This window comes from Winogradskyella ouciana (assembly GCF_965284585.1).
Lineage (GTDB): Bacteria > Bacteroidota > Bacteroidia > Flavobacteriales > Flavobacteriaceae > Winogradskyella > Winogradskyella ouciana.
In genome coordinates this window covers 115,344-576,716 of record NZ_OZ260095.1, presented here as the reverse complement: position 1 = coordinate 576,716, position 461,373 = coordinate 115,344, and the positions used below count along the sequence as shown (strand labels likewise).

The following is a 461,373-nucleotide window of genomic DNA, read 5'->3' as shown; positions in this document are numbered from 1 at the left end:
AAAACATATTCAAACAAATAAAAGGAGACAGAGCCATTTGGGCAATAGTTACCCTATTGGCTATTTTTTCCTTTTTACCTGTTTATAGTGCGGCAAGTAATCTGGCTTATGTGGGAGGTATAGGAAGTACGTTCTCTTATTTTGTAAAGCATTTTATGCATTTAGCACTTGGTTTTGCCATTATCTATGGTATTCATAAAGTGCCTTATAAATACTTCAGAGGATTATCAATGATAATGGTGCCTATTGTTATTGTTCTTTTGGCCATCACAATGTTACAGGGAACAACTATTGAAGGTGCTAACGCAAGTCGCTGGATTCAGATTCCTGTGGTTGGTGTTTCTTTTCAGACCTCTACCTTGGCGGCAGTGGTATTAATGGTTTATGTAGCACGTTATCTGTCTAAAATTAGAGATAAAGATATTAGCTTTAAAGATACGGTCTTACCACTTTGGGCACCTGTATCTTTAATTTTATTACTCATTTTACCTGCTAATTTTTCGACAACTGCTATCATATTTACTATGATCATGATGTTGGCGTTTATTGGTGGTTATCCCATAAAATACCTTGCGATTGTCATAGGGACAGGTTTGGTGGCACTGACCATGTTTATTTTAGTGGCTAAGGCATTTCCAGAGCAAATGCCAAATCGTGTAGATACTTGGATGAGTCGTATTGAGAATTTTGCCAATGGAGAAGATACGGAAGCCGATTATCAAATTGAAAAGGCAAAAATTGCGATTGCTTCAGGTGGCATTCAGGGAGTAGGACCTGGAAAAAGCGTTCAGAAGAACTTTTTACCACAGTCGTCCTCTGATTTCATTTTTGCCATCATCATAGAAGAATATGGATTGTTAGGTGGTATGTTTCTATTAGTGCTGTATTCATGGTTGTTATTTAGAATAGTCATTGTATCTCAAAAATCAGATACCATTTTTGGGAAGTTATTGGTTCTGGGTGTTGGCTTGCCAATTGTATTTCAAGCATTAATAAATATGGCAGTTGCCGTAGAGTTATTTCCTGTTACGGGTCAAACCTTACCGTTGATAAGTAGTGGTGGAACATCGATTTGGATGACATGCTTAGCCATTGGGATAATTTTAAGTGTTAGTGCCAAGCGCCAAGAAATTAAAGATAAGGAATCAACGGAGGATGTAAATCCACTAGATATATTAAGCGAAACAATTTAATGAGTAACTATAAATTCATATTGTCAGGAGGCGGAACAGGAGGTCATATCTATCCTGCAATCGCTATTGCAAATGAATTAAAATCGCGCTACCCGAATGCCGAATTCCTATTTGTTGGTGCCTCTGACCGAATGGAAATGGATAAAGTGCCTCAGGCTGGTTACAAGATTGAAGGCCTATGGATATCGGGAATTCAAAGGAGATTGACATTAAAAAACCTGGCATTCCCATTTAAGCTAATGACAAGTTTGATGCGCTCTAGAAATATCATTAAAACCTTTAAACCAAATGTGGTGATTGGTACAGGTGGCTTTGCAAGTGGGCCATTGTTACAAGTGGCAACATCTAAAAACGTGCCTAGTTTAATACAGGAGCAAAATTCATATCCAGGTATTACCAATAAACTATTGGGAAAGAAGGTGGATACAATTTGTGTAGCTTATGAAGGTTTAGAGAAATTCTTTCCAAAGGAAAAAATAAGAGTGACTGGCAATCCTATCCGAAAAGATTTATTGGAGGTCAAAGGAAAACATATAGAAGGTAAAGATGCCTTTACGCTTATCCATAGTAAATACACACTTTTGGTACTAGGGGGAAGTTTGGGTGCAAGACGGATAAATGAACTTGTTGAATCAAATCTCGAATTTTTTGAAGCTCAAAATGTTCAGGTGATTTGGCAATGTGGTAAACTCTATTATGACAGATATAAGCAGTACAATGGGCTGAAACATGTTCAGGTGCATGCATTTTTAAATAATATGGATATGGCCTACGCAGCAGCAGATGTTATCATCTCAAGAGCTGGAGCGATTTCTGTTTCAGAATTGTGTATAGTGGGCAAGCCTGTAATATTTATCCCGTCACCAAATGTGGCTGAGGATCACCAAACCAAGAACGCAAAGGCCGTTGCAGATAAGAATGCCGCAATTTTAATTAAAGAAGGAGACTTGGATACTGAGTTTGAGAATCAATTTTCAGAATTGATAACAAATGAAGAAAAGCGAAAAGAATTATGTAAAAATATTGAAACATTGGCACTTGTAAATGCTACCAATGACATTGTTGATGAAGTTGAGAAATTATTGAATAAAGCCCATCTTCCGTCTTCACAAAGGGAGGAAACCCAAAATGCATGAATAAAAAGGATAAAGAAAATATAAGCAATCGTGATACAGCCCTTCCTTCTGGGAAGGGTTTGGGATGGGCTTCTAACGTCTATTTTATCGGTATCGGAGGTATCGGTATGAGTGCTTTGGCGCGTTATTTTGTGGCCAACGGAAAACAGGTAGCGGGTTACGATAAAACTCCGAGTGAAATCACCAAGACCTTACAAGATTTAGATATAGATGTTCACTTTAATGATAATGTTTCTAATATAGATTCAAAATATTTAAATTCAGAAACTACTTTGGTGGTTTATACACCAGCAATTCCAAAAGACCATTCCGAGTTAGGCTATTTCCAAGCTAATGGTTTTCAGGTTTTGAAACGTTCAACAGTTCTCGGTGAAATTACAAAACAAACAACCTGCCTAGCGGTTGCCGGTACGCACGGCAAAACAACAACGACCAGTATTTTAGGACATTTATTAAAGGAGTGCGATGTGCCTGTTACTGCTTTTTTAGGTGGCATTAGTGAGAATTACAATTCAAACTTAATCCTAAATGGAACCGAAGTTACGGTTGTGGAAGCAGATGAATTTGACCGTTCATTTTTAACGTTATCGCCAGGCTTGGCCTGTATCACCTCAATGGATGCAGATCATTTAGATATTTATGGAGATGCTTCAGAATTGGTAAAAACATTTGAAGATTTTTCAAAATGTGTTAAGCCTAACGGCAAGCTGTTCGTTAGAAATGGATTGCCATTAGATGGTATTACCTATGGCATTGAGGACCATTCAGATTATAGTGCACAAAACGTAAGAATAGAAAATGGAAGTTACGTGTTCGATGTAAGGACACCTAACGGATTATATAAAGATTTCAAATTTAACCTACCTGGTAGACACAATCTGTCGAATGCAATAATAGCCTTAGCGATGTCTGTAGAATATGGACTCCCTCATCCGCAGCTCGCTAAGGGATTAGCATCTTATAAAGGCGTAAAACGCAGGTTTACCTATCAAATCAAAACGGATGATTTTGTGTTTATCGATGATTACGCACATCACCCAGAAGAAATTAATGCCGTGCATCAGGCGGTTAGGGAAATGTATCCGAGTAAAAAGGTGTTGGCGATTTTTCAACCACATCTTTATACAAGAACGCGTGATTTTGCAGATGGTTTTGCTGAAAGCCTTTCAAAATTTGACGAAGTAGTGCTCTTGGACATTTATCCTGCAAGAGAGTTGCCTATTGAAGGAGTGACTTCAAATTGGCTATTGGAAAAAATTAAAAACCCAAATAAAAAATTGATTTTAAAATCAGAATTAATTAATGAAATAAAAACATCGGATGCTCAAATAATTTTAACATTGGGTGCAGGAGATATCGGAGAAAAAGTTAAACATATAAAAGAAGCTTTTAGTATTGCGAATTAATTATAACTACATAAAAATCATTGGTTTACTGCTTTTGGTGGTTGGTTTATTTGCATTTTCAAAACACAGAAATAGTAATAGAAACACCTCTGAACCAATCATTAAATTCTTTGGGGAAAACAAATTATTCATTACCGAAGCAACTGTTAGTAAATTGTTAATACAAAATCAACAGTCCGTTACGGGACAACCTAAAGAAATTATAGATTTGAACGAATTAGAAACTGCCCTAAATTCTAATCCAATGATAAAGAAAGCAGAAGTGTTTATGTCAGTGAACGGTGAGCTTTCAGCAGAAATTGAACAAAAACGACCTATTGCACGAGTCAATACAAATGCATCATATTACATTGATGATGAAGGATCATTTATGCCATTGTCATCTAATTATGCAGCAAGAGTACCATTAGTTACTGGTAGTGTTAAGAAAAATGATTTAGAATCGGTTTTTCAATTTGCCAAGACTGTAGATGAGGATGAGTTCTTAAAAAAACATGTCATTGAGATTCGTCAGAACGACGATAAAACCATTGATTTTAAAATTAGAAAAAGTGATTTTGTTGTTCATTTAGGAACATTGAATCAGTTAAAAAAGAAGATAAATAATTTTAAGGCCTTTTATCAAAAAGCTTTAAAAGACAAGATATTAGATAATTACAAACTTGTGAATCTCAAATTTGATAAGCAAGTGATTTGCACCAAAATATAGGCTATGGACAAGCATGACATTTCGGTAGGTTTAGATATAGGAACCACAAAAATTGTGGCCATGATTGGTCGTAAAAACGAGTACGGTAAAGTTGAAATAATTGGTGTTGGCAAATCCAAAAGTATGGGTGTGCATCGAGGTGTTGTAAATAATATTACACAAACCATACAATCTATTCAGCAAGCAGTGCAAGAAGCAGAAGCAGCGGCATCTGAAAAAATTGAAGAAGTAACTGTTGGTATAGCAGGTCAGCATATCCGCAGTTTACAACATAGTGATTACATCACACGTGCTAATTCTGAGTTGGTAATTGATGAAGCGGATATCGATCGCTTAATCAATCAGGTGCATAAGTTAGTGATGCTTCCTGGTGAGGAAATTATTCATGTATTGCCACAAGAATTCAAGGTTGACGGTCAGGCAGAAATCAAAGAACCAATTGGCATGTATGGCGGGAGATTGGAAGCTAATTTTCATGTCGTTGTTGGGCAAGTGTCATCCATCAGAAATATTGGGCGCTGTGTAAAAAGTTCAGGTTTACAACTTGAAGGTATTACACTCGAGCCATTGGCCTCTGCAAACGCGGTACTGAGTCAGGAAGAAAAAGAGGCTGGTGTAGCATTGATTGATATAGGTGGCGGAACTACAGATTTAGCGGTATTCAAAGACGGAATTATTCGTCATACAGCTGTGATTCCATTTGGTGGTAACGTTATTACCGAAGATATTAAAGAAGGCTGTTCAATCATTGAAAAGCAAGCAGAGCTCTTAAAAATAAAGTTTGGATCAGCCTGGCCAGGTGAGAATAAGGATAATGAAATTGTATCTATTCCAGGATTAAGAGGAAGAGAGCCTAAGGAAATCACATTAAAGAACTTGTCTAAAATCATTCATGCTCGAGTGGTTGAAATTATAGAACAGGTATATGTAGAGATAAAGAATTATGGCCACGAAGAACAAAAGAAAAAACTAATTGCGGGAATTGTATTAACTGGAGGTGGAAGCCAGTTAAAGCATTTAAAGCAATTGGTAGAATATATCACTGGTATGGATACCAGAATAGGTTATCCTAATGAGCATTTGGCAGGCGATAGTGATGACGATATTGCAAGTCCGTTATTTGCCACAGCAGTTGGTTTGGTAATGGATGGCTTAAAGCGTCAAGACAGAAAGCGAGCAGAAGAATTAGAAGAAGAAATGCTTAATACAGCAGAGACGGAACGCGGTGCAGATACAGAACCAGAAGCAGTTGTTGAAGAACCCAAGAAAGAGCGTCGTTCATTTTTAGATAAGTTAACCGAACGTGTTAAAGAGTTTTTGGATAACGCTGAGTAGCGCTAAGACGAATGTAAAATAGAAATTAATTAATCAAGAATATAAAATCCCATAATCTCAAAAAATATGAGTAATAGCAACGAATTTGGAAACATCTCATTTGATTTGCCTAAGCATCAATCTAACGTTATTAAGGTGATTGGTGTTGGTGGAGGTGGTAGCAATGCCATAAATCATATGTTTCAACAAGGTATCAAAGGTGTTGATTTTGTGATTTGTAATACAGATGCACAAGCACTTCAAAATAGTGGTGTTCCAAACAAAATTCAATTAGGAGTTAACTTAACCGAAGGTTTAGGAGCTGGTGCCAACCCAGATGTTGGTGAGCAAGCCGCTGTTGAAAGTTTGGAGGATATCCGCAGAATGTTAGATACCAATACCAAAATGGTGTTTATTACTGCTGGTATGGGTGGTGGTACAGGTACAGGTGCTGCACCTATCATTGCCAAGATGGCAAAAGAACTGGATATTCTCACGGTTGGTATTGTTACGATGCCATTTCAGTTTGAAGGTAAAATGCGTAATGAACAAGCGCAGCGTGGTATTGAAAACCTACGTGGCCATGTAGATTCGTTAGTGGTAATAAACAATAATAAACTACGTGAAGTATACGGAAATCTTGGGTTTAAAGCAGGATTCTCAAAAGCCGACGAGGTGTTATCTACGGCATCAAGAGGAATAGCTGAAGTTATAACACATCACTACACACAAAACATTGATTTACGTGATGCTAAAACAGTTTTAAGTAATAGTGGTACGGCCATTATGGGATCGGCTACAGCTTCTGGTCAGACTAGAGCCCAAGAAGCTATTATGAAAGCGCTGGATTCGCCATTATTAAACGATAATAAAATTACAGGTGCCAAAAACGTATTGTTGCTCATCGTTTCTGGATCACAAGAAATAACTATTGATGAAATAGGTGAAATCAATGACCATATTCAGAATGAAGCTGGTCATGGAGCTAACATTATTATGGGTGTTGGTGAAGATGAGTCTCTACAGGAGTCCATTGCTGTAACTATCATTGCTACAGGTTTTAATCTTGATCAACAGAACGAGATATCAAACACTGAGACCAAAAAAGTTATTCATGCTTTAGAAGAAGATGTAGCTGAAGAGTTAGGAGTTCAAGAAAGAGATCCTGCAATCATTACACCAGATATAGTTTTAGAAGAGAAAAAAGAAGAACCAGTAGTGAAGCACTTATTGGTTGATGATGAGGAAGCTGAAAAAGAAGGGAATAACGGTATGAATATCATCCCTACTACAGATTTGCTTAGAAACATGCATGTGATTTATGATGAAGTTTTAGATTCTAAACCTCAGATGGATACAGAGCCTGAAGAATTTGTAATCACTCCTATTGAAAACAAAGCAGAAGCTATTGATATAGAACCAGAGGAAGAGCAAATTACACTAACATTTGATTTGCCATTGTCTAGCACAAAACCTGAAACAGAGGAAGAAACGGAATCTGGTGAAGAAAAAATGTTTTTTAGCTTAGATGATGACGTAAAGGATATAAACGTTAATGAACCTGTTGAAATCATTTCTGTAACAGAGGTGAATGAAGAAGGCGAAAAGCGTTATGCTTTAGATGATTTTGAAACGTTTGAGTCATCAATGAACACAAATACAAAAGAAGCTGAAGTAAAAGAGGAAGTCGTTTTTGAAAAGAAAACACTTCCTGTTGAAGATACAGAGGAAATTACTGAGGATGAGATTGATCCTATGAACAGTCCAATTTCTGAGCTCATTAAAGCACGTGCCGATGAGCGCAGAAAGCACATGAAGGATTTTAACTATAAGTTCAATACAGCTAAAATAGACGAAATAGAAAAAGAACCTGCTTACAAAAGACAAGGTGTTAATTTAGAGGATGCACAGCATTCATCAGAAACCAACGCTTCTAGAATGTCTGTCGGTACAGATGATAACGACGATATTCAGTTAAGAAGTAACAATTCATTTTTACACGATAACGTAGATTAATAGCAAATTTAAGTTAAGTGTTTACACACTATTGTCAAAGCCCAAAAAGTTCCTCAATCTTTTGGGCTTTTTGTTTTTCTTTAGTGTTGAATTCTAAACCATGCTTATCTTTTTTAGTATCTTCGCACATCTATTTAATTAAGTTAATATGAGCTTACAAAATGATATTATGGCTGCTATGAAGACAGCTATGAAAGAAAAGGATAAAGTAGCTTTAGAAGCTTTAAGAGCGGTTAAATCGGCTATTTTATTGGCTAAAACATCTTCGGGTGGTAATGAAGAACTTACCGAGGAAGAAGAGCTTAAGATTCTTCAAAAATTGGTGAAGCAACGTAAAGATAGTGCTGCTATTTATTTAGAGCAGAACAGAAAGGACTTGGCTTTGCCAGAGATTGACCAAGCAGAAGTGATTAGTCAATTTTTACCTGAGGCATTAAGTGAGGAAGAAATCGAAAAGGTCGTAGTAATGACCATTGATGACATTGGTGCAGAGGGTATGAAAGATATGGGCAAGGTGATGGGAATAGTAAATAAGGAGCTCTCAGGTAGAGCAGATGGGAAAACAATTTCAACTATTGTCAAAGCTAAGCTAATGTCATAGCACATAAAATATTGGCTGCGTAGTTCAATTGGATAGAATATCAGATTTCGGCTCTGAGGGTTAGGGGTTCGAGTCCCTTCGCAGTCACCATAATAATTAGACCACGCTTTAAGGCGTGGTTTTTAATTTCTTTCTATATTTAACCATGATCTTAATCTACCTTCAGGAGACGCAAGCACCTACAATGAACCCTACTTTAAAATTGATTTTTACAATCACATTTTTTGTAGGTATGGCTTCAGTCGTTCTAAGCAGATTCTACATTTATTTTGAACAAGTCTATGCCTTAAAATACAAGAGGCCTTTTTTTAAAAATACGATTGTATTTAAAAAAGATCTTAGTGACACCCAGGTAAGACTTCTAGAAAGCGAATTTTCTTTTTACAGAAGACTGAACACAAAAGATAAGGCCATATTTAGGCATCGATTGGCCACATTTATAAAACAAAAGCAATTTATTGGTAGAGATGGTTTAGTACCTAATAATGAAATGAAGACTTTATTATCTGCTACAGCTATTATGTTAACATTCGGTTTTAGGGATTACCTTATAGAACTAATAGAAATGGTTATCATATATCCTACAGCCTATTTCTCGGAAATAAATAAAACGTATCATAAAGGAGAAACTAATCCACTTATGAAGGCTATTGTTTTTTCTTGGGAAGACTTTAAAAAGGGTTATCATATTGGTGATGATAATTTAAATTTAGGCATCCATGAGTTTGGGCATGCCATTCATTTAAATGCTTATAGTAATAATGACGTAAGTAGTTTAATATTTAATGAAGGTTTTAAGGAACTTACCAATTACTTGCAAAATCATAAAGTTGTGAGAGAAAACCTAATTGCTTCAAAATATTTTAGAGCTTATGCCTATACCAACCATTATGAGTTTTTTGCGGTTCTGTTAGAAAATTTCATTGAAACACCACAAGAATTTAAGTCACAATTTCCTAAACTTTATAATTACATGAGGCAGATGCTCAATTTTAAATATGCAGGTTATTAAATTGCTTAAAATAAAATCTTATTTTTAAGCATTCATTATATAGGTTTACATGAAAAAAATATTGGTAACTGGAGGTGCGGGATTTGTAGGTTCTCATCTTTGCGAACGTCTGCTCAAAGAAGGTAATGAAGTCATCTGTTTAGATAACTATTTCACAGGCTCAAAACGCAATATAGAGCATTTAATGGACCACCATTATTTTGAATTGGTACGACACGATATTACCAATCCTTATATGGTAGAGGTCGATGAAATTTATAATCTGGCATGTCCAGCATCACCTGTGCATTATCAGTATAACCCAATAAAAACGGTAAAAACCTCGGTGATGGGTGCCATAAATATGTTAGGTCTCGCTAAACGTGTTAAGGCAAAGATATTACAGGCTTCAACAAGTGAAGTTTATGGAGATCCCAATGTACACCCTCAACCAGAGAGTTATTGGGGAAATGTGAATCCTATAGGGTTACGCTCTTGTTATGACGAAGGCAAACGCTGCGCGGAAACCTTGTTTATGGATTATCACAATCAAAATAATGTTGATATAAAAATCATCAGGATTTTTAATACTTATGGACCTCGAATGCACCCTCAAGATGGTAGAGTGGTATCTAATTTTATTGTACAAGCGTTAACGGGTAAGGATATTACCATTTTTGGTGATGGTACCCAAACAAGAAGTTTTCAATATGTAGATGACCTAATTGAGGGCACTATACGTATGATGGGTTCTAGATCTGGATTTACAGGACCAGTTAATATTGGAAACCCTGTAGAATTTACAATGCTGCAATTAGCTAACGAAGTTGTAGAACTGACGGGCTCAAAATCTAAAATAACATATTTGCCCTTACCGCAAGACGACCCAATGCAACGTCAGCCAGACATTAGCTTGGCTAGAAAAGAATTAAATAACTGGGAACCAAAAGTGCCATTGAAAGAAGGTCTTAAATATACCATTGATTATTTTGAAAAACTCTTATCAAAATAAATGGGTAAATCAATTGATTTTACCATATCTAACAAAAAAGAAAAAGCCTCATTATTAAATGAGGCTTTTTTATTATAAGTTATATAAATTTATAATGCAAAAATAACCTGTAAATGTGTTTGATAATGGTTATTATCCAAACCACTTTCTTTATGGTTTAGAGCAAACTTTGCAATAACTTGTCCTCTAATACCTATGGTTTGTCTTCTATTTAGCCAGACTAGAACGCCTCCACCAAAATTGGCTGAAATATTTGTGTTATCTATAGAGAAAAAACCTACCCCAGCATTACCATAAAAATCGAGCCAATCAGCGTCTGGAAAAATATGCTTGCCAAAATAGTATTTTGCATGAGTATCAAAAGAGGTATAAGTGAAATCTTCACTTAAAATAACTCCATCAATTTCATCATTTTTAGAAAATTTATTCAAGGTGAATCCTTGTTCAATCGATAATCCAGATGTCCAGCCGACTTCAACTGCTAAGGATATAGGAAGTCCGTTTGCCCAATCTCCAGGACTGTTGATTGGTGATTGGGTTCCTAAACTGTTAATTGCGTTTAATCCAACACTGGCAAACCACTCATTATCGTTCTTTTGTGCGTTGGATGATAAACTAAAAGAGACTAATATTAGTAATAAAATTAATTTTTTCATGCTAAGTTCAATTTATTCAAAGGTAAACTTTATCAATTATAAAACAAATAATGATGTAAAGTTATTAAGGTTAAATATAATAAAATCATTAAGAATTACTCAAAAGTAATTTAAAACGGTTATAAATGCGTTTTTTATCATTTAAAATAGCCTTTCTATAGTCTTTATTTTTTAAAAAAAATAAGGTTCTCCCAAATAGCAATAAAGACGAGTCGATGATCTTTAGCAACGTATTCCAAAATTTATAAAAGCTAATATGAGTTAATTTAAAAAGATAAAATGAGGTTAAAAAACTCTCTTTAGACTGTGTAAGAACTTTAATATCTTTAAAGAACAGCCCTAATAAGTTGAAGTATTTACTGTAAATCTTATTATTGTAGTCCGAGGAGTTAAAATTTTGATCTCTTAATAATATTAGGGTATCATACGCAGAACGGAAACTGATACTATTAAACCAACTACCTTTATCGTTAATTTGATAGTTAAGAATATTGTGTCTCAATAGATGAGCCCTTGATGGAATTGAGATTTTATTTTGGTATTGTTTCTTTTTGAGAATATTGGAGGTTGTAAGATAGGAGTCTTTGTAGGTAACAAATAACGTCTTATGCAACTCAACGGCGCAAATGTGATGTTCTGTTTTTAACCTAGGCAAATGTTTGTGTTCAAAAAAATCAAAACCGAGCGTCTGCTCCGTGGGTGAATATGCTTTTGTTTTTAGCAAGTCAAAAGCAAGGTCTAATTGGTCTGTGGCAACAAGAATGTCAATATCGCCAATCATACGTTCAGCAATGTCATCATAACAATCTAAAGCTAAAAGTGCTGCACCTTTCAAAAAAGCATGCTCAATATTGTGCTTATTGAACCATTCTGTAATGATATTAATTTGATCGAGAATTGCTGAGTTTCTTTCTCTGTTTAATTCAGTAATTTCTTCTAAATATTCATTTAAATCATTAGGTAGAATATGAAGAAGTTCTTTCGATTGTAATCGACAATATAAAGCTGGTAAAACAAGATGTCTACTACCTTCCGTAACTATAGCATCCCAATCAAAGGATGAATGACTGAGAAGTTGCTCTAATTCAGAATTAGAAGTTTCAAAACTCAGGATATCAGCTATGTTTTGATATGTTACGGCTAGATTACCCATTTAATTTTGAAATATATACCCAAATATAAGTATTATTAATTGCTCTTGAATTCATTAAAAATTGTCGAAAGCTCAGTAATAACAGTATCGGTGTCGCTATAGCTTAGTTGATATAAGTGGACGGTTTTTAACCAATCTAAAAATTGTTCAGCATGCAATGGGTGGTGAGATAGCCAGGAATCTGGTATAAGAGTTTCTAAAATGGTCTTAATTGAAGCAGGTTCTACAGTCGTTTTGGCATCAGCCTCATAATTGACCATGATTATGGCCTTACAAGGATAATTGTCCTTTTTAGGATGATCGCATGGTAAATACCTTAGTGGGCCTTTGTTTTTATTGAAAACGGTAATAGGTAAATTCTCAAAATCCGTTATCAAGGGTTGTAATACACTAAATGCGCCTTCCTTTATTGAAATTGCCGATGGGTTATGATAAATATGACCATCTTTAGCTAGCATTGGTGAGACATCATCAGCTAATAATTCATAACCATTTGCAGCTAATAGTGCACATAAGGTGCTTTTTCCTTTCCCAGAATTACCAATAAATAAGATGGAGTTGGTACCATCAGAGATTGTAGATCCATGAAAAGTGCCTACCCAGTCAGACTCGTCTTTATCGTGCATTACACAGAGCAATTGCATAATAAATTTACCTTGTAGTAAATGATAATCGCGTTGAGGTACAGATGTAATTAATTGCTGGTTTTTAAATAATGATAATTGCCCCTTATTTAAATAGATGTCAAAGGTGATTTGAGCGTCTATATTGTTTTTATTAATCTCAAGATGAGCTATGGCAGGGTGAATGGTGTTTTTAACCAATTCAGTATCATAGTTAATCGTTATCAGCTTATCATTTACGCTATAATACTTTGTTATATTACTGTTGCTATGGTTAAACTCAGCGCTATCTTCTAAAGATGAAGTGTTTCTTGCGTTGCAGCTTTCTAAATAGATTTTAAGGTTGTTGGTAATGGTACTGAGATTAGAAACATGCTCAACAGAAGAAATTTTAGACCCAAATTCATCTAAAGAATTGGATTTTAAATAAAAATCTAAAAGGGATTTAAACTCAGATTCAACTATACTATAGTTATTGGATGTTGAGTACCACAATACCCAATACTGACCAAACAACCGTTGATATGTTGGTGCTAAGTCGTTATTCAAAATATAAAAAGAAAATTAATCGAAGGGGTTTCCTCCTGGATCTGGGGGAGAAGATGATTGTGCTTTAAGTGGATTTAAAATCACAAAAGTTCCTACAGCTGTTAATGCAGCATACTTACCCATTTTTTTAATGGCATCTTTACGTGTGATTTTATCTGTATGGTTATCTTTCTTCATGGCAGTAGCCTAAATATTTAAATCAAAAATAATAAAATAATTTATTTATAAAGCCATAATCTCAAAAGGATTATGATAAAAAAACTAACTTAAGTATAAAAAACGAGATTTTATCAAAAATACAAATTTAATACACGGCATTACAGTGAAAAAACCTCGTTTCTTTATAGTTGTATACGCAAAACTACTACGCCTGGTTTTAGTTTAATATTATTTTTTCAGTTTTACTTGTACGGTCATTAGATAATTCTACTATATAAACACCAGTACCCAATTCACTTGCAGTAATGGTTTGTAGTGTTGTAGTGGTATCTAACTGTTGAGAACGCACCAAACGCCCTTGTATGTCATAAATATTGGCAATGGTATGCTCTACGAGTTGTCCCGAAATAACAATACTGCGTTGCGCCTGATTGGTATAAATCGTTAAATCATCAAAGCTATTTTCAACGGTTGATAAGGAGCTGTCAGAAAATCTTAAATAGAATCTTCCAGTCCCGATCAATTCAGTCGCTGGTGTAAGTACATAATCACCTGAACTTAGCAATGTTGATGTTGAGGCTACAGTATCATCTAAATACACTTCAACGGTACCTGGTAATGTGTTGGTTGATACACTAAAGGTAAGCTGCTCTCCTTGGTTAGCATTAACACCTAAGGCAACCGTAGTATCACCATAATCCATATCACCTAAGGCCTGTATAATAAATGGCGTTCCGTCATTGTCTTCCACAAGAAGCGAATAGATTGAAAATGGAGGTGCAGTACCACCAAATATGGCGGCATCGTAACCTGGATCCAACCCTAAACTTGCATTCGCATTAAAATAAAAGTCCGTAACAGCGCCATCAGTTGCCGTTGTCAATTGAAGTTCTAAATTAATAAGGGAACCACCACGCCCAATAATGAAATCATCATCGGTTCCTGTGGTACGTATAGCAGGCGTAAATTCTACATCGTAAGCTGCAACGTCAGCAGGATCAGCACTTACCAAAAACCCTTGGCCAGGTGCAATTACTGTGGTAGGTAGCGTAGTTGCCAAATTATAAACCGTATAACTATTGGTATTGTTATTAACATCACCATCATAGCCATAGATTGCAGCCGTATCTGGCTGAAATAAGTCTACGTTTCTAACACCAGTATCAACCTCATGCTCCAAGAAGTCTCGAGCCAAGATATAAGAAGGATATGGATTACCGATTAAATTCCAGTCTGCTTGCGTAGGACCTGAGTTTACAATATTATAACTCTCGCTATCTGTTATTACTGTACCAGAAAAAGTAAGTGTAGATGTATTGTTTGTAGCAGCTCTATAACCAACACGAGCATCTAATACCGTAGCTGCATTTGTTGTGGTAAAATAGTTCTCGTATGTGCCAGTGGTTTTATCGAATATGGCAAAGGCCTTTTCTGTGGCATCCCCAGGGTTTTCCAATAAATTAGGGTTGGCTGCAGCAAAATCACCAAAGGTTTGCCCAGAGACAGGTGGTGATATCAAATCGTTATCGCCAATTGCATTGGTGTCTCCTAATGTAGAGTTGCCGTTAACGTGCCTTTCGTAATTTACAGTACCCGTAATGGTGCCTTCTGGTATGAGGCTGGAATAGCTTGTAGAAACGGATTCTAACACAAGATTACCGTCGTTAACTATAGCTCCTGTAACCGTCAAAGCATTACCAGGAGTTATTATAACGTCTCCACCAGTATTAACGGTTAGAGATTTAATGGTAAGAGTACCATCTATAACTAAAACTGCGCCACTATTTACAGTCACGTCGCTGCTTATCAAATCTCCCATTAAATTCAAGACTCCAGTATCAATAACTGTTGCACCAGTATATGAACATGAAGCTCTGTACTCCACTCGTGTGGAAGGTTGCAAGGCGTCTAAATTATCTCTTCCAATAATCACAGGCTTAGAACCTGTAATGTCACCGTTGATAATAATTGACCCATTAGTATCTGTCCCAGCGATTCTTAATTCCGTTACGGCACTTGTTGCTCCAAGGGTTCCCAGAATTAATTTACCAGTAGAGCGCGTAGTAATCCATGCTGGTCTTGTTCCAGCATCCGAAAATAAAAGATCATTTTCAATAGTCTGGTCTACTGAGGAATCACTCAGAATCCAACTTGCATCACCTCCAAAGTCAAAAAGGTGTACCGGGTTGCCTATAATTGTGTATGAAGTGCCTCCAGAAAAATACAAACGCCATTGGCTTGCAAACGGAGCATCGTCATTGTTACTTGTAGTACCTCCACCACCTTTAAATTCTAATTGGGCATAAGTATAATCTCCACCTCCGCCACTCCAATTTGATGAATTGGTCCAATCACCAGATCCAGTCCATTCCCGATATTCTTGGCCATCAGAATAGTAAAATGTAAAACATATGGCTAATAATAAGTAAATCTGTTTCATAAGTAAGTGTTTTTAATAGTGTAATATAATTGAAATATTAGAATTGGTCGTTAATTTTAAAACACGAAATCGTTTTCGTGTTGATAAAATTAGTGAAAATTACCCAATATTAACATATAAAAAAGTGGACTATACCAATAGCCCACTTTTCAACCGTATGAATTATTCTAAACTAAAGTATCTTAATTTAAGATCACTTTTTGTGATTTACTCGAAGTGCTATTACTAACTTTTACGACATAGACACCAGTACTTAAATCACTAATGTTAATGCGTTGTGTTCTTAATGCCGTATCTAAAGCAGTACTGAGCACTTGTCTTCCTTGAAGGTCATAAATATGTGCCACAGAAAATTCTGGTAATTCTCCAGATATAACAACAGTTTTCTCAGTTCTATTGGTAAAAATGTCTATTTGGTCAAAAATAGCAGTTGGTACAGATAAGGCGCTATCACCTAGTCGCAAGTAAAAACGCCCTGTGCCATTAAGATCTACAGAAGGTGTTACCGTATAATCATTAGAGTTTAATAATGTAGAAGTGTTGGCTACGTTATCATCTAGATACACATCGATACCATTAGGTAAAGTATTTGTATCAATGCTAAAAGTCAGTTGTTCTCCTTGGTTAGAGTTAACGCCTAATGGAATGGTAACGTCTAACATATCTTCCAAACTCAAGGAATTTATGGCCATACTTCTACCTGTATTATCTTCTACCAAATGAGAATATAACAAGTGTTCAGAAGTAAAGGCATCTAAGGTGGCTGCATCAAATCCTGGGTCTAGACCTCGGGTAGAATGATCATTAAAATAAAAACTTGTTGTTTCACTGGTTGTCCCATTCAATTTCAGTTTCAAGTGGTGATTTGTACTATTTCTTCCTTCGATAAAATCATCATCACCTGTTGTAGTACGCATATCAGCTGGGAAACCAGAGTTACCCGCAAAAACAACTGTACCAGCATTACCAGAAAGATCTCCTGTGTCTGCTGCCACAAAAAAGGCTTGACCAGGTGCAATGTTCAGTGTGTTATTGGATGTGCCATTAATTATAGTAAAATTACCTATAGTTTGGTCACTACCAGAGTAAGTACCACTGTTATAGCCGTATATGGCTATTGCAGTAGGGTCTAAAATAGCTCCATTGGTGCTCAACCAAGCTTGTGCATCTACATAACTGGCAAAAGGGTTACCTATTAAATTCCACTGCGAGCCTCCTGCCACAGGATTGGTGAGCATTATAGTCTGGTTGGCTTGCAAAGCATCACCTGTAAACGTCAGGGTTTCACCTGTCGTCGTGGCGACTCTATAGCCTTTGGCAACTACAAGTGCATCTGTACTATTAGAATCATAATTTTCATAATCTGGCACAGGAGCTCCATTGTTGTACGGGCCAAATGCATAAGTGGTGGCTATGGTTGTTTGTGAGGCTAACTTAGTAGCATTAGTTGGACTTCCAAGCGTTAAAAACGTATCAAAAGTCAATCCACCAGAAGGAAATAAAGGCAAGGAAATTAAATCGTTGCCACCTGTACCAGTAGCACCTGTACCTACTTCATTTACAAAACGGTTATAGGCAATACTACTATTTATTGACCCGTCCGATATTAAACTTGAAAAACTAGATGACGTAGATCTAAGTGTTACGTCAGAGGCATTAAGTGTACCTCCTGAAGACACAATTAAGTTGGCCCCAGGATTGGTAGTTACAGAGTTTACGGTTATGCTAGAACCGATGGTTGCTATGTTATTTACACTTAAAATCACAATATCATCACCTGCTCCAGGAACGCTGCCGCTGCCCCAATTGGCACTGTTACTCCAATCGGTGTCGACAAAACCTTTCCATGTCGGAGTTGAAAAAGGAACGCCTGCTCTATTGTGTAAGCCTGGTGATGCTGCAACAGGATTGCCGTCAATACTTAGGTGTTGTACAAAACTCCCAAACAAATCTTCACTGCGACCTAAGGATTGGTCATCACCACCTTCTGAGCCATAAGTGTAGCTGGCAATAACGTTGCTACTTGTATCCTCTAATGTAACCGTATCTCCTCCATTGTTGAGCTCCAAAGCACCAGTTGATGCTATTTCAGAAGCTCCGCTGATTCCTGTTGGTGTTCCACCGCCAAAAACGACTATAGAGCCTCCGGCAGGTAAAACGATACTTCCAAAAACATGCTTTACACCAAGTGCGTCCGATAGAGTATATCCTGTTATATCAACTGCTGTAATATCATTGTTTACCAGTTCAACAAATTCATCGTCTGTGGTATTGACTGTTCCATCACCATTAGCATCAATTCCTGTAGGATCAGCTAATATTTCATTAATAACAATGTTTGGTAATGGAGGGGTGTCATCATCAAGTATCGTTACCGTATGCGTAGCTTGCGAAATCACCAAACCAGTGACTGAACTGGTCTCCGTAATAGTCAGTTCTACCGTTTCATCGTCAAAATCGGCATCGTCGTTAATATCTATAGTAATATTTTGGGTGCCATCAGCCGTAAACGATAATGGTGTTGGAGAAGTAAACGTATAATCACCAGGTTCAGCTGTACCACCGGTCACATTAACATCGATATCAATTTGATTACCATCGTAATTGCTTACAGTAATAGGTATGTTTGAGCTTGTAAACGTAGTATTGGTTTCATTTTCTGTGCTTGTAGCAGAATCAAAGCCTATCGTTGGATTTGAGCCACCACCAACACTGGTTACTGTAAATTGAGAAATATCATAGCCATCTCCTGATCCATTCTCAGAAAACTCAAAACCAACCTCTAATGTAGAAGCGCCAGACACATCTAAGCCAACAATAGAATAATTTACTGGGTTGCCATTACTTGTAGCACCTATCGATGTTTCAACCCTTGTGCCACCATCCAAAATATAGAAATAAGTAAAATCACCATCATTTGCGCCAGAATTCACACCAGTTGCTGAGATATCAACAGTTGAGGTGCCAGAGACATCGATTGCTTGACTAGTAAAAATACCTTGACCTCCCCAATCATCACTTTGTAGCTCTCCGCCAACCACTTCAAATGTGTTAGATGTGCCATCGGTTGCAGGAGTATTTACATAAGATAAAGTCCATGCATTTGGTGCTAAACCAAATGGACCAGCAGAAGCTGGACCTGCAGCTGGAGGGGATGAGGTCGTGTGGGCAGGAAACCCATCACCATCATTCGAGAAGTCGGCATCATATATGGTCTGCCCAAAACCAAAGCTAGTAAATAAAATGGCAACTAAAAAAGTGTAAAAATGTCTCATGTGTATTCTAAATATTTATTGTTTTACTATAACAGAAAATATTCAGTTAAGGATATGAGTGCAGAAAAGGGAAAACAAATATAATAAAACTATACATGGTTTTGATATTTACATATTAACAAAGCGTTAATAGAAGTGAATTTAACAATTAGAGAACATAACACTAAAATAGTACTCCTCGTTTTAGGAAATTACTGATAGCATAAAGAAGAATGGTTTCTCGAGTAAAACAAATTGGCCTATAAATATTATAAACATTATGACCGTTATTCACTAAGTCGTATGAGGTACTAAGCCTTTAAGGCTAGGGGTTACAGCGTATGGAAGGGATTATCGAAAAAGAAAGAAAATACCTAAATATGTTAATAACATTGTTTTATAAAACAAAATGTTGGTTGCATCTTTGTATCTGTCAGTTAGGCACTTAGCTATAGTGTACTATGACAAACAACTTTTATTAATTTAAATTTTAAAATGCCTATGGCAGTAAAATTTCAGGCGCAAGCCAAACGAAACCCTCAGGATATTACATTGCCTGAGAAGTACTACGCAGCAGCGATAGCTGATGGCGAAGTAGATTTAGACATGCTCGCAGAGCAAATTGCGTACGAGTGTACGGTAACCGAATCAGATTGTTATGCCGTGTTGCTCTCACTAGAGCGTAACATCATTCAATCCTTAGATGCTGGTCGTATTGTTAGACTCGGACGCTTAGGTAATTTTCAGGTTGGTCTTAGCTCAGAAGGAGTGGACACTGAAGAAGAAGTAAACGCTAGTTTAATTACAAAATCGCGTATTTTGTTTAGACCAGGCAAGCGTTTACGACAATTATTGACAAATTTGTCATATAAAAAAGCGAGTTAGGATCCGTTTTTTTAATTAGCCTAGAGCTATGTTGGCCTTGAGTGTTTCTTACCGCTCAAGGCCTTTTTTTTGTGTCATTCAGAGGGAACGCAGAGACCGAAGAATCTCATCGAATTATAAGCAAAAGATTCTTCGCTATGCTCAGAATGACAATCTCCTTATCATCCCAACAAACCACAGCCACCTGTCATTCCGACAAAGAACAGTGTCGTTTGTCATTCAGAAGAAGCCCAGTATCGTTTGTCATTCGAAAGAAATACAGTATCGCTTGTCATTCAGAGGGAACGCAGAGACCGAAGAATCTAGCACATAAAAAAAGAGATTCTTCGCTATGCTCAGAATGACATTCCGCCTGTAATTGACTACGCCGACCACGAAGTGCCGACTATCTTCAATTTTAGATGAAACACAGTTTTTGTCATTCAGTAGGGAACGTAGAGACCGAAGAATCTCTTAGAACACGCACTAAAAGTCGCTCAACGTCCACTAAAAACCTCATCAACATCCAAGCAAAAGTACCGCAACCTCCAAGTCAAAGCTCAGCACCTTAGCACCAAAAGTTCAGCACCTTTTTAAGGATACTATGCGCAATGGTTGTTAACAGCATGATTTTTAGGTTTTGGCCTCAGATTATTTTACGTAAAAAATGAATTGAAGCGAAGGATTAAGTCAAATATGTTGAAGCACAAAGCTAAAATCACTTAATAATGTAAGCAATATATTCTAAAATCTTATGGTGTTACGGGATCTTTATCTTTGCGCCGAAGCGAAAGAAATTTTTAGTAAAATCATCTACAGTCTTGATTTTTTCGGTTCTTTTTTTTATCAAGGAACTGCGAAGCAATCATGAATAAAAAATGAACAAGACTAAAACCACAGTAGCTTTCGAATAGAACGGTAATCTTGTATAAAAACAAATATAAACCACAAAAAAAAGCCTAAAAAGCGAGTTAGGATCCCTGTTTTTTAGGCTAAAGCTATCTTGGCCTTGAGCGTTCTTACCCGCTCAAATCGATAGTGTATGGGTACAAAAGTACAATATTTAATAGACTTTTTTGCTGGTGCTGGAGGTTTCCTACTTGGAGGGCATTTCGTTGTTTCAATTTAAAGTGCCTTTATACTATGATGCTGAGAGAATTGTTTTAGTTTTGCAACCGAGCCCTAACTATAAACCATTATTTCGGTTAGGGTGTTAATAAAACCAATCTTAATGGAGAACATAAAGGTCAGTAAGTCACAACTCAAAGGACAAGTGAGGTTAAGTGGTGCAAAGAACAGTGCCCTCAAATTGCTAACGGCTTCTGTGCTTACCGAAGAACCTGTTGAAATACACAATGCGCCCAATGGCTTGTTAGATATGCAAGTGCATATTAAAATGCTCAACAAAATGGGTAAAACCTGTGTTGAAGGTGAGCGTTATCTAAAGATTACTGAGAATAGAATTAACCCAGAACTACTTTGGGACGAACGCTCCATTAGAAACTCCTTGCTAATCCTCGGTACCTTAACCACTAGGTTTGGTGAAGGCAAGGTGCCACTGCCAGGAGGTTGCAAATTGGGAGACCGAAAGTACGATCTACACGTTATGATTTTAGAGCAAATGGGTGCCAAAGTCTGGGAAGAAGACGGTTACTTATGTACCAAAGCTAACGGAAGACTTAAAGGTGGAGATATTCATTTGTCTATGCGCTCTACGGGAGCAACAGAAAACGCAATACTGTGTGCTACCTTAGCGACAGGGACTACAACGGTTTGGAATCCGCACATACGCCCAGAAATTATTGACCTTATTACTATGCTCAATAAAATGGGAGCTAAGATTAAAGTGTACGGTCAAAAATGTATTGTCATCCAGGGAGTAGAAGGTCTCAACGGTGTAAGGCATCGTGTTATATCCGATAATATGGAGGCATTGACTTGGGCTATTGGTGCCGTAGTAACCAATGGTGATGTAGAGATATTAGACTTTCCTTTTCAACATCTCGAAGTGCCGTTGGTGCACCTACGCGAAAGCGGTATGCAATTCTATAGAGGCGAAAACTCATTGATTGTAAGGGGAGGTGAAGCTTATCCAATTGACATTAGTACAGGACCTTATCCTGGTATTAATTCAGATATGCAACCGCTATTTGCGGTTTTTGGTGCCACATCAAAAGGAGAGTCTAGGATTATAGATTTAAGATTTCCTGGGCGTTATGGCTACGCCAAAGAATTGGCAAAAATGGGAATGGACTATAAGATAGAAGGTGACCTCCTAAAAATACAAGGCGGGAAACCATTATCTGGTGCCAAGGTTAAGGCCTTGGATTTAAGAGCGGGAATAGCACTCCTACTTGCTGGTATGACCGCGGAAGGTGAAACCGAAATTGAAAATGCCTGGCAGATAGGTCGTGGTTATGAGAATTTGAAAGACAAATTAAAAAGATTGGGGGTTGATAATTGATGGGCTCTTTTAAATCCACATATAAGCAAATACTATCTGACTATCCGTGTGATCAAGTATCTTTTTTTAAGTGTTTAATCGCCAAATACTTAAATCCGAGTTTTAGTGTTTTATTCTCTTATAGAATTGGGTATTATTTATTTCATTCTCAGAACAAACTTTTCAATTTTTTAGCATCAAGAAAGAGAATGCGACTTATATTTAAAAAGAATTGTGATATTTCATTTTTATCGAGCATTGGAAATAGATTGAGATTGCCACATCCTTTAGGTGTTGTAATTGGTGCAGGAGTTAGAATCGGCAACAATGTAACTATTTATCAAAATGTAACTTTGGGAAGCGATGGAAAAGACAAAAAAGAAATGACTTATCCTACAATTGAAGATAATGTAGTCATATACGCTGATTCTATGGTAATCGGAAATGTAACTATAGGTGAAAACTCCGTTGTTGGTGCTAAGACTTTGGTTAACGTAGATGTTCCACCAAACTCTCTAGCTGTTGGTGTTCCATGTAAAGTTATTAATAAAAATTAATGAAAAGCTTTCTCTTAGATGTTTATAGTATTGGAGTGTCTAAAGTGTTAATGATTGCTTTTGGGCTAACCACTTCAATAATAATAGCAAGGGCTCTTGGCCCAGAAAAAAATGGAATCATAGCCGCACTTTTGGTTTACCCGTCCTTATTTATGTCCATCGGATCTTTGGGAGTAAGACAGTCTACAACCTATTTTTTGGGCAAAGGGATCTTTACAGAGGAGCAGATAAAAAAAGCAATAACACAAATATGGTTATTTACGACGGTATTAAGTATTGGTGTGTGTTTTATTTTGATGCGTTATTTTAGCAAGTCAGGTGAAAACTTATGGCTTGTCATTTTGGCGTTGCTGCCCATACCATTTACATTATTTAACACCTATAATTCAGGGATTTTTTTAGGGAAGAATGAAATAGGATATTTTAATAAAATTAATTGGATCCCAACCTTTATAGTTTTAATTATTACCTCTGCACTAGTGTTATGGCTTTCTTTTGGTATATCAGGATATCTCATGGCCTTAATGGGTGGCCCTCTTTTTATCAGCTGTATTCTGTTATTTAAAAACAAGTTCATTAATGCTTTTACTTTTAAATATGATTGGAGGGTTATAAAACAAATGCTGTCCTTGGGATTGATATATGCTTTTGCATTATTAGTAGTGAACTTAAATTATAAAATTGATGTTATTTTATTGGATAACCTTAGTACAGCTTTTGAGACAGGTATTTATTCTAAAGGTGTAAGTATCACGGAATACTTATGGCAAATACCAATGTTACTGAGTACTGTGGTTTTTGCGCGCAGTGCAGTTTCTAAAGATGATAGAGGGTTCTCCCTAAAAGTTGCGCAATTATTAAGGCTATCGTTTTTAATTATAGGGATAGCATCTTTGGTTTTGTTCTTGTTATCGGAGTTTATTATTGTATTGATGTTTGGAGAAGCCTTTATAAATAGTGTATTGGTGCTCAATACATTGTTGCCAGGCGTGGTACTCTTAACCATATTTAAAGTCATTAATATGGATTTGTCTGGTAAAGGAAAGCCCTGGGTATCTCTGAAAGCAATGGTGCCTGCACTCATTATCAATATAATATTGAATATAATTTTAATTCCAGAATATGGAGCTTCAGGTGCAGCAATGGCATCAACTATAAGTTATAGTATTGCGGCCTTATTGTTTATTGCTTTCTATAGTAAAGAAACTGAAATACCAATTGTGACCTTAATTAGCTATAAGCGCTCAGATTTTAAACCCATTGTACAACTGGTTAAAAAGTTTAAATCTTAATCATAAATATGCGCGTTTACAAAAACTTTGATTTAACGGAGTATAATGCCTATAGACTAAAATCTGTATGCAAAATGGCCTATTTTCCAGATAGCGAAGCGGATATTATAGAGTTATACAAAAACGAAAGAAATTATGTGCTTTTAGGAAGTGGGCATAACATTATTCTATCAAAAGCATATTATGACCAAGCGTTTTTAATTTTAAACGGAAATTTTAATGCCATAGAGGTCAATAAAGCCATGGGTGTAATTACTGCCGAAGCTGGAGCGTCCATTTTAGAGCTGAGCAAAATAGCTGAGAAAAATGGGTTAACAGGTCTTGAGTTTTATTATGATATCCCGAGTTCTGTTGGTGGTGCCGTGGTTATGAATGCGGGTACAAAGGAAGGTGAAACAAAAAACATCTTAAAGAAAGTGCGTTTTCTCGATCTTTCAGACATGAAGGTAAAAGAACAATACAGTAAGGAGTTAGATTTGGAATATCGCAATAGTGTGTTTCAAAAACAAAAAGACAAGATTATTCTAAAGGTATGGTTTCAATTAGAAAAAGGAAACTCTCGGGATATAAGACGCATCATGGATGAGTCTAAGGCAAGGCGATGGTCTAAACAGCCAAGAGAATATCCCAATTGTGGTAGTGTGTACAAAAGACCTCCAGGACGTTTTGTTGGCCCCATGTTAGATGAACTTGGGCTAAAGGGCTATAGGGTAGGCGGTGCAGAAATATCCCAAAAACACAGTGGCTTTATTGTAAACATAAACAATGCAACTGGCGCAGACATATTAAAAATAATTAGGTACACCAAAGAAAAAGTTAAAGAAAAATTTGGTGTGGATTTAGAAGTGGAACAGCGTATTATATGACAATAGTTTATTTTATAACCACAGTTGGTCACGGTAAAGGAGGACATTTTCATAGTTTAAATACTATAGCCAATGCAATTGGTAAGACTCAAAATGTACATGTAATAAATATTGGGTATAAGCCTTCTGAAGTGTTGGACAGAGCAAATTATAGCTACACATTTGTGGGTTTTAATGGGTATAATGTCTTAACCACTTATGCAAAAATCAATAAGCTTATAGCACAACTGCAACCAGATGTTATTCATGCCTTCGACGTAGAGTCGTTTGCGTTTAGCAGGCGGTTTTCAAAAAAACGAAACCAGCCCTCGTTTTTAAATAAATGTGGAGGACCAAATCCAAAAAAGTATTTTCCGCAACCTAATCAACTCATACTGTTCAGCAAGGAAAACGAGACTTATTTTAAAACTAACCCTAGATATAACAACACCTGTGTAACCGTAATTCCCAATCGGGTTAAACCTGTTAATGTAGATACTGAGAGGGTGACAAAGTTTTTAAATAAATATGGTACTGCCGAGTTGTCGTTGCTTAGAATTGCAAGAATAGGGAAACACTATCATAAATCCATAATACAGGCCATCAATGTATTGGGTTGGTTAAGGTCTAAGGATATACCTGTAAGACTCATAATTATAGGAACCATCCAGAGCAATACGGTTTATGATGAAGTAAAAGAATACATTAGCTCAAAAGCACTTGAGGAACACGTTATTATAGAAACCTCAGACGAGTTTACTCATAATGCTAGTGAACTATTGGATGTGGGAGACATCATTATCGGTACTGGTCGTAACTTTATGGAAGCGTCTAGTCTTAATAAAATGCTACTGGTACCTTATAAAGACTCAGACTATCCATTGCTGGTTACGGATAGTAATTTCGATGAGATTTTTGCAACTAATTTTTCACCAAGAACCCAAGTGTCTGGTTTTAACGAGGAGCAAAACCTCAATAAAATATATCAGCAACTAAATAGAAAACAAGCATTAACCTCAAAAACGTGGTTTAACAACTATTTTAATGTTAAAGGGGGAGTAAAAGCTTATAAAAGTTTATATTTAAATCAAGACATACCAAAAAAATCGAGGAGATTAGATACTTTGGTGAATGTGTTATACGCTATTAAAACTTTCATCGTAGGATGATAAGGAACCTTTTAAGAAAAATCAAAGCAAATAAGAAGCCTAATGAAAATATTGATAGCTGGAGATGTTGTGCCTATAAACTCTAACAGGAACATTTTTAAAAGTAAAAATGTTCTAGATTATTTTTCTGATTTTACATCAGTGTTTACTGAGACGGATTTATTTGTTGCTAATCTTGAATGTCCATTGACTTCAGCTAATCAAAAAGCTGCAAAATCAGGATCATCAATAAAGGCTGAGCCAGACGCTATAGAAGGAATAGGAAGTATTAATGTTAACCTACTGTCTATGGCAAATAATCACATAGGAGATTTTGGAGGTATAGGAGTTAGGGATACCATTAACCAATTAAAAAAGCATAAGCTAAGTTGCTTGGGTGCTGGTGAGAACCCAAATGAAGCCCGAAGACCATTTATACATAATGCTAAAGGTAAAATCATAGGGGTGTTGAGTTACGCTGATTTTGAATTTGGTATGGTAAATGAACACCGACCAGGTGCAAATCCATTTGATACAATCCATGCTTTTGAGGATATAAATAGCATTAAATCACAGACAGATTATATCATTGTGATGCTTCATGATGGTAAAGAATATTATTCCTACCCATCGCCTCAACTACAAAAAATAGGTAGATATCTCATAGATTTGGGAGCAGATATAGTCGTGTGCCAGCATTCACATGTTATTGGTGCTGTGGAGAATTATAAAGCAGGGACAATTGTGTATGGGCAAGGTAATTTTTTATTTGACTACAGAGATAATCGTACAAAAGAATGGTCCAGCGGTTTTTTTATAGAGATTAATTTAAAAGAAAAAATAGATATAGACTTCATTCCGTTTAAGCAAAATTATCCTGGCATATCCAGATTGTCTAAGCAAGAAGAAGAGGTGTTTCGTTTACAGTTTGCAGAACAAAGCAAACATGTGCTAGATCCAAATTTTATTAAGGCATCTTGGGCAGACTTAATAAGTAAGCAGTCTTCAACCTATTTAAGCACAGCACTTGGGCACAACAGCTTCCTTGCTAAAATCCTTAAGAAAACAGGACTGTATAAATATCTAATAAGTAAAGAAATCTCATTGATTATGTTAAATTATATAAGGAGTAGAGTGCATAGAGAAAGCTTTAGGGAGGTTTTAGAACAACGAATAGAAAATAAGAATCAGCAGTAGTCAATAACAATGAAATTATTAATAACCTTAATCAGATTTGGTTTTCCTTTGTTGCTGTTTACGGATTTCACATCCAATATTTTAAGCAACGTTGCAATACTCAATGTATCAAGAGGCTTGAGGTTATTCATCCTTATTTTGTTTGTAATCGAAAACATCAAGTACTACAGCATTATAAAAAAGTTCTATTTTTTTAAGACTTTCGCACTGTTTGCTTTTGTACTTTTTCTCTACATCTTTACGGATAGAAATATCGTCGAAGGTATCTGGATGTTTCTTAAGTTGCTGTTTTGGGTTTTAGGCTTAAATGTTCTTTTTGCTTATGCCTATATAGGCTTGTTTAAATTTTCTGATTTTTTTAAGGTTATTAAAACGGTAGCAATTATAGCCTTTGGTTTTACTATATATTTCTATGTGTCTGGTTATATAGAAGATGACTATAACGTAGCGGCATATCTTGTCTTATCATTTTATCCTGTGGTCTTGTATTCAAGTAATGCGTTTACCAAAAATAGGTTACTGTTACTACTGTGTATGATTTCGGTATTCATTACCGTAAAAAGGGGTGCGGTAATTGCGTTTTCTTTGGCGTCTATACTCTACTATATTGGTAGTTTATATTCTAGTTTTTCGATAAAGAAATTGTTCTTTGGAATATTGATTTTATCGGCATTTGCTTTCTCTGCTATATACTTTATAGAGCAGCAATCGGATAGGCTTGAAGATCGTTTGTCAACTGAGCAGTTCGATATCAGTAACGAAAGAGCAGGTTCAGGGCGGGTAGGTGCTTATACAAGGATTTATGAAGCTTGGTATAACTCTGACAATATAATATTGGGCTTTGGGAATCAAGAGGATTCTCATAGAAATAGAGGGAGAAGAACACATGCCCATAGTGATATTTTCGGCTTTTTATACAATTTTGGTTTGGTAGGTATTTTTCTAATATTATTTGTTTATAGAAAAATCATCCTGTTTCATTTCAAATACAGAAAATTTAAAGAAGTTAATAGGTTTATGGTTCTCGTTTTATTTGTCATATTGGTATTGGTTAATATATACTCAGGTCTATTTTACCTTACCGAAACCATATACTTATTATCATTATTTCCTTATCTGCAAATTAGGGCAATGAGGTATGAATTAATTAATTCTGGACATGTTCGATAGAGATAAGAATAGTTATAAATTTAATAACCTATATACACTACCATTATATAAAGGTTATGAGAACAGTTGGGCTGAGGATTATGCACGTTTAGTGGATAAAGAACCGGAATTGTCTATCGATGTCACCTCAATAACTTCGTTTTTATCCGTAGGTCAGTTTAGTAAAAACCGAACCTTGTTTAACGAGATTAAACGCTTGCCTTGGCTCGCTGAACCATTACCAAATGGAGCTTACAAAGAACTTCAGCTACCAAAACATGATTTCAAAACGGGTACCGATGATGACTTGGCTAAACTACTGTTTCAGAAATTATGTGATGAAGCCAGAGTTGTAAGTCGCCACAACCCAAAAATTTATATTCTATTAACAGGGGGTTTAGATAGTAGAATTATAGCTGGTGTCTATAGTTATTTATATAACAACGGTGAATTAAAGGAAAAGCCCAAGTGCTTAACTTGGGGAATTGAAAATTCTAGAGACGTCTATTATGCCAAGCTCATGGCAGAACATCTAGATTTTGATTGGCAACGCATACCCCTAAACCCAGATACTGTAATGCAAAATATCAAAAAATGTGGGCAATACTTAGGTATGTTACATTCGCCAGAAATGTTACATAGTATGTTGTGGTTTAAAAATTTACCTTCAGATGCTATGGTAATAGCAGGCAGTTTTGGAGATTCTATAGGCAGAGGTGAGTTTTCAAGCTTACACTTACTACAACTAGAACATAAACAACCCAAAAACACATACAATTTATTGCAACCAGAGGCTTATGAGATAGGTGCAAAGGGGCTTAATAATGATTTGCAGCATATACATCAAAGAGGTGGTAGAGATACTTTAAATTATATGCAGTGCGAATACTGGATGCAGGGCTATAGAATGCGCAACGGTCTGTGCCACGCGCTGTCCGTAATAAATAGATCGGCCAATATTTACCAGATGTTTACCGCCCCTGAGGTGTATGGGTTTATGTGGAGCTTACACCCCTCAAGAAGAGACGATAACATTTATAACGCACTCTTAAAAAACCATTTTCCAAAATTGGCAGAAGTGCCATGGGCAAGAAACAATAAATCTATTAAAGGAAACTATAAAAACACGAAGTTAAAACCACATTATCACGAATATACTAAATGGTCTTCGGGTGAATTGTATCAGGAAATTAAAACTTTAGTAGATCCAAATTGGTTTATGGATACGGGACTATTTACCAAACAGAGTATAGCACATCTTAATGAGATGGTGTCTAAAAGTCAGGAAAGAGTGGGTAGACTCAATGATATATGGTTATGGTTGGCAGGCTTTAGGTTTTATATAGATCAGTTGAAAAGCGAGGGAAAGACAGTTAATTTTGGTGATGTCACAAACTATGAGGGTGATGAAGAGCTTAGCCAGAAGCAAACTATTAAAAAGAGTTTGGTGCTGTTGGCGAGTAAATCTAAGCTTGTAAATAAAACAGCCAAGCATGTCAGGAAAACCTATAGGGATATCGACTTGAGCGCCAAAAAGAAAGAGATGATTAAGAAACACCCGCCAAAACCTTATGAAATCTAAAGTGCTTATACTCACCAACCCACTTAATCACGAAGGTGGTGTGGTCAATTACTACAATCTGTTCTTCAAGCATTTTGAATCAGATACTATCACCTTAAAGCATGGATCCATTGGTTCTAGAGCCTATCTGTTTTATTATCCAATCTTAAAGCGCTTACTATATCCTTTTTATTATGTTTTAGATGTCTTTGTATATGTTCTAAAACTTATATTCGACAGAAAAATAAAAATCGTTCAAGTAAGCCCATCGTTAATACCTGTGCCATTAATTAGAGATGGTATCTTAATTGTATTGGCAAAAGTCTTGGGTAAACAAGTAGTAGTGTTTTATAGAGGTTGGAAGTTACCGACCTATAACAGGATAAAGAACAATACAATATTAAAAGCATTGTTCAATGCTGTATTTCAAAAAAACACCTTGCAGGTAGTTCTGGCATCATCCTTTAGACAAGATTTATTAAACCTCACACCCAAAAAGGTTAACGAAATAATGGTGACTACAACCGCTATTGATAAAACCCAAATAATCAAACCAAATAAGGATTTGTTGCAAGCTCCGGTAAAAGTCTTGTTTTTGGGAAGGATTCAAGATTTAAAAGGCATAGAGGAACTCATAGATGCAATAATGGAACTTAAAAAACAGCAACAGTTGAGTGCGTTTCAGTTTTCCATAGTCGGGCATGAGAGTAAGTCAGGTTACTTAGATACCTTGAAAGGAAGATTAAAAGCCAATGGTATAGCATCAGATAAAGTGGCGTTTTTAGGACGTATTACCGGTAGAAAAAAATATCGTCTTTATACCAATCATCACGTTTATGTACTGCCTTCATATACAGAGGGTTGTCCAAATAGCTTATTAGAGGCATTAGCCTCTGGGCTGTTTTGTATCACAACAAAGGTAGGGGCACTTTCAGATCTTATTGTTCCAAAAGAAAACGGGATGTTCGTTAAAGTAAAAGATAGCAATGAGGTGTTAAACGCACTTCTTTATTGTGCTAATAATAAAAACTTTAATAAACAAAGAGAGGCCAACGCAGAATACTATTCTCATATATTCGATATAAAAAAAATAACAAAGCTTTTTGAAGCAAAATACATGAAGTTAATTGAGGAAAAGTAAGCTATATCTTATTGGTCCAACTGAATCTATTCTTACAAGACGTGGGAATAGGTTCCCCAATATGGCTACCTTTTTTGAGGAAGAGGGCAAAGAGGTTGTATACTATACATCTAATTTCTACCATGCCGAAAAACGTTTTTTTTCGAAGCAAGAAATTCGCGAAGCAAAACAAAGTTTAGGATACGATTTTAAAGTTTTAAAAGTGCTAGGGTATTATTCTAATGTATCACCGAGAAGAGTCTTATCTAATTTCTTTTTTTCAATACAATTATTTTTCATGTTGTTGTTTAAAGTAAATAAGCATGATAAAATTGTTTTACCATCAAGACCAGTTGAGCTTATATTTTTTATGACATGGCTGAAGCATTTAAAAGGAGTAGAAATATATTTAGATATTCAAGATATATGGCCTGATGCTTTAGAGATTGAAAATAAGAGAAAGAAAAAGATTTTTGAAGTGTACTGTAATATGTTTTTAAAACCATCGCTAAAATATTATACAGCAGCGTTTCATGTAGCTCCTTCGTTTAAATTATGGTTAAGACGTTATGCAAAAAACACACCTTCTAGTTTTGTGCCTTTGGGCTGGGAAAATAAGCGATGGAAGACATTTAAGAAAACAAATTCTAAAAATGGCTTTAGGCTAAATTTAGTATGTGTAGCACAATTACAGCATCAAATAGATGTGATGCCAATCTTAGAAATGATAAAAAGCCAACAAGATTGCTACTTTACAATTATAGGTGAAGATGGTTCAGGTCAACGTTATCCTGAAGTCAAAAGCTATATAGATACTAATAAACTTTTTAATGTAAAGATAATTGGCAAAGTGGCTAGAGAAGAAATGAAAGATTATCTAGAACCTATGGATATTGGTGTCTTACCAATGATTACACCGTCTATACCCAACAAAATATTTGATTACCTCGCTTCAGAATTGCCTATTATTGTTTTAGGTCAAAATGATAGCGCTAACTTTGTAAGAGAAAACAATATTGGTTGGTCATGTAATTATAATAGTGATGAATTAATAAAAATAGTAACATCCATAACTACAGACGCTTTAAAGAATAAAACGGAAGAAGTGGTTAAAGTAAAAGATAGATTTTCTAGAGATAAATTACATATTAAAATTAAGGAATTAATTTACCCTAATGAAAAGTAACAAAAAGTACCTTTTTGATGTAGATGTTGCAGTAGGTATTGCTATTGCTTTGGTTGTTTATGGTCACTTACTTTTTAATGTCAAAGACTTAGCTTGGTTTGTAGAATCCAGAAGATTAATTTATAGATTCCACATGCCTTTATTTATGTTTTTATCGGGTCTTTTAATGAGCTATTCATACAAACCTGTTGAGAGTTTAAAAATGTATGGTGAATTTTTAAAGAAGAAACTTAAAAAGTTTGTACCACCTTATTTACTCTTTTCATTTATATTTTTACTGTTTGACTATCTGTTTTATGGCCTTAATTCTAGTGATTTACTTGAAACAGTTAAGGCGACATTCATATATCCAGCAGAAGGTTCAGCTGGATTTTTGTGGTATGTGTACGTGTTGTTTGAGTTTTATTTGGTATTACCATTATTAATGCTCGTTGCAAAGAAATATAGTTTAGTATTGCTAACATTTGCAATTGCATTACACTTCTTTAATGTCACACACCTATTTAACCTCAATATGTTTGCCTTTTATTTATTGTTTATTACATTAGGTATTATTGCAAATAAATATTTAAGTATATACTACAAGGTATTATCAAAACTAGGTTTTATTTTTGTTGCCATATTTGTGGCTGTATTATATGTTGCGTTTACGGAGTATTATAAAATTCCTAAGGTAATAACTGGATTATGCTCTATTCCTGCAATTCATTTTATTGCAATCAAAATAACAACGACCAAAATGGGGAAGGAGCTAGCATATTTAGGAAGGTATTCATTCTATATTTATTTAATGAATACATTGGTTATGGGAGCATTGTTTATAGCGTTCACTAAAGGTTTGGGCATTGATAACTTAGCTTTGATTTCTCCCGTTTTGTTTATAGCTGGTGCTTATATTCCAATTTTCATTTATATAAAAATAGTAAAGCGTGTCTCTATATTAAAGATATTGATACCTTAAAACGTATAGATTTACAACAAAACAAATGCAACAACTCACACAAAAACTAGGTTCTGGTGACATGGTCATACAAGAAGTCCCTTACCCACAATTGGGAAAAGGTATGGTCATCGTTAAAAACCATTATTCTATCATCAGTGCTGGTACTGAAGGCTCAACAGTTGTTGCGGCAAGAAAAAGCTTAATCGGTAAGGCAAAAGAACGACCACAGCAAGTAAAGCAAGTCATTGATACCTTAAAAAAACAAGGCCCAATACAGACCTACCGTGCCGTAATGAAGAAATTGGACGCCTACTCACCACTGGGTTACAGTTGTGCTGGTGAAGTCATAGAAGTAGGTGAAGGGGTTACGGAATTCCAAATTGGCGATAAAGTAGCTTGTGCTGGTGCTGGTTATGCCAACCATGCTGAAATTGTATCAATTCCAGTTAACCTTTGCGTCAAGTTAGACGACAACGCAAATCTTAGGGATGCCGCCTACAATACCCTTGGTGCCATTTCCATGCAAGGAGTACGTCAGGCAGATTTAAGACTGGGAGAATCCTGTGTCATTATAGGGCTTGGATTATTAGGGCAACTGGCTGCACTGATATTAAAAGCGTCTGGTGTTACCGTTATTGGTATAGATGTATCTGAAGCGGCAGTCAACCAAGCGGTGGAAAACAAAGTGGTCGATTTAGGGTTGACCAGAAATGCTGCAGGAGTTGAAGAACAAATTCTAAATGCCACACAAGGCCATGGAGCGGATGCGGTAATCATTGCAGCTGCAACCGATAGTTTAGACCCTATTAATTTTGCTGGCGCCATAGCACGCAAAAAAGGTAAAGTCGTTGTATTGGGTGCAATACCCACAGGTTTTGATCGCGATCCATTTTGGTACAGAAAAGAACTGGAACTCAAAATGGCCTGTTCCTACGGTCCAGGACGTTACGATTTAAACTACGAGGAAAAAGGCATCGATTACCCATTACCTTATGTGCGCTGGACGGAGAAGCGCAACATGGAAGCGTTTCAGAAGTTATTGGCGACCAAACGTATTCATATCGATTACTTAACCACGCACGAGTTTGATTTTGATAACGCAAAAGATGCTTTTGATTTAGTGGTATCAAAATCCGAACCGTTTACGGGAATTGCCTTAAAATACAATACAGACAAACAAGCGACCAAGTCAAAAATAGCAACAGCAACATCCGATAAACTCGGAAAAATAAACATTTCATTTATCGGGGCAGGAAGCTATGCGCAAGGGAATCTCTTACCCAACATTCCTGAAAGTGCTGAAGTGGGCAGAGTAGGCGTATTGACCAATACTGGGACCAGCTCTAAACGTGTTGCCGAAAAATTCAAGTTCCAATTCTGTGCAACGGAAGAAGCTGACGTATTGGATGATAAAACCAATACGGTGTTTGTGGCCACACGTCACGATTCCCATGGGTCTTATGTTTTAAAAAGCTTAGAGGCCAATAAAAACGTCTTTGTTGAAAAACCTTTGTGTTTATTGGAAACGGAATTGAAAGACATTATTGAAGCACAAGCCAAGACCAAGAAAGCCGTCATGGTTGGCTTCAACAGACGATTCTCACCGTTGACAGCCAAACTAAAAAAGGCGGTGGGCAATAATCCCATGACCATGATCTACAGAATTAATGCAGGGGCGATACCAAAAGACAACTGGATTCAAGATGCAGAGATAGGTGGTGGCAGAGTTTTAGGGGAAGTATGCCATTTTATTGATTACTTAACCTATCTCAACGGCAGTTTGCCAATAAAGATTTCAGCGTCTGCATTACCAGATGCCAATCAGTTGAATGATACACTCAATATTTTAATACAGTTTCAAAATGGGTCTTCTGGTGTCATCGGTTACTATGCCAACGGCTCTAAAGCTATGACAAAGGAATATGTTGAGGTCTTCTCGGCAGGAATGTCAGCTACCTTGGATGATTTTAAAGTATTGAGAATCTACGGAAAAGGAAAACCCAAAAAGAAAAAATTGCTCAATCAGAATAAAGGACAAAAGGAGATGGTCACGGCATTTGTAAATGGTTTACTTAACGATGGCAACGCGCCAATCTCTTTTCAAGAGATAGTTGCGGTAACTAAAGCGTCGTTTAAAGTTCTGGAATCTATAAAATTAGGAGGGCAACAAGTTGATGTTTAAGTCTTCTGTCATTCAGAACTGTCATTCAGGGTACCATGTCATTCAGAACGAAAGCGAAGAATCTCTTTAAGAATAACACGCTCTATTTATCAAACACAGATTCTTCATTCACTGCGTTCCTTCTGAATGACAAGTAACTTAGGAGCACTATGTCATTCAGAGCGAAAGCGTAGAATCTCTTTAAGAATAACACGCTCTATTTATCAAACACAGACTCTTCAGTTACTACGTTCCTTCTGAATGACAAGTAATATCGGAGCATTGTGTTTTTAAGAGCGTTATGTCATTCACAGCATATTGTCATTCAGAGCGAAAGCGAAGAATCTCTTTAAGAATAATACGCTCTATTTATCAAACACAGATTCTTCAGTCACTGCGTTCCTTCTGAATGACAAGTAATATCGGAGCATTGTGTTTTTAAGAGCGTTATGTCATTCACAGCATATTGTCATTCAGAGCGAAAGCGAAGAATCTCTTTAAGAATAACACGCTCTATTTATCAAACACAGATTCTTCAGTCACTGCGTTCCTTCTGAATGACAAGTAATATCGGAGCATTGTGTTTTTAAGAGCGTTATGTCATTCACAGCATATTGTCATTCAGAGCGAAAGCGAAGAATCTCTTTAAGAATAACACGCTCTATTTATCAAACACAGACTCTTCAGTCACAGCGTTCCTTCTGAATGACAAGTAACTTAGGAGCACTATGTCATTCAGAGCGAAGCGAAGAATCCTCAAAAAACAATAATGTTAAATTTCACTATATTTCATAAGTATAACAAACAGCATAAAGGCGATCCGGTAAAATGAAATGAAAACATTAGGGAGTCACAATTATTACGTTTACATCCTAACAAACAAAAATAAAACGGTTTTATACACGGGAGTAACAAACAACCTTAAAGAAAGGTTATATGCACATAACCACCCAGAGCCTTTCTCAAAAGCATTTACCGCAAAATACAAATGTTACTATTTAATTTAATTTACTACAAGCACTTTTTTGACATAGAAGAAGCCATTCGCATGGAAAAGGTCGTAAAAGGAAAAAGCCGACATAAAAAAGAAAAACTTATTACCGAATTTAACCCGAGTTGGAAATTTTTAAATGATGATCTGTAGTAGGTTACTTAGGACAATGTATTTTTAAGAGCACACTGTCATTCAGAGCAAACTGTCATTCATAGCTGTCAGGCTGAGCTTGTCGAAGTCGCAGCGAAGAATCTCTTGAAGCACAATAATAATTTAAATAAAATTATCATTCAAAGCACAATGTCATTCAGAGCGAAAGCGAAGAATCTCTTCTAGAAAAACATTCTCTTATTATCATACCAAGATTCTTCAGTCACTGTGTTCCTTCTGAATGACAAGTACATTAAGAGCATTTCTGTCATTCAGAGCACCTTTGTCATTCAGAGCTGTCAGGCTGAGCTTGTCGAAGTCACAGCGAAGAATCTCAAAAACTATAATTACCAATCAACCAGATTCTTCAGTCACTGCATTCCTTCTGAAACCGAAGGTTCGGCGTAGCCAATAACAAGCGCATTATAAAGCACTATTATCATTCAGAGCCTGTATGTCATTCAGAGCTGTTAGGCTGAGCCTGTCGAAGTCGCAGCGAAGAATCTCTTTAAACACCACCACCAAAAAAATCAATAAACACTACCCCATTAAAAAGAAAGACCCTAAATTTGACCCGTGCAATACATACCATTCAATCTACCTACTAAAACACATGCGCCTTGCCATCACCAAATTTCAAAAACAGCTTTCAAAAACTAAAGACCTACTGCGAATCCGAAGATTTCAAAGGTTGGGATCCGTATGACGGGATGAATTCCAAAATCTTTCAAGCATTACCACTGAAACATTGGGATTTAGCGCGTTTGGCTTGGATACAAGGCTTCAAACGTAGCCCAATTAATTTCAGAAAAGCATTGCTAGTCCCGAAGGAACACAATTCTAAAGGTGTGGCTTTATTTCTATTGGGCTATTGTAGATTATACCAAGCGGCTTTAAAGGGAAACAAGGACTTTGGCTCTGAAACTGAACAACTAAAACAGATAAAATACATTACCCAATTGCTTTTAGACATGAAAGTAGAAGGCTTTTCTGGGGCATGTTGGGGCTACAATTTCGATTGGCAGGCAAGACGATTGTTCTTGTTCAAAAAAAACACACCAACAGTGGTTGCTACGGCGTTTGCTGTAGAGGCACTAGTGGAGAGTTATAAAATAACCAAAGATCCTCAAGTTCTGGAGGTGATTAAATCTTCAGCCCATTTTGTGCTCAAGGACTTATCTAGAACCCCACATGAAGATGGGTTTCTGTTTTCATATAGCATTAAGGATGGAAACAATACCGTAATCAATGCCTCGCTTTTGGGAGCAAAGATTCTAAGTTTGGCATATGGCTTTACAAAAGAGGAATCCTATAAAGATTTGGCAGCAAAGGCTGTGAAAACGGCATGTCAATTGCAAAACGAAGATGGCTCCTGGATTTATGGATTGCTGCCTGTACAGTCATGGATAGATAGTTTTCATACAGGATTCAATCTAGATGCGATAGAAACTTACCAACAACAAACCGGAGATAAATCTTTTCAGAACTATATCGACAAAGGCTGGAAATTCTATACTGACAATTTTTTTGAAACCGATGGAAAACCAAAATATTACCATAGCAAGACCTATCCTATAGATATACATTGCCCAGCTCAGGTCATTGTAACGGCATCAAAATTAAACCAGTTCAAAAACCATAAAGAACTGCTTGAAAAGACCCTAAAATGGACCATTGATAACATGCAATCCAAAAAAGGCTATTTTTACTATCAGGTAAAAAAAGGAATGAGCTCCAAGATCTCATATATGCGTTGGAGCAATGCCTTTATGTTTAATGCCATGGCACATTATTATTTAGAATCTCAAGGTGACGTATGAAATCAGAAACTTTAAATGGTGTCATAACCTATGCTCCTAATTCTAGGGATGAGCTCATAGACTTTGCCGTAAAACATCAAAAGATTTTGGTAGCGGTAAATGCCGAAAAAATTTTACATGCCACAGACGAAAGTAGAGCCATTATAAATAGGAATCTTGGATATCCAGATGGCATCGGGGCAGTTTGGGCCTTGCACAAAAAAGGGCATAAAGAAGTGGTGAAAATTCCAGGATGTGAGCTATGGCTCGATATGGTCAAAAAGCATCACAACGACAAATCGTTTTACCTCGTTGGTGCTAAACAGGAAGTAATAGAAGCTACGGTAAAGCAATTAAAATCAGAATATCAAGGTATACATATATGTAACTACAGAGATGGGTATATAAAGACTGATGAAGAAGAAAGAAGCCTAATTGAGGATATAAAAAAGCAGCAACCCGATATGGTGTTTGTGGCGATGGGCTCGCCAAAACAAGAACTGTTAATGGAGCGCATGCAAAAGCAGCATCAAGCCGTTTATCAAGGCTTAGGGGGTAGTTTCGATGTCTATACGGGCAACGTAAAACGCGCTCCAAAATGGTGGGTAAATAATAATTTGGAATGGACTTACAGACTAATCAACCAACCCACAAGAATAAAACGCCAAATACACTTGGTTAGGTTTTTTATTAATTTAATTTTGGGGAAGTATTAACGAGTACTAGTATATGATATATGTAAGACAGATGAGATTGGGGCAGTTAAGATAGAGCTCCTTCGGTTCTCCTTCGGGTCTCCCTCGGGTATGCGTCGGGTCTCCTTCGGGTCATAAGCGTGTCATATTCGTGTCAGCTATCGATTTTTCTTACAAAAATTAAAGAATAATTCAAATAAAGCGAAATTAGTATATGTATAAAATCACCATAATTGCTGGAGCAAGACCTAACTTTATGAAGATTGCACCAATTATTCATGCCATTGAAGCGGCAAAAGAAAAAGGTGAAAAATTGGAGTACCGATTAGTCCACACAGGGCAGCATTACGATAAAAACATGTCAGGAAGCTTCTTTGAGCAATTGGGCATCCCTGAGCCTCATATCAATTTAGAGTGCAGTGGTGGAACTCAGGCTGAGCAAACAGCGGCTATCCTAATACATTTTGAAAAGGAACTCATGGCTAACCCTGCGGATTTGGTGTTAGTAGTTGGCGACGTCACCTCTACCATGGCCTGCGCCTTGGTGGCACAGAAGCTGCATACCAAAGTAGCACACGTAGAAGCGGGTATAAGATCCGACGATTGGACCATGCCAGAAGAGATTAACCGCTTAGTCACCGATAGTATTACCAATTACTTTTTCACAACCTCAGAATTGGCCAATGAAAACTTATTAAAAAGTGGTGCAGATGGTAATGCAATTTTCTACGTAGGTAACACTATGATTGATACACTTCTAAAACAGAGAGCAAATTTCAGGGCTCCCAAAGTATGGTCAGACTTAGAGTTAAAACCACAGTCCTATATTGTAATGACACTTCATCGCCCAGCAAATGTGGATGAGGAAAGTCAGCTCAAAACAATGATAGACGAAATTATTGCGCATAGTAGAAACGTACCATTAATTTTTCCTATGCACCCAAGAACCGCTAAGATATTTTCTAGATTAAAAATAGAACATCCTAGGTTGCATATTGTAGAGCCTCTAAGTTATCTAGAATTCAATTATTTAGTAGAACGTGCCAAGGCGGTCATTACTGATTCTGGTGGTATTACTGAAGAAGCCTCAATTATGAACGTACCATGTATGACGCTTCGCGATAATACCGAGCGACCAGAGACTATTACCTTAGGAACAAACGAATTGGTGGGTACTAACCCAAAAGCTATTAAGAAGCATTTGGATAAGCTATTTAAGAACCAATGGAAAGAAGGCAAACCGATACCACTATGGGATGGTAAAACAGCAAAAAGAATTGTTGATATCATTTTGGAAGTGAACCAAAATAAGGAATAACTCAACTTTTAATTTGTATCTTAGCAAACCCCCTAAGATGTTTTCAATATCTGTGATATGATAAAAACATTACTCGAAAACTTTTCTCCAGAAAATAATGCTACGGTATGGTTGATATGTGCCTTTGTGTTAGCGTTTATCATTGCTTATCAAACGTTCCCAACGATTTTGTATGTCGCTAAGGCCAAACATTTAATGGATGAACCAGATGGAAGAAGCTTACATTCAAATAATACTCCCACACTTGGAGGAATAGGCATATTTTTAAGCTTAATTGTCCTAATGACTATTGTTGGCGCATTTCTAAATACTAAAGTTTTACTATTGGTCATGGGAGGTTTAACCATTTTATTCTTTCTTGGGCTAAAAGATGATTTAACGGTGCTTTCTGCCAGTAAAAAACTTGTTGGTCAGTTATTTGCGGCACTGTTGTTAATCGTTTTTACGGACACACGTATTATTGGGTTTTCTAGCATATTGGAGGTTGACACACTACCGTATTGGGTGTCAATAGGCTTTACGCTATTTGTTTATATTCTTATTATCAATGCCTACAATCTTATTGACGGTGTAGATGGTTTGGCAGGGACCATAGCCTTTTGTGCCAGTGGAATTTTTGTATATCTGTTTGTAAATTCGGAGGATTTAAGTTTGGCGACCATTGCTATGGCATTATGTGGGGCATTAGTTGCATTCTTGAGGTTAAATTTTTCAAAAGACAACAAGATTTTTATGGGTGATACAGGTTCGATGATTGTTGGGTTTTTATTGGCATTCTTCACCATAAGTTTTATTAATATGGCACAGGTAGATGAAACTTCAAACTACTACAAGGCCTCGCCAGCTTTGGCATTTGCACTGTTGTTCTATCCATTGATTGATACTTTACGCATTTTTTTTATAAGAATAGTAATTCATAAAACAAACCCATTTAAGGCGGACAAAAACCACATTCACCATAAGTTCATCCAAAGTGGTTACAGTCATGTTATGACTACACTTATAATTTGTGGTATTAATGTATTAATCGTTGGAATTGCTTTCAATCTGTTGCACCTCAATCTCAACACACAAATTATTTGTTTGTTATTGTATGGAAGTGCATTATACACCTTACCGTTCTTACTTAAAAAATTAGTGACTTAACTTAATTTGTAACAAATAGAACTTTAAATAGTGATTATGCTTTTGCAAGTCTTTTAAATGCAGTTATATTTGCTTTTCATACGATACTTTATTTAATGAAAACAAACGTTATATATCTTTTAGTGCTGTTATTGGTCAGTTCCTGTGCCTCTAAAAAAGAAGTGCTTTACATGCAAGACGCCATGACGGAGGCAAATGGAGAGGTAAAATACAATTCGGCAACTATTCAACCAAATGACATCCTTAAAATAACGGTGGAAACCTTGGTTCCTGAGGCGGCTTTACCCTATAATAAAAGGAGTTCCCAAGGTATGCAGCCGCAAAATGTGCAATTGCTTCAATTAGAGGGCTATCTGGTGTCATTAGATAACACTATAAAATTTCCGGTACTTGGGGAAATATCTACGGACAACCAAACAACCAAACAGCTGGAAACCACTATAAAGGAAAAATTAGTTTCGGGCGGGCACTTATTAAACCCAACGGTAAATGTACGTCTCGTTAATGCTAAGGTAACCATACTGGGTGAAGTCAACCAACCAGGTACTTACAGCTTTACGGAGCAGAATATCACCTTGTTGCAAGCCTTAGGTTATGCAGGGGATCTCACCATTAATGGAAAACGTAACGATATATTAATAACAAGAGAGGTCGATGGCTTACGTAAGGTATCGCATATAGACCTTACATCGGCAGCATTTATGAATAGTGAGTTTTATTTTATAAAGCCAAACGACGTTATTGTTGTTAACCCAAACAACCCCAGAGTGAAAAATGCTGGTTTTGTAGGAGATGTGGGTACAATTCTTACTATTGCATCATTAGCATTGAGCATAACCATTTTATTGTCAAGGTAACTTATGGAAAATCAGTTAAACAATAATTTTACTTTTAACGAAGAAGAGAGTGTAGATTTAAAGCAGGAAATTAAACGCTATTTACGCTACTGGCCTTGGTTTGTCTTAGCCTTGGCGGTTACGCTTGTTAGTGCCTATTCCTATTTAAGATATGCTCCAAGGATTTTTGAAACCTATTCAAAAATAAAAATACTGGATGAGTCCGAAGGTTTAGAGTTACCAACCTCCGCATTTATTTTTAAGCGTACCAACATCAACCTAGAGAATGAAATAGAAATTATTACCTCATACCTCATCATGGAGCGTGTGGTTAGGGAATTGAATCTCAACACAAGTTTTTATGAAGAAGGGACCATACAAACCTCACAAATTGAGGAATTGCCACTAAATTTTGAACAAATTATTCAACCAGATAGCATAGTATCCCATCTATCCTATAAATTAACCATAGAGGATAACGGTTTTGAGGTTACCAATCTAAAAACAGAAAAGACGTTTAACTTTAAGGAGCATTCTACATATAATTCAAATCATAATTTGCCATTTAATGTAGAGTTAAATAAAAGTATATCTTTAGGAGAGGTAAATAACAAAGTGTTTATTATAAAGTTTAGCCCTATAAAAAGTACAGCTTTGGGGTTAAAGCGAAAGATAAAGGTAGAGTCCATAGGCGAGCTTAGTGATTTACTTAGATTAAGTATAAAAGGGGAGAGTAAAGAACTTTCTGAGGAGATCTTAAATACCCTAATGGCGATTTTTAATAACGATGGCATATACGACAGAAAGCTTGTATATCAGCGCACTGTGGATTTTATTGATGCCCGATTTGTGTTTTTAGCAAGAGAACTTGATTCCATAGAAATTGACCAAGAGACGTTTAAGCAAAAAAACAATATCGTGGATATTGCTACCGATGCAGAGATAGGTCTTGAACAAAGGGTACAGTCTGAGGAAGAGCTTTTTAAGTTGCAAAATCAATTGACACTATCCCAATTATTGGAAAATACATTACAGACCAATACTGAATCTGATTTACTTCCTGCCAATATCGGTTTAGAAAATGCAGGCATTAATGCCTTAATATCTGAATATAATCTTGCGGTAATCAATAGGGATCGATTAAAAAATAGTGCCGGAGCTAACAATCCTTCGGTGAAATTGGCCGAGAACCAAATAGATGACCTTAAGGCTAACATTAATAGATCCCTGAGAACATACACCAATCAATTAGACACATCGCTACGTCAATTAAAAGATAGAAACCAGAAGTTTGCTGGAAGAGTGTCTCAAATACCAGGACAAGAACGCTTGTTTAAGGCGATTCAGCGTCAACAAAAGATTAAGGAAAGTTTATACCTCTTATTACTTCAAAAGCGCGAGGAAGCTGCCATTAATTTAGCAATTACAGAACCTTCTATAAAGGTAGTGGAGAAGGCTTTGTCGGGAACAGAACCAATTTCGCCGAAACCTAATATTGTTTATGCAGGTGCTATTCTCGGTGGCTTACTCATTCCATTTGGTATCCTGTATCTCATGTTTATGTTAGATACGAAGTTGCACGCAAAGGAAGATATTACTAAAGTAGCTTCAAACATCCCAGTAATTGGTGAGATACCAGATTTAAAAAAGAAAAAGGATATTATTTTTACAGACCCTAACGATCGTTCTGCACTTGCAGAATCCTTTAGAATATTGAGTTCTAATGTAGACTATATTCTGCCAATTAAGAATGGTGAGAAAGGGAAAGTGATTTATTGTACTTCAACCATTAAGGGAGAGGGTAAAACTTATGTGAGTCTTAATTTATCGTTGGCTTTGTCCAGTATAAATAAAAAAGTACTACTGATAGGCGCCGATTTAAGAAACCCACAAATCCATACCCATATTGATGTAGATAAGCAAAAATCAGGATTATCTAACTATCTGCATGATATTGATTACAATTGGAAAGACTCATTAATAAATGGTTTTGAAAAGCACCCTAATCATCATATCATTTTATCTGGAAGCATACCACCTAATCCAGCACATTTATTAACCAATGGACGTTTTAAAAAGCTCATTGAAGAGGCTAAAGAAGAATATGATTATATAGTAGTTGATACGGCACCTACAATTTTAGTCACGGATACCATGCTGATCTCCCAATTGGCTGATGCAACGATTTATTTGGCAAGGGCTAATTACACTGAAAAAAATCTATTAAAATTCTCTAAGGAGCTGTCTGAAAGTGGTAAGATAAAGAATATGGCCTACGTTATTAATAGCGTTGGCGCTAGTAAATCTTATGGCTATGGCTACAATTACGGCTATAATTATGGCTATGGCGCTAAGACCTAATTATAGGTCATAAGTCCTTATCGCTATGACATTTATCATATAATTTATGGTTTTGAATAGGTAACTTTATTCTGAATTTAAAACCTAGAAATTATGAGACAAAGAATACCTGTAAGCACTATAATGTCAAAGCATCTTATAGCACTTAATAGAAGCGACGATTTGGAGTATGCCGAAATGTTATTTAAACGTCATAAAATAAGACATATTCCTGTAGTGTCTGGAGAAGTTATTGTGGGTATACTAAGCTATACCGACCTATTAAGAATCAGTTTTGCGGATGCTGTTGATGAGTCTGAAAGTGAAGTCGACACTTTGGTTTACAATATGTTTACTATAGATCAGGTTATGGCTAAGAATGTTGTTACTGTAAACTCCCAGACCTCAATCAAGGAAGTGGCAAAAATTTTGGCGACAAGAGAATTTCATGCATTGCCAGTAGTAGATGATGGTATATTGGTAGGCATGGTAACAACCACGGATTTAATCAATTATTTAATTGATCAATATTGAAAAAAGCGCCATTGGGCGCTTTTTTTATGAATTGGCTAAATCTTTTAAGGTTGCAATGGTTGCCGTCGGGTCATCACTCTTAAAAACATGGCTACCGGCTACAAAAGTATCTGCACCTGCTTCAACGAGTTTCTGTATATTCTTATCAGTTACACCACCATCAACTTCTATACGTGTGTCTAGGCCCTGTGCGTCTATCATTGCACGAAGCTTTTTAATGCGTTGATAGGTAACATCTTCAAATTTTTGTCCTCCAAACCCTGGGTTTATAGACATTAATAAAACCATATAGCACTCAGGTAATATATCTTCTAAAACAGATATTGGTGTGGTAATATTTAAAACAATACCGGCTTTACAGCCTGCATCCTTAATTTGCCTAAGCGTTCTGTGGAGGTGTACTGTAGATTCATAATGAACTGTAATGATATCAGCTCCACAATTAGCGAATTCCTCAATGTAGCGTTCTGGCTTTTCAATCATTAGATGCACATCCAAAGGCTTAGTGGCATGTTTTTTTATAGCTTGTATAACTGGCATTCCATATGAAATGTTTGGTACAAAATGCCCATCCATAACATCGATATGAAACCAATCAGCATCACTGTTATTTACCATTTCGGTATCGCGTTGCAAATTGCCGAAATCGGCAGCTAACATTGAAGGAGCAATTAGTTTTGAAGCCATTGTAAGTTGAGTTGTTTTAGTTTGTGCAAAGGTAAATAAATTATGAAGGTTTACGTGGGTTAAATTTAAATCGTTGCTTTTTTAAGCACGAAGCACATATGGCTAAGTTTTCTCGCAAAGGCGCAAAGACGCCAAGTGTTTTGTCAAAAGATTATGAATGGTAATGTTTCTTCCCTTTTTGGAAAGGCCAAAAGATGGTAAAGTCCCTTCCTTCTGGGAAGGGATTTTAGGGATGGGCTGTAAAAAGTGAACCCACGGTAATCAGCCGTGGGTTCTTTCATCAATCAAAAAACGAACAGTTATGTTTTGTAACTGTTGTTACCTTTATTAGGTTGGTCGTTAAATATACAAAATCCTAACCTAATTATATTGTTTAAGTTCGCTTTTGCTCAATTACTAAAGAAAAATTCCTCTCTCTTGATTTGGTAGCTGAGCTTGTCGAAGCTAACCTAAATATGTCTTTAAAATCTTGCTTCTAGACGTATGCTTTAATCGTCTTATCGCTTTTTCTTTAATTTGTCTTACACGCTCACGAGTTAAATCAAACGTTTCGCCTATTTCTTCTAAAGTCATAGGATGTTGATTTCCTAAACCAAAATACAAACGAATTACATCAGCTTCACGAGGTGTTAAAGTTTCTAGTGCACGCTCAATCTCAGTACGTAAAGATTCGTGTAATAAATCTTTATCTGGATTTGGCGATTCACCACTTCTCAATACATCGTATAAGTTAGAATCCTCACCTTCAACTAAAGGGGCGTCCATACTTACGTGACGACCAGAATTCTTCATCGACTCCTTAACATCGTTAATCGTCATGTCTAATTCTTTTGCAATCTCTTCCGCAGAAGGCGGTCGCTCATGACTTTGCTCTAAAAACGCAAACGTCTTATTTATTTTGTTAATTGAACCAATCTTGTTCAACGGTAAACGTACAATACGAGATTGTTCTGCTAATGCTTGTAAGATAGATTGTCTAATCCACCAAACGGCATAGGATATAAATTTAAAACCACGCGTTTCGTCAAAACGCTGTGCTGCTTTTATCAACCCTAAATTACCTTCATTAATTAAATCTGGTAAAGTTAAACCTTGGTTTTGGTATTGTTTAGCAACAGATACAACGAAACGTAAGTTAGCTTTAGTCAACTTTTCTAAAGCAATCTGATCACCTGCCTTAATGCGTTGAGCTAATTCTACCTCTTCGTCTGCTGTAATCAAATCTACCTTACCAATTTCTTGTAGGTACTTGTCTAATGATGCAGTTTCCCTATCGGTTACCTGCTTGGTAATTTTAAGTTGTCTCATTTAATTTTAAGATTTGTGCAATTTACCCGCAACAACGTGTTGCTTTTATTATACGTACAAAAGCAATAAAATGTTACACAACTTTTAAAAAAAACTTTTAGATCTTTAGAAGCTTCACCGTGTCAAGATTAATGTCGTCGATAGTCTCATTAGTAAATTTGTAATGCCCTCTCTTGGTAATTAATCTAAAACGATACGATTTAATTTGACTTAATGTATTTAAAAACAGCCACTTGGACTTAAGCAGTCTTGGTTTTTGAGACTTCAAACTTAAATCGAAAATGTGCTTTCTGCCTTCTTTTTCGGCAACAATATCAGGTGTTACTTCAATATCGCTACCTTTTTTAAGGTAAGATTTCGGTGTTTCGTAACCCTCAATATCAGCCTTAATATTAGAATATCCCAAATTTTCGAGATAAGCAATAGAATGATTTAACTCTTCTGCGTATTTGTCTTTGTCTTGTGTTATCATAACCTATAATATAAGCATTTATACGACAAATACAAATTTTTAAGATAGTTTAACGAAGTGGATGGTAAGACAAATAAGGATTAAATCCTTACTTGTCCTTCTCCAAATACATAATATTTATTAGTTACCAACTGGTTTAACCCTAGTGGGCCTCTATGGTGTAGCTTATCTGTACTTATAGCGAGTTCTGCACCAATACCCATTTGCCCACCGTCTGTAAATCTTGTGGAGGCATTATGGTAGACTGCAGCGCTGTCTACATTCTGCATAAATTGCATGGCTTCTAACTTATCTTCGGTAATTATGGCTGCAGAATGTTTACCTGAATACATGTTGATGATATCTATAGCTTCTTCCAAATTGTCGACTTCACCGATTAACAATTTTAAAGCTAAAAATTCTTCGTACCATACATCTAGGTCAGATACGGTTTCCTTTTGTGATAAAATGTCCGATACCTTATCGTCAACCAAGATTTCGACCTTGTGTTTTTCGAGTTTTTCCTGAAGCATTTTTAACTTCAATTCATATTCAGGAAGATTTTTATTGATTAAGACTTTGTCCAAAGCATTACATCCTGAAATCTTATCAGTTTTTGCATTGATAATTACATTTACGGCTTTGCTCCAATCCGCATGTTCCGATACATAAAGAAAATTGTTTCCTCTACCGCTCACCAATACTGCGCAAGATGCGTTTTCCTTAACAAATTTAATCAGTGATTCTCCACCTCGTGGTACTATTAAGTCTAAAGGTTCGGAAGGGTTTTTTAAGAATTCACGTGTTTCCTCACGCTTAAGGTGCAGTAATTTAATCCAATCTTTTGAGAGACCGTTTTCCTCTAAGGCTTCATGCCAGCACTTTTCTAAAATAAGGTTACTGTTTAAAGCTTCCTTACCACCTTTGAGCAGTATTTTATTATTGGCTTTAAATGCCAATACTGCAGCTTCAATGGTTACGTCTGGCCTAGATTCATATATAATCAAAATCGTTCCGAACGGAGCCGTGGTGTTAACGATGTTTAAATTATTTTGAAGTGTTCTGTTAGATATCTCTTTTCCAACAGGATCGTCTTGAAGCATCACGGCTTTAACAGCTTCGATCATCTCATCCACCTTTTTATCATTCACGATTAATCGATCAAATAGTGCTTGGTCTTCTCTTTGAAAGGCGTCTAAATCCTTTCTATTAGCCTTGATGACATTTTTACGTTCCCTTTCCAAGATTGTAATCATGGTTTTAAGAACATTATTTTTTATTTCAGTATTTAAAAGTTTCATTTCTAATTAATTTTTTTCAATGTTTAGGCACTTATAAATTTTGTGCCTATTTGTTTGTTTTTTACAATGTCCACAATGACATTTTCTCGTTTCCCGTTAGCGATATAGGTAGGTATATCTTTTCTGGCAGTCCCTTTAGCAATTTTTAATTTTGATGCCATTCCGCCACGTCCTTCGCCTTCCTTTTTATTTGAAGCCTGAACGTATTTCTCAACGTTTTCGTTCGTTTTTACAACATTCAGGATTTTTGAATTGTCGTCATCAGGATGTCCTGTGTAAAGTCCGTCGGTATCAGATAGGATGATCAGTCGGTCTGCATTGACCAACTCAGCTACTAAGCTAGCTAGCTCATCATTATCAGAAAACATGGACATGGTCAATGATACGGCATCATCTTCATTAGCGATAGGGATAACGCCTTCTGATAACAATCCTTCATAACAATTAATCATGTTTTCGCGATGTTTACCAGGATCAAAATCGCGCTTTGTAGCCAATACTTGGGCGCAACGCATTCCGTAATCATGAAAAATGCTATAGTAATGGCGCATCATCCTTGGTTGGCCAACCGATGAATAGACCTGTCGTCTTATCGATTTGTTTTCAATATTGGTATCTCCCAATACCTCCATGCCAGCCATAGCAGAACCTGAGGATACTAAGATTACCATTATGTCATCTTCGTAAAGTACAGCGATCTGTCTTACCAATTCGCGCAGTACTGGCCCTAGAATTCTATTGTCTTTGTTTGTTAATACGTTGGTTCCTACTTTAACAACCACGCGCTTTATATCGTCATTCATTTTATTTGTCTTTACCTAATTCTACAGCTCTGTCAAAAGCAGCGTAGGCCGCATCTTGTATCAGCTGTTTCACATTATTGTCTTCCATTGAATCGATGGCAGCTTGTGTTGTGCCTCCTTTTGAGGCCACTTTATCTATCCATGATTTTGGAGATATATTATTTTGGTTGAAGAGCTCTATTGCGCCTTCAAAAGTGCTACTCACTAATACTTTTGAATCATAATCCGAAAAGCCCATTTTGAGAGCAGCTTCTAACATAGACTGCATAAAATAGAATACATATGCTGGTCCGCTTCCCGAAATTCCTGTTGAGGCATCTATATATTTTTCCGAATCGACATGAATTGAAGTGCCTGTGGTGTCTAATAAATTTCTCACCATAATCATTTCAACTTTAGAAACTTCTTCAGCTTCGGTGTAAGATGTAACGCCTTTTCCAACTTGTGCTGGAAGGTTGGGCATTGTACGTATCACTTTCTTCTGGTTGAGGCCATTTTGTATGGTCTCTAAAGTGACTCCAGCCATTAAAGAGACAAATAATTGCTCTTTATTTAGCATCGGTTTCATTTGTTCAAACAAGCCTTCACTGTGATAAGGTTTTACTGCTACAAAAATAATGTGTGCTTTTGGTAAACAATCCTCTAAATTGTCATAGACATCAAACCTTGAATCTTTTCTTAGACTTTCTATTTTTTTAGGATCGGTATCATATATCCTAAGCTTGTGCTTGCTCAATAAAGGTGAACTCGCCATGCCTTCTGCATACGTTAAGCCCATATTACCGGCTCCTATAACTAATACTTTCATTTTTATTTTAATTATTTCACTCTATTTACCACAAGGACTATACGAGAGTGCCAAATAGAACAACTAATTTTAAAAATTTGGAAATATGGAGTGATTAAAAGTAATTGTTAAGAATTTCTAGGATATTAGCGCATAAGTTTGTCAATATGAAAATTACAGTTTTGTATTAGTTGACTAAAACTGTCAGTCTGTCGGTGACAGAATGTGAAAATGAAAGTAAAAACCCATCAATTATGATGGGTTTTCTTAAATAGTTCTGACAATCAGTTTAATTATTTTCTGCCTATCCACGCGTTAACCAACCTCTTTTATTAGCCGTTGCAATGGCATAGGGAGTTATCCAGAATAAGGCAAACGTGTAGAGGATACTGTAACTATATGCCCAAATAGATTCTTTTAACTCGTAACGATAAGCGTAGAACGCTACTGCAAAAGATGATGCCACCAAGATGCTCATTAATGTAGATCCAAGGAATAATAGTGGATGTGTCAAAACAAAAAATAGCATAAAAATTACAAAGGGATAACTCATTACAATTCTTAAGAATTGGCTGATAAATAGCAATCTACTGCCTAGTTTACTACCTTCCCTAAAATCTGTAAATACATATTTAGCCATAGCTAAATTTTCCCTTACGTTGCTTCTTGCCCAACGGATAAACATTTTGTAAAGTCCTGGGTATTTTTCCGGTACATTGGTGTAGGCTACAGCGTTTTTTTGAAATAATACATGTTGGCCTTGCTTTAATATCATGTTGGTCATGGCTCTGTCTTCACCAATATCTGAAGGTTGCCCCATAAAGGTTTGGTTGATCCATTCTGGCAAACAGTTAAAAACTGCAGAACGGCGATAAGCTGCTAAAGCACCTGGTGTACAGAGTACGGAATTTAAGTTACTTTCTGCCGAGCGGACAAACTCAAAACTCATCACAAAACTGACATCGAGCATCTTAGGAAGAATTTCCTTTTTGTTATTTAATACTCTGATGTTACCTGCAACAGCGCCACATTTTTCGTCTTTAGAGAATGGACTTACCAAATTTCTCAAAGTATCTTCGGTAACTATAGAATCACTATCTACCGTAATAAAAATCTCTCCAGACCCAAGGTTAAAACCTCTGTAAAGTGCGTGTCTTTTTCCTTTATTTTCTGGTTGTTGGAATATTTCCACTCTGTCACCTAGTGTTTCTTTAGCCTGTCGCATCCAATCCCATGTGTCGTCCTTACTACCATCATCAATGGACAATAATTGCAGCTTTTCAATAGGGTAGTTACTTTGAGCTAAACTCATTAAGGTATCATATACTTGTTTTCCTTCGTTATAAGCTGGTACAATAACAGTACAGGTTGGCAACTCATTATCAGAAACAGACTCTATGGCTTTATACTTGTAAAAGTTGTAAGCTGTGTAGATAAATAGAAATACTTTGTATATAAATAATAAAGTGGCAATTATTAGGAAGGTTAAGCCAATTGTTGAGCTTCTTCTGTCAACATTGAATTGCTCCAAATCATTATGGAAAACATAAAAGAAATAGAGCCCAATGGTTAATATGATAAATGTACTAAGTAGGACAATTTTATTGTGAGGGTTTTGAGTTTTTCCGTTGCCGTATAAGGTCGTGTTTACAAAAGTCTTTATTTTTTTAAGATTGAAATCTAGCTTAAGTTTTAAGTTCTTTAGGGCATTATATTTTGAAGCCATAGGCTGTTATCTCCTTTTTAATTAATAATTTACAAGAGATGTACGTGACAAGTTTTGATTTAGATTTTTTTTAATATTTATTTAAGAAATTATATGATCTTTTAGTTTTGTGTTGGTCTCATGCAATGGGTTATATGTACTTGTTGATATAACATTTTAGAAAAACAAAAGCCCATCAAATTTTGATGGGCTTCTAGCTTATAAAGTTTCAAAAAAGAATTAATCCTCTTTTTTATCTTCTCTAGGTTTTCTATCGTCTCTGCGATTATCTCTGTTGCGATTGTCGCGTCCACGATTGTCTCTGCCTCTATTATCACGTCCACGGTTGTTGTCTCTTGGAGGTCTTTCCTTAAAACCTTCTGGTTTTGGCAATAATGCCTTACGAGATACTTTTTCTTTACGTGTTCTAGAATCGACTCCGAAGTACTTCACATCAAATACATCTCCCATGTTTACAACATCAGACACATTTTCTGTGCGTTCCCAAGCTAGTTCACTTACGTGTAAAAGAACTTCGTTTCCTGGCGCGTCCGTATACTCTACAACAGCTCCAAAATCTAGCATCTTAATGACTTTGACTTCGTAAACGCTACCAACTTCGGGCTTAAACAATAAAGAATCGATTTTTGCCATTACAGCATCAATACCTTTTTTACCAACTCCAAGCACTTCTACAATACCTTCTTCGGTTTCAGGATCTTCATTGATTACAATAGTTGTGTCGGTTTCTTTTTGTAATTCTTGAATTACTTTTCCACCAGGACCAATCAATGCTCCAATAAACTCATTAGGGATGCGTCTTGTCACCATTGTTGGTGCATGATCCTTAACGTCTTCATTTGGTTGTGCAATCGTATCCGTTAGTTTTTCAAGGATATGTAAACGACCATCTCTTGCTTGTTTTAGTGCATTCACTAAAATCTCATAAGACAATCCTTTCACTTTAATATCCATTTGACAAGCTGTAATACCGTCGGCAGTACCAGTAACTTTAAAGTCCATATCACCAAGATGATCTTCATCACCTAAAATATCAGATAAAACAGCATATTTATCACCTTGAGAAATTAATCCCATGGCAATACCAGACACAGGTTTCTTTAATTGAACACCAGCGTCCATCAATGCCATTGTACCAGAACAAACCGTTGCCATAGAAGACGAACCATTAGATTCTAATACTTCTGAAACAACTCTTACTGTATATGGACAATCTTCTGGCACCATACCTTTTAAGGCACGTTGTGCTAGGTTACCATGACCAACTTCTCTACGCGATGTTCCACGGATTGGCCTTGCTTCACCAGTTGAAAACGGCGGGAAGTTATAATGTAAATAGAAACGCTCTTCACCTTCAAATGATGGCATATCTATTTGGTTTGCTTCTCTAGATGTTCCTAAAGTTACTGTAGCTAACGCCTGAGTTTCACCTCTGGTGAAAATCGCAGAACCGTGTGTTGATGGCAAATAATCTACCTCACACCATATTGGTCTGATTTCAGTGGTTTGACGACCATCTAAACGTAATCCTTCGTTTAAGGTTAAATCTCTAATCGCTATTTTCTGTGCTTTAGCAACATACTTGTGAATGAGCTTTCCTAAATCATCTTGCTCTTCTTCAGAGAACGAGTTGAAAACCTCTTCTTTAATTTCAGAAAATGCTGCACCTCTTTCGTGCTTTGCAGAACCTGCTTTTGCAATGGCATACGTTTTATCGTAAACCATGTCATGGATTTTCTTTTCTAATTCTTCATCTTCGCGCTCTGGCTCGTATTCACGTACTTCTTTTTTACCAACAGCTTCTGCTAATCTTACTTGAGCAGCACACTGTTCTTTAATAGCTTCATGAGCAAACTTAATCGCGTCTGCCATTTCTTCTTCAGAAATCTCATCCATTTCACCTTCAACCATCATCACTGAATCTGCTGAAGCACCAATCATCATGTCGATATCAGACTCTAATAATTGTGAACGTGTTGGATTGATGATAAATTCTCCATTGATACGACCAACTCTAGCTTCAGAAATTGGACATTCAAATGGAAAATCCGATAATTGAATTGCCGCAGAAGCAGCTAAACCTGCCATAGCATCTGGCATAACGTCATCGTCATGAGACATTAACTGAATCATAACCTGTGTTTCTGCGTGATAATCTTTTGGGAATAATGGACGCAATACACGGTCCACTAAACGCATGGTTAATACTTCACCATCACTTGGTCTTGCTTCTCTTTTAAAGAAACCTCCTGGATAACGACCAGCAGCTGCAAACTTTTCTCTATAATCTACTGTTAATGGTAAGAAATCAACATCCGCCTGATGATAGTTAGAAACTACCGTACATAATAGCATACATTTTCCTGATTGCACCACAACGCTACCATGAGCCTGTTTTGCTAATTTTCCGGTTTCGATAGAAATTTCTCTACCATCACCTAGGTCTATGACCTCTTTGTAAGTTTTTGGAATCATAATTTTTTAATTCGGGTACTGATATGCCGAGCATGGTCAGTACTGTTAAACAATGGTCGTTGTGTTGTTGTGTAGTAGTTGTGTGACCAATGAAAAACCGTGTAAGCTTCTTCAATTCGAATTTTAGACGCTTTCGACTGCGTGATATATAAATAAAAACCACGCTTTAAGGCGTGGTCTTTATATTGAGATTATTTTCTTAATCCTAATTCTTTTACTATTGCACGATACCTTAAGATATCTTTCTTAGTTAAATAGTCTAGTAAAGCACGACGCTTACCTACTAATTTTACTAATGAACGCTCAGTGTTGTAATCCTTGCGATTGTTTTTTAAGTGCTTTGTTAAATGGTCGATTCTTGCGGTAAATAATGCAATTTGCCCTTCTGCAGAACCTGTGTCCTTTTCGTTCTTTCCGTGTTTTTTGAAAAGTTTCTCTTTTGCTTTCTGATCTAAATACATGCTAATATTATTGTAAATGATTTTTATGTACTATGAAAGATTTTCTTTCAAGCGGCAAATATAGGACTTTTTTTGCGTTTTGTGGTTTTTTTCGTAACTTTTAGTCTATATTAAAATATTTTGATAGCCTCCCTTACCTAATTGAGAGTTTTTACCTATTAATCCTGTAAATAAAAAGGATGAAAGCAGTAGATTCTAGTCGGAATTTTTCTAACGCACACGATGTATTAGACCGCGTTTTTAACAATACTTATAACGGCATTGCAATTGTAAATCTAGGTGGTAATTGGCTAAAGGTTAATCAAAGTGTGTGCGACCTATTGGGTTATACAAGATGGGAGCTCTTTAATATGGATATCCATAACATCATTTATGCTGAAGATCTTGGTGTACATGAAGAGAAGTACGAAAAACTTATTACGGGTAAAATTGATAAGTACCGCGTTAAACAGCGCTACTTTCATAAGGACGGTTCTATATTGTGGATATTAATTTATGTATCCTTGGTATATTTTAAAGAGGGCAAACCTTATATGATATGGCAGTTTAATGATGTTACTAATCGCCAAAAAAACCAAGATAAGCTAAAAGCAATGTTTAATGTTGTAAAAGAACAAAATGAACGGTTAACAGCTTTTGCAAACATTGTAACACATAATCTAAGATCACATGCAGGAAATTTATCCTCGATAACTGAATTTTTAGAAGAAGATTTTAGCAATCATAAGGATAATGAACACCTTGTTATGCTGAAAAAAGCTGTAGATAATCTAGAAGAAACAGTTTCTCACCTTACAGAAGTAGCTAAAATCAGGGAAATTGAACCTTCAAAATTAGAATCTCTTAATTTATACGATTATGTAGAAAAGGCCATGTATAATATAATTGCTATGGCTCAAAATGCCAATGCTATAATTTATAATGAAATTGATGAGGGTCACTTTGTAAAAGGTGTCCCTGCCTATTTAGATAGTATTGTGCTTAACTTTTTGACCAATGCCATAAAATACAGAGCGGAAGAAAGAACTCCTATTATTGAGCTAACCTCTATAGTTGAAGAGGATTTTATCGTTTTTAAGATTAAAGACAATGGTTTGGGAATAGATATGGAGAAGTATGGTGATAAGCTTTTTCAAATGTATAAGACGTTTCATTACAATGAAGATGCTATAGGCATTGGTCTTTTTATTACCAAAAACCATATTGAATCTTTAGGTGGTAAAGTAGAAGTGACAAGTGGAGTAGGAGTAGGTACTGAATTTTCAATTTACCTAAAAAAAGCTTAAAATTATTTTTATTGCCAATTAAACCTTTTTTGATTGGAGTAGTCTTAACACTATATTAACAATAAAAAAGTAATCATGAAGAATTTAAATGCACTAAAAAAAGGAGTCTTAGGCCTTATGGTTTTGGGCTTAACATTTACATCTTGTAGTAAAGATGAAACTACAGAAACAGAAAATCAAGTTCAAGACACTTCAGAAGTTGAGCGCTCAGCCGAAATAGACCAAATTGATAATGTTTTAGGTGATCTTGTAATCGATGCTTATGAAGGTCAAGAATTAAGCGAAACAGGCAGAACTACATACAACGGGGATATTCCCGACTGTGTAACAATTACAGTGGTTGTACAACAAAACTACAGACAGGTAACTTTAGATTTTGGTACTGAAGGATGTTTGGTTAGAGGTCATTTACTTAAAGGACAAATTGTCTTTGATTATACAAGAGATCCTGAGGCCCAACAAATTGCTATCAACTACAATTTGGTAGATTTTTATTTCGATGCTAAAAACATTATTGCCAGTCGTTCTATCTTAAAAGAGTTATCTAATGATAATGGAAATCCTCAATTTACTCACGATTTAAGTATTACAGTGATTTGGCCAAATGGATTACAGGCGTCTAGAGAAGGTACAAGAATAAGAGAATGGATAGAAGGTTTTGGAAGCGGAGTTTTTAGTGACAATGTTTTTGAAATTACTGGTGATTGGGAAGCGACTTTCGTAAATGGAAACACACATACATACGAGGTTATAATACCATTACGTAGAGAGGTTATCTGCTACTATTTTGTAAGTGGTTCTTTTGATGTACAGCGAACCAACTTTGGAGGTGTTTTTGATTTTGGTGACGGAGATTGCGATAACCAAGCGACATTTACCTTTAACAACGGTACGGAAATCCCTATTACTTTAAATTAGTTTTTGGGTTTAGTTAATTGCATAAAAAAAAGCGAGCCATTTGGCTCGCTTTTTTTTATGCTCTTATTGGTTGATTCTTTATTAAATCTATATAGAGATTAATTTTTTTCTTTAAGTCTTTTCTGTGTGTTATAAAATCTAAGAAACCATGCTCTAACAAAAACTCTGAAGTTTGAAAACCTTCTGGTAGTTCTTGGCCTGTTGTATCTCTTACAACTCTTGGGCCAGCAAAACCGATTAGTGCACCTGGCTCAGAAATATTAATATCTCCTAGCATAGCGAATGATGCAGTCGTTCCTCCAGTAGTTGGATCGGTACACAATGAGATATATGGAATTTTGGCATCTGCCAATTGCGCGAGTTTTACGGAAGTTTTTGCTAATTGCATTAATGATAAAGCTGCTTCCATCATACGCGCACCACCAGACTTGCTTATGATCATAAAAGGGACTTTGTTTTTTAGTGCATAATCTGCAGCTCTTGCAATTTTTTCACCGACAACGCTTCCCATAGATCCTCCGATGAAGGCAAAATCCATGCACGCAATAACTAAATCTTGTCCATTGGACTTGCCAACAGCTGTACGTACAGCATCTTTTAGGTTAGTCTTAGCTTGTGCAGCTTTTAAACGCTCAGGATACTTTTTTGTATCAACGAATTTCAGAGGGTCTTTTGATGTAAGGTTAGCATCTAATTCTTTGAATTTATTATCATCAAAGAGAATTTCGAAATACTCTTTACTACCAATTCTTACATGATAACCATCTTCTGGGCTAACGTAAAAATTTTGTTCTAGTTCTTTGGTGTCAATTATTTTTCCTGTTGGAGATTTATACCAAAGCCCTTTGGGAGTATCTTTTTTTTCCTCTGTTGAGGTGTGTATTCCTTTATCTTTTCTTTTAAACCAAGCCATATTGATATACGATTTTGGGTTCATCAATTATAGACAAATTACTTCTGTCTGTAAATTGATGAATTAGTTAGTTAGGTGGGCAAAATTACTACTTATTAATTAAACTCAAAAGTTGTAGGTCTATCTAATTTAGCATAAAAAATAAACCTATCAAAACTATAATCTTTAGTATTGATAGGTTTTAAGAATATTTATTGAACTTTTACAGCGTATCTATATTGTTTAAATCTTCAAAAGCTTTTTTAAGTCGCTCAACAAAAGCTTGTTCACCTTTACGTAGCCAAACCCTTGGGTCGTAATACTTCTTGTTTGGTGAATCTGGTCCATCAGGGCTACCTATTTGGGTTTGTAAATAATCTTTTTTATCGTCAATGTAATCTCTTACACCACTCAAAAATGCCCATTGCATATCGGTATCGATATTCATTTTAATAACTCCATAACCAATTGCTTCTCTTATTTCTTCAACGCTAGAGCCCGAGCCACCATGAAATACAAAGTCTATATGATTATGCTCAACATTAAATTTCTCTGAAACGTACTCTTGAGAATTCTTTAAAATCTTTGGAGTCAATTTTACATTACCTGGTTTATAAACACCATGAACGTTTCCAAATGCAGCAGCAACAGTAAACTGATCGCTCACTTTCATTAATTCTTCATAGGCATAGGCCACTTCTTCCGGTTGCGTGTATAATTTTGATTCATCAACGTCGCTGTTATCAACACCGTCTTCTTCACCACCAGTGATACCTAATTCAATTTCTAAAGTCATACCCATTTTACTCATACGAGCTAGGTACTCTTTACAAATCTCAATATTTTCTTCTATTGGCTCTTCAGAAAGATCAATCATATGAGAGCTATATAAAGGCTTTCCAGTTTCTTCAAAGTGTTTTTCACTTGCGTCTAATAAACCATCTATCCAAGGCAATAATTTTTTTGCACAGTGATCGGTGTGTAAAATCACAGGTACTCCATAAGCTTCTGCCATAAGATGTACATGCTTTGCGCCAGCGATGGCACCAGCAATAGCACCTTTTTGGTCTTCATTACCTAATCCTTTACCCGCATTAAATTGTGCACCACCATTAGAAAACTGAATAATTACAGGTGCGTTTAACGCTTTAGCAGTTTCTAAAACACCATTTATAGAATTTGAACCTATAACATTAACAGCTGGTAAGGCAAAGCCTTTTTCTTTTGCTAACTTGAAAATCTCTTGAACTTCTCTACCTGTTGCAACGCCAGGTTTAATATTGTGACTCATAATTTTATGATTGAAAAATTAGACTCAAAAATAAGCAATTTTGAATATTTATGAGTTGGTTTTTAGAGATAAATCGGGTATTAAATACCGAAAACGATATAGTAATATGTTAAGTGTTTTTTAAAAAGGATAGTTAATTCCAATGTTATAAACTGCGTTTCTAAAGTTGTAATCTTTAAACCAGCGTTCTCCTTCAGGCAGGGAAGGGTTATAAGTTTTAAAACCAGTATCGAAACGCAGAACAAAGAAATCAAAATCGTAACGAAGTCCAAAACCAGACCCTACAGCAATATCTTCTAAAGAGCTAAAACCTGTAAAGGTTGCTTCTTCATCTTCAACATTATCTAAAACATTCCATATGTTGCCAGCATCAACAAAAAGCGCACCTCTTAGATCTCCAAAAAGGCCAAAACGCTGTTCGGCACTTAAGTGAATTTTAAAGTTAGCTTCGTTAAATTCGTTGGTTGTTGTAGAACTTCCTGGGCCAAGATTATAAGCAGTCCAAGCTCTGTTGTCATTAGGTCCACCGGCAAAGAAACTTTCCGCAAATGGAATACTGTTAGAGTTACCATAAGGAATAGCAATACCTGCGTAGCTTCTAAAAGCAAATACGTTTTTACGACCTAAGTCAAAATACTTTACATAATCTACCTCAGTTTTAAAATACTGTGAAAAAGCTACGCCAAATACTTCATAATTTCCATTTTCATTTTTTGATGAGCCAAATACTTCAGATAGATTGGATAATAAATTTCCTGCGATTTCTATTCGCCATTTAAAAATTGAGAAATCGTTGTCAAATATATTTGCACGTTTATCTTTTTTATAGTCAAAACTAGAGGAGAAAATAAGGTTGTTTTCTGTTAATCGCTGTTTGCGTTCTTCTATATTATTTACAATTAAAAAATCATCATCGTTTGATGTTAAACTCGTGTTTCCTGCCAATACATCATCAATAAATTGATCTGCTGGAGAAAACCGATTAGGTAAACTATCATCTATCAAGCTTTCGTCATTACCAATGTAGTTAATACTTCTAGCAATACTATTTAACCTTCCAAAAGAATTTGAGTAAACACCAAAATAGTTACTTGTGTTTAAGTTTTTCACAAACTGAACATTAAACAATTCCAAAGTATTAGAAACTGTCGTAGAAGGTAACCAGTTATAACTTAAAAGCCCAGAAAGTGTTTGCTTATCTAATCCAATATTTTGTTGACCTGTTATAGAGAGGTTGATCGCTGTATTTGGCGACATATATTTAGGGATAATACTATCGGTATTAAAAGGGGTGAATAATCTCGGGATAGATAATCTCACATTACCACCAAACTCGTTAATGTCAAAAAAGGCGTCCTCATTATCATTTCCATCTTTAGATGCACCAATGGCTGCAATTCCACTTATCTCTAGAGTTTCAGCACCTCTAAAAATATTTCTGATTTTTAAACCGGGAGTTACTGAAAACCCAATAGTTTGAATATTACTTTGAGAAACATCTAAATCTAAACTTAAGCCATACTTTTTCTTGGGTTCTAAGTAAATATTTGCTGTTAATGTAGTATCATCTCTGTTTTCTACATACTCTATACTTGGATACCTAAACATTTGTAGGTCATTTAGGTATCTCGATGTTCTACTACGCGCTAGATCCGTGTAAATGTCTCCTTTATTAATAAAAATGGCATCGGTAAGTGCCTTGGGTCTAAACCTCAATTTCTCTTTACTATAAAGGTTGTAATCTTTGTAAGTAGTGGTGTCTGAAATAGCTTTAAACCTATTTTCAAAATTATCATCCGTAAAAATATTAACCTCTTTGATTTTATAAACTTTAAAGGGTTCTATTGATGTAGAATCATCGGTTCTAATACTGCGGTCTGCTATAATCAATTCTGTGTTTACCTTATGGTTTGTTCCAATGGTATCCGTTACAAACCTTATATAGTCTTGCCCAAAATAATAGAAGCCTGAATTACGTAGAAATGTATTGATACGCTCGCGTTCATTTTCAAAATTCTGCTCATCATATTGTTCTCCCTTCTTTAGTAATGATGCCTTACTGAATTTACCGTAGAGAGAATCTATTGCAGGACTGCTTATTATAGGTTTCAAAGAGTCTAAAAAGTACGGTTTGTTTTTAACAACTGTATAGGTTACTTCTGCTCTTTTGCTACTGTCTTTTTCTATCTGATAATTCACTTCATTGTCAAACCAACCCTTACTATAATAATACTTTCTGAGATTGGTAACTGTCTTTGCGGTTTTTTCTTCATTTAGTATTGTAGGAGCTTCTCCTGTACGTTTTAACCAACTGTTAAAGTTTTTACGCGATTGTATTTCTCGGTCAAATTGCTTCTTTGATAGTAAAGCGGTTTTCCAACGGACTTTAGAAGAATCACTCAATACTTTAGCTTGTAATATAGAATCAATGTTTGGCCGAGCTAAGTTATAGACATGAAGCCTCAACGGAAAACCAAAGAAGCTTTCCATCCCAAGATTTGTTCTTTGAATGATGATGTTGTTGACACGTTCTTCCTTATTAACCTTACCGTTTTCAATAATTGTGTTTTTAGTTATTAAATGTTCATCAGCCTTAACACGCTTTACAACATTACAAGAACTAAAAAATAAACAGGTGAAACAAAAAAACAATACACTATAAGTGGCCTTATGTTTTTTAATGAATTGTAACATGCGATGTAGCAGTCTCAATGGGTGTATTGTTTTTTGATATTGGATGTTATAAACAAAAATTAGTCCAAAAAGGTTTACTTTGTAATAACTCTAACAAATGTAAAGACATTTTAATGGTTACAAAGCATCAAATAAAGTTAATTAAAAGTTTAACCCAAAAAAAATATAGACAACAATTAGGGCTGTTTGCAGTCGAAGGGATAAAAGGGATTGAAGAATTTTTAAATTCAGATTTTAAGCTTCAGAATTTATATACTACCCAACCGATTTTTGACGCACCAAAACAGCTTGTTACTGATGTTTCTGAGGCAGAACTTAAAAAGATAAGTTCACTTAAAAACCCAAATACAGCTTTGGCAGTTTTTAATATTCCCAAGACTAAAGATATTGATAGGGAAGAACTAATAATTGCATTGGATGATGTAAGAGATCCAGGCAACTTAGGTACAATTATAAGACTTTGCGATTGGTATGGTGTTAAGGATTTGGTTTGCAGTGCCAATACAGTAGATTGTTACAATCCTAAAGTGGTGCAGGCAACAATGGGTTCATTGACACGTGTCAATATCACATATTTAAATCTCGAAGAATTTATGTCAGCAACTAATACTGATGTTTTTGGAACATTTATGAATGGGGAAAATATCTATAAAACTGAATTACCCAGTACAGGTATAGTAGTTTTGGGAAATGAAGCCAATGGTATTTCTGATTCAATTAAAGTAAAAGTAGATCGGCAACTTACCATACCTCAATATGGCGAAAGTAAAAATACAGAAAGCCTAAATGTTGCCAATGCAACGGCAATTGTATTAAGTGAATTTAGACGTCGTCTTATTGAAAAGTAAAGTTGATGAAAACACCTCTAGTTTGCATTTTTGCCACATTGCCTGTCCAAGGGCTATTTGGGTCTGCATCTCTCACGATTTCATCGTTAATGGCAAAAACGCCACGGATTGAAGGTGTAAATTTGAAATAGAGCAAATAAAGATCTATACCAAAACCAATCTCATAGAAATAGGTGCTTTTTTTCATTCTAAACTCACCAGCACTATTATCATCTGGATTATCTTGATTACTTGATAGGTTTAAAGCTGTGGAAAACCCTCCAATGATGAACGGCTTAAAATTGTTAATGCGCTTGGTTGAAATTTTTAATAATAACGGTACATGTATGTAGGTGGATTTCACCTCTCTTAGCAAATCAGAATCATTAAATTCCGTACCTGCAAAATAGCTTTCATCATACTGTAAATTTCTTGTGGTAAAGAAAACACCTGGTTCTAATCTAAGGTTGAGGTGATCATTAATACGCATATCTCCTATAAGACCTAAATGAAACCCAAAGGTTTTGTCAACCAAGATATCTTTTAAGTCTTGGTTGTAATTAAACTTAAAATCGTATTGATTAAAACCGAGAAAATAACCCCAAGACAAAAACTTTTGGTCTATGTTATCAATATTATTTGCAACCTTTTCTTTGGTAAATAATTGGGCCGACACATTTTGAAAGGCCAGTATTAGTGCAAGAAAGATTATGATTCTTTTCATATTATGCTTTAGATGCTGTGTAAATTGTTGCCACACCCATAGTTTGTGGCTTGTCTTCGACATTAATAAACCCAATTTTCCTTAAAATATTGTTCAGTGCTTCACCATATGGAAAAACTGAGGCAGATTCACTTAAATAGTTATAAGCAACTCTATCTTTTGAAAACAATTTACCAACCATTGGTAAAATTAGTCTACAATGAATGTTATAACCAAATTTATAAACAGGGTTTGTGGGTACAGATGTTTCTAGGATCACAAAAATACCATTGGGTTTTAAGACTCTTAAGATTTCAGCGAGTCCTTTCTCTAAATTTTCAAAATTCCTAACTCCAAAGGCAACAGTAATAGCATCAAAGGTATTGTCTTCAAACGGTAGATCTTCAGAATCTCCGATAACCATTGAGATAATGCCATCTAAGTTTTTGGACTTTATTTTTCGTCTGCCAACTTCTAACATACCATCGCTAATGTCTAATCCTATGATTTCTTTAGCATTTGTAGAGGTAAGGCTGATGGCCAAATCGCCAGTTCCGGTAGCGATATCCAGAATATTTTCTGGTTTGTTTTCAGAAACTAATTTAACGACTTTATTTCGCCATTTTACATCAATTCCAAAAGAAATAACTCGATTTAAGCCGTCATATTCTTTAGAAATTGTGTCAAACATTTCCGTTACCTGCTCTTTCTTGGAAGCATCACTATTCTTATATGGTTTTATCTTTTTGGCCATTAAAAATTTTTGGCAAAAGTACGTGATTTTTTTCACTTGAAAATTTAAAGACCAAATCCAAGAATTGAATTTATCAGTGCATTGCTTACCGAAGAAAAGCTGTAATTTAAATCCTTCTTAAGGAAAATTGTGATCTCTATAGAAGAAACAGATAAAAACTTCTAAGTCGCTATAACTTTAGCTTCACTTATAACTTCTTAGTATATTTGCATGTTTATTTTGAACATTTCGTAATGAAAATAATTATCGCAGGTGCAGGAGAAGTAGGATTTCATTTAGCAAAGCTATTGTCCTATGAGTCGCAAGAGATAACCCTTATCGATACCAAAAAAGATGGCTTGGCTTATGCAGGCGAGCATTTAGACATAAAAACCATAAAAGGGGATGCAACTTCCATCGCCATTTTAAGGGAAGCGCGTATAGAATCAGCAGCATTGTTTATTGCCGTAACGTCTTCTGAAACTACAAATATCACAGCTAGTGTACTGGCTAAACAGCTTGGTGCACAACGCACAATAGCCAGAATTTCTAATACTGAGTTTATTGATGAAAAAGAGACCATTGGTTTTTCTCAATTTGGAATAGATGAATTGATTTCACCAGAATCTTTAGCGGCTAAGGAAATAGAGTTGTTGTTAAACCAGTATGGATTTAATGACACCTATGAGTTTGAAGGTGGTGCACTTACCATGTTGGGATTGCGTTTATCGAGAACCGCAACTTTTGTTGGTAAAACTGTGAGGGAAGCTGCTGAAATATATCCTGAGTTGCATTTCATTCCTATTGCCATACAACGTTATGCTACTCAATATACCATTATCCCAAGAGGTGATACACAATTTAAGGAAGGTGATAAGGTGGTGTTTATGACCTCTAAAGGAGGTGATGCAGAATTGTTTGAATTATCAGGAAAAGTCAAAATGGGAATTAAAAACGTGATGATTCTTGGTGGTAGTAAAATTGGCTATAAGACAGCGAGAGATTTGTGCATGAGTAAATTCAACGTTAAACTGGTTGAAAGTAGAAAGCCTGTTGCTGAGGATCTTGCAGATCAATTGCCTAATGCATTGGTTATATGTGGTGATGGTAGAAATGTTGAAATACTCGAAGAGGAAAATATTTCGGATACAGATGCTTTTATTTCCGTAACCGGAAACTCTGAAACCAATATTATGTCCTGTCTTTTAGCAAAGTCTAAAGGTGTAAAGAAAACCATTGCTTTGGTTGAAAACATGGACTATTACCAATTGTCTCAATCCATAGGAATTGATACACTAATTAATAAAAAACTCTTAGCTGCCAATAATATTTTCAGATATATCAGAAAAGGTGAGGTTGTCGCCATGACCAAGCTTACAAACATGAATGCCGAACTATTGGAGTTTGTGGTAAAGCCAAATTCAAAAATTACTAATAAGACTATAAAGGATCTTAACTTTCCGAGGTCGGCTATTTTTGGTGGAGTTATAAGAAACGGAAACGGTATGATTCCTCTTGGAAGTTTTAAAATAGAGGCTGGCGATCGTGTAGTGGTATGTTGTTTGCCGCGCTCAATTTCTGAAGTTGAAGCCTTTTTCTCATAATTACTATTATGTATCGAATGCATCTTAACTATAAAATCATTTTCCATTTTTTTGGACTGCTACTGCTGTTCAATGGTGGTTTTATGATGCTAGCTACATTAATCAGCCTTATTTATAAAGATGGTGTTACTTTAAACTTGTTTCTAGCAGGTTTGTCAACCTTGTTGTTGGGTGCTATCGCAATGTATGGCACCAAGAAACACCGTAAAGAGATGAACAAGCGCGAAGGTTACATTGTTGTGGCCTTTGGTTGGGTAGTTATGTCCCTTACAGGCACCTTGCCCTATTTGGCAACGGAAGCCATTCCGTCGTTTACAGATGCTTTTTTTGAAACCATGTCTGGTTATACCACTACTGGAGCCAGTATAATAAATGATATTGAAATCTTGCCAGAAGGCATATTATTTTGGCGAAGCATGACACATTGGATTGGTGGTATGGGAATTATTGTACTGGCCATTGCCATTTTACCTTTGCTTGGCGTTGGTGGTATGCAGTTGTTTGCGGCTGAAGCACCAGGTCCTGGTGGTGATAAACTACATCCTAGAATTACAGATACAGCAAAGCGTTTATGGTTAATTTATTTTGGCTATACAGTGGCAGAAACTATTCTACTTCAAGTAGCAGGAATGTCCTTTTTCGATGCCATTAATCATGCAATGAGCACGTTATCCACTGGAGGTTTTTCAACAAAAAATTCCAGTATTGCGCATTGGAATGATAATCCTGCCATTCAATATATCATTATCTTTTTTATGTTTTTGGCAGGTACGAATTTTGTTTTGAGTTATTACCTCTTTAAGGGTAACGTAAAGAAAATTATTAAGGATGATGAGTTTAAACTCTATTTTAAGTTTATAGCGGCTTTCACTATAGTGGCAGTCCTTTTAATATATTTTAGAGCTGATGTTTCTCAATCGACTATAGCGCATCCAATGGTTTTAGGGGAAAGTGAAAGTTCTATAAGGCATGGACTATTTCAGGTTTTGGCTATTGTTACAACAACAGGTTTTGTAACTGCAGATTATACCATGTGGACACCATTTTTAACCGTGTTCTTTTTTGGCTTGATGTTTTTGGGAGGTTCTGCTGGTAGTACTTCGGGAGGTGTTAAAGTGGTAAGGCACCTTATTTTAATCAAAAACGGTTTTTTGGAATTTAAACGTGCACTACATCCTAATGCAATTTTGCCAGTAAGGTATAACACCAAATCCATTTCAAAAGACATTGTTTTTAATATTCTTGGGTTCTTTATTCTATATATGTTATCCTTTATAATTGGTGCTTTGGTCTTTTCTATGTTTCAAATAGACTTTACATCTGCAGTAGGACTTTCAGCTTCTAGTTTGGGTAATGTTGGGCCAGCTCTAGGTGATTTTGGACCTGTGAATAATTATGCAGCCTTACCTGTTTTAGGAAAATGGTGGGCTTCTTTTTTAATGCTTCTTGGACGTTTAGAATTATTTACAATTCTTATTTTATTGACTCCATTTTTCTGGCGAAACAGATAAAATTTTAATTTTTTTTGAGATTTTTTAAAATTTAGCTAGCCTATAATTCTACTACTATTTTTTGAGTTTGAGTACTTCAATCTATTGATATAGTTGAAACACAGAGTGTAACAAAATTAATTGTTATGCGTCATATTAGCGTAACCAATTAAAAATATCAATCATGGAATTAGTATTAAATCAAAAATTAGAAACAGTACCAGAACCCATTGAGGTGTCTCATTTTACAACCAATGGACTATTGAATTCTAATTACAAGTCAATTGTGAAGCTTAACTTCAGCAAGTCAACTCCAAAGTCTATATTCGGAATTAGACAACGTATCAAATCTTCACAATTACGCAAGGTAAACCATACAGCTGTAATTTTAAAGTTATCAGTGTTTGCCATCGCCTTAATAGCGCTGTTCTAAATAGAACTTCTATTCGAACTTTCTGAACTTTAACTGGCATTTTTTAATGCCTTTTATATCTACAGCAACATATAAGTTTTTTATGCTGCTCTAAACTTTATTTATCTAAAATCTAGAAATTATGGCTGGAACTTCAATGGTAATTAGCGTAAAGAATAATCTAAAATTGCTTTCTAAGCGTGACAGATTAAAGAACAGATTGGGTGGTTATAGTCTAGATAAAATAACAGAATATAATTTACCTAAAGCGACTGATAAGCAGCTTAATGCCATCGCAAAGCGTCTAAAAGAAGAGCGAAAAACTAGAATGACAAAGGTTGTTATAATTACAACAATTCTTTTTCTCGGTTTATTATGTGCTTTTCTTTACTCAAGCAATGGAATAGTTGAATTATTAACTTATTAATATCTCAAATATGCCGCTAGGAGAATCAATGATTAGCATTTTAAGGAGCAATAAGAATATAATGCTCGATAAATCTAAAAGATTTAGAAAGACACTCGGTGGCTATGATAAAAACGGTAAAACGGAACACAATTTACCAAAAGCCACACCAGAGCAGCTACAAGAGATAAGAAAAAGACTCAAAAGAGAGAATAGAATAATGTGGATTAAAACAGTTGTTTTATCGACTATAATAATAATCGCTTTGGTTTGGATGCTTTTTGCATCATAATAAAAAAGCTCTAACATAAAATTTACGTTAGAGCTTTTCTTTTAAAAAAGGCGATTGATGAATTTATACTAGCTTAACGCTGTTTTAATCCTTTTAATTGCCTCAATAATATGTTCTTGAGATGCTGCGTAAGAAATTCTTATACAATTAGGGTTACCAAAAGCTTCACCTGTTACTGTGGCGACAAGGGCTTCTTCCAATAAGAATAACGACATATCTGTAGCATTGTTTATGGTTTTTCCTTTGATGGTTTTTCCGAAATAAGCGGATACATTAGGGAATACATAAAAAGCACCTTCAGGCTCATTGGTCTCAAAGCCTTCTATGCCTTCCAATAAACCAAGAATGAGTTTACGACGTTCCTTAAACTCATCTACCATGTATTTGATGCGCGAAGGATCGGCTTCCAATGCTGTAATTACAGCACGCTGACCAATACAATTGGCACCACTGGTCACTTGGCCTTGCATTTTGTTGCAGGCTCTAGCAATCCATTCTGGAGCACCTATATAACCGATTCTCCAACCCGTCATGGCAAAAGCTTTAGAGACTCCGTTTACGGTAATGGTTCTATCGAACATATCATTAAACTGTGCCATACTAAAATGACCTCCAATAAAATTGATGTGCTCGTAGATTTCATCAGAAACCACATAGATGTTCGGGTGTTTTTGTAAAACATTGGCAAGTGCTCTTAATTCATCCTTACTGTAAATCGACCCACTTGGGTTACACGGTGAACTGTACCAAATCATTTTGGTTTTTGGTGTAATGGCAGCTTCGAGTTGCTCGGCTGTCATTTTAAAATCGTTCTTTATATCCGTTTGTACTTCAACCGGAACGCCTCCATTTAATTTTACAATATCGCTGTAGCTTACCCAGTACGGACAAGGTAAAATAACTTCGTCACCATCGTTTAGCATCACAGAGGCAATATTGAATAAAGACTGTTTAGCACCAGTAGAGACTACAATTTGAGATCTTTTGTATTCCAACTCATTATCACGCTTAAACTTAGTGATAATTGCATCCTTTAATTCTACATAACCATCAACAGGTGTATAGCTGTTATAGTTTTCGTTAACAGCATTAATAGCTGCTTCTTTAACAAAATCTGGAGTGTTAAAGTCGGGTTCTCCCAAACTTAATCCAATAATGTCTTTTCCCTCTGCTCTTAATTCTCTGGCTTTTGCAGCCATAGCAAGGGTTGCTGAAGTCGATAGATTGTTAATTCTATCCGAAAGTTGGTTCATGGTTGTAATAATAGAATTATGCTTATATCGCTGGTCGCATTCCCATTTCTTTTAAAAATCTGAAATGTGCAGCAACCGCTTTTCTTGTGGTTTCGTATTCTTTGTACGGCAGATTGAATTCTTTTGCGGTATCCTTCACAATTTTTGCAATTTTACCATAATGGATATGGCTAATATGCGGAAAGATATGATGCTCTACTTGATGATTTAAACCACCAGTGTACCAATTTACCAACCAATTTTTTGCTCCAAAGTTTACTGTAGTTTTTAATTGGTGTATTGCCCACGTGTTTTTCATAGTACCATCCTTTTCAGGTAAATGCATTTCGGCTTCGTCCATAACGTGTGCCAATTGAAACACAATACTCAGTATCAGTCCGGCAACATAGTGCATAATAAAGAACCCAATCAACACTTCGTACCAAGCTAAGTCAGTTAAGACAATTGGTAACACAATCCACATAGAAACATACAAAAGTTTTGATACTACTAATTTACTCCAATTAATCACTGGATTGGGTAATTTACCATAAGACAATTTACGTTTCATGTAGCGTTTCATTTGCTGAAAATCTGTAGTGATCGCCCAATTAATAGTTAATAGACCATACAATAAAACGGAATAATAATGCTGGAACCTATGATGTTTCCTCCATTCAGAATGTTCGGAAAAACGTAAAATTCTTCCAGCTTCTAAATCTTCATCATGCCCATGAATGTTAGTATAGGTGTGATGCAAAACGTTATGCTGAACTTTCCAGTTATAAACATTTCCTGCTAAAATATAAATACTACTACCCATTAAACGGTTAATCCATTCTTTGTTAGAAAAAGAACCATGATTACCATCGTGCATCACATTCATACCCACGCCAGCCATACCAATTCCCATAACAATGGTCAAAAGTATTTGTGCCCAAGTAGGAATATTTAAGGTGAGCAATAAAAAATAAGGTGCAAGAAATATGGCAAACATTACTATGGTTTTTAACCAAAGTTGCCAATTACCTGTGCGTTTTATGTTATTTTCCTTAAAGTAGTTGTTTACACGTTTGTTCAACGTTCTAAAGAACTTTGCTGAGTCAGCTCTTGAAAAGGATAAGGTTTGTTGTGTCATAAATAATAAAATTTAATATATAACGTATAGGGATTAAATACATTATAATTCGCCAAAGATAGTTAATATATAAAACGAAGCCTTAATGATTAAGGTTAAATTATCCACAATAAAATAATGTATTTTTGCAGAAATTTCAACTATGGATTTAATCCTAAAATATTTTCCAAACCTAACTGAGCTGCAAATAGCGCAGTTTGAGGCTTTAGAGCAATTATATAAAGATTGGAACTCTAAGATAAACGTAGTGTCTCGGAAAGATATTGATGAATTGTATCTAAGACACGTATTACATTCATTAGGTATAGCAAAAGTGATTAACTTCAGTGATGATTCTTCAATTTTAGATGTAGGTACTGGTGGTGGATTTCCAGGAGTACCTTTGGCAATTTTATTTCCTAATTGTCAATTTCACTTGGTAGATAGCATCAATAAAAAACTAAAAGTTATTAATGCAGTATGTGAAGCCATTGAATTAACCAATGTTAAGACAACACATAGTAGAGTAGAAGCGATTGATGAAACCTATGATTTTATAGTGAGTAGAGCTGTGACTGCGATGCCTGAGTTTACAAAATGGGTAAAAGGTAAAATAGCCAAACAGCAAAAAAATGAACTTAAAAATGGAATTCTCTATTTAAAAGGCGGTGATTTAACGGATGAATTAAAACAATATTCTACAGTTAAAGCATATTTGCTTTCAGATTATTTTGAAGAAGCCTTTTTTGAAACTAAAAAAGTAATTTACTTACCATTAAAGCATAAATAAAAAAAGCTCTTCATCTGAAGAGCTTTTTTTATGGTTGATTTTTGGTTTTTAGTTGGCTAAAAATTTAGTCGTAAATGTTTCGTTATTTTCAGCTCTAACATTCACAATATAAAATCCTGAAGTTAATTTAACAGGAATTGATGTTCTGCTACCTAATGTGGTTGTTGAATTAAATACCATTTTACCTGCAACATCAACAATACTTATATTAGCATTGGTATTTTTATTAGAAAGCAACACCAATTCATTGTCAATAGGATTTTTCTCTAGTTGAAAGGTCATTCTATCATTGCCCGAAACGCTTAATGGTGGAGTTAGTATTTCAACTAAGGCAAAATTAACATTATCCTCTGTTAATTGTACGTGTGGTTCGTTATCATCTGGTAAAAATGTATTGTCAAAAGGAGTGTCATTAGTTGTAGCACGACCTGCTAAATCTATACTGTGATGCCAGTTGATATCATCTCCTGTAGCCTCGTCTGTAATATCTAGCGCTAAAGCACTTACTGAAGGAATAAAACTAAATTTATCAATTTGTAATGCCGCTAAGAATTCTGCGGCAAGTCCACCGCCACCTCCTAAATCTCCTGTGAGGCCAGATAAATCAAACAAACCACCTGGTGCGGAATCGACTCCATCAAAATTTGTAGTGCCAGAACTTGCAGTGGATTCAACAACTATAAATGGAGGAAATACAGGCGCATAAAACCGACTGATTTGTTGTGCAGTACCTGCAGCAGGAGTCATATAAATTTCAACTTCTACATCAATAGGTCCAAAAGGACCATCGACAGGTATTGAAGTATCTACAATAGTAAATCCATTTGTAATTGGTGTAATACCATCAGCTGCTAAGTAAGTGCTTCCTATTCCGCTACCATTTATAATGGAAACATTTCTAGTGTTTTGCGGGAAACCATTAGATGTAAAAGAATTTATACTGGCTTCAAATGTTGTTCTAAACGGATGCGGTTGAGGTAATGTTAAGGCTGGGTCAAATTCTACCGTACTACCAGATTGTAGATGTGGTTCAAAATGATCTACAAGTAATTGACGTGCAGCAGGTGATTTAAGCAATGAATTAATCAATGGTTGAACTTCTGGAACGGGATTTAGATCATTAAATGCTAAATAATTCAATTGGTGCTGTAAACCAATTGGAACATTTGCTCCATGATGCGGTGAGTCGAATGAAATGTACAAACGCGTGTCTGCATCAAGGGTGTTGGCTTCCATGTAATTTAAAGCGTAGCGCGTTATGATGCCTCCCATACTTGGCCCAATAATTACATTTTCTTCTGGGCTGTTTGCTGTCTTTGCGGTATTAATTATATCCAAAAGCTCTACGAGTAACATTGCGTTACGTTCCATAAAATCAGCTCCTCCATCAACTGTGGCACCATCTGCTGTTCTTATATAAACAGGAAAATTTAATATAACTACATCAAACCCTTGCGCTCTAACTAAATCTGCTAGATTCTGAGTTCCTGAGCTGCCAGTGAAATCCAATAAACTATAAAGACCAGGAATATCCCTAGCGTCACCAGGGTCGAAACCATCTACAACAATGATAGGCTTATCTAGAATATTATCTGGACTTAGAAATATTTCATATTCACCTTCTCCAGGGTAATTTACTGCTTCGCCATAGGCTGATAAATCTGGTGTTATGCCTGATGTTAATGCGGTTTGCCCAAAAATTAAAACTGGTAAAAGCAATAAGATAGAAAAGTAGAGTTTTCTCATAGGAAGAGGAATTAATTAATTAAGATCGATAAGATACGAAGTTTAAGCGTTATTTTTATTTTTCCTACTATCATTTCTATGAAAAGCAAAAAAAATCCTTAAAAGTATAGCACTTCTAAGGATTTGTATTTCAGTTTGTTGTGATTCTTAACCTAAAAAAGGATATCTATAATCTGTAGGTGTAACAAAAGTTTCCTTTATTAATCTTGGTGATACCCAACGCAATAAGTTTTGAGCGCTACCAGCTTTATCATTTGTTCCAGAAGCTCTTGCGCCTCCAAATGGTTGTTGTCCTACAACGGCACCTGTTGGTTTGTCGTTGATATAGAAATTACCAGCTGAGTTTTGTAGCGCTTTAGCAGCCTCATCAATAGCATATCTATCCGTTGCTAAGATAGCTCCTGTAAGGGCATATTCACTCGTACCATCTACCACTTTTAGAGTTTCAGAAAATTTATCGTCTTCATAAACATAAATTGTGATGACAGGTCCAAATAATTCCGTACACATGGTTGTGTATTTAGGATCTGTAGTAACTATTACTGTTGGCTCAACAAAATATCCTTTGGATTTGTCATAGTTTCCGCCAGCAATAATTTCTGCATTACTATCGGCTTTTGCACCATCGATGTATTTAGCTAATTTATCAAAAGAGCCTTCATGGATTACCGCAGTAATAAAATTACTCATATCTTCAGGAGAGCCCATTTTAAAAGATTTTAAATCCTCTAAAAGATAATCTTTAACATCTCCCCAAATTCCTTTTGGGATATATGCTCTTGAAGCCGCACTACATTTTTGTCCTTGGAATTCAAATGCGCCTCTAGCAATTGCTGTTGCGACTTGCTTGGCATTTGCTGTTTTATGTGCAACGATAAAGTCCTTTCCTCCTGTTTCGCCAACAATTCTAGGATAAGTTTTATAATTATGGATATTGTTTCCAATTTGTTTCCAAAGTTCTTTAAACACATGTGTTGAACCCGTAAAATGTAATCCTGAAAAATCTGGACTAGCTAAAACCGTATTTGTAATCATCTCTGGATCACCGAAAACAACATTAATAACACCATCAGGTACACCAGCTTCTTTAAATACATCCATAATAACTTTTGCTGAATACACTTGGCTATCACTTGGTTTCCAAACCACAACATTACCCATTAATGCCATACAAGCTGGTAAGTTTCCGGCTATAGCTGTAAAGTTAAAAGGTGTTACAGCATATGTAAACCCTTCAAGCGGTCTGTATTCAACACGGTTCCATGCATCGCTTGTGCTTTCTGGCTGTTCCATGTAAATATCAGTCATAAACTGAACATTAAAACGTAAGAAGTCTATAAGCTCACAGGCGGCATCAATTTCAGCTTGATGTATAGTTTTAGATTGCGCAATCATAGTTGCTGCGTTAATCTTAGCTCTATATGGTCCGGCAATTAATTCTGCGGCTTTTAAGAAAATACCAGCTCGATGTTCCCAAGGCATTTGAGACCAAGATTTACGAGCTTCTAAAGCTGTAGCAATTGCTTCATCAATATGCTTTTGCTCAGCGATATGGTATTCGCCAACGATATGCTGATGATCGTGCGGAGGAGACATGGTTCTGGTATTGCCAGTTTTCACATCTTTTCCATTGATATATAGAGGAACTTCTACCTTGCTGTTAAACATCGATTTATAAGCTTCTGAAACAGCTTTGCGCTCTGGCGAACCAGGAGCATAAGACTTAACAGGCTCGTTAACAGCTATTGGTACATTAAAGAATCCTTTTCCCATGATATGTTTTGTTTTTTTAATTTGAATTTTGAAAGTGCAAAGTTACAATATTTATGAGATATTGTTAATTTCAAACGTTATAGTTCTGTGAAACTTACGAGCATTATTTTTTGTAAGTTGCTCCCTTAAATTTTTGAAGCCCTTTATGCTTAATAATGACGCTTTTATTATTGTACTGGCATATCCAGAAACCATTGTGCCTCATGCTAAAGAACGGTACTCTAAGTTTTTACGCTTTGCCTTCATAGGTAGTAAAAAACATGTTAGAGCAGGTCACGCAGCATTGGTTTTAATACATAAAAGCTCAGGTGTTTTAGAGTATTTCGACTTTGGGAGATATATAACTATAGAACCCAACGGAAGAGTGAGAGGAAGAGAGACTGATTTTGAGCTGAATCTCCCAATCGTTGCAAATATTAAGAATGATACCGTACAAAATTTAGATGAAATACTGAAGTTTTTGGCTACGCATCCTAAATTAACCCATGGTGAAGGCACTATGTACGCTTCAGTTTGTAATGCAGTTAATTATAATTTAGCACGGGACTATATCGATAAGATGCAAAACAAAGGCTTTATAAGATATGGTGCTTTTATTAAAGATGCGACTAACTGCGCACGTTTTGTTACGAACACCTTAATTGAGAGTGTAACAAATGATAGCATTAAGAAAAAGCTCATAAAATCTAAGAGCTTTACACCAAGTACTATTGGAAACGTTGTTATTTCTGATACAGAGAATTTTGTTTACTCAGTTTCTGACAATGGTGAAATCAATGAATTTGATTCTACCGTACGTAAGCAAAACCGAAAACTATTTTTGGATATTCTAAAAGATTACAACCCAAGTTTAGAAGGAAAAATTTTGCCAAAATATAATGATGAAAAAAAAGATCATGCACAATGGTTAGGAGGATTAGGAACAGGTGCTTGGTTTGAACTTTACGACGTTAGAAGTAAATCTGACTATCGCTTTAGACGAATTTCACCTTATGGGAACGTGGATTGCGATGGCATCTATAAAGTGAATGACACAAGTTTTGATATCAGTTCAGAGTATCAATTTTTATATAACTCTAACTGCTTATTTTTTCATGTTGAGCAGGATTCTAAAACTTATCGTTTTGATTTTATAAAAGACTTCAAAAAATAAAATATAATTGTCATATCGACTGAGTGAAGTGCGAAGCACAATAAATTAAATTGATGATTATTTAAGAGATTCCTGAATACTTCGGAATGATATAACCTAATTAAGTGCGAAAGGCGCGCTTAATTTAAACGTAGGAATGTAAACTTTAAATTTACTGGCCTTAGTAAAGTTAACCATGTTGTAATGCCCTTGCATGGCACCAAAAGGTGATGTTAAAAGACACCCGGAATTGTAAGTATGAGATTCCCCTGGTTTTAACACAGGCTTTTTACCAATAACACCTTCGCCTTCAATAATCTCTTCCTTATTGAGCGCGTCTAGTATTTTCCAATGTCTTGAATTGAGCTGTACGGAATCTTTACTTTGGTTTTCAATAGTTACTTTATAACCAAAAGCGAAGTGCACTTTATAATTTTTATAAAATGTACCTTCAAAATTGGTTTCGACAGAAATTTTTATGCCGCTTGTAACTTGTTGTACCATGAACTTTAAGAAAAGAGTATGCTAAAATAGCATAATTTTTGAATGATAGCGCAATTTTTACGTTAAGTTGTGACTGATTTTAACATTTTTTCCGAAACAAATGTTTCTAGCGTTTCAAAAAAGTTATAAATATCTTCTTTCTCTAAGAGACTGTTTATAGTTACCATCCTTACAAATTCTATATTGTTAAAATTTCCGAAGCCCACCATGAGTTCAGAATTTTTATAAAGTGCAGTACAAAGTTCATTGGCTGGGACGCCCTTATAATTAAAGCATATGGATATAGAATCATCAAAGCTGTAAAGCGTATAGTCATCGTTATTGTTGATATAATCTCTTGCTATTTGTGCCATTTCAAACTGTTTATCAACAATTTTTTCTAAACCTTTTGTTCCAACGGATTTCCATAGCGTCCAGATTTTTAAAGCATCATTGCGTCGTCCACATTGTAAAGATGTTTTACCAAGATTAAAATCGTCACTATCAGTTTGGTACAGATAATCAGCTTCGTTAGAAAATGAATGGTGCAATTGCGCTTTGTGTTGGGTTATAATTATTGAACACGTCAAAGGTGTACCCAACATTTTATGTGCATTTACACTAAATGAATTTGAAAGCTCTAGGCCTTTTATAAGGTGTTTATGCTTTTTGCTAAAAATCACTCCTCCGCAATAGGCTCCATCAACATGTAACCATAGCTTATGTTTTTTACAAACTTTACTAATAGCTATGATATCGTCAAATGCTCCTAAAACAGTTGTGCCAGCAGTAGCATTGACAAAGAAAGGTTGGTAACCATCTGCTATATCTTTCAAAATAAGTTCTTCTAAATGCTCAGAAAGCATTTCGCCTTTTTCATTAGTGTTTACCTGTCTAACCTGATTTCTTCCGATACCTGTTAAAGCTGCATTTTTAGATATTGAATAATGTGAAGCCGCTGAGGTATACAATGTCATTTTAGATGAAAGTCCTTCCGCTCTAATTGCTTCATTTTTGGCATCTCTTGCCATTATCAATGCCATCATATTGCTCATGGACCCACCTGGTGCAAATGTACCGTCGCTGCTATCATTATATCCAGCAAGTTTAGCTACTTCTTTTAGAACTTGTTTTTCTATACCAACTTGAGGGCCAGCAACCTTGTACGTGTACATACTGTTGTTAAGTATTACAGCGAGTAAATCTCCCAAAGTAGCCTTGTCAATTCTGCCACCGAATAATTGATTGAAAAAAGATTTTGAAGCTGTTTTTGGGGTGCTTTTAATTATCTCTTTCAGCGTTTCTTTTAAATCATTATCAATTATACCTTCTGTGTTTAATGATAAATCTAATTCTTGATATAATTCTGAAGTGGGTATGGGTTCAGCAACTGGCTTATTAATTTCTAATTTAAAAAGCTCATCGCACAGTTCTGAAAATAAGGCAACATCGTTTTGCATTCTAAAAAATAAATTTTGGTGTGAAGGTAAAAAGAAATTTAGTCTATAAAGAGAAAATTCCTTACAGTCTTAATTAGAAATATCAACGGAAGTGGCTTCACCATAGCCGATTAGCTTATCAAAACGTGCTCCCAAATCCCTGTAATAAACCAAGACTTTGTAATTGTTTTCGGTTTGCCAATAATTGCCACTGATGGCACCTTCATCAAGTTCACCTGTATCTTTATCCACAACTACATATTTATAGTTGTAGAAACCTTGTTTAAGGCGAAAACTTACTTCGTATTTACCAATTTCTGGATTATATTCCATTTTGGTCAACGGTTCAATGGCAAAAGCATTAAAATTGCCATACACATGTATGTCCTTATCCTTTAATTCTTCATTTAATAAGGAAAAATGAACCATGGTATAATCGGCTTCAATATCAGTGTTTAAACGTTCGGCTGCAGTAACTTGAAAATTTCCGTTGAGATCGGGATTGTATGTATAAGGTCGTCCTGCTCTAGCTATATTCGGGTAAAGATAACTCTGATAAATGTCTTTTAAATCAATAAACTGAACACCAACATTAGAGGTTCTAACATCTTTGTTTTCAAACCATAAATATTCATTGCCTCCCCAAAATGCGGATTCAGTATCATACTTATAAATAAGTTCATTGCCAAGTGTGTACTGAGGTTTTAAATCAGAAATAGAGGTATTCAAATTATTATTCTGAATAATAAGTGTTTTAATCGTTTCTAGCGGATTGTTAAAATTAATACTGTTGGTGGCAACGACAAGATCCACGGATTGTTTTTCGTCAATTACAGTTACATCTCTAGATCGTTTGACGCGTACACCGACATTTACCAAATCTTCATAGATCATAAACTTTCTACTGAACATCAACTCATCATATTCATCATATATGGAAATCATATAATTGCCACTTTTCAATAAGCCACGCGTTTGTATGTTTGGAATTTGCAATTTATAATGCGAATAAACTTGGTAGGTGTTAAATGAATTATAGTATTCCATAATCCGTTGGTTGTCCAAACCTCTTAGGTACTCGGCTTTAGCTAAAACAGAAGGTGTCCAATCAAAATTAAAATGCTCAATAACATAATAGAAATCCTCCTCATTTGCGTTTAACGCATCAAACTCCAAAACCAAAGGTTCGCCCAATTTTAAAATGGGCAACTGGCCTTGGGTAGTGTTGCTTTTAAATTTTATGGTTTTTATAAAATCAGGTGGGCTAACTTCTACAGCTTGAGAAAGTAATAGTGTTGGAAACAACAAAAGCAATAAAATGCTATATAGATTCTTTGTCATTATTCGTTTGTAATACATGAGGCATAAAGATAATCAAATTCTGTGCCTTTGTAGTAGTACCTTATTTAAAATGATTATAAATAAAAATGTTGACTTTAAATTGAAAATATATTTACTCATTAATTCGTAAATTTGCACGGATTTTTAGATAACTAATCTTTAAGTATATGTCAAAAGACATCAGAATTAAAAAAGGTTTAGATATAAAGTTAGTCGGCGAAGCCGAGAAGACTACAGAGAACGCTATAATTAGTAATTTCTATTCTATCAGGCCTGAAGATTTCCACAGTATTATTCCAAAACTTGTTGCAAAAGAAGGTACGCGTGTTAAGGCAGGTGAGACATTGTTTTACAATAAGGATAATGAAGAGATGAAGTTTGTGTCGCCAGTATCTGGTGAGGTAACTGAAGTACAACGTGGACCAAGACGTCGTATAGACGCTATAAAAATTACTGCTGATAAAGAACAATCCTATGTAGATCATGGTAAGTTTGATTTATCTTCAGATGCAGACAAAATCAAGGCACATTTATTAGCTTCTGGTTGTTGGGCTTTCATTAAACAACGTCCTTATGATGTTGTTGCAAAGGCTGATAGCGAGCCAAAAGCCATTTTTATTTCGGGCTATGCCAGCGCACCTCTAGCAGCAGACTTAGATTATACATTGGCTGGTAAGGAAGCGGAATTGCAAACAGCGGTCACTGCATTATCTAAATTAACAGAAGGTGGAGTGCATATCTCTATAGGGAGTTCCAACTCTCCTTTGGCTAATTTGGATAACACAATTACCCATAATGTTTCTGGACCACATCCTTCTGGTAACGTAGGAACTTTAATCAATAAAGTAAACCCAATCAATAAGGGTGAAGTTGTTTGGACAGTAAACGCACAAGATCTAGTGATTATCGGTGAGCTTTTGCTCACAGGGAAATTCAATGCAGAGCGTGTAGTTGCCCTAGCAGGTTCATCTGTTAAAAAACCAAGATATTTTAGAACCAAGATTGGTTCTGAGGTGGCTACCATGGTTTACGATAATGGTGTTGATAAAGACGGTAATGACAGAATTATTTCTGGTAATGTTTTATCAGGAAAGAAGGTGGCACCAGATGGTAGCTTAGATTATTACAGTAATGTTATAACTGTAATTCCTGAAGGTGACGATTACGAGTTTTTTGGATGGAATAAGCCTGTTTTTGATAAAGTGTCTACTTCAAGAGCTCTAACATTCTCGTGGTTAAATCCGAAGAAAAAATATGACTTAGATACTAACACTAATGGCGAACATCGTGCCTTTGTTGTAACTGGTAGTTATGAAGAAGTTTTTCCATTGGATATCTATCCGATGCAAATTTTAAAAGCTTGTATGTACCAAGATCTAGATGAAATGGAGGCTTTAGGAATGTATGAGGTTGCACCAGAAGATTTCGCTTTAACAGAATTTATATGTGTATCTAAACAACCACATCAGAAAATAATAAGAGAAGGTTTAGACTTAATGCTTAAAGAGATAGGATAATGGGTTTAAAAAATAAATTACATAATTTTAAAGAAAAAAATAAAGATAAGAAGTGGCTGCCAGGTTTTAACGCCCTCTTTACTTTTTTATATACTCCAAACGAGACCACTCATGGTGGAACACACATAAAAGCTGCAGATGACCTAAAGCGTACAATGAATACGGTCATACTTGCATTGGTGCCATGTTTAATTTTTGGAATGTTTAACGCTGGGTATCAGCATTACTTGGCTTTAGGTGAAATAGAATCTGCAAATGGTTTTTTGGGTGCATCTTTTTGGACCTTAGATAATCTTTGGATTGGTGCTTTAACAGTATTGCCTCTAGTAGCAGTATCTTATGGAGTTGGTCTTGCAGTAGAATTTATTTTTGCTGTAATAAAAGGTCACGAAGTTGAAGAAGGCTATTTGGTAACAGGTATGTTAGTGCCATTAATTGTACCGGTCGATATTCCACTTTGGATGCTAGCGGTCGCTGTTATTTTTGGTGTTGTTATCGGAAAGGAAGTATTTGGTGGTACTGGGATGAATATTCTTAATCCAGCATTAACCATTAGAGCATTTTTGTTCTTTGCTTATCCAACTTGGATGTCTGGAGATAAAGTATGGGTACACGGTGCAGTAGAAAGAGATCAAGCAATTGCAGCTGGTCAAAATTTAGATGCTATTTCTGGTGAAACATTGTTAGGTGCTTATGCTCAAAATAGCTCTTTAGCAGGTATTGATTATTGGGATATGTTTTGGGGAATTATTCCAGGATCGGTCGGTGAAACTTCTAAGTTCTTAATAATAATCGGAGCCTTATTCTTAATTTTTACTAAAATAGGAAGCTGGAGAATTATGTTAAGTACGGTTATAGGTGCTTTGGTAATGGGATTGATATTCAATGGTGTTGTAGACGCAGGTTGGATTGGAGATACAAGTAAGTTTTATGGATTAATGAGTGTTCCTTTTTGGCAGCACTTAATAATTGGAAGTATCTTATTTGGTGCAGTTTATATGGCAACAGATCCTGTAACAGCTGCGCAAACCAATAAGGGAAAATGGATTTATGGATTCTTAATTGGTTTTATATCAATAATGATACGTGTATTTAACCCAGCATATCCAGAAGGAGTATTTTTAGCGATATTATTAATGAACGTTTTTGCACCAACAATCGATCATTATGTAGTTCAGGCTAATGTTAAGAAAAGAATGAAACGTATAAAAGTTAAAACAGCATAACTATGGCAGTTAATACAGATAAAAATTCATATACGGTCATATTTGCCGTTGGTATGGTAATCGTTGTTGGCGTTATCTTGGCTGGTTTATTCAGCTATACAAAACCCATGATTACTCAGAATGAAGAGATAGAGAAGCAACAGAACATTCTCTATGCAATGGGAGTTAATGAAAATGACGAGTCAAGTGCAGTATTTGTATCACCAGATGTGGCGCCAGACGAGTTTGAAAAGTTTGTAAAAGAACAAATTGTAATTACCGTTGATGCTTCAGGCAAGGTGGTAAAGACGCAAACTAGAGAAGAGTTTATGGCAGAAAACAATAAGGAGCCATACCTTATCGATATTAAAAAGCAAAAGTCCAATGCTAAGTCTGGTGAGAACAGACAACTACCATTGTTCGTGGGTGAGCGTGAAGGAAAAACATATTACGTAGCACCTATTTATGGTAAAGGACTTTGGGATGCGATTTGGGGCTATATTGCCCTAGATGAAAACATGGTGGTACAAGGAGCTTATTTTGACCACAAGGGTGAAACTCCTGGGCTTGGTGCCAATATTAAACAACGCTACTTTATGGATGATTTCTATGGTGAACACCTATTGTCTGAAGCTGGTGTGTTTAAAGGTATTACCGTAGCTAAAGGAAATGCAGACCCTAAAAATGAAGATAAAACAGATAATGAGGTGGATGCTATTGCAGGTGCAACGATTACTGGTGATGGTGTTACAGCAATGATCAAGCAAGATTTAAAGCTGTACAAACCTTATTTTGATACTTTAAAAACTAATTAATCATGGCAAAAGACAGTAGATTAATATTAGATCCGTTAACGGATAACAACCCAATAACCATTCAAGTACTTGGTATATGTTCTGCATTGGCGATTACTGCAGAACTGGAAGCCTCTATCGTAATGTCGATTTCGGTATTATTTGTATTGGGTGTTGGTAATGTGGTTGTGTCCTTAATGCGAAATATCATTCCTTCAAAAATTAGAATTATCGTTCAACTTATCGTTGTAGCGACATTGGTAATTATAGTAGACTTGGTGCTAAAAGCCTTTGCTTACGAATTGAGTAAAACACTTTCGGTCTTTGTCGGGTTAATTATTACCAACTGTATTATTATGGGTCGTTTTGAAGCGTTTGCTTTAGGTAACGGACCATGGAAGTCATTCCTAGACGGAATAGGTAACGCTTTAGGATACGGAGTTATTCTTATCATAGTGGGATTCTTTAGAGAGCTCTTAGGATCTGGAACTTTGTTAGGCTTTCCAGTATTAGGTGATCCAATTGAGAAGACTGGACTATACGCAATTGGATATGAGAATAACGGTTTTATGCTGTTATCTCCAATGGCACTTATTGTAGTAGGAATAATTATTTGGGTACAACGTACTAAAAACAAAGCATTAGTAGAAGACTAAAAATAGTAGACAGTAAAACAGTGCTCAGTTAGCAGTCAATGCTTAAACTGAAGACTGCAAACTGTAACTGAAGACTTAAAAAAAATGGAACACGTAGAATTATTTTTTAAATCGATATTTATAGATAATATGGTATTTGCCACGTTCTTAGGGATGTGTTCTTACCTTGCTGTATCTAAAAAAGTGTCAACCGCTGTTGGTCTTGGTGCTGCTGTAATTTTCGTATTGGCAATTACTGTACCGTTGAACTGGCTGTTAGATCAATATATATTACAACCAGGTGCATTATCATGGTTGGGAGATGAATATGCGAGCTATGACTTAAGCTTTTTATCATTCATTATGTTTATTGCAACCATTGCAACAATGGTACAGTTAGTAGAAATCGTAGTAGAGAAATTCTCTCCCTCGCTTTATAACTCTTTAGGTATCTTTTTACCGTTAATTGCAGTAAACTGTGCTATCTTAGGTGGTTCGTTATTTATGCAATCTAGAGAGATAGCATCTTTAGGGTTGGCTTTTAACTACGGTATTTCTTCAGGTATAGGATGGTTCTTGGCGATTTTATCAATTGCTGCTATTCGTGAGAAAATTAGATATAGTAATGTACCTCCTGCATTAAGAGGATTAGGTATTACATTTATCATTACAGGCTTAATGGCCATAGGTTTTATGAGTTTTGGAGGTATGTTGACTGGAGGTGATGAAGAAGCAACTCCAGAAGTGGAATCTGCTGCTATTGAAATGATAAAAGAAGATATTGAAAAAGAAGAAGCTAAACTTGAGTCTGACTTAGAAGTAGCTGAAAACACAAACAAGTAATAGGATAAGACAATGATATTAGCCGCAAGTACAATCGGAACAATAGTCGCAACTGTAACTGCCTTTTTAGTGGTGACCTTACTCTTAGTTGCTCTGTTATTATTTGTAAAACAAAAGTTATCGCCATCAGGTCCTGTAAAGATTTTGATTAATGGCGAGCGCGAAATAGAAGTAGCTTCAGGAAGTACACTTTTAAGTACTTTAGGAAACAATAAAGTATTCTTACCATCTGCTTGTGGTGGAGGCGGAACTTGTATTCAGTGCGAATGCCATGTTCTTGAAGGTGGAGGCGAAGCCTTACCAACAGAAACTCCACACTTCTCTAGAAAAGAGTTGAAAGAAGGAGCACGTTTAGCTTGTCAGGTAAAAGTGAAGCAGGATATGGAGATTACCATTCCTGAAGAAGTATTTGGTATTAAGAAATGGGAAGCAACTGTTGTAAGAAATTATAACGTGGCGTCATTTATAAAGGAATTTGTTGTTGAGATTCCTGAGGATATGGGTTATAAAGCTGGTGGTTACATTCAGATTGAAATTCCACCATGTGAAATTAAGTATGAAGATATAGACATTACTGCGCATCCAGAAGAGCATGAAACACCAGACAAGTTTCAGGCAGAGTGGGATAAGTTTGGGCTTTGGCCATTGGTAATGAAAAATACAGAAACAGTTGAAAGAGCATATTCTATGGCTTCTTACCCAGCTGAAGGTCGTGAGATTATGCTTAACGTACGTATTGCGACTCCACCATGGGATAGAGCTAAAAATGGATGGATGAATGTAAACCCAGGTGTGGCATCATCTTATATCTTTGCTCAAAAACCAGGTGATAAGGTGACTATTTCTGGACCTTACGGTGAATTCTTCATCAACGAGTCAGAAAGTGAGATGCTTTACGTTGGTGGTGGTGCAGGTATGGCGCCAATGCGTTCGCACTTATATCACTTATTTAAAACTTTAAAAACAGGACGCAAAGTTACTTATTGGTACGGAGGACGTTCTAAGCGTGAGTTGTTCTACATCGATCACTTTAGAGAATTAGAAAAGGACTTTCCTAACTTTAAATTCTATATGGCGCTTTCGGAGCCATTAGAAGAAGATAACTGGAAAGTGAAGAAAGATATTAATGACGAAGAAGGGGATGGTTTCGTCGGTTTCATTCACAATTGTGTTATAGATAATTATTTAAATCATCATGAAGCACCAGAAGATATTGAACTATACTTCTGTGGACCTCCATTGATGAACCAAGCGGTTCAGAAAATGGGTGAGGACTTCGGAATTCCTGATGAACATATTAGATTCGATGACTTTGGTGGCTAGTCGCTAAGCGACATTTGACAAATTTATACAAAGTCAAATTCAAAATTGTATTACAAACCAGTACTTATCAAAGTGCTGGTTTTGTTATTTAGAATTCACAACTTTCTAAAACCTGAGAGGTTACATTTCTTGGCTGGGCAACATGATGACCAAACAATTTAGAACAATCCATCACATTGTCAATATAATCTAGTTGGCATAAGGTTGCAACCACTTCACATAACCCATTAAATATTATGGTCTTGTCAATATAATCTGGTTTATGACAAAAATGTTTTCCTAGGCGGTAACCACAACCATTTAAAAATGACGCTTCAATTTTAAGAAGTTCTAAAGGTGAATAGCCATGGAATCTTCGACCTAAATTCTGGTGGACAAGACCAACATAGTTTAATTGAACCGAACCATGGATATCTGTCATGTGTCTCCAGCTATCTTTGTTATCTAAAATAGTTCCGATAGCACATCGATTGCAATCTTCAGGGTTTAAGGTTTCATTTTGAAAAGCGGTATAAAGCTTAGCAATGGCATTTTCAAATCGAATGGAAGTTTTCATAGTGTCTTCTTTTTCAATCTAAAAGATACAAAAAAAACTTATTTGTACTCCATGATGAGGAATACTGCAGTGGTTTTTCCAATGTTTAAAACTTCATGTTGAGTGATGGAATCATTTTTAAAGTTATAACCAGTAGGTACATTAACTTCTCGTGTACCAGTAGTATCTATAATTCTAAATTTTCCACCAGCAAGGGTATATCCAAAATGTGGATTGTGGTAATGTTTCTCATGCCCAACATTTGGAGGAAACGTACATTTTAAAACACGTAGTTCTTTATTTTCCTCCAATACTTCACAAACTGCTTGTCCATTCCAACCAGCTTCAAGAGGGTCTGGTAAATTGGTCTTGTTTTCGCAGTTGAAAGTGAATAGCAAAACAGAAACAAATAATAAAAATTTCAATCTCATAGTAATGCTAAAGTTACATAAATTCAAAATCTGTATAACAAAATCTAATTTTTATTCGTTTCAATAGACATGAAGAAAGTATTACTTCTATTATCGTTATTGATTGCAGCACTAGTTCTGGCCTTTCAATTAAAGCCTATTGAAACGTTGTTGATACTGTTGCTGCCATTGTAGAAACACCCAGTTTAATCAATAAGGATAGCCTGACGATTAAATCTAGAGTCAATATCCCAGAAGGTTATAAACGTGTAGCATATCCCAAGGGAAGCTTTGAAGATTACTTGAGACATTATAAACTCAAGCCGTTTGGAAGTAAGATTATCAACTATGATGATTCCGAATATTTTTGGCAAGGAGGTCATATTGGAGTGTTAGAGGTTCCTGTCCCCAAAAACGGACTACAGCAATGTGCTGATGCTTTAATTGGGATACGAAGTGAATATCTATGGGATAACAATAGAAAAGACGAGATAGGCTTTAATTTTACCTCAGGACATTATTGCTCTTGGCGAAAATATGCTGAAGGGTATCGTCCAAAGATAAATGGCAGTAAAGTTTCATTTCATAAAACCGCTAATGCAGACCATTCTAAAGACAATTTTTATAAGTATTTAAACTTAATCTATATGTATTCTGGTACATTATCACTTTTCAATGAATTGGAATCTGTTAAGGCAAAGGATTTAAAAATAGGAGATATGCTAATTAAAGGTGGAAGCCCTGGGCATATCGTAATACTTTGTGATGAGGTGGTTAACGATAATGGCGAAAAGTTGTTTTTACTGTTTCAAGGAAATACACCTGCGCAAAGCGTACATTTGGTTAAGAATCTAGAAGATGCTTTCATAACTCCATGGTATCAATTAGAAGATGATGCAGTGGTTCCTGTTTCAAACTACACGTTCAATAGTGCAAAATTTGTACGATTTAAATAGCTTCTTTGTATTTTTGCACCATGAGCAAGCCTCTTACACCTCAAGAAATACATAACCTCGCCATGAACCACGTAGGTAAGGATTTAGAATCCCGTGGTTTTGAGTTTGTTGCTATTAACAGTAAGCTAAAACGCCATCCGCAATTTGTGTGTATCGATAAGAATAGTCAATACTATTTTGTTGTGGTTAGAGCGGTCATTTTGCCAGAAAACCCAAATAACTATGATGTGGTTTGGATGGAAACCTTTAAAAAACACGCTTACGAAAAAGATGCCAAGGTTTTATATGCTGGTGTTGGTTTAGGCAATCCCAAAGGTGAAGATTTACCCATTTATTTAAATGAAGAATATTTAATTGAGTACAATGGCATACAAGTCATTGAAATGAATTTGAATTAATATCAATGTCAGACTGAGCGCCTGTCTGCCGAACAGGCAAGCAGTCGAAGTCAAAATTTACCGTATGAAATCCCATAATGGGCATTTGGCGGACAGTGGGCAATGCCAACCGGCATAATTAAACAATAGAAAAGTGATTGTTGCAAAAATTTAAATGGATGAAAAAAATTGTGTTTTTAATTCTGATGGCTTTGTTAAGTCTTTCTTGTAAACAAAAACCAGAACTGATAAAACTGTCAGGCCCAGTTTTTGGAACCACTTTTAACATACAATATCATGATGAGGTCGATATTAATTATATGCAAGACATCGATAGTCTTTTCAATGTGGTGAATCAATCGCTTTCAACCTATATTCCAGATTCTGATATTTCTAGGTTAAACCGAAATGAAATTGTTGAAGTAGATCAACATTTTATTAAAGTTTTAAAATCCTCTAAAACGATTTACCGAGAAACGGAAGGTGTCTTTGATCCAACTATAGGGAATGTAGTCAACGCATGGAATTTTGGTGCTGAAACCAATAAATTTTTAACGGACAGCACAACTATTGATAGTTTAATGCAATTTGTCGGCTTCAATAAAGTATCATTAATTAATGATGCCATCAATAAACCAAACTCTACTTATTTGGAATTTAATGCCATAGCTAAAGGTTATGGAGTAGATGTTGTTGCAGAATATTTAGAGGAAAAGCAAGTCGCTAATTATTTGGTTGAAATTGGTGGTGAAATCAGAGTGAAAGGACGTAATATTGAAAAGAAGTCACCTTGGAAAGTAGGACTGGACGAGCCGCGTTTTGATGGAGAACAATCCGTTTATAAGGCCATTACTTTAAAAGATGAAGCCATGGCAACATCAGGAACGTACCGAAAGTTTAAAATTGACGAAAATGGTAATCGCTATGCACACATCATAAACACCAAAACGGGTTATCCCACAAAAACCAATGTTTTAAGCGTTTCGGTAATAGCACAAGATTGTATGACGGCAGATGCGTATGCGACGGCTTTTCAAGCAATGGGAATTGATAAAGTTACCGAGTTTTTAAAAACACATCCTGAGTTAAAAGCGTTTTTTATTTTTGAAGGAGATAACAAAGAATTACAAACTTTGAGTTTAAATAACTTCCCTGATTAGTTATTACTTATAAACAACTGGGATAATCTCACCTTTTGCTAATCTGTATTTGTCAATTTCATCCTCTGAAAGCTGAGATGTAAAATCAACCTCTTCAACCTTAAATCCAACGGACCGAAGTTTATCAAAATAATCTCTTCCATAAACACGAACATGATCGTACTGACCGAAGATTTTAGCGCGCTCAGCTTTATCGGTAATGGAGTCGTCTTCAAATGTAACTTCTCGAGAAAGATCTTGTGGGATTTGAAAAATTCCCCATCCATTTGGTTTCATAACACGGTATAATTCTTGCATAGCTTTAGTATCATCTGGGATGTGCTCTAATACATGATTGCAAAGAATAACATCATAGCTATTATCTTCAAAAGGTAAATCGCAAATATCAGCTTTTACGTCTGCAATCGGAGACAATAAATCTGTTGTGGTGTAATCTAGATTGTTTAATTTTTTAAAACGGTTTAAAAAGCATTGCTCTGGCGCGAAATGCAGCACTTTTAAATTATCAGAAAAGAAGTTGGTTTCATTCTTTAGGTATAGCCAAAGCAACCGATGCCTTTCTAACGAAAGGGTAGAAGGAGACAGTATGTTTGGTCTTTGTTTTTCGTACCCATAAGGTAAAAAGGTTCTAAAGCTTTTACCGTCTATAGGATCTGAGTACTTTCTGCCCTTTAAAAAGAATTCTAATAAGGGTTTGATTATGTAGCTTAACCTTATTAGAAGTGGACGAGGGAAAAGGTTTAATAAAAATTTGAAAACTGATTTCATTCAACTTAGATTTCTGACACGGATTTCACAGATTTACACAGGATTATTTTAAAGTATTACTCTTCGATGTTTAAGACTGTCTTCTCCAAAATTAATTAACAATCCAAGTTTTAGTTTAGAAACTGCTAGATAATTTAGAGTTTGTTTAATGTGTGAGTCAGTTAAGCAGCTAACAGCTTTAATTTCTAAAACAATTTTTTCATCTATAATAAAATCGGCTTTATACTTATGGCGTAAAATATTGCCTTTATATTCAATTCCGTATTTAATTTCTCTTGAATAGTTGACGTTATTATCAATAAACTCAATTTCTAAGGCATCACCATAAACAGCTTCATTAAATCCTTTTCCTAATTGACGATGCACTTCCATACAGATCCCGATAATTTTATAAGTATCTTCATTGTAAAGTAAATTACTCATAAGTTTATTTCAATTTTTGAGAATCTGTGCTAATCCGTGAAATTCGTGTTAAAATAGGCTTAGTTAAAGTGTCAGAGCCTCCTTGCGAAATTCATCTTCTTCGTTAGAAGTAATTCCTAAAGCGTCATGCACATAAGCAAATGTTGAAAGAATTTCTGGCTGACCGTCTACAATAGCCACATCGTGCTCAAAGTGAACACTTGGTTTTCCGTCTTGGGTAACGATAGTCCAGCCGTCTTTAAGCTGTTTCACTTTATGCGTTCCCATATTTATCATAGGTTCTATAGCAACGACCATCCCTTCTATGAATTTTTTACCTCTACCACGTCTACCGTAGTTTGGCATTTCAGGATCTTCGTGCATCTTACGACCAATACCATGACCGACCAATTCTCTCACTACACCATAACCTTCAGCTTCACAATATTGCTGAATGGCGTAACCCACATCACCAACGCGATTCCCAACTTTTAGTTGTTTTATACCAACATATAAAGACTCTTTGGTTGTTTGGATTAATTTTTTAGTGGCTTCATTGACATTGCCAATTTCAAAGGTGTATGCATGGTCTCCATAAAACCCATTCATTAAAGCTCCACAGTCTATAGAAACAATATCACCATCTTTTAAAGGTACATCTGTTGGTAATCCATGCACCACGGCTTCATTAACACTGCATAACAAAGTCGAAGGGCAGTCGTATAAGCCTTTGAAACCTGGCAGAGCACCATGATCTCTAATAAATTCTTCGGCAATGGTATCTAAGTGATTAGTGGTAACTCCCTCTTTAACTTCTTTGGCTAACATGCCTAAGGTCTTAGATACAATTAGTGCGCTTTGACGCATTAATTCAATTTCCTCTAATGTCTTTACAATAATCATAAGGGTTTAATAATTTAGGTCTATTAAAACTGCCACCACTTTTTCTTTGCCGTTTTTATATCTGGCTTTTCATTGGTTATCATTTGATAAATTTCTCCCCAACCGAGAATGCCACCAATATTTCTATCATCTATAAAAAGGTCTGCATGAATTTTACGACTTCGGCTGTAATCAAATTTCTCTTCAGGGAAACTAGCATTTACAGCATAAAACTCAATGCCATTTTCTTTACAGAAATCAACGGCTTCTTGCAATTTTGTTCCGCTTCTATAGGTCCAGAGAATAAGCCTATGACCATCTTCTTGCAAGCGTTTTAAGGTTTCGAAAGCAAAAATGCGCGCTTTACCAATTTTTGGATAGGCATCTTCTACAATTGTACCATCAAAATCTACTGCAATAATTAATCTGTCTTGAAAATTCATGCTATCAATTCAATTATTGGGCAAAGGTACAACTTTAAGGAGTTTATACAAGGCTATGTTGTGTCATAGCTTCTGGTTTTGGTATTCCTATTAACTTTAGAATTGTTGGAGCAATATCTCCTAGGATACCATCCTTTATTTTATTTAAATCTTTATCGATTAAAATAATAGGAACAGGATTCGTTGTATGTGCAGTATGAGGTGTGCCATCAGGATTAATCATGGTTTCGCAATTGCCATGATCGGCAATTAAAATTGTGGTGTAGTCATTTTCTAGTGCTGTAGTAACCACATCTTTTACACATACGTCAACAGCTTCACAAGCTTTAATTGCGGCTTCCATTACACCTGTATGGCCAACCATATCTCCGTTAGCGAAGTTTAAGCATACAAAATCAGTGTCGCCCTTCTGTAATTTTGGTATTAGAGCGTCACGTAATTCATAAGCACTCATTTCTGGTTTTAAATCGTAAGTGGCAACTTTAGGTGAGTTTCTTAGGATTCTTGTTTCTCCTTTAAAGGGTTCTTCCTGTCCACCAGAAAAGAAAAATGTAACGTGTGGATATTTTTCGGTTTCAGCGATTCTTATCTGTTTTTTATTATGCTTTTCTAGGACTTCTCCAAGTGTGTCTGAAAGGTTGTCTTTATTAAAGACTACATTAATGCCTTCAAAATTATCATCGTAATTGGTTAAGGTTACATAATGAAGGTTGAGCTTATGCATATTATACTCATGAAAATCCTCCTGAGACAAAGCCTGTGTTAATTGACGACCTCGATCTGTTCTAAAATTGAAAAAAATGACCACATCACCTTCTTCTACTTTAGCTACAGGATTTTTGTTATCATCAGAAATGACTAAAGGTTTAAGAAATTCGTCAGTGATATTTTCTTCATAATTATTTTGAATAGATTTTAATATGTTATCAGTCGATTCTCCTTGGCCGTTAACAATAGCATCATAAGCTAGCTTTACACGTTCCCAACGTTTATCTCTGTCCATAGCATAATAACGACCTGTTACGGTTGCTAGTTTTCCTGTAGTTTTTTTAAGATGTTCTTCTAATTCTAAAATAAAACCATATCCAGATTTTGGGTCAACATCTCTGCCATCCGTAAACGCATGTACAAAAACATCTTCTAGCCCATAATCATTGGCAGCATCCAAAAGCCCAAAAAGATGATTGATATGTGAATGCACTCCACCATCACTAACCAAACCCAAAAAGTGTACTTTCTTATTATTGACTTTAGCATATTGAAAAGCATTCTTTAAAACCTGTTCCTCTTGAAGTGTTTTATCTTTCACGGCCAGATTAATCTTTACCAAATCTTGATAGACGATTCTTCCGGCACCTAAATTCATGTGGCCAACCTCACTGTTTCCCATTTGCCCTTCTGGTAAGCCAACATGCAATCCATCGGTACGTAAACTAGCACTCGGGTATTTGGTATAAAGTGAATCTATAAATGGAGTATCTGCATTATCTATGGCCGAAACTTTAGGGTCTGGTGATTTTCCCCAGCCATCTAAAATCATTAAAATAACCTTCTTGTTCATGGAATAGTGTTTAATGCGTTCAAAGATAAGATATAGAATAGTACATCAAATTTTGAAATCTATAAAATTTGGTTTGTTATTAATTTTTTAAATATTAAAACGCTGATTGTTAAGATGGAATAAAGTTTTGTGAAACCCTTAACAGATTTGTTTTCAAAACGTTAAATGTATGTTATATAACTTTTTTTAGTGTAACAATTTAGAAATTTAGTCGTCTCTTTAGTATATCAAAAAACAAATCAATTAAATTTTAAAATCTTTCATCATGAAAAAATCAGCAGTAGTTTTAGCCTTAGCATTGGGCTTTTCAATCAGTAATTTAAATGCAACAAACGATCTTTTAACTTCTGATACTAAAGAAGTAACTGTAAAAACTGTAGAGGTAAGCCCTCTATGTAAAGCCGTAGCAACTGGCAACATTGAACTTGCAAAAACTCTAATTAAGCAAGGAGCGGATGTTAATGCCAAATCAAATGGTATGCGACCAATCCATTATGCAGCTAAGTACAACCGTGTAGAATTAATAAAAGTATTGGTAACAGCTGGTGCAGATGTTCATTCTACCTGTGATCTAGGGTACACAGCTTTAGGGCATGCAAAAAAATCTAAAGCAACTGATGCGGCACAGTTTTTGAAACGCTTTAAAAAGAAAACAGTCTAATTAAAGACAATTATTTGAGTTAGTTAATTATAAAATGCGTCTTATCTTATTAAGACGCATTTTTATATTTTCTAATGGCTTCCCTTATTTTTTCTATTCTGTTTTCAGGGTCTGGATGTGTGCTTTGAAATTCTGGAACTCTATTTGGCCCAGCAGCATCCTTTAAAATTTTCATAACACCTATCATTTCTTCAGGATTGTAACCAGCCTCTAACATAAAATAAACACCCAATTCATCACTTTCTAATTCATCACCTCTACCATTTTTCAATAACTGACCCTGACCAATTTGCTGTGCTACACCACCCATATCAATGGCAGAACTTCCCATAGCCAAAACTTTCCAAAAGTTGGCATCCGTAATACGTTCGTTAGAGTGCTTGCCTAATACATGACCAATTTCGTGTCCAAGTACTCCGGCTAATTGATCTTCATTCTGTAGTTTAGAAAACAAAGCATATGTAATAAAAATTTGACCGCCAGGAAGTGCAAAGGCATTAATAGTTCTTTCATCAGCTAATAGATGGAATTCGTATTTGTAAGGCGTGTCTTTGGCTATGCTGCTGTTTACTAACTTATTACCGACATTGTCCACAGTTGCTTGGTATCTGTTGTCTGGGTGTAAACCTCCGTGTTGCTGTGCCATACCAGGTGCACTTTGTAAGCCAATGGCTATTTCTTCTTGTGGCGATAATGAAATAGCTTGTTTCTTACCTGTATATGGATTAATTTCTTCTTGACTACATTTTCTTAGATAAGCAAAAGCAGCTATTGCTATAAAAATTAATATGCGGACTTTAAAATTGCCTCTTCTCATAGAGATAGTGTTAGTGAGTTAAATTTACAAAAGTTTGACACAATATTTTCGAAAAAGTCATTGGTTTGTATTCAAAATTTAAAAAGTTTTACTTTTATAGTCATAAATTTTAACGATGAGTTATCAATTCAAAATTATATCTAATGAGAATTTAGGTAGTGTGATTCCATTAGTTTTTGAGCTTAACGAGGGCAGAGTAAGTAAAGCGGTTTTAAAATCTCGTTTTGATGAAATGAAACTTCAAAATTATGAATGTGCAGTGATTTTTGATGCTGATGATATTATTGGTGTTTCTGGCTTATGGTTCTCTACACGTCATTATTCGGGTAAATCTGTAGAATTAGATCATGTTTATATTAAACCCGAGTACAGAAACAAAGGTATCGGTAAACAATTTATGGACTGGATTTATGCTTATGTGAAAGAAAAGGGATGTAATTCTATGGAACTAAATACTTATGTTCAAAATTATCCTTCGCATAAGTTCTACTATAATGAAGGTTACGAAATTTGGGGCTATCATTTCTTTAAGAATATCTAAACTTATTTTAAAAACCCTAAATCAGAATCTGTTGGTAACTCATAAGGTGTTTTACCATATTCAAATATCCTAGCCTCTAGTGATCCTTTTAAAGTCAAACGATTATTTTTAACCTCAATCCAACTACCTTCTCTAAGTCCAATCACAGGTTGCGTGTTAAATGCATGAAATTCCTTAATTCGTGTTTCTCTAGTTTCTCCCATGTGTGTACTATTCGGAATTGGATCTAAATAGTGAGGATTAATATTAAAAGGTACCAATGCAAGCGTTTTAAAACTCGGAGGATAGACAATGGGCATATCATTAGTGGTGTTGATGGTTAAGCCACAAATATTGCTTCCTGCACTGGTGCCTAAATAAGGCACACCATTATTTATAGCATCTTTAATTGACATTAAAACATCATTTTTGTACAATTGATTAACTAATACAAAGGTGTTTCCTCCACCAGTAAAAATACCTTGGGCGTTTCTAATAGCTGTTTTTGGGTCGTCATATTCATGTAGACCTCTTACCGATTTACCAATGGACTTAAAAGCCTTAGCTGCGGTTTTGGTATAATCATCGTGAGATGTGCCACCTGGTCTGGCGTAAGGAATAAATAAAATTTCTTTAGCAGATTTAAAATGAATTTTGAGTTCGTCCAAAAGGTATTCTAAATATCCACTACCATGAACTGTGGAAGTACTTGCAATTATAATTGATTTCAAAATCTAATGTTTTAGTAAAAATAAAAGTTATAACTTACATAATTCAAGATTAAACATTAGATTTTAAAATGAGGATTTAACAAAGATTTATCAGCGCTTTTTTATGAGAAGTCAAGAATATCAACGAAATTTATAAGTCAATACAACCAACATGAAAAAAATAACCATCATAATATTTACTCTTTTTGCTTTATCGATCTATGCTCAAGACACTGGTAGAATAGAAGTTAACGGTAGAATAATTGTCTCGTCTGAAGATAAAGAAGGTGTAGCAGTTTTCAACACGTCTTCTAATAAAGGTACTGTTACGGATGAAAATGGGGAGTTTAAGATTAAGGTGGCATTAAACGATATTGTTGAATTTGGTGCACTTCAGTTTAAAGATTTTACGATCAATATTTCTGAAGACGTTATTAAATCCAAAAAACTAACCGTTATTCTTGTAGAGGAAGTTAATAAACTAGATGAAGTGGTTATTTTGCCTTTTGGTTTAACAGGAAATTTAAATACCGATTTAGAAAATGTGAGAACCTATAACGTAAGCTTAGATTATGTTTATTTTGGTTTAGACCATATTGAGGATTTTGAGTTTTCAGCAGATTATAAGACCAAAGTAGAAAATGTTGCATTTAATGAATACAATCCAGAAGTAAGGCACATGCTCAACGTGGTTAACTTAGCTGGTTTTATTGTAAGTCAAGTTGTAGATCTTAATGACGATGAGACAAAGGCAAAAGAAGAAAAAACTATAGAAAAAACACCTTTTAAAGAAGCTTTAGATAAGTATAGTATTAATTATATCCACACCAATTTCAATATTCCTCTAGAACAAGTAGAAGCTTTTATCGATTATGTCGAAAAACAAGGCGTAGATGAAACCTTATTGGAAGAAGATAAAGAAATGCAATTTTTAGAGCGTTTAACTCAATTAAGTAAATCTTTCCTAAAAGAAAAAAGTGAAGAAGATTAATTTACTTTTCTGCCTTATTGCTTTGCTTTCCACCTTATTGTTGCAAGCTCAGCGAAAGGAAATCAACGGACAACTTCTTGCAAATGATGACGTTGAAGGCATACATATATTAAATAAAACAGCTGCTAAATTTGCTATTTCTAAAGCTGACGGGAGTTTTACTATACTTGCCAAGTCTCAAGACACTTTAATTGTTTCAAGTATAAAATACGAAACCAAAGAAGTGATTGTTACTGAGTTTGAAGAAGAGTACGGAACACTTTCTGTTGAACTAACGGAATTAGTGAATGCTTTGGATAAAGTTATTGTGGGTAAGATTTTAACAGGAAGCCTACAATCTGATTTAGAAAACTCTGATGCCAAAACTGAAATCAATTTTTACGATTTAGGAATACCAGGCAATACAAAATTGCCATTAACACAAAACGAACGTAAACTGCACGATGCAGACGCAGGCTCTTGGGGCTACATCGGCTTAGGTTTTGGAGTTAATTTCCATAAGCTTTTAAATGAGATTAGTGGAAGAACAAAAAAACTGAAAGCCATAGTAGAACTAGATGATAGAGATAAATGTATTAATAGGTTAAGGGCTGATTATGAATCGATAATTTTTGAAAAGGACTCATTACCCGAAAATTTAAAAACCGAATATTTCTTGTTCTCACAAGAAGACGAAAATTTTTTGAAGTTGTGTGAAGAAAAGAACGAAATAAAACTGCTTGAGTTTCTTCAACAAAAATTAAAAGCTTATAGAGAGAATAGAGAAGAAGTAGATAAAGATTAACTTTGGAACACTTTTTGGATTTAGCTGAACAACCTTAGAATTAAAACCATGAAATTAATACAGATTGTAATTGCTTTTGTAATAGCTCCATTATTTGTATCTAACAATGTGAAGCACGAATATTATGTAAGTGTCACAAAAATTGAATACGCAGAAGAGCAGCAGTCCCTTCAAATTATAAGCCAGATTTTTATTGATGATTTTGAAGAGCTACTGAAGATGCGTTACGATGAAGAGATAAAGCTTGCTCCAGATAGTGATTCTAAAATGATAGACAATTACATGAAACGCTATTTGTCAGATAAGTTAGAAATAAAGGTCAACGGAAACCCAGTGAAATTTAATTTTATAGGTAAAGAATATAAAGATGATATTACCTATTGCTACCTAGAAATCGAAAACGTTTCAAACATTAAATCTATGGAAGTTGTCAATAGGGTCTTATTCGATAAATTTTCAGATCAGCAGAATATCGTTAGGCTTAAGTTGTTAGGGAAAAACAGAAGCTTTTTGCTGATTCCAGATAATGATAAATGCATGTTAAACTTTGATTAAAAATCTGTTAATACAATCTTAAATCATTATTTTAGGCATCATTTTTTAAAAACACTATATCATAATGAAGATTTTCAAGTTTTTCTTGTGTGCTTTGCTTTTTACTTCAGCAAGCACTTATGCTCAAAACGAAATAAAACCAGAGCGTCAACCAGGTCATACCAACCAAAACAAATTCAAACAACTCTACGATGAGTTTGCTACACCAAACATGTTCAGAACAGGTTCTGGTGCACCAGGTCCGGCATATTACCAACAGCAAGCAGATTACAAAATGGATATCGAAATCGACGATGTAAATGCAAGGTTATATGGTGACGAAACAATTACTTACACCAACAATTCGCCAGACGAGTTAAAATATCTTTGGGTGCAATTAGACCAAAATATGCGTGCGAGAGACTCTAAAACACCATTGATTAACAGTTCTGGTATTGGTCCTGCAACTTCGGCTTCAAGAGCTACAAGATCATATTTAAAAGAAAGCTTCGATGGAGGTTTTAATATTGAGCATGTAAAAGATGTAAATGGTAAAGATTTGCCTCATACCATTAATCGTACTATGATGCGAGTAGAACTGCCTAAGCCAATGAAAACAGGAGATAAATTTTCATTCAAGATAAAATGGTGGTACAACATCAATGATCACGTTAAAGATGGTGGTCGTTCTGGTTATGAATACTTTGAAGAAAACGATAACAGAATATATGTTATGGCACAATTCTATCCTCGTATGGCTGTGTACAACGATGTAGAAGGATGGCAAAATTCTCAATTTTGGGGACGTGATGAGTTTGCGTTACCATTTGGTGATTTTGATGTAAACATCACAGTGCCAGCAGATCACATTTTAGATGGTACAGGTTATTTAACCAATAGAGAAGAAGTCTATACAAAAGAAATGATGAAGCGATACAATCAAGCTAAAAAGTCTTATGACAAGCCAGTTATGATTGTAACACAAGAGGAAGCAGAGAAAACGGAAAAGACAAAAAGTAACAAGAAAAAGACTTGGAAACTTTCTGCACAAATGGTACGTGATTTTGGTTTTGCTACATCTCGTAAATTTCTATGGGATATGATGGCTGTGAAGATTGGAGACAGAGATGTTATGGCTGTTTCTATGTATTCTAAAGAAGGAAACCCATTATGGGAGCAGTGGTCAACTTATGCCGTTGCTAGTACTTTAAAATCGTATTCTCGTATGACATTCGATTATCCTTATCACAAGGCAATTTCGGTACATGCACCAATGGGAATGGAATATCCAATGATTTGTTACAATTTTGGTCGCCCTGATAAAGATGGTAACTATTCAGATAGAACTAAATACGGAATGATCAGCGTAATTATTCATGAGGTTGGACACAACTTTTTCCCAATGATCGTAAATAGTGATGAGCGTCAATGGACATGGATGGACGAAGGATTAAACACTTTTGTACAGTATGTAGCCGAGCAAGATTTTGGTGAGTGGTATCCAACAGCGTTATCACCAGGTCATGATAAATACCCATCACGTAGAGGGCCTGCCAAAAACATTGTAAGATATATGGGAGGTAACCAAGATTTTATTGCGCCCATTATGACCAAAGGTTTAAATACCTACCAATTTGGTAGTAATGCGTACAGTAAGCCTGCCACAGGTCTTAATATCTTAAGAGAAACTATAATGGGTAGAGATTTATTCGATTATTCATTTAGAGAATATGCTAACCGTTGGATGTTTAAGCACCCAACACCTGAGGATTTTTTCCGTACCATGGAAGATGCTTCAGCCGTTGATTTAGATTGGTTCTGGAGAGGGTGGTTCTATACTACAGACTATACTGATATTGGAATTAAGGAAGTAAAAAAATATGCAGTTACCAGTAACCCTAATGAAAATGGGAGAAAGTTGGCTGAGCGCTTCAATATGGATCCTAACGCCCTAGTTTATTTCATAGGTGAAGGCGAAGAAGGTTATGACGAAGCTATGAATAATGGTACATCGATTGAGGATTTACCTACAGTAAAGGAATACATAATGGATAACTTTACTCCTGAGGAACAAAAAAACCTAAAGAAATCTCCAAAGTATTTCTATCAAGTTACTTTTGATAAACCAGGTGGTTTGGTAATGCCTTTAATCGTAGAGTATGAATATGCAGATGGTTCTAAAGAGAAAGTGACTTATCCAGCTCAAATTTGGAGACTGAATGATAAGGAGGTAAGCAGAGCTGTAGCTACCGATAAGGAAATAGTAGCAATTACTGTTGACCCTGACTTAGAAACTGCAGATGTAGATACTTCTAACAATTCTTGGCCACGTGAGGTAGAACAAAGTGATTTTGATAAGTTCAAGGATAAAGTAAAGAATTAATTGAGATAATAACGTAATATTAAGCCGACTTTAACGAGTCGGCTTTTTTTATTAACTAAAGTCACTCTATATTTGCACTGTGATAAAATTAACTACATTATTATTCATTGGAGGTACTGAAATAGTTTTTATACTATTTATAGTGGTATTGGTTTTTGGTGCAGATAAATTACCAGAAGTGGCTAGAGGCCTTGGTAAAGGTATGCGTACTTTAAAAGATGCAACCAATGATATTAAACATGAAGTCACCAAAAGTGCTAAAGAAAGCAACATCATAGACTCTGATGTAGCTAAGGAGGTTCAGGAAGAAATCAAAAAGGCCAAAGACGATTTAGAAGATTTTACTGGCTCACTTAAAAGAAAAATGTAGATTTAGATTTTTCTACTAATTGTCAAACCATCTCTTATTGGCAAAACAACAGTTTCAATTCTGTCATCGTTTTTTAGTAGTGTATTATAATCCAAAACAGCTTTAGTGGATTTATCTCTGTCCTCTAATGGTTCTACTACTTTCCCATGCCATAAGACGTTATCTGAAAGAATAACTCCACCAGAATTCAACTTATCGATTACTAAATGAAAGTAACCACTGTAGTTAGGTTTATCGGCATCTATAAATACCAAATCAAACATCTTATCTATAGTTGGGATTATATCTAAGGCATTCCCTGTATGTTGAAAAATTTGATCCCCAAAACCTGATTTGTCAAAATACTTACGTTGAAAGTCCACTAGTTCTTCATTGATGTCAATGGTATGTATTTCTCCGCTCTTTTGAAGACCTTCGGCCAAACATAAAGTAGAATAGCCAGTGAAAGTACCTAATTCTAGTATGTTTTTAGGACTTATCAATTTTGAAATCATGCTCAAAACCCTTCCTTGATAAGGGCCACTGAGCATAATCGGTTGTAAGACTTTTTGATACGTTTCTCTGGTTAATTGTTGTAAAAGCCTTGGTTCTTGTTCAGAGTGTGCAACAATATAATTGTCTAATTTTTCAGGCAAGAAATTCATTATGACAATATACGTTTAACCAATTTTTCTTTGGCAATCTGGTCTTCACCACACAACCACTGTATGACATTATCCTCCCAAATTGTATCACGTTCATCTTCTGTAATAATTTTTCGTTCTATAGCCAAGTCTAAAATCTTACCTGGATAAGACGATTGTTTTTCACTTTCCATTTCTCCCAAAGGATAAGGGTCATCTAGTCCCATTAGGACTTGTTTATACCCTTGATTTTTAATAAGTAATTCTAAACCACCTGTATCATGTACCAAAGTATCAAAGAATATATTCTTATGCCCTACGGCTTTTCTTGGATGGCTTTTACCTTCAAATAAATCTGGTCTACCATCAAACCCTTGTATTCGTCTCCCTAAATTAATCTGAGCCAATTGCCCTCCATGCGCAAAGCAAGTTCTCATATTAGGATATTTGTCCTGGTAGCCGTTGAGAGTTAAAAAATGGTAAGCATCTGCACACTGGGCCAACATCCATATCAAATGAAAACGCCAAGATGTGTTTTCTAATTTTATAAATTTCTCACCATCATATGGGTGAATTTCAATCGCAAGATTATACTTGTTTGCCAATTCAAAAATTGGTTCATTTTCTTCGTCAAAAATACAACGCCAAGTACCAATGGTATCCATATAATGTGTTGGTAAACATAAGAGTTGCATGCCCAATTCTTCTACACAGCGCTCAATTTCCCAACAAGCACCACGTACAAATCCGGGATGCACTACAAAACCACAAGTAAATTTGCTAGGGTTCTCATGCTGTACTTTAGCGTTAAAATCATTCTGAAAACGTAAAGCTTGTTTCATTTCCTCAACACGTAACCCATTTCCATAAAGTTGAGACAGGTTTAAAACCACGGCATGATCTATTTTAAAGCGTTCCATCCAAGCTAATTTTTCATTTAAGAAAAAACTCGAATCTGTGATTGGTCTGTTCCAATCTTTTTGAAGCATATATTTTCGGTCTTTGTCTACCCAAAAAATCCCTTTATCTTTCATAAACTGAGGAATCTCCTCAGGATAGGGTAGTAAGTGGGAGTGACCATTTATACGTAGTTTTCGTTTACTCATATTTATTACTATTTCGAGGCATTTGCCTCGGCAACATCTTTAAGTTTTAATTAGATTCTTAGAGTGCTCTGTATGGCACATTAGTCAATCTGTACTTTCTTAGGTGGTTGCATTACCTCACCACAATTTGGGCAACTGCGTTTGTCTTTATCACCATAGTATGCATCAAAGATTTTTGGCATATCCGTTTCAATATTATCAAGTGTAAAATCTTCTTCGTACAATTTTGTTGTACAATTTTCACAGAACCAAAGTAGAGCATCTTGCACACCTTTTTCTCTTGGGTATTCTATAACCAGACCAACTGTATTTGCACCACGTTGAGGTGAATGTGGTATTTTAGGAGGTAGTAGAAAAATATCACCTTCTTTAATATGAATATCTTTTGGAGTGCCTTTGTCAATTACCTTTAAAACAATATCGCCTTCAACTTGATAGAAGAATTCTGGCGTCTCGTTGTAGTGGTAATCTTTTCTACTATTCGGTCCACCTACCACCATAACAATAAAATCTCCGCCTTTCCAAACAACTTTGTTACCAACAGGTGGTTTTAACAGGTGACGGTTTTCTTCGATCCATTCTTTAAAGTTTATTGGAGGATATAATTTACTCATGATAAAAAGCCCTTCCTAGCCTTCCCAAAGGGAAGGAACTCTTACTCGGGTGGATAAGAGTAATTTGTTAAAAAATACAATTTAAGCTTAAAGATAATAATATTCGAGCAACTTTTCCCTTCTCTTTCAGAATGGTTAAGGATGGGCTATAGACTTTTTGTACGTCCACCATCCACAGGAAGATTTATTCCGTTAATGTAGGCTGCACGTGCACTAGCTAAAAATGTAATGGCATCTGCCAATTCTTCAGGCTTGGCAAAGCGTTTTGCAGGTACCGCATTTTTCATAGCGTTTGCTGCTGCCTCCTCTGTGTTGCCTGTTTTTGCAGATTTGTTTTTAATGATTTCGGTCAATCGCTCTGTACCTGTAGCGCCAGGCAATACATTGTTTACTGTGATTCCGAATTGTCCTAATTCATTGGCTAATGTTTTACTCCAATTGGCAACAGCACCACGAATGGTATTACTTACACCAAGACCGTCTAAAGGTTGTTTAACAGAAGTTGAGATCACATTAATTATTCTTCCATAACCTTCCTCTTTCATAAAAGGAACAATAGTTTGTGCTAACACATGATTGCATTTTAAGTGTTGCGTAAATGCGCTCTCAAACTCTTCTACTTTAGCTGAAAACACAGGCCCACCAGCTGGTCCGCCAGTATTGTTAACCAAAATATGGAAACCGTGATTATCTTTAATATAGATTTCAACTTTTTGTTGAAGTTCCTTTGGGTTTGAGAAATCAGCAACGATATAATCGTGATTACGATGTTGAGGCAATTCAGCTAATGTGGCCTTTAACTTTTCTTCATTTCTGGCAATTAAAGTCACGTTTGTCCCTTCTTCAGCTAAGGCTATAGCAGTGGCTTTTCCTATTCCAGCTGTACTTCCGCAGACTAATGCGTATTTGTTGTTTAGATTTAAGTTCATTTATTTAGTGAATTTAAAACTGTTAAGTATTTTACTCGCATCCTCAATGTATTTGTCATATTCTGCCTCAGTAGAGGAGAAGGTTAAGACATAAGCTATCCTATCTTTTACAGCAAATAGTTGATTGAATTGCAATACCATGCCATTTCCAAAATCAGCAGACCAAACTATATTTGTAGCGTCTACATCACCTATACTTACTGGCAGTGCACTTATCATTTTGGCAGTAGGTATTTTTTCTTTAACTTGGTCTAATACTAACTTCGTATATTCATCCAAGGTATAATCTGCCATACTGAGTGCTTCAACAGTCAAATTAATACTTTCTCTATAACGATCTTCCTTTTGAGATTCTTCAGGGCTATAAAGCATAAATGCTACCGTGGGTTGAGGGTTTTGGTCGCTATATTCCCAATCCGAAGGGTAATTAATAGAATAATTATCTTTAGCGAAAGTTTGCCAATCGTCTTGGGCAAATAATGAGGTTGATACAAATATGAATAAGAGTGTAAGTATTTTGATTTTCATAACGTTTTAGATTTGTTTTATAAGATATTGAAACGAATTCGAAATAAGAACTTATTGTTAATATTTAATACATACATTTTTAGGTTCGGTGAAAAAGCGTAAAGCTTCAAAACCACCTTCACGACCTACACCAGATGCTTTTACACCTCCAAAAGGTGTTCGTAAATCGCGCATCATCCAAGTGTTGACCCATACAATTCCTGCTTGTAGTTCGTTACTCATTCGCATGGTACGTTTTAAGTTATTGGTCCAAAGCGTGGCTGATAAACCGTACTTTACTTTGTTTGCCATTTCCAGGACTTCATCTTCAGTATTAAATGGCATTATTGTGACTACTGGCCCGAAAATTTCTTCTTGATTGACACGACATTTATCATTTGGGACTTCAATGACTGTTGGTTCTAAGTAATAACCGTTTTCATAACCTTCAATGGTTACTTCATTTCCACCACTAAGCACAGTTCCATTTTCTTGTTTTGCAATTTCGATATACGCTTTTACTTTTTCTAAATGTGGTTTTGAAACTAATGCACCAATATTGGTATCACTTTCTGACGGGTGACCAACTTTAAGCGTTTTTACTTTTTCTACAAAGTCTTTTTTGAACTTATCGTAAATGGAAGCTTCTATAAAAATACGACTGCCGCACAGACAGATTTGTCCTTGATTAGCAAAAGAAGACCGAACCGTAGTATTCAGCATATCGTCATAATCACAGTCGGCAAAAATGATATTTGGGTTTTTCCCACCGAGTTCTAAAGACAATTTTTTGAACATTGGCGCTGCTACTTTGGCGATATGTGCACCAGTTGCTGTTCCGCCAGTAAAAGAAATGGCTTTAATATCTGGATGTTCTATGATCGCTTGGCCAGTAGTGGTGCCTAATCCATGAACGATATTCAATACTCCTTTCGGTAAACCTGCTTCATTACATATTTCACCTAAAAGGTAGGCGGTCATGGGTGTTACTTCACTGGGTTTGGCAACGACGCAGTTTCCTGCTGCGATGGCTGGTGCAATTTTCCATGTAAACAAGTAGAGTGGAAGATTCCATGGGCTTATACAGCCTACAACCCCAATGGGTTGACGTAAAGTATAGTTGATAGCGTTTTGCCCAACGGATTCATGACTTTCACTTGCAAATTGTGTAATGGCATTTCCGAAAAAACGGAAGTTACTTGCTGCTCTTGGGATATCCACAGCTTTAGCTAGTGAAACAGGTTTGCCATTATCCTTACTTTCGGCTTCTGCAAATCGTTGTAAGTTGGCTTCTAGTAATTCTGAAATTTTAATTAGAATTCTACTGCGTTCCTCTAATGTGGTTTCACTCCAACTCGGAAAAGCTGATTTTGCAGCTTTATAAGCGTTTTCCACATCGTCCTTTGAAGAATTAGGTATTTGCCCATAGACTTCTCCGTTTGAAGGATTAAAGTTGTCAATCCAGTTATCTTGAGTTGGATTATGAAAGTTGCCGTTTATGTAATTTTTAATGTTCAAGTTCTATTAATATAAAGAATCAATTTGTTTTATGTTGTAATCAAACATTTCAGTAAGCTCACGTTCGTACCAATAGAGGTCTGTCATTGTCATTCCGATCGAGGTCATAATTCTTTTGAATTGACTATAATCCGTAAAATCGGCATTAAAGAATATTTGAGTTGCTTGGGTTCCGAACGCGTTATAACTATCTTGATAAGTATACAATGCATTAAGAGATTTTAATAGTTCTGGATGAATTTCTTTACCGACGCCAGATTGAATACTGGTTTGAAATGCCGCGTTCTGCAATCGTGGTGTTTGCATACCTCTCCAAAAGCTCAATGTGTTATCAATATTCTCTTCATTTTTTGGTGTATCCATAGCATCAATCGAATCTCTAACCATTATGTGATAGTCTTTGACTCTATTAATACTTTGTTTGTTAGTCATAATTTCATCCTTGAGCATATTGATTGACGTACTGACATTTTTCTCAATTTTCTTTTCCTCGTTTTTGTTTTGAAGATAAAGCGCAAGTAAAATACCTACTACAATTAAGACGATTTCTCCAATAGCATAGAGTAGGTAACTTAAGAAGCTCTTTTTCTTAAACATGTCTTTTCTTATTTTTCGGAATAAGTTTATCATTCATTCTGTCTAAAAGCCACTACTTTAATCTCCACCACTAAATCCGGATGCGGTAATTGGTGTACAGCAACTGTTGTTCTGGTTGGTCCTGTTTCCTTCTCAAAAAATTCAGCATAGGCTCTGTTGTAATCTGCAAAATCATTCATGTTGACTAAAAACGACGTTACATCCACCACATCTTTTAAAGAGGCTCCGACTTTAGCTAAATTCTTTTCTATATTTTTTATGACTTCTTGGGTTTGGGTATAAGCATTTAGCTTTTTAGTTCCCATTTCGTCTATAATATCAACACCAGCAATACTGTTATCTGGTCGTCGCGAACTTGTGCCAGAAACGAATATGAAATCTCCGACTTGTTTTACGTGTGGGTATGCTCCTCTTGGTGTTACTCTAGTTCCTGCGGAAGCAGGAATCTCATCTTTTGTATTACTCATAATTTTCTTTTTTCTCTGTTCATTTTGTCTTGATACACTACTGGATTTAAAACACTGTTTTAAATGAAAGTATATTGCGCAGCAAAACCAAAAAATCACAATCAAAATTAGGAAATTGCTAAAGCACCATTCGCTTCCGGAATTCCGTGCTTGAAGCTGTGCTTCGCATCTACATTCCTTCGCTCTTTATTTCTGAATTTTGATGTTTCCGAATTCTTCGGAATCTGGGGCTTGAATTTTTGTTTTTTTAGTTTTAAATTCTAAATTTTTATAACTTTTTGTTCCCTTCCTCGGAAGGGTTAGGGATGGGTTTTTTAATGCAAACCGGCAATCCTATCATCCTCTAAAATCGCTTCGGTTTCTGTTTTTACTTTATCTAAAATATCATTAATATCATCTTCTGTGGAAATGACTCCGTCTGCCAACATATTCAAAATAGCTTTGTCTTGTGCGCGTCCTTTTAGCATTGCTTCACGATAACCAATATCCTCATTAAAGGTAACCAAACTATATTTTGAGGAATAGTCTTCTGGGAAGTTTTTCTCAAGTGCCATTTCAATTTTTCGTTTTTCTTGAAATATGGCTTGGCCGACATGATCTTTCATTTCGTGAAAATTATCAATCGCTAAATCGGCAATAGCATCAGTATCTGGTTTTCTTGTTCTTTCATACTCTGAAAATATAGCTTCCCAACCTTTTTCTTTATGTGTATCCAAAACTTCATCAAAAACCACAACATCTTCAAAAGAAGCGTTCATCCCTTGTCCATAAAATGGTACAATTGCATGTGCCGAATCTCCCATAAGCAACGTATTGCCCTTATAATGCCAAGGAGAACATTTAACGGTCCCAAGAGGTGCAGTTGGATTTTCAAAAAAGTCATCAACGAGATTTGGCATTAATTCTAAAGCATCAGGAAATTCTTTTTGGAAAAATTCGGTGACTATTTCAGGTGTGGTTAGGTTGTTGAAATTATATTCACCTTCATCGTAACTTAAGAACAGGGTTACGGTAAAACTACCATCTAAGTTTGGTAAGGCAATCACCATAAAATCGCCTCTTGGCCAGATGTGTAGGGCATTCTTGTAGGTTTTATAGCCACCATCTTCTGCCGGAAGAATGCTTAATTCTTTATAGCCATGTGTGAGATAATCTTGCGAAAAACTAAACAGAAACTTCTTTTCCAAGTAATAACTCTTTCGTAACGCAGAACCTGCACCATCTGTGGCAATAATACAATCCGCATCTTCTATAAACTCGTCTTTATTGTGGTAATCCTTGAACAAAGCCGTGGTTTTTTCAAAATCTACCGATTTACATTTTTTATTGAAGTGAATGTTTACGTTCTCATGCTTTTCGGCTTCTGTCAATAATAAACCGTTAAGTTCTCCTCTAGAAATGGAATTGATATATTCATAATCGCGACCACTGTAATTTGAAAGAAATGTGTTACCTTCTTTATCATGAAGCATTCGTCCATTCATGGGAATACAGAGTTCTTTTACTTTGTCTTCAATGCCGACTAATTTCATGGCCTTGTTACCACGATCTGAAAACGCTAAATTAATAGAACGACCTGCTGAGATATCTGTTTTACGTAAATCTGGGCGCATTTCGTAAACGTTGACGTTATAACCACGTTGCCCTAGTCGAAGCGCAAGGAGACTTCCGCAGAGGCCAGCTCCGATTATTAATATATTCTGAGCCCCATCTAAATCTTCCCCAGAAGGGAAGACTTTTTCACTGTTGCTATCTTTCGTATTGTTATTCATTATATTGGTAGTTAGTTCCTTCCCTCTGGAAAGGTTAGGATGGGCTTTAATTTCTCAACCATCAAATAAACATCCTCAAAAGAATTGTATAAAGGCGCAGGAGCACATCGTATCACATCTGGTTCTCGCCAATCACTTATCACTCCAGCTTCAGTTAGTTTGTTATGCAATGATTTATCTGCGTTCAAGACTTGTATTGAGAGTTGACAACCACGTTCATCTGGATTTTCTGGTGTGATGATTCTAATCACATCTTCTCCTAATTCCTTCAATAAAAACTCAAAATAGCCTGTTAGTTTTTTTGATTTTTTTATCAGTTTTTCCATTCCTACTTCATTAAACAAGTCTAATGAGGCTTTTATCGCTGCCATAGATAATATAGGCGGATTACTCAATTGCCAACCTTCGGCACCAGGTAGCACATCAAATTCATGACGCATATTAAAGCGGGTTTGCTTGTTGTGACTCCACCAACCTGTAAATCGGTTGAGGTCTTTGTTATAAGCATGTCGCTCATGTACGAAACAGCCAGATAGACTTCCTGGACCAGAATTTAAATATTTATAGGTACACCAAACCGCAAAATCCGCTCCTGAGTTGTGTAGATCTAAATTAACGTTTCCTGCGCCATGCGCACAGTCAAAACCAACCATGCAACCATGTTTATGACCTAATTCCGTAATACGTTTTAAATCAAAAAACTGCCCTGTGTAATAATTGACTCCACCAATCATTACCAAAGCGATTTCATTTCCGTGAGATTCGAAAATTTGCTCTAAATCTTCATAGCGCAATAACTCTTCTCTTTCTCTTGGTTTCCAAAGAATTAAGCCTTCGTCGTCGTCATAACCATGATGACGTAATTGAGATTCCACGGCGTACTTGTCAGATGGGAACGCATCACTTTCAATAAGAATTTTATAACGTTCTTTTGTAGGTTGATAGAACGACGCCATCATAAAATGAAGGTTCGCCGTTAATGAATTCATAGTAACGACTTCAATTGGTTTTGCACCAACCAAATTGGCAGTACTCTCTGTTAGGAACTCATGGTATGGTAACCACGGATTTTTAGCTTCGGTATGCCCTTCAACACCGAGATTTGCCCAATCTTTTAATTCTTGGTTGATATAATCTTTTGTGGATTTTGGTTGAAGCCCAAGAGAGTTGCCACATAGATAAATAAGCTCATTTCCATATTTGTCTTTTGGGATATGAAATCGTTCTCTATAGTTCGCTAATTCGTCTAATGTATCTTGTTGTTTGGCGTAATCTAGACCAGGTTTATAGTCGGACAATTTGGATTGATTTTCGGTTTGTAACAAAAATAAGGATTTAAAATGAGGGATTAAAGGTGTTTTTTCAATAGTAATTTTGGTTATCTTTAAGGAAACAATAAAGTTATGGGAAGGACAAAAGAATACACCAATGGAGAGGTAACCGTGGTTTGGCAAGCTGATAAATGTATCCATTCAGGTATTTGTGTAAAGGGTTCACCTGAGGTATTTCAACCAAAGGAAAGGCCTTGGGTTAAAATTGATGCCTCACCAACCAGTGAGATTGTTGAAACGGTTAAGAAATGTCCTTCGGGAGCTTTGAGCTATTATATGAATAATAGAGAGGATAAAACAGCTCAATCTTTAGAAACCAAAGTTGAAGTGTTGGAAAACGGGCCACTTTTGGTTTATGGCACGTTGAAAGTAACTCACAAAGATGGTAACGAAGAAACAAAAAATAAAACGACTGCCTTCTGCCGGTGTGGAGCTTCACAGAACAAACCCTATTGTGATGGTGCACATGTAAAGAAGGATTTTAGAGGGTAAAAGAAAAAGCACTTTAACTCGTAAGATAAAGTGCTTTGATATATATAGGCGCCAAAAGGCGGAAAATGTAAGCTATACGTTTTAAGTCGAAATGACGGACGTGAAACTTACATTATAGATTACAAAAGTAATGCCAAAAATTATATTTAATATTACTCCAATGTTATGCTAACGTCAGTAAAGTTTAAGTTCCAGTTACCGTTGTCTTTTTTGTGGTCAATGGCAATCTTTATGCCGTTAAAATCTTTATAGTTTTCGAAAGTCGTTGCCATTGATGGTTCTTTTGAGTTTCCTTTTCTGAAAATCCATTCTTCAATCATATAATCTTCATTGTAGAAAATATCATATGCATCACCAGGCGTATAGCCACCTTCTTTAGGATAGGTTATGGTAATCATATCCATTTTAGTTTTGCTAATTGGAGCTTCAGCTTTTTTGGGTTCTGAGATTGTTGCAGACGTATCCCAAACCAATTGAAATGGCACTAATAGCCAAAACTTGTCATTTATAAATGCTCTGTCAGCATTAGGAGGAACACTATCTAGTTCTGATCTCAGGAATTTTACATGTTGTTCGCCAGCTCGCATAACCACACTATCTTTTTTTGGAAACCATTCCCAAGATCTTCCACTACCTGGTATTGTGTCACGGTCAACTCTAAATGTGAATTCTATTTTTTCTACGTTTTTCCAGTTGTCGTAACCATGTGCATTTGCTATTTTTTCTGCAATGGTTAATTCTTTTGTTTCTTCTTCAATAACTACATTGTTTTCAGATTTACAGGCTGAAACAATTAAAAAACAAATCAAACCGAGATATATTGACTTCATATTAAAAAGATGTTTTAATTTTAACCACAAAATTAAGGCCCATCCCACCCTTCCCAAAGGGAAGGCGCGAAAACTTATTAAGAAAATGGAAGAGCAGACTAATTATTTTGAAGTAAATAAAGACACATGGAACAAAAAAGTAGGTGTACATGCGCAGAGTGATATGTATAACATGGAGGCTTTTAAAGCAGGCGAAACCTCTTTAATGCCTTATGAATTGAAAGCCTTAGGCGATGTTAGCGGAAAGTCTTTGTTGCATCTACAATGCCATTTTGGGCAAGATACCTTGAGTTGGAGTAGGATGGGAGCGAAATGTGTTGGTGTGGATTTAAGTGATGAAGGTGTTAAACTTGCCAAAGCACTTAATGAGGAATTAGAGCTAGATGCTGACTTTGTATGTTGTAATGTTTTGGATACATCCCAACATGTTTCTGAAACTTTTGATATTGTCTATACAAGCTATGGAGTTATAGGCTGGTTGCCAGACTTAAAGCCTTGGGCAAAAATGATTTCAGAACAGCTAAAGGTTGGAGGAACGTTTTACATCGTAGAATTCCATCCCATTTTATGGATGTTCGATTATGTAGATGGAAAACCACAAATGAAATATCATTACAACCAAAAAGAAGTGATTTATGAAGAATACGAAGGCACCTATGCAGATCAATCTTCAAAAATGGTAAGTAAAGAATACGGTTGGAATCACGGTTTAAGTGAGGTTGTGAATGCACTTATTGAAGCAGGATTACAAATAGACTATCTTAATGAATATGATGAAAGTCCTTATGATGTCTTTCCTGACCTAATTAAACTAGACAACGGCATGTATAAGATGAAGGATCAGCTGTTTCCGATGCTGTTTGAGATAAAAGCGACCAAAAAATAGTGTAGACCTTTCAGGTTTTAAAAGCCTGAAAGGTCAGATTACTTAATGCTTTGCTTCCGCTTTTAACAATTCAGGGAATTTTGCTTTAAACCTATTCAATCTTGGGATAGAAACAGCTACAATGTATCGTTGATTTGGATTGCGCTTTTCAAAATCTTGATGATAATCTTCAGCGACCCAAAACTTTTGAAATGGATAAACTTCTGCAGCAATTTCATCATCTAATTTTTTGGCCAGAGCTGCTTTTTTCTCTTCAATGATTTTTTTCTGTTCATCGTTCTGATAGAAAATAATTGAGCGGTATTGCGAACCTCTGTCAGGTCCTTGTCCGTTGACCTGTGTTGGGTTTTGGGAGCCAAAATACACATCGACCAATGTTGCAAAACTAACTACTTCCGGGTCGTAAATCACTTCAACAGCTTCTGCATGGCCAGTTCTACCGGTATTACTCGATTCGTAGGTTGGATTTTCCGTATGTCCGCCGGAATAACCGCTAATAACCTCGTCAACACCTTTTACGCTTTCGTAAATAGCCTCAACACACCAAAAGCATCCACTGGCGAAATAGGCTTTTGCCATCCCGTTTTCCATTGGGACTTCAATAGGTTCAGCGTTGATGACTTCTTGTTGTTTTGGGTTGCTGTTTTGGGCTGAGTTATGACAGCTAAATAATAAGGCTATGCTTAAAATGGATAATAATTTTTTCATAATCTATTTTTCTTTTTCATTCAGTCGTAGAAAAATACAAATCCTTAAAATGAATTTGTATAAAGTTATGCTAAATAAAAAAGCCTTTACAATCTGTAAAGGCCTTAAAACTATATTTTGAAAATGCTTATTTGCTTAACTTAGCAAATAACTTATCCATTTTTGCTTTTTCTTCTTCAGCTAATGCAGCATCCACTAAGATACGTCCACTGTGCTCATCTGTAATCACTTTTTTGCGAGAAGCGATTTCTACTTGCACCTGCGGTGGAATGGTAAAGAATGAACCACCAGAAGCACCACGCTCAATAGCGACAACGGCTAAACCGTTCTTTACATTGTTTCTTATTCTTTGGTATGCCTTCACCAAACGGTCATCAATTTTCTTTTGAAAATCTTCAGATTTGCTCAAAAGCGCTTCTTCTTCTTTTTCCGTTTCTTTTAAAATCTCGTTTAGTTCTCCCTTTTTGTGCTTAAGGTGTTCTTTACGGTCTTTTAAACGGTCTTTTGTTTCAGAAATAACTTCTTTCTTTTGCTCAATTTGAACTTTAAATTCCTTGATATGCTTTTCAGCCAATTGAATCTCTAACTCTTGAAACTCAATTTCTTTTGTTAAAGAGTTGTATTCTCTGTTATTTCTAACATTATTCTGTTGCTCGCTATACTTTTTGATTAAAGCCTTAGCTTCTTCGATTAAGTTCTTTTTGCCTTTAATCTCATCATCAATAATAGCAAGATTGTCATTTAATTTTTCTAATCTAGTATTCAGTCCTTCAACTTCATCTTCTAAATCTCTAACTTCTAAAGGAAGCTCACCTCTGACATTTCTTATTTCGTCTACTCTAGAATCAATTAACTGTAAATCGTAGAGTGCTCTTAGACGCTCTTCTACAGTAGCTTCAGCTTTTTTTGCCATAATTATAAATACTTTACCGGATTTGTATTTGTCTTTGATAAAACGACTGCAAAATTAGTAATTTTTTTCGAGAGATAGTCTACTAAAAACGATTTTGTGAACTGTTCACTTTCATAATGTCCAATATCTGCCAAAACAATGTCGTTTTCGGCACTGAAAAAATCATGATATTTTAGATCTGCTGTAACCAAAAGGTCTGCGCCTGAGGCTTTTGCAGCTCCGATGGCAAAACTACCAGAACCTCCTAAAACAGCAATCTTTTTAATGGGCTTATTCAAAAATTTAGAATGTCTAATACATTCTGTATTCATTTTAGTCTTAACGTATTGGAGGCATTCCTTTTCATTCATTTCGGTTTTGAGCTGACCGATCATTCCCATACCTATGTATTGATTTGTATTATCTAAAGTTGTGATTTCGTAAGCGACCTCTTCGTAAGGGTGTGCGTTATAGAGAGCTTTTAAAACTTTAGATTCTAAATGTTTTTTAAAGACCACGGAAATAGCCGTTTCATTTTCGGAATGTAATATACCTTTTTCGCCAACTGTTGGATTCGAATCTTCGTTGCCTCTATAGGTGCCTGTACCTTCAATATTAAAACTGCAAGAGTCGTAATTGCCAATATTACCTGCACCTACTTTGAATAATGCTGTTCTTAAGTCTTCTGCATTATCTCTTGGCACATACGTTTGTAACTTTTTTAAAGTATTTGGTTGAGGTATTAAAACCTTCTTATTCTCTAATCCTAATTGATCACAAATGATAGAATTAACACCTTGAAATGCGTTGTCCAATGCTGTGTGAATAGAAAATATGGCAATATTATTTTGAATAGCTTTTATCACCACACGCTCTACATACGATTTACCAGTCAGTTTTTTTAATCCTTTGAAAATAATTGGATGAAAACTTACGATGAGGTTACAATTGTTTTCAATAGCTTCGTCAACAACGGCTTCTAAAGTATCTAAAGTGACTAGGACTCCTGAGACGGATTGGTTTTTGTCACCTACCAATAAACCTACGTTGTCAAAATCTTCAGCATAGTTTAATGGAGCTAAATCGTGAAGTTGATTAATTACATCTTGTACGGTCATATGTGCAAATTTGTTTCAAAAATAATATATTTTAGTGCTCGTGAAGATTATCCGTATCATATTGTTTCCCTTTGTACCTATTTACTATGTTGTAACATGGCTGCGCAATTGGCTGTACGACAAGGGTATTAAGTCTTCTAAATCTTATGATTTGCCGATTATCTGCGTTGGTAATCTCAGTACTGGTGGCACCGGAAAGACGCCAATGATTGAGTATTTGATTCGATTATTGAAGGACAGAACATCTGTAGCGACCCTAAGCAGAGGTTATAAACGTATTACGGAAGGATTTGTATTAGGAGACGATGATGCCACTGCTGATACTATTGGTGATGAGCCTTATCAGTTTTATAGAAAATTTGAAGGCATTGAGGTCGCTGTTGATGGTGATCGCCAAAATGGTATAGAACAGCTCCTATCACTAGATAACAAACCTGAGGTTATTTTATTGGATGATGCCTTTCAACATAGAAAAGTAAAAGCGGGTTTTAATATTTTGCTAACCAGTTATTACAATCTTTACTTTACTGATATGGTATTGCCAACAGGAAATTTAAGGGAGCCACGTTCTGGTGCTAAACGTGCAGACATCATTGTTGTCACCAAATGCCCTAAGGATATAACTGAAGCTGAAAAGACTAAAATAGAATCTAAATTAAAGATAAGATCGCACCAGAAATTATTTTTTAGTCATATTGGTTATTCTGAGAATGTGATATCAAAGAATAAGAAATTAGAGTTAAAGTCACTACCAAGATTTACTTTGGTCACTGGTATTGCAAATGCTAAACCATTGGTTGGGTTTCTCGAAGAAAAAGGGCTGAAATTTGACCACAAAGAATACCCAGACCATTATAGCTTTAGACCCAATGATATAGAGATGCTGACTGAAAAAGAGATGATTTTAACGACAGAAAAGGATTATGTCAGATTATCTGACAATGAAAGTTTGGAAGCCAAATTGTATTATTTGCCTATAGAATTAATTATTGATGACGGTACTGTTTTTGATGAAGCAATCAAAGCATTTGTATACTAAAAGAAACTAGAGACCACCTCTTTACCCGAAAGTACATCGTAGAGTTTGCCTTCAAAATCTTCTTGTTTAAATGGCTTAGAGATGATATCATTAAAGCCTGCTTCACCAAACTCATGCATTTTATCTTCTAGAGTTACAGCCGTTAGCGCAAAGATGGTTAAGTCTTTATCAAAAGTTCTAATGATTTTAGTCGCTTCTAATCCGCTAATGCCTGGCATGTGGATATCCATTAATACTACATTGTATTCTGTAGATTTTACTTGCTCTATGGCAGCTTCTCCATTGTCAACAACATCGCAATAAAGTCCCATTTTGTTTAGGATTTTCTTGGTAATCATTTGGTTGATTTTGTTGTCTTCAACAATTAAAATTTTCACGTTACTTAAATCCAAATCTTCCATCTTATTAGATTTTTTAATTTCTGCTACTTTAGGTTTTTCAACATTTTCAGCTTTTTCTAAAGGAATTTCAAAAAAGAATGTAGTGCCTTTTCCGAGCTCACTCTTTAAGTAAATTTTACCTTTAAGAATCTGAATAAGTCCTTTTACAATAGATAAACCTAGACCAGTACCACCATACTTACGGTTAATCTGCACAGAGCCTTGGGAGAAGCTCTCAAACATGTGGTCTTGTTTTTCTTTCGTAATACCAATGCCATTATCTTCAATTTCAAAGCGCAGCGTGTACTTATTGTCCTTTTGATCAATTTTGTACGCTCTCACCCAGATGTCTCCATCTTTTGTGAATTTAATAGCATTTCCAAGTAGGTTAATTAAGATTTGGGAAATCTTTAATTGGTCACCATTATAAGTTTCTGGCAACGTTTCTTCATAGTCTAAATGTAATTTAGTGCCATTGTCTTTAGCTGAATTGCTCAAGGCAGAAATTACATTTTCTATTTTGTTTTTAAGGTTGAATATTTCTGGGTCTAATTCAACTTTATTAGCTTCAATTTTATTGATTTGTAGAATATCATTTATAAAAGTTAAAAGATAGTCTCCAGAGAATTTTAATGATTTTAAGTGCGGTACTTGATGCTCTTTTGGGTTTTCATCCAATAACATATTCGTTAGACCTGTGACAGCATAAAGTGGTGTGCGTAACTCATGTGTAACCGTTGACAAGAAATTGGCTTTTGTCTTAGAGGCAAGTTCCGCTTTTTCTTTCGCTACAATAAGCTCATCGTTCTTTTTATGTAGCATATTATTGGTCTTTAACCTAATGTTATTGTTTTTATATAACGATAAGGTTAAAAGCGATAAAATTGTTATTAGAGCAATACTTAATATTGTTGTAATCCTAGTGAAATTACTTTCAGCATTTACTTCTTCTAAGGTTTCTTTTAGCTGTGCGTTTTGTGCGTCCTTATATTGATTAATCGATTGGCTTGTAATGCCTGGTGCTAAATTTTCTCTCTTAACGTTAAGTATAGAATCTGATAATTGTATATGTTTTGTAATATTTTCTAGAGAACTTTTGTAGTCTCCTCTTTTTTTATGAATATCACTTAAGGTTAAATAGGCTTCATTAATATTTTCTAGAAGATTATATGATTTTGCTATAGACAGCCCTTCTTCGACTTGGGTTAGTGCCAAATCATTACTGTTAAGGGCACTAGAAACCTTACCTGTTTGTATTAGAGCACTACTTAAAATGGGTCTTTGGTCATATTTTTTTGCAATAATAACAGTTTTTTCTAACTGTGTTTTAGCTTCATCATAGCGCTCTAAGGCGATATAAGACTTTGCTTCGTTCAAAGTAACTTCAGAAATGTATTTTTCTAAGTTTTCTTGCTCAAATAATGTTTTGGCAGAATTATAATACTCTAGGGCATCAATATACTCTTCCTTTGTATTATGGATAACACCTTTAATATTATAGGTAATGGCGAGATTTGCGTAATCGCTGTTTTCGCGTTGAAGTTGAATGGCTGTATTAAGAGCTACATTAGCTTTATCCGTTTCACCTACAAGATATCTTACTTTCGCGATTTTTGTGTGAATTGACCCAAGACTTTTTTTGTCGTCAATTTTTTCAGCAATTTCTTTAGCCTTGTCTAGATTACCTAATGCATTATAATAGTCTCCACGATCGCTTTCTAGCTTAGCTTGGTTAACACGTTCTTGAAGTCTCATAGATAGCATATCCTCATCTTCGACATCATTTACTTGTGCGAAAACCAGACTGCAAAAACACGCTAAAAAAACAAATATGTAATATTTGATTCGGGACATTTCAGCTCACTTTATTTAAACAAATATAATTATTTATTCGACAAAAGTGCTTTTTTATCCGATAAATTGCAAATTAAATCTATAATTCTTGAACTATAGCCAGTTTCATTATCGTACCAACCTACGATTTTAACCATGTTTCCGATGACAGAAGTCATTTGAGAATCGAAAATACATGAGTGTGGATTACCCACAATATCTATTGAGACTATTGGATCTTCCGTGTATTCTAAAATACCTTTTGAGTTGGAATTTGAAGCCTTTTTAAAAAGCGCATTCACTTCTTCAATAGTAGTGTTTTTTTCTACGTTAATGGTTATATCCGTAAGTGAACCGTTAGCAACTGGGACTCTAATACCACAACCACCAATAACATCTGACAAATCTGGAAAAATCTTTGTCAAGGCTTTTGCCGCTCCTGTAGTCGTTGGGACTATAGATTGTCCAGCCGCTCTAGCACGTCTTAGATCTCGATGTGGCTGATCGTGTAAGCTCTGATCAGTTGTGTAAGAGTGTACAGTAGTGATATATGCTTGTTTTATGCCAAAATACTTATTGATCAAGGCAATCATTGGTGCAGCATTATTTGTTGTGCAAGAAGCATTGGATATTATGGTTTCAGAACCGTTAATACTGTCATCATTAACACCTAAAACTATGGTTTTTATATCGTCATCAATTGAAGGGACTGATAAAATAACACGTTTTGCTCCATTGTTTATATGATGTTGGAGATCTGATTTAGTTTTAAATTTACCAGTAGCCTCTATGACAAAATCAGGCTGAATTGCTTTCCAATCAATAGATTTTGGATGTGATTGATTATAAAGCGGAATCGAAGTGTCATTAACCAAAATATGACTTTCATCTGACGAAATATGATCCTTTAGAACACCATGAATACTATCGTACTTTAGCAAATGACTTAAGGTCTTGGCATCTGCCAAATCATTTATGGCAACAATTTCTACTTGTGGATGTTCTTGAGCTAACCTAAATACACGGCGACCAATCCTACCAAACCCATTAATGGCAACCTTAATCATTAGTTGATATGTTTTTGTGCCTTGTACGAAGATCTCACCAAAGCACTACTCTCTACATGTCTAAACCCAAGGTCTAAGCCAATTTCTTCAAACTCTTTAAACTCATCAGGATTGACAAATCGTTTTACCGGTAAGTGTTTCTTACTCGGTTGAAGGTATTGGCCAATGGTTACTACATCCACGTCGTTTTCTCTTAAATTGTGAAGTGTTTCTATAACCTCTTCTCGAGTTTCACCCAAACCTAGCATAATGCCAGATTTTGTTCTACGCTGACCTTGTTGTTTTAAGTATTTTAAAACTCCCATACTTCGGTCGTATTTAGCCTGAATCCTAACTTCTCGGGTTAATCGTCTTACAGTTTCAATATTGTGGGATACGACTTCTGGAGCAACATCTATAACTCTATCAATGTGTTTTTCTACACCTTGAAAATCTGGAATTAAAGTTTCAAGAGTCGTTTCAGGGTTCATTCTACGAACAGCCTTAACGGTTTCTGCCCACATAATACTTCCCATATCTTTAAGATCATCTCTATCTACACTTGTTAAAACCGCGTGCTTAATTTGCATTATTTTTATAGAGCGCGCTACTTTTTCAGGTTCGTCCCAATCTACAGTTTCTGGTCGTCCTGTTTTAACTCCACAAAATCCGCAAGACCGTGTGCAGACGTTTCCTAAAATCATAAATGTAGCCGTGCCTTCTCCCCAGCATTCACCCATGTTTGGGCAACTTCCGGAGGTGCAAATTGTATTGAGTTTATATTTATCTACAAGACTTCTGAGCTCAGTGTATTTTTTGCCAGTGGGTAATTTAACCCTGAGCCATTTAGGTTTACGTTCTGGTAAAATATTTGAAGCGACTTTGGTTTCCATTCATTTTCAATTTCGAGAAAGCAAAGATACAAAGTAATAAATTAAAACAGCCTACAAAGTGGTTAGATACCAAATGCTAAATCCTATAAGAAACAGTATGCCCATCCATGATAAAATATGAAGGTATAGACTTGGTCTCCATGCCTTGGGTGTGTGCTTACTGGCTATAAGTTTGTAATTGATAATGGCATAGAACGGTGCGGTAACAAATGACAGAATTGTTGCGATTTTTATAAGCAATCCCATTTCTGAGGCAAAGGCGAAAAAGATAAAAAGCGTACCTATGGTTAAAATTAAAATCCAGAACAAATAGCCATTCTTTTTTGGTTTGTCAAATAATAAATCTACACTTTTAGACATTGCTCTAGGTGAGGCGTCTAATGTGGTTATGGTAGTGCTAAACATGGTGGTTAATGCTGCAATTCCGATAATGATATAGGCCCAATTCCCTAAACTTTTGGTATATAAATCAATGAGCTGATTTGAGAAAACAGCAGCTTTCTCACTAAAGGTTTCGCCAGAGTTGAACATTACAAAATAACCGAGACAAACAAACGCTATACCCAAAATTATGGCTCCTATGTAACCAATATTAAAGTCGAGTAAAGCACTTTTGGGCGAAAATGTACCTTCGTCCTTTTTCTTTTCTATAGCCCAAATGGAATGCCATACGGAAATATCCAAAGGAGCTGGCATCCAACCCATAAAGGCAATTAAAAATGCAATTTCCACTTTACTTTCAGGTAAAATTTGAACTAGAGAAACTGAAGCTTCAAACTCGGTAAAAGCAAAATACACTGCAACTAATGTACTTATGGTCAGGGTAACGATTATAACCTTTATGAGCTTGTCTAAAGTACTGTATTTGCCTAAAAAGAGTATTAATAAGCAAATGGTTAAAATGATAACTGTCCAAATTTCAACACTGTCTATACTTTGAATGCCAAAATTTAAAAAACTTATATCTCCAAATAGGGAATTTGCCAACCCAGCTGTTACTATAGTTACCGCAGTTTGAATAGTAAACATAGTTGCAAGGCTCAAAATAAAATAAGCTATTAGTATGCCTTTACCTAGTTTACGATAACCTTCCAATAAACTTTCGCCAGTAGCAGACGCATATCTAGGGCCAAATTGAAAAAACGGATATTTAAATAAGTTAACCAGTAATAGTGCCCAAAGTAGGCCTAAACCAAAATCGGCTCCAGCTCTTGTGGATTGTACTAAGTGCGATACTCCTATTGCTGCACCTGCAAATAATAGTCCTGGACCTAGTTTTTTTAATTTTGAAAGCATTAGGATTTAGTAATAATGGCTGCCAAAAGTTTTTTTGCTCTTAAAAGCTTTACCTTAACATTATTGATAGGTTCGTTGAGATCTTCTGAAATTTCTTTGTAACTGAGTTCTTGAAAGTACCTAAGGTTAATCACTTCTTGATAATGCGGTTTGAGTTTTTTTATATCCCTAAGAAGCTTGGCAAGATTTTGTTCCGTAATGATTTTGTCTTCAGGTGTAGGCGAATCATCAATAATTTCTAGATAATGGTCCTCATCATCTTTTGATGTATTCCTAATTGTTCTATTCTGTTTCCTTACCAGGTCAATATGGATGTTTTTTGATATTGTAATCAGCCACGTTTTAAACTTATAGTCTTCATTGTAAGTGTCTATCTTGTCAAAAGCCTTTGAAAAGGTTTGGATGGTGATATCCTCAGCATCATTTTCATTTTGGGTGCGCTTTAATTGAAAGGCATAAACATCATTCCAAAAGGTGTCTAGTAAAAAATTGAACGCAATCTGGTCATTCTCTTTAGCTTTTATAATCGCGTCTTTTATTTCCAATGTTTGGGCTTAGATATAAGGTTAGCAATAAATATACTTAATTGTGTGCTAATTAAAAATAATTCTAGAAAAGGGGTAAGAAAGATAAGACCAACTTCATTAAGTTTTTTAGCAGCCAATCCAAAGCTAGCAAGCTGAACTATATAACGTAAAACAACAAGTGTTACTACCCATAGCCAATTATGACCAATTAAGAGTAGTAGCGTGCCTAAAATCAAGAATAGGAGCTGGGAAGTGTAAAACAAACCCAATAGAATTTGATGATTGCTTTTGTACAGACTAGCAGTACTGATATGTCTTCGCTTTTGTAAAATCCAATCTTTAAAAGAGGTTTTAGGCTCTGAAACTGTGAAACTTTCTTTAGAGACACAAATTGCTGTATTCTTGTCATCAGCAACCTCGTTTATAAATAGATCGTCATCTCCAGACTTAATGGCCATATGACCATTGAAACCGTTGTTGTTAAAGAACAATTCTTTTCTGTAAGCCATATTTCTTCCGACTCCCATATAAGCTAGCCCTAGACTTGCGTATGAAAAGTATTGTAATGCGGTAAATACAGTTTCAAAACGAACAAGGCTATTTAATAAAGAAAATCGCTTCTTGGCATAAGCTCCATAGCCTAGCACTATTGCTTTTTGATTGGAGAATTTGCTACTTATGTGCTGTAGCCATTTACTGGAATTTGGTCTGCAATCCGCATCAGTAAAAACCAGAAAATTATGTTTTGAAGCTTTTATGCCCAGTGTTAGCGCATATTTTTTATTTCCCCAAAACGCCTCGATGGGTTTGGCATCAACAATTTTAATATTGCTATGATGTTTTTTGAACCTCTCCATGACACTTAGGGTTTCGTCAGAAGAACTATCGTTAACCAAAACAATCTCAAAATCTGAATACTCTTGCTCTGCAATTAAGGGAAGATTTCGCTGTAGATTTTCAGCTTCATTTTTGGCACATATTATTACAGAAACAGGGATATGCTTTTTTAAGCGAACCTCTTCTCGTTTAATAGAGAACGAAAAAAGAAAAGTGAGATAATAAGTAATTTGAATACATACTATTACTAAAAAAGCAAAGAATAGTATTGTAAAACTCATTAAGGATTAAGAATGTTGAGGTTCGTTACAATCTTCAAATTGATCTGGAGTTTTTCCACAAAAACCACAAGCTTCCCCTTCTTTATTGAGCATTGGGTTTTGACTGGCACAAGTACCTGCAAATTCACCATCTTTTTTTGCCCATAGTTTTATGGCTATACCTGCTATTGCCAAGGCTAATAATCCTAGTGTTATAAGTAGTAATTTCATTAAGAAGAATCAATTTGATGCAAAGATAATGCTTTTGCTAATAAGTTATAAATCATATCTTGCCAACCTCATTAAAAAAGGCGCATTTAATTAAATGCGCCTTTTTTATTTATGATAGCAACTTCTGTTATTCTTTTTCTTTTAAAGATACCTCTGCTACCTCAGTATCGGTGGTGGTGTTCGCATCTCCTTTGTTACCAATTTTAATACTCAAGGCCAATGCATCTTCCATGTATGGTATTGGTCTCAATTTACGATCAGACTCGTCCAAAATACCTAAATTAACCATTCTGTCTTGTAGCTCAGCCCAAATTTCATAATGCTGATCTTTTGGCAATTTAGGTAATGTTATCACATCAATCATAGATGTTTTTTCAACAGGATTGATATATGCTACAGTTTTTAAATCTTTAGCACGGTCATTACCATTGATAACATATTTTCTTGCATCCGGATCGTTCAATTTGTTTAGCTCTCTAGATAACTCATCTAGTTTAGCATTGTTGTTTTCAATATCACTTCTTAGATCAAAGATTTCATCAACGACAACATTATTCTCGTTAGATAAATTTTGATTTTTTTGATATAACATAAATGATGTCACTGCAAATAATATAGCTGCTGCACTAGCGGCAATGCTATACCAAGGTGTCTTTCTGTTTTGGACCAACTGAATAACCTTTGTGTCATTAGACTCTTCCAAAGCATCTAAGATATTTGCCAAAACATTTTTTGGCACATCAACGGCACCTGCTTTGGCAATAAGTTCTAAATTATACTGCAACTTATCATAAGCTTTGGCAGCTTCTGGGAAGTTATTAATATAATATTCTACTTCCTTAGTTTCTTCACTGGAAGTCTCACCTACCAAATACTTATTCAGTAAGTTAGAATTTAAAAAACTATGTAATTTTGTTTCCATAATAAATATTTTTAAGGGTCGTAAACTTTTTTAAGTTCGCGCAAACCTATTTTTAATCTAGATTTAATAGTACCAAGCGGAATATCTAATTCATCACTCGCTTCCTGTTGTGTCATACCTTGAAAAAACAGGGCATCTAACACAATTTGGTACTTTTCTTCTAATCGTCCAACATGCTCTTTAATATCCATAACATCTTGGTTTAAATTGCTTGTTGGTAAGATATATACGTTTGAAGTATCAATTTGGACTTCTTTCTGGTAGCGATTATTAAAACTTCTGAGTTTATCTATGGCAGTATTTCTCGCAATACGGAATAACCAAGTGAATAATTTTGCTTTGCTTGAGTCGTATTTATGAGCGTTTTTCCAGACTTTTATAAAAGTCTCTTGCAAAGCATCCTCAGCTATTTCCTCATTTATTGTAATTTTTAAAATTACACCATAAAGGCTACTGGAATAGTTTTCATAGAGCAGGTTTAAAGCACGTTTATCTCCTTCTTTAAGGAAATCAATTATTTTTTGCTCTGTAGGTGTAATACTCAAAATGTTAAAATCTTAGTGTTTTTAGTTTATGTAACGTCCAAAAAGGATTTACAGACGTAAATATAAGTAATTAGGCCTTACAAGGTTAATAGCACATAATAAGTTAGAATAGTTTTCTCCCTTGAGAGATTGGTTAATAGCATTTTAAAAAATTATTCTAAATTAAAAAGCCGCAATTTAATTTGTGGCTTTTTGTTTATATAATATTGACCTCAGTTTCAATAGTGATATCAAAAATGCGCTTAATTGTCTTTTTAATTAAAAGAGCCATATCATAAATATCACTTCCTTTTGCGTTGCCGTAATTAACTAGTACTAGAGCTTGTTTATTGTGAACACCATAATCATTAAAGCGTTTACCTTTAAAACCAGCTTTTTCAATAAGCCAGCCCGCAGGCACTTTTATACTTTCATCAGAAAGCTTGTAAGAAGGGACTTCAGGGAAGTTTTTCTTAAGCTTTTCAAATTGGGCTTTTGAAATAATAGGGTTTTTGAAAAAACTCCCACTATTACCTATCTCTTTAGGATCTGGCAATTTACTTTGTCTTATGGCAATGACGGCTTTAGATACATCGCTGATTGTTGGATTGGTAACACCTGAAAGTTTCAATTGATCCTTTATAGCGCCATAATCCATATGTAATTTATGGCTGGTTTTGCTTAACTCAAAATTTACACTTGATATAATGTATTTTCCTTTTAGTTCTTGTTTAAAGATTGATTCCCTATAATCAAATTTACAATCTTCTTTGGTAAAAGTTTTTAGGGTTTGACTTTCTACATGCATGGCTTCACAACTCACAAAAACATCTTTGAGTTCCACACCATAAGCTCCGATGTTTTGAATAGGTGCTGTACCAACGTTTCCTGGAATAAGAGATAAGTTTTCTATTCCACCATAATTATGATTTAAGCACCAAAGTACAAGCTCATGCCAGTTTTCACCAGCCATAGCCTTTACAATTACCTTATCATCAGTTTCACTTTCAACTGTAATACCTTTTAGATTGATATGAAGTACCAAAGCTTCAATATCTTTTGTTAAAAGCATGTTACTCCCACCACCAAGAATAAAAAATGGATTTTTATACTGCTGTTCTAAAATGCTTTTAAGCTCTTCTACTGTAGATATATTACAATAAGAAGTCGCTTTTGCATCAATGCCAAAAGTGTTAAAAGGTTTTAATGAAACATTTTTTTCTATGGTCATTGGTCTTTATAAACTTTTAGTGCTTCTGCCAATATTTTTACAGCAATTCTTAAACTCTCTTCATTTAATACATACGCAATACGAATTTGATTTTTGCCAACACCAGGTGTTGAATAAAAACCAGCTGCGGGTGCAACCATTATAGTATTGTTTTCGTAATCGAAAGACTCTAAAAGCCAACGCGCAAAATCATCAGAATTTTTCACAGGCAGTTCAGCAATGCAATAAAATGCGCCATTGGGTTTAGCTACTTTTACACCTGGAATTTTTTCTAACTCTTCTATAAGAATGTTTCTACGCTTTACATACTCTTCAATAACATCATCAAAATAGCTTTGTGGAGTTTCCAAAGCTGCTTCACTTGCAATTTGTGCCAGTGTAGGTGGACTTAATCTAGCTTGGGCAAACTTTAAAGCCGTTTTAATGACCTCTTTGTTTTTTGAAACCAAATACCCGATACGAGCACCACACATACTGTAACGTTTAGAAACAGAATCGATGACTATAGCATGATTTTCTAGACCTGGTTCTTGTAAAATAGAATAGTGGGAGATGCCATCATAGACAAATTCTCTATATACCTCATCTGCAATTAAGAACAGGTCGTGCTTTTTAACTATCGAAGTTAGTTTTTTAATCTCTTCTTTTGAATACAGGTAACCGGTTGGATTCCCTGGATTGCAAATTAGTATAGCCTTGGTTTTTGGTGTAATCAACTTTTCAAACTCTTCAATAGGAGGTAAGGCAAAATTATCTTCAATTTTTGAGATCACAGGAACAACATTAACTCCTGAAGCTGTTGAAAACCCATTATAATTGGCATAAAATGGCTCAGGTATTATAATTTCATCGTCTTCGTCCATTATACTTCCAAAAGCGAATAAAAGCGCTTCACTTCCTCCCGTTGTAACAATAATGTCGTTATGGGTAACGTGTATTGAGTTACGCTCATAATATTTTGCTATTTTCCTTCTATAATCCTCAGAACCTTCTGAGCGTGAATAGGCCAAAATATCCAATGAATGCACTTTTACTGCATCTAATGCAATTGTGGGAGTTTTTATATCTGGCTGACCGATATTAAGGTAATAAACTATTTTTCCTTGTTTGTGAGCTTCTTCAGCATAAGGTACCAATTTTCTAATTGGAGATTCTGGCATATTAATACCTTTTCTTGAAATTTTTGGCATCGTTGTAGTTTTAAAGCGCTAAGTTCTGAAATTTCTTAAAGTTTATGTAAAAAATAACGCTTAAAATAAGTCGTAAGGTAAAGATTTGTAACTTCAATTAAACTGAATCAAAATTGAAACGACTTTTTAAAAATATAATTTTATGTTTTTTTAGTCTAAGTGGTTGGTTATTGAGTGCCCAAGACAATTTCTTTTTAAAGAATGATACTAGTAAAAAAATAAACTTCGAATTTACGAGTAACCTAATTATCATCCCAATTGAGATAAACGGCGTAACCTTATCATTTGTGTTAGATACTGGTGTGAGTAAACCTATTCTTTTCAATTTAACGGAGCGAGATTCTTTAGATTTAAAAAATACAGAAACTTTTTATCTACATGGTTTAGGTGCTGATGGAAAACTTGAAGCTTTAAGATCTAGTAATAATAGGTTTAAGATCGGTGATGCGGTAAGTAACAATCAGGATTTGTATGTGGTGTTTGATAATACCATAAATTTTACGCCAAGACTAGGTGTTTTGGTTCATGGTATTATCGGTTATGATGTTTTTAAGGATTTTGTTGTAGAGATTAACTATAATTCAAAATATATAAGATTATACAAACCGAACTCATTTAAACCAAAAACTTCAAAAAGGTGGAAAACGATTCCTGTTGAGATTCATAGAAAAAAACCATATGTAGAATCTAAAATCACACTAGATGGCAATGAAAAACTTGTAAAATTACTCATAGATACTGGTAGTAGCGACGCATTGTGGTTATTTGAGGATGATAGTATAAAACCAAATAAGGATATGTTTTTTGTTGATTATTTAGGCAAAGGACTTAGCGGATCGGTTTATGGGAAACGGTCTAAAATCAAAAAATTTGAGTTAAATAATTTTGAATTGAACGATGTTAATGTGGCTTTTCCAGATTCAATCTCCATTGATCTGAGCAAAATATACAGAGGTAGAAAAGGCAGTTTGGGAGGCGAAATTTTGAAGCGCTTCAACCTCTTTTTTGACTATGCCAATAATAAATTGCATCTACGAAAGAATAGTTTTTTTAAAGATCCTTTTACTTACAACAACAGCGGAATAGTCTTAGAGCATAACGGAACCATGTTTGTAAAAGAACAGATTAGGGTGCCCTCGAATGATAAACTTAGCCCAAACAATAAAAATGCGATACAAATCGATTTTTCTATAAATCATAGAGTGGTATTAAAACCCATATACCAGGTGGTGGAATTAAGAAAATCGTCTAACGCGTATGCATCAGGTTTAAGAGTCGGTGATATTATCATTAGTATTAATGGTAAAGAGGTCTTTGATTATAAGTTGCCAGAAATCAATGAGATTTTTCACGGCAAAACAGGGAAGAGCATTAAGCTAAAAGCAGCTCGAAACGGTGAAACCTTAACATTTAAGTTTAAGTTAGACAATGCCTTCAAAAAAAATGAGCCCTCAGAATGAGAGCTCATAATTCTATTATAAGATTGAGGCTTATTGCTCAACCACGCTTTTGTTTTTCTTTTCTAAGACACTTGTTTTATCTGGGTCTACTACCAAACCTTTAATCTTAAGAGCCACTGTAGGTGTCTCAGCATTAGAGATAACAGTAATAGTCTTTCTAATAGGATTTACTCTATTGGTGTCATATTTTACTTCAATTTCACCTGTTTCTCCTGGCATAATTGGTCCTTTCGGCTTTTTAGGCACTGTACAGCCACATGTAGATTTTACGCTAGAGATTATTAATGGAGCATTACCAGTGTTGGTAAATTCAAAAGTTCTTACTCCGTCAGCACCTTTTTCAATTGTACCATAATCAATAACGTCTGTCTTAAATTCAATTTTTGCTACTTTTTTCTCTTGTGCAAAAGATCCCAGACTAATTAGACCTACAAATAAAATTGCTATTAAATTTTTCATCATTTAAATTTTTAAATTGATACTATCAAAATTACTTACTTTTTAACTCTCCTCAAAATTAATTAGATGTAATGCACTGTATTTAACAGTATTTAAGGCTTTAAGCGCATATTAATCACCTAATAATTTTTCAAAAAAAGAAATATAAGTACTTTTGTCAGTTACTTAGCAAAAACGATACCAAAATATGGAAATCCCATCAAAATATAATGCGCTGTCAGTAGAAAAGAAGTGGTATGACTACTGGATGGAGCACAGTTATTTTCACTCAACACCAGATGAAAGAGAGCCCTACACCATTGTAATTCCTCCTCCAAATGTTACTGGAGTATTACATATGGGTCACATGCTTAATAACACCATACAAGATGTGTTAATACGTCGTGCAAGATTATTGGGCAAAAATGCGTGTTGGGTACCAGGTACAGACCATGCTTCTATTGCAACCGAAGCTAAAGTTGTTGCTAAGTTAAAAGCGGAAGGTATTGATAAAAATGACTTATCTCGCGAGGAGTTTTTAAAGCATGCTTGGGATTGGACAGAAGAGTATGGTGGAGTCATTCTAGAACAGTTAAAGAAATTGGGCTGCTCTTGTGATTGGGACAGAACCAAATTTACCATGGATGACGATATGTCTGAAGCGGTAATCAAAGTTTTTGTAGACCTATACAATAAAGGACTCATTTACAGAGGTTACAGAATGGTAAATTGGGATCCAGAAGCAAAAACAACCTTGTCTGATGAAGAAGTTGAGTACATAGAAAAACAAGGAAAGCTATACTATGTCAATTATAAAGTTGAAGGAAGCGATGAGACATTGACTATTGCCACAACACGTCCTGAAACCATCTTAGGTGATTCGGCCATCTGTATTAATCCCGAAGACCCAAGACATCAAAACCTTAAGGGTAAAAAAGCGATTGTACCAATTTGTAATCGTGTTATTCCTATTATAGAGGATGACTATGTAGATGTAGAGTTTGGTACAGGCTGTTTAAAAGTAACACCAGCACACGACGAAAATGATAAGGTTCTTGGTGATAAGCATAAGTTAGAGGTTATAGACATCTTTAATGATGATGCAACCTTAAATAGTTATGGTCTGCATTTCCAAGGACAAGACCGTTTTGTAGCTCGTAAAGCGATAGTTAAAGAGTTGGAATCCTTAGGGCAGATTAATAAAATTGAAGATTATACCAATCGTATTGGAATTTCCGAACGTACCAAAGCGATCATCGAACCTCGTCTAAGTGACCAGTGGTTTTTAAAGATGGAAGATTTGGCTAAACCAGCTATAGATGCTGTGTTAAAGAATGATGAGGTTAAATTGTTTCCAAAAAAGTTTGAAAACACCTATCGTCATTGGATGGAGAACATAAGGGATTGGAATATCTCTCGTCAATTACTTTGGGGACAGCAAATTCCTGCTTATTACTATGGTGATGGCAAAGAAGATTTTGTTGTTGCTGAGAATGAAGAAGATGCTTTAAAATTAGCACGAGAAAAAACAAACAATCAGCAACTAACAACCAACGACCTAACACAAGATACTGATGCACTAGACACGTGGTTCAGCTCATGGTTATGGCCAATGAGTGTATTTGATGGTATTCGAAATCCAGAAAACGAAGACATAAAGTACTACTATCCAACGAACGATTTGGTAACAGGACCAGATATTCTATTTTTTTGGGTGGCTCGTATGATTGTTGCAGGTTATGAGTATAAGGACGAAAAACCTTTTGAAAATGTCTATCTCACAGGATTGGTGAGAGATAAGCAACGTCGAAAAATGTCTAAGCAATTAGGAAATTCTCCCGATGCTTTAAAGTTGATTGAAGAATATGGTGCAGATGGCGTACGTGTTGGATTATTACTGAGTTCTGCCGCAGGAAACGATTTGATGTTTGACGAAGCCTTATGCCAACAAGGAAAGCAATTTGCTAATAAAATTTGGAATGCCTTTAGATTGATTAAAGGTTGGGAAGTTGATAATAATATCACCCAACCGAACTCAAGTAAAATTGCTATCGAATGGTTTGAAGCTAAATTTCAAAAGACCATTGTAGAGATTGAAGATCACTTTAGTAAATATAGATTGAGCGATGCCTTAATGGCAACGTATAAGCTGATTTGGGATGATTTTGCATCTTGGTTATTGGAAATTGTTAAGCCTGCTTACCAACAGCCTATTGATAAGAAAACTTTGGAAGAGGTTATATCTATATTTGAAAACCTCTTACGTATTCTTCATCCTTTTATGCCATTCTTAACTGAAGAAATTTGGCAGTATATAGAAGAACGCTCTCCTGAAAATGCTCTGATAGTTTCAAGATGGCCAGAGAAAAAACTGATCAATGAACAATTGATTTCTGAGTTTGATTTTGCAAGCGAGGTTGTATCTGGTATAAGAAACATTAGAAAGCAAAAGAATATAGCCTTCAAGGATGCTATTGGTTTCTCTGTTGTTAATAATGAAAATGAAGCTTCAACTTTTGATGAGGTTATCGCTAAACTCGGTAATTTAGAAAGCTTCGACTATGTAAAGGAAGCAGTCGATGGTGCGTTGACATTTAGAGTAAAATCCAACGAATATTTTATTCCGATGGAAGGTAGCATCGATGTAGAAGCAGAGGTTAAAAAATTAACTGAAGAATTAAATTACACAGAAGGTTTTCTTAAGTCTGTTCAGAAAAAATTGTCTAATGAGCGTTTTGTAAATAATGCACCAGAGCAAGTTGTAGCATCTGAGAAAAAGAAAGAAGCGGATGCACTGGCTAAGATAGAAACAATTAAAACAAGTTTAGATAGTTTAAAGTGAACTAAGTAAATTTTGACAATTAATAAAAAAAAAGGCTACTAATTTAGTGGCCTTTTTTTATTTACCATTCGTTAATCTTATTGCTATCTAACTTTATAAAGATAAACAGTAGAATTGTAAAGCCCCAAAGTCCTGAGCCACCATAACTAAAAAAAGGTAGAGGAATACCAACCGTAGGGATTAAGCCCATAACCATACCAATATTAATGGTAAAATGCACAAAGAGAATAGAAGCCACACCATAACCATAGACACGGCTAAATTGTGACTTTTGTGATTCTGCCAAATACAGGACCCTAATAATAAGAAGCACAAATACCAAGACTACAAAACTACTACCCAAAAAACCCCATTCTTCACCAACCGTGCTAAATATATAATCGGTTTCTTGTTCAGGTACAAATTTACCTGTGGTTCTGGTACCTTGTAAGAATCCTTTTCCTGTTAATCCACCAGAACTTATGGCCTGTTCGGATTGGATGAGGTTATAGGCTTCATCCTTTTTCATCCGCTCTAGTTTCACTGGGTCTTTTTCCAGTCGTAACCAAAGACTGATTCTGTTTTGTTGATGAACTTTTAGACCATGCTCGTAAAATAATTTTACACCATAAGAAAATCCTATAGCTACGCCCAAGACAAGCAAATATTGCAGAATAGACGCTCTTTTCTTTTTTCTTAAAAAATATCGTAGTCCCAAAACAATTAAACAGGCCATAGCAGTTGTCACCATACCAAATTTCAATGCCAGAACTGCCAATATTATCAATGATAATGCTACAATAAGATAGATTTGTTGCAGGCCTTCTCGATAAAAAACAAAGAAAAACGAAAGGTAAACAATAGTACTACCTGCATCATTTTGAAGTAGTATCAATAGTGCTGGTACAAATATGATGGCAACAACCCGTAATTGGTCTTTTAGGGTTTGCATATTAGTCTGTAGATCACTTATATACTTGGCAACTGCCAAAGCTGTAGCAAATTTGGCAAACTCACTAGGTTGTAGAGTCATGCTGCCAATGGCATACCACGAGCGTGCGCCATTAATCTCTTTGCCGAATAAAAATAAACCCATCAATGCCAATAGTGCGACGAGATATATGATACTGGCAAAGCGTTCATAAAACTTGGCTTCAAAAGAGAGAATCAGTACGATGAGCACAAATGTGAGACCTATGAAAATAAGCTGTTTTCCATAAAGTTGTGAGGTGTCAAAGTAATTGACGATATCGCCATCATGCGATGCCGATAAGATATTGAGATACCCAAAACCAACCAGTAATAAGAATAAGATGATAGTTAGCCAATCAAATTTAAAACGTCTTTGGTTTTCTCTAAGCATACATTAAGACTTTGGGATTTCGGCTTTAAGTTTCAACAGGTTTTGAAATTCTTCTTCACTTATTGGTTCTAATGTAGTTTGTCTATTAATGCCAAAGGATTCACCTGAATATGGTTTTTCGTATTCATGCTCAAGTGAATAACGAAGCACAAAATTCTCCATATCCTTTCGGGTAATTTCGCCTCTAATGTAATATTCTATCATTAAACTTGCCATTCTTCCTGCAAATCGACTTCCAAAATATCCGTTTTCAACAAAAACTGCTATAGCAATTTTCGGATTGTCTTTTGGAGCAAATGCTACAAATATGGAGTGGTCTGTAAGTTGAGTTTTAACACTATCTATGATTGCAAAGTTTTCTGCTGTACCAGTTTTTCCACATATGTCGATACCTTTTACTTGCAACATATTTGCCGTCCCTTTGTTGTAAACATCATACATGCCTTCTACAACAGGTTCAAAATGCCGTTTATCTATGGTAGTATGGTTTGGAGTCGTAAATTTCGTGGGTATGGTTTCTCCTTCTATATCTTTAATAATGTGCGGTGTATAATAGTAACCACGATTACCAATCGCTGCTGCCATATTTGCTAGCTGAATAGGAGTTGCCAATACCTCTCCTTGGCCAATAGCATTAGAAATAGTAAAAGTAGTGTACCATCTGTTTTTACCGTAAGCTCTGTCATAAGTGGCTGCAGTTGGTACTTTTCCAGGCTGACCAACCGATAGATCGTTATTTAGGTAATCGCCTAGGCCAAAACTTTTGATGTGCTTACTCCAATTGTCCATGCCTTCTGCTGGAGTGTCATATTTATCCATTATCCTCCTGTAAACATTGGCAAAGTAAGCGTTACATGATTCATAAATACCTATATTCATATTCGCTGGACTTCTATGGGCATGGCATCCCATTTTACGGTTACCGTACCGATAACCCATCGCACAACTAAAACGTTCCTCTGTAGTAACCACACCCTCTTGCAATGCCACTAAAGCATTTAAAGTTTTAAATGGCGAACCAGGTGGGTACATGGCTTGAAGCCCTCTATCGAATAAAGGTTTTGCAATACTATCTCTATAAAGTTTATTAAAGTTCTCTGAGCGATTCCTACCTACCAATAAATTAGGATTATATGAAGGGCCTGAGACCATAGCTAAAATTTCACCAGAACTGGGCTCAATGGCAACAATACCACCTCGTTTGTTAGTCATTAAAAGCTCACCATAAGCCTGAAGTTGAGAATCTATAGTAATAGTTATATCTTTTCCTGGGACAGGTAATGTGTCAAGTTTGCCTTCTTTAAAAGGGCCTATATCTTTATTAAATCGGTCTTTTTGAATGAACTTAATCCCTTTTACACCTCTGAGGATGTCTTCATAAGTTTTTTCTACACCTTGCTTACCAATTAAATCCCCCAGTTTATAATAAGGTTGTTGGGCAATAATACTGCGATTAACTTCTCCAATATCACCAAGTACATTGGCGCCAATTGTGGTTTGGTATGAGCGTAATGAACGTTTTTGAATATAAAACCCTTCGTATTTTCTCATTTTTTCCTGTAAAACGGCGTAATCCGTTTTAGACAATTGAGGGACAAAAGGTGAAGGAAGTCGAGGTGAATAATTTGTGGCTCTTTCTAATTTTCTGGCATAATCTTCCTTTGTTATTTTTAAGAGTTTACAGAATTCATTTAACTCCAAAGAATCCAAAGGTTCTACTTCCCGTGGTATTACCATGACGTCATAAGAAGGCTGATTAGCAACCAAAAGCTCACCGTTTCTGTCATAGACATAACCACGTTTGGGGTAGTTGTAAACTTTTCTGATGGCTGTGTCTTCAAAAACATCATATTCATAACCACCATAGATTTGGAGATAGAACAAGCGCGCTATAAAAACAAGACCAACAAGTACAACAGTAGTTAGGAGTAATAGTTTTCTCATTTTTTGTTTCTACTAAATAAAATTACAATCAATACACTGAGTATTATAGTGAAAATACTAGAGAATAACGTCTTTTTCAATATTAATAGTATGCTCGAAATGTTAAAAACTTCAAGGGAAAACAAGACAAAATGATGGATTAAAGTTCCAAAGCTTACATAGGTGATTAGGCTACCTAAATCCGTATTGCTAAACTTAATGGTTTGATGCTCGTATAACATACCAAAAGAGCTTTTTAAAAGCACTGGCCTTGAGTATGCTAAAAATACAGCTGCAGCTGCGTGTATTCCGCCTGAATCAGAAAACATATCTACCAACATACCCAAAAGAAAGCTTGTGATTAGCAAAACCATTCTAGTTTCTCTAATTGGGAAAAGAAAGATGAAAATGATGTAAATATACGGGTTGATATAACCCATAAAATTAACATTGTTGCACAACACAACCTGTACCAGTAACAGTACAACAAATCGGATGCTATTTGATGCTACAACATTATTCATCACTACTGCTTTCTAGTGTTTTAATTTCTTCTTTATCAAGATTTTCAAGAATGTAAATTGTTCCAATATTGGTCATATCGTTAAACAACTTTACTTGTATGGTGTAGGTGTCTCCGCTAATATCGGTTTCAAAACTTTCTATTTTACCGATACCAATGCCTTTTGGGAAAATTGCTGATTGCCCACCAGTTACAATCGTATCACCAACCTTTACAGGTGCAAATTTTGAAACATCAATGAGTTGAGCAAATTCTGGGGAATTGCCATTCCAGATTAAAGAACCTATGTGGTTAGAAGATTTTAGCTTTGCGTTTATTCTACTTCTTTTATTTAAAATAGAAAGCACTGTTGCATAATTTTTTGAAGTGTTGTCTATAATACCAACAATACCTTTTGAGGTAATGACACCAAAATCTTGTTTCACACTATCTTTTTTTCCCTTGTTTATAGTGAGATAATTATTGGTTAGTGAGTAGCTGTTTTTATATACATCGGCTACTAGAACTCTATAGCGTCCGCTTGAATAACTAGTGTCGATTACAATACTATCTGCGGTTGTTTCCGAATTGAATAATTGTTCTCTAAGCCTTTTGTTTTCTTCTGAAAGGATTTTATTCTCTTGCTCTAAATCGAAATATTTATCGACTGAATTTACAGCACCGTAAACACCTCCAGTTAATCCATTAGCTGAATTTATAAACTTACTTCTGTGATAGGAATGCGATTGAATGGTGAGAGCTAAGGCAATGCTAAAAAGCAATAAAAACAACAGAAAGGTTTTGTTTCTTATAACAAAATTGATGATTTGTTGCATTATTTACTTCTTATTTTATCAATACGCTTTTGTATTTAGATAAGTTTTTAAGTACAATTCCTGTACCTCTAACTACAGCTCTTAAAGGATCTTCGGCAATATAAACCGGTAAATCTGTTTTTTGGGATAAACGTTTATCTAATCCACGTAACATGGATCCACCTCCTGCAAGATAAATACCTGTATTATAAATATCGGCTGCTAATTCTGGCGGAGTTTGAGATAAGGTTTCCATTACAGAATCTTCAATACGTAAAATGGACTTATCTAAAGCCTTGGCAATTTCACGATAAGAAATATTAACCTGTTTTGGTTTACCTGTCAATAGATCACGCCCTTGAACGCTCATGTCTTCTGGTGGTAAATCTAAATCTTCGGTTGCAGCACCAATTTGTATTTTAATTTTTTCTGCGGTTCTATCTCCAACATATAGGTTATGTTGTGTGCGCATATAATAAATTATGTCGTTAGTAAATACATCACCAGCAACCTTCACCGACTTGTCACAAACAATACCTCCAAGGGCAATTACTGCAATTTCGGTTGTACCACCACCAATATCAACAATCATGTTTCCTTTTGGTTGCATAATATCCACGCCAATACCAATAGCAGCAGCCATTGGCTCATGGATTAAGTAAACTTCTTTGCCATTAACGCGCTCACAAGATTCTTTTACAGCTCGCATTTCAACTTCTGTAATTCCTGAAGGAATACAAACCACCATTCTTAACGCAGGATTGAAAAACTTTTTCTTTAATGCGGGAATATTCTTGATGAACAAACTAATCATCTGCTCAGAAGCGTCAAAATCTGCAATTACACCATCTTTTAACGGACGAATGGTTTTTATGTTTTCGTGCGTTTTACCTTGCATCATGTTGGCTTCTTTACCAACAGCAATAATTTTTCCGCTAATGCGGTCTCTGGCTACTATAGATGGATTATCAACTACAACTTTGTCGTTGTGTATAATTAATGTGTTTGCGGTTCCTAAATCTATGGCTATTTCTTCCGTCAGGAAATCAAAAAATCCCATGCGCTATTTTAATATTAATTTGGGTTAATCGGGTCAAAATATATGACTACGCGTAAATGTAATAAATTATACGTTATTTCTTCGTTTATAGACGTTTATTGCTTTGATTTTTTTTAGTGCTTAAAATGACGTGTTCCTGTAAACACCATAGCGACATTATTTTCATTACAATAATTGATACTTAATTCGTCTTTAATTGACCCACCAGGTTGAATAACAGCAGTAATGCCTGCGTTGTCGGCAATCTCCACACAGTCAGGGAAAGGGAAGAACGCATCACTTGCCATTACAGCGCCTTCTAAATCAAAATTGAAAGACTTCGCCTTATGTATGGCTTGGTTAAGTGCATCAACACGACTTGTTTGTCCTGTACCACTTGCACATAATTGCTTATTCTTCGCTAAAACTATGGTATTGGATTTGGTGTGCTTGCACAATTTTGAAGCAAATATTAAATCTTCCAATTCGCTTTGCGACGGTGTTGAATTGGTAACGGTTTTTAAATCGTCTAGGCTGTCGGTTTTATTATCTCTTTCTTGTACCAATGCACCATTTAAACAAGTTCTAACTGTGGTTTTTGGTAATTCTACGTCATTGAGAATTAAAAGAATTCTGTTTTTCTTTCCTTTCAGAATTTCTAAGGCTTCGTCACTAAATGAAGGTGCAATGACCACTTCACAAAATAATTTATGAATTTCTTCTGCAGTAGCCTTATCAATCTCTGTATTAGAAATTAATATACCACCAAATGCTGAAACTGGGTCGCCAGCTAAAGCATCCACATAAGCTTGATGCACAGTTGCTCTTTGAGCAAAACCACAAGCATTATTGTGTTTTAGGATGGCAAAAGTTGGGTCTTCGCCTTTAAATTCCAATATTAAATTTACGGCAGCATCAACATCTAACAAGTTGTTGTAGCTTAATTCTTTACCGTGAAGTTTGGTAAACATGGCATCAAAATCACCAAAGAAAAACCCTTTTTGGTGTGGGTTTTCACCATAACGCAAAACTTTACCATTGGTTTTACTGATTTTTAGCGAAGCTATATCGTGATTTTTATTGAAGTAGTTAAAAATCGCAGAATCGTAATGAGATGATACGTTAAATGCTTTAGCGGCAAATCGTTTTCTGTCATCTTCAGAAGTTTCTCCATTTTTAGTTTCAAGTAGTTCCAAAAATTCAGCATAATCATCAACCGAAGATACACAAGTGACATCAGCGTAATTTTTTGCTGCAGCTCTGATTAGGGAAATACCTCCAATATCAATTTTTTCAATAATATCTTGGTTGCTTGCTCCAGAAGCTACGGTTTTTTCAAAAGGGTAGAGGTCAACAAGAACCAAATCGATTTGAGGAATCTCAAATTCTGCCAATTCAGCAACATCTCCATCATGATTTTGACGATTCAAAATACCGCCAAAAACTTTAGGGTGTAAAGTTTTTACACGACCACCAAGAATGGAAGGGTAAGAAGTGACATCTTCAACAGCAATAACATCGATGCCTAGGTCTTTGATGAATTTTTCTGTTCCTCCAGTAGAGTAGATGGTAACGTTGAGGTCGTTGAGTTTTTTGACGATTGGTGCCAATCCATCTTTGCTAAATACTGAGATTAGCGCAGAGGACATAGTTTTGTTGCTCATAATGTTGTGTTGTGAATTTTGATGTTGCAAAAATAAACATATTCACTAGTAAAATTGTAGTGGTAAAACGAGTTTATTTAAGTTTTTTGTAACAATAAATTGTTGAAAACGTCCTATCTTTAAATTGATTTAATTTTGCCAACCTATGCTTGTCTATTTAAGAGTATTTAAAGAGAGTTTTTCATTCGCGTTAAATGCGCTTAGAAACAATAAACTACGTACATTTTTATCGCTGTTAGGCGTTACGGTTGGGATCTTCTCCATTATCGCTGTTCTGGCTGCGGTAGATTCCTTGGATAAGAATATTAAAGATAGCTTATCTGGTTTAGATAAAAATACCATCTACTTATCGAAATTTTCTTTTGGGCCAACAGAGGTTCCACGTTGGAAACGCGATAACTTTCCTCAAACGGATTATGATGATTTTGATTTTGTGAGGAGAAATGTTCCGGATATTGAAGCTTCTGCTTATATGATATTTGGTGGTAATGAAACGGTACGTTATCAGGCAGAAACGGTATCTGGTGTTAATGTGACTCCGGTTTCTAATGAAATTTATACTATTGAAGACTTTAAAGTTGAACAAGGAAGATTTTACTCCGAACTAGAATCTGAAACTGGTGCTCCGGTTATAGTGCTGGGTGCAGGTTTGGCAGAAAATCTTTTTGATTCATCAAATCCAATTGGGAAACAAATTCGTGTGTATGGCAGAAAACTCAGCGTCATTGGTGTATTGAAAAAAGTAGGTGCAGGTTTAGGAGATTCTCCAGACGACAGGGCTTATGTGCCAGCAAATTTTGTAAGACGTTTTAAAAACGGAGGAGTAAGCGGTTTGCCTGGAGCAATAATCATAAAGCCAGAAAAAGGTGTGGATATTGGTGCTTTTGAGAGCGTTTTAAAACAAAAGTTTAGAGCTTTTCGTGGCTTAAAAGCAGATGAGGATGATAACTTTTTTGTAAATAAAATAGCTGGCTTGGTATCTTTTGTTGATGCAATTATAGCTACACTGAATTTAGTGGGCTGGGTTATTAGTGGCTTCTCACTATTGGTAGGTGGTTTTGGTATTGCTAATATTATGTTTGTAAGCGTTAAAGAACGTACCAACCTTATTGGAATTCAAAAGTCTTTAGGTGCTAAAAACAGATTTATTTTATTTCAATTTTTGTTTGAAGCTGTTATCCTAGCTGTTGTTGGTGGTTTAGTTGGGCTGTTGTTTGTTTGGATTATAGCAATGGTGATGAATGGGGTTGTCGGTGATGATTTTGAATTTGTACTCTCTTTCGGAAACATGTTCCTAGGCTTTGCTTTATCAACGTTTATAGGTTTAATCTCTGGAGTCGTTCCGGCTATATCAGCTTCTAAGTTAGACCCTGTTGAGGCTATTAGGACTGGGATGTAGTATTTTAGTTGTAGGTTGTTGGTTGTTTTTCTTTGCGACTTTGAGAGAAATTTTAAATAATCTTTGCAACTTCCTTACAAACAAACTCCAAAAAACGTTCATCTGCTTCCGTAAAAGGATCTGGAGTATTTGAATCTATATCTATTTGACCAACATTTTCACCATTGACAAAAATTGGTATAACGATTTCTGCCTTTACGGTGATACTGCAGGCAATGTAATTATCTTGGGCAGACACATCTGGTACTACAAAATTCTGATTACTTACAGCTACTTGTCCGCAAATGCCTTTTCCAAATGGAATTATAGTGTGATCCGTCGGTTCACCAACGTAAGGCCCTAGTTTTAATTCGTGCTTATCACCATTTTTAAAATAAAAACCAACCCAATTGTAGTATTCTATGTTGGCTTCAAGGACTTCGCATATGTTGAGTAGGCGTTCGTCAACACTCAAATTATTTTGAGTGGCGATTTTTTTTATTTCAGGTTTTAAGGCTTCAAATGTCATTAGTAAAAAAACTTTTGGTAAAAGTATTTAAAACCTTCAATTTTGAAATAGGGTTTTCATAAATTTAACAGCAAACTAACATTATCTTTTTCAGCTGAGAGAACTTTTAGTAAAATATAAATTGGTTATCCGTTTCATAGTCACGTTTTTAGCGGTCTATGGAGTGCTTAGTATTGGTTATCATTTGTATTTGAGCCTTTCAAGTGGTTCTGAGTTTTATCCAGACTATATGACCAATTTAGTAGCAAGGCAAACTAACACATTGCTCAATGGTATTGGCTATGACACCAATATTCTGCCGCATCCTCATGAGCCTTCAATGAAAGTTATTATAAACGGAAAATTTGTAGCCAGAGTCATTGAAGGTTGCAATGCTGTAAGTATTATTATTTTGTTTTTATCGTTTGTGGTTGCCTTTGCGGGTAAGTTTAAAACCACTTTTTTATATTGTTTTGCAGGAAGTATTGTTATCTATGCATTTAATTTAATTCGTATTGTGATTCTATCTGCAGGTCTTTATCACTATCCATGGAGGCGAGAGATTTTACACAATGTTATTTTTCCTATGATTATATATGGAACCGTCTTTGTGTTATGGATGGTTTGGGTAAATCGCTTTTCTAAATCCGTAAAATCCAATGCCTAAACTAACACGTTACATCATTGCATTTTTGTTGCTTCTGGTTTTAGTGGCGATTCGTGGGTTTGAGGATCAATTATTCTATGACCCTTATTTGGTGTTTTTTGAGAGTGAATATTTATATATCGACAGCCCGAGACGCGAAGTGGCAAAACTGACTTTTTTTACAAGCCTAAGATACTTGCTCAATACATTGGCATCGTTAGGGATTTTATACTTTATTTTCAATGATAAGATTATGATAAAGTTTGCTTCATTAATCTATGTAGTCGCTTTTATATTGCTGATCATTCTATTTCTTTACTTCGTCATTAACCCTAAGCAAGAGGATTACTATTTGTTTTTCAATATCAGACGATTTTTAATTCAGCCTATACTGTTAATATTGCTGCTTCCAGCGTTTTACTACTATAAGTTGAAACGTTAAGAGTTCATAAATTTCTCCTTAAATCCATTCAGTTTTATACTTTTGCAGTGTGAAAATTCTACTATCACATAAGATTTTTTCTGTAGCACTATCGTTTTTGGTAATGTTTTCAACATTGTCATTGACCATAGAGAAGCATTTCTGTGGAGATGTGTTAATCGATGTTGCCATTTTTACAGAAACTGAAAAATGTGCTATGGAAGCTTTTGAAATAGAGCAAGAAAAAATCACGAAGATATCTTGTTGTAAGGACGAAATTGATGTTCTAGATGGTATTAACCTAATAGCTACAACCTCTTTTGAGGATTTAGACGAAATACAAAAACAACTTCTCCTTTCTTACTTTAACTCTTATGTTAATCTGCTTGAAAGTTTACCAAATCTTGTAGTCCCTCATAAGGATTACTCACAACCATTACTTATCAAGGATATACAAGTCCTTGACGAAGTTTACCTTATTTGATTTTGTATAAACCTTCTTACTGAATTTCTACTGGGCTCAATGGGACAGTAGGAATAAACTTTAGTTATACATACAAATCAAGCAAATGAAAAATTTTTTAATATTATGTTTCTTGTTCTTATCACTGATTATTTCAGGGCAAGAACAGCTCAAAGGCATTGTTTTAGAATCGAGCTCAGGGAAAGAAAGTCCATTGCCAGGTGCCAATGTGTACTGGTTGGGCTCTTCAGTAGGTGCGATTACCAATGAAGACGGAACGTTTTCCTTACCGTATAAATTCTCATTCAATAAATTGGTGATAAGTTATGTCGGTTTTAAAACCGATACCATAACCGTTACTGAAAACAAATACATTAAGCACGTTTTACAAGCATCTGAAGAATTGGATGCCGTTACCGTAACATCACGCAAGAAAGCTACGGCCAGATCTTATCTAAAAGCTACAAATACGCTTTTTGTAAGTAGTGATGAATTGTTAAAAGCGGCTTGCTGTAACCTCTCAGAAAGTTTTGAGACCAATCCGTCTATTGATGTCAATTTTGCGGATGCAGTTTCAGGAACTAGACAGATTAAAATGTTGGGATTAAATTCTCCATACATTTTAATTACTACAGAGAATGTACCAGCAATTAGAGGTGCGTCTCAAGCCTATGGGTTAAGTTTTATTCCTGGGACTTGGGTAGAGAGTATTCAGATTACAAAAGGATCTGGAAGTGTAGTTAACGGATTCGAAAGCATTGCTGGCCAAATCAATGCAGAGTTGGTAAAACCTACAACAGACGATAAATTATTCGTGAATGCTTATGGTAGTGTCAATGGTCGATTGGAGTTGAATACGCACATTAATCAAAAGATTTCAGATAAATGGAGTACAGGTTTATACTTACATGGAAATTTAAGAAATCAGAAGTTCGATAAAAATGATGATTCTTTTTTAGACGTGCCGTTAAAAGAGCAAATCAATGTGATGAACCGTTGGCAATATACCAATGGAGAAAAAGGAGTGGTGAGTTTTATTAATCTGCGATACCTTAATGATAACACACAATCTGGTCAAGTGGATTTTAATCCAGATATAGATAAAGGAACCACCAATTTCTGGGGAAGCGAAATCAATACCGAACGTATTGATGTGACAACTAAACTCGGCTATGTAAATCCTGAAATTCCCTATCAAAGTTTAGGGTTTCAGACTGCTTTTAGTCATCACAAGCAAGAGTCTTACTTTGGATTGAATTTATACGATATAAAGCACAATAGTTTTTATTCTAACTTGGTTTACAATAGTATTATTTCAGATTCGCGCCATAAAGTAAAAACAGGATTGAGTTTTACCTACGATCATTATGACGAGGTAGTAAATACCGATATGTTTGAACGAACCGAGAATTCGGTAGGTGCTTTTTTTGAATATGCTTACGATAATTTAGATAAGTTGACCTTAACAGCAGGTTTACGAGTCGATCAACATAATAGATTGGGCTTTTTTGTAACGCCAAGACTGCATATTAGATATACACCTTGGGAGAAATCAGCATTTAGGGTATCTGTGGGAAGAGGAAAAAGAAGCGCCAATATTTTTGCTGAAAACCAGAATATGTTCTCTAGTTCAAGACAAATCAATATTCTAAATTCGGGTGGAAAAATTTATGGTCTAGACCCAGAAATTGCATGGAACTACGGATTTAGCTATTTGCAAGGCTTTAATTTATTTGGAAGAAAAGCGGATATCACTTTCGATTTTTACAGAACCGATTTTCAAAATCAGGTGGTAGTGGATTGGGAAAATCCTTTTGAAATTAATTTCTATAATTTGGAAGGCGATAGCTATGCCAATAGCTTTCAGTTAGAATTTAATTATAATGTCTTTGATAATTTTGATTTAAGGACAGCTTATAAATATTACGATGTAAAAACGGATTATAATTCTGGTAAATTACAGAAGCCTTTGACTCCAGATCACCGTTTATTCGCCAACGCATCTTATGAAACGAATGAGAAGGAGAACGGAAGCCAATGGAAATTTGACGCCACATACAATTGGTTGAGTGAACAGCGATACACAAATACGGATTTAAGTCCTATGGAATTTCAATTACCTGATGAAACACCAACAGTTGGGACATTAAATTTACAGATTACTAAAGTGTTTTCTCCAAAATTTGAAATATATGTAGGTGGAGAAAATGTGACTAATGTTAGTCAGCCGAACCCAATTGTTAGTCCAGATAATCCGTTTGATTCAAATTTTGATAGTAATTTTGTGTATGGTCCAATTTTTGGAAGTATGTATTACGCAGGATTGCGGTATAAATTGAAATAACAATTGAAACGTCATTGCGAGGAAAGAGGAACGATTTACGCGGCAATCTTTTAAATTAAAACAAATAATTTAAAACCGAGGATTGTCCCCTTGAGGGGACTTTAGGGGTGGTTTAACAATAATAAACAAAACAAAATGAAAAAAATAATTTTAATTTTCACATTATTAGTAACAACAGCAACCTTCGCCCAAAACAAAAATGCCAAGGCGAGTATGGAAGTCGATGGTGTCTGTATGATGTGTAAAGAACGTATAGAAAAAGCAGCCATTAGAACCAAAGGTGTAAAATCAGCGGTTTGGAATGTAGATACACACGAGCTAAAACTCATTTACGATGAACGTAAAACCGACTTAAAGACCATTTCTAAAAAGATAGCTGAAGTTGGGCATGACACTAAAGAGATAAAAGCTACTGACGAAGCTTATGAATCTGTACATCCATGTTGCAAGTATCGCGATAAAGATGTGGTAAAAGACCACGAAGGGGAAAAGAAGAAAAACGATAATTAAAAGATAAAGCCTGAATTTAAATTCAGGCATTTTTATTTTAAAATTGTTAAAATACTATCACAACTTTTAATACCACGTTCGGTTGCTGCTTTTTTAATCATTAAAGCTCCGTTAACGCTCTGTAGGATGTTTTTAAACAGTTTTTCGTTGCTGTAACCAAATTGCCCGCGTCTCATGGCATCAAAATCGGCATTGTCTATCATATATTTACCCAAGTACTCTTTGTGTATAATGTCTAAGCGTTCGTAATCCTTGAGCATTATTTTATAATTGGAGTAGTGGGTTTCTATGACAGCTTTTAAATCAAAATCGTCAATGAGTTTAAAATCACCAGAATTAATCATGGTTTGGTAAGTGACATCTTTTGGGAAAAAATCTGACGAGGTAAAAACACTGTAGATTTTGTTCATTTTAGAGCGCTTTTCTGGATTATCGGTATTGATTAATGGCAAAACTTCGTTTAAGACTCCAATTTTCATACCTATGGATTGGGAAATGGATTCAAGATTCTTCTTGTCAACTTCAATATCGTTTTTAATATTTTCTAGATATTGTTGTTTTAAAGTATCGTCTTTTTTTTCGTCGGCACATTTATTCATGCTAAAGGCTATGGTAATTCCTACAATAACAATAAGAATCTCACCTATGGCATAGCGCACTCCTTTTTTCATAGTTGGCTAGTTTTTATAAAGCTATGAAATTTATGACAATAAAATCCAAACGGTGAAAACTTATGGTAGCTAACGAATAAAAAATCTTAATAGGTTTTAGTTAAATTATTCCCAATGAAAGTATCACGGATTCACATTATATCTACCTTTAATATGTTCTTTTAAAAACAATAAAGTTATGGGACAAACACAGTCTAAAGGTAAGCCTTCCGCGCCTAAACAAGCGCCTAAGAAGACTCCACAGGCTTCTCCAAAGAAGAAGTAATTTGTGGTAGGTTTATTTCGTATAAACCTTTTATTCAAGTAAGAAAAGATTAAAAAAACCACCTCTAAAAAAGGTGGTTTTATATTGTGTTAAAAGCATAGATTTACTAAAATACAAGACCTCACAGGTTTTTAAAACCTGTGAGGTCTATAAAAACAAAAGCCCTCGATTTTCATCAAGGGCTTTTAAATTTATAACTGACCTAAGTCAATAAATTATCTGTGGCGATTCGCCGCCTACATCATTCCTGGCATTCCGCCTCCACCCATTGGTGGCATAGCAGGCGCATCTTCTTTGATGTCCACTAAAGCACACTCAGTTGTTAGAATCATACCAGCTACAGATGCGGCATTTTCTAATGCGATACGAGTTACTTTCTTAGGATCAATGATACCAGCTTTAAGCATGTCAACATATTCTTCAGACTTAGCATCGTAACCGAAGTCTTTTTTACCTTCCATCACTTTGTTGATGACTACAGAACCTTCACCGCCAGCATTTTCTACAATTGTGCGTAATGGAGCTTCAATAGCTTTATTCACGATTTGAACACCAGTAGTTTCGTCTAAGTTCTCAGTAGATAATTTCTCTAATACTTTCTTAGCGCGAACAAACGCCACACCACCACCAGCAACGATACCTTCTTCTACGGCAGCTCTGGTTGCGTGTAATGCATCATCAACACGGTCTTTCTTTTCTTTCATTTCAACTTCAGATGCAGCACCAACATATAGTACCGCAACTCCACCAGCTAATTTAGCCAAACGCTCTTGAAGTTTTTCCTTATCATAGTCAGACGTTGTAGTTTCGATCTGAGCTTTAATTTGGTTAACACGTGCTTTGATATCTGCAGCTTTACCTTCACCGTTTACAATAGTTGTGTTGTCTTTGTCAATAGTTACGGTTTCTGCTGTACCTAACATAGACAAGTCTGCATTTTCAAGAGAGAAGCCTCTTTCTTCAGAAATTACAACACCACCTGTAAGAATAGCAATATCTTCTAACATCGCTTTACGCCTGTCGCCAAAACCTGGTGCTTTTACAGCAGCGATTTTCAATCCACCACGTAATTTGTTCACAACCAATGTTGCTAAAGCCTGTCCTTCTACATCTTCTGCGATAATTAATAATGGACGACCAGATTGAGCTACTGGCTCTAATATTGGAAGGATTTCCTGTAAGTTAGATATCTTCTTGTCGAATAATAAGATATATGGATTCTCTAAATCGGCAATCATCTTATCAGAATCCGTTACGAAGTAAGGAGATAAATAACCTCTGTCAAACTGCATACCTTCAACCACATCTACATAAGTATCCAATCCTTTTGCCTCTTCAACAGTGATAACACCTTCTTTACCAACTTTTCCAAAAGCTTTTGCGATAAGTTCACCAATGGTATCGTCGTTGTTTGCAGAAATTGCAGCAACTTGCTTAATCTTATCAGAATCGTTACCTACTTTTTTAGACTGCTTGTCTAATTCATTTACAATAGCTTCAACAGCTTTGTCAATGCCACGTTTTAAGTCCATTGGATTGGCACCAGCTGCAACGTTCTTAAGACCTTCTTTTACAATTGCCTGAGCTAATACGGTTGCGGTAGTTGTACCATCACCAGCTAAATCATTGGTTTTAGAAGCTACTTCCTTAACCATCTGTGCTCCCATATTCTCTAGTTCGTCCTCTAGCTCAATTTCTTTTGCTACAGAAACACCATCTTTAGTAACTTGTGGTGCTCCAAAGGATTTACCAATAATTACGTTACGACCTTTAGGCCCTAAGGTTACTTTTACTGCGTTTGCTAATGCGTCGACACCACGTTTAATGCCGTCGCGTGCTTCAATATCGAATTTTATATCTTTTGCCATCGTTAAAATTTAATTTTAGCGTTCCCGTGAAAACGGGAATCTGTTTGTGTTTAATTTGTTTTTCTATTGCATTTCGACTGCGCTCAATGTGACAGTAGAAATTCAATTTTTATTTTAGAGTAATAGTTCCTTCCCTCTGGGAAGGTTAGGTTGGGCTTTTTAAATAATCGCCAATATATCGCTCTCGCGCATCATTAAATAGTCCTTACCTTCAAGTTTAAGTTCGGTACCACCATATTTTCCATAAAGTACAGTGTCACCAACTTTAACTGTTAAAGGTTCGTCTTTTTTTCCGTTGCCAACAGCAACAACAGTTCCCTTTTGCGGTTTTTCTTTTGCATTATCTGGAATAATAATACCAGAAGCTGTTTTGGTTTCAGCTTCCATAGGTTCTACTAGAACTCGGTCTGCTAAAGGTTTAATGTTTAAAGCCATTTTTTAAATATGTTTTAGTTGTTTAATTAAAATTTACGCTAAAGCGTATTTCGAAAATTGTGCCAAGGCAATGAGACTGACAAAGTTTCAGATTTAGTCTTTAAATAGATAGAAATAAAAAAAGCCAACTGTAACAGTTGGCTTTAAACTTATATATAACAGAAAACTATTTTCCTATTGTATGGTATCATTTAAATTTACAGCATCTTCTGTTGAGGCTGGTAATGTAGATGGTGTTTCAACGGCTTCATCTGCATCCAAAGCTGTAGATTCTGCACTACCACCTATATCCAATGTTAAATTTGAAGCCAAAATCAATAGAATAAGTACAGTGGCTAAAAACCAAGTACTCTTATCTAAGAAATCACCTGTTTTCTTAACACCTCCTAATTGTTGTGTGCCTCCGCCTCCAAATGAAGATGATAAACCACCACCTTTTGGGTTTTGAACCATAATCACTGCTACTAATAGAAATGCTACTATTACGATAAGGATTAAAAATATTGTAAATGGACTCATTTTATATTGTATTATCTTTTAATTCTTCTACCAATTTTATTTGGTCTGCAAAGAAACTACTTTTTTCTGGATATTTCAAACTTAAAATTTTATAAGATTGAATGGCTTTATCATAGTTTTTTTGCTCTAGGTAAATCCGTGCCAAGGTTTCAGTCATTAAGCTATCTGAAACGTCTGCTTCATTGTTTACCAACTTAGGTTTTGGCGCATTACTGGCAACCGGTTTTATCTTAGGATTTTCATTGATAAACTTGTCTATGATAGCCAGTTTTTCTTCTAATGGTGTAGTGCTTTTGCTTTCAGAATTGCTATTGTCGTTATCTTTTGTTTCTTCCCTTACAATAGGTTTAAAGCTTGTAATTTTTAACCATTCTGCAAACGAGTGACTTTCTTTTTTGTCGAACTCAAGAGGCTTTCCTATGTTAAGTTTTTTCTCTGGTGCAATATTATCTACATCTATTGAAATGACAGAGTCTTCAATGTTTTGGATTTCGGTTTTTGATATAGGATTATTTTTAGCTTTAAATAAGTTAGGGTCGAGTACACCTTCTGTGGCCTTGATGTGCTCTTTTAAGGCATCGTCAATCATTACGCTTTTGTCAACAGAAATATCATCAACTTCACTAACCTCTATGGACTTAATGTTTTCAGAATTTTGTTTGATTTGATTTGAAATCTCATTCTGATTAAATACGTCTGACGTAATATAATCAAACAAAACACTGCGATCCGCTGTATGAGCAGCCGTAATTTTTAATGCGTTATTGTATTTATAGCTTTCTTTCTGTTTTAGACCTTTAAGATGTAAAGCTCGTAAGGGTTGAAAGTATGGGTACTCATTAATTTTTGAAGAAAGCATATCAGTTTGATAGCCAGTTATGGCTTCAGGATGTTGTAAAAGATATGTGAGTTCTTGGAGCTGCATAGTTTACCAATCTGCTAAAGTAGCATTAATTATATCTTGTGTCAAACGCTCAAAAATAACTTCGAAGGCTTCATCTTTTAATCCGCCAACCAATTGTTCGTTAGCGCCATAGTCATAGAAAAATGAAAAACGCTGTTCCATATCCTTTTCGGAATCTTGGGTATTAAAATAACGAACATTTATGCTAATAGTCAGTCGGTTTTGTGCTGCCGTATTCTGAGCAGTAGCAGTCATCGGTGCGATTCTATACTCAATAATTTCACCTTCGTAAATAACTTCACCTCCAGAATTGACTAATTGAGCACTTGTTTGGTTTTGGATGATATCTTGAAGCGCATTTGTAAATTGAATATCTAATCCAGGTTCAACCAAGTCTGCATTATTCTGAAAGAAGTTGACCTGAAACGTTTCTGGTGTTTCTGTAAGTCCGGTAAAAGAGTATATGCCACAATTTGTTAATGTGATAGCTATTAGAAGTAAGATACTGCCCTTTATTAATTTCATTTAAATGCTTTTAATGGTTTAAGGTGTTTGCTGAAAACGCAATAGTAACCTTAAATATTTCTACAATCTTCATAATTAATTCTTAAAGATCGTATTGCTTAATCTTTCTGTACAGTGTTCGTTCACTAATGCCTAATTCTGCTGCGGCCAATTTACGCTTTCCATTGTGGCGCTCCAATGATTTTTTGATGAGTTCTAATTCCTTGTCTTGTAGAGATAAGGTTTCTTCTTCTTCAATTTCCTCAGCGAAATGATACTTGTCTTCCACTTGTTCAGGTTCATCTTCCTTTGCCTGGACATGTTCAGGTATTGTAAGAACCTCTAGGTCTTCTACAGCATTTTCAAACTCCTCATCTTTATCGTCTCCGTAAATCTTTTCAATAAGATGTTCGTTTTCTTTTTGCACATCTGAGTTGCTGCCATTCTTCATCAACTCCATGGTGAGCTTTTTAAGATCGTTAAGATCACTCTTCATATCAAACAGAACCTTGTACAAAATCTCGCGTTCGCTGCTAAAGTCACTTTCGGACTTAGAATTGTTCACAACTGCAGGTAAATTACTGCCAGTGTTTGGTAGATAATGTTGGAGGGTAGTTGCGTTTATGGTGCGATTGTGTTCTAAAACTGAGACCTGTTCTGCTACATTACGTAGTTGACGTATGTTTCCATTCCAGCGGTATTTTAAAAGTAAAGCAATAGCATCATCGGTCAGCTTTACCGTTGGCATTTTATATTTTAATGCAAAGTCACTGGCAAATTTTCTGAACAATAAATGTATGTCTTCTTTTCTATCTCTCAGAGGAGGTAAATTGATTTCAATAGTGCTGAGACGATAATAAAGGTCTTCTCTAAACCTTTCTTTTTTTATAGCTTCGAACATATTGACGTTGGTCGCAGCTACAATTCTAACATTGGTTTTTTGGACTTTACTTGAGCCGACTTTTATGAATTCTCCATTCTCCAGCACACGAAGCAAACGAACCTGAGTAGTCAATGGTAACTCGCCAACTTCATCCAAAAATATGGTACCACCATCGGCAACTTCAAAATAACCAGAACGGGTTTGGGTAGCACCTGTAAAAGCGCCTTTTTCATGACCAAAAAGTTCACTGTCAATAGTGCCCTCTGGTATGGCTCCACAGTTCACAGCAATGTATTTGCCGTGTTTGCGATGCGAAAGCTGATGAATAATCTTAGGTACGCTCTCTTTACCGACACCACTCTCACCTGTGACCAATACCGAAATATCGGTTGGCGCAACTTGTATGGCTTTTTCTATGGCACGGTTGAGTTTAGGGTCGTTTCCTATAATACCGAAGCGTTGTTTTATGGCTTGTACGGATTCCATTTTTAATTGACGTAAGTAAATCTTTCGTTAATTTCTACCATAAGATCTTCTCCAAAATCATAAACGATATCGCGGCTTGTAATTCTACCTGAGGTGTTATACTCCAAATCGAATGTAAAAGTTTCTCCACTGAAGGTAGCACCATTCCAATTATTAGATGAGTGGAACTGAGCAACTAAAGGACCAATCTCATCTGAATAATCATCGGTAAGAAAGTTCAATAAATAGTTGTCGTTATAAACTACTTGCAGCGGATTGGTATTATCATCAAAATCGTATGAATTATTACTATCAAATTCTCCAGAAGCAGTACTAGTGTTTATGTTGCCAGTACCTGTATATGTTAAAGATTCCGTCTGTATTAAAAACGTGCCATCAAAGGATTCTTTTTTTATAACACGACCGAAACCATCTAATGTAAAAACCGTTGAAATACTTGAGCCTACTTCTGTTCTAGTAATGGCATTGCCATCGTAAGTGAAATTATAAACGTAATCATCAAAGTCATCTTCATAATAATCATAAGTGATTTGCGATACCGAACCATCAGAGTAGGAGATAATATACTCATTAGTAGTTTGGCCCTCAGAATTTACAGAAATATTGCTGGTAATTTGACCAGAAGCATTTCGAGTAAAACTTTGGTTTTCAGTTTCAGACGGAGAACCCTCAACAGATACGCTAGTGGTAGACGATACTATTTTGTCATTGGAGATATTTATGTCTGAATTGGTTAGGGTTTGAATTGACAACCCGAGGAAATTAACACTCAAATCTGTGTCTAATTCATAAAGTGAAAGTGTTAAATCACTGCTTTCGCTTCCGTCATCTCCACCATCGTCACTACCGTCCTGCCCTGTTAATCCTGAATCAAGAGGTTCGTTTTCACAAGCTGTAACTAGAGATAAGGTCAGTAATAGTAATAGTAATTTTTTCATTAAATGATTGGTTTGATTAGTTGTTTTTTGAATAACCAACAGCTTCACCTATAAGTGTAGCGCTAGTGCAATCCGTAATTTTCACGTTGACAAAATCACCTGGTTTGTAATGTTCCTTTGGAAAAACAGCCATCATATTTTGGCTATTTCTTCCAGCCCAGTGCTTATCTGATTTTTTAGAAGACTTTTCTATTAAAAATTCTTCGGTCTTACCAACGTGTTTCTGTATCCTGTATAAACTATGTTGGCGTTGCAACGTATGTATTTCACTTAAGCGTCTTTGCTTTACGTCTGCAGGAACATCGTCTTCCATTTTACGGCCAGCAAGTGTTCCTGGGCGTTCTGAATAGGCAAACATAAAACCATAGTCATACTTTACATATTCCATTAAGCTCAGTGTATCTTGATGATCTTCCTCCGTTTCAGTAGGGAAACCAGCAATCATATCCTGACTTATGCCAACATCTGGTATAATGCGACGGATGTTATCGATAAGTTCAAAATACTCTTCGCGTGTATGTAAACGATTCATCTCCTTTAAGATACGGTTGCTTCCGCTTTGTACTGGCAAGTGAACGTAGTTACAAATATTTTCGTGAGCTGCCATAGTTTCGATAACATCTAATGTCATATCTTGAGGGTTAGACGTAGAAAAACGGAAACGCATTTTTGGCTGCGCCTTAGCACAAAGCTCTAATAGTTTGGCAAATCTTACAGCAGTAGCTTTTTGCAATTCAGAAGCCTTTTCAAAGTCTTTCTTCAATCCACCACCATACCATAGGTAACTATCTACGTTTTGCCCTAGAAGTGTAACTTCCTTGTAACCTTTAGACCATAAATCGTTCACTTCTTCAATAATACTTTGCGGATCTCTACTGCGTTCTCTACCTCTTGTAAAAGGCACTACGCAGAAGGTACACATATTATCACAACCACGTGTAATAGATACGAGGGCTGTAACTCCATTACTGTTTAAACGTACAGGAGCAATATCTCCATAGGTTTCTTCTTTAGAGAGAATAACATTTATGGCATCTCTACCTTCATCTACCTCTGCAAGTAAATTTGGTAAATCTTTGTATGCATCTGGTCCAACGACTAAGTCAACAATTTTTTCTTCTTCTAAAAATTTAGTTTTTAGACGCTCTGCCATACAACCCAAAACACCAACCTTCATTTTAGGGTTGGTCTTCATCTTTACTCTATTATATTTCTGAAGGCGCTTTCTAACAGTTTGCTCAGCTTTATCTCTGATAGAACAAGTATTGACCAATACCAAATCGGCATCTTCTAGATTTTGGGTGGTATTAAAACCTTGTTTAGATAATATAGAAGCTACAATTTCACTGTCACTAAAATTCATCTGGCAGCCATAACTCTCAATAAAGAGTTTCTTGTTATTACCTTCTTTTTGGTCTAAAACTAGGGATTCACCTTGTTTGTTCTCGTCTATTATCTTTTCCATATCTATTCCCGTATATCCGGAATCTCTAATGTTTTCTATATTCTCAATAAACATGCAAAGATAGGATTTTTTAGACATTATGACAATGTGTCAGCCATATTAATTATTTGAACAAATCTCAAAAAAAGATTTATTTTTGAGGTACTAACCAATTCAGATAAAATGAGTATTTCAGAAATTCAACAACGTATACAAAATGCTAAGGATTTAGATTTTGGAACAATTTTTAATCAATCCATAGAGCTATTTAAGAAAGTTTGGGTGCAAGGTTTGGTTACCTTACTTCTAAATATGGTATTGGCTATTCCGTTAATGATGCTAATATACATACCAATGATTGTTACAGGTATGGCAGATGTATATGCTAGTTCTTACGATCCTTATAATCCTTACTATTCAGAACCAGACATAAGTCCTATAGCGGTGATAATACTGTTTGTTCTTTATTTAATTGCAATGTTGGGAATGAGTGTTATAGGTTTAGGGCTTAAGTCCGCTTTTTATAGAATATGTAAGCTCAAGGACCTTGAACAAATGGGTAAAGAAGATTATTTCTATTTTTTTAAGAAACCTTACTTAGGAAAAACGATTAAGCTCGGTTTGGCTTATATAGGTATTACTTTAATAGCTGCTTTGTTGTGTTTCCTACCATTAATTTATGCCATTGTGCCTTTGACTTATGTATTTGTGATTTATGCATTTAATCCTGATAAATCTGTTTCTGAAATAATTAAGCTGAGTTTTGATCTTGGTAATAAAAAGTGGTTAATTACATTTGGCCTAATAATCGTTGCTGGTCTTTTAGCAGGAATAGTTGGCTTTATAATGTGTGTTGTTGGAATATATGTTACTGCATCGTTCTCTTATTTACCACCATACTTAATATACAAAGATGTGGTAGGGTTTGATGATGACAATGAAAACTTGCATATAGAAGAAAATTCAAGTTTGTAGCGCAACTTTTTTATAATTTCAGTATCTTATAATTAAACAAGAGTCATGAAATTTTCAAAATTTGGTATAGTATTATTATTCACAATGTTGTTATTGAATATGCAATGCGATGAAGATGATGTAAGGTCATCAACGTCTTGCGATGAGGTTGCGACTGTAGATAATGATTTGTATCAAAATACACAAACGGCATTCTACAGTTTCGGAAATGTTGAAATAAACGAAGATTGTTTATCTATTACCATTTCAGCGAGTGGTTGCAGTGGTGATTCATGGGGATTGGAGTTGATTGGAAGTGAGGATGTGATGGAGTCGTTTCCAGTGCAACGCAATATAAAAGCTGTGTTAACCAATAATGAAGCATGTTTGGCGGTTTTTAGTAGGGACTGGACATTTGATTTAACACCGTTGCAAGTCGATGGAGAGGATCAAGTTACTTTAAATCTTCAAGATTTTTCAGAACCAATTTTATATTCGTATTAATTATAAGAACATTAACATTTATAATTAAAGCCTTGTATTTAACAAGGCTTTTTTCATTATTCAAGTTGAGAAAACTACGATTAAATGCATGGTATTTAAGACCAAATTAGGATTGTAAATTTATTTTCATATACATTTGTAACCTCAAAAAAAGAAAGCATGTCGAAGAATCTTGTCATAGTTGAGTCACCTGCAAAGGCAAAAACAATAGAAAAATTTTTAGGAAAGGATTACAAAGTAGAGTCTAGTTTTGGACACATTTCCGACTTACCTTCAAAAGAGTTGGGAGTAGATGTAGAAGGGGATTTTGAACCTAAATACACAGTTTCTAAAGATAAGAAAGATGTTGTAAAAAAACTCAAGGAGTTAGCAAAGAAAGCTGATATGGTTTGGCTAGCAAGTGATGAGGATAGAGAAGGAGAGGCCATAGCATGGCATTTAGCCGAAGCGTTAGATTTAGATAAAGAAAAGACGAAGCGAATTGTATTCCACGAGATCACAAAGAGTGCTATTAATAAAGCAATTGAGAACCCTCGAAGTATAGATTATAATTTAGTAGATGCACAACAAGCAAGACGTGTGCTCGATAGAATTGTAGGGTATGAGTTATCTCCTGTTTTATGGAGAAAGGTTAAAGGAGGTCTATCGGCTGGTAGAGTGCAATCTGTTTCAGTACGATTAATTGTTGAACGTGAGCGTGAGATACAAGAGTTTGATACTAAAGCATCTTACAGAGTAGATGCTGAATTTACAACAGATGATGAGAAATCCTTTAAGGCCAAACTCCCAAAGAATTTCGATTCAGAAGAAGAGGCACTAGATTTTTTAAACAAAAATAAGGAGGCTGGTTACCAGGTTTCGGATTTGCAAAAAAAGCCGGCCAAAAAATCACCAGCAGCACCATTTACAACATCAACGCTGCAACAAGAGGCTTCAAGAAAATTAGGATTTTCGGTAAGTAGAACTATGAGTAACGCTCAGCGTTTGTACGAAGCTGGTCTAATTACTTATATGAGAACAGATAGTGTAAACCTTTCTGATGAGGCAAGAAAAGCTGCTGAAAGCGAAATTATTTCAGCTTATGGTTCGGAGTATAGTAAGCCAAGAAATTATAGAGGAAAATCTAAAGGTGCTCAAGAAGCTCACGAAGCCATTAGACCAACTGATTTTGCGAATCATACTGTAAGTGTTGAGCGCGACCAGGCGAGATTGTACGATTTAATCTGGAAACGTGCTATCGCTTCTCAAATGAGCGATGCAAAATTAGAGCGAACAAATCTTAAAGTTAAGGTTAATGCAACGAGTAAGGTAAGTCAACAATTTGTTGCAAACGGAGAAATCATCACGTTTGATGGGTTCTTAAAGGTGTATTTAGAAGGTACAGATGATGAAGACACTGAGCAAGAAGGTATTTTGCCAGACTTAGAGATAGGTGAGAAGCTTAACAAAAATTATATCACAGCTACACAGCGTTTTACGAGACCGCCTTCAAGATTCACAGAAGCTTCATTGGTAAAGCAATTAGAGGAATTAGGTATTGGTCGTCCATCTACTTATGCACCGACAATTTCTACGATACAAAATAGAAACTATATAGAAAAAGGAACGCACGAGGGTGATGTTAGGGAATACAAGCAGCTGGTTTTAGAGGATAATACTATAAAGGACAAAACACTTTCAGAAAAAGTTGGCTCTAATAAAGGTAAACTAGTACCGACTGATACTGGGATGATTGTTACCGATTTCTTGGTAAACCATTTTGAAAATATTCTCGACTATAATTTTACTGCGAAAGTAGAAGAAAGCTTTGATGATATTGCCGAAGGTAAAGAAGATTGGCGCGCCATGATGAAAGACTTCTATAAAGGATTTCATCCGCAGGTGGAAGATGTACAGGAAAATGCAGAGCGTGAATCTGGTGAACGTATATTGGGTACAGACCCAAAGACTGGTCGTCAAGTTAGCGTGCGTTTAGGGAAGTTTGGACCAATGGTTCAGGTTGGTACCGTAGATGATGAAGAGAAACCAAAATTTGCAAGTTTGTCCCCAGATCAACAATTAAACTCCATCACATATGAGGAAGCCATGGACTTATTTAAGCTTCCTAAAGCATTGGGACATTATAAGGATGATGAAGTTGAAGTTAACAATGGGCGTTTTGGGCCTTATGTGAGATTTGGTAAAAAGTTTGTGTCATTGCCAAAAGGAGTTGATCCTTTAAGTGTAGAATTGGAAGAAGCAATTACATATATTAAGGAAAAAGAAAAGGCTGATGCTCCTATATATATGTATGACGGTTTGGAAGTTACTAAAGGCAAAGGGCGTTTTGGGCCATTTATTAAATGGAACAACATGTTTATAAATGTCAATAAAAAATACGATTGGGATAATTTATCTGAAGAAGACATTGTAACTTTGATCGAGGATAAAATCCAAAAGGAAAAAGATAAACTTATCCATGTTTGGGAAGATGAAGGTATAAGGGTAGAAAAGGCGAGATGGGGAAGACACAATGTTATAAAAGGTAAGCAGAAAGTGGAGTTGGCTAAAACAGTTGATGTATCTGATATGACATTAGAAGAAGCTAAAGCCATTTTAGAGAAGAACGCCCCAAAAAAGAAGACAAGAAAAAAGACAAAGAAAAAAGCGACGACTAAAAAGAAGTAATACACTATGAATTTTAATTTTCTGACGCCTGTATCTGATGCGGTTTTAGCTCATAATGAACTAATAGCGCAACAAGCGCTAGGAAAAAAAATTAAATTCCACTCAAGACAAAACGGAATTCCAGATTTAGATGATGTGCAAATGGCCATTATTGGAGTTCAAGAAAATAGAAATGATGTCAACTTTATGGGAGCTGATATTAATTTCGATTCCATTAGAAAAACACTCTATACGTTATTCCCAGGAAATTGGCACACTACAATTGCCGATTTGGGAGACATTGAATCAGGAGAGTCCGTTGAGGATACTTATTTTGCCATTAGAACGGCTATTACAGTTTTATTAGAAAAAAACATCATACCTATTATATTAGGAGGTAGTCAAGATTTAACTTATGCCAATTATAGAGCCTACGATTCTGTAAAGCCAATGGTAAATATTGTTAGTGTTGATACTAATTTCGATTTAGGTGATGCCAACCTTCCAATTAAGAATAATAGTTATGTTGGTAAGGTCATAGTAGAAGAGCCGTATAATCTATTCAACTATGCCACAATAGGTTATCAGACATATTTTAACTCCCAAGAGGAGATAGATCTCATAGAAAAGTTGTATTTTGAAGCCTATCGTTTGGGGGAAATTTCTGGAGACATAAATAAAGTGGAGCCGTTGCTTAGAGATGCACATATTGTATCTATAGATTTAAAGTCTGTAAGAGCGGCAGAAGTAAGTGAGAGTCAAAAATTTTCGCCTAATGGTTTTTCGGGTAAGGAAATTTGTGCCATAAGTAGGTATGCAGGTATAAGTAATAAGGTGTCGTCCTTTGGTATTTATGAATATCATAATTCAAAGAATGACAGTGCTACTTCAATGCTTATTGCACAGATGATTTGGTATTTTGTAGAGGGTGTTAATTGCCGCATTGCTGATGATGATTTTACTAATGAAAACCATTACCAAAAGTTTAATGTACTGGTAGATGATGATGAACTTATTTTTTTTAAAAGCTTAAAAACTGGTCGCTGGTGGATAGAGATTCCATTTTTGCCAGATGTTAATAATAAATTAAAAAAGCATACGTTATTACCATGCATGCATTCCGATTATGTGCTTGCTACCCAAGGTGAAATACCCGAAAGGTGGTATAAAGCCTACAGGAAGAACAGCTTCTAAAAATGACATTTTATCGATGATTTAACGTTAAAAGCATCGACGAAATGCATTTTTTAAGGACGAAATGCAAAAAAAAATAGAAAAAAGTTGTTTTTTATAAAATATATAAATATGTTTACGACCTTAAAATTAAGGACGACTAATTTAACCTCGAGTTACTATGAATATTAAGAAGTTTATTTTACTAACCACTGTATTGGTTTTTGTTGCCAGCTGTAATTCTGGAGACCGTGGCCAATTAGTTGGAGTCAAAGGTAAAAAATGGCACCCTGAAAAACCGTATGGTATGACACTAGTTCCTGGTGGAGCTTTTATAATGGGTAAATCAGATGATGATATAGCTGGTGTACAAGATGCTCCTACCAAAACAGCTACAGTACGTGCATTCTATATGGATGAAACCGAGATTACAAATAGCGAATACCGCTCCTTTGTGTTTTGGGTAAGAGACTCAATCTTAAGATTAAAATTAGCTGAAATGGCTGATTTAGAAGGTAAGACTCCAGGTAATGGTGATATCGGTGAATTTGCTTATTTAGATTCAAATCCAGAAGAGATGAATGCTTATGAAAGCTATATGTTAAATACCTATGGTAATGAGCAGAGAAAAATTAATCGTGATGTAGAGTTGTATTATGATACAGACGATTATCCAGATGAGTTATATGCAGAGGTAATGGACGGTATGTACTTGCCATTAGAAGAATCTTATAACGGCCAGCGTACATGGGACGTTAAGCAATTTAAGTTCCAATACACGTATATGGACATTGCTAAAGCTGCTAAAGATAGAAGCTTAAAGCGTTCAGAGGTTATAGAACAAGAGGAAGTTGAAGTATATCCAGACACTACGGCATGGATTAGAGATTTTGCATATTCTTATAATGAGCCAATGCACAACGATTATTTTTGGCATTCAGCTTATGATGATTATCCAGTAGTGGGTGTATCTTGGAAACAAGCACAAGCATTTTGCCAGTGGAGAACACTAAAGCATAATGGTTACCAAAGAAGTAAAGGAAAACAACCTGTCAACTCTTACAGATTGCCTTCAGAGGCAGAATGGGAGTATGCAGCTCGTGGTGGACTTCAAGGGGCATCTTATCCTTGGGGAGGACCTTATACTAAAAACGATAGAGGATGTTTTATGGCTAACTTTAAACCATTACGTGGTGATTATGCAGCCGATCAAGCATTATATACTGTAGAAGCAGATGCTTACGATCCAAATGATTTCAACCTATACAATATGGCAGGTAATGTGTCAGAATGGGTACATGGTTCTTACGATCCAGCATCTTACGAGTTTTCTTCAACTATAAATCCAAATGTAAATGATCCAAGAAATTCCCGTAAAGTAGTTAGAGGAGGCTCATGGAAAGATGTTGCTTATTTCTTGCAAGTAAGTTCTAGAGATTATGAATATGCGGATTCAGCTAGAAGTTATATCGGATTTAGAACCGTTCAGGACTATATGGGAACTGAAGTGACTAAAAACGCAGCGACGAACTAAAATTTAAAATTATTAAATAACAACCCAAATTAAAATTAACCTACTTAAGTTACACATCCATTAACTTAAACTTAAACTAAACAAAATTATGGCACAGAAAGGTAAAATGACTTTAACAAACATGATCTACGGATTAGGAGCAGCAATCGTAATCGTAGGTGCATTATTTAAGATACAACACTGGCCTTATGGTTCTGAAATCTTAACCATAGGTATGATTGTTGAAGCTCTGGTATTTACATACTCAGCATTTGAAAAGCAACAATCAGATTTAGATTGGTCTTTGGTATATCCTGAATTGGCTGGCGGTCAGACTCTAGGTAAAAAGAAAAAAGAAGAACCAAAAGATGCTGAAGGTATGTTGTCAAAGAAATTAGACAATTTATTAAAGGAGGCTAAGATAGACGGTGAACTTATGGCAAGTTTAGGCGACAGTATCAAAAACTTTGAAGGTGCTGCTAAAAACTTAAATCCAACTGTAGATTCTATGTCTGCTCAAAAGAAATACAGCGAAGAATTATCTTTAGCTGCTGCACAAATGGAGTCTTTAAACAGTCTTTATAAAGTACAGATGGAAAGTGCTAATCGTCAAGCTGCTATCAACGAAGAAGCTGTAGAGAACGCAACCAAGCTTAAAGAGCAAATGCAATCATTAGCGTCTAACCTTTCATCTTTAAACGGTGTATATGGCGGAATGCTTTCTGCAATGAACAAAAACTAATTAGTTTTTAGGTATAATCAATTTAATTAATTAACATTTAAAAACTAATTACAATGGCAGGAGGAAAATTATCTGCAAGGCAGAAAATGATTAACTTAATGTACTTGGTATTTATTGCTATGATGGCGATGAATATGTCTAAGGAAGTACTATCCGCTTTCGGATTGATGGAAGCAAAATTCTCGGCATCAAACGCTGTAGCTGACGAAAAAAACGAAGCTTTATTGGCTGATTTATCAACTAAAGCTGAAGAGAAGCCAGCTGAATTTAGAGTTCCAGCAAACAAGGCCACTTTAGTAAGTGCGGCTTCTGATAAGTTTTATAAGTATATTGAAACTTTAAAGCAAGACTTATTAAGAGAAGGTGGTTACTCAATTGACCCTGAAACAGGTGAATTACCATTTGAAGCGATGGATAAAACAGATATCCTTGATGAAATGTGGTTTACAGGAGATCGTTATACCAAAAAAGGTCAAGAAGTTGTTGCTAGGATCCAAGCTTATAAAGATGAAATCAAAGAAATTTTAGGTAATGATGTGAAGTATCAAAAAGCTCTGGAGCGTTTTGATGAGCGTTTTAGCCTAGACAAAGTTGAAAATAAGAAAATAGGTAAAGAAATTGATTGGTTGAACTATCATTTTCAAGGTTTCCCGGCAATTGCATCATATACTAAGCTTACGGCTATGCAAAATGACGTAATGGTTACTGAAGCTAACTTGTTTAACCTATTTTTAGGTAATTCTCTAGATGAAGCTGTATCATTGAAAAAATACCAAGCCATTGTATTGGCTGATAAGTCTGCATTCTTTGCAGGAGAAAAATTTCAAGGTAGAGTTGTTTTAGGAAAATATGCAAATGTTACACCTACAAAACTGACGGTTCAAGGAAATGAGATTAATGTGTCAGAAGTATTAGACTCTACCGGTGCTGCAAAACTAGATTTTAATGTTGGTAATGTTGGTGAGCATCAAATAGACGGTAAGTTTACCTTCTTAGAAGATGGTAAGCCATTAGAAATTCCAATTGTTGGTAACTATGTAGTAGTACCAAGGCCAAACTCTGCTACTATTTCTGCAGATAAGATGAACGTTGTTTATCGTGGTGTGGCTAACCCAATGACCATTTCATTTGCTGGTGTACCAGACAATAAAGTTAGCGCATCAGGACCAGGCTTATCAAGAGTTGGTGGTCAAGGAAAATATGTAGTTAACGCTGGTGCTGGTAAGGAAATGACAATTAATGTTACTGCTACTCTTGATGACGGATCTAGAGTAAGTGACAGTAAAACATTTAGAATTAAAGATATTCCTGCACCGACCGGTAAGATTGCTGGTCAAATAGGTGTTGTAAAATTACCGAAGCGTAATGTAGAAATTGGTACTGTTGGTGCTGAGCTAAGAGATTTTGTTTTTGATTTACCAATACAGGTAACTTCATTTAAGATTAAAGTACCAGGACAACCTACAATTAATGTAGCTGGAACTAAAATGAATTCTCAGGCTAAATCTGCAATACAAAAGGCAAGAAGAGGCGATAATATTACAATTTTTGATATTAACGCTAAAATTCAAGGTAATTCAAAATATAGACTACAAAATGTATCACCAGTTATTGTTGAAGTTACAAGTAACTAATTGATATAATTTATAGAAAATATAAACGTTACAGATTTAAAGAAACCCAAATTATTAAATTAAGTAAAATGAAAATAAGAAGTTTAATATATGTAGGATTAACAGTTTTGGCAACCAATGCTATGTTTGCCCAAGCCAATATCCTTAATGCTAAGATACCAGAAGAAATTGGTATGAAAACTGAAGCGCAACTACTTCTAGATAACGATAAGCCTTTAGAATATGGCTATGTTGGAGATAGAGACATTTTATTTTCAAAGATGATTTGGGAAAAAGTTGTTTTAGATGAACGTGTTAATTTTCCTTTATATTTTCCTGTAGAAGGAAATTTAGGAGACGACCGTAAGTCCTTGTACCGAGTTTTGAGAGATAATATGGACAGCGGAATGATCCCTAAAGTTTATGCAGATTCGTACTTTACAGAAGAACGAACTTTAAAAGATATGGAAGCTTCACTGAGTATGAGGAAGATTACTGATGCTGGTATTAGATATATGAACGAGAACGGAGTAGGGGAAGATGAGATACCAGAAGAGTATATTATAGAAAGGAATATTGAAGCAGCTGATATTAACTCGTATTTAATAAAAGGACTTTGGTATTTTGATAAGCGTCAAGGTGAATTAAAGTACAGAATTCTTGGAATTGCACCTGCGGCTCCAGATGTTAACTTTATAGATTCGGAAGATTCAGAAAATAGTGAACCAATTCCTATGTTTTGGGTATTTTATCCAGAAGTTAGAGATATTTTGCATGAAGCTAAAGCCTTTAATGATAATAATAGCTCTACGCCAATTTCATTCGATCACTTATTGAACAGCCGTCGTTTTCATGGATTAATCTATAAGGAAGAGAATGTCTATGGTGATAGGGAAGTTAAAGAATACATTGCTGAAAATGCATTGATGCAACTTTTAGAATCAGAACGTATTAAGGATAAAATCCGCGATTTTGAACAAGATATGTGGAGTTACTAGTTAACGTTCATAATAAATATATAGACGCTCACTTTTTAAGTGGGCGTTTTTTATTGAATTAAAACTACGTGTCATGCTGAGCCTATCGAAGCATATCTTATTTTTGTTAAATGAAACAAGTAGATTACATCATCGTTGGCTGTGGCTTGGCAAGTATTGCGTTCTGCGAACAGTTACGAGCCAATAATAAGTCTTTTGTTGTGTTCGACGATGAATCGCAACAATCTTCCATTGTAGCAGCCGGATTATACAATCCTGTAATATTAAAACGTTTTTCAGAAGTTTGGCGAGCAAAAGAGCAATTGGAAATTGCTTTGCCAGTCTATAATAAGATTGAGGCTGATTTAAATATTAAGATAGATTACAAACTTCAAATTTTAAGACGATTTGCTTCCGTAGAAGAACAAAACTTATGGTTTGATGCTTCAGATAAACCTAAGCTAGAGCCCTATCTTTCTACAGAGCTTGTCAAAAATTCTAATAATGCTATTGATGCGCCTTATGGATTTGGAGAAGTGTTACATGCAGGACGTATAGATACCGAAACGCTTATAGACGCTTACAAAGGGTTTTTAAAAGAAAACAATCATTTACTTGAAACTAGATTTAAATACGATAAGCTTCAGATTAAATCAGGTTCACTTCAATATGAAGATATGATTGCAAAGCATATTGTATTTGCAGAAGGTTTTGGTGTAAAACAAAACCCATATTTCAATTTTATTCCGTTGAATGGAACTAAGGGAGAAGTATTAACCATTAAAGCACCAGAACTTAAATTAGAGTATGCTATTAAATCATCAGTATTCGTAATTCCTGTGGGTAATGATCTTTATACTGTTGGCTCTACATATAATCGAGATGATAAATCCAATACACCTACACAGGAAGGCAAAAACGAATTGCTTTCAAAACTAAGAACATTTGTAACATGCGATTTTGATGTTATAAACCATGTTGCGGGAATTAGACCTACCGTTAAAGATAGAAGGCCTTTGGTCGGCAAACATCCAGAGCATAAAAATTTGTATGTCTTAAATGGTCTAGGGACCAGAGGAGTAATGATTGCACCTTATGTTGCAGAGAAACTTTACCGCTTTATTGAAAATAATGAAGCTTTAGATAGCGAGATTAATATAAATAGGTTTCTGGGTTAAGAGTAAGTTTTCCTTTCCTCTGGTACGGCTAGGATGGATTGTTGCTTTCAGCTAAAGATTTATCATAACCCATAAACAAGTTAATCCAAATATTTCGTGATAATCGCATAATAATGGGCATAAATCCTATTAGGGTCAATATTATTGCAAAAAACGCCACAGTAAGGGAAGTCTCAAAAATCACAAAGCTTACAATAAATGCAGCAACGGCAAAGGCCACACCTAAAGCGTAGCTTACGTACATGGAGCCGTAAAAAAAGGAAGGTTCCATTCTGTATTTTGTTCCACAATGAGAACAATTTTCATTGATCTTTAACGTGTCAGAAAGCACATAAGGGTTTTTAACCGTGTACATAGATTCATGGTGGCATTTTGGGCAAGCACCAAAAAGAATACTATAAAGTTTCATTCCTTTTCTAATCATAACGAAAACCTTTACTTTTGCGTTTTTTAAAGCAATACAAAGTTAAGTCTTTATAGATTTTAATTTGTAACAATTGTAACTTTATCTCAATTGTAATATTCAAAAATGCTATGCTGAATATCCATAATTTATCTATTTCGTTTCAAGGAGAATATCTTTTTGAAGATATTACATTTAAGCTCGGTCAAGGTGATCGCGTAGGTCTTATAGGAAAGAATGGAGCAGGTAAATCTACAATGCTAAGAATTCTAGCTAAAGAGCAAGAAGCGGATACAGGACAAATAGCAGCAGATAAAGATTTAAAAATCGGGTTTCTAAAACAGGATATTGATTTTGAATTCGGAAAAACAGTTTTAGAAGAGTCCTACGAGGCGTTTAAAGAGATTAAAGCCTGTGAATCTCAACTAGAAAAAATAAACACCCAACTTGCCGAGCGAACGGATTACGAAAGCGAATCGTATAATCAGTTGATGATAGATTTAAACGATATTCAGCATCAATATGAAATTCTTGGTGGATATAATTATCAAGGTGAAACCGAAAAAATTCTTCAAGGCTTAGGATTTAAGCGTGAAGATTTCAATAAACTTACCGATACCTTTTCTGGAGGTTGGCGTATGCGAATTGAACTTGCCAAACTCTTACTTCAAAACAACGATTTGTTGTTACTTGATGAGCCAACCAACCACTTGGATATTGAATCAATAATATGGTTAGAAAGCTTTCTTAAAAATTATAGCGGAGCGGTTGTAATCGTTTCACACGATAAAATGTTTTTAGATAATGTCACCAACCGAACCATTGAAATTTCATTAGGAAGAATTTACGATTACAACAAACCATACACCAAGTTTTTGGAGTTGCGAAAGGAAATGAAAACACAACAACTCGCTGCTCAAAAAAATCAGGAAAAAGAGATACAACAGACCGAAAAACTGATTGAGAAATTTAGAGCAAAAGCCAGTAAAGCCACCATGGCACAATCGCTTATCAAGAAGCTGGATAGAATGGATAAAATTGAAGTAGATGAGGACGATAATAGTGTAATGAGTTTAAATTTTCCTGTGTCAGTAACGCCAGGAAAAGTTGTTATAAAAGCTCAAAACGTTTCAAAAAGCTATGGTGATTTAAAGGTGTTAAGTAATGTAAACTTGGCGATAGATAGAGATACAAAAACAGCATTTGTTGGACAGAACGGCCAGGGAAAATCAACCTTGGCAAAAATCATTGTTGGTGAGATTGACCATAAGGGAAACTTAGAACTTGGACATAATGTCCAAATTGGTTACTTCGCCCAAAACCAAGCCGAATATTTAGATGGTAACAAAACCGTTTTGGATACCATGATTGATGCTGCCAACGAAACTAACAGAAGTAAAGTGCGTGATATTCTGGGTTCATTTTTATTCAGAGGAGATGAAGTGGAAAAATACGTAAAAGTCTTGTCTGGTGGTGAAAGAAACCGATTGGCATTGGCAAAATTGTTGTTGCAACCCTTGAATGTTCTCATTATGGATGAGCCAACCAACCACTTGGATATTAAGTCTAAAAATGTCCTCAAAGAAGCTCTAAAGAAGTTTGAAGGTACCTTGATTTTAGTATCTCACGATAGGGATTTCCTCCAAGGCTTAACCGACACCGTTTACGAGTTTAAAGATCAGAAAATAAAAGAATATTTAGGTGATATAGATTTTTATTTAGAACAACGCAATATTGAAAATCTTCGTGAAGCTGAAAAAAGAACTGTTGTGGCGGAAAAGCCCAAAGAAAGTGATAAGCAGAGTTACGAAGACCAGAAGAAGTTAAAATCCCTCAACAATAAACTTAGTAATATCGAATCTAAAATAAGTCAGCTGGAAAAAGATATCAAATCAGACGATGTAAAACTAGCCACCGATTACGATAAAACGGCTTCAGACCCTCAGTTTTTTGATGCTTACCAAAAGAAGAAAAAATCGCTTGAGAATCTAATGGAAGACTGGGGAGCGATTCAAGAGCAATTAGACTCCCTTAATAATTAAGATTATTTTAACGGCTACCTATAGCGATATCGGTAAATTTGCAATTTACTGACCATTACACTATGTTAAGAAAAGTCATATTTGCCATTTTAGGTATTGTCCTAATTGTATCTGCTATTTTCGTTGGAAGATATATTAGTAATAGCAAAAAGAAACAAAGACCAGTTGCTGAAAAAGTTATTAAAACAGTATTTACGGATACAGTAGAAAATACTACAGTACAAATCGTAATACCTGCAAACGGTAATTTAGTGGCTAAGCGTCGTGTTGAGTTGTATTCTGAAGTTCAGGGCGTTTTTAGGTCCAGTGGAAAACTGTTTAAGCCTGGCCAAGAATACAGAGCAGGAGAGGTGCTTATACGTATTGATGCTTCCGAGTATTATGCAAGTGTGCAATCTGCTAAAAGTAATCTATATAATTCCATCGCTACGATAATGCCAGATTTACGGTTGGACTTTCCTGAAGTATTTCAAAAGTGGCAAACTTATCTTAATGAATTTAACTTAGAAAAGACAACACCTAAGTTACCGGAAATGACTTCTGATAAAGAAAACTACTTTATTACTGGTCGAGGTATTGTGTCAAACTATTATAACGTAAAAAATTTAGAACAGCGCTTAGGAAAATACACCATTAGAGCACCATTTTCAGGTATATTAACTGAGGCATTGGTTACTGAAGGTTCACTTGTTAGAAACGGTCAAAAATTGGGAGAATTTATAGACCCAAACATTTACGAGATGGAAGTTGCACTGAGTAAAACCTACGCTAGCCTTTTGAAAGTCGGTGAAGAGGTAATGCTGAATAATCTCGATAATACTGAGACATACAAAGGAAAGGTAACACGCGTCAATGGAAGAATTGATGCCACAACGCAAACAATAACCGCTTTTATTGAAGTAAAAGACGAATCACTTAAAGAAGGCATGTACCTGGAGGCTAATCTAAATGCCAAACAAGAAGAAAATGCTTATGAGATTAATCGTAATTTGGTACTTGATGGTGAACAGATTTTCGTAGTTCGCGATAGTATTTTGGATGTCATAGATGTTAATCCTGTTTATTTTTCGGACACCAAAGCAGTGGTTAAAAACATACCTGATGGCACAATAATGTTGTCAAAACCTGTTCCTGGCGCTTATGCAGGTATGTTGGTCAAGCCTTTTATGTCTGGTGAAAATGATACAAATGGGCAGAGTACAGCTAACGCTCAATCTAAATCTGCAGAATAGGAAATGAGAAAGGTAATTGCTTATTTCATAAAACACAGTGTAGCTGTGAATGTGGTGGTTTTGGCATTTGTTGTGTTTGGTTTTTTTGGCGCATTCAATCTTAAATCGTCATTCTTTCCTTTAGTTGATTCAAAAAACATAAACATAACTGTTACATACCCTGGTGCTTCGCCTCAAGAGGTGGAAGAAGGCATTGTGCTCAAAATAGAGGATAATCTCAAAGGCTTAAATGGTATTGAACGTGTTACTTCCACATCGCGCGAGAACAGTGGAAATATAAATGTTGAAATTGAAAAGGGCAAGGATATCGATTTCATGTTGCTCGAGGTTAAAAATGCCGTGGATCGTGTTCCAACTTTTCCCGTTGGTATGGAACCTTTGATTGTTGCAAAACAAGAAGCGCTAAGGCCAACAATTACCTTTGCAATAAGCGGAAACAATATTCCGCTGGCAACTTTGAAACAAATTGGAAGGCAGGTCGAAAATGATTTAAGAGGTATTGACGGTATTTCGCAAATTCAGATTTCAGGCTATCCTCAAGAAGAAATTGAAATTGCCGTTAATGAAACAAGTCTTTTAGCATATAACCTTACATTTTCAGAAGTAGCTCAAGCTGTTAATCAAGCTAGTTTAATCACTACTGGTGGTACCATAAAAACAGATGCAGAAGAGTATTTGATTAGGGCGAATAACCGGTCGTACTATGCAGATGAACTTTCAAATCTCGTTGTAAAGTCTGATGCTTCAGGTCGAAAAATTCAACTAAAGGATATTGCTGAAGTTCGCGACCAGTTTTCTGAAACACCAAATGCAAGTTATTTCAATAAAAACCTGTCCATCAATGTCACTATTACAAGTACCAATAACGAAGATTTAATTTCTTCTGCGGATAAGACAAAAGCCTATATTGAAGAATTTAACCAGAAATATGATAATGTTCAACTCAATGTGGTTAGGGATTTATCGACCACATTGGTTCAACGTACCGAATTGCTAACGGAAAATGCCATCATAGGTATGATTCTCGTTCTGTTATTTTTATCACTTTTCTTAAATACGAGATTAGCATTTTGGGTGGCATTTGGATTACCAATTTCTTTTCTAGGTATGTTTATGTTTGCAGGCTATTTTAATGTAACCATAAATGTACTCTCACTTTTTGGGATGATAATTGTCATTGGTATTTTGGTGGATGATGGTATTGTTATAGCCGAAAATATATATCAACATTACGAAAAAGGAAAAACGCCAGAACAAGCTGCTATTGATGGAGTTATGGAAGTGTTACCAGCAATTGTATCAGCCATTACAACTACCATCTTAGCCTTTGGAATATTTCTATTTTTAGATGGAAGAATTGGCGAATTTTTTGGTGAGGTTTCAGTCATAGTGATACTGACTTTGGTCGTCTCATTGGTAGAAGCATTGATTATTTTACCTGCGCATTTGGCACATTCCAAGGCATTGCGAAAGCAAAAAAAAGAACAGAAAAGAGGAATTGCTGGAGTCTTTCAAAAAGTGTTTTCAAAATTACGTTATGCAAATACGCTTGGAGATCGCATAATGCGATGGCTTCGCGATAATGTATACAGTCCTATACTGCGATTTTCACTTAATTATAAGGTTTTGGCCTTTTCACTTTTTATTGTGTTTTTTATCTTAACGCAAGCCAGTGTCAATGGAGGCATTATACGTGTTGCTTTTTTTCCACAGATTGCCAGTGATGTCGTTACCATAAATTTGGATATGCCCAATGGTACTAATGAAAAAGTCACCGATAGTATTATCACATATATCGAAAATAAAGCGATTGAAGTCACCAATGCTATTGATGAAGAATACCTTGGTGATGAATATGAAAACCATTTGGTTGAAAATATGATTCGGAATATTGGACCAGGTTCAGCTACGGCTTCTTTGGTCATTAACTTATTACCAGGCGAGGAGCGTCCCAATGAAATTACCTCATCTTTGGTAACCAATCGTATTCAGGAAGCCGTTGGTCCAGTATTGGGAGTAGAAAGTTTGGTGTTTGGAGGTGGAGGCAACTTTGGAGGGAGTCCGGTTTCGGTATCACTTTTAGGTAACAATATTGATGAACTAAAAGCCGTTAAAAAAGAATTAAAACAGAATCTTGAAAGTAATGTTTTACTGAAAGATGTTACTGATAACGATCCTGCTGGTATAAAGGAGATTAGGTTAGAACTCAAAGACAATGCCTATGCATTAGGCTTAAATTTGAGATCCGTAATGCAGGAGGTCAGGTCAGCATTTTTCGGAGCACAGGCTCAGCGTTTTCAGAGAGGGCAAGATGAAATAAGGGTTTGGGTACGCTATAATCGTGAAGACCGTTCCTCGATTAATAATTTAGATAATATGCGCATTACTACTCCAAGTGGTCAAAAAGTACCATTGGAAGAAATAGCCAATTACACGATAGAGCGTGGTGATGTTGCCATAAATCACTTGGAAGGCAGACGAGAAATTCAAGTGTCCGCAGATATAAAAGACCCAAAGAAAACAAGTTCTACGGATGTCATGGCAGAAATCAGAGATGAGGTAATGCCAGAAATTTTATCAAAATACCCAACCGTAACACCGTCTTATGAAGGGCAAAATAGAGAGCGTCTAAAATTGACTAACTCTCTTGGTCCTGTTGGCTTAATAGTTCTAGCTCTAATTTATATTGTCATAGCTTTTACATTTAGAAGCTACAGTCAACCTCTGTTATTACTGCTAATGATTCCGTTAAGTTTACCAGCTGTAGCTTGGGGACACTGGATTCACGATTTCCCATTAAATATATTATCGATGTTGGGCATCATAGCATTAATTGGTATTATGGTTAATGATGGCTTGGTCTTGATAAGTAAATTCAACAGTAATCTGCGTGAAGGCTTATCGTTTGATGAAGCACTTTACGAAGCTGGTCGCTCACGTTTTAGAGCTATATTTTTAACTTCGATAACTACGGTTGCAGGTCTGGCACCATTGATTTTTGAAGAAAGTAGGCAGGCACAATTTTTAATCCCAATGGCAGTTTCTATTGCCTATGGAATTGGTTTTGCCACGGTTTTAACATTGGTGGTTTTGCCAATTTTCTTGTCCTTTAGTAATTTCCTAAAACAGAAAACAAAATGGTTAGTTACGAATAGAGATATCTCAAAAGAAGAAGTAGAACGCGCCATTAAAGAACAGAATGAAAGCAATGCACATTAAAGTATATATCACATTAGTTTCAGTTGTCTTCGGAATGTTGTTGAACGCACAACAGGTACTTTCTACCGAAGAAGCTGTTAAGTTAACGTTGGAAAACAATTACGGTATAAAAATTACAACAAATAATGTTGAAGTTGCCGATAACAACCAAGGTATTTTAAACTCTGGTTATCTGCCAACACTTACGGGAAATGCAGGAGCATCAATAGACGTTCAAAACACCGAAGGTCAGCTGGCTAATGGAGAAACAAGAGTCGCAGAAGGTGCGGAAACACGACGATACAATGCATCAATAAACCTCAATTACACACTGTTTGATGGATTGGGAAGATTGTACAATTACAGACGTTTGAAAGAACAATATCAGTTGTCAGAATTGGAAGCTCGAGAAACAATTGAAACTACGATGTTACAAATGTTCACCATATATTATTCTGTGGCACAACTTTCTGAAAACACTGAGGCATTGGAAGAAACACTCCTAATCTCTAAAGACCGATTGACACGGGCTGGTTATCAATTTGATTATGGGCAAAGTACCAAGCTCGAGGTTTTAAATGCTGAAGTGGATATTAACAACGATAGTATTAATTTAATAAACATTAAGCAACAACTTAAAAATACGAAACGCGATCTAAACGTAGTAATGGGTAATGCTTATGCCCAAGACTTTAATGTAGATACAGATCTAAATTTTCTACTGCAACTCGACAAGGAAACATTGTTAGAGAAGATGATAGCCAATAACGTAACGCTTCTGCAGGCACAGAGAAATATAAACATAAGCCAATTTGATATAAAGTCTAGTAAGGCTCGATTTTTGCCAAATCTTGGTCTGGTAGGTTCTTACGGTTGGAATGAATCCAATAATAATAGTCCGTTAGCCTTTACGCTCCAGAATACAAGTTCTGGTGTTTCTGCAGGATTAAATCTTACTTGGAACCTTTTTGATGGAGGTAGTACAATAACTCAAGTTAAAAACACTAAGATTTTATTAGAAAATCAAAAGCTTCAGCAAGAACAGTTGTTGATGGATGTAGAACGTAATTTTAACAATGCCTGGGATGATTACCAAAATAAATTAGTAATATACCAAGTTCAGGAAAAAAATATTAAAACATCAGAAAATAACTTTGAACGTACGCAGGAAAAATTCAAATTAGGTCAGGTAACTTCGATAGAGTTCAGACAAGCACAACTCAACTTACTCAATGCAGAATTGAGTCGAAACCAAGCAAAATACGACGCTAAATTAGCAGAACTAACCGTCTTACAGTTAAGTGGTGAACTGTTAAATGTTCAATTGTAAATGATATTGAAATGAAAGAGCATTTTTTTCAATGTCCATATTGTTGGGAGCAGATTTCCATGTTAATTGATACTTCACAACATCACCAAACCTACATTGAAGATTGTGAAATATGTTGCAACCCTATTCAACTTTCAATTACTGTTTTAGATCAAGAAATCACAAGTTTTCAGGCCGAAAACATAGAACAGTAAAAATACTTATATATCTAAAAATCAACATTATATATTTTTTAAGTATGCAGTTCATCGAAAAAATTTGCAGTTTAAGCGAATAGCATCTATATTCGAATAGTTTATGTGCCCCTCCACAAAAATCTGCTATTATGAAAACTATAAAACTAACACTACTATGTTGCTTGCTTTCTGCATTTACATTTGCAAACGTATCCCAAAGCGAAAAAGACGCCCTACTAGCACTTTATAATGCTACTAATGGTAGTTCATGGAATACCTCTTGGGATATTGATCAGCCAGTTTCAGATTGGTATGGATTAACTATTGAAAACGATAAAGTTGTAGCTATTAACTTAAGCTTTAACAACCTTGTTGGTCAATTACCGAATGAAATTTCTAGTTTAGAATCACTTAGAGTTTTAAACCTTTCTTTTAATAAATTAGAGGGAGAATTACCTAAAACACTAACTACAATGTTGAGTCTAGAGGAACTCAAGTTATTTTCAAATAATTTCAATGGATCTATTCCTTCAGAAATAGGAAATCTAACTAATCTGAAATCTTTGGAATTATATAATAATGACTTTTTTGGTGAGATTCCAACTTCTATAGGAAATTTATCTAAATTAGAAATTTTAATCTTAAGTAGTAATCAATTAATGGGAAAATTGCCCGTAAGTATTTCTCAACTTAAATCTTTAAAGGTCTTAAGTCTTTTTGATAATGCTTTATTAGGCACGATTCCATCCGCAATAGGTGAGTTGGCCCAATTAGAAGAATTGGTATTATCTAATAATGCCTTTTATGGGAACTTACCAAGTGAATTGGCACAATTATCTAATCTTAAAACATTGTTATTAAGCAATAATGGCTTTAAGGGTAATTATGCAGCCTTGAAGGATAAACTGCCTAACATTGTAGATTTTGATATAGATGACGCTAATAGGAAAGGAGCCTTAGCGACATTAGATACTGAAGACGACGATTAATATTGTCTTACTGATAAAAGAGTTGTTCAATAGCGCTTAGTAAATAATCTAAGCGTTATTTTTTTGTTTTAATACTTGCTAAAATTAAAAAGCGTTGTATATTTGCAGTCCAATATTTCTGTCGGCATTATGAACCGAAGGTTAAAAGCTAAGTGAGGCATTGGAAATTAAATCGCGGGATAGAGCAGTAGGTAGCTCGTCGGGCTCATAACCCGAAGGTCACTGGTTCGAGTCCAGTTCCCGCTACAACAAGCCAAATACGAAAGTATTTGGCTTTTTTTTTTACATAAGATTTTAGAAGGTATGCTTTTTAAAATTGAAATGTCAAAAAAGTAAATTTTATTAAAATTTGGGTTGTTGTACAAGCTCCTCATTTTGGCCGATTCCGAAGTATTGCGAAGGAATGAATCCAGTTCCCGCTACAAGGAAAGCCTCTTGAGAAATCAAGAGGCTTTTATTTTTCCATTCTACTAAATACGCTTCTTTTCAATAGTGTTTGTTTTCTTTTCTTGCTTTTCAGTCTGTTCTGGTGGGATGATATATCTATGGTTGTCATTAAAAAACTGTTGCCTCATGGCTTCCATACGCTTCATCATATCGTCCATATTTGGAAAATTTGAGTTAAGGCCACCTGAAAAGAAGTCATCCTTAAAAATATCATCAGAAAAGAACTGTTTCATAATAGAATCGTGCTTCATAAAGCCATTACCGTTTTGTGACTGAAACATTGAGAAACGCTTGCGCATCATGGACTGCATTTCATTGAAAATACTATCATTGTCCATGCCTTTTAAGTTATCAGATGAAGACCAAGAATAAATAGAATCGTAACGGATTATATTTCCATTTTCATCAACTTCTTTATTGACTTTCCAACTACCTTTAGGTTTCGCATTAGAATCTTGTGATGTTTCAGACTTTACGATTTTATCTTTTGGTGTGTCGGAATTCTGTGCGTTACAGCTTGTAGCTAAAATTGCTACAAACAAAAAGAGCATTACTTTTTTCATTTTATTACAATTTTAAGTTATACAATACATTAAAATTTGCGCAAAAAAAATGCCAATTTATACTGAGCCTTACATTTTGTCAGATAGTTTTATTTTTGCATTTGTATGAATGACAATTTAACCAACGAATTCTTTGGAATAGGTATCCAAAACGGAAAGACACCAGAAAACTTAGGTGTACTTTGGCGTTCCGCACAAAATCTTGGCGCCAGTTTTATTTTTACTATTGGCAATCGTTATGCAAAACAAGCCTGTGACACACATAATGCTGTAAAATCTATGCCTTATTTTCATTATGAAACTTTTGAAGAATTCTTCAATAATTTGCCAAAAGGGGCAAGATTGGTTGGAGTTGAATTGACTGATGAAGCAGAGGATTTAGAAACATTTCATCATCCGAGACGTTGTGTGTATTTATTAGGTGCGGAAGATCATGGCTTATCTAAACAAGCAATTGAAAAAAGTCACTTCCTAGTTAAGTTTAAGTCCCAATTGAGCCTTAATGTTTCTGTTGCTGGAAGTATTGTAATGTACGATCGTGGCTTAGCTAAACCACGTTCTTAAGTTAATTATTTAGATGTTCTCAATCTTCTTTTTGAAGCTATTCTGTTTTTTACGAAAAAGAACAATGCAAAAAGCACAATTACAAAGAGCAATGCCCAAATCCACCATAAATTAAAAGGTTGAAAATCAATTGGACTAGCATCACCAATCAATACCAACCCAGCCCAATATTCAGGAGAGAGAGTTCTGCCTTCAGCAGTTGACAGATAGTCTAACTTGGCTTTTTGCAAAGCTTCATCTTTGGGTAACCCCATTTTTAAATGACCGTAAAAATTTTCAATAATCTTAGCGCTAGATTTTTCGTCAATCTTCCATAAACTGGTTAAAATACTTTCACTACCAGCATAATTAAATGCGTGGGCTAAGGATATCATTCCTTCTCCTGGCTGAAATGTAGGTTTTCCTGTTTCGCAAGCCGTCAGAATTGCCAAGTTAGAAGCTAGATTTTGGTTGTAGATTTCGAACGTGTAAAGCGAATTGTTTTCGTCTTCAGTATTTTTAGCAAAAATTAACCTCGAAAATTCAGGGGACACATTATCTGATTCTGCATGCGTGCCAATATGAATAATTTTATGCTCTTTTGCACTATTGGTAAAAACTTGTCTTGAAGCTTTTTCATTTAAAAATGAATCTCCGTTAAAGAACCTCGAATAGCTCTCTGCTAGTTCTTTAGCAAATGGCTGAGGTAATAATCTTAAATAGGTGTAGTCAATATTTACCGAATCCTTAATTGCTATTTTGTAATTGTTTTTCATGTCTTCGCTAAACTCTGGTGCGAACCCAATAAAGTTAGAGTCATACCCAACAGGTTGACTGTTTTTGTCAATTAAAAATAAACTGTAATTGTATGAGATCTGGTGCTGTGCTAAAAGGCTGTTGGTTTGTAGCTCACTGTATGTTTCACATGGCTCTGGAGTCAATAAATCAAAGCTAAGGTTAAAGAGTTCTTTATCTGGAATTATAATAACACGCTTAGTGCTAATATGCTTAGCTATCGGTTGCCAAAGTATATTATAAAGTTCTGATTGAAGCTGAAAGGACGGTTGTAATTGCTTTAGTTTGGCATTTAATTCCGAAATTTTGAATTTTAAATTATCTGATGCAATAGGTGCCAATTCAATTTTAGAACTGTTAATCACAAAAGCATATAATTCATTATTAATGAAGAGATATCTCACTAAAGTGGATGCTCCGGGAATTTTATCCTTTATATTTTGAAGCGACTGGGATATGGATGCGTAACGAAGCTTATAGTATTCAGGATGGTCTTCTTTAAGTTCTTCTAAGAAACTATTCCATGCCTTTTCGTTCTCTATAAAGGTGTTGAAATTAGCATCTCCCTCTAGAAAACTGTTAAGTCGATTTCGTAGCGTTCTTTCTTTTTCAAGAACATCAGAAGGTAAATTAGCGGTAAGCTCAACTGAAGTAGAATTTAGTCTATTTCTTATTTTGTGATAAATCATAGACTCGTGATAGCCTAGTAAATCTTCAAGGTATTTTTCCTCTTGTGTTTGATTAAATAGTTCTAAGTTCAATTCTTTAGCAACTCTAAAAATCCCAATATTATCTTGAATTAAAATTGCAGTTGAACTGTCATTGGTAATGATTGATTTTTTTTCCTCTAAAATGTTTATAGCGTTATCGATCTCTACCAGCTTAGCTTTTAAGAAGGCTATGCTTTTATTTGGATTTAATTTTAACTCTGTTTTTACCTTTAATAAAATACCACTAACCCTATTGGTTTCCACTTGAAGGTTATTGAGTTGGCTGTTTTTTACAAAATCATTGGAGTTTAATAAATTAATAGCCTCATTACAATAAGATAAGGCATTTTCATAATCTCCGAGTTGATAATAAATGTCTGCTAAATTGAGCTTTTGGTAATACTCTAGCAACGTGTGCTCTCCTTGATTGGCCTTAATATATTCCAAAGCTTCAGTTGCCATGGACAATGCTTTATCTTTTTCACCTATTTGGGCATAGAAATTAGAGGCATTAACAGTAAAATCGAGATAAATCTCATCGTAATAATCTCCCAAAGACACTTTATAGTATTTTTCACTTTCTTCAAAATGCCTTCTTGCTTCAACTATGTCTTCAGTATCTAGCTTTAACATGGCTTTGTGGTAATTGGCATCTGCTAACCAATAGTTATTTCCTCCCTTATTCGTGCTAAACGCTCTAATGCCTTCATCTAAAAACCTATCAGCTTCTTCATAATTTTTTAAAGCTAAGTTGGCTTGTCCCAACAATATTTTTCCTTTGGTGATTTCTGGACTCTCAGGATTTAGATGTTTTAATTTTTGTGTATAAGCATAGGTAATAAGCTGATGGGCTTTTTTAAAATCGCCAATATCTTTATACATACCAGCGTAATTCTCTATGGCCTGAAACAGAAATTCGCGTGCATTGTTTCGCCGTGCATCACTAATATCCTCTTTTAAATAAGACGACAGGTTGTTAACGGTGGTTTGCATGGCTGCAATAGCAGCATCCATATCGCCTTTAAGGCTATGTACACCTGCGATATTATTATTTAGTGAAGCAGGACGGTAGTACATGTTCCATGGTGTTCTCTCTAACAATTTTAGTGTTTTTTCTGCTTCTTTAAAGTAATAGACGGCACTATCGTATTTTGAAGCGTACCACATCATGGCTCCCATAGAATTATAAGTGCGATAATAGCTGTCGTTATCAGAATCAGTATCGCTTTGTAAAGACTTAAGGGCTTTTCTGTGATATTCTGTTCCTTTGGGTATGTCGCCTAGCCTTGAGTAGAATACGCCAAGGTTACTCTGTACTAAAGCATAGTCTCTTCCTGAAGCATTTGGCATTTGTTTTGTAAGTTCCAAAGCTTTGAGGTTATAGTTTTTTGCAGTTTCAGAATCTCCAATTGACTCATAAAAGGAGCCAGTTTCTAATGCCAGTTGCCTTATTGCTTTTTTGTTATCCGTTAAGGACTTAATTTTAGTTTCAAAGTTGGTGATTACCTTATTGGCAGAGGTATTGCCGTTTATTTTCGATTCAATTTTTCCTAAATAGTAAACATAATCGGCGACCTTAATAAATTCCTTTTTTGCAATGAGGGAATCGATGTGTTTGGTAGTAAATGCCTTTGCGCTTTTAAGGTTACCTTCAGCAAGGAATTTGTCTAGTTGCTTTAGATTTTGTTCTGTAGTGTTTTGACCATGTACTGAGCCAACAAGGCCCACTAATGCTAAAAGTAATAGTGTAAAAGCTTTAGACATATACATCTTAGTCTAGTTTTTTAAGTAGGTCTTTGCTTTTGGGTACATTCGTTTTTTTAAGAGCACTAATCGCTGCATCTGTATTACCGGATTTTAAATATGCCAATCCTAAATAATAGTAAGCCTCATTTTTAAAGGCACCATCATTCGATTCGGTTACTGTTTTAAGATGGTTTATAGCTTCATTAGTTTTATCATCTGCCATCAGTGCTGAACCTATAAAGTAGTTTAGTGTATCACTTTTCGGTTTAGCTTCTAGCAATACCTTCCATTTTTGACCAGCAGTCTTGTAATTGCCTTGTTTGTAATCTACCATGGCTGCATAGAATTCATAATTATGATTACTACTCATGGTGGTAGGCAAACCAGGATCTGGCGTAAAATAATTTGAATACAACCTATCGTTACTATTGCCATTGAATAGCCAAAAACTTCCTAAACCAATGATTAATACTGCGGCAACGGCTATACGTTTCCAGTGGAGCGATTTAACTTTTGGCTCATTAGTTATAACGCCTTCTTGCGAATTAGGCATTTCATCATGAAATTCATCTAATTGCTCTTTCATCACTTGGGTTTCAAGACCTGTTAAAATGGTTTTTATGTCTTCAACCTTTGAGGCGAAACCCTCTTCATTTTTCAGTCTGTTTTCAAATACCATCACATCTTCATCTGAAAGCTGACCATTAAGGTAAGCTTCAATGCTTTCAAATTCTTCTTGTGAAATATCATTTAGGTTCATCACTATTAACTATTTTTTTAGGGCTATTTGTTTTAATTTTTGCATACAACGATACTTTTTATTTCGGGTTGAAGCAGAATCTAGTGATAGCTCTTCACCAATAAGATTCATGGACTTTTTTTCAAAATAAAACATACGTAGTAAGCTTCTACATGCTTCACCTAAATTTTTAAAGGCTAGCATTACATCTTCTAATCGTTTATCCTTTAAAATGTCATCATCGACACCATTATCTTCTTCATCTTTTATTTCAAAATGTTGCAATTGGGAAGCCACTATCGTTTTTTTATAACCTTGTGAGCGGAGTACATCCATCCATTTGTTTTTGGCAATGGTATAGAGATAACCGTTGATAGATGATTCAGTTTTTGGTATAAATTTATCTTGTTTTATGTTTTGCCAAACGGCTAAAAATGCTTCTTGATATATATCCTTGGCATGCTCCTTTGTACCGCTGTTCTTTAGTACTAGAGCTTCAACTTTTGGATAATTTTGGACATAGATGCTTTTTAAGGCCTTAGAATCATTATCCTTAATAGCACCAACGACTTGTAGTTTGTGGTCAATTTTGTATGCTTCCCTCATGTTAATAGCTAATCATCAGAAAGATACAATTATTTCATTTTACTACAAACGCAATACTATCAAATGGTTTTTTATACGTTGAATGAAACTTTTAACAGGTCTCTTCTATTTGTCTAACATCGATTTACCTGCCCAGCCACCGCCGACTACTATGAGTAACAAGCCTGCCCAACGCATGATATTGAATCCCGAGGATGGTGCTTCCATATCAAATTCAAAAACAGATTTCCCGAAGGCGTTTTTATCGGTTTTAATGTTCTTTGCATCTTCTGGTAACTCAATGATAAAAGTTTGTTGCAAACTTCCTCCATATTCTGGTGGACTACTAACAAGCATATATTTGTTTTCGGCTAACTCAGTCAACTGTGCATTTTTCTGTTCCGTATCTACCATCCATTTGCCACGTTTATTGATTTCACATGCACCATAAGCGTTTAGGCTGAGGTTAAAAGAGCGATTCATGTCATCCTTTTCTAACTTAAAATCATCCAGAAAATAAGCTGGCATGCCACGTTCTATGTCGCGCTTTAAAGCTGAAGGATTATTACCGTAATTACTGTTCCAGATTTGCCATTCTTGTGCATTCATGCTCATGGAGATATTGAGCTTGGCATTTCCTATGGAATCGATTCGCATTTCAATTTTTTGCTGTGACTGCGCATTGATTTCCATACCGAAAAGCAATACACATACAAAGGTAATTTTTACTAATGTTTTCATGATGTTATATTTTATCTAATGCTGTTATAAACTTGGTTGATGATTCCTGAATTCTGTTGGTACATATAATCTGGCGAGCCAACGGCAACAAGCCTGATGCCTTGACGGGTTTGTAATATTTTACCAATCCAGTTGAATGTGCCATTACTGGAATATGTTTGTCCAATAAGTCCATTTCCGCCATTGGCTTGGTATTGCATTTCCATTCCAAAATTCATCATATGTTGATTGATTGTGAGCATGGCATCTTGAACGTTATTTGTCTGAACATCGAATATGCTAACCGTAGTCGATTGATCTGGTGCCATAACCTGTGCCGTTAAAATTGGCATTTGAGGTGCTGGTTGCATTACGGTTTGCCAGCCAGATGGAATAGCAAACGAAAGTGCATTGTTATTAGTGCGAATACGATTATCTGGAACTCTAATAGTATTGTTTCCATTGTTGTTCGGCTGCACTTGTTGCCCATCAGACCAAGATGCCACAATATCATCTACTTTTTTGCGCATAAAATCGTTATCCTTCAAGTCCATGGATGTTACACCTTGCGCATTAACATTATGAATATCAACAATGGTATAGCGTGGGTCACCAGCTTGTGATTGTTGTATAAACTCGTTCAGTTGTTTTTGCCCTTGTTTAAAAGCATCTTCAGCACTCATAATATTGCCCAAGCCTTCGCCACCAATTCCGGTAGCTTCAATGGCATAGTATTGCCCATTCATTCTAAAACCAGGATAGGCGTGACCAGGCACCATGTAAATAATAGGGTCTATACCAGCGGCTGAAAGTACACTAGCGTATAAAACGCTCAACTCAATACAAAGTCCAGTATTCCCTGTAATAACTTCTCGTGGTAATCGTACTTGCTGTACAATACTCTGCACATCTTCTGTAGATTTCGGAATCCCTTTAGTACCACTATATACCATGTGCGACTTTCTTGTGGCTTCATAAATTCCAGCTAAAAACCGAACGGCATCTTCTGGTTTGCGAGTTACTGAGGCTGCTTCGCCTTTTAATAATTTTTCTTGTAGGTTTTGGGTGTAATATTTTACAACAGGATCGTTTGGTGTAACAAAACAAGCAATAAGCGCATCATTATCGTACATATCTGCCCAAGAACTGATCTCTTCAGACTTTATACCTGTGTAAACATATTCGTTTCTGTTGGTAAGCTTAAAGCTGAAATCTTCTTCAATGATGTCATCATCATCTGCGCCATCCCAAGTAATTTCTATTTCAGCTTTTTCAACAGATTCGGTGGTTTTTTCCGTGATGTCATTTTTAAATTTTGGATAGCATGGCACCACCAATGTTTGTCCTGGAAACATCTCACCAGAAACGGTGAGCTCTGTCCAATCTACATAATTCGGAATGCGGTATTTTACTGTAACATCTTCCAAAGTTTGAGAAGAATTATTGGTGATTTTTGCTTTGAACAAATAGTATTTTCCGTCCATGGCATCAGGATTGGCATAAACTCGATGAGCTGCTGGCATAATAAAAGATGATTTTTCAATGCTAATGTCAATATCATCAGCATTCCCTTTTTTTGAACCCATAAAGCTAAAGGCCGTTAGAACAAGTCCGACTGCACATAACGCTAATGGAATGGCTAATTTTTTCATGATTAATTAATTTTAAGATTATTATTGTCGTTGTGGATCGAATGGAAAATTATCTTGGTTATCTGGTGTGCCGTCTAGATCGGAATCCCTTACGTTATCATCAATAATTAGAAGTTGCCAATGGATTGGAAGAAATACATCCATTACAAGATTATCAAATTCTGCAGTTGGTCCAGAAGCAACTGATACCGAAGCAAAAGTAGAGCCCAATGATGTTTCAAAATATGAATTGATAGCAACCAGAGCTGTTATGTTTCCAAATCGAATAATGCGAGTACTGGTACTTATAATGAAGCTACCTTGTGGTTGTGTAAAGTTTTGTTCGCAGTCAACATTAAAATTTCCTGTGTGGCCATAAAAAGCAAATAATCCATTGACCTCTGCAGCGACTATGTCTAAGATGTTAACTTGGCTTAGAGAGGAAAGTCCAGGGACGTAACGCCATAGCACTTGGTTGTCGTTTCTCAGAACGTTAACTCCCAAACCAGCTTGCGATTCTGACGCGTTATAACCTTGAGGCACAGTGAAGCCTAATGCAGGGTATTGACTATGAATAAACTGTTGCCCTGGATTGGCTATAGTAGGTATTTGAGTCAGTGGTAAAGGTATTCCGTGAGCGTTGGCATAATATGCTGCTGTTGGACCAGAGACATTATTGCATAGATTCGTTGAAAAATTGTTAAGATTATTTGAATTGTTATCATTGGAATCTGAACTACAAGACACAAACAATAGAACTAGAAATACAATTTTTAAATAGTGATGAGGTTTCATAATAGAGAATTTTGGTTTGTTTCTTCTATATCGAAAAACCTTAAAAATGTCATCATTTAGATGATCGTTTAACCTCTATTCTTAGTTTATAAATCCAAAAAAAGGATTGCCCTAAAGAGCAATCCTTTTTATCTGATTAGTATTATCTATCTAATTCCTGTTTTCGTAAGCAGGTCTTTTAGGATCTTTAAAATTTGTTTTTAGAAGTTTCATAACTTCTCTAATACCAGCTTCTAACTGTGCATCGGTGCCTTTGGCAAGACTTTCAAAATCCTCAATCACTTCAATATCTGGATCCACACCGTGTCCTTCTTTAAACCATTCACCAGAAGGGTCATACATTCTAAATGTGGGTACTGTAACACCTCCACCATCAATGAGTGAAGGAGCACCAGAGATACCAATAAGACCTCCCCAAGTTCTTGTTCCGATAAGTGGTCCAAGTTCTCGTTTTCTAAAATAATCAGGGAAAGCATCACCACCAGATCCACTAAATCCATTAATTAGCATCACCTTAGCACCAAAATTCCCTGATGGAGGCCATGCCCAATCTATACCATCCCTTACGGCCCAAAAAGCCAGTGGTTTTCTATCTAGAAGTTCTATAAAACGATCAGGAATCTGTCCACCGCTATTAAAGCGTTCATCTATAATCATTCCTTCTTTATCCATTTGAGCATAGAACTGTCTTACTAATTCGTTTTGTCCATCAATACCTGTACTGCGCACATAAATGTAGCCAACTTTACCATCAGTAGCTTCATCTACACGCTTTCTATTATTTTCAATCCAAGCCAGATGTCTCAATCGCGTTTCAGAACTTGAAGGTTTCACTATAATATGTTTAGCATCCTTCATAGTTGGGCTACTATTTACGGTTAATTGAACAGCAGTGTTGGCTAAACCTTGTAAGGCCGCCGAAATAGGTTTGGTAATATCTAATGGAGTGCCATTAATGGCCAGAATATAATCACCCTCTTTTATCTTTAGACCAGGTTTTGCCAATGGAGATCGTTCTTCTGCGTCCCAGGCTGCTCCTTCAAGAATTTTGCTTATTTGAAATGCTCCATTATTAATTTTAAAATCGGCACCTAAATAACCAACATTCATGCGTTTTGATGATTCGCTGTCACCTCCACCATTGTATGTGTGTGAAGCATTAAGTTCAGCGATAAGATCTCCAATTATAATATTAACATCGTTTCTGGTATTAGCTTGGTCTATAAGTTTTCCATAACGTGTTCTCATAGTTTGCCAATCTACACCATGCATATTTGGGTCATAGAAAAAGTCGCGTTCAAAGCGCCAAACATCATTAAAAATTTGGTTCCATTCTTCTTTTGGAATCACGGTCATGGTCATATCTTCGAGAGGTACAGGCTTTTCAATTTTTTTATTTTCTCCGATATCGATGACAGCTAATTTTGAGTTTTGCATCACCAATAATTTTTCAGCATTGGCTGAAACGAGATAATAAAACACATCAGATATGATGGTTTTTACTTTTCTCTCCTTAAAGTCATAGTAATTTAAAATGGATGAGCCACCTTGTTCAGCACCGGAATTAGGGAATTTGTTAAATAATAATTTACCCTCTACAGCTTGTAAGTTTCCATAATTTCCTGCTGGTATATCTAATAATTCTACTCTGCTTTCAAAGCCATCAAAGTCTATTTTTGTTTCTTTTTCTTCATCTTTAGAATCATCTTTTTTAGATTTATCGTCATCCTTTTTGTCCTTATCTTTTTCTTCTTTCTTAACTTCGAACTTATCATTTTTAACTGCTAATAAGGACTCGGTTGAATTATCTAAGGTTGCAACCGCAAGGTTTGTAGAGTTAGGATAAATGAACGTATTATCCATATCTGAATAAACAGGTTGAAAGGTGCGATTGGTTATAAAGAACAAATGTTTGCCATCTTTACTGAATGCAGGTGAATTATCCGAATAGTAACCCGAAGTTAACTGCTTAGCTGTATCGTTTTTTATGTCATAAACGAAGATGGCTCTTTTTGCTCTATTATCAGTACCTCTGGAATATGCAAAATAGTTGCTGTCTGGTGACCAGGTTACTGAAAAGTTGTCCAATGCTCCTTGAAACATATACTTTCCTTTGTCAACGGTAGTTGTTTTACCACTTTCAATATCGATATACTTAATATTCATGGCTTGATCTACAAAGGCAACTTTTTTGCTGTCTGGTGACCAGTAAATATTATAATAAAAACCGTTTTTATGCTTTGTAATTTTCTTGGGTTTATCATTACCTTCCATATCAGATAAGTAGAGTTGATATTCACCATCTGCATCACTCCAATACGCCAAATGCTTACCATCTGGAGACCAAGAAGGGCTACGTTCTGCGACTCCAGAAGTATTTGAGATGTTAGATATAAAGCCTTCTGTAGCTGGTAGGTTAAATAACTCACCTCTGGCTTGTACTACAATGCGATTACCATCTGGACTAATTGTAGCATCTTGGAGGTAATCTGATACTTTCTTTATTTCTGGAATCAATTCTTTTTGATCTGAAATAATTTTAATATCTACCTCATTGGTTGTTCCTGAAGCGATATTATATAAATATAGGCTGCCTCCAGCTTCAAAAACGATATCAGTTTTCCCACTTTCTGGAAATGTGATGTCGTAGTCTTTAAATTGCGTTAATTGCGTATTTGTTTTCGTAGTTGAGTCATACTTCCAAAGGTTGTTTCTCTTGTTCGGTCCATTATCAGACATGTAATAAATGGTTTCGCCAACCCACATTGGTAACTCATCATTTGCCGTGTTCGAGGTAATGTTTTCTGTATTATAAGTTTTGAGGTCAAAAATTAAAATATCTGGTGCAGTTCCACCACGATAGCGTTTCCAATTTCGTGAAACTCTAGATCGGTCTGTGTAGGCTATTTTGTTACCATCTGACGAAAAAGAGGCATACTCGCCATAAGGCACGCTCAATTTTTCAGGAGAACCACCATCAATAGAAACTGTGTAAAATTGATTGTAACGTTGTCTACCACTCTCTCTAGAAGAAGCAAAAAGCACTGATTTTCCGTCTGGTGTCCAACCCAAAACTCTATCGTTCATGCCATGATAGGTGAGTCGTTTTGGTATACCACCGTTGACGTTTATAACATATACATCAAAGTTGCCATTATAATTCGCGGTGTAGGCAATCATTTTACCATCAGGTGAAAATCGTGGAAAGCTTTCTGCGCCTGCTGGTGAGCTTAATCTATTTGCTATACCGCCAGATTTTGATGCTATCCAAACATCATCACCATAAGTAAAAGTAATGTGTGTATCTGAAACATCTGGATATTGCATTAGTTTTCCACTAATCTGTGCAGGTAGTGAAATAATACACAATACCATAATTAAAGTAAAAAGTGATTTTTTCATCGTATTTGATTGATTTTGATTAATATGTCTGTAAGTTACTAAAACTCTTTGAGTTTAGTTATAAAGATTCTATATAGTTGAAACGATTTTTAACCTTAACTTTGCATCAAAATAATTAGAATGCACAAAGCAGGTTTTGTAAATATTATCGGTAATCCAAATGTGGGTAAGTCCACATTAATGAATGCGTTTATTGGTGAAAAACTATCAATAATCACTTCAAAAGCTCAAACGACTAGACATAGAATTCTCGGTATTGTAAACGGAGAAGACTTTCAAGTGATATTGAGTGATACACCTGGTATTATAAAACCAGCATACGAGTTGCAAGAATCTATGATGGATTTTGTAAAGTCTGCGTTCGATGATGCCGATGTTCTCATTTATATGGTCGAAATAGGTGAGAAGGAGTTGAAAGACGAAGCGTTCTTTAATAAAATAACGAATTCAAAGATTCCAGTGCTCTTATTGCTAAACAAGATTGATAAATCCAATCAGGAACAGATGGAGGAGCAATCGGAACTATGGCAAAACAAAGTGCCTAATGCTGAGTTTTTTCCTATTTCCGCAACTGAAGGCTTTAATGTTCAGAATGTATTCAACAGAATTATAGAACTGCTTCCAGAATCTCCACCATTTTATCCTAAAGACCAATTAACGGATAAGCCAGAACGCTTTTTTGTTAATGAAGCTATTCGCGAAAAAATCTTGATGCATTACAAAAAGGAAATTCCGTATGCGGTTGAGGTAGATACTGAAGAATTTTTTGAAGAAGAAGATATTATACGAATGCGCTCAGTGATTATGGTTGAGCGTGAGACCCAAAAAGGTATTATCATTGGTCATAAAGGAGCAGCAATAAAACGGGTTGGAGTTGAGGCCAGAAAGGATCTTGAAAAATTCTTTGGAAAACAAGTACACTTGGAATTGTATGTGAAAGTGAACAAAAACTGGAGAAGTGACCAAAGGCAACTAAAACGTTTTGGTTACAATCAGAAATAACCTTGCAAATTCCAAATCGTATATCTAAAATTAAACCCTACCTTTGCAATCGCTTACAGGATATGTAAAGCAGATTAAATCAAAACCTATGGGAAATATAGTTGCAGTTGTTGGAAGACCCAACGTCGGAAAATCCACTTTTTTTAACCGCTTGATTAAAAGGCGCGAAGCTATTGTAGATGCCGTTAGTGGTGTTACGAGAGACCGTCATTACGGAAAAACCGATTGGAATGGTCGAGAGTTTTCCATAATAGATACAGGTGGTTATGTAGTTGGTAGCGACGATGTTTTTGAAGCTGAAATTGACAAACAAGTTGAGCTCGCCATTGACGAAGCCGATGCCATAATTTTTATGGTGGATGTTGAAACTGGCGTTACAGGTATGGACGAGGATGTGGCTAACCTTCTCAGAAAAGTAGATAAGCCTGTTTTTCTCGCGGTCAATAAAGTAGATAATAACAAAAGAGCTGCAGATGCTGTTGAGTTTTATGCACTAGGTTTAGGTGATTATTTCACCATTGCCAGTATTAACGGAAGTGGAACAGGTGATTTATTGGATGCCGTTGTTGAAGCCTTACCAGAAAAAGAAGATACAGACGAAGAAGAACTACCTCGATTTGCAGTGGTAGGTCGACCTAATGCAGGAAAGTCTTCATTTATAAATGCATTAATAGGGGAGGAGCGTTACATTGTTACCGATATTGCAGGTACTACAAGAGATTCCATAGATACTAAATACAATCGTTTTGGGTTTGAATTTAATTTGGTAGATACTGCTGGAATTAGACGAAAATCCAAAGTAAAAGAAGACTTAGAATTCTATTCTGTAATGCGAAGTGTAAGAGCTATTGAGTATTGTGATGTGTGTTTATTGGTAATGGATGCTACTCGTGGATTTGATGGTCAGGTTCAAAATATATTTTGGTTAGCAGAACGCAATAGAAAAGGTATTGTGATTTTGGTAAACAAATGGGACTTGGTTGATAAAGACACCAAAACTTCCAAAGAATTTGAGCAACATATTAGAGAAGAAATAGCACCATTTACTGATGTCCCTATTGTATTCATCTCAGTCTTAAATAAACAACGAATTTTTAAAGCCATAGAAACAGCAGTTGAGGTCTATAAGAATAGAACAAAGCGCATAAAGACTAGTGTGCTTAATGATGTTTTGCTTCCAATTATAGAACATAATCCTCCACCAGCTTACAAAGGGAAGTATGTTAAGATAAAATACATTATGCAATTGCCAACTCCGCAACCGCAATTCGCCTTTTTCTGTAATCTACCTCAATATGTAAAGGAACCATATAAGCGTTTTTTAGAAAATCAATTAAGAGATCATTTTGATTTTAATGGAGTTCCAGTAAGCGTGTACATGCGCAAAAAGTAGTAACTTAGCTTTTGCTATGTTGAGATTAGGGCTACATAAAATTTGTTTGGTCTTTATAATATTGAGTCCAATGCTCTGGGGTCAAAATCCTCCAAATATAACAGCTACTGGAAACCAATTCTATTGTGGTGAATCACCTATGCCCATTGTAACAGATGTCTCCATTTACGGAGGTTCAGGTGATGACATACTCGAGGAGGTTTTTGTTCAAATAGCTACTGGATACACCTTAGGCAGTGATGTGTTATCATTAACTGGTATAAGCCCTAATATAACAGCATCTTGGTCTATCGGAGAAGGCTTATTGACTTTAACTGGTCCTGCAAGTTTTACTGAATTCGAAAATGCTATTTTAGATATTCAATTTCAAACTTCCGAGAATAATTTTACACAAGATAAATTCTTTTCAATTAATCTTGGCAACGCCAACTTTTTACCTGCAACAGGCCATTATTATTTATATGTTGCCGAAGAAGGTATAACTTGGACAGAGGCAAAAACGGCAGCATCCGAATTAACTTTTTTCGGTCTACAAGGGTATTTGGCTACAATTACTACCGAAGAAGAGGTGCAATTAACAGGAGAACAAGCTGAAGGAACTGGTTGGATAGGTGGATCAGATCAGGCGACAGAAGGAGTATGGAGGTGGGAAACAGGACCAGAAGCTGGTCAGATATTTTGGAATGGTGCAGTTAATGGGAGTGCACCTGATGGTATGTTTGCCTTTTGGAATAATGGTGAACCTAACAATATAGGTGATGAGGATTATGCACATGTCACTGACCCAAGTGTCGGTATCTTGGGATCTTGGAACGATTTACAAGTTCAAGGCGATGCAGTAGGAAGTCCGTACCATCCTCAAGGATATATTGTAGAATTTGGTGGTATGGACGGTGATCCAAATATTGAAGTTTCAGCGAGCTCTATTATTATAATGCCAAAAACAGAAGTAGTCACAAATAGTCTTTGTGATGAGGGATTGGCACAAATCAATTTAACTACTAATGCAGATGAAGTGTTTTGGTATGCAGCGGAAAATTCTACTGAGATAATTAATACAGGTCTCAGTTTTGAGGATTATATTGATGCAAACACAACCTACTATTTATTACCCTTATTTAATAGCTGTTCCGATGGAAATAGAATTCCTGTAACGGTTAATGTCTATGCTTCACCAATTGCAAATGATATTACGATTATTCAATGTGATGATGAAGTTATTGACGGAATTTCAAGCTTCAACCTTTATAACTATACAGATGATATTGTAAGAAATGAGCAAGGTCAGGTTGTGCCGATTTGGGATATCTATTTTTTTGAAGATGCCATGCTACAGAACCAGATAGATGGAAATAACTATATAAATACATCAAACTATCAAATTATTTATGCTCAGGTCTATGATGAGTTTACGGATTGCTTCTCGATATCCGAGGTCACTTTACAAGTCAATATACCACAACAGTTTACAGCAAGTTTAGAAGTCTGTGATGATTTTATTGAAGATGGCTTTGCATTTTTCAATCTCACAGAAGCAGATTCTCAAATATTGGAAAATTCTCCAGTAAATGCGTCCTTGGGTTACTATGTAACATATAATGACGCCTTATTAAGGGTGAATGAAATCACAGAAGACTATTTTAATGAAGTGGCTTATAGTCAAACGGTCTATGCCAGAGTTGATATAGATGAAACATGTTATGCTATTAACGAAGTTAATTTAACTGTTAAAGACTTACCCAATGTTACTCAGTATGAAGAAGTGTATTATTGTCTAAACATCTATCCAGAAACCATCACTTTAGAAGGAGGCATTATTGGAGACATTCCAAACAATTATGCTTACGACTGGTCAACAGGTGAAACCACAATTAATATTGAGGTCAACGAAACAGGGACTTACGAAGTGTTTGTAACAAAACCAGCAGGCTGTACCAATAGAAGAACTATTGTGTTGCTTCCATCGAGTACTGCGGTAATTGAAACCATTGAAGTTACCGATATATCAGAAAATAATACGATAACTGTTTTAGTGTCTGGTGATGGTGACTATGTTTATGCGCTAAATGATGAAAATGGTATTTATCAAGAATCCAATAGTTTTGAAAATGTTTCGGCAGGTATCCACACGATTTATGTTAAAGATATAAAAGCAGATTGCGGCATAGTTTCCGAAGATATTTCTGTTTTAGGTTTTCCAAAGTTTTTCACTCCAAATGCAGACGGAAAAAACGATTTTTGGGAAATTAAGGGTTTTTCAACTCAGTTCCCAGTGACTGCCAGTGTAGAGGTTTTTAATCGTTATGGTAAAATGATTACGGTACTAGATAAAGACAATCCTAAATGGGATGGGAAATATAATGGCGCGTTATTGCCAACTGATGATTATTGGTTTGTTGCGAAGTTGGTTGATGGTAGGACATTTAAAGGTCATTTTACTTTAAAGCGTTAATTTATAGTTCTCAACCAGTGCTCTTCTGCGACGAGCAAAGATTATTCTAAGTTACAAAATGGTCTTTACAGATTGTAGAAGTTTTTTGTAATTTTATAAGTTGAGCAAAAAATATAAGTTTCATCATAATCCAGTGGAATCTGGTTTAGTAATCGATGCAACAGATTGGAAATACTCTAGTGCTCGGAACTTCGAAGATGATTACACGGTCTAGAGATTAGTAATGTTGGTTATAAAGGTTAGTGGGTTTAGTGCACTCGTTGCAATCGAGCGCCGGCGAGGGGATCCAAGCGGTGAAGCAGCAAAGAATGCAGAAGACAGCTATTATAAAAAAAGAAATAAATATTAATCATGAAATTTAAATTATTCACAATTTTAATCCTTTTCGGATATTTAGGAACATCTCAAAATAATAATGAACAAATAGCAAGTATTGAAAAGATGGCAAAATTTCAAGTTTTAAGACTTGAAAGTACACATGGTAAAATTGAAATTGAAGATTTTTGCATAATAGATTCAATGATAAGTTCCAAATTTTTTAAGACCAAAATTCTAAATCAAATAGGATTTAAAAGTTATTTATTTGTTGAAGTATCGTTTGCCGAAGTAGATTTTTTTGAATTTCACACTAAAGGTATAGATGTAGAAAATTTGTTTTATAATAGATTTATTCTTGCTTATGATATAATAAATAAACGTTTTTATAAATTAAATGGGTTTCTGAATAATGAGTTTCCAATATTTTACAAATCTGTAATCCTTAAATCCGATGCTAGAGTAAAAAAAATATTGCTTAAGAAAAACAGGAAGTCAATTAAATATTTCAAGAAGCATTTTACGGTAAGTGGTTTAGAGCTTGATATTTTAGTCGAGAATATAGAAGATATTAATAATTGGAAAATACCTGTTTTGAGACCATCAGCTTCACGTCTTTTTATCGACCAGTATGGTAATTATGATATTCTTTAATTGGGTAATGGTACAGATTAGTTGATGAATTAATTTTTAAACATAAACAACTGTAAAACAATAGATATATTTACAGAAGGATGGACGTAATGTCCGTTCATTTCTTTTTAAACGTATTTAGAGGCTTCTAAATGCGTTTTTTTTAATCTTAATGGTTCAAATTAGTTGATGGAAAATATGAGCCGAGGGTAGTGAATACGATAAGATATAAATCTTTGACTTAGCCTAATTGAAATCTCTTCGGTTTAATAGACAGGTTCTAAACTTTATATTTCTTTTAAGAAAATTCATACGATTTATTGCTTTCTTGCGTTTTTGAATTTAGCTATTATTTAAAACCATCAATCAATCTTTATGAAAAAACTATGTTTAGTTTTTGCATTACTGCTTACAGTATATTCTTTTTCTCAAGAAAAATCATTTGAAATCACAGGAAAACTCATGGCTGAGGATACTGAAAGTCCTGTTGAGTCAGCAACAATTTACTTAGAACGTGTTAAGGATAGTAGTGTTGTAACATATACCATTTCAGATAAAGAAGGAAAGTTTAAATTAGAAGGTACAGCCTATGCAGACAGCTTAAATTTCTATGTGTCTTACGTGGGTTACAGTACTTACTTTAAAAAAGTGTTAATCGATAAGGAAAAAATTAATCTTAAAACGATTACCATGCAAGTGGATAATAGACTGGATGAAGTCCTTGTAAAATCTACTGCACCCATCACGGTTAAACAAGATACACTAGAGTTTAATGTAAAATCTTTTAAAACAAAAAAGGATGCCAACGTAGAGGATTTGCTCAAGCAATTGCCTGGTGTTGAGGTTGATGAGGGAGGTAATATTACGGTTAATGGCAAACCGGTAAATAAAATTCTGGTAAATGGCAAACCTTTTTTTGGTAATGATCCTACAATAACAACTAAGAATTTAACCAAGGATATTGTTGAAAAAATTCAGATTGTGGATACCAAAACCAAATCCGAAGCATTTTCTGGGGAAGCTGGTGACCAAGAAAACAAAACTATTAACCTCACCATAAAAGAAGAAAATAACAGAGGTGTTTTTGGTAGGGTCGCAGCAGGTGCAGGAACGGACGAGCGTTATGAGTATGCTGGTATGCTAAACTTTTTTGATAATGACCGGCGTATTAGTGTTCTTGCAGGAGGTAACAATATTAATTCACCAGGTTTTAGTTTTGGTGAAATTTCCAAAATGTTTGGAACAGGAGGCGGAATTTCATTTAACAGTAACGGTACTTTTGCGGTCGGAGGGCGTTCGTTTGGTGGTGGACAGGGTATAACAACGTCTCGTAGTACAGGTCTAAATTATGCTGATGTTATAGGTGAAACCGTTGATATATCTGCGGATTACTTTAATTCTGCGAGTAATTCAGAAAATGAAACATCATCTGAGCGTGAGACAATTTTAGCAGACTCAAGATTTTTTACGAACTCTATTTCTAAATCTGTCAACGATACAGATAGTCACTCAGCTAACCTCCAATTTGAGATAGAAACAGACTCCACATTTCAGCTTAATATAGAGCCTTCTTTTAGCTACTCAAAAGCAAGAACGTTTTATGATAGCAATGATGAAACTCTCGATGAGGACATGTTATTGACCAACCAGTCTTCGGTGAATTCTGATGTGGAACGCTTTGCAAGGGAGTTTTCCACGGACATTTCTGCAACAAAGCGATTTGGAAGCAAGGGCGCTTTTGTTAGGGCCGAATTATCGACCAATGTAAGCAAGCAAGAAAGTGATGATTTTTTAAACTCTGTCGCTGAAATTTTTGGTACAGAACCAGAAACCATAGTTAGGGATCAGTTCACAGATGGTCTTAATGATAGCTATGGGTTTTCTACAGAACTTACTTATAGATTACCAATAATCGAAAAGAAATTTTTTCTGAATTTTGAATACCGCTATTCCAGGGATAAAGACAAAAATAGAGAAAGTACTTTTGATTTTGATGACAACACCCAAGGCTTCACGAATTTTAATACGGAATTAAGTACAGATTTTGAATATACCGACTCTAGGAGTGTACCTAATTTTGGCGCTACTTTTAGAGGTGAAAAACTATACACACGTTTTGATATAGGTTATAACATTCGTACGCTAGAAAATAACGATCTATTGCGTCCGCAGTTTAACGTAGAGCGTCAATTTAAAAATATTGAAGCAAGTTATAGGGTAAATTATAGGTTTAGTCCTAAATCATCAATTTACGGAAGTTATTGGTTACGAAACAATCCACCAGCATTAAGACAACTACAGGCGTTTACGGATGTATCCAATCCTTTAAGTGTTATCATTGGTAACCCAAACCTAGAGCCTTCTAATCGTCATAGCTTTTATGCAGGCTACAATGGGTTCGATTGGCAAAAGCGAACCGGTTTTTATGCCAATATTAATGCGAGTTTTACGGATAATCAAGTGGTTTCTAAATCTGTGGTAGATCCAGAAACATTGGTAAGGACAACCACATACGAAAACGTGGACGGCAATTACAATTATGGTATTTCTGGTAATTACAGCAAGGAAATAAGAATTGATACTTTAAAAAAGGTGAAATTTAATTTAAGAGCGCGATTTAACCGAAGCAAAAACATTAACTTTAACAACGATGTGCAATATGCCAGTACTGTCAATACCGTTTCACCTCGTTTGGGAGTCGATTTTTTATGGGATAAGGTCCTGGAGATAAGACCGTTTTACGAGTTAAATATTTCTAACAATTCCTATGATATTAATGCTTTTGAGGATATTAACTTTATAAGCCATAACGCAGGATTGAGGACTGCAACCTTTTTACCCAAAAAGTTTGAATGGCGAAACGATATCGATTTTAATTACAACCCAAATGTTGCAGAAGGCTTTCAGAAAAGTGCTTGGTTTTGGAATTCTACACTAACCTACAGTTTGCTAAAGGATAAAGGGTTAATCACTTTAAAAGTGTACGATTTGCTCAACCAAAACACCAATGCAAGACGTATAGCCACGCAAGATTATATTCAAGATTCCCAAAGTACCGTTTTAAGACAATACTTTATGCTTGGCTTTAGCTATAAATTCAATAGTTTAGGAAGTAAAGGTGAAGTAGGTAAGGATAGTTTTTTCTTTTTAGATTAGTCCCAAAGAAGAAATAAAGAATCTAGAGCTTTACTCACACCTTTATAATACATTTCAGATTTAAATTCTGGCAACATAATGTTGTCAATAATCATTTGGCATTTATAGTCAGAAATGGTTTTTTCGGTTCCTAAACCAGTTGAAATGGCAATTTCTCTATCATACTTAGATATTGTGATCAATAAGCCATTGTTTTTTTCTTTTGTGCCGATTCCCCAAGATTCTGCCACCTGAGTACTGAAGTATAGTATATCTTCATTTTCTGGAATGGAATCAACAGTAAAAACCGCAGCTTGGTTTGTGGTTTGTTTTTCAAAATCCAAAATTTTTTGAGTTAATGAATCGCGCTCAGACTGCGTAAATAAATTTGAAGTGTCATAGACAACACTCTGGTTTACATTTTCAGGAATATAAGAGGAAACAGTAGTGTTCTTGTTATCCTTACACCCAAAAAGAATAATAAAAGCAAGAATTAGTAGCGATACTTATTTCATTTCAAAACGTTTAATTCAGGAAATGGATTTAGATAACGACTAACTGCCTACTGAGTACTGATAATTGCAAATTTTTCCCCTTAGGGGAAATGTCCGCAGGACAATGGGGCCTTACCATCCACCAGAAGCTCCACCACCGCCAAAGCTACCGCCTCCGAAGCCTCCGCCAAATCCGCCTCCACCAAAACTACCACCAGAAGAACCTCCACCAAAGATACCACCAGAAGATGAGCCTCTAGAATAACTTCCTCGACCCATATTACTTAAAATAATAGCTTCTAAGATACTTCTAGCATCATCATCGTTTCTATTACCTTTATTGCCACCACGGCCACCACCACGAGTTTTGGATATGGCTATGATAAATATGATGAATATTACAAATAAGATAAAGAATACTGCAAAAGGGAATTCGCTGCTGTTGCTTTGTCTTGTACTTTGATATTCGCCATTCATTACTTCAAAAATGGCATCTGTAGCTCTGTTTAATCCACCATAATAATCGTTGCGTTTAAAATATGGAATTATATCTCTATCGATAATCCGTTTACTTAAGGCGTCAGTCAACAAATGTTCTACACCTTTACCAGTATTAATGCCAATTTTGCGATCGTCCTTGGCTAAAAGTATAAGAATGCCATTGTCCTCTTTTTCTTGGCCAATTTCCCATTTTTCGCCCCATTGGGCTCCGAGATAATTGATATATTCACCTTCGGTGGAGCTTATTATGGCTATAACAATTTGGGTGGAAGTTGTATCTGAATATCGAATAAGTTTTTCTTCTAAACTACTTTTTTGAGACGGAGTTAATAGATTAATATCGTCATCGTAAACACTGTTTTGAAATTCAGGCACAGGTGGAATCTCATATTGCGCAAAAACACTAAAAACACTAGCTAGACAAAGAAAAAAAATGATGTATTTTAATTTTTGCATTAGCCCTTTGAGATTGTATTATCGAGTTCATTTCTATCTCCATGCTCCCAAGGAAAATGTTTTGAAAGCACTTTACCAGCCTCATGGATACCATCAATGATACCTTGCTTAAAATTCCCTGATTTGAACTGTGACGAGATTTTGTCGCGAGTAGAGTTCCAAAAATCAGCACCAACTACATTGTTGATGCCTTGATCGCCAAAAATCACAAAGGCTTTATTATCAACAGCCACATAAATCAACACTCCGTTTTGTTGCCTGGTGTTATCCATTTTTAAAATATGGAAAACCTCTAGAGCACGCTCATACACATCAATATCACATTTCTGTTCTAAGTGTACACGGATTTCACCTGAGGTCTCACGTTCAGCAACTCGAATAGCTTCAATGATTTCCTCTTCTTCTTTTGTAGTTAGGAAATCTTCAATATATGGCATAAGATTTTTTAATTAAAATCGAATTCTACGTCAACAGGTTTTTCTGCTCCAGCTTCGGCTTCATAATATCCCATTTCATCAAAACCTAGAATACCAGCAATGATTTTATTTGGGAACGTTCTAACATGATTATTATATGGCTCAACCGATTCATTAAATCGATCTCTAGCTACGTTAATTCGGTTTTCTGTACCTTCCAATTGACTTTGAAGTTCAACAAAATTTTGGTTAGCTTTTAACTCTGGGTAGCGTTCAACAGTAACTAATAATCTAGATAGAGCACTACTTAATCCACTTTGGGCTTGTTGAAATCTTGCTAAATTTTCTGGACTTAAATCTTCAGCATTATTAATATTGATTTCTGGCTTAGATGCTTCTGCACGAGCTTTTATAACGGCTTCTAAAGTACTCTTTTCAAAATCTGCAGCACCTTGTACAGTTTTAACTAAGTTTCCGATAAGATCATTACGTCTTTGATAGCTGCTTTCAACATTAGACCAAGATTTTTTTGCAGATTCTTCAAGTTCTACAGCTGTATTGTTCACATTCATTCCCCAAAATGCAATGATTACTACTAGCACTAATGGAATTATCCATTTTTTCATAATTAGTGAGTTTTAAAGTTGATTTTTTATTTTGATGAGCTGAGCCTTAATGTCTTCTAGCTTTTCAATGATTTCAAATTTTTCGAGCGCTTGTTTCTTTTCTTCTTTGAGGTGAATTTTTGCTCCCTCCAAAGTAAAACCTCTTTCCTTTACCAGATGGTAGATAAACTTTAAATTTTTAATATCCTCTGGAGTGAATTTTCGGTTACCCTTGGCATTTTTCTTTGGCTTTATAACATCAAATTCCTTTTCCCAAAAGCGGATTAAAGATGCATTGACATTAAATGCTTTGGCAACTTCACCAATACCGTAATAACGTTTTTCTGGTAATTCTATATGCATCTTAATCGAGGGATTGATTTTCTAAAGAAGCTCTTTGAAGCAATACATCAAATTCTTCTGGTGATAGATTTCCATAATAGAAGTTTATAGGGTTGATGCGCTCACCATCCTTAAAAATCTCATAATGCAAATGCGGAGCTTCAGAACGTCCTGTACTTCCTACAAAACCTATTAAATCTCCACGCTTTACACGTTGGTTTACTCTTACATTGTATTTATATAAATGGGCATACAATGATACGTAGCCAAAACCGTGGTCTATACGAATATGTTTACCATAACCTGTAGAGCTATTGTCCGCGCGTTTTACAACACCATCGCCAGTGGCATAAACAGGTGTGCCTCGTGGTGCTGTAAAGTCCATCCCAAAATGGAACTTTCTAACCTTGGTAAAGGGATCTGTTCTGTAACCATAACCAGATGCCATCCGTGTTAAATTAAGATTGTTAACGGGTTGTATAGCTGGTATAGCTTCTAAAAATTTTTCTTTGTCCTCAGCCAATTTTGCGATTTCATCCAAAGATTTGGATTGTACTACTATAGCTTTTTCCAGTATATCTAATCGCTTATTGCTTTCTGCAATTAATTGCGAGTTGTCAAAACCTTCAAATTTCTTATAACGGTTGATACCACCAAATCCCGCTCGTCTTTGCTCTTCTGGTATTGGGTTAGCTTCAAAATAAAGTCTATATATCGCATTGTCACGCTCTTCAACATTTTCTAGAGCAGCAATGGCGTCATCCATACGTTTGTTGAGGAGTTCATATTGTAACTCCATATTCTGTAACTCTCTGGCCAATTGGCGCTCTTTAGGAGATTCAATATAATGGCTAACTATGGCAAAAGACAAAAAACCAAACAGAGCCGCTGCTAAAAGAAAAATAGTGGCATATTTAAAGGTTGTCCTTTTTTTGCGCTTTATCTTACGGTAAGAAAGCGTCTCAGCATCATAATAATATTTTACCTTAGCCATGTTTGAATTTATACTATTTTTGCAGCTACAAAGCCCAAAACGCAAGCCAATTTTATTAGCGCAACGACCAAAGATAAAAATTGTTTTGCAATTGTGGTAATATAAACTAAACAAGCTATAATTTCAGTATATGAAGTCTCAAGATATTCGCGATAAATTTTTAAAATTCTTTGAAAGCAAACAGCACCTTATTGTTCCGTCTGCTCCAATGGTATTAAAGGATGATCCGACTTTAATGTTCGTCAATTCTGGGATGGCACCTTTTAAGGAATATTTTTTAGGAAATGCAGACCCTAAGAAAAACCGAATTGCAGATTCTCAAAAATGCCTAAGGGTGTCTGGTAAGCATAACGATTTAGAAGAGGTTGGTTATGATACGTACCACCACACCCTTTTTGAAATGCTCGGTAACTGGAGTTTTGGCGATTACTTTAAAAAAGAGGCTATTGCTTGGGCTTGGGAATTACTGACTGAAGTTTACGGCATTGATAAAGACATTCTCTATGTCACCGTTTTTGAGGGTAGTGATGATGATAGTTTAGATGTTGACCAAGAAGCTTACGACATTTGGAAGCAATATATTTCTGAAGATCGAATCCTTATGGGCAACAAAAAGGACAATTTCTGGGAAATGGGAGACCAAGGCCCTTGTGGTCCCTGTAGTGAAATCCATGTAGATATTCGTTCTGCTGAAGAAAAAGGGAAAGTGGACGGAAAATCATTAGTTAATATGGATCATCCTCAGGTTGTGGAAATCTGGAATTTGGTCTTTATGCAATACAACCGTAAAGCAAATGGTTCTCTCGAGATCTTGCCAAATAAACATATTGATACAGGTATGGGCTTTGAACGTTTGTGTATGGTATTACAAGACGTTCAGTCTAATTACGATACGGATGTTTTTACGCCAATTATAAGGGAGATTGAAACCATTTCGGGAAAAGGATATGGCAAAGATGATAAAACTGATATTGCGATTAGAGTGATATCAGATCATGTTAGAGCCGTTGCATTTTCTATAGCAGATGGTCAGTTGCCAAGCAATACTGGTGCTGGTTATGTGATTCGTAGAATTTTGCGTAGAGCGATTCGTTATGGATTTACATTTTTAAACCAGAAAGAACCTTTTATCTATAAACTTACGGATACATTGAGTAAGCAAATGGGAACCGCATTCCCAGAGCTTAAGAATCAAAAACGACTTATTGAAAATGTCATTAAAGAGGAAGAGCATTCCTTTTTAAGAACTTTGGATCAAGGCTTATTGTTGTTGGATAGGGTCATTGAGAACTCTAAGTCCGAAACCATTGCTGGTACTAAAGCCTTTGAATTATATGACACTTATGGTTTTCCATTGGATTTAACCCAACTTATTGCCAAGGAAAAAGGCTATAACATTGATGAAGCCGGTTTTAATGCTGAAATGAAAAAGCAAAAAGACCGCTCCAGGGCTGCTTCGGCTTCAGAGACTTCGGATTGGGTAGTCTTAAAAGAAGATGATACTGAGGAATTCATAGGTTATGATACTTTGGTGGTTGATGTAAAGTTGACGCGCTATAGAAAAGTGACCTCAAAAAAAGACGGTGAACAATACCAATTGGTGTTTAATATGACACCATTTTATCCTGAAGGAGGTGGACAAGTTGGTGACAAAGGTTCCATTGAAGCTTCCAATGGAGAGGTGATTTATATATTGGATACCAAAAAAGAGAACAATGTGATCATCCATATTGCCAAAAATTTACCAGAGCATTTAAATGATACGTTTAGGGCAGAAGTCAATGAAGAACACAGACGTTTGTCTGCAAGTAACCATACGGCAACACACTTATTGCACCAAGCGTTAAGAACTGTTTTAGGAGAACATGTTGAGCAAAAAGGATCTTTAGTAAGACCTAAATCCTTGCGTTTCGATTTTTCGCATTATGCAAAAGTAGAACCGGACCAATTACAGCAGATTGAAGATTTTGTCAATGCAAGGATAAAGGAAAACCTTCCATTGGAAGAGCAGCGCAATATACCAATGCAAAAAGCTCTGGATGAAGGTGCTTTGGCATTATTCGGAGAAAAATATGGAGATACGGTAAGAGCTATTCGCTTTGGTCAGTCTATGGAATTGTGTGGTGGAACACATGTGCCAAATACAGGGGATATATGGCATTTTAAGATTAAATCCGAAGGTGCTATTGCAGCAGGAATAAGACGAATTGAAGCCATAACCAATATGGCTGTCGGTGATTATTTTGAAACTATAGATAAAGAGTACCAAGCCTTAAAGGAAGTTTTGAAAAACCCTAATGAACCTGTAAAAGCAGTTGAAAATTTACAATCTGAAAATGCCGAATTAAAGAAACAGATAGAACAATTACTTAAGGATAAGGCCAAAAATGTAAAGGGAGATCTTAAGAATGAAATTGTTGATGTCAATGGAGTAAACTTCATTGCTAAAAAAGTAGATTTAGATGCTTCAGGTATCAAAGACTTGAGTTTTGAATTGGGTGGTGAAGTCGATAACCTATTTGCAATATTCGGTGCGGATAATAACGGAAAAGCTTTATTATCTTGTTATATATCTAAGAGTCTCGTTGCAGAGAAAGACTTAAATGCTGGGACAATAGTTAGAGAACTAGGTAAACATATCCAAGGTGGAGGTGGTGGTCAACCGTTCTTTGCTACTGCTGGTGGAAAGAATCCAGATGGGATTGAGGAGGCTTTAAAGGCTGCGAAAGGTTATGTAAATTAATTGTGATGAGGTCCTGGTTATCTAATCTTATTAAAAAGTTTAAATCACCAGAATATGATTACAAACTAGATTTAGCTGAACGGAGAAGACATAATGTATTTGAAATTTTAAATACTTCTCTTTCTTTAGCAATGGAATTCGGTCCAAATTTGAATAAACCACTTAATTCAAGATTAAAAAGAGTTTATCCAGAATTATCTAGAAGAGAAAGAAAAGGATATAATAAGTTGGCATATGAGATCACTCATAAGGGACGTGATTATATGTTTGATTATGTTCAAAATATAAAAACGAATGAAGATTATGACCTGATGAAGGAGAAGTTTGCTAAAGAATTTAGGCTATATAATACTTGGATAAGCGATAAAAATATTGACATGCTTTTTAATCAGGCATGTTATTATGCATCAAAATAGTAATGAATCTTCAAACTAACATACCACTAAAGCCTCAGCAGCATAATCAAATAGATTGCAACTCTAAGATGATGCTTTTAGGGTCGTGTTTTTCAGAAAATATTGGAGAAAAATTTGATTATTTTAAGTTTCAATCCATTGTAAATCCATTCGGAATTCTATTTCATCCCATAGCTATTGAAACCCTTATAACTAGAGCTATCAATAAAGACTATTATTCCGAAAATGAATTGATTTTCCATAATGAACAATGGAGTTGTTTTGATGCACATTCTAGGTTGAATAGTATTTCAAAAGATGAGTTATTAATTACTCTAAATAAAACTTTAGACCTAACAAATCAACAACTCAGAGAATCAACGCACATCGTAATAACATTGGGAACCAGCTGGGTTTACAGACATATTGCAACAGATAAAATAGTTGCCAATTGCCATAAATTACCTCAAAAACAGTTTTTAAAGGAATTACTTTCGGTTGAACAAATTTCAGAATCACTTGAAGCTATTGTTAGTTTGATAAAAAGTATAAATCCTAAGGTTAACTTCATATTTACGGTCTCTCCAGTTAGGCATATAAAGGATGGTTTTGTGGAAAACACAAGAAGCAAATCGCATTTAATTGCTGCAATACATCAGATTGTAGAACCAAGAACACAACAATATTATTTTCCTTCATACGAAATTGTAATGGATGAGCTAAGGGACTATCGTTTCTACAATGAAGATATGTTGCATCCAAATAACCTTGCTATAGATTACATCTGGGAAAAGTTTAAAAATGTTTGGCTATCAGAAGACGCTCTGAAAAGCGCAGAACAAGTTGCGGCCATCCAAGCAAAAAGGGCGCATAGACCGTTCAATCCCAATTCTGAAGCACATCAACAATTTCTTAGGAAACTTCAAACAGAAATGGAGACTTTAAATAGACAATATCCACATATTAAGTTCGATTAAAATAACCTAACGAATTGGTCTCTTTAGTCTTTCTTTGACCATTTCAAAGTTCTTTTTACTCGTGCGCTCCCAACGATAGATGTTATGTTTTTTATCGCGTTGTCCACTTTGTTTTTCTTTTTTCTCTCTTATTTCCTTTACCCAATTAAAGCGTTTTCTGGTTATAGAAATTACAAGCTCATCTTCGCAGCCCAAAGTTTCGAGCGCATTAAGAGCAGCAATAGACACGTTTTGAATTTTATCGTTCATCGCATGCAGCAAAATAGGTACGGACGAAGGTCTGCCAACATGCTCTAGAGCCTCTGCCGCTAACTGACGTGTTTTATAATTGCCATGTTTTAAAGCATATTCTAATTTATCTACAGCATTAGCGTGCATCCAACTTAAGATGGTGTTTTTTGAAGGCTGAACTAGCTTCAATATAAAGAGTAGATATGAAAAAGAATTTTGCATAAAACAGGTGTTGGCTATTAATTATATGTAGTAAAATTCAACATTTTGTTACAAAAATCACCTCAAACACTACGCTTATATGCTTTTAAATAACTGATAATTAATGAATTGTAAAAATATACGTAATTCATCGTATGTTTTGCCTTTATCTTATTGTTGAGATTTGTCTCAGTATTAACCAATAAATATTTCAACAATGAGAACTTTAAAAAACTTCATGTTATTAGTAATGACAGTATCCTTAGTGGCATTGACATCATGCAAAAGTGATGACGATGGCGGAGGTGGTGGAGATGCACCTTCAGGAACCTTAACCGCAAGCGTTGATGGTACTAATTTTCAATCTTTAGATATTTCATCTTCAGCGACCGTAGCAAATAATGGACAGAACTTAATCATTATAGCTTCAAATAGTGATGGGAATGCCTTTGCAATAACTATCATTGGCTATTCTGGCCCAGGAACTTACCCACTTGGAGGCGGAGCTAATATTTTTAACTCTGCTTCATACACAGAGACCGACGTGGATATTAACAATCCTCAGAATTCAACAACAGAAATTTGGCAGGCACCTTATGACGACACACAAGTTGGTGAAATCAATATCTCAGAGGAAACAGATTCTAAGGTGATAGGGACATTTAACTTCTCTGGAAAAAATGTAAATGGCGATCAATCTGTGAAGACTATAACCAATGGATCTTTTGATTTAGATAAACAAACTACATAATTGTTGGTTATGAAAACGCTATTAATTCAAATTAAAGAGGCAATGATGTTGGTACTCGTTTTAGGTGCTACATCATTGTTTGCTCAAGAAGCACCAGACTTTAAATATGATCTTGGTGCTAAGATTAATGATATGACCATAACCGTTGGAGGTACAGTTGTTGTTGCTACCAATGATGGTTTGGTAGGGATAAAACCTGGTAGTAATGAGTTATTATTCAACTTTACAGATTATGGAAGAGTAAAACCAGAAGAATTGAACTACATACCACTATCTCCCTATGTAATGGTAGGGCAAACCGGTTTTGGAAACCTGTCTTCTAAAAAAGCTGTGATAGACCATGTTTCAGGTAAAATACTTTTTACAACAGAGTCTAAAGGTTGGAAGAATGTATTTACCTGCGACGTCATGATGCCGCAGAACAAGCTCGTAGTCAGTGGATTTCAAAAGGGTGGAGGTAAAGCTGAAAATGTAACTCCAAAAGTTGCTGTATATGATTTAGGTACAGGTGAGGAGGATTATTCATTTTTCTTGGTGAAGCCAGGAAAAGTAACTATGAAAAATTATGCTGTTACTGGTAAGCCATTACTTTTAAAGGATAAAATGTTAATCCCTACAAGTCAAGGTATTATTGCAAAATCAAAATCGGGAGAAACACTTTGGGAAAATAAGGTGAAGAATGTCAATTGGATGACCAGCAATGAAGCCGAAACAGATATTTATGCTTTTGCCGCAACCGCTAATGGAAAAAACACTAGGATCTATAAAATAGGAGCCAATGGTTCTGAAGCATGGCAAGACGAACGTAAAGTGAAAGGAAGTGTTTCTAACTTTCAGATATTGCCACAAGGATTGGCTGTTGTAAGTGATGTGGCAGGTGGTAGTGGTGCATTAGCCGCTAAATCTGAATCAAAAATTACAATGTTCAATGCCTCTAATGGTGAGGATCTTTGGGATAAGGCACCAAAAACCAAAGGCTATGTGCAACATTTCTATATTATGGAAGATGGTATTTTATTCGGTATTCAGTCAGGTGGAATCAATAAAGTCTCTTATGATGGTAAACCGTTATTCAAAAAGCCTTTAAAGACAGGTGAGAATATTCTAACCATGGCAGAAACACCGCAAGGGCTTATATATATAACTTCAGAAGATGCCAATATTGTAAATCTAGAAACTGGTGACCAGGTGTGGTCTAAGCCATTAAAGTTTAAAAGAGCAAATGTGGTTAGTTCTACATTAGATGAAAAAAACAACAGGTATTTAATTGCCGCAGATGAAAAGTTATGGAGTATTAATACAAGTTCTGGTGATTCAGAAATCTTAGTAGAAGTCGATTTTGAAGGAAAAGAAGACCCAACCGGTTTAGAGATTAGGGATGGAGGCATTTTGCTGAGCTCAGATCAAAATATAATGCTGCTCGACTGGGATGGTAAAACTAATTGGCATGAGTACCACAGAGCACCAGGTAAAAGTGCTTTTGGTGCTATATTAGCGGGAGCAGTGGCTGTAGCTTCTACAGGATTGGCTATGGATGCTTCCCTGCGCGCTGGCGCAAACAAAAATTATCTTGGTCAGTATAACCAGTATGGTGCAAGAATGAAACGTACAGCAGATATGTTCTCAGCAATTGGTACAGCATCTTTTAATGAGATGGCAAAACGTTTTAAAGCAACGTCCGCAACCAAGGATGCGCAGTTTGTTTTAACCAAATTAGATGATGGTGTAGGTTTGGTTAAACTAAATAAAGATACTGGTAATACCGAAAAAGAAATTGTACTAAAGGATAAAAAACCAGTGTACAAAGTAGATGAGTATGGTGGGTTTCTATATTATAAACCAAACGATAAGACCATATACGCTTACGATCTTAGCAAATAAATCTTGTTGTTGAGATTTGTTATGATTAGGCGTAATTATTTACAGATTGCGCTTAATCTTTTTAAATTGTCCATTAATCGAAAAAAAATAGACCTACGCCTAAATAATGATATATTAGTAATGCTATTAATCAATTTTTTTAAAAAAGCATCAGTTATAATTTCTGTAATAAATCACAGAATATACCTGATGCTTTTTGTGTCTATACCACTTATGAAAAAACTATCATTAAGTTGTTGCTTAATTCTGTACACCTTCTTTGGTTTTTCTCAAAATTTAGACAGTCTGCTTACCGAGGCTAGAACAATAATGGACGATTCTGTTAAAATAAGAATGTACAACAAAATTGGGTTCAGCTATATCTTTAACGATACGGACAAAGCGCTTGATGTTATAAAAGAAGGTAAGCAACTTGCCAATAATGCAGATTTTAAATTTGGACTTACGGAATTGACTAATACCCATGGTATTTACATGGATGTTACTGGGAAATCAGACTCTGCCGCTTATTATTTTGAAAAAGCCCTAAAGATGAGTCGGGAGTACAATTTTGAGAACATAGAGTCCATGTGTTTAAATAATCTTGGAATGTTCAATTGGAACCGAGGCAACTATAATGATGCACTCGACTATTTTTTCCAATCCCTAAAAATGGATGAAGCGAGAGATAGAGAAAAATCAACATCTCACTCACTAAACAATATAGGGCTTATATACCAAGAAATGAATATGCCTCAAAAGGCATTGACTTATCATAGAAAAGCACTACAGGTCCGCAAAAAATATAATCTTGAGAATGATCAGATCGCCTCGTATAATAATATTGGTATTAATCTTAAGGATTTAGGTCGTGTCGATCAAGCAATTTCAACCTACAAAAAGGGAATTGCCCTTGCTAAGAAAACTAACAATCGTATAGAACACTTTAGGTTATTAGATAACTTGGCAAATGCCTACTACATTAAAGGAAATGTAGATTTGGCCCTCTCTACCTATTTGAAGGCTTTAGACAAACCAATAGACTATAAAGCTGATGAAAAAAGCACCTTAGCCACCTATAACAATATCGCCACATTATACAATGAACAAAATGAACCTAAAAAAGCATTAGTATATATTAATAAAGGCTTTGAGCTAGTAGATAAGTACCCTGAAATTGACTTGGTGGCGACAGACCTTTACCTTACCAATGCAGAAACCCAATATATGCTCAACGATTTTGATAAAGCAAGAGCGTCAAAGGACAAATTCATTGTCCTAAAAGACTCTATTTTTTCAGACAACAATGCAAAAGCCATTGCAGATTTGGAGATAAAATATGAGACCGAAAAAAAGGAAAAGGAGATTCTAACACAACGTGCAGAATTAGCAGAACAAGATTTAATCATCCAAAAACGAAATTACCAGATTTATGGTCTCATAGCTCTTGCGATAATCTTAGGTATATTGGGTTATTTAATTTATAAACAACAAGAGCTTAAAAACGGACAGCTTCAAAAAGAAAACGAACTCAAAGATGCCTTGCTTAAAATTGAAACACAGAATAGATTGCAGGAGCAAAGATTGAGAATTTCTAGGGATTTACACGATAATATTGGAGCTCAACTTACCTTTATTATTTCATCAATTGATAATTTAAAGTATGGTTTTGATATACAGGACGAGAAATTAAAGACCAAACTAAATAGCATTAGTGATTTCACTTCTGGTACTATTTATGAACTTCGGGATACTATTTGGGCAATGAACAAAAACGAAATCACTTTTGAGGATTTACAGAGTAGAATTACCAATTATATTGAAAAAGCCCACTTGTCTGATGCCAATATTAAATTTGAATTTAGTGTAGATGAGCGTGTGGATACTTCAAAAAAATTCACATCGGTCGAGGGCATGAACATCTATAGAATCATACAAGAGGCCATCCACAATAGTTTAAAATATGCCAATGCCTCAAAAATCGAAGTCAATGTTCTTAAAGATTTGTCAAACTTATTGTTTAAAATTACGGATGACGGCATTGGGTTTAAAACAGAGGAAATCGTAAGAGGCAATGGCTTAAACAATATGGAAAAACGAGCAAAGGAAATCGAAGGAGAATTTATTGTTCAGTCTAAAGAAAATGAAGGCACAATTATAAAACTTACAATTTAAATAATTCAACTTTTGTAAAATGACCACCAGAATAGCCATAGTAGATGACAATACCTTTCTTATAAAAGCTGTAGAGGAGAAGTTGTCTTTTTTTGAAGATTTAACTGTAAAGTTCAACGCTATGAATGGTGAAGACTTGCTAAAACGATTAGAAAGTAATCACAATCTCGATTTAATTTTAATGGATATAGAAATGCCGATAATGAATGGTATTGAAGCTACAGAGAAAGTGAAACAAAAATACCCACATATAAAGATTATAATGCTTACGGTTTTTGATAATGACGAAAACATTTTCAATGCTATTAAAGCAGGAGCTGATGGTTACCTACTTAAAGAAATTAATGCAGTTGACTTACATTCTGGTATTTTAGAAACTTTAAATGGTGGTGCGGCAATGAATCCATCCATTGCATTAAAAACATTAAAACTACTTAGAAACCCCTTTATTCAAGAAAAAGAACAGTTAGGTATAAAACTTACGAATAGAGAAGTTGATGTTTTAGAACAGCTGAGTAAAGGTTTGAGCTACAATGCTGTTGCGGAAAACCTAATACTTTCTACAGGAACTATTAGAAAGCACATTGAGAATATCTATCGCAAACTTCAAGTTCATAATAAATTAGAAGCTGTCCAAAAAGCAAAGCGGAATAATATTATTTAACTCTCACACTATCTGGGACTAACTTCGTATAATCCCCATTGTTTCTAATAACATCTCTAACGATTGAAGACGAGATATAAGATGTTTTCGCTGCTGTTAAGAGAAAAACGGTTTCAATTTTAGAAAGTTTTCGGTTGGTATGGGCGATAGCTTTTTCAAACTCGAAGTCAGCAGGGTTTCTCAATCCTCTCAATATAAATTGAGCATCAATTTCCTTGCAGAAATCTATAGTTAGCCCTTTATATGTTGTCACTTTCACTTTTGGCTCATTGGCAAATGCTTCATTAATAAAAGCTTTGCGCTCTTCTAAAGAAAACATGTAATTCTTTTCTGAATTGATACCAATGGCTACGACAACTTCATCAAAAAGTTTTATGCCACGCTTTATAATGTCGTAATGTCCGTTAGTGATGGGATCAAATGATCCAGGAAATAATGCTCGTTTCATATTCTCTTCCTGCAGAGGCAGGAATCTTTTTAATTAAACTCTAAACAAAGATAAGCATTAAGAAATTGAGTGTGTATTCAAAAATCGTCATTTGTTCAACGCTTCCTCAATAGCATTATCAAATAAATCCTCCATACTAATACCAGCTTTAGCGGCTTGCTGTGGTAAGATACTTTCGTTAGTTAGACCAGGAACGGTGTTCACTTCGAGCAAATAAGGTTCGTCTTTTTTAAAAATGAATTCGCTTCTTGTAAAGCCAGTCATATTCAGAACTTCGTATATTTTTTTGGCTTCATTTCTAACTTTATTAGCATAATCGTCAGAAATACGTGCAGGAGTAATCTCTTGGGATTTACCTTCATATTTGGCGGCATAATCAAAAAAATCATTCTCCGAGACAATTTCTGTAATCGGTAAAACTTTAGTTTCGCCCTTGTAGGAAATCACACCTACGGAAACTTCAACACCATCCAGAAACTGCTCGATGATAATTTCATTATCTTCTTTAAACGATTTGTCTATGGCAGCTTTTAAATCTTCTTTTTTGTAAACCTTTGAAATGCCAAAACTGCTTCCGGCTTTGTTGGCCTTTACGAAACAAGGTAAGCCAACTTTGGCAACAATGGCACCATTATCAATAGTGTCTCCCAAGTCCAGATAATAATTTTCAGCAGTTTTAATGCCAAAAGGTTTCAACGTAGCCAGTAAATCTCGCTTATTAAAAGTTAGAGCGGCTTGGTACATGCTGCAACTCGTTTGTGGTATGCCAATTAATTCAAAATAAGCTTGCATGTAGCCGTCTTCGCCAGGTGAGCCATGAATGGCATTAAAGACACAATCAAACGTAATCCGAGTTTCATTCACTAAAACTGAAAAATCGTTTTTATCTACAGGAAACTCTTCGTTCATATCATTAACAAACACCCATTTTTCTTTAAAGATGTGAATGCGATACGTGTTGTATTTGTCCTTATCTAAAGTATTGTAAACCACATTACCACTCTTAAGCGAAATTTCATATTCGCTAGAATAGCCTCCCATAATTATGGCTATATTTTTTTTCATGCTTTAACTTTCATGCTATAATGTAAAAGTATCATTTATTTTCAATAATCTAAATGTTAATAGGCATACGTATATTAATTTTATAACGTTAGATTATTTATTAGATTTGTCAACAACAAAATAGCCTATGAGTTTAGTTAAGTTTCTTACCAGTAAAGTATTTTTAAAGCAATTGGCATTGGCTATTGTGGCTATTGTTGTTTTAAGTTTTATTATGCTAAAATGGCTAAACGTTACGACAAACCATGGAGAGTTTGTCGTTGTACCAGACTTAAAAGGTAAATCTATAGAAACGGTTAAAATAGAATTGAATGATTTGAATTTAGCCATGGAAATTCAGGATTCTGCTAATTTTAATCCAAACTACCCAAAATATTCAGTCATTGAGCAAAATCCAGACTCTGGATCTCAGGTAAAAGAAAACAGAAAGATTTATTTAATTCTAAATCCTTCTGGATACCGAAAAGTTGAAGTGCCAAATATTTTGAAACGTACTTTGCGTCAAGCAAAACCTCAACTTAAGGCTTTAGAGTTTAAGATTGGTGAGATTACCTACATAGACAATATTGGTAAAGACGTGGTTTTGGGTATGAGACACAATGGTGAAACGCTAAAGCCTGGTGAGATGTTGCCATTAACATCGACCATAGATTTGGTTTTGGGTAACGGAAACCGCTAGGTGTATGGCTGATATTGTGGATATGTCTGAAGACAATGACGAACTTTACGAACACTATGCTTTTAAAGTAGAGAAAGGCCAGCAACCACTTCGTATAGATAAATATTTAATGAATTTTGTTGAAAACGCTACACGAAACAAAATTCAACAAGCCGCAAAAGACGGTTGCATTTTTGTGAATGGTACTACCGTAAAGTCAAATTATAAGGTTAAGCCCAATGACCAAATTACTGTGAAATTTGAGCATCCTCCTCACGAAAATTTATTGGTTGCCGAAGATATTCCAATTGATATTGTCTACGAAGATGATGATTTGTTGGTAGTGAACAAACCTGCGGGAATGGTAGTGCATCCTGGTCACGGAAATTATTCTGGCACATTGATTAACGGTCTCATATTTCATTTTGAAAATTTACCCAACAACTCTAGCAATAGACCAGGTTTAGTACATCGTATCGATAAAGATACCAGTGGATTATTGGTGGTTGCCAAAACCGAGTTGGCAATGGCACATCTCTCTAACCAGTTTGCTGAAAAAACTAGTGAACGAGAATATGTTGCATTGGCTTGGGGAAATATTGAAGATGAAGAAGGTACGATTGAAGGTAATATTGGTCGTCACCCTAAGAATAGATTGCAAAATACGGTATATGAAGGTGATGATGCCTATAAGGGAAAACCTGCTGTTACACATTACAAAGTTATTGAACGCTTAGGTTATGTCACATTAGTGAGTTGTAAGCTTGAAACAGGTCGCACGCATCAAATCCGTGTGCATATGAAACACATTGGTCACACCCTTTTTAATGACGAGCGCTATGGTGGTGAAAAAATCTTAAAAGGCACAACCTTTACCAAATACAAACAGTTTGTAGAAAACTGTTTCAAAGTATTGCCAAGACAAGCTCTACATGCAAAGACTTTAGGTTTCGAGCATCCGACCACAGGTGAGTGGTTAAGCTTTTCAACTGAAATACCAGAAGATATGCAGCAATGCATAGAAAAGTGGAGAGGTTATGCCAAGCATCAAAGCTAATTCCTGCGAAGACAGGAATCTCTTTGCCTCTGTTGGTGTTTTCCACCAACAGTTTAAGTTCTTTTACAAAAAACACTTTGTTGGTGGAAAACACCAACAAAAGCCAGTTTTTCTTGTATAGACATTCATTATACAACTATCAAGATTAGTTGTTGACAAAACTTGAAACTATTGCTTTTACATTGTATTTTTACCTTGAAGAAGAAATATTGTTTAACCTTAATGAGATTCCTGCCTTCGCAGGAAGTTGACTATGAAACTCGTACTATCACCAGCTAAATCCTTAGATTTTGAAACCAAGTTGCCAACAACCAAAACTACGGAAGGTTGTTTTTTGGCAGAGGCAGAGCGCTTAAATAAATTGTTGAAAAAGAAGTCGGCAAAGAGTTTATCAAAACTGATGAAGATTTCTGATAACCTAGGGCAACTCAATTACGAGCGAAACCAAGAATGGAGCTTGCCGTTTACAAAAGATAATGCAAGACAAGCTTTATATGCGTTTAGTGGTGATGTGTATAGAGGGATTGATGCCTATACGATCGATACTAAAAAACTGGATAAAGTACAGGATACGGTTCGAATCATTTCAGGATTGTACGGTATTTTAAAGCCGTTGGATTTAATTCAACCTTATCGATTGGAAATGGGCACCAGAATGCCAGTCGGCAAAAACAAAAACCTTTATGAGTTTTGGAAGAAGAAAGTCACCCAAACCTTAAACGATGAATTAGAGGATGAGGAACTCTTTTTAAACTTAGCTAGTAACGAATACTTTAAAGCCATTGATAAAAAGGCCTTAAAAGTGCCAGTTGTAAATGTTACATTTAAAGAATTCAAAAACGGAGAGTATAAGATGATAGCTATTTTTGCAAAGCTAGCTCGAGGCTTAATGACACGCTATATCATTGATACGGATGCAAAAACCTTAGATGATGTCAAAGGTTTTAATTACGAAGGCTATGGCTTTAGCGAAGACTTATCATCAGAAAATGAATTGGTTTTTATAAGATAGTTGTTATCTTTAAGGTGTTAACCAATCTTTCATGTTTCGATATTACTTAATCATTGCCATTCAAGGGTATTGCCTCTATCATATTTATAAAAACCGAAAACCATATTATTGGTATTTTCTTGTGTTTTTTATTCCTGTAATTGGCCCAATAATTTATTTCATTACAAATATTTACAATCGTAGGGACGCTGAGAAAATTCAGAATGAGATTACATCTATAATTAACCCAACAAAGAAAATTCGTGATTTAGAGAAGCGATTAGAGTTTTCGGAGACGTACTCAAACGGAATTGCATTGGCGGATGCTTATGTTGAAAATGGGGACATGTCAAATGCTATCGTTAATTACAAACATACTTTAAAGGATACAGATCAGAATGATTTGTATGCTAGACAACGATTGGTTTTATGCTATTTTCAGCTTGAAGATTTTGAAGGCGTTGTAGAACATGCCGAAAAGATTAAGAATAAATCTGAATTTGTCGGTTCAAAGCAACAGTTTTGCTATGGCCTGGCATTAAAACAGTTAGGTAAAGTTGATAAGGCTGAAGAGCAGTTAAAACAAATTGATAGACCGTATTCAAATTATAACGAACGACTAGAATTGGCAAAATTCTATTTAGAACACAATAGAACATCTGAAGGAAAGGAGTTACTTGAGGAAATTGCTACAGAATCCCAGCACATGACCAAACCTAATAGACGCATCTATAGAAGTACTATTATTGAAGTGGAGCGTTTACTGAAATCGTTATAATGTTTTTTCACAAACATCCTTACAAACCTTTTATTCAACCTGATACTAAAAAACTTATTGTCGGCACGTTGCCACCTCCACGGTTTTCTACAGGAGACCTATTGGAAAAAGATGTAGACTTTTGCTACGGAAGCTATTACAATTCCTTATGGCTGTTTATAGACAAAATCCATAATCTTAATTTACGATACGACAATTCTCAAGAAGCCATTAACCAGCGCAAACAGTTTTTAATTGAGCATAAAATTGGTGTTTGTGATATTGTGGAAAGCGCAGAACGTGAAAAAATTGATGCCTCAGATTTAGGTATGAAGAATATAAAACTGCGAGATGTTGTTGGATACATAAAACAATATCCAAGTATAGAAACCATTTTATTTACAGGTGGCAACAGCAAAAATGGACCAGAATACTTTTTTAGAAAGCACCTAAAAGATTACAGCCTAAAATTAGAGTTGATAAATAACGAAGTACCAAGAATTCATAAATTAAATTTACCCGTCATTGCGAGCAGAGCGAAGCAATCTCATCAACCAGAACTAAGTTCAAAAAGAACCATCAAAACCGTTTCCCTAACCTCAGGCTCAGGAGCAGCAAACATTTCAATTAGCAGATTGCCACTATACAAGCAACTCAAAGCCAAAGACCCAAACTTTAATACGTTTGACTTTAGGGTGATGCAGTATTCTGAGTTTTTTTGAAAAGGTTTGTTTAACCGCCTTGTATATGAAACGTGGCCGATTTTAAGCACTTAATTTTTGGATTCTAACTGACCTTTATTTAATTATTTATTATTCCACGAAAATCACTATTTTCTATATACTTTAGGCACTAACTTTGCTGTATTTAAATTCTATTTCTGAAAATAATTTATTAGACTTTAACAAATCATTTTCAATTGATAAGAATACTGCTCTTGTAAAAGTTTTTAAAGTAAAACTATACGTATTTTTTGCTTTTTTAATTAATAAAAAGAAAAATTCCAAAAAGTCTTTTCCATGAATAAAAAAACGAGGTTCTTTTAATTCTTTATATTTTTTTAATGCAAAGTTTATTGCTTTTTCTAGCTCTTCTTTTTTATTTACACAATTATTTTTTTGTAAAAATTTTTTAAAGACATCATCTTTATTATAAGTAATAGTGCCAGAATTGTATTTAAAAATCTTATCAGGTTGAACTAATTTATAACTGCAATCGATTGAAGCGCGAGCATATCTTAGACAATAATTATCTACTAGCATAGGTGTCAAATTTTTAATTAATTCACCACTTGATATTGGGAAATTTTTTAAACCAATTTTAAGTATTTTATTAATACTTGTATCATTAAACAGATACATTTCGATATTGGCATAATCTGTATAACTTAAATATGGATTTGATATTGGCTCATCTTTTAAAATTTCGAAATCTCTATCTATTATACAACTTATATATGAAAGTGTATCTCCAAAATTCTCATATAATTTTTTTGCTAGTGTTATTACTTTCTCTCTATTTGATGGAATATCTTCATCAATTTCAGAAAAGTCGATTATTTCAATAGGATAAATTTGAACATTATTTATTGAATGGCTATTTAGAAATAACTCAAAAATGTTAGCATCCTCTGGACCTTCGATAAACAAATCTCTACTTTTAGGCTCCAGTTCTAATAGAGCTATATGCTCACTCAATTTACGCTTATATGCTATTTCCATATTATATATCCTCTAATTTAACAACGTTTCGAGTATTTGGTGCCAATAACTCAATTGAATGTGTTGCAATAATAAATTGAACATAGTTTTTTGAGCTAAACTTAAGTAATGTTTTGAGTAACATTCTCTGCCATTTAATATTTAAGGAAATTTCAGGTTCATCAATTATGAAAATTGTCGCTTGATCTGTAGCAGTAATTGTATTTATAAAGAGCAATAATAACTGTTTTTCTCCTGAAGAAAGCATTTCTAACCGTAACCTTTCACCTGAATTATGTTTGATTGTAAAACCTTTGGTTAAATTAAATGATATTTCCTTGTTTGTGTAAAATTCATTAATAGCATTTACAAAACCATCTATAACGTCATAAAGCCCTTGTAATGCATCAAGTCTTGCATTTGTACTATTTATAAATAATTGGACAATTCCCGGAAGAGATTTTTTATTTTCTTTACTAACTGATCCAATGGATTTTTTAAAATCTTTGAAGTCTAATTCATCGATTAAACCAATTTCGGATAGCTTAATACTTTGTTTTTCAAGAGAATCTATTTTTTTAAGAAGTTGGGAAAGAGGCGGTATTTTCTCTTTTGGTTTATCAACATTTTTAACAAGCTCATTATAAATATGAAGTGTATTTGTTTCACCAGTTTTTGAGCTTTGAATTACTTGCTTTCTAATCCAGTCTATAAACCTTTCAACTGTTAACTCTAAAGAAAGCCTTTTTTCATTTAGATACTTTTTTGTTCTAATTTTTTCATATCGTGTGGAAAATTCAATATCTGATGTATTAAGAATTAAGTTATGTTCATCATCGTAGTCGGTAGAATTTTTACTACTAAGTGTTTTCCTATCTTCCGACAAGAAATAAATTGAAATATTTAAATTACGTATAAAATCTAAAAATTTTAAAAACTGTTTTTCTTCATCACTACCTTGCTCAAATCTGATTGCATTTTCTGACGTAGCTTTTAAATTTAGTTTATGTACATAAGCTGTTCCTTTTTTTATGTAATAAGTATAAGAACCTATTATTGAATTTTTTCTGAGAGCTCCAATCTCTATTCCATTATTTAATTTTATGGAAAATTTCTCAAACTTAGTTTGTGCCAACTTGGTCTTATATCCACTTTTGTCTTTTGTTGAAAGCAAATAGAATATTAAATTTAAAACTGTTGTTTTACCAGAACCATTATCCCCATATAAAATAAAAAGTTTGTTTAGTTCTTTATTTTCATTGGCGTTTGGTAGTTGGTAATTATAATGGCCAAATAACTTTGATACCTTTATTTCTTTTATTCCTATTTCCTTCATTTTGTTTTAGTTTGTGTCTAATGACTTGATATCGAATCGTTTCAATATTTTACATCTTATGTTAAACGAATTTACCCAAAAAAATAAGAAATTCAAGTAAATAAGGTTATCGAATAAAATAGCAGTACCTTCGCCCAAACAAAAGAGGTGAGCTTTAAATAGATATTCATCTTAACTAAAAACGATGTATGTCATTTAAATCATTGGGCTTATCCGAGCCTTTGCTAAAAGCCATTGGCAAAAAAGGATACGATACACCTTCGCCAATACAAGCCAAAGCCATTCCGCCAGTTTTAGAAGGAAAAGATGTCTTAGCATCTGCACAAACAGGTACTGGAAAAACAGCTGGTTTTACATTGCCGTTACTGCAAATTCTTTCTCAAAACCCTAACGAAAAGTACAGACCAATCCGTGCTTTGATATTGACTCCGACTAGAGAGTTGGCGGCTCAGGTTTATGCCAATGTTAAAGAATACAGCGAGTTTTTAAATATACGAAGTGCTGTTATTTTTGGAGGCGTGAATCAAAAACCACAGGTTGCAACAATCAGAAATGGAATTGATGTTTTAGTAGCCACACCAGGTCGTTTGATTGATTTAGAAAATCAAGGAGTACTCTCATTAAAGCATGTTGAAATATTTGTTTTGGATGAAGCCGACCGAATGCTCGATATGGGTTTTTTACGTGATATAGAACGCATTATGAAACTAATGCCCAATAAACGTCAAAACTTGATGTTTTCAGCTACGTTTTCTAAGGATATTAAGAAATTGGCGTATTCCATTTTGAATAATCCAATTCAGGTTGAAGCCACTCCAGAGAATACAGCTGTTGAGATTATTGACCAAAAGGTACATCGTGTTGCCAAGAACAAAAAGACAGGATTAATCATTAAATTGATTTCTGAAGGCAACTGGAAACAAGTTTTAGTATTTACTAGAACTAAACATGGTGCTAATCGATTAACGAAAAAAATGGTAAGTGCTGGTATTACAGCTGCAGCCATTCATGGGAATAAAAGCCAAGGTGCAAGAACCAAAGCTTTGGCAGGATTTAAAAGAGGCACAGTACGTGTTTTAGTAGCTACGGATATTGCAGCTCGTGGATTGGACATTCCGTTATTGCCTCACGTTATTAATTTTGAATTGCCAAATATTGCCGAAGACTATGTTCACCGTATCGGTAGAACGGGTAGGGCAGGAGCAAGTGGACAAGCCATTTCTTTAGTAAGTGCTGATGAAATTAGTTATTTGCGTGGTATTGAAAAGCTGATTGATACGTCTATTGATGTTGAGATTATTGAAGGTTTTGAACCAGATCCAAACGCATCCACTGAACCGATAAAACCAGGTCAGAATAGAAATAGAAATCAAAGTCGAGGCCGGAATTCTGGTTCAGGAAACTCAGGAAACAAAAAGAACTCAAACCGAAACAGGAATAGAAACCGAAGACGCAATAGTAATTAAATTTTGTCTGTCATTGCGAGGCACGAAGCAATCTCTTTTTTTACTTTGCATAAATTGAAATCAATAAGATGACCAAGACTGGTAAAAAGCCTGTCTCATGGCAGTGACAAAAAGAAAGTATGTCAACCCAACCCAACAATCCATTACACGGCATAAAACTAGAACAGATAATTACTGAATTACAAGCACATTACGGTTGGGAGTATATGGGTTACCAAATAAATATTCGATGTTTTACACATGATCCTTCAATAAAATCTAGTCTAAAATTTTTAAGGCGCACACCTTGGGCTAGGACTAAGGTTGAAGCTATGTATTTAGAGATGTTGAGGAATAAGCGTTAAATTTTAGGCGATACTATACTCTTCTTTTATTCAAATAATTATATAATACATCACCTTTTGAACTTTTAACTCTACCATAAAAGCATTCTCGTCTATCTAGTCAAATAAATTCCAAGGCAAAATAGTTTAAACAAAAAATCCTCTAGAATTTCTAGAGGATTTTTTTGTTAGTTATCATCATGCTTTGGTTTGTGGTCTTTTCTTCCCTTCATTCTGGCCAATGCTTTTTTAAACTCTACCATATCCAGATCTCCACTACTGTCGGCATCCATTCTAGCGAAGCGTTTTTCGAGTAGTTCTACTTTAGATTCGTCTTTCATACGATTAGCTTTAAACTCTTCTAATGAGATAGAGCCATTAGCATCAGAATCTAATTTTTTGAAGATTTTCTCAGGATTCGGTTTTCTTTTCCCTTCTCTTTCTTGTGCATTGCAAAATGCCATTGAGCCTATTGCAACAACAAAAAGACCAACTTTTAATGTTTTTGAAATCATAATTTTTTGTGTTTTTTAATTAATGAACACTGCTATGACCAAACTATTTTAAAAGGGTTTAATCCTAATAATACTTTTATGAAAAGATTAACGAAGTTGCCTTAGTCCTTCATAGACAATAATACTAACTGCATTGGCAAGATTAAGACTTCTAATTTGCTTACTGAAGAGCGGGATTTTAAAAAGTTGATTGTGGTGTTTTTTAATTAATGGTTTTGGTAAGCCAACAGACTCTTTCCCAAAGATTAAAAACATATTGTCGGTATATTCAATATCCCAATGCGATTGTGTGCCATGACTTGATAGCAAAATCATTTCAGCATCTTTGTTTTTTGAAAAGAAATCATCTGTAGAGTCATAATAGATCACTTCTAAATGTTGCCAATAATCCAATCCAGCACGTTTTAAGCGTTTATCATCAATTTCAAATCCAAGGGGTTTTACCAAGTGCAAACGAGATCCTGTTGCTAAAGCCAAACGGCCAATATTACCAGTATTATTTGGTATTTCGGGTTCTATGAGGACGATGTTGAGCGGCATAAAAAAATAAAAGTCTAAATTAAGATTAATTTAGACTTTTACACACTCAGAATAACAAGATTACTTCTTATTCTGTTGATCTTTTATAGTATCCTCATTAATATCGAATTTGTTGGTGTTGGTCTTTTTTGCCACACCTTCTGGATTCAAAGGATTTTTCTGTTCTTTATCTCTTTTAAATTTTCTTTTATCTTTAGTAATTCCCATGGTTATTTGCTTTTTTATATTCATATTAATATAAGGAATTACTTATCGTTTCTGTCTCAAAAGGTTCTTAAAATCAGTAACTTAAATGTTAAAAACTATTAATTTTCAGTAGTGATAATAGGGTTAACGAAAGATGCAATGGTTTCCGCGCCGTTATTGGTTAAATGTTTAATAAAGGCACTGCCAATTATTGCTCCTTTGGCGTACTTGGTCGCTTGTGTAAAGGTGTCGTTATTCGATATTCCGAAACCAACAATCTGAGGGTTTTTAAGATTCATATTGGCAATACGCTCAAAATATTCGGTTTGTGTACCTCCAAAACCAGTTTTTGCACCAGTGGTACTGGCCGAACTTACCATGTAGATAAATCCATCCGAAACCGAATCAATATATCGAATACGTTCATCAGAGGTTTGCGGTGTGATTAAAAACACATTGATAAGCCCATATTTTTCAAATGTTTCCTTGTATTCTGAATGATAGACATCAACAGGTAAGTCAGGTATAATCAATCCGTCAATACCAATTTCTTTACATTTTTTACAAAAATCTTCGACTCCATATTGTAGCATTGGATTAAAGTAACCCATAATAATTAATGGAATAGAAACTGATTTTCGAATATCTTTGAGTTGTTCAAATAATAATTCGGTAGTCATTCCATTTTTTAAAGCTGCTGTAGAGCTTGCTTGAATCGTTGGGCCATCGGCTAATGGATCACTGAAAGGTAATCCTATTTCAATCATATCCACACCACTTTTTTCAAGATTTTGAATGATGGTTACAGTGTCATCTATATTGGGATAACCTGAAGTGAAATATATCGATAGAAGCTTTTTGTCTTCTTTTAGTTTTTGGTTTATTCTGTTCAATTTTTGCGTTTTTCTTGTCATTGCGAGGAACGAAGTGACGTGGCAATCTCATCATGAGATTCCTTCACTTTGTTCGGAATGACGTTAGAGTTTAAAATAATCTATATAATTCTGTAAATCCTTGTCACCACGACCAGATAAGCTAATCACAACAATATCGTCTGGTTTAAAGGTTTTATGTTCAAAAATGGCCAATGCATGAGCAGTTTCAATCGCTGGAATGATACCTTCTAGCTGGCATAGTTCCAACCCAGCTGTCATGGCTTCATCATCTGTGGCGGAATAGAATTCTCCACGTCCAGATTTGTATAAATGCGAATGTAATGGTCCAACACCTGGATAATCCAATCCGGCTGAAATAGAGTAAGGCTCAGTAATCTGTCCATCTTTAGTTTGCATTAAAAGTGTTTTGCAACCGTGGATGATGCCTTCTTTTCCAAGTGCAGATGTGGCTGCACTCTCTCCAGAGTGAATCCCTTTCCCTGCGGCTTCTACTGCTATGATGCCAACATTTTCACTATCTAAAAAGTGATAATAGGTGCCAGCTGCATTACTGCCACCACCAATACAAGCTACTACATAATCAGGATCTTCCTTACCTTCTTTTTCTTTTAATTGCCATTTTATTTCTTCTGAAATAATCGATTGAAATTTAGTCACCATATCAGGATAGGGATGCGGTCCAATGGCAGAACCAATTATGTAATGTGTATCAACCGGATTATTAATCCAATCACGAATGGCTTCATTAGTTGCATCCTTAAGCGTTCGACTTCCAGATAAAGCAGGCCTAACTTCTGCTCCCAACATTTTCATACGTGCTACATTTGGTGCTTGCCTTGCAATGTCAATTTCTCCCATATACACAATACATTCAATGCCCATTAGTGCACAAACGGTTGCTGTAGCTACTCCATGTTGACCAGCACCAGTTTCGGCAATGATTCTGTTTTTACCCAATCGTTTTGCCATAAGGATTTGCCCAATGGTATTGTTGACTTTATGAGCGCCAGTATGGTTGAGGTCTTCACGCTTTAAGTAAACTTTGGTGTTGTGTTTTTCTGAAAGGCGTTTGGCGTAATAGAGTGGTGAAGGACGACCTACATAATCTTTTAATAATTGATGGAACTCTTCTTTAAACGAAGGTTCTGCCATTATTTTTAGATAATTCTGCCGTAGTTCTTCAACATTTGGGTAGAGCATTTCTGGGATGAATGCTCCACCGAATTCTCCGTAATAGCCTTTGTTGTTGATGTTGTAACTCATAATTATAAAATATCGTCATTGCGAATCGCATTTTTTGTGCGATGTGGCAATCTGTTTCTTTTTTCTTTTGTTCATTTTGCCTTGATGCAAAACGAACCAAAAAATCACGATCAAAATTAGGAAATTGCTAAAGCACCATTCACTTTCGGAATTCCGTGCTTGAAGCTGCGCTTCGCATCTACATTCCTTCGCTCTTTATTTCTGAATTTTGATGATTCCGCCTATGTCGGAAGTCAGGACTTTCATTCTTGTTAAATTTACTTCTAGTTCAATCTTTTTTAATTTTCTGTTTTCAATCATTAGTACTTGAATACTGTGACTGAAAACTATTTATTTAATTCGTGTTTAAATTTTTCTAATTCCTCAATATTTTTTAATCCAGGTTCTGTTTCAAATTTACTGTTGACGTCAATGCCATAGCAGTATTTTGAAGTAGGACTTCTTCTAAAATTTTTGATTTTTTCTAATTCATTCAATCCAATTCCTCCACTTAAAAAATAAGGTTTGGTTGATGGGTAATCTTTCAATACATCCCAATTAAAGGTATAGCCGTTGCCTCCTGGTAATTTGCCTTTGGTATCAAACAAATAATAATCGACTAAATCTTTATATGACCTTAATTGTGAAAAATCAAAGTTGTCTTTTATAGAGAAGACTTTAATGATTTCGGGAACTTTTATGGCCGAATCTATTAATATTCTCAAAAGGTCCTTCGTGTACTTTGCTGATTCTTTTCCGTGAAGTTGAATGACATCTAAACTATAATAGTTCACTTTATCTAAGATTGTTTGAATTGGTGCTTCCACAAATACTCCAACTTTTTTAATACCTTTTGGTAGTTCTGGAATAGCACTTTCAAAATTTCGTGGTGATTTGCCATAAAATATAAAGCCCAAATATTTGGGTTGCAGTATTGCAACGTCAGCTGTGTTATGTTTCATGCCGCAGACTTTTAGCTTCATGATTTTAAAGCTTTTATAAAATCTGTAGCACTTTGCCCTGGATCATTCGTTTTCATAAAATTTTCACCTATTAAAAAGCCTTTGTACCCATAAGGTTGTAGTTCTTTTATGGCTTCAACAGAGCTAATGCCGCTCTCAGACACCTTTACAAAATCGTTAGGGATTTGTTCACTGAGCATTTTAGAGGTTTCTAAACTGACTTCAAAAGTTTTTAGATTTCTATTGTTTACACCTAACATGTCGAGTGATGGCATAATTGACTTTTCCAATTCTTCTTCATTATGTACTTCTAGTAAAACATCTAGATTAAGACTTTTTGCAACTTCAGAGAACTTTTTAATCTCGCCTCTGGTTAAAATTGCAGCTATCAATAAAATAACATCTGCTCCATAAGCCTTAGCTTCGATAATTTGATACTCATCTATTATAAATTCCTTTCTCAAAAGAGGAAGCTTAGAACTTGCTCTTGCCAATATTAAATCATCTAAAGAGCCTCCAAAATATTTAGAATCTGTTAAAACAGACATACCACATACTCCTGCACCTTCATAGCCTTTAGCAACATCTTGTACATTAAGACTTTGGTTAATCACTGATTTAGACGGAGAGCGTCTCTTATGTTCAGCGATGATTCCAGACGGACTTGTTTTTAATTTCTGAGCAAGTGAGATTGTTTTACGTTCAAAAAGTACTGAAGCTTCTAATTGCTGAATTGGAATTAGAGATTTGCGTAAATCAACTTCTTTACGTTTATCAATTACTATTTTGTCTAAAATATTCATGTCTATTCCCACGAAAGTGGTCACCTTTTTTAATTATTTTTTGTATATCTTCCTACTTCTCACTCAATTCAATCAATTTGTCTAAACTCGCTTTTGCTTTTCCACCCAACAGCGATTCCTTAGCTAATTCAAAACCTTCTTTATGTGAAATCTGTTTTACCGTGGCTATCGCTAAACCAGCATTTGCACAAACCACATTATTATGAGCATCAGTGCCTTTTCCGCTAATTATTTTGGTAAATAATCGTGCGGCTTGGGCAACTGTATTACCACCAAAGATTTCTTTTTGTTCTATTTTGTTTACACCTAAATCTTGAGGCTCGAATAGTGTTTCAGAATTGTTTGAAATGACTTTTGTTTTTCCTGTTAAAGAGATTTCATCATAACCATCTAACGCATGTACAACAGCATAGTTTTTATCTGTTTCTTGATATAAATAGCCGTAAAGTCTTAGTAATTCTAGGTTAAAAACTCCCACCATCTGATTTTTAGGAAAAGCTGGATTAACCATCGGTCCTAACATATTAAAAAATGTTTTAACACCTAGCTCTTTTCTAATTGGTGCTACATTTTTCATAGCTGGATGAAATAAAGGGGCGTGCAATACACAAATACCTGCTTCATCAATACTACGTTTTAAAAAGTCAATATCATTAGTGAATTTTATACCTAAATGCTCCATAACATTTGAAGAGCCACAAGCGGAAGACACACCATAATTACCATGCTTTGTCACATGGACACCAGCACCTGCAGTTACAAAAGAGGACAATGTTGAAATGTTAAACGTGTCTTTGCCATCACCTCCCGTACCACATAAATCTATGGTGTTGTAGCCTTCTAATTCTACAGGAATACAAAGTTCTAAAAGCGCATCTCTAAAGCCTCTGAGTTCTTCTATGGTAATGCTACGCATCATATACACCGTTAAGAATGAAGCGATCTGACTTTGATTGTATTTGCCTTCTGATATATTAACGAGTACGTTTTTCGCTTCCTCGCTTGAGATGCTTTCTTGGTTTATTAATCTGTTTAGTATTTCTTTCATTTTATCCTCGCGGAAGCGAGTAACTTTTTAATTAATCTTCATTTAGCTTTATTCGTTTCAAATTTTCTATTTTTCGTCAATCGTCAATCGTCAATCGTCAATCGTCAATCGTCAATCGTCAATCGTCAATCGCTTTAACTATTCACCCAGTTTTTAAGAATGGTTTTCCCGTCTGGTGTTAAAACAGATTCAGGATGATATTGTACTCCTTTAACATCATAAACCTTATGCCTTAAAGACATGATTTGTCCGTTAGTATCGAAAGATGTTGCTTCTAAGCTATCAGGTAAATCTGTGTTAACAACCCATGAGTGGTAACGGCCTACTTCAAAAGTTTTATTAAGTCCTTTAAATAAGGTTTCATCATCTACAGAAACTGTAACATTAGTTGACACACCATGGTGAACCGTATCTAAATTCACTAAAGAACCACCAAAAACCTCGCCTATGGCTTGTTGTCCCAAGCACACACCCAAAATACTTTTGGTTGGTGCGTATTTCGCAATAATTTTTTTCAGTAGTCCAGCTTCATCTGGGATTCCAGGACCTGGTGATAAGATGATTTTATCAAAAGCATCGACTTCTTCTAAGGTGAGTTTGTCGTTTCTTTTTACGGTGACATGACAATCTAAATCCTGTAAATAATGTACTAGATTGTAGGTGAAGCTGTCGTAGTTATCTATGACCAATACTTTTTTCATAAGCCTTTCCCTAACCCTTTCCAGAGGAAAGGGAATTTGTTTTTTGATTTATTAATATTTGTCTTCAATTTCATGCTTTTAGTTTTTTCACTAATCACTCATATTTCTTTAGCTTGTTCAATCGCCTTTGTTAATGCTCCAAGCTTGTTATATACTTCTTGTAATTCGCTTTCAGGATTAGATTTAGCAACCAATCCTGCTCCTGCTTGCCAGAAGAGTTTATGGTTTTTACTTAAAAATGTTCTAATCATTATGGCGTGATTAAAATTGCCCTCAAAATCCATAAAACCTATCGCGCCACCATAATAAGCTCTGCTTGTTTTTTCGTACTTCTCTATAAGTTGCATCGCCATGTGCTTTGGAGCTCCACTCAATGTTCCGGCTGGGAATGTGTCAGCAACAACCTGCATAGTATCTGTGTCTTTATGTTTCGTTCCTGTGACCTTACTTACTAAATGGATGACGTGAGAAAAGAACTGAACTTCTCTATAATTTTCAACGGTAACGTTACTTCCATGTCGGCTTAGGTCGTTTCTGGCTAAGTCAACTAACATAACATGTTCACTATTTTCCTTGTCGTCCTTAATTAGTTGTTCTGCTAGCTCAGCGTCTTTTAAGTCGTTTCCTGTTCGTTTAAATGTGCCAGCAATTGGATGGATTTCTGCCTTATTATCACTTACGATCAACTGTGCTTCTGGTGAGCTTCCAAATATCTTAAAATTCCCGTAGTCGAAATAGAATAGGTAAGGTGATGGGTTAATACTTCGCAATGCTCTGTAAACATTAAACTCATCTCCGCTAAACTGTTGCGAAAACTGTTTAGAGAGGACTAACTGAAATACATCTCCTCTCGCACAATGCTTTTTAGCAAGCTCTACATTTGCTTTATATTCTTCATCTGTAAGGTTAGATTCTATATCGCCTTTTGTAGCGAAATCATAAGACGCATATTGCCTTGTTTGAATTAATTGAAGAATATCGTCAATATTATTTTCTGTATCGAAACAATGTGCAAAAATATACGCTTCATTTTTAAAGTGATTTATTGCTATGATGTTTTGATACACTGCATAGTAGATGTCCGGAATATCAATAGAACTGTCTTTTTTGGAGATGTCTATATCTTCAAAATACTTTACAGCATCATAAGCTGTATAACCAAAAATGCCATTATTAATGAATTTAAATTCTTTATTGCTATCTACTTTAAAACGTTGAGTAAACTTGTGGATTTCTTCTACTACACCAACAGTATTGGCAAAATTGTTTTTTGAACTGCCATCTGGATAGGTTTGGGAAATAACACCATCTTTAACTTGTATTGAGGCTATTGGATTGCAGCAGATATAAGAAAAACTGTTGTCATTGGCATGGTAGTCACTACTTTCCAGAAGAATACTGTTAGGGAATTTATCCCTAATCTTCAGGTAGATGCTCACTGGAGTAATGGTATCTGCCAATATTTTTTTATAATGTGTGTATAGACTAAATGTTTTCATCAATTTAAAATTAAAAAAGGCCTGTCGTGAATGACAAGCCTTTTTTTATATTATTACATACCAAGGGTTATTTCACGAACATGAGTTTGAGAAATTCCACCACCAAATATGATTTGTTTTTGTTTTCATTTGAGTGCCAAATATAATAAGGATTATTTCAATATCAAACATTTAAATTAATGTTTTGTTAATTTTTTAGTATTAAATAGATGGATTGATAACTTTATGGTTATGAAATACAGTGTTATAATAATCTTGTTGATTTTTATGTCTTGCAAGAACGAGACCGCTAAACAAGAGGTATCTGATGCTAACAATGAAAAGGAACAGTCAGTAACTCAAATCACTAATTCTGATTTTGACCTTAAAGTTTATGACTATGATGGTTTAGAGCCTTTAATTAATAAAAAAGACGAGAAGGTACATGTGGTCAATTTTTGGGCTACTTGGTGTGCGCCTTGTGTTAAGGAATTACCTTATTTTGAAACAATAAATAAAGACTACAAGGATAAGGATGTAGAGGTTTTATTGGTGAGTCTAGATTTTCCAAGAAACTACGATACCAAGTTAAAACCTTTTATAAAAAAGCATGACTTAAAATCTGAAATCGTAGCTTTTGATGATACAGATCAAAATAGATGGATACCTGCAATTAACGAAAATTGGACTGGTGCTTTACCAGCCACAATTATATACAAAGGTGATAAACGACAGTTTTACGAAAAGTCGTTTACTAAAGAAGAACTAGAAAACGAACTAAAACAATTTTTAAAATAGATTAATATGAAAACTTTAAGATTACTCGCAGTTATGGTGTTAGTGGTAACATTATCTGCTTTTACAACAACAGATGGTGATGGCTATAAAATTGGAGATATAGCTACTGATTTCAGCCTAGAAAACATTGATGGAAAAATGGTGTCTTTGTCCGATTATAAGGATGCCAAAGGGTTTATTGTAATATTTACATGCAATACTTGTCCTTACGCTGTTGCTTATGAAGATAGGATAGAGGCCCTCAATAAAAAATATGCTTCGCAAGGTTACCCAGTAATTGCTATTATGCCAAATAATACAGATGTAAAGCCTGGTGATAATATGGAAGCCATGAAATCAAGAGCAAAAGCCAAAGGGTTTACCTTTCCATATTTAATGGATAAAGGACAAAAAATTTATCCTCAGTACGGAGCTACTAAAACACCTCATGTATACATCTTAGAAAAAACTAAAAAGGGTAATGTGGTTAAATATATTGGAGCGATAGATGACAATTATAAAGATTCAAGTGCCGTAAACACCAAATATGTAGAAGATGCTGTTGATGCCTTGAAGAAGAATAAGGAAGTTCCGGTAAAAGAAACAAGAGCAATAGGCTGTTCTATTAAGGTGTAAGTGAGAAGCTTATCCTTTACTTAAAGTAAAAATGTTAAAATTCAATCCGAAGTGTAACACTTCGGATTTTTTTACGTCTATTTCATAAGGAAATGTTAATTTTGTGATTCTAAAAAAGCTTTTGTTATGGCGGATTTATCGCAAAAGGATTGGACAAAACAACTAGATAAAGACAATAATTCTGTTGTTTTGGATGTTAGAACACAAGATGAAGTTGAAGAAGGAGTTATTCCTAATGCAATTCATATCGATATTTATCAAGGTCAAGGTTTTATCGATGAGCTAGAGAAATTAGATAAAACCAAAAGCTATTATGTGTATTGTAAATCTGGAGGGAGAAGTGGGCAAGCTTGTGCTATCATGAACCAGTTGGGTTTTAACAACGCCTATAATTTAAAAGGCGGTTTTATGGAGTGGCAAGGAGATGTTGCTCAATTATAATTTTGATAAACAGCACTATTATGAAAAAAATATATTTAATCTTCGGTCTTTTATTGACACTATGCTTCGCCTCAAGTTGTTTAGACACTAAAGATGCTGCAACAGATGTAAAGCTTGTAACTGCTGAAGAAATGCAATCCATACTAGAGATGGAGGAAGTACAATTGGTAGACGTAAGAACACCACAAGAACACGAAAAAGAGCACATTGTAAATTCTCAAAATATAGATTTTACATCACCAACTTTTGATGAGGATATATCTAAATTAGACAAAGCAAAACCGGTAATTTTATACTGTAAAGGAGGTAACCGAAGTGCTAAATGTGCTAAAAAATTAAAGGAAGCTGGCTTTGAGAAAGTTTATGATCTCAAAGGTGGAATTTCTAAGTGGAAACATTCCGATAAAATAAAGATTGAGGTAAAATCTTAAACTAATTAACCAAACTTTATGTTTGGTTTTTTTTTATGTCTTTCCCATTCCTGTAAATTCTTAAGGTTTTTATAAATTAGGCGCTTGTTAATTGATAATAGAAACACAACGTTTACATTTGTGTTTTAATGCTTTATTTATGACTATTAAAAGAGTACTCCTATTTTGCTTTTTGGCATTTTGCTTTTCATTCCATTCGTTTTCGCAGATTTTAGAACCCGTTAAGTGGGAATCTGAAATAGAAAAAATATCCGACACTGAATACAATCTCATTTTTAAAGCCAATATTGACAAAGGCTGGTATATCTATTCTCAAAATAAAGTCGATAAAGATGGCTTTGCGCCAATAACTTTTTTTGAATATAGAAATCAAGATGATAACTATAAACTAGAAGGAGTTACATCAGAACCTTCAGTGGCGCCAGTATTTGATGAAATATTTGAAGAGAACGTTGTAAAATTTAAGGATCAAGCTCAATTTAAGCAGAAAATTACTGTTTTAAATGCAGATTTTAATCAGATTGAGATTTATGTAGAATATCAGACTTGTGACAACGAAAAATGTATTCCTGGAGACTATACCTTTAATTTGTCATTAGACGGTTCAGCAATAGAAAAAGAGGAGGTCACGGTAGATGAAAGAAGTAAACAACTTTCAGAGGCATTAGACCTCAATGTAACAGGTTGGGATAAATACGAAAAGCAAACTACAGATGGTAAGGGCTTCTTTGGGATATTCCTCCTTGGGTTTTTAGGAGGTTTGATAGCCTTGTTAACCCCTTGTGTGTTTCCAATGATTCCGCTTACGGTATCTTTCTTCACTAAAAGTTCTGGCGATTCTAAAAAAGGATTGTTTAACTCAATACTTTATGGACTTTTTATCTTTTTGATTTATGTACTGTTAAGTATTCCATTCCATGTTATGGATTCTTTGGATTCAGGAATTCTTAATACTATTTCTACAAACGTTACCCTAAACATTATATTCTTCGTCATTTTCATAGTATTCTCATTTTCATTTTTCGGATATTTTGAACTCACTCTACCTCAATCATGGAGTGCAGCCATGGACAGTAAAGCCAATAAAATTGGTGGTATAGTCGGCATCTTTTTTATGGCTCTAACCTTAGCAATTGTGTCCTTTTCATGTACTGGGCCAATTCTAGGAGGTTTGTTGGGTAGTACAATGGCTTCAGATGCTAGTGCCATGCAATTAAGTATGGGAATGGGCGGATTTGGCTTGGCCTTAGCTTTGCCATTTACGCTATTTGCTATGTTTCCTAAATGGCTCAACTCATTGCCGAAGTCTGGTGGTTGGCTAAATACAGTAAAGGTTGTTTTAGGGTTTTTAGAATTAGCATTAGCACTTAAATTCTTGTCCAACGCAGATTTAGTAGAACATTGGGGACTTTTAAAGCGAGAAGTATTTATAGGACTTTGGGTTATTATTGGTATAGGGTTGGCCTTATATCTATTTGGGAAAATTAAATTCCCTCATGATGGGCTTTTACAAAAATTGAGCAAAGTTAGAATTACTACGGGTATTTTGGTTGTGGCTTTTGTCATTTATCTATTACCTGGCTTAACCAATACTAAATACGCTAATTTAAAATTGTTAAGTGGTTTTCCGCCTCCAATGTTTTATAGTTTATATGAAAAAGCATCAGAATGTCCGCTAGATCTTAATTGTTATAAGGACTTAGAAGAGGGAGTTGCTGCGGCAAAAGCAGAAAACAAGCCTATTTTATTGGATTTTACGGGTTGGGCATGTGTTAACTGTAGAAAGATGGAAGAACAGGTGTGGAGTACACCAGAGGTGTATGATGTATTGCTTAAGGATTATGTTATTATTTCACTTTATGTAGACGACAGAAAGGAATTACCAGAGGAAGAACAATTTCAATATTTAAGATCTAATGGTACGGTAAAGGATATTGAGGATATTGGAGATAAGTGGACAGCTTTACAGACCATAAATTTTCAGAATAATTCCCAGCCGTATTATGCACTACTAGATCATAATATGGGACTTTTAAATCATCCTACAGGAAATACACCAAATGAAGATGTATACGCTGAGTGGTTGAAAACTGGTTTAGAGAATTTTAAAAAGCAAACAGCATTAGGTAAAAAGTAGCATATACAATTTATCTCCAAGATAATAACCTAAACCGAGCACCAAAGGATAGCCAATCAACAGCCAGAAATAATCTATAATTGAAATTTCTTTAAGTGCTGATATACCTTGGTCAGTAAGTAAGTTGATAAAGTCATACCAAGATTTTAGTCCTAATTTAACTACGATACCATTAGCAATTATAGCAATAATTAAAATGGCTAATCCGATGATGTAGATTCTAATCATAGTTAATTGTTTTTGCTTTCAATTTATTACCATGCAATTTACGAAGCTTTTTAAGCTTTGGTGTAATAAACGTTTTACAAAAGGGCTTTTCAGGATTTTTTAGATAATAATCCTGAATAGCTTCTCGAGATGCTTTAAACTTCGAAAACATATAGACTTCGGTAATCAACTTTCCGTCGTATTCGTTTTGAAAATCTACTATCAATTTTTCACATTCAATTTTTTGACCTTCGGAAAATACATAAATGGCAGAACGGTATTTTTTTCGCATGGAATGGTTAGAGGTGCTTTTATGTGTTTCTAAATGCACTTCAATTAAAGTTCTCAATGAAATCATTTCTGTATTAAAATGAACAATAACAGCTTCTGAAAACGCATGTTGTTCTCCAATTGAAGCAACATAACCTTGTTCCACCATGCCAACTCCAATCAATGATTGAAATACAGCTTCTGTGCACCAGTGGCAACCACCTCCCAAAGCAATTTTAGTTTTCATGCGACAACATATAATTATTTAAAAAGTGAATGACTTTCTGCTCTGACATTTCGCAAGGCTTGAGTAGCTCATTGTTATTGGTTATATAATAGTTTAAGCTTATGAAATCACTACCACCAAGTTCTTCGGCATAAATTTTTATACTTTTTCCGTTATTAAAATCATTACGAGTTACTCCGTATGTTTTGTCTTTGTAATTGACTTCAGAGTATCCTATAGGGATATTTTTAATTTTTTCTAAAAGCATAAAAACCCATTCTCTTACCTAAGTATTTTTCAATTTATCCGAATGTAGTTTGCGCAGTTTGGCCAACTTTGGGTCTATCACATAACTGCAATAGCCATAATTAGGATTGTTTTTGTAAAAATCCTGATGCTCTTTTTCAGCTTCGTAAAAAATTTCTGCTTTAGAAAGTTCGGTTACAATTGGCTTATCGTAATAAGGTGTTAGTGCGTCAAAAACAGCTTCAGCAATTTCCTTTTGGTTTTCATTATGATAATAAATAACAGAACGATATTGCGTGCCTCTGTCCGCTCCTTGTTTATTTAATGAGGTAGGATCGTGGGTGGTCATAAAAATAACAAGAATATCTTCGTAAGAAATCACATTGGCATCAAAGGTGATTTTCACTACTTCGGCAAAACCTGATAAACCAGAACAAACTTCTCTATAGGTTGGTCTACCGGGAGCATCTCCACCAGTATAGCCAGAAACTACTTTCTCTACGCCTGCAACCTCTTCAAAAACTGCTTCGGTACACCAAAAACAACCTCCACCAACAGTTGCTGTCTGAAGATTTTTATTGATCATCAACGCTTTCTTTTTGTAGGGTTAATGATTCGGAATTAACGCAATAACGCAAACCGCTTGGTTCTGGACCGTCTGGGAAAACATGACCCAAGTGAGCATCGCAAGTATTGCACATCACCTCTACACGCACCATACCGAAGGAAGAATCCTTTTCATATTTAATGGCATTCTCTTTAATAGGCTGTGTAAAGCTCGGCCAACCTGTGCCAGAGGTAAATTTTATGGTAGAATCAAATAATGGTGTATCGCAGCATATACAATTGTATTGACCTTCGTCGTAGGCTGTACAGAGTGCTCCACTGTGTGGTCGCTCAGTCCCTTTTTCTCTTGTAATTCGGTATTGTTCTGGAGTTAATTGAGCTCTCCATTCAGCTTCTGATTTTTCAACGCGTCTATCTGGCGTTGGATTTCCGTTAACGGAAAAGTTGATAACATCTTTCCAAGTTAGCATATTATGATTTTTGTTATAATCGAATGTGATTTCAATTTAAGATTAGTCGACAAAAAGTGAGATTACTTTCAATATTAATTATTGCGCAATGCGTTTATCAATTGTTTTTTACTCATTTTGGATCTTCCGTCAATACCTACATTTTTCGCTTGTTCGTAAAGTTCGGCTTTTGTCCATTCCTCATACGGACTCGCTTTCCCTCCTTTTTTACCTGCATTTGGAGTGTTGGCAATACGCGCCGATTTTTCTTTGCTGTAACCTTTACCTCTTAAGGCTTCGTATTGATCTTCGTTTTTTACTCTAGGTCGTTCCATAAGATATACTTTTCTTTCTCTATAAAATTCTAAAAATAATTAGTACTCGTTTTGTTCATTACGTTTAAAATTTTGCTGAAACACTATTAAACATCATTTATTGTGTATCAAAATTATGTATTGCTTTAATATTAAATTGATAAAAGCACCTATAATAACGATTAATTTATGATTTTTGATAAAACAAGTTTTTAATTCCCTATGGTTATATTGTCAAAAAATCATTTTCATACCAGACTTTCATTAATCATACTTATGGTTTTTGGTCTGCAATCACAATTTCTAGCACAAGAAAAGGATAAAGCGATATCAAAAAGTATATATTTTACAGCCAATCTCGGCCAGGAATCCCACTCAAAGGCCAATCAAATATTAAAGGCTATAGTAAATGCTTCTCAAAGCGACTCTAATGCCGCTTTTGTAGGATTGGGTAACAGTACTAGGTCCAAAGGGTATCCAGAATCCAAAAGTGAAAGAAAGGCTGAGGAAGCGTTTTTAGTGACTAATGTCTTAGAGCCACTTTCTGGTTTTAATGGTGAAATTATTTTTATTCCTGGTAAGTACGAATGGAATAAAGGTGGCCATAAAAATATTGATGATCTCGAATCATTTTTACAAGATAATAGCGACGCTAAATTTTGGCCAAACGACGGTTGTCCAATAGAGCGTGAAACATTAAGTGATGAGGTAGAGTTGGTTATGGTAGATACACAATGGTATCTTGAAGATTGGGACGACCACCCTTATATTAACAACGATTGTGAGATTAAAACGCGAGAGCAATTCTTTCTTCAGTTTAAAGATGAACTTAAAGATGAGCAGAATAAAACTATTGTGGTGGCACTTCATCATCCAGTGCTTACAGCCACAAGAAAAGGATTGATTGGTCGTATGGGTGGCTTATCTAAGCAAGCCTATTACCACAACGATATGCAATATTTGGTTGGCCGTTTAGAAACCTTGGCAAGTCAATTTCAAGATGTGATATTTGTTTCTGGTAGCGATAAAAACCTTCAATTTTTAAAAGATGATGGTATTCCGCAAATTATTAGTGGCGCATCGGGAAAAACTTCGAAATCAAACCCAAATGAAGACGATGGCCATTTTGGTTCAGACAAGACAGGATTTGCAAAGTTGAATGTCTTTAAGGATGGGAGCTCAGAAGTCGAAATTTATACAGTTAATGGGAGTGATGTTACAAAAGCATTTACAACCAAAATCAAATTGAAAAAAGGAGAACTTGAAGATTTTGACTATCATCAAAAATCTGATTTCGGTTCAACATACAAAGACGTTATTTACACAAAAGAAGAAGTTAATAAATCTAGTTTTTACAAATGGTTTTGGGGAGACCATTATCGTGAAATCTATGGTCGCGAGATTGAGGCTCCCGTTTTGTTTTTAGATAGTTTGCCCAATAACGTTAGGGCAATTACCGAAGGTGGAGGAAACCAATCGCGAAGCTTAAGGTTAATTGATGACAATGAGCACGAATATACCATTAGGGAACTACGAAAAAGCGCATTAAGGTTTTTACAATCTAAAATAAAGGATCATTATGTGATAGACTATGCAGATGATACTGTTGTAGAGGACATAGTTCAGGATTACTACACAACAGCTCAACCTTACGCACAGTTTGCCATAAACGAACTTTTAGATGCAATTGATATTCCACATGCCAACCCTAAAATTGTCTATGTGCCAAAACAAAAACGTTTAGGAAGGTTTAATGAAAGTTATGGTGATAAACTTTACATGTTTGAAGAACACGTAGGAGACGAAAATAAAGAATTTGACACCTTCGGAAATGCAGATGATATAATCAGTACCAAGGATATGTTGTTAGAGCTCCAAAATGATAAAGACGTTAAAATCGATGAGGCCAGTTATTTAAGAGCAAGATTATTTGATATACTCATTGGTGATTGGGACAGACATGCAGATCAATGGCGTTGGGCATTGCACGAAAAAGAAGATGGTATGCTACTTTACAAACCTATACCGAGAGACCGTGATCAAGCTTTTCCAAAATACGACGGTGTGTTTCCTGCAATCTTAAAATTAACTTCTCCATTGGCGAGAAATATGCAGACTTATGCGTCAGAAGTTGATAATATTAAAACATTTAACAATGCCGTCTATTATTTAGATAAAAGCTTTATAAACGAGGCAAGTTGGGAGGACTGGAAAAACCAGGCGGAAAATATTCAAAATAGTTTAACTGATGAGGTTATTGATAATGCCTTCGCGAATTTACTTGAAGATACCAAGGACGAAAGTACTGAGCATATCAAATCTGTTCTAAAACAGCGAAGAGAAAATATGGTATCCATTGCCAAAGATTATTACGATTATTTTAAAAAACACGAAATAGTCGTAGCAACCAATAAAGACAATAAGATTACCATAGAAAGGATGTCTAGAGGTAAAACCAAGGTTCTTATTACCCAAAAAGACAAAATTATTTTAGAGAACACCTATAATAAAGACGAAACTAAAGAACTTTGGATCTATGCATTAGACGGTGACGATGAAATTACAGTAAAAGGCGAAGGAAATAATTATATACACACCAAGATTTTTGGAGGAGAGGAAAATGATATTTATAATATTGAAAACAGTAAAGCTGTAAAAATTTACGATTACAAATCAAAAAAGAATACGTTTAACGGTTCAGTTAGCAAGTGGCTAACTGATAGTTATGATGTAAATAATTATGATCCACAAAAGCGAAAAGATGCTAATAATGTTTTGTTGCCAACCATAGGATTTGATCCTGATGCAGGTTTTAAAACCGGTGTAACCAATACACTTACAACCTACAGTTTGCTAAGAAATCCTTTTACTACAAAGCATACATTGAATGCTTCGTATTATGCTGCAACTTCAGGTTTTGAATTTTCTTATGTTGGTGAGTTTGCACACGTATTCTACAACTGGAATTTAGAATTGGATGCAAGAGTGACAAGCGATAAATATGCTATTAACTTCTTTGGTATTGGAAATGAGACCCCTTATGATGGAGATACGGATGATTTAGACTTTAATAGAACAAGAATTAGCCAATGGCATATACAACCATCACTTATCTATAAAACTGAAGGAAATGTAAATGCACATGTGGCGGCACGAGTAGAATCAAACCAAGTTGATGACGGCCAGAATGGTTTCGTACAAGCATTCCTAAACCCAGATAATGATGTATTTGATAATCAAATATATGCAGGCGCAGAGGTTGGTGTAGAATTTAATAATAAATCAGGAATGATTAGTTTACCAACACGAGGGTTGCAATTAGGTTTTGTAGCTGGGTACAAGCAAACTATTGATTCAGATTTCGATAATAAATTTACATACCTTACACCAACAGCGTCCTTTATTTACCCGATTCATGAAAGTGGTTTGGCGACTTTGGCAACTAAAGTTCAGGCAGATTTTAGATTCGGTGATAACTATGAGTTTTACCACGCAGCTACAGTTGGCGGCAATAATAGTTTAAGAGGTTTCAGAAACGAACGTTTTATGGGGAAAACAGCCTTTTTCCAAATGACAGATCTCAGAGTGTGTTTTTTAGAACAGCGCACTGGCTTTGTACCTTTGAGAATAGGTGTAACGGGTGGCTTTGACCTTGGTCGTGTTTGGAACGATAATGAAGATTCAGACAAATGGCACAACAGTTATGGCGGTTCGGTTTTTATAAACGGATTTCAGGCATTTACAGCTAATATAGGGTATTACAAAAGTGTTGAAGATAGCCGTATCATATTTACGGCCGGATTTAGGTTTTAAACTAATGGCACTACCAGTGCATAACAGTTTATGATATAAGATATGAGAAAACAACTAATCGATTTTTTACGAGGGCTTAAAAACCTTTTAAAGGAGAAATTTCACAATTCAAACCCTAAATGGCCTTACATTATCACTGCTTTTCTATCAACTATTTTAGTGGTTGTATCCATCATTTTATTTGTGAAATTCACTCATGGAATGATGTCCGAACTGTTTGAGAGTTACGACAAATCCATAAGCGAGTACGTCTGGACTCATAAATCAGCACTTCTTACAAATTATATGGTAGCAGTAACCGAAATTGGCGATGTTATAGGCTACGGGATAGTATTTGGCCTATTAATAGTTGTTTTTTTGGTTGTATTTAAACATTGGAAATATATAGCACAACTTGGTCTGGTATTGATTTTGGCGCTTAGTTCCAATGTTTTATTAAAGGAAATCATCAATAGGTCAAGGCCTTTGGGAGAGCACATGGTTACGGTAAAGACTCTTAGTTATCCGAGCGGACATGCCATGGTTTCAATGGCATTTTATGGTTTTCTAATTTACCTAATAGCCTATTTTAAAATGAACAAAGTTTTAAAAGTTTGTCTAATCACTATTTTGACGATTTTGATATTAAGCATTGGCATAAGTCGAATTTATTTAGGTGTACATTACCCATCAGATGTATTGGGTGGTTATATTGCGGGAATTATGTGGGTAACGTTTTGTGTTCTGATTTTCAATCTTGTAAAGATATTTAGGAGAGATCCTGAAACCTGATTATTTTTAAAGGGGGAGAGATTAACTTCGTTGTTCTCTAGTGATTCCAAAGTTGCAAATACAACTGCCTGTGTTTTCAACACAGATGCCTTTAAACACAAAAACCCAAACAAGTAAACTTGATGGGTTTTTCTATTTTAAGTCACAACGCAGTTGTGAGTGTCGTGGAGTCGGAGAGAATCGAACTCTCGTCCAAACAAGTAACCAAAGAGCTTTCTACACGTTTATTCTTTTCTTATTTTTTCGATTGCAAGCTGGTTAAAGACAACCTACTTACAACTTAGCTTCTAAATCTCGAAAGGGCATCAAAGCACTGCCCAATCTTAGTCAATTTTTACGATGCCTCTAAAAAGAACGCCACTGACTAGGGCTTTCTGGAGACATTTAGCCTTCCTGCCTCGCAGGAATAAGCACGAATCTTACTATAATTCAGATTATGCAGCTAAAGCGTAGTTATTCTCGCCGTTTAAAAATTTGGTTCAGCCTTTTACGTGTTTCAAAACCATTACACGACGTGCTTACCATTTAATTAATCTCGCTGTCAAAACCAGTCGACCCCTTAAATGATAGTTTCTTAAGGCACTTCTAATGTGTCATAAGAAGTGCGAAATTACTAAAATTATTAACTCAAAAGCCATACCAAACTTTATTTATCAGTTTGTTAAGAAAAAATGTCAGATTAAAGTTTTAATTTCAGTCGAAACCAATAAAAAATGATACAAAAAGGAACCAAAGTAAAATGGAAATGGGGAAATGGCACTGCCCATGGCACAGTCATTGAAACCCACACAGAAGAAGTTACAAAAACCATAAAAGGAAACGAAGTAACTAGGAAAGGAAAATCTGGTAATAAAGCGCTTTATATAGAACAGGAAGATGGAGATACGGTCTTAAAAAGTGAGAGTGAAGTCGAGCGAGCGGATTGATTTGTAAACGGTTTTAATTAACGTTATTTTTGGCAAAATTTTAAGCCCAATGAAATTCGCCATTATAAAAGAACGTAAAAACCCGCCAGACAGACGTGTGGTATTCTCTCCTGAAACTTTAGCAGAAGCCAGAAAACGTTTTCCGGATGCAGAATTTGTGGTTGAATCGTCAGATATTAGAGTGTTTCCTGATCAAGCTTACGCTAAGCTAGGCTTTGAAGTCACTGATGATGTCTCTGATGCCGATGTAATGATTGGTGTTAAGGAAGTTCCGATTGAAAATTTAATTCCAAATAAAAAATACTTCTATTTTTCTCATACCATAAAAAAGCAGCCTTATAATAGAAAGCTTCTCTTGGCTATGCTCGAAAAAAATATTGAAATGTTTGACCATGAAACTATTGTGAATGATAAAGGGTTTAGACTAATAGGTTTTGGTCGCTATGCTGGTTTGGTAGGTGCTTATAATGGTTTTAGAGCTTTAGGTTTAAGAGATGGATTGTTTAATTTGCCAAAGGTAGAAACGCTGGCAGATCTAAACGAAGTCAAAGCTGAGTTGGATAAAATCACGATTCCGAATATCAAAATTTTATTGACTGGAACAGGGAAAGTAGCTCATGGAGCCAAAGAAATTTTAGATCATTTGGGTATTAAGGAAATCAGTGATGCGCTCTATTTAACGTCGCAGTTCACAGAGCCCGTTTACGTTATGGCGGACGTTATGGAATATGCCAAACGCAAAGACGGTAAAGTAGGCGACAAGTGGGAATTCTACAAAGACCCAACAGGCTATGAAAGTAATTTTATGCCTTATGCCAAAGAAACCGATTATTTTATAGCAGGTCATTTCTACGGAAACAATGCACCATATTTGTTTACCAGAGAAGATGCCAAACATCCTGATTTTAAAATCAACCTAGTAGCGGATATTTCCTGTGATATTGATGGTCCTGTGGCTAGTACGATTCGTCCTTCAACTATTGCAGAGCCTTTTTATGGTTATGATCCAAAAACAGAACAAGAGGTTGCTTTTGATGCTAAGGATGCCATCACAGTTATGGCAGTGGATAATTTACCATGCGAATTACCAAAGGATGCGAGTGAAGGTTTTGGTGAAACATTTGTAGAACACGTTATCCCTGCATTTTTTAATAATGACCAAGAAGGTATTTTAAAGCGTGCTAGGATTACTACTGAAGAGGGTAAACTGACAGAACGTTTTTCTTATCTTCAGGATTATGTGGATGGTGAGTCATAGAAATTATTAAACATCCAATAACCAACTGCTAAAAAAGTTCCAAAACCTAGTGTAAACAACCAAGCATCTGCATGTTGAAACGGTGCTACAAGTATATTAAAAACATCAGCAATTAATACCTGCGGATTACTTATAATCTCCCAAGAGTTGTAACGTAAAAAACGACCTAAATATACTCCAAAGCCGCACAGAAATAAAATGAATAATGTCGAGGTAATTATAGGAACTTTCTTAAAGTGCTTTGCAATCAATTTTTGCATATCCAATATAGAAAGGTAGAAGAGGAGCAGACCACTTAAGGCAAACGACAACACCACCAAAACATCGAGCCATAATAACGCATCGTTACCAATCCTAATATGAATTAAGTCAGTAACTATATAAGGAGCATTTGGTAAAAACGCCAGCCAAACTAAAAACCATAACCCAAGTTTTAGTTTGCTTATTGCTGGTTTTGAGTTTAAATACATTGTTATAGTATATGGAATAATTGCAAGAAAAATATTCCAAACCAAAAAAAGGTAAAAGAATGATTGATTCAGCTTTATTCGTATCATAAGCACAATGATGCTAAAAGTTAACGCAACTGTAACTAAGGATAGCGTTTTAAACTTTGACTGTATGAGTGTTTTTATTGTTTGCATAATGTTCTATAATTAATACTGAGATAATTCCGAGTGTATAGGCAACTAAATCACTAAATTGAAACGTGCTTCCCAAAATGAGTTTAGCAGCAACACTATCTTGTAAATTAAAGTAGGTTAAGAATGGTGTGAGCTGAAGCAACTCAATACTATAGGCAATTAAGAGGACGACCAAAGCTGAGGCCCTCACACTCAGATTGGTGCATCCTCTAAAAATTGCATACAGTAAAATGACCACCAGATAATCGCCAAAGGTGTAGCGAATAAATCCGGTTTTTATAATAAAGGCGATAGCCAATTCTATGAGAAATAAAGAATGTGCTAAGACCAGATAGTTTTTGTTGAATTGTAGCTTCATTGTATTTTTATTTTTTCTCCTAAAAATTTTGGTTGAACGTTAAATACTAAATCCAGACTAGCTTTTGAACGCGCCATATATTCTCTAAAATGTGATTTGTAAACTTCTCTGGCATTAAAACCAACGGCTTTTATACCAAAGTGGTTGGCGATGTAAATAGCACGTTGATTATGGAATTTTTGAGAAATGAACGTAATCGATGTTTGCCCAAATATTTCTTTGGCCCTTACCACAGAATCCAAGGTTCTAAACCCAGCATAGTCTAAGAAGATTCTATTGGCGGGAATTCCTCTTGCAATTAAATCATTCTTAAAGTCCGAAGGTTCATCATAATCTTTTCTGCTATTGTCTCCACTTACTAAGATGTATTCAATTTTTCCAGCTTTGTAAAGTTTTACTGTGGCATCAATTCTGTATTTATAAAATAGATTAATGTTGCCACTTGCTGCGTATTTTCCTGTGCCAAGAAGTAGACCGACTTTATTCTTAGGTATAGCGTCAACATTATCATAGACCAAATGTTTTGTTCTAAAACCCATCCAATGGTAGGTAGCAAAAACACCAATGCCAATTAGTACTAAAAGCAATATTATAATTTTTAGTTTTTTCATCATCATATTATAATTAATAGGTTGTTCATGGTAGTTGGGTAGGATTTGGTTCATCGGCAAAATTTTTGTTCTTTTTTAAGCTTGATTTTATTTCACTTTTCCAGATTAATAAAGCTGTTAGGTAAACTGAAGAGAAATAATAAATGGCGACAGGATGATTATCGACCTTTAGTATTAACGCTATACATATTGCAGACAAAATGATAATGTAGTATGGAAAGCACACTTTAAAAACATGCTGCTTATCCACAGGTCTTCGGTAAGACCAAAAAACACAAGAAATGCTTAGTCTAACTATCGTAAATGTCATTAATCCTATAAAAAGGAATCCAAAAATCACTAAAGCTATCATTTACTTAGTGTCTATTTTTAAGTTGTCATACTGTAGTTCTTGCCATGAATTGGTGCTCAATTCATAGACATATCTATTGTATTTTTCTTCAATTTTTTGAATGGAGTCGCTACCCATTGGTGTGTTGTCGATTTTTTCTTTTAATAGCAATGTATTGTTGTTAGACAGCTCAATGAGGTAGTTAAAATCCATGGACTTCGCGTAATTAAAATTGTAATTGGTAATGTGATAATCCCAATTGACCATACTTGCTACAATAAGTACTACAAAAGCTGCTTTTGTGTTTAAACGCAATAGATACCAAATGTTCTTAATCTTATCAATTTTAACAAGTGTGGTAATAAGGCCTGTAACGGCCAGTGTGAGATATACAAGGACACCAATGCGCTTATAGGTCAGCCCAAAGTAGTAGATGTATTGTCCGTTTTTTATGGCAATGGTTAGCACAAGCATTACGTTGAGCATAATCCATGTAAAAGCCAATCGTTTAAGCGTACTATTTTCCTTATAGAAATTGAGGTCGCCTCTAAATACGTAGAGTAGAATGATTATGGCAATGACAATAGAAGCTATTAAGGCGTTGATTCCGCTATGAACTTGAGAAGAGAACAACGACGCTCTAATATCCATATTGGTAAGAATAAATGTGATATCAGTAATCAGAAATACGACAATTAGAATATTCAATAAGGAAATGAGAATAATGCCCAATTGATTTTCCTGTTTTAACTTCGGAATTGAAAATTTGTTTGTTTTTTCTAAGGTGTTTCCCGTTTGTAAATCGAGTTCCGTTGCAGGTTCAACTTCGATGGGTTTATGGATATTTGAAAGCAAGTAATAACCTAAACCTGCCAAAAGCAACCATTGCAAATTGATGAAGCTGAAATCAATTTTATCTATCAGATTGTTAAATACTGGGTTACCATTTTGATAAAGTAATATAAATAGGATGACTATAACTGCAGGAACAAAAATGAGCTTAGCCCAATGTGCATAATCAATGTCTTTTTTAGGTTCTACTGCTTGTGTAGTTTCATTTAATGAGAAATTTCGATGGAACCAACCAGCAATAGTGGTGTAAAAGCCATTGAGCCAATTGACATAGATAGATGATTTATGCTCGGACAATAATCCAATTAAGGTAAAAAATGCCACAAAATTTGCAATAATGGACAATAAGGAATCATGAAAGAAAACCGCCAATCCAGTAGCTAAATATAAGCTGCTATAAAGAAGCGTCCTTTTACTTTTAAAATCTTCTTTGTTGTTTGCGAACAGCACGACTATAGTAATTAAGCTGAATAAAAATAAATTCAGCCCAATACTCTTGCCATAGAATAGCGTGCTGAATAATAGGGCTCCGATAAATAATATTAATTTTTTCATATTGTGGGGTTTATAAAGTACTTTGTTTTTCAAAGTAAGTAGTTAAAAAAATAGATTTATGTAATGTTCATACGTTTAATATCCTGTTTGTAAGCTGATGGCAATAAAATTTCTTTTATCATCCAATCAAGCTTTATGCTTCTAAATAGTTTATACACTGAAATCATTGGTGTTAATAATGACGTTTTTCTCAAATTGAGTAGTTCCCTTACCGAATCTGGTAACAACAAAATCTGTGATTCGAGTAATAGGCGATACCTTACGAAGCCTAAATGTTTTCTATATTGTTTATATAGATCTTTAGTTAAATTTCCATTGTCTAGGTTCTCTTCCAAATGTTTCTTTCTGGTAATTTGAAACTCGGAATAGGTGAGTGGCAGATTCTTAATTCCCATCCGTTGACCAACGCGATTGAATACATCTAACACTTCTTGTTTCTCTTCAATTGACAACGGTTGTTGTAGCAATTCATGTGAACGAATAGAATAATCAATCAGCATAAACAACACATCTTTATAAGCCCATTCCGGAATGTTTTGCCCTCTACTTTTCTCCACAGCTCCATGTATAGCATTAATAGTATCAATAGCTTTTAAAGCAGAAGTTTCTTCTGAAAATACTATTGCTCTGGCATAGTTTACCGTTGAAAACAATCGACCTAAAGGATCCTTGGGCAACTTGCCAGTAAAATATAGCCAGTCTACAGCTTTGTTGAGCGCAAATTCAGCAGATGCACCAGCAAAGACCAGTAAAATGGTATCGCTTGTGCCCCAAATTTGACGGACTATAGAATCTTTATGTACAAACTGACTCATTTTTATTTTAGGTCTTTTTTATTAATTTTTCGAGGGCTTCAATGTGTTTTTTAAATTCGGCTTTACCGAGTTTAGTGGCACTGTATCTTGTATTTGGTTTTCTGCCTATAAATTGTTTTTCAACCAAGATGTATTCTGCTTTTTCTAGAGCTTTGGTGTGGCTTGCCAAATTGCCGTCCGTAGCTCCCAGCAATTCCTTCAAGGTATTAAAATCGGCATACTCGTTTACCATAAGCACAGACATGATACCTAGCCGTATCCTATGGTCAAAAAGTTTGTTTATGTTGGTGATTATGCTCAAATTTCAGTATTCAGTATTCAGTATTCAGTATTCAGTATTCAGTATTCAGTATTCAGTGTTCAGTATTTGCTTTGCGTCTTTTGCGAGAAATTTATCTCCTATCATATTTAAAATGCATCCAAGTGCCATAAACTATATGCATAATTCCAAAACCAATGACCCATAGCCAGAAGCCATAACCAGGATAATAACTCGCTATAAGTCCTAAAATAATTTGAATATATCCCAAATATTTAATGTCACCAATACTGTATTTTGATGCACTAACCAAAGCCAGTCCATAAAAAATAAGCATCAATCCTCCTGTTTGTCCATAACGACCTTGATTTAAAATAATAAAGCAATAAACACCACCAACAAGAAGCGGTATCAAAAAGTTAAAGAGCAATCTGCGAGACGAACTATCCCATATTTTTTCATTGTTCTTTTTAGCTTTTCTGGTAGTAAGGATAATTCCTGTAAGTGCACTTAATAAAGCAACTAAAAGAAGAATAGACATGCAGGTCCAAAATACCCAACCATGAAAAATATACAATTTACCATCACTGTAAGTGTCAACCAGCCAATAGGCAACGGCCGCACCAATTAAAGCATAGATGCCAGCCAATACACCAGACAAGCCACTTAATGAAATAAAACGAGATGATTTATTCATTAAATTCTTAATCTCGCTGATGTCCTTTAGATATTCTTCGTTGCTCATAATAAAAAGTACTTTGAAATACAAAGTAAAGTATTTTATTTCAATTGAACAAAACTATTTTAGAAGATATTAACTAAATTTATGTTTTTAAGAATAAAAATTTAGAACGTTATGATAGAATTACTTTTAGCCATTGCAAACCTTGCTGGCGGCATACTACTCGGACTCGCTACACTTGATAAATGGGATGGTGAAAGCAATTTTTTTAATAAAATCGCAGGCTTTTTAGCACCGTTTCAGACTGCTATTGGTCTTGGTTTAATCATTCTTGCTATTCTTGAGTTTTGGGATGGGCTATTATTTAATATTGCAAGTATTCTAGGTGGCATATTGTTATTAACCCACGCTTTTGGTAAAGTGCCAGCATTAGAAACAAGTTTGAGAAAGTTATCTGCCAAGTTAATGCCTTTTAAAGCTATTATTGGAATTGGGTTAATAGTGATTGGTGTTATTCAATTGTTTTAGATGATTTTAAAGGAGAGACAGGCGTCATAATCAACATAAATGATTAACTCTTTACCATTTTTGTAGTTATATGGTATTTCTGCAATTTGTTTATCCCCTTTTTTAATGAATGTAATTGGCTCGAGGTTTAAAGAGGAATTGGTAAATTGATAATAATAAACTCTATCTGTATCTACCGAATCGAATGAGATTTGAATAGTTCGATTTGATTTAACCGTTCCTTTCATTTTTGATAACTCCAAACCTGAATTATAAAATCCTGGATGGATTATTGGTGAATAGAAAAAAGCTAAGCTTGATATTGGTTTTTCTAGTAACTGCCATTTTTTATCATCTGGAAAATGACTCCATACTAAATACTCGGGTTTTATTAAAAAATATGCATCGTTAAATTCAAAGTGATCCTGTCTATTTTCTTCATTTCCAGTTGACCAAGTTGCATCAATAAGTTGCCACTTCTCATCCAAATAAACAGCATTCCATGCGTGATTTTCTTCATTTTTAACCTTGCCAATTTCCCTAATATCTGTTTTGGCATAGCCATCAATCACTTCACACTTAATTTCTATTTTATCTAAAACATATTTTAATAATTGGGCATAACCTTCGCAGACTGCCTTTTTCTCTTTGAGAACATTTTCTGCATATTCTAGCTGAATTTTTTCAAGTTCACTATCATCACTATAATGATATCCTCTAATTCTGACGCTATTGGCACTTTTATAGTCATAGATGATGTTATTAGAAATCCAATAATAGGCTGCTCTGGTTTTTCCCAAATCCGTATTGAAATCAGAATCAATTTTGTCAGCAAAACTTTCTATCGACTTAAAATCTTTTGGGTAGTTTTTTACTATAGAATCAACTTTCGAATAATCTTGAGCGAAACTAATCTGAAGCAAAAATAAAAATAGGGTTAGTAAAAATGTTTTCATATGACTAAATTAGTCAAAAATTATTCCAGTTTTGAATCCAGCTGAAGCCTATATATTAAAACAACCAGAGCCATATAAATCCATACTGCTTCAGTTGCAAAGCATTGTTGAGTCTATCGCTCCAAATTCTGAATTATTATTTAAATGGAGATTGCCGTTTTATTATTGTAGTGGTATTCCGTTATGTTATTTCAACCAATCTAAAGATTATGTAGATCTAGCGTTTTGGCATGGTGAACGCTTTGAAAAGTTTAAAGAACATTACGTTTCGGAAAACCGCAAAACAGTAATGTCGTTGCGCTACAGATCTGTTGAAGACATTGATGATGAGGTTGTCGTTTATGTGATTGAACAACTATTGGCTATTAATACCAATCCTTTTAAGCTGATTTTAAAACCTAATCGCTCTAAAAAGTAGCAACAAGTTTTCTAATAGCCACCAAATTACTCAATAAGCCTTCTAAATTATCTAAATGTAGCATATTAGCACCATCGCTTTTGGCGTTAGCCGGATCAAAATGCGTTTCAATAAACAGACCATCTACATTATTAACGACTCCTGCTCTTGCAATAGTTTCAATCATGTCTGGTCGTCCACCAGTAACACCAATACTTTGGTTAGGTTGTTGTAAAGAGTGAGTGACATCTAAAACCGTAGGAGCGTATTGACGCATTGTTGGGATGCCGCGAAAATCCACAATCATGTCTTGGTAACCAAACATCGTCCCTCTATCGGTAATCCAAGCTTTATCGTTGCCTGCATCTTTTACTTTTTGCACAGCATGTTTCATAGCTTCAGGGCTCATAAACTGCCCTTTTTTAAGGTTGACGACTTTTCCGGTTTCGGCCGCTGCAACAACCAAATCAGTTTGCCTAACCAAAAATGCAGGAATCTGCAATACGTCTACATATTCTGCAGCCATGGCCGCATCAGAAGCTTCATGAATATCGGTAACGGTGGGCACATCAAAAGTTTCGGAAACTTTTCTGAGAATTTTTAAAGCTTTTTCATTGCCGATGCCTGTAAAACTGTCAATTCGACTTCTGTTTGCCTTTTTAAAGCTGCCTTTAAATACATAAGGAATTTCAAGTTTGTCAGTTATGGAAACGACTTTTTCAGCAATACGAAGTGCCATATCTTCACCTTCAATGGCGCAAGGACCACAAAGCAAAAAGAAATTATCGGATTCGGTGTGTTTTAATTTCGGAATAGTTATCAAAGCTTAGAGACTTAATATTAAGTCGCAAAGATAGTATTAAAATACCTTTTTTATACTGTTTCTAATAATCCAAAGCGACATTACAAAGTTTCCAATAACTAAAGCTCCGCCATAAAATAATAAGCGTTTGGCTGACTCAGACCAATTGACAATGTTGAGCAAATTAGACAAGTATGCTAATATGAGGTATGATGATAGACAAACAAAAACAATACCTAACGAAAAATTAAGGTTTCTGTTTGGCTTTATCAATTGCCATAAAAAAGGAATGCCAAATAGTAATATTGGATATGCTGAAATACCTTCACTTCTATTTATGTACGTAAACCAATAGGCTATTACCGATATAAAATATAGATAAGGTATAAATTTGGTGTATTTGCTAATTGTATTCATCTGTCTTTTATTTAAATCAGATTGTCTGCCGACAAGCTGGTGTAAATAGCCCAATTAGCGGTTGTTTAGTTGTGGGAAGGCTTTTTACTATTAATCAATCTTATAACTAAAATTACGAATAGAAATTGCATTTGGATTAAATAATAACATAATATTAACGAAGTGAGGATAATAAGGTGTACCTTTGCGCGCTTAAAATTTTGCGCCAATTATGAACAAGATTAAAAATATTGCAATCATTGCACACGTCGATCACGGCAAGACCACTTTGGTAGATAAGATTATGTACCATTGCCAACTTTTCCGTGAAAATGAGAATACAGGAGACTTAATTCTAGATAATAATGATTTAGAACGTGAGCGTGGTATTACAATTACTTCGAAGAACGTTTCTGTAGTCTATAAAGACACAAAAATTAATATTATAGATACACCTGGTCACGCGGATTTTGGAGGTGAAGTAGAACGTGTTTTAAACATGGCTGATGGTGTCTTACTTTTGGTGGATGCTTTTGAAGGTCCTATGCCACAAACGCGTTTTGTTTTGCAGAAAGCTATTGACTTAGGGTTAAAGCCATGCGTTGTCATCAATAAAGTAGATAAGGAAAATTGTACACCAGATGAGGTACATGAAAAGGTTTTTGATCTTATGTTTGAGCTTGGTGCAGAAGAATGGCAACTGGATTTTCCTACCGTTTATGGTTCTGCAAAGAACAATTGGATGAGTGAGGATTGGCAAGATGAAACTGACAACATCGAGCCATTATTGGATATGGTTATAGAACATATTCCTGAGCCTAAAATTGAAGAAGGAACAACCCAAATGTTGATTACATCTTTGGATTTCTCTTCATTTACCGGAAGAATTGCAATCGGTCGTTTAACGCGCGGCAATTTAAAGGCTAATCAGCAGATCTCATTAGTAAAAAGAGATGGCTCGATTGTGAAAAGTAGGATTAAAGAACTACATACGTTTGAAGGCTTAGGGCGTAAAAAAGTAGATGAGGTACGAACTGGAGATATCTGTGCTATAGTTGGACTTGAGGGTTTTGAAATAGGTGATACCGTTGCCGATTTAGAAAATCCTGAAGGGTTAAAAACCATAGCGATTGATGAACCTACAATGAGCATGTTATTTACCATTAATGATTCGCCTTTCTTTGGTAAGGATGGTAAGTTTGTAACCTCCCGTCATATTAAAGAACGCTTAACCAAAGAGCTAGAAAAGAACTTAGCATTGCGTGTTGAAGAAACCGATAGTGCAGATAAGTTTATGGTTTTTGGCCGTGGTGTATTGCATTTATCTGTTTTAATCGAAACGATGCGTCGTGAAGGTTATGAATTACAAATAGGTCAGCCACAAGTAATCATCAAGGAAATTGACGGTGTAAAATGTGAACCTTTTGAAGAGATGACTATTGATTTGCCAGAAACAGTTTCTGGTAAAGCTATTGAAATGGTTACGATGCGAAAAGGGGAGATGATAAGTATGGAAGCCAAAGGTGACCGTATGGTTTGTCAGTTTATTGTACCTTCTAGAGGTATTATTGGATTACGTAATCAATTGTTAACTGCAACTGCTGGTGAAGCTATTATGGCACACCGTTTCAAAGAATATCAACCGTTAAAAGGTGGTATTCCGGAACGTCAAAACGGATCTTTAGTTTCAATGGAAAACGGTCAAGCTATTCCTTATTCGATTGATAAATTACAAGACCGAGGCAAGTTTTTCGTTGATCCAGGTGAAGATATTTATGAAGGTCAGGTGATTGGTGAAAATTCTCGTGGTGACGATATGGTAGTTAATGTTACAAAAACCAAAAAGTTGAGTAATGTACGTTCTTCTGGTGCAGATGATAAGGCTAAAATTGTACCTGCAATTAAGTTTTCATTAGAAGAAGCTTTAGAATATATCCAAAAGGATGAATATGTTGAGGTGACGCCAAACCACTTGAGATTACGTAAAATATTATTGAAGGAAGTAGATCGTAAACGTAACAAATCGATTTAACTTTCGAAAAAAGTAACATATAGAAAATAAAGAGAAATGCTTTGCGGTATTTCTCTTTTTTTATTTCTCTAATTTTGATAGTAAATAAACTTAAATGAAGTTTTTAGATAGATTTTTAAGAGATTGGCGAATTAAAAAAACTGAACCTTATGTAGAGCAAGGTGATAAAGTTTTAGACATTGGGTGTTTTGACGTAACTTTATTTGAAAAATTATCAATGAAGCCCATCGGAGAAAGTCTAGGTTTAGACCCTTTGCTAAAAAGGACAATAACTGGTAAAAACTATGTGTTGTTAAAGGGTGAATTTCCTGAAGATTTGCCTAAAGGGAAAAAGTTTAATTGTATTACAATGTTGGCCGTGTTAGAACATATTCCAAAAGAAGAACAATCTAAGTTAAGTAACTATTGTTATAAGTATTTAGAATCTAAAGGACGTATTATTATTACCGTGCCTTCTCCATTTGTAGATCATATCCTTTGGGTTTTATCTAAACTGAGATTAATTGATGGCATGTCTCTAGAGGAACATTATGGATTTAAGGCAAAAGACACACCCAAACTGTTTGACAAAAATCAATTTAAATTATTGAACCATCGCACATTTCAACTTGGTTTAAATAATTTGTTTGTTTTTGAGAAAATAGGCTAATCGTTATTTTTTTAAGCCTAAGACACTAAAAAACAAACTAAACAGAATGGTTTGAATACCGATTTGTAGCAAAGTTATTGCAGGTATAATAATTCGTAAGGTTGTACTCGTATCCAATGATCCATAATTTGTATCACTCCAAACGGACAAGCCTTTAAAGCTCAAAAACAGACCAATAAGCAGAAGGCAAAAACCGATAAGTAAACCTTTCTCAAGGTTAATGATTTTAAAAAGTTTGTTATAACGTTTAGACTTCGGTAACAACTCATTTTCTACAGCAAAAATCTTGGTTAGACCATAAAATATAATGAATTGAAAACCTACCAATAGAAATGCAGATGTATATAATAATGTGTGTACGTCTAGTGTAATTCCACTAAACTCTAAAGGATTTATGATGAGTAATATTGATAAGATCGAACCAATTAAAGCCAATAGAATTCCAGGATAGAGAAAAAGCCAATTAGGTGCATAAAGCATTAAAAAACGCAAATGTCTCCAACCATCGCTCCATGTTTTTAAATGTGGTTTTCGGCTTCGTCCATCTTTTTTTAGTGTTGTTGGTACTTCGGTAATTGATAAATCGTTCAATCTAGATTTTACTACCATTTCTGAAGCAAACTCCATTCCAGAAGTTTTCAAATTCATTTTATTGTATGCAGCTTTTGAAAAACCTCTTAAGCCACAATGAAAATCATTGATTTTTATTTTAAAGAACAATTTTCCGATAAATGACAATACAGGATTGCCAAGATATTTGTGCAAAAAAGGCATGGCATCCTTTTCTATACCGCCTTTAAAGCGATTGCCCATTACTAAATCAAATCCGTTACGCAATTCTTTGAGGAAGGGCATAAGGTTACTGAAATCATAACTATCGTCTGCGTCTCCCATAATGATATAAGTTCCGCTAGCAGCTTCAATACCTGTTTTTAATGCGCTTCCATAACCTTTTTGTGCGGCGTGTATAACTTTAGCATTTAGATCTTCAGCAATAGCAATAGAACCATCTGTACTACCATTATCTGCAATAACAATTTCTCCATTAATATCATTGGCCTTGAAAAATAATTGCACTTTTTTTATGCAAGTAGCTAAGGTTTCTGCCTCATTAAGGCATGGCATTACTATTGAAAGCTCAGGATTTTTGATCACGTTTAGTAAGGTTGTAGATGCTAATAAACAACAAAAATATTAAAGCATAATTATAAAACAGATAGCGTTGAATGGAATGTACTGCAAAAGCAATAAACATAGCGTTAGATAGAATTAGAGACGTTAAAAGAAATATGATGGCATATTTCTTTCTAGGGTTAAGAAATGTTTTTATAAGGCTATAAAAAAACATTATAACTACAAACCAAAGCAATAATTGGGATTTAAAACCATATGTAAGGTTTGCGTAAAATAATTTCAACCACTCCTTAAAGTTGTTTAAAATTAAAACCTTGGTAAATGCTTTACAGGCTTCTTCAGTTTTAAAAAAGGAATAAGCAGATTTTTTGCTCGTATGCCAGTTTTTAATTTTTGGCTGATTAAAATAGTACGATGTACCTATTACCCTAACGGTTTGATTACATATTTTAGGCAAATTATCATGAAAAAATTTATAAGATTCTTGCGTAGAGTAATCTGGTTTTGGCAATAGATCCTTATGTGCCAAAGTATCGTAACTTGTATTTAAAATTACCTGATAGTCTTTGTTTTTGAAGAGTTTGTAATCGTCTTTGTCCGAAAGATAAATCGGTGCTGTAGAAGCGCTAGTATATCCTAGAGGTGTAGGTTTAAAGAACCCATCTTTAAGTTTGTGGTATGTTCTTTCGGTAAGGCTGGCAATGAGGATTACACTACAAAACATTAGAACATTTACATGATGTTTTTTTTGGAATATTTCTTTTCTATACATCAAAAAATAAGTACCAGCGAAAATAAGCGTGGAAATAATGAATTGACTTCTAATGGAAACCAGAAGGAGATAAGTAATTAAATAATACTTAAAATAATGACCCTTTTTGTTAAATAGAACTTCCATACCTAATGCTATGAATAAAAGGTATAGTCCATATCCTAAACCTTCGGAACACAGGTTGTTGGCAATGCTCAATGGTGGAAAAAAGGGAAAGAGCAATATGATGAGTAAGGGAAACTTTAAAAGATTATTGAGTTGAAATAGTCTAGAGATTCTTGTGAAAAAATAGTGGACACCAAAAAGACTGAATACGGTATGAAATACAACAACGGCAACATCAAAATAAGTTCCAAAAACGGTATTAAAAGCCTTAAAAAAAATCACATAGCCCATTTGCCTAAAGGGCATCGAATTTAGATAGCTGTAGGTGTCTGGTGAATATATAGGTTTATTTAGTACACAAAAAAGGAAAACACAAAAGTAAATAACTAATAAAAAAATAGATTTCTTTGATAGATACAAATACTTATGTTGCCTCATTATTTAGTTGTACGATTCAAATTTAAAAATCAGTGATTTCCCTAATTTTATAAGGACGCGTGTTTTGAGTTTCGTAATAAGTGCGCATTTGTAAATCTATCGCAATACCTGTTGTAAATAGCTGTACACCAACGAGTAGAAAAATAACTCCTAAAATAAGTAGAGGTCTATCTCCAATATCATTTCCAAGTATTTTTTCAACCAATAAGTAAATATTGATAATTACTCCAACTGAAAAAAAGAATATCCCAATGTTGCCCAATAAATACAATGGTTTCTGAAGATAATTGCGTTGAAACAATATTAGTAGGATATCATTTACCACTTTAAAGGTTCTTCCTAAGCCATATTTAGATTTACCATGAACCCTATGGTGATGTCTCACGTTTATTTCACCGACTCTCGCACCATTGAGGTAAGCGAGCAAACCAATAAATCGGTGCATTTCGCCATAGAGATTCAATTCTTTGGCAATGTCTTTTTTAAAAACCTTTAGAGCACAGCCATGGTCTTTAATACTTAGCTTAGTGGCTTTTCTGATTAAAAAATTGGCGATTTTTGAAGGTAGTTTTTTTGCAAAATTATCTTTTCGCTTGTTGCGGATTCCAACAACAACGTCCCAGTTTTCATCTCGTAGTTTTTTAAGCATGGGCAAAATATCCCTTGGGTCGTTTTGTAAATCGCCATCAAGCGTAATTATAAAATCACCTTTTGCATAATCAATACCAGCAGCCATTGCTGAACTTTGGCCATAATTTTTGCGGAGTTCTATAAGTTTAACATTGGGATGACTTGTTTTTTTTATTTGGTTCACAGTTTTATCTGTTGAAAAGTCATCTACCAAAATAATTTCAAATTTATGATCTACTAATGCCTCATCAATATTTTTTAATAGTTGTGTTATATTGTCCTCTTCATTAAAGAGAGGAATTACTAAAGACAAAAAAGCATCTTGAAAATTCATAATTACACTTATATTACAAAGCTATCATTTTTTTGATTAGGGTTGTTGGTAAACTCTAAAGTGTCCGTAAGTGTCTATAAGTTTCCAATGATTTACCACATGCATCATAAGTAATGACGTCTCTTCGTAATTGTCTTTGTGATTTTCAAAGTTCTCTATAAATATGGTAAGGTTCTTATCGCTGAGCATTTTCTTGTAGGCTTCTAATTCGTTTGCCAAGTGATGGTTAAAAACCCAATCCACACCTATAGGATTTACGGTATCAGTGATATAATGTCCTAAGGTCATTGACGGTAGGATGGTGAAATTATCGTACTTATTAGCCAAAAATTGTAGTTCTTTAAATTTATCGTACCGATCTTTACGAGTATGTATTGTTTGTAATCGAGGATATATATCTCCTAAATTATAGTTCAATGCACTTCGGTTCGCTTCATTAAAAGGGTACTGATACCCTAAATAGAATGTGCCTAAATATAGACTAATAATTAAAGGTGCAACCCATTTTTTTATAGTTGAAATTTCTCTCACGGTAATTATTGAAATAAACAAAATCGAGGGTGCTGAAAAACTAATAGGTGAGTTATAACCATTACTTATTGAGGCACACCAGGATAAACCGAACAGAACAACCAAAATGGCATATTTAGGGTGTTTTATACTTTTTATGATAGAATATAAAACACCAAATAACCATAAAATATGAATGATACCATACTTCATGGGATTGTATAAACTTTCATTTTTGTAATATAACCAAGTTAAGACTGAAACTATTAAAACATGTGTAAACAAAAACGTTAAGTTGGGAGTTGCATTTTTTTTCATCAACCAAAAGGCTACAACGGCTAAAGCTATGTACAACAAATTAAATTTAATTGCTAAATAGTAAGATTTTATTCCTGTATCTATTAAGCTAGAACCAGGTGTAAAACTGAACATTTGTTCTATAAATGGATCTAGAGCGTCTTGCCACCAAAACAATAAGATAAATAAAGCGATGAAAATTAAGCCACTCACTACTAAAACATAAAATGCCTTAAATTCTTTTCTGTAGAGCAAGAATAAACCAACTAGAGGTGGAAAAAAATAAAATGATTGTTTACACAGTGCACCTAAACAAAGGCAAATGGTTCCGAGTACTATCCACCACCATTTTTTTGATTCTTTTGCTATAAAAAACAACCCTAATACACTAAAAAATATACCGTCTATTGTATTCCATGGCATTGGAGGATAATTGTGCACAGAAACCAATGCGCCAATTATTGCTATAAAGTAAAGATGTTTCTTTGGGAGTTTTAATAGTTTAAAAGCAATTTTACTAGCTAGATAAGAATAACCAAATACTTGTACAAAATAAAGGTACCTATTAATTAAATAGGCGTAATCTTCAGTAAAATAAAGAGGTATTGAATGAAAGAAAGGTGAAAAAGCAGGTTTTATGTATACAAAATCTCGGTGTGGAAAATAACCATTGTACATGCTCCATGATATACCGAAAATAGAACCCATATCTCCTTCATCTATACCAAAGGGACCATATAAAATTATGTACAGAATTAGTATTGTAAAAAAGAGGTACTTCAATGGATTTTGATAAACTTTGGTAAGCAACACTATTTATTTTTTGCTAATATATAATAATAAGCATGGTCCAATGGAAAAAGATTTTTTTCAATATATTAAAAGTCTTATTTTTTTAACTGATAAAAATTAAACCTACTTTTGGTCAATGCATCAATACAAGGTAATACCATACCAGCCAATTTTTAAAGAAGAATGGAACAACTTTACCTCTTTAAGTAACCAAGACACTTTTCTGTTTCATAGGGATTTTATGGATTACCATAGCGATAGGTTTCAAGACTATTCTCTTATGATCTTTAAAAAGGATAAGTTAGTAGCGCTTTTGCCAGCCAATAGAATTGGTAATGAGGTGTACTCGCAGCAAGGCTTGAGTTATGGCGGATTGATTTACAAAAAAGATTTAAAATCTGAAGAGATTATTGAAACCTTTAAAGCAATATTAAAATTTCTAAATGAAAATGATATTGCCAGGTTTATTCTAAAGGAAATCCCGAACATTTATTTGCATAACACTACTAATAACCCTTTAACTTATTTATGTTTTAAAACTCAGGCCAAATTGGTAAGAACCGATATGCATTCTGTAGTAGATTTACAATTTAAGTCTTATTCCAATAGCAGAAAAGAGGGTTTAAAAAGAGGACAGAAGCACAACCTAATAGTAAAAGAAACGGATAGTTTTGATGACTTTTGGAATACTATTTTAATTCCCAATTTAAAATCAAAACACGGTGTGGAGCCTGTCCATAGTCTAGAGGAAATAGGTCTTTTAAAGTCTAGATTCCCAAAAAATATAAGGCAATTCAATGTGTTCTATAATGATGAGCTCGTTGGTGGCACCACAATTTTTGAAACCGAAAATGTTGCACATTGTCAATATATTTCAGGAAATTCTGATAAGAATGAATTGGGTAGCTTAGATTTTTTGCATATTCATTTATTGGATAATGTTTATATGGACAAAAAATATTTCAGTTTTGGAACGTCTAATATCGAATTCGGACAAAAAATAAACAAAGGACTGCAATTCTGGAAAGAAGGTTTTGGTGCGCGTTCAATAACCCAAGCGTTTTACAATATTGAAACAGAAAACTATAAACTTTTAGAGGATGTTTTTATATGATTAAGTTTTTAGATCTTCATAAAATAAACAATAGATTTCGCGATGAACTAGAAGCCTCGTTCAGTAGCTCGTTGGATGCTTCTCATTTTATATTAGGAGATAATGTTTCAAAGTTCGAAAATGAGTTTGCCCATTACTGTGGTACAGAATACTGTGTGGGTACAGCAAGTGGGTTAGATGCACTGACACTAATATTAAAAGGCTATATAGAAATTGGAAAACTCAACAAGGGTGATAAGGTTATTGTGCCAGCCAATACGTTTATCGCTACAATTCTATCCATATTACATGCGGATTTAGAACCCGTTTTAGTAGAACCTAATCCTGAGACTTACAATCTATCAGTTGAGAAAACAGAAATAGCTATAACTAAAGATGTCAAGGCAATTATTATGGTACACCTATATGGTCAGTTAGCTGATATTGAAAGCCTAAAGCTACTATCTGAGAAGCACAATTTGTTGTTAATTGAAGATGCGGCCCAGGCGCATGGTGCAGTGGCAATTTCCAAAAATCAAAAACTAAATTCCAAAACTATAAAAGCTGGTAACTTAGGGCATGCCGCTGCCTTTAGTTTTTATCCGAGTAAAAATTTAGGAGCTTTGGGAGATGGTGGTGCTGTGACAACAAACGATTCGGATTTATACGATGCCATTGCTATGTTGAGAAATTATGGTAGCAGTGTGAAATATAACCATGAAATCATTGGCTTTAATAGTAGATTGGATGATCTACAAGCTGCTTTTTTGAGTGTAAAACTAAAGTCTTTAGATGTAGATAATCAAAAAAGAAGAACTGTTGCAATGCAATACCTTAATGGAATTAACAATCCTAAAATTAAACTACCGTTTTATAATGAGACAGATAGCCATGTCTTTTATGCATTTGTGGTCGAAGTAGAAGATAGAGAAGAGTTTATAAAATTATTAAATCAAAATAATATTGAATGGTTAATCCATTATCCTATTCCACCACATAAGCAAAAAGCACTTCATCGATTTTCTCATTTAAATCTGCCTATTACTGAGCAAATCCATAAAAGAATTATAAGTTTGCCTATAAGCCCAATTATAACTGATAAAGAGGTGCAAACTGTAATTAAAGTTCTTAATACTTACTAATTGAAAAAGTTTTTCTATTACATAAACAATAAAGTTCTGATAAAGGCAGCCAACTTAAATACTGCCAATATTAGTATTAAGATTATTGCAGGTATAATTATTACTAAGTTTATCGCCATTTTTATTGGTCCGGAGGGTATGGCCCTTATTGGAAATCTAAGAAATTTTTTGAGCACCATACAATCTATTGCCATAGCAGGTCTTTATGATGGTGTTGTTAAACTAATAGATAAGTGCAAGAACAATTTTACTGAGCTTACGAGCACATTATCTACAGTCTTTTATTTTGGCTTTTTTTCGTCAATTCTTTTAGCGTTTCTATGTTATTATAATGCCGAATATATTAACGGTTTAATATTTCTAAACAATAACTATACTTACGTTATTGAGACCATGGCTCTTGTTTTGCCATTCTATGCCTTAAATATGTTTGTGTTCTCAATAATGAATGGCTTTTCTAAGTATAGAATCTTATTGGTCATCAATATTATTGGTCAGATTTTGGGACTGTTAGTCACGTTGCTTTTAATTAAACAAGAAAACATTGATGGTGCATTGATTGCTGTTGTTATTACACCAGCATTGAGTCTGTTGATTACCATTGTGGGAATTGCATTTAGGAAAAGCTTTATGTCTAGCATAAACATTACTAACATTAAATTTTCTGTACTCAAAAATTTAAGCCCTTTTATGATCATGGCATTGGTAACCTCAATAGCATTACCAATTGTTTATATCATAATCAGAAACTATCTTATTGCTGAAATTGGTATTAAGGAAGCCGGTTATTGGACAGCCGTAACGCGTGTGTCGGATTATTATTTAATGTTTATTAATTCGTTGATGGCGCTCTATATTTTACCTCGTTTTTCAGAAATTAATACACGTGAGGAATTTAGAAAAGAAGTATTTAGCTTTTATAAGACTGTGCTTCCAATCTTTGCTGTTCTGCTAGGTATTATTTATTTAAGCAGAAGCCTATTGGTAAATCTTTTGTTCACCGAAGAGTTTAGACCTGTAGAAGACTTATTTGGGTATCAAATTTTGGGTGATTTTATTCGCGTAATGTCTATGGTTATAGCTTATCAATTTTTGGCCAAAAAGATGTTTGCCCATTTTATTATTATCGAAGTGTTTTTATTCATTATAATGTATGTGTCTAGTGTTTACCTCATTGATATCTTTGGATTAAAAGGTGCAGTTATGGGACATTGTCTTAGCTATTTTATGCATTTTGGGATTATATTGCTCATTTTTGGCAGTTCTCTGTTTGGTGTAATCAATGACAAAGGAATAGATGACTTTTAAAACAGTAACTCGTGAAACTTCCTAAATTTCTTAGTGGTAATACAGTTCTTAAGATTACATCGCTTAACGCTGTAGTTATAACTATTAGGCTTGTTGTTTCTGTATTTATTCAACGCTTATTAGCAATTACAGTTGGTGAAGCTGGTATTGCTAGTATAGGACAAGTTAGAAACGTTATGGTGATGCTTACCAGCACATCTACTATGGGAATCTTTAGTGGTGTGGTAAAATATGTAGCTGAGTATAAAGAAGATAAGCCAGAACTTGCTAAACTTTTTTCTACGGCAACGATTTTTGTTATCATCGGTTCTGTTGTTTCTTCTTTAATCTTGTTTATTGGGTCAAGCTATTTTTCTAATTATCTTTTTAAGTCCGATGACTTTGTATATGTATTTAAGTTATTGGCTGTAATTGTTCCTTTTATAGCTGTTAGTAGAACTATTAATGGTATAGTTAGTGGCCTTTCGGAATATAAGAAGTATGCTAAAATTGAACTTATAAGTTATCTCTTAGCTACAGTTGCTATTCTTATAGGTCTGTATACGTCAAAATTAGAAGGTGTAATTATCGCAATTGCAATTGCACCAATGATCCAACTTGTTGTTTTAGGTTTTGTGTTTGGCAAAACATTAAGGGAATATATGAGTTTTAAGAGTTTAAAATTCAACCTTATTTATAAGAACAAACTTTTGGCATTTACACTAATGTCGTTTGTCTCTGCATTTCTGCTCAATTATATTGAAATTAATATAAGAACCACCGTGGCCGATGAAATTAATATTAATGAAGCGGGTTATTGGACAGCGATTACCTTTATCTCAAAAAACTACATGGTATTTGCAACAGGCTTGTTTACACTGTATGTAATACCAAAATTTGCAAATATCCACAATGAAAAAGATTTTAAAAATGAAGTCTTTAGTATCTATAAAACCATCTTGCCAATCTTTGGGTTGGGTATGTTATTGGTTTACCTATTTAGAAATTTAATAATAGAAATTATCTATCCGGATTTTACAGGAATGGAACCCTTATTTAAATGGCAGTTATTGGGTGATTTTATTCGTCTGTGTGCATTGGTGTTAGCGCATCAGTTTTTAGCAAAACGATTGGTTAAGAGCTTTGTTGTTACGGAGATTATTTCATTGGTGTTATTTTTTGTACTTACCAAAATATTTATTCAGTATTATGGTACAGAAGGTGTTGTAATGGCACATTTAGTACGTTTTATTATATACTTTGCCATTGTGATATTTGTTATCAGATTGTATTACAGTAATAAACAATCAAAGCCGTCTTAGCTTCTTATTCTTTGTTTTCTTGCCATGTTTCTAAGTAGCTTTTGGCGGAAGATATATAATTATGGTGCTCTTCTATAAATTGTCTGGCATTTTTCGAAATTTCAATAATCTTATTAGGGTTATTAATTAACCATTCCAGTTTTTTTGCAATATGCGTAGCATTAGGCAATGCATTGATTGCAACAGTGTCTTCTTCAACGTTATAATAATTTGACCATTCTTTTTCTGCACCTGTAAACACAACCTTACCTTGTGCCATAGCTTCAAGAGCATTGTAACCTTGGTCGTATGCATAAATTTGGTCTAAAACAATATGAGCTCCATCTAAGGCTTTTATATAATCCTTATACGGCATACTTCTAACAGTTATGATTTTTATTTGTTCACTATAATTAGCACTTAAGATTTCTAAGGCTTCTTCAAAAATGTCATTCCCTTTTTTATAGTAATTATTTGAGTTAATGCCATGAAAAATAATAATCTTCCCTTCAGTCTTTAGTCTTTTATACATTAAAACATCCGTATTTACAGGATTTGGTATTAGTCCTAAATATTTTGGATGGTTTTTCAATGGTAAATGATAATCTATGTCTGAGGCAATAACACCATTGATATTTTCGTAAATGTGTTTATGAAGCTTTTTAAATTCAGGCTTCAAAAATTTAAGACCATAGGCACTAATAAAAGTTCTATCCTTTCCGTTTTTATAAGGTGTTAAGATTGAATATCTTAGTTTATCGGCATTGGCATATGAAACACTTATAAAGTCTGTGCCGCATGACAACAGGTAAATATTATTATTCCATGAAGAGATTAAATCAAAAATATCCTTTTCGATTTTTGCGGTACAACCAAAAGGAGCTTCGTTAATAAACTGTACAACATCATAATTGCTCAGCTGCGGTTGTAACCTTTTAATTTGGCTTTTTATGTTAATGGATTCAAGATCAATGCCACTAATGAGATATAATAAGTTTTTAATCTTTTGTTTGAGCCCTGTCTGATATCTTTTCTCAATCAGTAAATCAACATTGTACTTTTTAAACCCGTCAAAAGATGCAACGATGGTGACATCATGGTTCAATTGCAATAGACCTTCCTTTAACGAATTATGAAGCCTGCTATATTCGCCAACCAATAAAATTTTCATTTATATGATTACATTTGCTTCAAAGATAATTTTTAATGATCAAATCCAACCCTAAAAAAATATGTATTGTAGTTTCTTCTTTAGGTGCTGGTGGTGCAGAACGCTCTTCTGCTTTATTATCTGAATTATTATTTGATTTAGGTTATGATGTTCATATTGTTTCGGTAATAGACAGAATAGACTATCCATACAAAGGAAAATTGCTCAATTTAGGGGAGCTAAAATCACAAGACGATTCACGGTTAGGAAGGCTAAAACGTTTAAAGGTATTTAGAAATTATTTGAAGTCTCACAATTTTAGTCATGTCATAGATCATAGAACTAGAATTGGTTTTATAAAGGAATTCATTATCTCAAAATGGGTTTATGCCAACGAAAAGGTGATTTGCTGTGTACATAGCTATAAAACGGATAATTATATTAATCCAAATCCTATTTTAGGTCGAATTTTATATGGTTCTGTAAATCAAATAGTAGCTGTGTCAAAAACTATTGCGCAGAAAATAAGAGTAACATATGCATTTAAGAATGTCGTTACAATATACAATGCCATTCATTTGGAGAATAATCAGACTGTTATAGAAAATCAGAATTCAGATAAATATATTCTCTTCTTTGGCAGAATAAACGACAAAATAAAAAATATCTCACTTCTTTTAGAGGCTTATAAGGTTTCTCATCTGCCAGAAAAAGGTGTTAAACTCAAAATATTAGGAGATGGAATTGATAAAGAAATGCTCATTGATAAATCAGAGCAAATGGGTTTGGAGAGTGATGTTCAGTTTTTACCATTTAACCCCAACCCTTTAGAATTAGTAAAATATGCATACTTTACGGTTTTAACCAGTTGGTATGAGGGTTTTCCAATGGTAATACCAGAATCATTAGCGTTTGGCACACCAGTAATTTCTGTAGATTGTAAATCTGGTCCAGATGAAATTATTATCAACGAGCAAAATGGGCTTTTAGTTGAAAATCATAATATCGAAGTTTTGGCAAATGCCATGAACAGAATGCTAGAGGATAAAGATTTATACTTACATTGTAAGTCTAATGCAAGAGCTAGCGTTGAGAAGTTTTCGAAAGCGGAAATTGGTCAACAATGGAAAAAATTATTGGAGTAATTGAATGAAAACGATAGGAGATAGTAAAATTATTGAAATACCTAAAGTACACGATGAGCGCGGTTCGCTTGCGGTTATTGAAAAACAGGTTGTTCCGTTTGCTATAAAACGGGTATACTATTTATATGATGTTCCTAGTGATAGCTACAGAGGAGGTCATGCGCATAAAGAACAAGAGTCTGTAATTATTGCGCTTAGCGGAAGCTTTGAAGTGATTATAGATGATGGTAAATCGCGTAAACGGATTATGCTTAACAAACCAACACAGGGTTTGTATATACCAACACATATCTGGCGCGAAATTGATAATTTTTCTTCAGGTGCGGTTTGCTTGGTTTTGGCTTCTACCACTTACAACGAAGATGAGTATATTAGAGAGTACAAAACCTTTAAAAATCAATCTTTGGGATAATAAACCTTTTCTCCTTTTAATGATTTTAATTTTATCAATAGTTTGAGGAGCCATTTAGGACTTATTAATAACAAATTCTTCCGAGTACTTAGTGTATTGATATCTATATGAGATTTATAATAGTTGAAGCTTTTATTATCACTTTGTAGTTTGCTTAAAATAGCCATAGAATAACGATTACGATCTAAGTAAGCTTTTATGTATTTGTTGTTCTGTTCTTTTTTAAGGTACTTATCATATTTAGGTTTTTTATCTAATCCAAAAGTAGTGTTAGAAAGACTCGAAGGGCTATAGTTATAGATTACTAGTTGTTTGTTTATAAATAGTATATCATAATGTAAACCAAAACGAATCCACATATCTGTATCTTGACCCGAAATGATTAAAGGATCAAAATACCCTGTTTTTTCTAATATTGATTTTTTAAACACTACACTAGAACTCGTAAGTAATGAATATTTTTGACTGGCTTCAAAATAATTGTAACTCATGTAAAGCTCTGATTGCTTAAAATTATATGATACAGGAACAGTCTTATGTTCATATTTTTGGGCAATTGCTGTAGCAAAAATTTTGTGTTCAGGAAATTTTAAATTAGCTGTATGTATCGTTTTAAGATATTCTTTATCCCAAATATCATCTCCATCCAATAAAGCTATATAGTTGTATTTAGCCACTTTAATTCCGGTGTTTCTAGCAACAGATGCACCTTGATTTTTAGTCGTAATAAGCCTAATCCGAGTATCATTAAAAGAATTAATAATAGCCTCACTTTCATCTGTAGACCCATCATTGACTACAATAATCTCGAAATCTTTAAATGATTGGTTTAGCACACTGTTTAGCGTATTTTTTATAAAATCCGCTTTATTGTATACCGTTATGACAACTGAAAAAAAAGACACTAACGTTTTTGTTTTAGTTTACAAAAGTAACCCAACTTATAAAAATCGAATAAACGCATGGATGGATAGGACGATTTTAAGTTTTTTAATAATAAAGGTTTTGTAAGGATAAATAACATTATAACGAGTCCACTAAGTTTTAGAGAATTAATTTTATTTGAATATTTAACAACAGAGCTGTCTTTTACAAGTTTTTCATTAGATTTTACCAGATGATGCAAATTCTGCAAACCTTGTTCTGTCTTTTTTATAAAAGTATCCGCATCTTCGTTACTATCGTGTATAACGGGATTGTCGATAAAACTAGGTTTTATACCTTCTGCTTTTAGAGTATTAAAAAATAATAGATCTTCATAACCATAGGTTTTTATGCTTTCATTAAATGGGTACTTGAGAATTATGGGTTTCTTTATTAAAAAATTAGCGGAAGAAAGTACCTTGTTATTCTTGTAGGATTCTCTCTCTTTTGTGTATATCCATCTGAGTTTATAGGGTTTTTTGGCTGCGACCTTTTCTTCAATCATTCCACCAATTACCACATCTTTTTCTTTGTGCTCGATATAGGAAGCGATGTATTCTTTTGATTTAGGAAACGTGCCAGCATCTATAAAAAGAAGTTTATTGTATTTTGCTTTATTAGCTAACAGATTCCTTATGGCACTGCGTCCAATATTTTCTTTCAGGAAGATTAACTTAACATTTGAAAATGCCTTTATTTTTTCGGTACTATCAAATCTAATATCTGATGCATCATCAATTACAATAATTTCAAATTTAATATGACATTTTATGGCCTGTGCATGTACTTCTTCAACTAAGGGAAGAATATTGTAATTATATACTGGTATCAGTATAGATAGCATGATTTGTAAAGATTAGTTCTTACGTTGCACTACCTCAAAAACCTTGTTTTCATCACACTTTAAGGTTTTACTCGGATATTTTAAAAGCAAAGCATAATCGTGCGTTGCCATCAAAATAGTATTTCCATTTTTATTAATGTCTTGTAATACTTTCATAACCTCAATACTTGTCTGTGGGTCAAGGTTACCTGTAGGCTCATCTGCTAATATCAATTCAGGATCATTAAGTAACGCACGTGCAATGGCAATACGTTGTTGTTCTCCACCAGAAAGTTCGTGAGGGAATTTAAATCCTTTAGTTTTCATGGCGACCTTATCCAATACGCTCTCAATACGTTCCTTGATCTTGTCCTTATCTTTCCAGCCAGTTGCCTTAAGTACAAATTCAAGATTACCGTTTATAGTTCGGTCTGGTAAAAGCTTAAAATCCTGAAATACAATACCCAATTTTCTACGTAAAAACGGAATGTCTTTTTCCTTCATGGTTCTAAGGTTAAAATCTACGACATTGCCTTCACCTTCGGTGAGTTCTAGATCGCCATAAAGGGTTTTCATAAAACTACTTTTACCGCTTCCGGTTTTACCAATGAGATAAACAAAATCTCCTTTTTTCATTTCAAAATTTATATTGGCAAGTACCATGCTATCACCTTGGTAAATCGTCGCATCTTTAAGTTGTAAAACCGTTTCGGACATATTTTTTATTCAAATTAAGTATGTGTAAATGTATTGTTTAATATTTCAAATCCCAAATGCAATTTCTACCTTGGCATAGTAATTGAAAAGCTACTTTCATGAGACATTCAATTAGTTTATTAGTACTGTTTTTTACCATATGCTCTTTTGGACAAAAAAAGTTTCATGTCTTTCCGATGGATGGAAAATCAATCCAAGGTTCTCCAAATGGCGATGGTAGCCTCAACAATCCATGGGATTTGCAAACTGCATTATCACAATCTTCAGAACGTGTAAATGGTGGTGATATTATTTGGTTGCACAGCGGAACTTATAATGGTAGATATACAAGCACTTTAAAATCCACAAATTCAGAATTTATAACAGTGAGCGCTTATAAAAATGACTATGTTGTGCTTAACGGTAATGTTGAAAGTAAGCTCAAAAATGTAATGGAAATTACAGGTGATAAAGTCATTTTTAAAAATTTTGACGTCACTTCACTAGGAGATTTTTCACGGAATGTAAAAGATGAGGATTTTGGTAGATGCGCTGGGATAAACCATCTTTCAGGTGTTGCAAAGTTTCAAAATTTAAAAATATATAACAATCCAGGATTAGGTTTTGGATCTTGGAAAAGTACTGGTGGGTCTGTAATTGAAGATTGCATCATATTTTACAATGGCTATATGGGAAAAAATAGAGGAGAAGGAGAAGGTATGTATGTGCAAAATAAGTCAGACGATACAAGGATCATTATGAACAATATTATTTTTGGTAATTACTATAAGGGAGTGGAAGTATGGTCGGCATCTAAAGGTCATGATTATGAATTTGTAAAGAATGTAAATCTTGTTAATAATATATTTTTTAACAATGGTCTTCCTTCAGGAACGCTAAGAGATAATGTGATTATTGCAACTAATGATACCAGAGGTATAAATATCGCTAAGCACATTAAGGTATTGGATAATGTTTTTTATCAGAATATAGACTTTAATGATCAAAAAAACTATGGGAATGGAGTTTCATTGGCTATTGGCTTTAGAGCTGGTGCTATGTTGGAGGATATTACCATAGAAAACAACATCATACTAGGTAGGAACAATGGTCTTAATCTAATGCATGTTAAATCGCTGAATTTTAAGAATAACACCGTTTATTCAGGCTATGTTAATTTTCATAAATCTTCGCTTGCGGTAATGGAATCAGGCAATTTCAATCTTGAGAATAACACATATTATACGAGAAATACTACTAGTCATAGAGTAATTGATTTTAAGAAAATGAGTTTAACGGATTTCACTAATAAATTCCACACTGATATCAATAGTGAAAGCAAACAGTTTAAAGATTTCCAAATCACCCCAGTTTTAAAAGTGGTAGAACTTAAGACGAAAAAAAATTATTTCAATGTTGCATTGCTTCAAAAAGAAGGAAAGGATGTTACGGTAGATTTTAGTGAGTTTAATATTGAGGAGGGTTCATCGTATAAAATCTACGATATTGAAAATAGAAACGTAGTTGCAAAATCTGGCAAGATTTCTAACGATATGAAGATAAAATTCCCTATGGGATTAAAAGCTTTTGAAAAACCGACATATAACACTATAGCAACAAAAACCTCCAGTAATTTTGGAGTCTTTAGAGTTGAGTTTGAAGAACAAAAAAAGAAAAGCACCCTTTTTAGTAGATTATTCGGTTGGTTGTTTTAAACACGATCAGAATCTTTAAAGTAAGGGGCTTTAACATTTAATAAGTTAGTTTATAATTATACAGAGTTTTCACCGTTATAGATTTTGTATTGAATTATATTTACATTAATTACAATTCATCATAAAAATAATAATCAAAAAACGAAGCAAATGCTACTTCTCAAAAGACAATTCATCATCGTTTTTCTCATGTTTTCTCTACTCGGTATTGCTCAGAAATCTGCAGTTTATACTAGTGATTTAAAAGATTATCAGAAAGCATTGACCTTATACAACAATAAGCAGTACAAAGCAGCACAGTCCTTGTTCGATGATATAAAGTACAACACTGACGATAAGATGCTGAAATCGGATTGCTCGTATTATATCGCCAATTGTGCAGTAAGATTAAATCAAAGAAATGCTGATGACTTAATCACGGAATTTGTCGAGGAATATCCAACAAGCACTAAGCGAAACACGGCTTATTTAGACGTAGCCGATTATTATTTTGAAAACTCAAAATACGCTTACGCACGTAAATGGTATCAAAAAGTGGATGAACTGAGCATTGCACGTTCTGAGCGTGAACGCTACTATTTTAACTACGGCTACAGTCTATATGCTACCAAAAGTAAAACTCAGGCTACAAAATATTTAAACCGAGTTGTGGATTCCCAAGAATATGGTTCGCAAGCCAAGTATTATATCGGTTACATGGCTTATGAAGGTGATGATTATGATACAGCGAACGAATATTTTGACCAGGTTAGCGATAACGAAAAGTACAAGGAGAAACTATCATATTATCAAGCGGATTTAAACTTTAAATTAGGAAAGTTTGAAAAAGCCATTGAACTAGCAAAGGAGCAATTGCCAAACGCCAGAGGTGAGGAAGAATCCGAGTTGTCTAAAATTATTGGTGAAAGCTATTTTAACCTAGAACAATATGAAGAAGCCTTGCCATACCTCAAAGCATACCAAGGCAAACGTGGCAAATGGAACAATACCGATTATTACCAATTAGGTTACACGTACTACAAGCAAAATGATTTTGAAGCTGCCATTTCTGAATTCAATAAAATTATTGATGGCAACAATTCTGTAGCTCAAAATGCGTATTACCATTTGGGCGAGAGTTATATCAACCTCGATAAGAAGCAAGAAGCACTGAATGCTTTTAGAAACGCTTCTGAAATGGATTACGATCTCAAAATTCAGGAAGATGCTTGGTTAAACTATGCCAAGATCAGTTACGAAATTGGTAATCCTTATCAATCCGTTCCTCAGGTATTGGCTGGTTATTTGGACAAATATCCAGAAACAAGTTACAGGGAGGAAGTCGAAACCTTATTGATAGATTCTTACATCACATCAAAAAATTACAAGGAAGCGCTTGAGCTTTTAAAGGGAAAGAACAGTTTTGAAAATAAAGTCGCTTACCAAAAAGTGGCCTTTTTTAGAGGTGTTGAACTTTACAATGAAACCAAGTATAGTGAAGCTCTAGATTTATTCAACAATTCGTTAAAAGAGCCAAGAGATCCAATCTTTGTAGCAAAGGCAACGTTTTGGAAGGCAGAAACCGAATACAATCTTTCCAATTTTAACGATGCGTTGATTGGCTTTAAACAATTCAACGGAATGCCTGAGGCCTCAGCCATTCCTGAAAGTGAAAATCTTGATTATAACTTGGCTTACACCTATTTTAAGTTGAAGGATTATAACAATGCCTCTAATTACTTTCAGAAGTTCATAGATAAAAATTCGAGCGATAGACTCAGAAGAAATGATGCCTATCTAAGATTGGCAGATGGATATTTTGTATCGAGTAAGTATCAAAATGCTATAAATGCTTATGATAAAGCGATTCAAATCAATGAAATAGAAACAGACTATGCAGCATTTCAAAAAGCGATGAGTCATGGGTATTTAGGCAAGAGTTCTACAAAAATTTCTGAGTTAAACGCGTTTATAGAAGGTTATCCAAAATCAGCTTTGAGAGACGATGCCATGTACGAATTAGCAAATTCTTACGTAAAGACCGGTGATACAGACAAGGCTATGCGAATGTATGACCGTTTAAATTCTGAATATAGACGAAGTGCGTTCACATCAAAAGCTTTGTTGCGCCAAGGTTTGGTCTATTACAATAGTAACGATAATGAACGTGCATTGACCAAGTTTAAGAAAGTAGCGAGTGACTTTCCTGGTTCTGGAGAGGCTGTACAGGCGGTTTCCACGGCACGTTTAATTTATATCGATTTAGGTCGTGTGGATGAATATGCATCTTGGGTAAAATCCCTGGATTATGTTGAGGTAACCGACGTTGAATTGGATAATACCATGTATTTGGCGGCAGAGAAACCCTATTTAGATAATGATACAGATAATGCCATTCGTCAGTTCAATAAATATCTGAATCAATTCCCGAATGGAATCCATGCTTTAAAATCACACTTTTATTTAGCACAGTTGTATTACCAAAAGGATTTGTTCGAAAATGCACAACCGCATTACCAATATGTTGTAGAGGCTGCAAAAAGTGAATATACCGAACAGGCAACGGTTAGGTTATGCGAAATTTATTTAAATGATTCAAATTGGTCAAAAGCAATTCCTGTTTTAAAAACTTTGGAAGCCGAAGCAGACTATCCGCAGAATATATTATATGCGCAATCCAATTTAATGAATGCCTATTATCAAACTGAAGATTACAATCGGGCAGAGACCTATGCAGAAAGAGTATTGAGCAATTCAAACTTGGATAACAAAGTAAAGAGTGATGCCAAAATCATCATTGCACGCTCAGCCATAAAAACTGGTAATGAAGCTAAGGCAAAGGGCGCTTATGCAGATGTTGAAAAAATCGCCACAGGTAGTGTAGCTGCTGAAGCTCTGTTCTATAACGGCTACTTTAAGAACAAAGAGGGTAAGTATGAAGCTTCTAATACAATCATTCAGAGATTGGCAAAGGATTATAGCAGCTACAAATACTATAGTGCCAAAGGTTTGGTGGTTATGGCAAAGAATTTCTACGCTTTGGGAGATGCCTTTCAAGCGACCTATATTTTAGAAAGCGTGATTTCAAACTTCCCAGATTTTGACGATGTTGTACAAGAAGCAAGAATAGAACTCAATAAAATAAAAGCCGAAGAAGCAAAAACAAATTCATCAATCGAAACAGACGATAATTAAACAGGAAAGCATTTTGACTGTGCTCAATATAACAGTCTCGAATCATTAATTTATTGTCAGGCTGAGCGCAGTCGAAGCCAAAAAAATCTAAATCAAAAAACATGAAAATCAAGTTTTTAATTTTTATAATCACCATAGCAACCAGTTTATCATTTATCAATGCCCAAGAGCGTAAAAATGATACTATTGACGATCAAGTGGTAAATGTGGTAAAACCATATACACCAACGATTTCTGATGCGTTTAAAATTAAGGATACACCAAAATTGAGTGATTCTAATATGGTGAAGAAAAAGGAAGTGAAATACAATATCTTCTCAATTCCTGTGGCATCTACCTTTACACCTGCAAAAGGAAAAGCGGCTAATGTAGATAAGGCAAAACCGGTGAAGTTATACGATAATTATGCATCACTTGGTGTGGGAACTTACACTACAATTTTGGGCGAGGTATATCTTAACCATGAGTTGAGCAGTACCGAAAATGTTGGTGGTTATTTTAGCCATCATTCCTCACAAGGTGGTATCGACAATGTGTTTTTGGATGACAATTTCAGTAAAACCGGTTTAAATGCACATTATTCGCAGAAACTTAGGGATTTTTCATGGAAAGTAGATGGAGGTGTTGATTTAATGACTTACAACTGGTATGGTCTGCCAGAGGGATATGAAGATCAAGCTAGTGATATAGATCCTAGGCATTCCTTTAACAGATTTTATATAGGCGGTAAATTGAAGTTTGATGACGCCATCATAAAAGACGGAAGTGTGAGATTCAGGCGTTTTGGTGACGATCAAGATTCTGGTGAGAATAGATTTGTGGCTAAAACAAATTTTGCTATTCCTGTTCAAGGCGAAGAAATAAACACTGAATTTTATGTGGATTACATAGGAGGTAGTTTTGATGAAAGTTATTTTGGTGGTGATGAAATTAATTACGGAAACGTAACCTTTGGTTTATCTCCATCATACCAAATGAAACAAGACGATTTAACTGTTAATTTGGGTGTTCGTTTGGTCTATCTTAACGATACTGAGTTTAGCGACAATAAGTTCTTTATTTACCCAAATTTTGAAGCATCCTACCGTTTAGTTGATGAGATTTTAATCGCCTATGGCGGAATTAAAGGGGAGCTTCAACAAAATTCGTACTATCAATTTGCAAGTGAAAACCCATTTGTGTCACCAACCTTGTTAATCGCTCCAACAGACCAACGCTATAATGGATTTATTGGGTTAAAAGGAAAGCTGTCTAATAACGTAAGTTATAACATTAAAGGAAGTTATTATTCTGAAGATAATAAGCCGTTATATAGACTTAATACTGTGCGCAATTTTTCGTTTGGTAGCGGAGCCGAAGATTATTATTATGGTAATTCATTCGGAATTGTTTATGATGACGTCACTACATTCTCTGTAGGAGGTGAGCTAAATATTGATGTCAATAGAAACTTTACTCTAGGATTAAAGGGTGAGTACTTTGGTTATAATACGGATACCCAAGCCGAAGCATGGAACCTGCCAGACGTAACCGGATCTATTTTTATGGATGTTCAGATTACGGAACAGTGGTTTGCTGGTGCTAGTGCTTATTTTGTTGGTGAGCGAAAAGATTTATTTGAATTGGAAGGCTCTTTAACAGGCGACCCAATTATGGAGGTGATAACACTAGAAAGTTACTTTGATGCCAATGCACATTTGGGTTACAAAATAAATGACCAACTTTCAATTTTTGCTAAAGTGAATAATATTTTAAATCAAGATTATCAGCGTTACCTCAATTTCCCAGTACAAGGTTTTCAAGCTTTAGCTGGTGCTACGTATCAATTTGATTTTTAGTAAGGTCTATCATTCTGAACTTTCACACAGAGCTTGTCGAAGTGTGGTTTCAGAATTTCACTTTCATAAATGAGAAATTTTTGCCAAATAATCAAAATGCACTCCATCCATAATTTTTTCACATTTTAAGCCAATGGTATGGCAAGCGGTAAGTAATGTTTCAAAATCAAGGTAAAGCCATTTCATGGGTACTTCTTCTTCGCCTTTATAGCTGAGGTGGTAATCAAGTTCGCCATAATATTGACTGTTTAAATCTATCCAAATACCACCATCTTCATCTTCGTACATATAGGATATGTCAGAAGAATCGACTAGGATTTGTCCATTGGGATTTAATAATGATTTTAGGTGTATTAAGTATTTGGAAACTTGTGATAGCTCTTGAAAAATTCCTGTACCATTCATTAATAATAGAATCGTATCAAATGTCTCAGTTTCTTCCAAAAGTGGTTTTAATTCAATATTCAAAACACCACGCTGTTTTGCTACTTCAATAGCACCTTGAGATGTATCAATAGCTTTTACCTTAAATTCTTTGTTTTGCAACCACAACGCATGGCTGCCCGCACCACAACCCACATCAAGAATGTGTCCTTTACTTAAATTTAGAGCTTTTTGTTCCAGCTTTGGCATTTCAGCATAATCCCTAAACAAATAGGGAAGTGGTAGTTCGTCTTCATCGGAGATATTGGTCCAAGTGACGATATCTTCAGAATAATTGTTGTTCTGATAATCCCTTAATGCCTTTCCGAAGATATCCTTCATAATTATTTTCTTGTCATTGCGAGCGAAGCGCGGCAATCTCTTTTTAATTTAACTATTTTTACAACAGATTACTACGTCACTACGTTCCTCGTAATGACATTTACTTTGTATTTTTACACTATGCAAGACCAAATCAATAATCTTCCTAAGCTCGCCAAAGATAGGCATAAGGAAAACAAAACTTTCTTTACAAAACTGAGAAAAAAGCCACCCAAGCAATTGGATTATTTAATGCAAGAGATACACAAGGAAGAATTTGAACGCACAGATTGTTTAGATTGTGCCAACTGCTGTAAAACTACTGGACCGCTTTTTACAGACAAGGATATTAAGCGCATTGCTAAGTTCTTTAAAATGAAAGAACAGCAATTTATAGAAGCATATCTTCGTTTAGATGAAGACAATGATTATGTATTGCAATCTGTACCTTGTGCGTTTTTAGGAGCGGATAATTATTGTTCAATTTATGAAGTGAGACCAAAGGCTTGTCGAGAATTTCCGCATACGGATAGAAAGAAGTTTCAGCAAATTTCTAACTTAACACTCAAAAATGTGGCTATATGTCCTGCTGCTTTTAACATCGTTGAAGAAATGAAAAAACGAATTCAATTATAAAATTTATGCTTCGGAATAATTTTTGATACTCTATTTTGAAAAAAATAAAATGAAAAAACTCTATACGACCCTAGCACTCGTCTTTTTTGGAATGAGTATTTCTTTTGCACAGGCTTGGATGACCAATTTAGAAATTGCCCAACGATTAGCGCAGGTACAAAATAAAATGGTGCTCATGGTTTGGGAAGAAACCACTAACTATCAGTATCCGGTTTTTGTAAAAGATGATAGAGGGAGAACCATCTATATAGATAATTTATTTGAAGATGAAGAAGTGAGCCCATTAATATGGGAGTACTTTGTGCCTGTTATAGTGAGTGAGTATAGATATGCGGATTTGTACGAGAAAATTAAAGGAAAGCGAAGTCAAATTTATATTGATAAGTTTAATGACGACTCTATAAAAATTATGGATGTTAATGGTAACATTTTAAACGTCAGTTATTTTACTGAAGACTTTCAGAATATTACGGAAATCATAAGGCTTTATGGGCTTAATACGCAATATATCGCTCAAGAACTCAAGGACTATAAAAGTGAAAAAGATTTTTATTCGGCTTATTATTTAGCTTCAAAGTATTTGGACTTTGCGCTGTATGCCGATACAAAGACGCGATCTAGTATTGTAAACCTCTCTAATATATATCTTCAGGAAGCTGTTGAATTAATAAAAGAACAAGAACCAGAGGATAGACCAAGCTTAGAGCAGCGTTGCGAATTACTTAAAATTCAAGAATATCTCATATTAAAACGCCCAAAGAAAGTCATAAGGTTATTGAAAAAGCTGAAGGATGAAGACATCTATGAGAGCAATAAGTCTTTTGTTGCTTTTCTTTATTACACGGCATATATGAGTACAGACAAACCTGAAGATGCAGAACTATGGAAAGCTAAAATTTCTTTAGTAAATTTGAGCAAAGCCCAGAAGATTATAAATCTTAATACTTAAAAATGGTGGAAACCTTAATTAATTATTTTGAGACCATCCCGTCCAAACACCGTAGTCTTATTTTGGTTGGTGGACTTACTCTGTTTTGGTTAATTGAAAGCGGACTACCTTTATTTAAGTTTAAATACAACAAATGGAGACATGCACTACCTAATTTATTTTTTACGTTAACCACGGTAATCATCAATTTTGCTTTTGCTTTTCTGTTGCTTGGCGCAGCTGACTGGGTAAAAGCCAATGATTTTGGAATTATTAATTGGTTACCGGAAATGCCGTTATGGTTGTATGCACTTTTGGGAGTACTGTTACTGGATTTTTTTGGTGCCTATTTGGCTCACTATGTAGAACACAAAGTAAAACCTCTGTGGATGGTGCATTTGGTGCATCATACAGACCACAATGTAGATACAACAACGGCCAACAGACATCATCCTATAGAAAGTGTTATAAGATTTATATTCACGCTTTTGGGAGTTTTAATTGTCGGTACACCAATAGCTTTAGTGTTTTTGTACCAGTCCTTGTCATTGGTGTTTACCCAGTTTACACATGCAAATATTAAGATGCCTAAAGGTTTGGATAAAGCTTTAAGTTATTTTATAGTGTCGCCAGATATGCACAAAATTCACCACCATTACAGATTGCCTTATACAGATTCTAACTATGGCAATATCTTTAGCATTTGGGATCGCCTATTTGGGACGTACATGTACATGGATCGCGAAAAATTGGTGTATGGAGTCGATGTGTTTCCTGATGAGAAAAAGAATGGGCATATCGGTGAATTGTTAAAGCAACCTTTTCAGAAATATGAAAAACCTACCTTGTCAGCTGATTTTGAGAAACAGTAATTTTCTTTTAATAATTTGCTTGCTAATGAGCTGCAATTCAAACCCAAAATTAGATGTGCAAGGACATAGAGGCTGTAGAGGGCTTTTGCCTGAAAATTCCTTACCAGCTTTTGAAAAGGCCATTGATCTCGGTGTACATACTCTAGAGCTCGATATTGCCATTACCAAGGATAAAGAAGTCGTGGTGTCTCATGAGCCGTTTATAAGCCGATTTACTTGCGTTAACCCAGAAGGTAATGAGATTCCTGAAGAAATGGATATGGCTTACAATCTCTATCACATGACTCACGAGGAGATTAAACAATTTGACTGTGGCTCCAAGTTTCATCCGTCTTATCCAGAGCAAGAAAAGCTAAAAACATACAAGCCTCTTCTATCCGAAGTTTTTGAAATGGATAAGGTGAAAGAGTCAGAGGTTAAATTCAATATTGAAATAAAGTCCAAGCCTAAATATTATGGCATTTACACACCTCACCCAAAGGAATATGTGAAAATTGTATTGGATGAAATTGAGGACAAAGGCTTGTTCAATCGCGTGAATCTGCAATCCTTTGATTTGGCTATTCTCGAAGAAGTAAAAAAGCAATCTCCAAAGATGAGAGTAGCACTATTAATTGACGAGGATGAAAATATTGCAACGAAGCTGGCTGAATTATCCTATAAACCAGAGATTATAAGTCCATATTTTGAATTGTTAACATCACATGATTTGATAATGAATTATCAAGATAAAGGATATAAAATAATTCCTTGGACGATTAACGAAGAACAAGACATGTTTAAGATGCTAAGATGGAATATCGATGGCATTATTACGGATTATCCAGATAGGCTTATAGAGATACGTAAAAACAACCGTTATTAACAGTTTATCAACAAAAAGATGTCGTTGCTCTAATATTTATGTATTTAATGGATTTTTTAGTCTGTAAATTCATAAACCATTTATGTTTGCTGTGGATTAATTAATTACTGTTGGAATAAACAAACTCACGTTTAATTCTAAGTAATGCCATAGTGAAAAATTTAATCCGAATCTGTCTCCTCATTATTCTCATTTTTTTATTGAGCTTCTCACTTAAAGCGCAAGAGCATTATGCTAAACTTGAAAAGAATAGAAACATTCAAGCCAAAGGTTTGATACATCAACTAAACGCTACAAAAGACACGCTAATTCTCAAAAGTGACACAAAAATCAATTATCTCTATTCCATCAATAAAGACTACGGAAGAGATTTTGATGTTTACGTTGACACCACTTATTTTGAATTACCGCTAAATAAATTACCTAAAGGAAAGCATGTTTTGGTAGCTGTACAATCACCAAAGCGGATTGTGTTTGTGGTAAGAATATTAAAGGATATTCCTAAAGATTTACCCGAACAAGAAATTTCAGAAGACATTGTAGCAACGGAACCAGTTAAAGTAGCAGTGACTGATAATAATTAAACTCTAACCACATTTGCAAGGGGATTCTTCGTCCTCACATGGAATAAAATTATCATCAGGACTTTGTACATTATATTCTGAGCAAAATGGTCTTTCGTCGGAATTGTCAGATGTGCAACCCAATATAAAAGTCATAACGAAAGCATACATTACAAAAGCTTTCATAAATTTTAAGGTAAGACTATTATTCATAAATTAAATATTTTACTCGCATCTCTTTATAGTCATCCAAATCATCTTTCCAGGTTGCTCTAATTTCAGTTTCGCTTAGTCCAGCTTCAATTTGTTGTTGCAATTTCGCTGTTCCTGCATGCTTTGTAAAATTAGCCGTATTGAAGACCTTGGATTTATCTGTAGCATGGTTATATGCATCCATAACGTACTTTAGGGTAAATTCCCTTTCAGCCTTTACATTAGATAAATCTGCGCCATAACAAACGTCATCTTTATGCTTAGGATATTTAGAACCGAAATTTGGTTTTGGAGTATAGCTGAATTCATAATGACTTTTATCTAAAAAGGGTGCACCATAACGTTGAAATTGAAACTCTGTACCACGTCCAGCATTTATATTGGTGCCTTCAAACAAACCTAAACTCGGATATAACGTAATGGATTGATCATTTGGTAAATTAGGTGAAGGTCTAATAGGTAAGCTGTAAAGGCTGTCATGATTGTAATTTTCCATTTCAATAACAGTGATATCACAAGTAACTCCATTGCTTAACCATTTTTCACCATTAATCATTTGTGCATATTCACCAATCGTCATACCATGAACCAAAGGAATAGGATGCATGCCCAAAAAGCTGCTGTGTTCTTTTTCCAATACAGGACCATCAATGTAATTGCCATTAGGATTTGGTCGATCTAAAATAAGCAACGGTACATTATTCTCTGCACAAGCTTCCATAACATAATGCAACGTAGAGATGTAGGTGTAAAATCGAACACCAACATCCTGTATATCAAAAACCACTATATCTAAGTCCTCTAACTGTTCTTTGGTTGGTTTTTTGTGTTTTCCATGAAGTGAAAAAATAGGCAAACCTGTTTTGGTATCCACACCATCTTTTACCTTTTCACCAGCATCTGCAGTACCTCTAAAACCATGTTCAGGTGAAAAGACTTTTTTGATGTTGATATCTAAATCTAATAATGAATCAACTAAATGTACAAATGAACTGTCATTGCGAGTCTCGTTTTTTTTACGAGACGTGGCAATCTCTTTAAATATTACAGACGTCTGATTAGCCACAACACCAACACGCTTTCCTTTAAGCAATGGTAAATACTGTTCCGTTTGATCAGCACCAACAACAATTGCTTTGTCACCCTTTGGCTTCGTGCTTCGAGCTTCCTGCTTCAAACTTTCAGCTTTCACTTTTCCACTTTCAACTTTTCCTCCACAAGAAATCGCTACCAAGACAAATAATAAAACAGTATTTTTGAAAACCTTAAAAAGCATATTTAGATTTTGAATTTTGAGTTGTTTATAGCTAAACGCATTATTGGCAGTAAAGCGTATAAAAGTAGTGTTTCGGCACCAATAATTAAAATTGGAATTGCCGCAATTGCTATTGGTATTATTGTTATGCTTGTTGCCATTGCTACCGGTTTGGGCTTACAGCAAAAGATAAGGGATAAGGTTGTGGCTTTTAATGGTCATATAGAAATTACCAATTTCGATACCAATGCTTCCGATGAATCTCAAGTGCCTATTTCCAAAGATCAAGATTTTTACCCTGAATTCAATTCGGTTGAAGGAGTAACACACATTCAAGCCGTTGCCACAAAGTTTGCCGTTATTAGAACAGAAACTGATTTTGAAGGTGTCGTGGTAAAAGGCGTAGGAGCTGACTATAAGTGGGATTATTTTAAAGAATTTTTAGTAGAAGGTCGTCTGCCCGATTTTACAGGAAAACGAAATGAAGAGATTTTAGTTTCAAGTTATTTGGCGAATAGATTAGGCTTTAATGTCGGAGATAAATTTCAAACCTTATTTGGTGAAAATCTTGAAAGACCACCACGTATTATCAATTATGAAATCGTAGGAATTTATAATTCAGGCTTTCAGGAATTGGACAAAAAATTCTGCATTGCAGATATAAGACATATACAACGTCTCAATAAGTGGAAAGCTGACGAAATAGGCAGTTTTGAAGTTTTTGTAGATAATTTTTCAGAATTAGATGAAATAGTTCCACAGGTTTATAAAGAGTCAGGTTCTTATCTCAATGCCAGACCCGTAAACAAAAAATACTACACGGTTTTTGAATGGATTAAAATTTTTGATAGCAACACAAATATCATTATCGCAATTATGATTATCGTTGCTGGTATTAACATGATAACCACACTTTTGGTACTGATCTTAGAGCGCACCAATATGATTGGTGTTCTAAAAGCCTTGGGAAGTTCTAATTGGTCCATAAGAAAGGTGTTTTTATATAATGCATCCTATCTGATTGGTTTGGGTTTAATTTGGGGAAATCTTATAGGACTTGGGCTATTATTTGCTCAGAAGTATTTTAAATTGTTTCCTCTAAATCCAGATACCTACTACGTCAGTGAAGCACCAGTTTATATCAGTTGGGACTACATCTTATTGTTGAATATAGGAACTTTCATTGCTTGTTTATTAATGTTGATGATTCCTTCAATTATCATCTCAAGAATTTCACCAGTTAAGGCCATTCGGTTTGATTAAATGTCCCTTGGTATAAGTTATAGCTTACCCAATAGCTTGTAATTTTCCCCAGAAGGGAACAGATGGTGTTTGTTGCTTAACCATTGATTTTTATGCGTTTTTTTCGTGATTTTTTGTGTTGCTATATTCAACATTTTTTCTTGAAAATTTGGAATTTAGATTTTGATGTTCGGAATTTTTTAATCAGCTAATAGCATTGAAAACATAACCGACTTTTTACTTTCTACTTATTACTTTATACTTAAATTTGCACCGCAAATTGATTTTATGGACTACGCAGAAAATATATTAGGTACTATAGGAAACACTCCTCTGGTAAAAATGAATAAATTGGTTGAAGAGCTGCCTTGTTTGGTACTCGCTAAATACGAAACCTTTAACCCAGGAAACTCGGTGAAAGACCGTATGGCATTGCAAATGATTGAAGATGCCGAAGCTGACGGAAGATTGAAGCCAGGCGGAACAATTATAGAAGGAACTTCTGGTAACACAGGAATGGGCTTGGCTTTAGCCGCTATTGTAAAAGGTTACAAGTGCATTTTTGTAATTAGCGATAAGCAGTCTAAAGAGAAAATGGATGTGTTAAAGGCTATGGGAGCTGAGGTTGTGGTCTGTCCAACAGATGTTGAGCCAGACAATCCTCGTAGTTATTATTCGGTGTCTAAACGTTTGGGTGAAGAAACTCCAAATTCTTGGTACGTCAATCAATATGATAATCCAAGCAATACTAAGGCACACTACCAAAGCACTGGACCAGAAATCTGGAAACAAACAGACGGTAAGATTACCCATTTTGTAGTTGGCGTTGGTACAGGTGGAACCATTTCTGGAGTAGGGAAGTACCTAAAGGAACAAAATCCGGATATTAAAGTTTGGGGAGTGGATACCTACGGTTCGGTATTTAAAAAATATCATGAAACAGGTGAGTTTGACGAAAACGAAATCTATCCTTACGTCACTGAAGGTATTGGAGAAGACATATTACCAGAAAATGTGGACTTTAGCATTATCGATGGGTTTACCAAAGTAACCGATAAGGATGCAGCGGTTTACACGCAATTGTTGGCAAAAGAAGAAGGCATGTTCTTGGGTAACTCAGCAGGTGCTGCTATAAAAGGTGTGCTACAATTAAAAGAACATTTTAAACCAGATGATGTTGTGGTAGTACTTTATCACGATCATGGAAGTCGTTACGTAGGTAAAATGTTTAATGACGATTGGATGCGTGAGAAGGGTTATATTGAATAGCCATGTTTTTCTGCATCTGCTTTACTTAAAGACAGAACACTCAATAATAAAAATCAAATGCCCAAAGAAATACTTTGGGCATTTGATTTTTTTAAAACAAAAACGTCTTAATTAATCTATAAAATTGCTTGTCTTTATCCAAGTTTCTTTAACAACGTCACCATCGGCATTGGCATAACCTAGAACTAAAGTAGCTGTATTTAAAATGTATTCATAAGAGAAAGTGATCCCATTGGATGTTTCAAATTCCATCACATTTCCATTGTTGGTAATCTTAAATGTGCCGGAACTTGTATCATTGCTTTCTAAAGTAAACAAGCCTTTAAAATCTCTAATATCATTATCGTCTCTAAAGATAAATTTGGCATCGTCCGTTGGTTGTGGATCGGTGTCATTTAGGATTCTACTTTGTAGTTCCCATTGGCCAATTAAATTTTCAATAGCGGAATAATTGTGGTCTTCATCTCGGCTGCAACTCGTTACAGTAGCAACCACTGCCAAGATTAATAATATGCGTTTCATAACTTTTGTTTTTATTTTAAAGTTAGTAAAACGGACTGAGTTAGACAAGTATTGGTCTTATTCATTCTTAATCTTCTCTAAATACGTTAAACTGAAATTTATTTTTAATTCAGTCCACATGGGTAGGTGATCGCTGAGCTGAAATGTTCGCCACTCTTTTTTGTAATAGTCCTTTTGTGCATCCGGATCGGCAATAATGGCCTTAAACTCATCTATTGATTTCTGTATTTTTACTTTTTTTTCAGCATCGGTAGTGTTGGCTAACTTATCTTTTTGCTTTGCCAATTTGCCTTTTAAATTCTGTAAGACCACTTCTTGGTAGTCAGGAAACTGGCGAGTGCTAAAGACTCTGTTATAATAATTATAGGCACCAGCACTATTGTCTTGATCTCCGTGTACAACTTCACCTTTTTTTTCCATAAAGGCAATTTGATCATAGTGTTTGGTTTGGTACATATTACTTGGGTTGTCTTCAATACCTTTTGGAATTTTAAAGCCATGTTTTTTTAAGGCTTTCATGGTTTTGTGCTCTGGACTATAAATATTAAAGTCACCTAAAAGAATGAGGTTTTCGTCATAGCGTTTAGCGCGCTTTTTTAAGTTTTCTGCTATGGTGTCTATTTCTTCGATACGTTGTTTTAGTTTTTCCCCAGAAGCCGAACCAAAATAAATATGAACAGTACAAAGTTTAAACTTAAACCAACCCGATTGAAAAGCTACTAAAAAAGGTGTTCGGGCAAACTGCTTTTTGTCACCTATAAGCTTACTGGGAGTCAGTACAATTTCACCTGCCACTTTCTGAAAAGATACACGGTTGGTGTCGTAGATATAGGCCATACGTTCACCATTGCCCGAATGACCTTCGGTGACATCTGTCATTATGTAATCCCACTGGTCACCCATAACGTACATTAAACGGTTAAAGGCAAAAAGGTCTTCATTGACTTCTTGTATGGCGACCAAATCAAAACTTGAGATAATCTCGGACATATAGAAAAAAGCTTCCTTGGTACGTGGACCATAACCATATTGATTGGAGTCAAAATCCCTTATGTTCCATGTGGCAATAAGCACATTTTCATTAAAGATTTTTTCAGGAATTTTTTCGTCAAGATCTTCTTTGAGGCTGGTTAATCGTTTAATAACGCGCTTACGTTCTTCTAATTCAGGGAAATCGTTTTTTAAAGCAAAGTAACGCATAGTGGGTTGGTATTGGTTTACGACTACAAGTTAATCATAAAAACAGTCGGTTTTTATACGTAGGATTACGTATTTTTCGTCTTTTTTGTTTCAATTCAAATGTCTATTTTAGAACCATGCAAGAAGACTTTCTTCATTACGTTTGGAAACACAAGGCGTTTTCATCACAATCCCTTAAAACAGTAAGTGGAGAGACCATTTCCATAAAACATCTTGGTCAGCACAATCATAATGCTGGCCCAGATTTTTTTAATGGGCAATTAAGTATTAATGGTCAACTTTGGGCTGGGAATATAGAAATTCATATAAAATCGTCTGATTGGTACTTGCACAATCATGAAAAAGATAAAGCCTACGATAATGTTATCCTTCATGTCGTATGGGAACATGATACAGAGGTTTTTAGAAAAGACAATTCTGAAATTCCAACACTTGAATTGAAACACTATGTTGACGATGATCTATTTGGGAATTATCAAAAACTAATGAAGTCCAAATCTTGGATTAATTGTGAGTCTGATTTTTCGGATATAGATGATTTTCTGTTAAACAATTGGTTAGAGCGTTTGTTCATAGAACGCTTAGAGCGAAAATCTGATGATATTTCTACACTTTTACAACAGTCCAATAACGATTGGGAAGCCGTTTTGTTTATAATGTTATTGAAGAATTTCGGACTTAAAGTAAATGGTGAAGCTTTTTTAAGCTTGGCAAAATCAATTGATTATTCAGTGGTAAGGAAACTTCAGAATGATGTATTGGAAATGGAAGCTTTGTTGTTTGGACAAGCGGGTTTGTTGGATGATGATGTGCAAGACGCCTACCACTTGGATTTAAAATTGCGCTATCAATATTTAAAGCAAAAATTCACACTTAGAAATGAAGGGGTTTTGCCTTTGCAGTTTTTTAGGTTAAGACCACCTAATTTCCCTACAATACGTTTGTCGCAATTTGCAAATCTATACACTACGGAGCACCAGCTATTTTCTAAAGTGATGGTAATGAATAAAAAAGATGAGTTTTATAAATTGTTTAACAAAGGAGTCAATGAGTTTTGGATGACGCATTACACATTTGCTAAAGCTTCAAAAATTTCTAAGAAACTATTGACCAAGTCTTTTATAGATTTACTAATCATTAACACTATTATTCCTTTAAAATTTAGTTACGCAAAATATCAAGGACAATCAATTGAAGGTGAATTATTCGACCTCATTAAAGAAATAAAGCTTGAAAACAACAGTATAGTCAAAAAGTTTTTACAATTAAAATCATTAGAAAAAAATGCGCTGAGTTCTCAAGCATTATTACAACTAAAACAGCACTATTGCGACAAAAATAAATGTTTACAGTGTGCTATAGGAAATCAACTAATCGTTAAAAATTGAGCTATTTGCTATATATTGCAGTATGAATTTGTTTTACACCCTATTACATTATTTTCAAAAACGTGGTTACTATGTTTGCCAACGGATAGCAGACCGCTTGGGTATAAGGGCTAAGATTGTTAGAACCTCATTTATGTACTTAACTTTTGTAACAGTTGGGTTTGGTTTTGCACTGTATTTGTTTTTGGCATTTTGGATACGGATTAAGGATATAATTTATACAAAACGCTCATCAGTATTTGATCTATAGTATGAATAACCCTCTCATTAAACTTTTTAGGTCTAAAATTTATACAGCACTGTTATTGCTTTTTTTTGTGCTTTGTATAGGTGTTTTTGGGTATAGGTTTGTTTCTGAATATAGTTGGATTGATGCTGTTTATATGACGGTTATAACCATTACAACTGTTGGTTATGGTGAAGTAAACCCTTTGGATACAGAAGCCAAGATTTTCACCATATTTTTAATACTCTCTAGTGTCGTCATTGTTGGATATGCAATTTCAATAATCACTGAGTATATTTTGAGCAAAAATAATTTTGAAGATATAAAACAACGTAGGATGCAGAAGAAAATAGATGAAATGACCGACCATATTGTCATTTGTGGTTATGGTCGCAATGGCAAGCAAGCAGCAAAAAAGTTGCTGGCCTATAATAAGCCATTTTTAGTGATAGAACGTAATAAGGATGTGATAGAGAGATTCCAAGAAGACGATATTCCATTTGTTTATGGAAATGCCAATGAGGACCAAACGCTGTATGATGCTGGCATTGAACGAGCAAGTACTTTAATTTGTGCCTTACCAAGTGATGCCGACAATTTGTTTGTAGTGTTATCTGCTAGACAAATTAATAACGGAATGACCATAATCAGTAGAGCGTCAGAAGAGACATCATATAATAAGCTCAAATTGGCAGGTGCTAACAATGTTATTTTACCAGATAGGATTGGAGGAGACCACATGGCATCTTTAGTTGTAATACCAGATTTAGTAGAGTTTATTGATAATTTAGGAATTGTAGGAGAAAGAAATATTAATGTAGAAGAGGTAAAAGTAGAACAACTTTATAATGTTAAAGAGGCAAGAACTATAAGAGACTTAGATCTTCGCAAAAAAACGGGTTGTACAGTCATTGGTTTTAAGGATGCCAAAGGCGATTATGTTGTTAATCCTGAGGCAAGCACTAAATTAGTAGCTGGATCCAAAATTATTGTTCTTGGGCGTCCAGAACAGATACAACGTTTAAATTCTGAATACAATATTGTTTAAGCTCTAAAACCATTTTAACGTCTAAGGCTTTATAAACTCAAATTTTTTTAGCATCTTGTCGGCTTTAATATAAAAACTAACTAATAACTATACTCATGAAGAAATATCTTCTATCACTTTTTGCACTTTCTTTACCATTATTGAATTTTGCACAAGAAACTACCTCTGAAAAAATCGATAGAATTTTTAAGGACTATACAGGTTGGTTTGTTGATGGTATATTTTACGAAATTCCATTTTCAGAAACCTACCAAATTCCTTGGGTATTAATTGTGTTGATTGGTGGTGCTTTGTATTTTACGATATATTTTAAATTCATAAACATTACAGGCTTTAGAACAGCGATAAAAGTTGTTAGAGGCCAATACGAGGATATTGAAAAGCACGGAGCAGATCAATTGTACGGAGATGAAGGTATTGCCGTTACAGCAAACTTAGATGAAAATAAACCTCAGGCAGATACATTGTATGGTGATAGTACGCCAAATGAAGGTGAAGACCTCATAGAAACTATTAGAGATGAAGGTGCAGACGGTGAGGTGTCACATTTTCAGGCTTTAACAGCTGCATTATCCGCTACTGTTGGTTTGGGAAATATTGCTGGTGTAGCAGTGGCCTTGTCCATTGGTGGTCCTGGTGCAACGTTTTGGATGATTGTAGCCGGCTTGTTAGGTATGGCGTCAAAATTTGCCGAGTGTACATTGGGTGTAAAATATAGGGATGTTGGTGAAGACGGTACTGTGTATGGAGGTCCTATGTATTATTTAACCAAAGGATTAAAATCAAAAGGTATGGGAGGCTTTGGTAAGGTCTTGGCCGTGTTGTTTGCCATATTTGTAATTGGTGGTTCTTTTGGAGGTGGTAACATGTTCCAGGCCAATCAAGCAGCTGCTCAATTTGTAAAATTATTCGATTTAGAAACTTCAGATAATGCAGGTTTATATTTTGGATTGGTAATGGCAGTTTTAGTGGCTGTTGTTATTATCGGAGGTATAAAGCGTATAGCAAAAGTAACGGAGAAAATTGTACCATTTATGGCTGGGATTTATGTTCTTGCCGCTTTAATTATCCTTGGTGCAAACTTTTCTTTAATTGATGATGCGTTTAGCTTGATTTACAATGGTGCATTTACAGGCTTAGGTATTGCAGGTGGACTTGTTGGAGTTATGATTCAAGGTATTAGAAGAGGTGCATTTTCAAACGAAGCTGGTGTTGGGTCGGCAGCAATTGCCCACTCAGCAGTTAGAACAAAATATCCTGCTTCCGAAGGTATTGTCGCCTTATTAGAGCCATTTGTAGATACGGTTGTTATCTGTACAATGACAGCTCTGGTAATTGTAATCACCAATTTTGATGGAGGATTTATGGAGTATGGTGTAGAAATTACTGAGGGAGTAGAAATTACTGCAAGTGCTTTTGATTCCGTAATTCCACATTTCTCAATCATACTTACCATTGCGGTAATTCTATTTGCATTTTCAACAATGATCTCTTGGTCTTACTACGGTATGCAAGGCTGGGTGTTTTTATTCGGAAAAGGGAAGCTAACTGACTTGGCGTATAAAATATTATTCTTGTTTTTTGTTGTGGTCGGAGCTTCAATAAGTTTAGGAGCGGTAATCGACTTCTCAGATGCCATGATTTTTGCTATGGTTGTACCTAACATCATTGGTGTGGTATTGCTATCACCAATAATTAAGAAAGAGCTCAGTAAATATTACAGGGCAATAAGTGTTAAAGAAGATGCTATTGATGAAGGTGCTGAAGATTTAAATGAAAAGCTTTAAACATAAATAGTTTATTGATGAAATCCCATTTCCAGTTTTCTAATCAACAACGGAATGGGATTTTTTTATTAATTTTCATCATAATAATAGCACAGTGCATTTACGCATTTGTCGATTTTTCCAATGACAATGTTCTGGTCAATAATAAGCAATTAGAAACTTTTAGAAAGGAGTTAGATTCGCTTCACGTGGTGGAAATTGAAAACACCAAACCTAAAATCTATCCTTTCAATCCGAATTACATTACAGATTATAAAGGTTACACTTTAGGGATGACTAATGAAGAAATTGATAGGCTCCATCAATTTAGGGAAACTAATCGTTGGGTAAATTCAGCTAAGGAGTTTCAGAATGTGACAAAAGTGTCGGATTCATTTTTAGCAACAATATCTCCTTATTTTAAATTTCCAGATTGGGTGACAAATCCGAAACCTAAATCAAATGGATATAGTAACTCATTTTCAAACAACACACCCAAAACTTATACTCAAAAAATTGACTTAAATAAAGCAACAGCTTCACAACTACAGAAAGTATATGGAGTGGGTGAGAAACTTTCGGAGCGCATTATTCAATATCGAAACAAGCATAAAGGTGGTTTTATAGCAGATGTAGAGCTTATGGAAGTTTGGGGATTAACGCCAGAGGTGATTGAGCGTATAAAAAATGACTTCACAGTAAAAACACCGAGAGAAATCACAAAGCACAACATAAATTCTGCAACTAGAGATGAATTGGTTACAATTCAATATATAGATTACGAAGTTGCTAATAACATTATTGAAGAACGAACGTTGCGCGATGGCTTTAAATCTTTAGAAGAATTAACAAAAGTTGAAGACTTTCCTATCAAAAAGATCGAGATAATTAAGTTATATTTGCATCTGTAAAAATTGCACCATATGTCTAATATATATTTCACGGAAGAACATAATTTATTTAGAGAAAGTCTTAGGGATTTTTTGCAAAAAGAGGTTGTGCCTCATATCGAAAAATGGGAAGAAACTGGTCATATAGAACGTTTCATCTGGAAGAAATTTGGCGATATGGGTTACTTTGGTCTGGCATATCCTGAAAAATACGGAGGACTGGATTTAGACTTATTTTACACCGTTATTCTACTTGAAGAATTACAAAGAATTAATTCAGGTGGTTTTGCCGCAGCCATTTGGGCACATGCATACCTGGCAATGACCCATCTTAATAAAGAAGGTGACGACGCAATAAAATCAAAATATCTGGCAAACAGTATTTCTGGAGATATGATAGGTTGCCTTTGTGTTACAGAGCCATTTGGTGGAAGTGATGTGGCTGGTATGAGAACTACTGCTGTGAAAGACGGAGACTATTATATTATTAATGGCTCTAAGACTTTTATAACAAATGGTGTTTATAGTGATTATATGGTTGTTGCTGCTAAAACCAGCCCAGAATTGGGTAACAAAGGTATTAGCATTTTTGTTGTAGATAGTAATACCGAAGGTGTGTCCGCTACAAAACTAGACAAATTAGGTTGGCGCGCTTCAGATACTGGAGAGATAGCTTTTGATAATGTTAAAGTACCTGCGAGTCAGTTGATGGGCGAAGAGGGAAAAGGCTTTCCATATATTATGCAGCATTTTGCACTAGAGCGATTAATTATGGGAATCAACGCACATGCCAGAGCAGAATATGCATTAGAATATACGTTGCAGTATATGTCCGAGAGAACAACATTCGGAAAGTCTTTAGATAAGTATCAGGCTTTACGCCATAGGTTCGTAGATATGCATGCAGACATGCAATTATGTAAAAACTATAATTATATGGTTGCTGACCAATTAGATAAGGGTGCTTATGTAGTTGAAGAGGCTACAATATCTAAACTAAAATCCACTAAGATGGCAGATGAAGTTGCCTATAACTGTTTACAGTTTTTGGGTGGTTATGGTTATATGGAAGAATATCCGCTTGCCAGAATATTTAGGGATAGCAGACTTGGTCCAATAGGAGGCGGAACATCTGAAATTCTCAAAGAAATACTTTCCAAAATCATTATAGACAAGAAGTCCTATAAACCAGCAACTCATTAAAAGCTTTTAAAACTGAATCACAGTCCTGCTCTTAGTGGGACTTTTTTATTTTCATTTGTAAATTTTCCGATGTAAAAGGTTATATTTAATTTTTGACAAAATTGACCTATGAGCCTTAAAGCATTTTCGGACTATTTATTATTAGAGAAGAAATATTCTAAACATACAGCTTTAGCTTATATCCGTGATTTAGAAATGTTTCAAGAGTTCTTAAAAGAAGCTCATGATGAAATCCCAATTTTTAAAGTAGGTTATTCAGAAATAAGACAATGGATAGTGGAACTGGTCAATAGCGGAATATCTAATAGGACGATAAATAGAAAAATATCTTCGCTCAACTCATATTATAAATTTTTGCAAAAGATTCAGCAAATAGAAGCTAATCCATTAAAACAACATAGAGCACTTAAGGTAGGCAAGAAAGTACATTTACCTTTTTCAGAAGAAGAATTGAAACAAGTCCTAGAACATTCCATTGAGATTAATGATTTTGAAAGTGCAAGAGACCAGCTCATTATTGAGTTATTTTATGCCACAGGTATAAGACGGATTGAACTGGTTAATATTAAAACCTCAGACATTGATTTCAGTAAAAAACAACTTAAGGTTTTGGGTAAGCGTAACAAGGAACGCTACATTCCACTTATAGATACTTTGATTGAGTCTTTTGGGAGATACCTAGATTACAGAGCTCAGTTGCCGATAATTAAAGATAAAGATCAATTATTTTTAACAAAAAAAGGTCTTAAAGTTTACGAAATGCTTGTTTACAGAATAATAAATAAGTATTTTAGTAAAGCATCTTCAAAGGCAAAATGTAGCCCACATGTATTAAGGCATTCGTTTGCAACACATTTATTAAATGAAGGTGCTGATTTAAATGCAGTAAAAGAACTTCTTGGACACACAAGTTTAGCAGCTACGCAGGTATATACACATAATAGTATTGCAGAATTAAAAAAAGTGTACGCTAAATCTCATCCAAGAAATATTCGCTAAGTACTAACCTTAGCAGCAAAAGAAATATTGAAGTTTTTCAATATCATCGTATAACTTAAAAAGCAGCGTATGAAAGTAAACACCCAATCCGTTAATTTCACAGCAGACAGAAAATTAATTGATTTTATTCAAAGAAGAATGGATAAGTTAGATATGTTCTATGATAAAATAATTCAGTCTGATGTTTATTTGAAGGTTGAAAACACCAGTGACAAGGAAAACAAAATTTTTGAAGCCAAAGTGCGTGTTCCTGGTGATAGTTTTGTTGTGAAAAAACAATGCAAAACTTTTGAAGAAGGTACTGATATTGCTGTAGCTTCTTTAGAGCGGCAAATTAAAAAGAGAAAAGAAAAGTTAAGAGCAAGAACTTAATTAAAATTTTTTCAAAAATGTTTTGAATAAAAAAATAAAACACTACATTTGCAGTCCGTTAGAAATAGCGGACTTTTTTGTGGTCTAAATTTGACTGTAAAAAAGTAAGAAAAAGCCGATATAGCTCAGCTGGCTAGAGCAGCTGATTTGTAATCAGCAGGTCGTGGGTTCGAGTCCCTCTATCGGCTCTTAAATATCTAAATAAGTGCTTAAAATTTAGATGTTTATGTTTTGAAATTTTGAATAAAATTGGGGAGATACTCAAGCGGCCAACGAGGACAGACTGTAACTCTGTTGTCTTTCGACTTCGCAGGTTCGAATCCTGCTCTCCCCACAAAAATTTTAAATAAGCTGTTGTCAAAAGCTCGCTTTTGTAAAAGCAGTGTTTTAAAATTTTTAGTGAAGGGTCTCCCTTCACGGATCACTGAGCGAAGCGAAGTAATCCTTATTTATAAACCATGAATAAGAGATAAAAGTTTTATTCTTGATTTAATTGAAAAGGATCGAGCAAAAAGCAGAGATCCATTTGAAATAATGAAAACCATTAATTAAGGAGACTTAATTATAAATGCGGGAGTAGCTCAGTTGGTAGAGCGTCAGCCTTCCAAGCTGAATGTCGCCGGTTCGAACCCGGTCTCCCGCTCTAAATTTCCTGCGAAGGCAGGAATCTCACTCATTCAGAGAGAGAATCAAAACACTTTACGCCGGTGTAGCTCAGGGGTAGAGCGTTTCCTTGGTAAGGAAGAGGTCACGAGTTCAAATCTCGTCATTGGCTCTTTTTTCTAAGATAGTTTAGAACAAAAATTGAACACTAATATTAAAGATTAAAATAAATTAAACATGGCAAAGGCAACTTTCGATCGTTCAAAACCACATTTAAACATTGGTACTATTGGACACGTAGATCACGGTAAAACAACTTTAACTGCTGCTATTACTAAAGTATTAGCTGATGCAGGTTTATCAAGCGCGATGTCGTTTGATCAAATTGATAATGCTCCAGAGGAGAAAGAAAGAGGTATTACAATTAATACTTCACACGTAGAATATGCAACAGCAAATCGTCATTACGCTCACGTTGACTGTCCAGGTCACGCGGATTACGTAAAGAACATGGTTACTGGTGCTGCTCAAATGGATGGTGCTATCTTGGTTGTTGCTGCAACAGACGGTCCTATGCCACAAACTCGTGAGCATATCTTACTTGGACGTCAGGTAGGTATTCCTCGTATCGTTGTATTCATGAATAAAGTGGATATGGTTGATGATGAAGAGTTATTAGAATTGGTTGAAATGGAAATCAGAGATTTATTATCATTCTACGAATATGATGGTGATAATGGTCCTGTAATAGCGGGTTCTGCCTTAGGTGCACTTAACGGTGAGCAAAAGTGGGTTGATTCTGTGATGGAATTAATGAAGAATGTAGATGAGTGGATTGAAGAGCCAGTTCGTGATATGGACAAGCCTTTCTTAATGCCTATTGAAGATGTATTCTCTATTACTGGTCGTGGTACAGTGGCAACTGGTCGTATTGAGACTGGTGTAGCTAACACAGGTGACCCAGTTGAAATCATCGGTATGGGTGCTGAGAAATTAAATTCTACTATTACTGGTATCGAGATGTTCCGTCAAATATTAGATAGAGGTGAAGCTGGTGATAACGCTGGTATCTTATTAAGAGGTATTGAGAAAACTCAAATCTCTAGAGGTATGGTAATTACTAAGCCAGGTTCTGTAACACCACACGCTAAATTTAAAGCTGAGGTTTATATCCTTAAGAAAGAAGAAGGTGGACGTCACACTCCATTCCATAACAACTACCGTCCACAGTTCTACGTACGTACAACTGACGTAACTGGAAACATTCAGTTGCCAGATGGTGTTGAAATGGTAATGCCTGGTGATAACTTAACTATTACTGTTGAGTTAATCCAACCAATTGCAATGAACGTAGGTTTACGTTTCGCTATCCGTGAAGGTGGTAGAACAGTTGGTGCTGGTCAGGTAACTGAAATTTTAGACTAAACAAATTATAGTTAAATGATATATTAAGGTGTCCCGAAAAATCGGGATGCCTTGATTATTATTTACGGGTTTAGCTCAGTTGGTAGAGCACTGGTCTCCAAAACCAGGTGTCGGGAGTTCGAGTCTCTCAACCCGTGCAAGACAAAATGAGCTAACAACTTAGCTTAAAAAAGATATACAAATGGCAGGAGTAATTACATATATAAAGGAATCATTTGAGGAGTTAAAAAACCATGTGTCATGGACACCATGGCCAGAAGCTCAAAGATTGACTGTTCTTGTAGCAGTGTTTTCAATTATTTTTTCTTTGGCTATTTGGGGTGTAGATACTGTGTTCAGTAAAGCTGTTAAAGCTTATTTTGATTTTTTAAACTAACAAATATACAAGAGAGAAGATGTCAGAAAAAAAATGGTATGTTGTTAGAGCAGTAAGCGGTCAAGAGAATAAAATTAAGACCTACATAGAAAATGAAATTTCTAGGTTAGGTTTAGAGGATTTTGTTGATCAAGTATTAGTGCCTACCGAAAAAGTGATTCAAATACGTAACGGAAAGAAAATTAACAAAGAGAAAGTTTATTTCCCAGGTTACATTATGATTCAAGCCAATTTAAGTGGTGAGATACCTCACATTATTAAATCAATTACAAATGTTATTGGTTTTTTAGGTGAGACTAAAGGAGGAGACCCTGTGCCATTAAGACAGTCTGAAGTAAATAGAATGTTAGGTAAAGTAGATGAATTGGCAATTGAAGCAGATGCTAATGTTGCAATCCCGTTTACAAAAGGAGAAACTGTAAAAGTTATCGATGGTCCTTTCAATGGGTTTGATGGTACTATCGAAAAGATAAATGAAGAAAAGCGTAAGCTAGAGGTAATGGTTAAGATTTTCGGAAGAAAAACACCATTAGAGTTAAGCTATATGCAAGTAGAAAAGTTATAATAATTGTTACAATAAAGATAGCGCATGGTCTAAGCTTCCAAAATAGACAAGCGCACTAAAATTTAAAAAATGGCAAAAGAACTAGACAAAGTAGTTAAGTTACAAGTTCGGGGAGGTGCTGCGAATCCATCGCCACCGGTAGGACCCGCTTTAGGTGCCGCTGGAGTTAATATTATGGAGTTCTGTAAGCAATTTAATGCTAGAACCCAAGATAGACCAGGTAAAGTATTACCTGTGGTAATTTCGGTTTTCAAAGACAAATCATTTGACTTTGTAATCAAAACTCCACCAGCAGCAGTACAATTATTAGAAGCGGCCAAAGTAAAGAAAGGATCAGGAGAACCTAACCGACGTAAAGTAGCAAAAGTAACTTGGGATCAAGTTAAAGCGATTGCTGAAGATAAAATGCAAGATTTAAATGCATTTGAAATCGGATCAGCTATGAAAATGGTAGCTGGTACAGCAAGATCGATGGGTATCACTGTTAAAGGAGGAGAAGCTCCAAACTAAATTTTTAGAAATGGCAAGATTAACAAAGAAGCAAAAAGAAGCAAGAGCAAAGGTTGATAATAACAAGCTTTACTCCGTAGAAGAAGCTTCAGCTTTACTAAAAGAAATTACATATACAAAGTTTGACGCTTCAGTAGATTTAGCAGTTAGATTAGGTGTAGATCCACGTAAAGCCAATCAAATGGTGCGTGGAGTGGTTTCTTTACCACATGGTACAGGTAAAGACATGAAGGTTCTTGCATTAGTAACTCCAGATAAAGAAGCAGAGGCTAAAGAAGCTGGTGCTGATTATGTTGGGTTAGATGATTACTTACAGAAAATAAAAGAAGGTTGGACAGATGTTGACGTTATCGTTACTATGCCAAGCGTTATGGGTAAGTTAGGACCATTAGGTAGAGTATTAGGGCCAAGAGGTCTTATGCCAAACCCTAAGACTGGTACAGTTACTATGGACATAGGTAAGGCTGTTAGTGAAGTAAAGGCTGGTAAGATAGATTTTAAAGTTGATAAAACTGGAATTGTACACGCACCAATTGGCAAGGCATCATTTAGCACTGAAAAATTGGTTGGTAATGCAAATGAATTATTGACAACTTTGATGAAATTGAAACCAACAGCATCTAAAGGAACATATGTAAAGAGCATTTATATGTCTAGTACAATGAGTCCAAGTATTGCAATTGACACAAAAATAGGGTAGTAGTTAAACTTAGAATATTATGACAAGAGAAGAAAAATCCGTAGTAATTGAAGAGTTGACTGCTCAATTAGCAGATAATACAAATATCTATTTAACAGATATTTCTGGATTAGATGCAGCAACAACTTCAAATTTAAGAAGAGCGTGTTTCAAGTCTAACATCAAGTTAGCTGTTGTAAAGAATACACTTTTAGAGAAAGCAATGGAAGCATCGGACAAGGATTTCGGTGAGTTACCAATGACTTTAAAAGGTAATACATCTGTAATGTATTCTGAAACAGGTAATGCTCCGGCAAAAGTAATTAAAGAGTTTCGTAAAAAATCAGAAAAGCCTTTATTAAAAGGTGCTTTCATTGAAGAAGCAATTTATGTTGGAGACGATTTATTAGACACATTAGTAGATATTAAGTCTAGAGAAGAACTTATTGGCGAGATCGTTACATTATTACAATCTCCTGCTAAGAATGTTATTTCAGCACTTAAATCTAGTGGTGGAACAATCGCTGGAATTGTAAAAACATTATCCGAAAGAGAAGGATAATCACAAAGAACACAATTAAAAAATTATAATAAACACACACAGATTAAAACAATAGAAAAATGGCAGATTTAAAAGATTTCGCAGAACAATTAGTTAACTTAACAGTAAAAGAAGTTAATGAATTAGCAACTATATTAAAAGACGAGTACGGTATTGAGCCTGCTGCTGCAGCTGTAGCTGTTGCTGGTGGTGCTGCTGCAGGTGGTGGAGACGCTGCTGAAGAGCAAACTGAATTCGACGTAATATTAAAAGCAGCTGGTGGTTCTAAATTAGCAGTAGTTAAATTAGTTAAAGAATTAACTGGTTTAGGTTTAAAAGATGCTAAAGGATTAGTAGATGACGCACCAAGCCCAATTAAAGAAGGTGTTGCAAAAGACGAAGCTGAAGCTTTAAAAACTCAGTTAGAAGAGGCAGGAGCTGAGGTTGAGCTTAAGTAAGCTTACCTTAACCTACAACATATGGTTTAGGTCTGTCCCGAAAAAACTTCGGGATAGGACCTAAACCCTTTTGTGTATATAAACGTTATATACACTTTATAGTTTTTATTTAATAAAATCTCGTTCATCAATGTTAGCAAAAAAGGCTGAAAGAATTAATTTCTCTTCTATTGTAAATAGAACAGATTACCCAGACTTTTTGGATATTCAAATTAAATCCTTCCAGGATTTTTTCCAATTAGAAACAAAGTCAGAAGAAAGAGGAAATGAAGGGCTGTACAACACCTTCATGGAGAACTTCCCAATTACAGACACACGTAATCAATTCGTATTAGAATTTTTAGATTACTTCATTGATCCGCCAAGATATACTATCGAAGAATGTATTGAAAGAGGATTAACATACAGTGTACCTTTAAAAGCAAGATTGAAGTTGTATTGTACGGATCCTGAGCATGAGGATTTCGAAACAATCGTTCAAGATGTATATTTAGGTACCATTCCATATATGACACCAAGTGGTACATTTTGTATCAATGGTGCAGAACGTGTAGTTGTATCTCAATTGCACAGATCACCTGGTGTGTTCTTTAGCCAGTCGTTCCATGCTAATGGAACAAAATTATATTCTGCAAGAGTTATTCCTTTTAAGGGATCTTGGATAGAATTTGCTACAGATATCAATAGCGTAATGTATGCTTATATTGATAGAAAGAAAAAATTACCGGTTACAACACTTTTCCGTGCTATCGGATTTGAACGAGATAAAGATATTTTAGAGATTTTTGACCTTGCAGAAGAGGTGAAGGTTTCAAAATCTGGATTAAAGAAAGTTATCGGTCGTAAACTTGCTGCACGTGTGCTTAACACTTGGCACGAGGATTTCGTTGATGAAGATACTGGTGAAGTTGTATCTATTGAGCGTAACGAGATTGTATTAGATCGTGACACTATAATCGATAAGGAGAATATTGAAGAAATCCTTGAGGCTGAAGTAAAAACCATTCTTTTACACAAAGAAAGTGCTCAGCAAGGAGATTACGCAATCATACATAACACATTACAGAAGGATCCAACAAACTCTGAAAAAGAAGCTGTTGAGCATATCTACCGTCAATTGCGTAATGCAGAGCCGCCAGATGAGGAAACGGCTCGTGGTATAATTGACAAGTTATTCTTCTCTGACCAACGTTACTCTTTAGGTGAAGTAGGTCGTTATAGAATGAACAAAAAATTAGGTTTAGATATCGGAATGGATAAGCAAGTGCTTACCAAAGAAGATATCATTACCATTATTAAATATTTAATTGAGCTTATCAACTCTAAAGCAGAGATTGATGATATCGATCACTTATCTAACCGTCGTGTACGTACAGTAGGTGAGCAGTTATCTACGCAATTTGGTGTTGGTTTGGCTCGTATGGCTCGTACTATTCGTGAGCGCATGAACGTTCGTGATAACGAAGTATTTACACCGATAGATTTAATTAACGCTAAGACATTGTCTTCGGTAATTAATTCCTTCTTCGGTACAAACCAGTTATCTCAATTTATGGATCAAACCAATCCTTTGGCGGAGATTACGCATAAGCGTCGTTTATCTGCATTAGGGCCTGGTGGTTTATCGAGAGAGAGAGCAGGTTTCGAGGTACGTGATGTTCACTATACTCACTACGGACGTTTATGTCCTATTGAAACACCAGAAGGACCAAACATTGGATTAATATCTTCATTGTCTGTTTTCGCAAAGGTGAATTCAATGGGATTCATTGAAACTCCATACAGAAAAGTTGATAACGGTGTCGTTGATATTAAAAATACACCTACATATTTAAGTGCTGAGGAAGAGGAGGAGCAAATGATAGCCCAAGCAACTGTAGAGGTTGATGGCAAAGGAAAAATTCAGCATGATAAAGTAATTGCACGTCAAGAAGGTGATTTCCCTGTAATTGAGCCAACAAATGTTAATTACACAGATGTTGCACCAAACCAGATTGCATCGATTTCAGCATCATTGATTCCATTCTTGGAGCATGATGATGCCAACCGTGCATTGATGGGATCTAACATGATGCGCCAGGCCGTTCCATTATTACGTCCAGAAGCACCAATCGTTGGTACAGGTTTAGAGCGTCAGGTAGCATCAGATTCTAGAGTATTGATAAATGCTGAAGGAGAAGGTGTTGTAGAATATGTTGATGCAGATAAAATCATCATCAAATACAAGCGTACTGAGGAGGAAGCCATGGTAAGTTTCGATAGCGACACTAAAGAATATCCTTTAGTTAAGTTCAGAAAAACAAACCAAGGAACTTCTATTAACTTAAAGCCTATCGTTGAGAAAGGTGATAAAGTTGCTAAAGGTCAAGTACTTTGTGAAGGTTATGCGACTCAAAATGGTGAATTAGCTTTAGGTAGAAATATGAAAGTAGCCTTTATGCCTTGGAAAGGGTATAACTTTGAGGATGCGATTGTAATTTCTGAAAAAGTAGTACGTGATGATATCTTTACATCTATCCATATCGATGAGTATTCATTAGAAGTTAGAGATACAAAGTTGGGTAACGAAGAGTTGACCAATGATATTCCTAACGTTTCTGAAGAAGCCACTAAGGATTTAGATGAACATGGTATGATTCGCATTGGTGCTGAGATCAAACCAGGCGATATCTTAATAGGTAAGATTACTCCAAAAGGTGAATCAGATCCAACTCCTGAAGAAAAATTACTGAGAGCAATTTTCGGTGATAAAGCAGGTGATGTAAAAGATGCATCTTTAAAAGCATCTCCATCACTGAATGGAGTTGTAATCGATAAAAAATTATTTGCCAGAGCAGTAAAAGATAAGAGAAAGAGAGCTCAAGATAAAGAAGATATCGAGAAATTAGAAGATGCTTATGATAAGCGTTTTGATGATTTACAGTCTATTTTAGTTGAAAAACTATTTGCTATTGTAAATGGTAAAACAGCACAAGGTATCTATAACGATCTTGGTGAGGAAATCATTCCAAAAGGTAAAAAGTACACTTTAAAAATGTTGAATGCTGTAGATGATTACACGCACTTAACATCTGGAAAGTGGACCACTGATGATAAAACAAACGAACTTGTAGCAGACTTAATCCACAACTATAAGATTAAGGAAAATGATCTTCAAGGGTCATTAAGACGTGAGAAGTTTACCATCTCTGTTGGTGATGAATTACCAGCAGGTATCATTAAGCTTGCTAAAGTTTACATCGCTAAAAAGCGTAAGCTTAAAGTAGGTGATAAGATGGCAGGTCGTCACGGTAACAAAGGTATCGTTGCACGTATCGTTCGTCAAGAGGATATGCCATTCTTAGAAGATGGAACTCCAGTAGATATCGTATTGAATCCATTAGGCGTACCGTCTCGTATGAATATCGGTCAGATTTATGAAACCGTATTGGGATGGGCTGGTAAAGACCTTGGTAAAACGTATGCAACACCAATTTTTGATGGGGCTACGCTAGACCAAATCAATGAATACACAGATGAAGCTGGTATCCCAAGATTTGGTCATACATATCTTTATGATGGTGGTACAGGAGATCGTTTTGATCAACCGGCAACAGTTGGTGTCATCTATATGATTAAACTGGGCCACATGATTGACGATAAGATGCACGCACGTTCTATCGGACCTTACTCATTAATTACACAACAGCCATTAGGTGGTAAAGCACAATTTGGTGGTCAGCGTTTTGGTGAGATGGAGGTTTGGGCACTTGAGGCTTATGGAGCATCAAGTACGTTACGTGAAATCTTAACTGTAAAATCAGATGACGTTATAGGTAGAGCAAAAACTTACGAAGCTATCGTTAAGGGAGAGCCAATGCCAGAACCAGGACTACCAGAATCGTTCAACGTACTTATGCACGAATTGAAAGGTTTAGGATTAGATATTAGATTAGAAGAATAAATTAGGTCGGCAGTAAGCAGTCGTCAGTAGGCAGTATTATACTGCATTTTTAGAACGACTGAGGACTGCAAACTGCAAACTGAAGACTATAAAAAAATGGCAAGAAGACAAGATAAGAATACAGTACAGAAGTTTAACAAAATTTCTATCGGTTTAGCATCACCTGAATCTGTTTTAGCAGCATCTCGTGGTGAAGTATTAAAGCCAGAAACTATTAATTATCGAACTCACAAACCAGAACGAGATGGTTTGTTCTGTGAGCGTATTTTTGGTCCTGTAAAGGATTTTGAGTGTGCTTGTGGTAAATATAAAAGAATTCGCTACAAAGGTATTGTTTGTGACCGTTGTGGTGTAGAAGTAACAGAAAAGAAAGTACGTAGAGATAGAGTAGGTCACATCAACTTAGTTGTGCCGGTTGCTCATATTTGGTATTTCCGTTCGTTACCAAACAAAATTGGTTACTTATTAGGATTACCATCTAAGAAATTAGATATGATCATCTATTACGAGCGTTATGTGGTTATTCAACCAGGTACTGCTGTAAATGCTGAAGGAGAACCAGTTCAAAAAATGGATTTCTTAACGGAAGAAGAATACTTAAACATTCTTGAAACACTTCCACAAGAAAACCAATATTTAGAAGATTCAGACCCAAACAAGTTTATCGCTAAAATGGGAGCTGAGTGTTTAATTGAATTATTATCTCGTATTGATTTAGATCAATTGTCGTATGATTTAAGACACAAAGCAAATAACGAAACTTCTAAGCAGCGTAAAACGGAAGCATTAAAACGTCTTCAAGTTGTTGAAGCGTTTAGAGAGTCTAACGAGAATAGAGAGAACAGACCAGAGTGGATGATCATGAAGGCTGTGCCTGTAATTCCACCAGAATTAAGACCTTTAGTACCTTTAGATGGTGGTCGTTTCGCAACTTCAGATTTAAATGATTTGTATCGTCGTGTAATTATCCGTAACAATCGTCTTAAAAGATTAGTTGAGATAAAAGCACCAGAGGTAATTTTACGTAATGAAAAGCGTATGTTACAAGAATCAGTAGATTCATTATTTGATAACACACGTAAGTCATCAGCAGTAAAAACAGATTCTAACAGACCACTTAAATCGTTATCAGATTCACTTAAAGGTAAGCAAGGACGTTTCCGTCAGAACTTACTTGGTAAGCGTGTTGATTACTCTGCACGTTCGGTAATTGTTGTTGGACCAGAATTAAAGTTATTTGAATGTGGATTGCCAAAAAATATGGCAGCAGAACTTTATAAGCCTTTCATCATTAGAAAACTAATTGAAAGAGGTATTGTAAAGACAGTAAAATCTGCAAAGAAAATTATAGATAGAAAAGAGCCTGTAGTTTGGGATATCTTAGAGAATGTTCTTAAAGGACATCCAGTATTACTAAACCGTGCTCCTACATTACACAGACTTGGTATTCAGGCATTCCAGCCTAAACTTATCGAAGGTAAGGCAATCCAGTTACACCCATTAGTGTGTACTGCATTTAATGCCGATTTCGATGGTGACCAAATGGCTGTGCATTTACCGTTAGGACCAGAGGCAATTTTAGAAGCACAACTTTTAATGTTAGCTTCTCATAACATATTGAACCCAGCAAATGGCTCACCAGTAACGGTTCCATCCCAGGATATGGTACTTGGTCTTTATTATATGACTAAGCTACGTAAGACTGATAAGGATTATACGGTTAAAGGTGAGGGTCTAACATTCTATTCTCCAGAAGAAGTAACTATTGCTTACAACGAGAAAAAAGTAGACCTTAACGCTGGTATTAAAGTAAGAACTAAAGACTTCAATGAAGAGGGTGAATTAACAACTCAAATTATTGAAACAACTGTTGGTCGTGTGCTTTTCAACGAAAAAGTACCTGAAGCAGCTGGATACATTAATGAGGTACTAACCAAGAAATCTTTAAGAGATATTATTGGTAATATTCTTAAAGTAACTTCTGTTCCTGAAACAGCGGAATTCTTAGATGAGATTAAAACATTAGGATATAAGTTTGCATTCCAAGGTGGATTATCATTTAGTTTAGGTGATATTATCATACCACAAGAAAAGCAAACAATGATTGATTCTGCAAACAAGCAGGTTGATGGTATTATGGGTAACTATAACATGGGACTTATTACCAACAATGAACGTTATAACCAAGTTATTGATATCTGGACATCTACAAATGCTGAATTGACAGAATTATCCATGAAGCGTATTCGTGAGGATCAACAAGGGTTTAACTCGGTGTTTATGATGCTAGACTCTGGTGCTCGTGGATCTAAGGAGCAGATTCGTCAGTTAACTGGTATGCGTGGTTTAATGGCTAAGCCTAAAAAATCGAATGCTGGTGGTGGCGAGATTATTGAAAACCCGATTTTATCTAACTTTAAGGAAGGACTTTCAATTTTAGAATACTTTATTTCTACTCACGGTGCGCGTAAAGGTCTTGCAGATACGGCTCTTAAAACGGCGGATGCTGGTTACTTAACGCGTCGTCTAGTAGATGTTTCACAAGATGTCATCGTTTACGAAGAGGATTGTGGTACATTAAGAGGTATTGAGGTTTCTGCACTTAAGAAAAATGAAGAAATCGTTGAAACTCTAGAAGCTAGAATAGTTGGTAGAACATCGTTAAATGATGTTTATGACCCACTAACAGAAGAGCTGATTGTTGAAGCTGGTGGACATATTAATGATGTCATCGCTAAGCGAATAGGTAATTCAGCTGTAGAATCTATTGAGGTTCGTTCGCCATTAACATGTGAGGCCAAGAAAGGTATCTGTGTAAATTGTTATGGACGTAATCTTGCTACAGGTAAGATGGTACAACGTGGTGAAGCTGTTGGTGTAGTTGCTGCACAATCTATTGGTGAACCAGGAACACAGTTAACGCTGCGTACATTCCACGTAGGTGGTATTGCAGGTAACATTTCTGAAGAGAATAAATTGACTGTTAAGTTTGATGGTATTGCTGAAATAGAAGATTTAAAAACTGTTAAGTCTAAAGATAATGATGGTAACGAAGTAGATGTTGTAATCTCTAGAACTTCAGAACTGAAACTTGTAGATGCCAAGACAGGTATTGTTTTAAGTACCAACAATATTCCTTATGGTTCTCACATATTTGTGAAGCCAGGAGCTAAAGTGAAAAAAGGTGATGTAATCTGTCAATGGGATCCTTACAACGGTGTAATTATTTCAGAATTTGCCGGTAAGGTGAGATATGAAAACATTGAGCAAGGTGTAACCTATCAGGTAGAGATTGATGAACAAACAGGTTTCCAGGAGAAAGTAATTTCAGAATCTAGAAACAAGAAGTTGATTCCAACGTTATTGATTGAAGATAAGAAAGGAGAAACTATACGTTCTTACAACTTACCAGTTGGGGCACATATTATGATCGATGATGGAGATAAAATTGAAATCGGTAAGATTTTAGTAAAGATTCCTCGTAAATCTGCAAAAGCAGGGGATATTACTGGTGGTCTTCCACGTGTAACGGAATTGTTTGAAGCTCGTAACCCTTCAAATCCTGCTGTAGTTAGTGAGATTGACGGTGTGGTATCATTCGGTAAGATTAAACGTGGTAATCGCGAAATCATTATAGAGTCTAAACTAGGAGAAATAAAGAAATACTTGGTGAAATTATCTAATCAAATTCTTGTACAGGAAAATGATTATGTAAAAGCTGGTATGCCTTTATCTGATGGCTCAATAACACCTAACGATATATTAAACATTAAAGGCCCGTCTGCGGTTCAGCAATATTTAGTGAACGAAGTACAAGAAGTTTATCGTTTACAAGGTGTAAAAATTAATGATAAACATTTCGAGGTAGTTGTAAGACAGATGATGCGTAAAGTTAGAATTATAGATTCTGGTGATACCATCTTTTTAGAAAACCAATTGGTACATAAATCAGATTTCATTGAAGAAAACGATAAAATTTTCGGTATGAAAGTGGTGGAAGAAGCAGGTGATTCTGAGAACTTAAAATCTGGTCAGATTATTTCTGTAAGACAACTTAGAGATGAAAACTCAATCCTAAGAAGAGAAGATAAGAACCTTGTAACGGCTAGAGACGCACAACCTGCAACAGCTACGCCAATATTACAAGGTATTACCAGAGCGTCATTACAAACCAAATCGTTTATATCTGCGGCATCGTTCCAAGAAACAACTAAAGTTCTTAACGAAGCAGCGGTAAATGGTAAGGTAGATACTCTTGAAGGACTTAAAGAAAATGTAATTGTAGGACATAGAATACCTGCTGGTACAGGTGTTAGAGAATACGATAGCATCATTGTAGGTTCTAAAGAGGAATTCGACGAAATGATGAAAGCTAAGGAAGAGATGAACTTTAATTAAATGAGACCCAAAATTTACAAGCCGAAGGCACAGTGAATTTTGTTGGCCGAATTTATCCCGAACTTGCTTCGGGATCTCAATCACTGAGATATTACCATAAAATAAAAGCCTTCATTCTTTAAAGATTGAAGGCTTTTTAGTTTAACTTCCCTGTTAGGTTTCAAAAACCTGATAGGTATTAAATAAATAATAAGATTCCCATTTTCATGGGAATGAAAAATAAAATTTCAATGGCAGAAGAAAAAAAGAATCCTAAAAAAGGACAGATAAACATAGAATTAGATGAGAAGGTAGCTGAGGGTACATACTCTAACTTAGCTATAATCAACCATTCGGTTTCAGAATTTGTAGTTGATTTTGTAAGTATAATGCCTGGAACTCCAAAGAGTAAGGTTAAATCTCGAATTATATTAACACCACAACATGCAAAGCGCTTATTAAAAGCACTAGGAGATAATGTAAAACGTTTTGAGAAGGCCCATGGTGAAATCAAAGATTACGAGCAACCACCGATTCCCTTGAATTTCGGACCTACTGGTCAAGCGTAATATTTCAAAGTTAAAAACTAACTATTTTTAAAATATATAATAAATTTATATTTAATAGTTTTTGTCAATTACAATTGATTTACTTTAAGTACGTTTTAAAGTGTTTTTAAAATCACTATTTATGATTGTAAGTTTGTATGGATTTATAGCCTTAAAGTGCTTAAAATAAATTTTAATATAAAATTGAGTACTCTATCAACTAAAAAGCCCTTTGAATTTAATTCAAAGGGCTTTTTAGTTGCTTCAATTTTTTAAGCAACCTTCTTTTTGTTTAAATGATACTTTAAAGCACCCGATGGACATTTATCTATCTGACAAATGATGGCATCTGTATTAGCACCATCTAAATCAATCCACGGAATAACAGAGTTTCTAAATACTTCAGAGAGTTGTAAAAGGCAAATGCCTGCATTTGCACAACAATTGGGTTGGTAAGTAACGGTAATGTCTTCGTTACTGAAAACGTTTGCATTTATATCCATAATAAGTAGATTAGTTTGGGGTTAATCTTAAATTAAAGTAAATATTGCAGTTCAAGAGTAATCAAAATATCGATAAAAAACAAATAACCTCGACTAAATACTGTTTTTTTAACATCCATTCGATGAAATGCATAGATGTTTTATTCAAACTCTGAGGTCATATGAAAGGTAATACTCGGATATTTTTGTTGGGTCATTTGCAATGAAAACATTGAATCTGCTAAAAATACCAACTGATTTTGCTTGTCTCTTGCTAGGTAACGTTGCTTTACTCTTAGGAACTCCTTAAATTCCTCACTTTTTTCATTATCCGTTTGTACCCAACAGGCTTTATGTACGTTTAGGTTTTCATAAGTACATTTGGCACCATACTCATGCTCAAGTCTATATTGAATGACTTCATATTGAAGCGCACCAACAGTACCTATAACCTTTCTTCCATTATAATCTAAGGTAAATAATTGGGCTACACCTTCGTCCATTAATTGATCTATACCTTTGTAAAGCTGCTTTGCTTTCATTGGGTCAGCATTATTGATATATCTAAAGTGCTCAGGGGAAAAACTAGGAACACCTTTGTAATTAATGATTTCCCCTTCGGTGAGTGTATCTCCAATTTTAAAATTACCTGTGTCTTGTAAACCCACAATATCTCCAGGATAAGAGATATCTACAATTTCTTTTTTCTCGGCAAAAAAAGCATTAGGACTAGAAAATTTAAGTTTCTTGTTGTGTCTAACATGTAAATATGGAGTATTTCGTTTAAATTCACCCGAAACAATCTTAACGAATGCTAGTCGATTTCTATGGTTAGGGTCCATATTCGCATGAATCTTAAACACAAACCCCGTAAATTTGTCTTCCTCGGGCTTAATTAACCGTTCTTCACTTTGTTTAGGTCTTGGTTTTGGTGCAATTTCCACAAAGCAATCCAATAACTCTCTAACCCCAAAGTTGTTTAAGGCAGACCCAAAAAAAACGGGTTGTAAGTCACCGTTCAAATATTGTTCTTTATTAAATTTTGGATAAATACCTTTAACAAGTTCTATCTCATCTCTTAATGTGTTTGCAGCTTTATCTCCAATTAACGTATTAAGGTCTGAAGAAGTTATATCATTAACCTCAATGGTTTCTTCAATATCTTTTCTGCTATTTCCGCTAAATAAATTGATGTTATTTTCCCATATATTATATATACCCTTAAAATCGTAACCCATACCAATAGGAAAACTAAGCGGTGTTACCCTTAAACCTAGTTTTTGTTCAACCTCATCCAAAAGATCAAAAGCATCTTTACCTTCACGGTCTAGCTTGTTAATGAAGACTATCATCGGTATGTTTCGCATACGACAAACTTCAACCAGTTTTTCGGTTTGTTCCTCTACACCCTTGGCAACATCAATGACTACGATAACGCTGTCTACTGCAGTTAAGGTTCTAAATGTATCTTCGGCAAAATCTTTGTGTCCGGGCGTATCAAGAATGTTAATCTTTATACCGTCATATTCAAATGCCAATACAGAAGTAGCAACAGAAATACCACGCTGACGCTCAATTTCCATAAAATCGCTCGTGGCACCTTTTTTTATCTTATTGCTTTTTACAGCACCTGCTTCTTGTATGGCGCCACCAAATAGTAGTAATTTTTCGGTAAGGGTTGTTTTACCAGCATCAGGATGGGATATAATTCCAAAGGTACGTCGTCTATTTATTTCTTTAATAAAACTCATATTATCTAATTGAAGGCGGCTGCAAATATACTATGATTATTATATTAATTTATTGTTATTAAAAACCAATATGTATATAATTACGTAAGGATTAAAAAAAGATTTGAATCTTTTTCTTAATTTTGCCTTAAGAAAATTTTAAGAGAAATTTTCTTACTAACGGAAGTTGATTAATAGCAAATCTCTTCCCATAATTTTTATAAAACATTGTTTAAAAGGCTATTGAAGCCGCTAATTTTTTTGACCTATACCAAATATAGCATAGGGTAAAATGATAGATAAGTGTCTTAATAATGAAATTAGATAATAAGATGTTCATTTTTATAACGAATAATCTTACATAAAATTTGTTTTTTACACTTTATCGAATATATTTGCACTTTATCGACAAGTGTGACCTGTCATTTTATATATAAAATTGAATTATACATCAACTATATAATACTATGAAAATCTCTACCCGATTCTCGCAAAAGCATTTACTGTTTATTGTTTTACTGCTCCTTCTATTTACTACCGTTAAATTGCCAGGGCAAAATTGTCCTACTATTAATGAAGACGGTGTGTTTAGTCCAGAAACAGATGTGTTGATGACTTCTTATCATCAATCTATGGCAAAAACAACAACAGGTATTGTAGCTTGGGGAGAAGATATGGATTCTAGTGGTGGTAATGCCACAACTCTAACCGAGGTTACTCCAGCAAACGGTTACACCTATTCAGGGACACCTTTACATTTTGCGCTTTCTGGAAATAGTGATGGTCAAGCATTTTTAGCTACAACAGTTAGCTTATATGCTTGGGGAGGAGTTGGTGAAGTTGTTGATGGAGATTTTGTATCTGGGTTGGCGTTTAACGATATGAATGCTACCCAAACGCTACCATTCAACGCTGCTGATATTACGCAAATGCATGCGAGTTCAGATGTTTTATTTGTAGTTAGTGCAGGTGAAGTGTGGGTTGCAACCACTGGTGCTACAGCTCCCAACGGTAATGCGAGTACTAACGGAAATATCTGGCAACAGGTTCAGACATCACTAGGAGTTCCTTTAACAGGAGTAGAAAATGTTACGGGTAATAAATATGCAGGATATGCACTAATGTCTAATGGAGACATTTATACTTGGGGAGACAACGTGGTCATTGGTGATGGTACTGCTGCACAAAATTTAGACTACGCAACTTTAATGACGGCACCTCCAGCTCCGGTTAAGGAGATTTCATCATTCACGCATAATGATGGAGATACAGGTCTATTGTTATTAGGTACTGATACAAAGGTATATGGGGTAGGAGATAATACGCTTGCTGAATTAATAACTACAGGCTCAGGTTTTGTCACTTCGTGGACTGCTATACAAGATGGTTCTGGTAGTGATTTTACAGGAGCTATTCAACTTTCAACTTCTCATACTTCAGAAGAATGGGCTGCGGCAGCTGTGCTAACTGAAGGACCTACACCTTCAGATACCAATAGAATTTATACTTGGGGATGGAATAATAATAACTCAATAGGCCAAGGAGGCAATGCAGTTATACAAGATCCAACTATTCCACCTTCTTTCAATGATGGTACAGATGATCCTGTATTTGTAAGTGTTGGTGGTCATGCCACCACCTTTTTCAATAGAGCTGGTGGAGGTTCAATTTGTTTTGTTGGGCATATTACAAGTGGAAGTACAGGTGGACTTACAACTGGTACAGGAAATGTATTTGAATGTGTTATACCTGCAACAGTGGAACTTTGTGGATCTCAGCCAACAATTTTGGCATTGGATGATGATTTTAGCACAACACCATTTGATGCTGTTACAGGAGGAACTACACCAAGCGTCTTTGCAGATAATGGAAATGGCATTGATGAAGCAGATGGTGTTGCTGCTACGGATGCAAATATTGATGACAATATAAATATAAGTAACGATGGAGGACTTACAGGGGTAACCATTAATACGGACGGGACAATAAATGTTCCTGCAGGTAGTACTGCCGGAACATATACTGTCGAATATACAATTTGTTTAGATGTTGATAATTCTATCTGTGATACAGCAGATGTAACAATTGAAATAATTGATCCGTGTAATATTTCTTCAATTACAGCGTCAAACATTGATGCTTGTAGCGATAATAGTACACCATCAGTTTTAACAGATGATACCTTTACAGCAGATATTACCGTAACGTTTACTAATGCGCCAACAACGGGTACGTTAGATTTAACAGGAGATGGTACAGCTACTGTCTCGGCAGTTGGTTTAACCTCACCACACACTTTTGTAGATGTAGTTTTACCTGCAGATGGTAGGGATATAGATTTAACAGCTACATTCTCAGCCGATACATCATGTACTTTAAACAATGCTAATGTTTTTACAGCACCATTTGAGTGTAGTGACGATGCTTGTCCGGATGTAATTCCTACAGGTAGTCCAACGGCACCACTAGCATCTGGAGATGTTACATTCAATATCACAGGTACTGGTGGTACGGCCGGAGCATTTTTAAATTCTATAAGTGTTTCTGGTGAACCAAATCCTTTTACAGGTATTTATGAGCCATCTACTGTAGAATATCAATTCGCTATTCCAGCACAGACCAACCAATATATGTATAATATGGGGGTTTTGGGCTCTAATATTAATGATACTCCAGCCATATTTAACGCAGAATTGTTAGAGTCATATGCAAATAAAGAATTAACTAATTATTTTTCTGCCGATAATAGTGTTGCGCCAGGAATTGTACCAGGTGATTTTGTGCTAATAAGATATGATGCCCCTATTACATCTGCAGCCAACAGGTATATGGTTGCGACAGAAAGAGATGGAAATATTTCTTATAGAATCCAAGCCCTAGATGCTGCCGGCAACCCAATCGGAACAGAAAGAACAACATCGGTAGCAACTTATATTGATACAGGTGTACAGGTAGACCCTACTAATTTCCCAGGTGAAAATGCTGAAGCAAGTATTTATCCTCTAACAGCATTTGTGCCATCAGGTAGTGATATTTATGGATTTAGAATTAGATTCAGAAATTCATCATCAGGTGATGCAGGCGATGGAAAAGTATTCGTTTTATATGATCCTGCTTTTTTAACTCCTCCACCAACAATAGAGGCAACAACAAGTGCGGTTCAACCAACATGCCCAACAAATTTGGGATCGATAACTATTGATGCCACAGATAATGGAGGCGGAACAATAGAATATAGTGTTAATGGTGCTGCAGGGCCGTGGCAAACATCAAATGTATTTAACAACCTAACTCCAGGAACATATACTCCAGCAGTAAGATATCAATCTACGCCAACTTGTTTAGCTGAGTCTATTAATCCAATTACATTGGAGGACTCAGGATTTAATATAACTGCAATAACAGCATCAGATATAACCGCTTGTAATAACAATGGAACACCAAGTGACATTTCAGATGACACGTTTACAGCTGATATCACAGTAACTTTTGATGGGTCTCCAGGTACTGGTACTTTAGATTTAACAGGTGATGGTACAGCATCAGTTTCAGCAGTAGGATTAACATCACCACATACATTTAATGATATTGTTTTTTCGGCTAATGGCAATGATGTTTCTTTAACAGCAGCATTTTCAGATGCTCCAACATGTACATTTACAGATACTGCTGTTTTCACGGCACCAACAGAATGTAGTGATGATGCTTGTAATGATGCGATTCCGACAGGCAATCCAACAGCACCATTGGCGTCAGGTGATGTAACTTTTGATATAACGGGAACAGGAGGTACTGCTGGCGCAGTATTAAATTCGGTCACCGTAACTGGTGAGCCAAACCCTTTCTCAGGTTTTTATGTGCCTTCTACAGTAAATTATTCGTTTGCAAATCCAGCTGCTGCAAATCAATATATATATGATATGGGTACTTTAGGTGCCAATATTACTGATGGACCAGCGATATTTGATCCAGAACTATTAGATGCCTACAGAGATAGAGATTTAACGAATTACTTATCTACAGATAACAATATTGACCCAGTTGATTTTGTTGACTTTATGTACGATGCTCCAATTGCAGCTGCAGCTAATAGATATATGGTAGCCTCAGAACGTAATGGTAATAATTCATACAGAATCCAGGCATTAGATGCAACAGGAAACCCTATAGGTGCATTGGTTGTTACTTCTACGGGTACTTATATAGATACTGGCATTCAAGTAGATGCGGCCAACTTCCCTGGTCAAAATATTGAAATGAGTATATACCCATTAACCGCTTTTGTAACATCAGGAACTGATATATACGGATTTAGAATTAGATTTAGAAACTCATCTTCAGGTGATGGAGGAGACGGTAAGGTATTTGTGATGTATGATCCAGCATTTTTAATTCCTCCACCTACAATAGAACCTACAACTAGTGCTGTACAACCAACATGTCCAGATAATGAAGGATCAATAACAATTGACGCAACAGATAATGGAGGAGGAACAATTGAGTATAGTATTAATGGTGCTGCAGGACCTTGGCAAACATCAAATGTTTTTAATAATTTACCTCCAAATACATATACGCCTGCAGTAAGATACCAATCAACACCAGCATGTTTAGCCGTTTCAAATAACCCTATAACATTAAATAGTAATGTTTGTCCGGTTATCGCCATAGAGAAGACCAGTAGTCTGGACCTAGGAGTTGACGGCATCGCCACACCGGGTGACATAATAACGTATACCTATACGGTGACCAACACGGGCAACACGACCTTATTTGATGTGAGCGTCACAGAAGACGCAGCGGACTTTACGGGAACGGGCACCTTACCGACACCGACCTATGTCAGTGGAGGCACGGACGAAGACGGAGAAGCCGACCTGGAAGATATGGCAGTTGGCGCAGGGACGATAGTCTACACAGCGACCTATGCGATCACCCAGGCCGATATCGATGCAGGTATCGTAACGAACCAGGCGATAGCCGATAGTGATGACCCAAGCGGCAATCCAGTAACGGACGATAGTGATGATCCAGCAGATCCAACCGGAACGGACGATCCAACGGATACGACGATCCCACAGGCAGCAAGCATCGCCATAGAGAAGACCAGTAGTCTGGACCTAGGAGTTGACGGCATCGCCACACCGGGTGACATAATAACGTATACCTATACGGTGACCAACACGGGCAACACGACCTTATTTGATGTGAGCGTCACAGAAGACGCAGCGGACTTTACGGGAACGGGCACCTTACCGACACCGACCTATGTCAGTGGAGGCACGGACGAAGACGGAGAAGCCGACCTGGAAGATATGGTAGTAGGTACCGGAACGATAGTTTACACAGCGACCTATGCGATCACCCAGGCCGATATCGATGCAGGTATAGTAACGAACCAGGCAATAGCCGATAGTGATGACCCAAGCGGTAATCCAGTAACGGACGATAGTGATGATCCAGCAGTTACACCAGGAACAGACGATCCAACAGATACGACGATTCCACAGGCAGCAAGCATCGCTATAGAGAAGACCAGTAGTTTAGACCTAGGAGTTGATGGAATAGCCAGTGTAGGGGATATCATTACCTACACCTATACAGTAACCAACACGGGCAACACGACCTTATTTGATGTTAGTGTGACAGAAGACGCCGCGGACTTTACGGGAACGGGGACCTTACCAACACCGACCTATGTCAGTGGAGGAAGTGACGAAGACGGAGAAGCCGACCTGGAAGATATGGTAGTAGGTACCGGAACGATAGTTTACACAGCGACCTATGCGATCACCCAGGCCGATATCGATGCAGGTATCGTAACGAATCAGGCGATAGCCGATAGTGATGACCCAAGCGGTAATCCAGTAACGGACGATAGTGATGATCCAGCAGTTACACCAGGAACAGACGATCCAACAGATACGACGATTCCACAGGCAGCAAGCATCGCTATAGAGAAGACCAGTAGTTTAGACCTAGGAGTTGATGGAATAGCCAGTGTAGGAGACATCATTACCTATACCTATACAGTAACCAACACGGGTAACACGACCTTATTTGATGTTAGTGTGACAGAAGACGCCGCGGACTTTACGGGAACGGGGACCTTACCAACACCGACCTATGTCAGTGGAGGAAGTGACGAAGACGGAGAAGCCGACCTGGAAGATATGGTAGTAGGTACCGGAACGATAGTTTACACAGCGACCTATGCGATCACTCAGGCGGATATCGATGCAGGTATAGTAACGAATCAGGCGATAGCCGATAGTGATGACCCAAGCGGTAATCCAGTAACGGACGATAGTGATGATCCAGCAGATCCAACCGGAACGGACGATCCAACGGATACGACGATCCCACAGGCAGCAAGCATCGCCATAGAGAAGACCAGTAGTCTGGACCTAGGAGTTGACGGCATCGCCACACCGGGTGACATAATAACGTATACCTATACGGTGACCAACACGGGCAACACGACCTTATTTGATGTGAGCGTCACAGAAGACGCAGCGGACTTTACGGGAACGGGCACCTTACCGACACCGACCTATGTCAGTGGAGGCACGGACGAAGACGGAGAAGCCGACCTGGAAGATATGGTAGTAGGTACCGGAACGATAGTTTACACAGCGACCTATGCGATCACCCAGGCCGATATCGATGCAGGTATAGTAACGAATCAGGCGATAGCCGATAGTGATGACCCAAGCGGTAATCCAGTAACGGACGATAGTGATGATCCAGCAGTTACACCAGGAACAGACGATCCAACGGATACGACGATTCCACAGGCAGCAAGCATCGCTATAGAGAAGACCAGTAGTTTAGACCTAGGAGTTGATGGAATAGCCAGTGTAGGGGATATCATTACCTACACCTATACAGTAACCAACACGGGCAACACGACCTTATTTGATGTTAGTGTGACAGAAGACGCCGCGGACTTTACGGGAACGGGGACCTTACCAACACCGACCTATGTCAGTGGAGGAAGTGACGAAGACGGAGAAGCCGACCTGGAAGATATGGTAGTAGGTACCGGAACGATAGTTTACACAGCGACCTATGCGATCACCCAGGCCGATATCGATGCAGGTATCGTAACGAATCAGGCGATAGCCGATAGTGATGACCCAAGCGGTAATCCAGTAACGGACGATAGTGATGATCCAGCAGTTACACCAGGAACAGACGATCCAACAGATACGACGATTCCACAGGCAGCAAGCATCGCTATAGAGAAGACCAGTAGTTTAGACCTAGGAGTTGATGGAATAGCCAGTGTAGGAGACATCATTACCTATACCTATACAGTAACCAACACGGGCAACACGACCTTATTTGATGTTAGTGTGACAGAAGACGCCGCGGACTTTACGGGAACGGGCACCTTACCGACACCGACCTATGTCAGTGGAGGCACGGACGAAGACGGAGAAGCCGACCTGGAAGATATGGTAGTAGGTACCGGAACGATAGTTTACACAGCGACCTATGCGATCACCCAGGCCGATATCGATGCAGGTATAGTAACGAATCAGGCGATAGCCGATAGTGATGACCCAAGCGGTAATCCAGTAACGGACGATAGTGATGATCCAGCAGTTACACCAGGAACAGACGATCCAACAGATACGACGATTCCACAGGCAGCAAGCATCGCTATAGAGAAGACCAGTAGTTTAGACCTAGGAGTTGATGGAATAGCCAGTGTAGGAGACATCATTACCTATACCTATACAGTAACCAACACGGGCAACACGACCTTATTTGATGTTAGTGTGACAGAAGACGCAGCGGACTTTACGGGAACGGGGACCTTACCAACACCGACCTATGTTAGTGGAGGAACAGACGAAGACGGAGAAGCCGACTTAGAAGATATGGTAGTAGGTACCGGAACGATAGTTTACACAGCGACCTATGCGATCACCCAGGCCGATATCGATGCAGGTATCGTAACGAACCAGGCGATAGCCGATAGTGATGACCCAAGCGGTAATCCAGTAACGGACGATAGTGATGATCCAGCAGTTACACCAGGAACAGACGATCCAACAGATACAACGATTCCACAGGCAGCAAGCATCGCTATAGAGAAGACCAGTAGTTTAGACCTAGGAGTTGATGGAATAGCCAGTGTAGGAGACATCATTACCTATACCTATACAGTAACCAACACGGGTAACACGACCTTATTTGATGTTAGTGTGACAGAAGACGCAGCGGACTTTACGGGAACGGGGACCTTACCAACACCGACCTATGTCAGTGGAGGAAGTGACGAAGACGGAGAAGCTGACCTGGAAGATATGGTAGTAGGTACCGGAACGATAGTTTACACAGCGACCTATGCGATCACCCAGGCCGATATCGATGCAGGTATCGTAACGAACCAGGCAATAGCCGATAGTGATGACCCAAGCGGTAATCCAGTAACGGACGATAGTGATGATCCAGCAGTTACACCAGGAACGGACGATCCAACGGATACGACGATTCCACAGGCAGCAAGCATCGCTATAGAGAAGACCAGTAGTTTAGACCTAGGAGTTGATGGAATAGCCAGTGTAGGGGATATCATTACCTACACCTATACAGTGACCAACACGGGCAACACGACCTTATTTGATGTTAGTGTGACAGAAGACGCCGCGGACTTTACGGGAACGGGGACCTTACCAACACCGACCTATGTCAGTGGAGGAAGTGACGAAGACGGAGAAGCCGACCTGGAAGATATGGTAGTAGGTACCGGAACGATAGTTTACACAGCGACCTATGCGATCACTCAGGCGGATATCGATGCAGGTATAGTAACGAATCAGGCGATAGCCGATAGTGATGACCCAAGCGGTAATCCAGTAACGGACGATAGTGATGATCCAGCAGTTACACCAGGAACGGACGATCCAACGGATACGACGATTCCACAGGCAGCAAGCATCGCTATAGAGAAGACCAGTAGTTTAGACCTAGGAGTTGATGGAATAGCCAGTGTAGGGGATATCATTACCTACACCTATACAGTGACCAACACGGGCAACACGACCTTATTTGATGTTAGTGTGACAGAAGACGCCGCGGACTTTACGGGAACGGGGACCTTACCAACACCGACCTATGTCAGTGGAGGAAGTGACGAAGACGGAGAAGCCGACCTGGAAGATATGGTAGTAGGTACCGGAACGATAGTTTACACAGCGACCTATGCGATCACTCAGGCGGATATCGATGCAGGTATAGTAACGAATCAGGCGATAGCCGATAGTGATGACCCAAGCGGTAATCCAGTAACGGACGATAGTGATGATCCAGCAGTTACACCAGGAACAGACGATCCAACAGATACGACGATTCCACAGGCAGCAAGCATCGCTATAGAGAAGACCAGTAGTTTAGACCTAGGAGTTGATGGAATAGCCAGTGTAGGGGATATCATTACCTACACCTATACAGTAACCAACACGGGCAACACGACCTTATTTGATGTTAGTGTGACAGAAGACGCCGCGGACTTTACGGGAACGGGGACCTTACCAACACCGACCTATGTCAGTGGAGGAAGTGACGAAGACGGAGAAGCCGACCTGGAAGATATGGTAGTAGGTACCGGAACGATAGTTTACACAGCGACCTATGCGATCACCCAGGCCGATATCGATGCAGGTATAGTAACGAATCAGGCGATAGCCGATAGTGATGACCCAAGCGGTAATCCAGTAACGGACGATAGTGATGATCCAGCAGTTACACCAGGAACGGACGATCCAACGGATACGACGATTCCAGAGAACCCAAGTATCGAGACGGTCAAGACTGTAGCGATAACTAATGATGTAGCACCGGTAGGTGCGAGCTTAGGGGACGAGATGACTTATACAATCACAGTGACTAACACGGGTAATGTGACCTTAGATAGTGTAAGTATCGTTGATACATTCACAGATGCCAATGGAAATACGTTGACCTTTGTTTCGGGACCAACCTTTGTAAGTTCGGATGCGGGAAGTGCAGAAGGCACATTACAGGTTGGTGAAACAGCAACTTATGAAGCAACTTATATAATTGAACAAGATGCAGTTGATGCAGGTGGCTTCCAGAATAGTGTAGTAGCTAGTGGGGACAGTCCAGCGGGAACAACGGTAAATGATACCAGTGATGATGGTGACGATACCGATGGCAACACAGAAGATGATCCAACGGAGACCGTAATTTTTGCATCACCGAGCATCGAACTTATCAAGAGTGTAGCAAGTGTAATTCCATCTGGTGGAACTGGTTTAATTGGAGATATAATCAATTACAGCTTCACGGTGACAAACACGGGTAACGTGACTCTAACGGGCATTACGGTGAACGACCCTGTTGTGGGCACGGTAACATGTGTAGCAACGAATTTGGCACCAGGTGAGAGTACAAATTGTTTAGCGACTTATATTATTACGCAAAATGACATTGATGCAGGTGGAATAGAGAACACCGCTGATGTTACGGCGAGTTCACCGGGCAACACCGATGACGTTACTGACGTATCGGATACAGGTACAGAAGCTGACGGTACTACTGTGGTAGACCCGGCTAACGAAGAGACCGATGACCTTGACGATGTCAATGGGGATAACAATGATGCGGATCCAACGAATGACGTGACGCCATTCGATATAGCACCTAACCCGAGCATAGAATTGATCAAAAGCATATCAAGTGTTACACCAGCAGGTGGAACAGGTTTAGTTGACGATATTGTAAACTATAGCTTCACGGTGACCAACACAGGTAACGTAACCCTAACGGGAATTACAATTAATGATCCAATAGTAGGTACTGTGACATGTATCACAGCAATTCTATTACCAGGCGAGAGTGCGACTTGTTCAGCAAGTTATACCATATTACAGAGTGATGTTGATGCTGGCGGTATTGAGAACACTGCTGATGTTACGGCGAGTTCACCAGGCAATATTAATGATGTAAGTGATGTATCTGATACAGGTACTGAAGCCGATGGAACTGCAGTATTAGATCCGGCGAATGAAGAGACAGCGGACCTTGACGATGTCAATGGTGACAACAACGATGCGGATCCGACCAATGATGTGACGCCATTTGACATTGCACCGAACGCGAGCATAGAAGCTGTAAAAACTGTAGCGATCACAAATGATGTAGCACCAGCGGGAGCTTCATTAGGAGATGAGATGACCTATACAATAACTGTAACCAATACAGGTAATGTAACCTTGGATAATGTAGGTATTGTTGATACATTCACAGATGCCAATGGGAATACATTGACCTTAGCTTCAGGACCAACCTTTGTAAGTTCGGATGCGGGAAGTGCAGAAGGCACATTACAAGTTGGTGAAACAGCTACTTACGAAGCAACTTATATAGTTCAACAAGATGCAGTGGATGCAGGTGGTTTCCAGAATAGCGTAGTAGCTAGTGGAGACAGTCCAGCGGGAACAACGGTAAATGACACGAGTGATGACGATGATGATACCGATGGTAACACCGAGGATGATCCAACTGTGACTATCATATTAGAGGATCCAAGTATTGAGACGGTTAAAACTGTAATGATCACAAATGATGTGGCACCAGTAGGAGCTTCATTAGGAGATGAGATGACCTATACAATAACTGTAACCAATACAGGTAATGTAACCTTGGATAGCGTAGGTATTGTTGATACATTCACAGATGCCAATGGGAATACATTGACCTTAGCTTCAGGACCAACCTTTGTAAGTTCGGATGCGGGAAGTGCAGAAGGCACATTACAGGTTGGTGAAACAGCAACTTATGAAGCAACTTATATAGTTCAACAAGATGCAGTGGATGCAGGTGGTTTCCAGAATAGCGTAGTAGCTAGTGGAGACAGTCCAGCGGGAACAACGGTAAATGACACGAGTGATGACGATGATGATACCGATGGTAACACCGAGGATGATCCAACTGTGACTATCATATTAGAGGATCCAAGTATTGAGACGGTTAAAACTGTAATGATCACAAATGATGTGGCACCAGTAGGAGCTTCATTAGGAGATGAGATGACCTATACAATAACTGTAACCAATACAGGTAATGTAACCTTGGATAGCGTAGGTATTGTTGATACATTCACAGATGCCAATGGGAATACATTGACCTTAGCTTCAGGACCAACCTTTGTAAGTTCGGATGCGGGAAGTGCAGAAGGCACATTACAAGTTGGTGAAACAGCTACTTACGAAGCAACTTATATAGTTCAACAAGATGCAGTGGATGCAGGTGGTTTCCAGAATAGCGTAGTAGCTAGTGGAGACAGTCCAGCGGGAACAACGGTAAATGACACGAGTGATGACGATGATGATACCGATGGTAACATAGAGGATGATCCAACGGTGACTATAATTCCTCCTAATCCAAGTATTAATTTAATTAAAACAACTTTACCGTTAGAAGATACTAATGGAGATGGGATAGCAGGAAGTATCGATGATATTATTTCATATGTATTTATTGTTGAGAATACAGGTAATCTTACATTAACTAATATAGATGTACAAGATGCTTTGCCAGGACTGACATTGATGGGCGGACCTATAGCTCAGCTTTTACCAGGTGAGATTGATAGTACGACTTTTACAGCTACTTATCAAATAACTCAAGCTGATTTAGATACAGGATTTGTTACGAATTCAGCTACGGTTAGTAGTGAAGCACCAGGAGGTGATCCAGGTGATGCATCAGATGATGTAATTGATACTAGTGATGATCCTAATGATAATAGTAATAATGATGACAATGGTGATGGAGAACCAGATGACCCAACGGTTACATTTGTAAATTCAATTTTTGATTTAGAAGTTGATAAAGTTGTAGATGAATTACAACCAGTCGTTGGTGATGAAGTCATATTTACAATTGAAGTTGCAAATATTGGTAATGTTACTGCTACGAATGTTGTTATTAGTGAACAAATACCAAGTGGATACGTGTTTGTGTCGGCCATTACCACAGCTGGAACTTATTCAGAGCTAGATGGTGAATGGACTGTAGGACAACTAGATCCAGATCAGGTTGAAATACTTCAGATTACAGTAGAAGTTTTAGGTATTGGAGATTATGCAAATACTGTGTTTGTCCTCAATGCTGATGGCGGAACAGATGTTAATCCAAGTAACGATGAAGATACTGCAGCTGTCGATCCTATATGTTTAACAATTTACAACGAATTCTCACCAAATGGTGATGGTGTCAATGAAACATTTGTAATTGATTGTTTAGAGCGATTCCCTAACAACAAGTTAGAAGTTTATAATAGATGGGGTAACATAGTATATACTAAGAATGGTTACTTAAATGATTGGGATGGTACTTCTAATGGTAGAGCTGTAATTAATCAATCTGATAAATTACCAGTGGGAACATATTATTATGTACTTGACCTAGGTGATGGCTCAGAACCAAGAGTAGGATGGTTATACATCAATAGATAAGACTAATTAACACTGAATTATAAAATACATTAAAATGATACATAAATCATCAATAATAAAAGGATTAATAGTTTTAGTATTTATACTACTTAGTGCTAATAGTTCTGCACAGCAAGATCCTCAGTACACACATTATATGTACAATACGCTAAGTGTTAACCCAGCATATGCTGGTCAACGAGAAACGTTGAGCGTAGTAGGTTTACATAGATCCCAATGGGTTGGAATTGATGGTGCGCCTCAAACACAATCTTTAGGGATTCATTCACCTTTGCGAAATGAACGCGTTGGATTGGGTCTTAATATTGTAAGTGATGCCTTAGGACCAGCAAGAGAAACCTTTGTCGATGCAAACTTTTCATATACAATACCATTAAACGCTAATGACTTAAAATTGTCCTTTGGTGTTAAAGGTGGTGTACATATGTTAGATACGGATTGGAGCAAGGGACGCTTTCAAGATCCAGATGTTGTGTTCAATAATAATCTAAACTTAATTTCACCAATGGTGGGTGCAGGTTTATATATGCATACCAGAAAATGGTACCTAGGTTTAGCTGTTCCTAATTTTTTAGAGACAGAACATTATGACGATTTTCAGGAATCTGTAGCCACAGAGCGAATGCATTTTTATGCTATAGGTGGATATGTATTTAATCTTAGTGAAACCTTAGAATTAAAACCAGCTTTTTTAGTAAAAGGTGTATCAGGTGCTCCACTTATTGCGGATGTCTCAGCGAACTTTTGGTATAAAAAGAATCTTACAGCTGGTTTAGCTTGGAGATGGGATGATTCATTTAGTGCATTAGTAGGGTTCCAGGCGACACCAGGAATGTTTATTGGTTATGGTTATGACTTAACGACAACAGGATTGAATAATTACAATAGCGGAACTCACGAAATAACTTTAAGATTCGAAATTAAGCGATTAGGTAGAATTTTATCACCACGTTTCTTCTAAAAATAGGACTATGAGAACAATTACAAGATATATATGTTTAGTATTTGCAGGATTATTTGCTTTAACTGCTTATGCTCAAGAAGGAAAAATTAAAAGCGTACAAGATGACTATAGAGATTTCGCTTATGTTAAAACTAGCGAAGTTCTTCTCGAGGTTGCCAATAAGGGCTATAAGTCCGTTGATCTTTTTCAGAAGTTAGCCAATTCATATTATTTTCTAAATGATATGGAAAATGCCGCGAAATGGTATGGTGAGTTAATGGAGCTTAATGAAGTCATAGATCCTGAGTACTATTTTAGATATGCTTTAGCTCTTAAAGGTATTAAGAACTATGAAGAGTCAGACAAATGGATGAAAAAGTTTCACGAGTTGAAACCAGATGATTTAAGGGGAAAAGCATTTCTTTCAAGAGTAGATTATAGATCTAATATTGAAGAAGCAAGTAGAGAGGATATAGAGCCTCAAAACCTTGAAATCAATACAGAGTTTTCAGACTTTGGTACAACGGAATATGAAAACGGAATTATATTTGCTTCAGCTAGAGGTGGAGGACGTAAATACCGTTGGAATGAAGAACCATACTTAGATTTATATTCAGTAGAAAAAACAGAAAATGGTTTTGGTGAAGTAAAAGAAATTGATGGTAAAGTAAATACAAAATTTCATGAGTCTAGTGCTGTATTTTCACCAAATGGGAGGTATATGTTCTTTACCAGAAATAATTTCTTCAGATTAAAATATAAGGAAGATGATTCTGGTATTAATAGACTACAATTATACAGAGCGACTTTAAGTGAAGATGGAACTTGGGATGAAATTCACAAAATTCATTTTAATAGTGAAGATTATAGTGTGGCACATCCTGCTTTAAACCTTACTGGTTCTCGTTTGTACTTTGCATCAGACATGCCTGGTACTTTTGGGCAATCTGATATTTTCGTTGTTGATGTCAATGACGATGGTACGCTAGGTGAACCTGAAAATTTAGGACCATCAATTAATACTGAAGGGCAAGAATCATTTCCGTTTATGGACACAAGTGGTAATTTATTCTATTCTTCAACTGGATTTCCAGGTTTAGGTGGGTTGGATGTCTTTAAGTCAGAAGGGTTAGATCAAAAAGTAGCTCAAGGTTCAAACAGAAATTTCCCGATAGAAAATATAGGAAAGCCGGTTAATAGTGCTGCAGACGATTTTGGATACTATGAAAATTTAGTTACAAAGCGTGTTTACTTTAGTTCTAATAGAGAAGGAGGAAAAGGAAGTGATGATATCTACACCTTTGAAGTTCCAGAATGTGAACAACTTGTTGTGGGTACTGTTCAAGATAAAAAGACAGATGAGTTGATACCAAATGCGACGGTTATTTTATTTGACGGTGAAGGTAATGAGCTAAAGCGTAAGACCGTTGGTAAAGATGCGGCTTTTGAGTTTGAGCTAGAGTGCGAAATGGAATACTTAATTAGAGGTGAAAAGGAAACGTATATTTCTGACGAAAAACGTTTTACCACGCCAAAGAAAAAGCAAGAATTACAGATGCAGTTGTTATTGGATAAAGATGTACAGGAAATCAATCCATGCGATGATTTAGCTAAGATATTGGATATTCCAATCATTTATTTCGACTTCGATAAATACAACATTAGATATGATGCCGAAATCGAATTACAGAAAGTGTTGGCTGTATTGAACAAATACCCAACGATGACAATTGATATTCGTTCGCATACCGATTGTAGAGGTACTATGGCTTACAATGAAACACTTTCAGAAAATAGAGCACAATCTACGCGCCAGTATTTATTGGATAATGGCATTTCTGAAGATCGTTTAACAGCAAAAGGTTATGGCGAATCTAGATTGGTAAACGATTGTGGTTGTGAACCTACAAACGAATCTAGTTGTTCTGAAGAAGAACATCAATTAAACAGACGTAGTGAATTTATTATTACAAGTATTAATGGTAAATCTTGTGACGATAAAGACTAAACTATAAATTTGATAAAATATCGAAATAGCCGTTTAATTTTTTTAAACGGCTATTTTTTATGAAATCCTTTACTTTTGTTTCAGGTTTAGATAGTAACTTCGCAATATGACAGAAGAACAAGTCATCCTTGTGGATGAAAATGATAATCAAATAGGGCTTATGCCCAAAATGGAAGCCCACGAAAAAGCATTATTGCATCGTGCGTTTTCGGTGTTTGTATTCAATGACAAAAATGAATTAATGCTGCAACAACGTGCTATGCACAAGTACCATTCGCCTGGACTCTGGACAAATACCTGTTGTAGTCACCAACGCGACGGTGAAAGCAACTTAGAAGCTGGTAAACGACGTTTACAAGAAGAAATGGGATTTGTTACGGACCTGGAGGAAACTACATCATTCATTTATAAAGCACCCTTTGATAATGGGTTGACAGAACACGAGTACGACCATATAATGATTGGTTATTACAACGACGCACCAAATATAAATACAGACGAAGTCGCAGATTGGAAATGGATGCCACTGGAAGAAGTTAAAGTGGATATGGCATTAAATCCAGAAAAATACACAGCTTGGTTTAAAATTATATTTGAGAAGTTTTACGAATATATAAACGTTAATAAGACATGAAGGTAACCGTACACAGAAAAGCACATTTTAATGCAGCGCACAGACTTTACCGAAAAGATTGGAGCGATGAAAAGAATGAAGCAGTTTTTGGTCTGTGTAACAACCCAAACTTTCATGGGCACAATTACGAATTAATTGCAAGTGTCACTGGAGATATTGACCCAGAAACAGGCTATGTTATCGATGTGAAGATTTTAAAGGACATCATAAAATCTGAAGTTGAGGATGCCTTTGACCATAAAAATCTTAATGTTGAAGTTCCAGAATTTAAAGATTTAAACCCTACCGCAGAAAATATAGCTGTAGTCATATATAATAAAATAAAGGCAAAATTAGATTCTAAATTCCATTTGGAAATAACACTTTACGAAACTCCACGTAATTTTGTAACCTATTCTGGTGAGTAATGTTATGAAAAGCACTTTACATCCTTTAAAGTTTCAGCCCATTTTAAAAGAAAAAATTTGGGGAGGCGAAAAACTTATTCAGCTGTTCAATAAAAAATCCAATTCTAAACAATTGGGTGAAAGCTGGGAGGTGAGTACTGTACCTGGTGATATTTCTAAAGTTGTAAATGGTCATTTAAAAGGACAAAGTCTTCAAGAAATTCTAGAAGCTTATAAAGCCGATTTAATAGGGCATAAAAACTATAAACGCTTTGGAAATGATTTTCCCTTGCTTATCAAGTTTATTGACGCAAAGCAGGATTTAAGTATTCAATTGCACCCTGATGATGACTTGGCAAAAGAACGTCATAATTCTTTTGGAAAAACAGAGATGTGGTATGTGATGCAGGCAGATAAGGATGCTAATCTTATTGTTGGGTTTAATCAAGATATGGACAGAGACACTTACTTAAAGCATCTTGAAGAAAAAACACTGCCTAAGATTTTAAATTTCGATAAAGTAAAAGAAGGCGACACTTATTTTATTGAAGCCGGAAGAGTCCATGCGATTGGAGCAGGTGTGTTGTTGGCAGAAATTCAACAAACCAGTGATATAACGTATCGTGTATATGATTGGGATAGAGTAGATGATGAAGGTAATGCACGCGATTTGCATAATGATATTGCTATAGATGCCTTTAAGTTCGACATGAAAGATGATTTTAGAGTTGACTATGAAAAGCAAAAAAATGTATCCAATAATATGGTGAGTCGCCCTTTCTTTACAACCAACTTTATAGACATCGATTCTGAAATTGAAAAGACAAATACAAAAGACTCATTCCTCATTTATATGTGTGTTGACGGTGAAGTTGAATTGTCAACAGAAACTACAAGCGATGTAATTTCTAAAGGGGAAACCATACTGGTTCCGGCCGCTATAAAAGACTTTAAACTAAAAACAAAGGGAGCAAAACTTCTTGAGGTCTATGTTTAAAACTATAAGGCATTGCCGATTATATAATCATAGGATTCATTACCTTTGCACAAGAAATTAATATAAATTATCATGGCAAATAAAAGAGATTTAAAAAAGGACATTAATTATGTTTTTGGAGATATCATTGAGGCGGTTTACTACTGGGAGTTAGAAAATGCAGAGAAACCAACTAAAGAAAGCAATGCCATCATCGATGATGCTATTGCTGGATTTGATGAGTTGATAGTGCGTGTCAACGAAAGAGACATCGAAGATCCTAAAGCACACTTTAAATCAATAAACAATGATTTAGAAACCAAAGGTAGAGCGTTAATAGATCGCATTAATAAATTATAATAGACCCATACAGGCTATTCTATAAAAAAAACCAATCATGAAAGTGATTGGTTTTTTCGTTTTTGGTTCTGTCCTTCTGAACTTGTTTCAGAATTTCATTATTCGTCAGATGATCTGTTAGCGATAACCTCTTCCAGCTTTTTGCCATAAAAAGATTGCTTTATGTCTTCGGTTAAGCCATTGTAAACCGAATCGATATAAATAGGATTGGCAGACGGAATTTCATACAATGCCAGATAAGGTGCAATCATATTATCTTTATGGTTGAGTGCAAATTGTATGGTATATGAGTATTTGCGCTTCATGAGGGTTTCGGATACTTTATTTAATGAATCCACAGCAATACTATCATTTTCTTTCTGAGCTAAAAAATTGGCTTCAATAAGACTTAGGTTTTGGTCATTGAATTTAGACATAACCTTTGTGTACTCGTTTAACAAATCTTGCTGTTTAGAGCCGTTTATTTCAGCATCATAGTTGAATTTATTTAATGAGGTTTTAATTGTGGTAACACCTTTGTCAGCAAAAAATGGAATATAGTGTTCTTCACCATCATTTTTAAACAATTTAAGATAGAGTAGGATAGGCTCCTCAATAGTTGTTTGTAATTTAAACTCTGGTTGTCCAGTAATCGTCATGGAGTCTAAATCTATTATCGTGGAGTCACCATCCTTTTGAAGATACACCACACCTTTTTTCAATCCTTTGATACTACCCTTTAAAGTAAAGTTTGTCTCTTTGTCCTTTCCGCAAGAAACGATCATAGAAATTAAGATTAAAAGACTTAGAATTTTATTGAATTTCGTCATGTTTTGTTTTAATAGTTATGCTTGAAAATAGAAGCGCAAATATCTTATTTTGAAATTAAAAATACTAGCCACCTGCTGCTAATTGCATTAAAATTGTACAACCTATGGCGGCAATGGTACCAACGGCATAACCAAAAACGGCAAGTAGTACACCTACGGTAGCTAGTGATGGATGAAATGCGGATGCTACAATTGGTGCAGAAGCTGCTCCACCAACATTGGCTTGGCTTCCAACTGCAAGGAAGAAATAAGGTGCTTTTATCAGCTTTGCAACCACGATTAATAATAAGGCGTGAATGGTCATCCAAACTACACCGATGGCGATAAGTCCTAAATTATCGAAAATGAGCGTTAAATCCATTTTCATACCAATGGTTGCCACGAGGATATAAATAAATACACTACCAAATTTACTGGCACCTGCGCCTTCATAGTTTCTGGCTTTAGTGAAAGACAATAAAATAGCAATGATAGTAGCGATACTTATCATCCAAAAGAATGTCGACCCTAAAAAGGTGAATATATTTTTAGTGGTTTCAGATTGAATATTAGATACAACCCCTTCAAAAAATGGTGCTAAGAAACCTGCACACAAATGTGCTATACTCACAGTACCAAAAGCTATTGCTACTATGATCATTAAATCTGTTAGTGAAGGATTTCGTTTTACCTTTTCTGAAAATGTAGTGACTTTTTCTTTTAAACTTTCAATTGAAGACGTGTCTGCTTTAAGCCAATTATTGATTCTTTTTCGTTTTCCTATTCCTAATAATATTATGGCCATCCATATATTGGCAACCACAATATCCACGAAAACCATTCCACCATAAAGTTTTTGATTGTATCCATAAATTTCTAACATGGCGGTTTGATTGGCACCACCACCAATCCAACTTCCTGCTAAGGTAGAAAGTCCTCTCCAAACGGCATCTGCACCAGCACCTCCAACTGTTTCTGGTGAAACCATGGCAATTAATAAAATGGCAATAGGTCCACCGATGACAATTCCTATAGTACCAGTAAAGAACATCACAAGTGCTTTCCACCCTAAATTGAAGACTGCTTTTAAATCTATACTCAAGGTCATCAGAACAAGTGCAGCTGGTAATAAGTAGCGACTTGCGACATAGTAGAGACTAGAACTATGTTTTAGCAAACTGTTATCTTCAGAAACACTTTCCCATTCAGGTGATATTAAACCGGTAGTCGTAAGGACTGCGGGTAGCATATAAGCTACAAATAAACCAGGAACAATTCGATAGAATTTTTTCCAAAAGCCACTTTTTATTGATTCAGTTATAAAAACTAATCCTAAAGCCAAAACCAAAAGACCAAAGACAATGGTGTCCTTTGTTACTAAAGGAGCCCTTACAATTGCCGTAGATTTCTCGTTGATAACATTAACGGATAATGGTTTGTTATAATCTTTGACGTTTATATTTTTTATTTCTAAAATATTTGAACTAATAAAGCTTTCATCTGCTTTTACAATCACATCTATAATTTTTAGAGGAGTAGAACTAGTGCTCTCGTATCTTCTATTTTTATTAGTGCCATACTTAATAAAGGCTTCATAGTCCTTAATTTCAGCAGTGAAACCATCATCGTCAAAGTTTATAATATCTTTAATCTTTGCAATTGAGTCTTTAGAAGAAATAGTAAATGAATACTCAGTAAAAGCGTCAACTTCTAAATGAATTGGAATCGCAAATTTACTAAAGCTGTTCTCGTCAACACTGCGTATTGTTATAGTTTGGGCATTAGTATTGAGAGAAAAACATATGAACAGGATTAATATGGAGTAGAGTTTGTTGATAGTATTCATGAAGTTAGTTTAGAAATGCAAAATACAAAAATTTAAAACTAAAAAAGTGACCATCTCTGATCACTTTTCGTCTGTAGGTTTCTCTTTCTTTTTGGGTTGCCGATTATGCTCTTTGAGATATTGCATAAGCATCCATTCTATTTGGCCATTGGTACTACGAAACTCATCTGCAGCCCATTTTTCAACAGCTTTTAGCATATCTTCATTAATTCGTAATGCAAAGGCTTTTTTCTTAGACATTATTCTCAATTTTGTTTTTATATTTTGCTAAAACACTCTCCGTCTCAGCTTTTTTTTGTGTACCTATCAGCAGTTTTTTTCCGTTTTTTAGCTCCAGTTGAATACCAATATCTCCTGAAACGTTAATAGCTCTACCTTTAGATTTTTTCCAAAGTGGCCCGCCTTTAAATCCCCAACCTCCGTATTCGCTTAAGGCATCATACGTTCTCACGTAGGCTTCGTTAATATCATGCCATTCTAAGGTTTTGAATTTCCAATGAAACGGAAAGAATTTATAATGAATACCTTTTTCATCAATCCTGGTTGTGAGTTTAAACATAAATATTAAAGTAGAAACTAACACTAAAAAGCCGATGAGCAATACAAGCTCAATGGCAGAAAAACTACTTGGGTCTTTTATATATACGGCAATTATGAGACCAATAGGCACTAAGAGGCTTATCACCATTAAGATGATAAGCCACAATTGTTTAAATCGTTGTTCTTCTTTAAATATTCGCATTATCTGTTTTTATCACGTTCTAAGACTACGCTAGACCAACCTTGCCCTATGTGCTTAACTATCCAGCCTTCACGTGCATGCTGGTTTAATAAATCTTCAAAATTTTGAAACCTTTGTCTGAAGCCCAGTTTAGGTTGAATTACTTTATATTCTTTCATAGATTCTCTGTTTTATCATTTTTAAATACTACTAATGCCAAAACAACACCGATAACTAATCCTATCATAGAACCGTAGACAGTTCCCATTGCCACTTCATTTATTACAGCTCCAATAGTGGTGCCAATGCTTGTACCAAATGCGCTTCCTAAGGGAATACTGTAAATTTGTTTCTTATTCATTTTAATGGCTTAAAGTTCCTGCATTAACAATCGGTGAGGCATCTTTGTCGCCACATAGCACAACCATAAGATTGCTTACCATAGCCGCTTTACGCTCTTCATCTAATTCCACCACATCATTTTTATTTAGTGCTTCAATGGCCATTTCTACCATGCTAACGGCACCTTCAACGATTTTATGCCTTGCTGCCACGATGGCTGTTGCTTGTTGACGCTTAAGCATGGCATTTGCAATTTCATTGGCATAAGCTAAATAACCAATACGAGCTTCTAGCACTTCAATACCTGCAATGGTTAAACGCTCATCAATTTCTCTTTCTAAGGCTTCGCTTACTTCATTGACACTAGATCGTAGTGTGATGTCTTCATCAACACCTTCGTCAGCAAAATTATCGTAAGGGTACATACTTGCCAATTTACGTACAGCTGCATCAGTTTGTACACGTACAAAGTTTTCATAATTATCCACATCAAAAGCTGCTTTGTAGGTGTTTTGTACGCGCCAGACCAAAATAGTACTGATCATAACTGGGTTTCCAAGTTTGTCGTTGACTTTAAGACGCTCGCTATCAAAGTTACTAGCTCTTAATGAAATCTTCTTTTTGGTATAAAACGGATTTACCCAATAGAAGCCATTTTTCTTTACAGTACCTACATACTTTCCGAATAATAATAACACACGAGACCCATTGGGTTGTACCATTAGAAACCCAAAAGCCATAACTAGAGATAGGAATATGGTTATTCCTGGCCAAGGTGTCTGCATGGCAATTATTGTAGCTATACTTCCAAAAAAGAGTATAACAAATAAAAATAGCATTAAGTAGCCATTTGCTGGGACGATGATTTTTTCTTCTTTCATGATCTTAGAATTTAATTGGTTTATCATTAATAATTCAATATGATATTAAAATGATATCATAAAGATATAACATATAGGTGCAAGGAAAGATGTTTTTGTTACATTTTTTATAAAAAAATTAAAAAATAAAGTTTGGCACGTGGTTTGCTATATACTAATTGTAATGATTACAGCGATAGTTACAATCGTAACAATACTACAAAATCGCGACATTACGTTTGGTTGGTTAGTTAGTAAAAAAGCATCTCGGTTGAGATGCTTTTTTAATTTCTATTATTTCAGATGAATTATTCTATAATGAATTCGGTAATGGTTTCTATGAGCTCAGAAGAAATTGGCCTAAATGATTCATTGTATGATTTTGAATTTTCCAGATTATCTCCTTCAATTTCAAAAAGAACGTGATTCATATTTTCAATGATTTTGAGCTCAGCCTTTTCATTAGCTTCCTTTAAAAGTTGGGCTTCATCCTCTGAAACTTGAAGATCTTTTGTGCCATTAATAATTAGAATCGGAATTTCTAACTCTTGTATAATTTCTGTAGGATTGTATTCCATCCAATTAATCATAAAAGGTTGAACATCTGCATTAAAAACTGAAGCTAATGCTGCTGGATAATCTGTTGTGGTTTCTCCTTGTTTTAACTTATCCACCACTTTTTGTGCTTCTTCACCAAGTTGAGGTGCCATATTGGTAACCTGGTCAACAATAACATCTCCAATATTTTGACCAGCTCCTGCAAGCGATATAAATCCATCAGCATGTTCTTTAGCCGCTAGCATACCGATTAAGCTTCCTTGACTATGGCCAATAACATAAATTTTTGAATACGCGTCTTGTTCATTAAAGTAGGTGATGACGTCTGAAGCATCATTGACAAAATCATCAAACATTATATCTTTATCTACCTTGCCTTGTCGAATCTGCTTTACTATACGTTTATCATATCGAAATGTAGCAATACCTTTATTTGTAAGGCTTTCGGCTAATTTCTTAAGGGCATTGCTTTTTAAAAAGTTTTGGTTTCCATTTCTATCAGTTGGACCAGAACCAGCTATGATAATTGCCAAATTGGGTTTTTCATTATCATTTGGAGTAAGAAGTGTGCCATCTATCCATTTTGAAACCGCAATTTCTTTTTCATCATAATTTTTATTTTGACAAAAACTTACTACTGAAAAAAAGAGTGCCAGAACCCATATATAATATTTCATTTTTTTAAAATTTAGGATTATAAAATTACAGGATATTAAAATTAATTCTTAGCTCTAAAACAATTTTTATACCAATTTATTATTCTTGATTTGTGATTCCTTGGACTAAATCGAGTTGCATTTTATCGACGAAATGCACTATTTCATCTTTAAATGTTAAAATTAAATGTATTTCATCGATTTAATGTGTTTTTAGACGTTGAAATTAAAACCTAATTATATATTTGAAGTGTACTAAAATTTAGTTTTTAGTTCAATGGATTAATTAATTAATATTTGCATATGTTATGTTGACTTAGAGACCCTGAATCTACTAACATATATTAAAAAGCAAATTAGAGAAACCGGGTTTGAGGGAACCCGGTTTTTTGTTTTTATAGGTTTATTAATTTTCTAAATGTGAGATTAATTCTCGGTTGAATCTCTTTTTTAGTTTTCGCAATTTGATGCAGCCAATAGTGTTGCATTTCTCCTTTCATAAGTAACAGACTACCGTGTTCTAATATCAGTTTGTGCCTTTCTTGCTTTATGGTTCTGTGCTTAAAATGGAATGGACGTGCTTCACCAAAACTCACAGAAGCGATGACTGGGTTTATGCCTAATTCCTTTTCATTATCGGCATGCCAACCGTTGCTATCATTACCGTCTCGATAAAGATTAATCAAAAGTGTATTGAATTTTTCTTCTGAAAAATCTTCAACCTTGTCCTTTATGGATTGTAATGTTGAAGTAAATGGTTGAGGATGCATTGTGATATTAGAATAGCTATAAGGTTGATCTGTATCTCCAAATAGCGCTGTTAATCTTGGTTGTTTATAGGTTTTTCCAAAGACAGTAATATTATCGTGTTGCCAATCGGTTTCAGCTTTTATGGATTTAAAATAGTTGTCGGATTCTTGTGTATTGAAGAAGTTGGGAATGTAGATCAGTTCCGCATTTGGTAATTTAAAATGTTGTTTCTCTTCAGAAAACAAGTCCATAGTATAATTTTTCTCTAAATTAGTGCTTCAATATGAAATATAAAATACTCATATCTTTATTTGTAACAGCTATGTTAGCGATGACTTTCAATGGTAAACAAGGTTTGCCTGAAAGTTTTGTGTATGTAAAATCCGTGATACCAGACATAGAGGTAGAGTTACGTTACTATGGGACCAATAATTTTGTTGGTGATACCATTGATGGTTATAAGGCAAACAAACTGATACTTACCAAGCAGGCTGCTGAAAAATTAAAGCTCATTCAAGAGGAGTTGCAAAGTCAAAATCTATGCTTAAAAGTTTACGATGGTTACCGTCCGCAACGTGCGGTAAATCATTTTATTCGTTGGGCAAGGGAGTTAAAGGATACCATAAATAAAGCCCAATTTTATCCAGATGTAGAAAAACGAAACCTATTTAAGGAAGAATATATTGCATCACGATCTGGTCATAGCAGAGGCAGCACTGTAGATTTAACCATTATCGACGGTATTACCGGAGAACCTTTGGACATGGGAAGTGCTTATGATTTTTTTGGAGAACAATCTTGGGTAAATTATGAAGGCATAACAGAGGCACAGAAAAAAAACCGACAGCTCCTTCAAACGGTAATGCTAAAACATAATTTTAGAAACTACCCAAAAGAGTGGTGGCATTTTACCTTACGTTGGGAACCGTTTCCTAAGACTTATTTTGATTTTGAGGTAGAATGAATTTGAGAATTTTCAAATACCAAATACCAAATACCAATCTATAAATAAACCCAAGCCCAATACATTAAACCAAACTGAAGCGGAATCCGTAAAATCAGTATCCACTTTGGGAAACCAGCTGCCGCTTTTTCACTCGATAGCATATAAAAGTGAACAAGTAGAAATACAGTAAGCATGGCAATGATGCCATAAATGGCAATTGTTTTCAATGTAGGAACGCACAAGCCAACACCAAGTAAAATTTCAGTAACACCACTCCAAAATACCAAAGCTTTGTGGTTGGGTAAGTATCTTGGCATTATACGCATATACATTTTTGGTTTCACAAAATGCATGATGCCTGCCAAGATATAGATGGCTGCCATAATGTAAAGTCCTGTTGGCTCAGTCATCCTTAAAGGTTTTGTAGGTTAAGCCAATACCATAATTGTAAAGGCCTTTGTCCAATAAGCTCGATTTAAAACCATTGCCCTTGTCAAACTTTACCCAATTGTTGCCATTGATAAATACACGTTTTATATAGGTGTTTTTGGTTTCTAGTTCGTCAATAAAGGGTAGAAGTGGTCTAAAATTGGTCGGAATCTTTACCACACCATTCTTAGTTTTAATTTCCTTGTACTTTTTATTTGGTAGCAATTTTCCAAATTTATCCGTGTAACCCATCACTTGTAACGATACAAAGAAACCGTCTTTTGGAATGTAAATATCGTAGTCTTCAACATTGAGCTCATAAGCATCCCCATTTTTTTCTGTGGCTCTAAAGACAATCGTTTGGTAAGTCAGCACTTTACCAGGTTTGCCGTTGTTGTTTCCATAAAGCTTCACCTTAAATAAGGTTGAAAATTTCTTCTTGTCACTATTGGCACGTTTACGTTTGCTCCAATCTTTTGATTCCAAAGCAATAGGAAATATAACCGAAGTCAATTTTTGGTCTTGACTGGAAGTTTTTGGAAAATAAACCGCAATTTCAGATTCTATGGTCGGTAACCAACAATTATAGTAATCATCATCAAGGTAGGGTTTAAGTTTTTCTTCCTTAAATTTTCTGTTGAGTTTGGTGCCAATGACCACTTCATCTAGCTCATCAGCTTGTGGTTGTAGAAATAATTGATTCGGTAAGTTTTCTGTGGAAATATTCAGATCCTTAAAGCCCAATGCCGAAATAAAAAGCGAATCAATATCTGGATATAGTTTTTTTGTGAAGTAAAATTTACCTTCATCATCAGCAAAAGTACCGTTACCGTCACCAAATGAGATAGTGGCATAGCTCACAGGATATTTTGTGATGCTATCACTCACTGTGATTTGGGCATAGCTTAATTGGCTAAATAAAATTAAGAATAGGTATTTGTACATTTTAACTTATTATGGAATTAAAGATGCTGAAATAAATTCAGCAAGGCAAATTATTCTTAAGCTACATTATTTGTGCCACAAAAAAACGCCTCATAAATGAGGCGCTTTCTTATTTGATTGATTAGGTTTAAGTATTAGTTGTCTAATGCTTTTTTGGTTTGGGTAAAGCCTACGTAAAGTCCGACTCCAGCCATTAAAAAGGTCATAGCAGGATAAATAACATTGTCGTCTAAATTTGTAGTGCTTTCTAACAAATTTGCAAGGAAAAGCCCAAGACCAATACCCATTAATAGAAAGGCTATATTTATAACAACAACCTTCCAGGCTGATCCAGATCGCTTTCCAATATTGAATATACTGGCGTCTGCGCCTTTTTCGATTAGGGCAAGACGTTCTTTATTTCGTGTTGAAAAGTATAGATATACCATTCCGAAAATAGCAGCGAACAGACTAATTGGTATTAAAATTTCTTCATCCATAATGTTTGTTTTTTAATTGATTAATTTTATGTGTTTCATAGCTTATGACGATAGGTTTTTGATTTAGGTTACAGTTTTTTCAAAAAAAAATAATTTCAACAGTTTGTGTAACCTTATATATAATGTAGTCGTCTTAAATACAAAATGACCACCAACGACGAAAACATATTAATAGATGCTATTAATAATGGCGATACTAGGGCTTATGCGCAACTAGTTGATCGTTATAAGGACTTAGTCTATACTTTAGCGTTACGAATGTTAAAGCATAAGGAAGAGGCGGAAGAGGTGGCGCAAGACACCTTTATAAAAGTATTTAAGTCATTGGACAAATTTAAAGGAGACTCAAAGTTTTCTACATGGATTTACAGAGTGGCTTATAACACGTGTTTGGATAACATAAAAAAGAACAAGAAACATCTAAATAATGTTGCCATAGATGAATTTACTTTTAATAAACTCGATACTATAGATAATGCTTTGGACAATATCATTAATGAAGAAAGAAGTGTATTGATTAAAAACTGTATTGACAAATTACCGGAAGATAGCAGTGCATTATTAACCTTGTTTTATTTTGAAGAGTTATCTTTAGAAGAGATATCAAAGATTATAAATATTGAAGCCAACACTGTAAAAGTGAAGCTTTTTAGAGCTCGGAAAAAACTGGCAGTTATTTTAGAGCAGTATTTGCAACCACAAAATATGATTAACTATGGAAGCCCATAATGGGCATTTGGTCAATGGTGGTTATTGCCATCTAAATAAGTTAGTGCATTAGAACTAATGTTTTAAAATATTGAAGTTATGATAGAAGATGATAAAAGAATAGAAGATTTAGTTAATAAGTTGATGTCTGCTGATAGCTTAGAACAAGCACCTGCTGACTTTACCGATAATGTAATGTCAAAAATTGAAGCTGTATCAGAATCTAAAACAATTGTTTATAAACCTTTAATTCCTAGGTATGTTTGGTGGCTCATAGTCTCTGGTTTTGTAGGATTGGTTGGTTATGTGCTGTTTTCAAAATCCAATGACACTACGAGTCTTTCTGAACGCTATAATTTACCTGATGTATCATTTAGCTTATTAGACAATTTCTCTTTTGATTTTACCAGTACATTGATGTATGCTACAGTATTGTTTGCTATAATGGTTGGTGTTCAAATTCCGTTGTTGAAACAGTATTTTAATAGTAGAATCTCTTATTAGTTTTTAACTCAATAATTTTATTTGACCTATTAGGCAGATTAGTACCAACGCTTCTTCTTTTTCTTTGAAGCTACACTTTTACGTCCTTTTTTATACTTACTACCTTTCTTTTTATGTACTATCGGTTTGGCTTTAGGATCTAAAGGATAAGGATGTTCGGTCTCAATTGGAATCTGAACATTAATGTACTGTTCAATAGTTTTTACATAGCTTTTTTCGTCTGCGGAGCACATGGAGTAGGCTTTGCCAATATTACCAGCACGACCAGTTCTACCGATTCTATGCACATAGGTTTCAGCTTGATTTGGCATATCAAAGTTAAAGACATTATCGAGTTCGTTGATATCAATACCTCGTGCAGCTACATCAGTAGCAATAAGGATTTTTACGTAGCCGTTTTTAAATTTGTTTAAAGCGGTTTGTCTATCACTTTGGTTTTTATCGCCATGAATACTATCCACCTTGTATCCATTTTCAGCAAGGCGTTGTTCGAGTTTATTGACACCAAATTTGGTACGTCTAAAAATGAGGACATTGCCTTTAATTTCATTTCGTAGCAAGTGCAAGCACAGTTCTATTTTTCTTCGCTTAGGGACATAATACAACACTTGACTTACATCTTGAGCCACAGATTTGGTTGGTGTTACATCAATACGCTCAGGATTTTTAAGAATGGTTTTGGCTAATTCTTCAATTTTATAAGGAATTGTTGCTGAGAATAATAAAGTTTGTTTCTCTTCTGGGCAAAGACGCTCAATCTTCTTCACATCATCTATAAAACCCATGGCCAACATTAAGTCGGCTTCATCCAACACCAAGGTTTCTATATGATCTAAATTGATATAATCCTGTTTGTGCAAATCGAGTAAACGACCAGGTGTTGCCACTAAAATATCGATTCCTTTTTTCAAAACATCAATTTGTGGTTCTATAGAAGTACCACCAAAAACTACTAAAGATCTTAAATTAGAAAATTGTGCATAGTTTTTAAAATTCTGTTGAATTTGTACGGCCAATTCTCGTGTAGGGCTAATAACCAAAGCTCTGATTTTTTTACCACGTTTGGGTGCATCTTGCTTATCAAACAATTGTTGTAGTATCGGTAAGGCGAAAGCAGCAGTTTTTCCGGTTCCTGTTTGTGCGGAAACAATAACATCTTTCCCTCGCAATACTGGTGGAATAGCAAGTTGCTGCACTAAGGTAGGTTCAACATAACCTGAAACCTCAATAGCTTTAAGTAACGGTTTTATAATTTTTAGGTCTTTGAAGGACATTTATTAGAATTTATGACAAAGGTAGAACAAATGTTTTACCAACGCTCATTAGCCCAATCCTTTTGTTCTTGTTCGGTCAAAAACGTCCAAGCAATAAATCGGCTGACTTTTTGCCCTTGTCCCATTTCAATGGTTTTTACATCAGTTGCATTCACTTTTTGTAAAATTTTGTAGGTAGGTTTTAAGGTCACTTCTTTAGAAATTAAACTAGTAAACCAAAAGCATTGTTTGCCAAAATGTTTGCTTTCGTAAATCATGTCTTTTACAAAACGAGCTTCACCACCTTTGGTCCATAATTCATTGTTTTGTCCGCCAAAATTCAAAAGTGCCTTACTTGGTCGTTTTCCTTTTAAGTTTTTTAGCTTTTTTAAACTTGCTTTTTCAGCATCTCTGGCAGAGGCATGAAATGGAGGATTGCACATGGTGAAATCTACTTTTTCTTCTGGTTTTAGAATGCCGCGGAAGAAATTATTAGCTTGCTCTTGGCGTCTAATTTCAACGTTAGATTTTAAATTAGAATTGCGTTGCTCAATTTGTTTAGCAGATATAATAGCAGTCTCGTTGGTGTCACTTCCAATAAATGACCAACCATATTCATGATTGCCAATAATTGGATAAATACAACTTGCACCTACACCAATATCGAGTCCTTTAATGTTATTGCCTTTCGGAATCTCTTTCCTATCACCTTTTAAAAGATCAGCGATATTATGAATATAATCCGCTCTTCCTGGAATTGGTGGACATAAATAATGTTTAGGAATATCCCAAAACTCAACCTTGTAATGATGTTTTAATAGTGCTTTATTTAATGCTAAAACAGCTTTCGGATTAAAAAAATCTACAGAATTATCACCGTATTTATTCGGAGCAACGAAAGTTGCTAATTCTGGTGAGCTTTTTATGAGTGCATCAAAATTATAGCGTTCTCTATGCTGGCTTCTGGGATGAAGTTCTGATTTTACTTTTGGATGCGGTTTCTTTTTTTGCAAATTGAAAGATTTTCTTTATGCAAAGGTAGTTGAAAAGAAACAGTTATATTTCTTTTTATTCTATAGTCACAATCAAATCATCTTGCTTCACCATACTCCCTTCACCTAAAGTAACCGATTTAATTTTGCCAGCTTTATGCGCAGTTACAGTTGTCTCCATTTTCATGGCTTCAATAATAAATAATGGGTCGTTCTCTTTAATATCTTGCCCTTTCTTAACTAAAACCTTATAAAGCGAGCCTTGTAAAGGTGCTCCGATTTGGCTGTTGTCTTCTTGATCTATTTTTACATTTTCATGTTTTTTAATGTTAAGCGATGCATCCAATACTTCAACATATCTGTTTTCGCCATTGACTTTAAAAAATACAATACGTTTGCCTTCGTCATTAGGAATACCAACCGATAAGAGTTTTACAATAACAGTCTTTCCAGGTTCTAAAGTCACTAAGGTTTCTTCGCGTAGCTTCATCCCATAGAAGAAATTCTTGGTCGGAATTAAAGCCACGTTGCCATATTTCTTATAATTTTCGTGTGCTTTGTCGAATACCTTTGGGTATAAGGTGTAGGATAGAAAATCTTCCATTTCAATGGCTCTGGTAAATCCTTTTTGATATTTCTTTTTGAAGGCTTTATACTCCTTGTCAAAATCTATTGGTTTTAAGTGCGCATTTGGTCGGTCTGTGTAGGGTTCTTTATCTTTTAAAATTATTTTTTGAAGCTCTTTTGGAAAACCACCAGTAGGTTGACCTAAATCTCCTTTAAAGAAACTGATAACGGACTCCGGAAACGAGAGCTCCTTGCCACGAGACATTACATCTTCTGGTGTAAGATTGTTGGTAACCATGTAAATAGCCATATCACCAACCACTTTAGAACTTGGTGTAACTTTAGGGATTTCACCAAACATATCATTCACTTGGGAATACATTTGTTTAACTTCATCAAAACGGTCTCCCAACCCTAAAGCTTCGGCTTGTGGTCTTAGGTTAGAATATTGTCCACCAGGAATTTCGTGTTGAAACACTTCGGCTGTACCAGCCTTTAAACCCGATTCAAATGGGTAGTACATCTCACGAGTATCTTCCCAGAAATTAGAGAATTCATTGAGCTTAGTCATGTCAAAATCGTGCTCACGTTCATGTCGTTTCATCATCTCTACAACTGCATTAAAGTTGGGTTGCGATGTTAATCCTGAAAGTCCTCCTAAAGCTACATCAACCACATCAACTCCAGCTTCTATGGCTTTAAGATATGTTGCTGTTTGTAATGATGATGTGTCGTGCGTATGTAAATGGATAGGCACATTAACTGTGTCTTTTAAAGCAGTGACCAACTCAGTTGCAGCATAAGGTTTTAGTAATCCAGCCATATCTTTAATGGCAATCATATGCGCACCTGCATTTTCTAAATCCTTAGCGAGTTGTGTGTAATATTTTAAATTGTACTTAGTCTGTGTTGTATCTAAAATGTCGCCTGTGTAACTCAAGGCTGCTTCTGCGATTCCGCCAGTTTTATTACGAACATAATTAATACTTGGTTCCATGGCTTTTACCCAATTGAGCGAATCGAAAATCCTAAAAATATCAACTCCGTTTTCCCAAGACTTTTCTACGAATTTTTCAATCAAATTATCCGGATAAGCCTTATAGCCCACACCATTAGAACCACGTAATAGCATCTGAAATAATATGTTAGGAACCGCTTCTCTAAGTTGCTTTAAACGCGTCCATGGACTTTCGTGTAAAAAGCGTAAGCACACATCAAACGTTGCTCCTCCCCAAACTTCCATACTAAAGGTATTGGGATGGTTTTTCGCGAAGCTTTCAGCAACTTTCAGCATGTCAAACGTTCGCATACGTGTAGCTAAAAGTGATTGATGCGCATCACGCATCGTGGTATCTGTATATTGAATTTTCTTTTCGTCTTTAAGCCATTGACAAAATTTTTCTGGCCCGAGTTCTGTCAGTAAATCCTTTGTGCCTTTTGGGTAATCTTCTTTAGAATTAAACTTAGGAACTTTGGCATCTCTAAAGACTTTGTTCTCATCAATAAATTTTACATCCGAATTTCCGTTAACGATGACTTCAGCTAAAAAGTTTAAAGCTTTTGAGGTTCTATCCTGAGGCAGCTTAATGTCAAAAAGCTCTGGTGTATTTTGAATAAAATTCACATTGACTTTTCCTTCTCTAAAGGTCTCGTGCAGAATGACATTCTGTAAAAAATGAATATTAGTTTTTACACCTCTAATTCGAAACTCTTTTAGTGCACGTGACATTTTTCTTATAGCTCCATCTAGTGTTCTACCATGAGCAGAAACTTTTACAAGCATAGAATCAAAAAATGGACTCACGTTATAACCTTGATAAATACTACCAGCATCTAATCTAATTCCCATACCAGATGCACTTCTGTATGTGGTAATGTCTCCGTAGTCTGGTGTAAAGTTATTTTCAGGGTCTTCTGTAGTCAATCGACACTGTAAAGCAAAACCATAAGTGGCTAAACTATCCTGATCGTAAATCTTGATTTGCTTATCCGATAACTTATAACCTCCAGCAATAAAAATTTGTGATTTTACTAAGTCAATACCAGTAACCATTTCAGTAACCGTATGCTCAACTTGAATTCTAGGATTCACTTCGATAAAGTAAATGTTATCTTGTTGATCGACCAAAAATTCAACCGTACCAATATTGTTATAGTTAACTTCTGAAGTGATATCAACTGCATATTTATACAACGCATCTTTTACCTTTTGTGAAACATTGTAAGATGGAGCTACTTCAACTACTTTTTGATGGCGACGTTGTACAGAACAATCACGCTCAAATAAATGACGAATATTACCATGTCTGTCTGCAACGATTTGAACTTCGATATGCTTAGGATTTTCAACATATTTCTCCAAAAACATGGTGTCATCACCAAAGGCATTAAGTGCTTCGTTACGCGCCGAATTGAAATTCGATTCTAAATCTTCACTGGTTCTAATAACACGCATTCCTCTACCACCACCTCCAGATGCAGCTTTTAGCATTACTGGATATCCAATTCTATTCGCTTCAGAAATTGCAACGTCAACAGATGTTAAATCATCTTTATTACTTTCAATAATAGGTACGTTACATTTTACGGCAATTTTTTTAGCTGTAATCTTATCACCAAGCGCATCCATAACTTCAGGGTCTGGGCCAATAAAGATGATTCCATTTTCGGCACAACGTCTGGCAAATTCTGAGTTTTCAGATAAAAAACCATAGCCAGGATGTATAGCATCTACGTTTTTTGCTTTAGCTAAAGCCACAATTTCCTCAATATCGAGATAAGGCCTCAAAGGGTCATTGTTTTCACCAATCTGGTAGGCTTCGTCAGCTTTGTAGCGATGTTGGGAGTAACGGTCTTCGTAAGTGTAAATCGCAACGGTTGCTAGATTTATTTCAGAGCAAGCTCTTAAGACACGTATAGCAATTTCGCTTCGGTTGGCAACTAAGACTTTTTTGATTTTCATGATGGATTGATTGGTCGGTTTATTTGATGAGATATGGATTTTCGTTGATATAGTTTCTGGTAATAAAATCTAAGCCAGTGCTTAGAAGCTCTCCCATATTTTTCGATTTTTTAAAGTTAACGTCTTTAGTTAACTTGAACAAGGCAGCTCGTAGTTCATTTATTTTTTCTGGTGTAGAAATAGTGTCGGCTTTCATACATTTAACGAGATCATCTAATCGTTCATGTTCACTTGTAGCACGTTTTGCCAATAGCGAACGTTCTTCCTTTTCGTATTGTTCTATGGATTCCTTTGCCAATACATTTAAGGTCATTTCCACATAGGCATTATTTTCTTTTAGAAACTGAGGTTTATAGACTTTTGGATTGCCTTCATAACATTGTTGGTCAAAATCTATGGCTCTGATACGGTATTGCACACGATCGAAATCTTGTGTAATGACAATGACATAATTATACGAGCGCATATCTGCCAACAACCGCACAAAACAGCGTTCGTTAAACTTTACAAACTCTTTGGCTAGTGCTCGCTTGTCTTGCTCAGAAAGAGTGTTTAGATTGTTGTCTATAAACGTGTCTCCCGGAATTCCAGAAATATGTTCTTCTATAAGTGTGTCTTTATGAACCAGAAAATTGATATGATTCGGTGATAATAAATGCTCTAATTCCAGACCATAAATACGTGAAGCATCTGCCTTTTTTATATAGAGGAAAATATAGTTGTCGTTAAGTATATTTCTAACCTTTACTCTGAATGGTTTGGTGTTACCGAACGTACAAAAATCAATACTGTCTATATTGAGATATGGAATAATATTATCACTACCATCAGAGTGTAAGATGGAATACATTTGCTTTAGACTGTGCTCAATTTCGTCACGTTCGTATTCTGCGTAGTAACAACTGATCCATAACGTGTCTTTACCGTCATTATCAAAAATTTCTACTGCTCCTTGAAAGCGCAATAAGTCATCATAAAAAATCGGAATTTTTATGTTTCTGCCTTGTTCGCTCAGATAATCGGATAGGCAATTACTTATAGGATAAGCAGGCTTTTTTTTGGATATCAGCTTTTCACTCATGGCATTTATTTGGCGGCTATAAGGTAAATTTTAAATATTGAATTTCCTATGCGTGCATAATATTTTTTAATTTTCTCCAATTATAAACTGGAAAAATAATCAAATAGGGATTTAGTGAAAATTACATAATATATTAATTTACTGTGTGTTAGGTGTTTAAATAATAGATGTATGGTTAATTATTGACTATAAGTTGAAGTGTTTTTCAAAAAAAATCGATGTAATTACAAAATCCTATTTTTAGGGCTATCACATGAAGAATTTTAGACGCTTTTTTAATAGTTGTGGGTAATAGTTTGAGATGGATGTTGTTTCAATAGGACGGATTTACTAGTTGCGCTCTTTCCATTGTGCAATCATTTCTTCTTCCTTTTTAAGCATAGCTTCAAGATTCGTATTGAAATTTGTCTTTCGTTCGTTATCGACTTTATCGGAATTCCACCAACTTAAGGTGTCTGTGACTATAGTACTAATCGGTCTAAAGGTTAATCCTGCAGCAATAGATTTTTCATTAGAAACTCTAGCAGATCCATAATGTTCTTTATCAGGGAGTATCCATGGAATAGAATAATACATGTCATTGGCTTTTAAAAACTCATAATCATCGATCATAACAAAAAATGATTCAACATCAAAAGAATTTGCAGCCTCCTTAATAAATTCTTGCATCGTCTGCTTTGATTTTGGGCCAACTCCATTGTAAGTGCCATGCTGATTATTTTCTGCCAATCTAATAAACCATTCTGCAATATCCCTTACATCTATATACTGAACTAAATCTTCACTTTTTCCAGGTATTATGTGTTCGCCTCCTTTTGATAATCGTACTGGCCAATGCACAAAGCGATCCGTTCTGTCACCTGGTCCTAGCATATACGTTGGCCTTACAACGACTGTTCGCTCTTTGCCAAACGCTTTTATTGCTGCTAACTCAGAGTTGGCTTTTATGACACCATATTCCATTTCGTACTTTTCATATTCATCGAGACCTTCAGGCATTATTAAAGCAACTTCTGTTTCTGGAGTTAGATTACCATTTAAATACGGATAATAAACACCAGTTGAAGAGGTGTACATATACAAATCAACGTTATCCTTTAGTAGTTCAGCCGTAGCTTTTGTCCATTCCACTTTACGGCCAGAGTTGTCTATAACTACATCCCATTTTCTATTTTCTAAAGCTTTAAGATTATCCTCTCGGTCACCTATAAGTTGTTCAACTTTGTCAAATAATTCCGCGTGTATTCTCGGCTTTGTTTTTCCTCTTGTAAATGTAGAAACAGAATGTCCCCTAGAAAGTGCATAGGCTATTTGATGTGGCCCCAAATAACTTGTTCCTCCTAATATTAAGATGTTAAGTTTTTTGGAAGTTTTATTAAGATCATTTGATTTGGTTTGTGCATCCGATTTACAATTCAAAACACTACTGCCTAAAATCGGAATTGCGACACTTGCCAATGCACTTTTTTTTATAAATGACCTTCTTGTGTTTGGCTTTTTCATCTTAATGGCTTTAGATTCTAAAGTTATGAAAATAATGGTCGGTGATGACGCTTTAGCACTTTTTTCATTATGTTAAAATAATGTTAAAATAACACTTTTTTAAAACCCTCATTAGCACTATCTCGTAAGCATTATGTCTTTCCCAAGAGACTAACCACAACCTATTCGTTTAATTTAAAACTTACCAAATGAAAAACAAAACTACCTTTATTGCTATTCTCTTAGCAATTTTTACAACTTCATTATCTTTTTCACAGGTCGTCACTAGTGGCGCAGATGATGGTACAGACGGAACTTTACGAAACGAAATTGCAGATACTCCCGCTGGTGGTACAATAACCTTTGTAGGTGTATCTACAGTTACATTGAATAGCGAATTATTAATTGACAAAGATCTAACCATTGATGGTACATCAGTCACAACAGTGACAATTGACGCCAATAATAATGGTCGAGCATTTAATATAACTGCAGGCAATGTTACTTTTAATGATTTAACAATTACCAATGGTTTAGCAGATGATGGTGGTGGAATTTATATGACCAATGCAACCGTAACCATTAATAATTCAGTAATAACAAACAATGTTGCTAATGGAACAGGTTCTCCCGCTGGATCTGGTGGTGGAATTTTTAATGACATAGGTGGTGTTCTAACGGTTAACGATTCAGAAATTACCAACAATACAGCCAATAGAGCTGGTGGTGGAATCGAAGACAATTCAGGTGCTGGTTTAGCTATCACACTTAATAACGTCAATTTAGATAACAATAATGCTGGTGCTTCACCGGCAATTGCTGCTCCAGGAAATGGTGGTGGATTACATATTACTGGAGCAGGTGATGCCAATATTACAGGAGGAACCGCTAATGGAAACATCGCTGGCAAAGAAGGTGGTGGTTTATGGAATGGATCTGGAACAATGACAATTACAGGTACAATAATTACTAGTAATTCTGCCATTGGTGATGCTACAGGTGGAGGAGGCCTTTTTAATAATGGAGGAATAATCGATGTGGACGCTACAACAATTTTATCTGGAAATATAGCAATGGGAGCGACACCAGGAGGACGTGGTGGAGCCATTTTCAATAATACAGGTGGTACATTGAATTTAGCATCTGGACTAACGATCTCAGGAAACTATGGAAGTAGAGCTGGTGGTGCAATAGAGGATGCTTCAGGTGGAACATTAGTTTTATCAGGTGTAACACTTAGAGATAATGCAGCAGGTGTTGATATAGGATTAGGAAATCCTATTATGCCAAATCCAGGAAACGGAGGTGCATTGCACTTATCTGGTACAACCAATGCTACATTAACCAATGTAACTGCAGATGACAATTTTGCTGCCTCAGAAGGTGGTGGACTATGGAACAATTTAGGAACCATGAATGTTATTAGCGGTAGTGTGAGTGACAATATAGCGTCTGGTGATGCGGCCGATAATGGTGGTGGTGGAATCTTCAATAATGGTGGAACCTTATTTGTAGGAAGTGGCGCAACAGTTTTAAATAATATTGCCAATGGAGCTTCAGGTTCAGGTGGTGGGATTTTTAGTACTGATGGTGATGTCACAATAGATTCATCATGGGTAGCTTATAATACATCCAACAGAGCTGGTGGTGGTATTGAATTAGTAGAAGGTACTTTAACTCTTAATAATACAACTCTAGATTTTAACGAAACAGGTTCAGCGCCAGGAAATGGTGGTGGACTTCATATCACAGGCTCTGCCAATTCAAACATCACAGGCGGTACGGTAAATAGTAATATAGCATCTAGAGAAGGTGGTGGATTATGGAATGGTTCTGGAACAATGACTGTTGACGGAACAACTATAGATGGAAATGATGCACAAGGTGCCGGAGCTGACGATGGTGGTGGTGGTATCTTTAACAATGGTGGTGCTCTTGTGGTGCTTCCAACAACTACAATTACAAACAATACAGCATCCGGAGCTTTAGGTTCTGGAGGAGGAATTTTCTCTTTATCCCCTGGAACATTGAGTATTGATGGCCTTACAATAGAAAATAATACAGCCAATAGAGCTGGTGGTGGAATTGAAATTGCTAGCAGTGGTGGAGAAACTTATACATTTAATGGCGTAAACTTAAACGCAAACACAGTTAACGGACCAGCACCAGGAAATGGTGGTGGGTTGCATATCTCAGGAATGGGAGACGTAGTTTACAACGGAGGAGCTGTTACAAACAATACTGCCTTTGAAGGTGGTGGACTTTGGAACAGTGTAGGTTCTATGACTATTACAGGAACAACAATCACAGGTAACATTGCGAATGGTGATGCCACTGGAGGTGGAGGATTATTCAATAATGGTGGTACACTTAATGTAGATGCAACAACAACCTTAACAGGAAATATAGCAATGGCAGCCACTCCAGGTGGACGTGGTGGAGCCATTTTCAATAATACTGGTGGTACATTAAATGTAGCATCTGGATCAATAATCTCAGGAAATTACGCAAGTAGAGCTGGTGGTGCAATTGAAGATGCTTCTAATGGTACATTAACTTTAGATAACGTAACGCTTTCAGGAAATTCTGCAGGTGTAGATATCGGATTAGGTGCTATGGCAAATCCAGGAAATGGTGGTGGAATTCACTTATCTGGAACTACAAATGCTAATATATTAAATAGTAATATCGATTCTAATGAAGCTGCTCAAGAAGGTGGTGGATTATGGAATAATCTAGGAACAATGACTGTTAGTGGTTCTACAATCAACGCAAACATTGCTTATGGTAATGATGCCACAGATGGTGGTGGAGGTCTTTTTAATAATGGAGGAACTCTAATTGTCAACCAATTGACTACAGTGTCTAATAATCAAGCTAACGGAACTTCTGGTTCTGGTGGTGGAATCTTCAGTACAGATGGAACAGTAACTATTGATGCCGCATTAATAACTGGAAATGAAGCGACACGAGCTGGTGGTGGAATTGAAGTCATTGACGGAACACTTTTAGTTACAAATACAACTTTGAATAATAACGATGCTGGTAGTTTTGCTCCTGCGCCAGGAAATGGAGGTGGACTTCATATTACTGGTGCTGCTAATTCAACTTTTACAGGAGGTACTGTTAATGGAAACATTGCTTCACGTGAAGGTGGTGGTCTATGGAATGGTACTGGCTTAATGACAGTTAATGGTACAACTATTGACGGAAATACAGCAAGTGGTGCATCAGCAGATGATGGTGGTGGAGGAATCTTCAACAATGGAGGTGACATGCTGGTTCAAAACAGTACTGTAATCAGTAATAATATAGCTGACGGATCATCTGGTTCTGGTGGCGGAATTCTAACTATTGGTGGAACAGTAACGGTAAACGGTTCTACTATTACAATGAACCAAGCGAATAGAGCTGGTGGTGGAATTGAACATGCAGGTGGAACACTAAACCTTGTAAATACAACTTTAGATATAAATAATGCTGGAGTCACTCCTGCAGTAGCTGCACCAGGTTCTGGTGGAGGGTTACATGTATCTGGAGCTGCAACAACAAATATTACAGGAGGTACAACAAATGGAAACATCGCTGCTAATGAAGGTGGTGGATTATGGAATGGTTCTGGAGTAATGACTATAGTAGATCACACAGTCGATGGAAATACAGCATCTGGAAATGATGCTATGACTCCAGGCGCTGCTGGTGGTGGCGGAATTTATAATGAAGGTGGTACACTAGATTTATCAGGTTCTACAGCTATTACAAATAACGTTGCAGACGGAGCACAATCTACTGGTGGTGGAATTTTAAATGCAGCTGGTACTTTAATGGCAAACGGCATTTCTATTATGAATAATACATCTAATAGAGCTGGTGGTGGAATTGAAGCTAATAACAGTGGACCAGTAATACTTACTAATGTAAGTTTAAACTCAAATGAAACAGGAGTTGTTACAGGAGCTGGTGCGCCAGGAAATGGTGGTGGACTACACATAAGTGGAGACAGTGCTGTAACAATTACTGGTGGAACTGTTGAAGGTAACACTGCTGCCTCAGAAGGTGGTGGGTTATGGAATGGTTTAGGTTTAATGACCGTAGATGCTGTTAATATTGAAAATAATACGGCTAATGGTGATGCTGCTGATAATGGAGGTGGTGGAATCTTCAATAATGGAGGTTCGGTTACTGTGCAAAATGGAACACTGATCACTAGTAACCTTGCTGCAGGAACTGCTGGTTCTGGTGGTGGAATTCAAAATGTTGACGGTGGAACTATATCGGTTTTAAACGCTTCAGTAAGTGGTAACCAAGCCAATAGAGCTGGTGGCGGAATTGAAGATAATTCTTCAATTGCAAGTGGAACAATTATATTAACAAATGCTACTTTAGATAACAATTCAGTTGGTACTGCACCAGGAAATGGTGGTGGACTTCATATTACTGGACCAGGTAATGCTACAATTACTGGCGGAACAGTTAATGGAAATATAGCTGCTTCTGAAGGTGGTGGATTATGGAATGGTTCTGGTACAATGACTGTAGATGGTACAACAATAGATAATAATACTGCTAATGGTGATGCTGCTGATAATGGTGGTGGAGGAATCTTCAACAATGGAGGAACACTAATTGTTCAGAATGGAGCAATCATTAGCAATAACGATACTGGTGGATCTGCAGGTTCTGGTGGAGGCATTCAGAATGTTGATGGCGGTTCTGTATCAGTTTCAGATTCATCTATTACAGGAAACGTTTCTAATAGAGCAGGTGGTGGAATTGAAGATAATTCTACTGTTGCCGTTGGAACAATCACGCTACTTAATGTGATGTTGAATAACAATTCAACAGGTTCTGCAGCAGGAAATGGTGGTGGATTACACATGACAGGCCCAGGAAATTCAACAATAACAGGAGGAACAGTTAATGGTAATACTGCATCTTTAGAAGGTGGTGGGTTATGGAATGGCTCTGGTATGATGACTGTTGATGGTACAACTATCGATGGAAATACTGCAAGTGGAGCTGCTGCCAACGAAGGTGGTGGAGGAATCTTCAACGCTGGAGGAACGCTGATTGTTCAAAACAATACAGTTATAAGTAATAATGTTGCCGACGGAGCTGCTGGTTCTGGCGGTGGTATCTTAAATGATATGGGAACATTGACTGTAACAGATTCACAATTAAATGACAACACATCTGTTAGAGCAGGTGGAGGAATTGAAGATAATTCTGCTATGGGAGGTTTATTAACCTTAACCAATGTTACGCTTTCAACAAATAGTACAGGTGCAGCACCAGGAAATGGTGGTGGACTTCATATCACTGGACCTGGTGATTCAAATATTACAGGTGGTCTAGTTATAGGAAATGACGCTGCTAGAGAAGGTGGTGGACTTTGGAATGGTTCTGGAATTATGACTTTAGATGGAGTTACAATTGATGGAAATTCTGCCACAGGTGATATGGCTGATGATGGTGGAGCAGGAATCTTCAATAATGGAGGAACATTAAATATAACTAACGGAACTGTTGTATCAAACAATGTGGCTTCTGGTGTATCTGCTTCTGGTGGTGGCTTGTTAAGTACAGCTGGAGATGTTACCATAACAGATTCAACTTTTGAAACCAACGCAGCGAATAGAGCTGGAGGTGCAATTGAGTTAATTGATGGTAATTTAATATTCTCAAATTCTATTATGATGAACAATAATGTTGATGGTATGGCTGGTGTTGCAAATCCTGGAAATGGTGGTGGATTCCACGTAACAGGAATGTCTGGAACTATTGATATTTCAACCAGTACAATTACAGGTAATACTGCAGCCAATGAAGGTGGTGGACTTTGGAATCAAAACGGTACTACGATGACTGTAACTATGTCGACTATTGACAATAATACTGCTGGAGAAGGTGGTGGAATCTATAATAATAGTGGTGCGATAACTACGGTAATGACAAGTACAATTTCAGGTAATGCTGCATCAGTTTCTGGTGGTGGAGCAACCAATAATGGTGCTAGTCTCGATTTTAATGCAGTAACAATTGCAATGAATACATCTGCTGGAAATGGCGGTGGTATTGATGCCGTTAACAATGTATCTTTAAAAAATACCATTGTAGCCTTAAACACTGCAGCTTCTGGTATGGATGTTTCAGGAACATTAACCTCTAATGATTATAATTTGATTGGTATGGATGATTTAAACGTATTCACACCACAAACAAATGATATTGAAGGTGCAGACCCAGTAGTTGGTCCATTACAAGATAATGGTGGTACAACGTTAACTCATCAATTATTGGATGGTTCTCCTGCGTTTGATGCTGGTGATCCTAGTGATGCCTTTGTAGATCAGATTGGTCAAGCTGTATTTGGTGCTGCTAGAGATATTGGAGCATACGAATCGCAAGTAGCACTGTCTATTGAGGATTTCAATGAAGTCTCAGTTTTGAATATTTATCCTAACCCAACAAAAGGACAATTCAACATTGTAATTGATGACGCTGTAACTGGTGAGGTTAAGGTTCAGATTGTATCTATGACAGGTAAGATGGTGAAACAACTATCTATCGGAAATGGAACAAATCAAATGGATATAAGTGGAATGGCTTCAGGTATTTATGTTGTTAACATTAATACAGAACGAGGAAGCTCTACTCATAAATTGATTTTAGATTAATAGTATATTAACCGCTTGCTAATACTGAAAAAGACCATCGAGAGATGGTCTTTTTTTATGAATCTAAACCATAAGCAAATAAAAAAGCACAAGAAATTAAACTTGTGCTTTTTGCTATTAACCATAAGGGAATACGATTTATGGTAGATTAACTATAAGTAATTAGGGTTTATCAGTTGAATCTAAATTTCAATCTTGGTGCAAACATAAATGCTTTATATACAATAAAAATTGATGTATGATAATAAAAACTAAATACTAGAAATTTCTTTGCGGATTCTACTCAAGCTTTCTGTAGTTATTCCTAAGTATGAGGCAATATGGTAATTTTTAACCTTCCGTTCTATATCTGAATAAGTGTGTATAAAGTTTAAATACCGTTCTTTTGCTGACAACGAAAAATCAGCAATTATTCTTTTTTGAAAGTACGCATAAGAACTTTCGAGCTTTCGTCTTATATAGGTGTCAAATTTTGGGGAATTCTCATGAAGATACTCACGGTCAGAATTAGATAATTTACAAAGTACAGCTTGCTCAAGAACTTCTAAGGTCATTATTGCTTGTGAAGATGTAAAAAATGCCGTAAAATCAGTAATCCACCAATCTTTGATACCAAATTGCAAGGTGTGTTCTTTCCCTTTATTATCGATGTAAAATGTTCTAAGGCAACCAGTTTCGATGTGGAAAAGATCATTAACAATATCTCCGGGTTTAAAGATGATTTCCCCTTTATTGTATTCAACACGACTCATCACAGAAGCAATAAGCTCTAACTCAACTTTGGAGAGCTCTACGTCTTTAAATATCCTTTGTATATGGCTAAGAGAACCAGACATTTTTTTATTTAATTAATGAAAAATTACAAAAATTCTAATAAAAAAAACCACTTCGTTAGCTCAAAGTGGTTTTAGTCTTAGAATTACAATCTTTATTCAATCTTTTTAGCAACAGTCTCTGCGCCACCTTGGTAAAGAGTAAAACTCTCAACTTTTCCAGAATCTTCTTTATTGAATTTTACTTTGAGAGGCGTTACTTTAGCAAAGAATGTCGTTTCGTCTTCAGCAAAAATTTCAAACTTACCTTGCCCAGTCGCTTGTCCAAAAATTTGGTGGCCATCTACGGTGACTTCAACATTAAAATTAGGTGCTATTTCATAGGTTCCAGCATATTGTTTTAATACGTCGTTGGATAAAGTGATTTCTTTTCTGGCTTCAGGCATAGGTTTATCAACTTCTTTACCTACATTTTCGGAATCTGTAATAAAGATGGCCTGTCGCTTTCCATCTGCTAATGTTGAGAATTTGTATTCAATATTTCCTTCTTCAAACATAAAGCGATTTTCAGAAAGCGGGAAAATTTCAAAAACAGTATTGGTTTCTGATTCACGCATACTGTTTAGTTTTCCATCTTTCATAAAAATATGTCTAATGGCTCCATCTTCAAATTCATAAGCACCGACCCATTGTTTCATTTTTTCTTCAGAAAGTGAAATAACATCCTTCATGGTTGGGAATGGTTTGCCGATAGCTGCTGCTGCAAGGCTTCTTGTAACTGCTCCGATATCATTACAGCTACAGTTGCTGAGTCCGATAACGTAAACATCTTCATCAATTAAGTAAATACCATTGGTTGAAGTCCCAAAAATACCACCACTATGGGTATAGCCTTTTGAGCCTTTTAAGTTCATTTCTCCCAAGCCATAACCATACGGAATATGTTCTCCGTTATTAAGTTCTGAGCCTTTAATCGCTTTATTGAAAGTTGCTTCTTTGATTAGCGTATTATTCTTTAGAGCATTTTGCCATTTTAGCATATCATCTACAGTTGAGGTTAAGGAACCTGCAGCGTGTGGTAAGGTCATGCTAATATAGTTTGCGTTCACATAACCATTAGCATCTTGTTCGTAACCGTCAACTCGATTTTTAACTATTTCTCTATTGTTACCAAAACTAGAACTTGTCATTCCAAGTTGTTTGAAGATTTTGTTCTCTATAAAGTTCTCATAGGTGTCACCAGACAAAACCTCAATGATTTTTCCAAGGAGGACATAACCCGAATTATTATAAGCAAATGCTTCACCAGGATCGAAATCCATAGGCTCATTTTTAAAGTAGTCAATTAATTCGTCCAAGGTTTTATCGTTACGAGCTACTTTGGCTAAATCTCCCATACCTGTATAACTTTTTATTCCAGAGGTGTGATTAAGCAAATGATGGACAGTTATAGTTTTACCATGTGTGGGATAATCTGGAATAAATTTAGTGATAGGATCATCTAAACTCAATTTTCCCTGCTCTTCTAGCATTAAAATTGCTACAGCCGTAAACTGTTTAGTGATAGATGCCAGCATAAATACATTCTCAGGAACCATATCTACGTCTAATTCCAAATTGGCCTTACCTACGGCTTTCCTATAAATAGGTTTACCGTCTTTGGCAATTAAAATTGTAGCACCTGGTATATCATCTTGATAGTATTTTGAGACAATATCATCAAATTGTGTGGTTAGGTCTTGGGCTTGTGTGGTTGTAAAAAGAAAACAAAGGGCAAGAGTTAAGAAAGAGAATTTTGGATTCATAATGTTATAAGATTGATTGTTTTAAGTGTGACGACTTATTTGCCAATAAGTTACAAAAAAACCACTTAGAGTTTTCTAAGTGGTTTAGATATATGTAGGATGCTGAATACATCAGCGCGTCAGCTACTTAATCATATCATAACTACGTTTAATAAAGTTTGTTAGCTCTTCACCCTTAAGTAGGCCTTGCGATAAACGTGCTAAGTCTAAACTTTGATTAATTAAACGCTCCTGTTTTTTGCGTGTTTTGGTATTCAAGATTTCGTTCACTAAATCGTGATTGGTGTTGACTACCAGATTGTACATCTCTGGCATGTTGCCCATACCAAACATTCCACCTCCAGTTTGTTGCATCTCTTTCATACGACGCATAAACTCTGGTTGCGTAATCATAAATGGTGAGGCAGAACTATCCATAGCTTCTAATTGTACTATAAACTTTTCTGATGGTACAACGTCTTTCAATAACTCATCTAACTTCGTTTTTTCCTCATCAGATAATTTAGAAATTGTTGTATCATCTTTCTTAATAAGGTTATCGATATGGTCTGCATCTACACGAGCAAATGATATATTTTCTTTAGATGTTTCCAGCTTTTGCATTAAATGACTCACAATTGGTGAATCTAATAACAATACCTCGTAACCTTTGTCCTTGGCCGCCTGGATGTAACTGTGTTGCTCATCTTTATTAGATGCGTACAGAATCACCATTTTATCATCCTTATCAGTTTGCTTTGCTTTAATGGCATTGGTTAATTCTTCAAAAGTGTAATACTTGCCATCAACCGTTGGGTATAGAGCGAATGCATCTGCTTTTTCAAAGAACTTCTCTTCAGACAACATTCCGTATTCAATAACGATTTTAATGTCGTCCCATTTCTTTTCAAAATCCTCACGGTTATTGTTGAATAACGACTTCAACTTATCAGCAACCTTACGTGTAATGTAAGATGAAATCTTCTTTACGTTTCCATCAGCTTGTAAGTAAGAACGCGAAACATTCAACGGAATATCTGGCGAATCAATCACACCTCTTAGCATGGTTAAGAATTCTGGTACAATACCTTCAACGTTGTCAGTAACAAATACTTGATTTTGGTACAATTGAATCTTATCCTTTTGAATGTTGAGGTCATTCGTCATCTTAGGGAAATACAGAATTCCCGTTAAGTTGAATGGATAATCTACATTCAAATGAATGTTGAACAACGGCTCTTCAAATTGCATTGGGTAAAGTTCTCTATAGAACTTTTTATAATCCTCGTCTTCTAAATCTGCAGGTTGCTTTGTCCAAGCCGGATCAGGATTGTTGATAATGTCATCAACCGTAATCTGCTTATGTGGCTCAGTAGTTTCCTTGCCATCTTTATCCTTCGTTGTTTTTGGAGTAAAATCCGGATCGTTGATTTCCTTAGTTCCGAATTTAATCGGAATAGGCATAAACTTATTGTACTTAGTTAAAAGTTCACGGATTCTAGCTTCCTCTAGGAACTCCTGTTCATCTTCAGAAATATGAAGAATAATTTCTGTACCTCTTTCTTTTTTGTCTGCTTCTACTAAGGTAAATTCAGGCGAACCATCACAGGTCCAATGTGCTGCAGGTTCATCTTTGTAAGATTTAGTGATAATTTCAACTTTATCAGCTACCATAAAAGCAGAGTAGAACCCAAGACCAAAGTGACCAATGATTCCTGCGTCTTTACCAGCATCTTTGTACTTATCTAAAAACTCTTCAGCACCAGAGAAAGCAACTTGGTTGATGTACTTTTCAACCTCTTCAGCTGTCATACCTATACCTTGATCTATGATGTGAAGTTTTTTGCCTTCCTTGTCAATTTTCACCTCAATGATTGGGTTGCCATATTCTACTTTGGCTTCGCCAATACTTGTTAGATGCTTTAACTTTAGAGTTGCGTCTGTCGCATTACTAATCAGCTCACGTAAAAAGATTTCGTGATCTGAGTATAAAAACTTCTTAATTAACGGAAAGATGTTCTCTACCGATACATTAATGTTTCCTTTTGCCATGATAAAAATTTATTTTTAGTCTTTCCCATAAAAATGGGAATCTGTTTACATTGTGTTTTAATTTCATTTAACCAATAGTCAAATAAAATACCAACTCTACAATTGTGACAAGATGGCAGAATGAATTCAGCTCTTTTAGTAACTCTTTAATAGCATTAGTTCTGATTGTTGTATATTGAATACTACTAACCAAATTATAGTATTATGACAAAAAAAATATTACTTAGTTTAATTGTTGCCCTTTGTTTTGGGTTTACAACAGAAGAAGAACCAACTTATGACCAATTTGGTTTTATAGGTGAAGTAAAAATGTTTGCTGGAAATTTTGCGCCAAGAGGATGGGCTTTGTGTGAAGGTCAAATGCTCTCTATCAGTCAGCATTCCGCCTTATTCAGTATTTTAGGAACCACGTATGGAGGCGATGGTAGAACCACATTTGCGTTACCAGATTTAAGAGGAAGAGTTCCTGTTGGTCCGGGAACAGGACCAGGATTATCATCTTATCGAATGGGTCAAACTGGTGGAACAGAAACCAATGTCGTAACTGTAGGCAACATTCCCGCTATGAGTTACGGGATTCCTGCCTATGAGGCAAGTGAATTAAAAGGAGGAGCCATTGAAAAAGGTGCAAAGGCTATTTTAACAACCGGAAGTGAGGCTAATAGTACGTTTACAAATACTATTAATGGCCTTGGGCAGTCTTCAAATAATTTGCAACCTTATTTAGGAATGCACTATATTATATGCCTTACTGGTACTTTTCCTTCGAGAAGTTAAAGAAACATTATCGACTAAAAAAAAAAAGCTGATTTATAATAATCAGCTTTTTTTATGACCTAAGATTTATTCAGAAAGACAGAATTATTTCACTTTTGAGACTGTCTAAATAAAAACCACTAGTTCTTTATGGTCTCTTCATTCTCAATTTTTTCTTCTTTCTTTTCTTTGTTTTTAACATGCTTGTCTAGCCATTGGTCTTGTTCCCAAAGCATGTGCATTATGGATTCCTTGGCTCTGTAGCCATGACTTTCTTTAGGAAGCATTACTAATCTTACAGGTGCTCCTAAACCTTTAAGCGCATTAAAATAACGCTCACTTTGCAATGGATACGTACCGGAATTATTATCTGCAACACCATGGATTAATAGTAAAGGTGTTTTCATTTTGTCAGCATGCATAAATGGTGACATGGTATAATAGGTTTCTGGCGAATCCCAATAGCTGCGCTCTTCACTTTGAAAACCAAATGGCGTTAATGTTCTGTTGTAAGCACCACTTCTGGCGATTCCGGCAGCAAACAAATTGGAATGCGATAATAAATTAGCCGTCATAAATGCGCCATAACTGTGACCGCCAACAGCTACTCGGTCTCTGTCAATATAACCTAATTTGTCAACAGCATCTATGGCCGCTTTTGCGTTAGCCACAAGTTGTTCTCTAAAGGTATCGTTAGGTTCATCCTCGCCTTCGCCAACAATTGGGAAAGCCGCATCATCTAAAACAACATAGCCTTTAGTCACCCAATAAATAGGCGAGCCCCAATATGGATAAACAAATTCATTAGGGTTAGCCGTACTTTGCCCAGCACTGGCTTTATCTTTGTATTCACGAGGGTAAGCCCAAAGAATCATTGGGTATTTTTTACCTTCTTCATAATCTAACGGAAGATATAATGTACCATCCAAATCTAAACCATCATCTCGCTTGTAATTGATAACGCGTTTATCGACATCCTCTAAACTTTTAAAAGGGTTTTCAAAATCCGTTATTGGTGTTAAGCTGTTCTTTTTAATATTTCTAATGTAATAATTCGGGTATTCGGTTTGGGATTCAATTCGAACTAAAATATCACCTGTTTTCATGTCAATGGCAGAATTCAAGCTTTCAAGCTTATCTGTATATTCCGATTGATACAAACGTTTGGTTTCTCCAGTTTTTATATTGTATTCATCAATAAAAGGAAATTGACCTTCCTTACTATAACCAGGTCCCATTAAATAAAGGCTATTTCCATTTTTGGTTAATGTATAACGACCAAATTCATTTTTTGAACTCACAAAATTTCCAGGATTGCTATACACATCTTGGTAATTTCTGTCCACAATAATTTTTGCTTCATTTGATTTTGAAGGGTTAAACAGATATTGCTTTGTGTTTCTGGTATTCCACCAGTAATCATAAGCTATCGCTGTGTTATCATCTCCCCAAGAAATACCTGAGAAACGTTGTTTTGTTTTTAGCAATAGCTTTGGGTCACCTGTGAATGGTGCTTTTTGTTGATAGACGGCATCTCTGTACTCTACATCAACTTCTGGGTCACCTTTGTCCAAAGCTTCAGCCCAAACCAATGTTGCAGGTTGGTCTGCGCGCCAGTTTAAACTTCGTTTTCCTATTCGTGTTGCCATAAAACCTTTGGGGCGGACTTCATCTAAAGGTACGGTGTTCACGGTTTTTACCACATTACCTTTGTTGTCGTAAATGGTCTGCTCGTAAGGAAATCTCGTATAAGTTACTAAATATGAGAACGGTCTGTCTATAGTGGTCACCATGACATAGTTACCGTCTGGTGAAAAACTTATACCACGATACATATCTGCTGGTAAGAAATCTTCAACATCTCCATTTATTGACACTTTTTTGATTGTAGAGCGTGCGAGTTGTTCAAAATTCTTTTCGTCATTAGGTGTTTTTAATAAATCCTGATAGGTTCTGTTCTGCGCTTTTGCTCCATCACTTACGGAAACTGTTGGTCCTGTTGGTACAGCAATAGCTGTGTCTATCAATGGTTTTCTGTCGCTTGGTAACATTTTCACCAAAAGATGCTCATTGTCCTTAAACCAGTTAATAGTGCTGCCCATATTGGCATTTACATTGGCATCTGTAAGCTTGGTGACTTTGGCGTCCTTGATGTTTAACACCCAAACTTCAACACCTTTAGAGGTGGTATTTAAACAGGCTATCATAGTTTCGTCTGGTGACCAACTAAAGCCTGAAAGCCTTGCGTTTTCAGGTAAGCCCATAACCTGTTTGGCCTCTTTGTCCGTGGTTTTCTTAACTTTTAAATTGGTGTAGTAATTGGTTCGGCTTCCAATATTGGTGACGGGATTGATACGCAAACCAGCCAGTCGCATTTCAGTTTCAGATAGTTCTGCTATGGATTTGTACTGATTGCGGTAGAGTAGCACCATGTGCTCTCCTTTACTGTCAATTTGTACTCCTGGCGCCAACTCTACGTCTGCCAGTTCTAAAATTTCTTCTGATGGTTGTTGGTACGTTAAGCTCTGTTGCGCATAGCCATTTAATAAAAATAATAATGCGAATAATTTGATGAATGATTTCATGTTTTAAGAAAATTGATTAGCGCCTTGAAGATAAGGAAAAATGAAACCAGCAAATGTGATAGAGATGTTAAATTTATAGACTAATATTCTGAAAATTAGCTAAACAATTAAAGTAGTAAATTTGTGCTATATTTATCTATCTAATAAGATTTTCAATGTACAATTCAAAAATAATAGGCCTAGGAAAGTATGTTCCTGATAATGTGGTAACTAATAACGATCTGTCTAAAATGATGGACACCAATGACGAGTGGATTACAGAACGCACAGGTATAAAGGAACGTCGTTGGGTAAAGGAAGGTGATGGAGATACCACAGCGACCATGGGAGTAAAGGCTGCAAAAATTGCCATAGAACGTGCTGGTATCGATAAGGACGATATTGATTTTATCATCTTCGCCACGTTGAGCCCAGATATGTATTTCCCTGGTCCTGGTGTGCAAGTACAACATGCCTTGGATATTAAAACCGTTGGCGCATTGGATGTACGTAACCAATGCTCTGGTTTTGTGTATGCCATTTCCGTAGCTGATAATTTTATAAAAACAGGCATGTATAAAAACGTGTTGGTGATTGGTAGTGAGCTGCATTCCCATGGATTGGATAAAACCACTCGCGGACGCGGAGTTTCCGTGATTTTTGGAGATGGAGCAGGAGCAGCGGTGTTAACGCGAGAGCAAGACACCTCAAAAGGTATATTGTCCACACATCTGCACAGCCAAGGAGAGCATGCCGAAGAATTGGTGGTTAAAGCACCTGGTATGGGTACACGTTGGGTCACCGATATTATTGAGGATGATAATAAAGATGACGAAAGCTATTTCCCATACATGAACGGCCAGTTTGTATTTAAAAATGCCGTAGTACGTTTTAGTGAGGTGATTATGGAAGGCTTAATGCAAAATAATCTCAAAAAGGAAGATATTGATATGCTGATTCCGCACCAAGCGAATTTGCGTATTGCCCAATTTATACAGAAAAAATTCCAGCTATCGGATGACCAGGTTTATAACAACATTATGCGTTATGGTAATACGACTGCAGCATCTATACCTATTGCACTGACCGAAGCTTGGGAAGAGGACAAAATAAAAGAAGGAGATACTGTTGTTTTGGCGGCTTTTGGTAGTGGCTTTACATGGGGAAGTGTGATTATAAATTGGTAACTTCTTAAACCGTTTATTCAGTTACCATTATTCAATTAACTCTAATTTTTTGCTATTTTTAAAGTATCTTGTTATCAACGAGTTGTGAGTAAGTTGAAATAGATGAGTAAAATATTTTTGAGTCATAATAGTAAAGACAAACCATTCGTCAGAAAATTAGCATCTGATTTGATGAGCTATGGTCATACTGTATGGATAGACGAAGCTGAAATAAATATTGGTGATTCTCTTATTGGAAAAATTCGTGAAGGACTAGACTCTGTTGACTTTGTTGCTGTAGTACTTTCTAAAGCCTCAATTGACAGTACTTGGGTGCAAAAAGAAATTGAAATTGCTTCCAACAGAGAGATAGATGAAAAAAGAGTAGTTGTCTTACCGCTTATAATTGAAGATGTAGAACTTCCTGGGTTTTTAAAAGGAAAGTTTTACGGAGACTTCTCGAATGAAGAGGAATATGATAAAAAACTAAATTTACTTTTAAGAAGTCTTCCCGATAGTAAAAAAATAATTCCAGAAAATAAGGATGAACTGAATAAACTAAAAGCTGAACTTGAAGAAGCAAGAAAAATAGCAGAGCAATTCAAACAAGACAAAGAACAAATTGAGAAATTCTCATTACAAGCTAAAAGCGATGATTTAAGGAAAGATATTGAGAAAGAAAATACTGACCATCCAGAATATGCACCAATAAACAATGTCTACGCTTTCAGAATGGGTGATGTTTCGATTACTCTAGGATATTTACTTTGGGTTATAGCTAAAATTCAAAGAAAAGGTGCCCATCCTCTCGGGTTACTTCTTGAAATGAATGGAAAATGGGATTTAGCAAACAGAATGTTGGAAGCTTATTCCGAAATGTTAGAATCTGAAAATTAAAAAACTACTCACAACAATGAACTAAGCTAAATTCCAAACCTTTTTGTTAAATTTATGGTTGTTGCAGAGTGATACTCGCTTACCATTTCGTAACGAAAACATAGCCGAGGCGGTTGTGCGCAAGCTGAAATCTAACTAACATTAACAATAGAATTATGAAAAAACTTATTGCTCTGCTGGTTTTGATCCTATCGAGCGGATTTGTATCAGGACAAGATAAGAATGAAATTTCCGTCAATTTCAATCACATTGCTTTATCAGTCAAAGACTCTGACGAATCTGCCGAATTTTATAAAAATGTGCTCAATCTAAACGAAATTACAAATAGAACAATAATTGAAGGAATCAGATGGTTGTCGCTCGGAGAAGGAAAAGAATTGCATCTGATTTCCATTCTTAAAGATGAAATAAAGACGAATAAGGCAGTACACTTGGCTTTGACTACATCTGACTTTGATTTATTAATTGCTAAACTGAAATCTATGAAAGTTGAATATAGTGACTGGCCCGGAAATGTGAATAAAATAAATGTTAGAGCTGACGGAATTAAGCAGGTCTTTTTTCAAGATCCAAATGGATATTGGATTGAAGTAAACAGCGTTGCAGAAAGTAACGATTAAAAGCCTAAGCATAACAATCTATAAATATAATTGCGGTTTAGTGCTTAATCAAATATCGTTGCGTGTTTCTACATATAAATTTCCTTCGGAAATTCCTCGTAAGCAAACCCGCGACCACTCATAGCCAAAACCATTAACAACAATAGAAACCTATGAATACATTTAAATTTTTAATATGTCTTTTAATTTTTACTTCGTGTAAAGAAGGTAAAAAGGAAGTGCTACATGATGAGACACCATCATCAACCCAAGAAATTGCTTTTGTAACAGATAGAGACGGAAACTCTGAAATCTATATAATGGATATAAATGGAGAGAATCTGCGAAATATTACAAAAAATGACTCTCTAGATTTTAGTCCTTCTTGGTCTAGAGATGGACAACGCCTTTATTTCTATTCAAAAAGAGATGGCAATGCAGAGATATATACTGTTAAATCCGACGGAACTGATCTAACACGGTTAACAAATCATATAGCATCTGATGTGCTTCCTAGGATTTCACCCGATGGAGAGACTATTGTATTTATGAGTGATAGGGATTCTCTCTCTAGAAATATTTATCTGATGCACAAAGACGGCTCTAATATCAGACAATTAACAAAAAATACATCTTACGAAGAAAGTCCTAGTTGGTCTATGGATGGTGAAGAAATTATTTTTACAAGACAGTTGCGTGATTCTTTGGATACGTCTCACGCTGCTAATGGAGAAATATTTATAATGAACTCAGACGGCAGTAATGAGAGAAGACTTACCAACAAAGTGGGATATGATTCTGGAGCAAAATTTTCGCCCAATGGAAAACAAATCGCTTTTTATGGTCTCAATGATAATAATTGGGATTTGTTCATAATGAATGCAGATGGAACAAATTTGTACAATCTCACCAATGATAGTATTGAGTGCTATTCGCCAGATTGGTCAGCAGACGGAGAATGGCTTGTTTATACAGCGGGAAGTAAAGGAAATTACAATATTTGGAAAATTAACATCAATACAAAAGAACGGATTCAACTAACGAACACTGATAGCAGAAATGAAAGTCCTGTTTGGAAAAAATAGTAATATGCTAACCTAATACAGGATATAAAATCCTAGCTGATTTCTCATAGTAAGCTTCAAAAACGTGCTAACACCAACCATTAAATATTAAACTCCAATAAAAATGAAAGTTACACCCGAAAAAAATGAACAAGTTGCCAATATGGTATTTGCTTCCATTTATCCACTATATTTAAATCGACTGGAAAAAAATGGCAGAACAAAAGAAGAACTCAACCAAGTTATAGAATGGTTAACAGGTTACGACGAAGAAAAATTGCAAAGCCTTATTGATGAGAAAGTAACTTTTGGAACATTTTTTCAAAAAGCGAAAATACATCCTAACGCTCACTTAATTAAAGGAGTGGTTTGTGGTTACCGTATTGAAGAAATAGAAGATGAATTTGAAATCTATAAACAATGCAGACGTATGGAAAAGCTGATTGATGAATTGGCAAGAGGCCGTAAAATGGAAAAAATATTACGAGAAGAAAAAAAATAAAACTAGTGTTAGAGTCAACAAAAAAAAGCCCAAACACAATGTCTGGGCTTTTTCAGCTATTAACCAACTTTAACTAACACTAAATTATAAAACAATTAGTTCTATAACCATTATTACTTAAAACTTATCTCACCTATTAGACGTAATACTTTCGGTTTTATTTCATGCCTTATTATATTTAACGCCTTTTTAACAAAAACCCTGATGAACTTTTCAGTTATCAGGGTTTTCTTATTTAATAGCTAAACATTAACACTAACCATCAACTATTTATGTAAACTATTAAATATAAGCTATGTTCTCTACTATATAGACACTAAGACCATACACACTGTGACAGTTTTGTGCCAATTTTGACAGTTTTTAACATTTTTTATATAAATCCGCCTCCAGATTTTTCATTGTTGTCTCTTTGTTTACGAGACTTTGCTCTGTATTTGCTGCCACCAAATCGGTAGGATAAACCAACGAAGATGGTTTTAAATTCAGGCATAAACTCAACCTCTTGTCTAAATGGTCGTTCGCTAGTAATGAATATTTCTTGTGTGTCAAAAACATTATTAAAGTTTAGACTAAAGGTTGCTCTATTCTCTTCAAGAAAACTGTAACGCATTCCTAAATTGACGAAGTACATTGGGTCCATTTCAAAATTTAAGCCTGTGTCTGGTCCTCTGTACATGGCAAAAGCAGAAAGGGATAGACTTTTGGTTACTTTAAAATTGTTAAAGACTCTAAAGTTGTATATCATATTGGTTACTTCAACATTATTGATCTCTATATCGCTTTCTGTAGGATTTACTATTGTTGGGTCTAAAGATTCTGCAAAACCGGTTTGCTTACGTGTATATAAATCAAAACTTGCATTAAGACTCCACCATTTTGTTGGTCTATAACTACTGGATAGTTCAAATCCGTAGGCAGAAGTATTATCAAAATTATCGTTGGTTAATATCACTCTACCAGAACCTAAATCCGAACGATCTACAAATACACCTTGGTTAATTTCATCTTCAATAAGTCTATAGAATACACCAGCTGTGATGCTACCTTTTTCAAGATTTCTTGTATAGTTAACCTCGAGAGAGTTGGTAAACTGTGGTTCTAATTCAGGATTACCAAACTGGGATATTAATGGCGTGTTAAACTCTGGAATAGGATTTACCTGCCCAACACCTGGACGATCTACACGTCTGCTATAACTCATCTGATAAGAATTTTTGTCTGATGGGTTATAAGTTACAAATGCTGAAGGGTACACCTGAAAATAATCGTTTTCAAAAGGAAAATCCGTTGACGTATTATTGGTTAAATCGGTATCAATAGCTAAAGCATCTACTTGTACACTTTCTGCCCTTACACCAACTTGATACGACCATTTTTCTATTTTATTGCCATAGGTTGCATAAGCTGAGTAGATGTTTCTTTCGTAATCGAAAGCTGTTGAGGTTGGTATATAATCACCAAACTCATTTCTTACTCTGGCATCAGAGTTATATGTAATGGCATTATCGAATAATCTTGCTTGTACACCCAGTTCTAATTTCGATGTTTCAGATAAAGGATTTACGTAATCTAAGTTTATCGTTGTTCTATTACGGTCAACATCCGTGAATTCATCAAAATTTGGTCTAGATCCAGAACCCGCAAAACGGTTAAGTGTTTCTAGTTCATTGTCAAAGATATTATGATCTACCTCGAGCTCAATGTGATGGCCTTCATCGTCAAAATCTAACTTATAGTTAACATTGTATTGTTGACTATTGTTTTCATTCTCATTCAAAAACCTTTGACTTAGATTATTAGATGGGTTGTTTTCAAAACGTGTTACCGTTTCGCCTAAGGTTCCACCATCAAAAACATTTTGATTGGTAAATACCGAAAATGTGTTCTTGTCATTGATATAAAAATCGACTCCAACTTTAAATAAATGCGAATTACGTTCATCTAAAAAATTGAAAGTTTGAGATATATCATTATCGGTTTGTACTAATAGACCAGTATTTCTATTGTCTGAAATATTATTGCCATAACTACCGTAAAAGTTAAGCTTTCCATTTCTATAGTTCATGTCAATAGAACTGTTGAATTTTGGCTCTAACTGATAACTAAGCCCAACATTAGCGTTTCCATTGAAGCCAATATTCACGTTTTTATGCAAAATGATATTAATAATACCACTCATGCCTTCTGGATTATATTTTGCTGATGGGTTAGTAATTAGTTCAATTTGCTTAATAGAAGTAGAAGGGATTTGCTTTAATAATTGAGCCGCAGGAATATTCGATAATTTTCCATCGACCATTACCTGTACGTTTTGGTTACCTCTTAAGGCAATATCACCAGTTTGTTGGTCAACATTCACTGACGGAATATTGTTCATTATATCCGAAGCGGTTGGGCCAGAAGTGGTTAAATCCTTACCGACATTAACCACTTTTCGATCAATTTTTTGTTGAATCGTAGAGGTTTCGGCAACAACGGTAACTTCGTCTAAACTTTCGGCATCTTCCTCTAGCATAATGTTACCCATTTCTATATCGTAGTTGTCTTTTCCAATGGTTTCTTGCTTTGAAATGGTCTCATAACCAATGAAGGTGATTTCAATAATAATAGTGCCTTCCGGAATTTTCTTTATTTCAAAAGTACCATCGCTATCTGTAATGCTACCTGTAATAATTTTACCTGAAGCGTCTTTAACAATAACGTTTACATAGGGTAAAGGTTGGTTGAGTTGAGCGTCTAATACACGTCCTGAAATAGAGCCGTCTTTAATTTCTGAATTTGAATTGGGTTGCGAATGTGCTGAAAAAGAAAAAATTATAGCACATAAGAGCAATAAATGTCTCATTTTTTGATTGATTTTTTTAGATTGATTGATGAATTATTAATGACTAGACGACTATATTTACATCATGTTACCATTTTTAACACAACTTAACTTTTCTTTAACATTATGAGCAAACACACACTTGTATTAGGAGCTTCATTGAATCCGGCACGTTATTCTAACCTTGCTATTAATAGAATTAAAAGCCGTGGACATGAGGTAAAAGCATTTGGATTAAAAGCAGGAGAAGTCAACGGTGTACAAATAGATACTGAACTGATGCCTTACAAGGATATAGATACTGTTACCTTATATCTCAACCCAAAGCGTCAGTCGATGTATTATGATTATGTGGTTGGTTTAAACCCTAAGCGTGTTATTTTCAATCCAGGTACAGAAAATCCTGAATTTTATAATTTACTCAAGCAGAATAATATAAATTATGAAGTGGCTTGTACCTTGGTATTGTTAGGAACAGGACAGTATTAGGCGATTATTTTAAAAACGAAATTCTATCGTTGACTAAAGTCCCTAAACTAATACCTTGATCTAATCCAATTTCTACAGCGGCTTTGTAATGAATGCTGCCATACAAACGGCTCACAGCGGCTTCTTGGGCAGCTAACCTAAAGGACCTAAAGCTACGCATTGGCAGACCATAAGGCAATTCGGTAGTGTCATTAAAAGCAAAGTTATCACCAAAAATGTCTGTTAACACTTCAGAAGAAGCGCCAGAAACCACAGAATGACCACTAGTGTATTCTGGGAATGGTGGAGTTTGTAAAATAGGAGCCCATTCTAAATCAATATGTTTGTTGATTAGTGTCTCGGGACGTATCAGGTTGCTTCGGTATTTTTCATCCCAACAACTTATAAAAGCATCTGCTATGGCAACCGAAGTTTTTGTGTAGGCATACACTGTTTTTTCAAAGTCAGCCTGAGTATCCTTGCAGGCAATTTTGCAAATACCAATCCAGTGTGCACCAGGTGTAATTTTCTTTTCTGCGAACATAAAATGTCCTTTGTTCACCGAAACAAAAGGGTTACAATCCCAAAACCTTGCAATTTGAATTTCTTCACTATCGTCTCCCTTTTCTCTAATATCATTGGTGAGATTATAGACATCCATCAATTCATTATGAAACGCAGAACCTTCCTCCAAAGAAAATTTGGGATGTGTTGCAGGTTTAAATTGTGCTGCAGAATCTAATACAAATGGTCTTAGCTTATTCCAATGCGGTTCTATACCTTTCATGTACGCAGGTGGAGTAGGTTCCCACTGCGATGGGTCTTCGGTATAGATATTGTAATCTGGCATCGTTCGGGTTTCTGCATAATTATCTGCATTCATCCAAGCGATAATTTGCTCGGATATTTGTAAACCGTAGTTTTTAGCACTGTTGAACTCGTCTTCATTTTGAGTTTTCCAATGGTTGTATAAACTATCTCTGTAAGCTGTAATACGTTCTTTTGAAAAGACCAATTCTTTGGCCACATTCATATAAGCGATAACAGAAGCTAATTGTAAGTTCGATGCTTCGGCAGTGTTTTCAGTATCTAAATTATCCAATCCATTAAGTTGATTAGCTAAAGATTGATAGGTACTGCTATTTTGATTTAAGGTTTCGTAAGCTGCAATATTTGGATAAACATAAATTCTGCTGGCTACAGGTGGAGAGAAAATATCATGAACCATAACTTCTGTCAACTTGTCAACGGCTGCATGATAATCATCAGTAGTTATTGTAATAGGTTCTTTTTCTTTGCTACAGGAAAAACATGTGAAAAGAATACCCAGGAGAATTGAATAGTATTTTAATTTCATGACTTTATTTCTGATAAGAATACACTTTTATGTCATCATTATTGGAGACCACTATCACTAAATTTTTGTCTCTCATTGTTAGAGTTTCAATTTGCTTTACTTGACTATTGAAATGTTCCATACCGTAGTTTGAAACTGAGTTGTAACTAGAATTATCTTCCACCAAAAGTCCTTTTAAAGCGGTATAAGAACCATGATATGTATTGACTTTATATGAGTTGCCTCCAATGAGCAATTTAGAATCTTCATTCATTTCAAGTGTAGAAAAAGTATTGATTGGTGCCAATTGAAAGGCGTCTGGTAAAATGACAAATTCATTAAAATTACCGTTGTCGTTTCTCAAATAGCCAGATGCCAAAGTATGTACTTCGTATTTATCTGCCATATCAATGGAGCCTTGGGTCATAACTTCTTCAATAGTTTTGCCTGCATAACGCGAATGACTCGTATATATTTTATTAATAACGTTCATTTGTGCAGCAAGTTCGTCTTTAGAATTCAAAGGATAATATTTACCGTCTTTATTATAAGCTAACAAAGTTTCAGCTTTTCCATTTTCATCAAAATCATCATGATACATTACTAATGGACCATCAAAATTAAGGTTGAATTTTGTATTTGTTCCCCAATTTCCTAATAGGATGTCTTGATCTCCATCGTTATCAATATCAAAAGTTGTTACAGATTGCCATAGCCCATTTATGTTTTTAGGTACATCCATTAATTGAAGATTACCATTGTTGTTGATGTAAATTTTTGGAGCGTCCCATTCTGTCGCTACAAGCAAATCCTTTATGTTGTCGCCATTAATATCTTGCCATTGCGCATCGTTAGCTTTTGAGGTTAACTCAAAGTTATCACCCTTCGAAAAGTTTCCTTTACCATCATTTACTAATAGGTAAGATTTTACAGATTTCCCAAAATCCATGACATCTGCCAGATTGCCAACGAACAAGTCAGTATCGCCATCATTATCATAATCGTAGGTTTCAACTGTGGTTGTTACAAGTGTGTTATCCGGAATTTGATTTTGAGAACGTGCAAACTTCCCTTCATTATTTATATATAAGCGATCATTTTGAAGCTCCTTATTTTTAAATTCATTAACACCAGATGCCACATAAAGATCTAAATCACCATCATTATCGGCATCAAAAAAAGTAGCGTCATTATCTTCAAATGGAGCATCTTCCTCAAAGCTAATTTGTTGTGTTAATTTAAATTCAGTACCTGTGTTCAAATAGAGTTCGGCGACTTTTCCTGAAGCGTTTCCGATGAAAAGGTCTTCAAAACCATTACCGTCCACATCAGCTATAGCTACTGCAGGACCTTGCATTGAAATCTTATACGGAATCAATTTTTCTTGGGCAAAATCGTTGTAACGGTCTTCTTTATGCGTGTAATCTAACAATGATTCTTTTTTGAAGATATTGTTGTCATCAGAAACGGTTTTATAATCATAAAACGTATTGGTAGAAGCATACGTGATGTTTAAATGCTGATTGGTTTCTAAATTAGTAATAGTCTGTAATTCGTTGTTTGGCCAAATGACTTGGATTGAATCTATACTATTGGCATCGTTCAATCCAAAATGCAATTTACTTTCTATAGAAGACAGAAATCCTCTAGATTTAAACAATTGCTTCATTTGTGATTTTCCGTTGCTATATACCAACGCTTTTGTACCAATACCTTCTTTATTAGAACCTTTGTATTCAAAATCCAAAGAGATATAATTTCTTAAACTATCAGTGGTATTTTTATAAAGTCCTACAGGTTCACTGTAGTTATTGGTCACCAAATCTAAATCACCATCTAGGTCTAGATCAACATATATCGCTCCATTGGATAAATTGGGTTGTTTCGCAATCCAATCGCCAGTTTTACTTTCAAATTTCGTAGAATTACCTTTAAAAATTTCGTTGCTTACTTTACCGCTGGTCATTTCATTAATTGAATTGAATAACCATTCCAAACCTTCAGCTTCAGAGCGTCCTTTAAAAGCACTGGAAACATATTTTTTAAAATCGAGCCCATTAGGACGTCTGAGAATGCCATTTGAAATAAATAAATCCTGATGACCATCATTATTATAATCTGCAAAAAGTGGTGCCCAGCTCCAATCCGTATCCGCAACTTCATTCAACAAAGCGGTTTCCTGAAAATAGATTCCGGAACTATTAATTTGCAGCATATTTCTGGCGTATTGATCTTTATATCCCAAATTTGTAAGATGGGTTTGCATGTTAAACATGGCGTCATCACCTTCGGTCTCCTTTAAGATACGTTCTTCTTTCGGCAACATATCTAGAGTTATTAAATCTTGAAATCCATCGCCATTTATATCTGCTGCATCACTTCCCATTGAGAATCGGCTTATGGTTGTAAATGCATCGTCAATCTTTTCGGTAAAAGTGCCATCCTGATTATTGATGTAATAATAGTCATCTTCATGAAAATCGTTACAAACATAGATGTCGTCCCAACCATCGTTATTAAAATCAGCAACCGAAGCGCTTAGTCCATAACCATTAACACCACCGTAAATATTGGCTGCTTCGCTGACATCCGTAAATTTTCCGTTGTCATTTTTCAAAAATACATCACCAACTAAAGGAGCACGCTCATTACGTAATTCTGCTCTACCGTGAGAAAGCGTAGTATGCACAGCATGATTAACTATATAAACATCTAAATCGTCATCTTTATCGTAATCAAAGAAATAGGCTTGCGTAGAATAGCCTTTAAAATCGAGACCATAGTCTTTTGCCTTTTCGGAAAAGGTACCATCTCCGTTGTTTATGTATAACTCATTATGCCCTTCAAAATCCAAAAGTCCTGACACGGCACAAATATAAATGTCTAACAACTCGTCATTATTTATGTCTACCATGGTCACACCAGTTTGCCAACTTGCATTACCAGAAATATTAGCTGTTGCTGAGACGTCTTCAAAATTTAAATCACCTTTGTTAAGATACAGCTTGTTGTCTCCAGTGTTAGCAACAAAAAACAAATCGGATAACCCATCGTTATTAATATCTCCCGTAGCGACACCACTTCCATTATAATAGTAGATGTAGTTAATGATACTGTGCTGTGGGTCTTCAGAAACAAAATTTACAAAATCTAAACCAGAATCTTGCTCAGATACTTTGGTTAAAAGGTACGAGGGTTCTGTAGTTTCTTTTTCCTTGTCTTTAGTGCAAGCAAATAGAATAGCCATTACAACCAAGGCTAAGTATATCTTTTTCATAAAATTATGATGGTTAATCAACACTGCAAAAGTAATGATTTTTTAACAAACATTTAACACTGTGACTGCTAAATAAATAGCTCGTCATCTATGTTGTTAATCAGTTATTAAGCCTTAAAAAGTTATGTCTTTACTAGATTTTTGCTCTTAATGAGAAGTAATCCAATAAACATAAAGAGTCCATTGATGATTAAGATTTCAAAACCAATTTCGTATCCATTAAACAGTTCCTTGGAATACATATTAAGTATATAGGAAATGAGAGGTGATATAATAGCGATCACCCAAACCAGGCGGTCTTTAATTTGAAATTTGGTCAATAAACCAAACGCAAACAGACCAAGAAGTGGTCCGTAAGTATAACCAGCTGCTTTAAATAATTCCCAGATCACAGACACATCAGTAAAAATGATGTCAAACAATAGAATGACCAATATGAGTACGATGCTAAAACCAATGTGAACACGCTTTCTAATTTGTTTTCTTTCTGCTTCTTTCTTGTTTTCAATTTCCACGATGTCAATGCAAAATGATGTGGTTAATGACGTTAAGGCAGAGTCTGCACTTGAATATGCAGCGGCAATAAGTCCCAAAAGGAAAAATGCCGATGTCACTACACCAATTTGAGGTAACATGGCAATCGTGGGAAAGAGGTCATCTTTTTTAGCGGTTATACCATTAATTTCGGCATACTGAGTAAGCATTAGGCCTAAAACCATAAATAGCATGTTCACAAAAATCAAGACAATGCTAAAGGACACCATATTTTTTTGCGCATCCTTTAGGTTTTTACAAGTCAGGTTTTTTTGCATCATATCCTGATCCAGGCCTGTCATGGTTATGGTGATGAAGATTCCAGAGAGAAAGCTTTTCCAAAAGTATTGTGGATCATTACCATCTTCAAAAAAGAAGGTTTTGCTGAGACTACTTCCCATAGTGTTATCCACAACTGCAGATATACTATTTAAATCCAAAGCTGACGCTAAAAAAACTATGGTGACGACAACAGAAACCAACATAAAAAGTGTTTGGAGCGTATCCGTAAAAATTATGGTTTTAATGCCTCCTCTAAATGTATAGAGCCAAATAAGAGCAATCGTTATTATTACCGTTATGGCGAAGGGAACATCAAATAAATCAAAAACCAAAAGTTGTAATACCTTAGCTACTAGAAACAACCTGAAAGCTGCTCCCACGGTTCTTGAGATTAAAAAGGCTATAGAGCCGGTTTTGTAACTTACATTTCCAAATCTTTCCTTTAAGTAAGTATATATTGATGTAAGATTGAGTCTATAATAAAGTGGGAGTAGTACGTAAGCAATAATCAAATAGCCAAAAAAGTAACCAAAAACTACTTGCATATAGCCAAACTGCTTGGCTTCTACAGCTCCAGGAACGGAAATAAATGTGACTCCAGATAACGATGCGCCAATCATTCCAAACGCGACTAAATACCATGGGGCGGATTTATTGGCTTTAAAAAAGGCTGCATTAGAATCTTCCTTTCCTGTGAAATAGGAGATAAGAACCAAAAGGCCAAAATAGCATCCGATTAAAACCAATATTGAAGCTGGACTCATAAAACTGAAGTTTTTTAAGAAAATTTTATGAAAAATAGTACATTTGAAAAAAAAAGCTACTTAAAAATTGATTTTTATGAAAAAGATTATCCTTTTACTAGGTGTAGTGCTTATTGCATTTAGTGGGTCTGCCCAAGATTATCAAAAACTCATTGCTGAAGGAACGCATACTGTAGAACATATTAGCGAGGTGGCAGAGAGTCATTTTGATTCTGTAGGTAGAGATAGAGGTACTGGTTATAAACCATTTAAACGTTGGCAATATTTTGCAGAGCGTGCCATGGACGAAACAGGCAAACTAAAGTCTCCTGAATATTATTATAATGAGTTACAGAATTATAACGCTAGAATAAACGATGAAGGTATTGCTTCTAGAACCGTTGTAGGTACTTGGGAAGAAATGGGGCCGACATACTGGAGTGCAACATCTGGTTGGAATCCTGGTGTAGGTCGTATTACCTCTATAGCTATTGATGAAAGCAATATGAACCATATCATTGCAGGTAGTGAAACAGGAGGTGTTTGGAAAAGTACAGATGGAGGTTCTTCATGGACAGTCCTCACAGATAATCTCGCCAATATAGATGTGTATGCCTTAGCTATAGACCCTTTAGATAGTTCTACGTATTATTGGGGATCTAATGGAGGTACGGTTTTTAAATCCACTGATGGTGGATCTACTTGGACGCTTCATGGTAGCTTACCGGCAGGATTCGTCAATAAAATTCTTATCGATCCGACCAATACTTCTAAAATATATGCTAGTGCCCAAAGTGGTGGACTTTATAAGTCTACCGATGGAGGGTCTACCTGGACTATAATAGATGCTAGTGCAACAACGGGTTATGATTTTGAGTTTAAACCAGGCGACCCTAATACAGTCTATGCAAGTGGCTCACAGTTTTATGTTTCAACAGATGGTGGAACAACCTTTTCAATAGATGATGGACTAGGAGCTTGGACACAAGAATTTGTTTCAGGTTCTACAACTTGGACGACTTCAGATTCTAATCAAAACAATACTGTAAGTCCTAGAACAGGAAATAAACTAGGGTTTTTCTATATAAACAACTTTTCTACACCTGTGACAAGGTTAGTTACGCCATCAATGAATTTGAGCGGTGCTGTTAATCCACAAGTAAATTTTTCTTATACACAAGTTAACTGGGCAGGAGATATAGATGAACTAAGAGTTTTATATAAGAGCTCTGCAGGTGGGAGCTGGATAGAATTGGCACATTACACAGCAGAGGTAACAAGTTGGGCGGACATAACTATTAACTTGCCTAATCCCTCATCAGATTATTATGTAGCGTTTGAAGGAACGTCCAACTATGGAAGAGGGCTAACATTAGATGATATTTCTGTTGAAACCAATAATTTAGGCGTTGTATTTTCCGAAGGCTTCGAATCTTCATCAAATGAATTTGGTTCGGGACCAAAAATGATAGGAGTGTCACCAGATGATCCATCAGTGGTTTATGTTGTGGAAGCTAGCAGTGGTGTTTTTGGAGGTTTTCATGTATCATCAGATAATGGTAATACGTTTACAAAACGAAACCATTCCATAGTAAATTATTTTGGCTATGACAGTAATGGATTTGATAGCTTAGGGCAGGCACCTAGAGATATGGATATAACGGTTAATCCTAATGATGTTAACGACGTTCATATAGCTGGTATTAATACTTGGCGCTCTACTGATGCAGGAGTGAGTTTTAATATTACCTCACAATGGACTCCTGGTGGAGCATTCAGTGAAAATATTGGATACTGTCATGCCGATGTGGATTTGATGATGTTTGCTGGTACTGGTGCTAATGCCAAACTTTTTGTAGGAACCGATGGTGGTATTTACGTGGCTAACGACCCAACAAATGTAACTTCTTTATACTATACGGATCTTACACCAGGATTAGGTATAAGACAGTTTTATAAAATAGGAATCAGCCAAACGGATCCTGTAGTGGTTACAGGAGGATCGCAAGATAATGGTACATCAACAATGGACGTTAATGGTAACTGGAAAGATTGGTTAGGTGCTGATGGTATGGAAAGTTTTGTAGATAAAGATAACGCTCAAACCATGTATGGTACATCTCAATTTGGTACTTTGTATAAAACCACAAACGGAGGAAACGGTGCCTTTGGTATTACACAACCAGACGGTAAAGGTGGCCAAAATAACTGGAATTGGATTACTCCACTTGAGCAAGACCCTATTTCGCTAAACACATTGTATGTTGCTTTTGACGAGGTATATAAATCCATTGATGGAGGTAGTAATTGGATATCGATATCACAGAATTTTGGTGCTAATATAGATCACTTTAAAGTAGCACCGACCAATAATAGCAAAATGTATTTGGCAATTAATGGTGCATTTTGGTACTCAACTAATGGTGGAGCAATTTGGACGCAATCTTCTTTAAACTTAAATGGTGGTAGAATTAATGAAATTGCTGTGCATCCTACGAATCCAGATAAGATTGCTATCGCAACGACTAATAGCGAAAAAGTTTATGTTAGTACTAATAATGGGTTGAGTTGGACGTCGATGCGATGGGACTTACCTAACTTTTCATCTCAGGCATTAGCTTGGCAAAATAATGGTGATGACGGTTTGTATGTAGGTATGAACTATGGTGTGTATTATACGGACAACGGTTTAGGAAATACTTGGGTGCCATTTAATAATGGTTTACCAAATGTGCGAATTAATGAATTAGAGATCAATACTGCGGATAACCGAATATATGCAGCGACTTATGGTAGAGGATTGTGGAGATCAAATGTATATGATGAAAGTTTATCAGTTGATGAATTTGAAGTCAATGGTTTTACACTATACCCAAACCCAGCCAATAACGAAGTAAACCTTAAATGGAACAAACCAGATGATGTAAGTGTTAGAATCTACAACACCCTTGGTAAGATAGTGTTTTATGGCAAAAAGGTGAATCTTCAGAACGGGTTTAAAATTGATGTATCTTCTTTCGATTCCGGGCTTTATTTCGTGAAATTAAATAGCGATAATGGTGAAATCACCAAGAAACTGATCTTAAAATAATAATCAATCAAATTTCAAAAAAGCCCATTTGTAAACCATTTACATTTGGGCTTTTTTTCGTTCTAAAATCAGTAACTTCGCACTTATGGAATTTTCTTCAAAACTTTTGGAAAACGCAGTCAATGAGATGTCGCAATTGCCGGGAATTGGTAAGCGAACTGCGCTTAGATTGGTGTTGCATTTGTTGCGTCAACCAGAGCACCAAACGTTTCAATTATCTGATGCCTTATCTAAAGTTAGAGCAGAAATCAACTTTTGCAAATCGTGTCACAATATTAGCGATAAAGAGCTTTGCGAGATTTGCGCAAATCCAAACCGCAATGAAGCATTAATCTGTGTTGTTGAGGATGTTAGGGATGTTATGGCTGTTGAAAATACAAGCTCTTTTAAAGGCTTGTACCATGTATTAGGTGGAAAAATATCACCTATGGATGGGATTGGGCCTCAAGATTTAAATATCAATTCTCTAGTAGAAAAAGTAAAATCAGGTCAGGTAAAAGAACTAATTTTTGCCATGAGCCCAACGATGGAAGGAGATACGACTAACTTTTATATCTTCAGACAAATTCAAGATTATGATGTTGAAACATCTACAATCGCTAGAGGTGTAGCAGCAGGTAATGAATTGGAATACACCGATGAAATTACACTTGGTCGTAGTATAATAGATCGCGTTCCTTTTGAAGCGTCCTTAAAATCTTAAGCACATCTTGAAGCTATCCGTAATCATACTCAACTATAATGTATGCTACTTTTTAGAGCTTTGTCTGAAAAGCGTGGAAGCTGCAATTAAGGATTTGGAAGCTGAGGTTATTGTTGTGGATAATAATTCACCAGACGATAGTTGCGAGATGGTAAAGCGATTATTTCCTTCTGTAAAATTGATAGAGAACAAAGAAAATTTTGGTTTTTCAAAAGGGAATAACATTGGAGTAGCTGAAGCTGAAGGAGAATATGTATGTATTCTTAATCCAGATACGGTTGTTGCAGAAGATACATTCGTGAATATTCTAGAATTTGCAGATTCAAAGCCGCAACTGGGAATTATAGGTTGCCAGCTCATTGATGGCAGAGGTGAGTTTTTACCCGAGAGTAAAAGACATATCCCAACGCCAAAAGTAGCTTTTCAAAAGTTATTTGGTAATACCAAAAATTACTATACCAATGCATTAGAGCCTAATGAAATAGGTAAAGCCAATATTTTGGTAGGGGCATTTATGGTATTAAAACGTGCGGTTTACGATGAGGTTAATGGGTTTGATGAGGATTATTTTATGTATGGCGAAGACATTGATTTGTCTTATAAAATATTCAAGGCAGGTTACAAAAATTATTATTTTGGTAAAATAGCAATCATTCATTTTAAAGGTGAAAGCACGTTAAAGGACAAGGTTTACGCTCAACGTTTTTATGGCGCAATGGAAATTTTTTACAATAAACATTTTAAGAATAATTCCTTGATGGCGGTTTTGGTGAAATTAGGTTTAAAACTGTTCACCAAAAGAGGAAGGCCAGTTAAAAAAGCGGATATAAAACCTTTGGGAAGTACAATCATTTCAAACCAAATATTAAAAGAATTAAAAACCAAACTTGTACGGCCCATAACATTTACCAAAAATCTAGAAGAGATAGCGAGTAATACCCAAGTTGTTTTTGATTCTGATGATGTAGATTTTAAAACTATGATTCATTTTATGAAAACTAATGAAGCTTCCAACCAAAATAGCTATAGAATATTAGTAAAAAATAGTAATTTTATCCTAGGAAGTGACAGTAATGAGACTAAAGGAGAGGTTATTCATTTTTAATTTTTAGTTGAATAAAAATCAACAAAAAACACTATTTTTTATTAATTTTGCAGTCGATTAGCTAATAAAGACCTTCAAATTAAAGATATGGCAAAGTTTGAACTTAAGTTACCTAAGATGGGAGAGAGTGTTGCGGAAGCAACTATAACCTCTTGGCTTAAAGATGTAGGAGATACTATTGAAGCTGACGAAGCAGTTTTGGAAATTGCTACGGACAAGGTAGATAGTGAAGTACCAAGTGAAGTTGATGGAGTTTTGGTAGAAAAATTATTCGAAATTGATGATGTTGTAAAAGTTGGACAAACCATTGCTGTCATTGAAATAGAAGGTGAAGCCACTGCAGATGATGAAGCTCCAGCTGCAGAACCAGTAAAAGAAGAAACTCCTAAAGCTGTAGCAGAAGTAGCACAAACAGTGGTTGCTGCTAAAGAAACTGTAGAACCAGTAGTGTCTTCAGGAGACCGTTTCTATTCTCCATTGGTAAAGAATATTGCCAAAAAAGAAGGTATGTCTCAAGCGGAACTCGATAGTGTTCCAGGTACTGGTAAAGATGGACGCGTAACCAAAAACGATATAAAGAGTTATTTAGAATCTCGTAGTTCTGCACCAGTTTCTGCAGCTAAACCTGAAGCACCAAAGCAAGAGGTTTCTCAAAATACAGTCGAACCACCAAAAAGTAAAGAGGCAGAAAAACCTGCTCCAGCACCTGCGGTTTCTTCAGGTGAAGACGAAATCATAGAAATGAGCCGTATGGGCAAACTCATTTCCAAACACATGGTAGATTCTGTACAGACATCTGCGCATGTTCAGTCGTTTATAGAAGCCGATGTCACCAATATCTGGAACTGGCGAAACAAGCACAAAGACAGTTTTAAAAAGCGTGAAGGGGAAAACCTAACCTTTACTCCAATTTTTATGGAGGCTGTGGCTAAAGCCATAAGGGATTATCCAATGATAAATATCTCGGTACAGGGGGACAGTATCATTAAAAAGAAGCATATCAATTTAGGTATGGCTGCTGCTCTAGCGGATGGTAATTTAATTGTGCCAGTAATTAAAGATGCCGATCAACTTAACTTATTGGGTATGGCTAAAAAAGTTAATGATTTAGCTAGTCGAGCCAGAGAAAACAAATTAAGCCCAGATGATATACAAGGTGGAACTTATACTGTGACGAATGTAGGTACATTTGGAAGCATTATGGGAACTCCAATTATTAATCAACCACAAGTTGGAATCTTAGCATTAGGTGCCATTAGAAAAGTGCCTGCAGTTATTGAAACTCCACAAGGGGATTTTATCGGTATCCGTTACAAGATGTTCTTATCGCATTCCTATGACCATAGAGTGGTTAATGGAGCTTTAGGTGGACAGTTTGTAAAAGCCGTTAAGGATTATTTAGAGGCTTGGGATGTGAATCGGGAGATATAAATTAATTTGTCATTCAGAGCGATAGCGAAGAATCTCATTATAAAACAGAAAGCACAGTTTTAGGACTGTGTTTTTTATTTATTTTCTGTATAACTGCTTAACTCAAGGCTGTTTCAATGATTTTTACGTTTCCTTATATAAATACTTTCACTTTTTTGAAAGTAATCTTTTGCTATAATTTCTAATATATTCCTCTTCCGTCCTTGCGTCCAAGTGATGTTGCATTTCTCTTGTTATTGCTTTTTTGTTCTTGTCCAATAATTCAATTTTCTTTTTTAGCAATTCTTCTAAAACTTCTCTTGCTCTCTTTTTGGCTTTTGATCTTTTAAGGAAATTAAGAAAAATACCATTTGCTATGTCAACTAGCATATATGAATACCAAAATTGAGCATAGTCATCTTCGAAGTCATTGATATTTAATAAATCTTCCAATATTTCGACTGCGCCTACGCTTCCTAAATTGGAAAAAGCTACAAAAGGATTTCTATCAATCTTACCATGCCATTCATCAATATATTCAGCTCGCCATCTTTTCTCTAGATTCCTTTTGTTTCCACCAAGTCTAACGTATTCATTCCACATTCCTTCTTTATGGATGTAAAAATGTCTGCATCCGTTATTCTTGAAAATTTCTTCCGCAGTCAGTTGTGACATTTATATAAATTAGCTTCTTTAAATTGTGTATAATTCTACTGATATGTGTCAGTTTAAATGACTTATATCAGGTGTAAAACTAAATTAACCTTTTTATTTAATAAAGTCAAGCATATATTAGACCTTTCAGGTTTCCAAAACCTGAAAGGTCTTTTTAAAAGAATCTAACTACCTTTGCACAAATTAATAGCAAATGCAACTCAACCTTAACAAGCCCATCTGTTTTTTCGATTTGGAAACTACAGGAATCAACATATCTAAAGACAGGGTCGTAGAAATATCAATTCTCAAAGTACATCCTGATGGCAAAGAGGAAACCTATACAAAAAGGGTCAATCCGACCATTCCGATTCCGCCCGAAGTGACATTAGTGCATGGGATTTCTGATGACGATGTTGCCGACGCACCAACCTTTAAGGACATTGCCAAAGATGTGCACAACATGATTAAGGACTCAGATTTAGGTGGTTTTAACTCTAACCGTTTTGATATTCCGCTATTGGCTGAGGAAATGTTACGTGCTGAGGTGGATTTTGATATGAAAAACAGAGTTGCAGTAGATGTGCAGACCATATTCCATAAAATGGAGCAGCGTACACTGAGCGCAGCCTATAAATTCTATTGCGATAAAAATTTAGATGATGCCCATAGCGCTGAAGCGGATACCAAAGCGACTTATGAAGTTTTAAAAGCGCAATTGTCCAAGTACGATAATCTTGAAAATGATACTAGGTTTTTAGCGGATTTCAGTTCTCGTAAAAAGTTTGCCGATTTTGCTGGCTTTCTCATTTTTAATAAAAAAGGAGAAGAGTGTTTTTCTTTTGGCAAGCACAAGGGCAAGCGTGTTGTGGATGTTATGGAACAAGAGCCAGGTTATTTTGGTTGGTTACTCAATGCAGATTTTCCGTTATATACCAAAAAAGTTCTAACGGCAATTAAGCTGAGGCAGTTTAATAATAAACTAAGTTAGAAGTCCTACAATCTAAAAATCTAAACGATCTAATAATCTAGAATGAAACTCATCTGCATAGGTCGCAACTACACAGACCATATTAAAGAATTAGAAAATGAAAAACCTACAGATCCTGTGGTGTTCTTAAAACCAGATACATCGATTCTATTGAAGAAACAACCATTTTTCATTCCTGAGTTTTCAGATGATGTGCATCACGAGGTTGAAGTTTTGGTAAAAATCAAAAAAGTAGGAAAGTATATCGATAAGAAATTTGCACATAAATATTACGATGAAATTGGTCTTGGAATAGACTTTACAGCTCGTGACCTTCAAGCGCAATTAAAGGCAAAAGGTTTACCATGGGAAAAGGCCAAAGCCTTTGATGGCGCAGCAGTTATAGGAAAGTGGTTGCCCAAAACCCAGTTTCAGAATATAGATAACATCAATTTTAGTTTAAAGAAAAATGATGAGGTTGTTCAATCCGGAAATACGGAATTGATGTTATGGAAGATTGATGAACTCATCGAATATGTGTCAAAATATTTTACTTTAAAAATTGGGGATATTATCTTTACCGGCACACCAGCCGGAGTTGGTAAGGTTTTTGCAAACGATAAATTAATAGGATATATTGAAGACAAAGAGATGTTTTCAATTAAAATTAAATAAATGGCAAAACATTATAAATTAGACCGTGTACGAGAAATGGCCGACAATGACGAAGATTTCGTTATGGCGTTGGCAGCAGCTTTTATAGAAGAAGTTCCAGAAGACGCGGAACGGTTGAGAAAAGCTGTGCCAGAAGGCGATTTCTACGAAACATATCAGGCGGCTCATAAAATGAAACCAACTGTGGATTTGTTTGAGCTTGGTATTTTAGATAAACTTATAGAAGTGCAAGATTGGGGAAAATTTGAAAAATCCGGTGAGAATGTAGATGCACAACTTCAAATCGTGTTGACTGCCGTAGAAAACGCGACAAATGAGATTAAAGCAGATTTTGGTCTATAATTATTTTATCCCTAGGACTTCTTTAGACATGTGCATGGTTACAAGCATGTGTGGTAAATCTACAGTTTCAGCTATTTTAAGATCACCAGCTAAAGAACATAAAGCATAGGCCTCATGTTCACTAAGTTTGTGTTCTTTCATTAAATAATCTACCATGTAGAGTGTTGCTTTTTTTGCAGCACTATCAATGGTCGTTCCAAATCCTGTGGTGGCATAATAATCTTTGGTTTCATACTGAGGCTCTTTCATTGATTTGTCTTTTATCAACTCAATTTCGTAGATTATTCTTAACGGAACTTCTATGGCAGTACCGCAAACTTCACCTAAACCTTGTACGGCATGTCCATCACCAATAGAGAACAATCCTCCTTCAACAAAGACAGGAAAATAAACCGTAGTGCCAACCGTCATGTTTGGGTCATCCATATTTCCCCCATTTGCTCTTGGTGGAATGGTGCTCAACAGCTCTTGTGTTGCGGGAGCTACTCCCATTACTCCGGGAAATGGATTGAGTTGTAATTGAATGGAATCATTAAAGTTAACTTTAGTTTTGTCATCTTTTAAATCGTATATCCTCAGGTATTCACCCTTAACGGAATCAGCGACAAAGCTAAAGCCTGGGTAGATGGCATTCCAGCCCCAATCTCCTAACTCAATCTCATGTAATGTTACCTTTAATACGTCACCTGGTTGAGCTCCTTCAACATAAACAGGCCCAGTTAAGGGATGGATGGGTTCAAAATCAAGATTTGCTAAATCTTCAATAGTAGAATTTAAATTAAACTGTTCATCACTTGCATCTTCCGTATAAGCTTCAATGATAGCACCTGACTTTACTGTAAGAATTGGTGGGATGGAGCTGCTAAATTTATTGTGTGTTTGTTCCTTGGTGATTTTGAAATCTGGTTTTAAGCTGTTTTCTACTTCCGCTATTTCTTCGATTTTACTTTCCTTCTTTTCTTGACATTGAAACAGTATGATGCAACAAAGCACAAGTTTTACTAAAGTTTTAAAGGTGAGTTGGTTAGCCATAACTGATAAATTTTGGAATAATTGTCCTTTAAATTTAATGAATAAAATACTATATAGTCTTAAATTTGATTTTTTAATTAAAATACCCTTAACCATTGACGGCTGAAATTATTACCATTGGAGATGAAATCCTTATCGGACAGATTGTTGATACAAATTCGGCATTTTTAGGAAAAGAACTCAATAAAGTAGGGATTTCTATTTACCAAATCACATCAGTACAAGATGATAAAAATCATATTCTTAAAGCGCTCAAGGAAGCAGAGGATAATGCTGACATTATAATTGTCACTGGTGGATTAGGACCTACAAAAGACGACATCACCAAACATACCATTTGCGAATATTTTAACGACACCTTAGTTGAAAACAAAGACGTTCTTGCCCACATAGAGCATTTATTTTCAACATATATCAGTACACCAATTTCAGATTTAAACCGCAGGCAAGCACAGGTGCCTTCAAAAGCAAAAGTATTGATGAACCAGTTTGGTACAGCACCAGGAATGTGGATGGAGAAAAATGAAAAGGTATTTGTGTCGCTTCCAGGTGTGCCTTATGAGATGAAAGGATTAATTACTAATGAGGTTATACCAGCATTAAGAAAGAAATTCAAGTTTCCGTATATAAAACACAGAACACTTTTAACCTATGGCTTAGGAGAAAGCGCTATAGCCAATAGGATAGAAGCCTGGGAAGACGCCTTACCAGATTTTATAAAATTGGCGTATTTGCCAAATTTGGGACGTGTTCGTTTGCGTTTATCTGGTATTACATTAGATAAAGCGATGCTAGATGCTGAGCTCGAAAAACAAATAGCATTGGTATTGCCTCAGATTGAAGACATTTTTGTGGGTTTTGAAGAGGATATTTCACTAGAAGCTATTGTTGGTAAGCAATTAACCGAATTAGGAAAAACAATTGCCGTTGCAGAAAGCTGTACAGGTGGACAAATTGCAAAAGCGATTACAGCTAATGCTGGAGCATCGAAATACTTTAAAGGTAGTATCGTAAGTTATGCTACTGAGTCTAAGGTAAATATTTTAGACGTTCCTAAGAAAGATATAGAGTCGTATTCTGTGGTGAGTAAGGAAGTAGCTGAGGCTATGGCAGATCATGTTCGAAAGATGTTCAATTCGGATTATGGTATAAGCACTACAGGAAACGCAGGCCCTTCAAAAGGAGATTCTGATGCAGAGGTAGGCACGGTTTGGATTGCTATTGCCAATGAAGACAAAGTATATTCTGAAGTTTTTAATTTTGGTAACCATCGCGATAAAGTGATTATGAAAGCGACGAATAAAGCCTTTGAAATGCTTCAAAAAGAAATTTTGAAAAAGTAGAGTTTTATGTTTGTTGAAACATAAAGTTTTACTAAATTTGCACCCTGTTTTAAAATAATAAGAGAACGATGTCAAGAGTTTGTGAACTTACTGGGAAAAAAGCGATGGTTGGAAACAATGTTTCTCACGCTATGAATAAAACAAAACGAAAGTTTAACGCCAACTTGGTTAAGAAGCGTTTTTTTATTCCTGAAGAAGATAAATGGGTAACATTAAAAGTTTCTACATCTGCATTAAAGACTATCAATAAAATTGGTATCAGTGCAATGTTAAAAGAAGCTAGAGCAAAAGGATTTTACAAATAATAGCGTAGCGCTTAAGTCAATTTACAATGGCAAAGAAAGGAAATAGAATACAGGTTATCTTAGAGTGTACAGAGCACAAAGCTTCTGGTCAACCAGGAACTTCAAGATATATTACAACGAAAAACAAAAAGAATACGCCAGACCGTATGGAGATTAAAAAATTTAATCCTATCCTTAAGCGTATGACAGTTCATAAAGAAATTAAGTAATAATTAGAGATTTTCACTTAAGTGAAAATGTCAAATAACTCGCAGAGGTATGGCAAAGAAATCAGTAGCGTCTTTACAGACAGGATCAAAAAGATTGACAAAAGCTATTAAAATGGTGAAATCACCAAAAACTGGATCTTATATGTTCGTAGAATCAGTGATGGCACCAGAATTTGTCAATGACTTTTTAAACAAGAAATAAGCTACAATTATATTGTAGATTTACAAAACTGCTTTCGTTTGAAAGCAGTTTTTTTATGGCTATATTTGAGCAAATCTGACAAACTAGCAGTAAACTATTAAAGGCAAGGTTGTTGTGTTGGGTTTTAGGCGTTAATTTAGTATCTACAAGGTTTTATAAACCTTGCAGAAAACAGGTTAGGCTTTTGTGAGTCGCTTCCCGAAAAAAAGATAGGAAGAACTCAAACATATCGCTTTATCTTTAACGCATTAAAGAACGACTAAACGAAAAACGACTAAACAATAACATGAGTTTTTTTAAAAAAATATTTTCTTCTGAAAAGAAAGAAACCCTAGATAAAGGTTTAGAGAAATCTAAATCCACTTTTTTCAATAAATTAAATAAAGCCGTTGCAGGAAAATCTAAAGTAGATGATGACGTTTTAGATAATCTTGAAGAGGTCTTAGTAACTAGTGATGTTGGAGTCAACACTACGCTTAAGGTTATTGAACGTATTGAAGAGCGCGTGGCTAAGGATAAGTATTTGGGAACTTCAGAGCTCAACCAAATTCTACGGGAGGAAATAGCAGGTCTATTATCTGAAACCAATTCTGGAGAAGAAACAGAATATAAAATTCCAGAATTACCAGCTCAAGAAAATGGGCAAAAAACACCATACGTACTTATGGTAGTTGGTGTTAATGGTGTTGGTAAAACCACAACTATAGGTAAACTAGCATACCAGTTTAAAAAGAAAGGCTTAAAAGTAGTCCTTGGTGCAGCAGATACGTTTAGAGCTGCGGCAATAGACCAGTTACAAGTTTGGGCAGATCGTGTTGATGTGCCAATGATAAAACAGAAAATGGGTTCTGATCCAGCATCTGTGGCATTTGATGCAGTGCAGTCTGGCGTTAATCAAAATGCAGATGTGATTATCATTGATACGGCTGGAAGGCTGCACAACAAAGTCAACCTTATGAACGAGCTCACCAAAGTAAAACGCGTTATGCAAAAAGTGGTAGGTGATGCACCTCACGATGTCTTGTTGGTTTTGGACGGTTCTACTGGTCAAAACGCATTTGAGCAAGCCAAACAATTTACTGCAGCTACTGAAGTGACGTCTTTAGCAGTAACCAAATTAGACGGAACGGCAAAAGGTGGAGTGGTAATCGGAATATCTGACCAATTTCAAATTCCTGTAAAATATATTGGAGTAGGAGAAGGTATTGAAGACTTACAGGTCTTTAATAAGTATGAGTTTGTGGATTCTTTTTTTAAGTGACAAAGAAAAGTTTTGTCATGCTGAATTTATTTCAGCATCTCATAAAGTTTTAGATTATCTTTAATTATGAACATAACTTTAGATTTTAAAGATGATAAAATTCTAAAACCTCTCACAATAATAACGTTATTGTATGCTATTCTTATAGTCCTTAACTATCTATACAATTTCATATCCTATTTCTTTCAGCCCAAAAATCCTTTGCTTCCTGACTGTTTAGCTGAATATATTGCATTTCCACTTTACTTTATAATACCTGTCTTTTCACTGATTGTTCTTGCAAGTATTTTCAGTTTACGTAATAACGAATTCAATCTTTTTAGGGTTTATATTCCATTTTTATTTTCAATTCTATTTTTTATATTTCAATCTAAGATTTATAGTTTTTTAATCGGTGTTAATCCATTTTGTACTTAGTTAAAATTTGTACAAGGTTTTTGTATTTTTATAAAAAATACTACCATGCGTCACATTTATTTTCTATTCATTTTCGTATTCATTTTTTCATGCAAAGATTCAAAGTCCAATGACCCTCAGACTCCGACTGAAGCTTCAAAAACCAAAATTGATAATACTGAGGTTGAAGACGATTCAGACCTAAGTGCCATTTCAACTAAAGACTTTAGGGAGTTTAAAGTACTGGATTCCAAAAATCTCACTATGGTAGACATTTGGGCAGATATCAACTCACAAATGGAAGACTTTACGGAAGCAGACTATAATCGCCTAAAACCTTATATTTTAGAGAAGGACATTACCGAGCTGCAAGTCAATAGAACACGCAATAAGTTTACCTATGAAGAACTTACCAAATTCTATCTCTATCGCATAAGAAAGTTTGATAGAGAAAATCCATTGTCATTGAATTCGGTAATTGCTATAAATCCGGATGTTATTGAATCAGCAAAGCAAAAGGATCAAAATTTTAAAGATAGAGGAATGAATAAGCATCCTGTTTATGGAATGCCAATTCTGCTAAAAGACAATGTAAATACATCAGATATGCCAACTACGGCAGGTGCATTAGCTCTAAAAAATAATAGAACTGATGATGCTTTTATTGTAAAACAACTTAAGTCTAATGACGCTTTAATACTTGGAAAAGCCAATCTAAGTGAATGGGCATATTTCTTCTGTGGTGATTGCCCAAGTGGTTATTCAGCCATTGGTGGACAAACTCTAAATCCTTATGGAAGACGAATTATGGATACAGGAGGGTCAAGTTCGGGTAGTGGTGTAGCTGTTGCTGCCAACTTTTGTGCAGCGGCAATTGGTAGTGAAACAGCTGGTTCTATCTTATCACCAGCGAGTCAGAATTCGGTTGTTGGTTTAAAACCGACTATTGGCTTAGTAAGTAGAAGTGGCATTGTACCAATCTCTTCTACTTTGGATACAGCAGGTCCTATTACCAGATCTGTTAGAGATGCAGGAATAGTTCTCAGTGCAATTTACGGTTATGATAGTTCAGACACAAAATCCGTTAACCTCAATACAACTTTTGGTTATTTTGTAAAACCTTCAATGGATGCTCTAAAAGGCAAACGATTCGGCGCTCCAAAACGACTCATAGAAGACACTTTGTATGTAAACGCACTGGAAGTTTTAAGACAACAAGGTGCTGAAATCGTTGAAATTGAAGAAGAAAAATTAGGCTTACCGAATTTTATTCGGCTTTTAAACCTAGATATGAAAAAGGATTTACCAGTCTATATGGAAAGTTACGCCAATAAAAATATTAAGGAAAGAACAGTGACTGATATGATGGCTTATAACATTAAAGATTCTTTAAATACCATGCCTTATGGTCAAAACCTTTTTCAAGGTATAGCCGATGATACAGGCGATGAAGAGTTTTTGATGCGTATCAAGGATACTTTAAAAACCAACGGAAGACAATATTTTGATATACCTATGAATAAGCATAATCTCGATGGGTTTTTATCAATTAATAATCGTCATGCGGCTTTTGCTGCGGTTGCGGAATATCCTGCATTGACCGTTCCGATGGGCTACACCAAAAAAGGTGAACCAAAAGGATTGACATTTATAGCCAAACCTTTTCAAGAAAAGCAATTATTGGAATGGGCTTATGTATATGAACAGGCTTCTAAAGCACGTAAGGCACCAAAGGATTATAATTAGTAATTTCAACAATCTAAATTCTACAATCGCATATCGTAAATCATTATGTATCTTTGCAGACTGATTTACAAAAAGCATGCGTACAAAAACCTTAAAGAAAAATAGAATCAATGTCGTTACCCTTGGCTGTAGTAAAAATGTTTACGATAGCGAAGTGTTGATGGGACAGCTTAAAGCTAGTGGCAAAGATGTGGTGCACGAACAAGAAGGTAATGTTGTGGTTATAAACACATGCGGTTTTATCAACAATGCCAAGGAGGAAAGTGTAAACACTATATTGCACTACATGCAGAAGAAAGAAGAAGGCGAAGTTGATAAGGTTTTTGTGACTGGTTGTCTAAGCGAACGCTATAAGCCAGACTTACAAAAAGAAATCCCGAATGTAGATCAGTATTTCGGAACAACGGAATTGCCAGGTTTATTAAAAGCCCTTGGTGCAGATTATAAACATGAGCTCATTGGGGAAAGACTTACAACAACTCCAAAGAACTATGCTTATTTAAAGATTGCTGAAGGTTGCGACAGACCTTGTAGTTTTTGTGCCATTCCGTTGATGCGAGGTAAGCATAAAAGTACTCCGATTGAAGACATTGTTGTAGAAGCAGAAAAGTTAGCTGCTAATGGAGTGAAAGAGCTTATTCTTATCGCTCAAGATTTAACCTACTACGGACTGGACTTGTATAAGAAAAGAAATCTGGCCGAATTACTCGAACATCTTGTTAAAGTTGAAGGCATCGAATGGATTCGTTTGCATTATGCATTTCCAACAGGGTTTCCGATGGATGTTTTAGATGTCATGAAGCGCGAACCTAAAGTTTGCAACTATTTAGACATTCCGTTGCAGCATATATCAGATTCAATTTTAAAGAGTATGCGTCGTGGAACTACCAAAGAAAAAACCACCAAATTACTTAAAGAGTTCAGGGCTAAAGTGCCAGAAATGACTATAAGAACCACATTAATTGTGGGTTATCCGGGTGAAACTGAGGAAGATTTTGAAATTTTGAAAGAATGGGTCAAGGAGATGCGTTTTGAGCGTTTAGGATGTTTTACCTATTCGCATGAAGAAAATACACATGCTTATAATCTTGAAGATGACGTTCCTGAAGACGTAAAGATGCAACGTGCCAATGAGATTATGGAAATACAATCCCAGATTTCTTGGGAACTCAACCAAGCCAAAATAGGGCAGGAGTTTAAGGTCGTAATTGACCGAAAAGAAGGAAACTACTTTGTAGGTCGAACAGAATTTGATTCTCCAGATGTGGATAACGAAGTATTGATTGATGCCACTAAAACCTATCTCAAAACAGGTGAATTTGCAACCATAAAAGTGATTGAGGCGGAAGACTTCGATTTATATGGTGAGGTTATTGCTTAGAAAAAAGCAGGCTTGCGCCTGCTCTTTAACAACCAACTAAATAACTTGTAAATTAAAATTAGTCCCATTGCTTTACAGTTGTAGTTAAACCTTGATATAAAGCAATGCCTGTCCAATCACTTGTTAGATCTTCGCTATCACCAAACCTATATTTAAAGTTATGATCCGCTAAGTTTACATAGGCTAGTCGTCCAGAGATACCCAAATAAGATGTTGAATTAAAATTTTGCGAATTTCCTTTTAAAACGAAATACTTATCACCAGCATTATGTTCTGGTAAAGTTTGGCCTAAGTCAATAAATCCCTCACTGATGGAATTACTAGAGATCTTAACCTTAGCATCCGTTACATTATCATCATCACCTTTATATTTTATAGCAAATACGTATTGTAAAGGAGCGATGTCAACACCATTATTATTTGAATATGTATAATATCCAGAGTCATAACTTATTGATTCACTAGTGTTATAATGTTCGTCTGAAGTACTCGTTTTTTCAACTAAATATAATGCTGTTGCAAGCAAATTATATTCATCTTCAGTTACTTGTATCCACTCACCATTCTGAGCATTTATATAAGCTTGTTGTGAGGTGTTTAAAAATGAAAATATATCATCAATATTGTTTAATGAGATTAGTACACTCGATGTTGCAGTATCAATAGAATTAGTAACGGAGATTGTAGCTTGTATAAGCGGATTGATTTCATAGTCAAACTTTAAAGGATCATTAACAAATATTTCTCCTGTTGTACTATTTATAGCAAATGCTCCATTTGCTGTTTGGCTAGAAATACTATATAATAATGTTCCTGTTAGATTTGTAGCTACGGTACCAAGAGATTGTCCTTCAGTTGGATTTTCATCTATAGTTTGTAAAATGTCTGAGGCACTTGGAATAAAACTATCGCTGTCTTCATTACTGCATGAAACCATAATGGTCATTAAAGTAATGATAATCAAAAAGCCAATTAAATTTTTACTCACGTATATAATATTAAGCCTTAGGTGCTCGTGATTTTTTTTTGAAAAATTCATAATGTTTGTGTTTTGTGGTTTAACTTTTGTTTTGGTAGCGACTTGCAACTGGACGTCTGCAGCCTAATCCAGTGCAAGGCACCACAAAACTGGTTTGCCATTAATTAATGACACCACAAACTTATTTTAAGAAGTGCTAAGAGTAAAATAAATCAAGCGGACATTAAGTGGACACACTAAGAATTGGGTTGGACAAAAGGTGGACTAAAATAATTAAATTAATGAAAATCAATTGTTTAAAACATTTACAAAATGACATATGACTATACGAAAAAGACAGATGTGCAATTAAAAAATGGTATATCTAATCAATAGTATGTCCAAAACATAGAATATAGCCATCAATATCTTCAATTTCAAAATCTCTGTTGCCATATTCAGTATTTTGAAGCGGTTTTATAATTGAAATAGCCTTGGCTGTAAATTCTTTATAGAGTTGGTCTGCATCCTCTACCCAAATGTAGGCATCCCAAGCTCCTTGTCCTTCAGTGTGCCAACCTGCTTTAATAAATGGAATTCGATTTGGTTGTATATGTCCAGACTCTTTTAATTGCCTAAGCATTACTGAAAAATTATCACGACTCAGAATAGCAAATTTTGGACCTTCTCCAATAAAATCGATTTCAAAACCAAGTTGTTTAGAGTAGAAGTCGACTGACTTTTCTACATTTTCTACAATCCATTGAATACCTACCCTTTTCATTAAAGTTATTATTCTGCCATTTCGTAAGCCTCGCGCATCCAGCCAATTAATTCATCATCAATATCTTCAATAGATGTTAGTTGAACTCTATGTGTACACATGGTGCCAAATGGTCCTGAATTACCAAGGCGGTCTTTAGTTGGTTTATCAGGTAATTTTAAGCCTAAATCAATTCGTGTTTTTGTGGCTGGTTTTATAAGAACGAATTGACGTTTTCTTATAATGCTGACACTTGTCTTTTTTGGTGTGACAGTGACATCTTCACCAAATCCTTTAACAATAGGCAAAAGCTTTTCGTAAATAGGGAAGAGGTTTTCCTTGCCTTTATATTGATTGGTTACCAAATCCTCATTAGAATTATTGTCGTCTTTAGAAAGTGTAACGATGGTATTGGCAAAGCCATGGGTTACACCATGTTCTGTCTTTAAAAATTTCACACCTTCAGAATGTTTGGCAAAGGCTTTTGCTTTTAGAATTTTCTTCCATTCTTCTAATGACTTACCAGTTTTCTCTGGCATATTGTTAATCATGGTTTGTAGTGCGTCGCTCATATCAGTTTACTTTTTATAATCTTGTCATTTCGACAGAGTGAGGAACGAGCGACGAGAAATCTAAAAATTATGAGATTCCTCTTCGTGCCTCATTCGGAATGACAGATTTATATTATAATTTTTTATTTTGGTCTAAGTGTATTAACATAAGCAAAACTCTGTTCAAAATAGTTGACCATTAGTGCTTTGTTTTCCCAAAGTGATTCAGGTACCAAGACATAATCTTTCATTTTAGCACCGTAGGAATAATAATGACCAGTACTATACTGTTCCATAAACTTAGTCGCTTCATCTTTCGGTAAACGAAGACCAATTTCGGCATCCTTGTTTAACAGGGTAAACATATAACCATTAGATGAGGTATAAATCATCGTTTTTCCTTTACGTTCAAAACCGTTACAGGCTTCTGTAATATCATCATATATTTTTAGTGCGTCGTCCCAAGTCATAATTTAACGATATTCTGGGTTTTCAAAATTCCAACGCGTACCATCGTCCCATTCCTCGCGAGAATTTCCGTAAGCAGAATAACCGTTATTTTCCTTTAGCATTTTGGCCAAGTGCAATAGATTGTAAGTCATAAAGGTGGTATTTCTATTGGTAAAATCATTGTCCTTTGCACCAGATTCCTCATCGCGATAACTTGGCCCAGGACCTGCTTCTCCAATCCAACCGCAATCTGCTTGTGGTGGTATGGAATAGCCAATATGTTGTAAGGCATACAAAATACTCATGGCACAGTGCTTAATGCCATCTTCGTTACCTGTAATGATGCAGCCACCAACTTTGCCGTAAAACAGATATTGCCCTTTGTCATTCTGTTTACCGCTCATGGCATAAAAACGCTCTATAAGTTTAGTGGCTACAGATGATTTTTCTCCCAACCAAATTGGTGTGCCGATAATGCAGATATCAGCTTCAAAAATACGTTCAAATAGTTTTGGCCATTCATCAGTTTCCCAACCGTATTCCGTCATATCTGGATAGACTCCTGGTGGCACATCATGATCTACAAACCTTATTTCCTCGACCTGTACACCTTCCTTTTTCATTATTTTTTTTGAAACATCTATTAAGCCTTGTGTATGGCTCATGCGAGGTGACTTTTTTAATGTACAATTAATGTACACAGCCTTTACATCTGAAAAATCTGGTTTTGACATGGTTTTAGAATTTTAAACTTAAGTAAAAAAAAAGGTTTCGACTGCGGTCAACCTGACAATGGAATTATATATGCTGATCTACCAAAATAGCATTACCATCTGGATCGAGCACCACAAAACTTGCAGGACCTGATTCGGAATCGGTTTCAACTTCACTTGCAAACAAAACATCCTTTGATTTTAAATGCTCTTGAATCTTACGCACATCATCGTATTGCTCTAACGTATTGGCATCTTGATCCCAACCAGGATTAAAGGTAAGAATGTTGTTTCCAAACATACCTTGAAACAGACCAATCAATGTGGATTCGTTTTTCATGATGAGGTAGTTCTGTTCTAAACTACCAGCAAATACCGAAAACCCTAAATGTTCATAAAAGGTTTTTGATGCCTTAATGTCCTTAACGGCAAGGCTTACAGAAAATGCTCCTAGTTTCATAATCGTTTGATTTTTAATTAGTTCTTAAAGGTAGTGAAATTGGTTAATCAAAAAAAGTCACATCGCGTAATGTGACTTTTCTATGTATTGGTGAGCCGCTTTCAATTGAGCATTCACCTAACACACTTTCTTACAATGAAAGTAGTTTAACCTGTTTTTATTTGCGAAATACTGATTTGTTTCTCACCGGTAAAGCGTTTTGATATTCCGTAGACAGAAAAATAATGTACTTGATCGTCATCTAAATCGACAATTTTTTTATCGTCGAGCGTAAAAATTAAATTTTTATCTGAATTTTCTAAATGTAAGTAGTTGCTTTTTAAAGTGACATTGTATAGGTCATTAATAAGTGGAGCATTATCTAGTTGACCTTCGTACTGAATCACAAAATAATTAAAGGTTTTTTTATTTTTTTCATTTAATGAAATAACAAGTTCACCTGTATTATGTTGATGAAACTTCACGTCAAGTTTAATTGGGTTTATTTTATCAAAAACAATTTCTTTGGATTTCACGGATTCAAAACTTTCCTTTTCTTGGCCGTATGAACTAATAAAAAACAAAGTGAATACGATGCAAAAAAGGAAACCTTTAAGAATAGTTTTCATAATTTAAATTTTAAAAGTTATACATGTCTCAAAATTAAAGAAGCCTTTTTGAAAAAGTCAAGTTCAAAACTGTTAAAAATTGTTAAGCCATCTATGATTTATCAAAGATTTTTGTGATTTAACAATATAGGCTTACTAAACCCTAAACCTTCCAATTTATCCAATTGGGTAGCAGCATCACCAACAATTAAATAAATCATTTGGTTGGGTTTAATATAATCTTCAGCTAAGGCTTTTACATCTTCAACGGTCATTTCACTCACTATTGCTTGGCGTTGATTGGCATAATCGTCATCTAAACCAAAGTTGCTAATATTGCTAAGCATGTTGAGTTTTGCACCGAGGGTTTCAAAAGCTCTGGCTGTGCTTTTAATCGTAAAGCCTTTAGTGACATCCAAATCCTCTTGATTGTAGTTTTTGCCATAGTCTTCCAAAATTTGTTTCACCAGACTCGTTGCTTCATAAGTGACATTGGTTCTAATACCACTACCTATTCTAAAATAACCTTCGTGAGCAGTGCCATTAAATCTAGAACTGATACCATAAGTATAACCTTTGCCTTCACGCAGTTGCTGTGTGAGTTGCGACGCAAAACTTCCGCCACCAAGTCTGTAATTCATAACCGTTGCAGGATAATAATCCTTGTGCGTAGCTTGTAAAGCAGGATATCCAAAACGGATTACGGATTGCTTAGCGCCTGGCACATCGTAGAAATAAACTATGGATTTTTCAGGATATAACGGCATTGGTAATTCTGGTAAAGCAACATCCCTTACTTCCCAATTGTTATTGATGCTTTGCAGGGCATTGACCACTTTTTCTCGTGAAATAGCACCAACCACATGCATATTGGTCAGTTTTGGTGTGAGATTGGTATTGTAATAGTCTTGCAGATCCATCATTGAAATACTATTGACCGAATCCTCAGTACCATTGTTATTGTATGCCAAAATATTGTTGTCTCCATAGAGCAATTTTGAAAATTCATTATCAGCAATACTGTTAGGATTGGCTTTACTACGTTGAATACCACTGATGGTACTTTGTTTCAATAAATCGAACTCTTTTTCATCCCAACGTGGTTCTAAAAGAATCTCAGTAACCAAATCCATTGTGGCATCAAAATGTTTAGATAAGGTGGTGCCAGAAATGGTAATATTATCGCTTGTAGCATACGCATAAATACTGGCGCCCAAACTTTCAATTGCATTCTCAAGCTCTTCTGGAGTTTTATTTTTGGTGCCTTTGGTCATAAGATTAGCTAAAAGATTAGAGACACCAACTTTATCCTTATTTTCTAATAAAAGACCACCAGCAATCTGCATTTCGAATTGTACTAAAGGCACTTCATCATTTTCAATACCATAGACTTTAATACCAGATGATAGTTCTTCTTTCCAGACCTCTGGAATGTTCAGCTCTGGACTTTCGCCATAAGGAGGCTCTACACTTCTATCAAAACTGCTTGGTGTTTTTTCGTAAGTGGCCACAACACTTGGGTCGAAACTTTCTTCCGCGCCTTCGACTATTTTTTCCTCCACAACATTGGCCAATTGCGAATTGTCCAATACCAGATGTTTCTGATTTTTAGGTACAAAACTGGTTGCGATATAGTTTTTATTCTTAATGTAGGTGTTATAAACTCGCATTACATCCTCTGGAGTCACTGCAAGTATATTTTTTACATCTTGATTAATGAAGCCAGGATCGCCAGCAAAGATTTCATACTGAGCCAATTGAAAACCTTTGCCTAAAACGCTTGAAAGGCCTTGATAAAAGTTGGTTTCTTGCCCAGCTTTGATACGGTTGAGGTCTTTTTCTGAAATACCATTGTTTTCAAAATCCTTAAAACCGTCTTGAATAGCCGAAGCCACGTCATTTAAATCCGTTTGATCAAAAGCAGTAACACTTAATGCTAATTGTCCAGCAATTTCAGATGAATTTTGATACATCCTAACATTACTGGTAAGCTGCTCGTCTTCTACAAGAACTTTATAAAGTGGTGCTTTTTTTCCTTGGGTTAAATATTGTGATAAAACACTTAGTGCATAGGAATCTGGATGATACTGATAAACCGTTGGCCAGGTCATGGTTAATCTTGGTGCTCTTGCAAAATTATCTTCGTAATATAAACGCTTAGACGACTTTAAATTAACAGGCTGTTTTTCAATTTTTGGAATGTCTTCTCCTCGTGGAATTTCGTCAAAATACTTTTTTACCCAAGCTTTGGTTTGCTCAACATCAATATCTCCTGCAATGGTCAATGTTACATTATTAGGCACGTACCAACGTCTAAAAAACTCTTTAACATCGGCTAAAGTTGCGTTTTGTAAATCTTCCAAAGACCCAATCACTTCCCAACTGTAAGGATGCCCTTCAGGATAAAGGTTTTTGTTTATGACATAGGAATTATGTCCATAAGGCTGATTATCTACACGTTGACGTTTTTCATTTTTAACCACTTGTTTTTCCTTTGCCAAAACGGGTTCGGTTACCGTATTTATGAAGTATCCCAATTTATCGGCCTCTGCCCAAATCATTTTTTCCAAAGCATCTTTTGGTACGGTCTGAAAATAATTGGTCCTGTCTCTACTCGTGGAACCATTAGCACCAGAGCCACCAATACGTGCGCTCATTTGGTCTAATCCTCCTTTGCCCAGATTTTCGGATTCTAAGAATAATAAATGTTCAAACAAATGTGCAAAACCGGTTCTACCTTCTTTCTCCCGTGCAGAACCTACGTGAGCCGTTAAGGCTACAGCTGCCACAGGATCGGATCTATCTACATGCAGAATGACTTGCAAGCCGTTGTCTAAAGTAAATTTTTCGTAATCCACTTTAAACTCTGGTGAGGTGTCTTTGGTTTCGTTTTGTTTACAAGAAGAAATAGTAAATAAAACTAGCAAGACTAAAAGTGATGATTTTAAATGTTTCATGATTTTATTCTTTGATTGATTTTAGTTGTAAATAATGTTTTCTAAATCTTTTTTGTCTCCAGTATAGATTTTGAAAAAATCTGAAGGATTATTTGCAATTACTTTTGCAGGCTGTTCGTGGTCGTGAATAAGTCTATAAATTTTTCCTTTTTTGTCCACAGCAATGTAGTTGCCATCTTCTATATCTAAAATTGTATAGAATGATTTTTCGTCTAAATTGATTTCAAAAGTAAAGTCAAGTTCTAGTAATTCAAGCTGATCTTTATTGAGAGGTTTAAGTATCTTTTCTACAATTTTCTGATCTGGATTTTCCCTTTTCAGATGCTCTAAATGAATTTCGTTTACCTGAATTTCATTCAAATCAAACAGTCTGTGAAAATTCTCTGGATGTTCGGTTGTTATTGTACTTAATGCATCATGAGAAAAAGTTAACTTAATCGGTTCAAACTGTTTAGTCTTTCTATTTAACACAGAGACACCCTGTAAATTAAAATAGGTTTTATGATTTTTATTAACTACTGTAAACGCCTTTTCACTATAACTCCTTCCAAGAAAAATACTTTTAGGGTTTTCTAAAAGACTAATATGAAAAAACTTTGAAATACCGAATACTTTCCTCAATTGAGGCATTTGAGATTCCAACGCATTGATGAGATTTATTTCAAATTTCTCGATATGCTTTTTCTTTGTCTTTCTATTGAAAAGTCCCATTTTCAAAGTTTACAGTTCATAAGCATTATTATTAACAAAGAAAACGGAGTTCACTAAAAACAGTTTTCCATTTTCCCAAAAACTTCTAAACATGGTATTATCCACAAAATAGATAAAACTACCGCTTCCCATACGCTCTTCACCAAAAACCAAAGTATTATTCAGTTCACTCAATGCATCTTTACCAGCAAAACCTGAATACACTTTAGTATTGTCTAAGTGAGCGACATTGTAGCCACCATCTAAAAGGCTATAAGCTGAACTTCCTAGTTTTAGCGTAAAGTAATTATCATCATAACCAAATGCCATTGGATGTGTGTTATCGACTTTGGTTTTGAATATAGCACCTGTAATAAGATTGTTGGTGTACTCGCGTTCGCGCTCAGCATAAGGTATTAAGTTGTTTTTATCTGGTGTCTTTTCCGATTCTTTATATTTTAAAGAAAAGCCTTCTTTGCCAGCAAAACTTCTAAGGGCACCATCAATGGCGATGACTTTTCCACCAGCACGTACCCAATCCTTTAATTTTTTCATATTGTCATCATTGAGTACACTTCCATAGTAACCATTAGGCATTATCAATACATTGTATTTGCTGAGATTTGTTCGGCTGAAATCGTCTGTATTTATAGAGGTTAAAGGGTAATGTAATTGTTGCTCAAAGAAATGCCAAATAGCGCCATAACTTAAAGATGACGTTCCTTCACCAGAAAGTATGGCAACCTTTTGTTTGTTGATGAGCTTAATATCAGGCGAACCAATATCTGGAGTGGTTTGGGAAAAGCCAGAATTAATTTGCGTTAAAGAACGTTTATGTTTTTGGGCAATGGTATTGAGCATACCTACAAAATCTTCAATGTGCTTATTGTCGCCTCTGGTGATGATCAAAGAACCACTTTCAAAATTTGAATTGTTTGAACTGAATGGTTTTTCGGTAAACCTCACCTTAAAATCGTGCTTTAGTAAGTCTGCTAAAAACTGGGCGTCGTCTATAGAATTCCATTTGCTCACATAACCATAAGCCTCATATAGAATTTTCAGTGCTTTAGGTTCAAACATTTCGCTACTACTTACTTTAGATGTACTCGCAATGGCATCTAAACCATAAGCGTAAGGTACTGACCATGCCGTAATATCATAGGTGAGTGAATCTGCTAGTTTAGCATTGGGTTCAAACAATACTTTTACCATTTTTCCCTTGGGTTGGTTGGTATGGACTACTACTGCGTCTTTATTAACGTTCATACTACTTTGTTGACCAGAGGCATAATTATATCCTGACACTTTAGAGCCACTAGCATTTTCAAACGTAATCTCATGTTTGTTGAGTAAGTCTTTTAGGCTATTTAATTTGTCAGCGTTACCTTTTACGACATAGCTTTTATATTTCAAGTTGGAATTGTCAAAGAACTTAGCAAATTCCGTATTAAGTTGTTTGGCGTTTTTTGAAGCAATTTCAACCGTTGAAAGTCCTGTTACTGTATGGTGCGTTAAGCGATCTACTAAGGTTAATACCTCACCTTCGTCATTTAAAATACCAAGTCCTGCCATGCCATGTCCACCTTGTTCGTAGGTCATACCAATCGCTCCCATGTATGTTGGATAGGTATCACCATAGCTCGGGTAAAATAAATCAAAGCGTTCTCTGGTAAAAAACAACCAGCCTTCAGCATCAAAATATTTGGCGTGATTTTGACCTATTTGCGTCTGAAAATTACGTTGCCAATCACTGATGATTTCATGAAACGGTTCTGCAGCAGGGGCAAAATAATAGGGTTCGTTTGGTCCTTGTTCATGAAAATCGACATGAATATGCGGCATCCATTTGTTATAGACCTGTAATCGTTGCTGGGTTTCAACCTGTGTTGCCCATGCCCAATCCCTGTTGAGATCAAAAAGATAATGGTTTGGTCGTCCACCTGGCCAAGGTTCTTTATGTTCACTGGCTTGTTGGTCGATGTCGTATGGTTGGCTTGCGGTTTCATTATACCAATTTACATAACGATCGCGACCATCTGGATTAATGCACGGATCAATAATCACAACCGTGTTCTCCAATAAATCTTTACGTTGCGTTAGGAGCTTGTAAAGTGTTAGCATAGAAGCTTCAGTACTAGACGCTTCATTACCATGAACATTATAGCTCAACCAAACAATGGCAACATCAGTAGAACTTGGTGTGCCTTCTAACAAGCCTGTATTTTTTAAGTTGTTTTCTCTTATGGTTTCAAGATTACGTATATTAGCTTCACTCGATACATAAGCCAAATACAATGGTCTGCGCTCATAGGTAGTTCCATATTGCTCAAGCTTTACTTGATTAGGAACCGCTTCAGCAACGGCTTTAAAGTAGTCAACCACTTGATGATGACGACTGAATTGTGTGCCAATCTCATAGCCTAAAAATTCACTTGGTGTTTGAATATTTTGGGCAGTAATAAAAGTTGAAGTAGTGAAGGCAATAAAAAGGATGAAGAATAATTTGCGCATGTGTTTGTTGGTTTTGGTATAAAGCTAGTAAATATAATTAGGGATTTTGAGAATATGATACTTGTTGTTTTGAATTAACTAAAAATTAGCAGTTAAAATTTACAGTTGCCGTATATTTATACTTTGATAATAATTTTTTATGCCAACTGATTGTATTCCTTTTAGAGAAACCAACTATTTCTCTGATTTTATCTGTAATTACCTTGATGAAAAACTTGAATTAAGGCCGTTTTACAATCGATTTCCGACATTAGAAAATTTCAAAGCACAGATAGAAGAAAAAGAACGAAATTATAACCATGCTTACCGTAAAACCCTTGTAGATGTTATTATGAAGCATTATGGAGATCTGTCACTTTCTGCGGCAACTTTAACCAATGTGGATTTACTGAGACACGATAATACCTTTACGATTACAACGGGTCACCAACTCAATTTATTTACAGGTCCATTATACTTTCTCTACAAAATAATTTCAACCATAAACCTTACAAAACAACTCAAAGAGGAATACCCAAAATATAATTTTGTACCTATATATTGGATGGCTTCAGAGGATCATGATTTTGATGAAATCAACTACTTTAATTTTAAGGGGAAGAAGGTTCAATGGAATTCCAATCAAACTGGAGCAGTTGGTCACTTTGAAACAAAGGGGTTGCATGAAGTCTTTGATGTAATTTCCGCCGAGTTCGGACCAGGGAAAAACGCAGAACAATTAAAAGAATGGTTTAAGCAAGCTTATCTAAACCATACTAATTTAGCTGATGCCACACGCTATTTGGCAAATGCATTATTTGGAAAACAAGGCTTAGTGATATTAGATGCAGATGATAAGGATTTGAAGCGTTTGTTCATTCCACAGATGAAAAAGGAATTAGTTAAACAGACCGCTTTTAAAACGGTTTCTGAAACAAATAAAACACTTGAGGATTTAGGGCTTACCATTCAGGTTAATCCGCGAGAAATCAACTTATTTTATATCCATGAAGGTTTGCGAGAGCGTATTGTTGAGGTAGATGGAACCTATTCAGTTTTAGAAACTGACATCACTTGGAGTAAGGACGAATTGTTAAAACATCTTGAAGAATATCCTGAGCGATTTTCGCCTAACGTCATTATGCGACCACTATATCAAGAAGTGATTTTACCAAACCTATGTTATATCGGTGGAGGTGGAGAGATGATTTACTGGTTACAGTTAAAATCTAATTTTGAAGCTCAAGGTGTAACTTTCCCAATGCTGTTGCTTCGTAATTCGGCTTTGGTAAAAACAACAAAGCAGGCCGAAAAACTAAAAAAGCTCAATATTTCTGATAAGGATTTGTTTTTGGAAAGAAGCTCTTTTATCAACAAAAAAGTGAGGAAAATTTCTAATGTAGATATTGATTTTTCTGAACAGATCAAACATTTAGAACAACAGTTTAAAGATTTACATCAACTTGCAGAACAAACCGATAAATCGTTTCTAGGGGCTGTAAATGCACAGGAAGTGAAACAAATAAAAGGATTGAAGCATCTTGAAAAACGTTTGCTCAAAGCTCAAAAGCGCAAGCTAAAAGATCAGATTGAACGTTGTACAGATTTGCAGGAACAACTCTTCCCAAATCAAAGCCTGCAAGAACGTAACACCAATTTTTCGGAATTATACTTAGAGTATGGTGAGGATTTAATTCCTAAGCTGATGGAATCCTTAGAGCCGTTAAAAGGTGAATTTGTGATAATAACTATTTAATATTACAAGGTTAAAATCAATTCCTGTAAAGAATCTTCAGTAGAAAGATCTAGTTTTTTTCGTAATCGGTAACGTGCTTTCTTTACTCCTTCAACAGAGATATTAAGAATATTGGCGATTTCCTTACTCGATAGGTTCATTTTTAATAAGGACATTAAACGCAAATCGTTATTGCTAACGTTGGGATAGTTGCCCATCACTTTAGAGTTAAAGCCTTTGTGTACATCCTCAAAATAGTTTCTAAATTGATCCCAAGTACCATCGTTATTAATGTCTAGGTTGATAGTATTGATGACTTCTTGATACCTTCTGGAGTTGGCACCTTCTGCTTTTAATTCTTTGATCTGCGATTTTAAATCTTGCAGAACTTCATTCTTATGAGCTAAATGCAAGGCATGTGTTGTAAGTTGCTTTTCTTTAAACTCTAAATCTTTATCTAACTTTTCCCGCTCAATTTTATTGCGTTTCATTTTTTGGCGCAAGGCATAAACTATGGTTGCAGCCAAGGCCAAAGCACCAATCAACGAAATGATGAGAAACAATTTCTGATTTTCTGCACGTTGCTTTCGTTCTTCTAATAGCTTGATTTCATTTTGTTTGATGATGAGTTCTCTTTCTTTCTTTTCGGTTTGGTATTGCACTTCGAGCTCATTCATTTTTTTAATGTTCTCCTCACCTAAAATTTCATCATGTAGCTCGTGATAGTCTGTATGGAACTCATAGGCTTTTTTATAACGACCCAATCCTGCGTAGGCTTTAGACATTTCCAGAAGGTCACCAATCATTTTTTTGCGTGTTCCGGTGTCTTCAGAAATTTGTAATGCATCTTTCATGAACCTTAGCGCTTTTCTGTGCTCTCCTTTTTTGTTATAGAGTTCACCTAGATGCCTAAGATTGAGCCCGATTAAAGAGGTTTCACCATATCGCTTGCTGATTTCTAGGGATTTGTTGTAATAGTCTTCAGCAAGATCTAGGCTATCTTGTTGAGCGAGAATCCAACCAACATTGTCATAGATTCCAGCCAGATCGTTATTGTAACTTTTTTCAATATAATAGGGTTCAACTTCCAATAAAAGTGCTTTGGATTCTTCATATTCTTTTTGTCCTTTTAAGTTTAATGCCATATTAACCTTAATACTAGCTAAGTCATCCTTAGAATCTAGTTTTTCGTAAATGGTCTTGGCTTTGTTGTAATATTGATTTGAGATCTCATAGTTTTCAATATCACCTTGAATGTTTCCAATGTTCCAATAACTGGCTGCAATACTTTCTTCGGTATCTCCAATTTCCTCTTTTAACTTTAGACTTTCCATGTGGGTTTCTAAACATTCGTTATAGCGCCCTAAGCTTCTTAGGGAATTGGCCTTATTGTTCATAGCAGCGCATACTTGCGTCATATCTCCAAGTTCTTTGTACATCTCAATAACTTCATCATAGATAGGAATTGATTTTTCGTATTGAGAAGTCATGTTGTGATATACACCTAAATAGTTGGTGGTCCTAGCAATGAATTCTTTATTGCCCAATCGCTTGGCTAAAACCAATGTGCTATCTAAATAGGGTTTTGAAGCTAAGGGATCTACAAAGAGGTGTTCTGCCCACAAGGTAGCGTAGGTTATAATTTGGGTGGTGTCCGTTTGTTTTGATGCTGCTTGCAACAAACTGTCAACCTTTTTTTGATCTTGAGCGTGACCGATAAGACTACTTAGTCCGAAAACAAAAATGAGTAGAGGTAGCATTTTGTCCACCTTAGCGTGGACATCTGAAATTGTTCTAGAAAAAGGGACATTATTTGACATGGTTGAGATATTCATAGTTTCTAGTTATTAGATGGTCTTGGATAATGTTGTGTATTAATTGAATTTAAAATACTTATAATCAATTAGTTGTAATATTTAAAATAAGTGTTGTCCACCTATTATAAATATCATTAAAAATTTAAAATCTCGTTTTTTTTAGGGGTAGACAAAAGGTGGACAGCAGCATTTTTGCGGAAAATGAGGCTTTATTTTATCTAACTTGCTTAAAACAAAACTGGCCTTATAGTGAAAAAGTATGTAATTCTATTATACATTTTATGTATTGGTAATTGGTGTTTTAGCCAACAACTTTACTTTGAATTTGGTACAACCATTTCATACTTTGATTATGAAAATTCAGAAGGAAGACCATTGGATAATCTAATGTCTAAATCAAGAACCTATTATGGCTTAGGTTATAGGCAAAATATAAATGATGCCAAGACATTGTTTTTGTCACTAGGAGTGTCTTACAATAATTACGGAGCAATAGGAAGTGAAAGTAGTGTTGACAACTACTTTGAGTGGGATGTAAGTTATTTGGGAGCAAAGGCAGGTTTGGGTATAAAGTTATTTCAGCTTAGAGATCTTACGTTCTTGGCAAATGCATCTGTGGCTTCAGAGTTTTTAATACGAGGAAACCAGACCATAAACAATGATGTTTATAACCTTGTAGGAGAAGAAGAGTTTAATAATAATATACTGTTCTTCAGAGGTGGAGTAGAGATGCAGTATCCGGTTTCTAGCAGTACAGCAATTTTTGTGGGTTACACTTATGGTAAGTCAGTATTAATTAATAGTGCGGAAAATGCTGAAAAACTAAATCTAAATGCGCATCAATTTGGTTTGGGTTTTATCATCAACCTTCCAAAATGTTACTGTAGTTTTTAGATATGGAGAAATACAGTAGACAAAAGGTGGACATTGTACCAACCCTTAGTGTTTACAGGGATTTAATTATAAATTTAGATTGAATATAGAATATGAAAACGATACATAAAAATAATATGAAAGCATTTCTATCAATTTTAGTACTGTTTTGTTTTGCTCAGCACTTACAGGCACAAAGCAATTCTGGCTATCGGATTATAAGATCTAATTTAGGAAGTAGTGGCTCGGCACAAACGGTCGAAACTTCCAATGGTAGCTATAAAATAAGCCAAAGTATTGGGCAGTCTAGTGTTATTGGTACACATTATAATAATGGATACTATTTAAGACAAGGCTACCAACAACCTATGCATACCATAAAAAGAATTAGAGACCTAGACATAGAGTTACGTGCTAAGGTATATCCCAATCCGTTTAGCCAAACCTTATATATAACATTTAGTGATGTAATGCGCAATGACATTTCTATCAAAATTTTAAATATAGAGGCTAGAGAGATTCACACTCAAGTGTTTTTACCATCGCAACGATTAGAACTTCAGTTGCAAGATTTCTCTAGTGGTACTTATTTCTTAAAAGTGACCTCTGGTACAAAACGATTCAACACAAAACTTGTAAAGATTTAAAAAAACAATATAAAACCACCTAGTTATGAAAAAAATACTAACGCTGACATTCTTTATGTGCTCTATGTTTTATGCTATGGCACAAACAGACGGAATTACGTACCAAGCAGTAATTATAGGCCCAGACGATTTGGAATTGCCGGGAGTAGATTCTGAAGGTAATTATTTGCCAAATACAACGATTGCTGTAAGATTTACAATTTATGACAGCACTAATCAAATAGAATTTCAGGAAGTACAAATTACTGAAACAGACGATTTTGGTAGAATAAATCTATTGATTGGTGAAGCTGAGCATGACTATTTCAAAGAGATGAATTGGGATGGAACACCAAAGGATTTAAAAGTTGAAATAGATTTTGAAGCTGGTAACAATTTTGAGACCATGAGTCGAGAAACACTAACGTTTTTACCTTATGCGTTTCATAGAAATATTACGGCTACAGGGACTTTAACTGTAGATGACAAAACCTTCTTAAATGGAGAGTTAGAAGTTGAAGGGCCAACAAATTTATTTAGCTCTTTAACAGTTCACAATAATAATCCAACATTACTTACAGGCGACTTAAGTGTTGATGGTATTGCCAATTTAAATAACGCATTAAATGTTATTAATGGAAGCCCTACAAATTTATCAGGTGATTTAAGTGTTGACGGAAATAGTAATTTAGACGGTACACTAGATGTAATAGGATTAACCACTTTAAATGAATTAACCGTAAACGGTCAGGCCAGTTTTGGTGATTTATCAGCCTCTACTTTAACTGTATCAGAAAATACTACTTTAATTGGAGGTATAAATATGGAGGCATTAAATAATACTTCTATTTATATGAAAGGTGATGGTGCTACAGATTCTGGTTTAGGAAAGTATAGACACACTGCTATCATTGATGCTAAGGATTTTGGGTTGGCTATTGAGGTAGATGGTAGTAGAAGTAATAATACTAATTTTATAACATTTTATGATGAAACTAGGGCATTACCTTGGGGAAGAATTGAAGGCGAAAGAGATACTGAGTTTACCAATAATGCGGATTATAATTATGACAAGAGAACGCAAACCTATGATATATTTGATGCTTATTTTGATGTTTCTGTTTCAGTATATGAATTTGCAAAATCATTAGGAGAAATAGGAATAGCTTCTACATCTTCTACACCATGTGTTGGTTTTGGGGCCTGTGTTACGGCACCAATACCTTCTTGGATAATTGGTAGTACAGCACAATCTATTGTGGCAGGTCTTCAGATTGTTGCATCTGGAGTTGGTGTTGTAATAGCTGAAACCAACGAATCTACATATGAAGATACTCGAGTAGAACTTCAAGGTGTTACCTATGCCTCTGGAGCTGGTGACTATGCTGAATACTTACTAAGAGAAAATGTAAACGAAAAAATGACCTACGGTGACATTGTAGGTGTGAGAGGCGGAAAAATATCTAAAGACCTTACAAATGCAGAACGCATGATGGTTGTCTCATATAAACCTATTGTATTAGGAAATATGCCAGAGGTAAATCGTGAGACAGAGTATGAGAAGGTAGCTTTTATGGGACAAGTCCCTGTTAAGGTTTTTGGTAGTGTTAATATCGGAGATTACATTATACCAAGTGGTAAAAACGATGGTGTTGGTAGAGCAATTAACCCAGAGAAAATAACTGTTAATCAGCTCAGAACTATTGTCGGCATTGCATGGACTTCGAGTGATAATCCCTTAAGCGTAAAGCTCATCAATACTGCTGTTGGCGTCAATAGAAACGATAGTAGTTTTATTATAGAGAAGTTAGAAGATAAGGTGGATCATCAGACCCAAGAGATTAATTATTTAAAAAGCCAAATAGAGACTATTCTAGTAAAAATTAATAATATAGAAAATGGTACATATCAAGGAGGTATGGTTTCTAGCAATGACGATGAGAAAGAACACCATTCTAAATATGAAATTGTTGAATCTCCAGAAAATGACGTCATTTACTATGAAATAACAAGAGACGATTTTGAAAAAGGGTTGCTATTGGCAGAAAAAATGATTCTAAGCGCCAATGAAGATCAAGCAAATGATAAACTAGTTGAGGCTTTAAAGAAACTAAAGACTGACCCTGGATTCAAGAATAGGTTTTTTACAGAACTTCAAGTAGGTCTTCGTAAGCAAATTCATTTCCATCAAGAAATTGATAAAATAGGAAGACACTAGGGTAAATTATTACTCATAGTTTAAAACTAAAACACACATGAATAAACTGGTTTTAATAACATTAGTGTTATCATTTATTTCATTGACTTCTTTGAAAGCTCAGACAACAACTATACCCGATGCCAATTTTGAAGATTACTTGGAAACACATGCGCAAGATGGCACAGAAGTTACTATTGGAGATGCTGAGAGCATGGGTGATGGTATCGCAAATAATGGTTTAGTGTTTACTAATAGAATTAGTGATGTAATATTATTAGATGTTAGTGACTTAGGTATTTTAGACCTTACTGGTATTGAAGATTTTATGGCATTAGAAAATTTATTTTGCGATAATAATGATTTATCGACGTTAAATGTTGCTAATAATCTAAACCTTTTATCATTGCTTTGCGGCTCTAATAGTCTAATCAACTTGGACGTAAGTAGTAATGCCAGTTTAGAAACTTTAAATTGTTCGGATAATCAATTACAAAACTTAGACGTTTCAAATAATAGTATATTGACAAACCTAACGGTATCAGGCAATCAACTTCAAGCTATTGATGTTTCTAGTAATACTGAACTGTCGTTATTGAGTGTTTCAAATAATAGAATTGCAGGTGAGTTAGCGGTAAGTAACAATACCAAGTTAGAAAATTTATTTTGTGCATCTAATCAAATCACAGCTTTAAACCTTTCAGTGAATACACTTTTAACGAATCTTGATGCTTCTGATAATATTTTAACGAGCCTAGACTTAAGCAACATCAATTCTGTGGTTTGTCCAGACCCTCAAACGGACCCAGTTACAGTTTGCCAGGGTACTTCAACAATTAACGTGTCGCGAAATCAGCTAACATCTTTAATTGTTGCAAATGACTTCAATAACTTAATTTCAATTTTGGATGCTTCAGAAAATCCAGATTTATTCTGTATTCAAATCGATAGTGGGTTTACACCAAACAGTTGGATAAAAGATGATTGGACATACTACAGTGATACCACTTGCGTAGATATCTATACCTATGTGCCAGATGATAATTTTGAACAAGCGCTTATCAATTTAGGTTACGATGACATTTTAGATAACTTGGTATTGACAGCAAATATTGACACTGTAGTAGATTTAAATATTTCTAATGCATCTATTTCTAACTTAATTGGAATTGAAGATTTTACAGCATTAGAAGTTTTAGATTGTAGCAATAACAACATAATAAGTATAAACCTTTCAAATAATTTAGTATTACAGGAATTAGATATTACAAATAACAACTTAACTAGTATAGATTTAAACTCTAATACAGCTCTTGTTACCGTTGATTGTTCTGGTAATAATCTAGATGATTTAAATGTAAGTGCAAATTCAAATTTAACTACATTGAATTGTTCTAATAATGCATTAATTAGCCTAGATGTAAGCAATAATCTCATGTTGACAGATCTAAACTGTTCACTGAATCAAATAGAGTTTTTAGAAATTACCAACAACTCAGTATTGACTGGTTTAGCTTGTAATAATAACAATCTGTTTGCCCTAAACCTTAATAATGGAAACAATACAGCTATTACAGCTTTTGATGCCACAAACAACGCAAATTTGTTTTGTATTGAAGTAGATGATGTTGCCTTTGCTAATGGAGCTGCAGGTTGGCAAAAGGATGCCTCAGCAAACTATAATTTAAATTGCGGAACCTACATACCAGACGATAATTTTGAACAGGCATTAATTAACCAAGGTATTGATACGGATGGTACACTGAATAATTTTGTGCCAACGGCAGATGTTAGTGCTGTTGCTATACTGGATGTTTCAAGTTTGGATATAGCGGATTTAACCGGAATTCAGGATTTTGTGGCTTTACAAGATTTGAATGTGTCCAACAACATGCTCATAAGTTTAGAGCTAAGCAATAACACTGCGCTCCAAATATTGGACTGTTCAATAAATCAAATTGAAAGTTTAGATTTAACCGCAAATACAGCATTAACATCGGTGCTTTGTAATTATAATGCGCTTCAAACTTTAAATATTGAAAACGGAAACAATGCATCGCTAACGGTTTTTAATACAACAGATAATACAAACCTTTTCTGTATTAATGTAGATGATGCTATAGTGGGTGCTATTCCTGGAAGCTGGCAAAAAGATGCATTTACCGCTTATAATGGTGATTGCGTTAACAATCGATTTACTGCAATTCCTGATGCAATTTTTGAGCAAGCACTTATTGATTTGGGGTTTGATGATATATTAGATGCTCAGGTATTGACGGTAAATATTGAGCATATTCAGAATTTAAATGTTAGTGACCAAAGCATTTCTGACCTCACTGGAATAAGAGATTTTAAATCCTTAATTGAACTAGATTGTAGCGGCAATTTTTTGGATGCGCTAGATGTCAGTGATATGATATATTTAGAGCGCTTAAATTGTAGTTCTAATTATTTGCTCACTAACGATATTAATAATATCAATGGCTTGCTCAATACCACAGGGACAATTGCATTAACTGAATTATACTGCGCAGGCAATAATCTAGCGGATCTAGACACCTCTTTAAATACCAATTTAGAGGTATTAGATTGTGCTGATAACAATTTAGACATCCTCAATGTTTCAGGTAACACAATGTTAAAAGAATTGAACTGCTCTAATAACAATTTAACTGCTCTTAATGTTAGCGATAATGCGGTTTTAGAAGTCTTAAATTGCAATAGTAATGTGCTCAACAACTTAACCACTTCTACAGTAAGTAACAATACCTTAATTAGTCTGAGTTGTGTCAGTAATAATTTGCCAAGTTTATTTGTTGATAATTACGTTGCATTAGCAACCTTAAATTGTGGTTCAAATGAACTGACACAGCTTAATGTTTCTAATAATTTAGCATTAGAACTTTTATCTATAACCAACAATCAAATTTCAACGATTAATCTTACCAACAATGTGAGTTTAGTTGAGGCACAATTGTCTCAGAATAGTTTAACGGAACTTGATGTAAATGCTAATGCTCAGCTGGAACATTTAAACTGCGATTTTAATGAACTAACAGAATTAAATTTAGCTGCAAATACTTTTCTTCAATCATTGTCTTGTTCAAGTAACCAATTAACAAATCTAGATTTAAGTAGTAATGTCAATTTGATTGAGGCTAATTTTAATTCCAATGCAATAACAAGTTTAACCTTATCAAATAATTTGGGTGAGCTTAAAAGAATTGATGCTAGTGGTAACCAAATTGAAGGTGATATTGACTTAAGCACTATGGCAATTTCGGCCTGTGTTTTTCAGACCAACCAAACGGAATTTTGCCCTGAGACCATAGACATAAATTTATCTAATAACTTGTTTGATTTTGTCAATATCCAAAATGGAATCAATTCAGATGTAGCAAGCTTTAATGTATTAGGAAACCCTAACTTGGAATGTGTACAAGTTGATGATGTAGATAATGTTCCTGCAAATTGGATTAAAGATGAAGCTACGGCGTATAATATAGATTGCAACTTCGGTGAAACCTATGTGCCAGATGACAATTTTGAACAAGCTTTAATTAATTTAGGCTACGATTCTGGGCCGCTCAATGATTATGTTTTAACCATTAACATAGAATCCATAACAGATTTAGATATTGGCGGAAACAATATTGCCGATTTAACAGGAATCGAGGATTTTTTGGCTTTAGAAAATTTAAACTGTTCAAATAATACAATTACTGAACTAGATTTAAGCTCCAATATCAATTTGTTAAGCATAGATTGTTCTGGAAATCAACTAATGGATATAGGCCTTTCTAACAATATAGCTTTAACGTCAATTAATTGCTCAACCAATTCAATAAGTACTATTGATTTGAGTAATAATATAAATCTATCAGTTTTAGATATTTCAAATAACACATTCACGTCTTTTCTCCCAAGTGATGTATTATCCTTGCAAGTTTTTAATTGTGAAAATAATGAAATCATTGAGCTAGATTTTCAACAAAATCAAAGTTTAACAAGCATTAGTTGCCAATCTAATTTTTTAGAAACCTTGAATATTAGTAATGGGCAAAACGCAACTCTAACGGATTTAAACGCTCAAAATAACCCTGATTTAATGTGTGTTGAAACAGATACTGGGACAGTACCATCTGGCGCAACTTGGTTAATAGATGCAACGGCACAGTTTGCTATAGAATGTTTTTTTGGTGAAACTTATGTACCAGATGATAATTTTGAGCAAGCATTAATCGATTTAGGACTTGATTCTGCTCCTTTAGATGATTATGTGTTTACTGAAAATATTGAGGATATAACATTTTTGAATGTTAGTGGAAGAGAGATAGCCGATTTAACAGGGATAGAGGACTTTATAAGTTTAACAAACTTAAACTTTGAAAACAATAGTGTATCAACCATAGACATTAGCAATAATGTTTTGTTAAACAATTTAGACGTTTCAAATAATGTATTGGCGGATTTAGATATATCAAACCAGCTAGATTTGGTAGATTTAGATGTATCTGGTAATAACCTAACGGAATTGATTTTAGATAACAACTCAAATCTTGTTGATTTAAATGTGTCAAGTAATATGCTAACAAGTTTAAGCGTAGAACTGTTTATCGCTTTAGAAGAGCTCAATTGTGCATCAAATCAATTGAGTAGTTTAGATGTTAGCCAAAACCCTAATTTAACGTTGTTGTTTTGCCAATCTAATATGTTGATTGGTGACCAACTCAATCTTCAGAATGGAAATAATGAAAATTTAGAGCTGTTTAATGCAACCAATAATCCAGATTTAGGTTGTATTCTGGTCGATGATCCAGTTGCGGTAATCAATAATACTAATGGACTTTATGATAATTGGTTTAAGGACGACACAGCAAGCTATCAAATTATATGTGAAGATGCGGATAATGATGGTGTGCCTAACGAAGATGACTTATGCCCAGGAACAGAGTTTGGTGCAACGGTGGACTTATTTGGTTGTGCTGTTATAGATTTACCTATTGATAATTTCACCATATCAATTACTGGAGAAACCTGTTTAAATAGTAATAATGGTAAAATTAGTATAGAAGCCCAAGAAGTTTATACCTATACAGCAACTCTTATTGCCGAGGATTTTAATGAATCCTATAACTTTTTTGATGATGTGGATATTTTTAACCTATTGGCCGGAACATATGAAATGTGTATCACTATTCAGGAGTATCCAGATTACGAAAGCTGTTATGCCATAGTAATTACTCAACCTAATCCGCTCGAAGTTTTTGCAAGTAGAATGGCTGCATCAGACAATAAAATTTCTGTAGAAATGTATGGCAGTACTAGTTTTAATATTGAATTTAATGATGAAACCTTTACAACGCATAATTCAAACTTAGAATTGCAATTACAACAAGGCGAAAATATTTTAAAAGTAACCACTGATTTAGAATGCCAAGGCAGTTTTGAAAAACGCATTTTCTTTGGAAATCACTTCTTGGTTTATCCTAACCCCTTTGAGAATCAGTTTTATGTCTTCAATGGTTTAGAAAATGATGATATCTCAGTTGAGATCTATTCCACCTTTGGACAGCTCGTTTTAAGTAAAATTTTAAAGAACAATGGAACTGAAATGAAAGTGGATACAAACCAACTAACAGCGGGAATATACGTGGTAAAAGTTAAGTCTAAATCGAATACATCATCCTATAAAATTATAAAAAAATGAAGAATTTAATAGTCATACTTTGTTTGTCGGTAGTTTTATTTGGCTGCAAAGACACCACAGATGATGGACCAGTAATTCCTGATGGACAGGATACTCCAACAGGTGTTATGTTGGTCTTTCCTCATGAAGATTCTTTATGTAACGAAGGCGAAAACCCAACACCAACCCAAAGCACGGTTTTCTTTGAGTGGATGCCAAATAACAATGCAGAAAACTACACACTTCATATCGAAAATTTATCAACCGGTACTATGTCGCAATACGAAACGGTAGATTTTATTTATCCTGTAACCATTCAGCGACCAGAATCGTTCAGGTGGCATGTAACCTATGAGTATCAAGGTGAGACAAGGGAAAGTGCACTGTGGAACTTCTATAACGCTGGTCCTGGTGAACAGAATTATGCGCCTTTTCCAGCAGAGTTAATCTCACCAAGTATGGCGCAAAATGTTTCAAGCACTACTTCCATAACCTTAAATTGGAGCGGGAGCGATGTGGATGATGATATTGTGAGCTACGATGTGCACTTCGGAACTGAAAATCCGCCTGGTTTAAACACAAGTGATATTTCAGCTGAACAGCTAACAGTTGCTGTTGCTCCTGGGAATATTTACTATTGGAGCATAGTCACTAAAGATGTAGAGGGTAACTCATCAAACTCTGGAGTGTATCAGTTTAGGGTTTTAGACTAACCTTTTCCTTTTCAATTGTTAAAAAAATATCCAAAAAAACCCTAGACCTTAAATCCTGAATCTGAAAGCAATTGTTATTTTTGCACATGCAACATAACAAAGTCCTAATTTTAGATTTCGGTTCGCAATACACGCAGTTGATAGCACGACGTGTAAGAGAGTTAAATATCTATTGCGAAATCCATCCATTCAATAAAATTCCAGCAGATTCCGACAGTTTTAAAGCGGTTATTTTATCTGGTAGTCCAAATTCCGTTAGAGGAGAAGATGTCCTTCATCCAGACCTTTCAGAAATCCGTGGTAAAAAACCACTATTAGCGGTTTGCTACGGAGCGCAATATCTGGCGCATTTTTCTGGTGGAGAAGTAGCGGAATCCAATACACGAGAATACGGAAGAGCAAATTTAGGATTTGTTAAACCCGATGAAGATTTCCTTGAGAATATTCACGAAGGCAGCCAAGTATGGATGAGCCATAGCGATACCATTAAAAAGTTACCGACTGGAGGTGTTTTGTTGGCAAGCACCAATGATGTTGAAAACGCAGCCTATAAAATTGAAGGGGAAGCAACTTATGGTATTCAGTTTCACCCAGAAGTATATCATACAACGGATGGTCATCAACTTTTACAAAACTTCTTGGTTAAAATAGCAAAGGTTGAACAAGACTGGACACCAAATGCCTTTGTTGAAGAAACCGTTGAAGAATTAAAAAATAAGCTTGGTAATGATAAGGTTGTTCTGGGTTTATCTGGTGGAGTGGATTCGTCTGTAGCCGCAATGCTACTGCACAAAGCAATAGGAAAAAACCTCTATTGCATCTTTGTAAATAACGGTTTATTACGAAAAAATGAGTTCGAAGATGTACTGCATCAATACGAAGGCATGGGATTAAACGTTAAAGGTGTAGATGCTTCGGCACGCTTTTTGGATGCCTTAGCAGGAAAGAGCGATCCAGAGGAGAAAAGAAAAACCATTGGTCGTGTGTTCATCGAGGTGTTTGATGACGAAGCTCACGAAATTAAAGATGTGAAGTGGCTAGCTCAGGGAACCATTTATCCAGATGTGATCGAAAGTGTTTCAGCAACAGGTGGACCAAGTGCAACGATAAAAAGTCATCACAATGTTGGTGGTTTACCAGACTTTATGAAGCTGAAAGTTGTAGAGCCATTAAAGGCATTGTTTAAAGATGAGGTAAGGCGTGTTGGGAGGTCCATGAATATGGATAAACAATTGTTAGGGAGACATCCATTTCCTGGTCCAGGTTTGGCCATTAGGATTCTTGGAGATCTAACACCAGAAAAAGTGCGTATATTACAAGAGGTGGACTTTATTTTTATTAATAACCTACGTTCTTGGAATTTGTACGATAAAGTATGGCAGGCTGGCGCAATATTGTTACCTGTAAATAGTGTCGGTGTAATGGGTGATGAACGTACGTACGAAAAATGTGTAGCACTTAGAGCTGTAGAAAGTACGGATGGTATGACGGCAGATTGGGTGAATTTGCCTTATGAGTTTTTGCAAAAGACCTCAAATGAAATTATAAATAAAGTGAAGGGTGTCAATAGAGTTGTTTACGATATCAGTTCTAAGCCACCAGCAACTATAGAATGGGAATAACAGATGACTTATTAGTCTTATTTGTTTCTAAAGTTTAGATAAGCTAAAATAAAATACATGAAGAAATTTTTGACCGTAATATTAATTGCTTTTACAATAAGCTTGAGTGCTCAAAACTATATTGAGCATAAAGTTAAAGCTGGTGAGACAATAGAGAGCATTGCAAAGAAGTATTTGGTAACACCTTTCGATATTTTAGCGCTTAACCCTGATGCAAAATCTAATTTTCAACCCAATACAATTTTAATTATTCCCAATTCAAAAGTCAAAAACGAAGAAATTGAAGAGGAAAGTAGAGAGCTTATTGGTTATAAAACCCACAAAGTAAAGCGTAAGGAAACTTTATACGGAATCTCAAAAAAATATAGTGTTACAGAGGAAGAAATTAAAAAAGCAAACCGTCAATTGTATTCAGAAAACCTTAAAAAAGGCGATCGAATCAGAATACCAAAGTTCAAGACCTTTGTTTCTAAACAAAGCTATAAGAATACTTTAAGGAAATATAAAGTTCAACCCAAGGAGGGAAAATGGCGAGTTGCATACAAGTTTGGTATTACCGTAGCTGAACTAGAAGCATTAAACCCTAACATGAAGCCTATTCTACAACCAGGTGATGAGCTAAACGTGCCAAATATTGAGGATAAGGAAGAAAAGGCAATTGAAACTCAGTACAACTATTACGAAGTATTACCAAAAGAAGGCTTTTACAGATTAAAAGTAAAAACAGGCTTAACCCAAGAAGAACTGGAAAGCTTAAATCCAGAATTGAAAGAAGGAGGCTTAAAAGAAGGAATGGTATTAAAAATACCAGATTCAATTAATACTGCTGCTAACCTTTCTGATATAGAAACCACAAAATTAGGATCTAATCTAAAGAATTTTAGAACTAAGAAACTAGCGTTAATGTTGCCATATCGTTTAAATAGAATAGATACGGATTCTGTTGAAGAAGCAAAATCCATGATAAAAAACAACAAGCTTTTGTCTATAGTATTAGATTTTCATATTGGAGTTAAGATGGCATTAGATTCAGCAAAGCAGTTGGGAATTTCAACAGACCTAAAGGTGTTGGATACACGTTATCAACCGTCAACTACAAGTAAATTATTAGCTGATAATGATTTTTCAGACTATGATGCCGTTATAGGTCCAATGGAAGAAAAAAGTTTCGATAGAGTGGCAACAGCTTTAAGACGAGATAGAGTTCCTGTGATTGCAGCTTTAAATAAACCCAAAGAGGTTTATGCTAATGTGTTTCAAACTATTCCAGATGACAAATTACTAGAAAAGGCAATGATTGATTTTGTGAAAAAAGATAGCCTAAAAACTAAAGTTGTTGTCATAGCAGATCAGGCTCATCGCTCAGAGAGTGAAATGATAAAGAAAGAATTCCCTAGCGCTAGCCTTATCTATTCCCAAAAAAATAAGAAAACCGGTGAAGATGCTCATTTTATTTATCCAGTTCAATTAGAAAACGTTTTTCCTATCGGTAAAACCATAGTGTTTTTAGAAACTGATAGTGATGCCTTTGCATCTAGTGTTATTAGTATGCTCAATGGATTGATGGTGGAGAAAACCGAAATTGTTTTGGTGACCTTAAATAAGGGCAAAGCTTTTGAAGGTAAGGATATCGATAATAATAACTTATCTAATCTCAAATTTCATTACCCATCTGTACATAAAACTTTTGATGAAAACAATTCTAATGGTTTTGTTGAGGCCTACAGAAAAGAATATGGTGTTTCACCAAGTAAATATGTAGCTCGTGGTTTCGATATAACCTTAGACGTTTTATTGCGTTTAGCAACAGAGGATAACTTATATGAAGCCTCTAGCGATATTATAGAAACGGAATACATTGAGAATAAGTTTAGGTACAATAAATCTTTATATGGAGGTTACACTAACGAAGCAGTTTACATCGTTAAATTTGATGATTTAAGAATTGTAGAAGCCAATTAATATGACGTCTAAAGTAACTTATCTCGGCAACCTCAGAACGGAAAGCGTCCATATAAAATCCAATAATGCTTTTATAACGGATGCGCCAATAGACAATAATGGTAAGGGAGAAGCGTTTTCTCCTACAGATACTGTTGTTACAGGATTGGCAAGTTGTATGCTAACGGTTATGGGAATTAAAGCTCGGGATATGGATATAGATATGTCTGGTACCACAGCTGAGGTGACTAAAACTATGGCTAGCGATCCAAGACGCATCTCTAAGATAAAAGTGGTTCTTAACTTTCCTTTTGAGGCTGATAAGAAGACTAGAGTCATTTTAGAACGTACCGCAAATACATGTCCTGTACATTACAGTTTGCATCCAGATATCGAAAAGGATGTGACGTTTAATTGGCAATAAATGCAATTTAAATATTTCATAATAGGACTTCTTTTTCTGTTTGTTGGAACAACCTCCAACGACGAAACCATGACCTGGCATGAGGCACGCAAACTCTCGTGGGCAGATTTTAAGGCAAATCCAGACCCAGCTTCAGATGCTGTGGCACTCACGGCTTCTGGGATTACGTTTGGGTATTCTGTAAAGACCTCCAATCGTAGAATTGTTGATTTTTCAACTACTGTAGAAGCCCATTTTTATCCAGCAAAATCTTGGTATATAAAAGAAAAGGGGGATGATCATGTCTTAGGCCATGAGCAATTACATTTTGATATCACAGAGCTCTACGTACGTAAATTTAGAAAGCAATTAGACCGTTTGGTGGTGAACCAAAACATTAAGAAACAGATGGAGCAAATCCATGTGGCAATTAATAAGGCATTGGAAGAATCCCAAAAAACATACGATGCACAAACCAATCACTCCATAAATGTTGAAGCACAAAAATATTGGGAATCGTTTATTGCTGAAGAACTCAAAAAATTAGATAAATACAAGTCGCAATAAGTTGGGGTCAATTTTGTCATTCCTGCGTTAGTCACTGAGCGAAGTGGAAGTGAGGCAGGAATCTATTTTAAAATTAGGAGTTAATTAATGCAACCAGACAAAAAAGCACTCATAGAACTAGCGCATTACAAAATGCCCTTTGGTAAATACAAAGGCCAATACTTGGTTGATATCCCAGAATATTACTACACTTGGTTTAAGCAAAAAGGCTTTCCGGAAGGAAAATTGGGAAGAATGATGACCCAAATGCACGATATTAAAATCAACGGCCTTGAAGAATTGATTTATACGATTAAGCGGGAATTTAGGAAGTAAGTTTTGAGTTTTGTTAATAATGTCTTTTACCAGTCATCTTTTTTTGTTGACTTGACTGTTTTTACTATTGAATTCATTGTGGCTATTACACTTTCTTTAACTCCTTTGTTCAATTCCTCAAATGTAGGTTTAGTCAATTCTTTAAATTTTTCTCTCTTCTTTTTTCCGACTAAAGCTTTTTTCCAAAGCTCATCTACATATTCATTGTAAGCATCAATTTTTTCTTGTTTTAACCCAGTAAAATCAATCATATCAAAAACGATAGAATATTGCTGTTCTACATTATAACCTGCAACTGCAGTAGGTGTAATGATGTCAGTCAAATGATAAATTATTCTATACCTATTGTCTTTAATATTTATTTCGATTGTGTGGTTAAATTGGACTGTGTTGTATTCCTGCATATATTTATTTTTAGGATACATTTCTTTCATTACGTTTTTGTAAACGGCTTCATTTATTCCTTTCACGATTATAGTTCCAGATTCTTTATCATTCAGTTGCACAACGTTTTTTGCAGAATTATAATTCAAAGCTATCCATTTGTTTATCGCTGAAAAAATTTCAGTTTTAGTTTTTCCTTCAAGTTCGTAAATTCCAGTTATTGTTTTTTCTTCATAGTCTAATTCTTTAGAATTAGACTTAAACGCTGTTAGGGCAATTATCAAGAAGGTAAAAATTATTATCAAATTTTTCATGATTTGTTTTGCTTTGAATGTTCGTTAATTCTAATGATATTGTTAATATTCAATGACTTACATTTAATCAATAACGAAGTTAACAGAAATAACTCAATAAATCAAGTTATAAAACCAATGGTTTCGTGCCTTAAGCACCAACATTATCAATCAAAAAAAAGAAAGCACAAGATTTCTTTAAGATTGCTAATATTATAATTGTACTAAAGCCATTTTTTATTGTAAATTTGCCTGCGTTTAACAACGCAATATGACCACAGACCCTAAGTATATTTTTGTAACAGGCGGAGTGTCTTCCTCTCTCGGAAAAGGCATCATAGCTGCATCTTTAGCTAAACTCCTACAAGCACAAGGTTACAGAACGACCATTCAAAAATTAGACCCTTACATTAACATTGATCCAGGTACATTAAACCCATACGAGCATGGCGAATGTTATGTGACGGACGATGGAGCAGAAACCGACTTAGATTTAGGGCATTACGAGCGTTTTTTAAACGTACCAACATCACAGGCAAATAATGTTACTACTGGTAGAATTTACCAAAGTGTAATTGACAAAGAGAGACGTGGTGAGTTCTTGGGAAAAACAGTACAGGTAATTCCGCATATTACAGACGAGATTAAAGACAGAATCCAAATTCTTGGGAATTCCGGTGATTACGATATTATATTAACAGAGATTGGTGGCACCGTTGGTGATATTGAATCCTTACCATACATTGAAGCCGTACGTCAGTTACAATGGGATTTGGGAGAGCACAATGCTCTGGTGATTCATTTAACACTGATTCCTTTTTTGTCTGCAGCAGGCGAGTTAAAGACCAAACCTACACAACATAGTGTAAAGACATTAATGGAAAGTGGAGTACATGCAGATATTTTGGTATGTAGAACCGAACACGAATTGCACGAAGGTCTAAAAGAAAAATTGGCTCGTTTCTGTAATGTAAAGAAAGAAGCTGTTATCCAATCTATTGATGCATCAACAATTTACGATGTCCCTAACCTGATGTTAGAAGAAGGCTTGGATAAAGTGGTATTGGAAAAACTGAACCTTAAAAGTGATGTGCCAGATCTAAACCGCTGGAACGAATTTTTAAAGCGTCATAAAAACCCTAAGAGCGAAGTCACTATTGGATTGATAGGTAAATATGTAGAACTTCAAGACTCTTATAAATCTATATTAGAAGCCTTTATTCATGCAGGGGCAGAAAATGAAGTGAGAGTTAATGTAGAATCTATTCATTCAGAATATCTCAATGAAGACAACATAGACTTTAAACTGAACCATTTAGATGGAGTATTGGTTGCACCTGGTTTTGGTGAACGTGGTGTCGAAGGAAAAATTGAAGCCATTCGCTATGTGCGCGAAAAAAATATTCCGTTTTTAGGTATTTGCTTAGGTATGCAGATGGCAGTGATAGAGTATGCCAGAAATGTGTTGAACTTAAGTGATGCAAATTCCATTGAGATGGATGAGGATACAAAACATCCTGTTATTAATTTAATGGAATCTCAAAAAAATGTAGTAAACAAAGGAGGAACCATGCGTTTAGGAGCGTGGGATTGCAACATTATAGAAGATAGTATCGCATACAAAGTTTATGGTGAAAAAAATATAGAAGAACGTCATAGACATCGATTTGAATTTAACGATGACTATAAAACACAGGTTGAAGCTGCAGGTATGAAGGCTACGGGATTAAACCCTGAAACCGGACTGGTTGAAATCATAGAAATACCAGAACATAGCTGGTTTGTTGGCGTACAGTACCATCCGGAGTATAAGAGTACAGTTGCCAATCCACATCCTTTATTCGTGGCTTTTGTTGCTGCCGCTTTAAAGTATAAGAAGAAAAAATAATGAATCAATGTGCCACTTTGGCGTAAAATGATTTTTTGGATAGCTTTTTGGGATAAGCAAATCACTTATCTTAAATGTCACACTGAGCGCAGTCGAAGTGCTTTTTAAGACTTTTGATAAGTACCAAAACTTACTAAATTAGATTACCGTTTACACGGCAAATACATATGGAAGAAAAGAAACTAGACATCAACTCAATTATTGGATTTATTCTAATATTCGGAATCTTGGTGTACATGATGTACCAAAGTTCTCCTTCACCAGAGGAAGTTGAAGCACAGAAACAAGCAGAACAAGAACAGGTTGAAGCTGAGAAAAAAGAGAGTAAACAAAATGAAGCAGTTGTAACTACTGCTGAAGATTATACCAACACACAAGCCTTAGACTCTACTCAGCAAGCTGCACTTCAAAGCAAAGTAGGTTCTTTTGCCTATGCCTTAGGTTTACAGGGCGAAGAACAAACTACAGTAACTACAGACGTTTTTGAGTTAAAGTTCAATAGAAAAGGTGGTCATTTAGCTCAAGTGAAGTTACGTAATTTTGTAGATTACGATTCAGTGCCAATTTATCTGGTTAAAGACGAAAACAGCGCTTTTAATATCACTTTCGGGACTTCAGACAACAGAACACTAAATACACAGGACTTTCCATTTCAGCCTAGCGTAAGTAAGAGTGGTGAGAATACAGTGGTTTCTATGAAACTTAAGGTCTCTGAAACCGCATTTTTGGAATATAGATACGAGTTGAAGCCTAATGATTATATGATTGATTTTTCAATCAGGTCACAAGGCTTAAGTGGTGTATTTAAAACATCGCAACCGATTACTCTAGATTGGAAGCAGAAAGGTATTCGTCATGCCAAGAGTATAAGCTACGAAAATCGTTACACGCGCCTAACTTATATGTATGATGGTAGGGTTGACAAGTTATCTCAAATGGGTGACGATGACGAAATTGCTGAAGATGTAGAATGGCTATCGTACAGACAACACTTTTTCAGCTCAATTCTTGTGTCTGATGATAGTCCTTTCAAAAAGGTTGAAATGACTTCTACCAATCTTGTAGAAGATGAAGACGTAGATTCCTTATTTACAAAACTCTATACCTCTAAAATGCCTTTGGCATATAATGGAGGGGAAATTAATAAAAATCTCGGTTTATATTATGGCCCTACAGATGCAAAGACACTTAAAGCCTATGATAAAAGCTTAGAAGAAAGTATTCCATTTGGTTGGGGAATTTTTGGATGGATCAATAAGGCTATTTTTATTCCATTATTTGGTTGGTTAAGTGGTATGTTGCCGTATGGTATTGCTATTATTGTGATGACTATCTTGGTTAAAATTATGTTGTCTTTTGTACAGTATAAGCAATTCTTGTCTCAAGCCAAGATGAAAATCTTAAAGCCAGAACTAGATGCCATCAGAAAAAAGCATAAGGATAATAAGATGAAGGCACAGCAAGAGACTATGGCTTTACAAAGTAAGGCTGGTGCCAGTCCGTTAAGTGGATGTTTACCTGGTCTAATGCAGATTCCTGTGTTTTATGCCCTGTTTATGTTTTTCCCAACAGCTTTTGATTTAAGACAGAAAAGCTTCCTATGGGTAGATGATTTGAGTTCTTTTGATTCAATATATGATTTTCCTGATGGGTTTAGTATTCCATTTTATGGTGATCATGTTGCATTATTTCCAATTTTGGCCGCTATTGCAATCTTCTTTTACATGAAGATGACAACAGGTCAGCAAATGGCACAACAACCTACACAAGAAGGGATGCCAGATATGGGTAAAATGATGAAGTATATGATTTACTTCTCACCAATTCTTATGTTGGTATTCTTTAACAATTATGCTTCAGGACTGAGTTTGTATTACTTTATATCTAACTTAATTAGTATTGGTATCATGTTAGTAATTAAGAATTACATCATCGATGAAGAGAAGGTGCTAGCAAAGATCGAGACGCAAAAGAAGAAACCTAAGAAACAAAACAAGTTTCAGAGAAAAATGGCTGAAATGATGGAGCAAGCAGAGCAACAAAAGCAAGCACAGCAGAAAAGAAAAAAGAAATAATTGTTATAACAATATTAATAGGAAAACCCAGACTTTTGTCTGGGTTTTCTACTACTAACTAAATCAATCAATATAAAATCGGGTAATCAGCCTCGACTTTTCTTTTATTTAACTTTGTGGTGGTAATAAAACAGTGTCTATTACGTGTACCACACCATTAATGCCTTGTATATTTACCAAGGTTGTAACGATATTGCTTACACGACTATTAGGGTCTGTTAAAGTGAAATTATTGGTATCTGCAGAAATATCGCCTCCGAGTGTTGTTACGGTACCTGTAGCTAATTCATCAGATTGTACATTGGCATTATTTACAATATGGTAAGTTAATACAGCATCAACCGTTGCAGTATCCAAGTCGCTTAGGGCGTTAATGTTTAGTTCTGATAATAGAGAAACAAAGGCATCATTGCTTGGTGCAAAAACAGTAAATGGGCCTGCCTCAGCATTTGAAACCGTACTGATATAAGGTACAGTTGGGCTGCCTGTATCAGCATAAGCCAAAGCATCTACTAATATAGATAGCGCATCGTTTGATGTCGCAAAAGTTGCAATGGTTGGTAAGTTAATAACAGTATCAACAATATGCACTATGCCATTGGTTGCGGTATTATCCGCACTTGTCACATTAGACATGCCATTCAGCTCTACACCGTTTGAAGTCGTAAAATAAAGACTAAGATTTTCACCGTTTGGTCCAGTCGCGGCTGTATTGGTATAACCAGAACCTGTGGCTACTAAGTCGCTAGAAGAAAGATTGGCACCAACAATAACATGATTAAGAAGTATGTTTCTTACCAAAGCTTCTTCTTCTGTAGATAAATTGTTTAAATCTAATCCTGTAGCATTCAGTAAATCAGTAAAAGCTGCATTACTAGGTGCAAAAACAGTAAAAGGTCCTGTACCTTGTAAAGTGCTAACCAATCCTGTTGCTTCTAAAGCTGCAGCTAGGGAAGTAAGATTATTTTCCAGAGCAACATCCACAACTGTAGTGGTCTGTACACCTGGTCCGTTGTTGTCATCATCATCGCTACAGGCAGTAATGCCTAAGACCATGATAAATACTGCAATTAATTTGAGAGTTTTCGAAATAATTTTCATTTTTTTGAGTTTTAAAATTTGTTCAACATTGCTCAAACATTTAAGTTTGTTTAACAATATTACAAAATGATTAAACAAAAAATAAAACTCGTATTTTTTTTAACACTAATTTTAACACTAGGTTATGCTCAAGAACCCGTAAATCAGTTCGATAAAGACGGTAAACGTCACGGTTTGTGGACAAAAAACTATCATAAGACTGACCAGAAGCGCTACGAAGGGCAGTTTGTTCACGGCAAAGAAGTCGATACTTTTAAATATTATACGTTATCTAGCGGAAAAAGTGTATTGAGTGCTACTAAGGTGTTTAGATTAAAGGATAGTTTGGCAGATGTAAAATTCTATACATCAAAGAGAAATGTGATAAGCGAAGGAAAGATGAACGGTAAGCGTTACATAGGTCAATGGATATTTTATCACAAAAACTCTACAGCCAAAATGATTGTAGAAAACTATAATGATGATGGTAATCTCGAAGGAGATAGAACTGTATTTTATAAGAATGGATTGGTTGCCGAAGAAGCACATTATAAAGACGGAAAACTTCACGGAGAGTCTAAATGGTTTTCAGAAAATAATATTCTACTGCGCCACTCTATGTATAAGGATGGAAGCTTACACGGAAAAACGATTAACTACGATTCTGACGGAAATATAACTTCAGAAGGTGACTATACAGAAGATAGAAAATCGGGTATCTGGAAATATTACGAATCCGGAAAACTCAAAAAAGAAATTGATCACACCAATCAGGTTGTCATTAAAAAATATTGATAGTTAAATGCTATGGATAGCATAATTATTAGAAATTGCAATCGATATAGATTGCCTTTTTTATTTGTAATTTTGCCGAGGTTTTTCAAACAAAAAGTAATCTATTCGAGTTCCCTTCCAGGGAAGGGCTAGGGATGGATTTTAATAAATTAATTAAAAAAGGAGATTCCTGCCTTCGCAGGAAATAATTATGAAACGTGTCATAGTAGGACTTTCTGGAGGAGTAGATTCAAGCGTTGCAGCCTATCTTTTAAAGGAGCAAGGTTATGAGGTTATTGGTCTGTTTATGAAAAACTGGCATGATGATTCCGTAACCATTTCAGACGAATGTCCTTGGTTAGAGGATAGTAATGATGCCATGCTAGTGGCTGATAAGTTGGGTATTCCGTTTCAAACGGTTGATCTCAGTGTGCAGTATAAAGAGCGCATTGTGGACTATATGTTTAATGAATATGAAAAAGGACGCACACCAAACCCAGACGTACTATGTAATCGCGAAATAAAATTTGATGTCTTTATGGATATCGCTATGGAACTTGGTGCGGATTATGTTGCTACAGGTCACTATTGCAGAAAAGCTACTTTTGAAAAAGATGACAGGGAAATCCATCAGCTTTTAGCTGGAGTTGACAATAATAAAGATCAGTCGTATTTTTTATGTCAGTTATCGCAGGATCAATTGGCAAAAGCGTTATTTCCAATAGGCGAATTAACCAAACCAGAGGTAAGGGAAATTGCCAAAGCACAAAAGTTAACCACTGCCGAAAAGAAGGACTCACAAGGACTTTGCTTTATTGGCAAAGTGCGTTTACCAGATTTTTTACAACAACAACTAAAGCCTAAAGAAGGAGTTATTGTTGAAGTTGACGATTCTTTTGAATCTTATAATCAAACAGTTCCTGAGTTCAATTCTAAAGAAAATGAATTGGCATTTCTTTCTAAAAAGCCAGAATATTCTATTTCAGACGGAAAGGTTGTTGGTAAGCACCAAGGAGCACATTATTTTACCAAAGGGCAACGAAAAGGTCTAGCAGTTGGTGGCACCAAAGAACCATTGTTTGTTATTGAAACTGACGTTGAGGACAATGTGATTTATACAGGTCAAGGTAAAAATCATCCTGGTTTGCTGCGAAATGTATTATTTGTCACAAACGACGAATTACATTGGATTCGTGAAGACTTGGCTTTGTCCGAAGGTGAAACTATGGACGTTATGGCCAGAATTCGTTATCGTCAACCTCTTGAAAAAGCAACACTTCACAAAATCGCTTCAGGATTGTACGTTGAATTTGAAAATAAACAATCAGCTATTACGGAAGGACAGTTCGTTGCTTGGTATGATAATGAAGAGCTATTGGGTTCTGGAGTGATTTCCTAATGTCATTCCTGCGTAGGTAGGAATCTTTAAATGATTTATAGAATTCATTTCAAATCCTTAAATTGCAATAAAAGAAAAGCCATGATAAGAAAAATTACCATGCTTTTATTGCTCCTCCTAACAATAAACAGCTACGCACAAGAAGATGCCTGGGTTTACCTAACTGATAAACCTAACGAAGCAGCAGCTTTAGCAAATCCAATTTCCATTCTAACGCAAAAGGCCATAGACCGAAAGCAGAATCATGGCGTCGCTATAGATGCAAGGGATGTGCCTGTTCACGAAGCTTATATTTCAGATTTAAAAACCCAATCAGGCATTACCGTTTTAGCGAAATCTAAATGGTTTAATGCAGTTCACGTTAGAGGTTCTGAAGCAGACATTTCAGCATTAAGTGTCTTACCCTATATAGATATGATCGATTTTGCTAATAATAGTTTAGATGCGTCATCACGCTCATCTAATAGTCAAGTCAATTCAGATATAGAGGATGAAACCGTTGATTTCACATACGGAAACACACAGAATCAGGTAGAAATGATCAATGCAGACAATCTGCATGTTGATGATTTTACAGGCGAGGGTTTTACTATTGCTGTAATGGATTCAGGATTCCCAAATGTTAATACCATGGCAGCGTTTCAGCGTTTACGCGATAATGGAGACTTATTAGATGGATACGACTTTGTTTCAAGAAATGCAGATGTTTATGCCAATACAGCGAGTTCCCATGGTACACGTGTTTTGAGTACTATGGCTGGTTTTATACAAGATCAGTTTGTGGGTACAGCACCAGATGCATCCTATTATTTGTTTTTAACCGAAGATGCCACTAGTGAAAATCCTGTTGAGGAAAGTTATTGGGTTGAAGCTGCAGAACGTGCAGATAGTCTGGGTGTGGACATGATTAATACGTCTTTGGGTTATCGTGTCTTTGACAATCCTAATTACGATTACACACCAGCTGACATGGATGGGCAAACCACTTACATCACCAAAGGAGCTTCTATTGCTGCCGAAAAGGGTATTTTGGTTGTGGTAAGCGCTGGAAACTCAGGCGCTACTGCTTGGCAAACGGTTGGTGCACCAGCGGATTCACCAGAGGTATTGTCTATCGGTGCAGTGGATGAAAATGGTCAGTATGTTAATTTTAGTTCCCAAGGTGGAACAGCACAGGTTGGTTATCAGAAACCAGATGTGGTGGCCAGAGGCGGTTTGGCATTTGTGGTGAATGAAAACAATACAATTGTACAGAATAACGGTACTTCATTTAGTTCACCAATCCTTTGTGGCGGCATCGCGTCTTTATGGCAAGCAATTCCTGATGCCACACCAACTGAGGTGATGGACTTTATAAGGCAATCGGCCTCACAATTTACTATGCCAGATGATTTTTTGGGTTTTGGTATTCCAGATTTGGCAATGGCAAGAAGTCTAGGTTTGGGAGAAACATCAATAGAGAATATAAACATATATCCAAATCCTGTAAAAGATAATTTATATGTCGAATTGCCAACGCAGCTTGTAAACTCAGAGGTAAGTATATACAATCAATTAGGGCAAAAGGTTTTACAAACAGAGCTCAATACAAATAGTGAAGCCATTAATGTCGAAAGTTTAGAGGCTGGATTCTATGTTTTGAAACTATCATCAGAAACCAATTTCAGAACATTTAAGTTTGTTAGATGTTCAAACTAAACTCATACGTCAGTTCGAATGAATTTGATCTCGAAAGCCTTCGGGATTAAAATCGTATCGAGAACCGTGTCTAGTTGAAATTCTCATTCTCGATACAAATTTCACTCATTTTCAATCGTTAAATTCACTCGAATTGACGAATTTTATAGGCGAATATAATTTTTTCATATAATGACCAACAGTATAACAAAACTCTTCAACATAAAATACCCAATTATACAAGCAGGAATGATATGGAATAGTGGCTGGAGACTAGCTTCAGCTTCAAGCAATTCTGGGATTTTGGGTTTAATAGGAGCAGGTTCTATGTATCCAGATGTACTGCGTGAGCATATCCAAAAATGTAAAAAAGCTACGGATAAACCTTTTGGTGTCAATGTGCCAATGTTATATCCAAATATTGAAGAGATAATGGATATCATTGTAGAGGAAGATGTAAAAATTGTTTTTACTTCAGCGGGAAATCCAAAAACCTGGACGAAGTGGTTACAAGATAAGGGCATCACTGTAGTACATGTAGTGAGTAGCGTAAAATTCGCTTTAAAAGCTCAAGATGCCGGAGTGGATGCCGTCGTTGCCGAAGGTTTTGAGGCAGGAGGACATAACGGTCGTGACGAATCTACAACCCTAACTTTAATACCTATGGTACGGGAGCAAATAGAGATTCCGTTGATTGCAGCAGGAGGCATTGCCACAGGAAAAGCCATGTTAGCCTGTATGATTTTGGGAGCCGATGGAGTACAGGTTGGTAGCCGTTTTGTAGCAAGTGAGGAGTCTTCTGCACATCAGGCTTTTAAGGAAGTGGTTGTTGATGCTAAAGAAGGAGCTACACAACTCACCTTAAAGGAATTGGCACCAGTGCGCCTGATAAAAAATAAATTCTACAATGAGATACAAGAACTGTATAAAACCGCTCCAACACCAGAACAGCTCAAGGAATTATTAGGCAGAGCAAGGGCCAAACGCGGTATGTTTGAAGGAGATTTAGACGATGGTGAGCTAGAAATAGGGCAGATAGCAGGATTGATACACGATATTAAGCCCGTTGCTGAGATTGTTAAGGATATGGTCACTGAATTTGAAAAGGCAAAAGAAGATATAGCCGCTAAACAAAATTTTGATTTTTAGAAAAGAAATGGCTGCAAAACGTAGCGTACTTTGAAATTCCCAATAAAAAAAATCCGTAAACAGTTTTACGGATTTTTTTATGAGCCTTAATATTTTAGGTTTTAATTGGCATCCTTAGCCGAGTTGAGTTTTTTCTCAATATTTTCATATGTGTATTTCATTTTTTTGTGCTCTTCTTTTAAAATCTCATGGTCATTCTTCATTCTTTCGTGCCATTGCTTCATTTTATCAATTTTTTCATTCAACTCAAAGGTGTTGATGTCGTCAAAATTAGGATCAGCATTGTTGTGTGCTTCAATGACTTCGGCATGGCTTTTTAAAACAGCATCGTGTCGTTCTAGCATTAAACCTTGTTCTTCGAAGTCTTTGAGGAGCGTGGAATCTTGAATTTCCATACTTCCATAAACCTCCTTAAGTTTTTGATGTTTTTTTGACATGTTACTTAGTGTTGCCTCAAATGTGTTATGGACTTGGACAATACTGTCACTTTTTTTTGTGAAGGCATTGAACTCAGCCATTAATTCTTTTTTTTCATTATCGCAAGTAAACAATAGTAGCGGCATCAATAGTAATAGGTATATTTTTTTCATAATTAGTTTTTTTAATGAGTTATAACTCTTGCATAAAATACCTTATCTATTGCTAATCTTTTGTCGCAGATGATATTTTCAGTAACCCAATTGATAAATTTGATTTGAGAAATTAACTTAATTCCAAATGTGTTAAAACCTCTCTTAGGTATGATTTTTTAAACTTATCTTGCTTTTCAAACGAATAGTGTCATAGATTTAATTTAAAAAAAATGTCAAAACCAGCTATAGAAAAACTATATCGGTTTCTTAATAACGAAGATGGTGAACGGGTTTGCACGGATATTTCTGATGAAGCATGTGAACATACTGTCACTAATTTTTTCAGGATACTGTTAACGCATACGGTTACCAAATTGGGAGACACGCTTAGTAATCCTAAAACGGTATTGACTTGGTTGATGAGCTACGTTAACGCTCCAGTCTACCTTATCAGTTTAATAGTACCAATTCGAGAATCAGGAGCGATGATTCCGCAGATTGCCATTTCAAAATATATAAGTCAAAAACCCATAAGAAAATGGATCTGGATTTTTGGTTCCGTGTTGCAATTTATATCCATTGCAGCCATAGGTTTAGTGGGTTTAACGTATAAAGGTGCTCTGGCAGGATGGCTTATGGTGGGTTGTTTGGTGGTGTTTAGTTTTGCACGCAGTTTATCCTCCGTTACTTCAAAGGATGTCATTGGTAAAACCATTGCCAAGACCAGACGTGGTAAACTTGGTGGTTACACGGCCGCTCTGTCTGGTGTGTTGGTGTTGGTGGCCGGTTTGCTCATTACCTATAAATCTGAAACAGATGCGTCAGTGGATTTTTATACCAACCTTATGTTTTTTGCTTCAGTCATGTGGTTAGTGGCAGCATTGATTTATGCTTCGGTTAAGGAATTTCCTGGTGAAACCGAATCTCCATCTGAAGATGAAAACGCTGTGGTAAGCAAGCTTGAATTATTAAAGACCAATACGCAGTTCAGAAATTTTGTAATAGCAAGGGCCTTACTATTGTGTTCGTCATTGTCCGCACCATTTTACGTTTTACTGGCACAGAAACATGCTGGTTCTGAAAGTTTTTTATTGGGTCTGTTGATTGTTGCCAATGGTATCGCTTCGATTATTAGTTCACCGTTTTGGGGAAAGCAGGCCGACAAATCCAGTAAAAATACAATGGCCAGAGCCGTAACTATTGCTGCAATTATGGGTATTGCTTTATTTGTAATAGTTACTTTTTTTGAGAGCTTCCGAAACCAACTTTGGCTATATCCAATTGCGTTTTTCATTTTGGGAGTAGCGCATGGAGGTGTGCGAGCAGGTAGAAAAACTTATGTAGTGGACATGGCAAACGGTAACGAACGCACCAATTATGTTGCGGTTAGTAATACTATTATTGGTGTCATTTTACTTATTACAGGCGGTTTAAGCGCGTTGGTTTCGGTGTTATCTATAGAAGGTGTCATCCTAGGGTTATCTCTATTAGGGCTTTTGGGTGCTTACCGTAGTTACAAATTACCTGATGTGGAATAGTTAGTATTGGCATTAATTATCATAATATTTTATCTTAGCTAAAATTGCTTTATATAAGGATGAAAATAAAAAAGAACATAGCATTAGAATTCAATGATTTTTCTAAAAATTACACTAATGATATGATTGGTTGTGTGCCGCATTACGCAGAGTTAGTATCGAGTTTTGTAAAGCATCTACCTAATGATTTTTACCCTAAATCAATTTTAGATTTAGGATGTGGTAACGGGAATGTTTCAGCGCAACTTATGCCACATTTTCCTGACGCTACTTATACTCTTGTAGATGCGTCTATTGAAATGATAAACCTTTGCAGGAAACAGTTTAGTTCCTATAATGTTATTTATGCCAATAATTATTTTAAGGACTTTACCTTTACAAAAGACGAATATGATTTGATTGTAGCTGGCTTTAGCTTACACCACTGTGATGAAGTAGAGAAGAAAAGTATTTTTAATAGTATATACAATTCTCTAAAAAAAGGAGGGATATTCTCGTATAGTGACCTAATGATCAGTAAAGCTAATCCAGACCACAAAAAACTAATAAAAAGTTGGGAAAAATTTGTAAACATAAGTTTTCCAGATGGTGAGAAGTGGGCCTGGATTATGGAGCATTACGAGGCCTTTGATAAACCTACGGATTATAATCTTCAAATTGAGTATTTAAGTAGGGCAGGTTTTGAGAATATACAAACACCATTTAAACAAGCCTATTGGACACATATACAGGCCATAAAATAAAACGGCTCAACATTAGTAATTCATCCTGCAGATGTTACTTTCAATATTATATAAATAAAACTCTTTGTGTGACTTCAAAGCACGTTCAAAATTTAATACCACCATCTATTACTAAACTCTTATTTTTGTAATAATTGATTTTAAAATCTCCCTGTATGAAAAAGATAATTATTCTACTCTTCTGTGCCTTTGGTTTTTATTCTTGTGAAGAGGTTACAAGTGAAGATGAAATCCAAAAAATAAATTGGAGCGCAAGAGTGACAAATGTTCTTGAGTTAGACTCATTAGAAACAGGTAAATCATATTTATCCGTGTATTCGCAGATTTATAGCTTATCACAGCATAGAAAATACAACCTAACAGCTATGGTAAGTCTCAGAAACACAAGTGAAACGGATACGATTTACGTTCTAAAATCAGACTACTACAATACACATGGTGAACTTATAAAGCATTATGTAGACAAACCTGTGTATTTATTACCGATGGAAACCTTAGAGATTGTTATTGATGAGGCGGATGTGTCTGGTGGTACAGGTGCAAACTTTATTTTTGATTGGGCAACACCGAAAGGTACACCTGAGCCAATTTTTGAAGGTTTAATGTCATCAACCGCAGGTACACAAGGGCTTTCATTTACAACACATGCAAAACGGATTAATTAATTCGTACAACTAAAACCTAAGCACTACTTTTGCGCCATGGTTTTAAGTAACTACACCAAAGAATTTAAGTACAACCTTAAACTGGCATCTCCGGTTATTTTGGGTATGCTTGGACACACGTTTGTGAGCTTTGTAGATAATGTGATGGTTGGGCAATTAGGTGCTGCTGAATTGGCAGCTGTGTCTTTGGGCAATAGTTTTATTTTTATTGCCATGTCCATTGGCATAGGCTTTTCTACAGCAATAACTCCTTTGGTAGCTGAAGCTGATTCTGAACAAAATTTCGAAAAAGGAAAATCCGTTTTTAAACATGGTTTTTTTCTTTGTACGGTATTAGGTTTGATATTGTTCTTAATGTTGTTAGTGGCAAAACCTTTAATGTATGTCATGGATCAGCCTGAAGAAGTGGTTGAGTTGGCGATCCCATATTTAGATTTGGTAGCGTTTTCCTTGGTGCCCTTGATTGTGTTTCAGGCATTTAAACAATTTAGTGATGGACTGTCTCTAACCAAATATCCGATGTATGCTACTATTGTTGCCAATATTTTAAATGTTGTGATTAACTATGTTTTGATTTTTGGGAAGTTCGGCTTTCCTCAAATGGGCATTGTAGGTGCAGCCGTTGGTACTTTGGTGTCGCGTTTTGTAATGCTGTTTTTCTTATGGTGGTTGCTTGCTAAGAGAAAGAAATCTAAGGCCTATGTCACTAATATTAAATTCTTCAAGCTAAGTAAACAACCTATTAAAAAGTTAACAAACTTGGGCTTGCCAAGTTCTATGCAGATGTTTTTTGAAGTTGCCATTTTTACAGCAGCGATTTGGTTAAGTGGTACATTGGGTAAAAATGCCCAAGCAGCAAATCAGATTGCATTAAACTTATCTTCAATGACCTTCATGGTCGCTATGGGATTAAGTGTAGCTGCCATGGTTAGAGTAGGTAACCAAAAAGGGTTAAGGGATTATGTGAATCTAAAACGTATAGCAGAATCCATCTTTTTGGTCGGGTTTGTTTTTGCATTTGTATTTGCTTTACTTTTCGCTATTTTTCATAAGGTTCTGCCGGACTTGTATGTAGATCTAGACGACCCTACCAATGCTGTGGACACCATGGAGGTAGTTAAAATAGCAGCAACCTTATTATTGGCTGCAGCGGTATTTCAGATTAGTGACAGCCTTCAGGTTATTGCACTAGGTGCTTTACGTGGACTACAGGATGTAAAGATCCCAACAGTAATTACGTTTATTTCATATTGGGTCATTGGCTTTCCTATAAGTTATTTTTTAGGAAAAGAGGACGCTTATGGTAGTTTAGGTATATGGCTTGGGCTATTGGCGGGTTTAAGTGCTGCAGCCATTCTTTTATTCATTCGTTTTAACTACTTAACTAAAAAGCTCATTGCTAATAAAATAATAACCTGATTAGATGATGAATAGTTTGATTTCTATAGCTTAATCGAAGAGCTCAATCAAAATCTATATATTTGCATCTATATTGAAAATCTTCAAGCTTTGTGCTTCAAACTTCAAACTTAACAAATGGAACTACCCAAATTTATATTAGGCGACAACACGGATTATCCTGATGCTATATTTATTATTCATACAGAGTTTCCGCGATTTATCATTAATCTAGAAAATGACGAAGTAGAGTGGTTTGAGGAATTTGATCAACACGACCAAAAAGAATTGGAAACCGAAGCCGAAAATTATATCAAACAAGCTACCGAATTTTATGATAGGGAAGTGGCGAGATATGATGATTAACTAAAAAAGAGGTATGCTAGAGCAACTTGTAGAGCTAGACAAAGAACTTTTTTTGTATTTAAATGGTCTAGGTAACACATCCTGGGATGGATTCTGGATGGCTTATACTACTAAATGGAATTGGATACCATTGTACGCTGTTCTATTATTTTTATTATACAAGCGATTGGGAATAAAAATGGTTTTGGTTACCCTTATTTCTGTGGTGCTCATGGTCACTTTTACGGATCAAGTCACCAATTTATTTAAGGATGGTGTGATGCGTCACAGACCTTGTCACCAAGCAGGAATCAAAGAACTAATGCGTATTGTTAGAGAAGGTTGCGGAGGTAAATATGGTTATTTTTCGGGTCATGCTAGTAATTCTATGGGTCTTGCCATATTGGTAGGATTAATGTTGCGGAAAAAGTATAAATACCTTATTTATATTTTAGTGGTTTGGGCTATCATCATGGGTTATAGTCGTATTTATATTGGAGTGCACTATCCTTTGGATGTGCTTTCTGGTCTTATTTTTGGAGGACTTTCAGGATTTGCATTCTACAAACTCGATAAATATCTGCAATCTAGATTTGCCTTAAAGGATCCACCAGATAAAGTACTTTAATATTACTTCCGGGTTAATTCGTATAAGGCATTTGTAAGCCTATTTTTATAACCTCTAGTGTCTTTGTTAGAAGAATTTAAGTCGTAAGTGTCTTTAAATTCGATCTTATATACTTTTGAAAGTGCATCTATGGTGTCCGGCTTCGCTTTATTGGTTAACAAATAAAATCGCTTGTCATTTGGGATCACATAACCTTCACTTGTTTTTATACTCGGGATTTTGTCACCATAGTTGTATATCACTTCTGGCGCTACATAGTCTAAATGATAAAGCTGCAAGCCTGAATGTTTTAATTCTGAAACGGGTTTGTAATCAACTTGAGAATGGGATTTTGATATCGGTAATGCCACCAAACCTAAGGTGGTCATAAAAGCAATAACCAAATAGAAAACACTTTTGATTTGTTTCGATTTTAAAAACTTGAAAATATAAAAACCAATAATAGCTAAAACTATTGCTGTAATTACGAATCTCACTAATAACATTCCGGTTAATACATCACTTGAAAAAAACCAAATAACCCAGAATAGAATTGCAATGACACCAATCAATCCAAACTGAAAATAAACAGGAATAGTTTCCTTTTTCGATTTCAGATTTTTGAATTCTCTAATTAAATACTCGATATAAAATCCAATATTAATTGCCAATGGAATCAAGACTGGCATAAGATATCGCGATTTTTTTTCAGGAATAATGGATAATAGAACTACGGCTATAATCGTCCAGAAAAAGCTAAATCTATAGGCTTTTAGATTTGACACCCTTGACTTCATATACGGATAAATAAGGCTCGCCAAAGCAACAACAGCCCATAATCCACTTTGTACAAAAAAGCTCCAGTAATAATAAAACGGTCTTACGTTGTAACTGCTCCAATTGGAGGTTTCGCGTTCTGCAATTGCAGTAAAGGTTTCTGGGTCTGCTAAGCGGACATGGAAATACCACCAACCACCTAAAACTATTCCGAATATCAGTAAGCTAAAAAGTTTTAAAAAGTGAAGTGCACCACCTTTAAACTTGTAAGCTATACCGTAAGAAATGATGAAAGACAATAACAAAACATACAACGAAACAGGACCTTTAGACAAGACCGAACAAGCCAAAAACACGACAAAAAGCAAGCTATAGACTATTGATGTTTTCTGCTTTTGAAACATTATAAAAAGCTGATACAATGCCATGAGCATAAAGGCATGCGTGTAAATATCCCATGGTGCTTCAATAATAATTCCTATAACATAAAAAGAACTGAGTACAATAAATCCATTAATAAGACTATGTGATTTACTAAGCTCTAATTTTTTTGATAGTAGAAAAGTTGAGATGCCAATACTCGCCATAAAAAGTAATGCAGGCCAACGTAATGCCAAAACAGATTTAATGCCAAAAAGTAAACCGAAAAATGCGGTTATCCATGTTGGTAAAGGTGGTTTTTGATAGCGCGCCTCACCGTTCATAGTGGTTAATACCCAATTGTTATCGGTAAGCATCTCGCGAGCAGAAATAAAATTACGGGCTTCCATAATACTCACAGGAATGGCATCAATGGTAAAACCAAGCATTACAACTACAAAAAGTAAAAGACTTAAAATTGGGTATTTTTCTATGAGCTTAATCATTATTCTGTCTTATTAGATAAGCATTACGTGCATAAATGATCATTCCGAAAAAGTGACCCACAAATAAAACGGGATCTTCTCTAATAATGGCATAGCTCAAAATCAAAGCTGCGCCAATTAAACTCAACACCCAAAACCCTAATGGTAAGGATGATGCCTTATTGCGTTCAGAGTGAATCCATTGATATACAAATCGCAAGGTGAAAATGATTTGAGCCACAACACCAAGAACTAATAGCCACGTTGGTATCGCTTCGTTTTTAAAGAGTAATTCTATATCTATTTTATTGTTGTTATAGTAAAAAACAACAATTATTACCGGAACTATAAACAGCAAATACTGAACAATTTTAGGAAACTTTTGCCATTGTCCTTGCAACTGTAAGTTTCTAATGTAGATGAAATACGTTAAACTCTGTCCTAGCATTATGGCAAAGTCTAGTCTTAAATAACCATAAATGAACAAGAGGAAAGAGGCGATTAAACTTAATGTCCAAAATGTTGATGGAGTAATGACTTTACGCTGTTTTTCGGACGTAATCCATTGAATGATCAGCCGAGACGAAAATAAAATCTGGGCCAAAAATCCGATGCTGTAAATAATCCAGTCTTTCAAATTAAAATATTATTTACTCGATTTTTCAACTTCGTAATTAATGTATTTCTTCTTCATCCACAAATAGGCAAAGCAATCCATAAGTGGGCCCAAAAGCCTATTCCAAAGTCCAAATTTTGCCGTACCGGCAAGTCGAGGAAAATGCTGAACAGTGACTTGTTTTATTCTGCCATTTTGAAGCATAACCATAGCAGGTAAAAAGCGGTGCAAGCCTCTAAACATAGGAATACGTTTAGCATAATCCGTTTTAATGATTTTAAGCGGACAACCTGTGTCATCCATACCATCATGTGTAAATGCGCGTCTAATACCATTGGCAATTTTAGAAGACATATTCTTAACAAAAGAATCTTTACGGTTAGAGCGCACACCAGTGACCAACTCATGCGTGTCTATATGTTCTAAAAGAATATTAAAATCTTCAGGTGCTGTTTGTAAATCGGAATCTATGTAGCCAACCAGCTCAGTATCAACATAGTCAAAACCAGCTTTTATAGCAGCGCTTAAACCTTTGTTTTCTTTAAAGAGAATATATTCAAAAGCTTCATTGGTAGCACAAATCTTTTCAATCAATGCCTGACTATTATCTGTAGAGCCATCGTTAACAAACAATACCGAAGTGGGTACAGATGCTATTTTAAGATAGTTAGAAAGCTCGGTTTCAACACGTTCTAGATTTTCCTCTTCATTATAAACTGGAACGATGATGGTCAACTTATACGTCATACACTATGATTGCTTAGTCTGTGCAAAAGTATAGTTTTTTTATGATAACGAAAGTAAGTACTCAGCAGCGGCAAAAGGAGTGGTTTTACCAGCTTCAACCAATTGTATCTGCGCATCTAGTTCTGCTTTTATTTTAGGCGACTTGTAGAAATTAGATTTTAAACGCTCTTCAATAGTTTGTAACAACCAAAACTTGTTCTGGTTATTTCTATTATGCTCAAAATAGTCATTTGAGGATGTCGTAGTTATGTAGTCTTGGATGAGTTCCCAAACATCAGAAATGCCTTCTTTTTTCAAGGCACTACAAAGCGACACCTTAGGCGACCAGCCAGATTCCTTTTCGGGATATAAATGTAAGGCTCTATTGAATTCTACTTTTGCGGTTTTAGCAGCTTTAAGGTTATCACCATCCGCTTTGTTGATTACAATCGCATCGGCCATTTCAATAATACCACGTTTAATGCCTTGTAGTTCATCACCTGCACCAGCGAGTTTCAGTAGTAAAAAGAAATCGACCATACTGTGTACAGCAGTTTCACTTTGGCCAACACCGACAGTTTCAATAATTATGGTGTCAAATCCAGCAGCTTCACATAAAATGATGGTTTCCCTCGTTTTTCTTGCCACTCCACCAAGTGAATCACCAGAAGGCGATGGTCTTATAAACGCATTTTCGTCTTTGACCAAATCTTCCATCCTGGTTTTATCACCAAGAATACTGCCTTTGCTCAACGTACTGCTTGGGTCAACAGCGAGAACAGCGACCTTTTTACCGACGTTAGTGAGGTAGCTTCCAAAAGCCTCAATAAACGTACTTTTACCTACACCAGGTACACCAGTAATACCAATCCTGATAGACTTGTTAGCGTGTGGCAAACAAGCCGTAATGATGTCATGAGCTTTATTGGCGTGTTTTGTATTTGTACTTTCAACTAGAGTGATTGCTCTACTTAAATCCGTAATATTTCCAGAAATAATCCCATTGACCAACTCCTCAACAGAGGGTTGTTTTTTACGTTTGGTCTGTATGGATTTTGCCGAATTTGAACTGAGAGTTTTAGGAGGTTCAACACCATCTTGTTCATGCAAAGCAGATTTATATGGTTGGTCTTTTTTTGTCACTTTGCATTAAAGTTTTTATGAACCTGAGTTAGGATGAACCTTAACAGGAATTTCAATTAAAGTCTGATCCCAAGCCATAGTCAATTTTAAGTTTCCGGTTTTATTATCAAAAGCAATGGTGAACTTTTCCACGGTTTCATCTAGCTCTTGTTTTGGTACTTCTAATTCAATGGCATCGTAATTAGGATCCCACATCGGTTCCATCTTTTCGTTCACTCCCCATTCATATTGCTTTGAGTTGAACATTACTTTCCAAGAATTTTCCATAGGTACAGTCCATAATGTGTATTTACCTTTCCTTAAGAGCATACCATCAATCATTAAATCCTTGTTGGTTTCAAAGGTTGTGGCTTCATTGGCACCGGTTCGCCACACCTCATTGTAAGGTACAAGAGCACCAAAAACCTCACGCTCGCGCTTAGAAGGCCTATTGTATTCTACATTTAAGTTTAAGTCATTTAGCGTAATTTTAGCAGTATCCTTTGGACTTAATCGTGGCGAAAAAATATTTTCAACGAATACGGAGTATATAAGTAAACCCAATGCTATAATGGATAGTACAATGAGGAGGCGTTTTAGCATAATTCTTTTCTCAGCAGTTTATTTAAGTGAATTTTTATTTCAGAATTTAAAGATAATTCAATTCCCTAAATTTATAGAATAGAACGCTGAATTTTAAGCAAATCTTATAATTTGAAAGAATTTGCAATTTTTTTAAATGATTTTGCAACACTTAAAAAAATGTGTCGTCTTTAGAGTGAAGTTAGTTTGAAACAAGTATGACGATTTAAGAAGCCAGACTTTGAAAATCTAAATTAAGTTTCAATAACTTATCTCGATTATCGAGAAAACCAATCATCAACCAAAACCAATTAATCATTAGCACGATTCAGATTCATATTGTTGAAAAATGCAAGAAGAATGATAGGCAAGCGCAAATGCAATTGTACAATCAGTATTGTGATGGTATGCTCATAGTTGCGCTACGATTTGTGAAAGATACCATGGAAGCCGAAGATATTGTACAAGAGGCTTTTATAAAGGCATTTTCCAAATTAGATCAATACAGAGCAGAAGTCACTTTTGGTGCATGGTTAAAGCGCATTGTAATAAATAGATGTATTGATGTTTTAAAATCTAAACGTCAGCGCTTAATAGAATTGGAAGAGCATCATCTAAAAGTTATCGATGATGATTATGAAAGCGAATGGTTGGTTGATGACAGTATAACGATAGACGAGGTAAAAGCAGCAATAGAACAGCTGCCAGAAAAATATAGATATGTTGTAAAGCTCTATTTAGTTGAAGGATATGACCATCAGGAGATTTCAGAAATTCTGAATATTACGGAAGTGGCATCGAGAACACAACTCTCTAGAGGAAAACAAAAATTGCAATTAGCATTAAAAACAGAGAAAAATGGCACAAGATCTTAGAAATTTATTTGAAAAGGATAGCAAAGCACAACATGCGAAAATGTCTGAAGGTCATGAAGCACGCTTTTTAGACAAGTTGGATGCGGAATTACCTGTTAAAAAGCAATCCAATCGATTTAGCTTTTTAAATATGGCGGCTAGCGTGGTAATACTATTAGGGTTGAGTTTTGGTGCGTATCAGTTTTTTCAATCACCACCAGTAATTCCTGATAATGACAAACAAGTTGTAGAGACTAACATAAAAACACTTGGAGATGTTTCTCCAGATTTAAAAAAAGTTGAAGACTATTACTTGGCAAGTATCAATTTAGAGTTGTCTAAAGTGCAAATGACTCCTGAGAACAAGGATTTGGTAGATGGTTATATTCAACGACTTAAGGAACTAAACGAAGAATATGATAAGCTTACCATAGAGCTAAATGAAAATGGACCTAACGAAGAGAATTTAGATGCACTAATAGATAATCTAAAGTTTAGACTAAACCTTGTAATGCGTCTTAAAGATAAGTTGCAGGAGTTTAATGACGACAATTTTACTCAAGAGAGTATATAATCAATTATAAATCAAAAAACGAACAGAATTTACCCAATAGACAGGGTATTTCTAAAAATCAAAACAAATGATCAAAACAATTAAAATTTTAGTATTGTGTCTCTTAACCTCATTTGGTTATGCACAAAAAAAGTTAAGCAAAACATCGCAATCCATTAAGGTAAACAAAGATGTTGTAATTGACCTTAACACAAGTTATGTTGAAATAGAAATCGACACATGGAACAGGGACATTGTTGAGGTAGAAGCCTATATAGAAAGCGACAAACTTTCAGAAGAAGAGTTAGAGCGTGCTCTAGAAGCATGGAACCTTAAAGTAGAAGGGTCTAACGATAGGGTTATCATTTCATCTAGTGCAGGAAGAGCTGTAGGCTTATTTGGCGAAGAGGATTATGCTGTACTATTGAGAGATTTGGAATTTGAGTTGGCAGAGATGCCAGAAATGCCAAGAATGCCTTTAATGCCAAAAATGGCTAAGCTACCAGAAATGCCCGAGATGCCAGAAATGCCAGAAATGCCTGAGCTCCCTGAATTACCAGAAGGTGTAAAGTCAATATCTTTTGATTACGAGAGATATCAAGAAGAAGGTGAAAAGTACTTGGCAGAGTGGAGCAAAAAGTATGAAAAAGAAGGTGGTAAGGAATTACAGAAAAGCATGGAAGAATGGGCAAAGCGATTTGCGGAATCTGGTTACCAAGAAAAGATGGCAAAATGGGGTGAAGAATACGGCAAACGTTTTGAAGGCCAATGGGCAAAGGACATGGAAGAATGGGGAGAGAAATTTGGTAAAGAATATGCTAAGGATATGGAAAAATGGGGTGAAGAGTTTGGTGAAAAATTTGGAAAAGAATGGGCAGAAAAAATGGAAGCTTGGGGAGAGAAGTTTGGTGAAAAATACGCAAAGGAGATGGAAAAACGTGGTGAGGCCATGGCAGAGCGTCAAGAACGAATGGCAGAGCGCGAAGCTCGTTTAGCAGAACGTTATGCAGAGCGTGCAGAATCTGTTGCAGAACGTGCTGCCGAAATGGAAAAACGCCATAAAGAAATGAGAGATAAAAGAGAGTCCATTTTGGTGAGACGTCTAGAATCTGGTAGTAATAGCAAGGTTAAAAAAGTGATTAAAATAAAAATCCCTAAAAAGGCAAAATTAAAGACCAATATTAGGCATGGCGAATTAAAATTATCTTCGGTTATTTATAACCTTAGTGGAGATATATCACATGCATTTTTAGTAGCAGATAACATTGATGGAAGCGAGACTTCCATCAATGTATCTTACTCGCCAGTTGTCATCAACACCTGGAATTTAGGAACACTTAATCTCAACTATGTGGATAAGGCACAGATTAAAAATGCAAAGGATTTAGTATTGAATTCTAAGTCTTCTAACATTAATATAGAACGCCTTACAGATACTGGGATTATTGATGGTAGTTTTGGTGATTTAACCATATCTAACCTAGCAGAGACATTTAAGAATCTAAATTTGGTGCTAGAAAATACCGATGCGTTGGTAAACTTACCAAAGAATGTGGATTACAGTTTGTACTTTAAAGGGAGTCGCTCTAAATTGAACAATAAAGCAACGTCGCAAAAAACGATTAGAAATTATCCTGAAGGTCAAAGTTCTAGCAGAAACATTAGCGTTAATGCAAAATTCAGCAATGTTATTATAAATTAGCACTTCGACTTCGCTCAGTGACCGAATTTTTATGTTAGGCTGAGCCTGTTAAATCTTTTCCATTAAAATAGAATCGTATTTTTATGGAAATTTTATTTTTTATGCCGCTTTCTACTTTAGATACCTTATTAACTTCACTTCAACCTTATCCTTTACTCGGTACTTCAATAACTAAAGAAGATTATACACCTTTGGATTTGTCTGTCAAAAATCCTGACTTAGCAGATGTAAATATGTCATCCTCAAAAGAATTAGAAGTTTTTGTTTGGAACCATATAGCGAAACGTAATGCTAAGGCGGCATTTGGTGGTTACTTAGAACAACGAGGCATCTATCAGCGTAGTGATTATTTTAATCAAGAAAATCCGGAGCAAGAACGCAATATTCACTTAGGTATGGATCTTTGGATAGAAGCTGAATCGCCAATTTATGCTCCATTGAATGGTGTCATTCATAGTTTTAAAAACAACACCAATTATGGTGATTATGGACCAACTATAGTTTTGAAGCATCATATTGAAGACGAAAAATTCTTCACACTTTATGGGCATTTAAGTTTAGAGTCAATTAAAGATTTACAGGTTGGAGCAGAAGTGAAGCAAGGCCAGCAATTGGCAACTTTAGGAACTGCCGAAGTCAATGGAGATTATCCTCCACATTTACATTTTCAGATTATAAAGGAAATCCAAGGTTTCAAAGGTGATTATCCTGGTGTGAGTAATCAATTAGATGTGGCATTTTATAAAAAGAACTGTCCTGATCCTAATTTGCTTTTAGATCTAATTTGAAACCATAGCATATACATTCTCGTATGTGTTAGTATGAGAATAACATCAATTCTTTTCTTCTTTTTGTGTTCCACAATTCTATTTGCTCAAAAGATAGACAATACGGTTTCTTATAAAGCTATAGAAAGCGAAAGCTATTTTAGATTTCACTATGACAACGATTATTTTGCAGCCACGGACGAAAACTATACCCAAGGCTATAGCTTCGAAGTGGTTTTACAAAGCCTAGAAAAGAATCCTGTCAATACACTATTCTTTAAACCTAGTAGCGCAAATACAAAATTTGGTTTGGCCATAGAGCATATTGGGTTTACACCAAATGACTACGTGAGTGAAGAAATTCAGTTTGGAGATAGGCCTTTTGCATCTGCTATAATGCTGAAAAACTTTAAGATAGACACAAACATTGAAAAGAAATTTAGACTATCACAATCCTTAAGTTTGGGTCTTATTGGTCCAGGTGCTTTTGGTAAGGAGATGCAAGTTGGCATACATAAAGCCACTGGAAATAAAATTCCAGGTGGATGGGACAATCAGATTAAAAATGATCTTATTCTCAATTACAGAATTGATTTTGAAAAACACCTCTTTAGCTATAAGAATCTATTGGCCTTTAATGCTAATGGGTCATTGCAGTTGGGCACACTGTTCACTAATGCTTCAATTGGATTCAATACCACAATAGGAATTATAAATTCACCTTTTGAAAATGTAGAAGAGAACAGAAATTTTCAGGTTTATTTATATGCTCAACCAATGGTTAGCGTTATTGGCTATGATGCAACGCTTCAAGGTGGAGTGTTTAATGATAAAAGTCCTTACACCATTTCAACTGATAACTTAGAACGCTTTATAGCACAATACAATTATGGATTGGTTATAAAAACCAGAACCTTGTATTTTGAATATACCCGAAGTGTCATCACGCGAGAATTTAAAACCGGTTCCTCAGCAAAATGGGGAGGCATCAGGATTGGATTTACGTTTTAATCCGTTGTAAATTTTTCAAAATCATCAATAGCAAAGGCTTTGTTAAAGTCATCTTCGCCAATAGTACCACCTTCAGAAGAATCATAGTCTAAGGTTATTTTCCATTCACCATCAATTTTCTTAAACAGCACATGAAACTGACCATAATAACTCTGTTCGTTTTCGGTACCTTTATTTCTGGTTAACTTATAAATACCGCGTTCACTTGCTGTGGAGTCGTTATTGATGCGTTCAAAAAAACGTAGGGAAATGTTACTGGTCTGGCCAGTTGCTTTACTACGTTCAAAGTTAGTTTTGTAATTAGTAATGTAAGTCTCGTAATCTAAAATACGCTTACCACCAGAAACACGTACCAAATCCTCAGCATGGATGTCTGCCATCAAGGTATAATCTAGTGTTTCGAAGGCTTTGTAGAATTTTCCCCAAACGGCGTTTATAGCTTTGAGGTTGTCTAAATTCTGAGCACAAATAGAAGTCATGCTAAATACCAGAACGACTATGGGAATAATTGTTTTTTTAATCATGACTTGAAGGGATTTGTTTTTTAGCTAAAGATTTTCCAATTAAGAAACCAAGAATTACCAATATGCCATCGGCTAAGGTAAACCACAGTTCTTTTGGAAGCATTATGATGTTGAAAAGCGTCGCAACTATCATTAATCCACCAACGATATAGGAAGGAATCATGCTTGTTTTAGAGATTTTAGCAGCTACAAACATTCCTGCAATTGGTCCAAAAAAATGAGCGATAACTACAAGTACTTTAGATCCCGTTGGGATTTGATCCATATTGTTTTTTAACCACTCCATATTCATAGGATCTGCACCCTCTGGTAGAGGAAACATATTGTGTCCAATAATAGATTCTATGATATAAACTGTGACAGAGGCTACAATAAAACCTACAATGGTTGCTAAAACATTTTTCATATTAAGGAAGATTAGTTAGTGGTTTCAAGATACTAAAAAAGTTTCACTGCTTTCAGTGCCCTTATTTTTTAAAGTCTATTTTTATGGCCGTTTAGGTCTACTTTAATATGAAAAACATAGTGCTTCGAATTCTTAATCTCATTAAAAAGGGAGAAATCAGCTTTATGATTAAAGGCGTCTCTAAGCGTGTCTTTTCTAAAACGGAAGCCTATGGGTTAAAACGTGATTTAAATATTCCTTTTGAAACACCAGAAGCTCAAATAGATATTAATATTCGCTTATATAAAGCTGATGACAGTAAGTATTTTGCAAAGGATTTACAAAACGATGGATTGATAGAAAAGAACATCCCGAATTGCTATGTAGCAATAACTACTGATGATAAACCTTGCTTTAGACAATGGCTTATAGGTGCAGATCATAAGGATGCTGTAAAGGAATTTTGGGGGCCGTCATTTCCTGTACTTAAGGAAAATGAAATGTTGTTAGAAGGTGGCTTTACTATTCCTTCAATGCGAAGAAACGGAATAATGCCAGCAGCAATAACCAGAATATTGGATATGGAAAAGAAAGCGGGTAGGAGGTATGTCATTACTTTTGTTGGTGTAGATAACATTCCATCATTAAAGGGTATTCATCGCTCTGGATTTTCACCTTACGTGCTTAGAACTGAAAAATGGCTGTTCTTTAAACGTAGTCTCATTTTTCAAGATGTGCCAAAAGAGGCTATGGCTATTTATTCTAAAAATGTAGGTGTCACTATTACATAAATAATTGTAGGCTTTTACTTAATTCAGGTTTTCCGAAAGGATGGAAGAAGTAATTTTCTGTAATTTAGTTCTTGATATTCAGACACTTTTGTAAAGATTTCATTCCATTTCTCAAGAAAATTAAGTAACTTTAAAGAAGTGAAATCAATATCAGTTGAACTATGGGCTATATAAAATCACTCAATAAATGGGCTAATGCACACTCTTATTATCCTATTGATTTGTTAAGAATTGCCTTGGGTATTCTTCTATTTTACCAAGGAGTTTATTTTATGTCTAATCTTCCTTTATTGTTGAAGCTTTATGAGCCAATAAAACCGTTAATTGGAGATGTGTGGATTGTTCACTACATAGCACCAGCACATTTTGTCGGTGGCTTTTTAATTGTATTTGGTTTGTTAACTCGTTGGGCTATAGTGGCTCAATTACCAATACTCATTGGAGCTGTGCTGATAAATTTTATTGGAGAAATGGATGTTAGAAATTTTATACTTGCAACTTCTGTGTTAATTGTTTGTATTTTCTTCTTGTTTTACGGTTCAGGTAAACATTCGGTAGACAAGTATTTAAAGATGCAGCAGTAGTTTTAGTTGATTATTTACACTCTGACTGAGTCACTTTATTTTTCCATTGTATCCAATATTCTTGTAAGCTTTCTTTGGTAATAAAAAATTTATCTCAAGATTTAATAAAGAGTATTTGAATTTTTTATTCTGGCAAAGGTGAAATCATAATATGCGCTCTATGTGTTCCTGGATTCATAATCCAAGGATGGTTAGAAGCCGCAGGCGCTTCTGGTAAACCTGTAGATTCAGCCGTTGCATAAGGCATATAAACCACATAACGGAGTCGTGCGTCATCTACTTTTGCCGTTTCAGGGTCATAGAGTGTGTTTTTGCCATAGTAGATGTGTAAGGTGGCACCTGTAGGTATTTTAAGTTTACCTGATTTTACTTCTTCTTCTCGTATATCAAAGATTTCTTGGTGTTTCTTTCCTTCTGCTTTTAAGGCTCTTCCTCTTGCCATAAAGGGTTCTAGGTCTTTATGATAACACGCAGCACTAAACCCATCTTTTTTAGGGTCATCTGCAAGTACGATAAATTCATTGTTCCCTTCTTTTAAGGTGACAAATTCACCTGCCTTATTATAGCCAATAACTTTGCAGTCGGCTCTGCTTGCTTCAGGAGCAGCCATTAATGCTGTTGCTATTAAGGCAGCATCAGAATCTATAGGTTTTAAATTCTTATTGGTTTCGTCTGGTACATTTTCTGCTGTAGTTTCTGTTGCAGCAGTTTCTTCTATAGTCGTTTTCGTTTTGTCTGATGAATTACAAGACAATAAAATTCCTGCAAAAACAAGTGCTGTAATGATATGTTTCATCTTCTGTATGTATATGTGATTTTTAAAGTTACTAAAATCTATGCACTTTTATTTATTACAATACATATTATTCACAGATTGTTTCACGTCTTTCGTAATGACGGAAAGCAAAAAATCCTGATGGTATCATCAGGATTTTTAGATTCTATTTATGAGATTCCTGCCTTCGCAGGAATGACAGGCTAAAGTCAATCATTCACCAAAACCCATTCTCCTTTATCAATCAACGGAATGGCTTGTTTGTATTTTACCACTTTGCTTTCACCACTCATTACATGTTTGATCGTTACTCTGTCATTACGACCAATCTTTGGTTGCTCTCTTACAATGGTCTCCACAACTTGCGGTTGACGCGAAGCACTTTCGCCAGCAGATCTGCTTTGTGCAGCACGCTCATCCATATTAGGGATTTCATCTTTTTGCGTTTCTAACTTCTCTTGCTTTCTGCGTTTTGCTTCTTGAATGTTATTCGCTGTTTCTTGTGGAATTTCACCTTTAAATAAGAACGAAATTACATCTTTATTCACTTGGTCTATCATCGCTTTAAATAACTCAAAAGACTCAAACTTATAAATCAATAATGGATCTTTTTGCTCGTGTACTGCTAGCTGTACCGATTGTTTTAATTCGTCCATTTTACGCAAGTGCGTTTTCCAAGCGTCATCTACGATGGCAAGTGTAATGTTCTTTTCAAAATCATTAATCAATTGCTTTCCTTTAGACTCATAGGCCTTTTCTAAATCAGTAACAACTTGTAGATTTTTAACACCATCTGTAAATGGTACTACGATACGTTTAAAACGGTCACGCTGTGTATTATAAACATTTTCAATTACAGGGTAAGCTAAGTCAGCCGCACGTTGCATTTTTTCACGATAGTGCTTAAAGGCTTCTTTATAAATGACACCTGCAATTTTCATGGCATCCATATTAGAAAATTCAGTTTCTGAAATAGGTGATGGCATTGAAAAGTAACGGATCAATTCAAACTCAAAGTTTTTATAATCGTTGGCTTCTTTATTGCTAAGCGCAATACCTTCAGACGTATCGTAAATCATATTTGCCAAATCGACTCTTAGACGTTCACCATGCAAGGCATTGCGACGGCGTTTGTAAACAACTTCACGCTGTGCGTTCATTACATCATCATATTCTAAAAGACGTTTACGTACACCAAATTGGTTTTCTTCTACTTTCTTCTGTGCACGTTCTATAGATTTAGAAATCATGCCATGCTGAATCACTTCGCCTTCTTTTAAGCCCATTCTGTCCATCATCTTAGCAATACGCTCGCTACCAAATAAACGCATTAGATTATCTTCTAATGACACATAGAATTGTGAACTTCCTGGATCTCCCTGACGACCAGCTCTACCACGTAATTGTCTATCGACGCGACGTGAATCGTGACGCTCCGTACCAACGATAGCTAAACCTCCAGCTTCTTTAACTTCATCACTCAGCTTAATATCCGTACCACGACCAGCCATGTTGGTAGCAATGGTTACCTGTCCAGAATTACCAGCTTCGGCTACAATCTCAGCTTCACGTTTGTGTTGTTTCGCGTTAAGTACGTTATGCGGAATCTTACGAATGCTCAACATCTTACCTAAAAGCTCAGAAATTTCAACGTTGGTTGTACCTATCAAAACTGGACGACCAGCATTGGATAACTCTACAACTTCGTCAATTACGGCATTATATTTTTCGCGCTTGGTTTTATAAACTAAATCTTCTCTATCATCTCTAGCGATTGGTCTGTTGGTTGGAATTTCAACCACATCTAATTTGTAGATTTCCCAGAATTCGCCGGCTTCAGTAACAGCAGTACCTGTCATACCAGACAGTTTACGGTACATTCTAAAGTAATTCTGAAGTGTAACGGTTGCAAAAGTTTGCGTAGCTGCTTCAATTTTTACGTTTTCCTTGGCTTCAATGGCTTGGTGCAATCCGTCAGAATAACGACGACCATCCATAATACGACCTGTTTGCTCATCAACAATCATAACCTTGTTATCCATGACTACGTATTGCACATCTTTTTCAAAAAGGGCGTAGGCTTTTAATAACTGGTTGAGTGTATGAATACGCTCAGACTTAATGCCGAAGTCTCTAAATAAGTCTTCCTTAAGATTAGCTTCCTCTTCAGACGATAAACCTTTAGCCTCAATCTTGGCGATTTCGGTTCCCATTTCTGGCATCACAAAGAAATTAGGGTCATCTTTTCCTGAAAGAAATTCGACACCTTTATCAGTCAATTCCACCTGATTGTTCTTTTCGTCAATAACATAGTAGAGTTCTGCATCAACCTTTGGCATCTCTCTGTTGTTATCTTGCATGTAGAAGTTTTCAGTTTTTTGAAGTAGTTGTTTTACACCTTCTTCACTTAAAAACTTTATTAAGGCTTTATTTTTTGGAATACCTCTAAAGGCTCTAAGCAATTGAAAACCACCTTCTTTTGTATCACCTGCTGCAATTAATTTTTTAGCTTCGGCTAAGACACCGACTAAATGTTTGCGTTGCACATCCTCTAGTTGCTGAACTTTAGGTTTAAGGGCATCAAACTCGTGTTCATCACCTTTAGGAACAGGTCCGGAAATAATTAATGGCGTACGTGCATCATCAATCAACACCGAATCGATTTCATCTACAATGGCATAATGATGTGGACGTTGTACTAAATCTTCTGGCGAGTGAGCCATGTTATCACGTAAGTAATCGAAACCAAATTCGTTATTGGTACCATAGGTGATATCTGCGTTATAAGCTTTGCGACGTGCATCTGAATTTGGTGTATGATAATCTATACAATCTACACTCAACCCATGAAATTCGAAGATTGGTGCCATCCAAGCGCTATCACGTTTTGCTAAGTAATCGTTGACTGTTACAAGGTGAACACCTTTACCAGCTAATGCATTTAGATACACAGGAAGCGTTGCTACCAATGTTTTACCTTCACCAGTTTGCATCTCTGCAATTTTTCCCTGGTGCATAGCAACACCACCAATTAACTGTACGTCGTAATGGATCATGTCCCAAGTAATGGGCTTACCTGCAGCATCCCAAGAATTAGCCCAAACAGCCTTGTCACCATCTAAGGTTACATAATCTTTTGCACCAGAAACTTCTCTATCAAAAGCATTTGCCGTTACAGGAATTTCAGTGTTGTGTACAAAACGCTTTGCGGTTTCTTTAACCACGGCAAAGGCTTCGGGTAGAATATCATTGAGAACTTCTTCGGTAACCTCGTAGATGTCATCTTCAATTTTGTCGGCTTCTACGTAAATGTCTTCACGCTCATCAATATCCTCAGTCTCTTCGGCTTTTGCCAATAACTCATTTTGCTTTTCGAGAAGTGGTTTGCGAGCTTCTGCTATTTTATCTTTAAACTCAGTAGTTTTTGCCCTAAGCTCATCATGCGATAAGGCTTCGAGTGCTTTTTCAAAGGTTTTTACTTGGTTTACAATTGGTTGTAGCGCACTAACGTCTTGTTTGGATTTATCTCCAACAAAAACTTTTAGTACTTTATCTAGTATGCCCATTTTATATGTTTTGTAACAGGTTGATTGATTTTCAAACTGTATGTTGTTTAGTTTGTTATTTTGAAAACACTCCTAAAGTCCCCTTCGACATGCTCAGCGTATCGCTTCGATGGGACAATTGAAGTAGGTTTATTTTTCGAACTTTCGAAAATAAAAAAAGTCTCTCAGTTAAGATAACGCAAGAGACTTTAATTGTGTAATTTTATATGTTAATATTCGTCCTCGTTCCAGAGGTAATCTTCGTCAGTTGGATAGTCTGGCCAAATTTCCTCAATAGAGTCGTAAGAATCTCCTTCATCTTCTATCGCTTGTAAATTTTCAACAACCTCTAAAGGCGCACCTGTTCTAATCGCGTAATCGATAAGTTCGTCTTTAGTTGCTGGCCAAGGTGCATCACTTAAATAGGATGCTAATTCTAATGTCCAATACATTTGCGTTTGTAATTTTAATTTTTGCAAAAATAATTTTTTAGTTGAATAATTCAAGAAAAAATTAAATTAATTATTCATTAATAAAAAGAACGTGTAATCTTCAACTTTTACAGACTGAAATATTGCATTATTCTCAGTCTGAAGGCAAAAACGTTACGAATCTTTTTGTGGGATCCATTTAATCTCTTCTGCCTGCAAATCATGTGACAACTTCCGTGCCAATACAAAAAGGTAGTCAGAAAGGCGATTGATGTACATTAAGGTTTCGGGTTGAAATGGCTCTAAATCATTGAGATGTGAGGCCAAGCGCTCGGCTCTGCGACAAACCGTACGAGCTATGTGACAGAATGACACGGTTTGATGACCACCAGGTAGTACAAAGTGGGTCATAGGTGGTAAACTGGCTTCCATTTGATCCATTTCTTTTTCGAGACGTTCTATATCTTCGTTAGAAATTTTAGGAATGTTCAGTCTGTCCTTACCACTTTTTAAGGTTGCTTTTTTAGGATCTGTTGCCAAGATAGCTCCAACGGTAAATAAGCGATCTTGAATGTGCATCAACGTATTTTTATATAGTTGGTCAATCTCTTGATCTCTTATAAGTCCGATATGGGAATTTAATTCATCAATAGTGCCGTAGCTTTCTATTCTGATATGATGCTTGGGTACACGTGTTCCACCGAAAAGTGCGGTTGTACCTTTGTCACCTGTTTTAGTATAAACTTTCATATTTCAAAGTTAAGGAATATGGCTTGAAGATGGAAGTTTGAAGTTTGAAGTTTTTCTCGCAAAGGCGCAAAAACGCAAAGTAGTATATTGTGAAATAGCTAGTTAGAGAAAGTCTCGGTTTTTTCCCCTTTGGGGAATATCAATGATTTTTGGAAAGCCAAACTAAATCAAGGGGCTTTTACTCATTAAACGTATCACTTTCAATAATACCATCTCGTAAACGAATAACACGTTTCGCGTGTGCGGCGATTTCTTCCTCATGGGTTACCATAATCACGGTATTACCAGCAGCGTGGATTTGGTCGAAAAGTGCCATAATCTCAGTACCAGTTTTAGAATCGAGGTTTCCTGTTGGCTCATCCGCAAGGATAATAGAAGGTTTGTTGACCAATGCTCTGCCTACGGCAACACGTTGTCTTTGTCCACCAGACAATTGATTTGGTTTGTGATCCATACGGTCTGAAAGACCTACGTCGTTAAGCACTTCTGTAGCGCGTTCTTCTCTTGCTTTTTTAGAAGCACCAGCATATACCATAGGTAAAGCCACATTATCTAACGCTGTAGTTCTAGGTAATAAATTGAAGGTTTGAAAAACGAAGCCGATTTCTGTATTTCTAATATCTGCCAATTCATCATCAGTCATTTGGCTCACATCTTTGCCGTTGAGGTTGTACATACCAGCTGTTGGTGTGTCTAAGCAGCCCAATAAATTCATAAGTGTTGACTTACCAGAACCAGAAGGTCCCATAATGGCAACATATTCGCCACGTTTTATATCTAAATCTATGCCTTTTAGGACATGAACAATCTCTTGTCCTAGTTTAAAATCTCTAATAATACCTCTTATCTCAATGACGTTGTCGCTCATGGTAAACTAACAGTTGGTTGAATAATTGTCCTGCAAGATACAGGATTTTACAGATAATAAGACGCTAAAGTTGGGAGGTTGTTACACTCTAATTTTAAAATGTTCTTTGGCTTGTTCTTTTCTGAAAAAAACAAAACCTAAATGAAAACAGTCCACAGTGACTGTCACTGCTTTATGAGATTTGATATATTCCCAGGCTTCTGTCATTTCTTTTGACCAGTAGATGTCATCAAAAATAAAAACGGACTCGTTATGTGCCTTTGGTAAAAGGGATTCAAAATAGTGAATGGTTGCTTCTTTGTTATGGTGACCGTCAAAGAATATACAATCAAAGTTTTGTTGTTTCAAAGAAGGGATTATTGTTTTAAAATCACCATTGATGAAAGTTATGTTTTCTGCCAGCTGTGATTTTGTATAATCTAATGTATTAGGACAACCTTCAATAGTCGTAATTTTTGAAGACGGATTTGCCAATGCAAAAGCATAAGTTCCCATGCCTAAGGATGTGCCTAACTCTAATATGGATTTAAACCTAAAATATTGCGCTACTCTGAATAGTAATTTACTTTCTTTTTTTGAGCTACTCGAGGCTCTTACCATTTCGCTTACTTTTCGTTTCTTAGAATCAAGAGTTTTTGAGCCTTCGCCTAAATCGGTTATCTCTAGTTCGATTTTTGAACGTTTTAAGGTATTTCTATAATTGTCCAAATCCGAATATGCAGTGTATCTTTCTCTGCCGTATAAACATTTGGTGACGAAATTATAGACAAAAGGGGAGTGGACTCCATGTTGATTGGTAGAGCTCAAAAGGAATTTTATGTATGCTATTATTTGGTACATAGGTTTATCTCGCAAAGGCGCAGAGACGCAAAGTTAATATCTGTATTTTGAACTGTTTAATTACTAAATAATTAGTCATTTTCGTTATGAGATTGCTTCGTTCCTCGCAATGACATTTGTCTTTTTCTTCGCGTCTTTGCGACTTAGAGAGATTTTAATTTTCAAGTTTTTCCGAAAGCTCAAACCAACGTAGTTCTTTTTCTTCAATAGTGTCAATGATCACCTGAAGTTCTTCTGACAGTTTGTTGATCTCATCTTGAGACAATTCAGGATTATTGAACTTAGCTTCGAGCGCTTTTTTATCTAATTCCAATGAGCGGATTTTAGATTCTAAATTTTTGTATTCTTTCTGTTCGTTATAAGATAATTTAGCAGCTTCGTTTTGTTTTATCGCTTTAGTGTTGTCTGTAGTTTCAATAGTTTCAGCTTGCTTTGGTTGACTGCTATCGTAAGCTCTGAAATCGGAATAGTTTCCTGGAAAATCATCGACCACACCATCACCTCTAAACACAAAAAGATGATCTACAATTTTATCCATAAAATAACGATCATGCGAGACAACAAGTAGTACACCTGGAAAGTCCATTAGAAAATCCTCAAGTACGTTAAGGGTGACAATATCTAAATCGTTGGTAGGCTCATCTAAAATCAGCACGTTTGGATTCTGAATTAAAACCGTACATAAGTACAATCGTTTTTGTTCGCCACCACTTAGTTTTTCTACAAAATCATATTGTTTTTTTCTGTCGAATAAGAAACGTTCCAAAAGTTGTTGTGCACTAATTTGACGACCTTTAGCCAGTGGAATGTAATCTCCGTAAGCTCTAATGACATCAATGACTTTTTGCTCTGGTTTTACTGTGATTCCGCCTTGCGTGTAATAGCCAATTTTTACGGTTTCGCCAAGAACGATTTTACCGCCATCCGCTTGAACACTTCCCGTGAGAAGATTTAAGAATGTAGATTTTCCCGTGCCATTTTTACCAATAATACCAATGCGCTCCCCTTTTTTGAAGGTGTAGTCAAATCCATCGAGTATTTTTTTGTCTTTAAAGGCTTTTGAAACATTATGGAATTCAATAATCTTGCTGCCAAGGCGTTCCATGTTAATTTCTAATTGCACTTGATGGTCTTTTCGCCTTTTATGCGCTTTAGATTTTATTTCGAAGAAATCATCAATTCTGCTTTTCGATTTTGTGGTACGCGCTTTGGGCTGGCGACGCATCCAGTCGAGCTCCTTTTTAAAGAGCTGCTTTGCTTTACCAACTTCGGTAGCTTCATTTTCGATTCGTGCTTCTTTTTTTTCTAAATAGTATGAGTAATTGCCTTTGTAAGTGTATAGCTCTCCTTGGTCTAATTCTATAATTTCGTTGCAAACACGTTCTAAAAAATAACGGTCGTGAGTGACCATAAAAAGGGTTTGTTGTGTTTTGGCAAAGTAATCTTCTAACCATTCGATCATTTCTAAATCAAGATGGTTGGTAGGCTCATCTAAAATTAGAATATCTGGTTTGCTCAATAACGATTGTGCCAATGCTAATCGTTTTTTTTGGCCACCTGAAAGCGTGCTCACTTTTGTAGACAAATCGTCTAATTTTAGTTGTGATAAGGTTTGTTGGTATTGCGTTTCAAACTCCCAAGCGTTGTTTCGGTCCATAGCTTCAAAAGCCAGTTGGTAGGCTTCTGTGTCTTCGGGATTTTTTAAAGCATTTTCGTAAGCTTCAATAATTTTTAAAACAGGAATATCTGAAGCAAAGATGGTTTCTTCAATAGTTAGTTTTGGATCTAAATCTGGTTCCTGGTCTAAAAATGCTAATCGTAGTCCTTTTCTAACAACGACTTGTCCTTCATCTGGCGTGTCTTTACCAGATAAAATATTCAATATTGAGGTCTTTCCACTACCGTTTTTTGCCACAAAAGCAATCTTCTGATCTTTGTGGATGCTAAAGGATAGATTTTTAAAGAGCACAAGCTCTCCGTATGACTTGGATATATTTTCTACGTTGAGGTAATTCACGCTAATTTTTTTACAAAGAACGAAATAAACCAAAAAGAAACCTAATAGTTTTGTTATTGGTGTTGATACATTATATTTGTCTGTAAACATCTTATTTACCTATGAGAAGCATTAAGCTTTTGATTATTGTTCTTGCTTGTATAATTGTCTCATCTTGTATCCCACACAAAGACACTGTTTACTTACAAAATAAGGAAAGTGCAATCAACGATACTATTCCTAATAATTTATATGAAGTGCAAAAGCCTTATAGGGTTCAGGTTAATGACATATTAACAATTAGAATAAAAGTTCTTGATCAAGAAAACGCTACTATTTTCAACCCAGTAGGTGATAGTAATTTAAATGCTTCTAGCCAAGAACGTGCTTATTTTGATGGATTCACAGTTAATCTACATGGTAATATAAGAATTCCCGCTATTGGTGATTTAAATGTATTGGGATACACCTATGAAGAAATAGAAGAATCAATTAAAAAGAAACTTCTTGAAGATCAATTTAAAGAAACAGCAAACATTTTTATTACGGTAAAATTAGCAGGGTTACGTTATACAGCTAATGGCGAAGTTGGTAGTCCTGGTACTATGGTTTTGTTTCAGGATCGTGTTAATATATTTGAGGCTATAGCGAACGTTGGCGAAATACCTGTAACTGGAAACAAAAAAGCTGTAAAAATAATAAGGCAATATCCTCAAGGACAAGAGATTCATACCTTAGATTTAACGGATGTAAGGGTGATGAAATCGCCTTATTATTATATACAACCCAATGATATTATTTATGTTGAGCCGTTAAAACAAAAATCTATTGGGACAGGTAAAACAGCTGTAGAAACATTAGGTACTATTGCAACAGTATTAACGTTAGTAACTACAACAGCCTTATTATTTACTAGATTATGAGTAAAGAAGAGATTAGAATCAAAGATTATGAACAAGGTGATTCTGGTAATATATCATTCGATTTTAGAGGGTATCTATTTAAGGTAATTAACCTATGGAAGTTTGTGCTATTGTGCATAGGCGCAGCCATGGTGATTGCATACTTTATTAATGTAAGAAAGCAAAATGTCTACAAATTAAGTTCTCTAATATCTATTGAGAATGATCAAAATCCATTTTTTACTGCTAATACTAGTATTTCTTTTAATTGGGGAGGTGTTTCTGGTAAAATGAGTAAAATCATTACCGCATTAAAAACAAGAACACACAACGAGAAAGTCGTAGATTCTTTGCAGTACTATATGGAATATCTGGTTGAGGGTAAGTATAGAAAAGAAGATAGATACACAAGAGTTCCTTTTAGATTTAATGTTGATAAGAGTTTACCTCAGGTACTTAACTATCCAATAGGTATAAGGTTTATAAGTCCTAATGAGTTTGAAATTTTCACTGAGTTTGAAAATGCATCACAACAAGGGCAGATTTACGACGATAAATCCTTAACAAGGGTTCATGTCCCTGTTGGTGCAAGTACTGAAAAATTTAATATGGGTGAAGAAATTAGATTGCCATACATAAATGGTAGTCTTACAGTAGTCAATTCTCCTTCAATTAAAAAAGGGGATGAATATTTTATAAAATTTTTAAATTTTGATGCTATAGTA

The 461,373-nt window shown here is 35.5% G+C and carries 407 protein-coding genes, 7 tRNA genes, 1 other RNA gene and 1 pseudogene (2 of these 416 running past the window's edge); 221 read left to right on the top strand and 195 right to left on the bottom strand.

Annotation, left to right across the window (positions count from 1 at the left end; genetic code table 11):
- From ACQ65V_RS02605 to ACQ65V_RS02560, 10 genes are all read left to right on the top strand, one after another.
- On the top strand, positions 1 to 1,193 hold the 3' portion of the coding sequence (locus ACQ65V_RS02605) for an FtsW/RodA/SpoVE family cell cycle protein (RefSeq protein ID WP_155088337.1). 4 nt of this gene lie to the left of the window's left edge; only the last 1,193 of its 1,197 coding nucleotides appear in the window; its start codon lies off the left edge, out of view; the stop codon is at positions 1,191 to 1,193.
- Complete coding sequence (gene murG / locus ACQ65V_RS02600; protein WP_430466757.1) at positions 1,193 to 2,329, top strand: undecaprenyldiphospho-muramoylpentapeptide beta-N-acetylglucosaminyltransferase; 1,137 nt, start codon at positions 1,193 to 1,195, stop codon at positions 2,327 to 2,329. The genes ACQ65V_RS02605 and murG overlap by 1 nt, the downstream gene beginning before the upstream one ends.
- A complete protein-coding gene (murC, locus tag ACQ65V_RS02595; RefSeq protein WP_430466756.1) occupies positions 2,326 to 3,735 on the top strand; it encodes a UDP-N-acetylmuramate--L-alanine ligase in 1,410 nt (469 codons plus the stop codon). The genes murG and murC overlap by 4 nt, the downstream gene beginning before the upstream one ends.
- Entirely contained in the window at positions 3,725 to 4,444 is a 720-nt protein-coding gene (locus ACQ65V_RS02590) for a cell division protein FtsQ/DivIB (protein WP_430466755.1), read from the top strand. Before murC ends, ACQ65V_RS02590 begins: the two co-directional genes overlap by 11 nt.
- Before the next feature lie 3 nt (positions 4,445 to 4,447).
- Entirely contained in the window at positions 4,448 to 5,779 is a 1,332-nt protein-coding gene (gene ftsA, locus ACQ65V_RS02585) for a cell division protein FtsA (RefSeq protein ID WP_155088341.1), read from the top strand.
- Positions 5,780 to 5,845: 66 nt separating this feature from the next.
- Entirely contained in the window at positions 5,846 to 7,774 is a 1,929-nt protein-coding gene (gene ftsZ / locus ACQ65V_RS02580; protein ID WP_430466754.1) for a cell division protein FtsZ, read from the top strand.
- Between the two features lie 148 nt (positions 7,775 to 7,922).
- Positions 7,923 to 8,375 (top strand): GatB/YqeY domain-containing protein, encoded by a 453-nt coding sequence (locus tag ACQ65V_RS02575; RefSeq protein ID WP_273291843.1) that lies wholly within the window; start codon positions 7,923 to 7,925, stop codon positions 8,373 to 8,375.
- A gap of 13 nt (positions 8,376 to 8,388) precedes the next feature.
- A tRNA-Arg gene (locus tag ACQ65V_RS02570) sits at positions 8,389 to 8,465 on the top strand.
- A 55-nt stretch (positions 8,466 to 8,520) separates the two neighbouring features.
- Positions 8,521 to 9,387 (top strand): zinc-dependent peptidase, encoded by an 867-nt coding sequence (locus ACQ65V_RS02565; protein WP_430466753.1) that lies wholly within the window; start codon positions 8,521 to 8,523, stop codon positions 9,385 to 9,387.
- Between the two features lie 49 nt (positions 9,388 to 9,436).
- On the top strand, positions 9,437 to 10,378 hold the full coding sequence (locus tag ACQ65V_RS02560; protein WP_273291839.1) for a UDP-glucuronic acid decarboxylase family protein: 942 nt from the start codon (positions 9,437 to 9,439) through the stop codon (positions 10,376 to 10,378).
- Positions 10,379 to 10,467: 89 nt separating this feature from the next.
- On the opposite strand, the gene ACQ65V_RS02555 is transcribed toward ACQ65V_RS02560, so the two are convergent.
- From ACQ65V_RS02555 to ACQ65V_RS02530, 6 genes are all read right to left on the bottom strand, one after another.
- A complete protein-coding gene (locus ACQ65V_RS02555; protein WP_430466752.1) occupies positions 10,468 to 11,034 on the bottom strand; it encodes a hypothetical protein in 567 nt (188 codons plus the stop codon).
- Between the two features lie 88 nt (positions 11,035 to 11,122).
- Positions 11,123 to 12,187, bottom strand: coding sequence for a nucleotidyltransferase family protein (locus tag ACQ65V_RS02550; RefSeq protein WP_430466751.1), 1,065 nt, complete (start codon positions 12,185 to 12,187; stop codon positions 11,123 to 11,125).
- A gap of 35 nt (positions 12,188 to 12,222) precedes the next feature.
- Positions 12,223 to 13,359, bottom strand: coding sequence for a hypothetical protein (locus tag ACQ65V_RS02545; RefSeq protein ID WP_430466750.1), 1,137 nt, complete (start codon positions 13,357 to 13,359; stop codon positions 12,223 to 12,225).
- 15 nt (positions 13,360 to 13,374) lie between these two features.
- Positions 13,375 to 13,536, bottom strand: coding sequence for a hypothetical protein (locus tag ACQ65V_RS02540; RefSeq protein ID WP_202913882.1), 162 nt, complete (start codon positions 13,534 to 13,536; stop codon positions 13,375 to 13,377).
- Between the two features lie 199 nt (positions 13,537 to 13,735).
- Positions 13,736 to 15,958, bottom strand: a complete 2,223-nt coding sequence (locus tag ACQ65V_RS02535; RefSeq protein WP_430466749.1) for a T9SS type A sorting domain-containing protein — start codon at positions 15,956 to 15,958, stop codon at positions 13,736 to 13,738.
- 182 nt (positions 15,959 to 16,140) lie between these two features.
- The gene (locus ACQ65V_RS02530; RefSeq protein WP_430466748.1) at positions 16,141 to 19,233 is read right to left on the bottom strand and encodes a lamin tail domain-containing protein; all 3,093 of its coding nucleotides are present in this window, start codon (positions 19,231 to 19,233) and stop codon (positions 16,141 to 16,143) included.
- 480 nt (positions 19,234 to 19,713) lie between these two features.
- Between ACQ65V_RS02530 and ACQ65V_RS02525 the strand changes: the two genes are divergently transcribed.
- The 21 genes from ACQ65V_RS02525 (at position 19,714) to ACQ65V_RS02425 (ending at position 45,490) form a co-directional block, all read left to right on the top strand.
- Positions 19,714 to 20,097, top strand: coding sequence for an HU family DNA-binding protein (locus ACQ65V_RS02525; RefSeq protein WP_155088351.1), 384 nt, complete (start codon positions 19,714 to 19,716; stop codon positions 20,095 to 20,097).
- 1,210 nt (positions 20,098 to 21,307) lie between these two features.
- Positions 21,308 to 22,540 (top strand): UDP-N-acetylglucosamine 1-carboxyvinyltransferase, encoded by a 1,233-nt coding sequence (locus ACQ65V_RS02520; RefSeq protein ID WP_430466747.1) that lies wholly within the window; start codon positions 21,308 to 21,310, stop codon positions 22,538 to 22,540.
- Between the two features lie 188 nt (positions 22,541 to 22,728).
- Entirely contained in the window at positions 22,729 to 23,076 is a 348-nt protein-coding gene (locus ACQ65V_RS02515; protein WP_430466746.1) for a serine O-acetyltransferase, read from the top strand.
- A complete protein-coding gene (locus ACQ65V_RS02510) occupies positions 23,076 to 24,368 on the top strand; it encodes a polysaccharide biosynthesis C-terminal domain-containing protein (protein WP_430466745.1) in 1,293 nt (430 codons plus the stop codon). Before ACQ65V_RS02515 ends, ACQ65V_RS02510 begins: the two co-directional genes overlap by 1 nt.
- A gap of 8 nt (positions 24,369 to 24,376) precedes the next feature.
- Positions 24,377 to 25,234, top strand: coding sequence for a UDP-N-acetylmuramate dehydrogenase (gene murB / locus ACQ65V_RS02505; protein ID WP_430466744.1), 858 nt, complete (start codon positions 24,377 to 24,379; stop codon positions 25,232 to 25,234).
- On the top strand, positions 25,231 to 26,382 hold the full coding sequence (locus tag ACQ65V_RS02500) for a glycosyltransferase (RefSeq protein ID WP_430466743.1): 1,152 nt from the start codon (positions 25,231 to 25,233) through the stop codon (positions 26,380 to 26,382). The genes murB (ACQ65V_RS02505) and ACQ65V_RS02500 overlap by 4 nt, the downstream gene beginning before the upstream one ends.
- Positions 26,383 to 26,424: 42 nt before the next feature.
- Positions 26,425 to 27,558 (top strand): CapA family protein, encoded by a 1,134-nt coding sequence (locus ACQ65V_RS02495; RefSeq protein WP_430466742.1) that lies wholly within the window; start codon positions 26,425 to 26,427, stop codon positions 27,556 to 27,558.
- Positions 27,559 to 27,567: 9 nt separating this feature from the next.
- Positions 27,568 to 28,728, top strand: a complete 1,161-nt coding sequence (locus ACQ65V_RS02490) for an O-antigen ligase family protein (protein ID WP_430466741.1) — start codon at positions 27,568 to 27,570, stop codon at positions 28,726 to 28,728.
- Positions 28,718 to 30,289 carry an asparagine synthase-related protein gene (locus ACQ65V_RS02485; protein ID WP_430466740.1) on the top strand — a complete coding sequence of 524 codons (1,572 nt, stop codon included), beginning with the start codon at positions 28,718 to 28,720 and terminating at the stop codon, positions 30,287 to 30,289. The genes ACQ65V_RS02490 and ACQ65V_RS02485 overlap by 11 nt, the downstream gene beginning before the upstream one ends.
- Positions 30,279 to 31,409: a glycosyltransferase family 4 protein gene (locus ACQ65V_RS02480; RefSeq protein ID WP_430466739.1), complete on the top strand. Its 1,131-nt coding sequence runs from the start codon at positions 30,279 to 30,281 to the stop codon at positions 31,407 to 31,409. The genes ACQ65V_RS02485 and ACQ65V_RS02480 overlap by 11 nt, the downstream gene beginning before the upstream one ends.
- Complete coding sequence (locus ACQ65V_RS02475) at positions 31,396 to 32,574, top strand: glycosyltransferase (RefSeq protein ID WP_430466738.1); 1,179 nt, start codon at positions 31,396 to 31,398, stop codon at positions 32,572 to 32,574. Before ACQ65V_RS02480 ends, ACQ65V_RS02475 begins: the two co-directional genes overlap by 14 nt.
- Positions 32,564 to 33,535 carry an acyltransferase family protein gene (locus ACQ65V_RS02470; protein ID WP_430466737.1) on the top strand — a complete coding sequence of 324 codons (972 nt, stop codon included), beginning with the start codon at positions 32,564 to 32,566 and terminating at the stop codon, positions 33,533 to 33,535. Before ACQ65V_RS02475 ends, ACQ65V_RS02470 begins: the two co-directional genes overlap by 11 nt.
- Positions 33,536 to 33,560: 25 nt before the next feature.
- Entirely contained in the window at positions 33,561 to 35,699 is a 2,139-nt protein-coding gene (locus ACQ65V_RS02465) for a Gfo/Idh/MocA family oxidoreductase (protein WP_430466736.1), read from the top strand.
- An 812-nt stretch (positions 35,700 to 36,511) separates the two neighbouring features.
- Positions 36,512 to 36,685, top strand: coding sequence for a GIY-YIG nuclease family protein (locus tag ACQ65V_RS02460; protein WP_430466735.1), 174 nt, complete (start codon positions 36,512 to 36,514; stop codon positions 36,683 to 36,685).
- A gap of 757 nt (positions 36,686 to 37,442) precedes the next feature.
- On the top strand, positions 37,443 to 38,642 hold the full coding sequence (locus tag ACQ65V_RS02455) for a delta-aminolevulinic acid dehydratase (RefSeq protein WP_430466734.1): 1,200 nt from the start codon (positions 37,443 to 37,445) through the stop codon (positions 38,640 to 38,642).
- Positions 38,639 to 39,337, top strand: coding sequence for a WecB/TagA/CpsF family glycosyltransferase (locus ACQ65V_RS02450; protein WP_430466733.1), 699 nt, complete (start codon positions 38,639 to 38,641; stop codon positions 39,335 to 39,337). The genes ACQ65V_RS02455 and ACQ65V_RS02450 overlap by 4 nt, the downstream gene beginning before the upstream one ends.
- 193 nt (positions 39,338 to 39,530) lie before the next feature.
- The gene (gene wecB, locus ACQ65V_RS02445) at positions 39,531 to 40,634 is read left to right on the top strand and encodes a non-hydrolyzing UDP-N-acetylglucosamine 2-epimerase (RefSeq protein ID WP_430466732.1); all 1,104 of its coding nucleotides are present in this window, start codon (positions 39,531 to 39,533) and stop codon (positions 40,632 to 40,634) included.
- A gap of 57 nt (positions 40,635 to 40,691) precedes the next feature.
- Positions 40,692 to 41,780 carry an MraY family glycosyltransferase gene (locus ACQ65V_RS02440; protein WP_430466731.1) on the top strand — a complete coding sequence of 363 codons (1,089 nt, stop codon included), beginning with the start codon at positions 40,692 to 40,694 and terminating at the stop codon, positions 41,778 to 41,780.
- A gap of 95 nt (positions 41,781 to 41,875) precedes the next feature.
- Positions 41,876 to 42,637: a polysaccharide biosynthesis/export family protein gene (locus ACQ65V_RS02435; protein ID WP_430466730.1), complete on the top strand. Its 762-nt coding sequence runs from the start codon at positions 41,876 to 41,878 to the stop codon at positions 42,635 to 42,637.
- Between the two features lie 3 nt (positions 42,638 to 42,640).
- Positions 42,641 to 44,977 (top strand): GumC family protein, encoded by a 2,337-nt coding sequence (locus tag ACQ65V_RS02430; RefSeq protein WP_430466729.1) that lies wholly within the window; start codon positions 42,641 to 42,643, stop codon positions 44,975 to 44,977.
- A 93-nt stretch (positions 44,978 to 45,070) separates the two neighbouring features.
- A complete protein-coding gene (locus tag ACQ65V_RS02425; protein ID WP_430466728.1) occupies positions 45,071 to 45,490 on the top strand; it encodes a CBS domain-containing protein in 420 nt (139 codons plus the stop codon).
- A gap of 24 nt (positions 45,491 to 45,514) precedes the next feature.
- Here the strand turns inward: ACQ65V_RS02425 and rpe are convergent, their stop codons facing one another.
- From rpe to rpsO, 9 genes are all read right to left on the bottom strand, one after another.
- A complete protein-coding gene (gene rpe / locus ACQ65V_RS02420) occupies positions 45,515 to 46,177 on the bottom strand; it encodes a ribulose-phosphate 3-epimerase (RefSeq protein ID WP_430466727.1) in 663 nt (220 codons plus the stop codon).
- A gap of 444 nt (positions 46,178 to 46,621) precedes the next feature.
- The gene (locus tag ACQ65V_RS02415) at positions 46,622 to 47,485 is read right to left on the bottom strand and encodes a sigma-70 family RNA polymerase sigma factor (RefSeq protein WP_430466726.1); all 864 of its coding nucleotides are present in this window, start codon (positions 47,483 to 47,485) and stop codon (positions 46,622 to 46,624) included.
- A 97-nt stretch (positions 47,486 to 47,582) separates the two neighbouring features.
- Positions 47,583 to 47,957 carry a hypothetical protein gene (locus ACQ65V_RS02410; RefSeq protein ID WP_155088376.1) on the bottom strand — a complete coding sequence of 125 codons (375 nt, stop codon included), beginning with the start codon at positions 47,955 to 47,957 and terminating at the stop codon, positions 47,583 to 47,585.
- Between the two features lie 80 nt (positions 47,958 to 48,037).
- On the bottom strand, positions 48,038 to 49,237 hold the full coding sequence (locus tag ACQ65V_RS02405; protein ID WP_430466725.1) for a glutamate-5-semialdehyde dehydrogenase: 1,200 nt from the start codon (positions 49,235 to 49,237) through the stop codon (positions 48,038 to 48,040).
- 23 nt (positions 49,238 to 49,260) lie between these two features.
- Entirely contained in the window at positions 49,261 to 50,040 is a 780-nt protein-coding gene (gene proB / locus ACQ65V_RS02400) for a glutamate 5-kinase (protein ID WP_412560028.1), read from the bottom strand.
- 1 nt (position 50,041) lies between these two features.
- Positions 50,042 to 50,848: a pyrroline-5-carboxylate reductase gene (proC, locus tag ACQ65V_RS02395; protein ID WP_273288702.1), complete on the bottom strand. Its 807-nt coding sequence runs from the start codon at positions 50,846 to 50,848 to the stop codon at positions 50,042 to 50,044.
- 283 nt (positions 50,849 to 51,131) lie between these two features.
- On the bottom strand, positions 51,132 to 52,553 hold the full coding sequence (locus ACQ65V_RS02390; protein ID WP_430466724.1) for a glycosyltransferase: 1,422 nt from the start codon (positions 52,551 to 52,553) through the stop codon (positions 51,132 to 51,134).
- A gap of 219 nt (positions 52,554 to 52,772) precedes the next feature.
- Positions 52,773 to 55,028, bottom strand: a complete 2,256-nt coding sequence (locus ACQ65V_RS02385) for a polyribonucleotide nucleotidyltransferase (RefSeq protein WP_273288704.1) — start codon at positions 55,026 to 55,028, stop codon at positions 52,773 to 52,775.
- A 191-nt stretch (positions 55,029 to 55,219) separates the two neighbouring features.
- Positions 55,220 to 55,489 (bottom strand): 30S ribosomal protein S15, encoded by a 270-nt coding sequence (gene rpsO, locus ACQ65V_RS02380; protein ID WP_155088381.1) that lies wholly within the window; start codon positions 55,487 to 55,489, stop codon positions 55,220 to 55,222.
- A 179-nt stretch (positions 55,490 to 55,668) separates the two neighbouring features.
- Here rpsO and ACQ65V_RS02375 point away from each other — a divergent pair, with 179 nt between their 5' ends.
- Positions 55,669 to 56,775 (top strand): sensor histidine kinase, encoded by a 1,107-nt coding sequence (locus tag ACQ65V_RS02375; RefSeq protein WP_430466723.1) that lies wholly within the window; start codon positions 55,669 to 55,671, stop codon positions 56,773 to 56,775.
- A 75-nt stretch (positions 56,776 to 56,850) separates the two neighbouring features.
- Entirely contained in the window at positions 56,851 to 57,693 is an 843-nt protein-coding gene (locus tag ACQ65V_RS02370) for a hypothetical protein (protein ID WP_430466722.1), read from the top strand.
- A gap of 55 nt (positions 57,694 to 57,748) precedes the next feature.
- Here the strand turns inward: ACQ65V_RS02370 and accD are convergent, their stop codons facing one another.
- The 3 genes from accD to ACQ65V_RS02355 all read right to left on the bottom strand — a co-directional run bounded on the left by accD (position 57,749) and on the right by ACQ65V_RS02355 (position 62,570).
- Positions 57,749 to 58,606, bottom strand: coding sequence for an acetyl-CoA carboxylase, carboxyltransferase subunit beta (gene accD / locus ACQ65V_RS02365; protein WP_155088630.1), 858 nt, complete (start codon positions 58,604 to 58,606; stop codon positions 57,749 to 57,751).
- 202 nt (positions 58,607 to 58,808) lie between these two features.
- Positions 58,809 to 59,876 carry a class II fructose-bisphosphate aldolase gene (gene fbaA / locus ACQ65V_RS02360; protein WP_273288707.1) on the bottom strand — a complete coding sequence of 356 codons (1,068 nt, stop codon included), beginning with the start codon at positions 59,874 to 59,876 and terminating at the stop codon, positions 58,809 to 58,811.
- A 120-nt stretch (positions 59,877 to 59,996) separates the two neighbouring features.
- Positions 59,997 to 62,570 (bottom strand): BamA/TamA family outer membrane protein, encoded by a 2,574-nt coding sequence (locus ACQ65V_RS02355; protein WP_430466721.1) that lies wholly within the window; start codon positions 62,568 to 62,570, stop codon positions 59,997 to 59,999.
- 113 nt (positions 62,571 to 62,683) lie between these two features.
- Here ACQ65V_RS02355 and ACQ65V_RS02350 point away from each other — a divergent pair, with 113 nt between their 5' ends.
- Positions 62,684 to 63,418, top strand: a complete 735-nt coding sequence (locus ACQ65V_RS02350) for a TrmH family RNA methyltransferase (protein WP_430466720.1) — start codon at positions 62,684 to 62,686, stop codon at positions 63,416 to 63,418.
- Here ACQ65V_RS02350 and ACQ65V_RS02345 read toward each other — a convergent pair.
- Entirely contained in the window at positions 63,405 to 64,121 is a 717-nt protein-coding gene (locus tag ACQ65V_RS02345; protein ID WP_155088388.1) for a porin family protein, read from the bottom strand. The genes ACQ65V_RS02350 and ACQ65V_RS02345 overlap by 14 nt on opposite strands.
- Position 64,122: 1 nt before the next feature.
- The gene (ubiE, locus tag ACQ65V_RS02340; protein ID WP_430466719.1) at positions 64,123 to 64,854 is read right to left on the bottom strand and encodes a bifunctional demethylmenaquinone methyltransferase/2-methoxy-6-polyprenyl-1,4-benzoquinol methylase UbiE; all 732 of its coding nucleotides are present in this window, start codon (positions 64,852 to 64,854) and stop codon (positions 64,123 to 64,125) included.
- 233 nt (positions 64,855 to 65,087) lie between these two features.
- On the opposite strand from ubiE, the gene trkA reads away from it, so the two are divergent.
- The 5 genes from trkA to ACQ65V_RS02315 all read left to right on the top strand — a co-directional run bounded on the left by trkA (position 65,088) and on the right by ACQ65V_RS02315 (position 69,037).
- A complete protein-coding gene (gene trkA / locus ACQ65V_RS02335) occupies positions 65,088 to 66,437 on the top strand; it encodes a Trk system potassium transporter TrkA (RefSeq protein WP_155088390.1) in 1,350 nt (449 codons plus the stop codon).
- A 17-nt stretch (positions 66,438 to 66,454) separates the two neighbouring features.
- The gene (locus tag ACQ65V_RS02330) at positions 66,455 to 67,948 is read left to right on the top strand and encodes a TrkH family potassium uptake protein (RefSeq protein WP_430466718.1); all 1,494 of its coding nucleotides are present in this window, start codon (positions 66,455 to 66,457) and stop codon (positions 67,946 to 67,948) included.
- Between the two features lie 163 nt (positions 67,949 to 68,111).
- Complete coding sequence (locus ACQ65V_RS02325; RefSeq protein ID WP_430466717.1) at positions 68,112 to 68,360, top strand: hypothetical protein; 249 nt, start codon at positions 68,112 to 68,114, stop codon at positions 68,358 to 68,360.
- A 121-nt stretch (positions 68,361 to 68,481) separates the two neighbouring features.
- Positions 68,482 to 68,766, top strand: a complete 285-nt coding sequence (locus tag ACQ65V_RS02320; protein ID WP_430466716.1) for a hypothetical protein — start codon at positions 68,482 to 68,484, stop codon at positions 68,764 to 68,766.
- Between the two features lie 10 nt (positions 68,767 to 68,776).
- Entirely contained in the window at positions 68,777 to 69,037 is a 261-nt protein-coding gene (locus ACQ65V_RS02315; RefSeq protein ID WP_430466715.1) for a hypothetical protein, read from the top strand.
- A gap of 68 nt (positions 69,038 to 69,105) precedes the next feature.
- On the opposite strand, the gene ACQ65V_RS02310 is transcribed toward ACQ65V_RS02315, so the two are convergent.
- Together ACQ65V_RS02310 and ACQ65V_RS02305 are read right to left on the bottom strand one after the other, a co-directional pair.
- Positions 69,106 to 70,290: a pyridoxal phosphate-dependent aminotransferase gene (locus ACQ65V_RS02310; RefSeq protein ID WP_430466714.1), complete on the bottom strand. Its 1,185-nt coding sequence runs from the start codon at positions 70,288 to 70,290 to the stop codon at positions 69,106 to 69,108.
- A gap of 22 nt (positions 70,291 to 70,312) precedes the next feature.
- Positions 70,313 to 71,407 carry a fatty acid desaturase family protein gene (locus ACQ65V_RS02305; protein WP_155088395.1) on the bottom strand — a complete coding sequence of 365 codons (1,095 nt, stop codon included), beginning with the start codon at positions 71,405 to 71,407 and terminating at the stop codon, positions 70,313 to 70,315.
- Between the two features lie 142 nt (positions 71,408 to 71,549).
- Between ACQ65V_RS02305 and rsmG the strand changes: the two genes are divergently transcribed.
- Positions 71,550 to 72,176, top strand: a complete 627-nt coding sequence (rsmG, locus tag ACQ65V_RS02300) for a 16S rRNA (guanine(527)-N(7))-methyltransferase RsmG (protein ID WP_430466713.1) — start codon at positions 71,550 to 71,552, stop codon at positions 72,174 to 72,176.
- 48 nt (positions 72,177 to 72,224) lie between these two features.
- Here rsmG and ACQ65V_RS02295 read toward each other — a convergent pair whose 3' ends face one another.
- Positions 72,225 to 73,922, bottom strand: a complete 1,698-nt coding sequence (locus ACQ65V_RS02295; protein WP_430466712.1) for a T9SS type A sorting domain-containing protein — start codon at positions 73,920 to 73,922, stop codon at positions 72,225 to 72,227.
- A gap of 147 nt (positions 73,923 to 74,069) precedes the next feature.
- Positions 74,070 to 75,695, bottom strand: coding sequence for an L-glutamate gamma-semialdehyde dehydrogenase (gene pruA / locus ACQ65V_RS02290; RefSeq protein WP_430466711.1), 1,626 nt, complete (start codon positions 75,693 to 75,695; stop codon positions 74,070 to 74,072).
- A gap of 145 nt (positions 75,696 to 75,840) precedes the next feature.
- On the opposite strand from pruA, the gene ACQ65V_RS02285 reads away from it, so the two are divergent.
- Positions 75,841 to 76,848: a DUF6695 family protein gene (locus ACQ65V_RS02285; RefSeq protein ID WP_430466710.1), complete on the top strand. Its 1,008-nt coding sequence runs from the start codon at positions 75,841 to 75,843 to the stop codon at positions 76,846 to 76,848.
- Between the two features lie 96 nt (positions 76,849 to 76,944).
- Here the strand turns inward: ACQ65V_RS02285 and apaG are convergent, their stop codons facing one another.
- The 3 genes from apaG to ACQ65V_RS02270 form a co-directional block, all read right to left on the bottom strand.
- Entirely contained in the window at positions 76,945 to 77,331 is a 387-nt protein-coding gene (gene apaG / locus ACQ65V_RS02280; protein ID WP_155088400.1) for a Co2+/Mg2+ efflux protein ApaG, read from the bottom strand.
- A 62-nt stretch (positions 77,332 to 77,393) separates the two neighbouring features.
- Positions 77,394 to 78,770, bottom strand: coding sequence for a pyridoxal phosphate-dependent decarboxylase family protein (locus tag ACQ65V_RS02275; protein WP_430466709.1), 1,377 nt, complete (start codon positions 78,768 to 78,770; stop codon positions 77,394 to 77,396).
- Between the two features lie 69 nt (positions 78,771 to 78,839).
- Positions 78,840 to 80,090: a DUF5103 domain-containing protein gene (locus ACQ65V_RS02270; RefSeq protein ID WP_430466708.1), complete on the bottom strand. Its 1,251-nt coding sequence runs from the start codon at positions 80,088 to 80,090 to the stop codon at positions 78,840 to 78,842.
- A 167-nt stretch (positions 80,091 to 80,257) separates the two neighbouring features.
- Here ACQ65V_RS02270 and ACQ65V_RS02265 point away from each other — a divergent pair, with 167 nt between their 5' ends.
- The 6 genes from ACQ65V_RS02265 (at position 80,258) to nqrF (ending at position 86,407) form a co-directional block, all read left to right on the top strand.
- Positions 80,258 to 81,607, top strand: a complete 1,350-nt coding sequence (locus tag ACQ65V_RS02265; protein ID WP_430466707.1) for a Na(+)-translocating NADH-quinone reductase subunit A — start codon at positions 80,258 to 80,260, stop codon at positions 81,605 to 81,607.
- Positions 81,607 to 82,833: an NADH:ubiquinone reductase (Na(+)-transporting) subunit B gene (locus ACQ65V_RS02260; protein ID WP_155088404.1), complete on the top strand. Its 1,227-nt coding sequence runs from the start codon at positions 81,607 to 81,609 to the stop codon at positions 82,831 to 82,833. Before ACQ65V_RS02265 ends, ACQ65V_RS02260 begins: the two co-directional genes overlap by 1 nt.
- Positions 82,834 to 82,835: 2 nt before the next feature.
- Positions 82,836 to 83,627, top strand: a complete 792-nt coding sequence (locus ACQ65V_RS02255; RefSeq protein WP_155088405.1) for a Na(+)-translocating NADH-quinone reductase subunit C — start codon at positions 82,836 to 82,838, stop codon at positions 83,625 to 83,627.
- A 2-nt stretch (positions 83,628 to 83,629) separates the two neighbouring features.
- On the top strand, positions 83,630 to 84,262 hold the full coding sequence (locus ACQ65V_RS02250) for an NADH:ubiquinone reductase (Na(+)-transporting) subunit D (RefSeq protein ID WP_273288727.1): 633 nt from the start codon (positions 83,630 to 83,632) through the stop codon (positions 84,260 to 84,262).
- A gap of 84 nt (positions 84,263 to 84,346) precedes the next feature.
- Positions 84,347 to 85,084 carry an NADH:ubiquinone reductase (Na(+)-transporting) subunit E gene (nqrE, locus tag ACQ65V_RS02245; protein WP_430466706.1) on the top strand — a complete coding sequence of 246 codons (738 nt, stop codon included), beginning with the start codon at positions 84,347 to 84,349 and terminating at the stop codon, positions 85,082 to 85,084.
- A 12-nt stretch (positions 85,085 to 85,096) separates the two neighbouring features.
- Complete coding sequence (nqrF, locus tag ACQ65V_RS02240) at positions 85,097 to 86,407, top strand: NADH:ubiquinone reductase (Na(+)-transporting) subunit F (protein WP_412560049.1); 1,311 nt, start codon at positions 85,097 to 85,099, stop codon at positions 86,405 to 86,407.
- 88 nt (positions 86,408 to 86,495) lie between these two features.
- On the opposite strand, the gene ACQ65V_RS02235 is transcribed toward nqrF, so the two are convergent.
- Both ACQ65V_RS02235 and ACQ65V_RS02230 read right to left on the bottom strand, forming a co-directional pair.
- Entirely contained in the window at positions 86,496 to 86,963 is a 468-nt protein-coding gene (locus tag ACQ65V_RS02235) for a Na(+)-translocating NADH-quinone reductase subunit F (RefSeq protein WP_430466705.1), read from the bottom strand.
- A gap of 38 nt (positions 86,964 to 87,001) precedes the next feature.
- On the bottom strand, positions 87,002 to 87,373 hold the full coding sequence (locus ACQ65V_RS02230; RefSeq protein WP_430466704.1) for a cupin domain-containing protein: 372 nt from the start codon (positions 87,371 to 87,373) through the stop codon (positions 87,002 to 87,004).
- A gap of 167 nt (positions 87,374 to 87,540) precedes the next feature.
- On the opposite strand from ACQ65V_RS02230, the gene ACQ65V_RS02225 reads away from it, so the two are divergent.
- The 3 genes from ACQ65V_RS02225 to ACQ65V_RS02215 all read left to right on the top strand — a co-directional run bounded on the left by ACQ65V_RS02225 (position 87,541) and on the right by ACQ65V_RS02215 (position 89,845).
- Positions 87,541 to 88,308, top strand: coding sequence for a DUF4846 domain-containing protein (locus ACQ65V_RS02225; protein WP_430468610.1), 768 nt, complete (start codon positions 87,541 to 87,543; stop codon positions 88,306 to 88,308).
- Between the two features lie 20 nt (positions 88,309 to 88,328).
- Complete coding sequence (locus ACQ65V_RS02220) at positions 88,329 to 88,706, top strand: Na(+)-translocating NADH-quinone reductase subunit F (RefSeq protein WP_155088411.1); 378 nt, start codon at positions 88,329 to 88,331, stop codon at positions 88,704 to 88,706.
- Positions 88,707 to 88,864: 158 nt separating this feature from the next.
- Entirely contained in the window at positions 88,865 to 89,845 is a 981-nt protein-coding gene (locus tag ACQ65V_RS02215) for an FAD:protein FMN transferase (RefSeq protein ID WP_430466703.1), read from the top strand.
- 3 nt (positions 89,846 to 89,848) lie between these two features.
- Here the strand turns inward: ACQ65V_RS02215 and ACQ65V_RS02210 are convergent, their stop codons facing one another.
- The 5 genes from ACQ65V_RS02210 to gpmI form a co-directional block, all read right to left on the bottom strand.
- Positions 89,849 to 90,613, bottom strand: a complete 765-nt coding sequence (locus ACQ65V_RS02210) for a class I SAM-dependent methyltransferase (protein WP_430466702.1) — start codon at positions 90,611 to 90,613, stop codon at positions 89,849 to 89,851.
- A 48-nt stretch (positions 90,614 to 90,661) separates the two neighbouring features.
- Complete coding sequence (locus ACQ65V_RS02205) at positions 90,662 to 91,036, bottom strand: GxxExxY protein (protein WP_412560055.1); 375 nt, start codon at positions 91,034 to 91,036, stop codon at positions 90,662 to 90,664.
- A 63-nt stretch (positions 91,037 to 91,099) separates the two neighbouring features.
- Entirely contained in the window at positions 91,100 to 91,918 is an 819-nt protein-coding gene (gene map / locus ACQ65V_RS02200; RefSeq protein ID WP_430466701.1) for a type I methionyl aminopeptidase, read from the bottom strand.
- Positions 91,919 to 91,941: 23 nt separating this feature from the next.
- A complete protein-coding gene (locus ACQ65V_RS02195; protein ID WP_430466700.1) occupies positions 91,942 to 92,340 on the bottom strand; it encodes a BT0820 family HAD-type phosphatase in 399 nt (132 codons plus the stop codon).
- A gap of 43 nt (positions 92,341 to 92,383) precedes the next feature.
- Entirely contained in the window at positions 92,384 to 93,901 is a 1,518-nt protein-coding gene (gene gpmI, locus ACQ65V_RS02190) for a 2,3-bisphosphoglycerate-independent phosphoglycerate mutase (RefSeq protein ID WP_430466699.1), read from the bottom strand.
- Between the two features lie 265 nt (positions 93,902 to 94,166).
- Here gpmI and ACQ65V_RS02185 point away from each other — a divergent pair, with 265 nt between their 5' ends.
- Positions 94,167 to 94,562 carry an ankyrin repeat domain-containing protein gene (locus tag ACQ65V_RS02185; protein WP_412560059.1) on the top strand — a complete coding sequence of 132 codons (396 nt, stop codon included), beginning with the start codon at positions 94,167 to 94,169 and terminating at the stop codon, positions 94,560 to 94,562.
- Positions 94,563 to 94,611: 49 nt separating this feature from the next.
- On the opposite strand, the gene ACQ65V_RS02180 is transcribed toward ACQ65V_RS02185, so the two are convergent.
- The gene (locus ACQ65V_RS02180) at positions 94,612 to 95,379 is read right to left on the bottom strand and encodes a M48 family metalloprotease (protein WP_273288738.1); all 768 of its coding nucleotides are present in this window, start codon (positions 95,377 to 95,379) and stop codon (positions 94,612 to 94,614) included.
- A 115-nt stretch (positions 95,380 to 95,494) separates the two neighbouring features.
- Here ACQ65V_RS02180 and ACQ65V_RS02175 point away from each other — a divergent pair, with 115 nt between their 5' ends.
- The gene (locus tag ACQ65V_RS02175; RefSeq protein WP_430466698.1) at positions 95,495 to 95,920 is read left to right on the top strand and encodes a GNAT family N-acetyltransferase; all 426 of its coding nucleotides are present in this window, start codon (positions 95,495 to 95,497) and stop codon (positions 95,918 to 95,920) included.
- A 2-nt stretch (positions 95,921 to 95,922) separates the two neighbouring features.
- Here the strand turns inward: ACQ65V_RS02175 and pepE are convergent, their stop codons facing one another.
- On the bottom strand, positions 95,923 to 96,630 hold the full coding sequence (pepE, locus tag ACQ65V_RS02170; protein WP_273288740.1) for a dipeptidase PepE: 708 nt from the start codon (positions 96,628 to 96,630) through the stop codon (positions 95,923 to 95,925).
- Positions 96,631 to 96,781: 151 nt separating this feature from the next.
- On the opposite strand from pepE, the gene ACQ65V_RS02165 reads away from it, so the two are divergent.
- The 5 genes from ACQ65V_RS02165 (at position 96,782) to ACQ65V_RS02145 (ending at position 101,671) form a co-directional block, all read left to right on the top strand.
- Positions 96,782 to 97,600: a carboxypeptidase-like regulatory domain-containing protein gene (locus tag ACQ65V_RS02165; RefSeq protein WP_430466697.1), complete on the top strand. Its 819-nt coding sequence runs from the start codon at positions 96,782 to 96,784 to the stop codon at positions 97,598 to 97,600.
- The gene (locus ACQ65V_RS02160; RefSeq protein ID WP_430466696.1) at positions 97,587 to 98,384 is read left to right on the top strand and encodes a hypothetical protein; all 798 of its coding nucleotides are present in this window, start codon (positions 97,587 to 97,589) and stop codon (positions 98,382 to 98,384) included. The genes ACQ65V_RS02165 and ACQ65V_RS02160 overlap by 14 nt, the downstream gene beginning before the upstream one ends.
- Positions 98,385 to 98,432: 48 nt before the next feature.
- The gene (locus ACQ65V_RS02155) at positions 98,433 to 98,939 is read left to right on the top strand and encodes a DUF6702 family protein (RefSeq protein WP_430466695.1); all 507 of its coding nucleotides are present in this window, start codon (positions 98,433 to 98,435) and stop codon (positions 98,937 to 98,939) included.
- Positions 98,940 to 99,003: 64 nt separating this feature from the next.
- A complete protein-coding gene (locus tag ACQ65V_RS02150) occupies positions 99,004 to 101,301 on the top strand; it encodes a M1 family metallopeptidase (protein ID WP_412560065.1) in 2,298 nt (765 codons plus the stop codon).
- Positions 101,302 to 101,380: 79 nt separating this feature from the next.
- Positions 101,381 to 101,671 (top strand): Sec-independent protein translocase subunit TatA/TatB, encoded by a 291-nt coding sequence (locus ACQ65V_RS02145; protein ID WP_162306913.1) that lies wholly within the window; start codon positions 101,381 to 101,383, stop codon positions 101,669 to 101,671.
- Between the two features lie 2 nt (positions 101,672 to 101,673).
- Here ACQ65V_RS02145 and ACQ65V_RS02140 read toward each other — a convergent pair whose 3' ends face one another.
- The 10 genes from ACQ65V_RS02140 to kynU form a co-directional block, all read right to left on the bottom strand.
- Complete coding sequence (locus ACQ65V_RS02140) at positions 101,674 to 102,315, bottom strand: O-methyltransferase (RefSeq protein WP_430466694.1); 642 nt, start codon at positions 102,313 to 102,315, stop codon at positions 101,674 to 101,676.
- Positions 102,315 to 103,400, bottom strand: coding sequence for an amidohydrolase family protein (locus ACQ65V_RS02135; RefSeq protein WP_430466693.1), 1,086 nt, complete (start codon positions 103,398 to 103,400; stop codon positions 102,315 to 102,317). Before ACQ65V_RS02135 ends, ACQ65V_RS02140 begins: the two co-directional genes overlap by 1 nt.
- A gap of 80 nt (positions 103,401 to 103,480) precedes the next feature.
- Positions 103,481 to 104,014, bottom strand: a complete 534-nt coding sequence (locus ACQ65V_RS02130; protein WP_430466692.1) for a 3-hydroxyanthranilate 3,4-dioxygenase — start codon at positions 104,012 to 104,014, stop codon at positions 103,481 to 103,483.
- A gap of 146 nt (positions 104,015 to 104,160) precedes the next feature.
- Entirely contained in the window at positions 104,161 to 104,943 is a 783-nt protein-coding gene (locus tag ACQ65V_RS02125; RefSeq protein ID WP_430466691.1) for an SDR family oxidoreductase, read from the bottom strand.
- Positions 104,944 to 105,471, bottom strand: a complete 528-nt coding sequence (locus ACQ65V_RS02120; protein ID WP_430466690.1) for a PsbP-related protein — start codon at positions 105,469 to 105,471, stop codon at positions 104,944 to 104,946.
- A gap of 57 nt (positions 105,472 to 105,528) precedes the next feature.
- Positions 105,529 to 106,968 (bottom strand): aldehyde dehydrogenase, encoded by a 1,440-nt coding sequence (locus ACQ65V_RS02115; RefSeq protein ID WP_430466689.1) that lies wholly within the window; start codon positions 106,966 to 106,968, stop codon positions 105,529 to 105,531.
- Positions 106,969 to 106,974: 6 nt separating this feature from the next.
- Positions 106,975 to 107,598: a hypothetical protein gene (locus tag ACQ65V_RS02110; RefSeq protein WP_430466688.1), complete on the bottom strand. Its 624-nt coding sequence runs from the start codon at positions 107,596 to 107,598 to the stop codon at positions 106,975 to 106,977.
- Positions 107,595 to 108,032 carry a RidA family protein gene (locus ACQ65V_RS02105; RefSeq protein WP_430466687.1) on the bottom strand — a complete coding sequence of 146 codons (438 nt, stop codon included), beginning with the start codon at positions 108,030 to 108,032 and terminating at the stop codon, positions 107,595 to 107,597. Before ACQ65V_RS02105 ends, ACQ65V_RS02110 begins: the two co-directional genes overlap by 4 nt.
- 314 nt (positions 108,033 to 108,346) lie before the next feature.
- Positions 108,347 to 109,804, bottom strand: coding sequence for an FAD-dependent oxidoreductase (locus tag ACQ65V_RS02100; RefSeq protein ID WP_430466686.1), 1,458 nt, complete (start codon positions 109,802 to 109,804; stop codon positions 108,347 to 108,349).
- An 11-nt stretch (positions 109,805 to 109,815) separates the two neighbouring features.
- Positions 109,816 to 111,102 carry a kynureninase gene (kynU, locus tag ACQ65V_RS02095; protein ID WP_430466685.1) on the bottom strand — a complete coding sequence of 429 codons (1,287 nt, stop codon included), beginning with the start codon at positions 111,100 to 111,102 and terminating at the stop codon, positions 109,816 to 109,818.
- Positions 111,103 to 111,207: 105 nt separating this feature from the next.
- Here kynU and ACQ65V_RS02090 point away from each other — a divergent pair, with 105 nt between their 5' ends.
- The gene (locus ACQ65V_RS02090) at positions 111,208 to 111,627 is read left to right on the top strand and encodes a (4Fe-4S)-binding protein (RefSeq protein ID WP_430466684.1); all 420 of its coding nucleotides are present in this window, start codon (positions 111,208 to 111,210) and stop codon (positions 111,625 to 111,627) included.
- Between the two features lie 152 nt (positions 111,628 to 111,779).
- Here the strand turns inward: ACQ65V_RS02090 and ACQ65V_RS02085 are convergent, their stop codons facing one another.
- Positions 111,780 to 112,457: a hypothetical protein gene (locus ACQ65V_RS02085; RefSeq protein WP_430466683.1), complete on the bottom strand. Its 678-nt coding sequence runs from the start codon at positions 112,455 to 112,457 to the stop codon at positions 111,780 to 111,782.
- 85 nt (positions 112,458 to 112,542) lie between these two features.
- Here ACQ65V_RS02085 and ACQ65V_RS02080 point away from each other — a divergent pair, with 85 nt between their 5' ends.
- On the top strand, positions 112,543 to 113,343 hold the full coding sequence (locus ACQ65V_RS02080; RefSeq protein ID WP_430466682.1) for a class I SAM-dependent methyltransferase: 801 nt from the start codon (positions 112,543 to 112,545) through the stop codon (positions 113,341 to 113,343).
- Between the two features lie 42 nt (positions 113,344 to 113,385).
- On the opposite strand, the gene msrA (ACQ65V_RS02075) is transcribed toward ACQ65V_RS02080, so the two are convergent.
- The 3 genes from msrA (ACQ65V_RS02075) to ACQ65V_RS02065 all read right to left on the bottom strand — a co-directional run bounded on the left by msrA (ACQ65V_RS02075) (position 113,386) and on the right by ACQ65V_RS02065 (position 116,061).
- Positions 113,386 to 114,051: a peptide-methionine (S)-S-oxide reductase MsrA gene (gene msrA / locus ACQ65V_RS02075; RefSeq protein WP_430466681.1), complete on the bottom strand. Its 666-nt coding sequence runs from the start codon at positions 114,049 to 114,051 to the stop codon at positions 113,386 to 113,388.
- A 127-nt stretch (positions 114,052 to 114,178) separates the two neighbouring features.
- Entirely contained in the window at positions 114,179 to 114,964 is a 786-nt protein-coding gene (locus ACQ65V_RS02070; protein ID WP_155088440.1) for a zinc ribbon domain-containing protein, read from the bottom strand.
- A gap of 2 nt (positions 114,965 to 114,966) precedes the next feature.
- Positions 114,967 to 116,061 (bottom strand): Nif3-like dinuclear metal center hexameric protein, encoded by a 1,095-nt coding sequence (locus ACQ65V_RS02065; protein WP_430466680.1) that lies wholly within the window; start codon positions 116,059 to 116,061, stop codon positions 114,967 to 114,969.
- Between the two features lie 40 nt (positions 116,062 to 116,101).
- Between ACQ65V_RS02065 and lpxK the strand changes: the two genes are divergently transcribed.
- Positions 116,102 to 117,100, top strand: coding sequence for a tetraacyldisaccharide 4'-kinase (gene lpxK / locus ACQ65V_RS02060; protein WP_430468609.1), 999 nt, complete (start codon positions 116,102 to 116,104; stop codon positions 117,098 to 117,100).
- On the opposite strand, the gene ACQ65V_RS02055 is transcribed toward lpxK, so the two are convergent.
- The 11 genes from ACQ65V_RS02055 to ACQ65V_RS02005 all read right to left on the bottom strand — a co-directional run bounded on the left by ACQ65V_RS02055 (position 117,097) and on the right by ACQ65V_RS02005 (position 128,270).
- Positions 117,097 to 119,334, bottom strand: coding sequence for an ATP-binding protein (locus tag ACQ65V_RS02055; RefSeq protein WP_273288760.1), 2,238 nt, complete (start codon positions 119,332 to 119,334; stop codon positions 117,097 to 117,099). The two genes, lpxK and ACQ65V_RS02055, sit on opposite strands and share 4 nt — an antisense overlap.
- A gap of 29 nt (positions 119,335 to 119,363) precedes the next feature.
- On the bottom strand, positions 119,364 to 120,380 hold the full coding sequence (gene gap, locus ACQ65V_RS02050; protein WP_430466679.1) for a type I glyceraldehyde-3-phosphate dehydrogenase: 1,017 nt from the start codon (positions 120,378 to 120,380) through the stop codon (positions 119,364 to 119,366).
- The gene (lipA, locus tag ACQ65V_RS02045) at positions 120,380 to 121,252 is read right to left on the bottom strand and encodes a lipoyl synthase (RefSeq protein WP_430466678.1); all 873 of its coding nucleotides are present in this window, start codon (positions 121,250 to 121,252) and stop codon (positions 120,380 to 120,382) included. The genes gap and lipA overlap by 1 nt, the downstream gene beginning before the upstream one ends.
- A gap of 51 nt (positions 121,253 to 121,303) precedes the next feature.
- Positions 121,304 to 122,548, bottom strand: a complete 1,245-nt coding sequence (locus tag ACQ65V_RS02040; protein WP_430466677.1) for an Nramp family divalent metal transporter — start codon at positions 122,546 to 122,548, stop codon at positions 121,304 to 121,306.
- The gene (locus ACQ65V_RS02035) at positions 122,548 to 123,093 is read right to left on the bottom strand and encodes an RNA polymerase sigma factor (RefSeq protein ID WP_273288769.1); all 546 of its coding nucleotides are present in this window, start codon (positions 123,091 to 123,093) and stop codon (positions 122,548 to 122,550) included. Before ACQ65V_RS02035 ends, ACQ65V_RS02040 begins: the two co-directional genes overlap by 1 nt.
- Complete coding sequence (locus ACQ65V_RS02030) at positions 123,084 to 124,193, bottom strand: glycosyltransferase (protein ID WP_430466676.1); 1,110 nt, start codon at positions 124,191 to 124,193, stop codon at positions 123,084 to 123,086. Before ACQ65V_RS02030 ends, ACQ65V_RS02035 begins: the two co-directional genes overlap by 10 nt.
- A 6-nt stretch (positions 124,194 to 124,199) precedes the next feature.
- Positions 124,200 to 124,403: a membrane or secreted protein gene (locus ACQ65V_RS02025; RefSeq protein ID WP_155088448.1), complete on the bottom strand. Its 204-nt coding sequence runs from the start codon at positions 124,401 to 124,403 to the stop codon at positions 124,200 to 124,202.
- 127 nt (positions 124,404 to 124,530) lie between these two features.
- Positions 124,531 to 125,325 carry an RNA polymerase subunit sigma-70 gene (locus ACQ65V_RS02020; RefSeq protein WP_430466675.1) on the bottom strand — a complete coding sequence of 265 codons (795 nt, stop codon included), beginning with the start codon at positions 125,323 to 125,325 and terminating at the stop codon, positions 124,531 to 124,533.
- An 11-nt stretch (positions 125,326 to 125,336) separates the two neighbouring features.
- On the bottom strand, positions 125,337 to 125,870 hold the full coding sequence (locus tag ACQ65V_RS02015; RefSeq protein WP_155088450.1) for an RNA polymerase sigma factor: 534 nt from the start codon (positions 125,868 to 125,870) through the stop codon (positions 125,337 to 125,339).
- 196 nt (positions 125,871 to 126,066) lie between these two features.
- The gene (gene murB / locus ACQ65V_RS02010) at positions 126,067 to 127,080 is read right to left on the bottom strand and encodes a UDP-N-acetylmuramate dehydrogenase (protein ID WP_430466674.1); all 1,014 of its coding nucleotides are present in this window, start codon (positions 127,078 to 127,080) and stop codon (positions 126,067 to 126,069) included.
- On the bottom strand, positions 127,077 to 128,270 hold the full coding sequence (locus ACQ65V_RS02005; RefSeq protein ID WP_430466673.1) for a pyridoxal phosphate-dependent aminotransferase: 1,194 nt from the start codon (positions 128,268 to 128,270) through the stop codon (positions 127,077 to 127,079). Before ACQ65V_RS02005 ends, murB (ACQ65V_RS02010) begins: the two co-directional genes overlap by 4 nt.
- A 170-nt stretch (positions 128,271 to 128,440) precedes the next feature.
- On the opposite strand from ACQ65V_RS02005, the gene ACQ65V_RS02000 reads away from it, so the two are divergent.
- Positions 128,441 to 129,730 (top strand): pepsin/retropepsin-like aspartic protease family protein, encoded by a 1,290-nt coding sequence (locus ACQ65V_RS02000; RefSeq protein WP_235898282.1) that lies wholly within the window; start codon positions 128,441 to 128,443, stop codon positions 129,728 to 129,730.
- A gap of 30 nt (positions 129,731 to 129,760) precedes the next feature.
- On the opposite strand, the gene ACQ65V_RS01995 is transcribed toward ACQ65V_RS02000, so the two are convergent.
- Positions 129,761 to 130,189: a DUF1573 domain-containing protein gene (locus tag ACQ65V_RS01995; RefSeq protein ID WP_155088635.1), complete on the bottom strand. Its 429-nt coding sequence runs from the start codon at positions 130,187 to 130,189 to the stop codon at positions 129,761 to 129,763.
- Positions 130,190 to 130,376: 187 nt separating this feature from the next.
- Between ACQ65V_RS01995 and ACQ65V_RS01990 the strand changes: the two genes are divergently transcribed.
- Positions 130,377 to 133,010 carry a valine--tRNA ligase gene (locus ACQ65V_RS01990; protein WP_155088454.1) on the top strand — a complete coding sequence of 878 codons (2,634 nt, stop codon included), beginning with the start codon at positions 130,377 to 130,379 and terminating at the stop codon, positions 133,008 to 133,010.
- 61 nt (positions 133,011 to 133,071) lie between these two features.
- On the opposite strand, the gene rodA is transcribed toward ACQ65V_RS01990, so the two are convergent.
- The 6 genes from rodA to purH form a co-directional block, all read right to left on the bottom strand.
- Complete coding sequence (gene rodA, locus ACQ65V_RS01985; RefSeq protein ID WP_155088455.1) at positions 133,072 to 134,352, bottom strand: rod shape-determining protein RodA; 1,281 nt, start codon at positions 134,350 to 134,352, stop codon at positions 133,072 to 133,074.
- A 3-nt stretch (positions 134,353 to 134,355) separates the two neighbouring features.
- Positions 134,356 to 136,296, bottom strand: a complete 1,941-nt coding sequence (gene mrdA, locus ACQ65V_RS01980) for a penicillin-binding protein 2 (RefSeq protein WP_155088456.1) — start codon at positions 136,294 to 136,296, stop codon at positions 134,356 to 134,358.
- Entirely contained in the window at positions 136,293 to 136,799 is a 507-nt protein-coding gene (locus tag ACQ65V_RS01975; RefSeq protein WP_155088457.1) for a rod shape-determining protein MreD, read from the bottom strand. Before ACQ65V_RS01975 ends, mrdA begins: the two co-directional genes overlap by 4 nt.
- On the bottom strand, positions 136,792 to 137,613 hold the full coding sequence (mreC, locus tag ACQ65V_RS01970; RefSeq protein ID WP_155088458.1) for a rod shape-determining protein MreC: 822 nt from the start codon (positions 137,611 to 137,613) through the stop codon (positions 136,792 to 136,794). Before mreC ends, ACQ65V_RS01975 begins: the two co-directional genes overlap by 8 nt.
- A gap of 10 nt (positions 137,614 to 137,623) precedes the next feature.
- The gene (locus ACQ65V_RS01965) at positions 137,624 to 138,652 is read right to left on the bottom strand and encodes a rod shape-determining protein (RefSeq protein ID WP_155088459.1); all 1,029 of its coding nucleotides are present in this window, start codon (positions 138,650 to 138,652) and stop codon (positions 137,624 to 137,626) included.
- A 113-nt stretch (positions 138,653 to 138,765) separates the two neighbouring features.
- Positions 138,766 to 140,295 (bottom strand): bifunctional phosphoribosylaminoimidazolecarboxamide formyltransferase/IMP cyclohydrolase, encoded by a 1,530-nt coding sequence (gene purH, locus ACQ65V_RS01960; protein WP_155088460.1) that lies wholly within the window; start codon positions 140,293 to 140,295, stop codon positions 138,766 to 138,768.
- A gap of 145 nt (positions 140,296 to 140,440) precedes the next feature.
- Here purH and ACQ65V_RS01955 point away from each other — a divergent pair, with 145 nt between their 5' ends.
- Complete coding sequence (locus ACQ65V_RS01955) at positions 140,441 to 141,694, top strand: ABC transporter permease (protein ID WP_430466672.1); 1,254 nt, start codon at positions 140,441 to 140,443, stop codon at positions 141,692 to 141,694.
- Positions 141,695 to 141,746: 52 nt separating this feature from the next.
- Here the strand turns inward: ACQ65V_RS01955 and ACQ65V_RS01950 are convergent, their stop codons facing one another.
- The gene (locus tag ACQ65V_RS01950) at positions 141,747 to 142,202 is read right to left on the bottom strand and encodes a GAF domain-containing protein (RefSeq protein WP_412560089.1); all 456 of its coding nucleotides are present in this window, start codon (positions 142,200 to 142,202) and stop codon (positions 141,747 to 141,749) included.
- A gap of 94 nt (positions 142,203 to 142,296) precedes the next feature.
- Here ACQ65V_RS01950 and xrtF point away from each other — a divergent pair, with 94 nt between their 5' ends.
- From xrtF to ACQ65V_RS01925, 5 genes are all read left to right on the top strand, one after another.
- The gene (xrtF, locus tag ACQ65V_RS01945; RefSeq protein WP_430468608.1) at positions 142,297 to 142,848 is read left to right on the top strand and encodes an exosortase family protein XrtF; all 552 of its coding nucleotides are present in this window, start codon (positions 142,297 to 142,299) and stop codon (positions 142,846 to 142,848) included.
- Positions 142,841 to 143,269 (top strand): exosortase F system-associated membrane protein, encoded by a 429-nt coding sequence (locus tag ACQ65V_RS01940; RefSeq protein WP_412560090.1) that lies wholly within the window; start codon positions 142,841 to 142,843, stop codon positions 143,267 to 143,269. The genes xrtF and ACQ65V_RS01940 overlap by 8 nt, the downstream gene beginning before the upstream one ends.
- Positions 143,270 to 143,318: 49 nt before the next feature.
- Complete coding sequence (locus ACQ65V_RS01935) at positions 143,319 to 143,732, top strand: HYC_CC_PP family protein (protein WP_430466671.1); 414 nt, start codon at positions 143,319 to 143,321, stop codon at positions 143,730 to 143,732.
- 85 nt (positions 143,733 to 143,817) lie between these two features.
- Positions 143,818 to 146,055 carry a TonB-dependent receptor gene (locus ACQ65V_RS01930; RefSeq protein WP_430466670.1) on the top strand — a complete coding sequence of 746 codons (2,238 nt, stop codon included), beginning with the start codon at positions 143,818 to 143,820 and terminating at the stop codon, positions 146,053 to 146,055.
- Between the two features lie 135 nt (positions 146,056 to 146,190).
- The gene (locus ACQ65V_RS01925) at positions 146,191 to 146,565 is read left to right on the top strand and encodes a heavy-metal-associated domain-containing protein (RefSeq protein ID WP_273288797.1); all 375 of its coding nucleotides are present in this window, start codon (positions 146,191 to 146,193) and stop codon (positions 146,563 to 146,565) included.
- Positions 146,566 to 146,597: 32 nt separating this feature from the next.
- Here ACQ65V_RS01925 and ACQ65V_RS01920 read toward each other — a convergent pair whose 3' ends face one another.
- The 9 genes from ACQ65V_RS01920 to miaB form a co-directional block, all read right to left on the bottom strand.
- A complete protein-coding gene (locus ACQ65V_RS01920) occupies positions 146,598 to 147,236 on the bottom strand; it encodes a DUF6090 family protein (RefSeq protein ID WP_430466669.1) in 639 nt (212 codons plus the stop codon).
- A gap of 501 nt (positions 147,237 to 147,737) precedes the next feature.
- Positions 147,738 to 149,369, bottom strand: a complete 1,632-nt coding sequence (groL, locus tag ACQ65V_RS01915) for a chaperonin GroEL (protein ID WP_430466668.1) — start codon at positions 149,367 to 149,369, stop codon at positions 147,738 to 147,740.
- A gap of 159 nt (positions 149,370 to 149,528) precedes the next feature.
- The gene (locus ACQ65V_RS01910; RefSeq protein ID WP_155088470.1) at positions 149,529 to 149,804 is read right to left on the bottom strand and encodes a co-chaperone GroES; all 276 of its coding nucleotides are present in this window, start codon (positions 149,802 to 149,804) and stop codon (positions 149,529 to 149,531) included.
- Positions 149,805 to 149,978: 174 nt separating this feature from the next.
- The gene (gene secG, locus ACQ65V_RS01905; protein WP_273288801.1) at positions 149,979 to 150,323 is read right to left on the bottom strand and encodes a preprotein translocase subunit SecG; all 345 of its coding nucleotides are present in this window, start codon (positions 150,321 to 150,323) and stop codon (positions 149,979 to 149,981) included.
- A 1-nt stretch (position 150,324) separates the two neighbouring features.
- Complete coding sequence (locus ACQ65V_RS01900) at positions 150,325 to 151,248, bottom strand: hypothetical protein (RefSeq protein ID WP_430466667.1); 924 nt, start codon at positions 151,246 to 151,248, stop codon at positions 150,325 to 150,327.
- A gap of 3 nt (positions 151,249 to 151,251) precedes the next feature.
- The gene (locus tag ACQ65V_RS01895) at positions 151,252 to 151,752 is read right to left on the bottom strand and encodes an LptE family protein (RefSeq protein ID WP_430466666.1); all 501 of its coding nucleotides are present in this window, start codon (positions 151,750 to 151,752) and stop codon (positions 151,252 to 151,254) included.
- Between the two features lie 82 nt (positions 151,753 to 151,834).
- Entirely contained in the window at positions 151,835 to 153,100 is a 1,266-nt protein-coding gene (locus tag ACQ65V_RS01890) for a sigma-54 interaction domain-containing protein (protein ID WP_155088474.1), read from the bottom strand.
- A gap of 2 nt (positions 153,101 to 153,102) precedes the next feature.
- Entirely contained in the window at positions 153,103 to 154,038 is a 936-nt protein-coding gene (locus ACQ65V_RS01885; RefSeq protein WP_430466665.1) for a hypothetical protein, read from the bottom strand.
- 16 nt (positions 154,039 to 154,054) lie between these two features.
- Positions 154,055 to 155,503: a tRNA (N6-isopentenyl adenosine(37)-C2)-methylthiotransferase MiaB gene (miaB, locus tag ACQ65V_RS01880; RefSeq protein ID WP_273288909.1), complete on the bottom strand. Its 1,449-nt coding sequence runs from the start codon at positions 155,501 to 155,503 to the stop codon at positions 154,055 to 154,057.
- 162 nt (positions 155,504 to 155,665) lie between these two features.
- On the opposite strand from miaB, the gene ACQ65V_RS01875 reads away from it, so the two are divergent.
- From ACQ65V_RS01875 to ACQ65V_RS01835, 9 genes are all read left to right on the top strand, one after another.
- Complete coding sequence (locus ACQ65V_RS01875; protein WP_430466664.1) at positions 155,666 to 156,457, top strand: hypothetical protein; 792 nt, start codon at positions 155,666 to 155,668, stop codon at positions 156,455 to 156,457.
- 45 nt (positions 156,458 to 156,502) lie between these two features.
- Entirely contained in the window at positions 156,503 to 156,940 is a 438-nt protein-coding gene (locus tag ACQ65V_RS01870) for a hypothetical protein (RefSeq protein ID WP_430466663.1), read from the top strand.
- Between the two features lie 159 nt (positions 156,941 to 157,099).
- On the top strand, positions 157,100 to 159,607 hold the full coding sequence (gene topA / locus ACQ65V_RS01865) for a type I DNA topoisomerase (protein WP_430466662.1): 2,508 nt from the start codon (positions 157,100 to 157,102) through the stop codon (positions 159,605 to 159,607).
- A gap of 6 nt (positions 159,608 to 159,613) precedes the next feature.
- Positions 159,614 to 160,780 (top strand): formimidoylglutamase, encoded by a 1,167-nt coding sequence (locus tag ACQ65V_RS01860; RefSeq protein WP_430466661.1) that lies wholly within the window; start codon positions 159,614 to 159,616, stop codon positions 160,778 to 160,780.
- Positions 160,781 to 160,940: 160 nt separating this feature from the next.
- A complete protein-coding gene (gene gldK / locus ACQ65V_RS01855; RefSeq protein ID WP_155088480.1) occupies positions 160,941 to 162,293 on the top strand; it encodes a gliding motility lipoprotein GldK in 1,353 nt (450 codons plus the stop codon).
- Between the two features lie 88 nt (positions 162,294 to 162,381).
- Positions 162,382 to 163,014, top strand: coding sequence for a gliding motility protein GldL (gene gldL, locus ACQ65V_RS01850; RefSeq protein ID WP_155088481.1), 633 nt, complete (start codon positions 162,382 to 162,384; stop codon positions 163,012 to 163,014).
- 53 nt (positions 163,015 to 163,067) lie between these two features.
- Complete coding sequence (gene gldM, locus ACQ65V_RS01845; RefSeq protein ID WP_155088482.1) at positions 163,068 to 164,648, top strand: gliding motility protein GldM; 1,581 nt, start codon at positions 163,068 to 163,070, stop codon at positions 164,646 to 164,648.
- Positions 164,649 to 164,716: 68 nt separating this feature from the next.
- On the top strand, positions 164,717 to 165,625 hold the full coding sequence (gene gldN / locus ACQ65V_RS01840) for a gliding motility protein GldN (RefSeq protein WP_273288815.1): 909 nt from the start codon (positions 164,717 to 164,719) through the stop codon (positions 165,623 to 165,625).
- Between the two features lie 110 nt (positions 165,626 to 165,735).
- Positions 165,736 to 166,782, top strand: coding sequence for an NAD(P)/FAD-dependent oxidoreductase (locus tag ACQ65V_RS01835; RefSeq protein WP_430466660.1), 1,047 nt, complete (start codon positions 165,736 to 165,738; stop codon positions 166,780 to 166,782).
- A 28-nt stretch (positions 166,783 to 166,810) separates the two neighbouring features.
- On the opposite strand, the gene ACQ65V_RS01830 is transcribed toward ACQ65V_RS01835, so the two are convergent.
- On the bottom strand, positions 166,811 to 167,206 hold the full coding sequence (locus tag ACQ65V_RS01830) for a DUF983 domain-containing protein (RefSeq protein WP_155088485.1): 396 nt from the start codon (positions 167,204 to 167,206) through the stop codon (positions 166,811 to 166,813).
- Positions 167,207 to 167,316: 110 nt separating this feature from the next.
- Here ACQ65V_RS01830 and ACQ65V_RS01825 point away from each other — a divergent pair, with 110 nt between their 5' ends.
- The 7 genes from ACQ65V_RS01825 (at position 167,317) to ACQ65V_RS01795 (ending at position 176,398) form a co-directional block, all read left to right on the top strand.
- Positions 167,317 to 169,227 carry an ABC-F family ATP-binding cassette domain-containing protein gene (locus ACQ65V_RS01825; protein WP_430466659.1) on the top strand — a complete coding sequence of 637 codons (1,911 nt, stop codon included), beginning with the start codon at positions 167,317 to 167,319 and terminating at the stop codon, positions 169,225 to 169,227.
- Positions 169,228 to 169,289: 62 nt separating this feature from the next.
- Positions 169,290 to 170,459, top strand: a complete 1,170-nt coding sequence (locus ACQ65V_RS01820) for an efflux RND transporter periplasmic adaptor subunit (RefSeq protein ID WP_430466658.1) — start codon at positions 169,290 to 169,292, stop codon at positions 170,457 to 170,459.
- Between the two features lie 3 nt (positions 170,460 to 170,462).
- Positions 170,463 to 173,678, top strand: a complete 3,216-nt coding sequence (locus ACQ65V_RS01815) for an efflux RND transporter permease subunit (RefSeq protein ID WP_430466657.1) — start codon at positions 170,463 to 170,465, stop codon at positions 173,676 to 173,678.
- Positions 173,668 to 174,987, top strand: a complete 1,320-nt coding sequence (locus ACQ65V_RS01810) for a TolC family protein (protein WP_412560107.1) — start codon at positions 173,668 to 173,670, stop codon at positions 174,985 to 174,987. Before ACQ65V_RS01815 ends, ACQ65V_RS01810 begins: the two co-directional genes overlap by 11 nt.
- Positions 174,988 to 174,998: 11 nt before the next feature.
- Complete coding sequence (locus ACQ65V_RS01805; RefSeq protein WP_430466656.1) at positions 174,999 to 175,181, top strand: CPXCG motif-containing cysteine-rich protein; 183 nt, start codon at positions 174,999 to 175,001, stop codon at positions 175,179 to 175,181.
- A 131-nt stretch (positions 175,182 to 175,312) separates the two neighbouring features.
- Complete coding sequence (locus ACQ65V_RS01800; protein ID WP_430466655.1) at positions 175,313 to 176,152, top strand: leucine-rich repeat domain-containing protein; 840 nt, start codon at positions 175,313 to 175,315, stop codon at positions 176,150 to 176,152.
- Between the two features lie 173 nt (positions 176,153 to 176,325).
- A tRNA-Met gene (locus ACQ65V_RS01795) sits at positions 176,326 to 176,398 on the top strand.
- A 224-nt stretch (positions 176,399 to 176,622) separates the two neighbouring features.
- Here the strand turns inward: ACQ65V_RS01795 and ACQ65V_RS01790 are convergent.
- Positions 176,623 to 177,162, bottom strand: coding sequence for a hypothetical protein (locus ACQ65V_RS01790; protein WP_430466654.1), 540 nt, complete (start codon positions 177,160 to 177,162; stop codon positions 176,623 to 176,625).
- A 105-nt stretch (positions 177,163 to 177,267) separates the two neighbouring features.
- On the opposite strand from ACQ65V_RS01790, the gene ACQ65V_RS01785 reads away from it, so the two are divergent.
- The gene (locus ACQ65V_RS01785; protein ID WP_412560109.1) at positions 177,268 to 177,726 is read left to right on the top strand and encodes an RNA methyltransferase; all 459 of its coding nucleotides are present in this window, start codon (positions 177,268 to 177,270) and stop codon (positions 177,724 to 177,726) included.
- 5 nt (positions 177,727 to 177,731) lie between these two features.
- On the opposite strand, the gene ACQ65V_RS01780 is transcribed toward ACQ65V_RS01785, so the two are convergent.
- The 7 genes from ACQ65V_RS01780 to ACQ65V_RS01750 form a co-directional block, all read right to left on the bottom strand.
- Positions 177,732 to 180,974, bottom strand: coding sequence for a CHAT domain-containing protein (locus ACQ65V_RS01780; protein WP_430466653.1), 3,243 nt, complete (start codon positions 180,972 to 180,974; stop codon positions 177,732 to 177,734).
- Between the two features lie 7 nt (positions 180,975 to 180,981).
- A complete protein-coding gene (locus ACQ65V_RS01775) occupies positions 180,982 to 181,716 on the bottom strand; it encodes a tetratricopeptide repeat protein (protein WP_430468607.1) in 735 nt (244 codons plus the stop codon).
- A 9-nt stretch (positions 181,717 to 181,725) separates the two neighbouring features.
- Entirely contained in the window at positions 181,726 to 182,301 is a 576-nt protein-coding gene (locus tag ACQ65V_RS01770) for an RNA polymerase sigma factor (RefSeq protein ID WP_430466652.1), read from the bottom strand.
- 105 nt (positions 182,302 to 182,406) lie between these two features.
- A complete protein-coding gene (locus tag ACQ65V_RS01765) occupies positions 182,407 to 183,021 on the bottom strand; it encodes a hypothetical protein (protein WP_430466651.1) in 615 nt (204 codons plus the stop codon).
- Between the two features lie 11 nt (positions 183,022 to 183,032).
- The gene (locus ACQ65V_RS01760; protein WP_430466650.1) at positions 183,033 to 184,652 is read right to left on the bottom strand and encodes a hypothetical protein; all 1,620 of its coding nucleotides are present in this window, start codon (positions 184,650 to 184,652) and stop codon (positions 183,033 to 183,035) included.
- 21 nt (positions 184,653 to 184,673) lie between these two features.
- Positions 184,674 to 185,426, bottom strand: coding sequence for a hypothetical protein (locus ACQ65V_RS01755; RefSeq protein ID WP_430466649.1), 753 nt, complete (start codon positions 185,424 to 185,426; stop codon positions 184,674 to 184,676).
- Positions 185,427 to 185,576: 150 nt separating this feature from the next.
- Positions 185,577 to 188,828 (bottom strand): S41 family peptidase, encoded by a 3,252-nt coding sequence (locus ACQ65V_RS01750; protein WP_430466648.1) that lies wholly within the window; start codon positions 188,826 to 188,828, stop codon positions 185,577 to 185,579.
- 120 nt (positions 188,829 to 188,948) lie between these two features.
- Between ACQ65V_RS01750 and era the strand changes: the two genes are divergently transcribed.
- The 5 genes from era to ACQ65V_RS01725 all read left to right on the top strand — a co-directional run bounded on the left by era (position 188,949) and on the right by ACQ65V_RS01725 (position 197,779).
- A complete protein-coding gene (era, locus tag ACQ65V_RS01745) occupies positions 188,949 to 189,830 on the top strand; it encodes a GTPase Era (RefSeq protein ID WP_430466647.1) in 882 nt (293 codons plus the stop codon).
- Positions 189,831 to 189,918: 88 nt separating this feature from the next.
- Positions 189,919 to 191,223 (top strand): ribosome biogenesis GTPase Der, encoded by a 1,305-nt coding sequence (gene der, locus ACQ65V_RS01740; protein WP_430466646.1) that lies wholly within the window; start codon positions 189,919 to 189,921, stop codon positions 191,221 to 191,223.
- Positions 191,224 to 191,293: 70 nt separating this feature from the next.
- Positions 191,294 to 193,675: a T9SS type B sorting domain-containing protein gene (locus ACQ65V_RS01735; RefSeq protein ID WP_430466645.1), complete on the top strand. Its 2,382-nt coding sequence runs from the start codon at positions 191,294 to 191,296 to the stop codon at positions 193,673 to 193,675.
- 351 nt (positions 193,676 to 194,026) lie between these two features.
- Positions 194,027 to 194,644: a hypothetical protein gene (locus tag ACQ65V_RS01730; protein ID WP_430466644.1), complete on the top strand. Its 618-nt coding sequence runs from the start codon at positions 194,027 to 194,029 to the stop codon at positions 194,642 to 194,644.
- Between the two features lie 354 nt (positions 194,645 to 194,998).
- Positions 194,999 to 197,779, top strand: coding sequence for an outer membrane beta-barrel protein (locus ACQ65V_RS01725; RefSeq protein ID WP_430466643.1), 2,781 nt, complete (start codon positions 194,999 to 195,001; stop codon positions 197,777 to 197,779).
- Here the strand turns inward: ACQ65V_RS01725 and ACQ65V_RS01720 are convergent.
- The 6 genes from ACQ65V_RS01720 to ACQ65V_RS01695 all read right to left on the bottom strand — a co-directional run bounded on the left by ACQ65V_RS01720 (position 197,776) and on the right by ACQ65V_RS01695 (position 201,566).
- Positions 197,776 to 198,189, bottom strand: a complete 414-nt coding sequence (locus ACQ65V_RS01720; protein ID WP_430468606.1) for a TPM domain-containing protein — start codon at positions 198,187 to 198,189, stop codon at positions 197,776 to 197,778. The genes ACQ65V_RS01725 and ACQ65V_RS01720 overlap by 4 nt on opposite strands.
- A 195-nt stretch (positions 198,190 to 198,384) precedes the next feature.
- On the bottom strand, positions 198,385 to 199,209 hold the full coding sequence (locus ACQ65V_RS01715; RefSeq protein ID WP_430466642.1) for a TPM domain-containing protein: 825 nt from the start codon (positions 199,207 to 199,209) through the stop codon (positions 198,385 to 198,387).
- Entirely contained in the window at positions 199,209 to 199,646 is a 438-nt protein-coding gene (locus ACQ65V_RS01710; protein ID WP_430466641.1) for a TPM domain-containing protein, read from the bottom strand. The genes ACQ65V_RS01715 and ACQ65V_RS01710 overlap by 1 nt, the downstream gene beginning before the upstream one ends.
- A gap of 8 nt (positions 199,647 to 199,654) precedes the next feature.
- The gene (locus tag ACQ65V_RS01705; RefSeq protein WP_430466640.1) at positions 199,655 to 200,251 is read right to left on the bottom strand and encodes a LemA family protein; all 597 of its coding nucleotides are present in this window, start codon (positions 200,249 to 200,251) and stop codon (positions 199,655 to 199,657) included.
- Positions 200,252 to 200,263: 12 nt separating this feature from the next.
- Positions 200,264 to 200,593, bottom strand: a complete 330-nt coding sequence (locus ACQ65V_RS01700; protein WP_155088510.1) for a MerR family transcriptional regulator — start codon at positions 200,591 to 200,593, stop codon at positions 200,264 to 200,266.
- 1 nt (position 200,594) lies between these two features.
- A complete protein-coding gene (locus ACQ65V_RS01695) occupies positions 200,595 to 201,566 on the bottom strand; it encodes a M23 family metallopeptidase (RefSeq protein ID WP_155088511.1) in 972 nt (323 codons plus the stop codon).
- Between the two features lie 130 nt (positions 201,567 to 201,696).
- On the opposite strand from ACQ65V_RS01695, the gene alaS reads away from it, so the two are divergent.
- Genes alaS through ACQ65V_RS01680 form a run of 3 tightly spaced genes read left to right on the top strand, consistent with a single transcriptional unit; the run spans position 201,697 to position 205,681 of the window.
- Positions 201,697 to 204,309, top strand: a complete 2,613-nt coding sequence (gene alaS / locus ACQ65V_RS01690; protein ID WP_430466639.1) for an alanine--tRNA ligase — start codon at positions 201,697 to 201,699, stop codon at positions 204,307 to 204,309.
- Positions 204,310 to 204,314: 5 nt separating this feature from the next.
- Complete coding sequence (locus ACQ65V_RS01685; protein WP_430466638.1) at positions 204,315 to 204,725, top strand: hypothetical protein; 411 nt, start codon at positions 204,315 to 204,317, stop codon at positions 204,723 to 204,725.
- 2 nt (positions 204,726 to 204,727) lie between these two features.
- Complete coding sequence (locus tag ACQ65V_RS01680) at positions 204,728 to 205,681, top strand: GSCFA domain-containing protein (protein WP_430466637.1); 954 nt, start codon at positions 204,728 to 204,730, stop codon at positions 205,679 to 205,681.
- Between the two features lie 6 nt (positions 205,682 to 205,687).
- Here the strand turns inward: ACQ65V_RS01680 and ACQ65V_RS01675 are convergent, their stop codons facing one another.
- Positions 205,688 to 206,134, bottom strand: coding sequence for a HEAT repeat domain-containing protein (locus ACQ65V_RS01675; protein WP_430466636.1), 447 nt, complete (start codon positions 206,132 to 206,134; stop codon positions 205,688 to 205,690).
- A 196-nt stretch (positions 206,135 to 206,330) separates the two neighbouring features.
- Between ACQ65V_RS01675 and ACQ65V_RS01670 the strand changes: the two genes are divergently transcribed.
- The 4 genes from ACQ65V_RS01670 to ACQ65V_RS01655 all read left to right on the top strand — a co-directional run bounded on the left by ACQ65V_RS01670 (position 206,331) and on the right by ACQ65V_RS01655 (position 211,563).
- Positions 206,331 to 206,864, top strand: coding sequence for a DUF6252 family protein (locus ACQ65V_RS01670; protein WP_155088514.1), 534 nt, complete (start codon positions 206,331 to 206,333; stop codon positions 206,862 to 206,864).
- A 9-nt stretch (positions 206,865 to 206,873) separates the two neighbouring features.
- Positions 206,874 to 208,745: a PQQ-binding-like beta-propeller repeat protein gene (locus ACQ65V_RS01665; RefSeq protein ID WP_430466635.1), complete on the top strand. Its 1,872-nt coding sequence runs from the start codon at positions 206,874 to 206,876 to the stop codon at positions 208,743 to 208,745.
- Between the two features lie 213 nt (positions 208,746 to 208,958).
- A complete protein-coding gene (locus tag ACQ65V_RS01660; protein ID WP_430466634.1) occupies positions 208,959 to 210,899 on the top strand; it encodes a tetratricopeptide repeat-containing sensor histidine kinase in 1,941 nt (646 codons plus the stop codon).
- A 19-nt stretch (positions 210,900 to 210,918) separates the two neighbouring features.
- Entirely contained in the window at positions 210,919 to 211,563 is a 645-nt protein-coding gene (locus tag ACQ65V_RS01655; protein WP_430466633.1) for a response regulator, read from the top strand.
- Here ACQ65V_RS01655 and coaD read toward each other — a convergent pair.
- A complete protein-coding gene (gene coaD / locus ACQ65V_RS01650) occupies positions 211,556 to 212,011 on the bottom strand; it encodes a pantetheine-phosphate adenylyltransferase (RefSeq protein ID WP_155088518.1) in 456 nt (151 codons plus the stop codon). The two genes, ACQ65V_RS01655 and coaD, sit on opposite strands and share 8 nt — an antisense overlap.
- Positions 212,012 to 212,098: 87 nt before the next feature.
- Positions 212,099 to 213,076 (bottom strand): D-alanine--D-alanine ligase, encoded by a 978-nt coding sequence (locus ACQ65V_RS01645; RefSeq protein WP_155088519.1) that lies wholly within the window; start codon positions 213,074 to 213,076, stop codon positions 212,099 to 212,101.
- A 127-nt stretch (positions 213,077 to 213,203) separates the two neighbouring features.
- Between ACQ65V_RS01645 and ACQ65V_RS01640 the strand changes: the two genes are divergently transcribed.
- The 5 genes from ACQ65V_RS01640 (at position 213,204) to ACQ65V_RS01620 (ending at position 217,261) form a co-directional block, all read left to right on the top strand.
- Positions 213,204 to 213,755 carry a PASTA domain-containing protein gene (locus ACQ65V_RS01640; RefSeq protein WP_155088520.1) on the top strand — a complete coding sequence of 184 codons (552 nt, stop codon included), beginning with the start codon at positions 213,204 to 213,206 and terminating at the stop codon, positions 213,753 to 213,755.
- Between the two features lie 4 nt (positions 213,756 to 213,759).
- Positions 213,760 to 214,791 (top strand): RluA family pseudouridine synthase, encoded by a 1,032-nt coding sequence (locus ACQ65V_RS01635; protein ID WP_430466632.1) that lies wholly within the window; start codon positions 213,760 to 213,762, stop codon positions 214,789 to 214,791.
- Positions 214,792 to 215,044: 253 nt separating this feature from the next.
- Positions 215,045 to 215,803 (top strand): peroxide stress protein YaaA, encoded by a 759-nt coding sequence (gene yaaA / locus ACQ65V_RS01630; RefSeq protein WP_430466631.1) that lies wholly within the window; start codon positions 215,045 to 215,047, stop codon positions 215,801 to 215,803.
- Positions 215,804 to 215,834: 31 nt separating this feature from the next.
- Positions 215,835 to 216,560, top strand: coding sequence for a hypothetical protein (locus tag ACQ65V_RS01625; protein WP_430466630.1), 726 nt, complete (start codon positions 215,835 to 215,837; stop codon positions 216,558 to 216,560).
- Positions 216,560 to 217,261 (top strand): uracil-DNA glycosylase family protein, encoded by a 702-nt coding sequence (locus ACQ65V_RS01620; RefSeq protein WP_430466629.1) that lies wholly within the window; start codon positions 216,560 to 216,562, stop codon positions 217,259 to 217,261. The genes ACQ65V_RS01625 and ACQ65V_RS01620 overlap by 1 nt, the downstream gene beginning before the upstream one ends.
- Before the next feature lie 123 nt (positions 217,262 to 217,384).
- Here ACQ65V_RS01620 and ACQ65V_RS01615 read toward each other — a convergent pair whose 3' ends face one another.
- Both ACQ65V_RS01615 and ACQ65V_RS01610 read right to left on the bottom strand, forming a co-directional pair.
- Complete coding sequence (locus tag ACQ65V_RS01615) at positions 217,385 to 218,260, bottom strand: hypothetical protein (RefSeq protein WP_430466628.1); 876 nt, start codon at positions 218,258 to 218,260, stop codon at positions 217,385 to 217,387.
- Position 218,261: 1 nt separating this feature from the next.
- Complete coding sequence (locus ACQ65V_RS01610) at positions 218,262 to 219,575, bottom strand: AAA family ATPase (protein WP_430466627.1); 1,314 nt, start codon at positions 219,573 to 219,575, stop codon at positions 218,262 to 218,264.
- Between the two features lie 188 nt (positions 219,576 to 219,763).
- On the opposite strand from ACQ65V_RS01610, the gene ACQ65V_RS01605 reads away from it, so the two are divergent.
- Both ACQ65V_RS01605 and ACQ65V_RS01600 read left to right on the top strand, forming a co-directional pair.
- Positions 219,764 to 221,041, top strand: coding sequence for a DEAD/DEAH box helicase (locus ACQ65V_RS01605; RefSeq protein WP_430466626.1), 1,278 nt, complete (start codon positions 219,764 to 219,766; stop codon positions 221,039 to 221,041).
- 119 nt (positions 221,042 to 221,160) lie between these two features.
- Complete coding sequence (locus ACQ65V_RS01600; protein WP_430466625.1) at positions 221,161 to 221,385, top strand: VF530 family DNA-binding protein; 225 nt, start codon at positions 221,161 to 221,163, stop codon at positions 221,383 to 221,385.
- 167 nt (positions 221,386 to 221,552) lie between these two features.
- Here the strand turns inward: ACQ65V_RS01600 and ACQ65V_RS01595 are convergent, their stop codons facing one another.
- From ACQ65V_RS01595 to ACQ65V_RS01550, 10 genes are all read right to left on the bottom strand, one after another.
- Positions 221,553 to 221,879 (bottom strand): hypothetical protein, encoded by a 327-nt coding sequence (locus ACQ65V_RS01595; RefSeq protein WP_430466624.1) that lies wholly within the window; start codon positions 221,877 to 221,879, stop codon positions 221,553 to 221,555.
- An 87-nt stretch (positions 221,880 to 221,966) separates the two neighbouring features.
- Positions 221,967 to 222,419, bottom strand: a complete 453-nt coding sequence (locus ACQ65V_RS01590) for a tRNA (cytidine(34)-2'-O)-methyltransferase (protein ID WP_430466623.1) — start codon at positions 222,417 to 222,419, stop codon at positions 221,967 to 221,969.
- Positions 222,420 to 222,479: 60 nt separating this feature from the next.
- The gene (locus tag ACQ65V_RS01585) at positions 222,480 to 222,626 is read right to left on the bottom strand and encodes a hypothetical protein (RefSeq protein WP_430466622.1); all 147 of its coding nucleotides are present in this window, start codon (positions 222,624 to 222,626) and stop codon (positions 222,480 to 222,482) included.
- Positions 222,627 to 222,724: 98 nt separating this feature from the next.
- The gene (trpA, locus tag ACQ65V_RS01580) at positions 222,725 to 223,498 is read right to left on the bottom strand and encodes a tryptophan synthase subunit alpha (RefSeq protein WP_430466621.1); all 774 of its coding nucleotides are present in this window, start codon (positions 223,496 to 223,498) and stop codon (positions 222,725 to 222,727) included.
- Between the two features lie 84 nt (positions 223,499 to 223,582).
- Positions 223,583 to 224,764: a tryptophan synthase subunit beta gene (gene trpB / locus ACQ65V_RS01575; protein WP_430466620.1), complete on the bottom strand. Its 1,182-nt coding sequence runs from the start codon at positions 224,762 to 224,764 to the stop codon at positions 223,583 to 223,585.
- 326 nt (positions 224,765 to 225,090) lie between these two features.
- A complete protein-coding gene (locus tag ACQ65V_RS01570; RefSeq protein WP_430466619.1) occupies positions 225,091 to 225,705 on the bottom strand; it encodes a phosphoribosylanthranilate isomerase in 615 nt (204 codons plus the stop codon).
- A 17-nt stretch (positions 225,706 to 225,722) separates the two neighbouring features.
- Positions 225,723 to 226,508 (bottom strand): indole-3-glycerol phosphate synthase TrpC, encoded by a 786-nt coding sequence (gene trpC / locus ACQ65V_RS01565; protein WP_430466618.1) that lies wholly within the window; start codon positions 226,506 to 226,508, stop codon positions 225,723 to 225,725.
- Positions 226,509 to 226,560: 52 nt separating this feature from the next.
- Positions 226,561 to 227,556, bottom strand: coding sequence for an anthranilate phosphoribosyltransferase (gene trpD, locus ACQ65V_RS01560; protein WP_430466617.1), 996 nt, complete (start codon positions 227,554 to 227,556; stop codon positions 226,561 to 226,563).
- 134 nt (positions 227,557 to 227,690) lie between these two features.
- The gene (locus tag ACQ65V_RS01555; RefSeq protein ID WP_430466616.1) at positions 227,691 to 228,257 is read right to left on the bottom strand and encodes an anthranilate synthase component II; all 567 of its coding nucleotides are present in this window, start codon (positions 228,255 to 228,257) and stop codon (positions 227,691 to 227,693) included.
- Positions 228,258 to 228,355: 98 nt separating this feature from the next.
- Positions 228,356 to 229,756: an anthranilate synthase component I family protein gene (locus ACQ65V_RS01550; RefSeq protein ID WP_155088535.1), complete on the bottom strand. Its 1,401-nt coding sequence runs from the start codon at positions 229,754 to 229,756 to the stop codon at positions 228,356 to 228,358.
- 267 nt (positions 229,757 to 230,023) lie between these two features.
- On the opposite strand from ACQ65V_RS01550, the gene ACQ65V_RS01545 reads away from it, so the two are divergent.
- The 5 genes from ACQ65V_RS01545 (at position 230,024) to ACQ65V_RS01525 (ending at position 234,157) form a co-directional block, all read left to right on the top strand.
- Positions 230,024 to 230,533, top strand: coding sequence for a TlpA family protein disulfide reductase (locus tag ACQ65V_RS01545; protein ID WP_430466615.1), 510 nt, complete (start codon positions 230,024 to 230,026; stop codon positions 230,531 to 230,533).
- 6 nt (positions 230,534 to 230,539) lie between these two features.
- Positions 230,540 to 231,148, top strand: a complete 609-nt coding sequence (locus ACQ65V_RS01540) for a thioredoxin family protein (RefSeq protein ID WP_430466614.1) — start codon at positions 230,540 to 230,542, stop codon at positions 231,146 to 231,148.
- Between the two features lie 126 nt (positions 231,149 to 231,274).
- A complete protein-coding gene (locus ACQ65V_RS01535) occupies positions 231,275 to 231,589 on the top strand; it encodes a rhodanese-like domain-containing protein (RefSeq protein WP_155088538.1) in 315 nt (104 codons plus the stop codon).
- A gap of 20 nt (positions 231,590 to 231,609) precedes the next feature.
- On the top strand, positions 231,610 to 232,020 hold the full coding sequence (locus tag ACQ65V_RS01530; protein WP_430466613.1) for a rhodanese-like domain-containing protein: 411 nt from the start codon (positions 231,610 to 231,612) through the stop codon (positions 232,018 to 232,020).
- 139 nt (positions 232,021 to 232,159) lie between these two features.
- Positions 232,160 to 234,157, top strand: coding sequence for a protein-disulfide reductase DsbD family protein (locus ACQ65V_RS01525; RefSeq protein ID WP_202913886.1), 1,998 nt, complete (start codon positions 232,160 to 232,162; stop codon positions 234,155 to 234,157).
- Here the strand turns inward: ACQ65V_RS01525 and ACQ65V_RS01520 are convergent.
- From ACQ65V_RS01520 to ACQ65V_RS01495, 6 genes are all read right to left on the bottom strand, one after another.
- Entirely contained in the window at positions 234,143 to 234,385 is a 243-nt protein-coding gene (locus tag ACQ65V_RS01520; RefSeq protein ID WP_155088540.1) for a DUF7672 family protein, read from the bottom strand. The two genes, ACQ65V_RS01525 and ACQ65V_RS01520, sit on opposite strands and share 15 nt — an antisense overlap.
- Positions 234,378 to 234,881 carry a peptide-methionine (S)-S-oxide reductase gene (locus ACQ65V_RS01515; protein ID WP_155088541.1) on the bottom strand — a complete coding sequence of 168 codons (504 nt, stop codon included), beginning with the start codon at positions 234,879 to 234,881 and terminating at the stop codon, positions 234,378 to 234,380. Before ACQ65V_RS01515 ends, ACQ65V_RS01520 begins: the two co-directional genes overlap by 8 nt.
- Positions 234,871 to 235,128, bottom strand: a complete 258-nt coding sequence (locus ACQ65V_RS01510; protein WP_155088542.1) for a peptide methionine sulfoxide reductase — start codon at positions 235,126 to 235,128, stop codon at positions 234,871 to 234,873. Before ACQ65V_RS01510 ends, ACQ65V_RS01515 begins: the two co-directional genes overlap by 11 nt.
- A gap of 18 nt (positions 235,129 to 235,146) precedes the next feature.
- The gene (gene msrA, locus ACQ65V_RS01505) at positions 235,147 to 235,692 is read right to left on the bottom strand and encodes a peptide-methionine (S)-S-oxide reductase MsrA (RefSeq protein WP_155088543.1); all 546 of its coding nucleotides are present in this window, start codon (positions 235,690 to 235,692) and stop codon (positions 235,147 to 235,149) included.
- Positions 235,682 to 236,143 carry a peptide-methionine (R)-S-oxide reductase MsrB gene (gene msrB, locus ACQ65V_RS01500; protein ID WP_155088544.1) on the bottom strand — a complete coding sequence of 154 codons (462 nt, stop codon included), beginning with the start codon at positions 236,141 to 236,143 and terminating at the stop codon, positions 235,682 to 235,684. The genes msrA (ACQ65V_RS01505) and msrB overlap by 11 nt, the downstream gene beginning before the upstream one ends.
- Before the next feature lie 74 nt (positions 236,144 to 236,217).
- Positions 236,218 to 236,457 carry a DUF7218 family protein gene (locus ACQ65V_RS01495; protein WP_430466612.1) on the bottom strand — a complete coding sequence of 80 codons (240 nt, stop codon included), beginning with the start codon at positions 236,455 to 236,457 and terminating at the stop codon, positions 236,218 to 236,220.
- 255 nt (positions 236,458 to 236,712) lie between these two features.
- Between ACQ65V_RS01495 and ACQ65V_RS01490 the strand changes: the two genes are divergently transcribed.
- Entirely contained in the window at positions 236,713 to 240,249 is a 3,537-nt protein-coding gene (locus ACQ65V_RS01490) for a metallophosphatase (protein WP_430466611.1), read from the top strand.
- A gap of 42 nt (positions 240,250 to 240,291) precedes the next feature.
- Positions 240,292 to 241,020, top strand: a complete 729-nt coding sequence (locus tag ACQ65V_RS01485) for a phosphatase PAP2 family protein (RefSeq protein ID WP_430466610.1) — start codon at positions 240,292 to 240,294, stop codon at positions 241,018 to 241,020.
- Between the two features lie 162 nt (positions 241,021 to 241,182).
- Here ACQ65V_RS01485 and ssrA read toward each other — a convergent pair.
- Positions 241,183 to 241,579: a transfer-messenger RNA gene (gene ssrA / locus ACQ65V_RS01480) on the bottom strand.
- Between the two features lie 154 nt (positions 241,580 to 241,733).
- On the opposite strand from ssrA, the gene ACQ65V_RS01475 reads away from it, so the two are divergent.
- Entirely contained in the window at positions 241,734 to 241,946 is a 213-nt protein-coding gene (locus tag ACQ65V_RS01475) for a DUF2945 domain-containing protein (protein WP_412560165.1), read from the top strand.
- A 49-nt stretch (positions 241,947 to 241,995) separates the two neighbouring features.
- A complete protein-coding gene (locus ACQ65V_RS01470; RefSeq protein WP_430466609.1) occupies positions 241,996 to 243,204 on the top strand; it encodes an NAD(P)-dependent oxidoreductase in 1,209 nt (402 codons plus the stop codon).
- Here the strand turns inward: ACQ65V_RS01470 and ACQ65V_RS01465 are convergent.
- The 7 genes from ACQ65V_RS01465 to ACQ65V_RS01435 form a co-directional block, all read right to left on the bottom strand.
- Positions 243,183 to 243,761 carry a DUF1361 domain-containing protein gene (locus ACQ65V_RS01465; RefSeq protein ID WP_430466608.1) on the bottom strand — a complete coding sequence of 193 codons (579 nt, stop codon included), beginning with the start codon at positions 243,759 to 243,761 and terminating at the stop codon, positions 243,183 to 243,185. The genes ACQ65V_RS01470 and ACQ65V_RS01465 overlap by 22 nt on opposite strands.
- A 49-nt stretch (positions 243,762 to 243,810) precedes the next feature.
- The gene (locus ACQ65V_RS01460; RefSeq protein ID WP_430466607.1) at positions 243,811 to 244,206 is read right to left on the bottom strand and encodes a DUF2809 domain-containing protein; all 396 of its coding nucleotides are present in this window, start codon (positions 244,204 to 244,206) and stop codon (positions 243,811 to 243,813) included.
- A complete protein-coding gene (locus ACQ65V_RS01455) occupies positions 244,203 to 244,871 on the bottom strand; it encodes a SanA/YdcF family protein (protein ID WP_430466606.1) in 669 nt (222 codons plus the stop codon). The genes ACQ65V_RS01460 and ACQ65V_RS01455 overlap by 4 nt, the downstream gene beginning before the upstream one ends.
- 298 nt (positions 244,872 to 245,169) lie before the next feature.
- Positions 245,170 to 246,555: a DUF4153 domain-containing protein gene (locus ACQ65V_RS01450; RefSeq protein ID WP_430466605.1), complete on the bottom strand. Its 1,386-nt coding sequence runs from the start codon at positions 246,553 to 246,555 to the stop codon at positions 245,170 to 245,172.
- Between the two features lie 56 nt (positions 246,556 to 246,611).
- Positions 246,612 to 247,370 (bottom strand): oxygenase MpaB family protein, encoded by a 759-nt coding sequence (locus ACQ65V_RS01445; protein ID WP_430466604.1) that lies wholly within the window; start codon positions 247,368 to 247,370, stop codon positions 246,612 to 246,614.
- 7 nt (positions 247,371 to 247,377) lie between these two features.
- On the bottom strand, positions 247,378 to 247,671 hold the full coding sequence (locus tag ACQ65V_RS01440; protein WP_430466603.1) for a winged helix-turn-helix domain-containing protein: 294 nt from the start codon (positions 247,669 to 247,671) through the stop codon (positions 247,378 to 247,380).
- Positions 247,672 to 247,762: 91 nt separating this feature from the next.
- Positions 247,763 to 248,374 carry a hypothetical protein gene (locus ACQ65V_RS01435; protein ID WP_430466602.1) on the bottom strand — a complete coding sequence of 204 codons (612 nt, stop codon included), beginning with the start codon at positions 248,372 to 248,374 and terminating at the stop codon, positions 247,763 to 247,765.
- 111 nt (positions 248,375 to 248,485) lie between these two features.
- On the opposite strand from ACQ65V_RS01435, the gene ACQ65V_RS01430 reads away from it, so the two are divergent.
- Complete coding sequence (locus ACQ65V_RS01430; RefSeq protein ID WP_155088556.1) at positions 248,486 to 248,839, top strand: hypothetical protein; 354 nt, start codon at positions 248,486 to 248,488, stop codon at positions 248,837 to 248,839.
- On the opposite strand, the gene ACQ65V_RS01425 is transcribed toward ACQ65V_RS01430, so the two are convergent.
- Complete coding sequence (locus tag ACQ65V_RS01425; RefSeq protein WP_430466601.1) at positions 248,836 to 249,774, bottom strand: transglutaminase domain-containing protein; 939 nt, start codon at positions 249,772 to 249,774, stop codon at positions 248,836 to 248,838. The two genes, ACQ65V_RS01430 and ACQ65V_RS01425, sit on opposite strands and share 4 nt — an antisense overlap.
- 31 nt (positions 249,775 to 249,805) lie before the next feature.
- Between ACQ65V_RS01425 and ACQ65V_RS01420 the strand changes: the two genes are divergently transcribed.
- Positions 249,806 to 250,192 carry a DUF1801 domain-containing protein gene (locus ACQ65V_RS01420; protein WP_430466600.1) on the top strand — a complete coding sequence of 129 codons (387 nt, stop codon included), beginning with the start codon at positions 249,806 to 249,808 and terminating at the stop codon, positions 250,190 to 250,192.
- Here ACQ65V_RS01420 and kdsA read toward each other — a convergent pair.
- Together kdsA and ACQ65V_RS01410 are read right to left on the bottom strand one after the other, a co-directional pair.
- Positions 250,182 to 250,985, bottom strand: coding sequence for a 3-deoxy-8-phosphooctulonate synthase (gene kdsA / locus ACQ65V_RS01415; RefSeq protein ID WP_430468605.1), 804 nt, complete (start codon positions 250,983 to 250,985; stop codon positions 250,182 to 250,184). The genes ACQ65V_RS01420 and kdsA overlap by 11 nt on opposite strands.
- Before the next feature lie 45 nt (positions 250,986 to 251,030).
- Positions 251,031 to 251,390, bottom strand: coding sequence for a hypothetical protein (locus ACQ65V_RS01410; RefSeq protein ID WP_155088559.1), 360 nt, complete (start codon positions 251,388 to 251,390; stop codon positions 251,031 to 251,033).
- Between the two features lie 211 nt (positions 251,391 to 251,601).
- Between ACQ65V_RS01410 and typA the strand changes: the two genes are divergently transcribed.
- Both typA and ACQ65V_RS01400 read left to right on the top strand, forming a co-directional pair.
- Positions 251,602 to 253,401, top strand: coding sequence for a translational GTPase TypA (typA, locus tag ACQ65V_RS01405; RefSeq protein ID WP_412560175.1), 1,800 nt, complete (start codon positions 251,602 to 251,604; stop codon positions 253,399 to 253,401).
- 94 nt (positions 253,402 to 253,495) lie between these two features.
- A complete protein-coding gene (locus ACQ65V_RS01400; protein ID WP_430466599.1) occupies positions 253,496 to 254,050 on the top strand; it encodes a methyltransferase domain-containing protein in 555 nt (184 codons plus the stop codon).
- Positions 254,051 to 254,053: 3 nt separating this feature from the next.
- Here ACQ65V_RS01400 and ACQ65V_RS01395 read toward each other — a convergent pair whose 3' ends face one another.
- The 4 genes from ACQ65V_RS01395 to ACQ65V_RS01380 all read right to left on the bottom strand — a co-directional run bounded on the left by ACQ65V_RS01395 (position 254,054) and on the right by ACQ65V_RS01380 (position 259,053).
- On the bottom strand, positions 254,054 to 255,205 hold the full coding sequence (locus ACQ65V_RS01395) for a glycosyltransferase family 2 protein (protein WP_430466598.1): 1,152 nt from the start codon (positions 255,203 to 255,205) through the stop codon (positions 254,054 to 254,056).
- Positions 255,189 to 256,343, bottom strand: a complete 1,155-nt coding sequence (locus ACQ65V_RS01390; RefSeq protein WP_430466597.1) for a hypothetical protein — start codon at positions 256,341 to 256,343, stop codon at positions 255,189 to 255,191. The genes ACQ65V_RS01395 and ACQ65V_RS01390 overlap by 17 nt, the downstream gene beginning before the upstream one ends.
- Before the next feature lie 178 nt (positions 256,344 to 256,521).
- Complete coding sequence (locus ACQ65V_RS01385) at positions 256,522 to 257,463, bottom strand: glycosyltransferase family 2 protein (RefSeq protein ID WP_273291953.1); 942 nt, start codon at positions 257,461 to 257,463, stop codon at positions 256,522 to 256,524.
- A 36-nt stretch (positions 257,464 to 257,499) separates the two neighbouring features.
- Positions 257,500 to 259,053 carry a hypothetical protein gene (locus ACQ65V_RS01380; RefSeq protein ID WP_430466596.1) on the bottom strand — a complete coding sequence of 518 codons (1,554 nt, stop codon included), beginning with the start codon at positions 259,051 to 259,053 and terminating at the stop codon, positions 257,500 to 257,502.
- 145 nt (positions 259,054 to 259,198) lie between these two features.
- Here ACQ65V_RS01380 and ACQ65V_RS01375 point away from each other — a divergent pair, with 145 nt between their 5' ends.
- Genes ACQ65V_RS01375 through ACQ65V_RS01360 form a run of 4 tightly spaced genes read left to right on the top strand, consistent with a single transcriptional unit; the run spans position 259,199 to position 263,906 of the window.
- Entirely contained in the window at positions 259,199 to 260,176 is a 978-nt protein-coding gene (locus ACQ65V_RS01375; RefSeq protein WP_430466595.1) for a GNAT family N-acetyltransferase, read from the top strand.
- Positions 260,173 to 261,297 carry a DegT/DnrJ/EryC1/StrS family aminotransferase gene (locus ACQ65V_RS01370; RefSeq protein WP_430466594.1) on the top strand — a complete coding sequence of 375 codons (1,125 nt, stop codon included), beginning with the start codon at positions 260,173 to 260,175 and terminating at the stop codon, positions 261,295 to 261,297. Before ACQ65V_RS01375 ends, ACQ65V_RS01370 begins: the two co-directional genes overlap by 4 nt.
- Positions 261,298 to 262,605 (top strand): O-antigen translocase, encoded by a 1,308-nt coding sequence (locus ACQ65V_RS01365; RefSeq protein ID WP_430466593.1) that lies wholly within the window; start codon positions 261,298 to 261,300, stop codon positions 262,603 to 262,605. It begins immediately after the preceding gene.
- 11 nt (positions 262,606 to 262,616) lie between these two features.
- Positions 262,617 to 263,906 carry an O-antigen translocase gene (locus ACQ65V_RS01360; protein ID WP_430466592.1) on the top strand — a complete coding sequence of 430 codons (1,290 nt, stop codon included), beginning with the start codon at positions 262,617 to 262,619 and terminating at the stop codon, positions 263,904 to 263,906.
- A gap of 4 nt (positions 263,907 to 263,910) precedes the next feature.
- Here the strand turns inward: ACQ65V_RS01360 and ACQ65V_RS01355 are convergent, their stop codons facing one another.
- A complete protein-coding gene (locus ACQ65V_RS01355; protein WP_430466591.1) occupies positions 263,911 to 265,056 on the bottom strand; it encodes a glycosyltransferase family protein in 1,146 nt (381 codons plus the stop codon).
- A 35-nt stretch (positions 265,057 to 265,091) separates the two neighbouring features.
- Between ACQ65V_RS01355 and ACQ65V_RS01350 the strand changes: the two genes are divergently transcribed.
- Together ACQ65V_RS01350 and ACQ65V_RS01345 are read left to right on the top strand one after the other, a co-directional pair.
- Positions 265,092 to 266,180, top strand: coding sequence for a glycosyltransferase (locus ACQ65V_RS01350; RefSeq protein ID WP_430466590.1), 1,089 nt, complete (start codon positions 265,092 to 265,094; stop codon positions 266,178 to 266,180).
- A gap of 4 nt (positions 266,181 to 266,184) precedes the next feature.
- Entirely contained in the window at positions 266,185 to 266,592 is a 408-nt protein-coding gene (locus ACQ65V_RS01345) for a sugar 3,4-ketoisomerase (protein WP_430466589.1), read from the top strand.
- On the opposite strand, the gene ACQ65V_RS01340 is transcribed toward ACQ65V_RS01345, so the two are convergent.
- The 3 genes from ACQ65V_RS01340 to ACQ65V_RS01330 are packed head-to-tail and all read right to left on the bottom strand — an operon-like array spanning position 266,577 to position 269,056.
- A complete protein-coding gene (locus ACQ65V_RS01340; RefSeq protein WP_430466588.1) occupies positions 266,577 to 267,497 on the bottom strand; it encodes a glycosyltransferase family 2 protein in 921 nt (306 codons plus the stop codon). The two genes, ACQ65V_RS01345 and ACQ65V_RS01340, sit on opposite strands and share 16 nt — an antisense overlap.
- Positions 267,497 to 268,360: a glycosyltransferase family 2 protein gene (locus ACQ65V_RS01335; RefSeq protein ID WP_430466587.1), complete on the bottom strand. Its 864-nt coding sequence runs from the start codon at positions 268,358 to 268,360 to the stop codon at positions 267,497 to 267,499. Before ACQ65V_RS01335 ends, ACQ65V_RS01340 begins: the two co-directional genes overlap by 1 nt.
- 12 nt (positions 268,361 to 268,372) lie before the next feature.
- A complete protein-coding gene (locus ACQ65V_RS01330) occupies positions 268,373 to 269,056 on the bottom strand; it encodes a cell division ATP-binding protein FtsE (protein WP_155088573.1) in 684 nt (227 codons plus the stop codon).
- A gap of 98 nt (positions 269,057 to 269,154) precedes the next feature.
- Here ACQ65V_RS01330 and ACQ65V_RS01325 point away from each other — a divergent pair, with 98 nt between their 5' ends.
- From ACQ65V_RS01325 to ACQ65V_RS01315, 3 genes are all read left to right on the top strand, one after another.
- The gene (locus tag ACQ65V_RS01325) at positions 269,155 to 270,750 is read left to right on the top strand and encodes a hypothetical protein (RefSeq protein WP_430466586.1); all 1,596 of its coding nucleotides are present in this window, start codon (positions 269,155 to 269,157) and stop codon (positions 270,748 to 270,750) included.
- 150 nt (positions 270,751 to 270,900) lie between these two features.
- A complete protein-coding gene (locus ACQ65V_RS01320; RefSeq protein ID WP_430466585.1) occupies positions 270,901 to 273,924 on the top strand; it encodes a tetratricopeptide repeat protein in 3,024 nt (1,007 codons plus the stop codon).
- Positions 273,925 to 274,025: 101 nt separating this feature from the next.
- Positions 274,026 to 275,762, top strand: coding sequence for a TonB-dependent receptor (locus ACQ65V_RS01315; RefSeq protein ID WP_430466584.1), 1,737 nt, complete (start codon positions 274,026 to 274,028; stop codon positions 275,760 to 275,762).
- Positions 275,763 to 275,825: 63 nt separating this feature from the next.
- On the opposite strand, the gene ACQ65V_RS01310 is transcribed toward ACQ65V_RS01315, so the two are convergent.
- A complete protein-coding gene (locus ACQ65V_RS01310) occupies positions 275,826 to 276,527 on the bottom strand; it encodes a class I SAM-dependent methyltransferase (protein ID WP_430466583.1) in 702 nt (233 codons plus the stop codon).
- Positions 276,528 to 276,647: 120 nt separating this feature from the next.
- Between ACQ65V_RS01310 and ACQ65V_RS01305 the strand changes: the two genes are divergently transcribed.
- The 5 genes from ACQ65V_RS01305 to ACQ65V_RS01285 all read left to right on the top strand — a co-directional run bounded on the left by ACQ65V_RS01305 (position 276,648) and on the right by ACQ65V_RS01285 (position 280,391).
- Complete coding sequence (locus ACQ65V_RS01305) at positions 276,648 to 277,142, top strand: YkgJ family cysteine cluster protein (protein WP_430466582.1); 495 nt, start codon at positions 276,648 to 276,650, stop codon at positions 277,140 to 277,142.
- A gap of 49 nt (positions 277,143 to 277,191) precedes the next feature.
- Entirely contained in the window at positions 277,192 to 278,091 is a 900-nt protein-coding gene (locus tag ACQ65V_RS01300) for a hypothetical protein (protein WP_430466581.1), read from the top strand.
- Between the two features lie 5 nt (positions 278,092 to 278,096).
- Positions 278,097 to 278,942 carry a sterol desaturase family protein gene (locus ACQ65V_RS01295; protein WP_430468604.1) on the top strand — a complete coding sequence of 282 codons (846 nt, stop codon included), beginning with the start codon at positions 278,097 to 278,099 and terminating at the stop codon, positions 278,940 to 278,942.
- A gap of 25 nt (positions 278,943 to 278,967) precedes the next feature.
- A complete protein-coding gene (locus ACQ65V_RS01290; protein ID WP_430466580.1) occupies positions 278,968 to 279,807 on the top strand; it encodes a glycerophosphodiester phosphodiesterase family protein in 840 nt (279 codons plus the stop codon).
- 152 nt (positions 279,808 to 279,959) lie between these two features.
- The gene (locus ACQ65V_RS01285; protein ID WP_430466579.1) at positions 279,960 to 280,391 is read left to right on the top strand and encodes a hypothetical protein; all 432 of its coding nucleotides are present in this window, start codon (positions 279,960 to 279,962) and stop codon (positions 280,389 to 280,391) included.
- A 3-nt stretch (positions 280,392 to 280,394) separates the two neighbouring features.
- Here the strand turns inward: ACQ65V_RS01285 and ACQ65V_RS01280 are convergent, their stop codons facing one another.
- Positions 280,395 to 280,583 (bottom strand): hypothetical protein, encoded by a 189-nt coding sequence (locus tag ACQ65V_RS01280; RefSeq protein ID WP_430466578.1) that lies wholly within the window; start codon positions 280,581 to 280,583, stop codon positions 280,395 to 280,397.
- On the bottom strand, positions 280,576 to 281,859 hold the full coding sequence (locus ACQ65V_RS01275) for an exo-beta-N-acetylmuramidase NamZ family protein (RefSeq protein ID WP_430466577.1): 1,284 nt from the start codon (positions 281,857 to 281,859) through the stop codon (positions 280,576 to 280,578). Before ACQ65V_RS01275 ends, ACQ65V_RS01280 begins: the two co-directional genes overlap by 8 nt.
- Before the next feature lie 9 nt (positions 281,860 to 281,868).
- On the opposite strand from ACQ65V_RS01275, the gene ACQ65V_RS01270 reads away from it, so the two are divergent.
- Together ACQ65V_RS01270 and ACQ65V_RS01265 are read left to right on the top strand one after the other, a co-directional pair.
- The gene (locus ACQ65V_RS01270; RefSeq protein ID WP_430466576.1) at positions 281,869 to 283,101 is read left to right on the top strand and encodes an ABC transporter permease; all 1,233 of its coding nucleotides are present in this window, start codon (positions 281,869 to 281,871) and stop codon (positions 283,099 to 283,101) included.
- A gap of 267 nt (positions 283,102 to 283,368) precedes the next feature.
- The gene (locus ACQ65V_RS01265) at positions 283,369 to 284,349 is read left to right on the top strand and encodes a PLP-dependent cysteine synthase family protein (RefSeq protein WP_430466575.1); all 981 of its coding nucleotides are present in this window, start codon (positions 283,369 to 283,371) and stop codon (positions 284,347 to 284,349) included.
- A 111-nt stretch (positions 284,350 to 284,460) separates the two neighbouring features.
- Here ACQ65V_RS01265 and ACQ65V_RS01260 read toward each other — a convergent pair whose 3' ends face one another.
- Both ACQ65V_RS01260 and ACQ65V_RS01255 read right to left on the bottom strand, forming a co-directional pair.
- Complete coding sequence (locus tag ACQ65V_RS01260; RefSeq protein WP_273290513.1) at positions 284,461 to 284,871, bottom strand: lipocalin family protein; 411 nt, start codon at positions 284,869 to 284,871, stop codon at positions 284,461 to 284,463.
- 57 nt (positions 284,872 to 284,928) lie between these two features.
- Positions 284,929 to 286,071 (bottom strand): endonuclease/exonuclease/phosphatase family protein, encoded by a 1,143-nt coding sequence (locus ACQ65V_RS01255; protein ID WP_273290511.1) that lies wholly within the window; start codon positions 286,069 to 286,071, stop codon positions 284,929 to 284,931.
- Positions 286,072 to 286,187: 116 nt separating this feature from the next.
- On the opposite strand from ACQ65V_RS01255, the gene ACQ65V_RS01250 reads away from it, so the two are divergent.
- The 23 genes from ACQ65V_RS01250 (at position 286,188) to ACQ65V_RS01140 (ending at position 308,009) form a co-directional block, all read left to right on the top strand.
- Positions 286,188 to 287,459, top strand: coding sequence for a DUF2851 family protein (locus ACQ65V_RS01250; protein ID WP_430466574.1), 1,272 nt, complete (start codon positions 286,188 to 286,190; stop codon positions 287,457 to 287,459).
- 22 nt (positions 287,460 to 287,481) lie between these two features.
- A complete protein-coding gene (locus tag ACQ65V_RS01245; protein WP_155088589.1) occupies positions 287,482 to 287,709 on the top strand; it encodes a PspC domain-containing protein in 228 nt (75 codons plus the stop codon).
- A gap of 1 nt (position 287,710) precedes the next feature.
- Positions 287,711 to 288,733 (top strand): potassium channel family protein, encoded by a 1,023-nt coding sequence (locus ACQ65V_RS01240; RefSeq protein WP_273290508.1) that lies wholly within the window; start codon positions 287,711 to 287,713, stop codon positions 288,731 to 288,733.
- A 95-nt stretch (positions 288,734 to 288,828) separates the two neighbouring features.
- A complete protein-coding gene (locus ACQ65V_RS01235) occupies positions 288,829 to 290,520 on the top strand; it encodes an alanine/glycine:cation symporter family protein (protein ID WP_273290506.1) in 1,692 nt (563 codons plus the stop codon).
- Positions 290,521 to 290,537: 17 nt separating this feature from the next.
- Positions 290,538 to 291,410, top strand: a complete 873-nt coding sequence (locus tag ACQ65V_RS01230) for a ComEA family DNA-binding protein (RefSeq protein ID WP_430466573.1) — start codon at positions 290,538 to 290,540, stop codon at positions 291,408 to 291,410.
- A 12-nt stretch (positions 291,411 to 291,422) separates the two neighbouring features.
- Positions 291,423 to 292,592 carry an acyl-CoA dehydrogenase family protein gene (locus ACQ65V_RS01225; RefSeq protein WP_430466572.1) on the top strand — a complete coding sequence of 390 codons (1,170 nt, stop codon included), beginning with the start codon at positions 291,423 to 291,425 and terminating at the stop codon, positions 292,590 to 292,592.
- Positions 292,593 to 292,700: 108 nt separating this feature from the next.
- Positions 292,701 to 293,591 carry a tyrosine-type recombinase/integrase gene (locus tag ACQ65V_RS01220; RefSeq protein ID WP_430466571.1) on the top strand — a complete coding sequence of 297 codons (891 nt, stop codon included), beginning with the start codon at positions 292,701 to 292,703 and terminating at the stop codon, positions 293,589 to 293,591.
- A gap of 69 nt (positions 293,592 to 293,660) precedes the next feature.
- On the top strand, positions 293,661 to 293,963 hold the full coding sequence (hpf, locus tag ACQ65V_RS01215) for a ribosome hibernation-promoting factor, HPF/YfiA family (protein ID WP_155088595.1): 303 nt from the start codon (positions 293,661 to 293,663) through the stop codon (positions 293,961 to 293,963).
- Between the two features lie 114 nt (positions 293,964 to 294,077).
- Positions 294,078 to 294,151, top strand: a tRNA-Thr gene (locus ACQ65V_RS01210).
- Positions 294,152 to 294,214: 63 nt separating this feature from the next.
- Positions 294,215 to 294,297: transfer RNA gene (locus ACQ65V_RS01205), tRNA-Tyr, on the top strand.
- A 236-nt stretch (positions 294,298 to 294,533) separates the two neighbouring features.
- Positions 294,534 to 294,606, top strand: a tRNA-Gly gene (locus ACQ65V_RS01200).
- A 60-nt stretch (positions 294,607 to 294,666) separates the two neighbouring features.
- A tRNA-Thr gene (locus ACQ65V_RS01195) sits at positions 294,667 to 294,738 on the top strand.
- 65 nt (positions 294,739 to 294,803) lie between these two features.
- Positions 294,804 to 295,991, top strand: a complete 1,188-nt coding sequence (gene tuf, locus ACQ65V_RS01190; RefSeq protein ID WP_155088596.1) for an elongation factor Tu — start codon at positions 294,804 to 294,806, stop codon at positions 295,989 to 295,991.
- Positions 295,992 to 296,055: 64 nt separating this feature from the next.
- Positions 296,056 to 296,128: transfer RNA gene (locus tag ACQ65V_RS01185), tRNA-Trp, on the top strand.
- Between the two features lie 44 nt (positions 296,129 to 296,172).
- Positions 296,173 to 296,367, top strand: a complete 195-nt coding sequence (gene secE / locus ACQ65V_RS01180; RefSeq protein ID WP_155088597.1) for a preprotein translocase subunit SecE — start codon at positions 296,173 to 296,175, stop codon at positions 296,365 to 296,367.
- A 19-nt stretch (positions 296,368 to 296,386) separates the two neighbouring features.
- On the top strand, positions 296,387 to 296,932 hold the full coding sequence (gene nusG, locus ACQ65V_RS01175; protein WP_155088598.1) for a transcription termination/antitermination protein NusG: 546 nt from the start codon (positions 296,387 to 296,389) through the stop codon (positions 296,930 to 296,932).
- 69 nt (positions 296,933 to 297,001) lie between these two features.
- Positions 297,002 to 297,442 (top strand): 50S ribosomal protein L11, encoded by a 441-nt coding sequence (gene rplK / locus ACQ65V_RS01170; protein WP_155088599.1) that lies wholly within the window; start codon positions 297,002 to 297,004, stop codon positions 297,440 to 297,442.
- Between the two features lie 10 nt (positions 297,443 to 297,452).
- Positions 297,453 to 298,142 carry a 50S ribosomal protein L1 gene (gene rplA / locus ACQ65V_RS01165; RefSeq protein ID WP_430466570.1) on the top strand — a complete coding sequence of 230 codons (690 nt, stop codon included), beginning with the start codon at positions 297,453 to 297,455 and terminating at the stop codon, positions 298,140 to 298,142.
- A 19-nt stretch (positions 298,143 to 298,161) separates the two neighbouring features.
- Entirely contained in the window at positions 298,162 to 298,683 is a 522-nt protein-coding gene (gene rplJ, locus ACQ65V_RS01160) for a 50S ribosomal protein L10 (protein ID WP_273290496.1), read from the top strand.
- 59 nt (positions 298,684 to 298,742) lie between these two features.
- On the top strand, positions 298,743 to 299,120 hold the full coding sequence (gene rplL, locus ACQ65V_RS01155) for a 50S ribosomal protein L7/L12 (RefSeq protein WP_155088602.1): 378 nt from the start codon (positions 298,743 to 298,745) through the stop codon (positions 299,118 to 299,120).
- A 130-nt stretch (positions 299,121 to 299,250) separates the two neighbouring features.
- Positions 299,251 to 303,063, top strand: coding sequence for a DNA-directed RNA polymerase subunit beta (gene rpoB / locus ACQ65V_RS01150; protein ID WP_155088603.1), 3,813 nt, complete (start codon positions 299,251 to 299,253; stop codon positions 303,061 to 303,063).
- Positions 303,064 to 303,159: 96 nt separating this feature from the next.
- Positions 303,160 to 307,461 (top strand): DNA-directed RNA polymerase subunit beta', encoded by a 4,302-nt coding sequence (gene rpoC, locus ACQ65V_RS01145; protein WP_430466569.1) that lies wholly within the window; start codon positions 303,160 to 303,162, stop codon positions 307,459 to 307,461.
- Between the two features lie 230 nt (positions 307,462 to 307,691).
- Complete coding sequence (locus ACQ65V_RS01140; protein WP_155088605.1) at positions 307,692 to 308,009, top strand: DUF3467 domain-containing protein; 318 nt, start codon at positions 307,692 to 307,694, stop codon at positions 308,007 to 308,009.
- A gap of 251 nt (positions 308,010 to 308,260) precedes the next feature.
- On the opposite strand, the gene ACQ65V_RS01135 is transcribed toward ACQ65V_RS01140, so the two are convergent.
- Together ACQ65V_RS01135 and ACQ65V_RS01130 are read right to left on the bottom strand one after the other, a co-directional pair.
- On the bottom strand, positions 308,261 to 308,491 hold the full coding sequence (locus tag ACQ65V_RS01135; RefSeq protein WP_155088606.1) for a (4Fe-4S)-binding protein: 231 nt from the start codon (positions 308,489 to 308,491) through the stop codon (positions 308,261 to 308,263).
- 140 nt (positions 308,492 to 308,631) lie between these two features.
- Entirely contained in the window at positions 308,632 to 310,221 is a 1,590-nt protein-coding gene (locus ACQ65V_RS01130; protein ID WP_155088607.1) for a peptide chain release factor 3, read from the bottom strand.
- A 446-nt stretch (positions 310,222 to 310,667) separates the two neighbouring features.
- Here ACQ65V_RS01130 and ACQ65V_RS01125 point away from each other — a divergent pair.
- The 8 genes and pseudogenes from ACQ65V_RS01125 to ACQ65V_RS01090 all read left to right on the top strand — a co-directional run.
- Positions 310,668 to 320,348 (top strand): annotated as a pseudogene (locus ACQ65V_RS01125) (DUF7507 domain-containing protein); the annotation flags it as partial.
- Positions 320,349 to 320,420: 72 nt separating this feature from the next.
- On the top strand, positions 320,421 to 323,696 hold the full coding sequence (locus ACQ65V_RS01120; RefSeq protein ID WP_430468603.1) for a DUF7507 domain-containing protein: 3,276 nt from the start codon (positions 320,421 to 320,423) through the stop codon (positions 323,694 to 323,696).
- A gap of 34 nt (positions 323,697 to 323,730) precedes the next feature.
- Positions 323,731 to 324,657 carry a PorP/SprF family type IX secretion system membrane protein gene (locus ACQ65V_RS01115; protein WP_273290487.1) on the top strand — a complete coding sequence of 309 codons (927 nt, stop codon included), beginning with the start codon at positions 323,731 to 323,733 and terminating at the stop codon, positions 324,655 to 324,657.
- 10 nt (positions 324,658 to 324,667) lie between these two features.
- Complete coding sequence (locus ACQ65V_RS01110) at positions 324,668 to 326,647, top strand: OmpA family protein (protein WP_430466568.1); 1,980 nt, start codon at positions 324,668 to 324,670, stop codon at positions 326,645 to 326,647.
- A gap of 106 nt (positions 326,648 to 326,753) precedes the next feature.
- Positions 326,754 to 327,281 carry an isopentenyl-diphosphate Delta-isomerase gene (gene idi / locus ACQ65V_RS01105; RefSeq protein ID WP_155089288.1) on the top strand — a complete coding sequence of 176 codons (528 nt, stop codon included), beginning with the start codon at positions 326,754 to 326,756 and terminating at the stop codon, positions 327,279 to 327,281.
- Positions 327,278 to 327,688, top strand: a complete 411-nt coding sequence (locus ACQ65V_RS01100; protein WP_155089289.1) for a 6-pyruvoyl trahydropterin synthase family protein — start codon at positions 327,278 to 327,280, stop codon at positions 327,686 to 327,688. The genes idi and ACQ65V_RS01100 overlap by 4 nt, the downstream gene beginning before the upstream one ends.
- A 4-nt stretch (positions 327,689 to 327,692) precedes the next feature.
- A complete protein-coding gene (locus ACQ65V_RS01095) occupies positions 327,693 to 328,664 on the top strand; it encodes a type I phosphomannose isomerase catalytic subunit (protein ID WP_430466567.1) in 972 nt (323 codons plus the stop codon).
- A 72-nt stretch (positions 328,665 to 328,736) separates the two neighbouring features.
- Positions 328,737 to 329,003: a hypothetical protein gene (locus tag ACQ65V_RS01090; RefSeq protein ID WP_273290478.1), complete on the top strand. Its 267-nt coding sequence runs from the start codon at positions 328,737 to 328,739 to the stop codon at positions 329,001 to 329,003.
- A gap of 98 nt (positions 329,004 to 329,101) precedes the next feature.
- Here the strand turns inward: ACQ65V_RS01090 and ACQ65V_RS01085 are convergent, their stop codons facing one another.
- The 9 genes from ACQ65V_RS01085 to ACQ65V_RS01045 form a co-directional block, all read right to left on the bottom strand.
- Positions 329,102 to 329,812, bottom strand: a complete 711-nt coding sequence (locus ACQ65V_RS01085) for a DUF4369 domain-containing protein (protein WP_430466566.1) — start codon at positions 329,810 to 329,812, stop codon at positions 329,102 to 329,104.
- A 64-nt stretch (positions 329,813 to 329,876) separates the two neighbouring features.
- Positions 329,877 to 331,187 (bottom strand): DUF819 domain-containing protein, encoded by a 1,311-nt coding sequence (locus ACQ65V_RS01080; RefSeq protein WP_430468602.1) that lies wholly within the window; start codon positions 331,185 to 331,187, stop codon positions 329,877 to 329,879.
- 510 nt (positions 331,188 to 331,697) lie between these two features.
- The gene (locus ACQ65V_RS01075; RefSeq protein WP_155089294.1) at positions 331,698 to 331,877 is read right to left on the bottom strand and encodes an Arc family DNA binding domain-containing protein; all 180 of its coding nucleotides are present in this window, start codon (positions 331,875 to 331,877) and stop codon (positions 331,698 to 331,700) included.
- Positions 331,870 to 332,379 (bottom strand): hypothetical protein, encoded by a 510-nt coding sequence (locus ACQ65V_RS01070; RefSeq protein WP_430466565.1) that lies wholly within the window; start codon positions 332,377 to 332,379, stop codon positions 331,870 to 331,872. Before ACQ65V_RS01070 ends, ACQ65V_RS01075 begins: the two co-directional genes overlap by 8 nt.
- Positions 332,379 to 332,537 carry a DUF4177 domain-containing protein gene (locus tag ACQ65V_RS01065; protein ID WP_202913893.1) on the bottom strand — a complete coding sequence of 53 codons (159 nt, stop codon included), beginning with the start codon at positions 332,535 to 332,537 and terminating at the stop codon, positions 332,379 to 332,381. The genes ACQ65V_RS01070 and ACQ65V_RS01065 overlap by 1 nt, the downstream gene beginning before the upstream one ends.
- Positions 332,534 to 332,719, bottom strand: coding sequence for a hypothetical protein (locus ACQ65V_RS01060; RefSeq protein WP_430466564.1), 186 nt, complete (start codon positions 332,717 to 332,719; stop codon positions 332,534 to 332,536). Before ACQ65V_RS01060 ends, ACQ65V_RS01065 begins: the two co-directional genes overlap by 4 nt.
- Position 332,720: 1 nt before the next feature.
- Entirely contained in the window at positions 332,721 to 333,581 is an 861-nt protein-coding gene (locus tag ACQ65V_RS01055; RefSeq protein WP_430466563.1) for an SPFH domain-containing protein, read from the bottom strand.
- A 287-nt stretch (positions 333,582 to 333,868) separates the two neighbouring features.
- Positions 333,869 to 334,795 (bottom strand): alpha/beta hydrolase family protein, encoded by a 927-nt coding sequence (locus tag ACQ65V_RS01050; protein ID WP_430466562.1) that lies wholly within the window; start codon positions 334,793 to 334,795, stop codon positions 333,869 to 333,871.
- 374 nt (positions 334,796 to 335,169) lie between these two features.
- A complete protein-coding gene (locus ACQ65V_RS01045) occupies positions 335,170 to 335,775 on the bottom strand; it encodes an alpha-ketoglutarate-dependent dioxygenase AlkB family protein (RefSeq protein WP_430466561.1) in 606 nt (201 codons plus the stop codon).
- A gap of 32 nt (positions 335,776 to 335,807) precedes the next feature.
- Here ACQ65V_RS01045 and ACQ65V_RS01040 point away from each other — a divergent pair, with 32 nt between their 5' ends.
- Positions 335,808 to 336,488: a M15 family metallopeptidase gene (locus ACQ65V_RS01040; RefSeq protein WP_430466560.1), complete on the top strand. Its 681-nt coding sequence runs from the start codon at positions 335,808 to 335,810 to the stop codon at positions 336,486 to 336,488.
- 38 nt (positions 336,489 to 336,526) lie between these two features.
- On the opposite strand, the gene ACQ65V_RS01035 is transcribed toward ACQ65V_RS01040, so the two are convergent.
- The 3 genes from ACQ65V_RS01035 to ACQ65V_RS01025 all read right to left on the bottom strand — a co-directional run bounded on the left by ACQ65V_RS01035 (position 336,527) and on the right by ACQ65V_RS01025 (position 338,323).
- The gene (locus ACQ65V_RS01035) at positions 336,527 to 336,880 is read right to left on the bottom strand and encodes a DoxX family protein (protein WP_430466559.1); all 354 of its coding nucleotides are present in this window, start codon (positions 336,878 to 336,880) and stop codon (positions 336,527 to 336,529) included.
- Positions 336,873 to 337,844 carry a hypothetical protein gene (locus tag ACQ65V_RS01030; protein ID WP_430466558.1) on the bottom strand — a complete coding sequence of 324 codons (972 nt, stop codon included), beginning with the start codon at positions 337,842 to 337,844 and terminating at the stop codon, positions 336,873 to 336,875. The genes ACQ65V_RS01035 and ACQ65V_RS01030 overlap by 8 nt, the downstream gene beginning before the upstream one ends.
- A 134-nt stretch (positions 337,845 to 337,978) precedes the next feature.
- Positions 337,979 to 338,323, bottom strand: a complete 345-nt coding sequence (locus ACQ65V_RS01025) for a DUF6249 domain-containing protein (RefSeq protein WP_155089304.1) — start codon at positions 338,321 to 338,323, stop codon at positions 337,979 to 337,981.
- Between the two features lie 144 nt (positions 338,324 to 338,467).
- Between ACQ65V_RS01025 and ACQ65V_RS01020 the strand changes: the two genes are divergently transcribed.
- Together ACQ65V_RS01020 and ACQ65V_RS01015 are read left to right on the top strand one after the other, a co-directional pair.
- The gene (locus tag ACQ65V_RS01020) at positions 338,468 to 339,052 is read left to right on the top strand and encodes an RNA polymerase sigma factor (RefSeq protein ID WP_155089305.1); all 585 of its coding nucleotides are present in this window, start codon (positions 338,468 to 338,470) and stop codon (positions 339,050 to 339,052) included.
- 78 nt (positions 339,053 to 339,130) lie between these two features.
- A complete protein-coding gene (locus ACQ65V_RS01015; RefSeq protein ID WP_430466557.1) occupies positions 339,131 to 339,535 on the top strand; it encodes a hypothetical protein in 405 nt (134 codons plus the stop codon).
- 38 nt (positions 339,536 to 339,573) lie between these two features.
- Here the strand turns inward: ACQ65V_RS01015 and ACQ65V_RS01010 are convergent, their stop codons facing one another.
- From ACQ65V_RS01010 to ACQ65V_RS00990, 5 genes are all read right to left on the bottom strand, one after another.
- Entirely contained in the window at positions 339,574 to 340,809 is a 1,236-nt protein-coding gene (locus tag ACQ65V_RS01010; protein WP_430466556.1) for a DEAD/DEAH box helicase, read from the bottom strand.
- A 35-nt stretch (positions 340,810 to 340,844) separates the two neighbouring features.
- Entirely contained in the window at positions 340,845 to 341,801 is a 957-nt protein-coding gene (gene rlmF / locus ACQ65V_RS01005; protein ID WP_430466555.1) for a 23S rRNA (adenine(1618)-N(6))-methyltransferase RlmF, read from the bottom strand.
- Between the two features lie 55 nt (positions 341,802 to 341,856).
- On the bottom strand, positions 341,857 to 345,309 hold the full coding sequence (locus ACQ65V_RS01000) for a pyruvate carboxylase (protein ID WP_430466554.1): 3,453 nt from the start codon (positions 345,307 to 345,309) through the stop codon (positions 341,857 to 341,859).
- A 19-nt stretch (positions 345,310 to 345,328) separates the two neighbouring features.
- The gene (locus tag ACQ65V_RS00995) at positions 345,329 to 346,390 is read right to left on the bottom strand and encodes a hypothetical protein (protein WP_430466553.1); all 1,062 of its coding nucleotides are present in this window, start codon (positions 346,388 to 346,390) and stop codon (positions 345,329 to 345,331) included.
- 330 nt (positions 346,391 to 346,720) lie between these two features.
- Positions 346,721 to 347,893: an NAD-dependent epimerase/dehydratase family protein gene (locus tag ACQ65V_RS00990; RefSeq protein ID WP_430466552.1), complete on the bottom strand. Its 1,173-nt coding sequence runs from the start codon at positions 347,891 to 347,893 to the stop codon at positions 346,721 to 346,723.
- Between the two features lie 188 nt (positions 347,894 to 348,081).
- On the opposite strand from ACQ65V_RS00990, the gene ACQ65V_RS00985 reads away from it, so the two are divergent.
- On the top strand, positions 348,082 to 354,549 hold the full coding sequence (locus ACQ65V_RS00985) for a T9SS type A sorting domain-containing protein (RefSeq protein WP_430466551.1): 6,468 nt from the start codon (positions 348,082 to 348,084) through the stop codon (positions 354,547 to 354,549).
- A 251-nt stretch (positions 354,550 to 354,800) separates the two neighbouring features.
- Here the strand turns inward: ACQ65V_RS00985 and ACQ65V_RS00980 are convergent, their stop codons facing one another.
- The 3 genes from ACQ65V_RS00980 to htpG all read right to left on the bottom strand — a co-directional run bounded on the left by ACQ65V_RS00980 (position 354,801) and on the right by htpG (position 359,158).
- Positions 354,801 to 355,385 carry a Crp/Fnr family transcriptional regulator gene (locus ACQ65V_RS00980; protein WP_412560251.1) on the bottom strand — a complete coding sequence of 195 codons (585 nt, stop codon included), beginning with the start codon at positions 355,383 to 355,385 and terminating at the stop codon, positions 354,801 to 354,803.
- 92 nt (positions 355,386 to 355,477) lie between these two features.
- The gene (locus ACQ65V_RS00975) at positions 355,478 to 357,127 is read right to left on the bottom strand and encodes a serine hydrolase (protein ID WP_430466550.1); all 1,650 of its coding nucleotides are present in this window, start codon (positions 357,125 to 357,127) and stop codon (positions 355,478 to 355,480) included.
- A 123-nt stretch (positions 357,128 to 357,250) separates the two neighbouring features.
- Positions 357,251 to 359,158, bottom strand: coding sequence for a molecular chaperone HtpG (gene htpG / locus ACQ65V_RS00970; protein ID WP_430466549.1), 1,908 nt, complete (start codon positions 359,156 to 359,158; stop codon positions 357,251 to 357,253).
- Positions 359,159 to 359,467: 309 nt separating this feature from the next.
- Here htpG and ACQ65V_RS00965 point away from each other — a divergent pair, with 309 nt between their 5' ends.
- Complete coding sequence (locus tag ACQ65V_RS00965; protein ID WP_430468601.1) at positions 359,468 to 359,935, top strand: phage tail protein; 468 nt, start codon at positions 359,468 to 359,470, stop codon at positions 359,933 to 359,935.
- A 119-nt stretch (positions 359,936 to 360,054) separates the two neighbouring features.
- Here ACQ65V_RS00965 and ACQ65V_RS00960 read toward each other — a convergent pair whose 3' ends face one another.
- Positions 360,055 to 362,499: a prolyl oligopeptidase family serine peptidase gene (locus ACQ65V_RS00960; protein ID WP_430466548.1), complete on the bottom strand. Its 2,445-nt coding sequence runs from the start codon at positions 362,497 to 362,499 to the stop codon at positions 360,055 to 360,057.
- Between the two features lie 155 nt (positions 362,500 to 362,654).
- On the opposite strand from ACQ65V_RS00960, the gene ACQ65V_RS00955 reads away from it, so the two are divergent.
- The 5 genes from ACQ65V_RS00955 (at position 362,655) to ACQ65V_RS00935 (ending at position 366,706) form a co-directional block, all read left to right on the top strand.
- Positions 362,655 to 363,665, top strand: a complete 1,011-nt coding sequence (locus tag ACQ65V_RS00955) for a 3-oxoacyl-ACP synthase III family protein (protein ID WP_430466547.1) — start codon at positions 362,655 to 362,657, stop codon at positions 363,663 to 363,665.
- A gap of 102 nt (positions 363,666 to 363,767) precedes the next feature.
- Complete coding sequence (locus ACQ65V_RS00950) at positions 363,768 to 364,541, top strand: toll/interleukin-1 receptor domain-containing protein (protein ID WP_430466546.1); 774 nt, start codon at positions 363,768 to 363,770, stop codon at positions 364,539 to 364,541.
- Positions 364,542 to 364,696: 155 nt separating this feature from the next.
- Positions 364,697 to 365,161 carry a VOC family protein gene (locus tag ACQ65V_RS00945; protein ID WP_155089320.1) on the top strand — a complete coding sequence of 155 codons (465 nt, stop codon included), beginning with the start codon at positions 364,697 to 364,699 and terminating at the stop codon, positions 365,159 to 365,161.
- A 152-nt stretch (positions 365,162 to 365,313) separates the two neighbouring features.
- On the top strand, positions 365,314 to 366,225 hold the full coding sequence (locus ACQ65V_RS00940) for a TolB family protein (RefSeq protein ID WP_430466545.1): 912 nt from the start codon (positions 365,314 to 365,316) through the stop codon (positions 366,223 to 366,225).
- Positions 366,226 to 366,328: 103 nt separating this feature from the next.
- Positions 366,329 to 366,706, top strand: a complete 378-nt coding sequence (locus ACQ65V_RS00935; RefSeq protein ID WP_430466544.1) for a DUF2200 domain-containing protein — start codon at positions 366,329 to 366,331, stop codon at positions 366,704 to 366,706.
- A gap of 373 nt (positions 366,707 to 367,079) precedes the next feature.
- On the opposite strand, the gene ACQ65V_RS00930 is transcribed toward ACQ65V_RS00935, so the two are convergent.
- Positions 367,080 to 369,554, bottom strand: a complete 2,475-nt coding sequence (locus ACQ65V_RS00930) for a TonB-dependent receptor domain-containing protein (protein ID WP_430466543.1) — start codon at positions 369,552 to 369,554, stop codon at positions 367,080 to 367,082.
- 105 nt (positions 369,555 to 369,659) lie between these two features.
- Between ACQ65V_RS00930 and ACQ65V_RS00925 the strand changes: the two genes are divergently transcribed.
- Complete coding sequence (locus ACQ65V_RS00925) at positions 369,660 to 370,022, top strand: CoA-binding protein (RefSeq protein ID WP_430466542.1); 363 nt, start codon at positions 369,660 to 369,662, stop codon at positions 370,020 to 370,022.
- 4 nt (positions 370,023 to 370,026) lie between these two features.
- Here the strand turns inward: ACQ65V_RS00925 and ACQ65V_RS00920 are convergent, their stop codons facing one another.
- The 3 genes from ACQ65V_RS00920 to ACQ65V_RS00910 all read right to left on the bottom strand — a co-directional run bounded on the left by ACQ65V_RS00920 (position 370,027) and on the right by ACQ65V_RS00910 (position 376,194).
- The gene (locus tag ACQ65V_RS00920; RefSeq protein ID WP_430466541.1) at positions 370,027 to 371,358 is read right to left on the bottom strand and encodes a vanadium-dependent haloperoxidase; all 1,332 of its coding nucleotides are present in this window, start codon (positions 371,356 to 371,358) and stop codon (positions 370,027 to 370,029) included.
- 4 nt (positions 371,359 to 371,362) lie between these two features.
- Positions 371,363 to 374,614: a VCBS repeat-containing protein gene (locus ACQ65V_RS00915; protein WP_430466540.1), complete on the bottom strand. Its 3,252-nt coding sequence runs from the start codon at positions 374,612 to 374,614 to the stop codon at positions 371,363 to 371,365.
- A gap of 122 nt (positions 374,615 to 374,736) precedes the next feature.
- On the bottom strand, positions 374,737 to 376,194 hold the full coding sequence (locus ACQ65V_RS00910) for a sodium:solute symporter (protein WP_430466539.1): 1,458 nt from the start codon (positions 376,192 to 376,194) through the stop codon (positions 374,737 to 374,739).
- Between the two features lie 76 nt (positions 376,195 to 376,270).
- Between ACQ65V_RS00910 and ACQ65V_RS00905 the strand changes: the two genes are divergently transcribed.
- The 4 genes from ACQ65V_RS00905 to ACQ65V_RS00890 all read left to right on the top strand — a co-directional run bounded on the left by ACQ65V_RS00905 (position 376,271) and on the right by ACQ65V_RS00890 (position 382,503).
- Positions 376,271 to 379,264: a VPS10 domain-containing protein gene (locus ACQ65V_RS00905; protein ID WP_430466538.1), complete on the top strand. Its 2,994-nt coding sequence runs from the start codon at positions 376,271 to 376,273 to the stop codon at positions 379,262 to 379,264.
- 85 nt (positions 379,265 to 379,349) lie between these two features.
- Positions 379,350 to 379,967, top strand: coding sequence for a recombination mediator RecR (recR, locus tag ACQ65V_RS00900; protein ID WP_430466537.1), 618 nt, complete (start codon positions 379,350 to 379,352; stop codon positions 379,965 to 379,967).
- Positions 379,968 to 379,974: 7 nt separating this feature from the next.
- On the top strand, positions 379,975 to 381,072 hold the full coding sequence (locus ACQ65V_RS00895) for a glycosyltransferase family 2 protein (protein WP_430466536.1): 1,098 nt from the start codon (positions 379,975 to 379,977) through the stop codon (positions 381,070 to 381,072).
- An 87-nt stretch (positions 381,073 to 381,159) separates the two neighbouring features.
- Positions 381,160 to 382,503, top strand: a complete 1,344-nt coding sequence (locus ACQ65V_RS00890) for a dihydrolipoamide acetyltransferase family protein (protein WP_430466535.1) — start codon at positions 381,160 to 381,162, stop codon at positions 382,501 to 382,503.
- 147 nt (positions 382,504 to 382,650) lie between these two features.
- Here ACQ65V_RS00890 and ACQ65V_RS00885 read toward each other — a convergent pair whose 3' ends face one another.
- The gene (locus ACQ65V_RS00885; protein WP_430466534.1) at positions 382,651 to 383,157 is read right to left on the bottom strand and encodes a hypothetical protein; all 507 of its coding nucleotides are present in this window, start codon (positions 383,155 to 383,157) and stop codon (positions 382,651 to 382,653) included.
- Between the two features lie 193 nt (positions 383,158 to 383,350).
- Here ACQ65V_RS00885 and ACQ65V_RS00880 point away from each other — a divergent pair, with 193 nt between their 5' ends.
- From ACQ65V_RS00880 to ACQ65V_RS00870, 3 genes are read left to right on the top strand one after another with little or no spacing between them, the layout of a single operon-like run.
- Positions 383,351 to 384,127, top strand: a complete 777-nt coding sequence (locus tag ACQ65V_RS00880; RefSeq protein WP_430466533.1) for an exonuclease domain-containing protein — start codon at positions 383,351 to 383,353, stop codon at positions 384,125 to 384,127.
- Positions 384,128 to 384,169: 42 nt separating this feature from the next.
- Positions 384,170 to 384,781 carry a fumarylacetoacetate hydrolase family protein gene (locus tag ACQ65V_RS00875; RefSeq protein ID WP_273291110.1) on the top strand — a complete coding sequence of 204 codons (612 nt, stop codon included), beginning with the start codon at positions 384,170 to 384,172 and terminating at the stop codon, positions 384,779 to 384,781.
- Positions 384,782 to 385,123: an Hpt domain-containing protein gene (locus ACQ65V_RS00870; protein WP_430466532.1), complete on the top strand. Its 342-nt coding sequence runs from the start codon at positions 384,782 to 384,784 to the stop codon at positions 385,121 to 385,123.
- Here ACQ65V_RS00870 and ACQ65V_RS00865 read toward each other — a convergent pair whose 3' ends face one another.
- On the bottom strand, positions 385,124 to 386,155 hold the full coding sequence (locus ACQ65V_RS00865) for an acetamidase/formamidase family protein (protein WP_430466531.1): 1,032 nt from the start codon (positions 386,153 to 386,155) through the stop codon (positions 385,124 to 385,126).
- Between the two features lie 95 nt (positions 386,156 to 386,250).
- Here ACQ65V_RS00865 and ACQ65V_RS00860 point away from each other — a divergent pair, with 95 nt between their 5' ends.
- From ACQ65V_RS00860 to rimO, 7 genes are all read left to right on the top strand, one after another.
- On the top strand, positions 386,251 to 387,498 hold the full coding sequence (locus ACQ65V_RS00860; RefSeq protein ID WP_430466530.1) for a competence/damage-inducible protein A: 1,248 nt from the start codon (positions 386,251 to 386,253) through the stop codon (positions 387,496 to 387,498).
- 68 nt (positions 387,499 to 387,566) lie between these two features.
- Complete coding sequence (gene rpmB, locus ACQ65V_RS00855; RefSeq protein WP_008271039.1) at positions 387,567 to 387,803, top strand: 50S ribosomal protein L28; 237 nt, start codon at positions 387,567 to 387,569, stop codon at positions 387,801 to 387,803.
- A 26-nt stretch (positions 387,804 to 387,829) separates the two neighbouring features.
- On the top strand, positions 387,830 to 388,012 hold the full coding sequence (rpmG, locus tag ACQ65V_RS00850) for a 50S ribosomal protein L33 (RefSeq protein ID WP_008271040.1): 183 nt from the start codon (positions 387,830 to 387,832) through the stop codon (positions 388,010 to 388,012).
- 49 nt (positions 388,013 to 388,061) lie between these two features.
- A complete protein-coding gene (locus ACQ65V_RS00845) occupies positions 388,062 to 388,214 on the top strand; it encodes a DUF4295 domain-containing protein (RefSeq protein WP_155089338.1) in 153 nt (50 codons plus the stop codon).
- Between the two features lie 286 nt (positions 388,215 to 388,500).
- On the top strand, positions 388,501 to 389,475 hold the full coding sequence (ftsY, locus tag ACQ65V_RS00840) for a signal recognition particle-docking protein FtsY (RefSeq protein ID WP_430466529.1): 975 nt from the start codon (positions 388,501 to 388,503) through the stop codon (positions 389,473 to 389,475).
- A gap of 462 nt (positions 389,476 to 389,937) precedes the next feature.
- Entirely contained in the window at positions 389,938 to 391,617 is a 1,680-nt protein-coding gene (locus tag ACQ65V_RS00835; RefSeq protein WP_430466528.1) for an amidase family protein, read from the top strand.
- Between the two features lie 76 nt (positions 391,618 to 391,693).
- Positions 391,694 to 392,998, top strand: a complete 1,305-nt coding sequence (rimO, locus tag ACQ65V_RS00830; RefSeq protein WP_430466527.1) for a 30S ribosomal protein S12 methylthiotransferase RimO — start codon at positions 391,694 to 391,696, stop codon at positions 392,996 to 392,998.
- Between the two features lie 58 nt (positions 392,999 to 393,056).
- On the opposite strand, the gene ACQ65V_RS00825 is transcribed toward rimO, so the two are convergent.
- From ACQ65V_RS00825 to ACQ65V_RS00780, 10 genes are all read right to left on the bottom strand, one after another.
- Positions 393,057 to 394,037: a cadherin repeat domain-containing protein gene (locus ACQ65V_RS00825; RefSeq protein WP_430466526.1), complete on the bottom strand. Its 981-nt coding sequence runs from the start codon at positions 394,035 to 394,037 to the stop codon at positions 393,057 to 393,059.
- Between the two features lie 304 nt (positions 394,038 to 394,341).
- Positions 394,342 to 394,740, bottom strand: a complete 399-nt coding sequence (locus ACQ65V_RS00820; protein ID WP_430466525.1) for a VOC family protein — start codon at positions 394,738 to 394,740, stop codon at positions 394,342 to 394,344.
- Positions 394,741 to 394,748: 8 nt separating this feature from the next.
- On the bottom strand, positions 394,749 to 395,291 hold the full coding sequence (locus ACQ65V_RS00815) for a DUF4287 domain-containing protein (protein ID WP_430466524.1): 543 nt from the start codon (positions 395,289 to 395,291) through the stop codon (positions 394,749 to 394,751).
- Between the two features lie 122 nt (positions 395,292 to 395,413).
- Positions 395,414 to 395,740 (bottom strand): hypothetical protein, encoded by a 327-nt coding sequence (locus tag ACQ65V_RS00810; protein WP_155089344.1) that lies wholly within the window; start codon positions 395,738 to 395,740, stop codon positions 395,414 to 395,416.
- A gap of 3 nt (positions 395,741 to 395,743) precedes the next feature.
- Complete coding sequence (locus ACQ65V_RS00805) at positions 395,744 to 396,454, bottom strand: flavodoxin family protein (protein ID WP_155089345.1); 711 nt, start codon at positions 396,452 to 396,454, stop codon at positions 395,744 to 395,746.
- A gap of 64 nt (positions 396,455 to 396,518) precedes the next feature.
- Complete coding sequence (locus tag ACQ65V_RS00800) at positions 396,519 to 396,893, bottom strand: VOC family protein (RefSeq protein ID WP_155089346.1); 375 nt, start codon at positions 396,891 to 396,893, stop codon at positions 396,519 to 396,521.
- Positions 396,894 to 397,039: 146 nt separating this feature from the next.
- The gene (locus ACQ65V_RS00795; RefSeq protein WP_155089347.1) at positions 397,040 to 397,501 is read right to left on the bottom strand and encodes a hypothetical protein; all 462 of its coding nucleotides are present in this window, start codon (positions 397,499 to 397,501) and stop codon (positions 397,040 to 397,042) included.
- A gap of 101 nt (positions 397,502 to 397,602) precedes the next feature.
- Positions 397,603 to 400,437, bottom strand: a complete 2,835-nt coding sequence (locus ACQ65V_RS00790) for a M16 family metallopeptidase (protein WP_155089348.1) — start codon at positions 400,435 to 400,437, stop codon at positions 397,603 to 397,605.
- A 21-nt stretch (positions 400,438 to 400,458) separates the two neighbouring features.
- Positions 400,459 to 401,148 (bottom strand): hypothetical protein, encoded by a 690-nt coding sequence (locus ACQ65V_RS00785; protein ID WP_155089349.1) that lies wholly within the window; start codon positions 401,146 to 401,148, stop codon positions 400,459 to 400,461.
- Between the two features lie 9 nt (positions 401,149 to 401,157).
- A complete protein-coding gene (locus tag ACQ65V_RS00780; RefSeq protein WP_155089350.1) occupies positions 401,158 to 403,638 on the bottom strand; it encodes a M14 family metallopeptidase in 2,481 nt (826 codons plus the stop codon).
- A gap of 139 nt (positions 403,639 to 403,777) precedes the next feature.
- Here ACQ65V_RS00780 and bshC point away from each other — a divergent pair, with 139 nt between their 5' ends.
- On the top strand, positions 403,778 to 405,373 hold the full coding sequence (bshC, locus tag ACQ65V_RS00775; RefSeq protein WP_430466523.1) for a bacillithiol biosynthesis cysteine-adding enzyme BshC: 1,596 nt from the start codon (positions 403,778 to 403,780) through the stop codon (positions 405,371 to 405,373).
- A 2-nt stretch (positions 405,374 to 405,375) separates the two neighbouring features.
- Here bshC and ACQ65V_RS00770 read toward each other — a convergent pair whose 3' ends face one another.
- The gene (locus ACQ65V_RS00770; RefSeq protein ID WP_430466522.1) at positions 405,376 to 407,172 is read right to left on the bottom strand and encodes a tetratricopeptide repeat protein; all 1,797 of its coding nucleotides are present in this window, start codon (positions 407,170 to 407,172) and stop codon (positions 405,376 to 405,378) included.
- A 246-nt stretch (positions 407,173 to 407,418) separates the two neighbouring features.
- Between ACQ65V_RS00770 and ACQ65V_RS00765 the strand changes: the two genes are divergently transcribed.
- The 10 genes from ACQ65V_RS00765 (at position 407,419) to ACQ65V_RS00720 (ending at position 422,115) form a co-directional block, all read left to right on the top strand.
- Positions 407,419 to 408,063 (top strand): hypothetical protein, encoded by a 645-nt coding sequence (locus ACQ65V_RS00765; RefSeq protein WP_430466521.1) that lies wholly within the window; start codon positions 407,419 to 407,421, stop codon positions 408,061 to 408,063.
- A gap of 116 nt (positions 408,064 to 408,179) precedes the next feature.
- Positions 408,180 to 408,689, top strand: a complete 510-nt coding sequence (locus tag ACQ65V_RS00760) for a T9SS type A sorting domain-containing protein (RefSeq protein ID WP_430466520.1) — start codon at positions 408,180 to 408,182, stop codon at positions 408,687 to 408,689.
- Between the two features lie 25 nt (positions 408,690 to 408,714).
- Positions 408,715 to 410,886, top strand: a complete 2,172-nt coding sequence (locus ACQ65V_RS00755) for a hypothetical protein (RefSeq protein ID WP_430466519.1) — start codon at positions 408,715 to 408,717, stop codon at positions 410,884 to 410,886.
- 37 nt (positions 410,887 to 410,923) lie between these two features.
- Positions 410,924 to 416,575 (top strand): T9SS type A sorting domain-containing protein, encoded by a 5,652-nt coding sequence (locus tag ACQ65V_RS00750; RefSeq protein ID WP_430466518.1) that lies wholly within the window; start codon positions 410,924 to 410,926, stop codon positions 416,573 to 416,575.
- Entirely contained in the window at positions 416,572 to 417,267 is a 696-nt protein-coding gene (locus ACQ65V_RS00745) for a hypothetical protein (protein ID WP_430466517.1), read from the top strand. The genes ACQ65V_RS00750 and ACQ65V_RS00745 overlap by 4 nt, the downstream gene beginning before the upstream one ends.
- An 86-nt stretch (positions 417,268 to 417,353) precedes the next feature.
- A complete protein-coding gene (guaA, locus tag ACQ65V_RS00740; RefSeq protein ID WP_430466516.1) occupies positions 417,354 to 418,889 on the top strand; it encodes a glutamine-hydrolyzing GMP synthase in 1,536 nt (511 codons plus the stop codon).
- 57 nt (positions 418,890 to 418,946) lie between these two features.
- A complete protein-coding gene (locus ACQ65V_RS00735; protein ID WP_430466515.1) occupies positions 418,947 to 420,851 on the top strand; it encodes a LysM peptidoglycan-binding domain-containing protein in 1,905 nt (634 codons plus the stop codon).
- A 1-nt stretch (position 420,852) separates the two neighbouring features.
- Positions 420,853 to 421,254 carry an OsmC family protein gene (locus tag ACQ65V_RS00730; protein ID WP_430466514.1) on the top strand — a complete coding sequence of 134 codons (402 nt, stop codon included), beginning with the start codon at positions 420,853 to 420,855 and terminating at the stop codon, positions 421,252 to 421,254.
- On the top strand, positions 421,255 to 421,800 hold the full coding sequence (locus ACQ65V_RS00725; RefSeq protein WP_430466513.1) for a DUF922 domain-containing protein: 546 nt from the start codon (positions 421,255 to 421,257) through the stop codon (positions 421,798 to 421,800).
- A gap of 87 nt (positions 421,801 to 421,887) precedes the next feature.
- Positions 421,888 to 422,115 (top strand): DUF3820 family protein, encoded by a 228-nt coding sequence (locus tag ACQ65V_RS00720; protein ID WP_430466512.1) that lies wholly within the window; start codon positions 421,888 to 421,890, stop codon positions 422,113 to 422,115.
- A gap of 26 nt (positions 422,116 to 422,141) precedes the next feature.
- On the opposite strand, the gene ACQ65V_RS00715 is transcribed toward ACQ65V_RS00720, so the two are convergent.
- Positions 422,142 to 422,813 carry a DUF4468 domain-containing protein gene (locus ACQ65V_RS00715; protein ID WP_430466511.1) on the bottom strand — a complete coding sequence of 224 codons (672 nt, stop codon included), beginning with the start codon at positions 422,811 to 422,813 and terminating at the stop codon, positions 422,142 to 422,144.
- Between the two features lie 250 nt (positions 422,814 to 423,063).
- Here ACQ65V_RS00715 and ACQ65V_RS00710 point away from each other — a divergent pair, with 250 nt between their 5' ends.
- Positions 423,064 to 424,680, top strand: a complete 1,617-nt coding sequence (locus tag ACQ65V_RS00710) for a CTP synthase (protein ID WP_430466510.1) — start codon at positions 423,064 to 423,066, stop codon at positions 424,678 to 424,680.
- Between the two features lie 167 nt (positions 424,681 to 424,847).
- Positions 424,848 to 426,755 carry a membrane protein insertase YidC gene (yidC, locus tag ACQ65V_RS00705; RefSeq protein WP_430466509.1) on the top strand — a complete coding sequence of 636 codons (1,908 nt, stop codon included), beginning with the start codon at positions 424,848 to 424,850 and terminating at the stop codon, positions 426,753 to 426,755.
- A 108-nt stretch (positions 426,756 to 426,863) separates the two neighbouring features.
- On the opposite strand, the gene ACQ65V_RS00700 is transcribed toward yidC, so the two are convergent.
- Entirely contained in the window at positions 426,864 to 427,856 is a 993-nt protein-coding gene (locus ACQ65V_RS00700; RefSeq protein ID WP_430466508.1) for a fasciclin domain-containing protein, read from the bottom strand.
- A gap of 66 nt (positions 427,857 to 427,922) precedes the next feature.
- On the opposite strand from ACQ65V_RS00700, the gene ACQ65V_RS00695 reads away from it, so the two are divergent.
- The 4 genes from ACQ65V_RS00695 (at position 427,923) to ACQ65V_RS00680 (ending at position 432,834) form a co-directional block, all read left to right on the top strand.
- A complete protein-coding gene (locus ACQ65V_RS00695; RefSeq protein WP_430466507.1) occupies positions 427,923 to 428,630 on the top strand; it encodes a toxin-antitoxin system YwqK family antitoxin in 708 nt (235 codons plus the stop codon).
- Between the two features lie 190 nt (positions 428,631 to 428,820).
- Positions 428,821 to 430,008, top strand: a complete 1,188-nt coding sequence (gene mnmA, locus ACQ65V_RS00690) for a tRNA 2-thiouridine(34) synthase MnmA (protein ID WP_430466506.1) — start codon at positions 428,821 to 428,823, stop codon at positions 430,006 to 430,008.
- An 81-nt stretch (positions 430,009 to 430,089) separates the two neighbouring features.
- Entirely contained in the window at positions 430,090 to 431,706 is a 1,617-nt protein-coding gene (locus ACQ65V_RS00685) for a S8 family serine peptidase (RefSeq protein WP_430466505.1), read from the top strand.
- A gap of 171 nt (positions 431,707 to 431,877) precedes the next feature.
- Positions 431,878 to 432,834: an NAD(P)H-dependent flavin oxidoreductase gene (locus ACQ65V_RS00680; protein ID WP_430466504.1), complete on the top strand. Its 957-nt coding sequence runs from the start codon at positions 431,878 to 431,880 to the stop codon at positions 432,832 to 432,834.
- Positions 432,835 to 432,935: 101 nt separating this feature from the next.
- On the opposite strand, the gene ACQ65V_RS00675 is transcribed toward ACQ65V_RS00680, so the two are convergent.
- Complete coding sequence (locus tag ACQ65V_RS00675) at positions 432,936 to 433,424, bottom strand: hypothetical protein (protein WP_430466503.1); 489 nt, start codon at positions 433,422 to 433,424, stop codon at positions 432,936 to 432,938.
- Between the two features lie 212 nt (positions 433,425 to 433,636).
- Between ACQ65V_RS00675 and ACQ65V_RS00670 the strand changes: the two genes are divergently transcribed.
- The 6 genes from ACQ65V_RS00670 to ACQ65V_RS00645 all read left to right on the top strand — a co-directional run bounded on the left by ACQ65V_RS00670 (position 433,637) and on the right by ACQ65V_RS00645 (position 438,723).
- Positions 433,637 to 434,944, top strand: coding sequence for an MFS transporter (locus tag ACQ65V_RS00670; protein ID WP_430466502.1), 1,308 nt, complete (start codon positions 433,637 to 433,639; stop codon positions 434,942 to 434,944).
- Positions 434,945 to 435,003: 59 nt separating this feature from the next.
- Positions 435,004 to 435,687: a class I SAM-dependent methyltransferase gene (locus tag ACQ65V_RS00665; RefSeq protein WP_430466501.1), complete on the top strand. Its 684-nt coding sequence runs from the start codon at positions 435,004 to 435,006 to the stop codon at positions 435,685 to 435,687.
- 155 nt (positions 435,688 to 435,842) lie between these two features.
- Positions 435,843 to 436,352 (top strand): DUF3124 domain-containing protein, encoded by a 510-nt coding sequence (locus tag ACQ65V_RS00660; RefSeq protein WP_155089373.1) that lies wholly within the window; start codon positions 435,843 to 435,845, stop codon positions 436,350 to 436,352.
- 36 nt (positions 436,353 to 436,388) lie between these two features.
- A complete protein-coding gene (locus ACQ65V_RS00655; protein ID WP_430466500.1) occupies positions 436,389 to 437,771 on the top strand; it encodes an MATE family efflux transporter in 1,383 nt (460 codons plus the stop codon).
- 117 nt (positions 437,772 to 437,888) lie between these two features.
- On the top strand, positions 437,889 to 438,116 hold the full coding sequence (locus ACQ65V_RS00650; RefSeq protein WP_155089375.1) for a hypothetical protein: 228 nt from the start codon (positions 437,889 to 437,891) through the stop codon (positions 438,114 to 438,116).
- Between the two features lie 13 nt (positions 438,117 to 438,129).
- The gene (locus tag ACQ65V_RS00645; RefSeq protein WP_430466499.1) at positions 438,130 to 438,723 is read left to right on the top strand and encodes a phosphatase PAP2 family protein; all 594 of its coding nucleotides are present in this window, start codon (positions 438,130 to 438,132) and stop codon (positions 438,721 to 438,723) included.
- A 2-nt stretch (positions 438,724 to 438,725) separates the two neighbouring features.
- On the opposite strand, the gene ACQ65V_RS00640 is transcribed toward ACQ65V_RS00645, so the two are convergent.
- The 5 genes from ACQ65V_RS00640 to ACQ65V_RS00620 are packed head-to-tail and all read right to left on the bottom strand — an operon-like array spanning position 438,726 to position 443,391.
- On the bottom strand, positions 438,726 to 440,345 hold the full coding sequence (locus tag ACQ65V_RS00640; protein WP_430466498.1) for an ArnT family glycosyltransferase: 1,620 nt from the start codon (positions 440,343 to 440,345) through the stop codon (positions 438,726 to 438,728).
- Complete coding sequence (locus tag ACQ65V_RS00635) at positions 440,338 to 440,961, bottom strand: lipid-A-disaccharide synthase N-terminal domain-containing protein (protein WP_430466497.1); 624 nt, start codon at positions 440,959 to 440,961, stop codon at positions 440,338 to 440,340. Before ACQ65V_RS00635 ends, ACQ65V_RS00640 begins: the two co-directional genes overlap by 8 nt.
- A 9-nt stretch (positions 440,962 to 440,970) precedes the next feature.
- On the bottom strand, positions 440,971 to 441,687 hold the full coding sequence (locus tag ACQ65V_RS00630; RefSeq protein ID WP_430466496.1) for a glycosyltransferase: 717 nt from the start codon (positions 441,685 to 441,687) through the stop codon (positions 440,971 to 440,973).
- 39 nt (positions 441,688 to 441,726) lie between these two features.
- Positions 441,727 to 442,809, bottom strand: coding sequence for a methylmalonyl Co-A mutase-associated GTPase MeaB (gene meaB, locus ACQ65V_RS00625; RefSeq protein ID WP_430466495.1), 1,083 nt, complete (start codon positions 442,807 to 442,809; stop codon positions 441,727 to 441,729).
- A 15-nt stretch (positions 442,810 to 442,824) separates the two neighbouring features.
- Positions 442,825 to 443,391, bottom strand: coding sequence for a DUF2911 domain-containing protein (locus ACQ65V_RS00620; protein ID WP_430466494.1), 567 nt, complete (start codon positions 443,389 to 443,391; stop codon positions 442,825 to 442,827).
- A gap of 356 nt (positions 443,392 to 443,747) precedes the next feature.
- Here ACQ65V_RS00620 and ACQ65V_RS00615 point away from each other — a divergent pair, with 356 nt between their 5' ends.
- From ACQ65V_RS00615 to ACQ65V_RS00595, 5 genes are all read left to right on the top strand, one after another.
- Positions 443,748 to 444,245, top strand: coding sequence for an RNA polymerase sigma factor (locus ACQ65V_RS00615; RefSeq protein WP_430466493.1), 498 nt, complete (start codon positions 443,748 to 443,750; stop codon positions 444,243 to 444,245).
- Positions 444,229 to 444,798: a hypothetical protein gene (locus ACQ65V_RS00610; protein ID WP_430466492.1), complete on the top strand. Its 570-nt coding sequence runs from the start codon at positions 444,229 to 444,231 to the stop codon at positions 444,796 to 444,798. Before ACQ65V_RS00615 ends, ACQ65V_RS00610 begins: the two co-directional genes overlap by 17 nt.
- Before the next feature lie 67 nt (positions 444,799 to 444,865).
- Positions 444,866 to 446,479, top strand: coding sequence for a hypothetical protein (locus tag ACQ65V_RS00605; protein WP_430466491.1), 1,614 nt, complete (start codon positions 444,866 to 444,868; stop codon positions 446,477 to 446,479).
- A gap of 83 nt (positions 446,480 to 446,562) precedes the next feature.
- A complete protein-coding gene (locus ACQ65V_RS00600; protein WP_430466490.1) occupies positions 446,563 to 447,267 on the top strand; it encodes a peptidoglycan DD-metalloendopeptidase family protein in 705 nt (234 codons plus the stop codon).
- Between the two features lie 33 nt (positions 447,268 to 447,300).
- Positions 447,301 to 448,257, top strand: coding sequence for a lipid A deacylase LpxR family protein (locus tag ACQ65V_RS00595; RefSeq protein ID WP_430466489.1), 957 nt, complete (start codon positions 447,301 to 447,303; stop codon positions 448,255 to 448,257).
- Here ACQ65V_RS00595 and ACQ65V_RS00590 read toward each other — a convergent pair.
- On the bottom strand, positions 448,254 to 448,781 hold the full coding sequence (locus ACQ65V_RS00590) for a YybH family protein (protein WP_430466488.1): 528 nt from the start codon (positions 448,779 to 448,781) through the stop codon (positions 448,254 to 448,256). The genes ACQ65V_RS00595 and ACQ65V_RS00590 overlap by 4 nt on opposite strands.
- Positions 448,774 to 449,187 (bottom strand): hypothetical protein, encoded by a 414-nt coding sequence (locus ACQ65V_RS00585; protein WP_430466487.1) that lies wholly within the window; start codon positions 449,185 to 449,187, stop codon positions 448,774 to 448,776. Before ACQ65V_RS00585 ends, ACQ65V_RS00590 begins: the two co-directional genes overlap by 8 nt.
- Before the next feature lie 107 nt (positions 449,188 to 449,294).
- Here ACQ65V_RS00585 and ACQ65V_RS00580 point away from each other — a divergent pair, with 107 nt between their 5' ends.
- Both ACQ65V_RS00580 and ACQ65V_RS00575 read left to right on the top strand, forming a co-directional pair.
- Positions 449,295 to 449,957: a hypothetical protein gene (locus ACQ65V_RS00580; protein WP_430466486.1), complete on the top strand. Its 663-nt coding sequence runs from the start codon at positions 449,295 to 449,297 to the stop codon at positions 449,955 to 449,957.
- 161 nt (positions 449,958 to 450,118) lie between these two features.
- Positions 450,119 to 450,541 (top strand): DoxX family protein, encoded by a 423-nt coding sequence (locus ACQ65V_RS00575; protein ID WP_430466485.1) that lies wholly within the window; start codon positions 450,119 to 450,121, stop codon positions 450,539 to 450,541.
- A 124-nt stretch (positions 450,542 to 450,665) separates the two neighbouring features.
- On the opposite strand, the gene ACQ65V_RS00570 is transcribed toward ACQ65V_RS00575, so the two are convergent.
- The 7 genes from ACQ65V_RS00570 to ACQ65V_RS00540 form a co-directional block, all read right to left on the bottom strand.
- Positions 450,666 to 451,337 (bottom strand): hypothetical protein, encoded by a 672-nt coding sequence (locus ACQ65V_RS00570; protein ID WP_430466484.1) that lies wholly within the window; start codon positions 451,335 to 451,337, stop codon positions 450,666 to 450,668.
- Positions 451,338 to 451,525: 188 nt separating this feature from the next.
- The gene (secA, locus tag ACQ65V_RS00565) at positions 451,526 to 454,882 is read right to left on the bottom strand and encodes a preprotein translocase subunit SecA (protein ID WP_430466483.1); all 3,357 of its coding nucleotides are present in this window, start codon (positions 454,880 to 454,882) and stop codon (positions 451,526 to 451,528) included.
- Between the two features lie 209 nt (positions 454,883 to 455,091).
- Positions 455,092 to 455,313, bottom strand: a complete 222-nt coding sequence (locus ACQ65V_RS00560; protein WP_008272287.1) for a DUF2795 domain-containing protein — start codon at positions 455,311 to 455,313, stop codon at positions 455,092 to 455,094.
- 153 nt (positions 455,314 to 455,466) lie between these two features.
- Complete coding sequence (locus tag ACQ65V_RS00555) at positions 455,467 to 456,042, bottom strand: cob(I)yrinic acid a,c-diamide adenosyltransferase (RefSeq protein WP_412560321.1); 576 nt, start codon at positions 456,040 to 456,042, stop codon at positions 455,467 to 455,469.
- 178 nt (positions 456,043 to 456,220) lie between these two features.
- Positions 456,221 to 456,910 carry an ABC transporter ATP-binding protein gene (locus tag ACQ65V_RS00550; RefSeq protein WP_430466482.1) on the bottom strand — a complete coding sequence of 230 codons (690 nt, stop codon included), beginning with the start codon at positions 456,908 to 456,910 and terminating at the stop codon, positions 456,221 to 456,223.
- Positions 456,911 to 456,991: 81 nt separating this feature from the next.
- A complete protein-coding gene (locus tag ACQ65V_RS00545; RefSeq protein WP_430466481.1) occupies positions 456,992 to 457,750 on the bottom strand; it encodes an O-methyltransferase in 759 nt (252 codons plus the stop codon).
- 154 nt (positions 457,751 to 457,904) lie between these two features.
- On the bottom strand, positions 457,905 to 459,767 hold the full coding sequence (locus ACQ65V_RS00540) for an ABC-F family ATP-binding cassette domain-containing protein (protein WP_430466480.1): 1,863 nt from the start codon (positions 459,765 to 459,767) through the stop codon (positions 457,905 to 457,907).
- A gap of 101 nt (positions 459,768 to 459,868) precedes the next feature.
- On the opposite strand from ACQ65V_RS00540, the gene ACQ65V_RS00535 reads away from it, so the two are divergent.
- Together ACQ65V_RS00535 and ACQ65V_RS00530 are read left to right on the top strand one after the other, a co-directional pair.
- Positions 459,869 to 460,669 (top strand): polysaccharide biosynthesis/export family protein, encoded by an 801-nt coding sequence (locus ACQ65V_RS00535; RefSeq protein WP_430466479.1) that lies wholly within the window; start codon positions 459,869 to 459,871, stop codon positions 460,667 to 460,669.
- Positions 460,666 to 461,373 carry the start of a polysaccharide biosynthesis tyrosine autokinase gene (locus ACQ65V_RS00530; protein WP_430466478.1) on the top strand. 1,776 nt of this gene lie beyond the right edge of the window, so the window shows 708 of its 2,484 coding nt (coding positions 1-708); the start codon lies at positions 460,666 to 460,668; its stop codon lies beyond the right edge, outside the window. Before ACQ65V_RS00535 ends, ACQ65V_RS00530 begins: the two co-directional genes overlap by 4 nt.

What these genes read in the sequence shown, in the direction of transcription:
- murG (WP_430466757.1), top strand. Translation starts at nt 1,193, where the DNA reads ATGAGTAACTATAAATTCATATTGTCAGGAGGCGGAACAGGAGGTCAT.
- murC (WP_430466756.1), top strand. Translation starts at nt 2,326, where the DNA reads ATGAATAAAAAGGATAAAGAAAATATAAGCAATCGTGATACAGCCCTT.
- ftsA (WP_155088341.1), top strand. Translation starts at nt 4,448, where the DNA reads ATGGACAAGCATGACATTTCGGTAGGTTTAGATATAGGAACCACAAAA.
- ftsZ (WP_430466754.1), top strand. Translation starts at nt 5,846, where the DNA reads ATGAGTAATAGCAACGAATTTGGAAACATCTCATTTGATTTGCCTAAG.
- ACQ65V_RS02575 (WP_273291843.1), top strand. Translation starts at nt 7,923, where the DNA reads ATGAGCTTACAAAATGATATTATGGCTGCTATGAAGACAGCTATGAAA.
- ACQ65V_RS02565 (WP_430466753.1), top strand. Translation starts at nt 8,521, where the DNA reads ATGATCTTAATCTACCTTCAGGAGACGCAAGCACCTACAATGAACCCT.
- ACQ65V_RS02560 (WP_273291839.1), top strand. Translation starts at nt 9,437, where the DNA reads ATGAAAAAAATATTGGTAACTGGAGGTGCGGGATTTGTAGGTTCTCAT.
- ACQ65V_RS02555 (WP_430466752.1), bottom strand. Translation starts at nt 11,034, where the DNA reads ATGAAAAAATTAATTTTATTACTAATATTAGTCTCTTTTAGTTTATCA.
- ACQ65V_RS02550 (WP_430466751.1), bottom strand. Translation starts at nt 12,187, where the DNA reads ATGGGTAATCTAGCCGTAACATATCAAAACATAGCTGATATCCTGAGT.
- ACQ65V_RS02540 (WP_202913882.1), bottom strand. Translation starts at nt 13,536, where the DNA reads ATGAAGAAAGATAACCATACAGATAAAATCACACGTAAAGATGCCATT.
- ACQ65V_RS02535 (WP_430466749.1), bottom strand. Translation starts at nt 15,958, where the DNA reads ATGAAACAGATTTACTTATTATTAGCCATATGTTTTACATTTTACTAT.
- ACQ65V_RS02530 (WP_430466748.1), bottom strand. Translation starts at nt 19,233, where the DNA reads ATGAGACATTTTTACACTTTTTTAGTTGCCATTTTATTTACTAGCTTT.
- ACQ65V_RS02525 (WP_155088351.1), top strand. Translation starts at nt 19,714, where the DNA reads ATGGCAGTAAAATTTCAGGCGCAAGCCAAACGAAACCCTCAGGATATT.
- ACQ65V_RS02520 (WP_430466747.1), top strand. Translation starts at nt 21,308, where the DNA reads ATGGAGAACATAAAGGTCAGTAAGTCACAACTCAAAGGACAAGTGAGG.
- ACQ65V_RS02515 (WP_430466746.1), top strand. Translation starts at nt 22,729, where the DNA reads ATGCGACTTATATTTAAAAAGAATTGTGATATTTCATTTTTATCGAGC.
- ACQ65V_RS02510 (WP_430466745.1), top strand. Translation starts at nt 23,076, where the DNA reads ATGAAAAGCTTTCTCTTAGATGTTTATAGTATTGGAGTGTCTAAAGTG.
- murB (WP_430466744.1), top strand. Translation starts at nt 24,377, where the DNA reads ATGCGCGTTTACAAAAACTTTGATTTAACGGAGTATAATGCCTATAGA.
- ACQ65V_RS02500 (WP_430466743.1), top strand. Translation starts at nt 25,231, where the DNA reads ATGACAATAGTTTATTTTATAACCACAGTTGGTCACGGTAAAGGAGGA.
- ACQ65V_RS02495 (WP_430466742.1), top strand. Translation starts at nt 26,425, where the DNA reads ATGAAAATATTGATAGCTGGAGATGTTGTGCCTATAAACTCTAACAGG.
- ACQ65V_RS02490 (WP_430466741.1), top strand. Translation starts at nt 27,568, where the DNA reads ATGAAATTATTAATAACCTTAATCAGATTTGGTTTTCCTTTGTTGCTG.
- ACQ65V_RS02485 (WP_430466740.1), top strand. Translation starts at nt 28,718, where the DNA reads ATGTTCGATAGAGATAAGAATAGTTATAAATTTAATAACCTATATACA.
- ACQ65V_RS02480 (WP_430466739.1), top strand. Translation starts at nt 30,279, where the DNA reads ATGAAATCTAAAGTGCTTATACTCACCAACCCACTTAATCACGAAGGT.
- ACQ65V_RS02470 (WP_430466737.1), top strand. Translation starts at nt 32,564, where the DNA reads ATGAAAAGTAACAAAAAGTACCTTTTTGATGTAGATGTTGCAGTAGGT.
- ACQ65V_RS02465 (WP_430466736.1), top strand. Translation starts at nt 33,561, where the DNA reads ATGCAACAACTCACACAAAAACTAGGTTCTGGTGACATGGTCATACAA.
- ACQ65V_RS02460 (WP_430466735.1), top strand. Translation starts at nt 36,512, where the DNA reads ATGAAAACATTAGGGAGTCACAATTATTACGTTTACATCCTAACAAAC.
- ACQ65V_RS02450 (WP_430466733.1), top strand. Translation starts at nt 38,639, where the DNA reads ATGAAATCAGAAACTTTAAATGGTGTCATAACCTATGCTCCTAATTCT.
- wecB (WP_430466732.1), top strand. Translation starts at nt 39,531, where the DNA reads ATGTATAAAATCACCATAATTGCTGGAGCAAGACCTAACTTTATGAAG.
- ACQ65V_RS02440 (WP_430466731.1), top strand. Translation starts at nt 40,692, where the DNA reads ATGATAAAAACATTACTCGAAAACTTTTCTCCAGAAAATAATGCTACG.
- ACQ65V_RS02435 (WP_430466730.1), top strand. Translation starts at nt 41,876, where the DNA reads ATGAAAACAAACGTTATATATCTTTTAGTGCTGTTATTGGTCAGTTCC.
- ACQ65V_RS02430 (WP_430466729.1), top strand. Translation starts at nt 42,641, where the DNA reads ATGGAAAATCAGTTAAACAATAATTTTACTTTTAACGAAGAAGAGAGT.
- ACQ65V_RS02425 (WP_430466728.1), top strand. Translation starts at nt 45,071, where the DNA reads ATGAGACAAAGAATACCTGTAAGCACTATAATGTCAAAGCATCTTATA.
- rpe (WP_430466727.1), bottom strand. Translation starts at nt 46,177, where the DNA reads ATGGCTTCAAAACTAATTGCTCCTTCAATGTTAGCTGCCGATTTCGGC.
- ACQ65V_RS02415 (WP_430466726.1), bottom strand. Translation starts at nt 47,485, where the DNA reads ATGAGACAACTTAAAATTACCAAGCAGGTAACCGATAGGGAAACTGCA.
- ACQ65V_RS02410 (WP_155088376.1), bottom strand. Translation starts at nt 47,957, where the DNA reads ATGATAACACAAGACAAAGACAAATACGCAGAAGAGTTAAATCATTCT.
- ACQ65V_RS02405 (WP_430466725.1), bottom strand. Translation starts at nt 49,237, where the DNA reads ATGAAACTTTTAAATACTGAAATAAAAAATAATGTTCTTAAAACCATG.
- proB (WP_412560028.1), bottom strand. Translation starts at nt 50,040, where the DNA reads ATGAATGACGATATAAAGCGCGTGGTTGTTAAAGTAGGAACCAACGTA.
- proC (WP_273288702.1), bottom strand. Translation starts at nt 50,848, where the DNA reads ATGAAAGTATTAGTTATAGGAGCCGGTAATATGGGCTTAACGTATGCA.
- ACQ65V_RS02390 (WP_430466724.1), bottom strand. Translation starts at nt 52,553, where the DNA reads ATGGCTTCAAAATATAATGCCCTAAAGAACTTAAAACTTAAGCTAGAT.
- ACQ65V_RS02385 (WP_273288704.1), bottom strand. Translation starts at nt 55,028, where the DNA reads ATGATTCCAAAAACTTACAAAGAGGTCATAGACCTAGGTGATGGTAGA.
- rpsO (WP_155088381.1), bottom strand. Translation starts at nt 55,489, where the DNA reads ATGTATTTAGATCAGAAAGCAAAAGAGAAACTTTTCAAAAAACACGGA.
- ACQ65V_RS02375 (WP_430466723.1), top strand. Translation starts at nt 55,669, where the DNA reads ATGAAAGCAGTAGATTCTAGTCGGAATTTTTCTAACGCACACGATGTA.
- ACQ65V_RS02370 (WP_430466722.1), top strand. Translation starts at nt 56,851, where the DNA reads ATGAAGAATTTAAATGCACTAAAAAAAGGAGTCTTAGGCCTTATGGTT.
- accD (WP_155088630.1), bottom strand. Translation starts at nt 58,606, where the DNA reads ATGGCTTGGTTTAAAAGAAAAGATAAAGGAATACACACCTCAACAGAG.
- fbaA (WP_273288707.1), bottom strand. Translation starts at nt 59,876, where the DNA reads ATGAGTCACAATATTAAACCTGGCGTTGCAACAGGTAGAGAAGTTCAA.
- ACQ65V_RS02355 (WP_430466721.1), bottom strand. Translation starts at nt 62,570, where the DNA reads ATGTTACAATTCATTAAAAAACATAAGGCCACTTATAGTGTATTGTTT.
- ACQ65V_RS02350 (WP_430466720.1), top strand. Translation starts at nt 62,684, where the DNA reads ATGGTTACAAAGCATCAAATAAAGTTAATTAAAAGTTTAACCCAAAAA.
- ACQ65V_RS02345 (WP_155088388.1), bottom strand. Translation starts at nt 64,121, where the DNA reads ATGAAAAGAATCATAATCTTTCTTGCACTAATACTGGCCTTTCAAAAT.
- ubiE (WP_430466719.1), bottom strand. Translation starts at nt 64,854, where the DNA reads ATGGCCAAAAAGATAAAACCATATAAGAATAGTGATGCTTCCAAGAAA.
- trkA (WP_155088390.1), top strand. Translation starts at nt 65,088, where the DNA reads ATGAAAATAATTATCGCAGGTGCAGGAGAAGTAGGATTTCATTTAGCA.
- ACQ65V_RS02330 (WP_430466718.1), top strand. Translation starts at nt 66,455, where the DNA reads ATGCATCTTAACTATAAAATCATTTTCCATTTTTTTGGACTGCTACTG.
- ACQ65V_RS02325 (WP_430466717.1), top strand. Translation starts at nt 68,112, where the DNA reads ATGGAATTAGTATTAAATCAAAAATTAGAAACAGTACCAGAACCCATT.
- ACQ65V_RS02320 (WP_430466716.1), top strand. Translation starts at nt 68,482, where the DNA reads ATGGCTGGAACTTCAATGGTAATTAGCGTAAAGAATAATCTAAAATTG.
- ACQ65V_RS02315 (WP_430466715.1), top strand. Translation starts at nt 68,777, where the DNA reads ATGCCGCTAGGAGAATCAATGATTAGCATTTTAAGGAGCAATAAGAAT.
- ACQ65V_RS02310 (WP_430466714.1), bottom strand. Translation starts at nt 70,290, where the DNA reads ATGAACCAACTTTCGGATAGAATTAACAATCTATCGACTTCAGCAACC.
- ACQ65V_RS02305 (WP_155088395.1), bottom strand. Translation starts at nt 71,407, where the DNA reads ATGACACAACAAACCTTATCCTTTTCAAGAGCTGACTCAGCAAAGTTC.
- rsmG (WP_430466713.1), top strand. Translation starts at nt 71,550, where the DNA reads ATGGATTTAATCCTAAAATATTTTCCAAACCTAACTGAGCTGCAAATA.
- ACQ65V_RS02295 (WP_430466712.1), bottom strand. Translation starts at nt 73,922, where the DNA reads ATGAGAAAACTCTACTTTTCTATCTTATTGCTTTTACCAGTTTTAATT.
- pruA (WP_430466711.1), bottom strand. Translation starts at nt 75,695, where the DNA reads ATGGGAAAAGGATTCTTTAATGTACCAATAGCTGTTAACGAGCCTGTT.
- ACQ65V_RS02285 (WP_430466710.1), top strand. Translation starts at nt 75,841, where the DNA reads ATGCTTAATAATGACGCTTTTATTATTGTACTGGCATATCCAGAAACC.
- apaG (WP_155088400.1), bottom strand. Translation starts at nt 77,331, where the DNA reads ATGGTACAACAAGTTACAAGCGGCATAAAAATTTCTGTCGAAACCAAT.
- ACQ65V_RS02275 (WP_430466709.1), bottom strand. Translation starts at nt 78,770, where the DNA reads ATGCAAAACGATGTTGCCTTATTTTCAGAACTGTGCGATGAGCTTTTT.
- ACQ65V_RS02270 (WP_430466708.1), bottom strand. Translation starts at nt 80,090, where the DNA reads ATGACAAAGAATCTATATAGCATTTTATTGCTTTTGTTGTTTCCAACA.
- ACQ65V_RS02265 (WP_430466707.1), top strand. Translation starts at nt 80,258, where the DNA reads ATGTCAAAAGACATCAGAATTAAAAAAGGTTTAGATATAAAGTTAGTC.
- ACQ65V_RS02260 (WP_155088404.1), top strand. Translation starts at nt 81,607, where the DNA reads ATGGGTTTAAAAAATAAATTACATAATTTTAAAGAAAAAAATAAAGAT.
- ACQ65V_RS02255 (WP_155088405.1), top strand. Translation starts at nt 82,836, where the DNA reads ATGGCAGTTAATACAGATAAAAATTCATATACGGTCATATTTGCCGTT.
- ACQ65V_RS02250 (WP_273288727.1), top strand. Translation starts at nt 83,630, where the DNA reads ATGGCAAAAGACAGTAGATTAATATTAGATCCGTTAACGGATAACAAC.
- nqrE (WP_430466706.1), top strand. Translation starts at nt 84,347, where the DNA reads ATGGAACACGTAGAATTATTTTTTAAATCGATATTTATAGATAATATG.
- nqrF (WP_412560049.1), top strand. Translation starts at nt 85,097, where the DNA reads ATGATATTAGCCGCAAGTACAATCGGAACAATAGTCGCAACTGTAACT.
- ACQ65V_RS02235 (WP_430466705.1), bottom strand. Translation starts at nt 86,963, where the DNA reads ATGAAAACTTCCATTCGATTTGAAAATGCCATTGCTAAGCTTTATACC.
- ACQ65V_RS02230 (WP_430466704.1), bottom strand. Translation starts at nt 87,373, where the DNA reads ATGAGATTGAAATTTTTATTATTTGTTTCTGTTTTGCTATTCACTTTC.
- ACQ65V_RS02220 (WP_155088411.1), top strand. Translation starts at nt 88,329, where the DNA reads ATGAGCAAGCCTCTTACACCTCAAGAAATACATAACCTCGCCATGAAC.
- ACQ65V_RS02215 (WP_430466703.1), top strand. Translation starts at nt 88,865, where the DNA reads ATGAAAAAAATTGTGTTTTTAATTCTGATGGCTTTGTTAAGTCTTTCT.
- ACQ65V_RS02210 (WP_430466702.1), bottom strand. Translation starts at nt 90,613, where the DNA reads ATGAAATCAGTTTTCAAATTTTTATTAAACCTTTTCCCTCGTCCACTT.
- ACQ65V_RS02205 (WP_412560055.1), bottom strand. Translation starts at nt 91,036, where the DNA reads ATGAGTAATTTACTTTACAATGAAGATACTTATAAAATTATCGGGATC.
- map (WP_430466701.1), bottom strand. Translation starts at nt 91,918, where the DNA reads ATGATTATTGTAAAGACATTAGAGGAAATTGAATTAATGCGTCAAAGC.
- ACQ65V_RS02195 (WP_430466700.1), bottom strand. Translation starts at nt 92,340, where the DNA reads ATGAATTTTCAAGACAGATTAATTATTGCAGTAGATTTTGATGGTACA.
- gpmI (WP_430466699.1), bottom strand. Translation starts at nt 93,901, where the DNA reads ATGAACAAGAAGGTTATTTTAATGATTTTAGATGGCTGGGGAAAATCA.
- ACQ65V_RS02185 (WP_412560059.1), top strand. Translation starts at nt 94,167, where the DNA reads ATGAAAAAATCAGCAGTAGTTTTAGCCTTAGCATTGGGCTTTTCAATC.
- ACQ65V_RS02180 (WP_273288738.1), bottom strand. Translation starts at nt 95,379, where the DNA reads ATGAGAAGAGGCAATTTTAAAGTCCGCATATTAATTTTTATAGCAATA.
- ACQ65V_RS02175 (WP_430466698.1), top strand. Translation starts at nt 95,495, where the DNA reads ATGAGTTATCAATTCAAAATTATATCTAATGAGAATTTAGGTAGTGTG.
- ACQ65V_RS02165 (WP_430466697.1), top strand. Translation starts at nt 96,782, where the DNA reads ATGAAAAAAATAACCATCATAATATTTACTCTTTTTGCTTTATCGATC.
- ACQ65V_RS02155 (WP_430466695.1), top strand. Translation starts at nt 98,433, where the DNA reads ATGAAATTAATACAGATTGTAATTGCTTTTGTAATAGCTCCATTATTT.
- ACQ65V_RS02150 (WP_412560065.1), top strand. Translation starts at nt 99,004, where the DNA reads ATGAAGATTTTCAAGTTTTTCTTGTGTGCTTTGCTTTTTACTTCAGCA.
- ACQ65V_RS02140 (WP_430466694.1), bottom strand. Translation starts at nt 102,315, where the DNA reads ATGAATTTCTTGCCTGAAAAATTAGACAATTATATTGTTGCACACTCT.
- ACQ65V_RS02135 (WP_430466693.1), bottom strand. Translation starts at nt 103,400, where the DNA reads ATGAGTAAACGAAAACTACGTATAAATGGTCACTCCCACTTACTACCC.
- ACQ65V_RS02130 (WP_430466692.1), bottom strand. Translation starts at nt 104,014, where the DNA reads ATGAGTAAATTATATCCTCCAATAAACTTTAAAGAATGGATCGAAGAA.
- ACQ65V_RS02125 (WP_430466691.1), bottom strand. Translation starts at nt 104,943, where the DNA reads ATGAACTTAAATCTAAACAACAAATACGCATTAGTCTGCGGAAGTACA.
- ACQ65V_RS02120 (WP_430466690.1), bottom strand. Translation starts at nt 105,471, where the DNA reads ATGAAAATCAAAATACTTACACTCTTATTCATATTTGTATCAACCTCA.
- ACQ65V_RS02110 (WP_430466688.1), bottom strand. Translation starts at nt 107,598, where the DNA reads ATGATAAACTTATTCCGAAAAATAAGAAAAGACATGTTTAAGAAAAAG.
- ACQ65V_RS02105 (WP_430466687.1), bottom strand. Translation starts at nt 108,032, where the DNA reads ATGAGTAATACAAAAGATGAGATTCCTGCTTCCGCAGGAACTAGAGTA.
- ACQ65V_RS02100 (WP_430466686.1), bottom strand. Translation starts at nt 109,804, where the DNA reads ATGAATAACAATACGAAAGATAGCAACAGTGAAAAAGTCTTCCCTTCT.
- ACQ65V_RS02090 (WP_430466684.1), top strand. Translation starts at nt 111,208, where the DNA reads ATGGGAAGGACAAAAGAATACACCAATGGAGAGGTAACCGTGGTTTGG.
- ACQ65V_RS02085 (WP_430466683.1), bottom strand. Translation starts at nt 112,457, where the DNA reads ATGAAGTCAATATATCTCGGTTTGATTTGTTTTTTAATTGTTTCAGCC.
- ACQ65V_RS02080 (WP_430466682.1), top strand. Translation starts at nt 112,543, where the DNA reads ATGGAAGAGCAGACTAATTATTTTGAAGTAAATAAAGACACATGGAAC.
- msrA (WP_430466681.1), bottom strand. Translation starts at nt 114,051, where the DNA reads ATGAAAAAATTATTATCCATTTTAAGCATAGCCTTATTATTTAGCTGT.
- ACQ65V_RS02070 (WP_155088440.1), bottom strand. Translation starts at nt 114,964, where the DNA reads ATGGCAAAAAAAGCTGAAGCTACTGTAGAAGAGCGTCTAAGAGCACTC.
- ACQ65V_RS02065 (WP_430466680.1), bottom strand. Translation starts at nt 116,061, where the DNA reads ATGACCGTACAAGATGTAATTAATCAACTTCACGATTTAGCTCCATTA.
- ACQ65V_RS02055 (WP_273288760.1), bottom strand. Translation starts at nt 119,334, where the DNA reads ATGTCCCGAATCAAATATTACATATTTGTTTTTTTAGCGTGTTTTTGC.
- gap (WP_430466679.1), bottom strand. Translation starts at nt 120,380, where the DNA reads ATGATTAAGGTTGCCATTAATGGGTTTGGTAGGATTGGTCGCCGTGTA.
- lipA (WP_430466678.1), bottom strand. Translation starts at nt 121,252, where the DNA reads ATGGAAACCAAAGTCGCTTCAAATATTTTACCAGAACGTAAACCTAAA.
- ACQ65V_RS02040 (WP_430466677.1), bottom strand. Translation starts at nt 122,548, where the DNA reads ATGCTTTCAAAATTAAAAAAACTAGGTCCAGGACTATTATTTGCAGGT.
- ACQ65V_RS02030 (WP_430466676.1), bottom strand. Translation starts at nt 124,193, where the DNA reads ATGAGTTTTACAATACTATTCTTTGCTTTTTTAGTAATAGTATGTATT.
- ACQ65V_RS02025 (WP_155088448.1), bottom strand. Translation starts at nt 124,403, where the DNA reads ATGAAATTACTACTTATAACACTAGGATTATTAGCCTTGGCAATAGCA.
- ACQ65V_RS02020 (WP_430466675.1), bottom strand. Translation starts at nt 125,325, where the DNA reads ATGGAAACAAAATTACATAGTTTTTTAAATTCTAACTTACTGAATAAG.
- murB (WP_430466674.1), bottom strand. Translation starts at nt 127,080, where the DNA reads ATGACCATAGAAAAAAATGTTTCATTAAAACCTTTTAACACTTTTGGC.
- ACQ65V_RS02005 (WP_430466673.1), bottom strand. Translation starts at nt 128,270, where the DNA reads ATGCCAAAAATTTCAAGAAAAGGTATTAATATGCCAGAATCTCCAATT.
- ACQ65V_RS01995 (WP_155088635.1), bottom strand. Translation starts at nt 130,189, where the DNA reads ATGAAAAATTTAATAGCAATTTTATTTGTAGGTCTAATTAGTCTGGGA.
- ACQ65V_RS01990 (WP_155088454.1), top strand. Translation starts at nt 130,377, where the DNA reads ATGGAAATCCCATCAAAATATAATGCGCTGTCAGTAGAAAAGAAGTGG.
- rodA (WP_155088455.1), bottom strand. Translation starts at nt 134,352, where the DNA reads ATGCTTAGAGAAAACCAAAGACGTTTTAAATTTGATTGGCTAACTATC.
- mrdA (WP_155088456.1), bottom strand. Translation starts at nt 136,296, where the DNA reads ATGAGAAAACTATTACTCCTAACTACTGTTGTACTTGTTGGTCTTGTT.
- ACQ65V_RS01975 (WP_155088457.1), bottom strand. Translation starts at nt 136,799, where the DNA reads ATGAATAATGTTGTAGCATCAAATAGCATCCGATTTGTTGTACTGTTA.
- mreC (WP_155088458.1), bottom strand. Translation starts at nt 137,613, where the DNA reads ATGCAACAAATCATCAATTTTGTTATAAGAAACAAAACCTTTCTGTTG.
- ACQ65V_RS01965 (WP_155088459.1), bottom strand. Translation starts at nt 138,652, where the DNA reads ATGGGATTTTTTGATTTCCTGACGGAAGAAATAGCCATAGATTTAGGA.
- purH (WP_155088460.1), bottom strand. Translation starts at nt 140,295, where the DNA reads ATGAGCAACAAAACTATGTCCTCTGCGCTAATCTCAGTATTTAGCAAA.
- ACQ65V_RS01955 (WP_430466672.1), top strand. Translation starts at nt 140,441, where the DNA reads ATGCTTGTCTATTTAAGAGTATTTAAAGAGAGTTTTTCATTCGCGTTA.
- ACQ65V_RS01950 (WP_412560089.1), bottom strand. Translation starts at nt 142,202, where the DNA reads ATGACATTTGAAGCCTTAAAACCTGAAATAAAAAAAATCGCCACTCAA.
- ACQ65V_RS01940 (WP_412560090.1), top strand. Translation starts at nt 142,841, where the DNA reads ATGCCTAAACTAACACGTTACATCATTGCATTTTTGTTGCTTCTGGTT.
- ACQ65V_RS01930 (WP_430466670.1), top strand. Translation starts at nt 143,818, where the DNA reads ATGAAAAATTTTTTAATATTATGTTTCTTGTTCTTATCACTGATTATT.
- ACQ65V_RS01925 (WP_273288797.1), top strand. Translation starts at nt 146,191, where the DNA reads ATGAAAAAAATAATTTTAATTTTCACATTATTAGTAACAACAGCAACC.
- ACQ65V_RS01920 (WP_430466669.1), bottom strand. Translation starts at nt 147,236, where the DNA reads ATGAAAAAAGGAGTGCGCTATGCCATAGGTGAGATTCTTATTGTTATT.
- groL (WP_430466668.1), bottom strand. Translation starts at nt 149,369, where the DNA reads ATGGCAAAAGATATAAAATTCGATATTGAAGCACGCGACGGCATTAAA.
- ACQ65V_RS01910 (WP_155088470.1), bottom strand. Translation starts at nt 149,804, where the DNA reads ATGGCTTTAAACATTAAACCTTTAGCAGACCGAGTTCTAGTAGAACCT.
- secG (WP_273288801.1), bottom strand. Translation starts at nt 150,323, where the DNA reads ATGAGTCCATTTACAATATTTTTAATCCTTATCGTAATAGTAGCATTT.
- ACQ65V_RS01900 (WP_430466667.1), bottom strand. Translation starts at nt 151,248, where the DNA reads ATGCAGCTCCAAGAACTCACATATCTTTTACAACATCCTGAAGCCATA.
- ACQ65V_RS01895 (WP_430466666.1), bottom strand. Translation starts at nt 151,752, where the DNA reads ATGAAATTAATAAAGGGCAGTATCTTACTTCTAATAGCTATCACATTA.
- ACQ65V_RS01890 (WP_155088474.1), bottom strand. Translation starts at nt 153,100, where the DNA reads ATGGAATCCGTACAAGCCATAAAACAACGCTTCGGTATTATAGGAAAC.
- ACQ65V_RS01885 (WP_430466665.1), bottom strand. Translation starts at nt 154,038, where the DNA reads ATGAAAAAATTACTATTACTATTACTGACCTTATCTCTAGTTACAGCT.
- miaB (WP_273288909.1), bottom strand. Translation starts at nt 155,503, where the DNA reads ATGGAAAAGATAATAGACGAGAACAAACAAGGTGAATCCCTAGTTTTA.
- ACQ65V_RS01875 (WP_430466664.1), top strand. Translation starts at nt 155,666, where the DNA reads ATGAGTATTTCAGAAATTCAACAACGTATACAAAATGCTAAGGATTTA.
- ACQ65V_RS01870 (WP_430466663.1), top strand. Translation starts at nt 156,503, where the DNA reads ATGAAATTTTCAAAATTTGGTATAGTATTATTATTCACAATGTTGTTA.
- topA (WP_430466662.1), top strand. Translation starts at nt 157,100, where the DNA reads ATGTCGAAGAATCTTGTCATAGTTGAGTCACCTGCAAAGGCAAAAACA.
- ACQ65V_RS01860 (WP_430466661.1), top strand. Translation starts at nt 159,614, where the DNA reads ATGAATTTTAATTTTCTGACGCCTGTATCTGATGCGGTTTTAGCTCAT.
- gldK (WP_155088480.1), top strand. Translation starts at nt 160,941, where the DNA reads ATGAATATTAAGAAGTTTATTTTACTAACCACTGTATTGGTTTTTGTT.
- gldL (WP_155088481.1), top strand. Translation starts at nt 162,382, where the DNA reads ATGGCACAGAAAGGTAAAATGACTTTAACAAACATGATCTACGGATTA.
- gldM (WP_155088482.1), top strand. Translation starts at nt 163,068, where the DNA reads ATGGCAGGAGGAAAATTATCTGCAAGGCAGAAAATGATTAACTTAATG.
- gldN (WP_273288815.1), top strand. Translation starts at nt 164,717, where the DNA reads ATGAAAATAAGAAGTTTAATATATGTAGGATTAACAGTTTTGGCAACC.
- ACQ65V_RS01835 (WP_430466660.1), top strand. Translation starts at nt 165,736, where the DNA reads ATGAAACAAGTAGATTACATCATCGTTGGCTGTGGCTTGGCAAGTATT.
- ACQ65V_RS01830 (WP_155088485.1), bottom strand. Translation starts at nt 167,206, where the DNA reads ATGATTAGAAAAGGAATGAAACTTTATAGTATTCTTTTTGGTGCTTGC.
- ACQ65V_RS01825 (WP_430466659.1), top strand. Translation starts at nt 167,317, where the DNA reads ATGCTGAATATCCATAATTTATCTATTTCGTTTCAAGGAGAATATCTT.
- ACQ65V_RS01820 (WP_430466658.1), top strand. Translation starts at nt 169,290, where the DNA reads ATGTTAAGAAAAGTCATATTTGCCATTTTAGGTATTGTCCTAATTGTA.
- ACQ65V_RS01815 (WP_430466657.1), top strand. Translation starts at nt 170,463, where the DNA reads ATGAGAAAGGTAATTGCTTATTTCATAAAACACAGTGTAGCTGTGAAT.
- ACQ65V_RS01810 (WP_412560107.1), top strand. Translation starts at nt 173,668, where the DNA reads ATGCACATTAAAGTATATATCACATTAGTTTCAGTTGTCTTCGGAATG.
- ACQ65V_RS01805 (WP_430466656.1), top strand. Translation starts at nt 174,999, where the DNA reads ATGAAAGAGCATTTTTTTCAATGTCCATATTGTTGGGAGCAGATTTCC.
- ACQ65V_RS01800 (WP_430466655.1), top strand. Translation starts at nt 175,313, where the DNA reads ATGAAAACTATAAAACTAACACTACTATGTTGCTTGCTTTCTGCATTT.
- ACQ65V_RS01790 (WP_430466654.1), bottom strand. Translation starts at nt 177,162, where the DNA reads ATGAAAAAAGTAATGCTCTTTTTGTTTGTAGCAATTTTAGCTACAAGC.
- ACQ65V_RS01785 (WP_412560109.1), top strand. Translation starts at nt 177,268, where the DNA reads ATGAATGACAATTTAACCAACGAATTCTTTGGAATAGGTATCCAAAAC.
- ACQ65V_RS01780 (WP_430466653.1), bottom strand. Translation starts at nt 180,974, where the DNA reads ATGTCTAAAGCTTTTACACTATTACTTTTAGCATTAGTGGGCCTTGTT.
- ACQ65V_RS01775 (WP_430468607.1), bottom strand. Translation starts at nt 181,716, where the DNA reads ATGAACCTAAATGATATTTCACAAGAAGAATTTGAAAGCATTGAAGCT.
- ACQ65V_RS01770 (WP_430466652.1), bottom strand. Translation starts at nt 182,301, where the DNA reads ATGAGGGAAGCATACAAAATTGACCACAAACTACAAGTCGTTGGTGCT.
- ACQ65V_RS01765 (WP_430466651.1), bottom strand. Translation starts at nt 183,021, where the DNA reads ATGAAAACATTAGTAAAAATTACCTTTGTATGTGTATTGCTTTTCGGT.
- ACQ65V_RS01760 (WP_430466650.1), bottom strand. Translation starts at nt 184,652, where the DNA reads ATGAAAAAATTAGCCATTCCATTAGCGTTATGTGCAGTCGGACTTGTT.
- ACQ65V_RS01755 (WP_430466649.1), bottom strand. Translation starts at nt 185,426, where the DNA reads ATGAAACCTCATCACTATTTAAAAATTGTATTTCTAGTTCTATTGTTT.
- ACQ65V_RS01750 (WP_430466648.1), bottom strand. Translation starts at nt 188,828, where the DNA reads ATGAAAAAATCACTTTTTACTTTAATTATGGTATTGTGTATTATTTCA.
- era (WP_430466647.1), top strand. Translation starts at nt 188,949, where the DNA reads ATGCACAAAGCAGGTTTTGTAAATATTATCGGTAATCCAAATGTGGGT.
- der (WP_430466646.1), top strand. Translation starts at nt 189,919, where the DNA reads ATGGGAAATATAGTTGCAGTTGTTGGAAGACCCAACGTCGGAAAATCC.
- ACQ65V_RS01735 (WP_430466645.1), top strand. Translation starts at nt 191,294, where the DNA reads ATGCTCTGGGGTCAAAATCCTCCAAATATAACAGCTACTGGAAACCAA.
- ACQ65V_RS01730 (WP_430466644.1), top strand. Translation starts at nt 194,027, where the DNA reads ATGAAATTTAAATTATTCACAATTTTAATCCTTTTCGGATATTTAGGA.
- ACQ65V_RS01725 (WP_430466643.1), top strand. Translation starts at nt 194,999, where the DNA reads ATGAAAAAACTATGTTTAGTTTTTGCATTACTGCTTACAGTATATTCT.
- ACQ65V_RS01715 (WP_430466642.1), bottom strand. Translation starts at nt 199,209, where the DNA reads ATGCAAAAATTAAAATACATCATTTTTTTTCTTTGTCTAGCTAGTGTT.
- ACQ65V_RS01710 (WP_430466641.1), bottom strand. Translation starts at nt 199,646, where the DNA reads ATGCCATATATTGAAGATTTCCTAACTACAAAAGAAGAAGAGGAAATC.
- ACQ65V_RS01705 (WP_430466640.1), bottom strand. Translation starts at nt 200,251, where the DNA reads ATGAAAAAATGGATAATTCCATTAGTGCTAGTAGTAATCATTGCATTT.
- ACQ65V_RS01700 (WP_155088510.1), bottom strand. Translation starts at nt 200,593, where the DNA reads ATGCATATAGAATTACCAGAAAAACGTTATTACGGTATTGGTGAAGTT.
- ACQ65V_RS01695 (WP_155088511.1), bottom strand. Translation starts at nt 201,566, where the DNA reads ATGGCTAAGGTAAAATATTATTATGATGCTGAGACGCTTTCTTACCGT.
- alaS (WP_430466639.1), top strand. Translation starts at nt 201,697, where the DNA reads ATGAAGTCTCAAGATATTCGCGATAAATTTTTAAAATTCTTTGAAAGC.
- ACQ65V_RS01685 (WP_430466638.1), top strand. Translation starts at nt 204,315, where the DNA reads ATGAGGTCCTGGTTATCTAATCTTATTAAAAAGTTTAAATCACCAGAA.
- ACQ65V_RS01680 (WP_430466637.1), top strand. Translation starts at nt 204,728, where the DNA reads ATGAATCTTCAAACTAACATACCACTAAAGCCTCAGCAGCATAATCAA.
- ACQ65V_RS01675 (WP_430466636.1), bottom strand. Translation starts at nt 206,134, where the DNA reads ATGCAAAATTCTTTTTCATATCTACTCTTTATATTGAAGCTAGTTCAG.
- ACQ65V_RS01670 (WP_155088514.1), top strand. Translation starts at nt 206,331, where the DNA reads ATGAGAACTTTAAAAAACTTCATGTTATTAGTAATGACAGTATCCTTA.
- ACQ65V_RS01665 (WP_430466635.1), top strand. Translation starts at nt 206,874, where the DNA reads ATGAAAACGCTATTAATTCAAATTAAAGAGGCAATGATGTTGGTACTC.
- ACQ65V_RS01660 (WP_430466634.1), top strand. Translation starts at nt 208,959, where the DNA reads ATGAAAAAACTATCATTAAGTTGTTGCTTAATTCTGTACACCTTCTTT.
- ACQ65V_RS01655 (WP_430466633.1), top strand. Translation starts at nt 210,919, where the DNA reads ATGACCACCAGAATAGCCATAGTAGATGACAATACCTTTCTTATAAAA.
- coaD (WP_155088518.1), bottom strand. Translation starts at nt 212,011, where the DNA reads ATGAAACGAGCATTATTTCCTGGATCATTTGATCCCATCACTAACGGA.
- ACQ65V_RS01645 (WP_155088519.1), bottom strand. Translation starts at nt 213,076, where the DNA reads ATGAAAAAAAATATAGCCATAATTATGGGAGGCTATTCTAGCGAATAT.
- ACQ65V_RS01640 (WP_155088520.1), top strand. Translation starts at nt 213,204, where the DNA reads ATGAGTTTAGTTAAGTTTCTTACCAGTAAAGTATTTTTAAAGCAATTG.
- ACQ65V_RS01635 (WP_430466632.1), top strand. Translation starts at nt 213,760, where the DNA reads ATGGCTGATATTGTGGATATGTCTGAAGACAATGACGAACTTTACGAA.
- yaaA (WP_430466631.1), top strand. Translation starts at nt 215,045, where the DNA reads ATGAAACTCGTACTATCACCAGCTAAATCCTTAGATTTTGAAACCAAG.
- ACQ65V_RS01625 (WP_430466630.1), top strand. Translation starts at nt 215,835, where the DNA reads ATGTTTCGATATTACTTAATCATTGCCATTCAAGGGTATTGCCTCTAT.
- ACQ65V_RS01620 (WP_430466629.1), top strand. Translation starts at nt 216,560, where the DNA reads ATGTTTTTTCACAAACATCCTTACAAACCTTTTATTCAACCTGATACT.
- ACQ65V_RS01615 (WP_430466628.1), bottom strand. Translation starts at nt 218,260, where the DNA reads ATGGAAATAGCATATAAGCGTAAATTGAGTGAGCATATAGCTCTATTA.
- ACQ65V_RS01610 (WP_430466627.1), bottom strand. Translation starts at nt 219,575, where the DNA reads ATGAAGGAAATAGGAATAAAAGAAATAAAGGTATCAAAGTTATTTGGC.
- ACQ65V_RS01605 (WP_430466626.1), top strand. Translation starts at nt 219,764, where the DNA reads ATGTCATTTAAATCATTGGGCTTATCCGAGCCTTTGCTAAAAGCCATT.
- ACQ65V_RS01600 (WP_430466625.1), top strand. Translation starts at nt 221,161, where the DNA reads ATGTCAACCCAACCCAACAATCCATTACACGGCATAAAACTAGAACAG.
- ACQ65V_RS01595 (WP_430466624.1), bottom strand. Translation starts at nt 221,879, where the DNA reads ATGATTTCAAAAACATTAAAAGTTGGTCTTTTTGTTGTTGCAATAGGC.
- ACQ65V_RS01590 (WP_430466623.1), bottom strand. Translation starts at nt 222,419, where the DNA reads ATGCCGCTCAACATCGTCCTCATAGAACCCGAAATACCAAATAATACT.
- ACQ65V_RS01585 (WP_430466622.1), bottom strand. Translation starts at nt 222,626, where the DNA reads ATGGGAATTACTAAAGATAAAAGAAAATTTAAAAGAGATAAAGAACAG.
- trpB (WP_430466620.1), bottom strand. Translation starts at nt 224,764, where the DNA reads ATGAGTTACAACATCAACAACAAAGGCTATTACGGAGAATTCGGTGGA.
- ACQ65V_RS01570 (WP_430466619.1), bottom strand. Translation starts at nt 225,705, where the DNA reads ATGAAACATAACACAGCTGACGTTGCAATACTGCAACCCAAATATTTG.
- trpC (WP_430466618.1), bottom strand. Translation starts at nt 226,508, where the DNA reads ATGAATATTTTAGACAAAATAGTAATTGATAAACGTAAAGAAGTTGAT.
- trpD (WP_430466617.1), bottom strand. Translation starts at nt 227,556, where the DNA reads ATGAAAGAAATACTAAACAGATTAATAAACCAAGAAAGCATCTCAAGC.
- ACQ65V_RS01555 (WP_430466616.1), bottom strand. Translation starts at nt 228,257, where the DNA reads ATGAAAAAAGTATTGGTCATAGATAACTACGACAGCTTCACCTACAAT.
- ACQ65V_RS01550 (WP_155088535.1), bottom strand. Translation starts at nt 229,756, where the DNA reads ATGAAAACATTTAGTCTATACACACATTATAAAAAAATATTGGCAGAT.
- ACQ65V_RS01545 (WP_430466615.1), top strand. Translation starts at nt 230,024, where the DNA reads ATGTCTTGCAAGAACGAGACCGCTAAACAAGAGGTATCTGATGCTAAC.
- ACQ65V_RS01540 (WP_430466614.1), top strand. Translation starts at nt 230,540, where the DNA reads ATGAAAACTTTAAGATTACTCGCAGTTATGGTGTTAGTGGTAACATTA.
- ACQ65V_RS01535 (WP_155088538.1), top strand. Translation starts at nt 231,275, where the DNA reads ATGGCGGATTTATCGCAAAAGGATTGGACAAAACAACTAGATAAAGAC.
- ACQ65V_RS01530 (WP_430466613.1), top strand. Translation starts at nt 231,610, where the DNA reads ATGAAAAAAATATATTTAATCTTCGGTCTTTTATTGACACTATGCTTC.
- ACQ65V_RS01525 (WP_202913886.1), top strand. Translation starts at nt 232,160, where the DNA reads ATGACTATTAAAAGAGTACTCCTATTTTGCTTTTTGGCATTTTGCTTT.
- ACQ65V_RS01520 (WP_155088540.1), bottom strand. Translation starts at nt 234,385, where the DNA reads ATGATTAGAATCTACATCATCGGATTAGCCATTTTAATTATTGCTATA.
- ACQ65V_RS01515 (WP_155088541.1), bottom strand. Translation starts at nt 234,881, where the DNA reads ATGAAAACTAAAATTGCTTTGGGAGGTGGTTGCCACTGGTGCACAGAA.
- ACQ65V_RS01510 (WP_155088542.1), bottom strand. Translation starts at nt 235,128, where the DNA reads ATGCTTTTAGAAAAAATTAAAAATATCCCTATAGGATACTCTGAAGTC.
- msrA (WP_155088543.1), bottom strand. Translation starts at nt 235,692, where the DNA reads ATGATCAATAAAAATCTTCAGACAGCAACTGTTGGTGGAGGTTGTTTT.
- msrB (WP_155088544.1), bottom strand. Translation starts at nt 236,143, where the DNA reads ATGCTAACTTGGAAAGATGTTATCAACTTTTCCGTTAACGGAAATCCA.
- ACQ65V_RS01495 (WP_430466612.1), bottom strand. Translation starts at nt 236,457, where the DNA reads ATGGAACGACCTAGAGTAAAAAACGAAGATCAATACGAAGCCTTAAGA.
- ACQ65V_RS01490 (WP_430466611.1), top strand. Translation starts at nt 236,713, where the DNA reads ATGGTTTTTGGTCTGCAATCACAATTTCTAGCACAAGAAAAGGATAAA.
- ACQ65V_RS01485 (WP_430466610.1), top strand. Translation starts at nt 240,292, where the DNA reads ATGAGAAAACAACTAATCGATTTTTTACGAGGGCTTAAAAACCTTTTA.
- ACQ65V_RS01475 (WP_412560165.1), top strand. Translation starts at nt 241,734, where the DNA reads ATGATACAAAAAGGAACCAAAGTAAAATGGAAATGGGGAAATGGCACT.
- ACQ65V_RS01470 (WP_430466609.1), top strand. Translation starts at nt 241,996, where the DNA reads ATGAAATTCGCCATTATAAAAGAACGTAAAAACCCGCCAGACAGACGT.
- ACQ65V_RS01465 (WP_430466608.1), bottom strand. Translation starts at nt 243,761, where the DNA reads ATGATACGAATAAAGCTGAATCAATCATTCTTTTACCTTTTTTTGGTT.
- ACQ65V_RS01460 (WP_430466607.1), bottom strand. Translation starts at nt 244,206, where the DNA reads ATGAAGCTACAATTCAACAAAAACTATCTGGTCTTAGCACATTCTTTA.
- ACQ65V_RS01455 (WP_430466606.1), bottom strand. Translation starts at nt 244,871, where the DNA reads ATGAACCAAATCCTACCCAACTACCATGAACAACCTATTAATTATAAT.
- ACQ65V_RS01450 (WP_430466605.1), bottom strand. Translation starts at nt 246,555, where the DNA reads ATGAAAAAATTAATATTATTTATCGGAGCCCTATTATTCAGCACGCTA.
- ACQ65V_RS01445 (WP_430466604.1), bottom strand. Translation starts at nt 247,370, where the DNA reads ATGAGTCAGTTTGTACATAAAGATTCTATAGTCCGTCAAATTTGGGGC.
- ACQ65V_RS01435 (WP_430466602.1), bottom strand. Translation starts at nt 248,374, where the DNA reads ATGAGCAACGAAGAATATCTAAAGGACATCAGCGAGATTAAGAATTTA.
- ACQ65V_RS01430 (WP_155088556.1), top strand. Translation starts at nt 248,486, where the DNA reads ATGATAGAATTACTTTTAGCCATTGCAAACCTTGCTGGCGGCATACTA.
- ACQ65V_RS01425 (WP_430466601.1), bottom strand. Translation starts at nt 249,774, where the DNA reads ATGAAAACATTTTTACTAACCCTATTTTTATTTTTGCTTCAGATTAGT.
- ACQ65V_RS01410 (WP_155088559.1), bottom strand. Translation starts at nt 251,390, where the DNA reads ATGAATACAATTAGCAAATACACCAAATTTATACCTTATCTATATTTT.
- typA (WP_412560175.1), top strand. Translation starts at nt 251,602, where the DNA reads ATGAACAAGATTAAAAATATTGCAATCATTGCACACGTCGATCACGGC.
- ACQ65V_RS01400 (WP_430466599.1), top strand. Translation starts at nt 253,496, where the DNA reads ATGAAGTTTTTAGATAGATTTTTAAGAGATTGGCGAATTAAAAAAACT.
- ACQ65V_RS01385 (WP_273291953.1), bottom strand. Translation starts at nt 257,463, where the DNA reads ATGAATTTTCAAGATGCTTTTTTGTCTTTAGTAATTCCTCTCTTTAAT.
- ACQ65V_RS01375 (WP_430466595.1), top strand. Translation starts at nt 259,199, where the DNA reads ATGCATCAATACAAGGTAATACCATACCAGCCAATTTTTAAAGAAGAA.
- ACQ65V_RS01370 (WP_430466594.1), top strand. Translation starts at nt 260,173, where the DNA reads ATGATTAAGTTTTTAGATCTTCATAAAATAAACAATAGATTTCGCGAT.
- ACQ65V_RS01355 (WP_430466591.1), bottom strand. Translation starts at nt 265,056, where the DNA reads ATGAAAATTTTATTGGTTGGCGAATATAGCAGGCTTCATAATTCGTTA.
- ACQ65V_RS01350 (WP_430466590.1), top strand. Translation starts at nt 265,092, where the DNA reads ATGATCAAATCCAACCCTAAAAAAATATGTATTGTAGTTTCTTCTTTA.
- ACQ65V_RS01345 (WP_430466589.1), top strand. Translation starts at nt 266,185, where the DNA reads ATGAAAACGATAGGAGATAGTAAAATTATTGAAATACCTAAAGTACAC.
- ACQ65V_RS01335 (WP_430466587.1), bottom strand. Translation starts at nt 268,360, where the DNA reads ATGCTATCTATACTGATACCAGTATATAATTACAATATTCTTCCCTTA.
- ACQ65V_RS01330 (WP_155088573.1), bottom strand. Translation starts at nt 269,056, where the DNA reads ATGTCCGAAACGGTTTTACAACTTAAAGATGCGACGATTTACCAAGGT.
- ACQ65V_RS01325 (WP_430466586.1), top strand. Translation starts at nt 269,155, where the DNA reads ATGAGACATTCAATTAGTTTATTAGTACTGTTTTTTACCATATGCTCT.
- ACQ65V_RS01320 (WP_430466585.1), top strand. Translation starts at nt 270,901, where the DNA reads ATGCTACTTCTCAAAAGACAATTCATCATCGTTTTTCTCATGTTTTCT.
- ACQ65V_RS01315 (WP_430466584.1), top strand. Translation starts at nt 274,026, where the DNA reads ATGAAAATCAAGTTTTTAATTTTTATAATCACCATAGCAACCAGTTTA.
- ACQ65V_RS01310 (WP_430466583.1), bottom strand. Translation starts at nt 276,527, where the DNA reads ATGAAGGATATCTTCGGAAAGGCATTAAGGGATTATCAGAACAACAAT.
- ACQ65V_RS01305 (WP_430466582.1), top strand. Translation starts at nt 276,648, where the DNA reads ATGCAAGACCAAATCAATAATCTTCCTAAGCTCGCCAAAGATAGGCAT.
- ACQ65V_RS01300 (WP_430466581.1), top strand. Translation starts at nt 277,192, where the DNA reads ATGAAAAAACTCTATACGACCCTAGCACTCGTCTTTTTTGGAATGAGT.
- ACQ65V_RS01290 (WP_430466580.1), top strand. Translation starts at nt 278,968, where the DNA reads ATGAGCTGCAATTCAAACCCAAAATTAGATGTGCAAGGACATAGAGGC.
- ACQ65V_RS01280 (WP_430466578.1), bottom strand. Translation starts at nt 280,583, where the DNA reads ATGAATAATAGTCTTACCTTAAAATTTATGAAAGCTTTTGTAATGTAT.
- ACQ65V_RS01275 (WP_430466577.1), bottom strand. Translation starts at nt 281,859, where the DNA reads ATGCTTTTTAAGGTTTTCAAAAATACTGTTTTATTATTTGTCTTGGTA.
- ACQ65V_RS01265 (WP_430466575.1), top strand. Translation starts at nt 283,369, where the DNA reads ATGGACTACGCAGAAAATATATTAGGTACTATAGGAAACACTCCTCTG.
- ACQ65V_RS01260 (WP_273290513.1), bottom strand. Translation starts at nt 284,871, where the DNA reads ATGAAACGCATATTATTAATCTTGGCAGTGGTTGCTACTGTAACGAGT.
- ACQ65V_RS01255 (WP_273290511.1), bottom strand. Translation starts at nt 286,071, where the DNA reads ATGCGTTACTTTGCTTTAAAAAACGATTTCCCTGAATTAGAAGAACGT.
- ACQ65V_RS01250 (WP_430466574.1), top strand. Translation starts at nt 286,188, where the DNA reads ATGCAAGAAGACTTTCTTCATTACGTTTGGAAACACAAGGCGTTTTCA.
- ACQ65V_RS01245 (WP_155088589.1), top strand. Translation starts at nt 287,482, where the DNA reads ATGAATTTGTTTTACACCCTATTACATTATTTTCAAAAACGTGGTTAC.
- ACQ65V_RS01240 (WP_273290508.1), top strand. Translation starts at nt 287,711, where the DNA reads ATGAATAACCCTCTCATTAAACTTTTTAGGTCTAAAATTTATACAGCA.
- ACQ65V_RS01235 (WP_273290506.1), top strand. Translation starts at nt 288,829, where the DNA reads ATGAAGAAATATCTTCTATCACTTTTTGCACTTTCTTTACCATTATTG.
- ACQ65V_RS01230 (WP_430466573.1), top strand. Translation starts at nt 290,538, where the DNA reads ATGAAATCCCATTTCCAGTTTTCTAATCAACAACGGAATGGGATTTTT.
- ACQ65V_RS01225 (WP_430466572.1), top strand. Translation starts at nt 291,423, where the DNA reads ATGTCTAATATATATTTCACGGAAGAACATAATTTATTTAGAGAAAGT.
- ACQ65V_RS01220 (WP_430466571.1), top strand. Translation starts at nt 292,701, where the DNA reads ATGAGCCTTAAAGCATTTTCGGACTATTTATTATTAGAGAAGAAATAT.
- hpf (WP_155088595.1), top strand. Translation starts at nt 293,661, where the DNA reads ATGAAAGTAAACACCCAATCCGTTAATTTCACAGCAGACAGAAAATTA.
- tuf (WP_155088596.1), top strand. Translation starts at nt 294,804, where the DNA reads ATGGCAAAGGCAACTTTCGATCGTTCAAAACCACATTTAAACATTGGT.
- secE (WP_155088597.1), top strand. Translation starts at nt 296,173, where the DNA reads ATGGCAGGAGTAATTACATATATAAAGGAATCATTTGAGGAGTTAAAA.
- nusG (WP_155088598.1), top strand. Translation starts at nt 296,387, where the DNA reads ATGTCAGAAAAAAAATGGTATGTTGTTAGAGCAGTAAGCGGTCAAGAG.
- rplK (WP_155088599.1), top strand. Translation starts at nt 297,002, where the DNA reads ATGGCAAAAGAACTAGACAAAGTAGTTAAGTTACAAGTTCGGGGAGGT.
- rplA (WP_430466570.1), top strand. Translation starts at nt 297,453, where the DNA reads ATGGCAAGATTAACAAAGAAGCAAAAAGAAGCAAGAGCAAAGGTTGAT.
- rplJ (WP_273290496.1), top strand. Translation starts at nt 298,162, where the DNA reads ATGACAAGAGAAGAAAAATCCGTAGTAATTGAAGAGTTGACTGCTCAA.
- rplL (WP_155088602.1), top strand. Translation starts at nt 298,743, where the DNA reads ATGGCAGATTTAAAAGATTTCGCAGAACAATTAGTTAACTTAACAGTA.
- rpoB (WP_155088603.1), top strand. Translation starts at nt 299,251, where the DNA reads ATGTTAGCAAAAAAGGCTGAAAGAATTAATTTCTCTTCTATTGTAAAT.
- rpoC (WP_430466569.1), top strand. Translation starts at nt 303,160, where the DNA reads ATGGCAAGAAGACAAGATAAGAATACAGTACAGAAGTTTAACAAAATT.
- ACQ65V_RS01140 (WP_155088605.1), top strand. Translation starts at nt 307,692, where the DNA reads ATGGCAGAAGAAAAAAAGAATCCTAAAAAAGGACAGATAAACATAGAA.
- ACQ65V_RS01135 (WP_155088606.1), bottom strand. Translation starts at nt 308,491, where the DNA reads ATGGATATAAATGCAAACGTTTTCAGTAACGAAGACATTACCGTTACT.
- ACQ65V_RS01130 (WP_155088607.1), bottom strand. Translation starts at nt 310,221, where the DNA reads ATGAGTTTTATTAAAGAAATAAATAGACGACGTACCTTTGGAATTATA.
- ACQ65V_RS01115 (WP_273290487.1), top strand. Translation starts at nt 323,731, where the DNA reads ATGATACATAAATCATCAATAATAAAAGGATTAATAGTTTTAGTATTT.
- ACQ65V_RS01110 (WP_430466568.1), top strand. Translation starts at nt 324,668, where the DNA reads ATGAGAACAATTACAAGATATATATGTTTAGTATTTGCAGGATTATTT.
- idi (WP_155089288.1), top strand. Translation starts at nt 326,754, where the DNA reads ATGACAGAAGAACAAGTCATCCTTGTGGATGAAAATGATAATCAAATA.
- ACQ65V_RS01100 (WP_155089289.1), top strand. Translation starts at nt 327,278, where the DNA reads ATGAAGGTAACCGTACACAGAAAAGCACATTTTAATGCAGCGCACAGA.
- ACQ65V_RS01095 (WP_430466567.1), top strand. Translation starts at nt 327,693, where the DNA reads ATGAAAAGCACTTTACATCCTTTAAAGTTTCAGCCCATTTTAAAAGAA.
- ACQ65V_RS01090 (WP_273290478.1), top strand. Translation starts at nt 328,737, where the DNA reads ATGGCAAATAAAAGAGATTTAAAAAAGGACATTAATTATGTTTTTGGA.
- ACQ65V_RS01085 (WP_430466566.1), bottom strand. Translation starts at nt 329,812, where the DNA reads ATGACGAAATTCAATAAAATTCTAAGTCTTTTAATCTTAATTTCTATG.
- ACQ65V_RS01075 (WP_155089294.1), bottom strand. Translation starts at nt 331,877, where the DNA reads ATGTCTAAGAAAAAAGCCTTTGCATTACGAATTAATGAAGATATGCTA.
- ACQ65V_RS01070 (WP_430466565.1), bottom strand. Translation starts at nt 332,379, where the DNA reads ATGCGAATATTTAAAGAAGAACAACGATTTAAACAATTGTGGCTTATC.
- ACQ65V_RS01065 (WP_202913893.1), bottom strand. Translation starts at nt 332,537, where the DNA reads ATGAAAGAATATAAAGTAATTCAACCTAAACTGGGCTTCAGACAAAGG.
- ACQ65V_RS01060 (WP_430466564.1), bottom strand. Translation starts at nt 332,719, where the DNA reads ATGAATAAGAAACAAATTTACAGTATTCCCTTAGGAAGCGCATTTGGT.
- ACQ65V_RS01055 (WP_430466563.1), bottom strand. Translation starts at nt 333,581, where the DNA reads ATGAAAGAAGAAAAAATCATCGTCCCAGCAAATGGCTACTTAATGCTA.
- ACQ65V_RS01050 (WP_430466562.1), bottom strand. Translation starts at nt 334,795, where the DNA reads ATGAAATATTATATATGGGTTCTGGCACTCTTTTTTTCAGTAGTAAGT.
- ACQ65V_RS01045 (WP_430466561.1), bottom strand. Translation starts at nt 335,775, where the DNA reads ATGGACTTGTTTTCTGAAGAGAAACAACATTTTAAATTACCAAATGCG.
- ACQ65V_RS01040 (WP_430466560.1), top strand. Translation starts at nt 335,808, where the DNA reads ATGAAATATAAAATACTCATATCTTTATTTGTAACAGCTATGTTAGCG.
- ACQ65V_RS01035 (WP_430466559.1), bottom strand. Translation starts at nt 336,880, where the DNA reads ATGACTGAGCCAACAGGACTTTACATTATGGCAGCCATCTATATCTTG.
- ACQ65V_RS01030 (WP_430466558.1), bottom strand. Translation starts at nt 337,844, where the DNA reads ATGTACAAATACCTATTCTTAATTTTATTTAGCCAATTAAGCTATGCC.
- ACQ65V_RS01025 (WP_155089304.1), bottom strand. Translation starts at nt 338,323, where the DNA reads ATGGATGAAGAAATTTTAATACCAATTAGTCTGTTCGCTGCTATTTTC.
- ACQ65V_RS01020 (WP_155089305.1), top strand. Translation starts at nt 338,468, where the DNA reads ATGACCACCAACGACGAAAACATATTAATAGATGCTATTAATAATGGC.
- ACQ65V_RS01015 (WP_430466557.1), top strand. Translation starts at nt 339,131, where the DNA reads ATGATAGAAGATGATAAAAGAATAGAAGATTTAGTTAATAAGTTGATG.
- ACQ65V_RS01010 (WP_430466556.1), bottom strand. Translation starts at nt 340,809, where the DNA reads ATGTCCTTCAAAGACCTAAAAATTATAAAACCGTTACTTAAAGCTATT.
- ACQ65V_RS01000 (WP_430466554.1), bottom strand. Translation starts at nt 345,309, where the DNA reads ATGAAAATCAAAAAAGTCTTAGTTGCCAACCGAAGCGAAATTGCTATA.
- ACQ65V_RS00995 (WP_430466553.1), bottom strand. Translation starts at nt 346,390, where the DNA reads ATGAGTGAAAAGCTGATATCCAAAAAAAAGCCTGCTTATCCTATAAGT.
- ACQ65V_RS00990 (WP_430466552.1), bottom strand. Translation starts at nt 347,893, where the DNA reads ATGAAAAAGCCAAACACAAGAAGGTCATTTATAAAAAAAAGTGCATTG.
- ACQ65V_RS00985 (WP_430466551.1), top strand. Translation starts at nt 348,082, where the DNA reads ATGAAAAACAAAACTACCTTTATTGCTATTCTCTTAGCAATTTTTACA.
- ACQ65V_RS00980 (WP_412560251.1), bottom strand. Translation starts at nt 355,385, where the DNA reads ATGTCTGGTTCTCTTAGCCATATACAAAGGATATTTAAAGACGTAGAG.
- ACQ65V_RS00975 (WP_430466550.1), bottom strand. Translation starts at nt 357,127, where the DNA reads ATGAATCCAAAATTCTCTTTCTTAACTCTTGCCCTTTGTTTTCTTTTT.
- htpG (WP_430466549.1), bottom strand. Translation starts at nt 359,158, where the DNA reads ATGGCAAAAGGAAACATTAATGTATCGGTAGAGAACATCTTTCCGTTA.
- ACQ65V_RS00965 (WP_430468601.1), top strand. Translation starts at nt 359,468, where the DNA reads ATGTTTGCTGGAAATTTTGCGCCAAGAGGATGGGCTTTGTGTGAAGGT.
- ACQ65V_RS00960 (WP_430466548.1), bottom strand. Translation starts at nt 362,499, where the DNA reads ATGAAATCATTCATCAAATTATTCGCATTATTATTTTTATTAAATGGC.
- ACQ65V_RS00955 (WP_430466547.1), top strand. Translation starts at nt 362,655, where the DNA reads ATGTACAATTCAAAAATAATAGGCCTAGGAAAGTATGTTCCTGATAAT.
- ACQ65V_RS00950 (WP_430466546.1), top strand. Translation starts at nt 363,768, where the DNA reads ATGAGTAAAATATTTTTGAGTCATAATAGTAAAGACAAACCATTCGTC.
- ACQ65V_RS00945 (WP_155089320.1), top strand. Translation starts at nt 364,697, where the DNA reads ATGAAAAAACTTATTGCTCTGCTGGTTTTGATCCTATCGAGCGGATTT.
- ACQ65V_RS00940 (WP_430466545.1), top strand. Translation starts at nt 365,314, where the DNA reads ATGAATACATTTAAATTTTTAATATGTCTTTTAATTTTTACTTCGTGT.
- ACQ65V_RS00935 (WP_430466544.1), top strand. Translation starts at nt 366,329, where the DNA reads ATGAAAGTTACACCCGAAAAAAATGAACAAGTTGCCAATATGGTATTT.
- ACQ65V_RS00930 (WP_430466543.1), bottom strand. Translation starts at nt 369,554, where the DNA reads ATGAGACATTTATTGCTCTTATGTGCTATAATTTTTTCTTTTTCAGCA.
- ACQ65V_RS00925 (WP_430466542.1), top strand. Translation starts at nt 369,660, where the DNA reads ATGAGCAAACACACACTTGTATTAGGAGCTTCATTGAATCCGGCACGT.
- ACQ65V_RS00920 (WP_430466541.1), bottom strand. Translation starts at nt 371,358, where the DNA reads ATGAAATTAAAATACTATTCAATTCTCCTGGGTATTCTTTTCACATGT.
- ACQ65V_RS00915 (WP_430466540.1), bottom strand. Translation starts at nt 374,614, where the DNA reads ATGAAAAAGATATACTTAGCCTTGGTTGTAATGGCTATTCTATTTGCT.
- ACQ65V_RS00910 (WP_430466539.1), bottom strand. Translation starts at nt 376,194, where the DNA reads ATGAGTCCAGCTTCAATATTGGTTTTAATCGGATGCTATTTTGGCCTT.
- ACQ65V_RS00905 (WP_430466538.1), top strand. Translation starts at nt 376,271, where the DNA reads ATGAAAAAGATTATCCTTTTACTAGGTGTAGTGCTTATTGCATTTAGT.
- recR (WP_430466537.1), top strand. Translation starts at nt 379,350, where the DNA reads ATGGAATTTTCTTCAAAACTTTTGGAAAACGCAGTCAATGAGATGTCG.
- ACQ65V_RS00890 (WP_430466535.1), top strand. Translation starts at nt 381,160, where the DNA reads ATGGCAAAGTTTGAACTTAAGTTACCTAAGATGGGAGAGAGTGTTGCG.
- ACQ65V_RS00885 (WP_430466534.1), bottom strand. Translation starts at nt 383,157, where the DNA reads ATGTCACAACTGACTGCGGAAGAAATTTTCAAGAATAACGGATGCAGA.
- ACQ65V_RS00880 (WP_430466533.1), top strand. Translation starts at nt 383,351, where the DNA reads ATGCAACTCAACCTTAACAAGCCCATCTGTTTTTTCGATTTGGAAACT.
- ACQ65V_RS00875 (WP_273291110.1), top strand. Translation starts at nt 384,170, where the DNA reads ATGAAACTCATCTGCATAGGTCGCAACTACACAGACCATATTAAAGAA.
- ACQ65V_RS00870 (WP_430466532.1), top strand. Translation starts at nt 384,782, where the DNA reads ATGGCAAAACATTATAAATTAGACCGTGTACGAGAAATGGCCGACAAT.
- ACQ65V_RS00865 (WP_430466531.1), bottom strand. Translation starts at nt 386,155, where the DNA reads ATGGCTAACCAACTCACCTTTAAAACTTTAGTAAAACTTGTGCTTTGT.
- rpmB (WP_008271039.1), top strand. Translation starts at nt 387,567, where the DNA reads ATGTCAAGAGTTTGTGAACTTACTGGGAAAAAAGCGATGGTTGGAAAC.
- rpmG (WP_008271040.1), top strand. Translation starts at nt 387,830, where the DNA reads ATGGCAAAGAAAGGAAATAGAATACAGGTTATCTTAGAGTGTACAGAG.
- ACQ65V_RS00845 (WP_155089338.1), top strand. Translation starts at nt 388,062, where the DNA reads ATGGCAAAGAAATCAGTAGCGTCTTTACAGACAGGATCAAAAAGATTG.
- ftsY (WP_430466529.1), top strand. Translation starts at nt 388,501, where the DNA reads ATGAGTTTTTTTAAAAAAATATTTTCTTCTGAAAAGAAAGAAACCCTA.
- ACQ65V_RS00835 (WP_430466528.1), top strand. Translation starts at nt 389,938, where the DNA reads ATGCGTCACATTTATTTTCTATTCATTTTCGTATTCATTTTTTCATGC.
- rimO (WP_430466527.1), top strand. Translation starts at nt 391,694, where the DNA reads ATGCGTACAAAAACCTTAAAGAAAAATAGAATCAATGTCGTTACCCTT.
- ACQ65V_RS00825 (WP_430466526.1), bottom strand. Translation starts at nt 394,037, where the DNA reads ATGAATTTTTCAAAAAAAAATCACGAGCACCTAAGGCTTAATATTATA.
- ACQ65V_RS00820 (WP_430466525.1), bottom strand. Translation starts at nt 394,740, where the DNA reads ATGAAAAGGGTAGGTATTCAATGGATTGTAGAAAATGTAGAAAAGTCA.
- ACQ65V_RS00815 (WP_430466524.1), bottom strand. Translation starts at nt 395,291, where the DNA reads ATGAGCGACGCACTACAAACCATGATTAACAATATGCCAGAGAAAACT.
- ACQ65V_RS00810 (WP_155089344.1), bottom strand. Translation starts at nt 395,740, where the DNA reads ATGACTTGGGACGACGCACTAAAAATATATGATGATATTACAGAAGCC.
- ACQ65V_RS00805 (WP_155089345.1), bottom strand. Translation starts at nt 396,454, where the DNA reads ATGTCAAAACCAGATTTTTCAGATGTAAAGGCTGTGTACATTAATTGT.
- ACQ65V_RS00800 (WP_155089346.1), bottom strand. Translation starts at nt 396,893, where the DNA reads ATGAAACTAGGAGCATTTTCTGTAAGCCTTGCCGTTAAGGACATTAAG.
- ACQ65V_RS00795 (WP_155089347.1), bottom strand. Translation starts at nt 397,501, where the DNA reads ATGAAAACTATTCTTAAAGGTTTCCTTTTTTGCATCGTATTCACTTTG.
- ACQ65V_RS00790 (WP_155089348.1), bottom strand. Translation starts at nt 400,437, where the DNA reads ATGAAACATTTAAAATCATCACTTTTAGTCTTGCTAGTTTTATTTACT.
- ACQ65V_RS00785 (WP_155089349.1), bottom strand. Translation starts at nt 401,148, where the DNA reads ATGGGACTTTTCAATAGAAAGACAAAGAAAAAGCATATCGAGAAATTT.
- ACQ65V_RS00780 (WP_155089350.1), bottom strand. Translation starts at nt 403,638, where the DNA reads ATGCGCAAATTATTCTTCATCCTTTTTATTGCCTTCACTACTTCAACT.
- bshC (WP_430466523.1), top strand. Translation starts at nt 403,778, where the DNA reads ATGCCAACTGATTGTATTCCTTTTAGAGAAACCAACTATTTCTCTGAT.
- ACQ65V_RS00770 (WP_430466522.1), bottom strand. Translation starts at nt 407,172, where the DNA reads ATGTCAAATAATGTCCCTTTTTCTAGAACAATTTCAGATGTCCACGCT.
- ACQ65V_RS00760 (WP_430466520.1), top strand. Translation starts at nt 408,180, where the DNA reads ATGAAAGCATTTCTATCAATTTTAGTACTGTTTTGTTTTGCTCAGCAC.
- ACQ65V_RS00755 (WP_430466519.1), top strand. Translation starts at nt 408,715, where the DNA reads ATGAAAAAAATACTAACGCTGACATTCTTTATGTGCTCTATGTTTTAT.
- ACQ65V_RS00750 (WP_430466518.1), top strand. Translation starts at nt 410,924, where the DNA reads ATGAATAAACTGGTTTTAATAACATTAGTGTTATCATTTATTTCATTG.
- ACQ65V_RS00745 (WP_430466517.1), top strand. Translation starts at nt 416,572, where the DNA reads ATGAAGAATTTAATAGTCATACTTTGTTTGTCGGTAGTTTTATTTGGC.
- guaA (WP_430466516.1), top strand. Translation starts at nt 417,354, where the DNA reads ATGCAACATAACAAAGTCCTAATTTTAGATTTCGGTTCGCAATACACG.
- ACQ65V_RS00735 (WP_430466515.1), top strand. Translation starts at nt 418,947, where the DNA reads ATGAAGAAATTTTTGACCGTAATATTAATTGCTTTTACAATAAGCTTG.
- ACQ65V_RS00730 (WP_430466514.1), top strand. Translation starts at nt 420,853, where the DNA reads ATGACGTCTAAAGTAACTTATCTCGGCAACCTCAGAACGGAAAGCGTC.
- ACQ65V_RS00725 (WP_430466513.1), top strand. Translation starts at nt 421,255, where the DNA reads ATGCAATTTAAATATTTCATAATAGGACTTCTTTTTCTGTTTGTTGGA.
- ACQ65V_RS00720 (WP_430466512.1), top strand. Translation starts at nt 421,888, where the DNA reads ATGCAACCAGACAAAAAAGCACTCATAGAACTAGCGCATTACAAAATG.
- ACQ65V_RS00715 (WP_430466511.1), bottom strand. Translation starts at nt 422,813, where the DNA reads ATGAAAAATTTGATAATAATTTTTACCTTCTTGATAATTGCCCTAACA.
- ACQ65V_RS00710 (WP_430466510.1), top strand. Translation starts at nt 423,064, where the DNA reads ATGACCACAGACCCTAAGTATATTTTTGTAACAGGCGGAGTGTCTTCC.
- yidC (WP_430466509.1), top strand. Translation starts at nt 424,848, where the DNA reads ATGGAAGAAAAGAAACTAGACATCAACTCAATTATTGGATTTATTCTA.
- ACQ65V_RS00700 (WP_430466508.1), bottom strand. Translation starts at nt 427,856, where the DNA reads ATGAAAATTATTTCGAAAACTCTCAAATTAATTGCAGTATTTATCATG.
- ACQ65V_RS00695 (WP_430466507.1), top strand. Translation starts at nt 427,923, where the DNA reads ATGATTAAACAAAAAATAAAACTCGTATTTTTTTTAACACTAATTTTA.
- mnmA (WP_430466506.1), top strand. Translation starts at nt 428,821, where the DNA reads ATGAAACGTGTCATAGTAGGACTTTCTGGAGGAGTAGATTCAAGCGTT.
- ACQ65V_RS00685 (WP_430466505.1), top strand. Translation starts at nt 430,090, where the DNA reads ATGATAAGAAAAATTACCATGCTTTTATTGCTCCTCCTAACAATAAAC.
- ACQ65V_RS00680 (WP_430466504.1), top strand. Translation starts at nt 431,878, where the DNA reads ATGACCAACAGTATAACAAAACTCTTCAACATAAAATACCCAATTATA.
- ACQ65V_RS00675 (WP_430466503.1), bottom strand. Translation starts at nt 433,424, where the DNA reads ATGAAAAAAATATACCTATTACTATTGATGCCGCTACTATTGTTTACT.
- ACQ65V_RS00670 (WP_430466502.1), top strand. Translation starts at nt 433,637, where the DNA reads ATGTCAAAACCAGCTATAGAAAAACTATATCGGTTTCTTAATAACGAA.
- ACQ65V_RS00665 (WP_430466501.1), top strand. Translation starts at nt 435,004, where the DNA reads ATGAAAATAAAAAAGAACATAGCATTAGAATTCAATGATTTTTCTAAA.
- ACQ65V_RS00660 (WP_155089373.1), top strand. Translation starts at nt 435,843, where the DNA reads ATGAAAAAGATAATTATTCTACTCTTCTGTGCCTTTGGTTTTTATTCT.
- ACQ65V_RS00655 (WP_430466500.1), top strand. Translation starts at nt 436,389, where the DNA reads ATGGTTTTAAGTAACTACACCAAAGAATTTAAGTACAACCTTAAACTG.
- ACQ65V_RS00650 (WP_155089375.1), top strand. Translation starts at nt 437,889, where the DNA reads ATGGAACTACCCAAATTTATATTAGGCGACAACACGGATTATCCTGAT.
- ACQ65V_RS00645 (WP_430466499.1), top strand. Translation starts at nt 438,130, where the DNA reads ATGCTAGAGCAACTTGTAGAGCTAGACAAAGAACTTTTTTTGTATTTA.
- ACQ65V_RS00640 (WP_430466498.1), bottom strand. Translation starts at nt 440,345, where the DNA reads ATGATTAAGCTCATAGAAAAATACCCAATTTTAAGTCTTTTACTTTTT.
- ACQ65V_RS00630 (WP_430466496.1), bottom strand. Translation starts at nt 441,687, where the DNA reads ATGACGTATAAGTTGACCATCATCGTTCCAGTTTATAATGAAGAGGAA.
- ACQ65V_RS00620 (WP_430466494.1), bottom strand. Translation starts at nt 443,391, where the DNA reads ATGCTAAAACGCCTCCTCATTGTACTATCCATTATAGCATTGGGTTTA.
- ACQ65V_RS00615 (WP_430466493.1), top strand. Translation starts at nt 443,748, where the DNA reads ATGCAATTGTACAATCAGTATTGTGATGGTATGCTCATAGTTGCGCTA.
- ACQ65V_RS00610 (WP_430466492.1), top strand. Translation starts at nt 444,229, where the DNA reads ATGGCACAAGATCTTAGAAATTTATTTGAAAAGGATAGCAAAGCACAA.
- ACQ65V_RS00605 (WP_430466491.1), top strand. Translation starts at nt 444,866, where the DNA reads ATGATCAAAACAATTAAAATTTTAGTATTGTGTCTCTTAACCTCATTT.
- ACQ65V_RS00600 (WP_430466490.1), top strand. Translation starts at nt 446,563, where the DNA reads ATGGAAATTTTATTTTTTATGCCGCTTTCTACTTTAGATACCTTATTA.
- ACQ65V_RS00595 (WP_430466489.1), top strand. Translation starts at nt 447,301, where the DNA reads ATGAGAATAACATCAATTCTTTTCTTCTTTTTGTGTTCCACAATTCTA.
- ACQ65V_RS00590 (WP_430466488.1), bottom strand. Translation starts at nt 448,781, where the DNA reads ATGATTAAAAAAACAATTATTCCCATAGTCGTTCTGGTATTTAGCATG.
- ACQ65V_RS00585 (WP_430466487.1), bottom strand. Translation starts at nt 449,187, where the DNA reads ATGAAAAATGTTTTAGCAACCATTGTAGGTTTTATTGTAGCCTCTGTC.
- ACQ65V_RS00580 (WP_430466486.1), top strand. Translation starts at nt 449,295, where the DNA reads ATGAAAAACATAGTGCTTCGAATTCTTAATCTCATTAAAAAGGGAGAA.
- ACQ65V_RS00575 (WP_430466485.1), top strand. Translation starts at nt 450,119, where the DNA reads ATGGGCTATATAAAATCACTCAATAAATGGGCTAATGCACACTCTTAT.
- ACQ65V_RS00570 (WP_430466484.1), bottom strand. Translation starts at nt 451,337, where the DNA reads ATGAAACATATCATTACAGCACTTGTTTTTGCAGGAATTTTATTGTCT.
- secA (WP_430466483.1), bottom strand. Translation starts at nt 454,882, where the DNA reads ATGGGCATACTAGATAAAGTACTAAAAGTTTTTGTTGGAGATAAATCC.
- ACQ65V_RS00560 (WP_008272287.1), bottom strand. Translation starts at nt 455,313, where the DNA reads ATGTATTGGACATTAGAATTAGCATCCTATTTAAGTGATGCACCTTGG.
- ACQ65V_RS00555 (WP_412560321.1), bottom strand. Translation starts at nt 456,042, where the DNA reads ATGAAAGTTTATACTAAAACAGGTGACAAAGGTACAACCGCACTTTTC.
- ACQ65V_RS00550 (WP_430466482.1), bottom strand. Translation starts at nt 456,910, where the DNA reads ATGAGCGACAACGTCATTGAGATAAGAGGTATTATTAGAGATTTTAAA.
- ACQ65V_RS00545 (WP_430466481.1), bottom strand. Translation starts at nt 457,750, where the DNA reads ATGTACCAAATAATAGCATACATAAAATTCCTTTTGAGCTCTACCAAT.
- ACQ65V_RS00535 (WP_430466479.1), top strand. Translation starts at nt 459,869, where the DNA reads ATGAGAAGCATTAAGCTTTTGATTATTGTTCTTGCTTGTATAATTGTC.